This is a genomic window from Micromonospora sp. NPDC127501, assembly GCF_040302185.1.
Classification (GTDB): domain Bacteria; phylum Actinomycetota; class Actinomycetes; order Mycobacteriales; family Micromonosporaceae; genus Micromonospora.
The window spans coordinates 1-335,323 of the sequence record NZ_JBEORJ010000007.1; the positions used below are offsets into that span (position 1 = coordinate 1).

Sequence of the window (335,323 nt, forward strand, 5' to 3'; positions counted from 1 at the left end):
TCGTCCCCCCCCCGGCCCTCTCCCCCAGCCGGGGGTGGCCGTGGGGGGGGGGCCGGGCCCGCCCCCCGGGGGGGGCGGGGCGGGTGCCCCGACCACGGGCACCGGCACGGCGATCCGCCACCGACGGGTCGGCGGGCACGGTCAGTCCAGGTCGAACTCGCCATCCTGCGCGCCGGCCACGAAGGCGTCCCACTCGGCCTGGGTGAAGACCAGCACCGGCCCGTCCGGCTCGGCCGAGTTGCGCATCCCGATCAGGTCGTCGACGAAGGCGACCTCGACGGCGCTGTCGGAGGTGTCCCCCTCGGCCCGCTGCCAGACCGCCCGAGAGAGGTCGAAGTCGCCCTTGGGGTGCTGCGCCATGGTTCTTTCCTCCAGTGCCGAGGGTCGTGTGGTGACCGGGTGCCGATCCCCATCGGGCAGGATAAGCGGATGCCGAGCCTGACCCGTGTAGAGGCGACCGCGCGTGGCGCGGCGATTACTGTCGAGTCCTATCAGGTGGACCTCGACCTGACCGGTGACGGCGACCTGTTCCGCTCCCGGGTCGAGATCCGGTTCCGGGCCACCGCCGGCGCCGCGACCTTCGTCGAGGTCAAGCCCGCCAAACTGCGCGGTGTACGCCTCAACGACCGCGACCTGGATCCCGGCCTGCTCACCGACAACCGGCTTCCGCTCGACGACCTGGCCGAGGAGAACACGCTCGTCGTCGAGGCCGAGATGGCGTACTCCAGGACGGGGGAGGGGATGCACCGCTTCGTCGACCCGGCCGACGGCGAGACCTACCTCTACGCCGAGTCCTTCCTCGACAACGCGCCACGCATCTTCGCCGCCTTCGACCAACCCGACCTCAAGGCCCCGGTCACCCTCTCGGTCACCGCGCCGCCGCAGTGGATCGTCGCCGGCAACGCCGAGTTGGCCGCCAACCCCGCCCCCGGGCGCTGGGAGTTCGCCCCGAGCGCGCCCCTGGCCACGTACTTCTTCTCGCTGATCGCCGGGCCGTACCACGTCCGGCGGGCCGAGCACGACGGCATACCGCTGGGCATCTACTGCCGCCGGTCGCTCGCCGATCACCTGGACGCCGACGCCGAGGAGATCTTCACCATCACCCGGCAGTGCCTGGACCGGTTCCACCAGCTCTTCACCGAGCGCTACCCGTTCGGCAAGTACGACCAGGCGTTCGTGCCCGAGTTCAACGGCGGCGCGATGGAGAACCCGGGCCTGGTCACCTTCCGCGACGACTACGTGTTCCGGTCGGCGGTCACCGACACCCAGCGCGAGCAGCGGGCCGGCACCATCGCTCACGAGATGGCCCACATGTGGTTCGGTGACCTGGTCACCATGCGCTGGTGGGACGACCTGTGGTTGAACGAGTCCTTCGCCGAGTACCTCGGCACCCGGGTCACCGCCGAGGCGACCCGCTTCGATCAGTCCTGGACCACCTTCGCCATGCGGCGCAAGGCCTGGGGCTACGCCGCCGACCAGCGGCCCTCTACCCACCCGATCGCCCCGCAGGAGGTCGTCGACGCCGAGGCGGGCCTGCTCAACTTCGACGGCATCTCCTACGCCAAGGGCGCCAGCGTGCTGCGGCAGCTGGTGGCGTGGCTCGGCGACGAGGCATTCCTCGCCGGCCTGAACGCGCACTTCGCCGCACACCGCTTCGGCAACGCCACCCTCGCCGACCTGCTGGCCAGCCTCTCCGCCAGCAGCGGGCGGGACCTGTCCGACTGGGCCGAGCTGTGGTTGCGCCGCCCGCAGGTCAACACGCTGCGTGCCGAGGTCGCCGTGGACGCCGACGGCCGCTACACCGAGGTGGCAGTGGTGCAGACCGCGCCCGAGTCGTACCCGGTGCTGCGCCCACATCGGATCGGCGTGGGCCGCTACTCGATGGACGGCACCGGGCGGCGCGACGAGGTGGACATCGACCCGGCCGCCGACGGTGGGCGGACCGTGCTGGCTCAGCTGACGGGCCAGCCGGCGGCCCGGCTGTTGCTCCTCAACGACGGTGACCTCACCTTCGCGAAGGTACGCCTCGACCCGGCGTCGGCGGACGCCGTCCCGCAGGTGCTGCCCGGTCTGGCCGACCCGCTGGCGCGAGCGGTGCTCTGGCGCGAGGCACTGGACGCGGCGACCGACGGCGAGCGGCCCGTCACCGGCCTGGTCGACCTGATGGCCGCCGCGTTGCCCACCGAGACCGAGGTGATCATCGCGGAGGACGTGCTGACACTCAGCCGGTCCCTGGTCGACCGCTACCTCGACCCGCTGACCCGCACCGCGGCGCTGGCCAGGGTCGCGGGGACGTGCCAGCGGCTGCTCGACGGCGCGCCGGCCGGTGAGTCGTTGCAGCTCGCCGCCGCACGGGGTTGGATCGCCGCGACCACCGACGCGGATCTGCTCGTCGGTTGGCTCGCCGGCCGGGACGTGCCGGCCGGTCTGAAGGTCGACGCGGAGCTGCGCTGGGCGGTGCTGCGTCGCCTGGTGGTGCTGGGCGCCGCCGGCGAGGCGGAGATCGCCATCGAAGCCGCCGCCGACAACAGCTCCACGGGCGCCGAACGGGCCGCCCACTGCCGGGCCGCCCTGCCCGACCCGGTGACGAAGCAGGCGACCTGGGAGATCATCCTGCGGGACACCGAGCTGTCCGGTCGGCTGCTGGAGGCGATCACCGAGGGGTTCTGGCAACCCGAACAGGCCGAGCTGACCGCCGCGTACGTCGATCGGTACTTCGCGGAGATGCCGGCGGCCGCGCATCGCCGTACCCCCTGGACGGCCGACCGGGTGGCCGCCCTGGCGTTCCCCCGCTACGCAGTGGCGCAGCCCACCCGGGAGGCGGCCGCGGCCCTGCTGGCCCGCGACGACCTGACCCCGGGCCTGCGCCGGGTGGTGACCGACGCCGACGACGACCTGCGGCGCGCGCTGGTCGCCCGGACGGCGGTGGCCGCCGCCTCGGCCTGACCGCTGAGCAGCGCGGCCTGACGCCGTGGGTGGCCGGCGCGGGTTGGCCCGGCGCGGGTTGGCCGCTGCGGGGTGGCTGGCCGGCCACCCCGCAGCGCCACCGCTCAGCCCTGGGCGGGCTCCGCCGTGACCGGCGCGTCCCAGTCGATGACGTAGCGCTGCTCGTCGGCGACAGTCTTCTCCGGGTCCAGCACCGTGCGCACCATCAGCGGCATCAGCAACGGCATCAGCGTCCGCGCGACCGCACCGGGGGCCTTCGCGTGGTTGATCCGGGCCGCGCGGGCCGCCACCTTCTCCACCCGGGTACGACGCAGCCGCACGTACGCGGCGAACGCCGCCTGGACGTCCGGCAGGTCGCGCAGGCAGCGGGCGAGTTGCACCCCGCTCTCGATGGCCAACGACGCGCCCTGCCCCGAACTGTTCGACGGTGCGTGCGCCGCGTCGCCGACCAGCACCATCCGGCCCCGGTGCCAGTGCGGCACGGGCGGCATGATCTGCAACGACCCGACCACCTGGAGTTCGTCGGCGTTGCTGGTCGCGACCAGCTCTCGCCCCGGGGCGTCGTCGCCGTAGGTGGCGCGCAGCGTGTCCAGCCACTGCTCCGCCGGCACCGCCCGGGCCTCGACCAGGCTCATCGGCCGCTGCTGCGGCAGGTTGGCCCCCCACCGGGTGCCGCCGCCGGGCTCCGGCCAGTACAGGTAGTAGCCGCGCCGGCCGAACGCGAACGTCATCGTGCCCGGCTCGGCGTCCACCTCGTGCCGGGCGACCGCCTCGAAGCCGAGCAGCCCGGTGAACCGGGGACCGGGCGCGGCCGGGTCGATGAGACCCCGGACCGTGGAGCGGATCCCGTCCGCGCCGACCAGGATGTCGGCGGTCGCCGTGGTGCCGTCCTCGAAGCGTGCGGTCACGCCGTCGCCGGTCTGCTCGGCGGCGACCAGCCGCTTGCCGTACGCGAACGGCACGCCTTCGGCGAATGCCTGGTCGTGCAACACCTGGTACAGCTCGGCCCGGTGCACCACGTGCAGCGGTGGCACCCCGGTCAGCGTGGGCATGTCGATGCGGCGGCGGCCGACGGCCAGAGCGCTGCGGTCGATCGGTGTGGCGATCGCCGTCACCGCCTCGTGCGCACCGACCGTACGCAGAGCCGCCACGCCGTTGGGCGCGAGGGCGAGGGTGCCGCCGATGCCGCTGGCCGTGGTCGGGTACGCCTCGTAGACGGTTGCGGTGATGCCGGCGCGGCGCAGCGCGAGCGCTGTCACCGGCCCGGCGATGCCACCGCCGATGACGATCGCGGTTCGTACCGTGGTCATGCTCTCTCCCTGGGTGTGGTCGTTGGTGCGCGGGCGCGCGGACCTGGTGTGGTCGGTGCGCGGGCGCGCGGACCTGGGAGGGAGCCCGGTTATCCTCGTGGTTGCCGCTTCGGGCCGGGTGCCTTCCCAGGCGTCGGTTCGGGGTCAGGGCCCCGGTGAGGTGTTGGCGCACCTCGCCGGGGCCGCTCTTCAGCTGGCGGTGTCGGCCCTCCGGCTGCTGCTGTCGGGGCGTTCGGAGCTGTCGGTGCCTCCCTCCGGGGTGTGGGTGTTTGGGGTGCCGGGGTTGGCCGTCGGGGTGCTGCTTTTCTCGGCCAACTCGGTCAGCTCGGCCGGCATCTCGCCGGTCTCGTGGAAGGTCCGCCAGGTGTCCAACCCGGGGTAGCTGCCCGAGGTCAGCTCGGCGAGCAGCGCCCGCAGCCAGGCCGCCTCCGCGTCCCGCATGGCGAGGTCGTACTCCGACTCCACCAGGAACAGTCGCGGGATCTCCCGCAGGTGCGCGTCGAGCGCTTCGCGGTCCTGGCGGATCGCGGCCTCCAGCAGATCGAGCCGTTGCCGCAGCAGGTCGGTGGCCTCGTCCGGGTGCAGCGCGGCGAGCACCGACAATCCGGCACGGAAACGGGGATGCTCCGCCATCGGGGTGGAGACCAGCTCGCGGGCCCAGTCGACCAGTTCCGCCCGCCCCGCGTCGGTGATCCGATAGACGGTGCGTTCCGGGCGTCGGCCCTCGCGCACGCTCTCCACCGCCTCGATCAGGTGGTGTTTGTCCAGGTTGCCGATCACCGTGTAGAAGGACCCCCACTTGAACTCCATGTCCTGGTCCTTGCCCCAGGCACGCAGTGCGGTGGCGATCTCGTACGGGTGCATCGGCCGCTGGACCAGGGCGGACAGCACGGCCAGCGCCAGCAGATTGCCGACCTTGCGCCGCTTCGGCACGATGACCCCCTCGCTCGTCGACGGTTACTCGTCAACGAATATACGCCGATGGGAGGAACGCTGCGACCCCCGCGCGCGGCGCGCTCCGCGTGCGGCACCCCTCCCTTGATCGACTCGGCTTTCATGAACTCGCGGGGCGTTGGGTGGTCGCGGCGCGCGGGTTGTGGCTCGGAGTGAGGTGACGTACGGCGGTGCCGGGCCGGGACGGTCGGCCACGACGCTCGGCCTACGATCATTGGGTGGAGGAAGATATCCGGCGGATCGGGATCATGGGTGGCACCTTCGACCCGATCCACCACGGGCACCTCGTCGCGGCCAGCGAGGTGGCGGACCGGTTCGGCCTGGACGAGGTGGTCTTCGTGCCCACCGGGCAGCCCTGGCAGAAGGCCGACGAGCCGGTCAGCCCGGCCGAGGACCGGTACCTGATGACCGTCATCGCCACCGCCTCCAACCCGCGCTTCCAGGTCAGCCGGGTCGACATCGACCGCAGCGGGCCGACCTACACCGTCGACACGCTGCGTGACCTGCACGCCGAGTACGGCCCGAAGGTGCAGTTGTTCTTCATCACCGGCGCGGACGCCCTGCAACGCATCCTGTCCTGGAAGGACCTGGACGAGATCTTCGAGCTGGCCCACTTCATCGGCGTGACCCGGCCCGGTTTCCCGCTGAGCGACAAGCACCTTCCGGCGGATACCGTCAGTCTGATCCAGGTGCCCGCGATGTCCATTTCGTCGACCGACTGTCGTGCTCGGGTCGCCCGAGGCGAGCCGGTCTGGTACCTGGTGCCCGACGGTGTGGTGCAGTACATCGCCAAGCGGAGCCTCTATCAGCGCTGAGCGCACCCGTTATGCCCAGGTTCGTGGCGCTAACCGACCAGAACTGGACGATCGGGGTGCCGCCGGGTATGAGACGCTTGGAGGATCGCACGCTTGATCGAAGGAGAACGGTGACAGTTTCCGAACGCGCTCACGAGCTGGCTATCGCGGCCGCCCAGGCCGCCGCCGACAAGAAGGCGCAGGACATCACGATCATCGACGTCGGCGACCAGCTCGCCATCACCGACGCGTTCGTGCTCGCCGCTGCCCCCAACGAGCGTCAGGTGCTGGCCATCGTCGACGCCATCGAGGAGAGCCTGCTGGAGCTGCCGGAGAAGGCGAAGCCGGTGCGGCGCGAGGGCGAGCGTGGTGGCCGCTGGGTGCTGCTCGACTACGTCGACATCGTGGTGCACGTCCAGCACACCGAGGAGCGCGAGTTCTACGGGCTCGACCGCCTCTGGAAGGACTGCCCCACCATCCCGTTCGTCGATCGCGACCTCGTCGAGGCCGACGCCAGCGGGTCCGCCGCCGCCGAATGACCCGGCTGATCGTCTGGCGGCACGGCAACACCGACTGGAACGCCGCCAACCGCGTCCAGGGGCAGACCGACGTACCCCTCAATGAGCTTGGCCGCGACCAGGCCCGCGCCGCCGCCCCGCTGCTTGCGGGGCTGCGGCCCGACGCCATCGTGGCCAGCGACCTGAGCCGCGCCGCCGACACCGCCGCCGCGCTCGCCGCGCTGACGGGTCTACCGGTACGCACCGACGCCCGGCTGCGCGAGCGGCACTTCGGCCAGTGGCAGGGTCTGCACCTCACCGAGGTCGCCGAGCGTTTCCCCGAGGAGTACGCGCGCTGGCGGGCCGGCGACCCCGACCCGGGCGCGGATCTGGAGCCCTTGCACGACCTCGGTGAGCGGGTCGGTGCCGCGCTACAGGAGGCAGCCGACGCGGCCCCGGGCGGCACCGTGGTGATCGCCACTCACGGTGGCGGCTCCCGGCAGGGCATCGGTCACCTGCTCGGTTGGGACACTGCCGTGCTGCGCACCGTCGGTTCGCTGGCCAACTGCCACTGGACCGAGCTGCGCCACGACGACGTCCGCGGATGGCAGTTGCGGGCGCACAACGTCGGCCTGATCACCGCCCCGGTCGCCGTCGACGCGGTCTGAGCACTCGCGCCTCGGCGTTCCCGGCCTCGATCGGCTAGCGTGCCGGGCATGCCCGTCGCGGTTGTCATCGACTCCACCGCCTACCTTCCGTCCGAGCTGGTGCAGGCGCACCGGCTGACCGTCGTGCCGTTGACCGTCGTGCTCAACGGCGCGGAAGGGCTGGAGGGGGTGGAGACCCAGCCGGCCGACGCCACCCTGGCACTGAGCGCCCGCCGGGTCACCGCGACCACCTCCCGCCCGGCGCCCGAGCAGTTCGCCCGGACGTACCGCCGACTGCTCGACGCCGGCGCCGACGGGATCGTGTCGGTACACATCTCCGCCGCGCTGTCCGGCACGGTGGAGGCCGCCCGGCTCGCCGCCGCCGACCTGGACGGCCGGGTCGAGGTCGTGGACAGTCGCTCAGCGGGCATGGGGCTGGGCTTTCCGGCCATCGCCGCCGCCACCGCCGCCGAGGCCGGCGCCGACCTCGCCGCCGTACGCGACGCGGCGCTCGCCGCCATCGCCCGCACCACCGTCTGGTTCTACGTCGACACGCTGGAGTTCCTTCGCCGGGGCGGCCGGATCAACGCGGCCGAGGCGTTGGTCGGCACCGCGCTGTCCGTCAAGCCGATCATGCACATGCCGGACGGGGCGATCGTGCTGCGGGAGAAGGTCCGCACCGCCAGCCGGGGAGTGGCCCGTCTCGTGGACCTGGCCGTCGAGGCGGCCGACGGCGACGACGTGGATCTCGGGGTGCACCACCTGGCCGCACCGCAACGTGCCGAGGCGTTGCGCGCCGCGCTGACCGAGCGGTTCGGTGACCGGCTGCACGACACGTACGTCTCCGAGGCGGGTGCCGTCGTCGCCGCGCACGCCGGTCCGGGCCTGGCCTGCGTGGTCGTCCACCGCCGACCGGAGGGCTGAGCCGTTCCCACGTCGTGCGTGGTGACCGGAGGCGGTCGCGGTGTCGGCCGGGCCGTCGTGGAACGGCTGCTGGCGACCGGCGCCACCATCGTCGTACTGGAACGCGACGCCGACGCGGTCGACTGGTTGGCCGACCATCCGGCCGCCGACCGGCTCGTCGCGGTGGTCGGCGACGCCGCCGACGAGCAGGTGGCCGAGCGTGCCGCCGAGTTGGCGGACCGCGCCGCGCCACTGACCGGCTGGGTGAACAACGCAGCGGTCTTCCGCGACGCCACGCTGCACTCCGCGTCGGCCGACACGGTGCTGGAGCTGATCGGGTTGAACCTGCGCCCAGCCGTGGTGGGCGCCGCGGTCGCCGTCCGCCGCTTCCTGGCCCGCGCCGCCGGCGGCGCGATCGTCAACGTCTCGTCGCACCAGGCCCGTCGACCGGTGTCCGGTGCCCTGCCGTACGCGACGGCGAAGGCCGCCGTGGAAGGGTTCACCCGGGCGCTGGCCGTCGAGTACGGGCGGCACGGCATCCGCGCCAACGCGGTAGCGCTCGGCTCGATCGCCACCGAGCGGCACGCCGAATTCCTCGCCACGCAGGAACCCACCCAGGCCCAGTGGATCGACGCCGAGCTGACCCGGCTGCACCCGGTGGGCCGCATCGGGCGGGCCGAGGAGGTGGCCGAGGCGGTCGCGTACCTGCTGTCGCCCGCGGCGAGCTTCGTCAACGGGGTGACGCTGCCGGTGGACGGCGGACGGGCCGTACTCGGCCTCGACCCGGAGGCCCGCTGACCCTTCTCGTCGCGCCGCTGCTCCGTGTCGCTGTGTTAGCCTCCGTGCGCGCCCCAGATGGGCCTACCCCCCGGAGGTTCTGGCTACTTCAGCCACCACGCCGAGATCGATGCGATGTACGCGTCTCTCGTGCGGGATCCGGGGCGTCGGTGCCCTCGGGGCTTCGTCATCTGCGTGGTTGGGTGAACGCTGTGGGCCTCCGGTCGGGTCTTCGGATCGACCGGGAAGAAGACGGTACGGATGACAGTCACGTTCAACCACACCATCATCGCCAGCAAGGACAAGAACGCCTCGGCCGCGTTCTACCGGGAGCTGTTCGAGCTGCCGGAGGCGCCATCGTGGGGGCCGTTCGCCAACGTCCAACTGGACGAGGGTGTGCTGCTCCAGTTCGCCGAGCCGCCGGTGGACATCCAGATGCAGCACTACGCGTTCCTGGTCGACGACGAGTTGTTTCTGCGGTGCCTGGCGTTCGTCGAGGGGCGTGGCATCACGTACTGGGCCGACCCGCAGCTGAAGCGGGAGGGGGAGATCAACACCGAGCACGGGGGGCGCGGCTTCTACTTCTTCGACCCGGCCGGCCACGCTATCGAGATCATCACCCGGCCGTACCTGTAGCAGGCCAGTCGGCCGGTCGGGCGCGGTTGCCCCACCGGCCGTCAGCCTCGCTGCTGAGCCTCGTGGGTCGTGGGACCGCTCTCGCCCGGGGGTACGGGATTCGTCAGCTGGAACCCCGACGCCGCGAAGTTGGCCCCATGCTCGCGATCGGACAGCACGAACGTTCCGCCCCGCTGCTCTGGCTGCCAACCACTCTTCAGGCCGCAGACGATGACCGCCCGCACGTCGGCCGGTGTGGGGTAGCCGTTGTCGACAACGTACGGCCCGGGGGCCGACAACAGATCCGCTTCGAGTTTCTGGCCGTTCTTGCCGCCGGATCCCCAGGCGCGAACGTAGACGGCCCGGCGGTAGAAACCGCTGACCTGTACGCTGTGCAGCGCCGCGCGCCAGCTGAAGGTGCGCCCGTCGATGTGCATCTGCCGTAGTCGAGCCCGCATCTGAACCACCTCCGTAGCAGATCTGGGCATGATCAGGGCGTTGTCCACAGTGGCGGTGGTTGTCCACAGTACGACGCGTTGATCCTCCACGGTCCCGGCCACCGCCATAGCGTCGCGCTGTGTCGCACGACGAGGAGACAGAGGTACGCCAGCGCCTGCGCCGGCTGACGGAGACGGCCGTCGCGCCGCCGCCCCGGCCGGAGGTGCCGCTCGCAGGCGTACCCCCGTCGTCCCTGGTCGGCGCGCAGCTCGCGGACGTGCCGACGTGGGCCGCCGCGCCGTCGTCGGACGGCCTTGCGGTCCCGCCCGATACGCGGTTGCCCGGCCCGGGGGCGTTCGACCCCGGGCGACGCGGTGTGCGGGCGTTGGCGGTGGTCGCCGTGGTGGTGGTCGTGGGTGCGGCAGGTTGGGCCTGGCAGGCCCGGCCGCAGTCGGAGCCGGTCGCCCCGCCAGTCAGCGAAACCGCGTCGGCCGCGGCGGTGGGTGACCCCAGCGTGTCCGAGTCCGGCGAGCTGGTGGTGGCCGTCGCGGGCAAGGTCCGAAAACCCGGTCTGGTACGCCTGCCGGCCGGATCCCGTCTCGCCGACGCGGTGCAGGCGGCCGGCGGCGCGCTCCCGGGGGTCGACGTGGCGCTGCTCAACCCCGCCCGCAAGGTCACCGATGGCGAGCTGATCGTGGTCGGGGTGACGCCACCGCCGGTGCCGGGCGGTGCGGCCGGGCCTGCGGCGGGCGGTGCGGCTCCCGCCGCCGGGCCGCTGAACCTCAACACCGCGACGCTGGCGCAGCTCGACGCGCTGCCCGGGGTCGGGCCGGTGCTCGCCCAACGGATCCTCACCCATCGAGATCAGCACGGCGGGTTCAAGTCCGTTGGCGACCTGCGCCAGGTCGACGGGATCGGCGATGCCCGTTACGAGCAGCTCAAGGATCTGGTGACGGTGTGAGCGAGTCCGCCGTCGCCGCAGACCCACCACCGGTCGGCCGATCCAAGCCGTTGGCCGGGCCGGCGCAGCTCGCGCCGCCGGCCGGCCGGGCCCGGTCCGAGCCGCCGGATCTGCGTCTGGCTGGGCTCGGCGTGGCGGCCTGGCTCACGGCGCTCGCCGGCCTGCACCTCGGCAGCCGCACCACGCTGCTGATGGCCGGCACGGTGGCCGGTCTGACGGCCGTTGGTGCTGTGCACCTGCTCGGCCGCCTCGGCCATCCCGGAGCCGTGGTGCGACGTTACGGGTGGGTGGCCGTGGCGATCGGCCTCGGAGTGGTCTGCGCTGGTGCGGCCACCGCCGCTCGTCTCGTCGCTCGCGACGCGCCGGCGATCCGGGCCCTCGCCGAGCAGCGCGCTCCGGTCACCGTCGACATGGTCGTCCGGGACGATCCGCGCCCGATCCGGAGCGCCGGGCGGCCGGGGCTGCTGCTGGTGTCGTCCGAGCTGGTCCGGCTCACCGGCCCGGATGGTCGACGGATCCACGCGTCGGTGCGGCTGCTCGTCCTGGCGACCGACCCGGCGTGGCGAGGTCTGCTGCCCGGGCAGCGCCTCACCGTCGACGGCCGGCTCGGCGTTCCCCGCGGCGGCGACCTCACCGCGGCGGTGCTCAGCACCAACGATCCGCCGGAGCGCCACGGCGCGCCGTCCTGGGCGCAGCGCGCCGCCGGGACGCTGCGTGCCGGCCTGCAACGGGCCTGCGCGCCGCTGCCCGACGACCCCGGCGGGCTGCTGCCCGGTCTGGTGGTGGGCGACACCAGCCGGCTGCTACCCGCCGTCGAGGAGGACTTCCAGGCCACCGGGATGACCCACCTCAACGCGGTCTCCGGCTCCAACGTGGCGATCGTGGTGGGTGCGGTGCTCCTGCTGGCCCGTTGGTCGCGCGCCGGCCCGTGGCTCGCCGCCGCGCTGTGTGCGGTGGCGGTGGTGGGGTTCGTCATTCTGGTCCGCCCGTCGCCGAGCGTCGTGCGGGCCGCCACGATGGGAGCGATCGGGCTCGCCGCGCTCGCCGCCGGTCGACCTCGGGCGGCGCTGCCCGCGCTGGCCGCCGCCGTGACCGTGCTGGTGCTCGTCGACCCGGAGTTGGCCGGTGACCCCGGGTTCGCGCTCTCCGTGCTGGCCACCGGTGGGCTACTGCTGCTCGCGCCGCGCTGGCGGGACGGGTTGCGGCGGCGTGGCGTCCCACCCGGGCTGGCCGAGGCGTTGGCAGTGCCGGCGGCCGCCCAACTTGCCTGCGGCCCGGTCGTCGCCGGGATCTCCGGCACGGTGAGCCTGGTGGCGGTGCCGGCGAACCTGCTGGCGGTGCCGGCCATCGCGCCGGCGACCGTGCTGGGCGTGCTGGCGGCCATGGTGTCGCCGATCTGGCCGGCCGGTGCCGAGTTCGTCGCGTGGTTGGCGAGCTGGCCGGCCTGGTGGCTGGTAGTCATCGCCCGGCAGGGTGCTCGCCTGCCGGGTGGCACCCTGCCGTGGCCGGGTGGGGTGCCGGGTGCGCTGCTGCTGACCGGGCTGACCGTCGCGCTGCTGATCGCGGTGCGCCGGCCACTCGTACGCCGGCTGGTGGCGGTGGTCGGGGTCGCCGCCGTGCTGGGTGCCCTGCCGGTTCGACTGGTGGCTTCCGGCTGGCCGCCCGCCGGATGGGTCGTGGTGGCCTGCGCTGTGGGCCAGGGCGACGCCCTGGTGCTACCGGTCGACCCCGGCCGGGCCGTGGTGGTGGACGCCGGGCCGGAACCGGGCGCGGTGGACGGTTGCCTGCGTCGGCTCGGCGTACGGGAGGTGCCCCTGCTGGTGATAAGTCACTTCCACGCGGACCACGTGGGCGGTGTCGCCGGGGTGTTCCGGGGGCGGCGGGTGGGCGCCGTGCTGACGCCGTCGTCCACCGACCCGGAGAGCGGTCGGTCCCTGGTTCGGGCGGCGGCCAACGGCGGTCGGGCCGCGCTGCTGACCACCGTGTCCGGCGCTCGCCACCCCGTGGGCGGGGTCGACCTGCTGGTGCTCGGCCCGCCGTACCCCCTGGCCGGAACCAGGTCCGACCCGAACAACAACTCGCTGGTGCTGCGCGCCACGGTGGCCGGGGTGCGGATCCTGTTGGCCGGCGACGCGGAGACCGAGGAGCAGCACGCGATGGTGGCGCGGGCGACACCCGGCCAGTTGAGGGCGGACGTGTTGAAGGTCGCGCACCACGGGTCGGCGTAGTGCCGGATGCTACCTTACTTTCCCCCTCCACCCCAAGCAGCAGACGGAGCAGCAGCGATGCGAGCGGCAATCTACCTGCGGATTTCGAAGGACAAGAGCGGCGAAGCGGAGGGTGTCGAGAGGCAGGCAGAGGACTGCCGTGCCCTGATCGATGTCAAGGGCTGGACGCTGGTCGAGACGTTCACCGACAACGACAAGTCGGCCACCTCTGGTCGCCGTCGGCCAGACTTTGAGGCGCTGCTGCAAGCCGTTGAGCGACGAGCCGTTGACGTCATCGTGTCTTGGAACGCCGACCGCTTGTACCGCACCCCAGCGGACAGGCTGAGGGTGGTGGAGGCATGCCGGGAGCACGGCGTCTCCCTGCACCCTGTGCGTGGCACCGGGATCGACATGACCACCCCGAACGGCCGGATGCTCGCCGGCATGCTCGGCGAGATGGCGTGGGCGGAAGTCGAGAACAAGAGCGATCGGCAGCGGCGTGCCAATCGGCAGGCAGCAGACAAGGGGAAGCCGTGGATGACAGGCCCCCGTCCGTTCGGTTATGACCGACGAGACGGCAACCTGCTGCCGCATGAGACTGAGGCCCCGTTGGTGCGGGACGCGTTCGCTCTCATTACCTCAGGTGCTTCGCTCAACTCGGTAACAAAGATGCTCAACCGGGCTGGTGCGCGAACCAGCCTCGGCAACGAGTGGCGACACAACAACGTCCGGGTGATGCTGCTCAACCCGCTGTACGCCGGTCTGCGGGCGTACGCCGAGATGCCCCCGCTCGGATCGAAGCTGTCCGCACGGTCACGTCCGCCGGTCGAGAAGCGGAAGTTAACTCCGGGAACGTGGGAAGCGTTGGTTCCCGAGGACGTGTGGAGGGCATCGCTAGCCGTGCTGCGCGACCCTGCGCGGACAACCAACATCGGCAACTTCTCGGCGGTGCGGCACCTCGGTAGCAACCTGTTTCGCTGTGCTCGCTGCGAGGACCAGGTTGGCACGGAGGCTGACGCCAAGCGGAGCGGACAGCCCGTGATGGGCGTCAACTACACCAACCCTCGCCGGAGCGGCGAGCAGGGGCACCGGATTTACAAGTGCAAGCGTTGCCACGCCAGCAGGCGAGCCGACCCGATCGATGAGTTCGTGGGGAAGGTGTTCGCTGCCCGTCTTGATAGGGACGACATTGCCGACCTAGTCGCCGTTGAGGCAGAGAGTGGCCCAGACATAGCTGACCTGCGGCGCGAGGCTGGTGAGCTGCGTGCTCGGCTCGATGTGCTTGTGGAGATGTTCGATAAGGACGAGATGACACGCGATCAGTTCACCGCGGCGAACCGACGCGCGCGGGACCGGCTTGCCGAGGTTGAGGGTCAGTTGACCGACGCGGGCAGGGGGGACGTTCTGGCCAGTCTGCGTGGCCCCGGGGCGGGGCAACGCTGGCTCACCGCGGATGACATCCAATGGAGGCGAGCAGTACTCGCTGCTTTGGTTGAAGTGGCCTTGAACCCGGCCAAGTCTGGCAGGCCGAAGAAGGGCGAGCAGTTGGACCCAACGACTGTCGAGTTTCGGTGGCGGCAGTTCTGACGGCAGTAAACGGTGAAGCCGGAGGTGTTGCAAACCGTGCGAGAATCAACGGGCGAGGGCCTGTTGGCGTTAGATAGACTGCTCAGGTGACCTGGTAGCGGGGGACAAGCCAAGTTGTTTAAACGGGCCCACTGGGCCCGTTTGCTGTCTCTACCGCAGTAAGCCGTTCAAACGTTACCTCTGCCAGTAGGAGGCCCAGCCTGTCCACCACCAAAGGCCGCGCATTGAATCGCGGCGGTTCAATCATGCCCAGAAGCGTTGAGTGGGAGGAGTGCGTCAGGCGCATCGCTGATGCCGCTCCACCCCTGTCGCCTGAGCAGCGGGCACGACTAAGAGGGCTGTTCGGGAGGGCTCAATAGCAACATTCCCCAATCAGTTGTAGACGTTTAGTTAACCCAGCCAAACAAAGGAGGTCCCTAAAGGTGGTGGCTCTTAAGCCTGCTTCCTACTGGAAGAGATTGGATGACGAAACGCCGTCTTTCGTGATTGACGGCCTAATTCACTCTGACGCGACCATGATTACCGGCAGGCCGAAAGCTGGAAAGACCAATTTGACGGCGGCGATGGTGTCCGCTATCGCCAACGGCCAGCCGACTTTTCTTGGACGGAAGGTCAACACCCACGGCACCGTGGTAGTAGTGTGCACTGATCCCGGGGAAGCCAAAAAGTGGGGCCGCCGTGCGTTCAACTACGGGTGCGTGACTCGCGTGTTCGTAGCATCGTTCGCGGATGTTGAATGGGACGGGTTCATCCCGGAGGTTGTCGCGGTAGCACCGGCTCTTTTCGTTTTTGACAACATCCTTGGTGCCACCACGGGGAACAGTAACCAGGGGGAGGGGGCGAGCGAGGTTTTGCCCTATCTCGACCGGGTGATTGCCAAAGGCATCCCCACGTTGGCGCTACACCACGCCGGTAAAGACTTCATGAACTACACGCCCCGGGGTCCCATGGGACACACCAAGTATGCCGCTTGGATGCGGCATAACGTCGATGTGCTGAAATCTGGCGATGGGACCCTATCCCTTGCTATCAACGGCAACGAGAGTGCTGACGTGGCCCTGTCTGTCGGCGTCACCTACAACGGGGACACCCTCACAGCCTCTTACGAGGTGCTGAGGGCGCAGGCCAAGGAGGATAAGCGACCCCGCGGAGCCGCCACGAAGAGGCGTCGGCAAGGGCTGTTTGAGGAAGTAGCTGGAAATTCCACCTACACGAACGCCGCTAGCAAGGCTGAGGTGGGCCGGCTGCTACACACGTCCGACCCCGAGCGTTGGCCCTCTGAGCAGGCCGCCAGGGTCGCGTTTGACCGTGCGGCTAAGGCCGTGTGCGGCGTGTACGTCAACGGTAAGGGCTGGACCTTGCCCGAGGCTGCATGAACAGGTTGAACACCTGAACCCCTTCCCTTTAACCCATCCCGTCCGTGTTCACTCTTGAAGGGCGGCTTGGAGGGCCGCCCTTTCTTCCTTGGTGGATTGAAAAGACAGGGTTAATAGTTGTGGTGGGCCCGGTGTCTCCGGGCCCTATCTACCCCATTAACAGTTGACTTCCTTGTCGTCGCTGGCTGCGACGTCAAGTTAATTGCCACAACGGCATAGAGGATCGGCGACCAGCCGATCCGTCCAGGGAGGTTCTTTGTCCTTAACAAGCTGCACCAAGTGCAAGCGGCTGATTCCGCTTGGCACCGGCACTCGTTGCCCTGGCTGCAAGCCCAAGCGTGTCCATGCGCTGTCAGCGTCTCAGCGTGGTTATACCAGCGAATATCGCCGTAACCGAGCCTTAGTCCTGGCGGGCGGACCCGTGTGCGCCATGTGTCGACGTAGGCCCGCAACCACCGCGGACCATGTCGTGCCGCTCAGCAAGGGCGGCACCAACGAAATCACGAATCTGCGGCCTGCGTGCGGGCCCTGCAACTACGGCAGGGGCAATCGCCACCACCGATAAACGTTGTTGTGGAGGCCGCCTATGCTGCTCATGTGAACTTTGCTGCATTGCACATAGCCGACTGGGGTGACGTGCCGGCCTGGATAAGCGCGATCGGTTCCCTTGGCGCTCTGATTGCCGCTGTCGCTGCTTCGTTGATCGCACGACGCATCTACCAGATCGAGTCTGAGCGCGACCAACTAGCCGAGGACGAACGACGGGAACGTCGAGAGGATGGGCTACGAGCCCAAGCTGGCAGAATCTCTGCCTGGGTCGTCATCAAACACCCTTTGCCCAATCCCGCTACACCCCTTTACTTGTTGGCTCAGGTTCGAAACGCTTCGGAACTGCCAGTTTACGACTTTGAGCTGGAATTGGTTGTGACTGACGCTGACGGAAATTCTCGACGTATTGCCTCAATCGAGAAAGACACCTTCCCGCCTGATGCGAAACCGCGAGAACTCATTCCGACGGACAGGCTCCGAAACGGGGTCATGTTCACCCAAGAGCTTGTAAATGCGCGCGTAGCTATCTCGTTTAGAGATGCAAACGGAGTCCGGTGGAAGCGGGACACGTCTGGACGCCTAGAGATGCTAGGCAGGGGATAATTAGCTGCCTATCGCTTGTCGAGAGGGGGAAGGGGGGTAAAAACTATCTCCCTCCCCCCGCACGGACCCATCGAATTAGGCGCGTGTGTGTCTCGGGGGTGGCTCCGACCTTGTGGGAATGCAAATAAATGGAGACGCAATTCTTAATGGAACTCCGGCGGCCAACCATCGGAAGTCTCCTGACGTAGGAGCTGTTGGATCGCCGGGCTGGCCCAGAGCGCACGCACCGTCTGGGCCGGCTCCCGGACCTCGTTGTTGCTGGCGGCACCCTCCAGCACAAGCTTCGGAAACCGTGTGAGGGAGTGCAGGGTTAGGCCGGCTGAGGCTTCCGCCAAGGGCTCCACCCGCTGACCACCTACAGCCTGCGCATCAGCCCGCTGCTCCGCGGTCGCCTGTTCAATGGCGAGCTTCCTAGCAGTCGTCAACGGCTGCGGAACAAGCCCAAGCACTGGATCATCCACGGTGCGGAAGCGCGCGATGTAAGACCAGGGCAACATCGTGAGCGGGTCACGGTCACCCTCGTTGCTGTCTCCTAAAAGCCATCCAACGATGCGGGCTCGTTCTCGCCCGAGGACCTCTTGGTCCTCGGGGTGCTTCTGAGCAAGGGTCGCGAGTTGGGTTAGCTCTTCACGAAGCTTGGCGTTGTCCGGGGCCGGGTGCTCGATGGCGTGGAGTCGGCTGAGAAGCAGCTCCCCGCCTTCGTTCCGGTAGGCGCGGGTCGTGATGATGTCTATGGAGAGCTGATCCAGCAGCTTCTGCTCGTCCTCGGAGAGGGCGGGCAGCCGTTCCCGGAGGGCCTTGTCCTGGCTCCGCCACTCTGCGATTGGTAGAAGGCCCTCGTTCGCCTGCTGGCGCAACGCCCTCAGCTTGTCGATTGACTCGATTGGCCAACCGAAGAGCGTGCTTGCTTCCATCGCAGCCTGAACGTCCACGCCGAGAGTATGCCCGGTGTGACTGACGTCGGCGGTACGCCACACTCCGCCGCTGCTATGCGGTCACGGGCTCTTGAGAGCCCAGAACAGCCCGCACCGTCGAGGGGTACCACCCCTTGCCCCCCTGGGCCGTCGGGACACCCTCGGCATTTAGCTCACGGGCGATGCCAGCGAGGGTCTTGCCGGCAGCGGAGTCAGCGATGATGCGGCTCCGAACCTCGGCCGGCAGAGACGCCGGACGACCGAGACGAACCCCGGCCGCCTTCTTGGCGGCCAGCCCTTCCTTGGTGCGCTGCCCGATGATGCGCCGCTCCCACTGCGCGGCAGAGGCCATGACGGAGGCGAGGAATTCACCCGCCGGGGTGGAGAGATCAATACCAAGGTCAAGGGCAATCAAATTCCAACGCTTGGCGCGAGCCCTGTCCATCAGGGCGGCGAAGTCGATCAGGGACCGCGAAAGCCGGTCCAGCTTGGCAACCACCAGCGTTTCAGCCTGCCGGGACTCCACCAGCTCCAACGCCTCCGCCAGGCCCTCACGCCCGTCAAGAGACTTCCCGGACACCCCGGCGTCTTCCTTCCACGCCACGATGGTCCAGCCCCGGCGGTCCGCCTCCGCCTGGATGGCGGCCCGCTGCGCCGCCAGTCCGGCACCGGACTCCGCTTGTTCCTCCGTCGAGACTCGGAGGTAGGCAACAGCGGTGTTCGCGGGGGCGTTCTTCATCCTCGGCATACCCATGATCATACAGCAAACGACCGTTTGATGTATGGCCCGGCGATCACGTCCGCCGAAGGCGCGTCAGCACTTAGCAGCTTGAGGCGTCCCGCTGACGGAGGAGTTGGGTCACCCTCTGCGCCCCTCGCCGGGTCGGGGGTGTTCCGGGCCCGCTTCCGCCCCATTTCGAAAGTGGTCCCTAGTCGCCTGCGGAAGTTCTGCCATGACGGCCTCCCCGTTTACCCTCCGTGTACGAGCGACAGCGCAGGGCTCTGTATCGCTACCGCTAGGCAGCCAACACCGTTGAACACTTGAAGTAGCCGGGCCTGAAACCGTGCTGCGACACCGACCACGCAGGATCGACCTGCGCCAGGATTTGACTTAGGGTCGCCAGGGTGAAGATCGCGCCAACGCTGAAAAGTGTTCCTACAGACCCAGACACCTCCAAGCCCACCGCCGCCGAGTTCTTCGCCGGCATCGGCCTTGTACGCCTTGGTCTGGAGCAGGCCGGTATCAGCGTCGTGTGGTCCAACGACATCGAACCTGCCAAGCAGGAGATGTACGAAGGCCACTTCGGCAATACCGAGGGCCATGTCTTCAAGCCGGGCGACGTGGGCAAGGTCAAGGGCAGCGACATGCCGTCCAACCTTGATCTTGCTTGGGCGTCGTTCCCCTGCACAGACCTCTCCCTAGCCGGCTGGCGCAGAGGGCTCAGCGGTAGTGAGTCATCGACCTTCTGGGGTTTCACGAAGGTCTTGGAAGAGATGGGTGAGGACGGCCGGCCCCCGGTCGTCGCGCTTGAGAACGTTGTGGGCTTCGCAACTAGCCACGGTGGCGAAGACCTGGCGACCGCCATCCGCGAGCTCAACCGTCTTGGCTACTCGGTCGATGTGTTGACCCTTGACGCACGGCGCTTCGTGCCGCAGTCACGGCCCCGCTTGTTCCTCGTCGGGGCGCTTACCCCGCCAGAAGACGAGCCGGTCCCCAACAGTGAGCTCCGCCCCGATTGGCTCCAAGCGCCGTTCGGAGACCCAACGTTGACGACCCATCGAGCCGCTCTGCCTGCCCCACCGCCGCCGAAGACCGAAGGCTTTTCGGAGCTGGTTGAGATCGTAGGCCCTGACGTCTGGTGGGACGACAAGCGTCGGGATGCCTTCCTCACATCTCTTTCACCCATGCAAGCGGACCGGCTTGAGAGGTTGAAGACACGGAAGACGGTCACCTACCGGACGGCCTACCGCCGGACACGGAATGGAAAGCCGACTTGGGAAATTCGCCCCGACGACATTTCTGGATGCTTGCGGACTGCCCGCGGTGGTTCCTCCAAGCAGGCTGTGGTTGAGGTCGGTAGCAACCAGGTCCGTGTCAGGTGGATGACGCCCCTTGAGTATGCGCGTTTGATGGGGGCTGGGGACTACACGCTTAAGAATCTCCGAAGCAATCAGGCCCTTTTCGGCTTTGGAGATGCTGTGTGTGTGCCAGTGGTGTCTTGGTTGGCAGAGCACTACCTAATGCCCCTGATGCTCGGGAAGTTGCAGATGCAGGCAACGCCAGAACTGGCAGTCGTTAATGGCTAACCGCAGGCGGCCGACTGGCCCGCGGAAGCCAGCGAAGAATAAGCTTCCGGCAACTTCCGTCCGCGACTTCCGAAACCTCCTTGAGGAGGCTTTGTCGGCGTGTGACGACCAAGGCCGCAAGTGGTCCGACGCTCGCTGGGGATGCTACGCATTCTACGACTACGACGGGGAGCCCATCTACGTCGGGCAGACCAACGAGAAACTTCGGACGCGCATCCGCCGGCACCTCACAAATCAACGCACCGACGCCGTCGCCATGAGAATCCTCGACGTGTTCGAGGTGGCGGACATGGAGTTGTGGCCGCTCTGGGAGTATGAGGGGCTCACAAAAAAGGCGGACGCAAAAGGTTACAAGGCGGCGAGAGCGCACCTAGATTCCATCGAGTACACCGCGTACTTGGAAGCGATCAAGACAAGCCGGTTCAGGGCAATCCTCAACGAGAAGATTCCGCCCCTGTCTGAGCCAACTGCACTTCCACAGTCGAAGCGGTTTTCCTTGATCAGCGACGAGACGCGGAAGGAACGAGGGCACCCAGACGTGCGCATCGCACGTAGGGCCGAAACCATCTCTCGCCTCGCGGCCGTCGCCCATGAGCGAGGCGAGGTTTCGCCCGGCCTGCGAAGAGTGCTGGTGATTCAGGCTGTACGGCTGGCCTACATCTCAGCAGCCCGTCTTGCATACGTTGAGGGACGACCGGAACCATCTCCTTCGGCCATCGACGTTGAGGGTCTCGTTGGCACCGTGCTGTACGAGCCCTCCGACCCGCACGGGCGTAAAGACAAGGACGAGTCGGAAGCCGAGGACGAGGCAGCAGAGGGTCAGGAGGACGACTAGGTCCTCAACCCAAGGTGGGGGTGAGTATTCGCGCCGTGACTCGTAAAATGAATGGTAGTTTTGACGAGTCTTGGGCCTCGACGCCGGCTGTCCGACGGTCGATGCAGTCGAATCGGAGCCGCGACACCAAGCCCGAGTTGTTGCTAAGGCGCGCCCTCCATGGGCGTGGCCTCCGCTATCGCGTTTGCGCTAATCCGCTGCCTGATCTGCGAATGAAGGCAGACATAGTTTTTCGACCTGCACGGGTGGCCGTGGAAGTCCGCGGCTGTTTCTGGCACGGCTGCCCGGAGCATTATCGCAAACCGTCTTCCAACAGCGACTATTGGTCGGCCAAGGTGGCCCGCAACGTCGCCCGGGATGAGAAGAACAGCAAGGCTCTCGCTGCGGCTGGGTGGCTTCTAATCTCGGTTTGGGAACATGAAGACCCCGACGAGATGGCTGCCGTCGTTGCCGCTGCGGTTTCCAGTCGACGGCGTAGGACCTTAAGGTAGGCAGGCGTCAGCCGGGGAAGGTAGCGCGCCCTGGTCGATTCCAGGAGATGCGGTATGAAATTTGCGGACTGGGTGGCGGTGTACGGCGCGTTAGTGGCGACGGCCGTTGCCGTGTGGCAGGGCGTCACATACTGGCAAGATCGACGGCCGAAGCTGCTGCTGACCAGCAAGACCATCTTCGATCTTATGGGTGAGGGTCGTTCTGACAAGTACGTGGAAGCCTTGGAGACTGCCAGCCCGGAGCTCTTCGCAGAGATCATGGGTTTTGAGTTCACGATTGTGAACGTCGGCCGTGTGAAGGTCCACCTACGCGACCTGGCGCTTGACCAGAGCGCACCTCCCCGATCGTTCAGCCTCAAACCCTCCGCCGCCTTCCCCCGCTGGATCGAACCGGGCGAGGCGATCGTGATCGTGCCTACGGCCGAGGACATGGCAGGCGTTGACCTCACGGCGGACGTACGCGTACGTCTGACGACCTCTACAGGCCAGGAGTTGTACGAGAACATCCGGGGGTTTGATGCCGCCTCGGCCCGGGCGTTGAGTGCTCAGGTCCTAGATGGGACATACCTCGACAACTTGCAGGCGAGTATCACGGCGATGCGGTTGCACTTGCGCGAGGACCCGTCGCCGTCTCCTGAGGATGCACCGGGTGAGGAGCGGATTTTGCCGACCTCTGCTAGAGGCAGCGATGGGCCGTAGACGGCAATTGGTCAGGTTCGTGATGAGTTGGGGAGCCGGGGTTGCGCAGCTTTGAGCGGCTGGGCAAAGTGGCTAGCCACTGACAGCTACTGATCCACTGCACAGCGCCAGACCGCGGGAACTTTCACGCGACGGGGGAGATACGTGATACCAGCCCTGACCGTCGGCTGCCGCCATGTGCGCCGCAGGGGCCTGCCCCTCTGGGTGTGCGCATCGACGGGCGCGAGGCCGCCCGCATGAGCGGCTTCTACGTTGATCCAGCGGGCATGGATGGTCTGTACGGCCTGCTCCATCGGGCGTCTGGGGATGCCGCAGACGCGCACGGCTACATGACCCGGCATTGTGATCTGGCCTTCGACCAGCAGGGCCTTCTCTTCATGCTTGCAGGCCCCCACCGCACGGCCTACCGGCGGATGACCGAAGGGCTAGAGCGGCTCAAGACGCTGTCTCAGGGTGCCGCCACTCAGGTCAACCTGGCGCAGCGCGAGTACGCGAACACCGATGAAACGTCCGCAGCGCGGTTGGACCAGACCTACCCGGGTGCCCACGATTCGTCTACTTTGCGCAGCACGCTTGCTGGCCCCACCAGGCCCGACCTCTGGCCGACGGCCCCCCGCTCACCCTTCGCCGAGGTGGCCGATCCTGCGGCACGGCTGGTCCCACCGAACTACGCCACTGGCATCGAGATGTTCCAGATAAACCCACTCGCCGACCTCGTCAGCCCGGCAGCTTGGCTGCGTCAGACGAGCGTTTGGCTATTCGGTGAAGACCCGTTCGAGGGTTGGGGCAAGGCATTCAGCGGTGACTGGGACTCGTACGTTCACTGTGCTGCCGCTTGGCGGATCATCGGCGACGCGATGGACGATCTCGGTCGGAACCTCATCACCGGCGCGGCGGACGTTCCGTCCGTATGGCGAGGCAACGCAGCAGAGGGAGAGCAGGAGTATCAAATGTCTCTCGGCTCCGCAGCTCGCGCCCTACACCCGGTCTGCGATCAGTACGCAGACCTGTACAGCCGGGCAGCCGAAGCAGCGAAGCAGCTTCACTCCGTGGTCACTGGGCTGATTACCAAGCTGATCGACGTGCTGATAATTGTTAACGCCAGCGCGGTGGTTGGCACGGCCACCATCGAGACGGGCGTGGGCCCGATTCTCGGCTACTCAGTGGCGGCTTGGTACGCCTGGCAGGCGTACGACCTGTACAACGAGATTTCGACGTACTTCGGCAACGCCGAAGCGACTTTCAAGCTCATCGCTGGCTCAATCGAGATGGTAAAGGTTGGCATGGAGGTGGCGAGACTGCCTGACTTGAAGCCGTATCAACACCCGGCCTTGGGGTCGTGATGACGGACGACATCTCCCGGGAGCCCCTTGCCCGTGCCGTGCTTGCCAAGTTAGCTCGCAGCAGAGGTCCAAATGATCCCCTTGGTTCACTGGCCCACACCGTCCTGAGTGGTGAGGCGGACCTCCGCACGGCTGCCTCCATGTCCTGGCATGGCACGGCCTTGCATGCCGAGTTCGCTGAGGCAATGGCCCGTCGTGATGCCATGTCACCGGAGGAGCGAGCCGAGCTAGAGCGGCAGGCTCGACTGCTGCACAATGCTGGCGACTTGGCGTTTCCAGACTCGGACGGCACGGCCGGCCCGGACCGCCCTGAGGAGGGCCGACCACGATGAGCGTTTGGAAGCGGTGGCGGATCGCCTTTCCGCTGCTCGCCCTCAGCCTGCTGATGTTCGTACCGGCCGTGTTCGGCGCGTGGGCTTGGTGGTCTGAGAACGGCGCGGCGTACCGGGTGTTATCGATCTTTATCTGTCTGGTGGTCGCTGGCTGCGTAGGCGTCTCTCTGTCCGTCGGCATCAAGCGGACTGAGGATGTGCCATGGCTCCGTATTGGGCTCGTCGCCTTGGGCGTCCTCGCTACCTGTGGCCTGGCTGTCATCCGGGACTCGGTGTAATCCACACGGCCGGGCTTACGGCCCTCTGAGCTTCTCAGCAGCGGCGGAACCCCTCGACCCGCAACCGGGCCGGGAGCCTCCGACGTCTACACAGCCACTACAGCCGGCCGCAGAGCCCTAGAGGATCGCTCGCCTGATCACTGGCTGGCCCTCTCGCTGGCACTCTCCACCCACTGGACGAGGGCTTCCCGCGCATACAGGTCAGCGTTGCCCTGCTTGCCCCGGGGCTGAGGCAGGTTGCCTACGCCCCGCTGTAGTCGCTTCTTGGCCGCTTCGTAGGTCCAGGGCAGCACCCCGGCCTCTACCGCCTGACGCAGCGTCAGGAAGTCCCCGGCAGGGCTTGATAGGCCGCTGACCTCGGATGTCCCCGAGGACCGGGGACATGCAAGCTCCCGAGCCTCCGCCGCGGTCAGGTACGCGACCTGTGTCTCAGTCGCCTGACCACCGATGACGATCTGCCATCGTCCGGGCGTCCGGGACGCCCGGGGCATCGCAGCCTCAGGAACCAGCATCTTCCAGTTGTTGGCCGTGTAGCGGGCAAGGCAGCGAACGCCGAAGTTCTCCCGCGCCTCCGGCCCGCCGATGGCCCTGGCGGTGAGCATCTGCGCGATAGCTAGCACGTTGACCTTGGCACTGCGCCCCATGAACAGCAGATCGGCTAGAGCCGACACGGCAGGCGACCGTTTCCGGTCGCCTTTGCCGCGTGCCTCGGTCCAGAAGTTGACGAGCTGCCCGATGGTGGCGTTCAACTCTTCGGCGATAACCAGGACCCGGGGGCCGGGGTCCCAGTCTTCCGCTTCGAGCATTGCCAGCGTGTTCCGCTCGTCGGCGAGAGCGGCGAGGCGGACCAGGGCGTCATGCATCTGCGCCGGCTTGGTGCAGTAGTCAACCCCCGACAACCCGAGGGCCCACCGATGGGACCCCTTGCGGTCGAGGATCACCACCCGTCCGCCCCGGTTGAGCACCTGGACCGCAACCAACTCGGCAAGAACGCTCTTACCGGCACCCGTGCCCGCACTCACGGCGATGTGAGGCGAGTCGTCACGCAACGACAGCGTGACCGGCTGATCCCCTGCCCCCTGACCGATGTAGAACTCCCATTCGGCCAACCCGGCAAGGTTGGCGGCAACCTGCTTTGCACCTACCCGGGACGGTGGACGCTTACGAACAGTCCACGTAGCGGTTACCCGCGGCCCAACTTGGTGCCACGTCTCCACCAGGTCAGCAACGGGAATCTTGCTGCCCACGATTGAAGAGACGAGCTGCCGTTGCTCCCTGGTCAGATACGGGGTATCGGCTGTCAATTCGATACGCGGTCCCTTGTCTGGGTCCGCGGGACGGCGGAACACGGCCAGCCGGGACGTGATCGGCTCTGCCTGCCGCTGTGCCGCCCATGCGGCCCGCTGAGCGCGCTCAGGAAGCCACCGGATGATCGGCTCCGCTTTCTCCCCATACCAGAGGCGTACGGCCTTCTCAGCCGGACTGAGTGGCTTGGCCAGCCGGGGCGTGAGGTTGCCCAACGACGGATCAACGTGGAGGCGTACGCCGGTCTGTAGACCCATCGCGGGGGCGAGAGCTGCCAGGGTCGGGGTGACGTACTCCCGGTTGAACCGGCGCATGGTGAACCGCCGCCTTAGTCGGTAGCTCACGATGAGCGCGGCCGAGCCGATCAGTGAGCCGATCTGCTGGGGCTGGGCCACGGCCAGTGCAGCCGTAGCCGGCACGCTGAGCCGGATCACCTGACGTTGCCAGCCGGCCAGCCGGCCCGGTCCACGGTGGCGATACGGGTAGCCCTGCCGGCCGTCGAGCGGTCGACCAGACAGGTATCGGTACGCGACCCGGGAGACCGAGTGCTTGCGCCGCAGCTTGCGGAGAGCCCGCTCCAACTCAGTCATGCCGCCACCCCCGCCAGCTCAGGTGCACGCTCGCTGACGGCAGCCTCGGCAGGCTGCGCCGGGGAAGCCGAGCCGGTTGAACGGGTGGGGCGGTAACGCTTCACGGTCGCCACGGACACCCCGGCAAGCTCAGCGATGCGGGCGTGAGTCGCCTCGGGCTCGGCGAGGTGAGCCGACATGATCCGGTCAGCCGAGGTGAGCGACCGGGGGACAGGCTTGCGGCTCGGCTCGCTGGTCCGCTTGACCCGCTGAATCTCAGCCGGCTCGGCGGCAACGGGCTCGGGGGTCGGCTCAGGCTCGACATCAACCGGCTCAGCGGTGACCGGCTCGACCGGGGCAACCGGCTCAGGGTGGATCAGCTTGCCTCGACGGCTCAGCACCTCGACGGCGATGAGGAAGGCGACCGGGGGAACGGCGGCAACGGCACGGGCAGTCCAGGTCGGGTGAGCTGAGGCTACGTTGGCGGCAAGGGTGGCGACGATGCCGAACGCCACAGCGAGCCGAGCGGACAGGCGAGGCTTCCGGCCGCTGCGCTTGTCGTCGAGCATCGCCAGCGTGCCGACCAGGATCAGACCATCGATGGACAGCGGGAGCACGGCGGCAACCGAGACGTGCTCGCCAGCCTGCCGAGCGACCTTGAAAATGTGGGAGAACGAGGCATAGCCGGCGACCAGCGCGACTAGGCCGGTGGTCAGGCGAGAGGTAACGGAGGTCATGTTCACGCTGCGGCCTCCTCGGTCGCGGGGGTGGCGGCGGTGGTGACGGGGTTGGAGAAGTGCGCAACGTGATCGGCGACCTGGTCGCCGTGTTGGTCGACCAGCCGTCGAGCGATCACGAACGGCGCGAGCATCGCCAGGGGTCCGCCGATCAGGACGAGGGCGAGCGCGTAGGCAGCGGTCTCGTTCATCGGCCACCGGCCAGAGCCTCAGAGCGGCAGGGGGTGCAACGGCCGGCCGGCTGGCCGACGTGTCCCGGTTTCTGGCAGCGGTCGCCGCCGGTAGCCATCGGGAGGGCAGCGCCCCTGCGCTCGGGGTACGGGTAGCCGTTGGTGCCGGGGTTGGTGCTCTTGCTCTTGGGAAGGAATCGACGCCAGTCCCGGGCGCTTGCGCCCGTCTTCAAATTCCCTTGGTCTTCCCCACTTCGGGTGACGCCGTGGCTGTCACCCCCGCTGGCCTGATCTGTCACCCCGGCCGGCTGATTCGTCACCCCCGAGGCTGCATCCGTCACCCCCTGGTGGGTCACCAGGCGGTAGACGCGGGTGACGATGCCAGCGACCTTGGCGACAACCAGGCGACCGAGCTGCACCAGCTTGGCAAGTGCCCGTTGTACGGTCCGCTCGGAGCAACCGGCGTACTCGGCGAGGGTGGCGACGGACGGCCAGGCGTGGCCTTCCTGGTTGGCGTGAGCAGCGATAGCGATAGCTACGGCACGCTCGTTCTTCCCCAGATCACGGGTCGCAAGCAGGGCTTGCTTCACAGCTACACTCACGGGCGGCGGACCTCCTACGTCCGTCATGGCCCCGGGTAACAGGTGTTCCAGCACCTGCCGGGGCCGCTTCTTATGTCGGTACTCGCCGCGCTCATGCGTCGGCGTACCAGGACCAGGGCTTCCTCGACGCGGTGCGCCCGACAGTGGCGCTCGTGCCGGTGGGCACCGGCAACACCTACGGGCACCCGAGTCCGAGGCTGCTCGCCCAACTGGGCAGGAGCGGCGTGCGGGTGCTGCGCACCGACACGGACGGCGACGTGGCGGCGGTCCGAACGGGCGACGGTCTGGCGGTAGCCCGGCGAGGTGTGCCCGCGGGTCGCCAACCCTGACCCCGGGCCGGCGGCTCTGCCCCAGGGGCCGGCGGCCCGGCGGCGGTCCGACACCGCAGTTTCCTTGTTCCCATGTGGATCAAGAACGGGCTTCCGATTGATCGGGCGACTTGCGGATTAAACGGCGAATTGGGTTGGATGTCTGGATTTGCGCTGTGTGCGGGCTGCGCCGATCAAGCAGCGAATGAGCAGGCACGATCCCGCGGCAGGCCGTGCGAATATGGGCGGCGTGACCCCGGCCAGCCTCGCCCCCATTCTGCTCGTCCTCGGTGACGAGGAACTGCTCGCCACGCGCGCGGTCACCGAAGCTGTCGCGAAGGTTCGCAGTGTCGACCCCGAGGTGGACGTCCGCGAGTACCAGGCCAGTGCGCTCACCGTCGGCGAGATCGCCGAGATGCTCAGCCCCTCGCTGTTCGGTGGGCGGCGGCTGCTGATCCTGCGTTCCGGCCAGGACGCCCGCAAGGACCTGGTCGCCGCGCTCTTGGCGTACGCGAAGAATCCCGACCCGGAGGTCCAGCTGCTGGTGCTGCACCTGGGCGGTGCCAAGGGCAAGGCGTTCGCCGACGGTCTGCGGGCGGCCGGCGCGACGGTGGTCCCGGCCGCCAAGCTCAAGGGGCACCGCGACCGGGTGGCCTTCGTTCGCGACGAGATCCGCCGGGCCGGCGGAAAGGGCACCGACGACGCCGCCGAGGCTCTTATCGCCGCGGTCGGCAACGACATGCGTGAGCTGGCCGCCGCCTGCTCCCAACTGGTCGCCGACACCGATGGGCGGATCAGCGCCGAGACGGTTTCCCGTTACTACCGGGGCCGGGTCGAGGTGACCGGCTTCACGGTGGCGGACGCCACCATGGTCGGCGACGTGCCGGCGGCGCTTGAGGCACTGCGCTGGGCCCTGCACGTCGGGGTCGACCCGGTGCCCATCGCCGACGCCCTGGCTGACGGGGTGCGCACTGTGGCCCGGGTGGCGTCGGCCGGGCGAGGTAGTCCGTACCAGCTCGCCAGCAGCCTCGGAATGCCGTCCTGGAAGATCGAGCGGGCGCAGCGGCAGGGGCGGGGCTGGACGCCGGAGGGCCTGGTCCGGGCCATGCAGGTCGCCGCCGAGTGCAACGCGGCCGTCAAGGGCGGCTCCGACGACCGGGCGTACGCCCTGGAGCGCGCGGTCTTCTCGGTCGCGGCGGCCCGGCAGGGCAGCACCAGGTGACGGGGGCGAACCGCCCGGCGTGGGCCACCATCGGAGTGGACGAGGAGCGTTACCGGCCGCTCTACGCCCGGCTCCTCGGCCTGCGGTTCGTCAACCCCGGCGGCGTGCTGTGCTTCCTCTTCTTCGAGGGTGCCGTCGCCCTGGCCGTGCTGCTCGCCCTCGCCGAGTTGGTCAGCTGGTGGGCGGTGCTGGTGCTGCCGGTCGTGGTGGCCGCCATGGTGAAGCTCAACGACATGGTGGCCGCGATCGTGGTCCGCTCCGCAGCGCTCGTACCCGAGCAGGAACGCGATCGGTTTCGCCGGCAGATGGAACCGGTGGTCGGTCGAGCCCGGGTGGAGTGGGTCTCACACAGCGTTCCCGGCGTGGTGATCACCGCCGACCCGGTGCCACCGCCCCGGCGGGCCAACCCGTCAGACTGAGCGCCGGCCCTGTCGGGGCCCATGCACCGAACGGCCGGCCCGGATGACACGGCCGGCCTCTGGACACACGGAAACCCCGGGCCTGGGGCCCGGGGTTTTCCGAATCAGTCTGACGGTGAAGTCGTCAGGCGGAGAGCGAAACCACGCGCTTCGCGATCGCGGACTTGCGGTTCGCGGCCTGGTTGGAGTGGATCACGCCCTTGCTGACGGCCTTGTCCAGCTTGCGCGAGGCGTCCAGCATGAGCGCGGTCGCCTTCTCGACGTCACCGGCCTCGGCAGCCTCGTGGAACTTCCGGACGGCGGTCTTCAGCGACGACTTGACCGACTTGTTGCGCAGCCGGGCCTTCTCGTTCTGCCGGTTGCGCTTGATCTGGGACTTGATGTTCGCCACGCGACAGCCTCGTCTTGATAGCTCGGGTTGGTCAGCTTGTTGCGCGTGATGACGAACGTGCGTCATCGCTGCGCGAAGAGCCAGGTTACCAGGTCGCCCGGGACGAGCCAAAACGGCTCGGCCTTCGCGCGGACGGACCCGGCCCGTCGGGGACCAGATTACGCCCTCGACCACGGCGGCGGCTCACCGCCGGTCCGGCGGCGGGCCGGTCCGCCGCACCGTCAGCCCAGCCCGCGTCACCGCCAGCCTGCCCCCAGGTCAGCCTGGGTCACCGCCAGCCCTGGCGGCGGGCCAGCCAGTGGAGCGACTGCTCGCCGCTCCACCGCTGGTGGGCGGGCAGGTGCGGCGAGGCCGTCGGCGGTGCCGCCGCAGCACCGGTGAGGTAGTAGCCGGCCAACGCGGCAAGGGTCGCGTCCAGCGCGTCCGGGGGCGCACCGGCGGTGGCCGGGTGCGCGGCGAAGAGCCGGTCCGCGTCCAGCCCGCTGGCGTACGCGGTGAGCAGCAGGCCGGCCAGGTCGAACCAGGCCGGCCCGGAGCAGACCCAGGTCCAGTCGCAGAACCAGGCTCGGCCGTCCGAGTCGATCAGCACGTTGTCGACCCGCAGGTCGCCGTGGATCAGGCCGGTCGCGCCGGCTGCGTACCGGGGGAGGAGGGACTCCAGCTCCACCAACTCGGGCAGCCGGCCCAGCAGCGGCGCCGGCAGTGGTGGGGTCGGCTCCCGACCGGCGGCGACCTCCTCCCACCAGAGGATGTCCGACCGGGCCAGGTCGGCCAGGTGCGGCAGACCGAGCGCGGTCAGCTCGGCCGGCGGGTCGGCCAGGGCGGCGGCGACCTGCGCGTACCCGGCGAGGGTGGCGTCCAACTCGGCGGGCACCCAGGGCAGGTGCGGGGTGTGCCCGTCGACGGCGTCGGTGCAGAGCACGAACCAGCCGGCCGCGAAGAGGGTCCACCGGGGGCGGGGCGCGTTCAGGTCGGCCGGCAGCCGGTCGAGGATCGCGGCCTCTCGGGCGTACCAGTCGACCAGATGCGGTTGCTCGGCGGCGGGTGCGGCCTTGACGAAGGCCCGACCACCGTCGGCGGTGTCGAGCACGGCGGCGAACCCGCGGGTGAAGCCCGCGCCCGCGACCCGCGCGGTGACCACCGGCGCGCCGAGCCGTTCGGCGACCGCGGCCCGCAGCGCCGCCGGTAACGCCGGCCACGACGGGCGCAGGGCACTCGCGTGGTACGGCACCGGCGGCAGCAGGGGAGGGGACACCCCACCATGCTGCCCCGGGGTACGTGCGCGACGCACGGCGACACTGCCAGACTGCCAAGCCATGAGGACCGAGGACTTCTGGCAGCTGATCGACGAGGCGCGGGCCGGCGGCGGGGGTGAGCCCGGCCCGGTCGCCGCGCGGGCCGTGGCGCTGCTCGCCCAGCGCGACCCGGAGGACATCATCGGGTACGCGAGGCACCAGACGCGGGTGCTGGCCGCCTCGCACAAGGCGGATCTGTGGGGTGCGGCGTACCTGATCAACGGTGGCGCCTCGGCCGACGGCTTCGAACACTTCCGGGGCTGGCTGATGACCCAGGGTCGGGCGGTCTTCGCCCGCGCGGTCGCCGAACCGGACTCGCTGGCCGAACTGCCCCAGGTGCGGGCGGCCTCGCTCAGCGGCGAGGAGTTCTCCGCCGAGCAGATGCTCTCGGTGCCCTGGGACGCGTACCGCAAGGCCACCGCGACCGAACTGCCGGCGGACCGCGACCCGGTGCGGACGCCGGATCTCAACGACTTCTGGGACTTCGACGACGAGGACGAGGCGCGTCGCCGGCTGCCCCGACTGGCCGCGCTCTTCGTCGAGCCGCCGATGGAGTGAGGGGTCCTCGGGCCGTTCCATCGCCCGCGCAGCGGGCGCACCCCGGCGGCGTGGGAACATAGAGGGGGTCGGCGGCGCGCCGGCCTGTTCACGTCAGCCGACCAGAACGGACCGCTGTGCCACCGAAGCTCGATCCCGGCGCGAACGCCCCTGGTGCCACCGACCCCGGTCGCATCCGGAACTTCGGCATCATCGCCCACATCGACCACGGGAAGTCGACCCTGGCCGACCGGATGTTGCAGCTCACCGGCGTGGTCGACCCGCGGCAGATGCGCGCGCAGTACCTGGACCGGATGGACATCGAGCGCGAGCGCGGCATCACCATCAAGAGCCAGGCCGTCCGCATGCCGTGGACCATCCGCGAGGGTGAGCGGGCTGGTGAGCACGCGGTGCTCAACATGATCGACACCCCGGGGCACGTGGACTTCACCTACGAGGTGTCCCGGTCGCTGGCCGCCTGCGAGGGTGCCGTGCTGCTGGTCGACGCCGCGCAGGGCATCGAGGCGCAGACCCTGGCCAACCTCTACCTGGCTCTCGAGAACGACCTGCGCATCATCCCGGTGCTCAACAAGATCGACCTGCCGGCCGCGCAGCCGGAGAAGTACGCCGAGGAGCTGGCCCACCTGATCGGCGGTGACCCCGCTGACTGCATCCGGGTCTCCGGCAAGACCGGCGAGGGCGTTCCGTACCTGCTCGACGAGATCGTCCGGCAGTTCATCCCGCCGGTCGGTGACGCCGTGGCGCCGGCCCGGGCAATGATCTTCGATTCGGTGTACGACGTCTACCGCGGCGTCGTCACGTACGTCCGGGTCATCGACGGCCGGATCAGCGCCCGCGACCGGATCAAGATGATGTCCACCGGCGCGGTGCACGAGCTGCTGGAGATCGGTGTCATCTCGCCCGAGATGGTCAAGGCCGAGGCGCTCGGCGTCGGCGAGGTCGGCTACCTGATCACCGGTGTGAAGGACGTCCGGCAGTCCCGGGTCGGTGACACGGTCACCATCAACAGCCGGCCGGCGGCCGAGGCGTTGGGTGGCTACAAGGACCCGAAGCCGATGGTGTACTCCGGCCTCTACCCGATCGACGGGTCCGACTACCCCAACCTGCGTGAGGCGTTGGACAAGCTCAAGCTCAACGACGCCGCCCTGGACTACGAGCCGGAGACCTCCGGCGCGCTCGGTTTCGGCTTCCGCTGCGGCTTCCTCGGCCTGCTCCACCTGGAGATCATCCGGGAGCGGCTGGAGCGTGAGTACAACCTCGACCTGATCTCCACCGCGCCCAACGTCGTCTACCGGGCGATCACGGACGACGGCGAGGAGATCGTCGTCACCAACCCGAGCGAGTACCCCACTGGCAAGATCGCCGAGGTGTACGAGCCGGTGGTCCGGGCCACCGTGCTGACGCCCAACGACTACGTGGGCGCCGTCATGGAGCTCTGCCAGGGTCGGCGCGGCACCCTGCTCGGCATGGACTACCTCTCCGCCGACCGGGTGGAGCTGCGTTACACGCTTCCCCTCGCGGAGATCATCTACGACTTCTTCGACCAGTTGAAGAGCCGTACCAAGGGCTACGCCTCACTTGACTACGAGCCCTCCGGCGAGCAGGCCTCCGACCTGGTGAAGGTCGACATCCTGCTGCACGGCGAGCCGGTGGACGCGTTCAGCGCCATCGTGCACAAGGACAAGGCGTACAACTACGGCGTCACCATCGCCGCCAAGCTGCGCACCCTGATCCCGCGCCAGCAGTTCGAGGTACCGATCCAGGCGGCCATCGGCAGCCGGGTCATCGCCCGGGAGACCATCCGGGCGATCCGCAAGGACGTGCTCGCCAAGTGCTACGGCGGTGACATCAGCCGTAAGCGCAAGCTGCTGGAGAAGCAGAAGGAAGGCAAGAAGCGGATGAAGATGGTCGGCCGGGTCGAGGTGCCACAGGAGGCCTTCATCGCCGCCCTCTCCTCCGACTCCGGCGACGGCAAGGCCGCCGGCAAGAAGTAGTTCGCGCCGCCGTACGCGCCCGGGTGCCACCCGCACCCGGGCGCGTCGCGTTTCCGGGCTGCCCGTGTGCCTCGGTCGCCCGTATGCCTCGCTCGCCTTGGCGCCTCCGGTCACCAGCGTGCTCGAACGCCTTGTGTGGCGAAGATTGGCGCGGGCTGGTCTTGCGTGGCCCCGCTCTGCCTCGCCCACCCTGCCCCGGTCGGTCTGTTGGGCCGCCGAAGTTGCCGGCTGAGCTCGACCTTGCGTCGAGTGTGACCGCCGGGTGCCGAAAACTTTTTGTCGCTGTTGTGGGGTCGACGGGTCGACGAAGTGGGCTCCTACCTGTGTGGACGTACTCACGCGTCAACCGACGCACCTTTGAAACATTGACTGTTGACGTTGCCGATTGAGGTGAGTCGGTTTGGGCTTTCGGTGGGTCGGGCACTTAGCCGTCACGACAGGAAGCACACAACTCGTGTGTCAGACATTCTTTGAAGGAGGGCGACCGTGGAGTTCACCGTGTGGGGCATCATCACTGCGATCGTTGTCGGTCTCATCGTCGGCGCGCTCGGCCGGCTGGTCGTCCCGGGCCGGCAGAACATGCCGATCTGGCTGCACCTGCTGATCGGTGTCGGCGCTGCGCTGCTGGGCACCGTCCTGGCGCGGGCCATCGGCATCGCGACCGAGACGAGCGGTATCGACTGGGGCGAGCTGCTGGTGCAGGTCGTGGTGGCCGCGATCGCTGTCGCTCTGGTGGCCGGTGTGGGTGGCCGCCGCCGCGTGACCCGGTAACACCACAGCACCAACTCGTACCACCGCGACACCTCCGATGGGCGCCCGGCCGACAGGTCGGGCGCCCATCGGCGTTCTGCCCGCCGCGAGGGCCGCCGCCGGTCCTGCTCGACGTCTCCGGCGAGCTGGATGCGGTGATCGTCTCGGTTCTGCTGATGTCGCGGTGTCCCGGAGGGTCCACTGCCGCGGATTCGATGACCTCGTGTTGATCAAGCCCGGCCCGGCGGGCCCGGCGGGCCCGCCGGGCCCGCCGGGCCGGCGGCGCGGGGAGCTGGTGGGACCGCGGTGGAACGTGTCCCTGTCGGCCAAGTCGTGATCGTTTGGTGATCGAAGTCGGTTTGGGCTTTCGGTGGGTCGGGCACTTAGCCGTCACGACAGGAAGCACACAACTCGTGTGTCAGACATTCTTTGAAGGAGGGTGGCCGTGGAGCTCACCGTGTGGGGCATCATCACTGCGATCGTTGTTGGTCTCATCGTCGGCGCGCTTGGCCGCCTGGTCGTCCCGGGCCGGCAGAACATGCCGATCTGGCTGCACCTGCTGATCGGTGTCGGCGCTGCGCTGCTGGGCACCGTCCTGGCGCGGGCCATCGGCATCGCGACCGAGACGAGCGGTATCGACTGGGCCGAGCTGCTGGTGCAGGTCGTGGTGGCCGCGATCGCTGTCGCTCTGGTGGCCGGTGTGGGTCGCCGCCGCAGCGTCACCCGATAACGACCCGGCATCATCTGGCGACACAGCACCACTGGTAGGACAGCACGACTGGAAAGAGCGCCCGGCCGAGAGCCGGGCGCTCTTTCGTGCTGAAAGGCCCAACTTTGGCCGGATGTTGGAGTGCCGGTCATCGGGCCGCTGCGGTACGGTCGCCACGCTTCGGCCAGCCCCGCCCACTGTCGTAAAGGAATTCTCCGTACTAGGGTGCGGCGGAGAAGGTTAGTTCCAGGCGGCGCGAGGGGAGAAGTGGCGTGAACAGGTGGAAGCGGCTGGCCCCGGTCACCGCCATGGTGGCCTCGGCCGCGATGGTGCTGACCGGCTGTGGAGGCTCCGGCGACGATGCGGCCGACGACAGCAAGCTCACGGTCTGGATGATGGGCGAGGGTGGGGACGCGCAGAACTCCTTCCTCGACGGGGTCGAGGCCGAGTTCCGCCAGAAGCACCCCGACACCGACGTGGTCGTGCAGTACATCCCCTGGCTGGAGGCGCCCAAGAAGTTCCAGGCGGCGCTCGCCGGCGGTGAGGGGCCGGACGTCACCGAGCTGGGTAACACCGAGACTCAGGGTTGGGCCGCCCAGGAGGCGCTCGCCGACGTGAGTGGTCGGATGGGCGGCTGGGCCGACGGCAAGGATCTGCTGCCCGACCTGGTGCGCAACGCGCAGCTCGACGGCAAGCAGTACGGCGTGCCCTGGTACGCCGGTGTGCGCGCGATCTACTACCGCACCGACTGGTTCGCCGAGGCCGGCGTGCAGCCCCCGAAGACCTGGGACGAGCTGGTCACGGTGGCCAAGGCCGTGCAGGCGAAGAAGAAGGGCACCTACGGCATCGCCCTGCCCGGCAACTCCGAGCTGCCCTTCTACTCCTTCCTCTGGGGCGCCGGCGGCGAGATCGCCAGCAACCAGGGCGGCACCTGGAAGTCCGGCTACACCACGCCTGAGGCGCAGCGGGCCGTCAAGTTCTGGACCGACCTGGTGACCGTGCACAAGGTCGCCCCGCCGGCGGCGGCGGGTTGGAACGAGATCGACGCGCGTACCCAGTTCGCCACCGGCAAGGCCGCGATGGCATTCGCCGGCAGTTGGCAGCAGGGTGCCATCAAGAAGGACAACCCCGAGATCGAGAAGGTCTGGGGTACGTTCCCGATCCCCGGTCCGGACGGCAAGGCCGCGCCCGGTTTCGCGGGCGGCTCGGACGTGGCGATCTGGAAGGACAGCGAGCGGCAGGACCTGGCCTGGGACTACCTGACCGTGCTGCTCAACAAGAAGAACGCGCAGAGCTTCGCGAGCAGCCTCGGCTTCTTCCCGGTCTACAAGGACCTTGTCTCCGGTGACGCGTACGCGAACGACAAGGTGATGGCGGCGTTCGCCACCACCATGCAGAACACCAAGCTCACGCCGCTCACCCCGAAGTGGGTGGAGGTCAGCCGGACGAAGACGGTGACCCAGGCGATGAACAGCTCGGTCATGAAGGGTCAGAAGACGGTCGAGAAGGCTACCGCCGATGCGGCCGGTGAGATGGAAAGCATCCTCAACGCCAAGTGACCACGCTGACCGAGGTGCCGGAGACGGCCGCCGCGCGGGAGAACCCCGCGCGGCGGCGTCGCCGGGTTGACCGCCTGCCCTACCTGCTGCTCCTGCCCGCCCTGCTGATCATCGGGGTGCTGCTGCTCTGGCCGCTCGGCCAGGTGGTGGTGATGTCCTTCTACCGGTTGAACAGCGTCCGGCAGTTGCGCGGCGATCGGGAGTGGCCGTGGGTGGGGTTCGGCAACTACGTCGACATCCTCTCCGACCCGTTCTTCCTGACCGTGCTGCGCAACACGGTCCTGTTCGCCGCCGCCAACGTGCTGCTCACCATGGTGCTCGGCACCCTGGTGGGGCTGCTGCTCAACCGGCTCGGTCGCAAGATGGCGACGTTCGTGGCCAGCTGCGTGATGCTCGCCTGGGCCACGCCGGCGCTGACCGGGACCATCGTCTGGAAGTGGATCTTCGACGACACGAGTGGCCTGGTCACGTGGCTGTTCAACGCGTTGCCGGACGGGCTCTCGAACAGCCTCTTCGGGCGCAGCGACTGGACCGGCTACGGCTGGTTCAACTCGCCGCTGCTCTTCTTCGCCATCCTCACCCTGGTGGTGGTCTGGCACTCGTTCCCGTTCATCGCGGTGAGTGTGCTGGCCGGTCTCAAGAGCGTGCCGAGTGAGCTGCACGAGGCGGCCCGGGTGGACGGCGCCAGCCCGTGGCGGGTCTTCTGGAAGATCACCTTCCCGCTGCTGCGCCCGGTCTTCGGGATCCTGATCGTGCTCTCCACGATCTGGGACTTCAAGGTCTTCACCCAGCAGTTCGTGCTGGCCGGCGGCACCCAGGACCGGCCCACGTTCATGCTCGCCATCTACTCGTACGCCGAAGCCTTCTCCCCGCCGCCCAAGTACGGGCTCGGCGCGGCCATCGCGGTGATCCTCACGCTGATCCTGCTCGTGGTCACCGGCTTCTACGTACGGATGGTGCTCAGGCAGGAGGACGAGTCGTGAAGAAAATCGCCCTCAACGGCGCCGGGCTGCTGGTCGCGCTCTTCGCGGCGTTTCCGGTCTACTGGATGATCTCCACCTCGCTGAAGCCGAGCAGCGATATCTTCTCGGCCACCCCGCAGCCGGTACCGACGCATCCGACGTTGGCGCACTACCGGGAGATCCTGACCGGTAACCTGATCCCCGGTGTCAGCTTCCTCGACTTCTTCCTCAACAGCGCGCTGGTAGCCGTCTCCACGGTGGTGCTCAGCGGTCTGGTGGCGTTGCTCGCCGCGACCGCGGTGGCCCGGTTCCGCTTCAAGCTGCGGACCAGCTTCCTGATCATGCTGCTGGTGGTCCAGATGATCCCGCTGGAGGCATTGGTCATCCCGCTGTTCCTGATGATCCAGCGGCTCGGTCTCTACAACACCCTGCCCAGCCTGATCCTCACGTACCTCGGTTTCTCGCTGCCGTTCGCGGTCTGGATGCTGCGCGGCTTCGTCGCCGCGGTGCCGAAGGAGCTGGAGGAGGCGGCGGCGATCGACGGGGCCAGCCGGGCCCAGATCTTCCGCCGGGTGCTCTTCCCGCTGGTCGCGCCCGGCCTGGTGGCCACCAGCATCTTCTCCTTCATCACGGCGTGGAACGAGCTGATCTTCGCGTTGACGTTCATCAACGACCAGGGCAGCTACACGCTGCCGGTGGCGATGACCTTCTTCTTCGGTCGGGACGACACCAACTGGGGGCCGGTGATGGCCGCGTCCACCCTGTTCACCCTGCCGGTCATCATCTTCTTCCTGCTGGTGCAGCGTCGGATGGTCTCCGGCCTGGTGGCCGGCGCCGTCAAGGGCTGACCCCGCGCCGCGAGAGCTGACGCCGGTGCTGACGCCCGGCCGGGAGGGCTGGCCGGCGTTGGACCGCCAACTAGGCTGGCGGTCATGACGGGCAGGGTGGCAGCGGTGAACCTCGGCATCGTGACCGAGGCGGGGTGGGCCGGCGACGCGAGCGGTCGCAGCGGCATCGACAAGCGGCCGGTCGACGGCCCGGTTTCGCTGCTCACCGGCGGCCTGGCGGGCGACTTCATCGGCGAGCGGGCCCATCACGGTGGCCCGGACCAGGCGGTCTACGCCTACGCGGAGGAGGACGCCGCCTGGTGGGTGGCCGAACTGGGCCGCGCCATACCGTCCGGCGGCTTCGGCGAGAACCTCACCACCTACGCGGTCGACGTGACGGGTGCGGTGATCGGCGAGCAGTGGCAGGTCGGCTCCGCACTGCTCCAGGTCACCAAACCGCGCACCCCCTGCACCACCTTCGCCGGGTTCTGGGGCGTACCGGATCTGATCAAGCGGTTCACCGTCCGGGCATCGCCCGGGGCCTACCTGCGGGTGCTGCGCGAGGGGGAGGTCGGCGCGGGCGACCCGGTCGAGGTGGTGGACCGGCCGGCGCACGGTGTCACCATCGGCGAGGTGTTCCGGGCGAACAGCCTGGAGCCGGAGTTGTTGCCGCGGCTGCTCGACGCCGAGGACCTGCCGGAGCCGATCCGGGAGAAGGCTCGCCGACGCCTCGCCGCCCGGGGCTGACCGCCCACGACGGCATCCGCCACGACGCCGCGACGAGCACCGACGAGCTCGGCGGATCCGCGTCCGGAAGAACCCCGATGACGGGCCCGGCGACGGACTTGCCCGTATTGTCCCCACGGAGGGCGTGCGGCGGGACCGGGTGGAGCGCGATGTCGATGACGACGGACGGCGGTGCCGCGGCGGCGTCATCCCCCGACCCGGGCCTGGAGCGTCCGGCGTTCCTGGAGCTCTTCTTCGACCTCGTCTACGTCTTCGCGCTGGTCACCTTGGCAACGGTGCTGGCCGACGACCTGACCTGGACGGGCGTCGTCGGGACGCTGGTGCTGCTGCTCGGGTTCACGATGATCTGGGCGCTGACCGTGTGGACGGCGGACAGCGTCGACCTGACCCGCCCGGCCGGGCAGGGGCAGTTCATCTGGGTGGCGGCGGCCAGCCTGCTGCTGGCCGCGCTCGCGGCTGACGCGTACGGCGATCGCCGGCTGCTCTTCGCCACCACGTACGTGGTCATCCACCTCAGTACCGCGGCCTACTACATCCTGGTCATCTCGCGCAGGAGGCCGCCGCGGCGCAGCATCCGGATCCTGATCTGGGAGGCCGTCGCCGGCGTTGGCTGGATCGGTGGGGCACTCCTGGGCGGTTCGGGGCAGTTGGCGATCTGGGTGCTCGCTGCCGTCGTCGAGTACGGCGCGGCGGCGTTGGGCTGGCCGGTACCCGGGATCGGCCGCTCACGGCCCCGCGACTGGCGGCTGGTCGGCGCGCGGGTGGCCGAGCGTTACCGGCAGTTCGTCATCGTCGCGCTCGGTGTCTCGATCTTCGTGACCGGAACGACCTTCAGCATGAGCGAGTACACGCTGGAGCGTGCCTCGGCCCTACTCGTGGTGTTCACCACCATCGTGTTGATGTGGCGGATCTACATCTACCGCGCAGGTGAGCTGCTGACCGACGCGATCTCCCGATCGTCCAACCCGGCGCTGCTCACCCAGTCCGCCGCGGTCACCCACCTGATCATGGTGGCCGGAATCATCGGCGCGGCGGTCACCAGCCGGCTCGTGGTGAGCCGCCCCTTGGGCGAGACCCCGCCCTCGTGGGCCGCGGTGATCCTCGGCGGACCCGCGTTGTACCTGGTCGGCCGGGGTGTCCTCGATTTCACCGTGTTCGGGCGGATCTCGCGGTCCCGGTTGGCCGGACTGGTGCTGCTGGCGGGCGTGGCACCGGCCACGCCACTGCTGCCGCCGGTGCTGGTCGCCCTGCTCGCCATGGCGGTGCTGCTCCTGATCGCCGTGGCGAACCTGGTGAGCACCCGGCGACACACGCGTACGCCGGCACCACCGATGCTGCGGTGACTCTCGACGACGGCTCCCGAGGTCCCTTCATCACGATGGCGCGGCGGCTCCGACCAGGCGCCTGCGCGCGGCCAGCCCTTCCCCGACCAGGGTGACCAGCAGGACCAGGTTCGCCAGCATCAGGGCGGCCAGGGGCGGGAACAGGAGGGTCGCGGGTGCCACCAGGGCACACAACACCACGATCGCCAGCACCCGCGACCAGAGGGTCCGGCCGGTCACCACGGCATCGAACAGGACGCTGCCGAGCAGGAACAGGACCGGTCCGCCGAGGGTGGCGACCATCAGCGCGACCGGAGCGCGGCCAAACGGCCGGTCGATGACCAGCGAGGTGCTGGTCGAGACCAGCACCACCCCGGCCACCATGACCAGATGGCTGTACGAGGTGGAGGTGCCGGAGCGGACCCGTTCCACAGTGGCGACGCTCGGTGGTGCGAGGATCCGCTGGACCCGCTGGAAGTAGAGCTGGAACAGCAGTACCGCGCTGACGAACGCGACCGCGCTGGTGGCCACCGCGCCGGCCGTGAATCCGCTGCCGGCCAGCCCCGTGCCGGTGCTCAGGATCAATTCGCCGAGGGCGACGATGAAGATCGCTCGGTGCCGCTCGGAGAGGTGCACCCCGGTGAAGATCTGGCTGGCAAGCTCGGTACGCCCAAGCCTCGGCGTCGGCCAGCCGACCCGGGCAGAGCCGAGGTCGACCGCCACCGCGATAGACCAGAGCACCAGTCGGGCGGTCTCGTCCGCGAACACCCCGGCCACCCAGGGCGTCACGGTGACGCCGAACCAGAAGAAAACCCGGATGCTCCTGGCCTGGATCGGCCGGTTCACGCGGGTGCCGGGGATCAGGACGGCGTCGCGGACCAGGTGAATGGCGAAGTAGGCCGCGACGAAGAGCCACCCGTACCGACCGAAGGCGTACGGGGTCGCGATCGCCATCAGCAGGGTGCCGAGCATGACCAGCAGGGTGGTCGCCTGGATGATCGGCAGGCGGGGGTTGAACAGGTCGGTGAGCCACGCGGTCAGCACCCAGACCCACCAGGCGGCCAGCAGCAGGACGGCGGTCTGCGCCGCGCCCCGGACGGTGAGGTTCTCGGCCAGGCTGGCAGCGAGCCGGGAGAACATGAAGATGTAGACGAGATCGAAGAAGAGTTCCAGGAAGGTCGGGTATTCCGGCTCGCCGCGGCGGCGGAGGATCCGGGGGAGCGGAGCGGATGTCACTGCGCTGCCTCCTGTGCCACCCCACGCCCTGGGCGCCGCGCCCCGACCTGCGCACCCGCCACGCTACCGACAGTGCGGTCTCCGGTGTCGGGAACGGGCCGGCCCCGAGCGGTCGGGTACGCAGACGTGAAACGGCCCCCTGCCAACGCTGAGCGTCGGCAGGGGGCCGTCCTACGAGCAGCGGATCAGCGGAGCCAGGGGATGTTGCGGTCGAGCAGACCGCGCTCCTTGAGCTCCTTGCGCAGCGGGATCTCGTCGTCGACGTACCCGTCCCAGTTGATGCCCCAGTAGTTGGCGGTGTGGGTGCCCTCACCGATCAGCTGGCGCTGCACTGGGGTGCGGTTGCGGTACCACTCGCCGTTCACGTCGGGGTGCAGCTCGTCCAGCGGACGGATCCACCGGTAGGTGTAGCCGACGAAGAGCATCTTGCGGGTGATGGTCGACAGGTTCGTCGACCGCGAGTGCCACTGCCGGCGGTCGAAGATGAAGGCGTCGCCCGGGTTGGCGGTGATCTCCACCGTGCCCTCCGGGTCGGGGTTCTGCACGGTGAGGTCCGCCGGCCGGGGCAGCGAGTTCTTCAGGTGGCTGCCCGGGATGACCTTGGTGGCGCCGCGGCCGGTCTCGGAGAGGTCCGACAGCACGTACGCGACCTTCAGCGAGAACATCGGCCGAGGCAGGTTCGGGTCCATCGTCTCCGGGTCGGAGTTCTGCCGGTACCCGTCCTGGTGCCAACCCCAGTACGGCTTCTCCGGCTCGGCGGCCGGCGGGGTGACGTCCAGGTGGTTGTGGTGGGTGTAGATGTTCCAGCCGGCCAGCCCCCACATGTACGGGAAGGCGATCGGGTGGGTCAGCAGCTCACCGAAGAGCTCGTCGCGCTCCAGGAAGCCCAGCAGGTGCAGGGTGCCGTCCTTCTTGGTGGTGCCCTTGGCCTGCTCCTCCGCGTAGACGCGGTCGACCGCCGCCTCCAGCGCCGCCCGGTGGTCCTCCGTCAGGACGTTGCGCAGCAGGAGGAAGCCCTGCTCGTGGAACTCCTTGCGGTCAGTGTCGCTGATCGGTTCGTAACCGGTCCGGTCGCCGTAATCGAACACCGCGTCGTACCCCTCCCCATGAGGTGAAACCTTTTCTGGCACAGGCCGCCGATCGTAACGCGGCGGCCCAGGCGTCGGGGAGGGTGTGGCGCGGGATTGGGCCAGGGCGGGACCCCATGCAGCGGAAGAAACGCGCAGAGTGAGATATCGGCGATCAATAGTGCGATTTGGCAGGTATTGCCCGATTGTGCGGTGACTGCCGGTTAAGAGATCCGGGTCGGTCAGCCCTCGTTGAACACCTCGGCCACCACCTGGCCGGCGGGGTTCTGTCGGCCGTCCACCCGGCCCCACGAGCCGTCGCGGGCGGTCCACTCCAGGTCGCCGAAGCGGACCCGCTTCACGCCGTGGTCCTGGGCGTGCGAGACCAGCCAGTGCGCGTACCGCCAGCCGTCGCGCTGGTCGCCCGGAGTCACCGCCAACCCGGTCGGGTCGGTCGGGTCGGTGCCCTTGAGCCCCCAGTCCAGCACCAGGTTGCGGGTCAGTTGCGCCGCCGCCGCCGCGCCGTGCATCGCCGGGGTGCGCCCCACCGAGCAGGCGACAGCGCCGCTGGCGTCGCCGAGCAGGGCCCGGCTGAGCACCTCGGAGTCGTCGGACCACTTCTGGTACGCCTCGGGGAACGCCGAGCGTTGCACCCGCTGGGCGGCATCGGTGACCCGCATCTCCTCCCAGCCGCGCACCTTCTTGAGGGCCGCGTAGAACCGGTTGGCCGCGTAGCGGGGGTCGCGGATCTGCGCCGGAGTGCCCCAGCCCTGGCTCGGCCGTTGCTGGAACAGGCCGACCGAGTCGCGGTCGCCGTCGGCGAGGTTGCGCAGCCCGGACTCCTGGTACGCGGTGGCGAGCGCGACCACGACGGCCCGCTCGGGCATTCCACGCTTCGCGCCGATCGCGGCGATGGTCGCCGCGTTGGCCATCTGGTCGGCGTCCAGGGCGACCCGTCCGTCGGCCTGCACGGTGCACTTGCGTGCCACCAGCGGCAACGTCAGGTTGTCGCCCACCTGCCGTACGACGAGCCAGATCGCGATCACGGCGACGAGGATGAGCACCACTCCACCCGCCACGGTTGCCCGAGTTCGCACCCACACCCCCAGATCGACAGTCTGACAAGCGTACGTCCCCGCTGGCCCTCCGCGGGTCGTCCGAGTGGTTCGGGCCCAGCCTGGCCGACTCCGACCGGTTCGGGCTCCGCTCCGCTGTCGCGTGCCGTTGGTGACGTTCCCGCTTTGGTCGCGATCTCACCTGCCACGTCGTTCCTGGCGCTCGCCCGGTGCAGGGCTGTCGGGAGCGTCACCGGGTAACCGGCAACGGGAAGCGATTGAGCGGTCAAGGACTTGAGCCAGTTGACATATCAATCCGACCTACTCGCCCATACCCGGGCGCATGGTCGACGAACGAGGAGGAGTTCCATGGGAACGCTCGATGGCAAGGTCGTGCTGATCACCGGCACCGGCGGTGGTCTCGGTCGCGTCGCGGCGCTGACCTTCGCGCGCGAGGGCGCGAAGGTCGTCGGGGCCGACCTCCAGGTCGCCGGTAACGACGAGACCGTCGAACTCGTCCGTCGCGCCGGCGGCGAGATGACCGGCATCGCGCCGGTCGACCTCACCGACCCCGAGCAGGTACGCAAGCTCGTCGACGACGCCGCGGCCGCCTACGGCGGGCTTGACGTCGTCTACAACAACGCAGCCGCGCTCCGCTTCGGCCCGATGCCGGACTTCTCCGTGCAGGACTGGCGCTACACCATCACCGGAGAACTCGACATTCCGTACTTCGTGTCGAAGTTCGCCTGGCCGCACCTGGTCCGGCGCGGTGGCGGTGTCATCATCAGCGCCGCCTCCATGGCCGGGATGATCGGCGGCCACGTCCCGCCGATGGTCGGTCACACCGCCGCGAACGCCGGCATCATCGGCATGACGCGACAGCTCGCCCTCGAAGGGGCGCCGCACGGCATCCGCGCGGTGGCGGTCAGCCCCGGGCCCACCCTCACCCCGGCCAGCGAACGCGACCTCGGCGACAACCAGGAGGCCCGGGACGCCATCACCGCCAAGACGCTCCTCAAGCGCTTCGCGCGCCCCGAGGAGGTCGTCGAGCTGGTGGTCTTCCTCGCGTCCGACCGGGCGTCGTACATCACCGGGGCGAACTACCCGGTCGACGGCGGCGCGACCGCCTGGTGACCCGACCCTGGGGCGCCGCCGCTCCCGGTGGCGCCCCGGCCGTCAGTCGTCGAGGGTGGGCACCCAGCGCGCCGGTCGACGTTCGCGGAACGCGGTGACCCCTTCACGCCCCTCGTCCGAGAGGAAGTAGCCGGTCGAGACGGCGGAGAGGCGAGCCAGGTCGGCGCGCAACTCGGCGGTACCCGGCCGGCGCAGCAACTCCTTCGCGCCGGCCAGCGCCCCGGGCGCGCCGCGCACCAGCGAGTCGCAGTAGCCCCGTACCGCGTCGTCCAACCCGTCCGCCGGGACCGAGGCCGTCACCAGGCCGATCTCGGCGGCGCGGCGACCGTCGAAGGTGTCGCCGGTCAGGTACAGCTCGGCGGCGGCGCGGGGGTGCAGCCGGGGCAGCACGGTCGCCGAGATCACCGCCGGGATCACCCCGATGCGTACCTCGGTGAACGCGAACGTCGCCTCGTCGGCGCAGACCGCAAGGTCGGCGGCGGCGATCAGGCCCAGCCCACCGGCCCGCGCCGGCCCGCCGACCCGGGCCAGCACCGGCTTGGGGCACTCCCAGAGCGCCGCGAGCACGTCACCCAGCATCCCGGCCGGCACCGTCCCGCTGGCGTACGCCGCGGCAGTCTCCTTCAGGTCCGCGCCGGAGCAGAAGACCGGGCCGGTGTGGTCGAGCACGATCACTCGGACCGCCTCGTCGGCGATCGCGTCCGCCAGCCCGGCCAGCAGTTGGGTCATCAGGCCGGTGGAGAGCGCGTTGCGGTTGTGCGGGCTGTCCAGGGTGAGGGTGGTCACCCCACGGGCCGTGGCGACCCGCACGAGGACGTCGGGAGAGGTCATGCCGGGCACACTAGTGGCCATGCCCGGCGTCCTTCCAGATGGTGAGACCGTCCCCGTCGACGGATCGTTGCCCGCCACCGCCACCGCGGCGGTCGGCGCGCGCGGCTTCGGCGTGTACGTGCACGTGCCGTTCTGCGCCAGCCGCTGCGGCTACTGCGACTTCAACACCTACACCGCCGCCGAACTGGGTGGCGGCGCCAGCCGCGAGGGGTACGCGGACACCGTGCTGGCCGAGCTGAAGCTCGCCGCCCGGGTGCTCGGCGACACCCCGCCGCCCCGGGTCGACACCGTCTTCGTCGGCGGCGGCACGCCGACCCTGCTCCCCGCCGACGACCTGGCCCGCATCCTCGACGGCATCGATCGCACCTGGGGGCTGGCCGTCGACGCCGAGGTGACCACCGAGGCCAACCCCGAGTCGGTCACCCCGGAATCGTTGAAGCTGCTGCGGGCCGCCGGCTACACCCGGATCTCGCTGGGCATGCAGTCCGCCTCCCCGGGGGTGCTGGCGATCCTGGATCGCAAACACAGCGCCGGCCGGGCCACCGCCGCCGCCCTGGAGGCGCGCGACGCGGGGTTCGAGCACGTCAACCTGGACCTGATCTACGGCACCCCGGGGGAGCGGGCCGAGGACTTCGCCGCCTCGCTGGAGCAGGTCGTCGCCGCCGGGGTGGACCACGTCAGCGCGTACGCCCTGATCGTCGAGGACGGCACCCGGCTCGCCGCCCGGATGCGGCGCGGCGAGCTGGCGTACCCCAGTGACGACGTCGCCGCGGACCGCTACCTGGCGGCGGAGGCCGCGCTCGACGCGGCCGGGCTCTCCTGGTACGAGGTCTCCAACTGGGCCCGCACCGAGGAGGCCCGCTGCCGGCACAACCTGCTCTACTGGACCGGCGCGGACTGGTGGGGGCTGGGGCCGGGGGCGCACAGCCACGTCGGTGGGGTGCGCTGGTGGAACGTGAAACACCCCTCGGCGTACGCCCAGCGGTTGGCCGCCGGCGTCTCTCCCGGCCTGGCCCGGGAGGTGCTCACCGTCGACGAGGCGCACATGGAGGACGTGATGCTCCGGCTGCGGCTGGCCAGCGGCCTCCCGCTGGCGGTGCTCGACGCCACCGGCCGGGCCGGTGCCGAGCGGGCGCTGGCCGGCGGCCTGCTGGCCGCCGACGAGTACGCCGCCGGCCGGGCGGTGCTCACCCTGCGCGGGCGGCTGCTCGCCGACGCGGTCGTCCGCGACCTGCTGCCCTGAGTGCCCCACCGCCCCCGGGCCGGGACAGCGGTGCTCCGGACCGGCCGGGGGAGCGGCCGGCCCGGTTCACTTGATGAAGTTGGCCGTCATCGGGTAGCGGTACGGGGTGCCCTCGTTGGCCTTGATGCCGGCGATGATCCCGAACAGGATCTGGATCACCACGACGGCGATGCTGGGCAGGAAGAGCAGGCACCAGCTCACGAAGAGCAGCACGAACGCGATGATCGACCAGAGGATCTGGAAGTTCAGGGCGGCGAGGGCGTGCGCCCGCACGGTCGGCGACTGCTGGCCACGGGCCAGGTAGGCGATCAGCGGGGCGACGAAGCCCAGCGGACCGAAGCTGACCAGCGCGCCGAGCGCCCCGCCGAAGTGCGCGACCAGCGCCCAGGTCTTGTCCTCGTTGTTGGCGTAGCCGCCGCCGGGGCCGCCGTAGGCCCCGCCGGTCGGGTAGCCGCCGGGCGGGGGATAGCCACCACCGGGCGGAGGGTAGCCACCTGCCGGAGGGTAGTCGCCTGACGGCGGTTGGTCACCGGTGGGCGGCGGATAGCCACCGGCCGGGGGATAGCCGGCCGGCCCGGGCGCCCCGGACAGTGGTGCGGTGGGCGGCTCGGCCGACGGGAACGGGCCTGGGGAGGTGGGCTCCGGCGGGTAGTTGCCGGGGTCGCCCGACCCGGGAGGGCGAGGAGGTTCAGTCATGCATGTCACGGTAGGGGCCCGTGGCAACGCCGCACCAGAGCGACACCGCCTGGCAGTGCGGGCCGATCGGCCCAACGCTGGTGGCGTGGGCCGCACCGACGGGTGGCCGTTGATCATCGCGTCGGCGGGCCCGCCGACGTAGACTGGCACTCGTTACAGTCGAGTGCCAGGACGGCCCGGCCGGCCCAGAGCGCCGGCGGCCGACGTGCGACAGGAGGTGCGGAGGATGGGTCTCGACGACCGTAAACTCGCCGTGCTCCGCGCCATCGTCGAAGACTACGTCTCCACCCAGGAGCCGGTCGGCAGCAAGGCGCTGGTCGAGCGGCACCAGCTCGGAGTCTCCCCGGCCACGGTCCGCAACGACATGGCCGTGCTGGAGGAGGAGGGCTACATCCGGCAGCCGCACACCAGTGCCGGCCGGGTGCCCACCGACCGCGGCTACCGCCTCTTCGTCGACCGGTTGTCCCGGGTCAAGCCGCTCAGCCCGGCCGAGCGCCGGGCCATCGAGCGTTTCCTGGTCGGCGCGGTCGACCTCGACGACGTGGTGCACCGCACGGTGCGGTTGCTCGCCCAACTGACCCGGCAGGTCGCCGTCGTGCAGTACCCGAGCCTGGCCCGCTCCTCGGTGCGTCACCTGGAGCTGGTACCGATCTCCACCACCCGGCTGATGCTCGTCATGATCGCCGACACCGGGCGGGTGGAGCAGCGACTCGTGGAGCTGCCCGGGCCGGTGCCCGCCGACGACGTCACCGACCTGCGCCGCCTGATCAACGAGAAGCTCGCCAACGCCCGGCTGTCCGAGACGCCGCCGCTGGTGCAGGCGCTGGTCGAGGAAGCGCCGACCGGGCTGCGTCCGACCATGACCACGCTCGCCACCGTCCTGCTGGAGACGCTCGTCGAGCGGCACGAGGAGCGGATCGCGCTCGCCGGCACCGCGAACCTCACCCGGGGCGGCCTGCTCGACTTCCAGGGCTCCCTGCGGCCGATCCTCGAGGCTCTGGAGGAGGAGGTCGTGCTGCTCAAGCTCATCGGTGAGACCGAGCCGAGCACGACCCGGGTGCTGATCGGCGACGAGAACGAGTTCGACAACCTGCGGGCCGCCTCGGTGGTCAGCACGGGGTACGGCCCGGGCACCACCATCGTGGGCGGCCTGGGGGTGCTGGGGCCCACCCGGATGGACTACCCCGGCAACATCGCCACGGTGCGCGCCGTGGCACGCTACGTGGGCGAGTTGCTGGCCCAGAACTGATTGGTCAGGGCCGATGCGGCCGGCTGCGGCCGCCGACCGGCGCAACGCGAGACGAACATGAGGACACGGAACGCAGTGGCCAGGGACTACTACGGCATTCTCGGTGTGAGCCGGGAAGCCTCCGATGACGAGATCAAGCGCGCCTACCGCAAGCTGGCGCGCCAGTTCCACCCGGACGTCAATCCGGACCCGGAGGCTCAGGAGAAGTTCAAGGACATCAACGCCGCGTACGAGGTCCTCTCGGACGACCGGAAGCGGCAGATCGTCGACCTGGGTGGCGACCCGCTCGCCCCGGGTGGCGGCGGTGCCGGCGGTCCGGGTGGCCCCGGAGGCGCCGGGCCGTTCGTCGGTTTCCAGGACATCATGGACGCGTTCTTCGGCGGTGCCGGAGGTGGCGCCCGTGGCCCACGGCCGCGTACCCGCCCGGGCGCCGACGCGATCCTGCGGCTCGAACTCGACCTGCACGAGACGGCCTTCGGCGTGGAGGCCCCGATCACCGTCGACACCGCGGTGCTCTGCACCACCTGCTCCGGCGCCGGTACGGCCGCCGGCACCCACCTGGCGACGTGCGAGGCGTGCGGCGGTCGGGGCGAGGTGCAGTCGGTGCAGCGCACCTTCCTCGGCCAGGTGGTCTCCGCCCGGCCGTGCACCGTGTGCCAGGGCTACGGCACCACCATCCCGCACCCCTGCCCCACCTGCGCCGGCGACGGCCGGGTGCGGACCCGCCGTTCGCTGACCGTCAAGATCCCGGCCGGCGTCGAGGACGGCATGCGGATCCGGCTGGCCCAGCAGGGCGAGGTGGGCCCCGGCGGCGGCACCGCCGGTGACCTCTACGTGGAGATCCACGAGCGCCCGCACGACGTGTACTCCCGCAAGGGCGACGACCTGCACTGCCGGGTCACCGTGCCGATGACGGCGGCGGCGCTGGGCACCCGGCTGACCATCAAGACGCTGGACAGCGAGGAGACCGTCGACGTCAAGGCCGGCACCCAGCCGGCCAGCACCCTGCGACTGCGCGCCCGGGGCGTGCCGCACCTGCGCGGCACCGGCCGAGGCGACCTCTACGTGCACCTGGACGTGCGGACGCCCACCAAGCTCGACCCGGACCAGGAGAAGATGCTGCGCGACTTCGCCAAGACCCGTGGTGAGGAGGTCGCCGAGCTGTCCAAGCAGGGCGGCTTCTTCTCCCGGATGCGCGACGCGTTCAACGGGCACGCCTGAGGTGTCCGCACCGCTGTTCCTGGTCGAGGCGCTGCCCACCGGCGACGCGCTGACCCTGGACGGCCCGGAGGGGCATCACGCCGCCACCGTGCAGCGCTTGCGCGTCGGCGAGGAGCTGCTGCTCGCCGACGGCCGGGGTGGCACGGCCGCCGCCGTGGTCACGGCCGTCGGCCGGGGCAGCCTGGAGGTCACCATCACCTCCCGGGGGTACGCGGACGCGCCCGTACCCCGGCTGGTGACAGTGCAGGGCATCGCCAAGGGCGACCGGGGTGAGCTGGCCGTGCAGGCGATGACCGAGGTCGGGGTGGACGAGATCGTGCCCTGGGCGGCCTCGCGCTCGGTGACCCAGTGGCGCGGCGACCGGGGCGTACGCGCCCGGGAGAAGTGGGTGGCCACCGCGCGGGAGGCGGCCAAGCAGGCCCGCCGGCCGTGGCTGCCGGTGGTGGCCGGTGCGCCGGACGAGTCCACCGCCACGGTGGCCCGTCGGATCGCCGGTGCCGCCGCCGGGTTCGTGCTGCACGAGGAGGCCGAGGACCGGCTCACCACCGCCGAGCTGCCCTCCACCGGCGAGATCGTGCTGGTGGTCGGCCCGGAGGGTGGCATCGCCCCGGCCGAGTTGACCGCCTTCGCCGAGGCCGGCGGGCGACCCGTACGCCTCGGGCCGGCCGTGCTGCGCACCTCCACCGCCGGGGTGGCGGCCCTCAGCGTGCTCGCCGCCCGCCTCGGCCGCTGGTGACCCGCCGACGGCCGGCTCGTTTCAGGGCCGGGGAAACACCGGCACCACCTCTTCCTCCGGCCCCAGGTCCAGCCCGGCCGGCCCGATGATCTGCGGGTCCGGTGTGCCGACCACCTCGGGGTCCTTGCCGGTGTAGTCGAAGCGGTGCAGCACGTGCCGCATCGCCTCGAGCCGGGCCCGCTTCTTGTCGTTGCTCTTCACCACCGTCCACGGCGCGTCGGCCGTGTCGGTCCAGAAGAACATCGCCTCCTTGGCCTCGGTGTACTCGTCCCACCGGTCGAGTGAGGCGATGTCCATCGGGGACAGCTTCCACTGCCGGACCGGGTCGACCTGGCGGATCGCGAACCGGGTGCGCTGCTCGTTCTGGGAGACCGAGAACCAGAACTTGACCAGCCGGATGCCCGAGCGCACCAGCATCCGTTCCAGCTCCGGGGCCTGCCGCAGGAACTCCAGGTACTCCTTGCGGCTACAGAAGCCCATCACCCGCTCCACGCCGGCCCGGTTGTACCAGGAACGGTCGAACAGCACGATCTCGCCGGCCGCCGGCAGGTGTGCCAGCCACCGCTGGAAGTACCACTGGGCGGCTTCCCGCTCGTCCGGCTTGGCGAGCGCCACCACCGACGCGCCACGCGGGTTGAGGTGCTCCATGAAGCGTTTGATGGTGCCGCCCTTGCCGGCCGCGTCCCGGCCCTCGAAGAGGATCACCAAACGCTCTCCGGACTCCTTGATCCAGTCCTGGAGTTTCAGCAGCTCGATCTGGAGCAGCCGCTTGTCGCGGTCGTACTCCTCGCGGTCCAGTCGCTCGTCGTACGGGTAGTCCTCGCGCCAGGTTTCGACGGGGGTGCCGTCGGGGCGGAGCAGGACAGGGTCGTCGTCGTGGCCATCGGCCACCCGGTAGTCGGCGGTGAGGTCCAGCAGCGCGGAGTCGGCCATGTCGGTGGGACTTACCCTCCCGCGAACCGCCAACCACCTCCCCGGCCGGGTGACCTGCCGGCGGCGTCGGCCTCAGCTGCGCAGGTAGGAGGCCCCGTTGAGGTCGACGATCGTGCCGGAGGCCCACTCGGCCTGCGGCGAGGCCAGCCAGTGCACGGCGGCGGCGATCTCCTCCGGTCGGCCCACCCGGTCGAACGGGCTCTGCGCCCGGATCGCCGCGCCCTCCGCACCGCGCAGGTACTCGGTGACCATGTCGGTCGCCACGAAGCCCGGCGCGACGGTGGCGACAGCGATGCCGTACGGCGCGAGCGCCACGGCGAGGGACTGGCCCAGCGCGTTCAGCCCCGCCTTGCTGGCCCCGTACGCCGGCTGGTGCGGCTCGCCACGGAACGCGCCACGGGACGAGACGTTGACGATCCGCCCGCCGCGTTCGCGCATGTGCTGCGCGGCGCACCAGATGGCGTTGCCGGCGCCGGTCAGGTTCGTCTCCAGCACCTGCCGCCAGCGCTGCTGCCACTCCTCGTACGAGGCGCCGAAGATCGGGTGCGGGTCGTCGCGGTCGCCGTACGTCCCGGCGTTGTTGACCAGCACGTCCAGCCCGCCGAGCAGTTCGGCGGCCTGGTCGACCATGACCCGGACCGCGTCCGGATCGGTGAGGTCGGCGCGGACCACCACGTGCCCGGTGCCGGGCAGTTGCGCGCGTAGTTCCTCGGCCGCGTCGGCGGAGTCGCGGTGGTGGATGGCCACCCGGTCGCCGCCGGCTGCGAACGCCTTCGCCACCGCGCGGCCGATCCCGCGCGAGGCCCCGGTCACGAGTACCGCTCGATCCGTCATGCCGGCCATCCTGCCTCAGCCGACCTTCGCTGCGAACAGCCGGCGGCGCATGCTGTGCCGGAGCACCCTCGGCCCGTTAGTCCTTACACTGCCCCGATGGGATCCGACTGCCTGTTCTGCCGCATCGTCGCCGGGGAGATCCCGGCCACCGTGGTCCGGGAGACCGACACCACGCTCGCCTTCCGCGACATCGGCCCGAAGGCGCCGGTGCACGTCCTGGTCATTCCGAAGGAGCACTACGCCGACGTCGCCACGCTCGCCCAGGGTGATCCGGCGCTGGCCGCCGACGTGCTGGCGACGTCCGCCGCCGTGGCCGAGGACGAGGGGCTGCTCGGCGACGGTTTCCGGCTGATGTTCAACACCGGCGCGTACGGCGGGCAGGAGGTCTTCCACGTGCACGCGCACCTGCTCGGCGGTGCGCCGCTCGGCCCGATGCTCGCCCGGGACCTGGCGTGAGCGAGCGCAGCGAGCGAACCAGCAGGCTCAGTGGCGTGGCGCATCGCGACGGCGCGCAGCGAAGCGGAGCGACGGCGTGAGCGAGCGCGCTCCCGCGCCGGACGGTCGCGGCAACGAGCACCTGGACCGGTTGGTCCGGCGGGTGCAGGCCGAGGCCCGCGTGCCCGCGGTGTCGGCGGCGCTGCACCGGGCCGACCGACCGCTCTGGAGCTGCACCGTCGGCGAGACCGGCACCGACAGCCCCCTGGACGCGGGCACCCAGTTCCGGATCGGCTCGATCACCAAGACGTTCACCGCGGTGCTGGTCCTGCAGTGCCGCGACGACGGGCTGCTGGACCTGGACGACCCGGTGGGCCGGCACCTGGACCTCCCGGCGCACGGCGAGCTGACCGTACGACGGTTGCTGTCGCACACCGGTGGCCTGCAACGCGAGCCGTTCGGCGACGTGTGGGACAGCCTGCGCGCACCGGACGACGACCAACTGGTCGCCGAGCTGGACCGGGCCGAGCGGGTGCTGCCGACCGGCCGGCGGTTCCACTACTCCAACCTGGGCGTGGCAGTACTCGGCCAACTCGTCGCCCGGCTCCGGGGCGGCGGCTGGGCGCAGGCGCTCACCGAGCGGATCCTGACGCCGCTGGGGCTGACCGACACCACGGTGACCCCCCGGCCGACGGCGGCCACCGGGTTCCTGGTCGACGCGTACTCCGACGAGGCGCACCCGGAACCGCCTACCGACTTCGGCGCGGTCGGCCCGGCCGCCCAGCTCTGGAGCACCGCTACCGACATGGCCCGCTGGGCTGCGTTCCTGGCCGACCCGGCGGCGCTGGACCCGGCCGGCGCGGTCCTCGCCCCGGCCACCCTGGACGAGATGCGCTGGCCGCTGACCACCACCGACGAGACGCTCTGGGGCGCGGGCTTCGGGCTCGGGCTGATCCTGATCCCGCAGGGGGAGCGGGTGATGCACGTGGGGCACGACGGGGCGATGCCCGGGTTCCTCGCCGGGGCGTACGGCCGCCGCGGCGGTGACGGCACGCCCGGCGCGATGGGCGCCGCGGTGCTCGGCTCGTCCGGCACGGCGACCGAACTGTTCGACCTGTCGCACCGGCTGCTCGCCGCGGCGGTCGAGCACGACCCGGCCGAGATCGAGCCCTGGCGACCCGGCGCACCCGCGCCGGCGGCCCTGCGGGGTGCGCTCGGCCGCTGGTGGGGCGAGGGCTCCGAGTACGTCTTCTCCTGGCACGACGGCACCCTGCGGGCGCGCGGGGTCGGTGACCCGACCGGACGCCCTCCGGCGATCTTCACCCCGCTGCCGGATCAGCCGGACGTGTTCCGGGTGGTCTCCGGTCGTGAGGTCGGTGAGCTGCTGCGGCTGACCCGGGACGAGGCAGGCGCGGTGGTCCGGATGCACTGGGCGACGTACCGGTTCACCCGCCACCAGGAGACCTTCGACCGGTACGACTTCCGGGCCGGGAGTTGATCGCGGCCAGCGGAAATGGGCGCGATGCGCCCCACGTTGAACCGATACGATGGGTGTAACGTCCGCACGCCAGGCCAGCAGGCCGGCGCCGAGATCGAGAGCAGGTGCGCAGGGCCCTTCGGCCCAACCTATGACCGGCACCCCACCTCCCGGCCCGCCCCGGGTGCAGACCAGGATCACCGTGCCCGACCCGAAGATCATGGTCAATCTGCTCGGCGCAGGCGACGAGATCCTCAGACTCGTCGAACGCTCGGTCACCAGTGACGTGCACGTTCGCGGCAACGAGATCACCATCACCGGTGACCCCGCGGACAACGCCCTCGCCGAGCGGGTCTTCAGCGAGCTCCTCGAACTCATCGAGAAAGGCGAGACCCTGACCACAGACGCCGTCAGGCGTACCGTCGGCATGCTCGAGCAGGGCAGCGCCGAGCGGCCCGCCGAAGTCCTGACACTCAACATCCTCTCCCGACGCGGGCGCACCATCCGTCCCAAGACCCTCGGGCAGAAGAAGTACGTCGACGCGATCGACACCCACACCATCGTCTTCGGCATCGGCCCGGCCGGCACCGGAAAGACCTACCTGGCGATGGCGAAGGCCGTCCAGGCGTTGCAGGCCAAGCAGGTCAACCGGATCATCCTCACCCGGCCGGCGGTCGAGGCGGGCGAGCGACTGGGCTTCCTGCCCGGCACGCTCAACGAGAAGATCGACCCGTACCTGCGCCCGCTCTACGACGCGCTGCACGACATGCTCGACCCGGAGACGATCCCGAAGCTGATGGCCGCCGGCACGATCGAGGTCGCACCCCTCGCCTACATGCGGGGTCGGACGCTCAACGACGCGTTCATCATCCTGGACGAGGCGCAGAACACGACGCCCGAGCAGATGAAGATGTTCCTCACCCGACTCGGCTTCAACTCCAAGATCGTCGTGACCGGTGACATCACCCAGGTGGACCTTCCCGGCGGGACGAGCAGCGGCCTGCGGGTGGTTCGGGAGATCCTGGAAAACGTCGATGACGTGCACTTCTCCCAGTTGTCCAGCTCCGACGTGGTCCGCCACCAGCTGGTCGGGGAGATCGTCGACGCGTACGCCCGCTGGGACGCCGAGCGGGAGAACCAGCAGGCGCAGGGCGTTCACGCCGTGCCTGGGCGACCCGCCCAGGGCGGCCGGGCCGGCCGCCGCCGCTAAAGCAGAGGAAAGCAGTTGTCCATCGAGATCGCCAACGAGTCCGGTGTCGACGTCGACACCGACGCCGTGCTCGCCGTCGCCCGGCACGCCCTCGACGAGATGGGGGTCAACCCCCTCGCCGAGCTGTCCGTGCTGCTGGTCGACATCGACTACATGACCGAGCTGAACCACCGCTGGATGGGTGGCGACGGCCCGACCGACGTGCTCGCCTTCCCCATGGACGAGGGCAGCGTCGACCACGGCCCGGGTGAGTCCGCACCGGCCGGCGGCGAGCCCGCCCTGCTCGGCGACATCGTGCTCTGCCCGGAGGTGGCGGCCAAGCAGGCCGCGACCGCCGGGCACGCACCGGCCGACGAGCTGCACCTGCTCACCGTGCACGGGGTGCTGCACCTGCTCGGCTACGACCACGCCGAGCCGGAGGAGGAGCGGGAGATGTTCGCACTCCAGGCTCGGCTGCTGGCGAGCTGGCGGTCGACCCGCACCCAGTGATGTCCACTTCTCCGTTACTCGCGGCCGGCGCCACCGCCGGCCTTCCCGACTTTCAGCTGATCGTCTTCGCGGCCGGTCTGGTGGTGCTGGCCGGCCTGATCGCGATGACCGAGGCGGCCCTCGCCGCGGTCTCACCGGCCCGAGCCGCCGAGCTGGCCCGCGACGGTGTGCGCGGCGCCCGTACCCTCCAGGTCGTGGCCGGCGACGTCGTCCGGCACCTCAACCTGCTCCTGCTGTTGCGGCTGCTCGCCGAGCTGACCGCCACCACACTGGTGGCGCTCGTGGCGGTGGACAGCTTCGGCGCCGGCTGGCGGGCTGCGCTGGTGACCGCCGGCGCGATGACAGTGGTCAGCTTCGTGGTGGTGGGCGTCGCCCCACGCACCATCGGCCGGCAGCACGCCTACGCCGTGGGCCGTGCGGTGGCGCCGCTGGTCCGCTGGCTGGGCCGGGCGCTCAACCCGCTCGCGTCGCTGCTGATCCTGATCGGCAACGCGGTCACCCCGGGGCGCGGCTTCCGGGAAGGTCCGTTCGCCACCCAGGTGGAGCTGCGGGAGCTGGTCGACCTGGCCGAGCAGCGCGGCGTTGTCGAGCACGGCGAACGCCAGATGATCCACTCCGTCTTCGCGCTCGGCGACACCATCGCCCGTGAGGTGATGGTGCCGCGTACCGAGATGGTGTGGATCGAGGAGGGCAAGACGCTCGCGCAGGCGCTGGCGCTCTTCCTGCGCTCCGGTTTCTCCCGCATCCCGGTGATCGGCGAGAGCGTCGACGACGTGCTGGGGGTGCTCTACCTCAAGGACCTGATCCGGCGCTCCCGCGGCGGAGACCCGAGGGCCGAGCAGTTGCCGGTGGCCGAGCTGATGCGCCCGGCGACCTTCGTCCCGGAGTCCAAGCCGGTCGACGACCTGCTGTCCGAGATGCAGGCGGCCCGCAACCACCTGGTCATCGTGGTCGACGAGTACGGCGGCACCGGCGGTCTGGTCACCATCGAGGACATCCTCGAGGAGATCGTCGGTGAGATCACCGACGAGTACGATGTCGAGCGCCCGCCCGTCGAACGTCTCGCGGACTCCTCGGTGCGGGTGACCGCTCGCCTGCCGGTGGAGAATCTCGGCGAGATGTTCGACACCGACCTGCCCACCGACGAGGTGGAGACGGTCGGCGGTCTGCTCGCCCAGTCGCTGGGGCGGGTGCCGATCCCGGGTGCCGAGGCCGAGGTCGCCGGTCTCCGTCTGATCGCCGAGGGCACCACCGGCCGGCGCAACCGGATCGACACCGTCCTGGTCAGTCGGGTGGAGCCGGGCGATGAGCAGGACACCGCGGGGCGCGGCGAGCACGCCGGCCCCGGGGACGACACGGACAACTATCGAGACGACGAGAGGCAACCCGCCGATGCCTGACACACCCGCCGCGCCTGCCGCCCGGCCCACCCCCACCGCGTCGGGCGCGCTGAGCGCCGAGGACGGCAAGCTCGTCGTCCTGGCCCGGGGAGCCCGCGCGCGGGTCGGTGCCGTGGAGGGCGCCGCGGTCCGCGACCAGGACGGCCGGACGTACGCGGCGGCCAGTGTCGCGCTGCCGTCGCTGACGCTCACCGCGTTGCAGTTGGCGGTCGCTTCGGCCGTGGCGGCCGGGGCGAGTCGGCTGGAGGCGGCGGTGGTGGTGACCGAGGCGTCGACGCTGGATGGTGCCGGGCACGCGGCGGTACGGGACCTTGCGGCGGACGCGCCGGTCCACGTGGCCGCTCCGGACGGCACGGTCCTCGGCACGGTGACCCAGTGAGCCCGGTGCAGGATCCGGAGGCGCGTCCGTACCGGGCCGGGTTCGGCTGCTTCGTCGGTCGCCCCAACGCCGGCAAGTCGACGCTGACCAACGCCATCGTCGGCACCAAGATCGCCATCACCTCGAACAAGCCGCAGACCACCCGGCACGTCATCCGGGCGGTGCTGCACCGACCGGAGTCGCAGCTGGTCCTCGTCGACACGCCGGGCCTGCACCGCCCGCGTACGCTGCTCGGCGAACGTCTCAACGACCTGGTCCGGTCCACCTGGACCGAGGTCGACGTGATCGGCCTGTGCATCCCGGCGGACGAGCCGGTCGGGCGCGGTGACCGGTTCATCACCGGCGAGTTGGCCGAGTTGAAGGCGACCGTGCTGGCGGTGGTCACCAAGACCGACCTGGTGGACAAGCGTCGCCTGGCGGAGCAGCTGCTGGCGGTCAGCAAGATGGGCGAGTTCGCCGAGATCGTGCCGGTGAGCGCGGTGTCCGGGCACCAGGTGGACACCCTCGTCGACGTGATGACCAAGTACCTGCCGCCGTCGCCGCAGCTCTACCCGGACGACATGCTCACCGACGACCCCGAGCAGGTGCTGGTCGCCGAGCTGATCCGCGAGGCCGCCCTGGAGGGGGTCCGCGACGAGCTGCCGCACTCCATCGCCGTGGTGGTGGAGGAGATGATCCCCGAGGGTCAGGTCATGAAGATCTACGCCGACCTGTACGTGGAGCGGCCCAGCCAGAAGGCCATCGTGCTCGGGCACAAGGCGAGTCGGCTCAAGGAGGTCGGCACCAACGCCCGCAAGCAGATCGAGGAGCTGCTCGGCGGTCGGGTCTACCTCGACCTGCACGTGCGGGTCGCTAAGGATTGGCAGCGCGACCCGAGGCAACTGCGCAAGCTGGGCTTCTGACCCACCTCGTCGGCGGTGCCCGGCCGGCGGCACGATCGCCTTCGGTCGGGCAGCCGGGGATGTTCACGCTCGGTTGAGGTGGCGGTCGTTTGGTGCGCGCGCCACGCAGGGTAGGAAAGCTGTGCCCCCGCGTCCCCGACCGAGTGCAGGCTGATGCGCAACAGGTACCTCGACATCCTCCGTGCCCTGGCCATCGTTCGAGTGGTGGTCTACCACGTCACCGGATGGGCGACCCTCACCCTCGTCTTCCCTGCCATGTCGGTGATGTTCGCGCTGGCAGGCTCGCTGATGGCCGCGTCGCTGACCCGGGCCGGAGCGGCGGCGGTCGGGCGTCGGCTGCGTCGACTGCTGCCGTCGCTGTGGGTGCTCGCGGTGGTCTTCGTGCCGGCCATGCTGTTCAGCGGGTTGTCGGTGAGCCCTCGGGTGCTGCTGTGGCTGTTCCCGATTGCCGACCCGCCGGCCAACAACTGGGGCGCGCTGGCGCTGAGCATCATCTGGTACCTGCGTGACTATCTCTGGTTCGTGCTCGCCTCGCCGGTCGCGTTCTGGCTGTTCCGGCGTGCCCCGCTGATGACCCTGCTCGCCCCGTACCTCCTGCTGGTGACGATCGAGGTGGGGATCTACCCGGCGCCGCCGGTGCTGCGCGAGTTCGGGCTCTACTTCGGCGCGTGGCTGCTCGGCTTCGCCCACCACACCGGGATGCTGCGCCGACTCTCCGGCCGGCTGCTGTACCCGGTGGCGCTCGCCCTCGCCGTGGGCGGCGGCGCCTGGATCGTCGAGCATCCCGGTCCGCGCGGGTACGACCTGAACGACAACCCCCTGGGCAACGCCCTCTGGTCGGCCGCGTTCATTCTGATCGTGCTGGGCCGGGCGCCGGCCGGGGTGGCCTGGCTGAGCCGGAGCCGACTGGCCGACCGGGCGGTGACAGTGCTCAACCGGCGGGCGCTCACCGTCTACCTCTGGCACATGCCGTTCGTGGTGGCGCTCACTCCACTGGTCGACGTGGTGGGCTGGTCCCACCAAGACCCGGTGGGCCTGGCCATCCGGGTACTGCTGGTCTTCGCCCTGGTCGGGCTGGTCACCCTGGCCGTCGGTTGGGTCGAGGACGTCGCCGCCCGTCGCCGCCCGGAGCTGATCCCCGGTGGCCCGGCGCAGTCCGCCGACGCGGCGATCCGGCCGGGTGCCGAGGGTGCGGCCCGGTCGGGTGCCGAAGCGGCGGGCGGTGCCGGGGCGACCGTCGGACGAGCGGTGCCGGCGCAGCGGACGGCCGCGGAGGCCGCCAGCGTCGAGATCAACGCTCGCTGATCGTGAGGTTGCCGCTGTTGGCCGAACCGTCGAGCACCAGGGACGCCGCCGGGTTGTCGGCGACGGTCACGGTCTTGTCGCCGGAGTCGGCGCTGGACCGGACCCGGTAGGCGCCCTCCGGCACCACCAGCGTGACGTCACCACTGGAGGCGTGGACCCGGGCCGAGGCGGGCTTGTCCAGCTCCACGTTGACATTGCCCGAGCTGGCCTCGGCGTCGACAGTGCCGCCCAGCCGGCGTGCGGTGATGTCTCCGGAAGAGGCGCGCAGTCGTACCGCTGCGGCGGCCTCGCTCACCTCGATGTTGCCGGAACGGGCCTCCACCCCGACCGCGCCCGACGCGCCGGAGATCCGCACGTCGCCCGAGCTCACCTGTAGCTCGACGGCGCCGACCCGGCTCAACTCGACGTTGCCGGAGCTGGTCTCGCCCTGCACCGCCACACCCTCGGGCACCGTCACCTCGTAGGAGATGCTGCACCGCGAGCCACAGTCGGTGTCCAGCACCAGCTCGCTGCCCTTGATCTCGTAGCGGGTGTTGTCCGGTTCACCGCCCTGGTAGCGAACCACTCGCTTGATCCGTACCTCGGACGCCGGGCCGGTGCCGCGGACCACCACGTCGCCCGACCCCCCGGAGACCCGGACCGTGGTGATCCGGACCGCCTCGGTGTTGTCGTAGTCGAGCCGACGGAACGACAGGTTGTCGCACCCGGCGAGCACGATGAGGGTGGTGGCGAGCCCTAGCGCGACGGGAGCGGCGACGCGACGACGGCGGGGGGTGGTGGTCAGGTGCAGTGCCATGACCAGCACGCTACGACCGAGCACGAGGTGGCCGCATCGGGGTTCATCCGCGCTTGCACCCCGAACCAACCCTGATTTCACACCCCGAGGGAGAATGGCCCGATGGCCGGGTACCGCCGACAGCTCTACCGCGACGACGCGGTGGTGCTGCGTGTGCAGAAGCTCGGCGAGTCCGACCGGATCATCACCCTGCTCACCCGCCGGCACGGCCGGCTGCGCGCGGTGGCTCGAGGGATCCGCCGCACCACCAGCAAGTTCGGTGCCCGGCTGGAGCCGTTCGGCCACGTCGACCTCCAGCTCGCCGGTGACCCGAAGGGCAACCACGGCAGTTCTCTGCACACCGTGAGCCAGGTCGAGGGCATCGACCTGTACGGCAAACGGTTCCTGGGCGACTATCCGCGCTACACGGCGGCCAGCGCGATCGCCGAGACCGCCGAGCGGCTGACCCCGGTGGAACGGGAGCCGTCGCTGCGGCTGTTCCAGCTCACCATCGGCGCGTTGAAGGCGCTGTCCCGGGGCGAGCACGCCACCACCCTGGTGCTCGACGCGTACCTGCTGCGCGGGATGTCCCTGGCCGGCTGGGCGCCGGCGCTGGTCGCCTGCGCGGTCTGCGGCACGCCCGGGCGGCACCGGGCGTTCTCGGTTCCGGCCGGCGGCGCGGTCTGTCCGGATTGTCGGCCACCCGGGGCGGCTCATCCCGCCCCGGCCACCATCGATCTGATGTCCGCGCTGACCTCCGGCGACTGGGTGATCGCCGACGCCACCGACGCCGCCGTACGTCGGGAGTGCAGTGGGCTGGTCGCGGCTCACCTGCAGTGGCACCTGGAGCGCGCGCTACGCTCGCTGCCGCTGGTCGACCGGGGTTCCTCGGCGGCTGGCACGGCTCCGCCGCCGGAGGGCACCGGGGCCGTGGTGCTCCGGCCACGTGGCGACGTCGAGGCCGGGGCGGACGGCGCGAACAGGGAGTGACCGAGTGATCCGATCGAAGAAGGCCGGCCGGCGCGAGCCGACGCCGCCGGTGCCACACCCGTCCGGGGCCCGCCCCCCGGCGCTGCCCACCGAGGCGGTGCCGAAGCACGTGGCGGTGGTGATGGACGGCAACGGCCGCTGGGCCAAGGACCGCGGGCTGCCCCGCACCAAGGGGCACGAGGCGGGGGAGCACAGCCTCTTCGACACCATCGAAGGTGCCATCGAGATGGGCATCCCGTACCTGTCGGCGTACGCGTTCTCCACCGAGAACTGGCGGCGCTCGCCCGACGAGGTCCGCTTCCTGATGGGGTTCAACCGGGACGTGATCCGTCGCCGCCGGGACCAGTTGGTCGACCTGGGCGTACGGGTGGTGTGGTCGGGCCGGCCCGGTCGGCTGTGGAAGAGCGTTATCTCCGAGTTGCAGACCGCCGAGGAGATGTCCCGCGACAACTCGACGCTGACCCTGCAGTTCTGCGTCAACTACGGCGGGCAGGCCGAGATCGGTGACGCCGCCGCCGCGATCGCGCGGGACGTGGCGGCCGGCCGGCTGGATCCGGCGAAGGTCACCGAGAAGACCGTGGCGAAGTACCTCTACCACCCGGAGATCCCGGAGGTGGACCTGTTCCTGCGCCCTTCCGGGGAGGAGCGGATCTCCAACTTCCTGCTCTGGCAGACCGCGTACGCCGAGTTGGTCTTCCTGGACACGCTCTGGCCCGACTTCGACCGCCGCCACCTCTGGTACGCGTGCGAGTTGTACGCCCAGCGGGACCGACGCTTCGGCGGCGCGCTGCCCAACCCGGTCGCCCCGGTTATCTGAGCCGACGCGCTTACCCGCACGTCACTCTGGGTATCAGAGACGTCAGAAGCCACTGACGGAGGTGAACCCACATGATCCAGAAGCGCATTGCCCAGTGGGCGGTGATGGCGATCGCGGTGCCGCTGGCCGCGGCCGGCGCCCGCCGGCTCAGCCACACCCTGGAGGCCCGGCGTGGTCCCTCCGGGGCGACCCGGTTGCTGACCAAGGGTGCGGACCTGATGCGTCCGCAGAAGGCCAAGCGCCGCCGCTTCTTCTGACCGATCCCCAGCTGTCCCAGCGCCGCCCGCACCCCTCGTGTGGGCGGCGTTGGCGCATCCCCCACGGTGCCGGGGGCCTGGGCAGGCACGACGGCGACCATCAGGCTTGGCACCGAGCGGGGGTGGTGCGCTCGTTTCGGGGTCCTGCGCAAGGGTGGCGGGTAGGGTCCGAAGGTGGTGGGACGACGGCGGTTGGGGGGCAGATGCGTGATCTCCGCTTTAAGATGATCATGGCGTTGAACGCCGCCGACCTGGGCGACCCGATCTGCGAGCAGGTGGCCGAGATCTGTGCCGAGATCGCCGAGCAGCACTGCGCCGAGTTCGGCCACACACCGCAGCTGCGCACCGGTGAGATCGCCGAACTGGCCACCGGCGAGCCGGCCCTGACCTGGGCGCCGTCGACCCCCGACGCCGGGCAGCGTGCCTGGTGACCGCGCCCGCGCCCGCGGTCGACATCCGTCGTGCCGATGATCGCTTCGCCACCCGGATCTCCTGGCTGGACTCCAAGCACTCCTTCTCGTTCTCCCGGCACTACGACCCTGCCAACACCCACCACGGTCTGCTGCTGGTCAACAACGACGACGTGGTCCGACCGGGGGCCGGCTTCGAGACCCACCCGCACCAGGACATGGAGATCGTGACCTGGGTGCTGCGCGGTTCCCTGGTGCACCAGGACTCCACCGGGCACTCCGGGGTGATCTACCCGGGTCTGGCCCAGCGGATGAGCGCCGGCACCGGCATCCTGCACTCGGAGAAGAACGACGCGTGGCGGCTCAACAACCAGGAGCCGCACACCGACCCGGTGCACTTCGTGCAGATGTGGGTGCTCCCCGACGAGCAGGGCGTCGACCCCGGCTACGAGCAACTGGAGATCGAGGACGAGCTGCTCCGCGGGGGCCTGGTGCCGATCGCCTCCGGGATGGACCGCTACGACGGCGCGTCCGCGATCCGGATCCGCAACCGGTACGCGACACTGCACGCCGCCCGCCTCGCCCCCGGCGACGAGGTCACCATCCCGGACGCGCCCTACGTGCACCTCTACGTGCCCAACGGGACGGTGACCCTGGAGGGCAGCGGCCCGCTCGGCAGCGGCGACGCCGCCCGGCTCACCATGACCGGTGGCCGGCGGGTGACCGCCGACGAACCGGCCGAGATCCTGGTCTGGGAGATGCACGCCACGGTCGCGTGAGCGTCACCCGCGCGGGAGGCGCCGCCGCGCCCCCATGATCACGCTCGAACATGGATGTAGTGGCCTCCACGACGACGGAGGCCACTACATCATGGATCCAGCACGATCTTGCCGGGCGCCGGAGGCGCGGGGGCGCGGGGGCGCGGGGGCGCGGGGGCCGGGGGCGCGGGTGCCGCGCCGGTTAGGCCGGGGACTCGGTGCGGTCGCCGGCCCAGGTGGTGTGGAACGAGCCCTCGCGGTCCACCCGCTGGTAGGTGTGCGCGCCGAAGTTGTCCCGCAGACCCTGGATCAGCGCGGCGGGCAGCCGCTCCGCGCGCAACGCGTCGAAGTACGCCAGCGACGACGAGAACGCGGGCGTCGGCACACCGGCGCGGGTCGCGTCGGCCACCACCCGCCGCCAGCTCGGCACGCCAGCGCTGACCGCCTCGGCGAAGTACGGCGCCACCAGCAGCGTCGGCAGGTCGGGCTGCTCGTCGTACGCCTCACGGATCCGGTTGAGGAAGCGGGCCCGGATGATGCAGCCGCCCCGCCAGATCGTCGCGGTGCCGCCCAGGTCGATGTCCCAGTTGTATTCCTGGCTGCCCGCCCGGATGTGGTCGAAGCCCTGCGCGTACGCGACGATCTTGGAAGCGAGCAGCGCCCGTCGGACGTCCTCGACGAAGGTCTCCCGATCGGTCACCTGCCACTTCTCACCCGCGTCGGGGAACGCCCGACGGGCCGCCTCGCGCTGGTCGACGTGCCCGGACAGCGAGCGGGCGAAGGTCGCCTCGGCGATCCCGGTGATCGGAATGCCCAGGTCCAGGGCGCTCTGCACGGTCCACCGACCGGTGCCCTTCTGCTCGGCCCGGTCCTGCACGATGTCCACGAACGACCGGCCGGTCGCCGCGTCGGTGTGCGCGAGCACGTCCGCGGTGATCTCGATGAGGAACGACTCCAGCTCGCCGTTGTTCCACTCCCGGAAGATCTCCGCGATCTCGGCCGGCGTCGCGTCCAGGCCGGCCCGGAGCAGGTCGTACGCCTCGGCGATGAGCTGCATGTCGGCGTACTCGATGCCGTTGTGCACCATCTTGACGAAGTGCCCGGCGCCGTCCGGCCCGACGTGCGTGCAGCACGGCACGCCGTCCACCTGGGCGGCGATCTTCTCGAACATCGGCCCGAGCTTCGCGTACGACTCGGTGGAGCCGCCCGGCATGATGCTCGGCCCGCGCAGCGCGCCCTCCTCGCCGCCGGAGACGCCGGTGCCGCTGAAGTGCAGCCCCTGCGCTCGCAGCGCCTCCTCGCGGCGACGGGTGTCGGCGAAGTGGGCGTTGCCGCAGTCGACGATGATGTCGCCCTCGTCGAGCAGCGGCACCAACTCGTCGATCACCGCGTCGGTGGGCGCACCGGCCTTCACCATGACGATGACCGCGCGGGGTCGTTCCAGTGACGCCACGAAATCGGCCATCGTCTCGCCCGGCAGGAACGTGCCCTCGTCGCCGTGCTCGGCGACCAGGCTGCGGGTGCGCTCCGGCGAGCGGTTGTGCACTGCCACAGTGAAGCCGTTGCGGGCCAGGTTGCGGGCCACGTTGCGACCCATCACCGCCAGCCCGGTCACACCGATTTGTGCCCTCGCCTGATCAGCCATTCGTGCCGCCACCTCTCGTCACACCACTATCAGCGTTTGGAAACTTACCGTGATGTGAGCCGATACGGACCAGTGATGGACGTCCCGTTACTGCACGTGATGTGGACGTTGCCGATGGCGGCTCGGGCTCATTTCGGTGGTCGGTGTGCCCGCGCGGGGAAAGTTGTCGTCATTTCGCGCCGCGCGCGTCAGCCTTCGGCGAGACGAGCCTCGATACGGGCGATCTTCCCGGTCAGCGCGTCGGTGACCCCGGGCCGGATGTCGGCCTTGAGCACCACACTCACCCGGGGCGCCTGCGCGGCGACCACGTCGACAGCTCGCTTCACCACCGCCATCACCTCGTCCCACTCGCCCTCGACAGTGGTGAACATGGCATCGGTCCGGTTGGGCAGGCCGGACGCACGGACCACCCGCACCGCCTCGGCGACCAGGTCACCCACGGAGTCGTCACCGCCGAGCGGGGTGATCGAGAACGCGATCAGCATGTGCCGATCGTGCCAGTAAAAACGGATGCGCGTCGGTCCGGCGGTGGCTACGGTACGAACATGCGTAACTGACGCCCCACTTCCGAGCCGGCCCGCCGTCCCGCGTCGCGGTCCGTGCGCTCCCGGGCGTCCCGCATCCCCTCCCCGCCGTTCGGCGGCGATGGCCCTGCCTGGCCCCGGTGAGCAAGTCCCTTCCCCACTCGACCGTCGCGCAACGGCGGTCACCAGCCGATCCGACCGACCGCCGCAGCGCGGGACCGGCCGTGCCGGTCGGCAATGAAGGAGGCCCGGATGCCTGCCAGGCGTAACCCGAAGAAGACCCGTACCCCGAGAGCGACGCCGCTCGGCGTCGACCCGGCGGCCGGCCACGGCCCGCTCCCAACCACCCTCCCCGCCCTCGACCTCGCGGTCGAACCGGCCCTGCCGGCGGCGCTGGTGGAACCGGCGGCGCTGGCCGAGCCGGCGCTGTTGGCGGTGCTCGCCGAGCCGGCGCTGCCAGCGGCCGTCCTGGACGAGGTGGCGATGCCGGTCGACGTGCCGACAGCGGTCGATGTTCCGGCGGTCGTCGACGTGCCGGCGGTCGTCGATGCGCCGACGATGCGAGATCTGCCGAAGCCGACCGGGCGACCGAAGGCACCGACGGCCGGCCCGCCCCAGGGTGGCGGCAACCGCTCCGGCGGCGGCCGCGGCCAGCAAGCCGGCCAGGCCCGCCGCTACGCCTTCCGCCGCAGCTGACCGAGCCACCGCACCCCGCCCTACCCAGCCCAGCCCGCCGGGCTGGCCCGACCCAGCCCAGCCCCGCCCGGCGATCTTGCACTTTCTGTTGTCGCATCACCGGCATAACGGGATGAATCAACGACAGAAACCGCAAGATCGGCGGGGCGACGCGTGGTGGGCGCTGGGTGGTGACAGCTACATCAGGGATGTAGTGGCCTCCGCCGCCAACGAGGCCACTACATCCCTGATGTTGTGCGGATCTTGCCGGCGGGCGGCGGGCGGCGGGCGGCGGCGGGCGGCGGGCAGCGGACAGGCGGCGGGCGGGGCCGACTCAGCTGATCAGGGGGCGGAAGGTGCCCAGGAGGACGCTCGTGGTCAGGGCGGCCGCGGCGAGGACGACGGCGCCAGCGATGAGGAGGACGTCGGCGCGGGTGAAGTGCTGCTGGCGGGCGACGGTACGGGGTGTGCCGGCGTCGAAGCCACGGGCGTCCATCGCCACCGCCAGCCGGGTGCCTCGGCGGATCGCCCCCACCAGCAACGCGAACGCGGTGGAGGCGAAGAGCCGCAGCTTCGCCACTGGGTTGCGTCCCGCGTCGACGCCCCGCGCGCGTCGAGCCATGCTGATCATCTGCCACTCCTGACCGAGCAGCGGCACCAGCCGGAACGCGGCCAGCGCCCCGATGGCGAACCGGGCCGGCGCCTTCGCGTTCTGGATCAACGCGTCGGCCAGGTCGGTGGGGTCGGTGGTCGCGAAGACGATCACACCGGGCAGGGCCACCGCGAACACCCGCAGCACCAGGCCGAGCGCGGTGAGCAGGACGCCGGTGCTCACCAGCGCCGGTCCCGCGTCCAGCAGGACCCGGCCGGACCGGTCGGCCGCGAACAGCACCAGGGTGACCAGGATGCCGGCGGCACTGAGCAGCAGCGGCCAGGCCCGGCGGGCCAGCACCCGGTAGCGGATACCGAACAGCGGCAGGACGGCCAGTTCGAGGGCGATGGCGATCGCCGGGGCCACCGGGTCCAGGGTCGCCAGCAGGGTGAACGAGAAGACGAGTGCGGCGGCGACCTTCGCCACCGGGTTACGGCGGGCCAACGGCGCGTCCGGCGCGGCGACCGGCTCGATGCTGATCATCGGTGGTCGTCCGGGGCGCGGTGCAGGGTGACGGTGCGGTCGGCGAGCGCGGCGACGAAGTCCGCGTCGTGCGTGACCGTGACGACGCCGTGCCCGGCGTCGCGCAGGTCGGCGAAGAGGTCGACCAGCTCCCGCCAGGTCCGCCGGTCCTGGCCGAAGGTGGGTTCGTCGCAGATCAGCAGGCGTGGCGCGGTGGCCAGGGCGGTCGCCACGCTCAGCCGCCGCGCCTCGCCACCCGAGAGGGTGTACGGGTTGGCGGCGGCGAGCCGGGCCAGCCGCAGCCGGTCCAGCAGCCCGGCCACGGTCTCCTTGACGGCCGCCTCGGGTTGACCGGTGCGGCGCGGGCCCAGCGCCAGCTCGTCGAAGACCGTGCTGGTGACGAACTGGTGCTCCGGATCCTGGAAGACCGACCCGATCCGTCGGGCCAGTGCGGGCGCCCGCCACCGGTGTGGGGGAGTGCGGTGGTCCGCGCCGGCCAACTCGGCGGACGCGGTGACCCGCCCGTTGCCCGGCCGGAGCAGACCGCCGAGCAGCAACGCCAGGGTGGACTTGCCGGCGCCGTTCGGTCCGCGTACGGCGAGCGCTTCACCGGCGCGTACCGCGAGGTCGGTGGAGCCCAGCCGCGGCGGCAGGCCGAGCCGGTCGGCGGTGAGCAACAGGTCGCCGGGGCCGGCGGTGGCCGCCCGGGGCGCGATGGGGTGACCGGGCACCCAGACACCCTCGGCGGCCAGGGCGGCACCGTGGGCGGCGAAGACCGCCTCGGGTGTGCCGTCCGCGCGGACGCCGCCGCCCGGTTCCAGGACGACCACCCGGTCGACCAGTGGCAGTGCCTCGGCGACCCGGTGCTCGACCAGGATGAGGGTGGTGTCGGCGTCCAGCGCGCCGGCCACCGCGTGCCGGACCAGGTCGGCTCCGGCCGGGTCGAGGTTGGCGGTCGGCTCGTCGAGCAGCAACAGGGCGGGGCGCAGGGCCAGCGCGCCGGCCAGGGCGAGGCGTTGCTGCTCGCCGCCGGAGAGCGCCGCGGTGTGGCGGTCCCGGGAGTACGGGAAGCCGACCCGGTGCAGCGCCTCGTCCACCCGGGGCCAGATCTCGTCGGCCGGCACTCCCCGGTTCTCCAGCCCGAACGCGACGTCGTCGCCGCAGCGCGCCATCACCAGTTGGGTCTCCGGGTCCTGGAAGACGATGCCGACCCGTTCCCGTCCCTTGCGCGGGTCGAGCCCGTCGATCTCGACGGTGCCCTCCTGCTCGCCGGAGTCCTCGGGGAGCAGCCCGGCCAACGCGCTGAGCACTGTGCTCTTGCCCGCCCCGGAGGGTCCGAGAAGCAGAACCCGCTCCCCAGCCTCGACCCGCAGATCAACCCCCCGAACGGCCCAGGCGCGCCGCCCAGCGTGCCGCCACCCGAACCCCCGCAGCAGTACCCCGCCCACCAAACCCACCCCCTCCCGCCCACCGCGCCCCCGCCCGCTGCGGTTGATCAAGAGGTTGCGTCAGGAAATCGCCTTCCGTTGACGCAAACCTCTTGATCAACCCGAGTTGGTGAGGGGTTAGATCAGGGCTCGGTTGCGGCCTGCGGGGAAGCGGTCCAGGACGCCGGTGTTGGCCAGGGCGTTCGTCAGCAGCCAGCCGCCCAGGCCGGCGATCACTGTGGCGCTGACGATGGTGAGCAGCGCGTACGGGATGCGGTAGTCGGTCAGCGCGTAGTCGACGTTCCAGACGAAGAAGTCGAACAGGGCGGCGCTGAGGCCGGTCAGCGCGCCGGCGAACACCGCGGTCGGCAGCCGGAACGACCGGTACCGGAAGGCGGCGAAGGCCAGCTCGGCGCCGATGCCCTGCACGATGCCCTGCGGGATCACCGTGCCGGCCCACTGGCTGCCCAGCAGCGCGGACAGGACCGCGGCCACGGTCTCGCAGTAGAGCGCGGCGCCGGGCTTGCGGATGACCAGCCCGCCGATCACCGCCGGCATCAGCCAGACACCGTAGAGCAGTGTCTGCGCCGGCGGGAAGAAGGCGAACGCGCCCTCGGTGGCGCTCCAGACCAGGCCCCAGGCCCAGAAGATGACGCCGAAGGCTACCGCGATCACCGAGGCGACCACGATGTCGATGGTGCGCCAACGGTGTGTGTCGGTGGTGGATTCCATGTGTTGCTCCCAGTTCGTGAGTGCGAACCAGGAGAAGACGCACGCCGCGTCCGGTGGCACCGGACTGCGGCGCGGCTGGAGGTCGACCGAACTCCCTGCGCTGGCATTACCCAGATCAGGTTCGAGGGTCTGCGGGCGTGCCCGCACTCTCAGCGCTGTGCGCTCCCCTGTCGGATATGAAGTTGTCTCGCTGACGCTAACACCGACCACGGTCGCGGGCCCAGCAGGGCATCCGCCTGACCTGCGGGAGCGACCGGCCGACCGCCGGCTGGGTACGCTTCCGATCATGCGGGTTGACGCGCGAGGCTTCACGTTCGAGGTGACCGTCGGCGGTCCGACGGACGGCGTACCCGTCCTGCTGCTGCACGGTTTCCCTCAGCACAGCGGCGAGTGGGACGACGTGGCGCCGGCGCTGCACGCGGGTGGGCTGCGCACGTACGCGCTGGACCAGCGCGGTTACTCACCCGGCGCCCGGCCCACGGCGGTGGCCGACTACCGGATCCCCGAACTCGTCACCGACGTGGTGGCGGTGCTCGACGCGCTCGGGCTGGACGCCGTGCACCTGGTCGGCCACGACTGGGGCGCGATCGTGGCCTGGGCGGTTGCCGCCCGCCACCCCGAGCGGGTGCACACGCTGACCGCGGTGTCCGTACCGCATCCGGCGGCCATGGCGCACGCCCTGAGCACCGACGCCCAACAGAAGGCCCGCTCGTCGTACATCGCGCTGTTCCGCAAGCCCGACAAGGCGGAGAAGGTGCTGCTGGCGTGGCACGCCACCGCGCTGCGCAAGCTGCTCGGCGGGGTGGGCGACACGTCCCGGGTGAACCGGTACGCCGACCCGATGCGCGAGCCGGGTGCGCTCACGGCCGCGCTGAACTGGTACCGGGCGATGTCCCGCGCCGACCTGGCCGCCGTCGGCCCGGTCGCGGTGCCCACCACGTACGTCTGGAGTGACCGGGACGTCGCCATCGGCCGCACCGCCGCCGAGGCGTGCGCGCCGAACGTCACCGGGGACTACCGCTTCGTGCAGCTGCCCGGGGTCAGTCACTGGATCCCGGACGCGGCACCGGCCCCGCTCGCCGAGGCGATCCTGGCCCGAGCCGGCGGAACGGCCTGATCCGTGCGGTTCCGCGAGGGAGAGCCATCGTGACGACGGACGCCAGCGGGCCGGGCAGCCGTCGCTCGATCGCCGCGCAGCTGCGCGTGCTGGGCGTACGCCCGGGAGCGACGATGCTGGTGCACGCCTCGCTGCGTCCGCTGGGCTTCGTCAGCGGCGGGCCGCACGCGGTGGTGCTCGCCCTGCGCGACGCGCTCGGCCCGGACGGCACGATCGTCGTGCCCACCCACACGCCCGACAACAGCGACCCCGCGCAGTGGCGCAACCCGCCGGTGCCGGCGGGCTGGTGGCCGCTGATCCGCTCGGAGATGCCGGGCTTCGACCCGGCGGTCACGCCGAGCCGTTTCATGGGTGTGCTCGCCGAGACGGTCCGCGGCTGGCCCGGCGCGCTGCGCAGCTCCCATCCGCACGTGTCGTTCGCCGCCCTCGGTCCGGCCGCCGAGCAGGTGGTGGCCGGGCACACCCTGGCCGACATGCTCGGCGAGGGCTCCCCACTGGCCCGCCTCTACGACCTCGACGCCGACGTGTTGCTGCTCGGCGTGGACCACTCGGTGAGCACCTCGCTGCACCTGGCTGAATACCGCCGCCCCGGCTCGCCCCGGGAGCGGCTCGGTGCTGCCGTGCGTACCGCCGACGGTGGTCGGGAATGGGTGTGGTGGCAGGACGTACGACTCGACGCGGACGACTTCGCCGCGTTGGGCGGGGACCTGGAGGCCACCGGAGCGGTACGCACCGCGCCGGTCGGCACCGGGACCGGCAGGTTGATGCGCCAGCGCGCGGCGGTCGACTTCGCGGTGCGCTGGCTGGCTCGTAATCGAACGACGGAGGACGTATGACGGTGAGTGCCGAGGACTACCTGGCCGTGGTGACCGAGACGATCGGCCGGGTGGCCGCCAGTCAGCGGGAGGCGGTGGGGCGGGCCGCCGACCTGATCGCCGAGGCCGTCCGAGCCGACGGCGTGGTGCACGCGTTCGGCACCGGGCACTCGGAGGCCCTCGCCATGGAGATCGCCGGACGGGCGGGCGGTCTGGTGCCCACCAACCGGATCGCGCTACGCGACCTGGTGCTGCTCGGCGGCGAACCGGCCGACCGGCTGGGCCCGCTGCTGGAACGGGACCCGGCCGTCGCGCACCGCCTCTACGAGCTGGCCCCGGTACGCCCCACCGACGTCTTCGTGCTCGCCTCGAACTCCGGGGTCAACGGCGCGATGGTGGAGTTCGCCACGCTGGTGAAGGAGCACGGTCACGGGTTGGTGGCGATCACCTCGGCGCGGCACTCCGGCCGGATGGCCTCCCGGCACCCGTCCGGGCGCAAGCTGAGCGACCTCGCCGACGTGGTGCTCGACAACGGCGCGCCGTACGGCGACGCGACGCTGCCCCTGCCCGGCGGCGGCGCGGTCGGCGCGGTCTCCTCGATCACCGCGGCGCTGCTGGCGCAGCAGGTGACCGTGGAGGTGGTGGCGCGGTTGCTGGCGGCGGGGGAGCGGCCCCCGGTCTACCTGTCGGCGAACATCCCGGACGGCGACGCGCACAACAACGAGCTGGAAGCTCGGTACGCGGGCCGGATCCGGCGGGGCTCCTGACACGGTGCTGGCGGCCGAGATGCGTCGCCGAGATGAACGGCAGATGTCGTGAACCTGTTTCGCGCTCGGCCGGGTGGGGCATTGGCGTTGCTGCCGGCGGCCGGGACCGCCGGCAGTAGCGTCTCACCGGAGGTAGCGCGTGTCCAAGGAGACCGACAAGCAGCGTTGGCAGCGCAACTTCGCCGACCTGCTCCAGGAGTTGCGGGTCGCACAGACCGGTGTGCAGATCCTCTTCGCCTTCCTGCTCACCCTGCCGTTCAGCAACGGGTTCACCGAGACCACAGAGTTCCAGCGGGACGTCTACATCGTGGCGTTGCTCGCGGCGGCAGCCGCCACCGCGCTGATCATCTCGCCGGTGGCGTTCCACCGGGCGCTGTTCCGGCAGGGGCGCAAGCCGGAGCTGGTCCGCTTCGCGCACCGGATGGCCACCGGCGGTCTCGCCTTCATGCTGATCGCGATGGTCAGCGCGGTGCTGCTGATCACCGACTTCGTGTTGGACCGGCCGATCGCCTTCGTGCTCAGCGCCCTGGCCGGAATCTGGTTCCTCGCGTTCTGGGTGATCCTGCCGTTCGCGCGACGCAACTGGGGTGAGGACGACATCGACGACGATGACGACGACCCGGACGCGATCGCCGGTCGCTGATCGCGCAGATCTCCACGCAGCGCTACCCCTGGGTAACAACCGGGGGTAGCGTGGCGGGTAGTCGCGCACGTCGACGCAGCCGCACCGAGGTTCGAGGGGGCAGCCGTGACCACGACGCAGGACGGCCGACCGGCACCGGACGGCCCCGACTCCGAAACCACCGCCGGTGCCGCCGCGCCGCTGCCAGCGGAAGCCGGGCAGGTCACCGAGAAGGAGGCCCGGCAGGTCGCCGAGGCCGCCCGGCAGTCCACCTGGGACCGGCCCAGCTTCGGCAAGGAGCTGTTCCTCGGCCGGTTCCGGCTCGACCTGATCGACCCGTGGCCCCGATCCGATCCGGACGACGTGGCTCGCGCGGAGGAGTTCCTTGGCCGGTTCCGCGCCTTCCTGACCTCCGAGGTGGATGGGGAGGCCATCGAGCGGGACGCGTCGATACCCGACTCGGTGTTCCACGGCCTGGCCGACCTCGGCGCGTTCGGCATGAAGATCGACCGCAAGTACGGCGGGCTCGGGCTGAGCAACCTGCACTACTGCCGGGCGCTCATGCTGGCCGGCTCGGTCAGCCCGGCCATCGGCGCGCTCCTGTCGGCGCACCAGTCGATCGGAGTGCCGCAGCCACTGAAGATGTTCGGCACCGCCGAGCAGAAGCAACGCTTCCTGCCCCGGCTCGCCGCCGGCGAGGTGTCCGCGTTCCTGCTCACCGAGCCCGACGTCGGCTCCGACCCGGCCCGGCTGGCCACCATCGCCGAGCCGACCGAGGACGGCACCGGTTACCGGCTCAACGGGGTGAAGCTCTGGGCCACCAACGGCATCGTGGCCACCCTGCTGGTGGTGATGGCCCGGGTGCCGGCCACCGAGGGCCGTCGGGGCGGCATCACCGCGTTCGTGGTGGACGGCGACAGCCCCGGCATCACCGTCGAGCGGCGCAACGAGTTCATCGGCCTGCGCGGCCTGGAGAACAGCCTGACCCGGTTCCACGACGTGATCGTCCCCGCCGAGAACGTCATCGGCGGCGAGGGCAAGGGGCTGAAGATCGCCCTGACCACTCTGAACACCGGCCGGCTCTCACTGCCGGCCATGTGCGTGGGCGCCGGCAAGTGGGCGTTGAACGTGGCCCGGGGGTGGGCCGCCGACCGGGTCCAGTGGGGACGGCCGGTGGGAGAGCACGAGGCGGTCGCGCAGAAGCTCTCCTTCATCGCCGCCACCACGTACGGCATGGAGACGATGCTCGACCTCTGCTGCCTGCTCGCCGACGACGACCGCAACGACATCCGGATCGAGGCGGCACTGGTCAAGCTGTACGCCAGCGAGATGGCCTGGAAGATCGCCGACGAGCTGATCCAGATCCGGGGTGGGCGCGGCTACGAGACGGCCGACTCACTGGCCGCCCGCGGCGAACGCCCGGCCGCCGTCGAGCAGATGCTGCGCGACCTGCGGATCAACCGGATCTTCGAGGGCTCCACCGAGATCATGCACCTGCTGATCGCGCGGGAGGCGGTCGACGCCCACCTGTCGGTGGCCGGCGACATCATCGACCCGGACGCGGGGCTGGGCCGCAAGGCCCGAGCCGGCGCGCGAGCGGGCGCCTTCTACGCGAAGTGGCTGCCCACCCTCGCCGTCGGTCGGGGGCAGAGCCCGTCGGCGTACGCCGAGTTCGGCCCGCTCGCCGCGCACCTGCGCCAGGTGGAGCGTTCGTCGCGCAAGCTGGCCCGGTCGACGTTCTACGCGATGTCCCGCTGGCAGGGAAAGATGGAGCGTAAGCAGGCGTTCCTCGGCCGGGTGGTGGACATCGGCGCCGAGTTGTTCGCGATGTCCGCGGTCTGCGTCCGGGCCTCCGCCGAACGGGACAGCCGTCCGGAGAACGTCGAGCTGGCCGACCTGTTCTGCCGGCAGGCGCGGGTGCGGGTGGACGCCCTGTTCGCCGCACTCTGGGACAACACCGACTCGGTCGACACCGCCGCCGCGAAGCGCATCCTCGCCGGCCGCTACGCGGGCCTGGAGGAGGGCGTGCTCACCCCGTCCGAGGAACTGCCCTGGGTGGCCCGCTGGTCACCCGGCCCGTCCACCGCCGAGGACGTCCGCCGCCGCATCCCCCCAAAGCCGTAAACCGCGCCGCGCGGGCTCGCGGTCGCGCGGGCTGGCGGTGTTGCTCAGCGGGAGACCGCCCAGGCCAGGACTCCCGCCAGGATCAGACCGTTGAGCCCGGCCAGGGCCAGGTACGCCGCAGGTGGGATCTTCTTGCCCCGGCGGACGAAGGAGACCAGGACGGCGGCGTAGCCGAGCAGCAGGACGGCGATGACGACGAGGAAGTAGAACACCCGACGACTTTAACGACACCATCGTCGGCCTGGACCCGCGCCCGGCGCAACGGCAGTTCGTCAATCCACCCTGCCTTGCCGATCACCGAGTTGTGGTGGGTGACAAAGCACCCGCCGAACGTCAAGTCAGGCACCACAACTCCTTGATCGACAGGGCCGCACGGTCCCTGCTCGGCGATCTTGCACTTGCTGTCCCGACACAAGGGGTATCCCACCCATACCGACAACCGAAACTGCAAGATCGGCGCGGGGGACCGGGGCAGGGCAGGAGGTACGAGGTTTTAGCGGCCCCGGCTGCGTAGGCCGAGTTGGCGCAGCTCCAAGGCGGCCAGGGCGTCGACGGTCGCGTCGTCGCCGCGCCGCCACGCCTCGGCGACGTCCGGACCGATCCGCGTCAGCTTGCCCAGTGGCTGGGTGGCCAGCGCGCGCAGGGCGAGCAGGTCCCGGCCGGCTGGCCCGGCGGCCAGCTTCGTCGCCGATCCGGCCCGGCGCATCCAACGGACCCGCAGCGGCAGCCAGCCGAACAGCACGATGCCGAGCGGGAAGATCAGCACCGCGATGGCGAGGGCCAGGGCGAGCTGGTCGACCAGGTGCTGCTGGTCGCGCCCGGCGTCGGCGAGCGAGCGGGCGGCGTCGGCGGCGCGCTGGAACGGTGCGGTGAGTTCGTCGCCGACCAGTGGCACCCGGCCGACCTTGCTGCCGGCGTCGCCCAGGTTGTCGGCGAGCCCACTGCCGGCGCCCTCCAACTTCTGCCCCGGCACGGCGAGCTTCTGCACCAGGTCGTGCAGCCACAGCGCGCCGCGGATCGCCGCGTACACCCAGGCGACGACGAGCAGGTCGGTGAGCAACTGACGGGCGGCGGTCGGAAACCGATCGGCATAGATCTTCACGCCGGCCAGCGTGCCACGAACACCTCGCCCGGTGTAGCCGTGAAGTGAGCCCGGATCGCGATCGACCGGGCGGTGGTGGTCAGCGCGGGCAGGTCGGGCAGGTGCCGAAGATCTCCAGGGTGTGGCTGACGTCGGCGTAGCCGTGCTGCGCGGCGACCCGATCGGCCCAGCTCTCCACGGCCGGGCCGGCCACCTCGACCGTACGCCCGCACACCCGGCAGACCAGGTGGTGGTGGTGCCCCTCGCTGCACCGGCGGTAGAGGTGCTCGCCGCCCGGCGGACGCATCACGTCGATCTCACCGGCGTCGGCGAGCCCCTGGAGGGTGCGGTAGACGGTGGTCAGGCCGACCCGCTCGCCGCGCTGCCGCAGCATCGCGTGCAGGTCCTGCGCGCTGTGGAAGCCCTCCATCTCGCCCAGCAGCGCGCTCACCGCCGAACGCTGCCGGGTGTTGCGCACCGCGGCGCTGCTCTCGCTCATGATCCCTCCCCGGCGTGGCTGACCGCGTCCGCCACGATGTGCGCGACGTGCTCGTCGACCAGGCTGTAGGCGATCTCCCGGCCTCGGCGGGAGCCGCGCACCACGCCCGCTCCGCGCAACACCCGCAGGTGCTGGGAGACCAGTGGTTGCGCCGCGCCGAGCTTCTCCACCAACTCGTGCACGCACCGCTCGCCGCCGGCCAGCTCACTGACGATGGCCAGCCGAATGGGAGCGGACAGGGCGCGGAGCAGCTCGCTGGCCCCGTCGAACCCGTCGTAACCCGTCGCGCTGGTCATCCTGCAACGGTAACCAATACCACGGAGTTCGCGCTGACCAGGCTCAGCTCAGCACGACCTCGTGAGGTTCCGGTGTCGGCGCGGCGGTCGGCGTCGCCCGACGGCGCACGACCCTCCAGACAGCGCCGGCCACGGCCACCACCAGGAACGACGCGATCGCCACCAGCACCACCGAGGCGCCCGGTGCGGTGTCCGCCGTGGCCGCCACCCAGACACCCGAACCGGCGGCGAAGAACCCGAGCGCCATCGCGGCGGCCATCGTGCTGCGGAAGCCCCGGGTGACCTGCTGGGCGGTAGCGACCGGCACCACCATCAACGCGCTGATCAGCAGCACGCCGACGGCCCGCATGGCGATGGTCACGGTGACCGCGGTGGCGACCGCGATCAGCAGGTTCAGCGTGCGGACCGGCAGGCCGGAGACCCGGGCGTACTCCTCGTCGTGACTGACCGCGAAGAGCGCCGGCCGCAACGCGATCATCGTGACCAGGATCGCCGCGCCGAGCAGCGCGATGGTGGTCAGGTCGGCGGGCGAGATGGTGGTCAGCGACCCGAACAGGTAGGCGTTGAGGTTCGCGCTGGTCGCGTCGGAGAGGCCAACCAGGAGTACGCCGCCCGCGATGCCGCCGTAGAAGAGCAGGGCCAGAGCCAGGTCACCGGAGGTACGCCCACGGGCCCGGACGATCTCGATGGCGATCGCGCCGATGGTGGCGGCGATCACCGCGACCAGCACCGGCGAGCGGTTGAGCAGCAACCCCGCGCCGACGCCGGTCAGCGCCACGTGCCCCACACCATCGCCGATCAGCGCCAGCCGGCGCTGCACCAGGTAGATGCCGAGCGCCGGCGCGGCCAGGCCGATCACCAGTGCGCCGATCAGGGCGCGCTGCATGTAGGGGTACTGGAAGAGTTCCATGGGTCAGTTGCTCCACAGCCCGGCGGGCTCGTCGTAGCAGTGCGGGTGCACGTGGTCGTGGTCGGGCTCCGCGTGATGGCCGGCCGGGTCCGGCACCGCGCCGTCGTGGGCGATGCGACCCTCGTGAACGACGACGGCCCGGCTGATCACCGGTCGCAGCGGGCCCAGCTCGTGGGCGACGAGCAGCACCGTTCCGCCGTCGCCGACGAAGTCGCGCAGCGCGCCGGCGAACGCCTCCTGGCTGGCCGCGTCCACCCCGGCGGTGGGCTCGTCGAGAACCAGCAGCTCCGGCTGGCCGGCCAGGGCGCGGGCGATCAGGGTGCGCTGCTGCTGGCCGCCGGAGAGCGTGGACACCGGGTCATTGGCCCGGTCGGCGAGCCCGACCGCGCCCAGCGCGGCGTCGACGGCGGACCGGTCGGCTCGACCGGGCGGACGCAGCACTCCCCGACGGGCCAGCCGGCCGGAGGCCACCACCTCCCGGACGGTCGCCGGTACGCCGCCGCCGGCGCCCAGGCGCTGCGGGACGTACCCGATGCGTGCCCACTGCCGGAACCGGCGCAACGGCCGGTCGAAGAGGGTGACCGAGCCGGCGCTGATCGGCACCAGTCCGAGCACGGCGCGGATCAGCGTGGACTTGCCCGAGCCGTTGGCGCCGAGGATCGCGACCACCTCGCCGGCGGTCACGGTGAGCGAGATGTCCCGGAGCACGGGGCGGCCGTCGTAGCCGACCACCCCGTGCTCGACGGTGATGACAGGTGAGGTCACGAGCAGCTCAAGGCCGTCTGCAGGGTCCGCAGGTTGGTGCGCATCACCGAAAGGTAGTCCCCGTTGCTGCCGGCGGCGAGCCCTTCGATCGGGTCGAGCACGGCGGTCTTCGCGCCGACCTGGCCGGCGATGGTCTCGGCCACCTTCGGGCTGACCAGGGTCTCGAAGAAGATCGTGGTGGCCTGGTGCTCCTTCGCCTCCTCGATCACGTGAGCGAGGCGCTGCGGCGAGGGCTCGACGTCCGGGCTCAGCCCGGTGATGCCGACCTGCTCCAGCTGGTAGCGGTCGGCGAGGTAGCCGAACGCGGCGTGGCTGGTCACGATCTCCCGCCGCTGGCAGGTCGCCAGACCGTGCTTGAACTCGCCGTCCAGGGTCGTCAGGTCGGCGCGCAGGGCGGCCGCCCGGGCGGTGTAGTCGGCGGCGTGGTCCGGGTCGGCCTTGCCGAGCCGCTGGGCGAGCTGGTCTCCGATGCCGGCCAGCCGGTTCGGGTCGAGCCAGACGTGCGGGTCCTTGCCGCCGCTCTCCTCGGCGTGCCCCTCCTCGCCCTCGTGGTCGTGCCCGCCGGCGGACGCGTCCAACAGCGGCTGCACGCTGGTCACGTCGAACGCCCGGTCGCCGCCGTTCTGGGCCACGGCGTCGTCCACCGCCGGCTGGAACCCCTTGAGGTAGACGATCAGCTCCGCGTCGCTGACCTCACCGACCTGGCTCGGGTTGAGCTCCAGGTCGTGCGGCTCAGCGCCGGGCTTGGCCAGGTTGGTGACCCGGACCGCGTCGCCGCCGATCCGTTCGGCCAGGAACTGGAGGGGGTAGAACGCGGCCACCACGTCGACTCGCTGGGGGTCGGCGCCGGCGGCACCGCCGGTGGAGCAGCCGGCCCCGGCGCCCAGGGCGAGGAGGGCGGTCGCGGCGGCCAGGACACGGTACGTGGTGCGGTTGGTCATGTCGTCAACTGTCCGTGGCAACGATAATGATTGTCAAAAACGCATGATTGCATGTCAGAGGAGCTTCGCGAGGCCCACCGTCACCAGCAGGGTGAGCATCACCAGTCGGATCACCCGGGTCTGCGGCGCCTGAACCGCCCAGGTTGTCGCCAACAGGGCGGTCAGGACCCCGGCGAGCGCGAGCGTGAGCAGCCCGCCGATCACCCCGGGCGTGAAGAACGCCACCAGCACCACCACCAGGGTGAGCAGGAACACCGACGTCGGGTTCGCCCCGGCCAACCGGGCGAGCAGAGGGCGCTGCGTACGCTGCATCCCACAGACTCTACGAGGAGGAACCCCCGGTGCTGGTGACCAACCGGTTCGTGGTCGACGTCGATGCCGCCGACGGCTTCACCGAACGGGCGCACGCCGCCCTCACCGCGCTGGCCGCCCGGCCCGGGTACCTGCGCGGCCAACTGGTCCGGGCGCTGGACGACCCCCGGCACTGGTCACTGGTCACCGAATGGGAGTCGGTCGGCACGTACCGGCGGGCGCTGGGCGCCTTCGAGGTCAAGGTCAGCGCCGTGCCGCTGCTCGCCGAGTCCGTCGACGAGCCCTCCGCCTACGAGGCGCTGGCCACCGCCGCCCCCGGCGGGGCCGTGGTCGTCGCCGAGAGTGATCGGGCTGCGGGTCCTTACCGCTGAGCCGCCGGACACTACGCTGCTCCTATGACCGCACCCGCCCCGCCACCCGGTCCCGGGGTGGCTCCGCCGTTCGCCGCGCCGCCCACCGAGGGCCGCCGGACTCGGCTCTGGATCGGCCTCGGCGTCGGCGCGCTCGCCGTGGTGCTCTGCTGCGGCGGGGGTGGCACCGCCGTCGTCGGCCTGGCCGTCAGCGGAGTCCAGGCGATCCGGGAACAGGCTCGCACCGTGACCGGCGACTACTACCAGGCGCTGGTCGAGCGGAACTACGGGCGGGCGTACGACCAGCTCTGTGACGACGCGCAGCGGCGTGAGTCCCGGCCGGAGTTCGAGCGGCGCGCTGCCGCCGAACCGCAGGTGACCGCGTTCCGGGTAGGCGAGGTGGACACCACCTACCTGACCGTGCCGGTCGACGTGACCCTCGACGGCGGCGACCGGGAGCGGCAACAGGTCAGCCTCGGCCAGGACGGGCAGACCGGCGGCGTGGAGGTCTGCGAGGTCAGCTGACCCGTCCCCGGTATTCTGCTGGGCTCGGGGCGACGGTGGTCGTACCGTTGTCCCGAACCGACCGTTCCATCCACATCTCGCCCCCGCCGACCGCCAGCCGGCGTAGGAGGAAACATGCCAGCCGACCGTATCGATGCCGTCGTCAGCCTCGCCAAGCGCCGAGGCTTCGTCTTCCCCTCCAGTGAGATCTACGGAGGCACCCGATCGGCGTGGGACTACGGTCCGCTCGGCGTGGAGCTCAAGGAGAACGTCCGCCGGCAGTGGTGGAAGACCATGGTCCAGCAGCGCGACGACGTCGTCGGCCTGGACTCCGCGGTGATCCTGTCCCGCAAGGTGTGGGAGGCGTCCGGCCACATCGCCGAGTTCGTCGACCCGCTCACCGAGTGCCAGTTCTGTCACAAGCGGTTCCGGGCCGACCACCTGGAAGAGGCGTACGCCGAGAAGCACGGCAAGCCGCTGACCTCACTGGCCGAGCTGAACTGCCCCAACTGCGGCAACAAGGGCACCTTCACCGAGCCGAAGATGTTCAACGGCCTGATGAAGACCTACCTGGGCCCGGTGGAGAGCGACGAGGGGCTGCACTACCTGCGCCCGGAGACCGCACAGGGCATCTTCGTCAACTACAAGAACGTCGAGACGGTCGCCCGCAAGAAGCCCCCGTTCGGCATCGCGCAGACCGGCAAGTCGTTCCGCAACGAGATCACCCCGGGCAACTTCATCTTCCGGACCCGCGAGTTCGAGCAGATGGAGATGGAGTTCTTCGTGGAGCCGGGCACCGACGAGCAGTGGCACGAGTACTGGCTCCAGGAGCGCTGGAACTGGTACCTCGACCTCGGCCTCTCGGCGGACAATCTGCGCCTGTTCGAGCACCCCAAGGAGAAGCTGTCGCACTACTCGAAGCGGACTGTGGACATCGAGTACCGCTTCCAGTTCGGTGGCACCGAGTTCGCCGAGCTGGAGGGTGTCGCCAACCGCACCGACTTCGACCTCTCCACGCACAGCAAGCACTCCGGCGTCGACCTGTCGTACTTCGACCAGAGCAAGAGTGAGCGCTGGATGCCGTACGTCATCGAGCCGGCCGCGGGTCTGACCCGCGCGGTGCTCGCCTTCCTGCTGGAGGCGTACGACGAGGACGAGGCGCCGAACACCAAGGGCGGCGTGGACAAGCGCACCGTGATGCGGTTCGACCCGAGGCTCGCCCCGGTCAAGGTGGCGGTGCTGCCGCTGTCCCGCAACGAGGCGCTGTCGCCCAAGGCCAAGGACCTCGCGACCCTGCTGCGCAAGCGCTGGGTGGTGGAGTTCGACGACTCGCAGGCGATCGGGCGTCGCTACCGTCGGCAGGACGAGATCGGCACCCCGTTCTGTGTGACTGTCGACTTCGACACCCTGGACGACAACGCGGTGACGGTGCGCAACCGGGACACCATGGCCCAGGAGCGCGTCTCCCTGGACCAGGTCGAGCGCTACCTGATCGAGCGTCTCCCCGGCTGCTGAGACTGTGCGCACGGGGCCTCGACCGACGCGATGAGCGCCGGTCGGGGCCCCGTACACTTGTCCGGTGACTGCCTCGACCGTGCCCGCGCTGCGCCCGCTGACTCTCGGCCAGCACCAGGTGTGGCCGCCGGTCGTGCTCGCGCCGATGGCCGGGATCACCAACATCGGGTTCCGTCGGCTCTGTCGCGAGCAGGGCGGCGGCATCTACGTCTGCGAGATGATCACCACTCGGGCGCTGGTCGAGCGCAACCCGAAGACGCTGCGCATGATCGCGTTCGGCGACGACGAGAAGCCCCGCAGTCTCCAGCTCTACGGCACCGATCCGGAGATCACCGCCGCCGCCGTGCGGATCGTCGTCGAGCGCAACCTGGCCGATCACATCGACCTCAACTTCGGCTGCCCGGTCCCCAAGGTCACTCGGCGTGGCGGCGGCGCGGCGCTACCGTGGCGGCGCCGGCTCTTCGCGCGACTCGTGCGGGCCGCGGTGGCCGCCGCGTCGCCGTCCGGCGTGCCGGTCACGGTCAAGATGCGCAAGGGCATCGACGACGACCACCTGACGTACGTCGAAGCCGGGCTGGCCGCCCAGGAGGCCGGCGTGGCCGCGGTGGCCCTGCACGGTCGGACGGCCGCGCAGCGCTACTCGGGCACCGCCGACTGGGACGCGATCGCCACCCTGAAGCAGGCCCTCGACGTGCCGGTGCTCGGCAACGGCGACATCTGGGAGGCTGACGACGCGCTGCGCATGGTGGCCCACACCGGCGTGGATGGCGTGGTCATCGGGCGCGGCTGCCTGGGCCGACCGTGGCTCTTCGCCGACCTGGAGGCCGCGTTCAACGGTCGGCCGGAGCGGCGGCTGCCCACCCTCGGCGAGGTGGCGGTGACCATGCGCCGGCACGCCGAGCTGCTGGTCGACCAGTTCACGGCCGGCGCCCGCAACCCGGCCCGAGGTGAACGGGACGGCTGCACCGACTTCCGCAAGCACGTCGCCTGGTACCTCAAGGGCTTCCCGGTCGGCGGCGAGCTGCGGCGCTCGCTGGCGATGATCGAAAGCCTGGCCCAGCTCGACGATCTGCTGGGCAAGCTCGACCCGGCGGAGCCGTTCCCGATGACCGCCCTCGGGCAGCCGCGCGGGCGTACCAACTCGCCCGGCAAGGTCTTCCTGCCGGAGGGCTGGCTGGCCAGCCGGGACGACGACACGGTCCCCGAGGGCGCCGAGATGGACGACTCCGGCGGCTGACTCCCGGCGGTTGGCTGAGTTCCCTGGGCGTCGGCGGTTGGCTGAGCTACCTGGCCGTCGGCGGTTGGCTGTGTTCCCTGGGCCGTGGCGGCCGGCTGAGCCTCTGACCGGTGGCAAATCGGTCAGCGAGCGTCCCTCCGGAACGCGGGCTCGAACCAAAGTCGCTGCCGGCGCGCCGGTCGCCCCGCGCCCTCGGTAGTGGCGCTCGGTCTTCCTCGACACTCCGCGCGGAGGCTGGGCAGATGAGTGCGGCGCTCTATCGAGCTGATGTCGTGAACGAATCACCAGCTCGGTTCGGTCGAGCCATGACTCTGATTCGTCTACGACATCAGCTCCAAAGGAGCCGTGACGCGGTCCGTGGGGTGGCCCGCTGTGATCGGGTGGTTGGTCCGGTGGTTGGTCCGGTGGGTGGCTTACCGGGGGTGGTCTGGTCAGCTCGGTTGACCCCCCCGACTCCGTTCGAGCCTGCCGAGGGCGCGTGGACGGTGACCCGGTCATGCCGAAGGGCCGGGCCCCGTGGTGGGGTCCGGCCCTTCAGTGTGTGCTGGTGGTGCTGGGGTCAGCTGGTGGCGTAGCCGCGGGTGGCGATCCAGTCGGCGAGGTGCTCGACGGTGACTTCGTAGGAGGCGGTGTTCGCATCGGCGGAGTCGGCGATCTTCACTACGTTGCCGCCGTCGCGGTAGCCCACGACGCTGATGTAGTGCCCGCCCTCGAAGGAGTGCGTCCCGCCGTCGGTGTCGACGCTGGTGCCGGCGATGTTGGCGACCACGGCCCGGCCGTCGTCGACGGTGCGGACGATGTCGGCGCGCAGCCGGTCGGTCTGCGTGGCGTCGGCGTCGGGGCTGGAGATCTCCACGCTGTGGTAGGCGTCGTTCTTGCCGGTTTCCTTGTTGAGCACGGGGGTGATGTCGTTGATGGAGTTGGTGCCGGCCTCGGTGGTGCCCATTTCCTTGGCCATGGCGTCCACGCTGATGTCCTTGCCCTGTACGGACAGGGCGTTACGCGTGGCGGCCGGGCCGCAGTAGTAGAAGTTCGGCTGGGCCTCGTAGCGCACACCGAGCTGACGCTCACCGGCGGGCTTGCGGTCGCTCTGCGTCTGGGTGGCCGGCTTGGCATCCGAGGCGGCGTAGGCGGCGGTCACCGGTCCGGCGATGGCCCCGCCGGTGAACGCGAGGCCGGCGGCGGTCAGGGCGGTCTTACGGATCAGATCGGTACGCATGATGGCGTGCTCCTCTGCATCGGGGGTGCTCGCACGGCAGTCAACGGGGGGTCGGTGCGACCGTGCGGGAAAGTTCGAGGGGTTCTGCCCGGTGACCCGCGAAGGGGGTCGGCGTCGGGACAGGGTGTAACCGTTCGCGGTGGCAGGTCATTCCGCCTACCCGCAGGGGGTCGGCCGGTGGTGCTGCTCGACCGTGCCGGGGGGGTGTAACCGGGGTGGGCTGGCGGATGTTCCCGCCGGCTGCCGCGCCCGGATGCTCGACCGTGCGGGGGATGTAACCGGGGTGGCCTGGCGGGTGTTCCCGGCGGGGGCCGGCGCGCCGATGACCCGGGCTGTTGCGGTGGTCTGCCAGGTATAACGACCCGGCCTGGCCGCCGATTCCGTCCCCGGGGTGGCCCCGACCACCCGACACCACGGTCAAACCCGACAAACCATCCAGGCCGGCAGAACGTGACGCGGATCGGCCGGCGGCCCGCCGTACGGAACCTCGGATCCCGCATGATCGTGCTCGATCCAGGAAACAGGCCCCTCCCCACGCCACGAGGCCACTACATCCAGGATCGAGCACGATCATGGGGGCGGGACCGCCCATCAAGGGGCGAGCGAGGCAGCTGAGCCGGGGATCAGGGCGTGGCGGTGTCGGTTTGGGGCATGTTGCGTTGTGTCGGGATGGTCGGTGCGGTGGGCCAGGGGATCTCGGGAGCTCGGTGGAAGGTGATCCCAGCCGTCGTCCAGCGCGGGCCCTGGCCGGCGAGGCGGTCGCGGAAGTCGGCCCAGTTGTGGGTCGCCCGGGTGGACCAGCCCAACTCGGCGATGGCCGGGAGGCGGGGCAGGAGCAGGAGTTCGATGTCGGCCAGCGAGGTGACCGATTCGGTCCAGAGCGGGGCCTCCACACCGAGAACCGCCTCGGCGGGTACGTCGGCGACGTGCGTTCCCGGATCCCAGTCGTACGCCTTTCGTACGTCGATGAGGCCGGCCCAGTCGTGCCCGATCGGGGTGTCCGGGGCGTACTTCATGTCCAGGTAGGCGTGGTTGCCGGGGGAGACGATCAGCCGGGCGCCCCGGCGTACGGCGTCGACGGTGGTGGGGTCTTCGCCGTTCGTGCCCCACCACTGCAGGACCCGGCCGTCGAGGTGCGCGGCCGGCGCGAGCTGGTGCCAGCCGACGACGGTCTTGCCGAGGTCGGCCACGATGCGCTGGACCCGCTCGACGAAACCGGTGTAGACCTCGCCCTTCACCTTGAACGCCTCGTCGCCGCCGATGTGCAGCAAGGGGCCGGGGGTGAGCGCGGCCACCTCGCCCAGCACGTCGGCGACGAAGTCGTACGTCCGCTCGTCGGCCGGGTCGACGTAGCTGAAGCCGACCTCGGTGCCGGTGTACGGCGGCGGTGCGATCTTGTCCGGTGCCAGCTCCGGGTACGCGACCAGCGCCGAGTTGGTGTGCCCCGGGAGGTCGATCTCCGGGACGACGGTGATGTGGTGGGCGGCCGCGTAGGAGACGATCCGCTGGTAGTCGGCCTTTGTGTAGTGCCCGCCGGGGCCGCCGCCGACCTCGGTCGTCCCGCCGACGGTGGTCAGCTTCGGCCAGGAGTCGACGGCGATCCGCCAGCCCTGGTCGTCGGTGAGGTGCAGGTGCAGGTGGTTGAGCTTGTAGCGGGCCAGGTGGTCGACCACCCGCAGCACGTCCTCGACGGCGAAGAAGTGTCGCGCGACGTCGAGCATCGCGCCGCGGTAGGGGAACCGGGGTGCGTCGGTGATGGCCCCGCCGGGCAGCGCCCAACGTTCGGTGACCGGGCTGGGGCTCTCGATCGCCGCTGGCAACAGTTGGCGCAGCGTCTGTACGCCGTAGAAGAGGCCGGCGGCGGTGGCGGCGGTGACGCGTACCCCGTCGGTGGCGATGTCGAGGCGGTAGCCCTCCGCACCGATGTCGAGGCGGTAGCCCTCCGCGCCGAGGTCGGCGCTGTAGCTCTCCGCGCCGAGGCCGGCGCTGTCGTCGAGCACCAGCGCGATGCCACCGGCCGGCTCCGGCGTGGTGGCGTCGGTGACCGGCAGCGGGTAGCCGGTGGCCGGACGCAGGAGCTGGGCGAGCTGCTCGGCCACCGCCAGCGCGGCGGGGTCGGCACTCGACACGATGACCGCGTCGGCCGGGAGTACCCAGTCGGCGGTCGGGTCCGGCTGGACCTGCTGCGGGGCGGGCACGACGGCCAGCCGGTGCGGGGCTGCCGGGGCGAGCAAGGTGCCAGCGGTCTGCTCGGCCGCGCGGGCCAGCGTGGCCGCGTCCGGTTCCTCCGGCGAGAGCGGCGCGCGGGCCAGCGTGGCCGCGTCCGGTTCCTCCGCCGACAGCGGCGCGCGGGCCAGCGTGGCCGCGTCCGGTTCCTCCGCCGACAGCGGCGAGCGGGCCAGCGTGGCGGCGTCCGGTTCCCCCGTCGACAGCGGCGCGGGGACGGCGGTGGGGCCGGGGGAGGGGGTGGTCGACACGGCGGCGACTCCGGGGGTGTATTCGCGTCGGTTATGGCAAAAGCGAGGTTCACCGGCTGGCGTGGCGTCAAGCGTACGACGCTCAGCCGGGATGCGTGATGGTGCGCATGGAAGCGTTCCCAAAAACCGGTACGAACACGGATAGTCGTGATGGCTGTGCCAATTGTCACCGAACGGTCCCAGGTCACTCGATGTTCGCTTAACCTTCGCCCACCGATCGACGTTGACCCCGGGATTACCGGCGGTCCGTCCCGGGGAAGAAGAAAACTGAACCTTCGTTAAGTGTCAATCCGGCGCGTGTGTTGTGGAGGCTCTGGTGGCAGCGCAAGAGACCGTCGATCACAAGTACGTCTACGACTTCTCCGAAGGCAACAAGGAACTCAAGGAGCTGCTCGGCGGCAAGGGGGCAAACCTCGCCGAGATGACCAACCTGGGCCTGCCCGTCCCGCCCGGCTTCACCATCACCACCGAGGCGTGCCAGGCGTACCTCGCGACGGGACGGGAGCCGGACGGGCTCGCCGGCCAGATCGAGGCGCACCTGGAAGCGCTGGAGCGCGAGATGGGCAAGCGCCTCGGCGACCCGCAGGACCCGCTGCTGGTCTCCGTCCGCTCCGGTGCCAAGTTCTCCATGCCCGGCATGATGGAGACCGTCCTCAACGTCGGTCTCAACGATCAGAGCGTGGTCGGGCTCTCCGCACAGGCGGGGGGCAACGACAGGTTCGCCTGGGACTCCTACCGGCGACTCATCCAGATGTTCGGCAAGACCGTCTGCGAGGTGCCGGGCGAGGAGTTCGAGCACGCGCTCGACGAGGCCAAGCACGCCAAGGGCACCCACAACGACCTGGATCTGGACGCCGCTGACCTGCGTGGGCTGGTCGACGCGTACAAGAAGATCTTCTTGAAGCACACCGGTCGGGAGTTCCCGCAGCAGCCACGCGAACAGCTCGACCTGGCCATCCGGGCGGTCTTCGAGTCGTGGAACGCCGAGCGCGCGGTGCTCTACCGCCGCCAGGAGCGCATCCCGGCCGACCTGGGCACCGCGGTCAACGTGGTGACCATGGTCTTCGGCAACCTCGGGCCCGACTCCGGCACCGGGGTCGCGTTCACCCGTGACCCGGCCAGCGGCGCGCAGGGCATCTACGGCGACTACCTGGCCAACGCCCAGGGTGAGGACGTGGTCGCCGGCATCCGCAACACGGTGCCGTTGCAGGAGCTGGAGCAGCTCGACAAGACCTCCTACGACGAGTTGCTGGGCATCATGGCCCGGCTGGAGGAGCACTACAAGGACCTCTGCGACATCGAGTTCACCATCGAACGCGGCAAGCTGTGGATGTTGCAGACCCGGGTCGGCAAGCGCACCGCCGCCGCCGCGTTCGTCATCGCCGGGCAACTCGTCGACGAGGGCCTGATCGACCTGGACGAGGCGCTGCACCGGGTCAACGGCGCGCAACTGGCCCAGCTGATGTTCCCGCGCTTCCAGCTCGACCACGAGTTCCAACCGGTCGCCAAGGGCATCGGCGCGTCGCCCGGCGCGGCGTCCGGCAAAGTGGTCTTCACCTCCGCCCGAGCCGTCGAGCTGGCCGCCGAGGGTGAGTCGGTGATCCTGGTGCGCCGGGAGACCAACCCGGACGACCTGAACGGCATGATCGCCGCGCAGGGCATCCTCACCTCGCGCGGCGGCAAGACCAGCCACGCCGCGGTGGTGGCCCGGGGCATGGGCAAGACCTGTGTCTCCGGTGCCGACGAGATCGAGGTGAACGTGCCGGCGAAGCGGTTCACAGTGGCCGGGCAGACCGTCGCCGAGGGAGACGTGGTGTCCATCGACGGCACCACCGGCAAGGTCTACCTCGGCGAGGTGCCGGTCATGCCCTCCGAGGTCGTGCAGTACTTCGAGGGCAGCCTCGACCCCGAGCACATCGACAACGCGCTGGTCCGGGCCGTACACCGGATCATGACGCACGCCGACGGGAAGCGGCGGCTGGCGGTCCGCACGAACGCCGACACCGGCGCGGACGCCGCCCGGGCCCGGCGCTTCGGCGCCGAGGGCATCGGGCTGTGCCGCACCGAGCACATGTTCCTCGGTGACCGGCGGGAGTTGGTCGAGCGGCTGATCCTGGCCCGGGCCCCGGGCGAGCGGGAGGCGGCGCTGGCGGCGTTGCTGCCGTTGCAGCGGGCCGACTTCGAGGAGATCTTCCGCGAGATGGACGGCCTGCCGGTCACCGTCCGGCTCATCGACCCGCCGTTGCACGAGTTCCTGCCGCCGTTGGAGCAGCTCGCCGTCAACGTGGCGGTCGCCCAGGAACGCGGCGAGGACGTCGCCAAGGAGGAGGCGCTGCTCGCCGCCGTCCGGCGGATGCACGAGGAGAACCCGATGCTCGGGCTGCGGGGCGTACGCCTCGGCCTGGTCATCCCCGGCCTGTTCGCGATGCAGGTCCGGGCCATCGCCGAGGCGGCCGTCAGCTGTGCCCGCGGCGGCGGGGTGGCGAAACCGGAGATCATGGTGCCGCTGGTCGGAGCCGTACAGGAGTTGGAGACGGTCCGCGCCGAGGCCGAGAAGATCATCGCCGAGGTGGTCGGGGACAGCGGCGTCGAGGTGCTGATCGGGACCATGATCGAGGTGCCCCGGGCGGCGCTGACCGCCGGGCAGATCGCCGAGGCCGCCGAGTTCTTCTCCTTCGGCACCAACGACCTGACCCAGATGGGCTGGGGCTTCTCCCGCGACGACGTCGAGGGCGCGTTCTTCTGGCGCTACCTGGAGTTGGGCATCTTCGGCATCTCGCCGTTCGAGTCGATCGACCGCGACGGCGTCGGTCGGCTGGTGCGGATCGCCGCCGAGGAGGGTCGGGCCGCCCGGCCCGGGCTGAAGCTCGGCATCTGCGGTGAGCACGGTGGCGACCCGGACTCGGTGCACTTCTTCCACGAGGTCGGCCTGGACTACGTGTCCTGCTCGCCGTTCCGGGTGCCGGTGGCCCGGTTGGAGGCCGGTCGAGCGGTCGTGGAGACCGGCGGGTCGGACAGCCGCTGACGCACGCCGGCGGCGGCCTGGTCACCCGGCCGCCGCCGGCGCTCAGATCGGCGGGCGACGCCAGGTGGGTCGGGACGAGCGGCGCAGCTGCGCCGGCAGGGTCGCCATCGGGGTACGCGTGGCGAGCGGGGCGTGCGCGTCCGGTACGGAGGTCGCGCCGATGCCTCCGCCGCGAACGTCCAGGAACGACCCCGCCCGACGGGCGACCGCCCGCGCCTCCTCGTGCAGCGCCTCCAGGTCCCCCGCCGCCGACGCGGTGACGAGGGTCAGCAGGGCGCTGCGCCCGGCCGGGTAGGTGACCACGCAGCCGGCGGTGGTGCACACGACCGACTCCCGGAACTCACCCTGCCGGACGGTGTCGGCCACCCGGTGCCCGAGCCCGAAACTCGCGGCGGCGAGCGCGGCGAGATGGGTGGCGTCGGTGCTGGGTAGGTCGCTGGAGATGAGCAGGCCGTCGGTGCCCGCGAGCACCGTGCCGGCGATGTCGGGTCGTCGCTGGCGCAGCCCGCGTAGCTCCGAACCCATCACCGTGTCTGCGTCCACGAGCGTTACCCCTCACCGGTCGGCTCTGCGTGTCAGTCGGCTGGTTACGTTCCGCGCTGGGAACGCTACCGGTGGCGACTTCCGGCCGCGAGCCCGTAACCCTCGGCGATCGGTCGGCAACTGCGGGCCAATCGGTGGTTGTGTGCCCTTCGTCGATGCGTCGTGAGCCTGTCGAGCAGTGGGGGCGGGCGTAATCTTGGCTCGCTCGCACACGGCCGATTGGGCGCCGCGTCGAACGGGAAGAGGTGACTGCATGACCAGTGTCTGGGAGAGCCTGACTGTCGACGCCCGCGATCCGGCCCGACTGGCCCGTTGGTGGGCCGAAGCGCTCGGCTATCAGGTCGTCACCGAGACTCCGAGCGGCGTGGAGATCCGCCAGTCCCCGGACCAGTTGCCCGCCCTGTTCTTCGGCCCGGTGGCCGAGGGCAAGGAGCGCAAGAACCGGCTGCACCTCGACCTGCGCCCCGCCAACCAGGAGGCTGAGGTCGAGCGCCTGGTCGACATGGGCGCCCGGCACGTCGACATCGGTCAGGGCGACGTCGAGTGGACGGTACTGGCCGACCCCGAGGGCAACGAGTTCTGCGTGTTGCGTGAGCGTGAGGAGTGAGCCGGTCTTGCGAGCCCCGCAGTCGCGAACAACAGAAACCCTGTGAGCGCGAGGACTGAGCCGGGGGCGGCGGACGCGCGGTTGGTCGAGGAGCCGCCCAAGGACACCGGGCATCGTCGGTCGCCGTACGAGCGCGACCGGGCCCGGGTGCTGCACTCGGCGGCGTTTCGCCGGCTGGCCACCAAGACCCAGGTGCACACCGCCGGCACTGACGACTTCCTGCGTACGCGGCTGACGCACTCGTTGGAGGTGGCCCAGATCGCCCGGGAGATGGGTGCCCGGCTGGGCTGCGACCCGGACGTGGTGGACGTGGCGGGGCTTGCGCACGACCTCGGCCACCCGCCGTTCGGGCACAACGGCGAGGCTGCGCTGGATCTGCTCGCCACGCCGTGCGGTGGCTTCGAGGGCAACGCGCAGACCCTGCGGGTGTTGACCCGCCTGGAGGCGAAGGTGCTCGCCCCGGACGGCTCGTCCGCCGGGCTGAACCTGACCCGGGCGTCGCTGGACGCGATCGGCAAGTACCCCTGGCCTCGCCGGCCGGGGGAGCGCAAGTTCGGGGTGTACGCCGACGACGCGGCCGTCTTCGACTGGATCCGCGCCGGCGCGCCCGGCGACCGGCGCTGCCTTGAGGCCCAGGTGATGGACTGGGCCGACGACGTTGCCTACTCGGTGCACGACGTGGAGGACGGCATCCACGGTGGTTATGTCACGTTGCACCCGCTGCTCGCCGACGCCGACGAGCGGGCCGCGCTCTGCGCCGACGTGGCCGCCGCCTACTCCGGGGAGTCCGCGGCGGACCTGGCCGAGGTGCTCGTCGATCTGCTGGCCGGTCCGCTGCTCGCCCCGTTCGCCGGGTACGACGGCAGCCATCGCGCACAGGTCGCGTTGAAGGCCACCACCAGTGGGGTGACCGGGCTGTTCGTGTCCGCGGCGGTGGCGGCGACGGAGGAGCGCTTTGGTCCGGGCCCGCACCGCCGCTACGCCGCCGACCTGGTGGTGCCCCGTCTGGTGCGGGCGCAGTGCGCGCTGCTCAAGGGGATCGCGTTGCGGTACGTGATGCGGCGCAGTGGCTTCCGGGGCCGCTACGAGCGGCAGCGGACGATGCTGGCGGAGTTGGTCGCCGCGCTGGTCCGGCGTGCCCCGGAAGGGCTCGACCCGATCTTCGCCCCGCTGTGGCGGGCTGCCCCGGACGACCGGGCCAGACTGCGGGTGGTGATCGACCAGGTCGCCTCGCTCACCGACCCGGCGGCGGTGACCTGGCACACCCGCCTGGGCGGCAAGGGGACACCCCCGGCCGACCATTAGCCAGCTTAGGCTAGCCTAACTGGCATGACGGAACGCTCCAGGAACGTCACCTCGGCCCAGGTGCTGCGCACCGAGCGGCCCACCCCACACCTGATCCGGCTCGTCCTCGGTGGGGACGAACTGGTCGGCCTGCCGGTGGGCGAGTTTACCGACCACTACATCAAGGTGGTGTTCCCGCAGCCGGGGGTGGAGTACCCGCAGCCGTTGGACCTTGCCGCGATCCGCCGGGACCTGCCCCGGGAGCAGTGGCCCCGGCTGCGCGCGTACACGGTGCGCCGCTGGGATCCGCTGTCCGGGGAGCTGACCGTCGACGTGGTGCACCACGGCGACGAGGGGTTGGCCGGCCCGTGGGCCGCCGCGCTGCGTCCCGGCGATCCGGTGCACTTCGTCGGCCCCGGCGGCGCGTACGCCCCGAACCCGGAGGCGGACTGGCATCTGCTGGTCGGTGACGAGAGCGCCCTGCCGGCGATCGCCGCCGCGTGCGAGCGCCTACCGCTGGGTGCCCCCGCCCACGTCTTCGTGGAGATCGCCGACCCGGCGGAGGAGCAGAAGCTGCTCAGCCCCGGGGCGGTCGAGGTGACCTGGCTGCATCGCGGCGAACGCCCGGTGGGCGAGGCGCTGGTCGCGGCGGTACGGGCGTTGGAGTTCCCGGCCGGCCAGGTGCACGCGTTCGTGCACGGCGAGGCCGCCTTCGTCCGGGAGTTGCGCCGTCTGCTGCGGGGCGAGCGGGGCGTACCCCTCGACCGGCTCTCCATCTCCGGCTACTGGCGGCGCGGCATGGACGACGAGGGCTGGCGCTCCACCAAGGCCGACTGGAACCAGCAGGTGGCGGCCGAGGAGACAGCCATTCCGCAGCCCGCTGCGGCGGCTTGATCGCCGCTCATCCCTCGGGTGTGTTCATCTCCCTGCCGGCCCGGGCGAGACGCCGGCTGACCAGGACGGCGTACCCGACGACGGCCAGGGAGAGCAGCGACAGCATCAGCCTCGGCTGGTGCACGGTCGCGGTGATCAGGCTGACCGAGACCACCCCGTAGACGGCGATCGCCAACCGGGCACCGCTCGGCCGTGTCCACAGCCAGTACAGGGCAAGGCCACAGAGCGTCCAGATCACCATCGAGGCGCCCAGCAGCAGCCGCAGCTCCAGCGGCAGCCGGTCCGCGTTGTCGTCGATCAGCCGGACCACCTGCCCGAGCGCCCAGCCGAGCAGCAGCAGGGCACCGCCGAGCGGAATGTGCAGGTAGCTGTACGCCTGCCCGCCACGTAGCCGTCGCTGGAGGAGGCGGGTGGTGACGAATGTGGTGTAGACCCACCAGACGGCCGCCGGGATGAGGAAGGCCAACGCGGCGGTGAGGATCATGTGTGGCGGGGGATGGTCCGGCACGGCGAAGAGCAGGCTGGCCAGCGCGCTGCCCAGCACGATGATGGTGAACTGGCCGATGCGTTCCGGCAGGTGCCTGTTGTCCACCGGCCAGCGGTTGAGCCAGCGCACCCCGACCCAGGGCGTGGCCAGTTCGATCACCATCGCGATGATCCAGAGGACGATCCGCAGCTCGGTGGGCACGGTCAGCGACACCAGCCAGATCAACCAGCCCGACCCGAAGCCGATCAGATAGACAGTCGTCACCATCCGGGCCATCGGGCTGGTCGGGCGGGCGCGCAGGTACAGCAGGAGCAGCACACCCCGCACGATCAGGTACCCGATGGGCAGGAGCACGCTCTCCGGGACCTCGTCGACGCCGAGGGTCATCGCTCCCGCGCCGACCAACGCGACAAGCACCAGCAGTCGGTGCAGCGCATCGTCCGGATCGAACCGGGTGTCGTAGTACACCTGGCCCATCCAGGCCCACTGGATCACCACGAAGAGCCCGATCACGGCCAGCACGGCCGTCGGCGACGGGCTCGGCTCGTCGCCCAGCCGGCGCACCACGGCCGCCAGCGCGTACACGAAGATGAGGTCGAGGAAGAGCTCCAGCCAGGTGGCGTGCCGGTGGCCGGCCTCGTCCGCCTGCGGGGTCTGCCCGGGTAGCCCCATCCGATCGGCCAGCCATCTCGGCAGGCGGGGGGCTTCGGTCCGTACCCGGCGCATCTGGTCATGGTCCCCGTGCGGACCCGGCCTGCGGGCCGGAACCGCCCAGCCGGCAGCGGCCGCCGCCACACCGGCGTCCCCCGGCCGGCGTGTCGTCAGTAGGGCAGGGCAGGATGTACGGCGAGGGGGTGGCGCATGGCTGGGCGGATCCGGGACGAGGACATCGCACTGGTCCGGGAACGCACCTCGATCGGGGATGTGATCTCCGAGACCGTCACCCTGAAGTCCGCCGGCGGCGGCAACCTCAAGGGCCTGTGCCCGTTCCACGACGAGAAGAGCCCGTCGTTCAACGTGTCTCCGGCCCGCAACGTCTGGTACTGCTTCGGCTGCGGGGCCGGCGGGGACGCGATCAAGTTCCTGATGGACGCCGACCACCTCAGCTTCGTGGAGTCCGTCGAGCGGCTGGCCGGCCGCGCCGGCATCCAACTGCGCTACATCGAGGACGACAAGGGCACCCCGCGCCCCCGCCCGCAGCAGGGGCAGCGGCAGCGACTGGTCGCCGCGCACGCCGCCGCCGTCGAGTTCTACCGCGCGCAACTGAGCACCGCCGGCGCCCGGCCGGCACGGGAGTTCCTGGCGCGACGGGGCTTCGACCGGGCTGCCGCCGAGCGCTACGGCTGTGGTTTCGCACCGGAGGGTTGGGACCCGCTCACCAAGCACCTGCGCCAGCAGGGCTTCACCCACCAGGAGCTGGTCACCGCCGGGCTGTCCCGGGAGTCCCGTTCCGGCACCCTGATCGACCGGTTCCGCCGCCGGCTGCTCTGGCCGATCCGCGACCTCGCCGGCGACGTGATCGGCTTCGGCGCGCGCAAGCTCTTCGACGACGACGACGGCCCGAAGTACCTGAACACCCCCGAGACGCCGATCTACAAGAAGTCGCACGTGCTCTACGGCATCGACCAGGCCAAGCGGGAGATCGCCAAGCAGGGTCGGGCGGTGATTGTCGAGGGTTACACCGACGTGATGGCCTGTCACCTGGCCGGGGTGACCACGGCGGTGGCGACCTGCGGCACCGCCTTCGCCGCGGACCACATCTCCGTGCTGCGTCGACTTCTGTTCGACAGCGACGAAGTGGCCGGCGAAATCATCTTCACCTTCGACGGTGACGCCGCCGGGCAGAAGGCCGCGCTGCGCGCCTTCGAAGACGACCAGCGCTTCGTCGGGCGCACGTTCATCGCGGTCAGCCCGGACAACATGGACCCGTGCGACCTGCGGCTGGCCAAGGGCGACCTGGCGGTGCGTGACCTGGTCGCCCGGCGCGAGCCGCTCGTCGACTTCGCGCTGCGACACGTGATCAGCCGCTTCGACCTGGACACCGTCGACGGCCGGGTCGAGGCGATGCGGCACGCCGCGCCGCTGGTCGCGCGCCTGAAGGACCGGGAGAAGCGCCCGGAGTACGTCCGCAAGCTCGCCATGGACCTCGGCATGGAGATCGAGCCGGTGCAGCGGGCGGTGCTCGCCGCCGGCAACACCGCGCCGTCCGGCACCCGCGAGGCCGCCCCCGCCGCCCGGCCAACCCCGGCCCGCCCCGAGCCGGCGGCGGTGGACAGCCCGCAGTCGATGGTCGAGCGGGAGGCGCTCAAACTCGCCCTCCAGCAACCGGTCCTGGCCGGGCCGATGTTCGACGCGGTCGAGGCCACCGAATACCGCCACCCGGTGCACGTCGCGGTGCGTACGGCCATCGCGGCGGCCGGTGGCGCCGCGTCGGCGACCGGCGGCGCGGTCTGGATCGAGTCGGTCCGCGACGCCTGCGACGACCTGGCGGCCGCGGCGCTGGTCGGTGAGCTGGCCGTCGAACCACTGCGCATCGACGGCGAACCGGACCCGCGCTACGTGTCGATCACCATGGCCCGCGTGCAGTTCGGGTCGGTGACCGCCCGGGTCCGGGACCTCAAGTCACGCATCCAGCGGATCAACCCGGTCAACAACAAGGACGAGTACTTCGCCGCCTTCGGTGAGCTGCTGTCCCTGGAGCAGCACGCCCGGGCGTTGCGCGAGCAGGCCGCGGGAGGCCTCTAGATGGGACTGTTCAGCCGCAAGCCGAAGCTGCCGCCGGCCGACCGGCCGCCGCTGACCGCCGACGAGCGGGTGCTGGCCTGGGCCGCCGCCGGCAACGGCGAGGGCGACGGGGTGGTGGTCGCCACCAACCTCGGGTTGTGGTTGCCCGGTCGAGGGCACCGGCTCGGTTGGCACACCATCCTCAAGGCGGTCTGGTCCGGCCGGGAGCTGACCGTCACCCCCGCCGAGCCGCTCGTCGAGCGGGACGGCTACACGGTGGTCGCCGACGGTCCGGCCGAAACGTACCTGCTGCTCGACCCGGGGGAGTTGCCGCACCAGGTGCGGGCTCGGGTGACCCGTTCGGTCGCGTACACCGAGCACCAGCCGGTGCCCGGCGGCGCCGCTCGGGTCGCGGCCCGGCGCGTGGCCGGGGTCGACGGTCTGACCTGGACGGTCCGACTCGACCCCGGCACTCCGGCGGACGACGAGGCCCTACTGGCCGAGACCGACCGGCTGGTCGGTGTGGCCCGCGCCGCCACCGCGCCGGCCGACACCTGACCGGCCGGGTCAGTTCGCGCCCAGGTCCTTCAACGCCTTCTCGGCGCCGCGGTGCAGCGGCACCGGCAGGGTCCTGCGGGCCTTGTCCAGCGAGATCCCCTTGGCCGCCGGGTTCGCCTGGGCCAACACGTCGCGCTTGTCGAACACCGTCCGGGTGATCGCGCAGGCCACGTTGGCGTCCAGGTCCTTACGGACCAACAACACATTGGGTACGACGATCGTCGGGGTGTCGGCCGCCGTTTTGTACGCGTCCCGGCCGATCGTGCCTTCCTGGTAGCCGGGGCTCAGCGCGGCCATCTTCGGCAGCAACGGCGAGATGTCGACGAACTTCACCGAGTCGCCGGCCGTGGTGAACAGGTCGGTGAGACCCCCCGTGGGCAGACCGCCGGACCAGAAGAAGCCGTCGACGCTGCCGTCCTTGATCCCCTCGACCGTCTTGGTCAGGTCCAGTCGCTGCGCCCGGATGTCCTTGGCCGGGTCGAGGCCGGCGGCCTCCAGCAGCCGGTTGGCGATCACCTCCGTACCGGACTTCGGTGAACCGGTGGAGATCCGCTTGCCGCGCATGTCGGCCACCGAGGTGATACCGGAGTCGTTGCGGACCACCACCTGCGTGTAGTTGTCGTAGATGCGGGTCAGCGCCTCCACCGGCTGCGGCGCGGTGAAGCTGCCCTTGCCCTCGACCGCGTTGACCGCCGTGTCGAACAGGGAGAACGCCACGTCGTACTGGCCACCGACGAGCTGTTCGATGTTCTGCACCGAGGCGCCGGTCTCGGCGGCGGTGCCGGTGAGCTTGCCGCCGGTCGACCCGGACAACTGCCCGGCCAGGGCGTTGCCGACCACGTAGTAGACGCCCGTCGCGTTGCCGGTGGCGATGCCGACGCGGGTTTCCTTGGTCACCTCGCAGGTGACCTCGCTGGCCGTGTCGTCAGTGGCCGCGCCGCCCTGCTGACCTCCACAACCCGCGGTGCCGACGGTGACGAGGGCGAGCACGCTCAGGCCCGCCGCGAGCCGTACGTCGATTCGTCTCACAGTTGTTCCTCCACAGGATTGGCTGGTGATCCGGACGATGGCCGACCGGCGGATCCACGTCGGACGAACACACCCGCCGCCGCGACGGCGGCCAGCGCCACGCCGACCGTGACCGGCACGGGTTCGAGCCAGAGCACTGTGACGCCGGCGAGGGCGCCCAGCACCCGTTCTGGAGCGCCGGCCGGGCCCACGCCGGGCAGCCAGCCACCGGCGGCGACGGCGAGCACCGCCACGCTGAGCGCGGTGACTGCGGCGGCGAAGGCGATCCGCTGGACGCCGCCGATGCCGAGCAGACCGAGGCCGGCCGGCGTGATGACGAACGCGATCGGGGTCAGGTACGCCGGCAGCGCGTACCGCAGGGTCTGCCACATGGTCGGCACCAGCCGGCCGCCGGTGACCGCGGCGGCGGCCACCGCGGCGAGCGCTGTCGGTGGGGACACCTCGGACAGCACCGCGAAGTAGAAGACGAACATCGCCGCCGCCGGCGCGGCGACGCCCAGGTCGAGCAGGGCCGGACCGACGATCACCCAACCGATCACGAACGACGCGGTGACCGGCACGGCCAGGCCCAGCAGGCTCAGCGCGACGGCGGCGAGCAGCGCGGTGAGCACCAGCACCAGCGTCGGGTCCGAGGTGGCCGCCTGCGCCCCGCCGATCAGCAGCGCCGCCGCCTGCGGCCCGAGGCCGGTCTTCGTGGTGGTCGCCGTGATGATGCCGGCGGCGGCGCAGACCGCGGTGACGGCGAGGACGCCGCGTACGCCGGTGACGAGCGCGGTCACCAGCCGGCCCGGGGTGAGTCGGAGCGCGCGGTCCTCGTTCCTGGGGGCCAGGAACGACAATGCGACGGTGAGCACGATGGCGAAGACGACAGCCCTCGTCGCGGACACACCGATCGCAAGGAACACGATGATCGCGATCAGCGAGGCGAAGTGATAGCCGAACCGGGCCAGCAGACGCCAGGGCGAGTCGACGTCGATCACCACGGGGCGTACGCCGGACCGGCGAGCGTCGATCTCCACGGCGAGCAGGATGCCGAGGTAGTAGAGCACCGTCGGTACCGTTGCCCAGCCCAGCACCTGGAGGTATGAGACGCCCAGGTACTCGGCGATGATGAACGCCGCCGCGCCCAGGGTGGGCGGGGAGAGGATGGCGCCCACCCCGGCCGCGGCCAGCATGCCGCCGGCCCGCTCCGGCGGGTAGCCGGCGCGGCGCAGCAGCGGCCAGGTGACCGCTCCGATGCTCACCGTCGTCGCCGCACCGGAGCCGGAGACGGTGCCGAGCAGGAAACCCGAGGCCACCGCCGTCCGGCCGGCGGCGGTACGGGAACGTCGGAACGCCGCGGCCGACAGTTCGACGAAGAACCGCCCGGCCCCCGACAACTCCAGCACCGCGCCGTAGATGGTGAACAGCACGATGTACGAGGCGGCCACGTCGAGCGGCGTGCCGTAGAAGCCGCTGTCGGAGTTGTAGAACGCGTCGATCAGTTGACTGAAGTCGAGCCCGGCGTGCGCGACCGGCCAGGACTGCGGCAACAGCCCGCCGTAGTAGCCGTAGCCGAGGAAGAGCAGGCAGACCGCGGGCAGGATCCAACCGGTGGTGCGTCGACACGCTTCGAGCAGCAGGAGCAGCAGGACGGTGCCCAGCACCAGATCCGTCGGCGCCAGCAGGCCCTGCCGATCGAGGAACGCGTTGTAGCCGCCGCCACCGCTGCCGATCCGGATCGGCAGAATCGGATAGAGACAGGCCGCGACGGCCAGGACGACCAGAGCCCAGTCGGTCACTGTGGGCCCCGACGACCCGAGTGCCCGGGTACGCCTGTCGCTGTCGATGGCCTCGGCGCGGTTGGCGCGTCGTCGCCGGGCGCGTAGGCGGGCCGGCAGCCGCAGGTCGGCCGGGTAGGCGAGGAAGACCAGCGGGAGTACGCCGGCCAAGAAGATGATCAGGTAGTACTTGCTGCCCTGCGACAGAGGGCGGAACACCTGCCACAGGGCGAGAGCGCCGACCGCCAGCGCCGCCATGGTCAGGAGCAGACCCGCCGGCCCGGAGAGCACCCGTCCCGGCTTCTCGTCCTCGAACTGGGCGGCCAGGTCCCGAGTCGCCCGCTCGGCCACACTCGGGTCGGGCTCTCCCGCGTCGGGCTCCGTCGGCTCGATTTCCGGTCGTGGACGGGGTGGCCCGCCGCCGGGGCTCGCTGCGGACCCACCAACGGGAGAGTTGGCTGGTCGGGCAGGTGACGGCGAACCATCGGGCGAGCTGATGGGCGACACGAAGGGACGATACACGTCGATTGGCTGACGGGTGGGGCATCGATCGGTGTTTCGCCCCCGGTGGTACGGACACCGGGGTGATCGGCCGGTCGCCGGCGGATATTTGCGTGGAGGGCTGTCGGACCTGGCGGTTAGGGTCGGGCGGTGACTTCAGGGCGACCACTGATTCAGGCTCGCGGGCTGGTGAAGCGGTTCGGTGATTTCACCGCTGTGGACGGCATCGACGTCGAGGTTCGCCCGGGTGAGGCGTTCGGCTTCCTCGGGCCCAACGGCGCGGGCAAGTCGTCCACCATGCGGATGGTCGGCTGCATCTCGCCACCCAGCGCAGGTGAGCTGCGCATCCTCGACATGGATCCGGTGGCGGACGGGCCGGCGATCCGGGCGCGTCTCGGGGTGTGCCCCCAACTGGACAATCTCGACCCGGAGCTGACCGTCCGGGAAAACCTGACCGTCTACGCCCGCTACTTCGGCATCTCCCGCCGGGCGGCCCGGGAGCGCGCCGCCGAGCTGCTCGACTTCGTCCAGCTCACCGAGCGGGCCGACAGCAAGGTCGAGCCGCTGTCCGGTGGCATGAAGCGTCGGCTGACCATCGCCCGCGCGCTGGTGAACGATCCGGAGATCGTGCTGCTCGACGAGCCGACCACCGGGCTGGACCCGCAGGCCCGGCACCTGGTGTGGGAGCGGCTGTTCCGGCTCAAGCAGCAGGGCGTCACGTTGGTGCTCACCACGCACTACATGGACGAGGCCGAGCAGCTCTGTGACCGCCTGGTGGTGATGGACGGCGGCCGGATCGTCGCGGAGGGCTCGCCCCGCGCGCTGATCGAGCAGCACTCGACCCGTGAGGTGGTCGAGCTGCGCTTCGCCGCCGAGTCGCAGGAACCGTTCGCCGGCAAGCTCGACGGGTTGGGGGAGCGGGTCGAGGTGCTGCCCGACCGGGTCCTGCTCTACGTGCCCGACGGGGACGCGGCGGTCGCCGAGGTCACCGCGTTGGGGCTCCAGCCGGCGAACGTGCTGGTCCGGCGCAGCGGCCTGGAGGACGTCTTCCTGCACCTGACCGGCCGCACCCTGGTCGACTGACCGGCCAGAGAGGATCGTTCGCGGCCCAGCCCCGCCATATTTCCGCCATACCGCCCCGGGCCTCCGCTTGATCGACTCGGCTTCCTGGAAGTCGGGGTGATACGGCGGAGCGGACAGCCCGATTTCCTGAAACCCGAGTCGATCAGGCACCGGCCAGGACCGTAGGGTGACGGCGGTCTGTCGTAACTTGGGGGAGTTTCATGTCTGATCTGGTGACCGCCAACCGACGTCAGGCCGGGCTCACCGCCCTCTACCTGGGCATCTTCGCGATGGTCTGGTTCAGTGTGCCGGCGGCGGAGCAGCCGCTGCGTGCCCTGCTCGTGGTGGGCAGCATCGTCGCACTGCTCACCGCCGTGCTGGGCGGTGTGCTGTCCTCCCAACTGCGGGGTGCCGGCAGCCCCCGGGACCGGGCCGCCGACCGTCCGTACCTGCTCATCGTCGCGGCCGAGTTCGTCGCCGCCGGGCTGGGTGCCGCAGTGCTGGTCGCCGCCGACTGGTCCGAGTACGTTCCGGTGCTGGTCTGCCTGGTGGTCGGTCTGCACTTCTTCCCCCTCGCCCCGCTCCTGCGGGATCCGTTGCTTCGTCCGCTCGGTGCCGCGCTGTGCCTGGTGGCGGTGGCGGGCCTCGTCACCGGCCTCGCCTCGACGGTCTCCGCCGGGTTGGTGGTCGGCGGCGGCGCGGGAGTGCTGCTGCTCGGGTACGCCGTGCAGGCGCTGGTCCGCGCGTACCGGCCGGCCTGACCGGCCCACCCCGCCCAGGTCGACCCGGTCCGACCATTGACGGTGCAGCGGTTCGATCGTTGGCAGCTCAGCAGCAACCGTTCCGGCGTGTCGAGCTGCTGAGCTGCCAACGATCACCGCTCAACGGGCTCTGGCCCAGGTGATGAATCGGTCGGTCAGTCGGTCGTGGCGGGCCTGGCCGGGGAGGTCCCCGGCCGCCTCGTGCAGCAACATGGCGAGGTAGATGAGCAGGCCGATGCGGTCCTCGCGGTACTCGCCGAGCAGCGCCAGTCGGGCCGGCGAGCAGGGCCACGCCGCGCCGCAGACCCGACAGCGCCAGGACGGGCGTGCCGCTACGTGTGGGCGGTACCGCGGCATCAGTGCCCGCCGCCGTGATGAGCCAACCAGGTCAGTGGCACGAGGGAACCTCCATCGGGTGGGTGGGAGCGCCCCGGATCGGGGGTCACGGGGCGCTCCCGGCCTGGTTCCGCCCGCCGTCTGATCCCGTGAACGGTTCCGCTGCGTGACAGTCTGGTGAGGACCCGACTACGGTGGGAGGTTCCGCACGCCGACGACCAGCGCGTACGGCAACCGGCTCGGCTCGGTACGGGAATGTACGGGGGTTGTCCGTGGAGAGTTCGTCCATGCTGGAGCACTTCGCCGAGGAGCTGCGGCTGGCCCGGGCCGCCAACGGGATGTCACAGGCCGCGCTGGCCGAGGCGTTGAGCTATTCCGGGGCGCTGGTCGCCAAGGTGGAGACATCCGAGCGTCGGCCAAGTCTGGACTTCGCCCGCCGGTGTGACGCCGTGTTCTCAGCCGACGGTCGGTTCGAACGCATCCAGCGGCGGATCAGCCGGGAGGCAGTGGTGCCGTGGTTCCGCGACTGGGCCGGCATCGAGCAGGAGACCACCGCGCTGCGCTCGTTCGAGCCGCTCTACGTGCCGGGCCTGGTGCAGACCGAGGGTTACGCCCGCGCCATCCTGGCCGGTGCCGGGCTCTTCGCGGCAGACGAGGTCGAGCAGCAGGTGACCGCCCGGCTCGACCGGCAGCACGTGCTCACCCGGGACCGGCCACCGCTGCTCAGCCTGGTCGTCGACGAGTACGCGCTGCGCCGCCACGTCGGCGGGCAGGAGGTGATGCGCGAGCAGTTGCGTCACCTGGTGAAGCTCGGCTCGGCCCTGCCCCGGCTCCGAATCCAGGTCGTGCCGCTGTCGGCCGGTGCGTACGCTGGGCTCGATGGTCCCTTCGTGATCGCCACCACCGCTACCGGTGAGGACGTCGTCTACCTGGACGGGCAGCGCCACGGGCAGGTCATCGACCGGTCCGAGTACGTCAGGCAGATGGTCGAGGTGTGGGAGTCGATCCGGGGTGAGGCACTATCGCAGCAGCAGTCCCTCGACCTGATTGCGGAAGTGGCGGAGACATGGAGCTGACCGGCGCCCGGTGGCGCAAGAGCACTCGCAGCAACGGCAGCGGCGGCAACTGCGTGGAGGTTGCCGGCAACCTGCCTGGACTGGTGGCCGTCCGCGACTCCAAGGACCCGGCCGGCCCCGTGCTGGTCTTTGCGCCCGGCGCGTGGCGCGCGTTCGTCGGTTCCGACGCCGTCCGCCGATAGCTGGTGCGGTGACCACTGACGTTCACGGGGCTCAGTCAGGGCCAGATCCACTCGGCTTTCGGGAAAGTGGGGCATCAGGGCGGCTCTGACACCGCGACTTCCTGAAAACCGAGTCGATCAACGAGCGGGGCCCAGGGCGACGCGGCGAAACCCGGGCGACACGTCGGCGGGGTCGTCGTAGGGTGACCGGCGGTCTGTCGTACCCCCGGGGTAGACAGGTCGTGGTGGCCGGTGCGGTGGGCGGGGTGATCGGGTGAGTGCGGCGGGATCGGCGCGGTTCCCATGGGTGCCGGCGTACGCGGTGTTCGAGCACTACCTGGTGGGTCTGCGGCGCACCTGGCGGGCCGGTGTGTTCTCCTCGTTCCTGCTGCCGGTGCTGACCGTCCTCGGGTTCGGGGTCGGCGTCGGCGCCTACATCGACCAGGGCGTCGACGGCGTGCGTTACCTCGACTGGCTGGTCCCCGGGCTGATCGCCTCGACAGCGCTCCAGGTGACCGTCGGCGACTCGACCTGGCCGGTGTTCAGCAACTTCCAGTGGGTCAAGACCTACTTCGCGCAGGGCGCGTCGCCGCTGCGGGTGGGTGACATCGTGGCCGGGCACCTGGCCTTCGTGCTGTTCCGGGTGCTCACCACGATCGTGGCGTTCCTGCTGGTCACCGGGCTTTTCGGGGCGTTGCGGTCGCCGTGGGCGGTGGCCACCCTGCCGGTGGTGGCGTTGCTCGGGCTGGCCGTCGCCGCGCCGACCTTCGCGTACGCCGCGTCGGTGTCCAGCGACAGTTGGCTGGCGATGCTGTTCCGGTTCGCGGTCATTCCGATGACGCTCTTCGCCGGGGTGTTCTTTCCGGTCGAGTCGTTGCCCGAGGCGCTGCGCTGGCTGGCGTACGTGACGCCGTTGTGGCACGCCGTGGACCTGTGCCGCGCGGCCACGCTCGGCGTCGCCCCACAGTGGTCGGTGGTCGGGCACCTGCTCTACCTGGCCGCCTGGGCGGTCGCCGGCTGGTTGCTGGCGGTGCGCGCGTTCCGTCGCAAGCTCGTCGTCTGAACAGCAACCCGAAGAGCAAGCAGAGAGGGTGTCGTGGTCACGCTGATCCTGCCCCGGCTGGTCGACGTCTCCGCCGCGTCCCGGCGGTCGGCGTCGGTGGTCGGGCGCAACGTCGCGGCGCTGAAGTCGGTCTACTGGCTGCTGTTGCTCTCCGGCTTCGTCGAGCCGCTGCTCTACCTGCTCTCCATCGGGGTGGGCGTCGGGGCGCTGGTCGGCGACCTGCCGCTGCCCGACGGGCGGCTGGTCTCGTACGCCGAGTTCGTGGCTCCGGCGATGCTGGCCTCCTCGGCGATGACCGGGGCGCTCGCGGAGACCACCTTCAACTTCTTCGGCAAGATGAAGTACATGAAGCTGTACGACGGGATGATCGCCACCCCGGTACGGCCGTTCGAGATCGCCGTCGGCGAACTGGGTTGGGCGATGCTGCGGGGCAGCGCCTACTCGGCGGCGTTCCTCGGCGTGATGGTCGCGCTGGAGTTGACCAGCGTCACCCGGGCGCTGACCGCTCTCCCGGCCGCGGTGCTGGTCGGGTTCGCGTTCGGGGCGCTCGGCATGGCGATCTCCACCTTCATGCGTAGCTGGCAGGATTTCGACCTGATGGGCTCCGCGCAGTTCACGCTCTTCCTCTTCTCCGGCACCTTTGTGCCGGCGCAGGCCTACCCGACAGTGCTGCACTGGCTCGTCGAGATCACCCCGCTGTACCGGTCGGTGCACCTGATCCGGGGGGTCGCGTTGGGCAGTGGTGGTTGGCTCTGGCTGCTCGACGTGCTCTATCTCCTGGCGATGGTGGCGGTCGGCCTGCTGGTGGCTTCTCGCAGAATGGCGAGGTTGCTCTACAAGTAGGGGTTATCTGCGCCCGCCGACGGGGCATGTCCGGAGGCGACACTGCCGACCAGGAGGAGGGGCGATGGCCTCGGACGAGTCTTCCGCCCAGCGTGAGCGTGATCCCGCCACCACGCCGGTCGGGCCCGACGCGGGCCCGGACAGCCCCACCGACCTGCCGGGCAGCGGCTGGAAGGCGGCGTTGCGCCGGACGATCAGCGAATTCCAGGACGACAGCCTCACCGACTGGGCCGCGGCACTGACCTACTACGGGGTGTTGTCCATCTTCCCCGGGCTGCTGGTGCTGATCTCCCTGCTCGGCCTGCTCGGCGAGAGCGCCACCGAGGGCGTCAAGGACACCGTCAACCAGGCGGTCCCGAACGACAGCATCCAGCAGATCATCACCGATGCGATCGGCACCGCGGACCAGAACGGTGGCCTCGCCAGCATCGCGGCGATCATCGGTCTGTTGGCGGCGTTCTGGTCCGCGTCCGGCTACATCGGTGCGTTCATGCGGGCCTCCAACACCATCTACGACGTGCCGGAGGGCCGGCCGATCTGGAAGACGCTGCCGATCCGGCTCGGCGTGACCGCGGTGGTCGGAGTGCTACTGCTGGTCAGCGCGGTGATCGTGGTCTTCACGGGCCGCCTCGCCGAAACTGTGGGTGACGTGATCGGGCTCGGCTCGACGGCCGTCACGGTGTGGGACGTCGCCAAGTGGCCGGTCCTGCTGATCCTGGTCAGCCTGATGTTCGCGATCCTCTACTGGGCCTCGCCGAACGCGCGGCACGGCGGCTTCCGCTGGGTCAGCCCGGGTGGCGTGCTGGCCGTGGTGATCTGGCTGGTGATCTCCGGCCTGTTCGCCTTCTACGTGAGCAACTTCGGCTCGTACAACAAGACGTACGGAACGCTGGCCGGGGTGATCATCTTCCTGGTGTGGCTCTGGCTGAGCAACATCGCGATCCTGCTGGGGGCGGAGTTCGACGCGGAGTTGGAGCGTGGCCGCGCCATCTCGGCCGGCCACGCGGTGGACGACGAGCCGTACGTCGAGCTGCGCGACGACCGCAAGCTCAAGAAGAAGCGCAACCAACGCGGTTCGGTCGGTTGAGGCGACGCGTCCCTGGCTGCCGGGCCCGTGCCGGCCCGGCGGCCAGGGACGCTCCTGTTGTGGAGCCGATCGTCAGCTGCAGGCTGAGGTGAGGCACCAGCCGTTGAGCGTGACTACTTGCAGGTCGTTCACCTTGTGCCAGCCGGGGTAATATTTGTTACCCACGCTGTCGTAGTAAATGTAACCGCTGGGCACCTGGAATCCGTCGGTGTCCCGGAAGTCGTAGTAGTACCTGGAATCGGATGCGCTGCCCTGGCCGGCCGGCAACCACATCGTCTTGCTGTTGGTCGGCCAGTTTCCGGAAAGCTTGATGGATCGGCCGAGCCGGTTCTTCACCTCGCCGCAGAAGATGCCGGCGGTGCAGTTTCCGAGGGTGCCAAAGTCGCCCTCAGCAGCGCTGGGAGCGGCCTGCCGGACGGGTGCTGCGGCCGCAACACCAAGGTCGGAGCCGGTCGACGACGGCGCCGCCTGGGCTGCCGATGGTGAGAACAGCGCGATGAACGCTACTGCGGACACGGCCGCGACAAAGCGCGTCGGTCGATTCATTTGGGTCCTTCCCGTCGGGGTATTCGGGCACGCCAGAACGGAAGGTCATCGCGATTGGATAATTGCGGTGCGCGACTCGCCCCGTCGCTGTCGATGCCCAGGAACGTTAACGACCATGTAGACGACTGTCAACGTCCTTTGCAATTGCGGCGACGGTGGAACCGGCGAGTTGGCGTGCCCGCTGGCATGCGTCTCGGTGGCGTATTCGCTGCTTGAGCGCATCGATACCGATTAACACCGATGATGGCCGATGATGGTGGCGCTCGCCCGTCGGGCGCGCCCGGAGGCTGGCGTCGGCGCGGTGAGGTACGGGGCGGGCTCGGCCGTCGCCTCGCCCGGTCGATGGGTGCCGGTGCGGCGAGGGTGCGCAGCGAAGTCGGTCCATCCCGTCGCAAGCGCGACCGAAACTTCTGTCCGTTTGAGCAAAAGTTAGCGTCGGAACAGCCGAAGCTCTGGACAGGCGATCCGACCGCTCCTACTGTGTCGGACACAACACATCGACATTGCGTCGATGTGAACGCTGCCAAAGAAGAGGGGGCCCCGGGTGCGCACCGCCGACCCCTTACACGTGCGCCTGTTGCGGCTGCTCCGCGACGAGGGCGCCGTGTCCCGGGCCGAGCTGGGCGACCGGCTCCAGATGCCGCGTCCACGCATGCTGGCCGAGCTGGATCGCCTGGTGACGCTGGGTTATGTGGCCGAGGCCGGGCTCGCCGCTTCCCGCGGTGGGCGTCGCTCCACTCTTGTCGAGCTGAACCCGAAGCTGCGCTTTGCCGCGGTCGACCTCGGCGCCAGTTCGATGGACGTCGAGGTGGTCAACGGCCGCCTCGAACCGGTGGCGCACTACGCCGAGCCAGCCGACATCCGCAACGGCCCGAAGGTGACCCTGCAACGGGTCAATGAACTGCTGCACAAGGCCCGGGTCGACGGCGCGTACGAGCGACTGGACGCGGTCGGCATCGGCGTACCCGGCCCGGTCAGCTTCCGCGACGGCGTTCCGGTCTCACCACCGATCATGCCGGGCTGGGACCGGTTCCCGGTGCGTGAGCTGCTCAGCCGGGAACACGGCTGCCCGGCGGTGGTCGACAACGACGTCAACATCATGGCGATCGGCGAGCGGCACGGTGGGGTCGCCCACTCGGTGGACGACTTCCTCTTCGTGAAGATCGGTACCGGCATCGGATGCGGCATCTACCTCACCGGCGAGGTCTACCGGGGCACCGACGGATGTGCCGGCGACATAGGGCACATCCAGGTCGACTCGCACGGTCCGATGTGTTCCTGCGGCAACGTCGGCTGCCTGGAGGCGCTGTTCAGCGGCGCCGCGCTGGCCAAGGACGCCGCAGCCGCCGCCCGCAGTGGCACGTCGCCGGCGCTGGCCGAGCGGCTGGCGCTGCGGGGTGTCGTCACCGCGCTGGACGTCGCCGAGGGCGCCGTCGAGGGCGACGTGACCTGCATCCAGTTGATCCGCGACGGCGGACGGCGCGTCGGCGGAGTGCTCGCCGGCCTGGTCAGCTTCACTAACCCGTCCATGATCGTGATCGGTGGCGGGCTGGCCCAGCTGGGCCACATCCTGCTCGCCGAGATCCGCAGTGTGGTCTACCGCCGGTCACTGCCGCTGGCCACCGGCAACCTTCCCGTCGTCCTGTCCGAGCTGGGCGGCCGTGCCGGCGTCGCCGGCGCGGCGGTGCTCGCGAGCGACGTCGCCTTCGGGGAAGCCGCATGAAGCTGTTCGAGATTCCGTCGTGAGCGAGGAGGAGACTGTGGCTCTGCCCGAGGATGACCCCGCCACCGCGTCGGCCGAGGCCGTCGCCGAGGCGCCGCTGGTCGAGGCTCCCGCCGACACCGCCGCGGGCGAGGTGGTCCTGCGCCTCACCGACCTGGTGAAGACCTTCCCCGGCGTACGGGCGCTTGACGGCGTGCAGCTCGAGGTGCGTGCCGGCGAGGTGCACTGCCTGCTCGGGCAGAACGGCGCCGGCAAGTCCACCCTGATCAAGGTGCTCGCCGGGGTGCACCAACCGGATTCCGGCCTGGTGGAGTGGCGTGGCGAGCCGGCCACGTTCGCCAACCCGCAGGCCGCCATGAAGGCCGGCATCGCCACCATCTACCAGGAGCTCGACCTCGTCGAGGACCTGTCGGTGGCGGAGAACGCGTTCCTCGGGCACGAGTACCGCAACTTCGGGTTCGTCCGGCGTGGCCAGATGGCCCGGCACACCCGGCAGATCCTCAGCCGGCTCGGCCACGGTGAGATCCCGCCGGGGCGGATGGTCCGGTCCCTGCCGGCGGCGGGCAAGCAGATCGTCAGCATGGCGCGCGCGCTGTCGCACGAGGCCCGACTGATCATCATGGACGAGCCGAGCGCGGTGCTGGCCCACGACGAGGTCGGCAACCTGTTCCGGATCATCCGAGAGTTGACCGCGCAGGGCATCGCCGTCATCTACATCTCCCACCGGTTGGAGGAGATCCGCGAGATCGGCGACCGGGTCACCGTACTCAAGGACGGCCGGACCACCGCGGCGAACCTGCCGGCGCGGGACACCCCGACCCGCGACCTGGTGAGCCGGATGACCGGCCGCACCATCGAGTACGTCTTCCCGGACCGGCCGACCGACGACACCGCTGGCGCCGACCTGCTTCAGGTGGACGGGTTGACCCGCGCGGGCGAGTTCGCCGACGTCTCGCTGAGCGTGCGTGCCGGGGAGATCGTGGGCATCGCGGGGCTGGTCGGCTCCGGCCGCTCCGAGCTGCTGGAGACGATCTACGGTGCCCGCCTCCCGGAGGCCGGCACGGTGCGGATGGACGGGAAGGTGCTGCGTCCCGGCGTCGGCGCCGCGGTGCGGTCCGGCATGGGGATGGCCCCGGAGGAACGCAAGAGCCAGGCGCTGCTGCTCGGCGAGCCGATCTACCGCAACGTCACGCTGGCCACCTTCGGCCGGTACTCGCGGCTCGGCTTCACCAACGCCGCCAAGGAACGCGCCGAGGCGGACCGGATCGCGGAGACCCTGGAGCTGCGGCCCCGGGACGTCGACCGGCCGGTACGCACGCTGTCCGGCGGCAACCAGCAGAAGGTGGTGGTCGGGCGGTGGCTGCTCGGCGGCACCAAGTTGCTGCTTCTCGACGAGCCGACCCGGGGCGTGGACGTGGGCGCCCGGGCCGAGCTCTACCAGGTCATCCGGGCATTGGCCGCTCAGGGCGTGGGGGTGCTGCTGGTCTCCAGCGAGGTGCCCGAGGTGCTGGGTCTGGCCGACCGGGTGCTGGTGATGCGGGAAGGGCGGGTCGTCCGCGAAGCCGCGGCCGGCGAACTCGACGAGAACACTGTGCTTGACCTCGTGATGGCGGGGTCCTTGATGGAAGGCGCACCGGCATGAGCGACGCGACTCCCACTCCCACCGCGACACCGGAGCGCCCGCAGCTTCCGGCGCAGTCGCCGCCGGTGGATCCGGCGGAGACGGCGGTGGCCAGCGACAAGGCAGGATCCGGGGGCAAGCTCTCCTGGTGGCGGGGTGACGGTGGCGACGGCGCCAAGCGCAACCTCGGTCTGATCGGGGTGCTGGCCGCGCTCATCGTGGTCGGCGCAATCACCAAGCCCGACCTGTACGGCGACCCGAACTGGGTCTGGAACAACGTCCTGGCCATTCTCCAGTTGGCCTCGGTCGTCGGCGTGGTCACTGTCGGGATGACCTTCGTGATCATCGGTGGTGGCATCGACCTGTCGGTGGGCGCGATCGTCGCGCTGGCCGGGGTCTGGTGCACCACGGTCGCCACCCAGAGCTACGGCGCCGGCGGCATGATCTTCACCGCCCTCGCGGTCGGCATCTGCGTCGGCCTCGTCAACGGTGTGCTCATCTCGTACGGGCGGCTGGTCCCCTTCATCGCGACGCTCGCGATGCTGGTGGCCGCGCGCGGACTCGCGGCATCGATCTCCAACAAGCAGACCCAGGTGTCGAGCAGCACCTTCATCAACGACATCGCGGCGCGCAAGGTGATCGGGATTCCGATCCTCGTCTACATCCTCGGCGCGGTCGTGCTGGCCGGCTGGGTGCTGCTCAACCGGACGACCTTCGGCCGGCGGACCATCGCCGTCGGCGGCAACCCGGAGGCGGCCCGGCTGGCCGGCATCAACGTCCGGCGGCACACCATGCTGCTCTACGCGCTCTCCGGTCTGTGCTGCGGCATCGCCGCCATCATGCTCACCTCGCAGGCGACCTCGGCCCAGGCGGCGATGGCCAACCTGTACGAGTTGGACGCGATCGCCGCGGCGATCATCGGCGGGACGTTGCTCAGCGGCGGCCGGGGCACCATCGTCGGTTCGCTGCTCGGCGTCATCATCTTCGCCACCATCACGAACCTCTTCGCCATCAACGGCCTCTCCATCGAGGCACAGAACATGGTCAAGGGCGGCATCATCGTCGCAGCCGTCCTGGTCCAGCAGTTCCAGTTCAAGTCCGTCACTCGGCTCCTCGCGCGGAACAGGGTCACCACCGCAACCTGACGCACCGCACCGTTGTCCTGGCGACGTCGAGATCTTCGACGGTGGCCGGGCCTCGCACACCCTCAATAAGTCACATCCCGCTCCCAGGAGGTCATTCATGACCCAGCACAGTCGCGACCTGTCGCGCCGCCGGTTGCTCTTCGGTGGAGCCGCGGTAGGCGCTGCCACCCTCCTCACCGCCTGCACCAGCAACGAGACCCCGGCTGCCAGCACCCAGACCAAGGCCGCCGGAAACAGCGAAGGCAACAACGCCCCGGGCAAGAAGGTCGTCATCGGCTTCTCCGCCCCGGCCGCCGACCACGGCTGGATGGGCGCGATCCACGCCAACGCCAAGGCGCAGGCCGCTGCATACTCGGACGTGGAGTTCAAGGAGGTCGACGGTGGCTCGAACTCCGAGGCCCAGCGCTCGACTCTCGGCACGCTGATCGCCCAGAAGCCGGACATCATCGTCGTGCTGCCGCACGACGGCAAGGAGGTCAACGCGGTTGCCCTCCAGGCGATGCAGGCGGGCATCCCGATCGTGAACCTCGACCGGGCGTTCCCCGACGCGCTGGCCTCGCGGCTGGTCATCAAGGGCGACAACTACGGCATGGGCGTCTCGGCCGGGCACTACATCGGCAAGATGCTCAAGGACAAGGGCGTCGCCAACCCGGTCATCGGTGAGATCGCCGGTCTGGAGATCCCGCTGACCGTCGAGCGCAGCGAGGGCTTCAAGGCCGCCCTGGCGACCTACGGGTTCACGGTGAGGAACCGACGCTCGGCCGAGTTCACCTCCGACAGCGGCCAGCGCGAGGCGGCCCAGCTGCTCCAGGCGCTGCCGAAGATCGACGCCATCTGGAACCACGACGACGACCAGGGCATCGGTGTGCTCGCGGCCATCAAGCAGGCCAACCGGTCGGAGTTCTTCATGGTCGGCGGCGCGGGCTCCAAGCTCGCGATCGACGCCATCAAGGCCGACAACACCGTGCTGAAGGCCACTGTCACCTACAACCCGTCGATGGCCTCGTCGGCGGTCTCCCTCGCGCGACTCATCGCGCAGGGCCGGGGCCTGGGCGACCTGACGGAGCTGCAGGTGCCCAAGGAAGTGACCCTGGCCTCGGAGACGATCACCAAGGAGAACGCGAGCAGCTACGACAAGCTCGGGTTCTGACATACCGGGGGGAGACCCACCTTGTCCACGACAGACAGAGAACTGCGGGTCGGCATGGTCGGCTACGCGTTCATGGGCGCCGCGCACTCACAGGCGTGGCGGACCGTGAACCGCGTCTTCGACCTGCCGGCACGGGCCCGGATGGCGTTGATCTGCGGCCGAGACACAGCGAAGGTGGCTGACGCCGCCGACACACTCGGCTGGGACGCGTACACCACCGACTGGCGTGACCTGATCAACCGGGACGACATCGACGTCGTCGACATCTGCACCCCGGGCGACAGTCACGCCGAGATCGCTCTCGCCGCGTTGGCCGCAGGCAAGCACGTTCTGTGCGAGAAGCCGTTGGCCAACTCGGTGGAGGAGGCACTGGCGATGACCGCTGCGGCGGACGTCGCCCGGGCCGCCGGAGTGCGGTCGATGTGCGGGTTCAACTACCGCCGGGTCCCCGCGGTCACGATGATGCGCCAGTTGGTCGCCGACGGACGGCTCGGGGTGATTCGACACGTCCGTGCGACGTACCTGCAGGACTGGATCGTGGACCCGCAGTTCCCGCTGGTCTGGCGGTTGCAGAAGGACAGGGCGGGCTCCGGCGCGCTCGGTGACATCGGTGCGCACATCATCGACCTGACCCAGTTCGTCACGGGTCAGCGGATCAGTGGCGTCAGCGCGGTCACCGAGACCTTCGTCAAGGAGCGGCCGTTGCCCGCCGAGTCGAGCGGTCTGGCGGCCTCGGTGGACGGCCACTCGGCGCCCACCGGGACGGTCACCGTCGACGACGCCGCGGTCTTCGTGGCCCGGCTCGACGGTGGCGCCCTGGCCACGTACGAGGCGAGCCGCTTCGCGACCGGCCGTAAGAACGCGCTGCGCGTCGAGATCAACGGCTCGCTGGGCAGTGTGGTCTTCGACCTGGAGCGCCTCAACGAGCTGGAGTTCTACGACGCGACCCGCCCGGCCGTGGAGCAGGGCTTCAGCCGCATCCTGGTGACCGAGGGCGAGCACCCGTACATGTCGGCGTGGTGGCCCCCGGGCCACATCATCGGCTACGAGCACTCGTTCACGCACGAGATGCGCGATTTCATCGAGGCGGTCGCCACCGGTGTCGACCCGACTCCCTCCTTCGCCGACGCGTTGCAGGTCCAGCTGGTGCTGGACGCGGTGGCCCGCTCGGCGGAGCTCGGCTCCTCCTGGGCCGAGGTGGAACCGACGCTGACCGCGGCGGCCGTCTGACCATTGACCATCCGCGGCGGCGGTGTTCGCACCGCCGTCGCCCGACCGGCTTTCCGAAGCCGACCGGCGAGGGACCAGCCACGGATTGCGCCCCGTGGCCGGGACAGAGGTCGGCATCGGAGAGCGTGCAGCCGGGCCCTACGGCCCGGTGGCGCACGAGCAGGACGGTCGTCCGGTGCGACCGGACCGGGATTCCCCGGCCGCACCGGAGGACCGCCACCACCGGTGACCTCCGGAGGACCTGATGACACCGCCCGCCGCCGCCCCCACCCGTACCGCATCCGCTCGCCGATTCCCGGCGGGTCGTGGTTCGGTCGGTGTTCCGGTGGGCGCGGCGGCCTGAGACGCCCGGCCAGGGCATGCCAGTGCCCCGGCCGGCCGGATGCGGGGGAGGCAGGGTCGAGACGCCGACCCGACCCTGCCTACCAGCCCCGTCTGCTCGCACCTGCCGGGATCCGGTCCGGCGTCGTCGCCGCCGACGCCGACGTCGGAAGCCGGTGCTGTTCCGGTGCGGGGCGAGCGGACGGGGCCCATCCACCCGGCCCGAAACTTTCCGAAACCGGGCCGTATCTTTCCGAAACATATTCTGATATTCCTATATTTAGCGCTACCGACGGTTCCTCGTGAATGGGGAAGGAGCACCATGCGAACAGGTGTCTGGCTGGTAGGGGCGCGCGGTTCCGTCGCGACCACCAGCATCGTCGGGGGGCTCGCGCTGCGGGCCGGCCTGGCCGGGTCCACCGGCTGCGTCACCGAGCTTCCCGAGCTGCGCGGTCCGGCCCTGCCGGCCTTCGCCGACCTGGTCTTCGGCGGACACGACCTGGCCACCACTCCACTGTGCAAGCGCGCCGAGGCCCTCGCTGACGCCGGTGTCATCCCCTGGCGGCTGGTCGCCGCGCTCCGCGACGAGCTGGGCGTGGTCGAGCAGGAACTGCGCCCCGCGCCGGTCGGCGACACCCAGGCCTACCGGGCCGAGGCCGTTGTCCGCGACCTGACCAGCTTCCGCGAGCGGCACGAGCTGGACCGGGTGGTGGTGGTCAACGTCTCCGCCACCGAGCCGGCCCCTCGACCGCACCCCGCGCACGCCGACCCGGTCGCGCTACGCGCCGCCCTCGACGGTCCGGACGAGGTGCTGCCGGTCAGCTCCCTCTACGCGTACGCCGCAGTGCTCGCCGGCTGCCCGTACGTCGACTTCACCCCGTCCACCGGGCTGCGGCTGCCGGCGCTGGCCGCGTTGGCCGAGGAGGCCCGACTGCCGTACGCCGGGCACGACGGCAAGACCGGGGAGACCCTGGTCAAGTCGGTGCTCGCGCCGATGTTCGCGATGCGCAACCTGGCCGTGGGCTCCTGGTCCGGGGTCAACCTGCTCGGCGGTGGCGACGGCGCCACCCTCGCCGACCCGGCCGCGAACGCGGCGAAGGTGCAGAGCAAGCAGCGGGTGCTCGGCGAGACGCTGGGCTACGTCCCGCAGGGCGGCACCCGCATCGAGTACGTCGAGGAGCTGGGCGACTTCAAGACCGCCTGGGATCTGATCACCTTCAGCGGATTCCTCGGCACCGGCATGCGGATGGAGTTCACCTGGCACGGCTGCGACTCCGCGCTGGCCGCGCCACTGGTGCTCGACCTGGCCCGACTCACCGCCGCCGCGCACGCCGCCGGGCAGGTGGGGCCGCTGGCCGATCTGGGCTTCTTCTTCAAGGACCCGCTGGGCGCGCCCACCCACTCGCTGGGTGAGCAGTGGGCCCGGCTGACCGCCTTCACCCGGCGACTGCACGACAGCGGGGACGGTGACCATGACAACGTTGGCTGATCTCGCCGAGCTGGTCCGGGCGCCGGCCGCGCTCTCGGTGCCCGGTGACGTGATCGCCGGGGCCGCGGCGGCCGGCGCGTTGAGCCCGCGTACCCCCGCCCTGGCCGGTGCCTCGGTGCTGCTCTACTGGGCCGGCATGGCCGCCAACGACTGGGCCGACCGGCGTCTGGACGCCGAGGAACGGCCCGAGCGGCCGATCCCGAGCGGGCGGGTCACCCCGGCCGCCGCGGTCGGTCTCGCGGCGGGCCTCACGGCCGCCGGCGTCGGCCTGGCCGCCGCCGTGGGCGGTCGCCGCGCCGCCGCGCTCGCCGTGCCGTTGGCCGCCACCATCTGGGGGTACGACCTGCTGGCCAAGAACACCGCGGCCGGCCCGGCCGTGATGGCCGCCTGCCGAGGGCTGGACGTGCTGCTCGGCGCGTCCGGCGGCCGGATGACCCGGGCGTTGCCGGCGGCGGCCACCGTCGCCGCGCACACCTGGACGGTCACCGCGCTGTCCCGCCGGGAGGTCACCGGCGCCGACGCCACCCTGCCGATGCGCACCCTCGCCGGCACCGCGCTGGTCGCCGCCAGTGCCGCCGTCGCCGTGCCGGGCGCCCGACGCACAGCCCGCCGAACGACGAACCAGACCGGGGCCACCGACCGGGCCGAGACCGTCGGCGGGACCGGCGTGCGCGCGGGACGCGGCCGGTCGGCCACTGTCGCTGCGGTGCTGCCCGCAGTGCTGGCCGGCTGGTACGCCGCCCGGTACGGCGCGGCCCAGGCCGAGGTGGTCCGGGACCCGTCGGCCGGGCGGGTCCGCGCGGCCGTCGGCGCCGGGATCACCGGGTTGCCAGCCCTCCAGGGGGCCCTCACCGCACGGGGTGGAGCAGGTCTGCTCGGGGTGGCCGTCGCGGCGGCCGCGCCGCTGGGTCGACGGCTGGCCCGGAAGGTCTCCCCGACATGAGCGTCCCCGAGCCCCGGCCCGGTACGCCGGCCGCCGACGCGACCACGCTGCGCCTCGGGTACGGCACGAACGGCTTCGCCAACCACCGCCTCGACGACGCGCTCGCCGTCATCGCCGACCTCGGCTACGACGGGGTGGCGCTCACCCTGGACCACGACCACCTGGACCCGTTCGCGCCCGGGCTCACCCGCCGGGTCGCCGCTGTCGGTCGACGGTTGGAGTCGCTGGGCCTGGCGGTGGTCATCGAGACCGGTGCCCGCTACCTGCTCGACCCGTGGCACAAGCACGCCCCGACGTTGCTGCACGACGACCCGACCCGGCGGATCGAGTTCCTGCGCCGGGCCGTGCGGATCGGCGCCGACCTGGGCGCGGACGCGGTCTCGTTCTGGGCCGGTGTCCGACCCGAGTCGGTGTCACCGCAGTGCGCCTGGGACCGGCTGGTGGCCGGCTGCGCCACAGTGGTCGACGCGGCCGACACCGCCGGCGTCACCCTCGGCTTCGAACCGGAACCGGGCATGCTGGTGCAGGACATCGCGGACTGGCGTCGGCTGCACGCCGCTCTCGACAACCCGGCCCGCTTCGGCATCACCCTCGACATCGGTCACTGCCGGTGCCTGGAGCCCTGGCCGGTGCCGCGGTGCGTCGCCGAGGTGGCCGACCACCTGGTCAACGTGCAGATCGACGACATGCGCCGGGGCGTGCACGAGCATCTGGAGTTCGGCGTCGGGGAGATCGACTTTCCGCCGGTGCTGGCCGCCCTGGCAGCCGCCGGCTATCAGGGGCTGGTCGCGGTGGAGTTGCCCCGCGACTCGCACGCCGCACCCGCCGTGGCGGCCCGGTCGATCGAGTTCCTGCGCTCCGCCGCACTGGCCGGCCGTGCGAAGGACGAACTGCCCGCAGACATTCCTGGGGTGCCTGCGTAGCAACAAGGGGAGGAGACGGGATGACACCGGATTCACTACGGGCCGCGCTGGGAGGCGTACCCGATCCCGAGTGGCTGGACACGGCGCTGCGCCGGGTCACCACCGAGCCCACCGCGATCACCCGGCTCTTTCCCGCCGTCGGCCGACGCTGCGGGCGGGCCGCGCTGCCCGACGCCCCGGGCTGGACCGCCGACGACGCGGCCCGGGTGCTGCTGCTCACCAGCCTGCCCGGCGAGCACGCGGCGTACGCCGAGCGTCTCTACCAACACGGTGACGCGGCCGAGCGACGAGCCGTGCTGCGCGCCCTGCCGCTGCTGCCGATCGGCGCCGACGGGGTCCCGTTGCTGCACGACGCGATCCGGACCAACGACACCCGGCTGGTCGCCGCCGCGCTCGGCCCGTACGCCCGGCACCTCGACCAGGCCGCCTGGCGGCAGGCGGTGCTCAAGTGCGTGTTCAGCGGCGTCCCCTTGGCCAACGTGGCCGACCTGGACACCCGGGCCGACGGCGAGCTGACCGCGATGCTGGCCGCGCTGGCCGCCGAACGGCACGCCGCCGGCCGGGAGTTGCCCGCCGACGCCGACGACCTGCTCCACCGGCTCACCGCCGCACTGCCCCGGGAGGCGTGAATGCGCATCTTCGACCCCCACATCCACATGACCTCACGCACCACCGACGACTACGAACGGATGGCCGCCGCCGGAGTGCGCGCGGTGGTGGAGCCGGCGTTCTGGCTGGGTCAGCCGCGCACCAGCGCCGCTTCGTTCACCGACTACTTCGACTCGTTGATCGGCTGGGAGCCGTTCCGGGCCGGGCAGTTCGGGGTGCGCCACTTCGCCACCATCGCGCTGAACCCCAAGGAGGCCAACGACCCGCGCTGCCGGCCGGTCCTCGACCTGCTGCCCCGTTACCTGGACAAGGACGCGGTGGTGGCGGTCGGCGAGATCGGGTACGACTCGATGACGCCCGAGGAGGACGAGGCGTTCGCGGCGCAGCTCGCCCTCGCGGTGGCGTACGAGCTGCCGGCCCTGGTGCACACCCCGCACCGGGACAAGGCGCGCGGCTGCGAGCGGACCCTCGCCGTGGTCGCCGAGTCCGGCATCGACGCGGGTCGGGTGGTCGTCGACCACCTCAACGAGGTGACAGTGAAGCTGGTCCGCGACAGCGGCTGCTGGCTGGGTTTCTCCATCTACCCCGACACCAAGATGACCCCGCAGCGGATGGTGGAGTTGCTGCGGGAGTACGGCACGGACCGGATGCTGGTCAACTCGGCAGCCGACTGGGGGCGCTCCGACCCGCTGCTGACCCGGGCGACCGGCGAGGCGATGCTCGCGGCCGGCTGCAGCGACGACGACGTCGACAAGGTGCTGTGGCGAAACCCGGTGGAGTTCTACGGGCAGTCGGGGCGGCTCGACCTCAGCGACCTGGACGCCGCCGCCGCCGTGGACCCGCAGACCGGCAACTCGATCCTGCGCGGCGGCAGCTGATGCGGCTACGACATGCCGGCGGCGAGACCGTCCACCTGGGCTACTGCACCAACGTTCACCCGGCCGAGGACCTCGCCGGCATTCTCGGTCAACTGGACACCTACGCGGTGCCGGTCCGCGAGGCGCTCGGCAGCGACCTGCTCGGGCTCGGCCTGTGGCTGGCCGCCCCGGTCGCCGCCGAGCTGGCCGCCGACCCGACGCTACGCCGCCGGCTGCGCACCGAGCTGGACGCGCGCGGCCTGGAGGTGGTCACGCTCAACGGCTTCCCGTACGCGGCCTTCCAGGCCCCGGTGGTCAAGCAGGACGTGTACCACCCGGACTGGACCACCGAGCAGCGCCTGACCTACACGGTGAACCTGGCCCGGGTGCTCGCCGATCTGCTGCCCGACGACGCCGCCCGAGGTTCGATCTCCACGCTGCCGCTGGCCTGGCGTCAACCGTGGGACACCGGCCGGGCCGACGCGGCCCGAGGCCGACTGGACCAGCTCGCCGCCGGCCTGGCCGACGTGCAGCGGGACACGGGCCGCGAGGTGCGCGTCGCCTTCGAGCCGGAGCCCGGCTGTGTGGTGGAGAGCACCGGTCAGGCGGCCGAGCTGCTGTCCGGGATGGACACCGATCGGTTGGGTGTCTGCCTCGACCTGGCCCACCTGGCCTGCGCCTGGGAGGAGCCGGCCGAGGCGCTGCAACGACTGCGGGCGGCCGGGCTGCCGGTGGTGAAGGTGCAGGTCTCGGCCGCCGTCGAGGCCGCCGACCCGGAGGGCGGGGCCGAGGCGTTGCGTCGCTGGGTGGAGCCGCGCTTCCTGCACCAGACCCGGGGCGCCGGATGCGCCGGTCTGGCCGACCCGGCCGACCCGGCGTACGCGGCCGACGACCTGGACGAGGCGCTGGACCGGGCGCTGCCGGGGCCGTGGCGGGTGCACTACCACGTGCCGCTGCACGCCCCACCCGAGGAACCGCTCGGCTCGACACTGCCGGTGCTCCGCGCGGCCCTGAGAGCGCTCTTCGACGGCCCTACCGCCGGCTGCGACCACCTCGACGTCGAGACGTACACCTGGGGGGTGCTGCCGGCCGCCCGACGGCCGGGCACCGACGCGGAGCTGGCCGCCGGCATCGCCGCGGAGCTGGCCTTCGCCCGGGACGAACTGGTCGGCCTCGGCCTGACCGCAGAACGAACCATGAGCATGGGGGTGACGCGATGAGCCGGCGACTGGTGGTCCTCGACGTGGTGGGGTTGACGCCACGACTACTGGCGCACATGCCTCGACTGCGCGGGGTCGCCGACGGCGGCTTTCGGGCCGAGCTGGGCACCGTGCTGCCCGCCGTGACCTGCTCGGTGCAGTCCACCTTCCTCACCGGCGAGCAGCCCAGCGGGCACGGGATCGTCGGCAACGGGTGGTATTTCCGGGAGCTGGGTGAGGTGCTGCTGTGGCGGCAGCACAACGCGCTGGTCGGCGGGGACAAGCTCTGGCAGGCCGCCCGTCGGGCCGAACCCGGCTACACAGTGGCCAACGTCTGCTGGTGGTACGCGATGGGCGCCGACGTCAACTGGACGGTGACGCCCCGCCCGGTCTACTACGCCGACGGGCGCAAGGAGCCGGACTGCTACACCGACCCGCCGGAGCTGCACGACGCGCTCACCGGGCGGTTGGGCACCTTCCCGCTCTTCACCTACTGGGGGCCGACGGCCGGGTTGCCGTCGTCGCGGTGGATCTGCCAGGCGGCCGAGCAGATCCTCGCCGACGTGTCACCAGATCTGACCCTGGTCTACGTTCCGCACCTGGACTACGACCTGCAACGCTTCGGTCCCTCGTCGGCCCAGGCCGCCGCGGCGGCAGCGGAGCTGGACGCGGTGCTCGGCCCGCTCCTGGACGCCGCACGGGCCCGGGACGCCACAGTGGTGGTGCTGTCGGAGTACGGCATCACCGACGTGTCCCGGCCGGTGGACGTCAACCGGTTGCTGCGCGCCGAGGGCCTGTTGCGGGTGCACACCCAGGCCGGCATGGAGTATCTCGACCCGTGGACGTCGAAGGCGTTCGCGGTCGCCGACCACCAGATCGCGCACGTCTACGTCAAGGATCCGGCCGACGTGCCGGCGGTGGCGAAGCTCTGCGCCGGCCTGCCCGGGGTGGCCGAGGTGCTCGACGCTGAGGGCAAGGCGGCACACGGGCTGGACCATCCGCGCGCCGGTGAGCTGGTGCTGGTGGCCGAGCCGGACGCCTGGTTCACCTACTACTACTGGCTGGACGACGCCCAGGCACCGGACTTCGCCCGGCTCGTGGAAATTCACCGGAAGCCGGGCTACGACCCGGCGGAGCTGTTCTTCGACCCGGCCAACCCCGGTGCGGCGAAGGCCCGGGCCGGGGTCGCCCTGGCCCGAAAGAAGCTCGGCATGCGGTACCTGATGAGCGCTGTCGGCCTCGATGCCGGCGCGCGGGCGGTGCGGGGCTCGCACGGGCGGCTGCCCGACGACCCGGCGGACGGCCCGGTGCTGCTCTGCTCCGACCCGACCGCGGCCCGGGACAAGATCGCGGCGACCGAGGTCAAGGCGCTGCTGCTGGAGCTGGCCGGGCTGAGCCCTGGCGGTGCGGGCGGGTCGGGGGAGGGCTCATGACGGTCACCGTCGCGCCCACCGACGCCAGCGAGCTGCGGGCGCGCTTCGACGCGGAGCTGGCCGGGTTTCTCAGCCGGCAGGGCCCGGACTGGCCGGACGGGGCGCCGCGGGGCGTGTTCACCGCGCTGCAACGGTTCGTGCTGGCCGGCGGCAAGCGGTTACGGCCGCTCTTCTGCTACTGGGGCTGGCGCGGCGCGGGGGCGGCCGACGGCACCCCGATCGTGGTGGCCGCGGCGGCCCTGGAGCTGTTCCACGCGTTCGCGCTGATCCACGACGACATCCTGGACGGCAGCGACCGCCGCCGGGGTGAGCCGTCGGTGCACCGGCTCTTCGCCGACCTGCACGCCCGCTCGTCGTGGCGCGGTGACCCCGAGGCGTACGGCCGCAACACCGCGCTGCTCTGCGGGGACCTCTGCGCGGCCTGGTCGGATCAGATGTTCCACGAGTGCGGGCTCAGCACCGAGCAGGTGCACCGGGGGTACGGCGTGTTCGCGCTGATGCGTACCGAGGTGATCGCGGGGGAGTACCTGGACCTGGTCTCGGGTGTGGGTGACGGCTCGGTGGCCAGCGCGCTCACCGTGATCCGGATGAAGGCTGCCCGGTACACCGTCACCCGACCGTTGCAGATCGGTGCGGCCCTGGCCGGCGCGGGGCCGGAGCTGATCGCCGCGCTGGGTGAGTTCGGTGATCCGCTGGGTGACGCGTTCCAGCTCCGCGACGACGTCCTGGGCGTGTTCGGTGACCCGGCGGTCACCGGGAAGTCGGTCCTGGACGACCTGCGTGAGGGCAAGCCCACCGTCATGATGGCGCTGGCCCGCAGCGCCGCCGACCGGCCGCAGACCATCCGGTTGCGGGAGCTGTTCGGCAATCCGGCGTTGGACGCCGAGGGCGCGGCGGAGCTGCGCGACATCATCGAGGCGACCGGCGCGCGGGAGCGGATCGAGCAGATGATCCGGGTCCGGACCGAGGCCGCGCTCGCCGCCCTGCAGAACGCCGAAGTGGCCGACGAGGCCCGCGTGGCACTGGTTGCGCTGGCCGGGCAGGCGATCGACCGACGCGCCTGACCGGCGACTTTCGATCAAATCGACAAAAGTTGATGCTGAACCGCCGGAAGGTATGGACACATCGACACGTGCGACTTAGTGTCGTGACCAACACGACAATGTTTCGTCGAGGTGAACCGGCGGCGCGGTAACCCATCGACCCCCACCACCGCTACGGCATCCGGCGCGACGGCGCGCGCCCGGCCTGGCAGTCACACGTCAGGAAGGGACAGCACAGATGTCCATGAAGGACGCTCCCAGACAACGGTCCCGACGATGGTTCTCCGCCGGATCCGCGCTGCTGCTGGCGGTCGCCGCCGGCACGGTCACCTTCGCCGCCGGCTCCGCCCCCGCCCAGGCACACACGATTGTCGCCAGCGACTTCCAGCAGGTCGAGCTGGCCCGTGGCGTGACCGACATGGGTGAGCCGATGTCGCTGGCGGTGCTACCCGACCGCTCGGTCCTGCACACCGCCCGCAACGGCACCCTGCGCCGCACCGACGCCAACGGCACCACCTCCGTGATCGGCACCCTCTCGGTCTACACGCACGACGAGGAGGGGTTGCAGGGCGTCGGGATCGACCCGGGCTTCGCCAGCAACCGCTACATCTACCTCTACTACGCTCCGCCGCTCTCCACCCCCGGCGGCGACGCGCCGGCCACCGGCACCGACTTCTCGGCCTGGAACGGCGTCAACAGGCTCTCCCGGTTCACCCTCAACTCCGACTTCACGCTCAACCAGGCCAGCAAGGTCGACGTGCTCGACGTTCCGGCCAGCCGGGGCGTGTGCTGCCACGTCGGTGGGGACATTGACTTCGACGCCGCCGGCAACCTCTACCTGTCCACCGGCGACGACACCAACCCGTTCGAGTCGTCCGGCTACTCGCCGCTGGACGAGCGGACCAACCGCAACCCCGCGTACGACGCGCAGCGTAGCGCCGGCAACACCAACGACCTGCGCGGCAAGATCCTGCGGATCAAGGTGAACGCCAACGGCACGTACTCGATCCCGTCGGGCAACCTGTTCGCCCCCGGCACGGCCAGGACCCGGCCGGAGATCTACGCGATGGGGTTCCGCAACCCGTTCCGGATCAGCGTGGACAAGGCCACCGGGGTGGTCTACGTCGGTGACTACGGGCCGGACGCCGGCTCCACCAGCTCCACCCGCGGGCCGTCCGGCCAGGTGGAGTTCAACCGGGTCGCGGCACCGGGCAACTACGGCTGGCCGTACTGCACCGGCACCAACACCAGCACCGAGACGTACAACGAGTTCGACTTCGCGACCAGCGCCAGCGGCGCGAAGTACAACTGCACCGGCGGGCCGACCAACAACTCGTTCCGCAACACCGGCCTGACCACCCTGCCGCCGGCCCAGCCGGCCTGGATCCGGTACGCCGGCGACGCCGGCACCCCGACCGAGTTCGGCGGCGGCTCCGAGTCGCCGATGGGCGGTCCGGTCTACCGGTACAACGCCTCGTCGACCTCCACCACCAAGTTCCCGCAGTCGTTCGACGGGCAGTTCTTCGCCACCGAGTTCGGCCGAGGCTGGATCAAGCCGATCCACGTCAACTCCGACGGCTCCCGGGGCACCATCGACACCTTCCCGTGGGTCGGCAAGCAGGTGATGGACTCGGCGTTCGGCCCGGACGGCGCCTACTACGTGCTCGACTACGGCACCGGCTACTTCAACGGTGACGCCAACTCGGCGCTCTACCGCTTCGACTACGTCGGCGGCGGCAACCGGGCGCCCACCGCGAAGGCCAGCGCCAACCGCACCTCTGGCGCGGCCCCGCTCGCTGTGACGTTCTCCTCGGCCGGCTCGGCCGACCCCGAGGGCGGCGCGTTGACCTACGCGTGGGCGTTCGGTGACGGGACCACCTCGACCGCCGCCAACCCGACGAAGACCTACAGCGCCAACGGCACCTACACCGCCACGCTGACGGTGCGCGACCCGCAGGGCGCCACCGGCAGCAGCAGCGTGCAGATCAGCGTCGGCAACACGGCGCCCACGGTCACGATCAACAACCCGGGCAACGGTCAGCTGTTCGGCTTCGGGGACACTGTGGCGTACAGCATCACGGTGTCCGACCCGGAGGACGGCACCATCGACTGCACGAAGGTCAAGATGACCTACGTGCTCGGGCACGACCAGCACGGGCACCAGATCACCTCGAAGACCGGTTGCTCGGGCTCGATCACCATCCCGGTCGACGGTGAGCACGACGACGCGGCGAACATCTTCGCGATCTTCGACGCCGAGTACACCGACGCCGGTGGGCTGACCACGCACACCCAGCACACGCTGCCGCCGCGGCACCGTCAGGCCGAGTTCTACGGCACCTCGTCGGGGATCAACGTGTTCAGCAAGACCCCGGCCGAGGGTGGCAAGACCGTCGGCGACATCAACAACGGCGACTGGATCGCGTTCCAGCCGTACCGGCTGGGCAACGTGACCTCGTTCAACGCCCGGGTCTCCTCGGCGGGTGCCGGTGGCACCCTCCAGGTCCGGGCGGGCTCGGCCACCGGCACCGTGCTCGGCTCGGCCACGGTCCCGGTGACCGGCGGCTGGGAAACCTTCACCACGGTCACCGGGACGATCAGCAACCCGCCGACCGGCACGACCACGCTCTACCTGACCTTCGCCGGGTCGGGCACCGGGGCGCTCTACGACCTGGACGCCTTCACCTTCGTCACCGGGACGCCCCCGGCCGGTGGAGCCGGGGCGATCAAGGGCCTCGGCGGCAAGTGCCTGGACGTGCGCAACGCCGCCACGGCCGACGGCACGCAGATCCAGATCTACACCTGCAACGGCAGTGCCGCGCAGACCTGGGCGGTCACCCCCAACTCCACGATCAAGTCGTTGGGTAAGTGCCTGGACGTGTCGGGTGGTGCCACCGCCGACGGCACCAAGATCCAGCTCTGGACCTGCAACGGGACCGCCGCGCAGAACTGGGCGGCCCAGGCCGACGGCACGCTCCGCAACACGTCGTCGGGCAAGTGCCTCGATGTCTCCGGCAACAACTCCGCTGACAGCACGGTGGTCCACCTCTGGACCTGCACCGCCGCCGCCAACCAAAAGTGGACCCTGCCCTGAGCTGGCGGGAGGGGCCCTTCGACAACGCCTAGTGTGAGGCGAGGGGCCCCTCCTAACCGCAATTAGGAGAGCGATATGCGCAGACGCCTGCGACCCGTCCTCGGTGCGGCCATGGCCGCACTCGCCGTCATCGCCTGCACCACCCCGGCCACCCCGGCCAGCGCCGCCGACGCCCCGTACGACGTGCTGGTCTTCTCCAAGACCGCTGGGTTCCGCCACGACGCGATCCCGGTCGGCATCCAGACCATCCGCGACCTGGGCGCGGCGAACAACTTCACCGTCACCGCGACCGAGGACGCCGCCGCGTTCACCACGAGCAACCTCAACCAGTACGAGGCGGTCGTCTTCCTCAACACCACCGGCGACGTGCTCAACGCCAGCCAGCAGACCGCGTTCGAGTCGTACATCGGCTCCGGCCGCGGGTACGTGGGTGTGCACGCCGCAGCCGACACCGAGTACGACTGGCCGTTCTACGGCAACCTCGTGGGCGCGTGGTTCGCCTCGCACCCCGCGATCCAGCAGGCCAACATGAAGGTGGAGGACCGGGGCCACGCGGCCACCGCTCACCTGCCGCAGACCTGGACCCGCACCGACGAGTGGTACAACTACCGCACCAACGCCCGGTCGAGCGCCCACGTGCTGGCCACCCTCGACGAGTCGTCGTACTCCGGCGGCGGGATGGGCGCCGACCACCCGCTGAGCTGGTGCAAGAGCTACAGCGGCGGCCGGTCCTTCTACACCGGTGCGGGGCACACCCAGGCGTCGTACGCGGAGGCGGGGTTCCGGAACCACCTGCTCGGCGGCATCCGGTACGCCTCCGGTCGGAGCAAGGCCGACTGCCGGCCCGAGACCGGCTACACCCCGCTGTTCAACGGCTCGACGGCCGGTTGGTCCCAGGCGGGCCCGGGCAGCTTCACCAACACCGACGCCACCCTCACCTCGGTCGGCGGCATGGGGCTGTACTGGTACAACGCCAAGCAGTTCACCAACTACTCGCTGAAGCTGGACTGGAAGCTGGCCGGTGACGACAACTCCGGCATCTTCATCGGGTTCCCACCGTCGAGTGACCCGTGGTCGGCGGTCGACAACGGTTACGAGATCCAGATCGACGCCACCGACGCGGTCGACCGCACCACCGGCGCGGTCTACACCTTCAAGTCCGCCGACATCGCCGCCCGAGACGCGGCGCTGAACGCGGCGGGGGAGTGGAACACGTACGAGCTGCTGGTCGAGGGCGAGCGGCTACAGATCTTCCTCAACGGCGTGAAGATCAACGACTTCACCAACACCAACCCGGTCCGCTCGTTGGCCGGTCACATCGGCATCCAGAACCACGGCACCGGTGACGACGCCTCCTTCCGCAACATCCGGATCAAGGAGCTGGGCACCACGCCGCCGCCCACCGGCACGATCCAGGCCGAGACGTTCAGCTCGGCCAACGGTGTCTCCGCGTTCACCAAGGCGGGCGCCAACGGTGGCCAGACCGTCGGCTACATCGACCCGGGCGACTGGGCCGCGTACAACGGGGTCAACCTGGCCGGGGTCACCTCGTTCACGGCCCGGGTCGTCTCCGGCGGCGCGGGTGGCGCCATCCAGGTGCGCACCGGTTCGGCCACCGGCCCGGTGCTCGGCACGGTCGCGGTGCCCAACACCGGCAGTTGGACGACCTTCGCCAACGTCTCCACGGCACTGTCCAACGTTCCGTCCAGCACCCAGAACCTCTACCTCACCTTCACCGGTAGCGGCACGGGGCTCTTCGACCTGGACGACTTCACCCTGGTCAAGGGCGGTGGGGGCGGCACCGGCGTCGGCCCGATCAAGGGTCTCGCCGGCAAGTGCCTGGACGTGCGCAACGCCGGCACCGCCGACGGCACCCAGATCCAGATCTACACCTGCAACAGCAGCGCGGCGCAGACCTGGACCGTGACGCCGAACTCGACGATCAAGGCGCTCGGCAAGTGCCTGGACGTCTCCGGCAGCGGCACCGCCGACGGCACCAAGATCCAGCTCTGGACCTGCAACGGCAGCGGCGCGCAGAACTGGGCCGCCGCGTCCGACGGCACCCTGCGCAACCCGTCGTCGGGCAAGTGCCTGGACGTCTCCGGCAACAACTCCGCCGACAGCACCATCGTGCACCTCTGGACCTGCCTCAACGCGGCCAACCAGAAGTGGACCCTGCCCTGACCGACTAGGGCTGGAGGGGTCGACGCTTACGACGTTGGCCCCTCCCGCTCCGGCGCCGACCATGCCGGGCCGGGTGTGCCCCGACCGGCCGGGTTCGTCGGCTCTGGCGGAGCGGCGAGGCTGGGGAGGTGTCACCCGCGAGCGCCATACCTGTGAGTCATAACTATGACCCACAGGTATAGCGCTCGCACCGGTGTGTGCCCCGACGCAGATCTCGCCCGTGGCACGCGGCCCGTCGACGCGGTGCCGTCGAGAGCGCCGACCGGGTGGGCGCGTTGCGGGGACGCCGGGGGTTGGCGCACAGGTGGCTGCCGTACCTTGACCTGCATGGGGTTGTTCGCGCAGTGGCGTGGGACGGTGCTGGCGCGAGGCCATCAGCTGCTCGGTGCGCTGGGCCGGGCCGACGAGCCCGACGACCCGTCCGATCCGGCGCCCAGCCTGAACCGTCTCGACGCGCTGGTGGAGGGCTTCACCGCCGGTCAACCGGTGCGCTGGACCATGGCCGGGCAACCCCGGCCGCTGCCCGGCCCGGTCGACGTGGTGGCGTACCGCATCATCGAGGAAGCGCTGACCAACGCGTGCCGGCACGCGCCGGGGGCGCCGGTCGGGGTCCGCCTGCGCTACGACGCCGCGGGCATCACCATCGAGGTCCGCGACGAGGGCGCCGGTCCCGCTGCGTCCGGCGGCGGCACCCAGGGCGCCGGTCGGGGTCTGCTCGGGGTACGCAGGCGCGCCGAGCGGCTCGGCGGCACGTTCTCGGCCGGCCCGCGCGCCGGTGGCGGCTTCACCGTACGGGCTGTGCTGCCCGCGCCCGAGGAAATGATCGGATGATCGGCCGACCGCGGGGCTTCCCCGATGGGGCACTGCGGAAATAAGGTGGGGGTCGGCGACCGTGCTGGTGGCCGGTGACCCGGTGGGAGGCGCAACCCGCCGGGCTCAGGTGTGTTCCGCACCCACCGGTGACCGCTCGGGTGCCGGGCACGTCCGGTCACCCTCGCCCTGGTCCGCACAAGGAATCCCCATCACAACAGGGGAGAAGGACAATGGCGCGACCCATCACGCTCTTCACCGGCCAGTGGGCCGATCTTCCGTTCGAGGAGGTCTGCCGGCTCGCCTCCGAGTGGGGCTACGACGGTCTGGAGATCGCCTGCTGGGGCGACCACTTCGAGGTCGACAAGGCGCTCGCCGACGATTCGTACGTCGAGCGCAAGCGGGAGACCCTCGCGAAGCACAACCTTGAGGTCTTCACGATCTCCAACCACCTGGTTGGTCAGGCGGTCTGCGACCACCCGATCGACGAGCGGCACCAGGACATCCTGCCCGGCCGCATCTGGGGCGACGGCGAGCCCGAGGGGGTTCGTCAGCGGGCCGCCGAGGAGATCAAGGACACCGCGCGGGCGGCGGCGAAGCTCGGAGTGAAGACGGTCGTCGGCTTCACCGGTTCGTCGATCTGGCACACCCTCGCGATGTTCCCGCCGGTGCCGCCGTCGATGATCGAGCGCGGCTACCAGGACTTCGCCGACCGGTGGAACCCCATCCTCGACGTGTTCGACGAGGTGGGAGTGCGGTTCGCGCACGAGGTGCACCCCAGTGAGATCGCGTACGACTACTGGACGACGAAGCGGACGCTGGAGGCGATCGGCAACCGGCCCGCGTTCGGTCTGAACTGGGACCCGTCGCACTTCGTCTGGCAGGAGCTGGACCCGGTGAACTTCATCTTCGACTTCGCCGACCGGATCTACCACGTGGACTGCAAGGACGCGAAGGTGCGTACCGGGGATGGCCGGCGTGGCCGGCTCGCCTCGCACCTGCCCTGGGCCGACCTGCGGCGCGGTTGGGACTTCGTCTCCACCGGCCACGGCGACGTGCCCTGGGAGGACTGCTTCCGCGCGTTGAACGCGATCGGCTACACCGGCCCGATCTCGGTCGAGTGGGAGGACGCCGGAATGGACCGGCTGGTCGGCGCTCCGGAGGCGTTGCAGTTCGTCCGGCGGCTCGCCTTCGACGCACCGAGCGCCGCCTTCGACGCGGCGTTCAGCAGCAAGGACTGACCACACGTCGGACAGACCACGGGCCGGTCGCCCTAAGGCGACCGGCCCGTCGACGTGCGGTTGGTCAGAGCGTGCTGGCGTTCGTGCCCGAGCCGGACGGCTTGGTGCGGGGGTTCGTGGACGACGGCGACCCGGAGGTCGTGCCGACCGTGCTGGTGCCCGCCTTGGCGCCCACGGTGGCGGGCGTGCCGGCGAACGCGTCGTCGGCGGCGGTCAGCTCCTGCTTGCCGGTGCTGCCGTTGCCGGTGCCCAGCTTCTCGCCCAGTTTGGTCTGGCCGAGCTTGTCCTTGCCCTCGCTGTAGAGCTTGTTGGCCTGGGCCTGCGCGACCCCGGCCGCCTCCTGGACGGTCGGGTGGTCGAGCACCTTGCGGCCCCGGACCACGAGCTCTTCGTACTTTTCCCGGCCGGCACGGGCGCCCAGGACGAATCCCGCAGCCAGCCCGCCTAGAAACATGATCTTTCCGCGCATGGCGGCTCCTTCCGTACCTGACGCGCCGTCGCCCCGGCGAGTTGCCCCGTCGGAAGGCGACCTGTTCGCGCCTGCGTCCTCTGTCCGCAGCTAACTACCCATCCTGCTCTCCGCTCAAGCATGCTTGTGCCGGGATGGCGATTTACCCCTATTGTCAGGGGGACGGCGGGGCGGCAACCCACTGGACCATCACCGGGGGATGTCCTGTACTCTTGTCCCGTCGCACGGCGTCGGGGAGATCCGAAGTCGGGCGAAGCACGATCCCCTGTAGCTCAATTGGCAGAGCAGCCGGCTGTTAACCGGCAGGTTATTGGTTCGAGTCCAATCGGGGGAGCCTCTCCACCAACGCCCGTCGGCCTGAAGCCGGCGGGCGTTCGTCATGCCCACCCCACCCCCGTCCCCCCCATCCCGGGTCGATCATGGCGTTGTGGTGCCGGTTACGTGCTGTTCTGCGCCCTTCGTCCACCAACAGAACTCCGTGATCGACCCGGGCGGGATGCCGGATTCGCGCTGCCTGGGCCGGTTTCGGCGGCAGGATGGGCGATGGTGATTCTCGTTCAGATGGCGTCGGCTGACGCGTCGAACCTTTGGGGTGTGAGGGGCGGATGGTTGGACGAGGCGGCAAGGCCACGCTGATCGCGGTGGCGGTCGTGCTGGCCTGGTTGGTGATCGGCGGCGTGTCCGGCCCGTACGCGGGGCGCCTCAGCGAGGTCGCGACCAACGACAACGCCGCCTTCCTGCCCACCGACGCCGAGGCGACCCGCGCCCAGGACCTCGCCGCCGAGTTCGTCGACCGGCAGACCATCCCGGCTCTGGTCGTCTACGAGCGGTCCTCCGGGATCACCGACGCGGACCGGCAACGGGTGGGCGCCGACGCCGCCCGGTTCGCCCAGATCCCCGGCGTGGTCACCCCACTGCCCCCGCCCATCCCGAGCGACGACGGCCAGGCACTCCAGGTCGTCGTACCGGTGGACGACGCCGAGGGCGAGGAGATCGGCACGGTCGTCGAGCAACTGCGCGACATCACCGGCGGTGACCGCGACGGGCTCACCGTGGACGTCTCCGGCCCGGCCGGTCTGCTCGCCGACCTGATCGAGGTCTTCTCCGCCATCGACGGACCACTGCTGCTGGTCACCCTGGTCGTGGTGCTGGTCATCCTGCTGATCGTCTACCGCAGCCCCGTCCTCTGGATCTTCCCGCTGCTCGCCGCCGGGATGTCGTACGCCCTCGCCTCGGTCTTCGTCTACCTGCTCGCCGACGCGGACGTGGTGAAACTCAACGGGCAGGCCCAGGGCATCCTCACCGTGCTGGTCTTCGGCGCCGGCACCGACTACGCGTTGCTGCTGATCGCCCGCTACCGGGAGGAGCTGCACCGGCACGACCGCCCGTGGGACGCCATGAAGACCGCCTGGAAGGGCGCCGCGCCGGCCATCATCGCCTCCGGTGGCACCGTCATCGTCAGCCTGCTCTGCCTGCTGCTGTCCAGCCTCAACTCCAACCGGGCGCTCGGCCCGGTCGCCGCCATCGGCATCGCCGCCACCCTGCTGGTGATGCTCACCTTCCTCCCCGCGCTGCTGGTGCTCGGCGGACGATGGGCGTTCTGGCCCCGACGGCCCCGAGCCGACCAGGCCGACCCGCGGGCCGAACACGGCATCTGGAGCCGGGTCGCCGGCTTCGTGGCCCGGCACGCCCGCCCGATCTGGCTGACCACCGCCGTCGTGCTGGCCCTGCTGACCCTCGGCCTCACCCAGCTCGGCGCCACCACGCTCGGCCAGTCCGACCTGTTCACCCAGCGCACCGACTCGGTCGACGGCCAGGAGGTGATCTCCCGGCACTACCCGGCCGGCACCGGCAGCCCGGCCACCATCTTCACCACCGAGCAGACCGCCCGACAGGTCGCCCAGGTCGCGAAGGACGTACCCGGAGTCGCCGACGTCCGCCCCCTTCCGGCCGGCCCACCCGAGGAGAACGCCGCCCCTAAGGTCGTCGACGGGCGGGTGCAGTTGGAGGCGACCCTGGCCGACCCACCCGACAGCGACGGCGCCGAGCGGACCATCCGCGAGCTGCGGGTGGCCGTACACCAGGTGCCCGGCGCGGACGCGGTGGTCGGCGGCTTCACCGCGATCAACGTGGACACCTCCGACGCCGCGAAGCGCGACCAGAACGTCATCATCCCGGTGGTGCTGGTGGTCATCGCGGTCATCCTGGCCCTGCTGCTGCGCGCGCTGCTCGCCCCGCTGCTGCTGATCGCCACCGTGCTGCTCAGCTTCGCGGCGACCCTCGGCCTCTGCGCGCTGCTGTTCCGCCACGTCTTCGACTTCCCCGGCGTGGACTCGTCGTTCCCGCTGTTCGCGTTCGTCTTCCTGGTCGCGCTCGGCATCGACTACAACATCTTCCTGATGAGCCGCGTCCGCGAGGAGTCGGTCAAGCGCGGCACCCGTGCCGGCGTGCTCGCCGGCCTCGCCGTCACCGGCGGGGTGATCACCTCCGCCGGCATCGTGCTCGCCGCGACCTTCTCCGCCCTCGCCGTCCTGCCACTGGTGGTGCTCGTCGAATTGGGTACGGCGGTCGCGGTCGGGGTACTGATCGACACCATCATCGTCCGGTCGCTGCTGGTGCCCGCACTCGCGTACGACATCGGGCCGAAGATCTGGTGGCCGGGCCGGTTGTCCCGGGCGAACGGTGAGCGGGAGGCGCGCGGTGCTGGCTGAAACCGATGTGGTCATCGTCGGCGGCGGCCTGGCCGGTCTCGCCGCCGCCCGCCGGCTGCACCGCGCCGGCGTGCCCTGGCGGCTGGTGGAGGCCGAGGGTCGGCTCGGCGGCCGGGTCGCCACCGACGTGGTCGACGGTCACCTCATCGACCGGGGTTTCCAGGTGCTCAACACCGCCTACCCCCGGCTCGGCACGCTGCTCGACACCGACCAGCTCAACCTCGGCTACTTCACCTCCGGGGTGCTGGTCCGCAAGGGCGACAAGCTGCTGCGCCTGGTCAACCCGCTGCGCGAACCGACCGGCGGGCCCGGCACCGCGCTCGCCGGGGTCGGCTCCCTGCTCGACCGGCTGCGCTTCGCCGCGCTCGCCACCGGCTGCGCCACCCTCCCCGCGTCCCGGCTGCTCGCCGCGCCGGAGACCAGCAGCGAGACTGCCCTGCGTCGCGCCGGTCTCTCCGACGCGATCATCGAGGAGCTGCTGCGACCGTTCCTGTCCGGTGTGTTCATCGACCGGGAGCTCTCCACCTCCAGTCACGTGCTGGCGATGGTGCTGCGCTCCTTCGCCCGCGGCCGCATCGGCCTGCCCGCCGAAGGGATGGCCGCCCTACCCCGGGTCATCGCCGCGCCGCTGCCCGCCGACCTGCTCGACCTGGACACCCCGGTCGCGGAGGTCACCCCCGGCCGGGTCCGCACCCAGGCCGGCGACATCCGCTGCCGGGCCGTCGTGGTCGCCGTCGACCCGCCCGCGGCGTCCGCGCTGCTGCCGGCCCTGGCGACGGTACGCATGCACAGCTACACCACCTACTACCACAGCGCTCCCGAGCCCCCGCTCACCGAGCCGATCCTGCTCGTCGACGGCGACCGACGCGAAGTCGTCGCCAACACCGTGGTGCTCAGCAACGCCGCCGCCACGTACGCGCCCGCCGGACGGCACCTCATCGCCACCTCGGTGGTCGGCCCCACGGCCCCACCCGAGCCGACCATCCGGGCCGAGTTGACCCGGCTGTACGGCCGCTCCACCGCCGACTGGACCCACCTCACCACAGTGGTCATCCCCGAGGCGCTGCCCGCCGCACCGCCGCCGCAGGGACGGCTGCGCAAGCCGGTGGCGCTGGGGGAAGGCCTGTTCGTGGCCGGTGACCACCGGGACAGCCCATCGATCCAGGGCGCTCTCACCAGCGGCTGGCGCGCCGCCGGCGCAGTGCTGGACGAGCTGCGCGCCGGCTGAATCCCGCCGCAGACGAGGGCCCCGCAGCCGTAGTTGATCACCTATGATCGCCGCCATGCCCGCTCCTCTACCGGCTCCCACCTTCGACGCCGGTGCCGCGTACCCCGAGGTCGAGGACCTGCGTAAGGCGCTCGATGCCGCCGACTGGCCCGCCGTCCGCGCGATGGTCGCCGACCGCGACCCGGACGGCCGGACGCTGCTGGCCCGGGTCGTCGGCGATCAGGTCGGAATCGAGGCGTTCCTTCAGCGGGCGTACGACGAGAACCCCGAAGACCCCCATGCCGGCATGCTGCTCGGCGCCTACCTGATTCGTGCCGGTTGGCGGATCCGCAGCTCCTACCGCGCGCAGCACGTCAGCCAGTCCCAGTTCGCCAAGTTCCACGAACACCTGCGCCGCTCCGAGCAGGTGCTCATCGACGTCACCGCCCGGCACCCGGACGATGCGTCCGCCTGGACCCAACGGATCACCAACAACCGCGGCCTCCAACTGGGACAGGCCGAAGCGCGCCGCCGCTACGACCGCCTAGCGCAGCACCACCCGCACCACGCGCCCGCGCAGTCGAGCCTGCTCCAACAGTTCTGCCCGAAGTGGAGCGGCAACTGGGACCGCGCGTTCGGCTTCGCCAGGGAGTGCGCCCAGGCCGCCCCGGACGGCGCGCTCAACGCGGTGGTGATCGCCGAGGCGCACCTCGAACGCTGGCTGGAGTTCGACACCGAACGGGAGCGTGCCGCGTACCTGCGCAACACGGCAGTGGTGGACGAGGTCATGCGGGCCGGGCAGCGGTCCGTGCTGCACCCGGACTTCGTCGACCGGCCCGGCTGGGTCTCAGTTCGCTCGGCGTTCGCACTGATCTTCAGCTTGACCGAGCAGTGGACCGCCGCCGCCACCCAGTTCACCGCCCTCGGCAACCGGGGCACCGAATACCCCTGGGACTACGTCGACGGGGCCGCAGGCTTCACGAAGTTCCGCGCCAAGGCGTACGCGAAGGGCGGCCAGTCATGATCCAGCACCTGGACGTGGACGGGGTTCCCACGCTGCTCGCCGCCACCGGCGGGCCGATGCGCGCCGGGCTGACCTTCCGGGTCGGCACCGCCGACGAGACGCTCGTCCGCTCCGGCATCACCCACCTCATCGAACATCTCGCGCTCGCGCCGCTCGGCCTGGCCGACTACCACGTCAACGGGGCGACCGCCCAGGCGTTCACCACGTTCCACACCCAGGGCTCAGAAGCGGACATCGCGGCCTTCCTCACCGCGGTCTGCGGGAACCTCTCCGACCTGCCGGTAGCCAGGCTGGACGTCGAGAAGGAGATCCTGCGGACCGAGTGGAGCAGTCGGGGCGCCGCCGCGGTCGACAGCATCCCGCTGTGGCGACACGGTGCCCGGGACTACGGGCTGATCAGCTACCCCGAGTGGGGCCTGGGCGCGCTCACCGCGGACGACCTGCGCGAGTGGACCGCCCGGTGGTTCACCCGGGAGAACGCGGTGCTCTGGATCGCCGGTGACCGGGTGCCCGCCGAACTGCGGTTGGCGCTGCCCGCCGGGACCCGCCAGCCCGCACCGACGGCGTCGTCGGCGCTGCCGCAGACGCCCGCGTACTTCGTGAGCGGCTCCCGGGCCGTCGTGCTCGACTCGGTGGTGCGCCGCCGTGCCGCCGCCAGTGTCTTCAGCGGAGTGCTGGAGCGGGAGCTGTACCGCTCGCTGCGCCAGGAGGCCGGCCTCTCCTACACCACCACCACCGGGTACGAGCCGCGCGGCGACGGTTACGCCATGCTGCGGGCACTCGCCGACGCGCTGCCGGAGAAGCAGGACGCGGTGCTCGGTGGCTTCATCGACGTGTTGGCCAAGATGCGAGTCGGGCGGATCGAGCAGGCGGACCTGGACGCCACCATCGCCAAGCGGGAAGACTTCCTCGGCATCGCCGAGGTGGACGCGGCGCGGCTGCCGTCGTACGCCCTCAACGTCCTGACCGGAGAGCCGAACCTCAGCGTCGACGAGCACCGGGCCGAACTCAAGGCCGTCGACCTCGCCGACCTGCACGAGGTGGCTGAGGAGATGATCGCGTCGGCGCTGCTGATGGTGCCCGGCGGACTCACCGCCGACTGGGCCGGCTTCGCCGCCGCACCCACTCACTCGGCCGAGATCCTGCAAGGCACCACCTACTCGTCGAAGGAAGGGAACGCCGCGCTGCGCGTCGGCGTGGACGGGGTGACCCTCCTTCAGACCGGCGACCCGCTGACCGTCCGGTACGACGACTGCGCCGCCATGCTGGTCTGGCCGGACGGTGCCCGGCAGCTCATCGGCTCGGACGCCATCGCGCTGCACATCGAGCCCACCCTGTTCAACCTGCACCCGGGGGCCATCCCCGCCATCGACGCCAAGGTGCCCGGCGACCGGCAGATCCCGATGCCGGCCCGTGCCCCAGACGCGATCCCACAGCCACAGGCCGTCGTACGGCAGCCCACCGAATCCGCAACCAGCACCTGGTGGGAAATTCCTGCGATGGTGCTCAGCGGAATGGGCGTCCTCGTGGTCGGCGCACTGAGCGTGCTGCTGACCCTCGCCATGCTCCTCACCGAGACCAAACCGGGCGAAGAACCGCTCTGGGGCGGCGTCGTGGTGCTCTGGCTGCTCACTGTTATTCTCACGTTGCCCATCGTGAAGCTGCGGCGACGGCGGCGGAGTCGATGAGGTGGGGCTGGATCGCTGCTGGCCCGTGATCCACCGGGCGGGATAAGATCCGGCGCGGTGTTCGGGGCGGTAGCTCAGCCGGTTAGAGCAGGGGACTCATAATCCCTCGGTCGCGGGTTCGAGTCCCGCCCGCCCCACCACGAAATCTCCTGGTCAGCCATGCTGCCTAGGGCACGCGTCCGCCGCCTGATCTTCGGAGCCAGCAGCTACGACGTGGCCACCTACGGCTTCGAAGACCTCCAGTTCTGTCGCGAGGTCGCCCAACCGGCCGAGCGCTGCGCGAAGAGGTCGCCGAAGGAGCCCTGCGGGCCAAGCCGTCGTCGCGATGCGAACGTAAGCCGACGTGCTGCCGGTCGAGCCCAAGTTCGGACCAGAGGAGAGCTGGAAAGGACAGCCATGGAATCAGCTGCCAACCTGACGTGGGTCATGACAGTGGAGTACGCCGGAGCATCGCCCGCTTGGTGCGAGGGTGACGGTGACACGGATGACTCCCGCGTGAACCCGATCGCCATCTCCAGACTTGGCGATCGCGCGACCACCTTGAGCGCGGTCGTTGCGGCCGTCACGGAACAAGAGGCCCAGGAGATCGGACTCGTCGGCCTCGGACGTTGGGCCGAGCGAATCGGCCTCAGCACGCATAACCCGACCGTGGTAGCGCTGTTTGCCAGGGACCTCACGTAGTTGGACTCGTTGTCTAGTCCCACCACATGCTTGACGAATCCATCCCAGGACATGCTTGACGTTCGGTCTAGAACTCTGTCCTGAGAAGGGCTATCGGGTCGTCATAGACCGATGCGCTGTTCGATGGCGGTCGGGTCGTCTGGCTCGCCGAAGCGGAGGGTGGCGTGCGCTGGCTTGGTCGGGAAGGCTCGCAGCTGCGGCTCCATCGCCGCGAAGAGTCGGGTGGCGTCGGGACCGTAGGCGTAAAGGACCGCTTCGCCGCCGCCGAACTCGTGGCCGTCGAGGTCACCGGCATCGGCGGCCTCAATGGCTTCTGTCAGGCGGCTTGCGAGGTCGTAGATAGCCTGCCGGTCCTGTTCCTCACCGCAACCACCGCCCGGCAGGGAGTATCGGACGATGACGGCATGCTCGGGTGCGCTCATGCGGTGCCCCTTCGGTTGATGCCAACATCGTCGGCGGTGACCGCGACCTTACGAGGTCGGCTGACCTTGATGTTGCGCACTGGCGATCGGTGGTGCGTCGAACGGTGCGGATGCCCCGGGCCCAGGTGGGCGGTCCGCATCTGGTCCGCATGAGGACGACGGGGGAGCCGGGTCGCCCTCCCGCCGTCTTCACGTCGAACCTTGGGCGCCATGGGGCGACGGCGAGAAATCACGCGCTGCGGGGGAAGTCCTTACGCTTGATCTTGGCGCGCCGGCCGTCCGGGTGATGGAACACGATGCCCTCGGCCAAGTGGCCCGGGGCGAACCGGCTCTCCAACGCGGCTAGATAGCCCCGCAGCTCCGAGTAGCTGCGGGGCGCGTCCGGCAGGGCGGGCACGCGGAGGTTGAACGGCACACACGTGTGCTCTTCCAGGCCGAGCGGGTTGCCTTGAACGCGGGGACCCAGCGCCTCGCACGCGTGCTCGCCGTCGGGCCAGTCCGACACGTCGGTGTTGCGGGCGGCGACCAGTATCCACTTGTCCTCCGCAGCGTGATCGTCGGTGTCGATGTACCACCCATCGACGATTCCCTGCTGCTTCTGCACCTTGCTGGGGTTGCGGCGCTTCTCCACTCGCACCAGCTGTCCAGATCGGACGGTGAGGCGCACATTGGAGCCGTCGAGCTTCTCGGTTGGGGCGCCCTCGCCGTCGAACACCCAGGCGCAGTCCGGCCTGGGCCGGTCGACGACCCGGAAGTGCTCGTCGCGTTCGAACAGTGTGGGGATCTTCTCCATGACCTGTGCCCCTCTTCTGACCTTTCCGATCAGTTCCTCGGCGGTGATGACCCCGTCGACCAGACCGCTGGCCAGCGCACGGACCAGATCGGCCACGGCCACGTCGGCCTCGACGGCGACGTGCTTGAGCGCCCTCTTCTCCTCTGGCGAGAGCCATGCGACCAGGCGCGACCAGCCCTCCGGTGGAGTCCACCGAGCGAGCTGGCCGGGGGTCTTGCGAGGCCGTCCGGGCCGTCTGACCTCATCCATGACGGGAAATCTAGGAGCTGCATGGTGTTGTGTCAATTGGCATAACAGAAATAGAGCGGGTGGATCATGGCGTCGGAGCGAACGTCTCCTGCCGCAAGCTGCACCAGTACCGGGTCAGGTCCGACAGTGGCGGCCAAGCGAGCCACATCGGCCGCGCTGGCAGCGGCGTAGAAAGCTGGCTAGTTCAGGTGCGAAGACCTGGCACGTCTGCTGTCGCGTGGCCGATACCTGACGAGGCCGACGGCGAGGAACACGAGCGCCAAGCTCGCAAGCGTTAACGTTGTTTCGGGTCCGATCGCGCCGATGAGACGTCCGAGGTAGCCCACTGCGAGTAACAAGAGCGATAGTCCAGCACAGAGGAACCACATCGCGGCGTCAGCCGGCCGCCTCCACCTTCTCCGGGTGAAAGGCGACATGCGGCCGGTCAGCAGGAGACGAGCGCCGTAGCTGGCAAGGACCAGACCGCCGACGCCCAACAGCATGTGGAACAAGGTTCGGGGGTCCATGGATTTGCCTTTACCCGGGGGATGTGTTCGGCAACCAGGCCGGGTCAGGTCGCCGGCTCGCCCCGTCTTGATCTCATAATCCCTCGTCGCGGGTTCGGGTCACGCCGCCCTCAGCAAGCAACGGCCAGCGCAGCCCGCTGTGGGCCAGCACGCGGATGATCAGCCATTCGGTGACGCGCGATTGCCGGGCGTGTCAGGACCAGTTGAACATCCGTACTGGCAGGAGTACCAGAACGACCGTCGCGGCGACCGCCAGCAGTACTCGCACCGTGCGAAGACCTCGCCACCACGGGATGACCCAGAGCAGCAACCACATGGCGCCTGAGATGAGCACATGTACGCCGACCACCCCGAGGCTGGTCTCCTCGCACATGTTTTCCGCCATGGCCTCCTTGCACAGCGCCGGCGGGCCGTTGTGGTCCCCGAAACTTCCCAACACCCCGACGAGGCAGGCCAACACCGGAGCGGCCACCAGGGTGAACAGCGGCGTCACCAACCACCCGGCGAGATCACGGTGCCGCTCCGCTAGCCGTCCCACCGGCAGGACGCTACAGCTGGGCATCGACAGTTCTCAAGCTGACGCTTCGGGCACCGTCGAGCCGACGAGGAGATCCGCCCCAAACGGCTGTCGCACCCGAGCTTCGGAATCCTGATCTTGACGATCGCCGTCGCGGTGTCGGAGGGTGACCAGATGACGTCGAAGGTCTGGCTCAACCGTGACGAGGACTTCCGCCCGGGTGTCGAACTCTTCCGTAGCGAACGGCTGTTCGCGCTGTGGTCGTACTCGGCGACGCACGGCCAGCTCCTGCTGCGGGCGGACCAGATGCCCGAGGGTCACGGCCGGCTGCCGACGACGATCGAGGTGCTGTTCAACCCGGTCGACGCCGTGCAGATCCAGGCGGCGTACCGCGGGCTGGTGATCCGGTGCGCGACCAGGGACGAGGCCACGCGGATCCGCGGTGACATCAGTGACGACGGTTACCGCTCGGAGAATGCCAGGGTGCTCGTGCTGGAGAGTGAAGGGGTGACCGGCCACGTCATCGCCGTCAATGTCGGGTGGTGCGAGGGCGAGCTGTCGGATGTGCAGCCCTCGTTCTTCAACACGTTCAGTCCGTACGACCCGATGTGGCCAGTCAAGCCGCTCAGCGGAGTCGGCGGCGAGCTGGACATCGCCTCGCCACAGAAGGTGGCGGAGGCGTTCCTCACCGGCCTACCAGAGGGCGTACGCCGGGAACGACACCGCTACCTGCACCTGCTGACTGCATTGACCGAGCAGGACGGCCGTCGGAGGCGGCACAACCTCGGCGTCTTCCTCACCGAGAAGGATGCCGAGGAGGCCAAGCGACTGGTTGAGCCCTACGTGGCGATGTGCGACATCGAACTGATCCCGGTGGTGCTGTAGCGGACCGCAGGCCAGTGGACGGGATGAATGACGCCTAGCATGAGCCGATGATCGAGCAGAGTCAGCGACGCGTTCCTGTGCCGGTCGCCGTCTCCGCCGTGATTCTGCTTGTGGGCGCCACGATCCCGGCGTCGACGATGTTTACGAATGGTCCATCCGCGGCCACCGGGTTGTTGGGCGTACTCCTTCTCCTGGCGTTGGCTCACGGCTTGTGGCGTGGGAGCGGGCGGGCCCGGTTCTGGACAACCGTTTTCTCGACCATCAGCGTGGGGTACGGCGTCGTCACGATCACCAAGGCCGATCCGTTAAGGCTGCTGCAGATCGTTGGTGCGTCAGTCATCGTCGGCCTGTTGCTGGTACCCGCATCGTCCCGCCGGTGGTTTCACGACCTGCCGGCCGAGGGGTAGCGCCACGAGCCCAAAGTATTGAGGTCCGGCGCGCCTGTGCGCTGAGTGTCAGCGTGTCCGGCTGACGGACGAGACCCTCGGGTCTACGGAGTAGCGGTGGACGACGTCGTCGGCGTCGCCAGCGGTGGCACCCGGATCGAACAGCACCTCCAGGCACGGCGCTTGTGGCCCTTCTGACCCGAAGCCCGCAACCACACGGTTCGGGTCGAAGCGGTGGTTCTCGACCACCAGTTCCTCAGCGGACTGCCCCTCCCGCACGCAAACCACCGCCTCGGGCTGACTACCACCCCAGGCCAGTGCTGGAGCCGACACGCCGATGGTGAGCACCACTGCCGTCCCCACGCCGATCACTGTCGTCCGGCCAAGCCCTGGCCGGCTGGCCGGCGAGATCACCGCAGCCAGGGCGGACAGCACGTAAACCCAGAGAGCCCGCTTGTCGGACGAGTCGTGGAGAGCCAACAGGACGACGCCGGCTCCGACGGTCTGTGCGATCAGGCTGATCAGCCGGAACCCGGGCCGGTCGACCAACACCGCTGGTATCGCGGCAAGCGCACCAAGCAACAGGAGAAGCATGACAAGTCCGTACGCACTCCATTCGCGGCGCGCGTCCAGGACGAGCAACACCAGGGCAACCAGGTGTCCGCAGACGACAAGCGGCGGGCGGAGGTACGCCAGGAACCGTGCGACCATCGGCAGACCCTACGTGATGTGGCCACCTTCGATGGGGGCTCTGATCCGGCCCGACCGGAGAGCGGTGACGTGAGGAGGGGGCAGGACATGGTTCAAGGCACGCGCGACGAGCTGCTCGGGCGCTTGGCTGAGGCAGTTGGGTCCGTCACGGTCGCCCACCCGACGCGGGTCGCGGTCGACGGGCCGCCGGCCGCCGGCAAGACCACCCTCGCCGACGAGTTGGCCGTCGTCCTGCGCGAACAGGGCCGCGACGTCGTCCGCGCCACGATCGACGACTTCCTCTTCCCTCGGGCGCAGCGCTATCCGCGCGGCGAGTACTCGGCCGAAGGCTGCTACTACGACACCCACGACTACGACGCGCTGAACCGGGTTCTGCTCGATCCGCTCGGCCCGGGCGGAGATCGACGTTTCCAACCTGCGGTCTACGACCGCACCACGGATGCCGTGCTGTCCCCGCCGGTCACGACCGCCCCGGCCGACGCCGTGCTCGTCTTCGACGGCGTCTTCCTCCTGCGCCCGGAACTGATTGACCGGTGGGACCTGCGCATCTTCGTGTCGACGGCATTGGAGAAGACCGTGGATCGTGCCGTGATCCGAGAGCGCCGGGTGTCAGCTCGGGCCGACATCGAACGGCGCTGGCGCGAGCGTTACATCCCCTCCCAGCAGCTCTACTTCGCGACGACCCGCCCGACCCGGCACGCCGACATCGTCGTGCACAACGACGAGCCCCAGCGGCCGGCCTGGGATTCTGCGCGGCGAGGAGACTCCGAAGTCCTGGCGGCCGGTGAGTGACCGCGCTTAGGGGTGGTCCACATACTCGCCAAACGGTTCGATGGACCCATCCCAACCGTTCCAACCCTGTTGGGTGATCTGCCCGTTCGCGTAGGTGTACGACCAGCGGGAGCCGTCCTCGCCCTCGATCTGGACGGTTCCCGAGCGAACGAACGGCGCAATCGCGACGTAGAAGGCCGTCGTGTAGTTCGACCACTTGGGGTCGCCCTCGTCGTCGTACCCGAACTCGATCCAGTCTCCGTCGCGGACGATTGTGGCCCTGGCCGGATCCGCCAGGTCGACCAGCGTGCCATCCGACGGAAACTCACCCGGCCTGTACCAGCCGCCTCGTTCAGCCAGGGCGGCCTGGACGGCGGCGACCGCCGCGGCGTCCTCCGACACCGGGAGGTTCAGACGGCCCGAGGGCATCACTCCGTATCCCACGGCACGCACCCTACAACGGTCGATGCCACCACCCCGCAGGAGTTGGCTCTACACCTACGGGTCACCCTGACCCTGCTCGCGGGCGCGCTGGATGCTGCCGACCTCGCCTCTGATCGGCAGCCAGTAGAAGGGGATGAACGCGACGACCACTACGAGGCCCACGACCGGATGAAGGGCGCCCAGCGCGGTCCCGGCGGCGATCCAGAGTGGCGCGGGGCGGAAGCGTCTGCTGATCGCCCGGGCGGTGTCGTTGTCGGTGGTGGAGGTCAGCAGGCGACGGCCGTGCCTGGCGTACTCCCAGATCACGTTGAAGAGGATCGCGGCCACCTCGTAGGTGGCTCCGTAGAAGATGAGTGCGGTTCGCTGGCCGTGGCCGGACTCGAATGCGTGGGCCAGGAGGGACGAGGCGAACGGCAGGAACGCGATCACCATCAGCAGCAGGGTGTTGAGCAGGAGCAGCATGCGATCGGCCGAGCGGATGTGGTCGAACATGACGTGGTGATTCACCCACATCTGCCCGATCAGCAGGAAGGTGATGGCGTACGCCACGTATGAGGGCCACAGGTCGAAGAGGCCGCGGAGCAGGTGCTCGGTGTCCTCCGGCGGCTGGATCTCCAGGACGAGCAGCGTCACGGCGATGGCAATGACCGCGTCACTGAAGGTGACTGCCCGCTTCGGGTCTCGTTCCGCACCGATCGGGTTGCTGGATCTGACTGCGCCCTTCGTGGAGGCGCCGCGAGCCGCGCGGAACCAGCGCATGAGCCTCCCCCAAGGTGAGAGCGCCCGGTCACGCACCGCAGGCAGGGCTGCCCACGGTGGTCATCCAAGAGCCGTCCGGTGCCGCGGGTTCCCGCCGTCGCTTGAGCCAAACCGGCTGTGGGGCGTGCCCGCGACGATCAGGCAGCGGGGCTGGTGGTGCGAACTGCGCGCTCGAATGGGCCGCTGGAACAGCCAAGCCAGCAGACCGAGCCGCGCACCCTACGACGGTCGACGCGCATCCGGTGTCGCTGCGAGGTCGTGGAACAGGTCACGTGCCGCTCGGCCACTGTCTTTGATCAACTGCGGCAGGTGCTCGGCGATCTCCTCGGGCTGCCGGCCTGCGATGTGGCGATCCCAGCGGCTTATGAGCTGCTGTAGCTCTTCCGGGACTTCGCGGCCCTTGAGCAGGGTGACCCACAGGCGCGACATCTGGTCCGAGAGCTGGTCGAAGGCTGACCGCAACCAGCGGTTCGCGCTCGCGATGGCCAGGACCTGGAAGACACGCATCGACAGTTCGGAGAAGCGCAGGACGGCTTCCAACTGATGCTCGCCGTCGGGATCGGGCGGGGACCACTCGCTCAGCAGCCCGGCAAGCTCCTGCGCCTGGACGTCGGACAGGCGCTCCAAGCCCAGACGGACAAGCTCGGGGCCGATGAGATCCCACGCCTCGACCAGCTCCGACACGTCCTGAGCGTCGAGAGGGCTCACGACGTAACCGGCCCGGGGCAGCGTGATGATCAACCCATCGCGATCCAGACGAGCGAGTGCCCGACGAATCGGAGTCAGTCCGTACGGAGTCGAGCGGGCCAGTCCCCGCTCAGTGAGCGACGACCCCGGCGGGAGCTCACAGGTCACGATGCGGGTACGCAGAGCCGCGTAGGCCTGCTGCGTCAGCGAAGCCTCTCCTGTCGCACCCTGGTCGGTCACAAGGGGAAACCCTAGCCCGCCGGCCACCGCGATCCCCGGCGACATCGCACGCTCTCCGCGAACCGGACTTGACCATCCCGGCCGCCACCGACATGCTCTGTACTGAAATTTCAGCCAGGTCAGACGTGGGCTGCGGGTTGCAGAGGGTGTCGCGACGCGGTCGAACAGAGGGGATCTCAGCGGGATGAAGGCATTCGTGCTCGCGTTCGGGACGCGTGGCGACGTACAGCCGTTCGTCGCCCTGGGGCGCGCGCTGTCCAACGCCGGCCACGAGGTGCTGGTGGCCGGGCCGGCGTGTTACGAGTCGCTCGCCGCCGTCCACGGCGTTCCGTTCGCGCCCGTCGACGACCGGTGGAACCGGCTCACCGACGAGCCCCACATCCAGGAGGCACTCGCGACGAACTACCGCGGGCTGAAAGCGAAACGGACAGCCATCGAGGTGGTGCGCCGGACCCGGCAGTACCTCGCCGCCGTACTCGACGACATCACCGCAGCCGTTCCCGCCCAAACCGACGTCGTCGTGCACCACACGATGCTCCCCGGCCAGCACCTCGCCGAGGCCCTCGGCGTCCCCTCGGTCCCGGTGGCACTGCAACCGAACTGGGTTCCGACCGACGCCTTCGCGTGCCCGATGTGGGCGCCGTCGTGGCTGCCCAGGCCCTTCAACCGGCTGAGCTACCGACCGGCCGCGTTCGCACCTCGGATGCTTCTCGGGGCGGTAGGGGAGCACTGGCGCGCACGACTCGGACTGGGGTCTCGGCGTGGGTCCGGTGACCCGTTCCGCCGTTCCGACGGAGGCCCTGCCTTCGTACTTCAGGCCTTCAGCCGCCATGCCCTGCCGCAGCCGGCCGACTGGCCCGCATACGCGCCCGTGACGGGATATTGGACCCTCGCCGGCGAGGGCCAGGGCCCGTCGCCCGCCCTGGCAAGGTTCCTCGACAGCGGAGAGCCGCCGATCTACGTCGGCTTCGGCAGCATGCGAGGCCAGAACCCCGAGTCGATCGGCGAGATGGTCCAACAGGTGGTCCAGACAACCGGGCTGCGAGCCGTTGTCGCAACCGGCGCCGGCGGGATCGCGATGGCAGGCTCGAACACCGACTCCGTCCACGTCGTCGACGACGCTCCACACGACTGGCTTTTCCCTCGCACCGCGGCGATCGTTCACCATGGCGGAGCAGGAACGACAGCTGCCGCGCTGCTCGCTGGACGCCCACAGGTGATCTGCCCCTTCACCGGTGATCAGCCGTTCTGGTCCGAGCGAATGCGATCCGTCGGCGTTGCACCGAACCCCATCCCGCAGCGGCAGATCACCGCCGAACGCCTCATCGGGGCGGTCGAAGCGACGAGATCCGACACCACGATGCCCCGTCGGGCCGCCGAGATGGGAGAGCTGGTGCGCTCCGAAGGCGGAACACATCGTGCGGTCGAACTCTTATCCGAACTCACGACCCAACAGGCCACACGCTCAGCCTGAGTGTTCAGGACGCTTCCATCCGGAACGGCGGCCGCCGTACGCCCTGCCAATCCAGTCGGTGGTGACGCCGCCTGGATGAGTCGGCCTCAGCCGATGTTGAGCAGCAACACCTGGTCGTCGCGAAGGTCGGAGATGCTGTCACGCAACAGCCTCAGCGTGTCCAGACCGGCCATGCCGCTCTCCTCGAAGGCCACCCCCATCTCCTCGAAGTGGGCGGTCAACTCCTCCTCACGGTGCGCGCCGGGATCGAGCTGATCCAGTAACCCTGGCGCCGGAGTGATGAGCGTGGTCAGGCCGTACGCGCTGTTGATGGCCTCCGACTCGGCATTGAACTCCGGCGCCTCCAGGTCGATGCCGCGTTCCTCCAGATAGGTCCGGACGTACAGCATGCAGTAGCCGGACCAGTCGTACTCCTGCCGCGTCCTGCTCCCATGTTCGGCCAGGTACGCGCGGAACGACGACGGCGATGTGCGGGCCAGGCGAGCCAGCTCGGTGATGCTGTCCCGGGGGACCACTGTCAGTGACGCGATAGCAGACAACGCATCCTCCGTCGTAGGGCTCTGCCGCTACGGCTTTCCGCCGGCTCGTCGGGCAGGCTGCCGAGGAGGAGTGACGAGCACGCGGTAGGTGACGTGCAGGACCGTGCTCGCTGCACGCGCCGTCACCTGTTCGAGGTTCAGCGGCGGGACACCATCGAACAGCCGGACGCCGGCGCCGAGGGTGACCGGCACGATGTGCAGCCGCAGCTCGTCGACGAGGCCGGCGGCGAGGTACTGGTTGATGGTGGTCGCACCGCCGTGGATCAAGATGTCGCCGCCACCGGCCGACGCGCGCGCCTGCGCGAGCGCCGACTCGATCCCGTCGGTGACGAAGTGGAAGGTGGTGTCGCCCGCCATCGGCTGCGGCTCGCGGGCGTGATGGGTGAGCACGAACACCGGCTTGTGGAACGGTGGGTCGTCACCCCACCAGCCGTTCCACTGCCGATCCCATGCGCCGCGCACCGGCCCGAACATGTTGCGCCCCATGATGACGGCGCCGGCGGCATTGATCTGGTCGACCTCGGCCTGGTTCTCCTCGCCGAAGTCGAACATCCAGGAATGCAGCCGGCGGCCCCAGCCGTCGCCGCCGTCGTCGCCGAACGGGCGTTCCTCGGTCTGGTTGAGCCCGGCCGAGTACCCGTCGGCGGAGATGGTCTGGTCGGCGATCACCTTGCCGCTACGTGTGGTCATTGCGCACTCTCCATTGACAACGGTGTGTATCGGTTACTCAGCCTATGGCCGCGATGAGCAGGGCGATGCCGACGCCGACGTCGACAACCGCGCAGAACTGCGCCCACGAACGAGTCACCACCAGCCTGGCCCGGTAGTGATAGGCGTCCCAGATGCCGTGTGCCAGGAAGCCGACACCCGCCACGGCGGTCCCCACCTGCGGTTGCGTCGTCGCGGTCAGCAGAGTGATCGCGCCGAAGACCATCATGCCCGCGGTCTGCACCGAGAACGTCCGGGTCGGCCTGGACCGACGTCGAGTTGCCGCCCAGACCCACAACGGCACCAGCAGCAGCGTCATCCCTACCGCCGGATCGACCGGCAGCGCGAGCAGCCGTGCCAGCAGGTGCAGGCCGGTCACCACGACGCTCAGGATGACGAATGCCAGCCACGCAGTCCACGGCCGGCCGAGGGCGTACGCCATGAGGTAGATGCCGGCCATGGTGGCCACCGCCGGTCCGAACAGTTCCGCGTGCTCGTTCACCAGACCGATCACCGTGATCGCGCCCGCGACGACGGCGAGTGCGACCGCGATCGGCCACCTGTCGGCCAGTCCCGGCCGGCGCACTGACGACTGCTCGGTCATGTCCACGATCCTGCCGACGTCACAGCGGTCGGCACCGCTTCGGTATCGATCGTGTCCGAATCGCTGTGACGCTGGGCCGAAGCCCTGGCATCAACCCGTGGGCGCCGCCTGCATCGCCCGGTAACGGGCGGGCGGCATCGCGTACCGGTCGACGAACGCCTGCCGCAGTGACTCCGGCGAGCCGAATCCACACCGTCGTGCCACGGCCACCAGTGGCAGGCCGGTCGAGGCCAGCAGTTGCGCGGCGGCTTCGGTCCGCACCCGGCGCACGTAGCGCCCCGGCGTCTGCCCCAGATGTTCGACGAACAGTCGGGACAGGTGACGCTCGCTGACGCCGGTGAGCCGGGCCAGCGCCGCGGTGCTCAGGTCGTCGGCGAGGTGGCTGACGATGTGGTCGCTGATCTCGCGGACCATGACGTCGTCGGTGGTCCGGCGGGCCAGGAACATGCTCATCTGGGCCTGCCCGCCGGGCCGCTGCAGGTACGCCACAGTGCCCATTGCCACCCCCCGGGCCAGGGCAGCGCCGTGATCCTCCTCGATGAAGGCGAGGGTCAGGTCCAGAGCGCTCGTCATGCCACCCGAGGTCGCGAGGTGGCCATCCCGGACGTAGATCGGTTCGGCGTCGACCCGTACGTCGGGAAACCGCTCCGCCAACCGGTGGGCGTACATCCAGTGCGTGGTGGCCCGCCGGCCGCTGAGCAGACCTGCCTCGGCCAGCACCGTCGACCCGGTGCAGACCGACGCGACCCGCTCCGCCAGACCGGCCAGCCGCCGGACGTGACCGACGAGGTGCGGGCTCGCCGCCGCCTGCTCATGCCCACGGCCGCCGGTCACCAGCAGCGTGTGCACCGGCCCGGTGAACCGTTCCAGGCTCGCCTCGCCCGCCAGCCGCAAGCCGGAGTCGCAGGTGATCTCCCGCTGACCGGGGGTGGCCAGGACGATCCGGTACGGCGGCGCGGCACCGATCCGGTTGGCGATGTCGAGACTGGACGTGACGCAGGCGATGTCGAGCAGCTCCGCCCCGTCGTACCCGACGACGAGGATCACCCGTTCGCGCATTGCCACAGCGTAACTACCCCCAGGGGGTATTGGTAGTGCCGACAGCCCTCGTCGGGCCGCTGGATCGTGTCCAGTGCGCGACGAACAGAACGGGCATGCCGGGCTGGAGATTTAGCCTGACTCGGTGGTCTCGATGGTTGGTACGGGCGTGCGCGTCAGGCTGCTCGGGCCGGTGGAGGTGGTCGTCGACGGCAGTCCGCAGGCGGTGAACGGCGTGCGCCGCAAGGCGGTACTGGCCACGTTGGCGCTGCACGCGGGCCGTGTCGTCAGCATCGACCGGCTCATCGACGTGGTCTGGGGCGACCAGCTACCGGCCACCGCGGCGAACACGTTGCAACGCCACGTCTCCTACCTACGCGGGGTGCTCGGCGAGCCCGGGGCGATCGTCGCGCGTCAGCCCGGATATCTGCTCGACACCGGTCCGGACTCCACGGATGTCCAGGCCGCCGAGCGCCTCATCGAGCTGGCCCGACGCTCGACGGACCGCAACGAGCAGGTGAGGCACCTGACGGCCGCGGTGGCACTGTGGCGGGGCCCACCGCTGGCCGACGTGGCCGGGTCGGCCTGGCTTGAGGAGCAGGCGGATCACCTGGCACGCCTACGGTTGGAGGCCGAACGATCGCTCGCCGAGGCCCGGCTGTCCGTCGGCGAGCACGCCGGCCTCGTCCCCGGGTTGGAACGGCTCGTCCGACAGCACCCCTTCGACGAGCACCTGCACGCGCAGTTGATGCTCGCCCTGTACCGCGACGGCCGGCAGGGCGAGGCGGTCGCCACGTACCGGCGGCTGCGCGACAACCTGCGGGAGAACCTCGGCCTCGACCCCGGTCCGCGGCTACGCGACCTGGAGTGCGCCATCCTGCGCCAGGACACCGCGATCGCCGCACCGGCCGCGGCGGCACCAACGCGGGTCGCGGCGCAGCTGCCTCCCCCCGTACCCACGTTCACCGGACGCCACGCGGAGCTGGCGGCCCTCGACGCGCTGGTCGACCGGGGCGGCGCCGTCGTGGTGTCCGGGACCGCAGGCGTCGGCAAGACCGCGCTCGCCGTGCACTGGGCGCACCGCGCGGCCGAGCGCTTCCCCGACGGGCAGCTCTACGTCAACCTGCGCGGCTTCGACCCGGCGGCCACACCGACCGAGCCGGCGCGAGCGCTGCACGGCTTCCTGGAGGCGCTCGGCGTTCCGGCGGCCCGGATGCCCCGCGACCCGGACGCGATGGTGAGCTTGTACCGCACGACTGTGGCGGGCAAGCGACTGCTGGTGGTGCTGGACAACGCGCGCGACGCGGAACAGGTCCGGCCGCTGCTGCCCGGCTCGCCGGACTGCCTCGCCATCGTCACCAGCCGCGACCAGCTCATTCCGCTGGTCGTCACCGAAAGCGCCCAACCGGTGCCCCTCGACCTGCTGAGCCCCGGCGAGGCCCGCGACATGCTGGTCCGCCGGCTCGGGGAGCGCCAGGTCGCCGCCGAACCCGCCGCGGCCGACACCATCGCCGACCGGTGCGCGCGGCTGCCCATCGCCCTGGCCATCGTGGCCGCCAGAGCCGCCACCAACCGGCACTTCTCGTTGGCCGCCGTCGCCGGCGAGCTGGGCGACCTGGACGCCTTCCGCGCAGGCGACGAGGCCACCGACGTACGGGCGGTCTTCTCCTGGTCGTGCCGGACGCTCAGCCCACCTGCGGCGCGGCTGTTCCGGCTGTTGAGCCTGCATCCCGGCCCGGACGTCTCCGCCCCGGCCGTGGCCAGCCTGGCCGGGGTCGACGGTCAGGCGACCGGCCCCCTGCTCACCGAGTTGACCCGGGCGAATCTCTTCGCCGAGCACACGTACGGGCGCTACGCGTTCCACGACCTGCTGCGCGCGTACGCCGCCAGCCTCGCCGACGAGACTGAGCCGCCGGCCGAGCATCGGGCCGCCGTGCACCGGCTGCTCGACCACTGCCTGCACACCGCCCACGCCGCCGACCTGGCACTGCACCCGCACTTCAGCGCGATCAGCCTCCCGCCACCCCGGGCGGGTGTGACGCCGGAGCGCCCCAGGAGCCGGTCGGCCGCCGCGGCGTGGTTCACCACCGAGGTCCCCGTCCTGCTCGCCGCGGTACCGCTCGCGGCGCGGTCCGGGTTCGAGGGACACGCCTGGCGGCTCGCCTGGACCATGGCCGGCTTCCTGCACCGGCAGGGGCACTGGCAGGACTGGCTCGGCACGCAACAGATCGCTCTGGCCGCCGCGTCCCGCATCGGGGATCAGGCGGGGCAGGGGCACGCGCACCGCAGCCTCGGTCTCGCCTGCTCCCGGCTCCGACGGTACGACGAGGCCGACGACCACCTGCGGCGCGCGCTCGACCTGTTCACCGACGTCGGCGACGACGCCGGACGGGCGCACACCTGCCTGAACCTTGGCCAACTGGCCGAGCGGCAGGGGCAGCACCAGCAGGCGCTGTGCCATTCCCGGCGGGCGCTGGCCCTGTTCCGGGGGACCGGAAACCGGGCCGGGCAGGGGTACACCCTCAACGCGGTCGGTTGGCAGGAAGCGCTGCTCGGCAACTACCACCACGCCCTCGAATCGTGTGGCGAGGCGCTGCGGATGTTGCAGGAGGTGGACGACGTCCAGGGGCAGGCCGACACCTGGGACAGCCTCGGCCACGCCCACCACCAGCTCGGGGACCACCGGCGCGCGATCGCCTGCTACGAGCACGCCCTCGAACTCTTCACGCAGGTCAACGACCGGTACGCCGAAGCCAGCACGTACGTCAATCTCGGCGGCAGCCACCGGGCCCTCGGCGACGTCCCCGCCACCCGTGCCGCGTGGCGCCGAGCCCTGACCATCCTCGACGAGCTCGGCGATGCCGACGCCGGCTCGGTCCGCGCCGACCTCGATCAGCTCGACGCCACGCGGCTGCACTGACGTACCCCGCTTTCAGCGCCGTTTCCGGGCCGCTTCAGCGCGCCCCGCCACTCTTCGGACACCAGTTTCCTCCGCACCAGGAATGGAGCGTTCGATGAGTCGTTTGGCACACCGCCTCGCGGTGATCGGGGTGGTCAGCGGGACGGTGCTGGCCATGTCCTCCGCCGCCGTGGCCCAGACCGAGAAGCCGCCGCGGAAGGGCGCCGACTGCGTGGTCCAGCACGTCGACGAGCGCGGCGAAGTCGTCCGTACCGACACCGCGCCCGAAGGCCGGGAGTACGGCCAGTTCCGCTGCGTCGCCGGGCAGTGGACGTTCGCCTGGGCGCCGTTCGGAGCGGACGACATGATCACGGCCGACGAGATCCGGATCGACCCGGCGGGTGCCGTGTCGGTGCGGCGGTTCACCGGCCCCGCGCTCGGCAACGACCTCACGGTGGGCGAGATGGCCGGCATCGCCCAGGCCGTCAGCGGCAGCCGTGAGGTGCTGATCGACCGCGCGATCGTGGCGGTCGACGACGGCAAGGAGCGGACCCCGGAGCAGGTCGAAGCGCTGCTGGCCGGCAAGGACACCACCGGGGTACGGGTGCTGGACATCATCGAGAAGCCCAACGCCGCCATGTCGACGAAGGATGTCATCGACGAGGCCGGCGGCACCCCCGAGACGACAGTCGTCTACTTCAGCATCTGGGGCGCGATCAAGTCGGCGATCGCCTGGATCGTGGACACGATCGGTGAGATCGGTGAGTGGATCGACGACCACTGCGACCTGGGGTCCCCCAACGACTTCGGCGACATCGTCACATGTCGCTGGTAGCCCGTCCCGCCCCGCCGACACGGATCACCGAGATGAGGACAGGATGACAACTCTGCGGGACATCACCAGGCGCGCCACCATCGTCACGACCGCCCTGATCATCGGGCTGACCGCTTCGTACGCACCGTCGCAGGCCGCCGAGGGGGAGGCCCGGACGACGATCACCGACCACCCCGGTGCCCCGGGCGCGATGCTTCACCAGCTCGAGGACCTGACCGGCCGACCCGTCGGCGACCTGGACAAGGTGCTGGCCGTCGACACCGGTGGGCGGACCCTCACCGGCGACCAACTCGCAGCGCTCGCCGCCGGCAAGGAGGTCGACGGTGTCAAGGTCGTCGGCACGATTCCGGGCAGTCGGGACGTCCTCGGCACCACCATGGCCGACCTCGCCGACGGCGCGTACGACGGCAGCGGCGACAGCGGGACGGCGACGTCCCTGCTCTTCGCCTCGTCCACCTCCGACGGCCGGGAGTGGTGCCTGACCATGTGCGTCGCGTCGGGTAAGACCATCTGGCAGTGCCTGTTGTCACGCCGGACGGGCGATCTGATCTTCACCCTCGACCTCGCTGGCAGCACCACGGTCGGCGGGACGAAGGCCGCCTTTGAGAAGGCCAATGGCGTCGCCGTCGACGGCCCGGACACGGTGGAGACGCTGATCGGCGATGGTGAGCCTACGGCGGACGAGATCAAGGCGCTGCTGGACGGCAAGGACATCGAGTCGATGCGCCGGGTGGCGACAGTGAAAGCACCGGACCCGGGGTGGGCGCTGGCCGACATCGCCGAGAACTCCGGCGTCGTGTACGCGAAGACCAAGGCCCATATCTTCACCTTCAGGCTTCCGTTCCTCGGCACGATCCTCGCGGTCTGCATCTCGCAGGACGGCGGGAAGACCTGGAAATGCTCGGCCCGTCAATGGGACGGGTTCTGACGGGTAGACCGTCGACGGTCCCGCTCCGCATCGACCTCCCCCGGTCGAGGCGGAGCGGGACCTGCTACCGGGCGGCAGCGCTGACGAGTGTCTGCCAGGGACAGACGGCAACCGAGCGCGTCCCCGATACTCGGCAGGTGATCAGCAATGACCTTCGCGTCCCGTGGTTGCCTCGCGCGCCCCACCCAGCCGACGGCTCGACACTGCCGCTCTACATGGTGTTCTTCTTTCTCCTGGGCCTTGTCGGCTTCGCGATCTATGGACTGAGCGACGGCGAGGGGGCGCTCGTCCTCGCGAGCATCATCTCGGGAGTGTTCTTCGCGTGCTTCCTGATCCTCTTCGCGATCTACTGGATCGGATATCTGCTCAAAGGCCACGCCGTCTGGCAGGCCGAGCGCCAGGCTGGGGCCGATGGGCCGTCCACGGGTCAACAACCGGAGGACTGAGCCCGGCATGCGCCCCGCCGCGACGTCGGCCTCTAGGATCGACAGCCTTGATGGCGGAGACGGCTTGCGGGAGCGCATGGTGACAAGCGAGGCAGAACGGCCACCCGACCGGCTCGCCGACATCGCCGAGCGGGCCGAAGTCGTACTGGTCGACTTCGACGGTCCGATCTGCCGTCTGTTCGGCAGCAGGGCCGCGCCGCGCATCGCCGCCGAGCTGCGTCAGCTGATCCTCAGCCGGGGCGTCGTCCTGCCCGACGAGCTGCGCGACGGGAACGACCCGCTGGAGCTGTTCCGCGCGACCGCTGTGGTCGCGCCCGAGCTGGTCGGCGTCGTCGGTGCGGCCCTGGCGGCGGCGGAGGTCGAGGCGGCGGCGTCCGCGGAGACCACGATCGGAGCCTTCGACCTGGTCGCGGCGTGCCTGGCGACGGGGCGCCCCCTCGCCATCGTCAGCAACAACTCCGCCGCAGCCATCGGCGCCTATCTCGGGCGCCGCGACCGGGCCCGCTACTTCGCCGCCGTCATCGGCCGAGGCGAGCATCCCGATCTGCTGAAGCCCAACCCCGTGCCGGTCGAGCAGGCCCTGCAAGCGTTGCAGGTCGCACCCGATGCCGCTGTTCTGATCGGTGACTCGATCACCGACATTGCCGCCGCCCGAGCCGCCGGTGTCGCCTGCATCGGGTACGCCAACAAACCCGGCAAGGCCGAACGCCTCGCCGCCGCCGGTGCCGACGCGATCGTGACCGACATGACCGACCTGGCCGGCGTCCTCGCTCGTACGCGCAGGCCGGTCAGCCAACTGCCGTGGGTCGATTCGGGCGGCGGGCCGCTCGTCGCCGTGCCGACGGCGGCTCTCGGCGAGTGGAAGGGCGCGTCGGACGACGACGATGACTCCTGGGGTGACTACGGCCGGGCCTGCGACGTCGACGGTTACGTGGGGGTGCTCGATGTCGGTACCGACCAGGCGCTCGTTCTGGCCGACGAACCGGCTTCCACCACGTACCTGCCGGACCGGCGGATCTTCGTGCGGTGGCTCTACGCCGTCTCCGAGGCAGAGGTCGTCCGCCTCGTTCCCCGGGCGGTCGAGATCGCCGACTGGGAGGACGCGGGCACGTGGACGACCAGCGGGTCGGCCGAGTTGTTCGACTCCGGCTACACCGGCGACGGGCTGGAGCACACCACCCACCTCACCGTGAACCTGGCTCGTGGCACGTACCTCATCCGCACCGCTCTCGTGCAACCCGACAAGAGGACGGCGCTGATGCTGGTGCACCTGGTCGAGCAGACGCAGTCAGCGTGAACGCAAGGCTGCCGGCTTCCGGTTACGAATCCAGTCGGGGCTCGCACAGGTGCAGGGCGTTCTCCTGCCAGGCACTTCCGACGAGAGCGACCGGGTAGCGCACCTCTCTGAGCCGCTTGTCCTCCGTCTCGACGGAGAACCGCACCGACAACGGCTCCAGGTCGAACGCCGTCGCGCACTCCAATTGCAGATCGACGCGGATCTGGCCGATGCCACCCGGGCGGACGTGCCGGGCCTGGCCCCTGCCACGTACCTGGACGCCGGGCCTCTCTGCCTGAACCGCGCGGATCGTGATCGGCGCGGGGCCGGTGTTGATCAGTGTCAGCTGCCCGTCCAACACGACGGTTCCCCTGCTGTTCGAGCCTCCGGAATAGCCCGACTCGGGTAGGGCCACGAGGGAGACCACAGCGGAGCGTTCGCGTTGCGCGCGAGAGTCTCGCAACTCACCGACACCGATACCGCCGAGCACCACACCGATCACGAAGGCGGCGACGAGCGGAAGGAGCACGTTCCGCCTGTTCGCGACGATCCCGTGGGTGATGTCGCTCCGTTCGGCCGGTTCATGACCGTGTTCGTCGAGATCGATCACCACATGCTGCGCCGCCATCGCGACAGCCTAGGGCTGGCGCGTGTCCGCTCAGGACGCGGCCGTGTGGACCTCCGTTCGGGTCGGGACGACGCGGTGGCGGCGGACCGGGTACAGGACCGGGTGCGCGATGCTCCAGGCGGCGCCCGTGCAGACGAACTCCTTGTAGCGGGCCGCCAGCTTCCCGGTGAGGAGGGCTGGCCTGGCCCGGTCGTCGGCGGTCACGTACTGGATGATGCCGTCGCGGCGGCCGAGGCTGATGCACTGGTTGAAGTAGCGCAGCGGAGCCTTGGGGAACTTCGCCCGACCGGTCAGGCGTGCGGCGATGGCGTCGGCGGCCTGCCAGGCCATCGGAATGCCCGAGGCGCAGGACATCCGCAGCGGCTTGCCGCCCGGCCCTTCGGCGATCGCGGCGTCGCCCACCGCGTACACCTCTGGGTGTGAGACCGACCGCATGCTGGCGTCGACGATGATCTGCCCGGTCTCCGCGACCGCCAGGGTCGTGGCGGCGGCGATGGGATGCACGGCGAAGCCGGTCGTCCACACCGTCACCTGGGCCGGGATCTCCCGACCGTCGCGGGTGACCGCACCGGCCGCCTCGACCCGCGCGATGTCGGTGTGCTCGTACACGGTGATGCCGAGCCGGTCGCAGACGCCACGCAGGTGCTGCTGCGCCTTGCCGTTGAGCCAGTCGCCGAGACCGCCGCGGGCGGCGAGCGCGACGTCGAGGTCCGGCCGGGTCTCGGCGATCTCGGTGACCGCTTCGAGGCCGGTGAGGCCGCCGCCGACGACGAGCACGGTCCCGCCGGCCGCGAGGTGGGCGAGGCGGTCGCGCAACCGCAGCGCCGAGGGCCTACCGGCGACGTCGTACGCGTGCTCGGTGACCCCGGGGACGCCGTGGTCGGCGGTGACGCTGCCGAGGGCGTAGACGAGCGTGTCGTAGGTGATCTCGTCGGTGCCGTTGTCGTCGGTGAGCGCGACGGTCCTGCGATCGGCGTCGACGGCGGTGACCCGGGCCAGCCGAGGCTTGACGCCGGTGCCGGCGTAGACCTCGCTCAGGGGGCGTGGTTTGAGGTCCTGCCCGGTGGCGAGTTGGTGCATGCGAACCCGCTCGACGAAATCCGCGTCGGCGTTGATGACGGTGATCTCGGTGTCGTCCGGGTGCAGCCGCTTGGCGAGGCGCCCGGCGGCCATTGCCCCGGCGTAACCCGCTCCGAGGACGACGATGCGGTGCTTCATGGTGGCACTCCTGTCTCGGTGGTGGTCGCTTCCTGAACCGGACAGCGGCGCGATTGCTGACAGGAGCTGGCTATGAGCTGGGTCACCAGACGCGGAGGGTGGGCTCCTCGTGCTCAGAGGTGGACCACTGCCGGGTGGCCCGGACGAGCTTGTCGGGGTTGACCTGGTTGTGGATGGCAGTGACACCCTCGGGCGTCACCTGCACCGACATCACGCCGATGACCCGGTCGTCGATCACGACCACCGCTGCCGGAGCGCCGTTGGCGGTGGTGACGTAGATGGCCGGGCTGCCACCGACCAGGTCCCGTTTGACGTCGGCGGGCTTGAACAGGCCACGCAGGAACTTCGCCACCGCCAGAGCGCCGACGATCGGCGCGGCCCGGGCCGGGATCTTGCCGCCGCCGTCGGCGGTGCTCGTCGCGTTGTCGGTCAGCAACTCCACCAGCCGCTGTATCTCACCGTTGTTGGCCGCCGTGAGGAACTCCGCGACGATCTTGCGGGCGGTGGCCCGGTCGACCTCCGCGCGGGCCCGTTCGGCGGTGACGTGCTGCTTGGCACGCCGGTAGGTCTGCTGGCAGTTCGACTCGGTGATGCCGAGGATCTCGGCGATCTCACCGTGCGAGTAGCCGAAGGCCTCCCGCAGCACGTACACCGCGCGCTCGTTGGGCGACAACCGCTCCAGCAGGGTGAGCACCGCCATCGAGACCGACTCGCGTTGCTCGGCGGTGTCGAGCGGGCCGAGCATCCGGTCCCCGGCGAGGACCGGTTCGGGCAGCCACGTGCCCACATAGGTCTCCCGCCTGGCCCGCGCCGAGGTCAGCTGATTGAGACAGACGTTGGTGAGGACCTTCGTCAGCCACGCCTCGGGCGTCTCGACGTGCTCCCGGTCGGCGCCCTGCCAGCGCAGGAAGGTGTCCTGGACGGCGTCCTCCGCGTCGCTCGCCGAACCCAGCAGGCGATAGGCGATCGCCTCCAGGCGAGGCCTGGAGTGCTCGAACAGCTCGACCTCGTCCGGACTGAGCGGCATGACTAGACAGTATCCAGACGGACGGCGGACGGTTCAGGGCTGGCTCGCCGGGTCACCCCTCCTGGCGCGGTGCCGCCTGCTCCGCCAGCCAGCGCCAGTCGTTCCAGGTCGCGAGCCGGTCCCGATACAACGTCTCGGCGAGAAGGTACGGGTACGGCCCGAGGAACAGGCGCAGCGGCGGCTCCTCGGAGTCGACAAGTTGCAGGATGACCCCGGCGGTCAGCGCGGGATCGTCCGGTGTGCGGACGGCCGCCCCGGCCCGGCGCGCCTGCCGTACGGGCTCATAGGCCCCGATCGGCTCCGTGTGCACGGCCGAGTCGCCGGACCAGTCGGTGCCGAACGGTCCCGGCTCCACGATCGTCACCTTCGGACCGAGTGGGGCGAGTTCGGCGGACAGCGCCTCGCTGAGCCCCTCCAGTGCCCACTTCGACGCGTTGTAGAGCCCGAGGGTGGGAAAGGCCCCGACCCCTCCGATGCTGGAAACCTGGAGGATGTGACCGGTGCCCTGCGCGCGCAGCACCGGCAGGGCGGCCTGGGTCACCCAGAGAGCGCCGAAGAAGTTCGTCTCCAGCTGCGCGCGGGCCTGCTCCTCAGTCGCCTCCTCGACCATGCCGAACAGGCCATAGCCGGCGTTGTTGACCACGACGTCCAATTGGCCGAACGTTTTCGCTGCCCGGGACACCGCGTCGAACACGGCCGAGCGGTCGGTCACATCGAGGGTCAGTGGCAGAACCTGGTCCCCGTACGCCTCGGTCAGATCCTGAAGCGCCTTGTGGTTGCGGGCGGTCGCGGCGACCCGATCTCCGCGTGTGAGCGCGGCTTCGGCCCAGATGCGGCCGAAGCCGCGGGATGCGCCGGTGATGAACCATGTCTTCATGACCCGACCATGCGGCGGCGGACGCCAGGCTGCCAGCACCCTGACAGGGTTAGGCTGGCGGGAATGAAAGGCGAGAACGCGCTCGGCGACTTCCTCAGGGCACGTCGCGGGCGGGTCCGGCCGGACGAGGCGGGGCTGACGTCGTTCGGACGCCGACGCGTGCCGGGCCTGCGCCGTGACGAACTGGCCCACCTGGCCGGCGTCAGCCAGCACTATCTGACCCGTCTGGAGCAGGGCAAGGACCGCAATCCCTCACCGCAGGTGCTGAACGCCCTGGCGAGCGCGTTGCGGCTGAATCCCGACGAGAGGGCACATTTCACCGCGCTCGCCGACGCTCCGCCGCACGGGTTCGAGCACACGGCGGTCTCCGACGCGGTGCAGCAGCTCATCGACTCGTGGAGCCAGACACCCGCGTACGTCCGCGACCGCCGCTTCGACGTGCTGGCGGCCAACAAGCTCGCCATGGCGCTCTCCCCGCTCTACACGCCCGGTCAGAACCTGGTCCGCGGCATGTTCCTCGACCCCGCGGCGCGTGCGCTGTTTCCCGACTGGACGCAGATCGCCGCGCAGAGCGCCGCCGCGCTCCGCGCCGAAGCCGACCCGCGCGATCCCGCGACCGCCGAACTCATCTCCTCGCTACTGACCGACAGCCTTTTCCGGGACAACTGGACTCTGCACGACGTACGGCCGACACGCGACGAGGTCAAGCGCTTCAACCATCCCGTCGTCGGTCCGCTCACGCTGCGACGGGAGACGCTCGCCATCGCCGGTGCCGAGGGGCAGGTGATCATCGCCTACCAGGCGGCACCGGACACCCCCGCCGCGCAGGCCCTGGCCAGGCTGCTCTGAGTCGTACCCTTGCCGCCGTGACCGCCGACCCCCTGCGCCGTGCTCTCACCGCACCCGCGGACCCGCCACTACGGTCCCTGCCCGACCGGGTCGTCGCCCTGTTGGAGACCCTGCACGCGCCGCCGCGTCTCGCCGCGCACCTGCGGGCCGTGCACGACGTCGCCGCGCAGCTGACCGACGCGATGGCGGAGAGGTTCCCGCAGCTTCCGTTCGACCGTGAGGCGGTGCTCTTCGGGGCCGCCACCCACGACATCGGCAAGGTCCTGCACCCGGAGGAGTTGTCCGGGCCCGGATCCGCCCACGAGCCCGCCGGCCACGAGCTGCTGCTGGGGCATGGTGTCTCCGAGGCGCTCGCCCGGTTCGCGCGCGACCACGCGTCCTGGCACCAGGACGGCATCGGCGTCGACGACCTGCTGGTCAGCGTGGCCGACAAGGTGTGGAAGGGAAAGCGGGTCACCGACCTGGAAGGGTTGCTCGTGGACCGGCTGGCCGAGGCCACCGGCCGCGAGCGGTGGTCGGTGTTCCTCGACCTGGACGACATCCTCGACCAGATCGCCGCCGACGCGGACCGCCGGCTGGCCTTCCAGGCGACCCATCCGGTGCGCGGGTGAACCCGGTCAGCGGCTGGCCGGACCCGTTCCCGCCGTTCGGCGCGGCGAGAGCGCGATCGGTGTCTCGTCGGGTGGCGTCGACCGGCGGCGGAACGTGGCCACCACCACGGCGGTCAGGCAGAGCGCCGTGGCGGCCATGAGCGGCGGGCGGGCGCCGAGGTGGACGGCCGCGGAGCCGAGCGGGATCGCGACGACGAGCGGTCCGAACATCGCGGTGTTGGCCGTCGCGGAGACCCGTCCCAGCAGTGCCGACGGCGTGTGGGTCTGCACGGCGGTCACCGCCGCGACCAGGGTCCAGGGCAGCCCGACGCCGGCCACCACCGCCCCGACGACAGTGGCCGGCCACCACGGCAGGCAGCGCGCCAGGCAGCCGATCGCGAACAGCGCCGTTCCGGCGACACCGACGGCAACGGGACCTCTCGCCGCGATGAGCCGGCCGACGATCAGGCCACCGAGAATGGAACCGGCGCCCTGCGCGCTGGCCAGCACACCCAGGAACGTCGTCGGTAGGCGCAGCTCGGTGACGACGATCGCGTAGATTCCCGCCGTCGTGAAGCCGGACATGGCGATCGACACCGCGGCGAGTACGACCGGCAGACGTGTCGCCCGCTGTCCGAACAGAACCACCAGTCCGGTACGCGGGCCGCCGCCGCGTTCGGTGCGGCGCTCGGTAGGCGTCCGGTTCAGGCGGAGCACCGCATACAGGGTCGCGACCAGGACCGGCATGGCCGCACTGAGGACGACGACCGCGTGACCGCCGTGCCACGCGTAGAGGCCGGCCCCAGCCAGGGGAGCGACGAGCTTCATGCCCTCCTGCGCGCTGGAGCGCCAGCCATTGACGTCGCCGAGTTCCGTCGGTGACAGCGCGGACGGCAGCAGCGCCGTCTCACCCGCGTCGATCAGCACGTAGCTGACGCCGTAGGCGCACGAGACGGCGAAGATGAGCCAGGTCTGTCCCGGCCCGCGCACCGCGAGGAGCGCCAGCAGGGCGGCCGCCAGCATGAGGTTGACGGCGATGACCAGGGGCCGCCGGGGTGCCCGGTCGAGCAGACCGCCCAGCCACGGGCCGGCGAGCACCGGGGCGTAGACGCAGAGCCCGGCGAGGGCGGCGAGGCTGGTGGAGCCGGTGAGATCCAGGATCCAGATGCCGGCGACCAGGGACATGGCGCTGCTGCCGAAGCCGGACAGCAGGGAGATCGCCACGAACAGGCCCGCGTTGCGACGCATGAGCACTCCGGATTGAGTCGAGGTGACTCATATCCTCAATGTTGAGCGAGGCGTAGGCAATGCCGCTGCAGGTTGTCAACGGTCCGTTGACAGGGCGGCTTCGATCTTCGTGGCGGCGATCCGAGCGGGCGCGGGCAGTCGGTCACCCGCTTCGGCGAGATCGGTGGCGAGGAGCAGTGCCAACGCGTGCAGCGAGCCCGGGGCGGCGTCCAACGCGGCGTCCACGGTGCTCCGCACGAGCGCCGCTCGACGAAATCGGCTGTCCCACCGCTGATCGGCGCCGATCCACCGGGTGAGGTCGGCCACCGCCGCCCGCAGCGCCGCGATCTGCGGAGGCATCCGGAGGTCGAGCTGCTGCCGCCGCGACCATCGCGCCGCCACCAGCCGTTGTCGACGCTGCTCGGCGGCCTGCCGGCTGCCGAGGCCGAGTGCCGTCGCGATCTGGGCCCACGTCGCACCGTCGTGGCGCGCGCGGTCGATGATCTCCAGCTCCTGCTCGTCCAGGCGAGCGCGGGTGGCACGGACCTCCGCCAACCGAGTCAGCTCCGACGTCATCTGTCAACGTTACATTGACACTGTCCGAGCCTCGGTGGCGGTCGTCCTGGGTGCGCGGACCATGAACACGTCCACCGGGTCCTCGGTGTCGAGGGTGAATCCGTGCCGCTCGTACAGCCTCCGAGCCGGGCTGCCCCGCAGCACGTTCAGCCGCACCGGCGTGCCGAGGCGGTCGCACCGATTCAGCAGTTCGCGCAGCACGGCCGTGCCTATGCCACTGCCCTGTAGTCGCGGGGCCAGGTAGAAGTGCTCCAACCAGTGGGCGTCCGCGTCGGGCCGCAACGCCACGCAGCCGGCGAACGCGCCGTCCACCTCGACGACCCAGGTGTACGCCGGTGCGAACCCGTCGCGCAGGCGCTGCCGCACCCGCTGTTCGTCGTACCGCCCGAGCCGCTCCAGATCGGCCCGCAGCACCACCGCCCGCAACTCGGCCACCGCCTCGACGTCCGCCACCGAGGCCGGCCGAAGCTCCCAGTCCGTCATGATCAATAAGCTATCGCGGCCCGGCGCTCTGGCGTTGGCGCAGCCCCGCGACGAGGAGTTCCACCATGCGGCGCGCGTCGTAGCGGGGTTCGCCGGCGCCGATGCAGAGATTGCCGACACCGCGCAGCAACTCGAAGGCGGTCACGTCGGGGCGGATCTCGCCGGCTGCGGCGGCGGCGTCGAGCAGTTGGGCGCACACCGGCACGAGGCGGTCCAGAAAATAGGCGTGCAGGGTCTGGAAGGCCGCGTCGTCGGACTGGAGCGCCTCGGCGAGGCCGTGCTTGGTGACCAGGAAGTCGACGAAGAGGTTGATCCACTGGGCGAGGGCGGCGTGCGGTGTGCTGCTGTCGGCCAGCAGCGTCGGGCCCGCCTCCGCGCATGCCTCGACCTGGTGCCGGTAGACGGCGACGATGAGGTCGGCGCGGGTCGGAAAGTGGCGGTAGATGGTGCCCACGCCGACGCCGGCCCGAGCGGCGATGTCGCGTACGGGCGCGTCCACGCCCGAGGTGACGAAGGCAGCGGCGGCCGCGTCCAGCAGTGTCGCCTCGTTGCGCCGGGCGTCGGCCCGCTTCCGCGGGGTCGACCTCCCCGATTCGCTGTCGATGTCGGCCACCGCGCCGTTACCCCCGTCACTTGGCAAACGGAACACTGTTCCGTATCGTTTTTAGCGGAACGTGGTTCCACTTGCTCAGGATGCCAGAGCGGGTGGGCCAGTGTCACCTCACCCTTCCGTGGAGGAACAGCCATGCAGTACCGCACCCTGGGGCGCACCGGCGTCCAGGTCAGCACCCTCGTGCTCGGCGCGATGAACTTCGGCAAACTGGGTCACACCACCCAGGGCGAGGCGACGGCGATCGTCGACGCCGCGCTGGAAGCCGGGATCAACCTGATCGACACCGCCGACATGTACAGCCAGGGCGAGTCGGAGGAGATGGTCGGCAAGGCCATCGCCGGCCGCCGCGACGACATCGTGCTGGCCACGAAGGCCGGCATGCCGATGGGCGACGAGCGCAATCAGCGGGGCAGCTCGCGCCGCTGGCTGGTCACCGAGTTGGACAACAGCCTGCGCCGTCTCGGCGTCGATCACGTCGACCTCTACCAGATCCACCGGTGGGACCCGACCACCAGCGACGAGGAGACCCTGTCGGCGCTGACCGACCTGCAACGGGCGGGCAAGATCCGTTACTTCGGCTCCTCGACCTTCCCCGCCTACCGCATCGTGCAGGCCGAGTGGGCCGCGCGGGAACATCACCTGGGCCGGTACGTGACTGAGCAGCCCAGCTACTCGATCCTGCAACGGGGGATCGAGGCCCACGTCCTGCCCGTGACCGAGCAGTACGGGCTCGGCGTGCTCGCCTGGAGCCCGCTCGCCTCGGGCTGGCTCTCCGGTGCGATCCGCGCCGGCCGGGAGATCACCACCAGTCGCTCGGCGCTCCTGCCCGCCCGCTTCGACCTCAGCGTCCCGGCCAACCAGGCCCGGCTCCACGCCGTCGAGCAGCTGGCCACCGTCGCCGACGAGGCGGGGCTCACCCTGATCCAGCTCGCACTCGGGTTCGTCACGGCGCACCCGGCCGTGACCAGCGCGATCATCGGCCCCCGCACCATCGACCACCTGCACGCCCAACTCGCCGCCGCGGACACCGTGCTCCCGGCCGACGTGCTCGACGCGATCGACGCGATCGTCGCACCCGGGGTCGACCTCGCCGCAGCCGAGAAGTTCGACACTCCGCCCGCCCTGCTCGACCCGGCGCGGCGGCGTCGCTGAGCGTTCGGATGCGGTGATCGGCGCCGCGGGGGTGGTCGATCGGGACGGCGCGCAGACGGTCATTCTGCACCGGCTGGGCGGGGACGGCAGCTACGAGACGCGGGCGCGGATGCCGTTGGCCTGGCTGCTCCAGACCGCCCCCGCCGACCATCTCGACTGAACGCCAGCACCGACGACCCTGGCCTGTCGTATCGTTCCGGGATGGTGCAGCCGGTGTGGGCGAACGGTGACGCGTACGAGGCGTACGTGGGTCGGTGGAGCCGCCTGGTCGCTGTGGAGTTCCTGCGCGAATTGGCCGTTGCGCCGGAGCGGCACTGGCTCGACGTGGGCTGCGGCACCGGGGCGCTGACCTCGACGATCCTCAGCCACAACGACCCCGTCGAGATAACCGGCATCGACCCGTCGGAGGGTTTCGTCGCGGTCGCGCGTACCCGGGTCACCGACCCACGGGCGGCCTTCCAGGTCGGTGACGCGCGGGCTCTGCCGCTGCCCGATCGTGTCGCGGACGTGGTGGTCAGCGGATTGACGCTCAACTTCGTGCCGGAGCCCGCGCGGGCGGTGGCGGAGTTCGCCCGGGTGGTCCGGCCGGCCGGGGTGGTGGCCGCCTACGTCTGGGACTACGCCGAGGGGATGGCGATGATGCGGCACTTCTGGGCCGCCGCCGCACAGCTCGACCCGGCCTCGGCGAAGCTCAACGAGGGGAACCGCACCACTGTGTGCCAGCCCGACGCGCTCCGCGCGCTGTGGGAGCGGGCCGGTTTGCGGGACGTGTCGGTCTGGCCGGTCGTCGTGCCGACGACGTTCACCGACTTCGCCGACTACTGGACACCGTTCCTCGGCGGTCAGGGGTCGGCGCCGGGGTACGTCGCGACGTTGGCCGAACCCGACCGGGCCGCGCTGCGGGAGTCGCTGGCCGCCCGGCTGCCGGTCGAGCCGGACGGGTCGATCCGGCTCACCGCGCGGGCCTGGGCCGTACGGGGCACGCCGCCCGAGTAACCGTCGCGCCGAGCCTCGCCGGAGGTTGTCGCAATTCGGACAAGACGGTAAAGCCCCTGGTAGAGCACCCTTGGGGCAGGTGGAGGTAGACGGGTGGCGGGCCACATCCCGATCCTCCGGCCCGGCGGGGACAACATCGTCCCCACCGGTGCCGCCCACCCAGCCCGGCCTCAATGCCGCGGCGGTCACGGCACAGCTGCCGTGCCGATCGCGCGTACGACAGGCCGTGGCTGCCACCGACACCCCTGCGGGCGCCCGCAGCGGTGCCTCCGCCCACCGGGACAAGGACGTCAGCACCGTCGGTAGTCAGGCGACGCCGCCCACCGGCCGTGCCTGCCGTCCCCGTGCCCCGCCGGCCTTTCGCACTGTGGACCCCGCCGGGTCCGACGTCGCTGAACCGCGCGCCGGAGCCCTGGCGACCGAGCCAGAAAGGGCCCGACATGGCCGCTCCCACCGCAACCGCAGCCTTGAACGCATCCGTCTTCGCGCCGGGTGAGCAGATGCTGCTGACAGTCACCTACTCAGACGCCGACACCAAACCGCTGACCGTCACCATCGTGGTCACCGACGCGCAGGGCAACAGCAGCGCGCCGGTCAAGGTCACGGCGGTCATCGACCCGCTCACAGTGACCGTCGCCGACAACTCCGGACGTACCTGGACCCGGGTTTCCGACAACGGCTCCGTGGCCGTGTACCGGTCGGTGGCGTGATGCCCCGGGTCACCGTCCAGGTCCGCGACGCCGCCGGCAACACCGCGACGGCCGCCGCCGACTACAGCCTGGGCCAACCCGTGCTCGGCGGCTACTACCTCTCCGGTGGCGCCGACCCGACCGCCGACATGGCCGGCGGCAACTTCCGGTCGCTCACCCAGTACCGCAGCCTCGCCGACGGCTACATCTTCCCCGGCTACAACCGGCCCTGGCTGATCAGCCTGGGCAAGGCCGGGGTGCAGATGAACATGGTCCTGGAGCTGAAGCACTACGGCGCTTCGAGCAACGGACCGCAGAGCTTCGCGGTGGACGGCACCAGCTACACCGTGCCGGCGCCGACGATGACCATCCAGCAGCGACCCGGCGCGACCTGGCCGAAGGCGTACGGGTACGGCCAGGTGATCAAGGGGCAGTGTGACGGGTTGCTGGCCCGCGCCCTGTCGCAGTACCGGACGCTCGGTTTCGGGGTGAACATCCAGCTCGCCTCGGAATTGGACACCGATCACGAGTTCGGCACCACCGAGGACGGCAAGGCGTACACCTGGGCCGAGTCGGACGCTCGGGCGGTGCAGGCGATGAACTACATCCTGACGTGGTTCAAGGCACGGACGTTGCCGGCCGGGACGACCTTCTCGGTGGGGCTGGGCGGCTTCGACAGGGCCTGCTTCCAGCGCACCCACCCGGAGTCGCTGATGTCCCGCCTCGACTATCTCCAGTGGAACGCGTACGCCACCAACGCCAGCCACACCGCGCTGGCCCGGTTTCGCCGGACCAAGGACTGGGCGGTGGCGGACCTCGGCCCGGTGGCGCTGTCCCGACCGGTGATCATCGCCGAGTGGGGGGTCAGGTCGGCCGAGATCCCGGACCAGGCGGCCTGGATCGCCACGGTGCCGGCGGCGATCGCCCAGCTCAACGCCGAGCGTGGGCCACGGATCGTGCGCACCAACTACTTCAACTCCGGTTGGGGCACCCTGACGCCGAAGGCGACCGGGCTGGCCGCGCTCCGCGAGGCGTACGCCAAGCGGCCGTACGTCTGACCGGGTTCCGGCGGCTCCGGGCTCCGGGGCCGCCGGGACCGCACCGGTCAGCCTTCGGCGAGCCGTTCGGCGTACGCGTCGCGCAGCTCGGGCCAGCCGTAGTCCTTGGCCTCCGCGCCGCGGATCGGGCCGACCGGGTCGCCGTCGAGCAACCGGTCGGCCACGTCGAGGCAGAGGTGCCAGCCGGCCGCGACCATCGGCACCATGCCCCGGTCGCCGACGGTGTGCCGCAGAGTGAGCCGGGTGCCGCTGCCCAGTGGGCTCAGCTCCCAGCGCAGCAGGTCGTCGCCCCAGGTGTACTCCAGCAGGTGCGGCGGCTCGGCCCGGCGTACCGTCGCCGGGTCCTCCTGGGTGGTCTCGCCGTCGACGAGGGTGAGCACGGCGGTGCCGGCGTTGCCGAGATCGCGGTCGGCGAGGAACGGTGCCCACTGCGCGAGCTGGGCCGGGTCGGTCAGTGCCGCCCAGACGGTGGCTGGCGGATGCCGCAGGTCGCGGACGAAGACGAGGGTCGCGCCGGCGTCGGTGGGCTCGGCGCGCACGTCGGCGGGTGGGCTCGGGCGGAACGCGTCGCGGTCCATTCACTGCTCCTGACTGTCGAGGTGCCGTTCCAGGGCGTCCAGGTGTCGGGCCCAGAGCCGCCGGTACGGCTCAAGCCAGCCGTCGACGTCCCGCAGCGGCCCGGGGTCGAGGCGGTAGATCCGCTGTCGGGCGGCCGTCCGGCAGGTGACGAAGCCGGCGTCGCGAAGCACCCGCAGGTGTTTGGAGACGGCTGGCTGGCTGACCCCGAGCCCGTCGACCAGCTCGCCGACGCTGCGTTCGGCGTCGCGGAGCTGATCGAGGATCCGGCGCCGGGTGGGCTCGGCGAGGACGGTGAAGGCGTCGGTGGACACCTTCCCAATATGCCTCCTCCGTCATATGACTGTCAAAGCATACGACGACGGTCGCCGTCCCGACGCGCCGCCGCCGATCGGCTCCCTATGCTCGGATCATGGAACTTCGGATCTTCACCGAGCCCCAGCAGGGTGCCACCTACGACCAGTTGCTCGCCGTCGCCCGCTGCGCGGAGGACGCCGGCTACGGCGCGTTCTTCCGGTCCGACCACTACCTGATGATGGGTGACGTGAGCGGCGAGCCCGGCCCCACCGACGCGTGGACCACGCTCGCCGGCCTGGCCCGGGAGACCAGCCGTATCCGGCTCGGCACGCTGATGACCGCCGCCACCTTCCGGCTGCCCGGTCCGCTGGCGATCACCGTGGCGCAGGTCGACCAGATGAGCGGCGGCCGGGTGGAGCTGGGCATCGGCACCGGATGGTACGCCGAGGAGCACAGCGCGTACGGAATCCCGTTCCCGCCGCTGGGCGAGCGGTTCGAACGGCTGGAGGAGCAGCTCGCCGTGATCACCGGGCTCTGGGCCACGCCGCCGGGGGAGCGGTTCGACCACGACGGTCGGTACTACCCGGTCCGTGACTCGCCCGCACTGCCCAAGCCCGTGCAGCAGCCGCGTCCTCCGATCCTGCTCGGCGGGACGGGCCCGAAGCGCACCCCTCGGCTGGCCGCCCGCTACGCCGACGAGTTCAACCTGCCGTTCGCCTCGGTGCCGGACACGGCGGCGCAGTTCGACCGGGTCCGCGCGGCCTGCGTCGAGATCGGCCGGGACCCGGCCGGGATGGTCTGGTCCAACGCCCTGGTGCTCTGCTGCGGGCGCGACGACGCCGAGGTGGCCCGCCGGGCCGCCGCCATCGGCCGCGAACCCGACGAGCTGCGGGCCAACGGTCTGGCCGGGACGCCCGCCGAGGTGCTGGACACCATCGGCCGGTACGCGGAGATCGGCAGCGAGCGGCTCTACCTTCAGGTGCTGGACCTCAGCGACCTGGAGCACCTGGAGCTGGTCGCCAGCGAGGTGATGGCGAAGCTCTGAGTCGGTGGCCGTGGGACGACGCCGCCGGTCAGGCCCGGTGGACGCCCGTCCCGACCGCGTTCGGGTCGCCCAGCACGGTGTCCAGCCGCCCGTCGCGGTCACTGTCCACGTAGGTGATGTCCGGGATCCCGTCACCGTCCACGTCGATCTGGACGATGTCGGCGACGCCGTCACCGTCGAGGTCGGTGACCACCTCCACCGAACCGTCCAGGTGACGCGTCACGATCGACTGTGCGCCAGGGGCGCGCGGTGGCGGGCCGGGTGCCGGTACCGGCGTCGGGGCGGGCGCGGGTGCCGGTGTGGGCCGAGGGCCGGGAGTGGGCGACGGGTGGCTCGGAAACCCGCCGGCCGGCGGCGCGCTGGCCTGCTCGACCTCGGTGCCGGTGGGGTCCAGCTCCTCCTCGGAGGGGAAGACGTCACCTCGTGCGGCCGGATCGCGGTAGCTGCTCATGGGCGTAGGGTTCCCCGACGACGGCGGGAACAACCGTGCCCGATCGACCGGTGTCCTTGGTGCCCGGTCTGGCGGAAGATGTCGGGACCGACGCCACGGTCATGAAACGGGGGTCCGAGCGTGGAACTGCGCCGGAATCGGGGGGCCCGTGCGCTCGCCCTGGTCTGCGTACTCGGTGGAGTGCTCCTGTTGGTCTATCCCAGCGACGGCGCCCTGCTACGGACGATCATCGCGGTGGGAGCGATAGCGCTCGGCGCGGTGGCGCTGGTCAGCGCGATGCGGCCGTTCCGATTCAGGATCCACGCGGACGGGCTCAGCATCCGGCGGCCCGGCCTGCGTCGGGAGATCGGGTGGGCCGAGGTGGACGTGCTGGTCCTCGACGAGCCGCCGCGACGCGACGGCTACCCGAAACCTCCGCGACTGCTGATGGTGCCGGTGCAGGGTGTGCCGCGTGAGCTGGTGACCGCCCGCCATCCGCTCGACGGCCGAGCCGCAGTCGAGTTGCTCGTCCTCGACCAGGTCCGTGAGCAGCCCGAGCAGGTGTCGGCCGCGCTCACCCAATATGCCGGCAGCCGTTTCGTCGACCTGCTCGCGCTGCGTCGTGCCGCCTTCGAGACCCCGGAGCTCCCGGTCGGCCTGCGTGGCTACCAGATGGACCGGGTCGACCGGTTGATCCGACGTGGCCAGGACGCGCTGCTGTCCGGGGACGCGTCGGCCCGGCAGGCGGCCCGGGGAGAGATCGAACGCGCCACCACTGCCGGTCTGCCGATCGCCCAGCGTGGCTACAACACGTTCCAGACGGATACGGTTCTGGGCGCCCTCGTCACCGCGTTGGCCGACCACCAGAGCACCGATCGGGAGACCGCCACATGACCGCGCAGGGATCGCACGCCGCGTCGACCACTGACGTTCCGCGCCGCAACTGGGCCGGCAACGTGCGGTACGCCGCGAGGGCGTTCCACCGCCCCACCTCCGTCGACGAACTGCGCCGGCTCGTCGCCGGCAGCAGCCGGATCCGCGCGGTGGGCAGCGGGCACTCCTTCAACCGTATCGGCGACACCGACGGTGACCTGGTCAGCCTCGCCGGGCTGCCCCCGGTCGTCGAGGTGGACCACGAGCGGGGGCAGGTCACCGTGAGCGGCGCGCTGCGCTACGGCGACGTCGCCCGACAGCTGCACACCCAGGGGTACGCGCTGGCCAACCTCGCCTCGCTGCCGCACATCTCGGTGGCCGGCGCGGTGGCCACCGCCACCCACGGCTCCGGCCAGACCCACGGCAACCTGGCCAGCGCGGTCGCCGGCCTGGAGTTGGTCACCGCCGACGGCGATCTGCTCCGGGTCGACCGCGACACCGACACGTTCGCCGGCATGGTGGTCGGGCTCGGCGCGCTCGGCCTGGTCACCCGCGTGACAGTGGACGTCGTGCCGACCTTCGCGCTGCGTCAGTACGTACGCCTCGACCTGGACCGGACGGCGTTGGACGAGGCGCTCGGCTCGGCGTACAGCGTGAGTGTCTTCACCGACTTCCGTGAGCCCCGGCTGCGCGAGGTGTGGCGCAAGCAGGTGGCCGACCAGCCGCCACCCCCGGCGGACTGGCTGGGCACCACCGCCGCCAGCCAGCCCCGGCACCCGGTACTCGGTATGCCGGCGGAGAACTGCACCCCGCAGCTCGGCGAGCCGGGCCCGTGGCACGAGCGGCTGCCGCACTTCAAGCTCGGCTTCACCCCGAGCAGCGGCGACGAACTGCAGTCCGAGTACCACGTCGCGCGGACGGCGGCGGCGGACGCGCTCGCCGCGCTGGACGACCTGGCGGATCTGATCGCCCCGGTGCTGCTGGTGTCCGAGCTGCGGACGGTGGCGGCCGACGAGCTGTGGCTCAGCCCGAACTACCGGCGGGACAGCTTCGTGCTGCACTTCACCTGGGTCGACGACACCGCAGCGGTGCTGCCCGTGGTGGCCGCCGTGGAGGAGCGGCTGGCGCCCTTCGCGCCCCGCCCACACTGGGGCAAGGTCTTCGTCACCGACCCGGCCGAGCTGTCCGCTCGCTACCCGAGGTACGCCGACTTCGCCGCGCTCCTGGCCGACCTGGACCCGAAGGGCACGTTCCGCACCGAGGCCCTGGACCGCTACTTCCCCCGGTGACCGAGCGCGTGGGTTCGTCATCGCCCAGAGCACCGTCGCCGCCTCCAGCGTCAGCGAACGTGACGGTCGCCGCTTCCGTTGATCATGGGGTTGGCAGTGCCGAGGCCGGCGTGTCCTCCCGTCAACCCCATGATCAACGCGAGGGGGTGGAGGTGGGGGTGCGGAGGGTGCTGCGTTGGACGGCGCGGCTGATGTCGCTGGGGGAGACGATGCCGGTCAGGTGGCCGTCTTCGGTCACCACCAGCGCGCGGCCGTCGGCACACTCGGAGAGCCGGGGGAGCAGGTCGTTGAGCTGTTCACCGGGCTGGGCCAGCACCAGTTCGTCGGCCCGACAGGCCACCTCGGCCAGCGTGGTCGACGCCCGCCGCTCCGGTGGCACGCCCCGCACCCGGTCGACGGTGACCAGGCCGGTCGGTCGGCCGTCCTCGGTCAGCGGCAGCGCCGAATGCCGGTACGCGAACAGGTAGTGGTCGACGAAGTCCGCGACAGTCATCTGCGCCGAGGCGGTCTGCGGCTGCGGGGTCATCACATCGCCCACCCGAATCCCGCGCAGCGCGTTGCCGGTACGGGCCTGCCGCTCCTCCATCCCGGCGGCCCCGATCAGGAACCAGCCGATCAGCGCCAGCCAGAGCCCACCGAACCCGACCCCGGACAGGAACTGCCACAACCCCAGGCCGATCAGCAGCACACCCAGCACCCAGCCGGCCCGCGCGGCGACCACTGACGCTCGGGTCCGGTCACCGGTGGCCTTCCAGACCGCGGCACGCAGCAACCGACCACCGTCCAGGGGCGCGGCCGGCAGCACGTTGAAGACGGCCAGCAGCACGTTGATTCCCGCCAGCCAGGCCACCGCCCCGAACAGCAGCCCGCTCTGCCCGGCCAGCGCGAGCAGCGCCGCGATGGCACCGAAGAAGGCCCCGATCAACAGGCTGACCAGCGGGCCGACGCCCGCGATCCGCAATTCCGCGCCCGGGTCACGCGGCTCGCCCCGCAACTCGGCCACACCGCCGAACAGCCACAGCGTGATGCCGTCGACCTCCAGCCCGTTGCGCTTGGCCACCACCGCGTGCGACACCTCGTGGGCGAGCAGGCCGACGAAGAACACCACCGCCGCGGCCAGGCCCGCGATCAGGTACGCCACTGGCGAACGGTCCGGGTACGAACGGGGGAACTGGTTCGCCGCCAACCCCCACGCGATCAACGCGAAGATGACCAGCACGCTCCAGTTGACGCCGACCGGCACTCCCGCGACCCGGCCAAGCCGGAAACTGGCCCTCATCGCACCGAGATACCCCGCCTGACCGTGGGCATGCCCACCTGACCCAAGCTGGGGCCGTGCCGCCGGATGTCCCGAGCCCCGGTCAGCGGCGGGGGGCCTCGCTGGCGATGGTCGCCTCCCGGGGCAGGGCCGCCGCGCGCAGCGCCCAGTCCAGCGCGTAGTCGGCGATCTGCTCCCAGCCGTTCTGCCCGACGGTGAAGTGTGACCGGCCGGCGAACTGCTCGTACGCGGTGAGGGCCCGGGACTTCTGGTAGAGCCCGGCGTTGGCGCGGACCACCGACGCCGGCACCACGTGGTCGACCTCGCCGGCCATCAGCAGCAGCGGCGCCCGGTCGTTGCGCCCGACATCGACCCGGGCCGGCGAGCGCGGGTCGAGGTTGGCGAACGCACCCTCGAAGTAGACCCGCCCGGCGCCGGGGACGGCGTAGCGTCGCCACGCCCGGTCGGACTCCTCGCGGCTCATCGCGTTGCCGAAGGTGTAGGCGAAGTCGTCCTCAGTGAACGGGACGGCCTTGTTGCGGTTGGCGGGGCTGCGCAGGATCGGGAAGCCCGAGCGCAGCTGACTCAGCGGCACCTTGAGCACGCCCTTCACCTGCGCGGGGTGCACTCCGACCGCCGCGGCGCCGAGGCCCCGGTCGACGAGGATCTGGGTGAACAGGCCGCCGAACGAGTGCCCCATGATGATCGGCGGGCGGGGCAGCCCCCGGATGATCCGGTCGTAGTGCGCCACGATCGTGGCGATGCTCTGCTCGGCGATCGGGCCGGGATCGTCGCGCAGCTCTTCCACTGAGCGGTCCATGCCGGGCCAGGCGGGGGCGATGACGTGCATGCCGCGCTCGGTGTACCGCTGGGCCCACCCCTCCCAGCTGCGCGGCGTCATCCAGAGCCCGTGGATCAGCACGACCGTGTCGACCTGACCCTGCGGCGTGGCACCCATCGCGTCCTCCCGGTGTCGCGGCTCGGCCCGGCGGTTACCCGCTGTGTCCGTCCGGAATCCGGCCGCCCTGACAAATGTCACGCTCGGAGCGTGACGACCGCTCCGGGCATCGGGGTACGCCCCGCCGGAGCATCAGTGGCATGACCAGTACGCATCCGGCCGTCGAGTTGGACGGCCTCAGCAAGAGCTTCGGCGCGGTCACCGCTGTCGACGAGTTGACCCTACGGGTGCAGCCCGGCGAGGTGGTGGCGTTCCTCGGCCCGAACGGCGCGGGCAAGACCACCACGATCGACATGCTGCTCGGGCTGTCCCGCCCGGACAGGGGTACCGTCCGCGTCCTTGGCGGCACCCCGGACGACGCGGTGGCCCGAGGCCGGGTCGCCGCCGTACTCCAGACCGGCGGGCTGCTCAAGGACCTCACAGTGGGCGAGACGGTACGGATGACCGCGCACTTCTACCGGCACACCCGCCCCGCGGCGGAGGTGCTGGAGCGGGCCGGTATCACCGACATCGCCGACCGGGTGGTCGGACGCTGCTCGGGCGGTCAGCAGCAGCGACTGCGCTTCGCCCTGGCCCTGCTGCCCGACCCGGACCTGATGGTGCTCGACGAGCCGACCACCGGCATGGACGTCGAGGGGCGGCGGGACTTCTGGCAGGCCCTGCGCCGCGACGCCCGACGCGGGCGGACCGTCATCTTCGCCACCCACTACCTCGACGAGGCGGACGCGTACGCCGACCGGATCGTGCTGGTCCGGCAGGGGCGCATCGTCGCCGACGGCACCACCGCGGAGATCAAGAACCTGGCCGCCGGCCGTACCGTTCGGGCCACCCTGCCCGGCGCCGACCAGGCCGCGCTCGCCGCGCTGCCCGGCGTGGACGCCGTGGAGGTGCGCGGCGACAGCGTGCTGGTGCGGACCGGCGACTCGGACGCCATCGCCCGGCACCTGCTGACCCGGACCGCCGCCCGGGACGTCGAGATCACCTCCCGCAACCTCGAGGACGCCTTCCTCGCCCTGACCACAGCGCAGACCGGAGCCTGAGATGACCACCTCCACCCCCACCCGCGCCGCTGTCACCGGGCCGGACCGTCGGCTGCCCGCGCTGGGCGGGTTCGCTCCCGGCGCCCTGCTCATCGAGCTGCGCCGGGTGCTGCGCAACCGTCGCACCCTCGCCTTCACGCTGATCATGCCGGGCGTCTTCTTCCTCATCTTCGGCCTGCCGCAGGGCGGGCAGTCACTGGACAACGGTCGGCCGGTGACGGCGTACATCATGATCAGCCTGGCCGTCTACGCGGCCATGGTGGCGACCACCAGCGTCGGTGGCGCGGTGGCCACCGAGCGGGCGCTGGGCTGGAGCCGGCAACTGCGGCTCACCCCGCTGCGCCCGGCGGCGTACGTGGCGACCAAGCTGATCACCGCGATGAGTCTCGGTCTGCTCGCGGTCGTCATCGAGTTCCTGGTGGGCGCCGTGGCCGGCGTCCGTGTCCCGGCGTACGTCTGGCTGCTGTCCGGGCTCGCCGCCTGGGTCGGCTCGCTGGTCTTCGCCGCGTTCGGTCTCTTCATCGGCTACCTGGCGCCGGCCGAGAACGTCATGCAGATCATCGGCCCCGTCCTGGCGGTGCTGGCCATGTTCGGCGGGCTGTTCGTCCCGGTCGAGGTGCTGCCGGACGTGCTCCAGCAGGTCGCGAAGTTCACCCCGGTGTACGGCATGGGCGTGCTGGCCCGCGCCCCACTGACCGGTGACGGGGTGAGCCTGGCGGCGGTGGCGAACCTCGTCGTCTGGGCGCTGCTCTTCGGCGTCGGCGCGGCCCGGCTGTTCCGCCGGGACACCGCGCGGGTCTGACCGGCCGCGACCGCTAGCGTGAACCCGATGGACCTCTCGACCGGGCAGCCCTGGCCGGTGAGCCGCCACTGGCGGGTCACCGGCTGGCTGCTGGCCGCCGTCTGGCTGTTCTTCCTCAACGTGCCGCTCGCCACCGCGCTGCACCAGCCGGAGCCGTGGCGGCGGGTCCTCGGCGTGGTGGCCCTGGTCGTCTTCGGCATCGGTTACGTGTTGCTGTTCCAGTGGGCCCGCAAGCTGCGCCAGTCCCTGCTGCCGATCCCGGTGGGCCGGGCGCGGGCCGGGCTGGCGCTGCTGCTCGCGGTGGGCCTGGCCAGCCTTCCGGCCACCGAAGGGGACTGGCTGGCCACCCTGGTCTACGTGGCCGCGGCGGCGGTGTTCCTGCTGCCGCTGTGGGAGGCACTGGCCGCCGTGGTGCTCTGCGCGGTTACCCCCGTGCTGGCCTCCTGGCTGGTGCCGGGGTGGGAGGCGGAGAGCGGCATCGTCTTCGCGGTGCTGCTCGCCTCGTTCGCCATGTTCGGGGTGTCCCAGTTGGCCCAGCGCAACAGCGAACTCCGCGCCGCCCAACAGGAGATCGGTCGGCTCGCGGTCGCCGAGGAACGGTCCCGCGCCGCCCGCGACCTGCACGACATCCTCGGGCACTCGCTGACCGTGGTGGCGATCAAGGCCGAGTTGGCCGGGCGTCTGATCGAGGTCGATCGGGAGCGGGCCGCCACCGAGATCGCCGAGGTGGAGGCGCTGGCCCGGGCCGCGCTGGCCGACGTACGACAGACGGTCGGGGCGTACCGCGAGGTCAGCCTGGCCGCCGAGCTGGCCGGCGCCCGCTCCGCGCTGGCCGCGGCGGGCATCGCGGCGGACGTGTCGGCCGAGGTGCCGGAGCTGCCGGAGGAGTGGGACCGATTGTTCGGCTGGGCGGTACGGGAAGGGGTGACCAACGTGGTTCGGCACAGCGGGGCGCGGTGCTGCGTGATCCGGGTGTACGCGGATCGGGTCGACATCAGTGACGACGGTCGTGGACCGTCCACACCCGACCCGAGCGGGCACGGGCTGGTCGGCCTGCGGGAGCGGGCGCGGCGGCTGGACGCGGTGGTGACCGTCGGCCGTCGGCCGTCGGGCGACGGCTTTCTGCTGCGGGTGCACGCGCCGGGGGAGGCCCGGTGAGCGGCGGCTCCACGCCGATCCGGCTGCTGCTCGCCGACGACCAGGCGCTGGTCCGGGGTGCGCTGGCCGCTCTGCTCTCGCTGGAGGAGGACCTCACCGTGGTCGCCGAGGTCGGCCGGGGCGACGAGGTGGTGCCCGAGGCCCGACGCAGCGCTCCCGACGTCGCCCTGCTGGACGTGGAGATGCCCGGCCTGGACGGGATCGCCGCCACCGCGGCGTTGCGGGCCGCGCTGCCGACCTGCCGGGTGCTGGTGGTGACGACCTTCGGCCGGCCCGGCTACCTGCGTCGGGCGATGGAGGCCGGTGCGAGCGGTTTCGTGGTCAAGGACACCCCGGCCCGGCAGCTCGCCGACGCGGTCCGCCGGGTGCACGCCGGCCTGCGGGTGGTCGACCCGACGCTGGCCGCGGAGACGCTGGCCGCCGGGGTCAGCCCGCTGACCGAGCGGGAGACCGAGGTGCTGCGGACCGCCCGGGGCGGTGGCAGTGCCGCCGACCTGGCCAGGGCGTTGCACCTCTCCGAGGGGACGGTACGCAACCACCTGTCGGCGGCGATCGGCAAGACCGGTGCCCGTAACCGGGCCGACGCGATCCGGGTCGCCGAGCAGAACGGCTGGCTGCTCGGCGACTGACCGTGCCGGCCGGTGCTCAGGCGGTCGGCGGTGGGGCGGCCAGTTGGTCGACCACGACGACGCTGCTGCCGGGACGGACCTCGGCGAGCAGTTCCCGCTGACCGCTGCGGGTCAGCCGGATACAGCCGTTCGTGGTGTTCTCGCCCAGCTCGCCGTCGTGGTGCCAGGTGTGCACCCCGATGTGCGCGCCGCGCAGCCCGGACGGCACCGACTCCGGGTCGTCGGGCACCGAACCGAGGGCGTAGATGTCCACCCCGCCGTAGACCTCCTCCGGCGGTGGGGTTCGGCCCAGGATGAAGGTCCGCCCCAGTGGGGTCTCCTGGCCCGACTGGCCGAGGCTGACCTCCCAGGAGCGCACCGCCTTGCCGGCCCGGTACCAGGTGAGCCGGTGGACCTTGCGCTCCACAACGATCTGGTCGCGCAGCGGTACCGTCTCGAACCCGCCGGGCGGCAGCCAGGCGAGCCGGCGGTTGGCCGAGGGCAGCAGGACGGCCGTCCAGCCGGCGCGCCGCTGGGCGACCGGCATGGTCAGCTCGACACCTCTGATCGTCGGTTCGAGAAAGGCGCGCGGCCGACCGCCGGGCGCGTCGTACGCGGCGATCCGTCTGGTCGGGTGCACGCCGTCGGTCAGCGGTGTGACGTCCATGGTGTTCGGATCGGCGGGGAACCCTCCGGGAGCGGGGTCGTAGTCGACCACCGGCAACCCGTCCGGGGCGGGCGCGGCCGGGGGGATCGACTCCTCCGGGCTCTGCTCCACACTGCTCGGAGTGGGATCGGCTGCCACCACGTTGCGGTCGTCGGGGGCCGTCGAGGTCGGGGTGAGGGCCTGGCCGACCAGCAGCGCGGTCACCAGCAGCGCGGGTACGCCGATCGCGGCGGCCACCCAGACGCCGCGACGACGGTACGGAGTCTTTCGGTCAAACGGCACGAAACCACTCTATGGTGGCGGACGCTTCGGGGCCCCCGGTTCGGCGAGACCCGCCGTCCGGAGGCCCCGGTCGAATCAGATTCGTGCGCCGATGTGGATGGCCACGGCGTCGTGCGCCGGCACGTTCGCCGCGAACCAGCCGCCACCGTCCACCGTGATCACCGGTCCGCTGCACGTGCCACCCGCGTAGGTGCCGTGGATGACGTCGCAGTATCGACCGGCGGGCAGCCCCGTGTAGTAGGAGCGGCCGTTCACCGCGGCGTCCTCGTCGTTGACGGTGATGAAGCCCTTGCCGCTGCGGCTGAACGCGATGTGGTTGTTGCCGTTGTCGTACCAGTTGGCCACGCCGGCGCCCTCGGTGGCGTTGCGGAAGCCGACCATGTTGGCGATGACCGGCCAGCGGTGTTCGCACTCCCAGCCGGAGTAGCAGGTGGTGTTGAGCGTCTTGTTGGCGCCGTCCGACGGTGGGCCGGCGTCCCGGTTGCTGAAGGTGTAGCTGGACATGACGGTCGGGGAGCCGTACGGCCACGCCAGCATGAACGCGTTCGCCAGCGCGTAGATGCCCCGGTCGCGGTAGGTCAGCACCCCGCCGGAGTCGCGTTGGGTGTCGTGGTTGTCCACGAACACCGAGGCCGGACCGGTGGGCAGGTGCCCCCAGCCCTCGCCGAAGTTGCGCAGGTACGCCAACCGCTCGGAGCGGAACACCCGGGCCAGGTCCTTGCCGTAGCGGAACTCGTGCACGTCACCGTTGCCGGTGTACTCGGTCGGCTGCACCGGCTCACCGGCGCCGTGGATGACCTCCTGCACGATGTACGCGGAGCGCGACAGCTTGCCCCTGATGGCGGCGATGTCGGCGGCCGGCATGTGCTTGCTGGCGTCCATCCGGAAACCGTCGACGCCGAGCGAGAGCAGGTCGTTGAGGTACGAGGCGATCTTCGTGCGGACGTAGTCCGACTCGGTTTTCAGGTCCGAGAGGTTGACCAGCTCGCAGTTCTGCACCTCGTACCGGTCGTTGTAGTTGGCGATGTCGTCGCCGCCGTTGCGCCCGCAGTGGTGGAAGTCCTGGGTCTGGTAGATGCCCGGGTAGTCGTAGTGCGAGTAGGGCGAGCCGGCCCAGCCGGTGCCGCCGTTGTCCTGACCGGACATGTGGTTGATCACCGCGTCGACGATCACCTTGACTCCGGCCGCGTGGCAGGTGTTCACCATCGACTGGAACTGGGCCCGGGTGCCCTTGCGGGACTCGATCCGATAGCTGACCGGCTGGTACGCCAGCCACCACTGGTTGCCCCGCACGTGCTCCTGCGGGGGCGAGACCTGCACGTAGCCGTAGCCCTTCGGGCCGAGGGTGCTCTGACACTCGCTGGCCACCGAGGGCCAGTTCCACTCGAAGAGCTGGACGATGACCTTCTTGCCGCCGGACGGGGCGGCGACGGCCGGGGGTGCCGTCACGGCGGTGGGGACGAGCAGGCTGGCGATCAGGCCGAGGGCGAGGAGCGCCGAGCCGCGTCGACGTCGGTGCATGGGGACTCCTGACGGGAGCGGGAGCGGGGGTGGTGGTGCGGGGGTGGGGGAGTGCCGGCTTGCCGGAATCTTGCAAGCCTGGCTGAAATTTGCTGAAAGGTTACAAGCGTGTTGCAGCGACTGTCAATGCATGCACATTCGTCACTGTCCGGACCGCTGGCTGGGGCGGGTACAACGCACGGCCGCGCCCCTCGGTTCGATTCCGGCCCAGAAATTTCTGTCGGCGGGTGATCCGCGCGCCCCGCCGGTCCGTACTGGATGGGGGAGCAGGGGTCGGCCGGTGGTACGCCGCCGCGAGACGATCGAGGAGCAGATGGCCCGGGCACAGCAGGACAAGAAGGCGGCGACCGTCCGGACCAGCGAAAGCAGTCGGGGGGTGCGCACCCCGTCACGGTCGGCGAGCGCCCTGCTGATCGCGTCGGTGCTCGCCGCGCTCTGGGCGGCGATCATGCTGACCGGCACCGGTCAGACGGCGTACGCGTACGGCTTCTTCTTCACCGAGTTCTTCGCCGGGGTGGTCTCCCTGGTGGCGTTGAGCCTCACCGTGATGCTCGGCCTGCTCGCCACCGACCGGCTGGTGCTGCGCATCCCGCACCGGGTGCTGATGCAGTCGGCGCACCGGGCCACCGGTGTGCTGGGCGTTGCCGGGCTCGGCTTCCACGTCCTCACCAAGATCGCCACCGGGCGGGCGGCGGCGACCGACGCGCTGGTGCCGTTCGTCGGCGGCCGGGGGCTCTACGTCGGGCTCGGCACGGTGGCCGCGCTGCTGATGGTCAGCGTGATCTGGACCGGCATCATCCGGGCCCGCTTCGCCGGCGTCGGTCCGAAGTGGCTGTGGCGCACGCTGCACTCCACCGCGTACCTGGCCTGGCCGTTCGCCGTCTTTCACGGCCTCAACGCCGGTCGGGCCGCAGCGCCCTGGGTGATGTTCAGCTACCTCGGCTGCATCCTGCTGGTGGTGTTGGCCCTGCTGGTCCGGTTCTCGGTCACCATCGGTCGGCGCAGCCGCGAGCAGCACCAGGCCGCGGTGCGTAACGCGGTGATGGCCGGCCGGGCCGAGGAGGCGAAGACCGCCAGATCGCTGCTGGCCGGGTTGGGTCGGCGCAGCAAGGCCGCCGACAAGCGTCCCGCCTGGGCGGAGACCACCACCGCCACCTGGGCCGCGCCGGCCGCGCGACGTGACCCCGAACGGTTCACCGTCCCGGTGGTGCCCGAGCCCGGTTCCCTCGTCGAGCCGACCCGGCCGAGCCGACGTCGGCGGGAAGAGGAGCCGGCGGCCCGCCGCGACACCGAACGGTCCTCGCGCAGCCGGCGGGCCGAGGAGACCACGGCCAGCCGATCGGCCCGCCGCAGCGTGGAGGAGACCGGCACCCGTCGACGCGACGAGGAGGAGCTGGAGCCGGGCACCCGGCGGCGCGGCTCCCGCACCCGCGAGGAGGTCGTGCCGACCGGCCGGCGACGCGCCGACGAGCCCACCTCTGAGCGGTCCCGGCGCCGGTCCCGCAGCGAGGACGACGGCAGCCGCTACTCGGCGCCGCCGCGCTCGACCTTCGACGAGGCGGAGGAGCCGTGGGACAGCCCACGCCGGTGGCAGGCCGCCGAGCCCATCTCCGCCGGCCCGATCTCCGTCGAGCCGATCTCGGCCGGGCCGATCTCCAGCAGCCCCATCTCGTCGGCGCCGCGCAGCGGCAGCGGCCGGCACAGCGTCGAGGACGACCTGCCCGAGGAGCCGGACTACTGGCGTCCGCCGGCCCGGTACGTCCCGGACGAGGTGGCGCCGCCCGTCGACGACACCCCGACCCTTGTCGACCTGGCGTCCCGCCGCGCCAAGCGGGCAGCCGGCGAGGGTAAGTCCAAGCGCCGCAAGGCCAGCGCCGACGCGGTGGACGGGGCGTACTGGGCCGGGCTGCGGGGTGAGGCGAAGTGATGCGGACCGCCGTGCCACCGGTCGCCTGTGTCGGCGAACCGCGGCTCACCGCCGGCTTCGCCGAGTACGGCCGGCTGGACCTGCTCGCGCACGAGGAGGTGCACGGACCGATCGGCCCGATGGAGCCCGCGCAGTTGCTCCAGCTCGCCGAGGGCATGCAGCTCAAGGGCAAGGGCGGGGCGGGCTTCCCGTTCGCCCGCAAGATGCGCGCGGTGCTGGAGTCCTGCGAGCGGCAGGACCTGGCCGCCGTGGTGGTGGTCAACGCCACCGAGGGGGAGCCGGCCAGCTGGAAGGACAAGGTCCTGCTGACCCGCGCCCCGCACCTGATCCTGGACGGGGCGGCGCTGGCCGCGTACGCGCTGGACGCCGACGAGATCGTGATCGGCGTGGCGGACGACGGGGTCGGCCGGGACTCGCTGATGGACGCCCTCGACGAGCGCCGGATGCCGGTGCAGACGACGATCGTCACAGTGCCGCACCGGTTCATCTCCGGCGAGGGCGGCGCACTGGTCAACGGGATCAACGGGCTGCCGCACATCCCGCCGGGCACCAAGAAGCGCTCCAGCGACTCCGGGGTCAGCGGCCTGCCCACCCTGCTGTCCAACGCCGAGACGTTTGCCCAGCTCGCCGTCGGCGCCCGACTGGGCCCGTACGAGTACGCGGCGCTCGGCACCGACGACGAGCCGGGCACGGTGCTGCTCACCGTGACCGGCGCGGCGGGCCGACCGGCGGTGGTGGAGTGCACCGCCGGCATGCCGCTGCGCGACGTCCTCGACCTGTGCGAGGTGCCGGACGTCCAGGGCATCCTGATGGGCGGCTACCACGGCAAGTGGATCACCCCGGAGGCGGCGGAGAAGGCCGAGGTCTCCCGCAAGGGCTTGGCCGCGGTCGGCGGCACCCTGGGCGCGGGCATCATCGTTCCGCTCGGTGTCGACACCTGCCCGCTCGGCGAGGCCGCCCAGGTGGTGCGCTATCTGGCCGGCGAGTCCGCCGGCCAGTGCGGGCCGTGCAAGATGGGCCTGCCGGACCTGGCCCGCGCGGTGGACCTGGCCGTCGCCGGCAGCCAACCGGCCGACGTGGTGCGCGCCGCCGCCGGCGAGGTGAAGGGCCGGGGTGCGTGCAGCCACCCGGACGGCACCGCCCGCTTCGCGCTCTCCGCGATCGAGGTCTTCGCCGAGGACCTGCGGCTGCACAGCACCGGCGACGGCTGTGGCCGTCGGGTCAAGGGTGTGATGGGCCTGCCGGGCGCACCCGACGCGAACCCGCAGAAGCTCACCCTGGACTGGTCCCGCTGCGACGGGCACGGCCTGTGCGCGCACGTCGTACCGGACTTCATCCGGCTCGACGCGAACGGATATCCCGCCTTCCCGGCCACCCCCGTGCCGACCTGGCTGCGTGAGGGCGCGCTGAAGGCGGTCAAGGTCTGCCCGGAGCTGGCTCTCCGACTCGCCAAGGCCGAATAGCGAAGCGTCAGGCCCAGCATGGGTCCCTTCCGGACCGGAACGGAGAAGCGGATGCGGATCAGCGTGGCGTGGACAGGGGCCGGGCAGCTACGCCGCTGGGCAGCGGCCGGGCAGCTACGCCGCTGGGCAGCGGCCGGGCAGCTACGCCGTGCCGCCACCGCCGGGGCGCTCGTGGTGGCCCTGGTCGGCGTCGCCGCCTGTACCGGCACCGCGCCGGGTGGGCCCGTCGCCGCCGGATCGGCCCCGGCCTCGACCGGCGCCCCGCCCACCCCGACCGGCGCCCCGCCCACCCCGACCGGCGGACCATCCGCGACGCAGGTCCCGGACGTGCTGCGCTTCACCGGGACCACGCTCGGTGGGGCCGCGTTCGACGCGGCACGGTTCGCCGGCAAACCGGTGGTGCTGTGGTTCTGGGCGCCGTGGTGCGCCACCTGCGCCAGTCAGGCCTGGACGGTGGCCGAGATCGAACCCAGGTACCGGGACACCGTGCCGATCGTCGGCGTCGCCGGACTGGGCGAGCGGAAGGCCATGAAGGAGTTCGTCACCGAGTTCGACCTCGGTGCGACGCCACAGATCGAGGACACCAAGGGCACGCTCTGGAAGCGGTTCAAGGTGACCGAGCAGAGCATCTTCGTGATCATCGACCGGAACGGCGCTGTCGTCCACCACGGCTTCCTCGACGGTGAGGCGCTCACCGCCAGGGTCGCCGCACTGGCCGGGGCGTGAGCGCCGCACTGCTGCTCGCGCTGACCGCCGGCATGCTCGGCGCGGTCAACCCGTGCGGCTTCGCGTTGCTGCCCGCGTACCTCTCGCTGTTGGTCGCAGGGTCGGACACCCGCGGCGCGGTCGGCCGCGCGCTCACCGCGGCGGCTGGGCTGACAGTGGGGTACGTGCTGGTGTTCGGCGCGGTCGGCCTGGCGCTCGCGCCGCTGGCCGGCTGGTTGCGGCCCCGGCTGCCGTGGCTGACCGTGGCCCTCGGCGTGCTGCTGGTGGTGGCCGGCTGCTGGTTGCTCGCCGGTCGGCGACTGCCCGCCCCCGGCTGGTCCGCCCGAGCACCCCGGCTGACCCGGTCCTGGCCGTCGATGGTGCTGTTCGGCGCGGCGTACGCGCTGGCGTCACTCGGCTGCGCCATCGCGCCGTTCCTGGCCATCGTGGTGACCAGCCTCCAGGCCGGCTCGACCGGTCAGGGGTTGGCGCTGTTCGGTGCGTACGCCCTCGGGATGGGTCTGGTGGTCGCGGTCGCCGCGCTCGGGGTGGCGCTGCTGCGCGACGGCCTGGTGGCCCGGCTGCGCGTCGCCGGCGCGCTGGTGCCCCGTCTCAGTGGCCTGATGCTGCTGGTCGCCGGCGGCTACGTCGCCTGGTACGGCTGGTACGAGCTACGGCTCGCCGCCGGCCGCCGCGACGCCCTGCAAGACCCGGTCATCCGAGCGGCGTCCCGGGTCCAACACACTCTGGCCAACGCCGTGGACACCCTCGGCCCAGCCCTGCTCCTGGCCACCCTGGCGGCCCTGCTGATCCTGGCGGCCCTGACCCGGGCCCGCACCCACCGCCTCCGCACCCCACCCCGCCTCGTCGATCATGAAGTTGTTGCCACGACACCCCGAGGCGACGGGCAGTAACTTTCATGATCGACGGCCGGAAGGGCGGGGGTGTCTTGCGGTACCGGAACCCCCGCCGGCCGAAGCCCTGAGGCGACGATGTTGGTCTTGACATCCCGAAACGATCGTCAGAGTCTGTCTGACAACGTTGTCACACCGAAGGGCCACCATGCGTACATCCGAATTCGAGTTGAGCAGGCGGCGGCTCCTCATCCTTGGCAGCGCCATCGGCGCTGGACTCGCCATCGCCCGACCCGCCGCCACCGCCCAAGCCGCGCCAGCCGCCACCACGTCATACGCTGCGGCCACCGGCCCGGTTGCCAACACCTACCACGCGCTGCTGCTCGCCCACACCCGATGGGCCGAGGAGCAATGGGATCCGGCGATCAACGCGTACCGCCTCGCGGACTTCAGGTTCGCGGTCGTCCTCGGTAACGCGGTCCTGCTCATCTCGCCCGGGTACGACCCGGCGGCCGCAGGCGTCGACCGGGCCACGCTGCACGCCCGCACCGTCGCCACCATCCGCCGATTTGCGGCCACCAACCGGCTCGCCGGCGGCACCGAGTGGGGCCGACAGCTCTTCTGGGACAGCACCTTCGAGCTGTACTTCGTCCTGGCCGCCCGACTGCTGTGGTCCGAACTGGACGAGGTGACCCGCAACAACGTCGACCGCATCGCCCGCGGGCAGGCCGCGTACGCCCATTCCCTCGGCACCGGTAACGACCCGCTGAGTGGCAGTTGGACGCCGAACGGCCTCACCGGTGGCTGGATCGGTGACACCAAGCTCGAGGAGATGGGGGTGTACGCCCAGGCGATCGCGCCCGGCCTGGCCTGGGCGACGGACGACCCCGCAGCCGCGGCGTGGCGCGAGCGGTTCCTGACGTGGACGCTCAACGCGACCGGCCTACCCGCAGCCGACCGCGCCAACCCCGCCGTCGTCGACGGGCGGGCGGTCGCGGACTGGAACACCGCCCACAACATCCACGACACGTTCCTGGTCGAGAACCACGGCTCCTTCGGCCCGCACTACCAGGAAGAACTGTGGCGCACTGCGGGTCGTACCGCCGCGCACTTCCTCACCGCCGGCCAACCGCTCCCCGAGGCACTCACCCGGCAACCCAGCGCCGCCCAGCTGTGGCGGACCATGCGGCTGCTGGCCAGCGATGCCGGCGAACCCTTCATGCCGATGGTCGCGGACCGCTACCACCTGTACGGCCGTGACGTCCTGCCGCTCGCCTTCCTCGCGCAGGTCCAGGGCGACCGGCACGCCGCCCGGGCCGAGGCGGACCTCGCCGACCGGCTCATGCCCTACCTGAACTACCCGCCCCAGTATCGGCTCACCAAGTTCAGCGGCGAGCCGAAGTACGAGCCCGAGGCCCGGGCCGAACTCGCCATCAGTTATCTCTTCCATTCCTGGCGGGCAGCCAACGGCGGCGTGGTCGAGCCGGTCGCCAGCACCACGTTCTTCGCGGCGGCGGCGGGCACCCGGGACTTCGGGGAGCAGGCCGGGCTGACCGCCCAGCAAACCCCGACCGCCTTCGCCGCGGCGGTCAGCAAGACCGGGTACGTCTCGTTCCTGTGGGCCCCCGCCCACGACAACTGGTTGTTCGACACCCGGGCCGCCTCGCTGCTGCCGAGGCAGTCGGCGCCGGTCCTCGGCCGCACCTCCGCTGCGTACACCATGGCCCGGGACGGTCTCGACGCCACGGCCACCGTTCTACGCGTCGCCGGCGGCACCGCGGGATACGTCACGCTGCCCACCGGTACGGTCGTGTACGCCACCACCGGCATCGGTGCCGACGAGGGCGCGCTCACCCTGTTCAACCTGGACATGCCCGGTGTACCCGGGCTCACCGGCACCCGCACCTTCACCGGCGAACAGGGGTCCGTCACCCTGGCTGGAGACCAGGGCCTCGGCGACGGCGGAACCGACCAGATCAGCTTCGCGCCTCGTCCAGCCAGGTACGTGCGGATGCTCGGCCGATCCCCCGTCAACCAGTACGGCTACTCCCTGTTCGCCTTCGCCGTGCTCGACGCCAGCGGGATCGACCTCGCCACCGGCCGGCCCACCACGGCCTCGTCCGCCGACCCCGCCTACCCCGCACCGAACGCGACCGACGGCAAGTCCGGCACCCGTTGGGCGGTCGCCCGGGAGGAACGCGGCCGCGCGGACAGTTGGCTCGCCGTCGACCTCGGCGAGTCCATCGACATCAGCGGCGTACGCCTGGACTGGGAGGCCGCGTACGGCACCCGGTACGTCATCCAGACCTCTCTGGACGGCAGCAACTGGAGCGACGCGGCGGTCGTGCCGGACAGCCCGACCATCGCCGGCTCCTGGCTGGACGTCGACGGACGAGCGGGTCTGGTGGTCCACAACGGCCAGAATCCGATCACCGTGACCGCCACCACCGTCACCCTGTCCAGCGGACCGGCCACCGGCAGCACTCGGCTGATCATCGAGGGGTACACGGGCGCGAGCAGGTCGGCCCTGGCCGCCGCGGCGTCTCGAACCCTGCCCGATGGCGGTCCGGAGGCGTTGCGCGTGAGTGACGCGGACGGATACCTGAGCCTGTTCAACCTGTCCGACGACGACATCACCACGGCGGCCGTCACCCTGTCGCAGCAGGCCACGCTGCGGTTGTACCACGGAAGCCAGGTCACCGGATCCGGGACCACCAGCTACCAGGTCGACCTTGCCGCCGCCACCGCACGCGTCGAGCCGCCGCGGTTCACCGCGACCGCGGCACAGCCGGCGAAGTCGATTCCCGCCGGTACCCGGTTCGACGTCACCGACTCGCACCACCTCCGAATCACCGCACCCGCCGAGCACATCGTGATGGTGCAGCTGGAGTCCGCGGCCGGCGGCGCCCGACGGCGGGTGACGGTACCCGCTGGACGCAGCCGGGACGTCGCGTTCGCGGGTGGGACGGTGACGCCAACCAGCGACCTGGCCCGGTCTCGGACGACCTACCCGACGTCACCGCTCCCGGCTGGCATGACCGACCCGTCGGCCGCCGTCGACGGCGACCCGGGTACCGCCTGGCAACCCGGCCCGACCGGCCGATTGGTGATCGACCTCGGATCGCTCCGGGATCTGGCATCGGTCCGCCTGACCTGGACTCCCGGTCGGCGGCGGCCGATCACCGTAGCCACCTCTGCCGACGGGCTCGGCTACGTAGCGGTCGCCTCGGTCCCGAAGCCGCGACCCGAGACCACCATCTCGACCAGGTCCTCCGGGCGGTACGTGGCGATCGCGGTCGCCGACTGGCAGCCCGGTGACGCCCGACTGACCCACGCCGAGGTGTTCGGTGCCTGAACCGGCACCGCACGTCCGCGCCGGAGCCGGAACAGCTCCGCGTCGGGATTGACCACGGTGTCACACCCGTGGCCAAGTGGACGGCGGCGGGACCGGTGCGAAGGCATCAGTCCCGCCGCCGTCGACCAGGTGCGGGGAGCGGTGTTCTCTAGCTAGCGCAGCGGGGTCAGGCGGTCGGTGCCCAGGCGGTCCTGGAGGACCTTGGGAATCAGGACGCTGCCGTCGGCCTGCTGGAACTGCTCCAGGATGGCCGGGAAGAGCCGGCTGGTGGCCAGCGCCGACCCGTTGAGGGTGTGCACGAAGCGGATCTGCTTGCCGCCCGGCTCGCGGTAACGGATGGCCGCCCGACGAGCCTGGTAGTCGCCGGCCCAGGAGACCGACGACACCTCCTTGTACTTGCCGGTGCTCGGCATCCACACCTCGATGTCGAGGGTCTTCTTCATCGAGGCGCTGGCGTCACCGGCCGAGAGCAGCGTGCGCTGGTAGTGCAGACCCAGCCCCTCGACCAGGCTCTCGGCGTGGGCGAGCATCTCCTCCAGCGCCGCGTCGGCCTGCTCCGGCAGGGTGAACTGGAAGATCTCCACCTTGTTGAACTGGTGCCCCCGCACCGTGCCGCGCTCGTCCGAGTGCGAGCCGGCCGACTCCCGCCGGTAGCACGGGGTGTACGCGAACGCCTTCAGCGGCAGCTTCGGGGTCTCCAGGATCTCGTCCTGGTACGCGCCGAGGATCGCCGTCTCCGACGTGGGCAGCAGGAACTGGCCACGCGGGGCGGACGCCGAGTCCAGGTGGTAGACGTCGTCGTAGAACTTGGGGAACTGCCCGGCGGCGAAGCCGGCCGAATCCAGCAGCAGGTGCGGCGGGAGCAGGAACTCGTAGCCGGCCTTGATGTGCTGGTCGACGAAGTAGTTGAGCAGCGCCCACTCCAGCCGGGCGCCGACGCCGGTGTAGATCCAGAAACCGGACCCACCGAGCTTGACCCCGCGCTCGTAGTCGACCAGGCCCAACGCGCGGCTCAGCTCCACGTGGTCGCGGACCTTCTCGATCACCGGCGGCTCGCCGAAGGTCTTCACCACCCGGTTGGCTTCCTTGCCGCCGGCCACCACGTCGTCGCTGGGCAGATTGGGCAGCTCACTCATCGCGTCGCGCAGCCGGGCCTGCACCTCGTCCAGCTGGGACTCCAGCTCGGCGAGCTGCTTACGCTCCGCCTCCGGCGCGGCGGCCTGCGGCTCCTCGCCGGCCCGCTTCGCCTGCGCGTACGCCCGGGCCTCGGCCTTGCGGCGCTGCCGCTCGGCGTCGATCTCCGTGATCAGAGCGCGGCGTTCCTGGTCGAGCCGCTGGATCTCGTCCAGGGCACGGGTGACCTCGGCGGGATCCAGACGCTTCGCCAGCGCGGTCGCCACCGCCTCGCGATCCTTCCGGATCAACTCCATGTCGAGCATGCTGCTCCGTACGCCTCCGTCCGGGGTTCACAGGTGAACCACCAGATGCTACCGTCGCGGCCTTTTCCTCCCCGGACGGGGAGTGCTGGCCGCCGGCTCAGAGCCGGATCGGCATGAGCACCGAGTAGGTGTCCGCGTCGTCCGGTCGGCGTACGGCCAGCGGGGCGATCGGCCCGTCCAGCTCCAGCACCAGTTGCGGCGCGCCGGCCGCGTTCAGCGCGTCCAGCAGGTAACCACCGTCCACCCCGACCCGCAGCGCGTCGGTGCCCAGGTCGGCGGCGGGAAGCAACCGCAGCCCGCCCCGGTCGTCGACACCGAGCACGGTGACCTCCCGGGTCGTGCCGTCGTGGTCGAGGGCGACAGTGGGGGCCGCCGGGTCGGCCAGCGCGGCGCGCAGCGCGGCCACGTCCACCGGGATGCGGCGCGCGCCCGGCCGCTCACCGACGGACTTGCGCAGCAGCCGGTGGTAGTCCGGGAATTCGTACGGCAGGGCGGCGCCGGTCAGCGTCTGGTCGGCCACCCGCACCCGTAGGTCCGCGCCCGCCACTGTCAGCCGTACCGGCCAGGTGTCGGCGCTGTCGAGCAGTGGCCGGAGCTGGTCGACGAGGGCCACCGGAACGAACACCCGCACCGGCGGCCCGTCGACGTCGGCCCGGGCCCGAGCCAGCGCGAGCCGGTACCGGTCGGTGGCGACGAGCCGGACACCGTCGGACTCCACGTCGAACAGCACGCCGGCGAGCATCGGCAGCTCCGGGTCGACGCCGACGGCGAAGCGCACCGCGTCGAGCGCCGCGGCCAGGGCGGCCGGGGCGACCAGAAGTGTGGTGGCGGTCGACGGGGCCGGGTCGACCAGGGCCCGGAGCCGGTCGACCTCGCGGCGGGCGTCGCTGAGCCCGTCGGCCAGCCGGCGCAGGTGCGCGTCGAGCAGTTGGTGCACCACGGCCGGCTCGGCGCGTACCGCGGCGGCGATCTCCGGCACCGGCATGCCGATCCGGCGCAGCCCGGCCACCAGCCGGGCCGGGGCGATCTGCCCCTCGGTGTACCAGCGGTAGCCGGTCACCGGGTCGACAAGGGCCGGCTCCAGCACCCCCGCCGAGTCGTAGAAGCGCAGTGCGCTGACGGTCAGGCCGCTGGCCCGGGCCAGCTCGCCGATGCTGTGCAGGTCGCTCACGCTGGGCATCCTGCCCCCTCGACCCGGTTGAGGGTCAAGCCGACGCCTCCCGCGTCTCCTGCTTGAGCACCCGGAAGGTGAGGCCGGCCCGGACGAGCCGGTCGAGCAACGCGTCACCCATCGCGGCGACCGGGGTGAGCTGGCCGGCGGTCGGCGGCAGCTCGTCGAGCGCCAGGCACAGCGCCGACTCGGCGAGCATCTTCGCCGTCTCGTCGTAGCCGGGGTCACCGCCGGCGACCTCGGTGACCACCCGCTGCCCGCCGCCGGTGCCGACGAACCGGACCCGGAACCAGGAGGACGCTCGCTGCTGGGCGGTGGGCCCCTGCCCGGACGCGAGCCGGCCGAGCAGCCAGCGCCGGCTGGGCGGCAGCTTCACCAGCCCGATCAGCGCACCGAGCCCGGCCGCGCCGGCCAGCACGGTGGGCAGCCGCTTCACCGCGGCGAAGTGCCGGTAGCGGAAGTCCGGGCCGTACTCCGGGCGGGCCGCGGCCGAGCGGCGGACCACCTGCGGGTCGATGGTCGGCAGCGGCACGGTCCAGATCCCCAGCTCCGCCGAGCGGGCCAGCCGACCGGGCACCGCCCGGACCCGCCGGTCGGTGGGGCGCGGCTCGACCGCCCGGCGGGCCCGGGCGGCCTGGCTGGCCTGCCCGGTGCGGGAGAACGCGGTGAGCGCCGAGTGGTAGGTGCCGGCGGAGAACCGGCCGCCGGCGCGCACGTACCCGTCCACGGTGATCGGGACGTCGGCGGGCAGCTGCTTGACGGTGAACCAGACGCCCAGGTCGTGCGGGACGGAGTCGAAGCCGCAGGCGTGCACCAGCCGCGCGCCGGTGCGGGTCGCCTCGGCGTGGTGGCGTACGTACATGAGGTCGACGAACTCCGGCTCGCCGGTGATGTCCAAATAGTCGGTGCCGGCCCGGGCGCAGGCCGCGACCAGCGGCTCCCCGTGGTGGATGTACGGACCGACAGTGCTGGCCACCACCCGGGCGCTCTCCGCCACCGCCCGCAGGGAGTCGGCGTCGGTCACGTCGGCGGTGAGCAGCGGCAGGTCGGCCAGGCTCGGGTCGATCGCGGCGAGCCGGTCCCGTACGGCGGCGAGGCGCTGCGGGTTGCGCCCGGCCAGCGCCCAGCGCAGCTCGGCCGACGCGTGTCGGGCCAGGTATTCGGCGGTCAGGCCGCCGGTGAACCCAGTCGCTCCGAACAGCACCACGTCGTACGTTCGCTCGCCAGTCATCCTCAGAGTCTGCCATTCGTGATCGCCGATCAGGGATCACGAGGAGGTGGTCACGGCGTGAACACGGCGCGTACGCAGCCGTCGGCCCGGTCCCGGAACAGCGCGTACCCCTCGGGGCCCTGCGTCAACGGCAGCCGGTGGGTGGCCAGGTGTTCGGTCCGCAGCTCGTCACGGGCCATCCGGTCCAGCAGCATCGGCACGTCCCGCAGATCCGGTCGACCGGCGCCGCGCAGCGTGAGACGCCGCTCGGTCAGCGCACCCAGAGGGAACGCGTCGACGAAACCGCCCGTGCCGCCGAGCACCACCACCACGCCGCTCTTGCGACACGCGTGCACGGCCTCCCGCAGCGCGTCCGGTCGGTCGGCGTGCTGGCCACCGAACCGGTCGGCCCTCGACCGGGCCGGTGGCGTGCCGACCGCCACCACGCACACGTCCGGCCCGCGCCCACCGCTACGGTCGCGCAGTTCGGCCGCGACGTCGGTGCGGCGGTAGTCGAGCGGCTCGGCGTCGGAGTGCCGCTCGGCCATCCGCAACCGCTCCTCGTGCCGGTCCACGACCAGCACGCGGGCGGCACCGCGCAGCACCGCCGCCCGGGCGGTCAGCTGACCCACCGCCCCGGCGCCCCAGATCGCCACCACGTCGCCGGGGCGCACCGCACCCACCTCGGCGGCGAGCCACCCGGTCGGCGCCACGTCCGCGGCGAACACCGCCCGGTCGTCGTCGACGGCGTCCGGCACCCGGAAGGCGCTCACGTCGGCGTACGGCACCCGTACGTACTCCGCGTGGCCGCCCGCGAAACCGCCCGCCGCCCGGGGCCGGCCGAAACAGCCGGCGTCGGAGCGGGCCCAGTCGGGGTCGGCGCTGGCCAGATCGGCATGGGCGTTGTCGCAGCAGGAGTGCAGGCCCTGACGGCAGTACCAGCAACCGCCGCAGGCCACGCTCGCGCCGACGACCACCCGATCGCCGGCGCGGTGTCGGCGGACCCCGGGGCCGACCTCCACCACCTCGCCCAGGAACTCCGCGCCGAGCACGTCGCCGGGCCGCAGCAGCGGGTGCCGGCCGGCCAGCAGCGGCAGGTCGCCTCCGCAGGTGGCGCTACGCCGAACCCGGACGATGACGTCACGCTCGTTGCGCAGCTCCGGGTCGGGGACCTCGCGTACGGCCAGCTCGCCGGCGGCCATCCAACACAGCGCTCTCACCCGTGGACCTCGGGGCGGTCCAGCGCGGACCGGTCCGCGCGGAGCACCTCACCGGCCTCCACCCGTTGCTTGATCTGGCGCAGGGCCCGGCGGACCAGCAGACCCGGGTCGTCGCCGACCAGGTGCGCGGCCAGCCCGGTTGGCGGGGTGACGCCGGCCAGCGGCCGGGCGGCCAGCTCGGTGCCCCGGTCACCGGGCGCCGGGCGCACCCGCACCTCGACCGCCCCGTCCAGGCGGCGCAGCGGCTCCGGCCAGCGGCCCTCCGGAAGCACCTGCTCCGGCGGCCGGTCGACGGTCACCACCTCCCACCGGGCCGGCGCGGCGGCGTCGCCGTCCGCGCCCGGCCGGGGACCCCGATGGGGTACGCGCAGCAGCCGCGCCGCCCCGGCCAGCGCCGCGCCGCCCACGGCGGGTCCCGCCCGTGCCAGCCGTCCCATCGGTACCACCCGTCCTCCCGGTTCACGTCCCCAAATCGTCGGTCGCACCCGGGTGAAGCGCGCTCGCCCGGAAGGGGTGAACCGGCCTGTGCCGGGTAACCGCTCGCCGACCGGGGGCGGAGCGCGTGGTGGGGGTGGGGCTGGGTGCCGGAACAGGATCACGTACGCGTCGAACCGGCACCGGGGCCACCGCTGTTGGCGTCCCGGCTGACGCCGGCCGTGCCGCCGGAGCCGGTGGTCGCCCGGCCCCGCCTGCTGCGCCGGTTGGACGAGGGCAGCGCGGGCCCGGTCACCCTGGTGGCCGCCCCCGCCGGCTGGGGCAAGACCACCCTGCTCGCCTCGTGGATGCGGCTGGGCGGCGCGCCACCCGACGTGCAGCCGGGCGCGGTCGTGCCCGACTCCGGCGACCTGTCGGTCTCGTCGGCTGACGACCCGGTGTCGGCGTGGATGTCGGTGGAGGCCGGCGACGACTCCGACCGGCTCTGGGCGTACCTCGCCGCGGCGCTGCGCTCGGCGACCGGGGCGACGGAGGGCGGCCCGGTGCCCGACCGGCCACCGCGCCCCGACCAGTTGGAGGCGCTGGCCGCCACGCTCGCCGCCGCCGACCGGCCGGTGCTGCTGATCCTGGACGACCTGCACCGGGTTGCCGACCCGGCGGCGTTGACCGGCCTGGAGTTCCTGCTGCGGCATGCCGGGCGGCGGCTCCGTCTGGTGATCGGCGCGCGGGCCGGACTGCACCTGCCACTGCACCGGCTCCGCCTCGCCGGCGAGCTGACCGAGATCGGCCCGGACGAGCTGGCGTTCACCGACGACGAGGTGGCCGACCTGCTCACCGCCCACGGTGCCGCGCTGCCGGCGACCACCGTGCACCGGCTGCGGGAGCGCACCGGCGGCTGGCCGGCCGCGCTGCGCATCGCCGCCCTGGCGGTACGCGGACAGCCCGACCCGGAACGCTGGGTGGGGCAGTTCGGCGGAGACCAGCCGGAGATCGCCGGCTACCTGCACGAGGAGGTGCTGGCGACGCTCGACCCGGCCGAGGAGGATCTGCTGCGCCGTACCGCCGTCGTCGACACCGTCTGCGCCGACCTGGCCGAGGCGCTGACCGGCCGCGCCGACGCCGGGCAGGTGCTGGCCGACCTGGCCGGGACCGGTGGTCTGCTGCACCGGCAGGACGCCCGGCCGCCGTGGTACCGGTACGAGTCCCTGCTCGCCGACCTGCTCCGTGCCGACCTCGCCCGGTTGCCCTCCGACGAGCTGCGCGAGCTGCACGTCCGGGCCGCCGACTGGTACGCGGGCGATGGCCGGCCGGCCGACGCTCTGCGGCACGCCCTGGCCGCCGGCCGCTGGGACCTGGCCGGTGACGTGTTCGTCGCGCACTGGCCGGAGTTGACCCGCTACGACCGGGACCCGGTGCACGCCCCGGCACCCACGCCGCCGCCGGTGGAGGTGATCCACGCCGACCCGGAGGTGGCGTTGGCCTGCGCCGCCGAGCGCGCGTACGCCGCTGACCTGCCGGCCGCCAGCGGTCACCTGCGGGCCGCCGCCGGGCACGCCGCGGGCCTGCCGGTGCCGCGCCGGGACCGGTTCCTGCGGTTGGTCACCGCGCTGGAGCTGACGGTGGCCCGGCTCGCCGACGACCGCACCGAGGTCCGGGCCGCCGCGGCTCGCCTACTGCGCACCCGCCCGGCGGAAGCCACGCCGACCCGGCTGCCGACCGGGGTGACCGGCTCCGCCCCGACGGCCGGTGGTGGTGGCGCCGCCGACGACCTGGACCTGCGGACGTTCACCGGCACCGCGCTCGGGCTGGTCGAGCTGGCCGACGGGGCGCTGCCCACCGCCCGGTTCGTCCGGGCCCGGGCGGCCGCTCGGGAAGCGGGCCGGCCGCGTACCGAGCTGGTCGCCGCGAGCCGCGCCGCGCTGTTGCTCGCGGTGCGCGGCGAGCTGCGGGCAGCCGAGCAGGCAGCCAGGGACGCGCTCGGCATGCCGCCCTGTCGGGGCTGGTCCTGTCGGCTCGACTGCGGCCACGCGTACCTGGCCCTCGCCGTGGTGGCGCTGCTGCGCGACCAGCCCGAGGAGGTTACGGCGAACCTCGCCCTCGCCCTCCCGGCGCTCAACGTGACCGGCGGCCGGGACGGCGACCCCGAGGTGAGCGACGACTGGCTGACCGCTGCCGCCGACGAACCGGTGGCGGTGACGGTTGCCGCGTTGTGTCAGGCGCAGCTCCACCGCGACTCCGGCGAGCCGGCGAGCGGCCAGCGGCTGCTCGTCCGGGCCCGGGAGGCGCTGGCCGACCGACCGTCCGCCGCCGAGCTGACCGGTCTGCTGCGGGCCGCCGAGGCCGAACTGCGGGCCGCGCGGGGCGACCTTGACTCCGCCCGTGACCTGCTGTCCGACGCCGCCGACGAGGGGGCCGACCCGGTGCTCGCGGTGACGTTGGCGAAGGTGCAGCTGCTGGCCGGCGACGCCGCCACCGCCGAGCGGACCCTGCCGGACTGGCAGGCGCCGGCCGCCACGGCCTGGCCGCTACCGGTACGCCTGGACGCCGGTCTGCTCGACGCCGTGCTGGCCCAGCGAGCCGGGGACGGCCGACGGGCGGGTCGGATCCTGGAGCAGACGCTGGACCTGGCCGGCCCGCAGGGCTGTCGCAGGGTCTTCACCCGCGCCGAACCACCCGTTCGGGACCTGCTGGCCGCACACCTGGACGCGGGCACCGCGCACTTCACGCTGGTCAGTGACCTGGTGCGGGGCGCGGGACAGAGCGCCGTCGGGCCGGCCGCCGGGCCGAAGGGCGTGCTCGACGAGCCGCTCACCGAGCGGGAGCTGACCATCCTGCGCTACCTGCAGAGCATCCTGTCCAACGTGGAGATCGCCAGCGAGTTGTCCCTCTCGGTCAACACCGTGAAGACCCACGTCCGCAACATCTACCGCAAACTCGACGCGACCCGCCGGCGCGAGGCGGTCCGGCGGGCGCGCGAGTTGCGGCTGATCTGAGCGGGTCAGGCGTTGGCGGCGGCGTCCGCTGCCGTCAGCAGGTCGGGCAGGTCGTACCCGCCGTCGTGCCTGACGCCGTTGACGAAGAGGGTCGGGGTGCCGTTCACCCCGCTGCGGATGCCCCCCACGAAGTCCCGGCGCACCCGGTCCGCGTGCGTACGGTTCTCCACCTCGGCGTTCAACTCGTCCGGCGGCAACCCGACCTGCTCGACGCCGAGCGAGAGGTGCACCGGGTCGAGTTGGTCCTGATGCTCGTAGAGCCAGTCGTGCATCTCCCAGAACCGGCCCCGGACCCCGGCGGCCTCGGCCGTCTCGGCGGCCCGTTCGGCGTACGGGTGCACGTTGGCGATCGGGAAGTAGCGGTAGACCAGCCGTACGGTGTCGGCACGCTGCCGCAGCAACTCGTGCAGGTTCGGGTACGCGGCACCGCAGAACTGGCACTGGAAGTCGCCGTACTCGACGATGGTCACCGCCGCGTCGGCCGGCCCCCGGATGTGGTCGTCGGTGGTCACCGGGTCTCGAAGTCGGGCGGTGACCTGTAGTGGCGTGCTCATCCGGCCATCACCTTCCGATCGGCGGCGAGTTGGTCCAGCGCGTCGAAGATGCCGTCGGCGCCGGGGTTGACGTCGGGCGGCGACAGGTAGCTCCAGGTCACCTTCCCCGCCGGGTCCAGCACCACCAGCGCGCGGGCCGCCTCACCGTTCGGCATGTACGCGCCGTAGCTGCGGGCCACCTCGCCCTTGGGCTCGAAGTCGGCCAGCAGGGGAAACTCGATGCCCCGGCTCTCCGCGAACGCCCGGTGGGACCAGATGCTGTCCACCGACACGCCGAGAACCACCGCCTGGTACTGGGCGAAGACGGGGGCCGCCGACTGGTAGAGCGACATCTGGTCACCGCAGACCGGGCTCCAGTCGGCGGGGTAGAAGGCGAGCACGACCGGCCGGCCACGGAACTGCTCGGGCCCCAGCAGAGCCCCGTCCGGGGTGGCCGGCAGGGTGAAACCGGGCGCGGTGCGCCCCGGTTGGATCAGCCCGTTCGGATCACTCATGCCACCAGCCTGCTCCCGGGGTGGGTGAGGCAGGCTCACCCACCCCGGGTGGTTCCGCGCCCGTTCACCGCGCGCTGGGCCGGCGCCCGCTCAGCGCAGCACCGGGGCGACCGCGATGTGGTTCTGCACCTCCCGGATGCCCGGCGCGGACCAGGCCACCTGCTCGACCTCGGCACGTTCGGGCATCGAGTGCACCAGGCCGGCGAGTATCGCGGTGTCGCCGTGCACCCGGACGCTGATCCGTTCGGCCTCGGTCGCTCCGGCCCGGGCGAGGGCGTCGACGATCCGGTCGGCCACGTTGCGGGCGTCCGGCGTGGTGGCCGGTCGGACGGTGATGCCGTTGCTCACGCCGCGTACGCCGGTCAGCCGGGCCACCGCGCGTTCGGCGGCTCGGCGTTGGTACTCCCACTCGACGTCGCCGTGCAGCGTCACCCAGCCGGCCGAGACGGTGACCTGGAGCTTCTCGATGGGCACGAACGCGTCCCACTCCAGCCCGTGGCTGGCCGCCGCGGCCAGGTCGCTGTCGGCACGCTCGGTGCCGTTGGTGAGCTGCACGGCCACGTCGTTGGCGACCGCCCGGACCGAGGCGACCCGGTGGGCGGCCCGCTCGGCGGCCCACTTCTTGGCGTAGCTGTCCACCCGGCCGGTCAGGGTGACGACGCCCTCGGCGACGGTCACGCCGATCTCGTGCGGCTGCACCCGCGGTTCCCAGGTCAGCTCGTCGAGCACGGCGGACTGGATGTCCTGGTCGGTGCGGTTGATCTCCGCGATGGCCATCTGTCCCTCCTCCGCTGTTTCGGTGGCGGACCGGGTGCTGGCCGCGGCCGGAGGTCCGCCGTGCTGCGATCCTGCCGCCGTCCCGGGTGAGCCGCCCTCGCCCGGACCGGGTGACGGCGCGGTCCGACCTGGGCGGCACGGATGGAAAGTGGAGACGAACATCGATGGTGGGAGCGCTTCCAAAGCGAGCCGGTTTCGGTTACGGTAATCGCGTTCCTCGATCGCGGGAGCCGTCGCGTCGGGTGGTGGAGCCAGGGCAGCTCTGCCCGTCCCGTCGTCGTGCTCGTCCCCCGGGCCACGGCGTCACCCAGGCGATCGACCCCGTCCCCCGGGGCTCCATCCCGAGAGGAACCGCAGATGCGGAGAAGTCTCACCGGCACCGTCGTGTCCGTGTTGGCCGCCGCCACAGCCGTCGTGGTGGTCCCGTTCACCGCCGCTGGATCGGCACCCACCCCGGCCGCAGCGGAGGCGTACACCTGGCGGAACGTCCCGGTGGGCGGTGGCGGCTTCGTCCCCGGCATCGTCTTCAACCCCACCGAGAAGAACCTCTCCTACGCGCGCACCGACATCGGTGGGGCGTACCGCTGGGAACAGGCCAGCCAATCCTGGACGCCGCTGCTCGACTGGGTCGGCGCCGACCGCTGGGGCTACAACGGCGTGGTCAGCATCGCCACCGACCCGGTGCAGACCAACCGGGTCTACGCCGCGGTCGGCATGTACACCAACGGCTGGGACCCGAACAACGGCGCGATCCTGCGCTCGGCCGACAAGGGCGCCACCTGGCAGGCCACCGAGCTGCCGTTCAAGAACGGCGGCAACATGCCGGGCCGGGGAATGGGGGAGCGGCTCGCCGTCGACCCCAACCGGAACAGCATCGTGTACTACGGCGCCGAGGGCGGCAACGGGCTGTGGCGCAGCACCGACCACGGCGTCACCTGGGCCCGCGTCGCCGCCTTCCCCAACGTCGGCAACTACCGGGCGGACCCCAGCGACCCGAACGGCTACAACGGCCAGAACCAGGGCTTGACCTGGGTCAGTTTCGACAAGAGCACCGGCACCGCCGGCTCCACCACGCAGACCGTCTACGTGGGTGTGGCGGACAAGGAGAACCCGGTCTACCGCAGCACCGACGGCGGCGTCACCTGGGCGCGCATCCCCGGTCAGCCCACCGGCTACCTGGCCCACAAGGGGGTCGTCGACCCGGTCGGCGGTCACCTCTACATCGCCACCAGCGACACCGGCGGCCCGTACGACGGCGGCAAGGGCGACGTCTGGAAGTTCACCCGGTCGACCGGGGCCTGGACGCGGATCAGCCCGGTGCCCTCCACCAGCGCCGACGCCTACTTCGGCTACAGCGGGCTGACCATCGATCGGCAACGCCCGAACACCCTGCTGGTGGCCACCCAGGTCTCCTGGTGGCCGGACGCCATCTTCTTCCGCAGCACCGACGGCGGAGCGAGCTGGACGCGGATCTGGGAGTTCAGCAACTACCCGGAGAGGTCCCGCCGCTACACCATGGACATCAGCTCGGTGCCCTGGTTGACCTTCGGCTTCAACCCGGCACCCCCGGAGGACGCGCCCAAGCTCGGTTGGATGAACGAGTCGGTGGAGATCGACCCGCACGACTCCAACCGCATGATGTACGGCACCGGCGCCACCATCTACGGCACCACCGACCTGACCAGGTGGGACACCGGCGGTCAGTTCACCCTCCGGCCCATGGTCCGGGGGCTGGAGGAGACCGCCGTCCTCGGCCTGATCAGCCCGCCCAGCGGCGCACCCCTGATCAGCGCGCTCGGCGACGTCGGCGGCTTCCGGCACACCGACCTGGACGCGATTCCGTCGATGCTGTTCACCCAGCCGGTGTTCACGTCCACCACCAGCCTCGACTACGCCGAGAGCAAGCCCGCGGTGCTGGTGCGCGCCGGCAACTTCACCGACGCCGACCGACCCAACGACAGTCACGTCGCCTTCTCCACCGACGGCGGCGCCACCTGGTTCCAGGGCACCGAACCGTCCGGGGTCAACCTGGGCGGCACGGTGGCCGCCGCGGCCGACGGCAGCCGCTTCGTCTGGGCGCCTGGTGACGCGGGTCAACGCGTCGTCCACTCGGTCGGGTTCGGCAACTCCTGGGCAGCGTCGACCGGCATCCCGGCGAACGCCACGGTCGAGTCCGACCGGGTCGACCCCACCCGGTTCTACGGCTTCAGCGGCGGGCGTTTCTACCTGAGCACCGACGGCGGGGCCAGCTTCACCCCGACCACCGCGACCGGGCTGCCCACCACCGACGTGCGGTTCAAGGCCCTGCCGGGCCGGGCCGGCGAACTGTGGCTGGCGGGGCCGGGTGGTCTGTGGCGCTCCACCGACGCCGGCGCCAGCTTCACCAGGCTGGACGGCGTCAGCGCCTCCGGCAACGTCGGTTTCGGCAAGGCGGCACCCGGGCGGACCAACCCCGCCGTGTTCCTCTACGGCACGGTGAACGGTCAACCTGGCGTGCACCGCTCCGACGACACCGGCGCGACCTGGGTACGCATCAACGACGACCGCCACCAGTACGGCAATCCGACCGAGGCGCTGACCGGCGACCCGCGGGTCTACGGTCGGGTCTACCTCGGCACCAACGGTCGCGGCATCCTGGTCGCCGACCGCACCGGCGGCGAGCCCCCGACCACGCCGCCCCCGACCACACCGCCGCCGACGACGCCACCACCCACCACGCCGCCCCCGACCACGCCACCACCCACCACGCCTCCGCCGTCCTCCGGCTGCGCGGCGACGTACCGGGTGACCGGCTCCTGGTCCGGCGGTTTCCAGGCCGAGCTGGTGGTCCGCAACTCCGGAAGCGCCCCCATCGCCGGCTGGACGCTGGGCTGGACCTTCACCGACGGCCAACGGATCGACCAACTCTGGGGCGGCACCCACACCCAGACCGGAGCCGCCGTGTCGGTCCGGGACACGGGCTGGAACGGCGCGCTCGCCGCCGGTACCAGCACCACCGTCGGCTTCCTCGGCTCGTGGATCGGTCGCAACACGTCCCCGGCCGCCATCACCTGCACGAGTCGCTGAGCGGGTGATCCGGGCCGGGACTCCGGATCATCACCAGACACCGGTCCGCCGGGCCGCCTGAGGGGTCCGGCACCCGGCGGACCGGGTCCACTCCAGCACCACGACGGGCCCCGCTCGACCTGAGTCGATCGGGGCCCGTCGTGGTGCTGTCGTTCAGATGGCGGGGGAGTTGGGGCGGTCGACGTCGACGAACTCCACGTCGTCGACGGCACGGTCGTCCCGGCTGCCGGCGGCCCGCGCGGCGGAGCCGACGGCCCAGCCGACCGCCGCGCCGACGAGCGCGGCGCCGATCAGGAGCGTCCAGGGCAGTGCCGGCTGGCGGCCAGCGAGCGCGTCGAAGGCCAGCGAGGCGCGGCGTCGCGCCTCCTCGGCTGCGGATCCCACCAGGTCACCCGCCCCATCGGCGAGATCGCTGCTGTTCTGGCGGGCCGAGCGGGCGGTGTCCCGCACACTGTCTCCGGCATAGCTGACGGCCGAGAGCAGGTGCTCCCAGGCCTGGTCCGCGATCCGCTCCGGCTTGCTGCGGCGGTCCAGCAGGTTGGTTCCGAACATCGTGGTTACCTCCTCGGGTGCCGAAGCCGCCGGCCACTTCGGACTTCGGCGTCTTTCCAGCGCGTCACGGTGTCGCCTACCCCGCAGTGCCCCGCGTCAGCCGAACGCAAACCCCGACCGCCGCGGAGCACCGGTAGCACGGCGCGCCGAAACCCGGCGCGCCACCGAATCAGCGCACCGCTGACACGGCGACACCTCGGGCGAAATCATCGTCATCGTCGTCATCGTCGCCCCCGCCACCGAAACCGCAGGCCAGGACGAGGGCGAGCAGAACACCGACGCCGGCCAGCCCGGCAAGTCGCTTGATCATCGAAGATCCTCTCCGTCACGGTGGTGTCCCGGCCGATGCTAGGGCGCGTCGGCAACCGGGGGCGCCGATCGTGCCGGCCGACGGTGGGCGACACGCCGACGGCACACGGGCAGGCGGACGTCATGGGCCGGTTGTCGGGCGTGCCGGGTCCGGACCGCTACCCTGGTTCGGCGGCGCGTCGGTCACGACCGATCGTCGATGGTCAGATAACGAAAAGTCTTGAGTAATCAGATACTGAAAAGTGCGGATATGGGTGGCTTTGTGGGCCCGGATCCGCGAATTGCTCATCCCGAGGGGTGGCGACCGAGGCCGTCGGAGGAATACTCTCGGTCGCGGCCCGCGTACTGATGAGGCGCCCGGGGGACGGGCGGGTGGAGGTGCTCGCGTGAGCCTGTCGATCGTGAAGTCGGTTCTGTCCGGTGGTGTCGTGGAGATCGCCCCACGGGGTGAGATCGACGTCGACACAGCGTACGAGGTGCGCGAAGCGATCGCAGAGGTGCTGGCCAAGGGCCGCCCCCTGCGCATCGAACTCAACATGAGGTTGGTCACCTTCATCGACTCGGTCGGCATCAGCGCCATGGTCGCCGGCTTCCAGACAGCCGAGGTCAGCGACGTCAAGCTGGTGGTCACCGAGCCGAGCCGGTTCGTGCACCGGCAGCTCTGGGTGACCGGCCTGCTCGGCCTCTTCGGCGCCCCGGAGCCCTACTTCGCCGGCGCCGCCACCCCCGAGGTGCTGCCCGGCGCCTGAGCGTGCCGGGCGTCCCCGTCAGGGCTGCTCGTCCAGGCCGGTCAGGTCGATGTCGGTCGCCTCGGTGACCGCTCGGATGGCCGTCACCGACGCGTACCCGGCGGCCAGCAACGCCACGTCCGTGCCCGGCTGTGCGGCCTGCCCCGGCTCCTCCAGCGAGGTACGGACGAACCCGTGGCCGGATTCGGCCACCGTCATCTGCACCTGACCGAAACTGGCCAGGGTGCCGCGCCGCACCCCGCGCAGTTGCCCGTGCGGCAGGTCCGGGGTGTTCACGTTGAGCACGCTCTCCATCGGCGCGGAGGTCAAGCGGGGGAGCAGGTCCAGGGCGACCCGCGCGGCGGTGCCCCAGTGCCGCTCGGCGTCGCGTACCCGGGCGGCGGCGTCCACGGCGGCGCCACCGCTCGCGGCCGTCGCCTCGCCGGCCGAGAGCACGTCGAGGGAGACCGCCATCGCCCGGCAGCCGTTGGTGGCGGCGGTGAACGCGGCGCCCACGGTCCCGGAGTGCAGCACCGCCCGGCCGGCGTTGGCGCCCCGGTTGACGCCGGAGAGCACCACCGACGGCGGTGGGCCGAACGCCCCGTGCAGGGCGATCAGCGTGATGAAGCCCGGGGACCCGGCGACCCCGTACGCCGGCACACCTACCAGGTCCGGCAGCGGGTGGTCGTTCACGACGACCCGCCCGTCGCGCTCCATGGCGCTCATCGCGGCGCTGGTGCCGCTCGCCTCCTCCATCGGCGCGGCCACCACGACGTCCAGGCCCCGCTGCCGGGCAGCCCAGGCCAGCGCCTGGATGCCCGGCGCGGCGATCCCGTCGTCGTTGGTGATCAACACCCGCAGGGTCATCGCTCGACCACCCGGCCGGCCAACTCGTCCGGCGTGGTCCGCTCCTGTTGCCGGCTGTCCGCCGGCACCAGCCGGACCCGGTCCACCAGGCCGGTGATCGAGTCCAGCCGCCCGGTGCCCAGGCCGTGTCGGGTCACGTTCAGCGCGCCAGCGGCGGCGCCGGTGCGGATGGCGGTCCGAATGTCCCCGCCCCTGGCCACGGCGGCCGCCACTCCGGCGGTCATCGAGTCGCCCGCGCCGCGCGGGTCGGCGGCCTCCAGCCGGGGCATCTCGACCTGGAACAGCTCCCCGTCGATGAGCGCCAACGCCGGCTGGTCGGCGCGGCTCACCACCACCGTCTCGGCGCCGCCCGCGTGCAGCTCGTACATGGCCCGGGTCAGCTCCTCGGTGTCGTCGCTGTGGGCGCGGCCGTCGCGGATCAACTCCTCGTGACTCACCTTGAGGAAGAACACCCCGCTCTCCAGTACCGAACCGAGGTGATCGCCGGAGAGGTCGACCACCACCCGGCCGCCGTTCGCGCCGAGGTCGGCGGCGAAGCGTCGGTACAGGTCGGCCGGTACGAGCCACGGTTCGTTCGGCCCACTGAGGATGCTCACCGAGGCCCGCAGGCCCTCGCCGAGGGCGAGGTTGTACAGCTCGTCGATCTCGTGCCGGCTCAGCGGCTGCCCGGGCACGTCGGCGATCTCCTGCCGGGAGCCCTCGCGGCGATCGTGCACGTACCCGCCGCTGCCGGAATCACGGACCACCACCTTGAGGTCCACGCCCTCGCTGACCAGTAGGGGCTCCAGCACCTGGCCGATCTCACCGCCGAGGGCGGCGCAGAGCACCACGTCGACTCCGAGGGAGATCACCATCCGGGCCTGCCAGACGCCCTGTCCGCCAGGGTGCAGGTGCAGCTCGGGGTGGTCGTTGGGCTGGTCCACCGTCACCGTCAGCTGTGGAGTGGGCGCGAAGACCATCACGTGCCCACTCATCGGTCGTCGCCGTTCATGCTGGCCGCCCTCCGGCATCTACGGAAGTTTTGTACTAAACGACCTTAATGGCGCAAGCGGTCACAGGCCGTCTCATCCGCCCGGTCCGGCGCGGCGCTGAGGGCCCGGGGCGTTGCCAGCCAGACATCGGTACGAGACGATCGGGCGACCAACGACGGCGGGAGACGGTGTGCTCAGCAGCGGTACCTTCAGCTACACCGTCCAGGCCCGGTGCTCACCCGCCGAGGCGGCAGCGTTGCTCAGCAACCTGACCCGGCAGGGCGAGTTGCATCCGCTGATCGTCCGGGTTCGCCGGGTGCCGCCCCGGCCCGGCGCCCAGGCCAGCTACACGATCAACGACCGGTTGGCGGCCGGTCCGCTGCGCTTCCGGACCACCTACCACGCGGACGTGCTGATCAGCGAGGCCGACGAGATCGTCATGGTCGCCCGCCAGTGGCCGGCCACCACGGTGCGAAACCACACCCGACTACGCGCCGAGCCGGACGGCCTGGTCCGCATCGACGTCGAGATCACCCTGACCGCGCCGAGGCCGCTGTTCCGCTACGCGTTCCGCCAGGCCCAGGCCGCTCACCTCGCCCTCGCCACCCGGCTGGGCGCCGCCCTGGACCGCACCGGCAACCCCCCGCCCACCTGACCCGCCCCCGCGCCGCCCCGCGTTCGGCGCTGGCGCTGCACCATCGTGCTCAGGACCTGGGTGTCACTGCCGTTCAGCAGGCAGAGCGCGCCCGCTGCGTCGATCTTGCAGTTTCGGTTGTCAATATCAGCGGGATGCCCCATCTGTCGGGACAGTAAGTGCAAGATCGCGGGGCAGGGCAAGGCTCTTGCGCTCAGCGCGACGGCTTTGACCTGCTCCCCGCGTGCACCGGCGGCGACGCCTACTTCGTGGTTACAGCGCGGTCGCGGCTCGTGTGGGCGGGTCGGGCGGCGGGACGCCTGCCCCACGGCTTGTAGGTGGACAGCACCGTCGCGATGATCATCAGGCTGGTCGACACCGCCGGCGCGATGACCAGGTCGGCGCGATCTCGTGCGGGCAGGGCGCCGCCGACCGCTCCAGCGTGCCGCAGGTTCGGGGTGAGCAGGAACAGCACCAGCCCGACCATCACCGTGGTGAGCACGAGCTTGACCAGCACCCAGCGGTGGCGCAGCAGGCCCCACGGGGTGAGCAGCGAGCTGGCGACTCCGATCAGCCAGACCAGAACGCTCAGCGGCGCGAACAGCACCGTGCCGACCAGGGCCGTGACCGGATAGACCACCGCCGGGTCGGCCCCCCGCTGCACGGCGATGCCGAGGGTGAGCAGCACCAGGTCGGCGCCGAGCCAGCCGAGCGAGGTGACGAGGTGCAGGGTGAGCAGCGCCTTGCGGGTGGTGGGTCGGATCCTAGGCATACCGCGATGCTGCCCGCGGACGGCGGCCGGGTCGTCCGACGAGCGACGACATCAGGGGTACGCCCGGCGACGTAGCCCGGCCCGGACGCACGTGATGCCTGTGAGCCATCACGACTCACAGGCATCACGACTGCGTGGGTCAGTAGACCGACAGGTGTACGTGGTTGGTGTGGTCGGTCGACGGGGTGCCGTGCGCCCCGCTGTACGACTTCCACCCGCTGCTGGGCAGCCAGATCTGCCTGTACCAGATCACGTAGAGCACGGCGAGCCGGTCCGCGTTGCGGATGAAGTACGCGGCCAGGTTGTTGCCGTACGTCTTGTCGCCGCCGGTGGCGTTACCGCCGAAGCCGCCCTTCTGCGCCGCGAAGTCGCAGGCCCGGCCCTTCGGGTGTTCACCCGAGCCGCTGGGGCGGTGGCACGAGACGTACCTGGTGAATCCCGCGGCCTTGGCCTGGTTGAGCGCGTGCAGGGTGCGGGGGGTGATGCAGCCGTTGGCCGGGGTGGGGTCGTTGACGCTGCACGACTCGGAGGGCCAGGAGCCGTCGGAGTTGCGCGGCGCGGCCGTCGCGTTGGCGCTGGAGGTGCCCCGGTTGGAGCTGGTGTCGGCGGTGGTCTGCGGCTTGGGTGTGGTGGCCACGGTCAGGGCCCGTTCGGCCTGCTCCTTGCGCTTGGCCATCACCGCGACCTGCTTGCGCTGCTCGTTGATCTCGCCGTCCAGGGCGACCCGGGTGCGGTTGGCCTTGTCCTTGCTGTCCAGGAGGTCGCGCAACACCCGGTCCTCGTTGGCCGCCACCGCGTCCAGCGCGGCCGCCCGGTCCATGAAGCCTTCCGGGGTGTTGCTGTTGAGCAGCGCCGACATCGCGCCGAGCCGGCCAGTGCGGTAGGCCACTTCGGCGATCTCGCCGACCTTGCCGTTGCGCTGGTCGATCTCGACCTCGATGGTCTTCAGCTGGGTGGCGAGCTGCTTCTGCCGCTGAATGGAGGTGTCCAGGGCGCGCTTCGCGTCCAGGTAGCCCTTGCTGGCCGCCTCGAGTTGGGCCCGCAACGCCGGGGTGCCGCCCTCCTCGTCGGAGTCGGGTGCGGCGGCCCGCAGGCCGGTCGGGGGAGCGGCCGAGGCGGTGCCGGCCGGAAGCGCGACGCCGAGGGCGAACATCGCGACGATCAGGGCCGCCAGTCGGGCGGCGGGTGGTCGTGCTGGTGCCACTGCGCATGTCCTTCCGTCAGCCGCCGACCGGGTTAGCTGACGGGTTCGGGACGGAAGATCCCTACCGCTGACGCGGATACACCCCAGGAACATGGTTCCCCGGTTCGCCCAGTTGGGCGATTAGGCGGCGACCGCCACCGGCGCCGGGAGGGCGCCGCCTGGTGGAGGCCGGGACCGAGCCTACCGGTGCCAATGGGGCCGCTGCAGCCAATGTGACGGACGGTGCGTGCGACACCACGGAAAATTACGGCAAAAGCGGAGGAAGGCTGTGAAAACCCCCGTCACCACTCGATGGAGCCACACGCTCCGGAAGCGGCGCCGGGCTCGATCTGCAACGTCGCGTGCTCGATGCGGAAGTCGTCGTGCAGGGCCGTACGCGCCGCGGTGAGCACCGCACCGACCTCCGCGCCGGGTGCCATGGTCAGGTGGGCGGAGGCCACCTCCATCCCCGAGGTGAGCGTCCAGACGTGCAGGTCGTGCACCTCGACGACACCGGGGACGGCGGCGAGCCGGTCGTGCACGGCCGTCACCTGGAGGTGCTCCGGGGCGGCCTGCACCAGGATGCGGATGGCGGCGCGGGCCAGCCGCCAGGTGCGCGGCAGGATGAACACGCCGATGGCGACCGCGACCAGGGGGTCGGCCCACCACCAGTCGGTGACGGTGATGAGCAGCGCCGCGCCGATGACGCCGAGCGAGCCGAGCAGGTCACCGAGCACCTCCAGGTAGGCGCCCTGGAGGTTGATGCTCTCCCGGACTCCGGCGCGCAGCAGCGCGAAGGCGGCGATGTTCGCGAGCAGGCCGAGCACGGCCACCGCGAGCATCGGGCCGGCGATGACCTGGTGCGGGTCGCCGAAACGGCGGATCGCCTCGATCACCACGTAGATCGCGACGCCGGAGAGCAGGACCGCGTTGGCCAGCGCGGCGAGCACCTCGAGCCGGTAGAGCCCGAAGGTGCGCTGCGGGTCGCCGGTGGCCCGCCTTGTCGCCGTGATGGCGGCGAGCGCCATCCCGATGCCGAGCACGTCGGTGAACATGTGCCCCGCGTCGGAGAGCAGGGCGAGCGAGCCGGTGTGCAGGGCGACCACCGCCTCGACCACCATCAGGGTGGCGAGCAACCCGAACGCCGCCCAGAGTCGACCTCGGTGCTGGTGTGCGGCATTGGCGACGGACCCATGGTGGTGGTCATGACCTGCGCCCACGAGAACCACCTTCCGCCGCTGGTCGGGACCCGGTCAAATGTATGCTCACATCGCTATGTGTGCAAGTGTACGGGCGGGGCCTTCCGCTGAGGGCAGTCCGCACACGTCAGCCGGTCGGGTCGATGGTGGTGAGCCGCTGGGTGGCTCGGGAGAGCGCCACGTACAGGGTGCGCACCCCGGCGCCCGGATCCGCCCGGATCTCGCTCGGGGCGACCAGCACCACCCCGTCGTACTCCATGCCCTTGGCCTCGAGGCTGGTCACCACCTGCAACCTCGGCGCGCCGAGCGCGCCCAGCCACCCGGCGACCTCGTCCCGGCGGGGGACCGGCGTGATCACCCCGACCGTGCCCTCCACCTCGGCCAGCAGACCGGCGGCGGCCTCCACTGTCGCGGTCTCCAACCCCGTCGCGGGCACCACCAGCTCCACCGGCTCGACCCCGGTGGAGCGCACGGCGGTCGGCAGCGGCAGGTCCGGGTAGAGCCGACGGATCTCCGCCGCCGCCACCGCGAAGATCTCCGCCGAGTTTCGGTAGTTGGTGGTCAGCGTGAAATCGTGTCGCTTGCGCCGGCCCAGCGCCTGGTCGCGGGCTCGGGTCAGCTCCTCCGGATCGCCGGTCCACGCGGTCTGCGCGGGGTCGCCCACCACGGTCCAGGAGGCCAGTCGGCCGCGTCGACCGATCATCCGCCACTGCATCGGCGAGACGTCCTGTGCCTCGTCCACCACCACGTGCGCGTACTCCCGGTAGTCCTCCGGACGCTCCCGGGCCGCCGCGCGGGCGGCCCGCTGACGTTCACCGAGGGTGCTCAGCTCACGGACGCCACCGGCGAGCTGGAACGGATCGCGTCGCGCACGGGCCGGCTGCGCGGGCTTACCGAGCAGCGCGTCCAACTCGTCCAGCAGCGCCACGTCGGCGATGGTCAGCCCGGCCGAGTCCAGGTTTCGGTACGCGGCGTTGAGCAGCCGGATCTCCGCCGAGGAGAGGATTCCCCCGGCGTACCGACGCAGCCGGTCCGGCTGCGCCAGCCAGCCGAGCACGTGCCGGGGGTGCAGCCGAGGCCACCACGCCTTGAGGAACTCCCGGAACTCCGACCGCTCGGCGATCTCCGCCTCGAAGGCCGGTTGCACCGGCAGTCGACCGCTGCTCAGCTCACGGGCCTGCGCCCAGAGCGCGGCGAACACCCCGTCGAAACCAGCTCGGCGCACCTCGTTGCGTCGTGCGCCGCGTTGCAGCGCGCGGTCCCGGATCCGGTCCAGCGCGGCCCGGTCCAGTCGCAGCAGCGTGCCGCGGTAGAGCAGCCGCAGCTCACCCGGGCCGCCCGGCACCGCGTCGCGGGCCGCCCGCTCCAGCACCCGGCGCATCCGCAGCGAGCCCTTCACCGCCGCCACCTCGGGCGGGTCGGGGCGGGTGGCGGTCATCCCCGGGAAGAGGGTGCCCAGTGAGTGCAGGGTCGCGGTGTCCTCACCGAGCGACGGCAGCACGGAGCCGATGTACTCGACGAAGACCGACGACGGCCCCACCACCAGGATGCCGCCGCCGGCGTAGCGGCTGCGGTCGGAGTACAGCAGGAACGCGGCGCGGTGCAGGGCAACAGCGGTCTTGCCGGTGCCGGGGCCGCCCGCGACGATCGTCACCCCGGAGCCGGGCGAGCGGATCGCCTCGTCCTGCTCCCGCTGGATGGTCGCCACGATGTCACGCATGCCCCGGCCGGTGGCCTTGGACAGGGTGGCCAGCAACGCGCCGTCACCGACGACCGTCATCCCCTCCGGGGCGGCCGTCGGGTCCAGCAGGTCGTCCTCGATCCGGGTGACCCGCTCGGCGCGGGACTGGATGGTACGGCGCCGCACCACGTCCAGTGGCTGCGCCGGGGTGGCCTGGTAGAACGCGGCGGCGGCCGGCGCGCGCCAGTCGACGACGAGCGTGACGGCGTTCTCGTCGCGGATCCCCAGTCGCCCGACGTGCAGCACCTGACGGTCGCGCAGGTCCAGGCGGCCGAAGACCAGCCCCTCGTGCTCGGCGTCCAGGGTGTGCCGCCGCTGCGCGGCGTGGAAGACCATCGCGTCGCGCTCGACCAGGGCACCGTGCGTGCCCACCCGGGCCATCCGGTAGCCGTCACGCTCGGCGCGGACAGCCGACCGCCGCAGCTCGGCCAGTCGGGCGTACACCCGGTCGAGGTGTCGTTGCTCGACGGCGATCTCCTGCTCCAGGCCGGTTTGGTCGGTCAACGCACGCTCCTTCAGAGGTCGCCGGCAGGCGGCGGGAACCGCGCGGGCCAACCGAGAAGGGTACGGCCCCGGGCCCGACCCGCCGCGCCCGAGGTGCGCGAACGTGCTCAGACACCCGTCTCGGCGGGGGCCGCGCCACGGCGAGCCGGCGGCGATGCGCCACGGTGGGCCGGCGGCGATTCGGCGAGCACCCGCCGCACCACGCCGGTGAGCGAGGCGTTGACCTCGTCGGGACGTTCCATCATCAGCATGTGCCCGGCACCCGGGCAGACGGTCAGCTCGGTGGCCGGCAGGGCCGCCGCGATCGACTCGGCGCACGGCGGTGGGGTCAGCCGGTCCCGGTCGCCGACCAGGGCGGCGGCCGGCAGGTGGGCCAACGCGGCGAGGGTGTCCAGTCGGTGCTGGGTGCCGATGGAGGCGCGGAACCCGCCGATCGAGCGCAGCGAGGCTCGCGCGACCGCCGACGTCACCAGGCGGATGTCGGCCGGCTCGCAGCGGTCACCGAAGAGCATCCACCGGATGCTCGGTTGCAGCGCGTTCAGCAGTGCCCGGGGCGCGCGCCACGAGCCACACCGGGCCAGCACGCCGGCGCCGGTCGTCTCGGCCAGCCGGATCAACCGGGCGATCCGCGGCGAGAGCCCGTAGACGGTGTGCGTGTGCCCCTCGGCGGTGGTCGAGACGAAGACCAGGCCGGCGGTACGGGCGGCGAAGTGCGCAGGGTGGCGGTGGGCGTACTCCATGATCGTCATGCCGCCCATCGAGTGCCCGACCAGCACCACCGGGCCGGTCGGCGCGACCGCGTCGATCACCGCGGCCAGGTCGTCACCCAACTGGGCCAGGGTGGCAGTGGGCAGCGCCATGCAACTGGACCGGCCGTGCCCGCGCGCGTCGTAGGCGACCACCCTCACGGCACCGCCGAACGGCGGTGCCGTGAGCGCGTCGACCTGCCGGTGCCAGGCGCGCCCGTCCAGCGTCCAGCCGTGCAGCAGGATGGCGGTGACCTGGGCGTCCGTCGGACCCGTCGCCTCGACGTTGAGCCGTACACCGTCCGGCAGACCGACCTCGAACCGCTCCGGCATCGCCACCTCCCCAGGGCCGCCCAGTACCACCAGCACCGGGATACCCGGCGGTAACACCGGCTACCCGCCATGACACCACGCCAATCGCGCCGTGGCGAACATTCCCGACCTCGCCCGTGCCGGACGGCGGCGGGCCAAGCTGAACGGCATGGGGTCGTCGCGAGCGCCCATGGGTGCGACGTCGGGGCAGGGGCGGCAGGCCGGCGGTACGCCCCGCGCCGCGCTGGCCGACCTGCTCGCCGGCAACCGGCGGTTCGTCAGCGGCCAGCCGGTGCACGGGCACGACGTCACGGCCGCCGCCGCGGCCTCCGGCGACCAGCAGCCGTACGCCGTGGTGCTGGGCTGCATCGACTCCCGGGTGCCGTTGGAGGCGATCTTCGACCAGACCTTCGGCGCGATCTGCGTGATCCGTACCGGGGGGCACGTGCTCGATCGCGCGGTCCGCGGCTCGATCGAGTACGTGGTCGGCCAGCTCGGCGTACCGCTGGTGATGGTCCTCGGCCACGAGCGGTGCGGCGCGGTGCAGGCCACGGTGGAGGCGCTGCGCACCGGGCAGCGTCCCGGCGGGTCGCTGGCGCACCTGGTGGACGAGATCGCCCCGGCGGTCACCGAGGCCGGGCTGGACGATCCGGCGGTGCAGCCGCTGGCGATCCGCCGGCACGTCCGGCGTACGGTGCGCACCCTGCGCGAGGACGATCTGCTGGCCGGGCCGGTGGCCGCCGGCCGGGTGGCCGTGGTCGGCGGCCTCTACGACCTGGCCAGCGGCGAGGTCGCCCTGCTCGACCCGGGCTGACCCGGCCCCCCGGACATGCGAAACCGCCCGCCGGGAACTCCCGGCGGGCGGTTTCGTTGGTGCGTGGGGGAGGGGCTCAGCCCTCGAAGACGCCGGCCGCGACCAGGCGCTTCTCGGTGGCCTCCCAGCCGTCACCCGGGTGGGTGGCAGCCAGGTTGTTGATCTCCGCCCGGATCTTGGCGGCGTGACCGGCGGCGGCCAGAACGCGGATCTCCTCGACGAAGGCGTCGGAGTCCGTGCGCAGGTGCGCGGTCTTGCCGTTGGTCAGGTTCCGCACGTAGGCGTGCTTGCCGCCGTTGAGCGGGATGAGGTACTTGAACTCGCCCAGCACGCTGAGGGCGCCACCCTGGCCAGCCTGGCCGGCCCGGACGGACGCGCGCGCGGTCTTAGAGGTGTTGCTCGCCACGGAGGTACTCCTTGCAAGACGTACGGGAGGACTGGACGTCCGGGGGCTGTGTGCGGGTCGTACGTGACTCGACCCGCGAAGGTGTAACGCGGCATAAGCCGCCGGTGGAACTGTACAGGACCACGACATCATGCTGGTCGTCGCGGTGTCCTGAGAGGCAACGGCGACCACCCGTCCGGCTATTCCACCCCGCGTTTTTTCCGATTCCCTGGCGCACCATGCGTCACAGGAGTCATCATGTGTTGCAGCAGCCACCTGGGTGGACGAGGTCGTAGGGGAAGACGCACCTCGCTCTCCGGGAGGTCACCGTGCCAACGCGTGGCGTCGTATACGTCCATTCGACCCCGCTCGCCGTGTGCTCACACGTCGAGTGGGCGATCGCGCGCGTCCTAGCCGCGCCGGTCAACCTGCAGTGGACGGCTCAGCCCGTCGACCCCGGCGCACGCCGGGCCGAGTGCGGGTGGACCGGTCGTCCGGGGACGGGCGCCGAGCTGGCTGCTGCCCTACGGCAGTGGCCCATGATCCGTTTCGAGGTCACCGAGGAGCCGAGTCCCGGCGCCGACGGTGAGCGCTTCATGTACGTGCCAGCCCGTGGCCTGTTCCGGGCAACGGTCGGCGTGGCCGGCGACATCCAGCTCGGCGAGGACCGCCTTCGGGCGCTGATGGCGACCTCCCGGGCCCCCGAGGCGCTGGCGCATGCCCTCGACAAGGCGCTCGGCACGGCGTGGGACGCTGACCTGGAGCCCTACCGGTACGCCGGGGACGGCGCCCCGGTGACCTTGCTCACTCGGGTCGGCTGACCCGGCCGGCGGGCCGCTGGCCGTACGCCGTCGAGCCGGTGACGACCGGTAAGGTCAAGTTGCCCCGATAAGGGAGAAGCTGGTGGGATGGGCGGCGTGTCGAATCGCCCGTGGCGCGCCAGTGTCGCTGTCGCCGCCCTGACCGCCCTGCTCGTCTCCGGCTGCTCAGGTGACCCGGAGCGCCCCAAGCCGACGCCCAGCCCGGTCGGCACGTCCGCGGGCCCGAGCGTCCCGGCCGCGCCGCCGGCCAGCGACCCCGCCGGCCGCGCCGCCGCGCTGGTGGCGACGCTGTCCGACGAGGACCTGGTCGGCCAGGTGCTGATGCCGTACGCCTACGGCGACTCGGCGACGAAGGTCTCCGCCGGCTCGGCGGCCGGTAACCAGGCCCTCGCCGGGGTGGACACCCCCGCCGACATGATCACCAAGTACCGACTGGGTGGCCTGATCCTGGTCGGCTTCAGCGCCGACGACCCGACCAAGGGCAACCAGGAGACCACGAACGTCGACAACCCCAAGCAGGTGCACGAGCTCACCACCGGGCTCCGTACCGCCGCAGGTCGGCTCGCCGCCGGTTCGGCGCCGCTGCTCATCGGCACCGACCAGGAGTACGGCGTCGTCACCCGCGTGACCGACGGAGTCACAGTGCTGCCCAGCGCCCTCGCGGCCGGTGCGGCCGGTGACCCGAAGCTCACCGAGGCCGCCTGGCGGGCCGCCGGCGCCGAGTTGGCCGCGATGGGCATCAACATCGACTTCGCCCCGGTGGCCGACGTGCTGGCCACCCGCAGCACCGTGATCGGCTCCCGGTCGTACGGCGCCGACCCGAAGCAGGCCGCCGCGCAGGTGGACGGCGCGGTCCGTGGCCTCCAGGCGGTCGGGGTCGCGGCCACCCTGAAGCACTTCCCCGGGCACGGCCACAGCGCCGACGACTCGCACCAGGACCTTCCGGTGCTCACCCAGTCCGCCGCGGCGTTGCAGAGCGGCGCGTGGCCGCCGTTCACCGCCGGGATGGAGGCGGGCGCGATGGCCGTGATGTCCGGTCACCTGGACGCGCGCGCGATCGACCCGGGGACCCCGGCGACGTTCTCCCACAAGCTCCTCACCGACGTGCTGCGCGGCCAACTCGGCTTCCAGGGCGTGGTGATCACCGACGGAATGAACATGCCGCCCGCGAAGCGCTGGGCTCCCGGCGAGGCGGCGGTCCGGGCGCTCAACGCCGGTAACGACCTCATCCTGATGACCCCGAACGTCGGTCAGGCATACGACGGGCTGCTCGCCGCGCTGCGCGGCGGATCGCTGCCCCGGACCCGGCTGGTCGAGGCGGTCACCCGGGTGCTGACCATGAAGTTCCGGCTCGCCGAGCTGCCGGTGGCGCAGATGTCCACGCTCAACACCCCGGAGCACCGGGCGGCGGCCGACGCGCTGGCCGCCGCCGCCGTCACCGTGCTGAGGGGTGCCTGCGGCGGAGCGGTACGCGGGCCGGTCACCGTCACCTCGTCCGGCGGTCGGGACGGCACCCGGGCCACGCTCACCGCCGCGCTGACCGCGGCCGGGGTGCAGGTCAAGCCCAGCGGCGGCACGATCGTGCACCTGGTGGGCTACGGCGACGGCACCAAGGACCTGCGCGCGGACGCGGCGGTCACCGTCGCCATGGACACCCCGTACGTCCTGGCCGACGCGAAGTCACCGACGCTGCTGGCCACGTACTCGTCCAGTCGGGCGTCGATGACCGGTCTGGCCGCCGTGCTCGCCGGCAAGGCCCGGCCGGGCGGCCGGTCCCCGGTGGCCGTTCCCGGACTGCCCGCGACGACCTGCGGTACCTGACCGTCCGGCACGGCCAGGTCAGCGCCCACCTCACTCGCCCTTGGCGAGCCCTCGCACCGCGAGCCGGTACGCCGGCAGCACGTCGGTCCGTTCGGTGATCAGGCCCTCGTTGACGGCGAAGACCAGCGTCTGCCCCGCCGACTGGACGGCCAGCGCCCAGTTCCGCGACTCATCCTCCTCCTCGACCAGCGGGTTGGTGGCGAGCCAGGTCATCTCGGTGGCGTCGAAGCCGCCGGCGCGGAGGTCGCGGAACTGTTGGCCGGCGACCGTCTCGCCGGCCCCGGCGGCGAAACTCTCCAGCGCGGCGCGCGGCGTGACCGTCGGCGAGTCCGCCGCCCAGATCCGGAGGAATCCGCCGCCGGCCGGGCGGCCGTCCACCTCACAGCGCACTGTGGTGCCGCCGCGCTTGGTGAGCGCCTCGCCGACCAGCTCGGCCAGCTCACCCTTGGGCGGCTCGATCGCCTTGGCCGTCCACCCGTCGGCCAGGGGAAACGTCACAGGTACCGGGCAGGGGGAACCCGTGCCGCCGGCGGTGCCGCTGGCCGACGCGGGGGCCACCTCGTCGTACCAGGGCTCACCAGTGGCCTGCGGGGCCGGGGCGCCGGCCGCGGGCCCGGCGGGAGCGTTCGAGTCGTCGCCGCAGCCGGTCAGCAGGCCGAGGGTGAGCGCCGCCGCCGACACGGCGACGAGGGTACGAGTGTCCATTGTGGTGATCCCCGTCAGTCGATCTTCAGTCGGCCCATCTAAGCCGTGCGGTCTCCCGACGTCAATCGCGATCGCTGCCCCGTGACCGAAATCGGGTCGCCTCGCCCCGGTCGGTCTGACAACCTCCCCCCATGGGAGCGGCAGCAGGATTCCGGCACACGCAACGGGCGGACGGCACCGTGGTGATCACCCACCATGGCCGGGTCGCCGGCACGCTGCGCGGCGCTCGGGCCGCGGAGTTCCTGGCCGAGGTCGACGACGACCCGCAGTTGGTGATGGCCCGCTGGACCGGCAACTACCGCCACGGCAACGAGCGCACCGCGAAACAGCACCCCCGCAACCGGGGCTGAACGACGCAAAGGGCCCCTCCTCGACGAGAGGAGGGGCCCGTGCGGAGGATCTCAGGGACGGGCGAAGACGAGCGCCACGTTGTGACCGCCGAAGCCGAACGCGTTGTTCAACGCGGCCGGGATCTCCATGTGGCGGGCCTTGTGCGCGGCGACATCCAGGGTGAGGCCTGGCTCCGGGTCGTCGAGGTTGATCGTCGGAGGGACGACACTGTCGCGGATCGCCAGGATGGTGGCGATCGACTCCAGCGCGCCGGCCGCACCGAGCAGGTGACCGGTCATCGACTTCGTCGCGGACAGCACCGGGTGGTCGCCGAGCGCCTTGTGCAGCCCGCCGATCTCCAGCATGTCCCCGACCGGGGTCGAGGTGGCGTGCGCGTTGACGTGCACGATGTCCCGCTTGGCCACGTCCGCGTCGGCGATCGCCTTGGCGATGGCCCGGATGGCGCCCTCGCCCTCGGCGTGCGGCTGCACGATGTCGTACGCGTCGGAGGTGATGCCGGCACCGGCGAGGCGCGCGTACACCCGGGCGCCCCGGGCCGCGGCGTGCTCGGCCCGCTCCAGCACCACGATGCCGGCGCCCTCGCCGAGGACGAAACCGTCCCGGCCCCGGTCCCACGGGCGGGAGGCCCGCTCCGGGTCGTCGTTGCGGGTCGACATGGCCCGCATCGAGCTGAAGCCGGCGATCGGCAGCGGGTGGATGACCGCCTCGGTGCCGCCGGCCACCACCACGTCGGCCCGGCCGGAGCGGATGATGTCCAGACCGAGGGCGATCGCCTCGGCGCCGGTGGCGCAGGCGCTGGCCACCGAGTGCACGCCGGCCTTGGCGCCCAACTCCAGCCCGACCCAGGCGGCCGGACCGTTCGGCATCAGCATCGGGATGGTGTGCGGGGACACCCGCCGTGGCCCGGAGGCCTCCAGGATGTCGTCCTGGGCGAGCAGGGTGGTGGCACCGCCGATGCCGGAGCCGACGCTGACGGCCAACCGCTCGCCGTCGAGGTCGGAGCCGGCGAGGCCGGCGTCCGCCCAGGCCTGCTGCGCCGCGATGATCGCGATCGCCTCGGAACGGTCCAGGCGGCGCAGGCGAACCCGGTCCAGCACCTCGGACGGCTCCACGGCCAACTGGGCGGCGATCCGGACCGGCAGTTGCTCGGCCCACTCCTGGGTGAGGGCACTCACCCCGGAGCGGCCGGCGAGCATTGCGTCCCAGGTCGACGCGACGTCCCCGCCAAGCGGGGTCGTCGCGCCGAGCCCGGTGACGACGACGTCAGGACGACTCATGATCAGGACTGCGCCGCGATGTAGCTGACAGCGTCGCCGACGGTCTTGAGGTTCTGCACCTCGTTGTCCGGGATCTTGACGCCGAACTTCTCCTCGGCCGCGACCACTACCTCAACCATGGAGAGCGAGTCGACGTCGAGGTCGTCGGTGAAGGACTTCCCCTCGGCCACGTCGTCCGGGTTCACTCCGGCAACCTCTTCGAGGATCTCGGCGAGGCCGGTGGTGATCTCGTCACGGGTCATTGCGGTTGGTTCCTTTCATCGGGGTTCTCCGGCGGTCGGCGTCGCCGACCGCCACTCCTCGACGCGTACGCGCCCGAGGGGGTCATCAGGGGCAGCGGACGACCTGACCGGCGTAGGTCAGGCCACCGCCGAAGCCGAAGAGCAGCACCGGCGCGCCCGAGGGCACCTCCCGGCGCTCGACCAGCTTGGACAGGGCCAGCGGCACACTCGCCGCCGAGGTGTTGCCGGACTCGACGATGTCCTTCGCGATGATCGCGTCGGGGATGTTGAGCCGCTTGGCGATGCCGTCGATGATCCGGGCGTTGGCCTGGTGCGGCACGAAAGCGGCCAGCTCCGACGGGTCGACCCCGGCCCGCTCGCAGGCCTGGAGCGCGAGCGGCGCGATCGCGGTGGTGGCCCAGCGGAAGACCGCCTGACCCTCCTGCTGGATGTACGGGCGCCAACCCTCGATGCGGACCGCGTCGCTCTTGTCCGGCACCGAACCCCAGACCACCGGGCCGATGCCGGTCGGCTCGTCGTCGGCGGTGGCGGAGACCACCGCGGCACCGGCCCCGTCCGCGAAGATGATGCAGGTGGAGCGGTCGGTCCAGTCCGTGAAGTCGGACAGCTTCTCCGCGCCGATGACGATCGCGTTGCGCGACGCCCCGGCCCGGATGGCGTGGTCGACGGTGCCCAACGCGTAGGCGAAGCCCGAGCAGGCGGTGTTGAGGTCGAACGCGCCCGGCGCGGTGATGCCCAGCTTGGCGGCGACCCGGCAGGCCACGTTGGGGCTGCGGTCGATGGAGGAGCAGGTGGCGACCACGACCAGATCGATGTCGGCGGCGGTCAGGCCCGAGTTGGCCAGCGCCTTACCGGCGGCCGCGGCGGCCATGTCGGCGACCGTCTCACTGTCGGCGATCCGCCGGCTGACGATGCCGACGCGGTCGCGGATCCACTCGTCGTTGGTGTCGACGAGCTGGGCGATGTCGTCGTTGGTCACCACCCGGGAGGGCTGGTAGTGCCCCATCGAGACGATGCGACTGCCAGTCATGAACGACCTCCGATACGGGCGATCAGGTCCCGTGCGGCCGGCAGGTCGTCCGGGGTGTTGAGGGTGACGATCTCCGGGGCGCCGTCGCCCTTGAGTTCCCGCTTGACCAGGCCGGCGAGGGTGCCGGCCGGGGGCAGTTCGATCACGCCGGTGACGCCGAGGTCGGCCAGCGTGCGCATGCACAGGTCCCAGCGCACCGGCGCGGTGACCTGACGAACGAGGCGCTGCACCATGGCCGCGCCGTTGTCGACAGCGGTGCCGTCGAGGTTCGACAGCAGGGTCCGGGCCGGGTCGGCGGGGGTGATCCCGGCGGCCTCCGCGGCGAGCGCGGTCTCGGCCGGGGCCATGTACGGCGTGTGGAACGCGCCGGCCACCTGGAGTCGGATGATCCGGGTGCGGGCGGGCGGCGCGGCGGCGAGCTTGTCGAGCCCGTCCAGGGCGCCCGCGGCGACGATCTGCCCGGCTCCGTTGCGGTTGGCCGGGTAGAGCCCGTTCGCCTCGATCGCGGCGATCACCTCGTCGGGGTCGCCGCCGAGCACCGCTGCCATTCCGGTCGGCTCCAGCGCGCACGCGGCAGCCATCTCCCGGCCGCGGACGCCGGCCAGGGTGATCGCGGCGTCGGCCGACAGCACACCGGCCAGCGCGGCGGCACCCAGCTCGCCGACGCTGTGGCCGGCGGTGAGTGCGACGCCGTCCAGCGGCAGGTGCTCGGCCGCGAGCAACGCCGCGGCGACCAGCAACGGCTGGGTGCGGGCGGTGTCCTTGATCTCGTCGGCGTCGGCGGCGGTGCCCAGGTGCAGCAGGTCGACCCCGGCCAACGCCGACCAGTCGCGCAGTCGCGCCTCAGTGCCGGGCAGGTCGAGCCAGGGGGTCAGGAAGCCGGGTTTCTGAGAACCCTGGCCGGGACTAAGTACGGCGAGCACGTCTATGACTCTCCCGGATAACGGCGGGTAACGCGGTGCCGCCTTCGACCAAACCACACTAGGACCTTTAGAGGTTTCCTACAAAGATCGGCGGGGATCATCCTCGGTTTGGGCGGATTTCCGGGCAGCCGGGGTCATTGTCTGAGTCGGGACCGGCGAGGCCAGCGGGGCGACCGGATCCAACCGACCCACGGTCAGCGCGACCTGAAGGGCGAACGCGTCGCGCGGCGACAGTGGCGAGAACCCGGTCACCTCGGCGATCCGGCGCAACCGGTAGCGCACCGTGTTCGGGTGCACGAACAGTGCCCGGGCCGCGCTCTCCAGCGTGCCACCGGCGGCCAGGAAGGCGTCCAGGGTCGCCAGCAGTTCCCCACCGGCGCGCACCAGCGTCGCGTACACGTCGTGACGCAGCCGCCGACGGGCCTCCGCGTCGCCGGCGAGGGCCCGCTCCGGCAGCAGGTCCGCGGCCGGCACCGGCCGGGGCGCGCTCGGCCAGGCCGGTGCGGCCCGAAAGCCGGACAGCGCGGCCCGCGCCGACTCGGTCGCCTCGTCGAGGCTCGGTACGGCGGGACCGACCACCACCGGGCCGTCCCCGAACGCGCTCAGCAGCTTCGCGGTGGCGGTCAGCGGGTCAGGTGCGCCGCCCAGCACGATCACCAGCCGGTCGCCGTGCACACCGCCGATCACCTCCACGCCGATCCGGCGGGCCTGCCGGTAGACCACGTGCAGCACCGCGGAGACCTCACCGCCGGGCGACCGACCGACAGCCACCGCCACCGGCGGCGCGTCCGCCCAGCCGAGCGCGGCGGCCCGACTGGCCAGGACGTCCGGCGAGTCACCGCGCAACAGCGCGTCGACCAGCAGCGCCTGCAACCGGGCGTCCCAGGCGCCGCGCGACTCGGCGGCCCGCGCGTACACCCGGGCGGCGGAGAACGCGATCTCCCGGGAGAAGCGCAGCACCGCCTCGCGTAGCTGCTGCTCCTCGCCCTCGGCGGCCAGGTGCGACACCTGCTCCTCGACCACGTCGATCGTCACCTTGATCAACGCCACGGTCTGCTGGAGGGTGATCGACCGGGCCAGCGCCTGTGGGGCGGCGGCGAAGACCTCGTCCGAGACCTCCTGGGTGCTGTCCGCCGTGCCGCCGCCCTCGCGCAGCCACTGCACCAGCGACCTCGCGCCCGCCTGGGCCACCAGCATCACCCAGGAACGCTGGTCGGCCGGCAGCGCCCGGAACCAGGGCAGCGTCTCGTCCATCCGGGCCACGCTGGAGGTGGCCAACGCCCCCGCCGATCGTTCGATCCGGCGCAGCGTGGCCGACAGCTCCCCACCGCCCGGCGTGCTCACCGCCCTAGCCTGACACGTCGTGAGCAGGCCAACCACGCCGGCACCGGTACCGCCGACCATCGTCGGCGCGCCCAGCGGGCCCGTCTCACGGCTGTGGGGGAGCGGGCAGGCCCACCTCCTGGGCCAGGATCGCGGCCTGCACCCGGCTGCGAAGGTCCAGCTTCGCCAGGATCCGGCTCACATGGGTCTTGGTGGTGCTCTCCGCCAGCACCAGTCGATCGGCGATCTGCTGGTTGGACAGGCCCAACCCGAGGCAGGCCAGCACGTCACGCTCACGCGGAGTGAGGGTGTCCAGCGCGGCCCGGGCGTCCGCCGACGCACCGGGCGCGGTGGCCGCGAACGCGGTGATCAACCGGCGGGTCACCGTGGGCGCGATGAACCCGTCACCCCGTGCCACCGTCCGCACCGCGTTGACCAGACCGTCGGCGTCGGTGTCCTTGAGCAGGAACCCGGCCGCGCCGGCCCGCAACGCCCCGAAGACGTACTCGTCCAGGTCGAAGGTCGTGAGCACCAGCACGTCGGCGAGCCCGTCGCTGACGATCGCCCGGGTCGCGGAGATGCCGTCCCGGTGCGGCATCCGCACATCCAGCACCGCCACGTCGGGGCGCAGCTCCCGGCACAGGCGCACCGCTGCGTCGCCGTCGGCCGCCTCGCCGACCACCTCGACGCCCGCTGAGCCGTTCAGGATCAGGGCCAGTCCGGCCCGTACCGCCGGCTGGTCGTCGGCCAGCACCACCCGTACCGTCGCCGGACCCGCGTCGGCCGGCGGCCGCGCCGGCCCGGTCACCCGCCCTCCCCGGTGGGCAGGGCCGCCCGCACCTGCCAGCGGCCGTCGTGCGGCCCGGCGGTGAACCGGCCGGCCAGCAGCGTGGCGCGCTCGCGCATGCCGATCAGCCCGGCTCCGGCGCCCGGCAGCCCGGCCCCGCCCCGACGCACCGGGTTCTCCACCGTCAGCACCACCTCGGCCGGCCGGTACGCGATCGTCAGCTCCGCCTCACCCGTACCGTGCTTGAGCGCGTTCGTCAGCGACTCCTGCACGATCCGGTACGCGGCGAGGTCCACCCCCACCGGCAACGCGCCCGGTGTGCCATCGGTCCGGACCCGGACGGCGAGGCCGGCCGCCCGGACCCGGTCGACCAGTCCGTCCGCCTCGGCCAGCCGCGCGGTGACCACCTCCGGCGCGGCCGGGTCGGCGCCGGTTCCGGGCTCGCGCAGCACCTCGATCATCTGACGCATCTCGGCGAGGCCCTGCACGCTGCTCTCCCGGATCACCCGCAACGCCGACTCCACCTGCCCGCGATCCAACCCGGGCACGGAGAGCACGGCGGTGGCGTGGATGGCCACCGCGCTGAGGTGGTTCGCGACCACGTCGTGCAGCTCCCGGGCCATCCTGGCCCGTTCGGCGCTGACCGCCTGCCGACGGTCCAACTCGACCAGCCGGGCGGTCTGCTCGGCCCGCGCCCGCTCGGCGGCGGCCTGGTCGCGGTACTGCCGCACACTGATGCCGGTCAGCACCGGCAGCAGCCCGGCGAGCACCACCAGCACCCCGAGCGCCGCCCCGCGCCACTGGCCGTACGCGAGCACGCCGACGACCACCCCGACCAGGCTCAGCGCCACGGTGATCCGCAGCAACCACCGCCACAGCCGGGGCGGGCCGTACACGCAGGCGTCGTAGAGCACCTGCGTGTAGACCAGGACCGTGCCCAGCGAACTGCCCAGTGCCGTGTCGACCACCAGCGCGCCGGTCCCCACGGCCAGGCTGGCGCGGGGTGCGACCCGCCGCAGGCCGACGGCGACGCAGACCGCCACCAGCGGCGGCAGGAACAATGCCGACGGCACGTTCGCGTCGGGGCGGACCTGCGGTTGCCACCCCAGGGCGTGCAGCACCAGACCACCGGCCAGCGACGCGCCGGCCAGCACGAGGTCGCGGCCGAGGGTGCCGGAGTCGAGCCACGGTGGCGCACGCATGCCCCGATCCCACCACAGTCGTCGCCCACCGAACTCCCACCGGGGGAGGACCTCTACCGCACCGCCATGCGCCGAAAGGGGTACGCGGACCCGTACCGACCGCCGGTACGGTCCTCGGCCGTCACGCGCCGGGTGAACGGCACGAAAAGAAGCTGTGAACTGCGTAACCGGCCCCCGCGCCCGGCAAAGTCTCCAAGGACCGGCCGGTCCGGACCCTGGGTACGCTGCGCGCGGCCCCGTCGGTCCCGGCCAGTACGGTGACAGGGCACCTCGGGGAGAGCACCCGAGGGTGAGGCGAGCGTGAGGAGACCGGGGATGGCGCACGGGGAGGCCGAGCACGGCTGCGCCCAGGGCGAGCCCTGCCGGCCGGGGCACCACGACCCGCAGGCGGCTGGCAAGCACCGGCGGCCGGTCGGCGGCGCACCATCGCACCCGGTGGAGCCACTGCACGGGCGCGTCGACGACGAGCCCGTGCTGCCGCGCCAGCGCTCCGCCGAGCCTGCTGGTCTCGCCGAGCCCGACTCGGACGTTCCCGCTGGTTGCCTCAGCGAACTTCCCGGCTGGGCCGGGGCGCACCGGCACGGCGCGGTCCGGCCGCGGCCGCGGGCCACCCGCCGGGAGCGCCCACCGCGCCGCTGGTGCTGAACACCGCCGGCGCACTCGCTGATCAGCGAGTGCGCCGGGTCAGCGCCAGCTCAGCGGGTGCGGCGGCGGATCAGCAGGGCGATCCCGGCGAGGCCGACCGTGATGGTCAGCATCACGCCGACGTTGAGCAGCAGCAGGCGTTGCAGGTCGCCGAGCGCCTCGTCGAGGTCCTTCGCCGGGTCCAGCGTGTCCTCCGGGAGCACGCGCTCGCCGCCGCCCGCGCCCCCACTGACCGTGTCGAACTGCCGCTCCAGCGGCACACCGGCGGTGCGCAGGGTCTCGGACATGCTGAGCCGACCCAGGAACCATCCCGCGGTGGTCTTGCGGCCGTCCGGCTGCTTCGCCGGCCGGTAGACGCGGGGGCCGCCGATCGCCTTGGGATAGAGGTCGTAGGTCTGCTTCGGCGTCTCGCCAGCGAGCACCACGACCGTGTATTTCGGACCGAGGTTGGCTGCCTTCGGACCGGTCGGCATGCCGGTACGAGCGAGGAAGTTGACCTGGTCGATGACCGCGCCCACGAGGGCGGGCTCCTTGTCCGCGTGCAACCGCAGCGGCTCGGACAGCCCCGTGCCGGTGATGTCCACTGCGGCGGGTGCCGGCTTCGGCGCCGCCGAGGCCGAGCCAGCGGTGCCAAGCGACAGCAGTGCCACCGCCAGCGTGCCCGCCAACACGGCGGCCAACCGCCTCATGTGTCGGACCATCCCGCCTCCTCGCCCCGTTCGATGGATGGCTTCGTCGTGACGTCTGGACCGATCTGCCGGTGCGGCATCGACCGGATGGTCGCGTCCACTCCTACAGACTCCGCAGAACGTCGATGAGTTGCAGCTTTCGGAACAGTAATTGGAACTATCTGCGATCTCTGCTCGACTAATGAGGAGCCGTTTGATCAGCGGGCGGATCGTACCCTTACGGAGGGGTTCATGGGGGGCAGGGTTACACGTACGGTGCGGGTCATGCCAGTGGTGCTCGGCGTGGCGTTCGGTGTGTCGTTTCTGGTGCCGGCGACACCGGCCGCCGCCCACAACGAGCTGACCGGTAGCAACCCGCGCGACGGCGCCCGCGTGGCGTCGGCACCCGCCCGGGTCGAGCTGCGGTTCCTCGCCAAGCCGTCGCCGACCACGACAAAGATCACAATAACCGGACCGGACAATGTGGTCGCTGGCGGGACTCCCGCCTTCGACGGCAGTCGGGTGCGGGTGCCGTTCAAGCCGGCCGCCGCCGGGCTCTACATCGTCGGCTACCAGCTCGCGTCGTCCGACGGGCATCCGGTGAAGGGCGAGGTGCGGTTCACCCTCACCACCGGCACCGCCGCCGACCCGTCCGCCTCGCCGTCGGCCGCCGCCAGCGCCGGCCCGACCGGTTCGCCCTCAGCCGTCGGCGTGCCCTCCGCCGGGCCCGCATCGGCGACACCCGGCAGCTCGACGGCCTCCACTGTGCCGGCGGCGTCGGAGCAGTCCGACTCCGGCGGTCGCTGGTGGATCTGGGCGCTCGGCGGCCTGCTGCTGCTCGCCGCGCTCGCAACCGGCCTCGTGTTCCGCCGCAGACGCGGAGCCCAGTGATCAGCGGAGCGGAGCGCAATGCGCTCCGCTCCGCGATCTTGCACTTGCTGCCCCGACACAAGGGGCATCCCACTCATGTCGACAACCGAAACCGCAAGATCGGCGAGGTTGTCTTCGTCAGACCAGGCGCAGGCGGGCGGCGCGGATCCGGGTCAGGGTGCGCTCGCGACCGAGCACCTCCAGCGACTCGAACAGCGGCAGACCCACGGTCCGGCCGGTGACCGCGACCCGCACCGGTGCCTGCGTCTTGCCGAGCTTGAGGCCCCGCTCGGCGCCGACCGCCTCCAGCGTCGACTTCAACGACTCGGCGTCCCAGGACTCCAGCGCCTCGAACGCCGCGACGGCGTCGTCCAGCAGCTCGGCGGAACCGTCCTTCATCGTCTTGGTCCAGGCGGCCTCGTCGATCAGCGGTGAGGCCAGGAAGAGGAAGTCGACGTTCGGCACGATCTCGCTGAGCACCGCGATCCGCGTCTGGGCCAGCGGCGCCACGGCGGCGAACGCGTCGGCGTCGAACTCCTCCGGCTGCCACGGCGGCGGTGCGATGGTCCCGGTGCCGGTGAGCCACGGCTGGCAGGCGTCGATGAACTCGGCCACCGGCAGCGCGCGAATGTACTCGCCGTTGAACGCGCGCAGCTTCTTCTCGTCGAAGAACGCCGAGGAGAGGTTGACCTCGTCCAGCCGGAACTCGTCCTCGATGACCGACCAGGGGACGATCTCCCGGTCGCCGGAGGGAGCCCAGCCGAGCAGCATGAGGTAGTTGCGCATCGCGCCGGCCAGGTAACCCTCGTCGCGGTACGCCTCCAGGGCGACCTTGTCCCGGCGCTTGGAGAGCTTCTGCCGCTTCTCGTTGACCACCACCGGCACGTGCGCCCAGATCGGCGGCTTGACCCCGAGGGCTTCCCAGAGCAGCTGCTGCTTGGGGGTGTTGGGCAGGTGCTCCTCGGCCCGGATCACGTGGGTGATCCCCATGGTCATGTCGTCGACGACGTTGGCCAGCAGGAAGACCGGCGAGCCGTCGCCCCGGGCGATGACGAAGTCCTCGATGAGCTTGTTCTCGAAGGTGGGCTCACCACGGATCAGGTCGACCACCACTGTCGCGCCCTCGTCGGGCGTACGGAAGCGCAGGGCGTGCCCCGGGCCGGGGCCGAGGCCACGGTCGCGGTGGTAGCCGTCGTAGCCCTGGTACTGCGAGCCGGTGCGGGCCTGCACGTCCTCGCGGGTGCAGTCGCAGTAGTAGGCGCGGCCCGACTCGTACAGGCGCGCGGCGGCGGCCCGGTGCTCGCCGGCGTTCGCCGACTGGAAGTACGGGCCCTCGTAGCTGCCCCGGGAGATCCCGATCCAGTCCAGCGCGGAGAGGATGCCCTCGGTCCACTCGGGCTTGTTGCGCGCCGCGTCGGTGTCCTCGATGCGCAGCACGAACACGCCGCCCTGCTGCTTGGCGTAGATCCAGTTCTGCAGCGCCGAGCGGGCGCCGCCGACGTGGAACATACCGGTCGGGGAAGGGGCGAAGCGCACACGTACTGTCACGTCCCCCAGCCTACGGCGGGGGTCGAGCGCATTCCGGCCAGGGGCCTCGACTCACGGCACCGAGCGGATCTTGACGACCAGGGCGCTGCCGAGCAGGGTGACCACGGCGGTGACCGCGTAGAGCGTGGGATAGCCGCCCAGGTACACCACGAGCGGGGCGGAGAGAGCCGGACCGAGCACCTGCGGCGCCGAGTTGGCGATGTTGATGACGCCCAGGTCCTTGGCCCGGTCGGTGGCCCGGGGCAGCACCTGGGTGATCAACGCGGCGTCCACCGAGAGGTAGACGCCGTAGCCGGCGCCGAGCAGCAGCGCGGCGACGATCGCCATCGGCCAGACCGGCGCGACCGCGAGCAGCAGCGCCGCCACCGCCATGATCAGCCCGGAGACGATCACGTAGATCTTGCGGCGACCGGAACGGTCGGACATCCGGCCGGCGATCACCGCGGTCAGCATCATCCCGAGCGTGTAGAGCAGGATCAGCACCAGCAGGCCGCCCTCGGGGTCGGGGTGACGCACCCCGTCGCTGAGGAAGTACAGCAGGTAGAGGGTGCCCAGGGCGTTGCCCAACTGGACCAGGAACCGGGTGATCCAGGCCCAGGCGAAATCCGGGTGCCGGCGAGGGCTGATCCACATCGAGGCCAGCAGCGCCCGCGTCCGGATCGCCGGCCGATGGGTACGCGGCAGCGGTTCGTCGGGGGTGAGCAGCGCGAACGGCAGCGACAGCAGCAGGATGGCCACGGCGATGGCCAGGTAGCCGGCGGCGTTGCCGGTGACCACGGCGGTGACCAGCACCGCGCCGAGCACCAACCCGAGTGCCTGCGGGATGCCCACCCACCCGGAGACCCCGCCGCGCTGGCGCACCGGGACCCGGTCCGGGATGGCGGCGGTGAGGCTGGCCAGCATCGCGTTGAAGCAGACCTGCGCGGCGACCCAGCCGAGGGCGACGCCGAGGATGGTCCGTTGCTGGGCCAGCAGCACCAGGGCCGTCGCGCCGAGCACGGCCCCGCCCGCCGTCCAGACGTGCCGACGGCCGAACTCGCGGCCGGCGATCCGCAGGCAGGTCCGGTCGGAGAACGCGCCCGCCAGGGGGTTGGCCAGCACCGCTGCCAGCGCACCGAGGCCGGTGACCACGGCCAGCATGTTCTCCTTGTCGCCGGGCGCGATCTGCTCGATCTGTTGCGGCAGCAGCACCTGGATGGGCGTGAAGAACGCCATCCACACGCCGAGGTTGGCCGCGAAGATCAAACCGATCCAGCCGCGCCGCACCGGCACGGTCGGCTCGGCGAGCGCCGCCGGCAGCGACGCCGGCGTCGGGTCGAGGGTGGTCACCGCGCCGACCCGGGCCGGCTGGCCGCGATCACGTCCCGCATCCAGGTGTACGACGACTTCGGCGTACGGGTCTGGGTGGCGTAGTCGACGTGCACCAGACCGAAGCGCTTGGTGAACCCCTCGGCCCACTCCCAGTTGTCCAGCAGCGACCAGACGAAGTACCCGCGGACGTCCACCCCGTCGTCGATGGCGGCCCGGACCGCCCGCAGGTGCCCGTCGAGGTACGCGATCCGCTCCGGGTCGGCCACCTGCCCGTCGGCGTCGGGGGCGTCGTCGTACGCGCAGCCGCTCTCGGTGATCTCGATGGGCGGCAGCGCGTCGCCGTAGGTGTCGCGCAGCCAGCCGAGCAGCTCGCGTAGCCCGTCGGGGGCCACCGGCCAGTCGAAGGCGGTACGCGGGTAGCCGTCCAGCGGCACGAGGTCGAACGGCAGGGGTGAACCCTCCTCGGCAGCCCGTACGCCGCTGGGGTTGTAGTAGTTCACCCCGAGCACGTCGATCGGCGCGGCGATCGTGTCGAGGTCGCCGGGGTGGATGACGCTCGGGTCGAAGCCGGGCAGCTCCGGGTAGCCGCGGCCGAGCAGCGGGTCGGTGAAGAGCCGGTTGTGCAGCGCCTCGTACGCCGCCCCGGCGGCCCGGTCGGCGTCGTGGTCACCGAGCACCCGCACCGGGGAGTAGTTGTTGGCGATCGCCACCGGGCTGGCGGTGTGGGTCCGCAGCGCGGCGACCGCGAGCCCGTGCCCGAGCAGTTGGTGGTGGGCGGCCGGGAAGGCGTCGAACAGCAGCATCCGGCCGGGGGCGTGCACACCCATGCCGTAGCCGAGGCTCATGTGGATGAACGGCTCGTTGAGGGTGATCCAGAGCCGGACCCGGTCGCCGAGGCGGGCGGCGGTCTTCTCGGCGTACTCGGCGAACCGGGCCGCGGTGTCGCGGTGCAGCCAGCCTCCGGCGTCCTCGAGAGGTTGCGGCAGGTCCCAGTGGTAGAGGGTGGCCACCGGGTCGACGCCGGCGGCCAGCAACTCGTCCACCAGGCGGTCGTAGAAGTCCAGGCCGGCCGGGTTGGCGGGGCCGGCGCCGGTGGGCTGGATCCGGGGCCAGGCGATGGAGAACCGGTACGCGGAGACGCCCAGGCCGGCCAGCAGCGCCACGTCCTCGGTGTGCCGGTGGTAGTGGTCGCAGGCCACCTCGCCACTGCTGCCGTCGCTGATCCGCCCGGGGGAGTGCGCGAACGTGTCCCAGATGGACGGACCGCGCCCGTCGGCGGTGGTGGCGCCCTCGATCTGGTGGGCCGATGTGGACACGCCCCAGCGGAAGCGGGTGGGGAACTCGGGCATCGGTGCGGTTGACATGCGCCCTCCCGGTCAACGTGAAACGTGCTCGGGACTTTAGGGCGCTCTCGATGAATGCGCCATAGGCCGGCCTGGCGCAATGCGCAATGGTTGATCGGCGTGTCTTTTTCCGAACCCGTCCAGGTAAGTCCGATTTAGCGCATAGAGTGCCGATATCGTGGGATGTCCTCACCGGAGGAAAGACGGAAATGATCCTCGTGGAACGCAGTGCGCACGTGGCGGCGCCAATTGAAGTGGTCTGGGATGTCGTGCAGCGGGCCGAGCAGTTGCCGGCCTGGCTGGCCGGGGTCCGCGCGGCCGAAGTGCTCTCGGGAGAGGGCTTCGGGCGGCGACAACTGGTCCAGGCGGGGCGCGGCTCGGCGCACGAGGCCGAGGTGATCGCCTACCAGGAGCCGACGCTGATCGGCTGGCGGGAACGGGCGAAGGGCGCCGGTGCTCGTGCGGAGGCGCGCACCGAGATCTACGTCCAACTCACCGGAGACGAGGAGGAGGGCGGGACCATCGTGCGGCTCATCGTGGTCCGCTGGCCGGCCGGCCCGGTCAAGGCGGCCCTCCTGCGCCTCGGACTGCGTCGGGTGGGCGCCGACCTGGAGGACTCGCTGGCCCGGCTCACCGACCTGGCCGCCGTCGGCTGACGAGCGCCCATCCTCCCGGCGTCACCCGCGACGGCGGTGGTCCGGATCCCCGCCAGGGCCCCCGGACCACCGCCGCTCCCGTCCCTTGTTGGCGTCGATCATGGACTCGTGGTGCCTGGTACGCGGTGACGTGTCCCCTTCGTCCACCACCACAACTCCCTGATCGACCCGTTACGGGTGTGGGAAGTAGCCAGAAGGGCCCGGCGCGTCAGCGCCGGGCCCTTCTGGGGTTGTGCTCTTTCTAGCTGTCGCCGCCGGTCTCGCCGACCGGGGCGGCGTTGACGTCGTCGATCGCGTACTTCTTGGCGGCCTCGGCCGGCACCGTGGTCGCCACCGCGCCGCTGCGGGCGAGCTGCCGCAGCGTGGCCACCACGATCGACTCCGCGTCGACGTGGAAGTGCCGGCGCAGCGCGTGCCGGGTGTCCGACATGCCGAAACCGTCGGTGCCGAGCGACGTGTAGTCGCCGGGTACCCAGCGGGCGATCAGATCCGGTACCGCGCGCATGAAGTCGCTGACCGCGATCTTCGGGCCGTCCGCCTCGGCCAGCTTCTGCTGGATGTACGGAACCTTCGCCTCGGCGCCCGGGTTGAGCAGGTTGTACTCCTCGGTCTCCACCGCGTCGCGGCGCAGCTCGGTCCAGGAGGTCACCGACCAGACGTCGGCACCCACCCCCCAGTCCTGGGCGAGGAGCTGCTGGGCCTTGAGCGCCCACTGCATCCCGGTGCCCGAGGCGAGCAGGTTGGCCTTCGGGCCGTCGACCTGCGGTGCCGGCGAGTAGCGGTAGATGCCCTTGAGCAGGCCCTCCACGTCCACGTCGGCCGGCTCGGCCGGCTGGAGGGTCGGCTCGTTGTAGACCGTCAGGTAGTAGAAGACGTTCTCCTGCGCGTCCCCGTACATCCGGTGCAGACCCTGCTCCAGAATGTGCGCGATCTCGTACGCGAACGCCGGGTCGTACGCCACCACTGCCGGGTTGGTCGCGGCGATCAGCAGCGAGTGCCCGTCCTCGTGCTGAAGGCCCTCACCGTTGAGCGTCGTCCGACCCGCGGTGGCGCCGAGCAGGAAGCCCCGGGCCATCTGGTCGGCCGCGGCCCACAGCCCGTCGGCGGTCCGCTGGAACCCGAACATCGAGTAGAAGATGTACATCGGGATCATCGGCTCGTCGTGCGTGGCGTACGCCGAACCGGCCGCCGTGAACGAGGCCACCGAACCGGCCTCGTTGATCCCCTCGTGCAGGATCTGCCCGGTCGTCGACTCCTTGTACGACAGGAACAGCTCCCGGTCGACCGAGGTGTAGCGCTGACCGTGCGGCGAGTAGATCTTCGCGGTCGGGAAGATCGAGTCGAGACCGAAGGTGCGGGCCTCGTCCGGGATGATCGGCACCCAACGCTTGCCGAACTCCTTGTCCTTCATCACGTCCTTGAGCAGACGGACGAAGGCCTGCGTGGTGGCGACCTTCTGCTTGCCGGAGCCGCGCTTGATGTCGGCGAACCGCTCCGGCCCGGGGATGGCCAGCCGCTTCGTGCTGGTCCGCCGGGACGGCAGGTACCCGCCGAGCTGCTCGCGCCGCTCCTTGAGGTACGCCAGCTCCTCGGACTTCTCACCCGGGTGGAAGTACGGCGGCAGGTAGGGGTTGTCCTCCAGCGCCGAGTCCGGGATGTCCAGGTAGAGCCGGTCGCGGAAGGTCTTCAGGTCCTCCAGCGTCAGCTTCTTCATCTGGTGGGTCGCGTTGCGGCCCTCGAAGTGCGAGCCGAGGGTCCAGCCCTTGATCGTCTTCGCCAGGATGACGGTGGGCTGACCGGTGTGCTCGGTGGCCGCCTTGTAGGCCGCGTAGAGCTTGCGGTAGTCGTGCCCACCCCGCTTGAGGTTCCAGATCTCGTCGTCGCTGAGCGGCTCGACCATCTTGCGGGTCCGTGCGTCACGGCCGAAGAAGTGCTCCCGCACGTACGCGCCGGACTCCGCCTTGTAGGTCTGGTAGTCGCCGTCGGTCGTGGTGTTCATCAGGTTGACCAACGCGCCGTCGGTGTCCGCGGCGAGCAGCGGGTCCCACTCACGACCCCAGACGACCTTGATCACGTTCCAGCCGGCACCCCGGAAGAACGCCTCCAGCTCCTGCATGACCTTGCCGTTGCCCCGGACCGGGCCGTCCAGCCGCTGGAGGTTGCAGTTGATCACGAAGGTGAGGTTGTCCAGCTCCTCGCGGGCGGCGACGCCGATGGCGCCGAGCGTCTCCGGCTCGTCCATCTCGCCGTCGCCGAGGAACGCCCAGACGTGCTGCTGGGAGGTGTCCTTGATGCCGCGGTGCTGCAGGTACCGGTTGAACCGGGCCTGGTAGATCGCGTTCAGACCGCCGAGGCCCATTGAGACGGTGGGGAACTCCCAGAAGTCCGGCATCAGCCGAGGGTGCGGGTACGAGGGCAGCCCACCACCGGGGTGCGACAGCTCCTGGCGGAACCCGTCGAGCTGGTGCTCGCTGAGCCGCCCCTCCAGGAACGCCCGCGCGTACATGCCGGGGGAGGCGTGGCCCTGGTAGAAGATCTGGTCGCCACCGCCCGGGTGGTTCTTGCCCCGGAAGAAGTGGTTGAAGCCCACCTCGTAGAGCGACGCCGAGCTGGCGAAGGTGGAGATGTGCCCGCCGACGCCGATCTCCGGGCGCTGCGCCCGGTGCACCAGCATGGCGGCGTTCCACCGGACGTACGCCCGGATCCTCCGCTCGACGTGCTCGTCACCCGGGAACCAGGGCTCGCGCTCCGACGGGATGGTGTTGATGTAATCGGTGGTGGTCAGGGGCGGAACCCCGACCTGGCGCTCACGGGCCCGCTCCAGCAGGCGCAGCATGACGTAGCGGGCGCGTTTGGCGCCGCGTTCGTCGATGACACCGTCAAGCGACTCGACCCATTCGCTGGTCTCTTCAGGGTCGATGTCCGGAAGCTGGCTCGGTAGGCCGTCGCTGATCACCGGGCGCTTGCGTTCCGTAGCCACAGGCGTTCCCTCGGTTGTGTGTGGGATAGGTCTCTAGCGCCATCCTGCCCCCTGGTGGCACCCCTCGTCACGTCTAGGTCCCCCCGACGCGATGCTGAACACAGGTACTCGCCGGTAACTTAGCGCGACGACCGCGTGAGGACTGAGCGGTTTGACCGCCCCTCCTACCGTTACCGCCATGAACGGACGCCGTGTCGCGGTCGCCGCGAGCATGATCGTTGTCGGGGTGGTTGGCCTGGTCATCGGCGCGGTCGCCCTCGCCTCCGGCAACCTGCCGATGGTCGGACTGGTGGCAGTGGGCGCCCTGGTGGCCGTGCTCGGCGGAGGCCTGCTGCGGGACACGATCCGCGAGGCCCGTCTGAGCGGCCCCGCCGGACGTCGTCGCCGCCGCCCGGACCCGGACGGCGGCGGGTACGGCTTCTACCCGATGCCCGCCGGGGACGCCGGAAGCGGGCACGTCGGCCGCCAGCGGGACGGCGACCACGACAGCTCGGACGGTGCGGAGCCGACCGGCGGCAGCGGCGACTCCGGGGGAGGCTGGTCCGGCTGGGGCTGGTCCAGCGGCGACTCCGGTGGCGGCTGGTCCGGTGGCGGCGACTCTGGCGGCGGTGGCGGCAGCTCCTGACCTCACGCTGCGGCAGAATGCGACGTATGCGCAGCGATGTGATCACCGTCCAGACCGGGTCCCGGCCGACCGTCCGGGACATCACCGCGGAGGCCCAGCAGTTCGTCTCGGGCGAGGGCGACGGCCTGCTGCACGTCTTCGTGCCGCACGCCACCGCCGGCCTGGCGATCATCGAGACCGGGTCGGGCTCCGACGACGACCTGATCAGCGCCGTGGACGACCTGCTCCCCACCGAGGACCGCTGGCGGCACCGACACGGCTCGCCCGGCCACGGCCGCGACCACGTGCTGCCGGCGTTCATCCCGCCGTACGCCACGCTGCCGGTTCTCGGCGGCCGGCTGGCGCTCGGCACGTGGCAGTCGATCTGCCTCGTCGACACCAACGGCGACAATCCGACCCGCCAGGTCCGCTTCTCCTTCCTCCCTGGCTGACCACCGCGCCGCCGTCCCGCGTCACGATCCGCGCGGCGTCCCCGGAACTGCCGCCTCGACGGGAGTGAGGCGGCGCGGTGCGCGGATCGTGACGCGTCGGGCGGTTACGGGCGGACGGTCTCCTGCTGGACGGTCTGCTGGCCGGGGTCCGCGGACGGCGCGGCGCTGCGGGCCGCTGACGGGACCGGGTTGTCCGCCGTCTGGTGCAGGCCGGGCACGCGGTCCTCGATCACGAACGACGCCCGGGTGTACGCGGGCGCGCCCGGCCGGCTGACGTACGGCAGCACGTCGAAGTCGGCGGTGAGCTGTCCCGGGGTGATCGTGGTGCGCACGTACCCCCGCAGATTGTTCTGGAAGCGCAGGTGCGGGTTGAACGCGAACCACGGGTGCGAGCCGGCCGCCGAGTCCGCGCCGTCACCCGTCGAGGTGATCGAGGAGCAGACCAGTTCGGTGCCGACGGTGCGCGAGGTCGGGTCGGCATAGTCCAGCTTGAGATCGCTGGCCCAGTGCGCGTGCACATCGCCGGTCAGCACCACCGGGTTGCGTACCCCGGCGGCCAACCAACCCCGGGTGATGCGGTCCCGGGAGGCGACGTAGCCGTCCCAGGAGTCCATGCTGGTGACGGTGAGCGGGCCGGAGTTGTTGTCCCGTTGAGCGAAGAAGACCTGCTGGCCCAGGATGTCCCACTGGGCGTCCGAGCGACGGAAGCCGTCCAGGAGCCACGCCTCCTGCTCGGCCCCGGTGATCGACCGGTCCGGGTCGGATGCCGCCGCGCAGTCCCGGTAGCCGTCGCCGCAGGCCTGGTCGTCGCGGTACTGCCGGGTGTCGAGCATGTGGAACGTGGCCAGCCGCCCCCAGCGCACCCGCCGGTAGAGCTGCATGTCGATGCCGCGGGGGATCGAGGTGCGCCGCAGCGGCATGTTCTCGTAGTACGCCTGGAACGCCGCCGCCCGACGCGCGGGGAACTCCGGGTCCGGTGCCTCGGGCACCTCGTCGGCCCAGTTGTTCTCCACCTCGTGGTCGTCGAACACCACGGCCCACGGCGCCACCGCGTGCGCGGCCTGCAGGTCCGCGTCGGTCTTGTACTGGGCGTGCCGCTGCCGGTAGTTGGCCAGCGTCCGGGTCTCCGGTCCCTCGTGGTCACGCGGGTTGCCACCGGGGACGTTGTACGTGTCCGGGGCGTACTCGTACTGGTAGTCGCCCAGGTGCAGGATCAGCTCCGGCTCGGTCTCGGCCAGCCGCCGGTAGGCGGTGAAGTAGCCGTGCTCGTACTGGGAGCAGGAGGCGAAGCCCATCGCCAGGGCGGCCGGCATGGTCCACGGTGCCGGGGCGGTGCGGGTGCGTCCAGTCGGCGAGACGTGGCGCTCGGCACGGAACCGGTAGAAGTACTCGCGCCCTGGCAGCAGGCCGGCCAACTCCACGTGCACGCTGTGCGCCGAGCGGGTGCGGGCGACCGCCACCCCGCGGCGCACCACATGCCGGAACCGCTCGTCGGCGGCCAACTCCCAGTGCACCGGCACGTCGCGGTCCGGCATGCCGCCGAGGCCGTCCTCGGCCAGTGGCTGCGGGGCCAGGCGGGTCCACAACACGAACCCGTCGTGGTCGGGATCGCCGGAGGCCACACCGAGGGTGAACGGGTAGGCCAGCGGCCGGCCCGGTGCCGCGCCGGCCGTCGCCGGCAACCCGGTGACCGCGCCCGCGGCGCCGATCGCGGCGCCGGACAGCAGGATGGTACGTCGGGACAGTGACACGAATCCTCCCCAGAGTCCGATCTTCCTGACTCCGGGAGCCTCGCGAGCCCCGGTGGCCGACAGGTGACAGTGAGTGGCCCTGCTCGTCGCCGGCAGTCGAACACCGATGGCAGTCGTCGATCCGTGCTGAGCGCCGTCCGACGGGTGTGATCCGGCCGGGCCCTGACCGACGACGCCCGTCTCTGCGTACCATGTGGCCGTGACGCAGGAGGTGGTTCCCGCGGCAGGTGAACGGGTGGATCGGGCCGGTCTCGCCGTCGATGTGGTGCGCCGCATGGCGCACGTCACCGCCGCGCTGCGACACCGGCAGGGCTCCGCGTTCGCCGAGTTGGGGCTCACCCCGGCGGCGGCCCGGGCGCTGCACGAACTGGACCCGGACCACCCGCTGCCGGCCCGGGACCTCGCCGGTCAGTTGGGTTGTGACCGGTCGAACGTGACGGTGCTGGTCGACAAACTGGAGCAGGCCGGGCTGGTCGAGCGCCGCACCGACCCGACGGACCGGCGGCAGAAGACGCTGGTGGTGACCGGGGAGGGTCGCGTCGTGCGGGCCCGGGTGATCGAGGTGATGTCCGACTCCCGACTCCTGTCCGGGCTGAGCGACGAGGAGCTGAGCACCCTTCGTGACCTGGTCTGGAAGGTGTCCGACGGCGGCTGCCCGGAGTCCTTCGGGCCGGAGTGAGCGGACCCCTGCCGGCCGTGTCCCACTGGGCGAGCAGGGCTTCCGTCGGTAATGCTGTCCGACGTGACCACCCCGCAAGATCTCGACGACCGGTTCCGGGAGACGCTGGCGGCGCTGCCTGCCGCCGAGCGACGGCGTGACCCCGCCGACCCGGTCACCGACGACGCCCCGCTGACCGGCGCGCAGGTGCTGGACCTGTTCGACGCGCAGGTGACCAGCCGGCAGCTCGACCTGGCCGGCCGCTGGTTGCGCAGCTTCGGGGAGGGTTTCTACACCATCGGCTCGGCCGGACACGAGAGCAACGCCGCGGTCGCCGCCGCGCTGCGTCCCACCGATCCGGCGCTGCTGCACTACCGCTCGGGCGCCTTCTACTGCCTGCGGGCCGCCCAGGTCGCCGCCAACCCGACGCTGGCCGCCGACTCCGAGCCGCCCGCCGTCCCGGCGCGGACCGTCGACACCGACCCGGACGCCGACCGAGCGCGCCGCGCCGACAGCGAGTCGACCGTCGACGGCGCATCGACACCTGACCCGGAGCCGACCGCCGATCCGCAGGCGTCCGATTCGGAGCCGGCCGGGCCCGAACCGACCTCGGCGACCGGGGCCGCCAACGGGTTCGCGGCGTACGCCGACGCGGCCCGGGACGTGCTGCGCGGGATGGTCGCGTCCAGCCTTGAACCGATCGCCGGGGGCCGGCACAAGGTGTTCGGCCGGGCCGACCTGGCCATCGTGCCGACCACCTCCACCATCGCCTCGCACCTGCCCCGCGCGGTCGGAATGGGACTGGCCGTGGAGCGGCTGCGCCGGCTGGACAGCGCCGGACGGCGTACCGGGGCCGGGGTGCGGGTCGGCAGCGGCGCGGGCGCCACGCACGCTCCCTGGCCACCGGACGCCATCGTGGTCTGCTCCTTCGGCGACGCCTCGGTCAACCACGCCAGCGCCACCGCCGCCTTCAACACCGCCGGGTGGTACGACCACGCGGGGCTGCGCATTCCGGTGCTCTTCGTCTGCGAGGACAACGGGCTGGGCATCAGCGTCCGCTCGCCGGAGGGCTGGGTCGAGGCGACCCTGCGGGCCAAGCCGGGCATCCGCTACTTCAGCGCGGACGGAGCCGACCCGGTGCGGACGTACGAGGTGGCGGCGGAGGCCGCGGCCTGGGTGCGCCGCAACCGGCGGCCGGCCGTGCTGCACCTGCGCACCGTACGGCTGATGGGGCACGCCGGGGCGGACGCGGAGTCGGCGTACCGGAGTCCGGCCGAGCTGGCCGAGGACCTGGACCGGGACCCGCTGGCCGCCACCGCGCGGCTGCTGGTCGACGCCGGCGTGGCGACCGGCGAGGAACTGCTGGCCCGGTACGACGAGACCGGCTGGCAGGTACGCCGGCTCGCCGAGGAGGTGCTGGGCGAGCCGAAGCTGACCTCCGCGGCCGACGTGGTGTCCGCGCTGGCCCCCCGACGTCCGGTGCGGGTCGCGCGGGCGGTGGCCGACGCCGCGGCGCGGGCCAGCGGGCCGGGCGCGGGCGCCCGGGCGGAGGCGTTCGGCGGCAAGCCGCCGGAGCTGGCCGGGCCGATGACCCTGGCGCAGAGCATCAACGCCGCGCTCGCCGACGGGATGCTCGACCACCCGCAGATGGCGCTCTTCGGTGAGGACGTGGCCGCCAAGGGCGGCGTGTACGGGGTGACGAAGGGGCTGCGCGACCGGTTCGGGGCGGCCCGGGTCTTCGACACCCTGCTCGACGAGACGTCGGTGCTCGGGCTGGGCCTCGGTGCCGGGCTGGCCGGGATGCTGCCGGTGCCGGAGATCCAGTACCTGGCGTACCTGCACAACGCCGAGGACCAGCTGCGCGGTGAGGCGGCCACCATGCGGTTCTTCTCGCAGGGGGCGTTCCGCAACCCGATGGTGGTGCGGGTGGCGGGCCTGGCGTACCAGGAGGGGTTCGGCGGGCACTTCCACAACGACAACTCGGTGGCCGTACTCCGGGATGTGCCCGGGCTGGTGGTCGCGGTGCCGGCGCGGCCGGACGACGCCGCGCCCATGCTGCGGACCTGTCTGGCGAGCGCGGCGGTGGACGGCAGTGTCTGCGTGTTCCTGGAACCGATCGCGCTCTACCACACCCGCGACCTGTACACGGAAGGTGACGGGGAGTGGCTGGCCGGCTATCCGGAGCCGGGCGGGTGGGTGGCCGGCCACGTGCCGATCGGGCGGGCCCGGGTCTACCGGGTCGGCTCGGCGGACGACCTCACCATCATCACCTTCGGTAATGGGGTGCGGATGTCGCTGCGGGCCGCGGCCGTCCTCGCCGAGGAGGGGGTGGGCACCCGCGTGGTGGATCTGCGCTGGCTGGCTCCGCTGCCGGTGGCCGACATCATCCGGGAGTCCTCGGCGACCGGCCGGGTGCTGGTGGTGGACGAGACGCGCCGCTCCGGCGGGGTCGGTGAGGGCGTGATCGCCGCGCTGGTCGACGCCGGATATGTCGGTGCCGCACGTCGAGTGGCGGGAGTTGACTCGTTTGTACCATTAGGTCCGGCAGCACGTCACGTACTGGTCTCCGCGGAAGCCATTACCGACGGTGCCCGTACGCTGCTGGCACGGTAAATTCCGTTCCACCCGGTGCGCCACTTGCGCGCAGACCAACAACTGTGTGGACTTTGCCTGACGGTCGTCGCACCGACGCCGCGAGCAGGGACGAGATGAGGAGGCACGCGACAGTGAGCGCGACCGCTGGTCAGGCCGCCGACGGGGTACGCAGCCTGGCGGACCGGTTCGGAATCGAACCGGGGATGGTCGTCATGGAGATGGGGTACGACGACGACGTCGACCAGGATCTCCGAGACGCCCTGACCGACCGCTGTGGAGATCTGGTCGACGAGGACACCGACGAGGTGGTCGACGCGGTGCTGGTCTGGTACCGGGACGGCGACGGCGACCTCTTCGAGTTGCTCGTCGATGCCCTCGGCCCGCTGGCCGACAACGGCGTCGTGTGGCTGCTCACCCCGAAGGCGGGGCGCGAGGGGCACGTCGAGCCGAGTGAGGTCGCGGAGTCCGCGCCCACCGCCGGCCTTCAGCAGACCTCGACCGTCAACGCCGGCCGGGACTGGAGCGGCGCCCGTCTGGTGCTGCGTCGAGGGGCCAAGGCCAAGAAGTAGCCAGCGCCGCTCCGCTCGCCCGACGGTCCGCCCACCGCCGGGTAGCAGGCTGGTGCCGTCACCCCGACTCGACGCCGTCGCCGGTACCGGCGAGGCCGAGCAGCGAGGAGAGTTCGCATGCCCATCGAGGTTGGTGCCGAAGCACCCGACTTCGTGCTCAAGGACCAGAACAACCAGGAGGTCCGTCTCTCGGCCTTCCGGGGCAGGCGCGTCGTCCTGCTGGTCTTCTACCCGCTCGCCTTCACCGGCACCTGCCAGGGCGAGTTGGGCGAGGTGCGCGACAACCTCGGCGAGTACGTGAACGACGACGTCCAGGTGCTGACCATCAGCGTCGACTCGGCCTACAGCCACAAGATCTGGGCCGACCGCGAGGGCTACCAGTTCCCCATGCTGGCCGACTTCTGGCCGCACGGCGCCGTCGCCCAGGCGTACGGGGTCTTCAACGACGTGGCCGGCTTCGCCAACCGGGGCACCTTCGTCATCGACAAGACCGGCGTGGTCCGCTTCGCCGAGATGAACGGCCCGGGCGAGGCCCGCGACCAGCAGGGCTGGCGCAAGGCCATCGCCGAAGCGACCAACTGACCGGGTACGCCGTGCGCCCGGGTCGGTGGCGGGCAGGTAAGCTTGCCAGCCACCGGCCCGCCACACGGGCGATCCGGGCGCGTAGCTCAGTGGGAGAGCACCCGCCTTACAAGCGGGGGGTCGCAGGTTCGAAACCTGCCGCGCCCACCAACACCAACCGTGAGCGGTCAGCCTCAGCCGCTATGACGCGAGGGCCGTGAAGGGGATGGCCGGGCAACGCCTCGTCATTCGGATAGCCGAAGATCACCTGCGAGAAGCCGGTGAAGGTCGCCATCGCCACTCTGTGCGGCTCCTCGGCAACGAAGACGAGACGGCAGCTCCGCTCATCCGCGAGCAACAGCTCACCCGACCCGGCGGGCGACGGGGAAGCTCCCAGGTCCAACGTGACTGCCCGTGACTTCACCGACGGAATTCTATTCGCTTTCTCCCGGGAGTGGATGAGAGCGGACCGCTCCGGACGCCGCCATGATGGGTGGGTGCAGGACACCGTCGCCGTCGCGCTGATCACCTCACTGTCCACCTTGGCCGCGGCCGCCCTGACCGGGCTGGTCGGTGCGCTCAGCACCCGTCGGCAACTGGCCCACCAGCTCACCGTCGCTCGGCAGGAGAGTGCCGAGCGCCGAGCGACGCGTCGGGGTGAGCTGCAGCGGGACGCGTACGTCGGGTTCCTGAGCGCCTGCGACCAGGCGTACCGGCAGTTGGATCGGCGGTGGCTGGACGTCGGCGGGCGTGAGCCAATGCCCGGCTACGACGAGGCGTACGCGGCGACGCGTGCCGTGGACGAGGCGTACAACGTGGTGTTGCTGGAGGGCCCGGCAGAGGTCGCGGCGGCCGGCCGGGCCGTGTTGACCAGCCTCACCACCGAGTACGCCGACCAGCGCCGGCTCGCTGACGAGTCGGGCGACGGGAGTGCGCCGCTGCGCGACCGGCACCGGGATCGCTGGCTCGCTGCGATAGAGGTACGGACGAAGCGCCGGATCTCGTTCGTCGACGCGGTACGCCCGGTGTTGGGTCACGACGGCTGACGAGCCGGCGTCCCTCACCCGTCGCGGCGGCGCGCCCGCCGATCGTCGAGGCCGGGCGGCGCCGGATGGCGCGTCGACGCCGCCCGGGTTCCTCAGCTGGTGAAGCCGCCGTCCACGTTGACCACCGCACCGGTCACGTAGCTGGCCTCGGGGCTGGCCAGGTGCGCTACGGTGGCTGCGATGTCGGCGGGGCGCGCGTACCGGCCGACGGCGGTGAATCCGCTGATCGCCGCCGCGTTCGGTCCGTCCGCCGGGTTGGCGTCGGTGTCCGTCGGCCCGGGATTGACCAGGTTGACGGTGATGGCCCGTGGGCCCAGTTCACGGGCCAGGCCCCGGGTCAGCCCGACCAGCGCGGTCTTGCTCATCGCGTAGAGCGTCAGCCCGGGAAAGACCGCCCGCTCACCGACGTTGCTGCCGATGCTGATGATCCGGCCGCCGTCGCCGAGGTGTCGCAGGGCCGCGCGAGCGGCGACGTACGGTGCCCGGATGTTGACCGCTATCGTCTGCTCCAGCTCTGCGGAGCCGAGCTGGTCCAGGGCGCCGACCAGGAACACCGCGGCGTTGTTCACCAGGATGTCCAGCCGACCCAGTTCGGCGGCTGTCCGGTCGACCGCGCCCCGCACGGCGTCCGGGTCGGCACCGTCCGCCTGGATCGCCAGCGCGCTGCGGCCCAGCGCCTCGATCTGCTTCACCACGGCCGCGGCCCGCTCGGCGTCCTGCCGGTAGGTCAGCGCCACGTCGGCCCCGTCCTGCGCCAGGCGCAGCGCGATGCCGGCTCCGATGCCCCGGGAACCGCCGGTCACCAGGGCGACCCTGTCGTTGAGTGTCGTCGTCATGCAAACGATCATCTGGGCGCGCCGCCCTCCCGTCTGGCGGCCATCGGACGTCTCGCTCCGACCTCCAGGTCCGATTCCCGCGATCCTCGACGGCCTGCCGGCCCGGCGGACCGCCATGATCCGCGCAACGTCACGGCTCCTGCTGCCTCACCAGGCGACGAGACAGCAGGATCACCCAAGTTGCGCGGATCTTGCGAGGTGGGGGAGGGTGGGGGCGAGCGATTCGGGGAGCGTGGTCGTGCAACTGGCAGGCATTGGCGCGGTGCTGTTCGACATGGACGGCACCCTGGTCGACTCCGACGCCGCCGTGGAGCGGGCCTGGGAGCGGTGGGCCGCCGAGTACGCCGTCGACCCGGCGGCGGCGCTGGCGATCGCGCACGGCAGCCCGGCCGACCGGACCATCCGTCGGCTGCTGCCCGCCCTCGACGATGCGGCAGTCGTCGTTGCCGCAGCCCGGCAGTTGGCGATGCAGTACGACGACCTGTCCGACGTGACTGCCACCCCCGGGGCGCACGAGCTACTGAACTCGCTGGCCCGATTGGGGTTGCCCTGGGCGGTGGTGACCAGCGCCGACGCGCGGCTTGCCGAGGCTCGGCTCGGTGCCGCCGGCATCAAGGCGCCGGTGCTCGTCACGGTGGAGGACGTCAGCGTCGGCAAGCCGGACCCGGAGGGCTATCTGCGGGGCGCGGCGTTGCTGGGCGTACCCGTGGCACGGTGTCTGGTCGTCGAGGACGCCGAGGTCGGCCTGCGGGCCGGTCGGGCGGCCGGGGCGATGACCGCCGCACTGAAGGGGCTCGACGGCGACCTTCGCCTGCGCGACCTGGCCCAGCTGGCGCACCAACTGGAGTCGACGCCGTCGGCACCCTGACCACTGTCAACCAGGTCGCCGTTGAGTCAGGCGAACCGCGGTCAGGGCGATCAGCAGCAGTGTGACGCCGAAGAGCAGGGCGTTGAGGGCGACGGTGGGGTAACCGAGGCGGGGTACGTCGAGGAACGGGTAGAGATAGCGGTCCTCGGCCCCGCCGAAGGCGCCCCGGACCAGGATCACGGTCAGCCACAGCAGCGGGTAGCCGAGCAGGCTGACCACGTACGCCGGACGCAGCGCGGCCCGAGGCCGGCGGTTGAGCCACTGCGCGGCGGCCAGCGGCGGCACCACGGCGTGCAGCAACAGGTTGCCGGCATCGGAGGCCAGCCCTCGGGCCTCGGGGATCGCCACCATGGCGTAGCCGCTCCATGGGTTGACCAGTACGAGGACGAAGACCACCGCGGTGCCGACGAGGTAGACGGTGAGCGCGGTGCGCACCCGGTCACCGCATCCGGCCAGCAACACCAGCAGGTAGGCCAGGTCGACCTGCACTGTGAAGTAGAACAGCAGCTCGACGGGTTCCTCTCGGGCGGCGATTCCGGCGAGGGCCAGCCCGACGGCGAGCACCACAGCGGTGCTCACCCGCAGGACCCGGTCGGCCACCGGCGGACGCTACCACCGTCGCATCGATGAACGCCACGACGAGCAGCCGCGCCCGGTTCCCGGCGCCGGGCCGGCTGGTCGCTCCGACCTGGCCTCCGCGTCACCTCGCCGCGCCTTTTCGATGGCAGCTCCCGCCGCGCTGACGGGCGGCAGCGACGCGTACAGCTTGACCAGCTCGGCCAGGTAGCGCTCCGCGGACCAGTCCGTCGCCGCCGCCCGGCCGTCCCGGATCACGGCCCCGCGTAGCTCCCGCTCGGTCAGCAGCCGGGTGAGCAACGCCCCGAACGCCGCCGGGCTGGGCTCGGCCACCGGTCGGGTGGTGCCGGTGCCGGGCCGCTCGGCGAGCAGAGCGTCCACCATGGCCACCGGCAGTCCGTACGCCTCGGCCTCGGCGAGCACCAGGCCCTGCGTGTCGGTGGTGGAGGCGAACGCGAGCACGTCCGCCGCCCGGTAGTAGGCGCCGACCCGGTGGCGTGGCACCGGACGGAGCAGGTGCAGCGCGCCGGTGACGCCGTACCGGCGGGCCATCCGGCGGACCGCGAGCCGGTGCCGCCGGGCCCCGAGCAGCACCAGCCGTGCGGCCGGCAACTCGCGGCGGACCTGGGCGAACGCGGCCAGCAGCAGCTCGGAGTTCTTCTCCGGCGTGGCCCGTCCCACAGCGAGCAGCACCGGCGCGTGCGCCGGGATGCCGAGTCGGGCCCGCAGCCGCCGCCGATCGTCGGCGTCGGCGTGCGGCGCGGCGGCAGGGGTCGGCAGGACCACGGTCGGTGTAGGCCCCGCCATCATCGCCATCATCGCGGCGGTCTTCGCCGAAGGGGCGATGAGGACAGTGGTGTGAGCCAGGAGGGTTCGCCCGAGCGCCGCCAGTCGGGCCTGTCGACTCGGCCCGGGGTGCGCGAGGGCCCACAGGTCGCCCGCCCGCCAGCGCAGGCCCAGCCGCAGGCCGGCGTACGCGGCCCCGATCGGGATCTCCGGGTAGTGCGCGGCGTACGCGACGAGGTCGGTGTGCCAGGTCAGCACGGTGGGTACGCCCCGGGCGGCGGCCCACCGCAGGCCGGCGACGCCGAGCGGTCCGGTGGTGTGCACGTGCACCACGTCGACAGGTGCGCTGGGGGGCCGGGGCAGCGCCAACCGGTACGGCCGGGTCGGCACCGACAGCGAGGGAACCTCGCCCGGTCGGCGGCGACACCGGGACAGTGGGCCGGGGCAGTGCAGCACGACCCGGTGCCCGGCGGCGCGCAGCAGCGCCACTGTGGTGCCGACCGAGGTGGCCACCCCCTCCGGGTTGGTGAGGTGGCTGTCGCTGACGTGGGCGATCCGCACCTTGCCATCGTGGCCGGCCCGCGCACCCCGGCCGTCCCGTGCGCCCCCGGCCGGGGAAACGGTTGGCGTGCCCGGGCCGGTTCTGCTGCACTACCCGCTGGCGACGACGAAGGGGGAGACGCTGTGGAGTTGACGTTGACGCCGATGACGGCACCGGAGCTGGACCGCTTGCGGGGGCCACTGGTGCAGGGTTACGCCGAGGACCTGGTGGCGCACCGGGGGATGACCCCGGAGGCGGCCCTGGAACGGTCGGTCGGCCAGATCCGGGAGTCGCTGCCGGCGGGCGTGGCCACCGAGAGGGCGTTGCTGCGGGTGGGCCGGGTCGGCGACACCGAGGTCGGCTGGATCTGGGTGACCCTGCCGGCGGCCGCCGCCCCGGACCAGGCGTGGATCCACAACATCGAGGTGCACGAGGAACACCGGGGACGCGGGTACGCACGGCGGATGATCCAGCTCATCGAGGCCGAACTCGCCCAGCTCGGCGTGCCCGAGCTGGGTCTGAACGTCTTCGGCACGAACACCGTGGCGATCGGCCTCTACCGCAGTCTGGGCTTCGAGGTCACCTCACAGCAGATGGCGAAGCGCCTCACCCCGGCGAGCTGAGCCGGCGGCGGCCCGGGACGGGTCCCCTCGGCAGGACTGTTCACCTGCCCAGCGGGAAACCGGCGCGGACCGCACCTGGGGAGGAGCGACGGATGACGCACGGCGCCGGACTGACCATCGGTGTGCTGGGCTCGTACGGTGGGCGAAACCTCGGCGACGAGGCGATCCTCACCGGCCTGCTCACCGATCTGCGTACGCAGGAACCGAACGCCCGGATCATCGTCTTCTCCAGGAACCCCGAGCACACCAGGGCCGCGCACCCGGACGTCGAAGCGGTGCCCTGGGAGGGAGTGAGCCGTACCGACTCCGCCCTGGTCCTGGCCCAGCTCGACCTGCTCATCCTGGGCGGCGGCGGCATCCTGTACGACCGGGAGGCCCGCCGTTACCTGCGGGTGGTCCGGGTGGCCCAGGAACGCGGCCTGCCGCTGATCACGTACGCGGTGGGGGTCGGGCCGCTCAGCGACGGGGTGGACACCGGCATGGTCCGGGAAACGCTCTCCAGCGCGACCCAGGTGACCGTCCGGGACCAGGAGTCCCGGATGGTGCTGGAGGAGGCCGGTCTGCTCAACCCGATCACGGTCACCGCGGACCCGGCGTTCCTCCTGCAACCGGAGGAGTTCCCGGCCCACCTGCTGGCCGAGGAGGGTGTGCCGGTCGGTAAGCGCCTTGTCGGGATCAGCGTGCGGGAGCCGGGCCGGGCCGCCGAACGCCTCGACGTGGACGGCTACCACCGGTTGCTGGCCCAGATCGGTGACTTCCTGGTGCACCGGATCGACGCGTACGTGCTGTTCGTACCGATGGAGCGCGACGACATCCGACACTCCCACGGGGTGCTGTCGCACATGGTCGCCGCCGAGCGGGGTCGAATCCTGCACGGCACCTACTCTCCGCAGCAGGTGCTGGGGCTGATGCGCCACTTCGACCTGGTCGTCGGCATGCGCCTGCACTTCCTGATCTTCGCGGCGATGGTCGGTACGCCGTTCCTGCCCCTGCCGTACGCCGGTAAGGTCTTCGACCTTGCCCAACGACTCGGCGTGCCGGCGCTACGCGGCGTGGAGCGGGAGGTCGAGGGGCCACTGCTGGCCGAGGTCGACCGGCTCTGGGACGAGCGGGAGCAACGCGCCGAGGCCACCGCACGACGGGTGGCGGAGGTCTGCGATCAGGCGCGGGGCACCTCGGAGGTCACCCGCGGCGTGTTGGAGAGCCTGCGCAGCCAGGCCCTCACCCGGGTCTGAGCCGGGCGGGTCACACCGCCGGGCCGGTCCACCGGTAGCGCCACTCGCGGGCCTCCTCGCGGGCGGTCTCCAACTCGTAGATCTGCGCGTCGGCCAGCCCGCCGGAGCCGATGTGATGGTGGGTGAGCGGCGGACGGCCGTTGCTGTCCAGTTCGACGGTGATGGTCTGCCCGTCCGCCGTGCCGCCGACGAGAAGGATCTGCACGGATGAAGCCATGCGCCCATCCTGCCCGGCGTAGCGCCCGCCCGCAGCGGATAGCGGGGCAGCGGGGCGCGGTGCCCGTGACTAGGGTCGGCGGATGGAGCAGACGATCGATCCCACGCTCGGTCCGGTGCTCGCCCGCACCGGCGACGAACGCGCCGTACTGACCTCGTTTCTCGACTTCCACCGGGCCGTGCTGCTGCGCAAACTGCGCGGTCTCTCCGACGCCGACGCCCGCCGCCGGCTGGTGCCGTCGGCGACCACGCTCGCCGGGCTGGTCAAGCACCTGACCCTGGTCGAGCGGAACTGGTTCCCGACCCTGTTGGCCCCCGAGCCCGGCGACGTCTACCTGACCTCCGAGGAGGACGCGGTCGCCAGCTTCACGCTGAGCGACCAGGAAACCATCGTCGGGCTCACCGAGGCGTACGAGCGGGCCTGCGCCCGCTCCCGGGCGGTCGCCGCGAGCATCGACCTCGACCACGTGGTGCCGCACCCGCAGCTCGGTGAGGTGTCGCTGCGCTGGATTCTGGTGCACATGATCGAAGAGACGGCCCGGCACGCGGGCCACGCCGACATCCTGCGGGAGCTGACCGACGGCGAAGCCGGCGCGCTCTGAGCCCCGGGTCGGTGCACGCCGTCGGCCGTCAGGCGGTGGGCAACAGGCCCGGCGGGTACTCCATCCCGTCATGCGTACAGGCCGCAGCGGCGACCCGCGCCGCGTACCGGGCGGCACGTGCCAGTGGCTCACCGCGCAGCCGGGCGGCGATCAGGCCGGCCGCGAAGGCGTCGCCCGCCCCGTTGCTGTCCACCACCGGCTCTTCCGGGACGGCGGGCGGCACTGGCACCGCCGTGCCGTCGCCCGGGTACAGCTCGGCGCCGTCCGCCCCGCGGGTCACCACCACCGTCCGGGGTGCCAGCGCGCCGGCGAGCGACGCGGCCCGGTCGCCCAACCGCACCCCGCTCAGCAGAACCAGGTCGGCGACCTCCGCGAACGGCTGATGGTAGGTGTTCTCGCCGTCCCAGTCGTGCAGGTCGGTGGAGAGCGTCACGCCTGTCGGAACGGCAGCCCGCAGGGTGGACAGCAACGGCACCGCCCAGTCCATGATCGAGAGGTGGACGTGCCGGGCGTCGCGGACCAGTGCGGCCAACTCGCTGGCGCGAAACGGTGGATCGCCCTGCCATGGGCGCGGGTCGTACAGCGACGTGCGCCGCCCACCCGGGTCCACCAGGTTCACCGACCGGCGGGTGCCGCCCCGGTGCTCGGCCAGCAACGCCGGCACCTCGGCCCGGGTCAACGCCGCCCGGACCAGCTCACCTGCCGGGTCCGCACCGAGGGTGTCGACCACCAGTACCCGCAGGCCGAGCGCCCGAGCGGCCAACGCCACCCCGGCGCCGGTGTTGCCGATCCGCAGCTCGATCGGCTCGACGGTGTGGGAATCGGCAGCCGGGAGCGGCAGCGCGGGCACCCGAACCCGTACGTCCACCCCGAGCCCGCCAAGGACCAGCAGATCGACCACGACGTCGACGCTAGCCCGTTGCCGCTCCCACCTCCAGCGCCGCGCGATCTTGCACTTTCGGCGGCAACAAAAGGTGCACCGTTCGCAGAACGCCGACACAAACTCCAAGATCGCGCAGGTGGGGGCCGTCGGTCCGGTCAGCGGGGCCGCCTATTCTGGGGACGGGCGGCGACTAGGGGGAGCAGGTGCTGGTCATCCACGGGCTGTGGTTGCCCGGCGGCAGCTCGACCGGCGGCCTCGCCGTCTGGGCCGAGGACAGCGCCGCACCGGTTCCCGCTGCACGTTCGGGCCGGTCGGCCCGGGAACGCCCGCACCCCTTCGCCGCCGGGCACACCGACCTGGCCGCCGTTCTCGCCGACGCCGCCGAGCCGAGCCGGCCGGACACCGCGTTGCTCACCCTGCCCACCCTGGCGGGCGCGCCGACCGACTCACCCGAGCTGATCCGGACCACCGTCGCACCCGCGGCCCGCGGCCGGCTCACAGTGGCCGGGTGGCGGGTCCCCACCCTGGTGTACGCCCCGGACGACGCCCTGTCGCTGCTGCAAGCCCTGGACGATGTCCCGGCGGTGGCCGGGGCCACCCTGCGGCACCTCGCCGAGTTGGCCGACTTCGCCGCCGACCTGGTGACCCGTGGTCGCGTCCTCCCAGGCGTGCGTACGACGACGGCCGACCAGACGTCCGGCGCTGGCGCGACGACGGCGTCAGGCGCTGCTGGGCAGGTGGCCGCGCACGCGGTGTGGCGTCCGCTGCTGACCGGCACCGACGCCGCCTGGGTGCGCTCACTGGCGCTGGCCCTCCCACCGGCCGCCCGAGCCGCCGTCCTGCCGCCCGCCACCGCCGCGTTGCCGTCCACCGCTGCCGCTGCTCACGGGCCCACCGGGAGCGCCGCCACCCCCGCTGCGGCGACCGTCGGTTCGGGCGGGCCCGAGTTGACCGCTGCCGCCCTGGTCGCTGATGCGCTGGACGCGTTGACCGACGCTGCCGCGCGGTCTGCGCTGGCGACCACCACGCTGGCGCGAGGGCTGCGGCCGGGTGGGCCGGCGCCGGCCTGGCTGGCCGCGCTCGCCGGCCCGCAGCGGGACTTCACCATCGACCCGGCCGGGCTGGCGACCCTCTCCGCCGAACTGGACGCCTGGCAGCGCGACGCCGCAGGTGGCCCGGTCCGGGCCAGTTTCCGCCTGGTGGAACCAGCCCCCGACGAGGTCACCGAACCTATCCTGGCCACCCGGGCGGTGCCCGCCGACAGCGCGCCCGAGCCGGTGCCCGCCGGCAGCGCGCCCGTGCCGGTGCCTGCCGACGGTGCGCCCGTGCCGGTCGGGTCGATCGGTGCCGGGCGCTGGCGGTTGGAGTTCGGGTTGCAGGCCGCGGACGAACCCGGCCTGCACGTCGACGCCGGGGACATCTGGCGAGCGCCGCAGGCCCTCGGCGGCCTGGTTGGCCGGACGACCAGCCCGCAGGAGACGCTCCTCGCCGAGCTGGGCCGGGCCAGTCGGCTCTGGCCGGACCTGGACGCCGCGCTGCGTACCGCCACCCCGGAGGCGATGGAACTCGACGTCGAGGGGGCGCACCGGTTCCTCAGTGCGGGCGCCCCGGTGCTGCACGCGGCCGGTTTCGGGGTGCTGCTGCCCTCCTGGTGGCAGCGTCCGTCGGCACGACTGGGCGCCCGGTTGCGGGCGCGCAGCCGCACCGCGCCGGGCACTGTGGGTGGCGCCGAAGCCGGTGTCGGTCTGGACGCCCTGGTCGACTACCGCTGGGAGATCGCGCTCGGTGACCAGCCGCTCTCCGCCGAGGAGTTGGCGGCGTTGGCCGAGACGAAGACCCCCTTGGTACGGCTCCGTGGCCGGTGGGTGGAGCTGGACCCGGGGCGGCTCGCGGCCGGGCTGCGCCTGCTCCGCTCGGCGGGCGAGTTGACCGTCGCCGACCTGCTCCGCCTCGGGCTGGCCGACGGCGAGGCCACCGGCGAGCTGCCGGTGCTGGAGGTGACCGCCGACGGGGCGCTGGGCGACCTGCTCGCCGGCGCGGTCGAGCGGCGGCTCACCCCGCTGGACCCGCCACCGGGCTTCCGGGGGACGCTGCGGCCGTACCAGCAGCGGGGGCTGGCCTGGCTGGCCTTCCTGCGCTCACTGGGCCTGGGCGGTGTGCTCGCCGACGACATGGGGCTGGGCAAGACGGTGCAACTGCTCGCGCTGCTCGCCGGGGACCCACCGGAGGCCGGGCCGACCCTGCTGGTCTGTCCGATGTCGCTGGTCGGCAACTGGCAGCGGGAGGCGGCCCGGTTCACCCCGGAGCTGCGGGTGCACGTACACCATGGTGCCGAGCGGGCGCGGGGGGCGGAGTTCACCGCGGCCGCCCACGGCGCGGACCTGGTTCTCACCACCTACTCGGTTGCCGCTCGCGACGCCGCCGACCTGGCCGGCATCGACTGGCACCGGGTGGTGGTGGACGAGGCGCAGGCGATCAAGAACGCGTCGACCCGGCAGGCCGAGGCGGTTCGCGCGTTGCCCGCCCGGCAGCGGGTGGCGGTTACCGGTACGCCGGTGGAGAACCGCCTCGCCGACCTCTGGTCGATCATGCAGTTCGCCAACCCGGGTCTGCTCGGGCCGGCCGCGACGTTCCGCAAACGGTTCGCCGAGCCCATCGAGCGGCACGGCGACGCCGAGGCCGCCGAGCGGCTCCGCCGGATCACCGGCCCGTTCGTGCTGCGCCGGCTCAAGACCGACTCGTCGATCATCTCGGACCTGCCGGAGAAGCTGGAGATGGAGGTGCTCTGCAACCTGACCGCGGAGCAGGCCGCGCTGTACCGGGTGGTGGTCGACGACATGCTCGCCCGGATCGAGACCAGCGACGGCATCGAACGACGCGGCCTGGTGCTGGCCACCATGACCCGCCTCAAGCAGGTCTGCAACCACCCCGCCCAACTGCTGCGCGACGGCTCACCGCTGGAGGGCCGCTCCGGCAAGCTGGCTCGGCTCACCGAGATCCTGGAGGAGGTGCTGGCGGCGGGGGAGCGGGCGCTGCTCTTCACCCAGTACGCCGAGTTCGGTGCGATGCTGCGGGGTCACCTGTCCGCGCGGTTCGGCCGGGAGGTGCTGTTCCTGCACGGCGGCCTCGGAAAGGCCGAGCGGGACGCCCTGGTGCAGCGTTTCCAGTCGGCGGAGGGTCCGCCGCTGTTCGTCCTCTCCCTCAAGGCCGGCGGCACGGGGCTGACCCTGACCGCCGCGAACCACGTGGTGCATGTGGACCGTTGGTGGAACCCGGCGGTCGAGGACCAGGCCACCGACCGTGCGTTCCGGATCGGGCAGCGCCGACGGGTGCAGGTGCGCAAGTTCGTGTGCGCCGGCACTGTCGAGGAGAAGGTGGCCGCGCTGATCGCCGACAAGCGCAGCCTCGCCGAACGGGTGGTCGGCACCGGCGAGCAGTGGATCACCGAGCTGTCCACCGGCCAGTTGCGGGACCTGTTCGCCCTGGAAGCCGGCGCGGTGGTGGAGTGACGGACTTCGCCGACTACGGGCGCCCGCGTCGGGTCGACGGGGGTCTGCGGGCGCGCAGTGCCCGGGGCGCGATCGGCAGGTCCTGGTGGTCGCGGCGTTTCCTGGAGGTACTGGAGTCGTTCGCGCTCGGCACCCGGCTGACCCGGGGCCGGTCCTACGCGCGGGCCGGTCAGGTGCTCACGCTCGACATCACACCCGGGCGGGTCGACGCGGTGGTGCAGGGCTCCCGGCCGCAGCCGTACCAGGTGTCGATCGCGCTGAAGCCGTTCCCGACGGCGCTCTGGTCCCGAATCGAGGACGAGCTGGCCGGGCAGGCGTTCTTCAGCGCCCGGTTGCTCGCCGGGGACCTCCCCGACGAGTTGGAGGAGCTGTTCGCCGCCGCCGGCGCGCCGCTCTTCCCGGCCGCCGTGGACGAGCTGACCCAGCGCTGCAACTGCCCCGACTTCGCGGTGCCGTGCAAGCACCTCGCGGCGACGTTCTACCTGCTGGCCGAGGCGTTCGACGCGGACCCGTTCGAGCTGCTGCACTGGCGCGGTCGGTCCCGCGCGGAGTTGCTCGACGAACTGCGCGCCCGGCGGGCCGCGACCACCGGTGCCACACCGCCGCCCCCACCGCTCGATCCACCGTCCGGACCGGACGGTGCGGTGTCGACAGTGGAGACCGTGGCGCCGGTCGGTGCCGCCCGGGCGCTCGCCGGGCTGTCGGCGACGCCGCTGGCGGACACGGCGGACCGGTTCTGGTCAGCGCCCGTGCCGCTGCCGGATCGGCCGCCCCGACTGGTGACCGGCACCGACCTGCTGCTGCGCCAGCTCGGAGCGCCGGCCCCGGCCATCGGTGGGCCGGGACTGCTCGAACGGTTGCGCCGCGCGTACCGGGCGTTCGGTCCGGCCGACAGGTGAGCTGTCACGTCCACCGGTTGTGCCGTCCCGTTGAGCGGTTGAGCAGTCACGTCCAGCGGCGGCGGAACCGCCACATGATCGCGGCATTGGCCACCAGCACCACCGCGCAGATCGCACCGGTGAGTCGACCGGCGAACACGGCTATCGCCGGCAGCGACGCCCACAGCACGATGGTCAACAACATCAGGTAGCGGCCCCTGCGGGCTCGGGCCCGGTGGTCCAGCCGGTTGAAGAAGGCCGGGTCACTTTCCCGGAGCTGACGGGTGATCTGGTCGAATCTGCGCTGATCCTCTTTGCTGAGCATGGCGCTGCCTTCCCCTCACGCGTTCAGCGGTTCGGCGGCATACCCGCTGCGGTGGCGGCTCACGCTCGCCCGCTGCTGCTCTTTTTCCTCCACGCGAGCGCGCCTCACGTCCGGCTTACCTGAACCTTAAGTTTGCCTTTGGTGGTGAACGACGCCGAAACTGTCGCGTACGGCGGCCTGGTCCGATCCGTGCTCGGCTGCCGCACGTACGCCCTGCTGGGAAGGTCTGCGGGCAGGCCCATCCCACCGCCCGCCGCCGAGGTCGCACTGAGCGCTGTCTTAAGTGCCCTCACGAGTGGGTTCCGGCCACCTTGAAGGGCCCTGGGGCCTTGGTTACCTTGCCGTAGCAACCCCCTCAGGCAACAGTCGCCGCACCTGCCGCACCTGCCCGGTAGCAGCTTCCGGCGCTCATCAGAAATCGGGATTGGTACATGGCCGACCAGAATGTGCCACCACGTCGACCGCGGGACGACCGCGGTTGGGACGGACATCAGCACCCCAGCGCTGACGGCTACGGCGACCCCCACACGCCCGCGCCCTACGGCTACGACTCGCCCCACCCCTACCAGGGCGGCTACGCCGCGCAGGCCGACCCGCGTGAGCAGTACGCCGGTCAGCCCGCGCCCGCCCCGCGCGGTCCGCAGTGGGTCGGCCCGGAGGGCCTTGGCCGTCCGGCCCCGGCGCGACCCGCCGGCACCGGACTGCCCACCATCGACGATGACAACGAGCCGGATCGCAAGGTCGGCCGACGTAAGGCGATGGTGGCCCTCGGTGGCACCGCCGCCGTCGTCGCCGGTGGCGCGGCGCTCGCCATGACCCCGCAGATCCGTGGCCTCTTCGGCGACGAGGCGGCCGGCGACGCGACCGGCAGCACGGTGACCGACGGCACCGCGGCGCGGCCCAGCGGCCAGCAGCCCAGCACCGTGCGTACCTACACCGAGCAGAACGAAAGCTACATGGGTTCCCGGGCCGGTGAGGCGCTGAAGAAGAACGCGCCGGCCGGTGGGCGGACCTTCTCCGGCCCGGCCGCGGCCGCCGCGGCGACCAAGGTGACAGTGAAGACGGTGCTGGCCAAGGACCCGATCCTGCACCTGGCCCGGCGCGCCACCTTCGGCGTGACGCCCGCGGTGGTCGCCGACATCAAGCGCGAGGGCATGGACGCCTGGATCCGCGCCCAGCTGGACCCGGAGAAGTTGGAGCCGAGCAAGGGCGAGCTGAAGCTCGCCGAGCTGCCGACCCAGAAGCTCACCGTGCAGCAGCTGCGCGACCAGCGGGACAAGCTCAACGATCAGGACGCCCACCCGGAGCGGGAGATGGTCGACGCCACCATCGCCCGGCAGATCTGGTCCAAGCGCCAGCTGTTCGAGGTGATGGTCGACTTCTGGAACGACTTCCTGCACGTCGCCGCGGACTTCGACGGCGGCGAGGTGTACCGCAACTCGTTCGACCAGGACGTCGTGCGCAAGCACGCGCTGGGCAGCTACCCGGAGATGCTGGTCGCCGCGAACAAGCACCCGGCGCTGCTGATCTACCTGAACCAGAAGGACTCCCGCAAGGACGCGATCAACGAGAACCTCGCCCGGGAGAACCTCGAGCTCTACTCGGTCGGCGTCGACGGCGGCTACAAGGAGCCGGACGTCCGGCAGGCCGCCATGTTGCAGACCGGCCGTGGTGTCGACGACAAGGGCAAGTACGTCTTCCGCCCCGAGCAGCACTACGTCGGCAAGGTGAAGATCCTCGGCTTCACCCACGCGAACAACTCGGCCGACCCGAAGAAGGCCGAAGCGGCGATCGACGCGTACATCACCTACATCGCGACGCATCCGTCGACCGCGAAGTACGTGGCGCAGAGCCTGGCCACCCGGTTCGTCTCGGACACCCCGCCCAAGTCCCTGGTGGACCGGCTGGCCAAGACGTACACCACCAACAAGGGCATGATCAAGCCGGTCCTGATGACGCTGTTCTGCTCCTCGGAGTTCTGGGCCGGTGTGGGCCAGAAGGTGCGTCGGCCGATGGAGTACCTGGTCGCCACGTACCGCACCCTGGGTGTCTCGCCGGAGGCGTCGCCGAAGCACAACAACGGCGACAGCAAGCGCACCGCCTACGCCCGAGGGCTGCGCCAGATCCACGACAAGATGCGCGAGCTGGGTCAGTCCCCGATGGGTCATCCGACCCCGGACGGCTACCCGGACGTCTACGTCGCCTGGACCTCCGCCGGCGCGATGGTCAACGGCTGGAACGAGGCGGGCGAGATCCTCGCCGGCTACCGGACCACCTTCACGTACACGGCACCGGAGAAGCTGGTCGCCAAGCCGCCGGCGACGGCCGGGGCGTACGTGGACGCGCTCTCCCTGCGGCTGTTGGGCCAGAAGCTGAGCACGCGGGAGAAGAACCTCATCCTCGGCGTGGCCGGTGCGGCGACGACCACCAAGGTCGACGCCACGTTCAACGGGGCCATCACCGCCGTCGCGCGGGCGATCCTCGCTTCCCCCCAGCACCACCTCCGGTGAGGCACCCGATGGAGAAGACTGTGTACAACTCTTTCCCCCTGCACCCCGAATGCCCCGACGTGCGACGGCTGGCCGACAACCCGGCCGAGGCGTTGCTGCGCGCCGAGGCGGACATCGTCGCCGCCGAGAACGCCGCCGAGTTCGACAGGTACCGCACCCTGGAGAACCTGGAGGAGGCCCAGCAGGACGGCCGCGGCGTCACCCGGCGGACCTTCGTCGCCGGTGCGGCCGCCACCGCCACCGCGCTGGCCACCGCCCAGTTCGTCACCACCTCGGCGTCGTTCGCGGCGACCAAGACCGGCACCCTGATCCACGTCTTCCTCTACGGCGGGCTGGACGGCCTGAGCCTGATCGCGCCGGACAACGACGCGGTGCTCAACAAGGCCCGGCCCGACCTGCTGCTCGGCAACGACTCGCTGGCCCTGGGCCGCGGCTTCAAGCTGACCGGCGCGTTCAAGCCGTTGGAGAAGTGGCTCACGGCCGGTCAGCTGGGCTTCATCCCGGCGGTCTCCGACGAGCGGCTGTCCCGCAGCCACTTCCAGGCCGCGGACGCCTGCAACCTGGGCGGGCTGCCCAACGAGACCGGTGGCCGCGGTTGGCTCGACGGTCTGGTCGACAACCTGGGCAAGGGCACCGCGTTCCGCAGCGTCGGCATCGGCAGCACGCTGCCCCGCTCGCTGGTCGGCAACAACGGCGCGCTGTCGCTGAACAACGTCGGCTCCCTGCGGCTCAACGGTGACGAGCGGTTCCGGGCCGCCACCGAGAAGGCCATCAAGGGCCTCTTCACCGGGATCAACCACCCGGTCGAGGAAGCCGTGCAGGAGGGCATGGGCGCGCTGGCCACCGCCCAGAAGCTCGCCGCCAAGCCGTACCAGCCCGCCGAGGGCGTCAAGTACGAGGGCGTCGGCAACGCGTTCCAGCAACTCGCTCAGCTGATCAAGGGTGGCGCCAACGTGCGGGTCGCCACTGTCGGCATGGGTGGCTACGACACCCACGAGAACCAGGGCACCCGCGAGGGCGGCCAGCTGTACCGCCGGTTGAACGAGCTGGCCAGCGCGATGGCCGCCTTCTTCACCGACCTCGGCCCGAAGGCCGCCGACGTGACGATCATGGTGTCCAGCGAGTTCGGCCGTCGGGTCGGCTCCAACAACAACGGCACCGACCACGGGCACGGCGGCGTGGTCACCCTGCTGTCCGGCAAGAAGCTGGCCGGTTCGCTGCTGGGCACCTGGAACGGTCTGGACAAGCTGGATTCCGGTGACGTGCCGGAGTACAACAACATGTTCAACGTCTACGGTGCGGTGGCGCAGGGCCGGTTCGGGCTCACCAACGCGGAGGTCGACAAGGTCTTCCCCCGCCAGAAGTACACCCCGATGAAGCTGTACGCGTGACGCATTCGCACACCCACGCCGCCGGCCGTCGTACCGGGACCTCGTCCCGGCACGGCGGCCGGTCGGCTGCACCCGTACCCCCGCAGATCCCGGACCGGCGCGGACCCGGCGGCCGACGGTTGCTCGGCGTGCTGCTCCTGGTCGGCCTGCTCGCCAGCGTGCTGCCGTGGTGGTTGGGCACCCCCGCCGGATCGCTGCGCAGCACCGCCGCCACCGTCACCGCGGCCGGCCGGATCACCGGCCTGATCGCCGGCTACCTGCTGCTGGTGCAGGTGCTGATGATGAGCCGACTGCCGGTGCTGGAACGGTGGATCGGCGGCGAGCACATGGCCCGCTGGCACCGGGACATCGGTGCCACACTGCTGGTCACCGTGCTGGCACACATGTCGCTGATCCTGGTCGGCTACGCCGACCTGCGTAACGAGTCGATCCTCGCCGAGGTCGGCACGTTGCTCGGCGACTACGAGGACATGGTCTCGGCGTTCGTCGCCACCGGCATCATGATGCTTGTCGGGTTCAGCAGCATCCGGGCGATCCGGCGGGCACTGCCCTACGAGATGTGGCACCTGCTGCACCTGTCCAGCTACCTGATCCTGCTGCTCGGCTTCGGCCACCAGTTCGCCCACGGCGCGCAGTTGTACAAGCCCGGCCCGGTGCGCACCGGCTGGATCGCGCTCTACCTGCTGGTGGTCGCCGCCCTGCTCTGGGGCCGCGTGATCGCGCCGCTGGCGTTCAACCTGCGTTACAAGCTGCGGGTCGCCGACGTGGTCGCCGAGAGCACCGACACCATCTCCATCTACCTCACCGGGGAACGGCTCGGCCGGCTGGCCATGCTCGGCGGCCAACACTTCCGCTGGCGGTTCCTCACCCGGGGCTGCTGGTGGCAGTCGCACCCGTTCTCCGTCTCCGCCGCCGCCAACGGCCGCTGGCTGCGGGTCACCGTCAAGGTGGTCGGCACCCACACCGCCGACCTGCGTGACCTGGAACCGGGCACCCGGGTCTGGGCCGAAGGCCCGTCGGGTACCTTCACCGCCGCGCACCGGCTCCGCGAGCGGGCGCTGCTGATCGCCGGTGGCAGCGGCATCACGCCGATCCGGGCAATGCTGGAGGAGTTGCCGCCGGGCGCCGCCCTGATCTACCGGGCCCGCACACCGGCCGACGTGCTGCTCAGCCGCGAGTTGGACTGGCTGGCCCAGGAGCGCGACACCTCCGTCTGGTACGTCATCGGCTCCCGCGACGACCCCGGCCCCCGCCAGCTGATGAGCCCGGACGGGCTGCGGCAACTGGTGCCGGACGTGGCCCGGCGCGACGTCTACCTGTGCGGGCCGCCCGGTCTGGTGGAACAGTCGGTGCGTGCGCTGCGGCGCGCCGGCGTGCCCCGACGGCAGATCCACCTGGCCACGTTCGAGCTGTAGGAAGGGCATCCCCATGCGTCGCGCGCTCCTCGCGATCACCGGCCTGGCCGCCAGCACCACCGCGCTGGTGGTGTTCAAGGGCTCGCCAGGCACCAGCCAGGTCGCTCAGAACCTGCCGACCGCCCAGCCGGTCAACCCCTCCGGGCCGGGCACCGACCCCGGTGCCGCCGCGGGTGCGCCGGGCACCGACCCCGCCGTCGGCACGCCGACGTCATCCGGCAGCGCCAAGCCGTCGACGTCGCCCAAGCCCGGCAGGACCACCGCCCGCCCGTCGGGCACCAGGACGACGAAGGCCCCCAGCGCACCCCGGACCACCACCAAGGCACCCCAGTCGACCACCCGCCGGGTCACCGGCAACGGCTTCGAGAACGAGTACGGGTACGTGCAGGTGCAGATCGTCGTCTCGGGTAACCGGATCGTCGAGGCTGTCGCGCTGTCGCTGCCCAGCGGGGGTGAATCCGACATCCACAGCGGCGACGTCCGCAACCGTTACGACGGCAGGGGCGGCGAGGTGGTGCAGAAGCAGAACGCGAACCTCAACACCGTCTCCGGGGCCACCGAGACCAGCAACTCGTACAAGCAGTCGCTGCGGTCCGCCATCGAGCAGGCATTCTGACGTGCGGGCCACACTGACCCGACCCGGGCTGTGCCGGGTCGAACAGATCATGGGTACGGCCATCACCCTGGACCTCGCCGACGACCTGCCACCGGCGACGCTGCGCGAGCTGGCCGACGAGGTCTTCGCCTGGATGCGCGAGGTGGACGCACGGTTCAGCACCTACCAGCCGGACAGCGAGGTGTGCCGCTTCGACCGGGGTGAGGTGCTGCTCTCCGAGGCGTCCGCGGACCTGCGGTACGTGCTGGAGACCTGCGCCGACCTGTGGGGCGCCACCGACGGGTTCTTCGACGCGTACGCCACCGGTCGGCTCGACCCGTCCGGCTTCGTCAAGGGCTGGGCCGCTCAGGTCGCCTCGGACCGCCTCGTCGCCGCCGGTGCCGTGAACCACTGCGTGAACGCCGGCGGCGACGTACGGGTGCGGGGTCTGTCGCCGTCCGGGGAGCCGTGGCGCATCGGCATCCGGCACCCGTGGGACGCGATGGCGGCCTGCCTGGTGCTCAGCGGGACAGACCTGGCCGTGGCCACGTCGGGCGTGTACGAGCGGGGCCGGCACGTGCTGGACCCGCGCCGGGGCGCACCGGCCAGTGGGTTGCGCTCGGTGACGGTGGTCGGCACCGACCTCGGGGTGGCCGACGCGTACGCCACCGCCGCCCTCGCCATGGGCACCCCCGGCCTCAACTGGCTGGCCCGCCTGAACGACCACACCCACGCGGCGATAACCGACAACGCCCGCCAGTACCACTCAGTCGACCTCCCGCTGACCGACTAGCGGAGGGGGCGGTGGGTGCCGGCTGGACGGGAACCGGTGGGGCGTGGGCGGCCGGGGCGGGACCCGGACGGTCGGGTGCCGGCCCAGCGGCGCCCCGGGTGGCTGCGCCGGGGCGGTTCGGTGCCGCCAGGATGAGGCGCTCTGTCGTTGGTGGACATCGTTCCCCCGTTCGTGGCGCGCGTTCGCACCGTCCCCCTGTCAACGAGGACCGACGCCTCGGCGACGCTGTCGGGCACCGGATCGAATCGTCGACCGGGCCGGTGTCACATGCCTCGTCGGGGCAGCGGCAGGTGACCGGGGAGCAGGTCGGGGGCGAGCGTCACCCCGGCGGCGCGCAACGCCCCGATCAACGTGTTCTGCACGAGGTACGAATCCGGAAGCTGCCAGCGCGCCTGCTCCGGGGCCACCGCCCAGCGGACCGTGCCCTCCGGCAGCCGGGTGGGCGGCGCGGGAATCCACGAGCCCGGCCCGTGCCGGACCACGTGGAAGCAGTGCTCCAACTCCGGCCGCAGCGGATCGCCGGGGCGGACCAGGAACATCCACCGCCCGGTGGGCGTGACCAGCACCGGTCCGCGTACGCCGGTGCCGGCCGGGTGGATCTGGACCGCGTCGAGCACGTGTCGGCCGAGGTGGGCGGGCACCTCCAACACGTCGAAGGCCCGGCCGGTGGGCAGCAGCACCCCGTGTGGTCGGCTCCGCCACCAGGTCGCCACCCGGGCCGGGTCGGCGCTGGCGGCCAGCTCCCAGTTCTCCAGGGCGGGGTGGCAGCCCACCGTGGGACAGCCGGCCCGGCCGCAGACGAAGCGGCTGCGGGCCAGACAGGCACCCGGGGTGACCTCCCAGCCGTGTACCGCGTACCGGATGGCGACCCGGCGCAGCCGGACCCGTTCCAGCGGCGACAGTTCGGCAACGCGCGGTACGACATTCCCCCACATGTGTGCCAACTCCTCTCGTCGGGCCCGGCGTTCGCCAGGTCGCATGTCGAGCACCGTCACTGCCGTAACCCACGATCGTTGAGGTTGACGAACGGCTCGTGCAACTTGCACGAAAAGTACGAGGACTACCTGTACGGCTGACGTACATCCTGTGCGACCAGCGAAAACCTGAAAACGAACGGCAGTCGCCGCACCCGCGGACATCGCCGCGACTCGATTGGTCGTCGGTGGCAGGGGAGGATGGGGAGATGGACGAGCTACCCATAGGACGGCGAGTGGCCTACTGGCGGGGGCGACGCAAGATGTCGCAGCAGGTCTTCGCGGACCGGCTGGGCAAGTCCAAGAGCTGGGTGGACAAGGTCGAACGCGGCGTCCGACGGTTGGACAAGTTCTCCGTCCTCTACGAGATCGCCGACATCCTCCAGATGGACGTCCAGCTGCTGATGGGCAAGGACCCGGAGCGGCGCGCCGACGCCCTCAACTGCATCGACCAGGTCGAGGTTCAGGAGATCCGGGCGGCGCTGGAACGCTACGACTCGATGAGCGCGTACTTCGACGCGGCGCCGTGCCCGCCGCCGATGGACGACATGCGTAAGGCCGTCAACCACGCCTGGCTCACCTACCAGTACGGCCGCTACGGGATGCTCACCCGGGCGCTGCCGAAGCTGCTGCGCGACGCCCAGGCGGCCGACGCCGCCTACGGCGGTGAGCAGGCGGCCGAGGCGGCCCACCTGCTCGGCCAGGTCTACCAGATCGCCTCCTCGGTGCTGCGCAAGCTCGGCGAGTGCGAGCTCGCCTGGTTGGCCGCCGACCGGTCGATGGCGGTGGCCCAGCGGGCCGACGACCCGCTGCTCGCCGGGATCGCCACCACCCGGGTGTGCAACGCCCTGGTCGCGATGGGGCGGGCCCGCCCCGCGCTGGAGCTGAACGTCCAGATCGCCAACCGGCTGGCACCGGGTGGGAGCAACGAGGTCTCGCCGGCCCGCCTCTCCGTCTACGGGATGCTGCTGCTCCAGGGCGCGATGGCCGCGTCCCGCATCGGTGACTCGGCCAGCGTCGACGACCTGATCAACGCTGCTCAGGAGGCCGCCACCCTGCTCGGCGGCGACCACAACCACTACTGGACGTCGTTCGGCCCGACCAACGTCGAACTGCACCGGGCCGCCGCCGCGGTGGAGTTGGGCGACGGGGGGCGGGCCGTGGAGGTGCACCAGCTTCGCATCGCGGAGCCCTCCTTCAACGCGCTGCTGCCCGAGCGCCGCGCCCACCACCTGCTCGACATCGCCCGCGGCTACGCCCAGATAGGTGACGTGGCGAACGCCGGCGAGATGCTGCTGCTCGGTGATCGGCTCGCCCCGTCGGAGATCCGCTGCCGGCCGATCGCGCACGAGGTGATGTCCGACATCCTCCGTCGCACACGTGGTGCGCCGCCTTCTCCGGTAGCGGAGTTGGCTGAGCACATGGGAGTAGGGGTATGAGCGCGGAGCCGGTCTGATGGCCGGCGCAGCGCAGAACAGCGGGCACCGCGAGGTGCTCTACGTCATCGCCTGCGGTTCGCCGCTGGCCCGGCACGTCGGTCGTCTGGTCGACCTCGCCCAACAGGACGGTTGGGACGTCTGCGTGGTCACCACGCCGGACGGCGCGAAGTTCGTCGACCAGTCGGCCCTGATCCGGCAGACCGGCCACCCGGTGCGGACGCACTACAAGAACCCCGGGGACCCGGACGTGCTGCCACCCGCCGACGCCATGATCGTCTGCCCGGCCACCGTCAACACGGTCAACAAGTGGGCGGCCGGGATCACCGACACGTTGGCGCTCGGACTGCTGGTCGAGGCCCAGGGCAAGGGCGTCCCCATCGTGGCGGTGCCGTACACCAACGCGGCGATGGCCTGCCACCCGGCGTTCCGTGCCGGGGTCGCCCGGTTGGCCGAGTGGGGCATCACGGTGCTCTTCGGCGACGAGGTGATCGCGCTGCACCCGCCCGGAACGGGGGAACAGCACCTGCACGCCTTCCCCTGGGCGATGCCGCTGGCCGCATTGCCGACCGTCTCCTGGAGCGCCGCCTAGCGCTTCCGGCAGATCTTCCACCCGACGCGGCCGGGCCGGGTGTCACCGCCCGGCGGCCCCGACGCCGGTAAGCTGGCCCGCCGTGAGCACAAGCGGATCCGTCCCCACAGTCAGCGACGTGGTGGCCGCGCTGGAACGGCGCTTTCCGCCGGTCTGGGCGGAGGAATGGGACCGGGTGGGCCTGGTGCTCGGTGAGCCGGCCGCCCCGGTCCGCCGGGTGCTCTGCGTGGTCGACGTGGTGCCCGAGACGGCCGACGAAGCCCTCGCCGCCGACGCGGACATGATCGTCTCGCATCACCCACTGCTGCTGCGCGGGGTGTCCTCGGTCGCCGCGACGACCTTCAAGGGGCGGATCATCCACCAGTTGATCCGGGCCGGGCTGGCGCTCTACGCGGCGCACACCAACGCCGACGTGGCCTCCCCGGGCGTCTCCGACGCCCTCGCCGCCCGCTTCGGGCTCACCGGTCTGCGCCCACTCCAACGACCCGCGCCCGGCTCGCCGGCCCACGGCGACGACAGGGGTTTCGGCCGGATCGGCGAGCTGCCCCAGCCGATGACCCTCGCCGAGCTGACCCGGCACGCGGCAGCGGTGCTCCCCGTCACGTCCTGGGGAGTTCGCGCGGCGGGGGATCCCGGGCGTATGGTTCGTACCCTCGCCGTCAGCGGCGGGTCGGGGGACAGCTTCCTCGGCGCCGCGACCGCCGCCGGGGTGGACGCGTTCCTCACCGCCGACCTGCGGCACCACCCGGCCGGCGAGCACCTCGCCGCCGATGGTCCCGCCCTGATCGACGCCGCCCACTGGGCGACCGAACGACCGTGGCTGGACGACCTGGCCGCCTTCCTCCGGGAGGCGCTGGACGTCGAGACGCTGGTGTCCGACCTGGACACCGACCCGTGGACCGTGCACGCCGCCGCACCCGCTGTGGACGACAAGGAGCCCGACCGTGAAGGCTGACCCCAAGGTGCAGCGCCGCCTGCTCGACCTCCAGGCGATCGACACCAACCTCGCCCAGCTCGCCCACCGTCGGCGGTCGCTGCCCGAGCGGGCCGAGCTGGAGTCGCTGGCCCGGGAGCTGTCGTCGATGGAGGACGAGCGGGTCCGCGCCCAGGTGGCGGTGGATGACCTGGACCGGGACATCGCCCGGTTGGAGAAGGACGTCGAGCAGGTCCGGGCCCGCAAGGAGAAGGACGAGAACCGGCTTGCCGCCGGCACCGGGCCGGCCCGCGAGCTGGAGGCGCTCCAGCACGAGCTGGTCTCGCTCAAGCGCCGCCAGGGCGACCTGGAGGATGCCGAGCTGGAGCTGATGGAGCAGCGGGAGACCGCGCAGGGCGTACTGGACGGCGTGGAGCAGCGGCTGGCCGAGACCCGGGACAAGCGGGCCGCGACCGAGCAGCGCCGCGACGAAGCGCTGGCCGAGATCGCCAAGGAGGAGGAGTTCAAGCGGGGCGCCCGTCAGCCGCTCGCCGCCGACCTCCCCAGCGATCTGGTCAACCTCTACGACAAGATCCGCGAGGACACCGGGCTGGGTGCCGCGCTGCTCACCGGCGGCCGCTGCGGCGGGTGCCGCCTGGACCTGTCCGGCGCCGACCTGGCCCGGATCCGTAAGGCCGCCCCCGACGACGTGGTCCGCTGCGAGGACTGCCGACGGATCATGGTCCGCACCAACGAGTCGGGCCTGTAGGTCGTGGCGCCGCGCGTGGTCTCCATGGAGGCCGACGGTGGGTCCCGGGGCAACCCCGGCCCCGCCGGCTACGGCGCGGTGGTCCGCGACCCGGAGACCGGCGAGGTGCTCGCCGAGCGCTCCGAGTCGCTCGGCACGGCCACCAACAACGTCGCCGAGTACCAGGGTCTGATCGCCGGGTTGACCGCCGCCGCCGAGCTGGGCGCCACCGAGGTGGACGTCCGGATGGACTCCAAGCTGGTGGTCGAGCAGATGTGCGGCCGGTGGCAGATCAAGCACCCCGGCCTGCGGCCCCTCGCCGCCCAGGCCGCCGCGCTGGTGGGCCGGTTCAGCGCGGTCCGGTTCAGCTGGATTCCCCGCGAGCAGAACCGGCACGCCGACGCCCTCGCCAACGCCGCCATGGACGCCGCCGCAGGTCGTCCGTCGGCGACCGCGGCCCCCGGCCGTCCTGCGACGACGGCGGCCAGCGGCCAGCCCCCGACCACGTCCGCCGCCCCGATCATTGGCAGTGACCCGGCGACCGCCCCGGCCTCCTGGGAGCCACGGCCGACCTTCACCGCCACCCGGCTGATCCTGGTCCGGCACGGCGAGACCGCGTACACCGAGCAGCGGCGATACTCCGGGCGCGGCGACGTGCCGCTCTCCGAGCGTGGCCGGGCCCAGGCCCGCGCCACCGGTGCCCGGGTGGCCGAGCTGGCCCCGACCGTCGCGGCCGTGCTCAGCTCCCCGTTGTCCCGGTGTACGGCCACCGCGGCGTCGATCGCCGAAGCGCTCGGCGGCGACGTGCCGGTCCGCACCGAGGACGACCTGATCGAGTGCGACTTCGGCCAGTGGGAGGGGCGCACCTTCGCCGAGGTGCGCCAGGAGTGGCCGGGCGAGATGGACGCCTGGCTCGCCTCGCCCCGGATCGCGCCGCCGGGCGGGGAGTCGTTCACCCAGGTCGCCGAACGCGCGCACCGCGTCATCAGCGGGCTGCTCACCGCGTACCCCGGTGAGACCGTGGTGGTCGTCTCGCACGTCTCGCCGATCAAGCTGATGCTGCGCGACGCCCTCGCGGCCGGCGACGGTTTCCTGCACCGGCTCTTCCTGGACGCGGCCGGCATCTCGGTGCTCGACATGTGGCCCGACGGCGGCGTGGCCGTGCGCACTGTCAACGACACCGCTCACCTCGCCACGCTCGACTGAGCCGCCGCACCCTTCGTTGGTAGGGCCGGTCGGGCGCGCCGTTCGGCGCAGCCGACCGGCCGTTCGGCGCAGCACCCTCCGGACGGGTCAGGTGACCGCCGTCACAGAGTCGTAGCCTCCGGCCGTTACATCGAGAGCCACGACTCCCCGGAGGTGTGTCAGATGGCTGCACCCGAACCGGAGGCGCCACCCACGGCGCCGACCAGGGCTAAGGACCACAGCCCCTGGAACTGGTTGCTCTTCATCCCCATCGTGGTGCCGCTGATCCCGGCGTTCTTCAATGGCGACTCGCCCCGGGTCTTCGGCTTCCCGCGCTTCTACTGGCTGCAACTGGCCTTCATCCTGCTCGGCGTCGGCACCACCACGTTGGTCTACCAGATGACGAAGAAGCGGGGAGGCCGCTGATGTGGCGCGACCATCTCACCGAGATCATCGTCTTCTCCCTGCTGTTCCTCCTGGTCAGCGTGATGGGCTTCGTGGCCGCCCGGTGGCGGGCACCGAAGGACATGGCGCACCTGGACGAGTGGGGGCTGGGCGGGCGCAGCTTCGGCGGCTGGATCACCTGGTTCCTGGTCGGCGGTGACCTCTACACCGCGTACACCTTCGTGGCGGTGCCGGCGTTGATGTTCGGTGCCGGCGCGGCCGGGTTCTTCGCCGTGCCGTACACCATCGTCATCTACCCGCTGGTCTTCCTGGTGCTGGTGCGGCTCTGGTCGGTGTCGCACCGGCACGGGTTCGTCACGCCGGCCGACTTCGTCCGCAACCGGTTCGACTCGCCGGTGCTGGCGCTGCTGATCGCGATCACCGGCATCGTCGCGACCATGCCGTACATCGCGTTGCAACTGGTCGGCATCGAGGCGGTGCTCAAGACGATGGGCGTCACCGGCGACAACGCGCTGGCCCGGCACCTGCCGATCATCATCGCGTTCGCCATCCTGGCCGCCTACACGTACCAGTCGGGGTTGCGCGCGCCCGCGCTGATCGCGTTCGTCAAGGACAGCCTGATCTACATCGTGATCCTGGTGGCGGTCATCTACCTGCCGTACAAGCTGGGCGGCTGGGGCGACATCTTCGCCGCCGCGGACGCGAAGTTCGACGCCTCGCCCAACCCGAACGACGGCGTCCTGCTCAACGGCAACAACCAGCTTCAGTACGTGACGCTGGCGCTCGGCTCGGCGTTGGCGCTCTTCCTCTACCCGCACAGCATCACCGGTGTGCTGGCCAGCAGGAACCGCGACGTGATCAAGCGGAACATGTCGGCGCTGCCCGCGTACAGCCTGCTGCTGGGGTTGATCGCGTTGCTCGGCTACATGGCCATCGCGGCCGGCGTGAAGCCGCTGCCCGGTGCCAAGGAGGGCACTGTCGACAGCAACACCGTCGTGCCGTTGCTGTTCGACCAGCAGTTCCCGGACTGGTTCGCCGGTGTCGCGTACGCGGCGATCGGCATCGGCGCGCTGGTGCCCGCGGCGATCATGTCGATCGCGGCGGCAAACCTGTTCACCCGCAACATCTACAAGGAGTACCTGAAGCGGGACGCCTCCCCGGCCCAGGAGGCGAACGTCTCGAAGATCACCTCGCTGGTGGTGAAGGTCGGTGCGGTGGCCTGCATCGTCTTCCTCGACCCGCAGTTCTCCATCGACCTCCAGCTGATCGGTGGCGTGATCATCCTTCAGACGCTGCCGGCGGTGGCGCTGGGCCTCTACACCCGCTGGTTCCACCGCACCGGCCTGATCGTCGGCTGGGCGGTCGGCATGGGGTTGGGCATGTGGATGCTCTACCAGGTGGCCAGCCCGACCCGGAAGCACTTCGGCGGCTCGGCGTTCCCGCTGTCGGAGTTCGGGTTCGACACCACCCGGACGATCTACGTCGGCATCGTGGCGGTGGCGGTCAACCTGGCCGTGGCGGCACTGGTGACGCTGGCGCTGCGGGCCGCCAAGGTCGAGGAAGGAGTCGACGGCACCGAGCCGGACGACTACTTCGCCGACGAGGGCGACCCCCGGGTCACCCCGGGCCCCGACCGCGACGCCGACTCGGCCCGCGAACCGGTCGCCTGACCCCAGGCACGAACGCCCGGGCACCGACGCAAGTCGGCGCCCGGGCGTACCTGTCCCGCGCCCTCTCCCGCGCTCTCCCGCGCTCTCCCGCGCTCTCCCGCGCTCTCCCGCGTCGATCTTGCAGTTTCGGTGCCCGTTCGGTGATGATGAGCGGCGATTTGTCGCCACCGAAACTGCAAGATCGACGAAGGTGGGGCGGGGTGGGGCGGGGTGGGCCGGGGGCGAGGGTGGGGGTTAGTGGGGGCGGTTGCGGTTTATCAGGGCCTGGTTTAGGCGGCCTAGTAGGGCTGCCAGCGTGTTCCGGTCCTCGGGGGTCCAGTCGGCCAGCATGTCGCCGTAGAGCCGGGTGCGGGCGGCCTGGACGGCGGCCATCCGTTGCAGACCGGCCGTGGTGGGGGAGATGACGGTGCCGCGGCCGTCGGACGGGTCCGGGGTGCGGGTGATCAGGCCGTCGCGCTGAAGCGCGGAGACCTGCCGGGTGACTGTCGAGCCGTCCAGGTTGAGTCGGGCGGCGAGCGCCGAGACGTTCTGCGGGCCGGCGTCGGCCAGGTGGCGCAGGATGACGTACGCCGCGCGGTCCAGCACCCGGTGCTCGGCGGTGCCGGTGGCCCGCCGGGTGGCCTCGCCGAAGCGCATCAGCAGGGCCACCTCGGTCTCGATCCGGCCGAGGGTGGTCTCGTCGTGGTCGTCGCTCATAGCTGTATGATACAGAATAAGTACCTGTACGATACAGCTATCTGAGGAGTCGGAGTGGATCGGCGTTCCGAACCGAACCGCAGTGCCATCTACGCCACCACGCTGGTGGCCTTCCTCGCCATCGCCGGCATCGCCGTCGTCGACCCGATCCTGCCCGCCATCGGCGAGGCGATCGGGGTCACCGCCTGGCAGGTCGAGCTGCTGTTCACCGCGTACATCGCGGTCATGGCCCTCGGCATGATCCCGGCGACCCTGGCCAGCGGCCGGTTCGGCTTCAAGCCGGTGCTCATCACCGGCGTCTCCGTGGTCGGCCTCGCCGCGATCCTCGCCTCGTTCAGCGACAACATCGTGCAGCTCTCCGTGCTGCGCGGCGTCTGGGGGCTGGGCAACGCGATGTTCTTCGCCACCGCCATGGTGGTGCTGGTCAACCTGGCCGTCGACCGGGAATGGGTGGTGGGCCTCTTCGAGACCGCCCTGGGCCTGGGCTTCGCCGTCGGACCGCTCATCGGTGGCCTGCTCGGCCAGGTCAGCTGGCGGCTGCCGTTCTTCGTCTGCGGCGTCTTCATGGTCCTCGCCCTCGGCGTGGCCTCCCGCAAACTCCGCGAACCCACCAACCGGCAGGCCCCGGTACGCGTCGGCCAGATCTTCGCCACCTACCGCCGGCCGGCGTTCATCGCCCTCTGCGTGGTCACCGCCGCGTACAACTTCGTGTTCTTCGTGGTGCTCGGCTACACGCCGCTCTTCCTCGGCCTGGACGTCATCCCGCTGGGGCTCGCGTTCACCGGCTGGGGGCTCGGCCTGGCCGCCGGCATCATGGTGATCGGCCACCGGCTGGCCCACCGCATCGGCGCGGTACAGACCGTCGGCGTGGCCATCGCCGGGCTGCTGGTCTGCATGGTCCTCTTCGCCACCTCCACCAGCACCGCCGAGTCGCTCGTGGTGCTGGTACTCGCCGGACTCTGCATGGGGCTGGCCAACGCCAACCTCACCGACCTGGCGCTCGGGCTCGGCTCCAGCGACCGGCGCGTCGCCACCGGCGCGTTCAACCTGGTCCGCTGGGGTGCCGCCGCGCCGGCACCGATCATCTCCGGCAAGCTCGCCGAGCAGTCGCTGTCGCTGCCGTTCTGGGTCGGCTTCGGGGTGCTCGCCGTCGGCGTGCTGGTCTACCTGGCCTTCGCGCACGTGATGGCCGCCGGCTACGGCGAGCGGGTGCTCTGGTCCCGCTGGAACCGCGCCGCCGCCGACACCGAACACGAGCCCGTCGGCGAGACCTACTGACCGCCGGTCGGCCGGTTCAGTTCAGGGCGCGCCAGAGCAGGTAGAGGCCGATCGTCGTGCCGAACACCACGATCACCGTCTTGAGCACCACCGGCGGCAGCCGACGGACGAGCCGGGCGCCCGCGTACCCCCCAATGAGGGTGGCCGGCGCGACCACCGCGACGGCCGCCCAGTTCAAGGGGCCGAACAGGGCGAACACCACGAGCGTGGTCAACCCCACCACCGCGGAGAGCAGGTTCTTGATCGCGCTCACCCGGGCCAGGGTCGCGTCCAGCACCAGGGCCAACCCGGCCACCAGCATCACCCCGAGCGCCGCACCGAAGTAACCGCCGTACACCGCACCGAGCGCGACCATCGTCTGCACCGTGACCGTCCGCCGGCGTGGCGACAGGTCCCGGGGGTGACCGACCAGGCGGCGCAGCGGGTCCTGGAAGGCCAGGACCGCTGTCGCGCCGAGGACCAGAAAGGGTACGACCAGCTCGAACGCGCGGGCCGGAGTGGCCAGCAGCAGCAACGCCCCGATGATCGTGCCCGCAATGGTGGTGGGCACCAGCGTGGCCAGCGCGCGGGGGCGCGGCAGGTCCTGCCGGCTGCCCGCCACGCTGGCCAGATAGCCGGGGAAGACGGCGACGGAGTTGCTGACGTTCGCCGGCACCGGGGGCAACCCGATCGCGATCATCGCCGGGAAGGTGATCAACGAACCGCCACCGGCCACCGCGTTGACAGTGCCAGCGGCGAGACCGGCGGCGAGCAGCAGCGCGGCGTGGGAGAGATCCATAGCCCCACGAGGCTAGCCGTCGCCCTACGGCACGCATTCGCCGGATCGTTCTGAGCTGCGCGATCTTGCTCAGGCGGGGCGGCAATACCCGCAGCACGCTCGTCGTTAGGATGAGAGCGCGACGGACGAGTCGACCGGGCGGCCGCGTCGGCGGGCTTCGGCCCGCCGCCGAGGAACGTCCGGACTCCACAGGGCAGGGTGGTTGTTAACGGCAACCCGGGGCGACCCGCGGGAAAGTGCCACAGAAAACAGACCGCCGACCCCAACGGGGACGGTAAGGGTGAAACGGTGGGGTAAGAGCCCACCAGCACCCCGGGTGACCGGGGTGGCTCGGTAAACCCCACCCGGAGCAAGGCCAAGCAAGGGCCGTCACCGCAAGATGACGACCCGGCGCAGACGCTTGAGGGCTGCCCGCCCGATGTCTGCGGGTAGGCCGCTGGAGCCTGCCGGCAACGGCAGGCCGAGATGGATGGCCGCCGCCGGCGCAAACCCCTCGGGGTACGCGCCGCGCACAGAATCCGGCGTACAGGTCGACTCGTCCGTCGCCCACCAGCTCAGAGCCGCGATCAAGGCTCTGAGCTGGTTCTATGTTCGGGCGTCGATGGTCGTAGTTGGTCAACTTTGGCCGGCGTTTGACGCCCTGACGACGTCCTGACGCCCTGGAGACGCCCTGAGTCTTGGGTCAGTAGACCGCCAACTCGGCGCGGCACATCGCCTCGTCCTGGCGGCCGTTCGGTGGCTTGGTAGGGCTCCTGCGCGGTGCCGTTAGCTGTCGTGTGCCCGGCACGTCCTGGCGGCGGTGCTCCTGGCGAGGCTCGGAGACGCGGTGGCAAGCCAGTCCCGGGGTTGGACTGGCGCGGCAGCCGGAAGCCCCGTCCACGCGATCAGGCCGACCCATCGGCTTCCGTCACGGGCTCGTTGGAGCTGGTCCCCTTCCGATTGGCGGGGCGGTGTCCCGGCGGCTGTCGGTGGCTCACCGCCCCGGTGCCGAAGGCGACCGGGGCGGCTTGCCGCCGGCCGGGCTTGCCGCCTCGCACCGCGCGGAGCGCGGTGCCTTGATCCGAAACAGAGAAATTCGGCAAGACTCCCTCCCTTACGGCCCGACGTCGTCCGGCTCGGATCTTGGTGGAGGATCTGGAATTCGAATGAGACGATCCTCTTGGGTCAGCTCAAGGGCGACACGTTCAACGAGCTCAACGATAATTTCGCGGGACAGCTCATTGTCAACCGCAACGATTTGTAGTGCGCCTCGATATAGGTCGTCAGCCGCTACCTTGCTGAGAAGTCGGTAGGCGTCACGAATGCGGTCGAAACTCAAACCCTCTTGTCCGCTGTTTGCTGAGATCCCATCCAGAATGAGAAGCCCGGGCAGTGGGAGATTTCGGTCGATCGCCACAGTGTGGTGAGCGAGCGCGTGTGCAATGTTGACAAGTGTCTTGAGGCCTTGACTGGATAGTTCGTCGAAGCTGCGGCCGGATACCTCGGGCAGGTACGTTTTCCGGTTTATTTTGACCGTAAGTTCTTGGCCGAGGTCTGGGATGCGCAATTGCTGGAGATATTCGAGCATCCGTTTCTCGAGGGCTTTAACGTTCTCTTCCGCATCGTATCGAGAGAGTTCACGCTCACTTATGCGAAGCCTGATATCTTCTTGCTGAGCCTCAAGTTCATCGCGGCTGGCGAGTTGTTGTGTGTGCCGTCGGATGAGGTCGGCATATTCACGGAGGCGTTTGATATCGGCCTCAAGCTGAGCTTGGCGGCTGGCTAAATACTCGATCTGTGTAGCGCGATCGGAGACGAAGGCTTGGGTGAGTTGGTCGAGGTCGTCGGCCAGCTCGGCGATGAGCTGGTCGAGCCGGGTTGCCTCGTACGCCAATCTGTCGAGAGCGCGCTGGCGTCCTTCGAGGACCTCGTTGGTTTCCGTAATCTGACTCGCGATGCGGTCCTGCTCGCTCAGTAGCTCGGCTTCGGAGGGCGCAGGCCGCGGCTGTTGCAGGCACAGATAGCATAGGTGCGGATCGGTCCTTGCTGGTTCGATATCGTTACCGCAACGCGGACAGACTACGAAGTCGAAGTCTACAAGCCATTCGCCGGCTACGATAGCGCGAGTGAGTCGGGCGGACTGACTATTCAGCTGCCTGACCAGATCGCTGAGATCCTTGATCTGCGCCTGGAGTCGAGACATACGATCCGCGAGGTCGGCACGACGGCTGCGTGCGGCGAGCAGGTGTTCTCGCGCCTGCTGGACGCCAGGCACGTCGGCTACTTCGCTTCCGATAGCTCGGCGTTGTTCAACGACGTGATCGAGCTCTGTCGTGCTGGCCGCCAGTTGCAAGTCAAGGGTGGCGAGGTCCGCGAAGGGGGTGTCCTTGAGAAAGTGGGTGCGGACCTCAGCATCGTGTTCGAGGGAGTCCAGTTGTCGTTGCAAGTGGCGCAGTTGGGAGTTGAGGCGGGCGACTTCGGGTTCGTAGTAGCCGTAGGCGATCTCGAAGACCCAGCGCCGTTTGACGTCGCGGTAGTGTCGCTTGTGTCCGAAGACCTCAGTGTCGAGTTCGTCGCCAGTGATGATGCAGTATCCAAGCCAGTCGGTCATGGTGACTGGGCTCTGCACACCGGTGGGGTCAGTTCGGGCTTGAGGAACGCTGATTACTGGAATGTTGAGTCGGTCGAGCAGAAAGGTGCTGTAGGTGTGAGTCGAGCGGGCAACGGGGAGCCGTATTGATAGGGCTTCACGACCGGGCTCGTTCTCGTCTTCGCTGATCTCGACGAGTGCGTCACTGGTAGTGGTGCGGGGCCGATAGATCTTCCATGCGCGGTCGCCGAGCATGACGTGCCCACGGATGGCGTCGACGTAGTCGACTTCGGGTGGTAACTCCTTGGGCATGGTGCCGAGCAGCGCTCGGATCAGGCGGATGAAGGTGGTCTTGCCGGTGGTGATGTCGCCGACGATGTGGTTGAGGCCTGCATTGAAGGTGACTTCACGGCCACCACCTACAAGATCTACTTGCAATAGTTCGAGGCGATTTGGGTGAACCGGTTGGCGCTCGGTTTCCGGTTCTGGCGGGGTCGTGATGGGTCGGCTCACGTCAGATCCTCGTGCCATGCGGCGTCAGCGATCTCGGGTAGTTCGTACAGGTAACTTTTGAGTGTGTTTCCGGATTTGTCGAGGTGGCGGCGTAGGAGGGCTAGGCGTTGGTTGATGTCGTCGAAGCTGCCGTCGGCGCGCAGGTTGGCTGCGAGTTCCGCGCCGGTGTTAGTGGTGCGGTAGCCGAAGCCGTTGCCTAGGGGGGCTACTACGACGAGGCTACGGCCGATGAGGGATCCGAGGACAGCGTAGTAGGAGGGATCCCATGGGCCGTAGCGGTAACGCATCATGCGGGCGTCGAGAGGCGCTTCGTTGGGATCGAGTTGCTCGATCTCGTCAGCACTGACGCCCCGGGAAAGCAGAACGCGGCGTAGTTGGCGCGGATAACGGAGCAAGAAGTCAAGCTTGGCTAGCTTGACCCGGCCCTCGAGGTATCGGGATTGGCCTCGGGCTTTGCGACTAAAGGAGTCAATGAGCAGGAGGACTCGCGCCTCGGCTTCGCGTGAGGGCCGGAACCGGGCGCGCGGTGATTGGTCCGGGTACAGCGCCGACGGTCCTCCGCGCCTGGGCGGGGCGCCGGCCGCAGATCTCGTGCTGGGAATCACGAGAGACCCCAGTCGAAGCGGCAGAGGTCGGACAGGTGGCCGAGGTACCCGAAGATGAGTTCTTCGTCCTGGTGGAGCAACGGTTTCCGGTCGCATTGGGCGAGATCGTGGGGGCGGGCACGCAAGTCAGCGGCGATAAATTCGGCGGGGCGGCCGGCAGCGACGGGGTTCCCAACGGCAGAGAGCTTGATGCGAGTAGAGGTAGCTTGGGCCATCCGCAGCACGCGACGGGCTAGATCCTCTAGTTCGGGCTCTGCACTGTCGCGACTGGCGAGTAGGAGTTGACGCTCGACTTCCACGGTGGCTCGCAGTTCCTGAACATCTTCGATGAGCGTTGTGCTGGCACCTGCAGCTCTCATCTTCAGTTCCATTAGCGATGTTGCGGTTCCATTAGCCATGCGCGCGAGGAGTTGGTGTTGTCGTTCGCCGGGTAGGGGCGGGGTGAGTGCGGTGAGCATGCTGCGACTAAGAGTTTGGTTGTGTATAGGCTCAATGTCTGACCAGCCGGGCTCTCCTGGACGCGGGAGGTCGTGACTCACGTGCGGGAGCGTTCCGGCCAAGATCGCTTGTATGGATGCCGGCTGACTAGTGCCAGCAGTTTGTGCTGCGCTTGCGGCGCTGAGAAGCCGTTCGTAAAGGTGCTGCACTTCCTGATGAGACAGCGCGGGCCACAGGGCTGACATCTCCCACATCGCCACCTTGTCGATATACATTTGGGTGGGCTGCCCGGGCTCGATGACTAGGCGCTGCAGGAAGTCGTCCACCCAGGCTCTAATGAGGCCGTGTGCGACGAGGCGGCCGCGGACGTCGTTGCTTGCTGTGGTGGGGTCACGCACGAAGCTAGCGGTGTCCGCCTTCGGTGCCGTCGTGCCTTCAAGCCAAAGTTCGTAGCTGTAGAGTTCGTGGCACTTGGCTTTGCGCGCGTTGACGTACGACCGGACAAGCGCGTCAAGTCCGCTTTCGCACATGGCGACGACGCTCCACGAGCCCTTGTCACGGGTCTTGAGCTGGATGAGGCGGACCCTGTCGGAGTGGACAAGGGCAAGGTCCTCGATCTGCTCACAGACGGCAAAGGCAGGCCCGTCTTGTTCCCGCAAGCAGGTCAGCCACTGTCGCACTACTTGCTTTGCCTGCCAGATGTAGCGGGCGAAGGTATCGAGTCCGGTGGGGTCGTTCGTGACTTTGGCGATCGCGGCGAGGTTGCCAAGGCCGGGAGTGGGCTCTTGCTTCGTTGCGTCGGTCACCCGAAAGACACTCCCACCTAGACGACGTCGAGGGCTAAACCCGTATCACGGGGGGTGGTGGTCCTACTACTCAGGGAAACGATGTTAACGGATGTGTTCGGTGCGGGTCGACCCGTCGTGCCCGGTCTGTTCGGCTGGTCTTGTGCATGCCGGGCCGGTCCTCGACGAGCCGTTTAGATGACGGTTCCTGGCTCGCCGTTCTGGTAGCCACGCTGAATCGGTCCTTTAAAGCAGCGCCCTACCGGTCGCTGCCTGCCATCCCGTCTGCACGGACCCGCACTCCTGTGGAGTGGTCTGCTGAGTCTGCTGCACCGATGGGTGACAGTTGACCTGCTCGGCTTGCCTGGGTCGGTGGCAGGCGGGATGGCCTAACGCAACCGCCCGCGGACCGCGATCCGCCGACGGAGCTGCAGCCATCTCGAAGGTAGAGAAGGTGCGCGCTGTCCTACTGCCCCGAGCGGCGTAGCCGGTAGCTTCTGACGACTGATTCGACAACTCCGTTGCGTCGGTTGACGCGCTGCTGTCCGATCAGCGTCGCGCCGACCTCAACGCCGAAGAGGGCTGCGAGCTCCGGGTCTGCGGCGATCTCGCATTGGCCGGTGTCTGGCTCGACGGTCCGTTCCGGGCCGTGCTCGTTGGCGATTGGTCTCGCGGATGTGCCACGCCCGTGCTCGGTGGTCGCTAAGCCTTCCTCGCGTAGGACGGCTATGGCTTGACGGACGGTGCCACGACTCGCCCGGAACTCAAGCGTGAGGGCACTCTCCGTCGGCAGAAGCGCGCCCGGCGGGATGCTGCCGCTTTCGATGCGTTTCCTGAGTTGGTCCGCGATGACGCGGTAACGGGGCTGTCCGTAGTGCGGGGTGGGCACCGGGTCACCGTACCTGGCACTTGTCGTATCAAGTGTCAACCAGGAGGCACGTTTCGATGTCTAGACAACTCATCCACTTGTAGGTACGTTTCCGAATGTGCGGCTGGGGTGACGGCTCGTATCAGGGGTGGTGTTGCGCTGCTCCTGGTCGCACGTGATGCGCGGCGTCCTGTCGGACCGGTTGCGGTAGCTGCGCGTACAACCTGGCTCGGCGATACCCGACCCGTCTGCGTCGGACGGTGCGCCGTGCCCTCATCCGGACCGGTGGCCGGCTGCGTGCCTGCGTTGCTGACCACCGGTCCGGCCTATCCGTGGAGGTGCGATGTCTGGCTCTCATCGTCGGCGGCGTTGGTTCTCGATCTGGAGGTCCCGCAGGCGTCCGCCGTCCAGTCCCGGCGGGAACGCGGCTACCTCGGGCCGCTGTACGCCCTGCCTGACGCCGTTGCAGGCGTGGGCCAACGCGCCGACCCGGAAACTGCCGGTGCTGAGAAGTGCGCCGCTGATGACACCGGCCCAGATCTACCGGGGCAACGGTGGGCGGTGGGTGCGGTGAGCAACGCGGGCAAGCTGACCAGTGGCAGCCACCCGGCATGGTGTGCTCCCGACCGATGTGGCCACCTGGTGCCGCCGCTGATGGCCCACATGCCGCGTCGTCACCGTGGCGCGATGCACCGCCTCGGCGAGAGTCGGCAGAGCGGCCAGGTCGTCACGTACCTCGTCGGCTCCGACGCTCGCGTGCCCCTGGTCGCGGTGCACGTGACGAGCCGGGGCGGGATCGCCTGGGTGGAGCTCTCCCCTTCGCAGGTTGCCCAGCTGATCGGGCAGCTTCGTTCCTTGTTGGTGCAGGCCGGTACCCGAATGGAGGCCATCGGTGACTGAGCCCGAGGCCACGAACGAGCGGGGACCGACTCCGTCCGCGAATACCGCAGACTGCCCGAGCTGGTGCCGGGGCTGCGGCCAGAACGATCCGATGCATCGCGGGCTGCTGCGGACCATCGGCCGGGAGCGAACCGGCTGGATCAGCGTTCAACTGCTGGCCGACCGGTTCCTGCGCCGCGACCTGGCCGTGAAGCTCGACGCCAGCCGCAGCGGCGTCACCGAATCGATCCTGCTCTCCGGAACTCAGCTCGACCGGCTCATCTACGAGCTGACCTATGCCCGCCTGGTGATGATGACCAAGGGGCAACCTCTGGAGGGGTGCCATGAACACCGCTGAGCGTCGGCCCGTCGGACGGATGCCCTCGCCGAGCGCCCGGCCCGTGAAGCGGCCAGCGGCCGTCGTGCCTCCGGTGCCGGAGCGGCCCGCAGGGGGGACCGCCTGGCAGACGTTGGAACGTCTAGGGGGTACGGTGACCGGTGTGCAAGGCCGGGACTGGCGCCCTCGTTACCTGCAACTCGCGGAAGAGTTGCGGGCAAAGATCGTGGCCGGAGAGCTGGCCCCCGGCACGCTAATGCCGAGCGAGACCGAGCTGGCCGACTCGTCCGGCCTGTCGCGCACCAGCGTCCGCAACGCCATCCGACAGCTCCGCGAATGGGGCCTGGTCCGCGCGGAGCAGGGGCGCGGTACCTACGTACGGGCACCCCGTCAGCGGGTACGGCGTCGCAACGCCGAGCGCTACCAGTGGGAGAAGGACCGGGCGCTGCTCGACGAGTCGGAGCGGCTGAAGACCGGGGCCACCGAGCACGACACCGGCCTGACCGTCGATGACCTGAAGTTCCACGCCGAGTACGCCCGCGTGGAAGCGGATTCGGACATGGCGGCGGCCTTGCAGGTCGAGCCCGGTACGCCGTTGCTGCGCCGTGTGTACTGGACCACCTCGCGGCACGAGAACGCGCCGCTGACCATGTCGTACTCCTATCTGCCGTACGACCTGGTGGCCGCGAACCCGGACCTACTCGACGCGGGCAAGGAGCCCTGGCCGGGCGGCACTCAGCACCAACTGCACACCCTCGGTGTAGAGGTGGACCGGATCGACGACGAGATCCGTGCGCGCCCGCCGTCGCCGGACGAGGCCGAGTTGCTGGACATCGACCCGGGCGTCTCGGTGCTCACCGTGCGCAAGACCTCGATCGACACCAAGGGCCGCGTCGTCGAGGTTGCCGACGTGGTGATGCCGGGGGACCGGACGGAATTGGTCTACTCCCACAAACTGCAACGGTGGAAAACTTGACGCAGCTCGTCTCGGTCATCACGCCAGTCCACGCGCCCAGCATCGAACACCTGACCGGCGCGTATTACTCGTTGGTCAAGCAGGAGATGCCTGACGGGTGGGACTGGCAGTGGCTCGTCCAGGAGGACGGGCAGACCGGCGCGCTGAACGGTGTCCTGCCGGACGACCCTCGCATCAGCATTGGCGGTGGTCGTCCCGGCGGGCCAGGTGTTGCCCGTACCTCCGCTCTTTCCCGTGTCGCCGGGCAACACGTCAAGGTGCTGGACGCGGACGACCAGCTGACTCCCGGTGCCCTCGCCCGGGACATTGCCGCTTTCGAGGCGCATCCGCACATCGGCTGGACAACTTCCCGCGTCCTGGACCTGATGCCCGACGGGTCTACTCTCGGCTGGGACAAGGACCCGGAAGGCGGAACCATCGCCCGCGGTGCCGTCCTGGCCTTCTGGCAGGCGAACGGTTACCGCTCCCAGGTTCACCCCGCCACCCTGTGCATCCGCCGGGATCTGCTCCTGGCCCTCGGCGGCTGGATGGCGCTCCCTGCCTCCGAGGACACCGGCCTGCTCCTGGCGGCGAGCGCGATCAGCGACGGCTACTTCACCCGTGAACACGGCCTGCTCTACCGCAAGTGGCCTGGCCAGGTCACCAGCCAAGCCGCCCACCGCGAACCCGTCGAGTACGAAGGCCGGATGAAGATCATCGAGGCCAGAGCCGAAGCCCTGGCCTCGATGCTCCCGAACGGGCTGCCGGTCACTCCTGCGGCGTAGCCTCGTGCCCCGGCATCCCATGGGTGCGCCGTCGCTCCTTCATCTCCGCCTCGTAGATATGCCGCCGACCGCCGGCTAACTTGTCCCGGGCGTACCGCTCGACCTCCTGAAAAGCCGCGTAGTAGCCGTCGTCGAACTCCTCCATGATCTGGAAGGTCCAGCGGCCTGGTAGGACGTTCCGGCCTAGCAACTCCCGCTCTACCCGGTCGGCGACCTCGTCGTGCCCCGCCTGCCGGAGCAGCTCGACGACACGGTCAAGGGTGAGGTCCGCCCCGCCGACGAGCTGATGAGCGGCGTATAGGTGACCGCGCACCCGGTGGATTGTCTCCAACGCCTTACTCAGTTCGCCTAGCCCCTCGACTGTGGCGTCATCAAGGGAGTCTGGCCGTGAATGCAATTCATCGACAGATACGCGTGTCGCTTCCATAGGTCTCCTCTACCCCTGTGAAGGGTCTTGCTAACCCGACATCGGCCGATGCTAGCGCTCCTCGCGTTGGCCGGGGGATTGTTCAAGCTGCAACTCACGCTTACGCTGCTCATCCCGCAATCGTTCGACATTCTCGGCAAATAGCCGCAGGCGTGCCGCTTCTGCTTTGGTGCCTGCGTCGGATTTCGGATCTCCGGTTTCGGCGTCGCCTGCGCCGTATTCGCCTAGGCGGAACTGGGTTGCGTTGTAGTGCTTCTCGATCTCGTCTGCTGTGGATTGCAGGTTGTATCCACGCTCCCGGAACTTGAAGTAGGCCGCGAGTCCTGCCGTAATGCTGATGAAGGCTGTAAGGCCGGTAGAAACCCAGCTCAGCGGGTGCTCGCCTGCCATTAGGGCAGTTGTAGTCGAAGCGCTGATAGAGCCGATGATAATAATTGCCTGGACCGTATTGTGTGCTCGCAGATTCCGGGTTGCCCGTCCCCGGAATTGTGTAACGATGTCTTGGGATGCTTCGCGATAGATTCGCAGTGATTCGAGTGAGTCGGAGGGTATCCTGGCAGCGGCACTTTGGCGATCATGGTTTAGGTTCCGTACCTCCACGTCGAACTCGACGATCCGTCGACGGTTTTTGACTGCGAGATTTCCTGCTGCAATGCATAGCACGAGAAGCGCTATGAGTCCGACGTATCTGGTCACGACAGGTTGGTCGCGCCAAAGTCCGATAACCACAGAATAGGCGAGGAGTGCTACTAGCGTGAATGCGGAGAGTAAGACCAGCAAGTAGGCGAACTGCGCGGATCTGGCTGAACGCAGCCGGTCGACAGCTAGCTCGTATTCCTTGCCGAGTTGCCGGTACTCCTCTTGGGTGTCGGCCGGGCTTTCGTGGTACTCGCTCCTGCTTGCCTGATCGTTTGAGTCGCCTTGAGGGGTGGTCACGGGCTCTCCGTACTCTCTGCGTTGCTAACCGTGATGAGCCAGGCAGTATCGCTCGGTCCACTGTGGCCTACCAAGACTTTGTCGCCTTCACGTCGATGCGTCGCCGGGTATCAGGCGCTCCGAAGCGGCCTGTCTCTGCCGCTCCAGGCAAAGTTGTTGACTTGTCTGCCAAGTGCCGTCTACCTTGGATCGCAACTTGGCAGACAAGTTAACAAGTTGGAGGTTGAGCGATGGCTCTGCGAGGCGGAACGCGGTTCGCTGTGCGGTTCGAGGACGTGTTCCCGGCTGGGTGCGCGCTGGTGCCCGAGTCCCTGGGCGAGGTCGAGGACTACGACGAGAAGACGGGCCGACGGTCGCCGGCCAAGGACAAGGTGACCGGCCAGCGGGTGTGGCAGGTCCGGGTGATGGACCTCGACCCCGAGCTTGGCAAGCGGTCCCGGGAGACGACGGTGAAGATCTCGGCCGATTACCAGCCGGTGCCGCCCACGGGTGGCCTGTTCGAGGCGGTCGAGTTCGACGGGATGACTGTCACGCCGTATGTGGCGAACAACGGTCGGATGGCGTACTCGCTGCGGGCGACCGGGCTGCGCGCCCCGGCGGGCGTCAACCAGAAGGCGTCGGCGTAACCGGTTCTGGTCAGGGCGGGGCTGTCAGGTCTTGGCGGACGGCAGCCCCGCCCCGGTGTCTCTTCCCCCTGCTCTGTCGAGAGAGGTGCAGACGTGTCCAAGGGTAGGCGTCGGGCTGGCCATGGCTGGCCCCGGTGCGGTGTGTGTCAGACCCGATCCAACCTGGCCGGTGGTGCCAAGTGATCGGGCGGCCTCGGGGTGAGGTGTTGATGACCTCGGCCGGGGATCTGCTGGTGATCCGGCCGAAGAAGCTCAAGCTGCCGTTCTGGATGGTGCTGCTCGGCCTGCTGCTGAGGTGGTCCGGGCGGGTCCTCTGGTGGTGCCTGCGGCACCCGGTGGCCACGGCTTCGGTGGTGCTGACGCTCTGGCTCTACGTCGAGTTCGACTGGCCCGGCCTGTTAGTGCCGCTCGTGTTGGCGGCTGCGGCGTCGGCGGTGTGGCGGTGGCGTGACGAGCCGTCCTGGTGGACCTTCTTGGCGGGTCCGCTGCTCGGCTCGTGGCGGCGGGCGTTCGTCTACCGGCGGGCGTGGCGTGAAGCCATGACCCTCTGCGGACTATCCGAGATGTACGACCATCGTCCGGTCCTGCCCGAGCTGCTGCGGGTGCGCTCGGATCAGGCGCTCGACGTGCTGACCGTCCGCCCGGTCCGGGGACAGACGCCAGAGCAGTTCCAGTCGGTGAGCGCCAACCTGGCATACGCGTTCGGGCGGCGGCACGCGCGGGTCTACTCCGAGCGTCCGGGCGACCCGCCGACCCGCACCGGCCGGGGCGCGTGGTTGCTGCGGCTCGTCGACCGGGTGCGGAATCGGGATCGTCCGACGCTGGTCTACCTGGCGCTGGTCCGTACCGATGCGCTGCGGACTGTGGTCCCGCCGTTCGCGGTGCCGGCGGTGCCGGACTTCACCGCGCTACCGCTGGCGCGGCGGGAAGACCTGCGTACCTGGTCGCTGCACCTGCTCGCCACGCATGTCCTGGTGGGCGGCGCGACCCGGTCCGGTAAGGGCTCTGTGCTGTGGTCGCTGGTCCGGGTGCTCGGTGGTGGGATCGCCTCCGGCCTCGTCCGACTCTGGGTGATCGACCCCAAGGGCGGGATGGAATTCGCGCTCGGCCGACCGATGTTCGCCCGGTTCGCGTGCAAGTCGTTCGAGGCGATGGCGGACCTACTCGACGAGGCCGTGACGGTGCTGCGGGAGCGTCAGACCCGCCTGGCGGGAACGGTTCGGGTGCATACGCCGACCGAGGCTGACCCCCTGGTCGTGGTCGTCATCGACGAGATGGCCGCGCTGACCGCGTACCTGCAAGACGTCGAGCTGCGCAAGCGCATCGCGTCGTCGCTGGGGCTGCTGCTGTCCCAGGGCGCCGGCGTCGGCGTCCTGGTGGTCGCCGCGTTGCAGGACCCGCGCAAGGACGTACTGCCGTTCCGGGATCTGTTCCCGACCCGGATCGCGCTGGGCCTGACCGAGGCGTCACAGGTCGACATGGTTCTTGGCGACGGTGCCCGCAAGCGGGGAGCGCTCGCGGACCAGATGCCCCGGTGGGCAAAGGGCGTCGGGTACGTGATCCTCGACGGCACTCCCGACCCGATGCGGGTCCGGTTCTCGTACGTCAGCGACGACGACATCCGCGACATGGCCCGGCAGTATCCGGCCCCGGCCGAAGCGGCGGACATCCTCGCCCAGGTCGGCCGGGAAACCGCCACCGAACCGGTCCGGCTCCCGCTGCCCCGTAAGCCGTCCGGGCCGTTGCTCCCGGAGTCCCTGCGCAATCTGCTCGACCGGGACGCCGGGGGTGATGCCTGATGACCGGCCGTCGCTTCTACCGGCTGCGTACCCCCGAACCGGTCACCGCGGTCTCCGTTCGCGTCGACCCGGAGCGACCCGACGCGTACCCCGTCTATCTGGCGGTCGGTGCCGGCCAGCGACGGATGGCCCTGACCCCCGACGAGGCGTGGGCGCTGTGGCGCTGCCTCTCCGAAGCTGTCGCCGCGCTCGGCACCCCACCCGACTACATCCGCACCGACATTCGACCGGCCCGGAGGTAACCGCCGTGAACCCCTTCACCCGCCTCGTCGACCGGCTCCGGCGTCCGCTGCGCATCCGGCTCGTCGGCCCCTCCGACCAGACCTCTGCCGCCCTGCACGGCGTGGCGCACATGGTCAACCGCCGCCCCGACATGGACGGCCGGCGCATCCGCATCGACCTGACCATCCGCGAGAAGCCGTTGGAGGAGTGGCGATGAGCAAGGGCACCGAATCGGCGGTACGCCTGGTGATCCTGCTCGCCATCGGCACCATGGCCGGTGCCGCCGCCTTCACCCACGTTCACGACCTGTCCGTTGCCCACGGCCAGCCCGACTGGATCGGCTGGGCCAACGCGGTAGCGGTCGAGCTGATGGCGATCTACCTCGGGTTGGAGATCCGTGCCCGCCGGCGTGCCGGTCGCCCGGTCGGCCTGGTCGGGTCGCTCCTGGTGGCGTTCGCGTTGCTGTCCCTCGCGGCCCAGGTCGCAGAAGCCCAAGCGTCGGTGTGGGGCTGGATCGTGGCGGCGGTGCCGTCGTTGGCGTTCCTCGCACTGGTCAAGGTCGTCTTGTCCAACGCGCCGGTCCACACGCCGGCCGACGAGCCGGACCAGCCCTCCGCCTACCAGTACGAGGAACCCGAGCGTCCCACCACCGCCGTCGAACCGGTCCGCTCGGCAGAGCCGACGCCGTCCAGCGCCCCGGCGGTGGTGCCTCCGCGCGCGGTCGTCCCGTCCAACCGGCCGCACGTCGTCGGGATCATCCGATGACCGCTCCGACCCTGCCCGGCCTCGAACCCGCCCCGACCCCGGATGCACCTCGCCCAGGGTCGCGGGCGGCCCGCATGGCGCTACCTCGCTCCGTCGACGTACTCAAGGAGATTGCGGCCGAGTACGGCGTCTGCGTCCGACCGCTCGCCATGCGCCGCACGGACCTGAACACCGGGCTGACCGAGGTCATCGACCTGCCCTGTGGGGCGACCCGGGAGGACAAGTGCGCCCCGTGCGCCAAGAAGAACCGCCGGCTGCGGCAGGCGCAGATCCGGGAAGGCTGGCACCGCGACGACGAGCCGCTACCGCCACCAGAGCCGGCGACCGAGGAACAGAAGGCGCTTGTCCTGCTGCGCGGGCACCTGGAGTTCTCCCGTGACGAGGCGTCCCGGGCGAGCCAGTGGGACCAGGTCACCGACCTCGACGAGGCGATCCAGGAGGTGGAAGAGGCGATTGCGGCTGAAGGACTCCGGGGCCGGGTCGCGCCGCCGCACTCGACCGGCGACGAGGACCAGGGCGACGAGGACAGCGGCCGGCGCCGCAAGCGCTCCACCCGGCGGCGGCAGGATGCCCCGGACCTGCCTCGGCGTAAGGTCGAGCGCCGCACGGTCGGAAGGACCTACACCGCGCCGGACGGCTCGACCTACCGGCCGTCGATGTGGCTGACGCTCACTCTCGGCTCGTACGGCCCGGTCCGCCCGGACGGCACTCCGGTCAACCCCAACCGGTACGACTACCGCCGCGCCGCCTGGGACGCGGTGCACTTTCCCCGGCTGCTGGACCGGTTCTGGCAGAACCTGCGCCGCTGCGAGGGCTGGAACGTCCAGTACGCGGGCTGTGTCGAGCCGCAACGCCGTCTCGCCCCACACGCTCACTTCGCGATCCGGGGCACCATCCCGCGTGACGTGCTGCGGACGGTGGCGGCGGCGACCTATCACCAGGTGTGGTGGCCCTCGGTCGGCGTGCAGCGGTACACCCTCGACCGGCTCCCGGTCTGGGACGAGCGGGCAGCGGCGTGGGTCGACCCGGACACCTGTGCGCCGCTGACCACTTGGTCGGAAGCACTCGACGCGATCGACGACGACCCGGACGCCGAACCGGTGCACGTGGTGCGCTTCGGCTCCCAGGTCGACGCTCGCGGCGTCATGCCCGGCACCGAGGAGGCCGAGCGGACTATCCGGTACGTCACGAAGTACATCACCAAGCACACCGGCGACGTTCACCAGATCACGAGCGGTCGGCAACGGGCGCACCTGGACCGGCTGTGGCAGGAACTCCAGCTCACCCCGTGCACCGACCGGTGCGCGAACTGGTTGCTTTACGGCGTCCAGCCGCGCAAGACACACGCGAAGCTCAAGCCGGGCCGGTGCAAAGGCAAGGTCCACCAGCGGGACACCCTCGGCATCGGCGGCCGGCGCATCCTCATCTCTCGCGACTGGTCCGGCAAGACGCTCAGCGACCACAAGCACGACGTGCGGGCCTGGGTGCGGACCCTGCTCGGCGTGAGCGTCGGCCTGGGTGGCGTCGACGACCAGGGCGCGACCGTCGAACCAGTCCGGCACGCCTGGGAACTCGCCCGACCCGACGACCCCGACGTGCCGGCCATGGCCCACCGGCTGCTGCGGTCGATCAGCGAACGTGCCCGCTGGCGCTCCGAACTCCTCGCCGCGAAGGACCGTGCCGCGCAGCTCTCCGAGGCCGAACCAAGGACGGGAACGGACGGCACGACGGGGGAGAGGCTTTGATGGCGGCGAACGATGGGCTCTGGACGATCCGGGACGTGGCGGCGTACTTGCGGGTGCCGACCGAGACGCTGTACCGCTGGCGGAAGGTCAAGTACGGCCCGCCTGCGGCTCGGGTCGGCAGACACCTGCGGTACGAGCCGGAAACGGTCCGGTCCTGGGTACGCGAGCAGGCGGCGGCCTGATGGGGCACGTAGAGGACCGCTGGCACAAGACGCTGCGCCACCCAGGAGGGCGAACGGAGCGGGTCAAGACGGAACTGTTCGGCAAGGGCCTGCGCTACCGGGTGCGGTACATCGGCCCGGACGGCAAGGAGCGCAAGAAGTCGTTCCCGGACCGGGCCAAGCGGGAGGCTGACGCCTTCCTCGTGTCCACCGAGTCAGACAAGCTGCGTGGCACATACGTCGACCCGCTCGCCGGCCGGATGACCTTCGCCGAGTACGCCGAAACCTGGCTCCGGACCCGCTCGTTCGACGAGTCGACCCGGGAGAGCACCGAGTTCCGGGTACGCAAGCACCTGCTGCCGTTCTTCGGCTCGCGGAAGCTGGCCGAGATTAAGCCGGGCCACATCCGGGAGTGGGACGCCGCAATGGTCGGCAAGCTGGCCCCGGCGACACGGGCCGTGGTCTTCGCGCACCTCCGGACCATCCTCGGCGCGGCCGTCGACGACGAGCGGATTGCCAAGAACCCGTGTTCGGCAAAGTCGGTCAAGCCCCCGCGACCGGTTCAGCGCCGGGTCGTGCCGTGGCGGTACGACCAGGTTTCGGCAATCCGCGGTGGCCTCGCTCAGCGGTACCGCGCGATGGTCGACCTGGGTGCCGGCTGCGGGCTGCGCCAGGGCGAGATCCTGGGGCTCGGCATCGACGACATCGACCTTGACGCGGGATGGGTGCACGTCTCACGTCAGGTCAAGCTGGTCCGCTCCCGGCTCGTCTTCGGCCTGCCCAAGAACGACCGGGACCGCCGGGTGCCGCTGCCGGACTCCGTCGCCTTGGTGCTGCGGCAGCACATCAAGGACTGCGACCCGGTGATGCTCACGCTGCCGTGGGAGAACCCGGCCGACGACGAGCGGGTCAGCGTGCCGTTGCTCTTCACCACCACGCGGCGAGGTGCGATCAATCGGCGCACCTTCGACAACAAGAGTTGGCGTCCCGCCGTGCTGGCGGCCGGCATCACGCCGACCCGGGCCACCGGGATGCACGCGCTCCGCCACTTCTACGCCTCGTCGCTGCTCGACGCGGGGGAGAGCATCAAGGCGCTCGCGTCGTACCTCGGCCACGCTGATCCCGGGTTCACCCTTCGGGTCTACACGCACCTGATGCCGGCCAGCGAGGAACGCACCCGGCAGGCTATTGACCGCTTGTTCGAGCCTGCGGCTGGAGACCCGGGACTGCGCGCGTGACGTCGAGTGCTGGATCTTGCCCCGGTCCCCGAGCGGTGCCAGGCTTCGCAGATGACCTTGCTTAGCCTGATCGAGACGACTCCAGAGCAGTATTCGCTGCTGCTGGAAGCGGGGACCACGCCGGTTGACGACCTGATTAGGGAACTCGGTCACGAGCCCAACGGGTACTTCTGGGAAGGCGTCGCACAACTTCTCGTCAGCACCGAGGCCCAGACGCTCGAAGGCCGGTTCGACTATGACTCCGAGGCCGGCATGTTCTGCGCTGACGGCACCGATCGAAGCGCGCTGGAAGAGTTGGCAGTTCAGATGAACGTGGTCGTGACCGACGGCGAACGCTTGCGGCGGCTCGTCTTGGAGGCCAAGGCGAGCGGGTTCGAGTTCGACGACTGACAGCCGTTCAGCCAGCGGCCTTCCGCACCCGCAGAGCCCGGACGCCCTGGCGACGCCCTGAGCGGGTCTCTGGCAGACGGAACGCCTGTTCAGGGCGTGTTTCACGTTCATAATCCGGCGTACAGGTCGACTCGTCCGTCGCCCACCAGGTCAGCCACCCCTACATGGTGGCTGACCTGCTGTTTCTTCGAGCGCTGATGGTCGTCGGTGGTTATCTCTGGTCAGCGTTTGACGGCCCGGTGACGGCCCAGACGGCCCAGGGACGGCCAAGAGCAGCCACCCGCCGGATGGCCACTCAACGACCAACATCTGTCAATGCTATTTACTGCTCGTCATCGATCAACTACAGATCCTGTATGAAGATCCTTCGGCGGTACTGGGGGCTGCTCGCTCTCTTGGCGTTGGTCGCCGTCTGGTGGTCCGGCAACGCCGGCCCTGAGCTTCTCTACTTCCTGTCCGCCGGGGTGGTCATATGGTCGCTGCTTCAGGCACCCGCGTGGTGTGGTGCCGGTACCCGCAAGCGGGGAGCCTTCTGCCGCAACAACTCCTACGGACTGCTGCTCGGGTGCCATATACGCGAGCACAGATGGCAGAAGTTCAAGCTGCTCTTTTGGAATCGCCGATGGGCCGAGTTCAGTCGCGGGACCTGGGCGACCCCAGCTTCCAGGTTGGCGACCGTGACGGGTCTGGTCGGGACCGTCTCGGCCATCGCCACCGGCATCAAGGACTTCGCGTTGAGTTGAAGCGGACCTAAGGGCCGCTGCCGCGCTGCCGGCGGCGATGCTGTCCGATACCTGCTCAGAAGGCTTCTCGGGCTGCCATGGTTGCTCGCTGCTTGACGACGTTTCACGGTGTCTCGCGCCCCCTGTGTGCCCCACGGCCCGACGCAGCGTGGTTAGCTGCCGGCACCCGACAGCCGACCGCGAGGGGATCGACATGGCATTGACCAAGAAAGGCGCAAGGCTCATTACGGTCGACGACATCGTCTACAGGTGGCGAGTACGCGGGAAGCCAACCTACGCCCAAGCGCTCTGCGAGCGACCCCTTACCCTCGCCATCGAGCAAGCCGACTGCAAGGGCAGCGTGCTGCTGGTCAGCATGCCTCAGGACCATCCGAGCAACTGGATCGGCGGCCCGCCCGTCCCTGTTTTACCGTCGACGGTCGCGGCAGTCGTCCGCAAGGCTCTGACTGCGGGATGGCTACCCAGCCAGCCAGCGGCGGCCTTCCACATGACTGCGCCCGACGTATCGCCAAAGCCACCGACTCCTTGACCCCCAGGCAACCAACACGGATCGTTGACCTGCTGTTTCACAGCCGCTGAGCGGCCGGATCAGTCCTCCGGTGTCCATGCTCGTCCGTCGGCGTCCAACCCGATCCTCACCCGGTTAGTCACTCACGCGTCGCCCCTGCGGCTCTGCTCCCTCACCTCTGCCGCGCAACTAAGCAACGACCTAGCCAGCGCCTCCGCCCGGTCCGCCGACAACCACAACGAGCCGTGCGGCACGTCGTCATCAGGACCGGCCAACCCTTCCGTCAGAGTCTCGGCTGGCACTTCAACGTCGAGCCGAACGAAATGATGCCCCCTGCTGTAGTCGACGAAGGCATCCAGGTACCGGTCATCATCGAAGATCACCGCCGCATGCTGCCACGACAGCGATCCCCACCTCACCCCCTCAGCCACCGCTTCGTCCCGAAGGAATGATCGCTAACGGCTCACCTGCGTGAGCAGCCGGGTCCACCTCGCCGGACGATCCGCTGCCGTCCACGGACGTCCGTCCTGGCGCGTACACGTCGTCACCCGATTAGTCACTCACCGCCGGGTCCCGGCTCTGCCGTCCGGCGCGCGATTCGTCGCGGTTGCGTCGACAGTGCAACATCGAGTCGTGACGATCATCGGGGCAGTGCAAGCAGACACTGATGTCTGGTCCTGGGCTTGGGGCGCAGTCGGCTCCGTGGCCGCGGTCGCCAGCGTGGTGGTCGCGCTCGTTGTCACCCGAGTTCAGTTGAAGGACCTGATCCGACTCCGTAGGCGAGAAGCACAGGACCGGAGACGTGAGCAGGCCCAACGTGTGTCGGCCTGGGCTACGTCCGAGACGGACTTTCCCGACACCCCGGCGACTAACATCGTTGGCAACCCCTGGTATGCGGCCGTGCATGTGCTCAACGCCAGCGATTCATCCATCAGCGAGGTTCGCGTAGAGATCGGGTATCGCACCATAGATGGACATTGGTATGGCCTTGGCGAAACTCATGAATGGCCGGTCGTGCCTCCCGGCGAACGAGTCCGAGCCGACTTCAGGCAGTCACATGTGCGCAACTTCGCCTCTCCGCGCAACACCCTTCTCTGCCGGCTGTACTTCCGGGACGGCAGCAAGGTCGGCTGGGATCGGGACGCCTTAAACCACTTGACCGAGTTGGACGATAGAGGCCAAACGGCTCAACGCCGTCGGTGACTCCCCGTTCAGGCGCTGTAGTGGGGCCGATGAGCCGGGGCGCTGACGGGTGGTGGAGGCCGTATATTGCTGAGGCGCGACGCCACGAGCACAGGAAGGGTCAGGTCTGTGAGTGTTTTCCGTTCGCCCTTGTACCTCGACACCGAAACTCTGGTGCCATTGGCCAACTACCACGACATTCAGGTGATGGTTGATGTTGCTGTTACGCAACGAGATCTCGGTCAGCGCTCCGGGAACGCTGGTGTCAAGGCAGTTCTGCCCGTTCCTGGCTCACCCGGCCTTGAATTTGGTGGGTCGAAGGGGTCTGAGTCTGAGGTAACGCAGGCACGTACCATCAAAGATCACCCAACTAACGCTCTCAATCGTCTACTGGATGAACTCGCTCGAAACGGAGACGTAGTCACAGATCTGTCCACCGATGTGGTTACACGCCGTCAACTCGTTGAAATCGACGGTGATTGGAGCATTTCGCCGGCGACCGACGCTGGGGCTTTGGTTACGGCGATGGTGGATTTGTTCGCTCAGAACCCCTCGGCGGTGAATAGCTCAGAGCCACCGCCAGAGTTCTACTCACTGATGACCTCTGGGCCTACCCTTGGATCCGTGGTACTAGAGGCAGCGCTAGAGGACGCCAACGAGACGCAAGTTCTAGTACTCCTAGACGCAGGGTACCTCTCGGGCCGGACTGGCCCCGACGACCTCGAAGGTGATCGTACCGTTTTCGGCCAGGTTGACGCTCTGGTTGCAGAAGGCTCAAATTACTCCTTAGACAAGTTTTTCCTATCGGGGTTCAGTCGTGCATTTCGCCGAACCTTCTCGGTAGAAGACCTTTTGAAGAACATGCCAATGGAATCTGACAAGCAGGTAACAATCGAGGATCTCAAGATTAGGGGACCACTCGTCGTCATTAAAGCAATCGCCATCTACTAATCGCCTGGCTCCTGTTGCCATCCCGTCTGCTGTCGACCCGCCTCCTAGGGAGCGGGCCGCTACCCGGTCCGCCATGTCAAGCGGACCTTGACGCACGGTCGGACGCTGGCGGGCCGGGTGACGGTCTGGTCGGCTCGCCCGGGTCGCTGCCGATGCGCCCGGCGTGGCTGTGCCGCAACTGCGCCGCGCCCTGGCCGTGCGGCCCGGCTCAGCTCGCCCTCGCGACCGAGTTCTACGGTCATTCGATCGCGCTGGCGTTCTACCTGGCCGCGTCGATGCACGACGCGATCGACGACGCGTACGGCCTGGGGCTGTGCCCGGACCTGCCGGCGCTGCACACCAGGTTCCTCGGCTGGCTGTCGCTGGCGCGACGGTCGCACCGGTAGCAGCGAACGCACCGGCCGGGTGGGGTAACCCACCCGGCCGGTGTCGAGCCAGAACGTCAGTGCTTCTTGAACACCGGCATGGTGTCCAGTGTGGTAGTGATGTTCTGCGTGGTGCCGCCCCGGTACGTCTTCCCGGTGAAGATGTCGGTCCAGCTGTTGCCCGGCGGGAACCACACCGAGGTCGTGGCGGTGTTGCCGGGCGTCGTCACGGGTGCCACCAGGTAGTCCGGGCCGTAGAGGTACTGGGAACCGGCGGTGGCGTACGCGGCCTGCTCATTCGGGTACGCCAGGTACATCGAGCGGACGATGGGCGTACCCGTGCGGGTGGCTTCCTTGGCGGCGGCGTAGGTGTACGGCTGCAGTTCCTTACGCAGGTTCAGGAACTTCTTGGCCGACGCGTTCGCCGCCGGGCCGTACTGCCAGGGCAGCCGGTCGCTGTGGTTGGAGTGCAGCCGGTCGATCGGCTGGAACGTACCGAACTGCACCCACCGGGCGTAGAGGTCGTCGGGCAGCTTGGTGCTGCCCGGCTCGGTGCCCGGCTCCTGGAGGCCGCCGGTGTGCCCGCCGATGTCGTGGCTGACAGCGGCCAGCCCGGTCGCGGCCGACTCGCCCGGCGTGTAGCCGACCTCCATCTGGAGGGTCGACCAGTCGGAGGTGGTGTCGCCGGTGAAGTGCAGCGTGGTGCGCTTGTCGGCCCATGGCCCGGTCGACACGGGGGTCGGGCTGCTGTAGCCGCCGGCCTGCAACGAGCCGTACGCCCGGGAGAACGCGAAGCCGGTCTTGTCGGCGTACTGCTGGTTGATCCACGCGTCGGCGGTCACCCCGGCGAGCGAGGACTTGGTGTTGTCGCAGCACCAGTCCAGCCACCACAGGTCCGGGCCCTTGCTGCCCTTCGGGATCATCCCGTCGTGGAGCTGCATGTACGCAGTGAGCTGGTCCGGGTCGCCGAAGTCGAACGCGTAGCAGTCGGGGCCGCCGTTGCAGCCGACGCGTTGCAGCTTGCCCTTCGCGGTGGCCTGCGCCTGCGCGAACTTCGGATCCGAGCCGAGGATGCTCGGGTGGATGTTGATGCCGGTGTGCAGGCCCTGCTTCTTCGCCCAGTCGAAGAACGCCTTCGGGTCGGGGATGCGGGTGGGGTCGATGCTCCAGCCGTTCCACTTGTCCGGCGCCTTGACGTCGGTGTCGAGAACAAGAACATCCATGGGTACGCCCTCGGCCTTGGCCCGGGTCACCAGGTTCTGGAACTCGGTGGCGGTGCGGTCGTAGTACTCGGAGTACCACACCCCGTACGCCCACTTCGGCAGCAGCTTTGTGGGCCCGGTCAGGGTCGACAGGTCCTTCAGAGCACGGGTGAAGTCCTGCCCGTACGCGAAGACGTAGCCGTCCTGCTCGGCTGCGGGCCGGGGCTTGGTGGTGCTCAGGGCCGAGGCCGAGTCGTCGAGCAGGTACCAGCCGTCCTGGTAGAGCAGGCCCGGTGCGGTGAGGGCGGAGCCGGTCACGCCGTCCAGGCCCCGGCGGTAGCCGCCGAGCGGTGCGTGCGGGGCGAGCAGCGGGGAGCCCTTGCTCGTGACGGCGACCGTGTCGATATTGACGTTGCAGCTGGCGTCCGTGGGGCACCCCAGCGTCACCGTGTTGGTGCCGCGATTGAGGTGGACCGGAACGGAAACGGTGTTCCAGTAGTCCCACCCGCTGGTCGGCTGAAGGGTCGCCGTGACCGGCGCCGCCGTTCCCGCGGTGACCGACATGGTGCGCGTCTGGCTCGGCTGGGCGCCGGCCTGGCCGTTGGCGTACCGGATCTGCACCTGGTAGTCACCGGCGGACGGAACATCCGTCACGGTGAGCGCGACGGCGGACGTGGTGCTCTCCAGGCCAGCCAGGAATCCCGTACCGGAGGCGCCGTTGTGGTCGTTCGCGGGCTTCGCGCCGCCGGTCAGCGCGCCGGTCTCGGCCTCGCCCAGCGCGCCGAACCGCAGGGGCTGCGGCTGGGGCGGGGTCGGCGCCGGGAACGGATCACCCGGGTTGACCACCGCGAGGCTGTCGACGTTCACGTTGCCGGAGTCGTTGGGGCCCCGCACGACGCTGATTTCGTGCCGGCCCGCGGTGAGGTCGACCGGCACGCTGGCCAGGCCCCAGGTGTCCCAGTTCGCCGTGGGCGGCAGCGTCAGCGGGTGGCCGGCGTCGCCGTCGACCTGAACAGTCAGGGTGCGGTCCACGTTCTGGCCGTCGCCGCCGGTGCTGTTGGCGTAGCGGACGCTGAGCTGCTTCGCGCCGCCTTCTGGCGCGTCGAGCGCGAACGTGACCGAGTCGCCGGACGAGGCGAAGCCGGCCGCGAAGCCGCGTCCGGTGAATCCCCGGTGGTCGGTGGCCACGCCGGGGCCGTTCAACTGCAGCGATTCGGCCTCGCAGAGCGCGCCGAACGCGCAGGCCGGGGCGGTGTGACCGGCCCAGGGTTGGCCCTGCACGGTCTGCTTGCCGGCCTTGAGCTGCACGGTGAGGTTGTCGGCGGTGAACGCGCCCGAGCCGACCCGGTACCGCAACGTCATCGCGCCGGTGTCGAGCGTGAGCCAGCCGTGGTCGACGCGCTTCGTGAAACGCGTACGGGGGAAATCATCGCGCCCGATGGCGTTGAACGTGGCGGCGTCGGTGAACCTGCCGTCCTTCTGGTACTCGGTGCGGATCAGGGTCGGGGACAGCACCTCGAAACGTGCGTTACCCGACCGTACGGCTCCGTCTTGCGCCCGGTGGCGGCTGGCCTGGGCCGGCGCGGACGGAGCGAGCGCCAGCCCCGTGATGAGGATGCCGACTGCGGCGGCTGCTGTCGCGCTGCGGCGGGGTGAGTTCCGATAGAGCAAGATGCGCTCCTCGTCTCAAATGGAGGAAATGAGTCGATGACAACGCTGTCACTCGCTCGAAACGCATGTCAACGGGCCTCGGAGGGTGTCCCTTCTCTCTTTCGCCACCTGTCGTACTCGTCCGACAGACGTCGCTGCACACAGTCACGAAGACGGGCCGCCAGGTAGGTGGACTACCGCCCGACCAACAGCTCAGACGTACGGGATCCAGGGCTCGGGCTGTTCGGCGTCCCAGCCCAGCTTGTCGAGTGCGCGCAGGACCGCGCCCGCCCGGGGAGTCCAGAAGAGCAGGATCTGGTCGCGTCCCTCGACGTCGAAGGAGACGGCGGTCGCCGGCAGCGGGAACCGTCGGTGAACCGGATGGTGCGCCAGCGCGGCCACGGAGAAGTGCTCCAGGGTGTCCGATCCGGTACGCGACGTGAAGGTCAGCGTGCTGTCGTCGGCGTGCAGCTTCACGGTCGGCCAGGCCATTCGTCGGACGGCTCGGAGGGGGTTGCCCCGGGTGAAGTCGACGCGGTCAACGTAGGTGAGCCCGCCGCGCGCATCGAAGGTCTCCGAGATCACCGTGAGATGGTACGGCGGGTACCAAGGCCGAGGCCGCAGCGGTGGCAGCTACCAGATAAGCGCGCGCTCGTCGATGAATCGAGGCGGTTCGCCGAGGAAGGTGTCGGCCGGAACTGCGCCATGCGCCAGGTTGAGCGTGTCCAAGTGGTACAGCCAGGCGCCGTCAGACGTCCCGGTGAAGCGGTAGTTGATCTGCCAGCGCAGCCATTCGCCGTAGGCGAGGTGCACCGCGGGCGGCCGGCGGTGACGGTGTGGCCTACCCCAGGCCGACGCCAGCAGCTCAACCCGGATTCGACCGTCCACCAGCCGGAGACGCACATCGCTCCGGTACGGCGGGCGGCTCAGGCCCTCGCGAGGCTCGAACCCATCGGCCTCCGCCATGGTGATCTCCTGAATGAGCGGCGCGGTCGGTGCCGGCAGGGCGAACGACACCGGTACGGCGTTACGCCGGGTCGCCTCTGCTCCGCCGCGCGAACGCTTGGTCCACGACGTGCGAACCCACTGCACCACAGCATCCACCCGGCGATACTCGGCCGCTATCTGTCCTGACGCAACCCGGATTCGGCGCCGCCACCCAGGCCCGGACCGCCGACGAACGCGCTTCGCCCCAGCCGCCAATCCGGCCGAACGCTCCCTCCTGCGCCACCACCTCAACTGGGCCTGAGTGGCAGTGAGACGGGTACTGCTTCCGTCGGCGAATGCGTCGTCAACCGCGCACCCCCGTGCTTGTCGAGAAAGTCGGTCAGTCCGGTGAGTGGGGCAGCCTCCATCAGCGGGTGATCGTCGGCCTGCGGCGAGAACGCGGCAAGCAACGCCGACCGCAGGTCAGCGTCGAGCAGCGGCAGGACGTAGGGCGCCGAGGGGTCGGGGTGGAAGTCCTCCGGGTAGGTGCTGCGCAGGAACATCAGGTCGAAGACCCGGCGGGTGGGGCTGCCGAGTTGTGGCTCGCCAACGGTGGTCAGGATTGTCCCCAGCCGAAACGTGGGCGCCGACTCCGCAAGGCCGTCCAGGAAGTCCGTCTCCTTGCTGTTCCACCATCGTCTGACCTCGTCGTCGGGCACGTCCTCGACGATCGCGATCAGCCACAGCTCTTCGATCCAGCCATCCACCTCTGCATTGTGCCCATGGTCGCTGCCTTCGCTTACCGCGTGCCGCCGCTGCGGCCCGGTCAGCGGTGCGGGCTGCCAGCCCTGCCGGTATCGGAGGAATGGGATGCCGCTCCAGGGTCAGTCAATCGATGCGCTCAGTCGACTGATGACTCGCAGCAGCTCGTCCCGATTGTCGGCGGCCTTGATCCAGTTTGGCAGCCGTGCCACCAGCGTCATGCCACCTGGCTCCGCGCCCCGCTCCCGAAGTCGAGCGCCGATGTATCCGGACAAGATGTCAAGGTGGGTGCGGTTGAACGCCCAGAGCGTGTGCCCGCCGCAGCACTGGGCCTTCAGCCACAAGGGCAGATGGAAGAACGGATCGACTGGACCGTTCCAGGATGAGACCTCGGATCCCCGTGGGGACCAGGACGCTGAGTACGCGCACCCCGGGCACGTGAGTCGACGGGGCCAGGAGGCCACCCGCCTGCTGTCGGTGGGCTGTGGGGAGCTGACCGCCCGATGCCCGCAGCGTGGGCAGACGACGTAGATGTCCTCGGCTGCCAGCTCGTACAGACTGACCAACGGATCGCGGAACCGATTCTGCTCGTCGCCCTGGCTTTCGTTCACGACGGAGACTCTGCCGCGCCTCGTCCAGCCGGCTTTCGTCGTCGACGAGGCTGGTGGACCGAGACCGGCTTGAGGTCTTCCTGACCTAGCCGATGTGCGATGGCCTGGGCCTGAACGTCCGGGTCGGTACCGTCGACCGGGAATGTCACGACGTAGCTGCCCGGTAGGGCATAACGCTGCCCGCTCAGGTCGCGGGCGTAGTAGCTGATCTCGACCACGTCGGGGCGATCCTCGGGCGCGCGGATCGCTACGTAGCGGCGTATCCAGGCTCCGCCGTCCTGCTCCCACCCCTCACGCCACAGCGTGCCCTCGAGGTTCTCGGCGACCGACCGGGCCGGCCAGGTCCGGGTAGCCCTCTCCGTCGCCTGGGCTATCTCCTCCGCGTACGCGTGCGAGTCGAACCGGAAGCTGCCCAGCCCGATCCGACGTCGAGTCCGTTGACGAGGATTCGCATGCGGTGCGACGTGAACTCGGCGGGGAACAGCAGCGGCTCCAGCCTCAGGACGTCGACCACCGGGGCAGTCTAGCCAGCGCGAACCTCGGGCAGCCGCCGCTTGTTGCGGCACCGTGACAGGGTCACTCAAGGCCAAGCGGTCAGCAGCGGGGGCGGTCGAGTGGAACGGCGGCACCCGCGAGCGCTTCGACCGTCGCCGTCGGTGCGACCGACTCCGCCGGCGTCGGTGCGGGCGCGACGGTGGGGCTCGGCGGGGCCGAGGGTGAGCTGCTGGGCGTGGGGGAGGCGCTGGCGAGGATGGCCGTAGTGCGTTGCACCTGCTTGGTGACCATGCGGATGCCGGTGGCGGTCGCCTGGCGTCCGTACACGTCGGTGACCCTGATGCTGTACGGCCCGGCGCCGAGCCCGCCCTCGATGGTCCAGTGGTTGTCGCTCTGCCGGGCGGCCTTGCGGAAGCCACCGCCCGGTCCCTTCGCCTCGACCGAGCGGAGTGGATTGCCGTGGTTGCCGACCTGGACCGCGAACCAGTACTTCGAGGCTCCGCCCTTCATCCGGAAGGTGAGCCCTCCGTCGAGCGGCGGGTTCACCACCGCCCGGTACGTCACGGATGCGATGCCCTGCGACCGGTCCGCGATCTTGGTGAACGCCTCGGTGGAGAGGTCGATCTTGCTGGGCCCGCAGCCGCCGCACTGGTCCATCACCATGACCCGGACCTTGCCGTTCGGGCCGCTCACCTCCAGGTAGCTGCCGCAGGCCGCCGATCCGGAGTACTGGGATGCGCCGAGGGCCACGTAGAGCCGGTCCGCCGGAGGGCCGGGGAAGGAGCAGTTGCCGCCCGAGCGGCCCGCGTCGTAGAAGCTGGCCTTTCCCTTGTGGACGGCGTTGCCCGTCGGCGGCGCGGCGCAGGCCGGGGTGGCGCCGCCGCGAACCGCGAGGGTGATGCCCAGGACAGCCGCCAGGGCGGTGACCCCGGCGCCGGCCAACCAGTGTCTGACCCGCCGAATCGACCGGCGCCTGCCGTTGTCGCCGGCCGGGATGTCGTGGTTGGGGGCCGTGCCTGGTGCTGCCGTCACGGCGCCTGATGTTGCCGCACGGCGCTGCGGCAGCGCAAAGCCGTCCCACCGATCGTCACTCGCCGGATCGGCGGGGCCGCAATCCGTTGATGCGGGGCCGACGACGAGATCATCTTCGGCGGCAGGAGTTGGCGGTCTGGTGGTCACCGACGCGAGCGTGCCGTCCCGGATACTGATCCGGTGATCAGCTTGCCGCATGCCCCTTCAGGATTGTCCAAGGCGACCTGGACCGACGCCGACTTCCCGAACATGGGATGGCATGACTGCCGGATCCATGCGGTGAGCGTCGGCGTGGATGACACCCTTCCGCCCGCCAGGCTCCTGCTGGACCTCGACTACATCGTGCGGTGGGTGCAACCTGCGGGAGGGGAGCGGCACTTCACCTTCTGGATCGCGCCGGCGACGCTGGTGTTCGAGGGCGCGTGGAACATCGACGGCAGACTCGGACCGCTTCACGACCTCATGGAGATCGCCGACCTGCACCGGCTTGAATCCCCGGACAGCAGCCCGGAGCCGTTGTGGCACATCGAGGGTCAGAACTTCGATCTCCGCCTTCGAGCTGCTGGCTACACCCAGTTCCTTCGGATGCCGCCGCAGCACGTCCCCCAGCAGATTCTCACCCCCGCCGAGCGTGCCGGGATCAGCTTCGCCGAGCAGCCGTTCGCCTGACAAGGGTGCCGACGCCCCCGCTGATCAGGAGCGCCCGGGATCAGGCATCCCTGAAGGTGCTGACGCTGACCGAGCGGAGCCGGCCTGTCCACGGGGGCGCAGGCCGTTGAGGGCGGTGGCGACGACGAGGTCGGCGTACTCGGCGGTGAGCGGCCCGCTGCGTTGCAGCCAGCGGTTGAGCACCGGCCCCCAGATCATGTCGACCGCCACGCCGAGGTCGACGTCGTCGGCGATCTGACCGGCCTGCTGGGCGCTGCGCAGGCGTTGCCGTTTGGCCTCCTTCAACGGCCCGTCCAACCGTTCGGCGTACGCCGCGGCCAGCTCGGGGTCGAGCGCGATCTCGGTGGCCAGCGCGCGCATCGGTTGCTCGTACCGGGGGTCGTTCATCTCCTCGACCGTCGCCCGCAGCACCACTGTCAGGTCCGCCGCCAGGTCGCCGGTGTCCGGCAGCGTCGGCGGCCCACCCTCGGTGGCCTCGCTGAGCATGAGGAAGGCGTCGAAGATGACAGCGCCCTTCGACGGCCACCAGCGGTAGATGGTCTGTTTGCCGACGCCGGCCCGCGCGGCGATGCCCTCGATGCTGAGCTTCGCGTACCCCGTTTCCTGAAGCAGGTCGAAGGCCGCGGTGAGGATGGCGCGTCGGGAGGTCTCTCTCCGGCGGGCCGTGTTGGGCGTCATGGGCGAAACGATACCAGCAACGAGACGGACCGTATCGTCTTGACGGCGGAGGCGTCGCGGGCCTAGTCTCGGTCCATCGCGAGACGGACCGTCTCGTCTTGAAAAGCTTGGAGCACACATGCGTACCTGGTTCATCACCGGTGCCAGCCGCGGCCTGGGCCGCGCCTTTGCCGACGCCGCGCTCGACCGGGGTGACCGGGTGGTCGCCGCCGCCCGGACCATCACCCAGGCCGACTTCGACGAGAAGTACGCCGACCAGTTGCTGACCCTGACCCTCGACGTGACCGACCGGGCGGCGGTCATCGCCGGCGTGAACACCGCCGTCGAGCACTTCGGCCCGCTCGACATCGTCGTCAACAACGCCGGCACCCTGTCCATGGGCATGATCGAAGAGTTCACCGAGGCCGAGGCGCGCGCCCAGTTCGAGGTCAACCTCTTCGGCGCGCTCTGGGTCAGTCAAGCCGTGCTGCCGCACCTGCGCGCCCAGCGGTCCGGCCACATCGTGCAGGTCTCCAGCATCGCCGCGCTCGGCGGCTTCCCGAGCACCGGCCTGTACAGCGCGAGCAAGTTCGCCCTGGAGGGTATGAGCGAGGCGCTGGCGATGGAGGCGGCGGCCTTCGACATCACTGTCAGCATCGTGCAGCCGGGCGGTTACTGGACCGACCTCTACACCAGCGTGCGCGCCACCACCCCGATGGACGCCTACGCACCACTGCGCGCCGAACTGGAACGGCAGTGGGCAGAAGGCTCGATCGACAGCGAGCCGCGTCTGGCCGCCGAGGCGCTGATGCAACTGGTCGACAGCGACGAGCCGCCGCTGCGGCTCCTGCTCGGCAGCATGGTGTACGACCTGGCGTTCGACATCGCCCGCCGACGGATGGACACCTGGGCGAGCTGGGAGCAGGTCAGCCGCGCCGCCGAGCACGCCGTCGCCGACCCCGGGCATGCGCATTGATGGGCATCGCACCCTTGCTGCCGCAATGGTCCAGCCACAATTCCGACCCATGATCATGCCTGAATGCGGTCAGCCTGGGAAACACCTGATCCCCTCGTGAGGCGCGATTCAGACGGAGAGGAAGCACCCATGGCTGTCAAAACCATGACGCGACCCGGCACCACGGAGATCCGGCCATTCAAGGTGGAAATCCCCGACGCGGACCTCAAGGCGATGCGTGCCCGCATCGCCGCCACACGTTGGCCCGAGCAGGAAACCGTGCCGGACCAGTCGCAGGGCGTGCAGCTCGCGACAATGCAGGCCCTCGCGCGTTACTGGGAGAAGGAGTACGACTGGCGCAAGGTCGAGGCGCGGCTGAACGCCCTACCGCAGTTCATGACCGAGATCGACGGCCTCGACATCCACTTCCTCCACATCCGTTCGAAGCACGAGGACGCCCTGCCGCTCATCGTCACGCACGGGTGGCCGGGTTCGGTGATCGAGCAGCTGAAGATCATTGACCCGCTCACCAATCCCACCGCGCACGGTGCGAGCGCCTCGGACGCCTTCCATCTGATCATCCCGTCGATGCCCGGTTACGGCTTCTCGGGGAAGCCGAGCAAGCCCGGCTGGGACCCGCAACACATCGCAAACGCGTGGATCGAGCTGATGAGGCGCCTCGGCTATTCGCGATTCGTGGCGCAGGGCGGCGACTGGGGTGCGCTCATCACGGAGCTGATGGGTGTGCAGGCACCTCCGGAACTGATCGGCATCCACACCAACATGCCGGGTGTGTATCCGCCCGACATCGATGCGATGCTCCAGTCCGGTATCACCGGTGCGAACAATCCCCTCGGGTCGCTTCCGTCCAACCTCTCCGACGAAGAGAGGCGCGCTTGCGAACAGGCGGACTTCTTCTGGAAGCACTCCAGCTACGCCCTTGAGATGGGACGCGCGCAGACGCTGACCGGATTGGCGGACTCGCCCGTCGCCCTGGCGACGTACATGCTCGACCATGACGCAGCCAGCCTGAAGCTCATTTCTGAGTCCGTCGCCGGGCAGCCCCGAGGCATCACGCCGGAGGACCTCCTCGACAACATCTCGCTCTACTGGCTGACGAACACCGGGGTTTCCTCGGCTCGTCTGTACGCGGAGAACCAGCTCTCCTTCTTCGCGGCCAAGGGCGTAACGATCCCGGTTGCCGTGAGCGTGTTCCCTGACGAGCTCTACCAGGCTCCCAAGAGTTGGGCGGAGCAGGCGTACCCCAATCTCATCCACTACAACAGGCTGGATAGGGGCGGGCACTTCGCCGCCTGGGAGCAGCCGCAACTCTTCTCGGAAGAGATGCGGGCCGCCTTCCGGTCGCTGCGCTAGATGGCCGTGCACCTGCCCCCGCTGAACGGGGCGGCCGAGTGGCTCAACTCCGAGCCACTCGGCCCCGCCGACCTGGGTGGACGCGTCGTCCTGGTCAACTTCTGGACGCTGACCTGCATCAACTGGCTGCGCCAGGAGCCGTACGTGCGTGCCTGGTCGCAGGCCTACCGCGATGACGGGCTGGTCGTCATCGGGGTGCACACCCCGGAGTTCGGATTCGAGCACGAGGTCGACTGGGTGCGGCGGGCGGTGGCGGCCCGATCGATCGACTACCCGGTGGCGGTCGACAACGACTACACGATCTGGAGCGCGTTCGACAACCACTACTGGCCGGCGCTCTACTTCGTCGACACCGACGGCGTCATCCGCGACGAGCACTTCGGCGAGGGACGCTACGAGCAGTCCGAGCGGGTGCTCCAGCAACTGCTCGGCATCGAGCGGGAACCCGTACCCGTCAACGGGCTCGGCCCGGAGGCGGAGGCCGACTGGACCAACCTGCGCACGCCCGAGACGTACCTCGGTTTCAGTCGCGGGGAACACTTCGCGTCGCCGAACGGCCCGGCGCTCGACGAGCGCCGCGCCTACCAGGTGCCGGAGAGCCTCGCCCTCAACCAGTGGGCGCTGGCGGGGGAGTGGACGATCGGGTCGGAGAACGTCGTGCTGGACCGGGCCGGCGGCGCCATCGCCTTCCGGTTCCACGCCCGCGACGCGCATCTCGTGCTGGCCCCCGTGGCGGGAGCGTCGATCCCGTTCCGTGTGCTGCTCGACGGTGACGCTCCCGGCCCGTCACGCGGCGTCGACGTCGACGAGGACGGCAACGGCGTACTCCAGGACGGCCGGCTCTACCAGCTCGTCCGCCAGGACGGCGGGGTCCGGGAGCGGACCTTGGAGATCACGTTCGGCGAGCCCGGCGCGGAGGCGTACGCCTTCACCTTCGGCTGACGCGGAGATCGACACTGTTCTCCGTGCCGGATACCGGTGAGAAGCTGCGTATCTGAGCGCCGGGTCGCAGGCGGCTGTCGGTCGCGTACCGGTCGGCGAGCGCCTTCTCCGCGGCCTCGTCGCCGTCGTCGGCTTCGAGCAGCAGGGCGGCGATCTCGTCGGCGAGCGTGAGGTCGGCGTTGGCGAGGTCGTCGGTCATCGCGCCGAAGCTGTCCCACAGCAGCAGCTCGTCCTTCTGTCGATGGGCCAGTTCGTGCAGGACGTAGTTGTAGATGAACCAGGCGCCGCGCACCGGCATGTCGGGGGCCACGCCGTAGACGTCGGGATCGACCGTCCCGGCCCGGTACGCCGACCACACCCGCGCCGCCGAGTCGAAGAGCCCTGCCGTCGGGTCGATGTCGTAGCCGTCGAACCGCCGGTCGCCGGCCGGGTCGAGCTCCGGATCGGCCCAGACCCAGCGTTCGCCGTTCCAGTACTCCACCAGCACGTGATCGTGGTGCCAACCGGGGGTGAAGTAGGAGGCGAAGCCGACCCGGCTGCGGCTGGGAATGCGGTGCTGACGGAGGATCGCGATCGACAGCAGTGTGTGGTCCCGGCAGCAGCCGGCCACCCGGTCCACGGCCGGGCGCTCAGCGGTGAGTGGCAGGGGAAAGCGGGACTGGTCGGTGTCGAGGATGCGGTCAACCCAGCGGCGATTCACCTCTTCCAGGCGGTCGTCGGGCAGTTCGACGCCGCCGGCCCGGTAATGGACGATCACGTTGCGGGCGGTCGCCGCCACGGTGGGGATGTCGGACGCCACCGCGTCGAGGAGCCGGCGGCGCGGACCGGGGTCGCTGTAGGGGGAGTGTCTCCGGTAGTCATCGAGGTCCATGGGGCCAGTCTCGGGGCCGCCACCGTGTCAGGGTCAAGGCGCTTTTTCCGGATAGTGTCGACCGCTGTGACAACGCCCGAGATCACCATCGCCACCCCAGCGGACCGCGACGCCGTGGTGCGTTCGCTGGTCGCCGCATTCGTCAGGGATCCGATCCTGCGGTGCCTCTTCCCCGACGAGGAGACCTATCCGCGATACGCCGCAGCCTACTTCGGGCACCTCTTCGACAAGCGGGTGCACCAGTCGTCGATCTGGACGCTCGGTGGGGGCGCGTCGGTCGCCATCTGGGAGCCACCGGCCGGGTCGTCGACCGGGTCACCGAAGGGCGGGCTCGCCGCCCACTACCCCGCCGACGTGATGGCCCGCGTCCAGAGCTACGACGACGCCGTGCACGCCGCGCTGCCGACGTTCCCGTTCTGGTACCTCGGCGTCCTGGGCACCCACCCCGACAGCGCCGGACGCGGTTGGGGCCGTGCCGTCATGCGGGCCGGCCTGGCCCGTGCCGCCGCCGACGGCCTGCCGGCGATCCTGGAGACCAGCAACCCGGGCAACGTCGAGCTGTACCGCCGGGCCGGCTGGGAGGTGGCGGGCTTCCTGCCGGAGCCCTTGCCCACCTGGATCATGCAGCAGCCGCCGCGCTGAACACGCTGATTGCGCGCCTCCTACGATCGGCGGCGTGCACACCACCCCCTCCAGCCCCATCGACATGCCACAGATCTTTCCGGCGGTTGCGCCGTTGGCACGGACGACCGTCCGGTTGCATCCCCGCCCGGGGCTGCCGACAGTGGAGCAGAGTTCGGTAGGCGGCCCGCTGCTGTGGCCGGCCGACGAAGCGTGGCCGATGTGCGACGGGCCGGAGCCGGGCGACCACTACCTCGACATTCCGGGTGAGCCGGCGGCACCGCTGGTGCCGGTGGTCCAGTTGCTGGCCGAGGACGTGCCCGAAGTGCCGTTCCCGGCCGGCACGGACGTCCTACAGGTGTTGTGGTGCCCATTCGAGCATGAGCCGTGGACGTCACCTCGCCCTGCACTGCGGTGGCGTCGCCGCGCCGACGTCGGCGCCCGGCTTCACGAGATGCCCGTACCGGATGTGGAGTCAGATCCAGCGCACGTCCCCAACCCGTGCGTGCTCGACCCGGAGCGGGTCACCGAGTACCCGGGCTGGGACCTCCCGGATGCCGTGTGGCCGCAGATCGAGGACACGATGAAGCAGGTCGCGCAGGAGACCGGTTGGGAGTACGAAAGCGATCTGGCGGTCGCCTCGGGGATCAAGGTCGGCGGTTACCCCGGCTGGACGCAGTCTCCGGACTGGCCGGTCTGCGAGTGCGGCTCGTCCATGGACCATCTGCTGACGGTCGCCAGCTGGGAGTTCAGCCGCGGTGACGAAAAGCGGTGGATACCGGTAGAGGATCGTCCGGCGATGGCCGGTTGGGAGACGGCCACCACCGACGATCACCCGTGGTCGACGATCCAGAACCCCACCGGGCTCATGCTGGGCGACGTCGGTGGCATCTACCTGTTCGTCTGTACGACCTGCCCCACCAGGCCCTTCGACTACCGTTTCGACTGTTCCTGACGCATCCGGATGGTCACTGGCAGGCTCATATCCCTGGCCGACGGCCCAATCTTGGACAGTTTCCGTTAACTGATAACGGAAACTGTCCAAGATCTGCGCGGGACCGCCGCGCTGAACGCTGATTGCGCTCACCTGAGGGTGAGCGGGACCGGTTGCCCTTGGCGTATCTCGAGGACCGGCCGCTTGCCCAGCGGTTGGGCCAGGTTGAAGGTGACGCTGCGCTGGTAGCCCGACATGGGACACACCTCGCTGGTGTCGTGATACTGCGCGATGACGATGACCACGACGGCGTTGGCCGACTCGACAGGCTGGGCGTGATAGTCGGCGCCGCAGCTCTCGGTGGCTGGTCCCCGAGCGCCGGTGAAGGTGGCCGCCAACTGCGTACCGGCACCGATTGTGGTCGCCGACTCGATGGCGATGCCCGGCGGGGAGTTCCACCGTGGTGGTGTCGGGGTGACGGCGCCAGCGCCACCTGCGTCGATGATGGCCTGGTCGTACCGGGCCAAGGCCTCCCGTGCCTGCTGACGCAGCTCGCCGAGGCTCTCCCCGCGGGGTAGCGCGGCGTCGACAGGGGCGTCCGGGTCGGTGTCACAAGCAGTGAGCATCGCCGCCGCCACCACCGGAACGACCCAGTGCCATCGCACCATCGAAGACCCCTTTTCGACAGAGTGACCGCCAGGATTATCAACCGTCGGCCTCGGTTGCCGCCGCCGCCGCAGCGGCGAAGATGCGCGCGTAGATCTCGTCGATCACGTCGTTCTTCGCCAGGCTGTAGTCGCGGGGCCGGTGCGCGGTGTCCCGCGCGAGGCGCCGTTTGGTCGCGGCGTACCGCTCCCGGTCGTGCGGATGCGCGCGCAGCCAGTCGCGGAAGAGCAGGTGCCGGAGGGGTTCCGGCGCACCCTGCGGCCAGACGTGCAGGTTGACGTCCTCGGCGGGGCTGAGAAGCATCCGGTGCCCGTGCCACCAGGGCTCCCGAAGGACGAGCCGGTACCCGAGCCGTTCCAGGGCGGGGACATAGCCGGACTCGTCGGCGGTGTCCCCGATGACGAGGTCGACGTCGATGACAGGCTTGGCCGCCAGCCCCGGCACCGCCGTCGACCCGACGTGTTCCACCCCGATGATCAGACCACCCAGCGCCTCGGTGAGCGACGACCGGACGGCGAGGAACCGCTGCGCCCAGGCCCTGTCGTACTCCTCGATGACGACGGACTCCCACGTCCGTGGCGGCTCGCCCACCAGGCCGGCGTCGACCTGTTCGGGGGTGCCGTGGAAGCGCTGTACGACGTCCTGCGGATACTCGGCCACGTCAACCTCCTCGGGAAGCAAAGTCCGCCAGGCTACGACACGACGACCGGCGCGGCCGCACCCGACCGATGCGGGCATCGGATGTCGGGTGGACGACCCACCCCGCGACCTAGCGTCGGTACTCGAAAGGGAAGGAGGCCCGGGTGCTGGATCGGCTCAACGAGGCCATGGCGTACATCGAGCGTCACCTCGACCAGAAGATCGAGGTGGCCGAGCTGGCGCGGATCGCGCTGACGTCGGAGTACCACTTCCGGCGGCTGTTCTCCGCACTGGCCGGAATGCCGCTGTCGGAGTACATCCGTCGGCGTCGGCTCACCGTCGCCGGTGCGGACGTGCTGGCGGGGGAGCGGACGTTGCTCGACGTCGCGGTGCACTACGGCTACGGCTCGGCGGAGGCGTTCGCCCGGGCGTTCCACGCCGTGCACGGCGTGGGGCCAGGAGAAGCCCGGCGTACGGGGGCAGCGTTGCGCGCCCAGCCCCGGATGTCCTTCCGACTCACCGTCGAAGGGAGCGGCAGCATGGAGTACCGGATCGTCGACAAGGACGCGTTCGCGCTGGTGGGGCGCAAGGCCCGGGTCCCGCTGGTGCACGAGGGGATGAACCCGGCGATCGTCGCGTTCATCAGGAGCATCGACAGGGAGACGACCGAACGGATCGAGGCGCTCTCCGATCAGGAGCCGAAGGGAATCGTCAACGTCAGCGACAACCTCGCCGACAGTCGGCAGGAGGGCACCGAGCTGGACTACTGGCACGGGGTGGTGACCAGCGCCGCACCGCCGGAGGACCTGGACGCGCTGCCGGTGCAGGCCGGGTCGTGGGCGGTGTTCACCACCTCCGGTGCGTTTCCGCAGGCCGTGCAGTTCCTGTGGCGTGACGTGTTCACCCAGTGGTTTCCGTCCAACCCGTACCGCAGCCGACCGGGACCGGAGATCTCCCGGGTCCGGGTGTCGGCGGACGGCAGCCAGGCGGACGCCGAACTGTGGATCCCCGTCGAACGGGTACCCACCCCTATGTAGAGTTCCGATACAGTGGTCGGATGCGGATGACCATTCCGGTCGCGAAGGTGCTCGCGGCGCTGCTCGCCGAGCCCGACGAGCAGCGCTACGGGCTCGACCTGATGCGACTGACCGGCCTGCCCAGCGGCACCCTCTACCCGGTGCTGCACCGCTTGCAGGGGGCCGGCTGGCTGGCCGCCGACTGGGAGGCGATCGATCCCGTCGCGGCCGGGCGGCCGGCCCGCCGCTACTACCGACTGACCGCCGTCGGGGTGACGCAGGCCCGGCAGGCGCTCGCCGACCTGCGGGCCGCGATTCCCGACGGTGGCCGTCGCTCGTGGGGCGGCACCGAGCCCACCGGAGCACCGGCGTGGTGACCCGCCGGGCCGCCGAGCTGCTGTTGGAGTTGGCCGCGCGCCGCTGGCCGGCCGATGTTCGCGACGACCTGCGCCGCGAGTGGGCCGCCGAGCTGCACGTGCTCGCCGACAGTGGTCACCGGACGAAGATGGTCGGCTTCGCGGTGAGCCTGGCCGTCAGTCGGACCGGCGCCCCGATCGTCGACCGCCGCCTGATGCACGGTCGGGTCGGCCGCACCCTCGCCGCACTGCTGCTCTCCCCGATCGCCTGCGTCGGAATCGTGCTCGTCAGTGCGTACTCCCTCATGCCGATCGAGCGGATGGTGACCCCGGACTGGTCTCAGCGGATGCAGAAGCCGATCTGGACGGCGCTCACCGTCGGGTTGGCGGTGCTGCTGGCGGTGTTCGCCGCGCGCTGGGCCCGGCACACCGCACTCGACGGCCCGCTACGCATCGCGCTCGGAGTGGTGCTTCCCATCGGCGTGACCGCTGTCGTGTTCCTGTCTGCCGTCTCCCCGGACGCCATGGTCACCTTCGTACCCGGGCTGCTGCTCTGGTTGGCCGGCCTGACGCTGGCCCTCTGGGCCGCGGCGGTCCTCGCAGGCCGGAATCGACTGCGCGCCGCCTGGTGGGTGGGCGTCCTCGGCGCACTCACCGCCGCCGACCTCGCGGTGATTCTCGCTGTCGTCGACGTCATCGCGGCGGGCGCTCGCGCCGGCCCGGTCAGCAGTCCGACGCCATTGGGCGGCGTCGACTGGATCTCCTCGCCGCTGTGGCTCCTCGCCACCTGGACGGAATGGAACATCAGCCTGCCCCGGCCCACCATCTCATGGGAGATCTTCCACATCGTCACCAACGAGGTGCGGGCGGAACCCATGCTCTACCTGGCCTGCACGCCGTACGCGCTCGCGTACACCATCCGGGCGGCCCGGTCGGCGCCCGCCGAGACGGTCGCCCTCGCGCCGACCCCGGTGTGAACCTCAGTCGGGTACGTCGTCCCACGTCGTACCCGGCTCCAGGTAACCGGCCAACTGGTTCTCGCGCAACGCGTACGCGATGACCAGCAGGGCGTGCTTGTCCAGCTCGGGCAGCCGGTCCAGCGGGAACCACCGCACGGCCAGCGACTCGTCGTCGTTGACGCGGGCGGTGCCGGCCACCAACCGGCACAGGAACCCCAGGTTCAGGTAGTCGCAGCGGTCCCCGTTCGGGTAGGTGTGCGGGTGCGACACGGCGCTGGACATCCGCACCGGCGCCACCTCCAGGCCCGTCTCCTCGCGCACCTCGCGGACCAGCGCGGTGGCCGGCTGCTCGCCCGGCTCGACGAAACCGCTGATCACCGACCAGCGCCCGTCGTCGGCACGCTGGCCGAGCAGCAGCTCACCGGCGTCGTTGCGGACCACCGCGCTGACGCTCGGCAGCCACAGCAGGTCGTGACCGACGTGCTTGCGCAAACCCACGATGTAGTCCGGAATCGCCATCCGGCGATCATAGGCGTGCCCGACAGCGAGGCTCACCTGCGCATCTTCTGGTGTTCCAGTCCCACGCGTTTCGCCATTTCGGCCCGACGAACGCAATGCATATCTACTGTGGAGATCGTCGGCGACTTGTGCGATCCGGTGGCGGCCGGCCGGTTCGCGGTGCACAGTGATTCCCATGAGCGACAGCGGACGTGGTGGGCAGTTCTACTGGTGCACCCGGCATCACCGGGTCGAGACGGACGCCAACGTGTGTCCGGCGAAGCACGTTCTCGGCCCGTACGACTCGGCGGCCGACGCGGAGAACGCCCTGCAACGAGTGCAGGAGCGGAACGAGGCGTGGGATGCCGAGGACGCTCGGTGGGCCGGGGACGACAGATAGGCGGCGCGGGACGGCTCGCGCCGAGGTATTTCGTGCTCCGCGAGGACGCACGCGAGAGCACGTCCCCCGAGGAGGGAACCACGATGGCCGAAGCACAGCAGGCCACCAAGCGCCCGGCCGCCCGACGCACCACCGCGAAGAAGACCGCCGCGGCGGAGCGGAACACGGCGGCGAGCCGGACCACCCCCGTGCGCAAGTCCACCACGGCTGCCGCGAAGGCACCGGCCCGCAAGGCCGCCGGCGGGGCGGGCCGCGCCCCGGCCAAGAAGACCACCACGGCGGCCACGAAGGCCCCCGCGAAGAAGGCCACGACCAAGACCACCGCCGCGGCCAAGAAAGCCCCCGCGAAGGCCTCGACCACCACCCGCAAGACGACCACCGCCGCCAAGCGGGCCCCGGCGTCCACCGCGCGCAAGACCACCACCGCCGCGAAGAAGACCAGCGGTACGACGAAGAAGACGGCGAGCGCGGCGAAGAAGACCACCGCCAGCGCGGCGAAGAAGACCACCGCCGCCGCCAAGGCCCCGGCGCGTAAGACCACCACCGCCGCCAAGGCGTCGGCGCGCAAGACCACCACCGCGGCGAAGGCCCCGGCGCGGAAGGTGGCGACCAAGGCGTCCGCCGCCAAGAAGACAGCGGCGAAGAAGACGACCGCGGCGAAGAAGACCGCGTCGACCCGCCCCAGCGGCGGCGCGCGCAAGGCTCCGGCCAAGAAAGCCCCAGCCGCGAAGGCGACGGGTACCTCGTCGACCACCGCCCGTAAGGCGGCGGCGAAGAAGGCCCCGGCGAAGAAGACCGTCGCGGCCAAGGCGCCGGCCCGCAAGGTGACCGCCCGCAAGACTCCGGCCCGCCCGGTCGCCGCCCGAGCCGCCGCCCCCAGGGGGGCCCGCAGCGCCGCCCGCAAGGCGACCGGCTGAGCGGGGAGCAACCCCTCACCGGGCGGATTTCCGGCCGGTCACCGGAAGCGGATCACCCGTGGCGCTGTCAGGATTGACCCGTGGTCATCCGACGCGTACTCGCGCCCCGTATCGATTTCGGCGCGTTGCGCCGCGAACTCGGCCTGCCCGAGGAGTTTCCGGCCGACGCCCAGCGTGAAGCCGACGAGGCGGCTGCGGCACCGCCGCAGCCGCCCGTCGACCGCACCGACATACCGTTCGTCACTGTCGACCCCGCCACCTCGCGGGACCTGGACCAGGCGATGCACCTCAGCCGCCGGCCCGGTGGGGGCTACCGGGTCCGGTACGCGATCGCCGACGTCGCGGCGCACGTCACCCCGGGTGGGGCGTTGGAGGCGGAGACCTGGCGGCGGGGGCAGACCATCTACCTGCCCGACGGCAACGTGCCGCTGCACCCGCACACCCTCAGCGAGGGTGCGGCCAGCCTGCTGCCCGACGACGACCGGGCCGCTGTGGTCTGGACCATCGACCTGGACGCCGACGGCGGCACCGTGGCCGTCGAGCTGGAACGCGCCCTGGTCCGCAGCCGCGCCAAACTCGACTACAGCGGGGTGCAGGCGGCAGCCGAGGCCGGGCGGCTACCCGACCCGATCGCGCTGCTGCCGGAGATCGGCGACCGACTGACCGCCCGTGGGCTGAGCCGGGGCGCCATCAACCTGCCGCTGCCCGAGCAGGATCTGGAGCCCGACGGTGAGGGCTGGCGGCTGGTGCTGCGCGCGCCGGTGCCGATGGAAGAGCACAACGCGCAGATCTCCCTGCTGACCGGGATGGCTGCCGCCGACATCATGCTGGCCGGCCGGGTCGGTCTGCTGCGTACGATGCCGGCGCCCAAGCCGGAGGCGGTGCAGCGGCTCCGGGCCGCCGCCGCGCCGCTGGGCGTGCACTGGCCGGACGACGTGGGCCCGGGGCAGGTCATCGCCGGTCTGGACGCCGCCCAGCCGCGGGCCGCAGCGTTCATCGACCAGGCGGCCGAGCTGATGCGGGGTGCCGCGTACACCGCCTTCGACGGGGAGGTGCCGGAGCAGCCGGAACATGGTGGCGTGGCGGCCGCGTACGCCCACGTGACGGCGCCGTTGCGGCGGCTGGCCGACCGGTACGCCACCGAGGTCTGCCTGGCCCTGCACGCGGGTCAACCGGTGCCCGACTGGGCCCGCGCCGCGTTGCCCCGGCTGCCCGAGGTGATGGCGAGCACCGACCGGGTCGCCTCGGCGGCCGCTCGTGGCGCCGTCGAGCTGGCCGAGGCGGCGGTGCTGGAGCACCGGGTGGGCGAGACCTTCGACGCGGCCGTCCTCGACGTCGACGCCCCGCCCAACGGCAAGTCCCGGCCCCGACCGCCCGGTGGCACCGTCGCGCTGGACGCCCCGCCGGTACGCGCCCGATGCCTCGGCCAACTGCCGCTCGGTGAACGGGTCCGGGTCCGCCTGGTCACCGCCGACCCGGCGGCCCGTACCGTCCTGTTCGAGCTGGCCTGACCAAGTCGCCGTCGCTGCCCGACCGTCGCCCGCCTGCGTGGTCGCCCGCCCTGGCTCGGGCCTCGGTGGCGCGGTCGCTCGCGGCAGCGGGGATTCTCACAGCGCTCGGCGCTGCTGACGTGCCGAGCGGTTTGCGAGGATGAGGCCATGGCATACGACGCGAGCACGCTGCCCGACGTGTCCGGGCTGACGGTCGGCATCATCGGTGGCACCGGCGACCAGGGGCGGGGCCTCGCCTACCGGTTCGCGCGGGCCGGCCAGACGGTGCTGATCGGGTCCCGGTCGGCTGAGCGGGCCGCCGAGTCCGCGGCCGAGATCGCCGCCCTGCCCGGGGTGCCGGCCGGCGGCAGCGTCACCGGTGCGGCCAACGACGAGGTGGCTCGACGCAGCGACGTGGTGATCATCGCGGTGCCGTGGGACGGGCACGCCGCCATCGTCGCCGCCCTCGCCGAGCCGCTCGCCGGCCGCATCGTCGTCGACTGCGTCAACCCGCTCGGCTTCGACAAGCAGGGCCCGTACGCGCTGACCGTCGCCGAGGGCAGCGCCGTGCAGCAGGCCGCCGCGCTGCTGCCCGACTCCCGGGTCTGCGCCGCGTTCAACCACGTCAGCGCCCCGTTGCTGGCCGACCCCGAGGTCGACCGGATCGACCTGGACGTGCTGATCTGCACCGAGGACCGCGAACTGGTCGACATCGTCGGTGCGCTCGCCGCCCGGATCCCCGGCATGCGGGGCATCTACGCCGGCCGGTTGCGCAACGCCCACCAGATCGAGGCGTTCACCGCCAACCTGATCGCCATCAACAAGCGCTACAAGGCGCACGCCGGCATCCGCGTCACGGACCTCTGACCCGAGCGGCGTGATCCACTGCGGGTTCGATGAGAAAGCGGTGTCGGGGGACACCCTGATCTCGACAGACCCGAGTGGATCACGCCGTGCTCGGTCCTAGAAGGTGTGCTCGGCGGCGGGGAACTCGCCGCCGCGGACCTCGTCGGCGAAACGGCGGGTCGCGTCGGTGAGAGCGCCGGCCAGATCCGCGTACCGCTTCACGAAACGGGGCGCCCTGCCCGTCCGCAGCCCGGCCATGTCCTGCCAGACCAGCACCTGCGCGTCGGTGTCCGGGCCCGCGCCGATGCCCACCGTGGGGATCGGCAGCTCGTGGGTGATCCGCTTGGCCACCTCGCCGGGCACCATCTCCAGCACCACAGCGAACGCGCCCGCCTCCGCCACCGCCCGTGCGTCGGCCAGCACCTCGTCGGCGGCGTCGCCGCGACCCTGCACGCGGTAGCCACCCAGGGTGTGCTCACTCTGCGGCGTGAAGCCGATGTGCGCCATCACCGGAATGCCGGCGCCGACGATCGCGGCGATCTGCGCGGCGTTGCGGCGGCCACCCTCCAACTTCACCGCGTGACAGCCACCCTCCTTCATGAACCGGACGGCGGTACGCAGCGCCTGGGCCGGGCCCTCCTCGTACGAGCCGAACGGCAGGTCACCGACGATCAGCGCCTGCCGGGTCGCCCGCACCACGGCCCGGACCAGCGGAAGCAGCTCGTCGGCGGTGATCGGCAGGGTGGTCTCGTAGCCGAACACGTTGTTCGCGGCCGAGTCGCCGACCAGCAGCACCGGAACACCGGCCTGGTCGAAGATCGACGCCGTGTACTGGTCGTACGAGGTGAGCATCGGCCAGCGCTCGCCGCGCTCCTTGGCGGCCATCAGGTCGCGGGTGCGGACCCGTCGGGTGGCCGGGCCGCCGTACAACGCGGTCACCTCGTGCGGAGTGGACTCCACCATCTCTGTCTCCCTTCCTCGAGGCCGCCTGCGCGGTCCCCGGGTTCCGTCGCGATCGTCGCACCGCGAGACGGGCTGACGGCAGGGCCCAGTGCAAGATGTCACTCCACCAGCGCGGGGCCGCCCCGCCCGGCCACCCGCGAGGTCACCGCGGCGGCGCCGGGTCGCGCCACCGACCCGGCACCCCCCAGGGAGTACGGCTCAGCCGTGCTCGCGCCACCGGTTGGTGATCGGCAGACGGCGGTCCCGGCCGAACGCCTTCATGGAGATCTTCGTGCCCGGCGCCGACTGCCGTCGCTTGTACTCGGCGGTATCCACCAGCCGCAGCACCTTGTCCACGATCGCCGGGTCGTGACCCGACTCGACCAGCCCGTCGCGGCCGAGGTCGCCGTCGACGTAGCCGATCAGGATCGGGTCCAGGACGTCGTAGTCGGGCAGGCTGTCGCTGTCGAGCTGGCCCGGGCTCAGCTCGGCGCTCGGCGGCTTGCCGATCGAGTTCTCCGGGATCGGGGCGGTCTCACCGCGCCGAGCCGCGTCCCTGTTGCGCCACTTCGCGAGCCGCCAGATCAGCGTCTTCCAGACGTCCTTGACCGGGTTGAAACCGCCCACCGAGTCGCCGTACAGGGTGGAGTAGCCGACCGCCAGCTCACTCTTGTTGCCGGTGGTCAGCACCAGGTGGCCCTCCTGGTTCGACAGCGCCATCAGGATCACGCCACGGACCCGGGCCTGCAGGTTCTCCACGGCCACGCCGGACAGCGACAGGTTGGCCAGGAAACCGTCGACCATCGGCTGGATCGGCTCGACGCGGTAGTCCAGGCCGGTGCGCTTGGCCAGGTCGGCCGCGTCCTCCCGGGAGTGCTCCGAGGAGTGCTGGCTGGGCAGCGACACCCCGACCACCCGGTCCGGCCCGAGCGCGTCGACGGCGAGCGCCGCCACCACGGCCGAGTCGATGCCGCCGGAGAGACCGAGCACCACCGACGGGAACCGGTTCTTGTTGACGTAGTCGCGCAGACCCAGCACCAGCGCCTGCCACACCTCGGCCTCGTCGGCCACCGGCTCGATCAGCCCGCCGGTGGCGGCCGGGCCGGACGGCGTGGGCGGAATGCCGTCCAGCGTGCTGTGCACGATCCGCATGCCGTCGGCCACCGTCTCGCTGGTCGGCGGGGTGTCGGCGGCCGGCAACTCGACGTCGTGCACGAGCAGGTGCTCCACGAACTGCGGTGCCCGGGTGAGCAGCTCACCGTCGGCGCTCACGATCATCGAGTCGCCCTCGAAGACCAGCTCGTCCTGGCCGCCGGTCATGTTGACGTACGCGATGGCGGCGCCCGCCTCGGCGGCCCGGCGGCGGACCAGCGGCAGCCGGATGTCGTCCTTGTTCAGCTCGTACGGCGAGCCGTTGATGTTGACGACCAGGCCGACGCCGGCCCTCCGGGCGGCGGCGAACGGACCGCCGGCCTGCCACAGGTCCTCGCAGATGGTCAGCGCGACGTCCACGCCGCCGATCCGCACCACTGTCAGCTCGTCACCGGAGACGAAGTACCGGTCCTCGTCGAAGACCCCGTAGTTGGGCAGGTGGTGCTTGAAGTAGCGGGCGGCCACGACGCCCCGGTGCAGCAGCGCGGCGGCGTTGCGGGCACCTCGGCCCGGCTCGGCGTCCCCGCTGACCTGCGGCGGGCCGTCGGCGTCCAGGTAGCCGACCACGACCGGCAACTCGCCGAGACCGTCGGCGGCCAGATCGGCGGCCAGCCGCTCCACGGCGGCCCGGGACGCGGCGACGAAGGAGCGCCGGAAGACGAGGTCCTCGACCGGGTACCCGGTCAGCATCATCTCCGGGAAGAGCACCAGCTGGGCACCGGCATCGGCGGCCTGGCGAGTCCAGCTGCGGACCAGGTCGGCGTTTCCGGCGAGGTCGCCGACGCTCGGGTTGACCTGGGACAGGGCGAGACGCAGGGTGGGCATGCCTTCATCTTGCCCCAGCCTCGTCGCGACAATCCGTACCCTCCGGCGAGATTGCCGCCACCCGCCGCGACGGGCGCCCGCGAGGGCCCGGCGGGGCGTGAGCTCGGCCGTCGTGGCGGCGGACGCGGCGACCCGGCGGGGCCCGCGCTCGCCGGGCGGGACACGAGGGGACGGGCGGCGGCAGTTCGCGTAACGTCTGCGTAACCAGGCCCGGGAACACTGGGCGATCAGGTCGGGTACAGCCCGGCCAAGGCGGACAAAACGTGTCGCGAGGGGTTGGGGAAGTGGACCGTCAGCAGGAGTTCGTCCTCCGCACGCTGGAAGAGCGGGACATCCGGTTCGTCCGGCTGTGGTTCACCGACGTTCTGGGCACGCTCAAGAGCGTTTCGGTGGCCCCCGCCGAGCTCGAGGCGGCCTTCGAGGAAGGCATCGGCTTCGACGGCTCGGCGATCGAGGGCTTCGCCCGGGTCTTCGAATCGGACATGGTCGCCATGCCCGACCCGACCACCTTCCAGGTCTTCCCCTTCGAAGGTGGGGTCAGCGGCGAGAGCGCCCGGATGTTCTGCGACATCCTGCTGCCCGACGGCGGGCCGTCCTGGGCCGACCCGCGGCACGTGCTGCGCCGCGCGCTGTCCAAGGCAGCCGAGAAGGGCTTCACCTTCTACACCCACCCCGAGATCGAGTTCTTCCTGCTGGAGAACGGTCCGCAGGACGGCTCGGTGCCCACCCCGGTCGACACCGGCGGCTACTTCGAGCACACCACCCACGCCGTGGCCCGGGACTTCCGCCGTCAGGGCGTGCTGGCCCTGGAACGGATCGGCATCTCGGTGGAGTTCAGCCACCACGAGGTCGCGCCCGGCCAGCAGGAGATCGACCTGCGCTACGCCGACGCGCTCACCACCGCCGACAACATCATGACGTTCCGGCACGTGGTCAAGGAGGTCGCGCTCTCCACCGGCGTGCAGGCCAGCTTCATGCCGAAGCCGTTCACCGACCAGCCGGGCAGCGGGATGCACACCCACCTGTCGCTGTTCGAGGGCGAGCGCAACGCCTTCCACGACAGCGGCGACCCGATGAAGCTGTCCAAGGTGGCGAAGTCGTTCATCGCCGGTCTGCTGGTGCACGCCCGGGAGTACACGGCTGTCACCAACCAGTGGGTCAACTCGTACAAGCGGCTCTTCCCGCAGCACCTGCCCGACCGGATCACCGAGAGCCCGGCGTACGTCTGCTGGGGTCACCTCAACCGGTCCGCGCTGGTCCGGGTTCCCGCGTACGGCAAGCCCAACTCGGCCCGGGTCGAGGTCCGCTCACTGGACTCGGCGGCCAACCCGTACCTCGCCTTCGCGGTGCTGCTCGGCGCCGGCCTGAAGGGCATCGAGGAAGGCTACGAGCTGCCGCCGGGCGCCGAGGACGACGTTTGGTCGCTGACCAGCGCGGAGCGGCGCGCCATGGGCTACGAGGCGCTGCCGGAGAACCTCGCCGAGGCGATCGACGTGATGGCCGGCTCCGAACTGGTCGCCGAGGTGCTCGGCGAGCACGTCTTCGACTTCTTCCTGCGCAACAAGCGGGCCGAGTGGGAGCAGTACCGCCGCGAGGTCACCCCGTACGAGCGGCAGCGCTACCTGGCCCTGTAGACGCAGGGGCTGACGCCGTTGCGCGCTGCCGCTATCGTCTCGATCACCGCGCCGGTACCCCTCCGGGCGGAGAGTCGGGAGGCAAGTCGGTGCTGGAGGATCTGTTCAGCGGTGCCTGGCAGAGCGTCGTGTTCGGGATCGTCGGCGTCGGCCTCATGGCCGCCGGCTTCGGGCTCGTCGACCTGCTCACCCCAGGCCGGCTGCGAGACCTGATCTGGGTCGAGCGCAACGCCAACGCGGGGCTGCTGCTCGCCGCCAACCAGCTCGGCATCGCCGGGATCGTCTTCACCGCGATCCTGACCAGCTACAGCGACTTCGGCAAGGGGCTCGCCTCCACCGTGGTCTTCGGACTGGTCGGGTTGGCGATCATGGCGCTGGCCTTCGTGGTGCTGGACCTGCTCACCCCCGGCAAGCTCGGCGAGGTCATCTGCTCACCCGAGCCGCACCCGGCCGCCCGGGTCAGCGCCGCCACCCACTTCGGGGCCGCGCTGATCGTCTGCGCCTGCATCGCCTGAGGCGGTTGTCCGGGGCGCTGTGCGGGCGGTTGCTGGAGGGCGTCGTACCCCGGCCGTAGCGTGCCGGGCATGAACCGCACGGATCGCCTCTACGCGCTGGTCGAGGAGCTGCGGGCGGTGTCACCACGGCCGCGCAGCGCCCGCTGGCTGGCCGCGCGCTTCGAGGTGAGCAGCCGGACCATCGAACGGGACCTCGGCGCGTTGCAGGAGGCCGGGGTGCCGATCTGGGCCGAGCCCGGGCGCACCGGCGGCTACGTCCTGGACCGCGCCCGCACCCTGCCGCCGGTCAACCTGACCGCCGCCGAGGCGGTGGCGATGGCCGTGGCGCTGCACCGGCTCGCCGGCTCGCCGTTCGCCGGGCCGGCCGCCACCGCACTGCGCAAGCTGGTGGCGGTGCTGCCGGCCGCCGACGCCGCCGAGGCACACCGCCTCGCCGGCCGGGTGCATCTGATCGGCGACGGGCCGGCCACGCCCGTCCCGGCCACCGTCGCCGACGCGGTCGCCGCGCGGCGGGTGCTGCGCATCCGGTACGCCGACCGCGCCGGCACCGAATCGACCCGTGACGTCGAGCCACTCGGCTACCTGGGCAACTCCCGACACTGGTACCTGGTCGCCTGGTGCCGTCTGCGCGACGAGCTGCGGTGCTTCCGTACCGACCGGATCCGGAGCGTCGGGGCTCTGCCCGACGTGGTGGCCCGGGAGCTACGCCTGACGGATCTCGACATCCCGCACGAGCGGGTCCGTGCGCTGAGCCTGGTCTGAGACGCGTGCTTCCCGGCGCCTCGTCGGGGAAAACCCGGCCAGGTGACCCGGAAACACCGACAGGACGCTGTCGCGAACGGCGCCGAGACTGCTCCAGACGACGGCCGAACGGCCGGCACGGAAATTCTGGAGGCAACAGATGTCCAGGTCCACGACGCCCATCACCTGGTTCGAACTCGGCACCGACCGGCCCGAGGACGCGGAGCGTTTCTACGGCGAGTTGTTCGGCTGGACCTTCGAGGAGCAGGGTCCGCCCAACGGCGGGTCCTACCGGGTGACCGGGGCCGGTGGCGACGCCGGGATCGGCGGGGCGATCAGGGCGACCGACGGGACGTCGCCGAACTACGCGGTGTTCTACGCCGAAGTCGCCGACGTGGCGGAGACCTGCCGACGGGCCGAAGCGGCCGGCGGCCGGGTGCTGGTGCCGGCGCGTACGACTCCGAGCGGTCTCACCTCGGCCCACCTGCTTGACCCGACCGGCAATCGTCTGGGCGTCTTCTCGCCCCCGCCTCAGCAGAGCTGACGCCCCTTCCAGGGCGGGGCTGCCGGGGCCGGCCCCGGGCGGTCGGGGCCTGCCGGGGCCGGCCTCGGCCGGTCAGTGCTTGCCGGGGCCGGCCCCGGCCTGCTGGTGCCTGCCGGGGCCGGACCCGTCGGACTACTTGCCGGGCGTACCTTCGCCGTGCTGGCCGCCCGGGCCGCGGTGGCCGCCGGGGCCGGGGAAGACGCCGGCCTCGACGGCCTTGGTGATGGCGTCGGCCTGCTCCTGGGTGAGCTTGCCGTCCTTGACGGCCTGGTCCAGGCGCTGCTTGAGCGCGGCCTGCCGGTCCTCGGCGGACGGGCGCTGCGGCCGGTCGGCCGGCCGGTGCTGATCGCGGACCTTCTCCAGTGCGGCGGTCACCTTGTCGGTGGGCACGCCCAGCTCCTTGGCGAGCGCCTCGGCGAACTCGCCCTGCCGGTCGGCCTTCGCACCCGGAGCCGCGCCGGGAGCCGGGGCGGTGCTGGCGCTCGGTGTCGGCGTGGGAGTGTCGGCGGCGAACGCGATCGTCGGGGCCGCGATCCCGACGCCGAGGACGCCGGCGGTGGCGAGGCCGGCCAGCAGATGCTTCCTACGGATGGTGCGGGACATGCTGTCCTCCAGAGGTTCGGTCATCCTGCGCTGTCATCACCGACAGTGACCGGGCTGTCTGGGCGGAGGCCGTGGCGACCCTGTCAGCGAGCTGACAATCAGGGGCCGGCGGGGGGCGAAATCGGTTGTGTGGTCGCTGGCCGAGCCGTCAGGGTGGACGATCCACCGACGGAAGGACACCGCGACATGACCGTCGAGATTCGGGAGATTCCAATCGGCGAGCCGGGCGCCGGACCGTACGGCATCACGCCTGGCCCTGACGGCGCGCTCTGGCTGACGTTGGCCCACGCCGGCGGCGTCGCCCGGTTGTCGCCCGACGGCGCGGTCCGGACCTACCCGCTGGATCCGCCCGGCGGTCGCCCATTGATCATCACGGCCGGGCCGGACGGGGCGCTCTGGTTCACCCGCTCGGGAGACGACCGGATCGGCCGGATCACCGTCGACGGTGAGCAGCGCACCATCGCCCTGCCGGCCGGCACCGGGCCGGGCGGCATCGCGGCCGGGCCTGATGGTGCGCTCTGGTACGCCGGGATGACCTCCGACTCCATCGGCCGGGTGGAGACCGACGGCACCCACACCACATTCCCGCTGCCGGTGACCGGCGGATTCGCCTCGATGATCACTGCTGGCGCGGACCAGGCTCTCTGGTTCACCCTCAACCAGGCGAACGCGATCGGTCGGATCGACCTCGACGGCAGGGTGACCCTGCATCCGTTACCCACCGTGAAGGCGGGCCCGGTCGGCATCACCGTGGGCGACGACGGCGTCATCTGGTTCGTGGAGATCGCCGCCGGTCAGCTCGGCCGGATCGACCCGGATGGCAAGATCGTCGAGTTTCCGCTGCCCGACCGGGAGGCCCGACCGCACGCGATCGTGGCCGACCCGGACGGCGGCGCGTGGTTCACCGAGTGGGGTGCCAACCGGATCGGTCACCTCGATGCCACCGGACGGATCCGGGGCTACGCCCTACCCACCCCCGACGCCGAACCGCACGGCATCACCCGCACCCCCACCGGCATCTGGGCCGCCCTGGAAATCGGCGCTGTAGCCCACCTGACCCCACCCACCCCTTGAACCTGCCCTGGTTGATCAAGAGCTTTGCGTCAGGATCCGCTCCGAACATGACGCAAACCTCTTGATCACCCGGTGAGGGCCGGGGGCGGGAGGGGGCGGGGTGGGGTTAGTGGACTGCTGGGGTTGCGGTGAGGGTGGCGGTGGTGGTGTCGAGGGTGGCGGTTGTGCCCACCGGGACTGTGAGCTGGTTGGGGCCGTGGCCGATGGGGAGGCCGCCGAGGACCGGTACTCCCAGGTCGCCGAGGCGTTCGGTGAGTACGTCGACGATGGTGGTGTCCCAGCCGTCGCCGCAGTCGGTGAACTGCCCGACCGCCACCCCGGCCAGTCCGTCCAGCGCGCCGGCCCGGCGCAGGTGGGTGAGCATCCGGTCGACCTTGTACGGGGGTTCCTGCACGTCCTCGATCAACAGCACCGCACCGGTCAGGTCGGGCAGGTCCGGCGTGCCGATCGACGCGGCGATCATGCACAGGTTGCCGCCGAGCAGGGTGCCGGTGGCGCGACCCGGGACGCGTACGCCGAAGGTCTCCTCGGTGGGGACCGCGGTGATCGACACCGGTTCGGTCGTCATCAGCGCCGCGTGCAGGGACTCGGCGGAGCGCAGCGGCGTCCGCTCGTCGCGCCAGGCCGCCCCGGGGCCGTGCACCCCGGCCAGGCGTGCGCCCCGCCACAGTGCGAACTGCAACGCGGTGATGTCCGAGAAGCCGGCCACCACCTTCGGGTCGCGGCGTACGGCGGCCATGTCGATGGCGTCCACGATCCGCTGGGCGCCGTAGCCACCACGGGTGCAGATCACCCCGCGCACGTCCGGGTCGGAGAAGGCCGCGTTCAGGTCGGCGGCACGCAGGTCGTCGGTGCCGGCGAGGTAGCCGTGGCGGGCGTACGCGTTCGGCGCAGGCACCGGGCGCAGGCCCCAGCCGGTGAGCAGTTCCATGCCCCGGGCCACCCGCTCCGGCGAGGTCGGCCCGGACGGCGACACCAGCAGCACCGTGTCACCCGGGCGGAGCACGGGCGGGCGTACGGCGGCGCTGTCCTCGCTGATCACAACCGCAGAGCCTAACCACCCTGACCATGCCCAGGCCGTCACCCAGCGGGCGGACCTGTGCCGGGGCGTGGTGCCGTGCGACGTACCGGCTAGCCTCGACGGGTGGCAACCGCGCTGGTGATCGAGAACGACCCGACGGACGACGCGCGCCGGCTGGGTGAGTGGCTGACCGAGGCTGGGCTGGAGCTGTGGGTGGTGCGCCCGCACGCCGGCGACGAGCTGCCCGCCGACCTGGAGGGGTACGCGGCGCTGGTGGTGCTCGGCGGCGACCAGCAGGCGTACCCGTTGCCGGACGGCTCGCCCGGCGCACAGTGGTTTCCCGCCGTGGAGGGCCTGCTGCGCAAGGCGGTCCGGTACCGGGTGCCGACCCTGGCGGTCTGCCTGGGCGCGCAGCTGCTCGCCACCGCGCACGCCGGGTTGGTGGAGCGCAGCCCGTCCGGGCCGGAGATCGGCCCCGGCGTGGTCGGCCGGCGCGACGCCGCCGAGAACGACCCGTTGTTCCGGTACGTGCCGCTGATCCCGGACGTGCTCCAGTGGCACGCCGACGAGATCACCGAGCTGCCTCGGGGCGCGACCCTGCTGGCCGCCTCCACCCGCTACCCGCATCAGGCGTTCCGCCTCGGTGACCGGGCCTGGGGGTTGCAGTTCCACATCGAGTGCGACGCCGCGATGATCGCCGACTGGGCCACCGACTCGACCCAACTCGCCGAGCTGGGCTACAACCCGGAGCTGGTGGTCGCGGCCTGCGCCTCGGTGCTGCCCGACATCGAGGAGGTCTGGCAACCGTTCGCCGCCCGGTTCGCCGCGCTGGCCCTCGGCGAGCTGGACGACAGCACGACGCGGCGCGGCCTGCCGCTGCTCGGGCACTGATGAGCCGGCCGACCAGGGCACCGGGCCGGCTCGCCCGGTACGGCTTCGGCACCGCCGAAGGCGATGGCGGCGCGCGCGCCGCGGACCTGCTCGGCCCGGAGGGGCTGCGGCTGTGGCGGCCGGCCGAGCAGGAGCCGGTCGACGAGGCCGCCGCGGAGCTGCTCGCCGCGCTGTCCCGGGCCGCCGACCCGGACCTGGCGCTGCGCCAACTGCACCGCATCGTGGAGGCCGAGGGCCGCACCATCGAAGGCGGCGCCGAATCGCCACTGCTCGCGGCCGTGCACGCCGATCCCGGGCTACGGCGGCGGCTGATCGCGGTGCTTGGCGCGTCGGCGGCGCTCGGCGATCACCTGGTGGCCCACCCCGAGCACTACCAGGCGCTGCGGACCGCCCCGGACGGGCTCGCCCCGACCGCCGAGGGGCGGCTGGAGCCGGCCGACGGCGGCAACGCGGTGGCGGCGCTGCGGACCGCGTACCGCCTGGCGTTGCTGCGGATCGCGGCGGCCGACCTGACCGGCGGTCGCGGCCTGGAGCAGACGATGGCCGCGCTCTCCGCGCTGGCCGACGCGACGCTCTCCGCGGCGTACGAGATCGCGGTCGCGGAGCTGGCGGAGGGGACCGAGCGGCCCCGGCTCGCGGTCGTGGCGATGGGTAAGTGCGGTGGCGGCGAGCTGAACTACGTCTCCGACGTGGACGTCATCTTCGTCGCCGCCGAGGACGCCGACCTGTCCGCCGCGACCCAGGTGGCGACCCGGTTGATCTCCATCTGCGGGCTGGTCGCCTGGCCGGTGGACGCCGCGCTGCGCCCCGAGGGCAGCCGCGGCCCGCTGGTGCGGACCCTCGCCAGCCACCTGGCCTACTACCGGCGCTGGGCGCGCACCTGGGAGTTCCAGGCGCTGCTCAAGGCCCGCCCTGCCGCCGGTGACCTGCCGCTGGCCCAGGAGTGGATCGACCAGCTCGCGCCGCTGGTCTGGCGGGCGGCCGAGCGGCCCGAGGCGGTCGAGGACGTCCGCGCCATGCGCCGCCGGATCATCGACCACATCCCGCCGAAGGAGCTGGAGCGCGAGATCAAGCGCGGTCCGGGCGGGCTGCGCGACATCGAGTTCGCCGTCCAGTTGCTGCAACTCGTGCACGGTCGCGGCGACGAGACGCTGCGCCCGCCCGGCACCATCCCGGCGTTGCGCGCGCTCGTCGCCGGCGGCTACGTCGGTCGGGCCGACGGCGAGGCCCTGCTGCGCGGCTACCGCTTCCTGCGCAGCGTCGAGCACCGGCTGCAACTCCAGGGCCTGCGTCGTACGCACACCGTTCCCGCCGAGCCGGGCGCGCTGCGCTGGCTCGCCGCCGCGCTGGGTTTCACGGCCTCACCGGGGCGCAGCGCCGTGGAGAGCTTCCGGGCCGAGTGGGTCACCCACGCCACCGAGGTACGCCGACTGCACGCCAAACTGCTCTACCGGCCGCTGCTGGAGTCGGTGGCCCGGGTGCCGGCCGACGGGTTGCGGCTCACCCCGGAGGCGGCCAGGAACCGCCTGGAGATCCTCGGCTTCGCCGACCCGGCCGGGGCGCTGCGCCACCTCCAGGCGCTCACCGGCGGGGTGAGCCGCACGGCGGCCATCCAGCGCACCTTGCTGCCGGTGCTGCTCAGCGAGTTCGCCGACGCGCCGGAGCCGGACCGGGGGCTGCTCAACTACCGCAAGGTCTCCGACAAGTTGGGCAGCACCCCCTGGTACCTGCGGCTGTTGCGCGACGGCGGCCCGGTCGCCCGTCGGCTGGCCCGGGTCCTCGCGCTGTCCCGGTACGTCGCCGACCTGCTCGCCCGCGACCCGGAGGCGCTGCGGCTGCTGGCCGAGGAGAACGAGCTGGCGCCACGCGCGCCGGAGGTGCTGCGGGAGGGGTTCCTGGCGGCGGCGGCCCGGCACACCGACCCGGTCGAGGCCACCAGCGCGGTGCGCGCGCTGCGACGTCGCGAGCTGGTCCGGGTGGCCTGCGCCGACGTGCTCTGCCGGGCCGGCGCGCTCGCGCCCAGCCCCACCCGGGCGGACGGCGCGAACCGGCCCGCCCGCGGGCTGTCCGACATCACCGAGGTCGGTACGGCGCTCGCCGACGTCACCGACGCCACCCTGGCCGCCGCGCTGCGGGCCGCTCAGGCCAGCCAGCCGGCACCAGCGGGGCTGCGGTTCGCGGTGATCGGCATGGGCCGGCTCGGCGGGTACGAGTCGAACTACCTCTCCGACGCCGACGTGCTCTTCGTCTACGACCCGCCGCCAGGCACCAGCGAGAGCGCCGCCAGCGCCGCCGCGCACGCCGTCGCCGAGGAACTGCGCCGGCTGCTCGGCGTACCCGCCCCCGACCCGCCGTTGGGCGTCGACGCCGACCTGCGGCCGGAGGGCCGCCAGGGTCCGCTGGTACGCAGCCTCGCCGCGTACGCGCAGTACTACGCCCGCTGGTCGCGGGTGTGGGAGGCGCAGGCACTGCTGCGCGCCCGGTTCGTCTGCGGCGACGCCGAGCTGGGCGCCGAGTTCGAGGCGATGATCGAGCCGGTGCGCTACCCGGCCGACGGGCTGACCCGCGAGCAGGTCGTCGAGATCCGGCGGATCAAGGCCCGGGTGGAGACCGAACGGCTGCCCCGTGGCGCCGACCCGGCCACCCACACCAAGCTGGGGCGCGGTGGGCTCGCCGACGTGGAGTGGGCGGTGCAACTCGTCCAGCTCCGGCACGCCGGCGCGATCCCGGAGCTGCGCGGCACGCGTACCCTCGACGCCCTCGCGGCGGCCGAGCGGGCCGGCCTGATCGACCCGACGGACGCCGCGGAGATGGCCGCCGGTTGGGCCCTGGCCGCGCAGGTCCGCAACGCGTTGATGCTGGTCCGGGGCCGGGCCGGCGACCAACTGCCCCGGCACGGGGTGGAGTTGGCCGGGGTGGCCCGGCTGCTCGGCCGCGACGACCCGGGGGAGTTCCTCGACGAGTACCTGCGCACCGGCCGCCGCTCCCGCGCGGCTGCCGAACGGGTCCTCGATGCCTGACGCGTCGCCGCGCCCGACCGGGCGGAGCGTCGCGGGCTGGGCGGCGGCGTCCGGGGTGGCCGTGCTGCTCGCCGTCGCGTTCCTCCTCGCGCCGCCGATGGGCACCGACCTCGCCGCCCAGGTGGCCCGTGCCGGGTTCACCGAGCGGTACGGGGCCGCGCCGGTCGACTTCGGCTGGTACGGCGGCGTCAACCAGTACGGCTACAGCCTCTTCACGGCCAGGCTGGGCGCGCTGATCGGGGTGCGTCCGCTGGGCGCTGTCGCCGCCGTGGTGGGCGCTGCCGCGCTGGGTTGGCTGTTCACCCGCAACCGGGCCCGCCGACCGCTGCTGGCCGGCGTCCTCGGCGCGGTGGTGCTGGTCGGCAACCTGGCAAGTGGTCGGATCACCTTCGCGGTCGGATTGGCGTTCGGGCTGCTGGCGCTCTGCGCGGTCAGCGCGGAACGCCCGCCGCGCTGGCTCCGGTTGACGCTCGCCGCCGTCTGCGCCGCCCTGGCCACGGCGGCCAGCCCGGTCGCCGGCCTGTTCACCGGGCTGGCCGGCGCGGCGCTGCTGCTCGGCGCCCTGCGCACCGGTGACGGGCCCGGCCGCCCGCTGCCCGGCGGCTGGCGAGCCGAACGACCACTGGCCGAGGGGCTCGTCCTGGCCGTGGCGCCCGCCGTCACGCTCGCCCCGATGGCGTTCGTCTTCGGCAACGGCGGCACCCAGCCGTACTCGGCCGAGTCGATGCGCATCAACGTCGCGCTCGCGGTGCTGGTGGCGGTCGTACTGCCGCGTCGCCGCCGGGTGCTGCGCGTCGGCGCGGTGCTCACCGTGCTGCTCCTGATCGGGGCGTACTACGTGCCCAGCCCGATCGGTTCCAACGCGCTACGACTGCCGATGCTGTTCGCACTGCCCGTGCTGGCCGGGTACGCCGCGTTGCCGGGGCCGTGGCTGGCCGGGCTGCTCGCCGCGACCGTCTGGTGGCAGTCCCCGGTGATGATGAGCGACGTGACCCGGGCCGGCGCCCCGGAGAGCGCCGAACGTTTCTACCAACCGCTCGTCGCCGAACTCGACCGGCGGCAGCCGGCCGGGCGGGTCGAGGTCGTGCCGCTGCGCGACCACTGGGAGTCGGCGTACCTGCCGCCGACAGTGCCACTGGCCCGGGGTTGGGAACGCCAGGTCGACAGCGACCGCAACGCGCTGTTCTACGACGGCGACCTGAGCGCGCAGACGTACGAGCAGTGGTTACGGCACGAGGCGGTGAGCTACGTGGTGCTCGCCCCGGACGCACCCGCCGACCGGTGGGGCCGCGACGAGGCCGCGCTGATCCGCGGCGGCCTGCCGTACCTGCGGGAGGTCTGGCGAGACTCCACCTGGCAGATGTACGCAGTGGTCGATCCGACGCCGCTGGTCGGTGCCCCGGGTCACCTCGTCGCCGCCGACCGCGGCGCGGTCCGGCTGACCGCCACGCCCGGGGACGTGCCGGTCCGGGTGCGCTGGTCGCGCTGGCTCACGTTGAACGGCCCGGACGGCTGCCTGCGGCCGGGCGCGGACGGGTGGACCGAGGTGCGGGTCCGCGCCGCCGGCGACTACTCGATCTCCAGTGGGTTGGCACCGGCGCGCCACTGCTGACCCGTGCCTGCCGTCGGCCTCCCACCGACGGGCTGGCAGCATGTCCGGCGTGCCTTCCCACCTCGCGCGCTGGACCGGCCTGGCCGGCTCGATGCTGCTCGCGCTCTCCGCCTTCCTCGGCGGCGCGTTCCCCAGCGGCCCACTGCGCAGCACCCCGGTCAGCATCTGGCAGGGGCCCAACGGCCCGCTGATCCTCGCCGCCTGGCTGGTCGGCACCGGCCTGATGGCGTACGCCTGGTGGGCACTGCGCGACGGGGGGCCCTCGACGCGGTGGGCCCTGGTCACCGTCGGGCTCTGGCTGCTGCCGTTGCTGATCGCGCCGCCCTTCGGCAGTCGGGACGTGTACGCGTACGCCTGCCAGGGCGCCAGCTTCGTCGGCGGCATCAGCCCGTACGAGCAGGGTGTCTCCGCACTGCCCTGCCCCTGGCTGGACACGGTCTCGGTCATCTGGCGCGACACCCCGGCGCCGTACGGGCCGCTGTTCGTGCTCATCGCTGGCGCCGTGGTGAAGGCCACCGGTTCGCTGACCGCCAGCATCGTGCTGTTCCGTGCGCTGTCGCTGGTCGGCGTGGCCCTCACCGCGTGGGCCCTGCCGGTGCTGGCGCGCCGGGCCGGTGTGCCGGCGAAGCGGGCGGTGTGGCTGGCGTTGGGTTCCCCGCTGGTCGCCGCGCACCTGGTCGGTGGCCCCCACAACGACGTGCTGATGCTCGCCGCGTTGGTCGGCGGGCTGGCCGTGGTGGCGGCGCACCCGGGCCGGCGCGGAATGCTGCTGGTCGGCGGGCTGCTCCTCGGGGTGGCCGTGGCTATCAAGGTGACCGCCGTGGTGGTGGTGCCGTTCGCCGCACTGGCGGCCACCGCCGGGCCGTACCGGATCCGCACGCTGATCCGCGACGGCGGCTGGGTGGTCGGCGGCACGGTCGTCACCGTGGTCGGCGTGACAGTCGTCGGTGGGCTGGACTTCGGCTGGATCGGCGGGCTGTCCCAGGGTGGCGCCGCCATCGCCTGGACCTCCCCGTCGACCGCCGTGGGGCAGACGGCCGGGTACGTCGCGGCGCTGTTCGGCGGTCACATCGACGCGCTGCCGGTCACCCGCGGGATCGCCGTGGTCCTCCTGGCCGTCCTGCTCGTCTGGCTCTGGTGGCGGGCCCGCACCCGCGACCCGCTGTACCACGCCGGCCTCGCGCTCGCCCTCACCGTCGCGCTCGCCCCCGTCGTGCACCCCTGGTACTGGACCTGGCCGCTGTTCGTGCTGGCGGCCACCGCCCAGCGCACCAGATGGTTCACCGTGGTCGCCCTGGTCGCGTCCTTCCTGGTGCTGCCCGACGGCACCGGGTTTCCCCGGTACACCAAGACGGTCGGGGCGCCGCTGATGACGCTGTTGGTGATCGTGCTGGTCATCCGGTTGGTACGGTCGGCTCGAGCGGCCCGTCAGCCGGTCGCCGCCGATTGAGGGAAGGTGCGCCGGTGACCACTCCCGGCCCGCCTGTTCCGCCGCCGCCTGTGTCGTTGGCGCCATGGGGTGCCCGGTACGCGGGTCTGGTCGGCGCGGTCCTGCTCGCCGTGGCCGGATACCTCGGCGGGGCACTGCCCGACGCCCCGCTGGGCGTGACACCCGCGTCGATCTGGCGAGCCCTGGACGGCCCGGCGACGCTGACCTGCTGGCTGATCGGCACCGTCCTGCTGGTCGGGGCCTGGTGGTCGCTGCGCGAGGGTGCCCCGTCGACCCGTTGGGCGTACGTCACCGCCGGGCTGTGGGCGCTACCGCTGCTGGTCGCGCCACCGCTGGGCAGCCGGGACGTCTACTCGTACGCCTGCCAGGGCTGGACGTACGCGCACGGCGTCGACCCGTACACAGTGGGGGTGGCGGCGGCGGGCTGCCCCTGGCTGGACACGGTGGCGCCGATCTGGCGGGACACCCCGGCACCGTACGGGCCGGTGTTCGTCCTGCTCGCGGCCCTCGCCGTCGGCCTCGGCGGCGGGCTCACCGGCACCATCGTGGCGCTGCGCGTGATCGCCGGGGCGGGGCTGCTGCTGGCCGCGCTCTGCCTGCCCGCTCTGGCCCGGGCGGCCGGGATGCCGGCCCGGCGGGCGGTCTGGTTGGCGCTGGCCGGTCCGCTGGTCGGCGTACACCTGGTGGCCGGCGCGCACAACGATGCCGTGATGCTGGGCCTGCTGCTGTGTGGGCTGCTGGTCGTGGTCCGGCGACCAGGTCGGCCGGCGGCCCTGCTGCTGGCCGGAGTGCTGCTCGGGCTGGCGGTCACGGTGAAGGCCAGCGCCGTGGTGGTGGTGCCGTTCGCCGTGCTGGCCGGGATGCCCGACCAGTACACCGTACGGGCGTTGCTGCGCCACGGTGGTTGGCTGGCCGGAGGGCTGCTCGCCGCGCTGCTGGTCACCTCGGCGGTGTCCGGTCTCGGCTTCGGCTGGGTGGGCGGGCTGACCCACAGTGGCGACTCGGAGCAGTGGACGTCACCACCCACCGCCGTGGGCTTCGTGGTCGACTACGCCGGCGCGCTGGTCGGCCGGGACCCGCAGGCGGTGCCGGTGGCCCGGGCGGTCGCGCTGCTGCTGCTCGTCGGGGTGCTGCTGATGCTCTGGTGGCGGGCCTGGCATGTGCTGCGCGGGCTGAATGAGGTTGCGGGTCCCGAGGTGGCTGCTCGCGTGGAGGCGTCTTCCGGGGTTGCGTCTCCCGGGGTCGCGTGTCCCGGGGTCGCGTGTCCTGAGGGTGCGTGTCCTGAGGGTGCGTGTCCTCGGGTGGCGCGGTCCCGGGTGGCGCTGCACGGCGCGGCGTTGGCGCTGGTCGCCACCGTCGTCCTGTCCCCGGTCTTCCATCCCTGGTACGCGACCTGGCCGCTGGCGTTGCTGGCGCTCACCGCCGCCCGCACGACGTGGTTCGTGCTGCCCACCGCAGTGGCAGCCTTCCTCGCCCTGCCCGACGGCACCAACCTGGCCCGCGTCACCAAGGCACCCGGTGCCCTGGCGATGACCGCCCTGCTCCTGACCGTGCTCGCCCGCACCCTGCGCACCGCCCAACGCCGCCGCCGCCGTCGTCGTTGATCATGAGGTTGACGGGGGCAATCTGGACGAAACGCCCCGCCAACCTCATGATCATCACCGTCGTGCGGTCAAGATCGCGCTCGGACGTGGATGTAGTGGTGTCCGACGCGGTCGAGGGCACTGCATCCAGGATCGAGCACGATCTTGGGGCGGGGCGAAGGGGGTTTACGCTCGCACGCCGCAGGTGGGGCAGGGTCGGCTTGAGGGCTGGGGGGTGGGAGTCCGGCGGGAGCGGAACACCACCGCCAGGAACAGTGCGGCGGGACCGGCTAGCCCGACGGCGACACCGGCCACGGCCAGCTCCGTGAACGTGACGGCACCGTATGTCGGGCCGAAGCTGTCAGCCAGGCCGGGCACCGCCAGGAAGCCGGCGGGGGTGAGCAGTGTGACGAGCGCCCAGCCGCCGCGGGCGTCCCCGCCCAGTGCCAGACCCATGGCCAGCAGGGCCCCGACGACCAGCAACAGTCCGCCGACGGTGGGCAGGAAGAGCTCCAGGGTGGCGCCGTAGTAGGTGCCGACCGCATCCAGACCCACCAGGAATTCCGTCGCCACCACCGCCAACAGTGCGGACAGCGCCGGCGCGAGGCGGATCACCCGGGAGGGTTGGTCGGGCAGGGCGAGCCCCAGCAGGCCCAGGACCACCTGCGGCAGCAGCACCATCAACGGCGGTCGGAGCGCGTCGAGCGCGGCGGCCACCGGTGGCAGCGCAATCGTGAGCAGGAGCGCGAGGGTGATGGCCCACCGGGCGACCCGGCTCGGCGCGACGGCGATCACCACTGCCGCCAGCAGCCATGCCGCCCACGCGACGACACCGAGCGAGACGAACGGGCCGACGTGGGGGACGCCCCACTCCGCGGGCGGCGGATGCAGCTCTGCCGTACCCCAGACACCGGCGAGAGCGCTCGCGGTGACCAGGGCCAGCAGCGCCGCGAGGCGTACCCCCGGGATCAGGTCGGTGACGCCCGCGGCCCGCAGCCGCTGGCGGAGGCCACCGCGCACCAGGTCCGCGGCGTCCGCCGGCGCCGGCCAGCGTTGGTCGGGGGTGGCCAGGTCGAGGTAGGTGCCGACGATTTCGGCGCGGCGGGTCCGCCGGTAGTCGGCGGGGTACGCGCGCAGCAGCCGGAGGTAGCGGCGTTCCAGGTCGTTCATGCCAAGCCTCCGGCCGTGCGTGGGGTGGTCGGGAGGGCGGCGCGAGTCCGCTTGGACAGCCGGGTGGTGGCGGCTTCGACGTTGCGGCGCAGCCGCTCGGTCTCGGTGCTCAACGTGGTCTCGCCACCGGGGGAGAGGCGGTAGTAGCGGCGCAGTCGGCCGTCCACCACCTCTTCCCGGTCGACCTCGACGAGGCCGGCGTCGACCAGCCGGTCGAGCGCCCCGTACAGCGTCCCAGGGCGCAGCGACACGCGGTGGTCGGAGAGGGCGGCGACCTCACCGATCAGCCCGTAGCCATGCATCGGCTGGGCGGCCAGCGCGGTGAGGATCAGGAACGTCGGTTCGCGCAGTGGTGTGTCCACCGGAGCAATATATCGGACGCGAAGGTATGCCGGGGGGTGGCGCACAGTGAGCCGGGCCGGCTCCGCGGTGAGCGTAGAAGGCCAGGCCGGTCATCAAGCGACAGCTCCGGACTCCACGGCCAACAGACAGCACACCAGGCCTACTACAAGGCGAAATAACCCCGC

328 protein-coding genes, 3 tRNA genes, 1 other RNA gene, 5 pseudogenes and 2 riboswitches are annotated in these 335,323 nt (G+C 70.9%); of the genes and pseudogenes, 203 read left to right on the forward strand and 134 right to left on the reverse strand.

What is annotated here, in order from left to right:
- Nucleotides 1-141: 141 nt before the first annotated feature.
- A complete protein-coding gene (locus tag ABTW72_RS17515; protein ID WP_030336536.1) occupies nucleotides 142-360 on the reverse strand; it encodes a DUF397 domain-containing protein in 219 nt (72 codons plus the stop codon).
- A gap of 69 nt (nucleotides 361-429) precedes the next feature.
- Here ABTW72_RS17515 and pepN point away from each other — a divergent pair, with 69 nt between their 5' ends.
- Entirely contained in the window at nucleotides 430-2,946 is a 2,517-nt protein-coding gene (gene pepN, locus ABTW72_RS17520; protein ID WP_350859986.1) for an aminopeptidase N, read from the forward strand.
- A gap of 104 nt (nucleotides 2,947-3,050) precedes the next feature.
- Here pepN and ABTW72_RS17525 read toward each other — a convergent pair whose 3' ends face one another.
- Both ABTW72_RS17525 and ABTW72_RS17530 read right to left on the reverse strand, forming a co-directional pair.
- A complete protein-coding gene (locus tag ABTW72_RS17525; protein ID WP_350859988.1) occupies nucleotides 3,051-4,256 on the reverse strand; it encodes an FAD-dependent monooxygenase in 1,206 nt (401 codons plus the stop codon).
- Between the two features lie 189 nt (nucleotides 4,257-4,445).
- Complete coding sequence (locus ABTW72_RS17530) at nucleotides 4,446-5,189, reverse strand: PadR family transcriptional regulator (protein WP_350859990.1); 744 nt, start codon at nucleotides 5,187-5,189, stop codon at nucleotides 4,446-4,448.
- 239 nt (nucleotides 5,190-5,428) lie between these two features.
- Between ABTW72_RS17530 and nadD the strand changes: the two genes are divergently transcribed.
- The 6 genes from nadD (at nucleotide 5,429) to ABTW72_RS17560 (ending at nucleotide 9,464) form a co-directional block, all read left to right on the forward strand.
- Entirely contained in the window at nucleotides 5,429-6,025 is a 597-nt protein-coding gene (gene nadD / locus ABTW72_RS17535) for a nicotinate-nucleotide adenylyltransferase (protein WP_091409875.1), read from the forward strand.
- 110 nt (nucleotides 6,026-6,135) lie between these two features.
- Complete coding sequence (gene rsfS / locus ABTW72_RS17540) at nucleotides 6,136-6,543, forward strand: ribosome silencing factor (protein ID WP_030336526.1); 408 nt, start codon at nucleotides 6,136-6,138, stop codon at nucleotides 6,541-6,543.
- Nucleotides 6,540-7,169, forward strand: a complete 630-nt coding sequence (locus tag ABTW72_RS17545) for a histidine phosphatase family protein (protein ID WP_350859993.1) — start codon at nucleotides 6,540-6,542, stop codon at nucleotides 7,167-7,169. The genes rsfS and ABTW72_RS17545 overlap by 4 nt, the downstream gene beginning before the upstream one ends.
- A gap of 48 nt (nucleotides 7,170-7,217) precedes the next feature.
- Entirely contained in the window at nucleotides 7,218-8,072 is an 855-nt protein-coding gene (locus ABTW72_RS17550) for a DegV family protein (RefSeq protein WP_112699469.1), read from the forward strand.
- Nucleotides 8,073-8,093: 21 nt separating this feature from the next.
- Nucleotides 8,094-8,849 carry an SDR family NAD(P)-dependent oxidoreductase gene (locus ABTW72_RS17555; RefSeq protein WP_350859995.1) on the forward strand — a complete coding sequence of 252 codons (756 nt, stop codon included), beginning with the start codon at nucleotides 8,094-8,096 and terminating at the stop codon, nucleotides 8,847-8,849.
- A 240-nt stretch (nucleotides 8,850-9,089) separates the two neighbouring features.
- Nucleotides 9,090-9,464 carry a VOC family protein gene (locus tag ABTW72_RS17560; RefSeq protein WP_350859997.1) on the forward strand — a complete coding sequence of 125 codons (375 nt, stop codon included), beginning with the start codon at nucleotides 9,090-9,092 and terminating at the stop codon, nucleotides 9,462-9,464.
- 41 nt (nucleotides 9,465-9,505) lie between these two features.
- Here ABTW72_RS17560 and ABTW72_RS17565 read toward each other — a convergent pair whose 3' ends face one another.
- The gene (locus ABTW72_RS17565; RefSeq protein WP_350859999.1) at nucleotides 9,506-10,003 is read right to left on the reverse strand and encodes an integrase; all 498 of its coding nucleotides are present in this window, start codon (nucleotides 10,001-10,003) and stop codon (nucleotides 9,506-9,508) included.
- 17 nt (nucleotides 10,004-10,020) lie between these two features.
- Here ABTW72_RS17565 and ABTW72_RS17570 point away from each other — a divergent pair, with 17 nt between their 5' ends.
- The 5 genes and pseudogenes from ABTW72_RS17570 to ABTW72_RS17590 all read left to right on the forward strand — a co-directional run bounded on the left by ABTW72_RS17570 (nucleotide 10,021) and on the right by ABTW72_RS17590 (nucleotide 16,577).
- Complete coding sequence (locus tag ABTW72_RS17570) at nucleotides 10,021-10,842, forward strand: helix-hairpin-helix domain-containing protein (protein ID WP_350860001.1); 822 nt, start codon at nucleotides 10,021-10,023, stop codon at nucleotides 10,840-10,842.
- A 50-nt stretch (nucleotides 10,843-10,892) separates the two neighbouring features.
- Nucleotides 10,893-13,067, forward strand: a pseudogene (locus ABTW72_RS17575) (ComEC/Rec2 family competence protein); the annotation flags it as partial.
- Between the two features lie 60 nt (nucleotides 13,068-13,127).
- Nucleotides 13,128-14,636 (forward strand): recombinase family protein, encoded by a 1,509-nt coding sequence (locus ABTW72_RS17580; protein ID WP_350860003.1) that lies wholly within the window; start codon nucleotides 13,128-13,130, stop codon nucleotides 14,634-14,636.
- Between the two features lie 422 nt (nucleotides 14,637-15,058).
- Nucleotides 15,059-16,012, forward strand: a complete 954-nt coding sequence (locus ABTW72_RS17585) for an AAA family ATPase (protein WP_350860005.1) — start codon at nucleotides 15,059-15,061, stop codon at nucleotides 16,010-16,012.
- 430 nt (nucleotides 16,013-16,442) lie between these two features.
- Nucleotides 16,443-16,577: an HNH endonuclease gene (locus ABTW72_RS17590; RefSeq protein ID WP_350860007.1), complete on the forward strand. Its 135-nt coding sequence runs from the start codon at nucleotides 16,443-16,445 to the stop codon at nucleotides 16,575-16,577.
- A gap of 730 nt (nucleotides 16,578-17,307) precedes the next feature.
- Here ABTW72_RS17590 and ABTW72_RS17595 read toward each other — a convergent pair.
- Both ABTW72_RS17595 and ABTW72_RS17600 read right to left on the reverse strand, forming a co-directional pair.
- Nucleotides 17,308-18,096 carry a hypothetical protein gene (locus ABTW72_RS17595; RefSeq protein WP_350860009.1) on the reverse strand — a complete coding sequence of 263 codons (789 nt, stop codon included), beginning with the start codon at nucleotides 18,094-18,096 and terminating at the stop codon, nucleotides 17,308-17,310.
- A gap of 55 nt (nucleotides 18,097-18,151) precedes the next feature.
- Nucleotides 18,152-18,826 carry a recombinase family protein gene (locus tag ABTW72_RS17600; protein ID WP_350860010.1) on the reverse strand — a complete coding sequence of 225 codons (675 nt, stop codon included), beginning with the start codon at nucleotides 18,824-18,826 and terminating at the stop codon, nucleotides 18,152-18,154.
- A gap of 377 nt (nucleotides 18,827-19,203) precedes the next feature.
- Here ABTW72_RS17600 and ABTW72_RS17605 point away from each other — a divergent pair, with 377 nt between their 5' ends.
- From ABTW72_RS17605 to ABTW72_RS17630, 6 genes are all read left to right on the forward strand, one after another.
- Entirely contained in the window at nucleotides 19,204-20,385 is a 1,182-nt protein-coding gene (locus ABTW72_RS17605) for a DNA cytosine methyltransferase (protein ID WP_350860012.1), read from the forward strand.
- On the forward strand, nucleotides 20,378-21,220 hold the full coding sequence (locus ABTW72_RS17610; protein ID WP_350860014.1) for a GIY-YIG nuclease family protein: 843 nt from the start codon (nucleotides 20,378-20,380) through the stop codon (nucleotides 21,218-21,220). Before ABTW72_RS17605 ends, ABTW72_RS17610 begins: the two co-directional genes overlap by 8 nt.
- A gap of 47 nt (nucleotides 21,221-21,267) precedes the next feature.
- Nucleotides 21,268-21,711: a very short patch repair endonuclease gene (locus ABTW72_RS17615; protein WP_350860476.1), complete on the forward strand. Its 444-nt coding sequence runs from the start codon at nucleotides 21,268-21,270 to the stop codon at nucleotides 21,709-21,711.
- A 54-nt stretch (nucleotides 21,712-21,765) separates the two neighbouring features.
- Nucleotides 21,766-22,410 (forward strand): hypothetical protein, encoded by a 645-nt coding sequence (locus ABTW72_RS17620; RefSeq protein ID WP_350860016.1) that lies wholly within the window; start codon nucleotides 21,766-21,768, stop codon nucleotides 22,408-22,410.
- Nucleotides 22,411-22,616: 206 nt separating this feature from the next.
- A complete protein-coding gene (locus ABTW72_RS17625; RefSeq protein WP_350860018.1) occupies nucleotides 22,617-23,753 on the forward strand; it encodes a hypothetical protein in 1,137 nt (378 codons plus the stop codon).
- A 328-nt stretch (nucleotides 23,754-24,081) separates the two neighbouring features.
- Entirely contained in the window at nucleotides 24,082-24,363 is a 282-nt protein-coding gene (locus ABTW72_RS17630; protein ID WP_350860020.1) for a hypothetical protein, read from the forward strand.
- A 137-nt stretch (nucleotides 24,364-24,500) separates the two neighbouring features.
- Here the strand turns inward: ABTW72_RS17630 and ABTW72_RS17635 are convergent, their stop codons facing one another.
- The 4 genes from ABTW72_RS17635 to ABTW72_RS17650 are packed head-to-tail and all read right to left on the reverse strand — an operon-like array spanning nucleotide 24,501 to nucleotide 27,734.
- On the reverse strand, nucleotides 24,501-26,258 hold the full coding sequence (locus ABTW72_RS17635; protein WP_350860022.1) for a helicase HerA domain-containing protein: 1,758 nt from the start codon (nucleotides 26,256-26,258) through the stop codon (nucleotides 24,501-24,503).
- Complete coding sequence (locus ABTW72_RS17640; protein WP_350860478.1) at nucleotides 26,255-26,974, reverse strand: DUF2637 domain-containing protein; 720 nt, start codon at nucleotides 26,972-26,974, stop codon at nucleotides 26,255-26,257. Before ABTW72_RS17640 ends, ABTW72_RS17635 begins: the two co-directional genes overlap by 4 nt.
- Before the next feature lie 2 nt (nucleotides 26,975-26,976).
- On the reverse strand, nucleotides 26,977-27,165 hold the full coding sequence (locus ABTW72_RS17645; RefSeq protein ID WP_350860024.1) for a hypothetical protein: 189 nt from the start codon (nucleotides 27,163-27,165) through the stop codon (nucleotides 26,977-26,979).
- Complete coding sequence (locus tag ABTW72_RS17650) at nucleotides 27,162-27,734, reverse strand: helix-turn-helix domain-containing protein (protein ID WP_350860026.1); 573 nt, start codon at nucleotides 27,732-27,734, stop codon at nucleotides 27,162-27,164. The genes ABTW72_RS17645 and ABTW72_RS17650 overlap by 4 nt, the downstream gene beginning before the upstream one ends.
- Before the next feature lie 104 nt (nucleotides 27,735-27,838).
- On the opposite strand from ABTW72_RS17650, the pseudogene ABTW72_RS17655 reads away from it, so the two are divergent.
- The 3 genes and pseudogenes from ABTW72_RS17655 to ABTW72_RS17665 all read left to right on the forward strand — a co-directional run.
- A pseudogene (locus tag ABTW72_RS17655) lies at nucleotides 27,839-28,075 on the forward strand (hypothetical protein); the annotation flags it as partial.
- A 220-nt stretch (nucleotides 28,076-28,295) separates the two neighbouring features.
- Nucleotides 28,296-29,276, forward strand: coding sequence for a DNA polymerase III subunit delta (gene holA / locus ABTW72_RS17660; RefSeq protein ID WP_350860030.1), 981 nt, complete (start codon nucleotides 28,296-28,298; stop codon nucleotides 29,274-29,276).
- Nucleotides 29,273-29,695, forward strand: a complete 423-nt coding sequence (locus tag ABTW72_RS17665; protein WP_350860032.1) for a hypothetical protein — start codon at nucleotides 29,273-29,275, stop codon at nucleotides 29,693-29,695. Before holA ends, ABTW72_RS17665 begins: the two co-directional genes overlap by 4 nt.
- Nucleotides 29,696-29,819: 124 nt before the next feature.
- Here ABTW72_RS17665 and rpsT read toward each other — a convergent pair whose 3' ends face one another.
- Nucleotides 29,820-30,086 (reverse strand): 30S ribosomal protein S20, encoded by a 267-nt coding sequence (gene rpsT, locus ABTW72_RS17670; RefSeq protein ID WP_030491765.1) that lies wholly within the window; start codon nucleotides 30,084-30,086, stop codon nucleotides 29,820-29,822.
- Nucleotides 30,087-30,354: 268 nt separating this feature from the next.
- Complete coding sequence (locus ABTW72_RS17675) at nucleotides 30,355-31,341, reverse strand: aminoglycoside phosphotransferase family protein (RefSeq protein WP_350860034.1); 987 nt, start codon at nucleotides 31,339-31,341, stop codon at nucleotides 30,355-30,357.
- Nucleotides 31,342-31,402: 61 nt separating this feature from the next.
- Here ABTW72_RS17675 and ABTW72_RS17680 point away from each other — a divergent pair, with 61 nt between their 5' ends.
- The 9 genes from ABTW72_RS17680 to ABTW72_RS17720 all read left to right on the forward strand — a co-directional run bounded on the left by ABTW72_RS17680 (nucleotide 31,403) and on the right by ABTW72_RS17720 (nucleotide 40,830).
- Nucleotides 31,403-31,939 (forward strand): DUF4240 domain-containing protein, encoded by a 537-nt coding sequence (locus tag ABTW72_RS17680; protein ID WP_091409835.1) that lies wholly within the window; start codon nucleotides 31,403-31,405, stop codon nucleotides 31,937-31,939.
- Between the two features lie 116 nt (nucleotides 31,940-32,055).
- A complete protein-coding gene (gene lepA / locus ABTW72_RS17685; RefSeq protein WP_112620143.1) occupies nucleotides 32,056-33,933 on the forward strand; it encodes a translation elongation factor 4 in 1,878 nt (625 codons plus the stop codon).
- Between the two features lie 486 nt (nucleotides 33,934-34,419).
- Nucleotides 34,420-34,704 carry a GlsB/YeaQ/YmgE family stress response membrane protein gene (locus tag ABTW72_RS17690; protein ID WP_350860037.1) on the forward strand — a complete coding sequence of 95 codons (285 nt, stop codon included), beginning with the start codon at nucleotides 34,420-34,422 and terminating at the stop codon, nucleotides 34,702-34,704.
- A 424-nt stretch (nucleotides 34,705-35,128) separates the two neighbouring features.
- Nucleotides 35,129-35,413, forward strand: a complete 285-nt coding sequence (locus ABTW72_RS17695; protein ID WP_091410004.1) for a GlsB/YeaQ/YmgE family stress response membrane protein — start codon at nucleotides 35,129-35,131, stop codon at nucleotides 35,411-35,413.
- A gap of 251 nt (nucleotides 35,414-35,664) precedes the next feature.
- On the forward strand, nucleotides 35,665-36,951 hold the full coding sequence (locus ABTW72_RS17700) for a sugar ABC transporter substrate-binding protein (RefSeq protein WP_350860039.1): 1,287 nt from the start codon (nucleotides 35,665-35,667) through the stop codon (nucleotides 36,949-36,951).
- Entirely contained in the window at nucleotides 36,948-37,934 is a 987-nt protein-coding gene (locus tag ABTW72_RS17705; protein ID WP_350860041.1) for a carbohydrate ABC transporter permease, read from the forward strand. The genes ABTW72_RS17700 and ABTW72_RS17705 overlap by 4 nt, the downstream gene beginning before the upstream one ends.
- A complete protein-coding gene (locus tag ABTW72_RS17710) occupies nucleotides 37,931-38,761 on the forward strand; it encodes a carbohydrate ABC transporter permease (protein ID WP_350860043.1) in 831 nt (276 codons plus the stop codon). Before ABTW72_RS17705 ends, ABTW72_RS17710 begins: the two co-directional genes overlap by 4 nt.
- A gap of 84 nt (nucleotides 38,762-38,845) precedes the next feature.
- Nucleotides 38,846-39,487: an MOSC domain-containing protein gene (locus tag ABTW72_RS17715; protein WP_350860045.1), complete on the forward strand. Its 642-nt coding sequence runs from the start codon at nucleotides 38,846-38,848 to the stop codon at nucleotides 39,485-39,487.
- Between the two features lie 149 nt (nucleotides 39,488-39,636).
- Entirely contained in the window at nucleotides 39,637-40,830 is a 1,194-nt protein-coding gene (locus ABTW72_RS17720) for a low temperature requirement protein A (RefSeq protein ID WP_350860047.1), read from the forward strand.
- Nucleotides 40,831-40,860: 30 nt separating this feature from the next.
- On the opposite strand, the gene ABTW72_RS17725 is transcribed toward ABTW72_RS17720, so the two are convergent.
- From ABTW72_RS17725 to ABTW72_RS17735, 3 genes are all read right to left on the reverse strand, one after another.
- Entirely contained in the window at nucleotides 40,861-42,045 is a 1,185-nt protein-coding gene (locus tag ABTW72_RS17725; RefSeq protein WP_350860049.1) for a low temperature requirement protein A, read from the reverse strand.
- A gap of 185 nt (nucleotides 42,046-42,230) precedes the next feature.
- Entirely contained in the window at nucleotides 42,231-43,133 is a 903-nt protein-coding gene (locus ABTW72_RS17730; protein ID WP_091409805.1) for a phytanoyl-CoA dioxygenase family protein, read from the reverse strand.
- Nucleotides 43,134-43,354: 221 nt separating this feature from the next.
- Nucleotides 43,355-44,215 carry a hypothetical protein gene (locus tag ABTW72_RS17735; RefSeq protein ID WP_350860051.1) on the reverse strand — a complete coding sequence of 287 codons (861 nt, stop codon included), beginning with the start codon at nucleotides 44,213-44,215 and terminating at the stop codon, nucleotides 43,355-43,357.
- A 321-nt stretch (nucleotides 44,216-44,536) separates the two neighbouring features.
- On the opposite strand from ABTW72_RS17735, the gene ABTW72_RS17740 reads away from it, so the two are divergent.
- Nucleotides 44,537-45,301: an SDR family NAD(P)-dependent oxidoreductase gene (locus ABTW72_RS17740; RefSeq protein WP_112620159.1), complete on the forward strand. Its 765-nt coding sequence runs from the start codon at nucleotides 44,537-44,539 to the stop codon at nucleotides 45,299-45,301.
- 42 nt (nucleotides 45,302-45,343) lie between these two features.
- Here ABTW72_RS17740 and ABTW72_RS17745 read toward each other — a convergent pair whose 3' ends face one another.
- Complete coding sequence (locus tag ABTW72_RS17745) at nucleotides 45,344-46,132, reverse strand: enoyl-CoA hydratase-related protein (protein WP_350860053.1); 789 nt, start codon at nucleotides 46,130-46,132, stop codon at nucleotides 45,344-45,346.
- Between the two features lie 19 nt (nucleotides 46,133-46,151).
- On the opposite strand from ABTW72_RS17745, the gene hemW reads away from it, so the two are divergent.
- A complete protein-coding gene (gene hemW, locus ABTW72_RS17750) occupies nucleotides 46,152-47,375 on the forward strand; it encodes a radical SAM family heme chaperone HemW (RefSeq protein ID WP_350860480.1) in 1,224 nt (407 codons plus the stop codon).
- A 66-nt stretch (nucleotides 47,376-47,441) separates the two neighbouring features.
- On the opposite strand, the gene ABTW72_RS17755 is transcribed toward hemW, so the two are convergent.
- Nucleotides 47,442-48,071 (reverse strand): DUF4870 domain-containing protein, encoded by a 630-nt coding sequence (locus ABTW72_RS17755; RefSeq protein ID WP_350860055.1) that lies wholly within the window; start codon nucleotides 48,069-48,071, stop codon nucleotides 47,442-47,444.
- A 226-nt stretch (nucleotides 48,072-48,297) separates the two neighbouring features.
- Here ABTW72_RS17755 and hrcA point away from each other — a divergent pair, with 226 nt between their 5' ends.
- From hrcA to ABTW72_RS17770, 3 genes are all read left to right on the forward strand, one after another.
- Nucleotides 48,298-49,320, forward strand: coding sequence for a heat-inducible transcriptional repressor HrcA (hrcA, locus tag ABTW72_RS17760; protein WP_091409786.1), 1,023 nt, complete (start codon nucleotides 48,298-48,300; stop codon nucleotides 49,318-49,320).
- Between the two features lie 75 nt (nucleotides 49,321-49,395).
- A complete protein-coding gene (dnaJ, locus tag ABTW72_RS17765; RefSeq protein ID WP_181518639.1) occupies nucleotides 49,396-50,541 on the forward strand; it encodes a molecular chaperone DnaJ in 1,146 nt (381 codons plus the stop codon).
- A 1-nt stretch (nucleotide 50,542) separates the two neighbouring features.
- The gene (locus ABTW72_RS17770) at nucleotides 50,543-51,277 is read left to right on the forward strand and encodes a 16S rRNA (uracil(1498)-N(3))-methyltransferase (protein ID WP_350860057.1); all 735 of its coding nucleotides are present in this window, start codon (nucleotides 50,543-50,545) and stop codon (nucleotides 51,275-51,277) included.
- A 21-nt stretch (nucleotides 51,278-51,298) separates the two neighbouring features.
- On the opposite strand, the gene ppk2 is transcribed toward ABTW72_RS17770, so the two are convergent.
- Nucleotides 51,299-52,210 carry a polyphosphate kinase 2 gene (gene ppk2, locus ABTW72_RS17775; protein ID WP_112677221.1) on the reverse strand — a complete coding sequence of 304 codons (912 nt, stop codon included), beginning with the start codon at nucleotides 52,208-52,210 and terminating at the stop codon, nucleotides 51,299-51,301.
- Nucleotides 52,211-52,282: 72 nt separating this feature from the next.
- The gene (locus ABTW72_RS17780) at nucleotides 52,283-53,044 is read right to left on the reverse strand and encodes an SDR family NAD(P)-dependent oxidoreductase (RefSeq protein ID WP_350860060.1); all 762 of its coding nucleotides are present in this window, start codon (nucleotides 53,042-53,044) and stop codon (nucleotides 52,283-52,285) included.
- A gap of 96 nt (nucleotides 53,045-53,140) precedes the next feature.
- On the opposite strand from ABTW72_RS17780, the gene ABTW72_RS17785 reads away from it, so the two are divergent.
- The 8 genes from ABTW72_RS17785 (at nucleotide 53,141) to ABTW72_RS17820 (ending at nucleotide 60,641) form a co-directional block, all read left to right on the forward strand.
- A complete protein-coding gene (locus tag ABTW72_RS17785) occupies nucleotides 53,141-53,500 on the forward strand; it encodes a histidine triad nucleotide-binding protein (protein WP_091409772.1) in 360 nt (119 codons plus the stop codon).
- A 76-nt stretch (nucleotides 53,501-53,576) separates the two neighbouring features.
- Nucleotides 53,577-54,977, forward strand: a complete 1,401-nt coding sequence (locus ABTW72_RS17790) for a serine hydrolase domain-containing protein (RefSeq protein ID WP_350860062.1) — start codon at nucleotides 53,577-53,579, stop codon at nucleotides 54,975-54,977.
- A gap of 130 nt (nucleotides 54,978-55,107) precedes the next feature.
- Nucleotides 55,108-56,166: a PhoH family protein gene (locus ABTW72_RS17795; protein WP_238670385.1), complete on the forward strand. Its 1,059-nt coding sequence runs from the start codon at nucleotides 55,108-55,110 to the stop codon at nucleotides 56,164-56,166.
- Between the two features lie 15 nt (nucleotides 56,167-56,181).
- On the forward strand, nucleotides 56,182-56,655 hold the full coding sequence (ybeY, locus tag ABTW72_RS17800) for an rRNA maturation RNase YbeY (protein ID WP_030491788.1): 474 nt from the start codon (nucleotides 56,182-56,184) through the stop codon (nucleotides 56,653-56,655).
- Nucleotides 56,631-58,055, forward strand: coding sequence for a hemolysin family protein (locus tag ABTW72_RS17805; RefSeq protein WP_350860482.1), 1,425 nt, complete (start codon nucleotides 56,631-56,633; stop codon nucleotides 58,053-58,055). The genes ybeY and ABTW72_RS17805 overlap by 25 nt, the downstream gene beginning before the upstream one ends.
- Nucleotides 58,048-58,434, forward strand: a complete 387-nt coding sequence (locus tag ABTW72_RS17810; RefSeq protein WP_112619633.1) for a cytidine deaminase-like protein — start codon at nucleotides 58,048-58,050, stop codon at nucleotides 58,432-58,434. Before ABTW72_RS17805 ends, ABTW72_RS17810 begins: the two co-directional genes overlap by 8 nt.
- A gap of 5 nt (nucleotides 58,435-58,439) precedes the next feature.
- Nucleotides 58,440-59,336 carry a GTPase Era gene (gene era / locus ABTW72_RS17815; protein ID WP_091409997.1) on the forward strand — a complete coding sequence of 299 codons (897 nt, stop codon included), beginning with the start codon at nucleotides 58,440-58,442 and terminating at the stop codon, nucleotides 59,334-59,336.
- A gap of 153 nt (nucleotides 59,337-59,489) precedes the next feature.
- A complete protein-coding gene (locus ABTW72_RS17820; RefSeq protein WP_350860065.1) occupies nucleotides 59,490-60,641 on the forward strand; it encodes an acyltransferase family protein in 1,152 nt (383 codons plus the stop codon).
- Here ABTW72_RS17820 and ABTW72_RS17825 read toward each other — a convergent pair.
- Entirely contained in the window at nucleotides 60,628-61,437 is an 810-nt protein-coding gene (locus tag ABTW72_RS17825) for a DUF4097 family beta strand repeat-containing protein (RefSeq protein WP_350860067.1), read from the reverse strand. The two genes, ABTW72_RS17820 and ABTW72_RS17825, sit on opposite strands and share 14 nt — an antisense overlap.
- Nucleotides 61,438-61,539: 102 nt before the next feature.
- Here ABTW72_RS17825 and recO point away from each other — a divergent pair, with 102 nt between their 5' ends.
- The 5 genes from recO (at nucleotide 61,540) to ABTW72_RS17850 (ending at nucleotide 64,669) form a co-directional block, all read left to right on the forward strand.
- The gene (gene recO / locus ABTW72_RS17830) at nucleotides 61,540-62,406 is read left to right on the forward strand and encodes a DNA repair protein RecO (protein WP_091409749.1); all 867 of its coding nucleotides are present in this window, start codon (nucleotides 61,540-61,542) and stop codon (nucleotides 62,404-62,406) included.
- A gap of 4 nt (nucleotides 62,407-62,410) precedes the next feature.
- Nucleotides 62,411-63,223, forward strand: coding sequence for an isoprenyl transferase (locus ABTW72_RS17835; RefSeq protein WP_091409745.1), 813 nt, complete (start codon nucleotides 62,411-62,413; stop codon nucleotides 63,221-63,223).
- Between the two features lie 71 nt (nucleotides 63,224-63,294).
- Entirely contained in the window at nucleotides 63,295-63,480 is a 186-nt protein-coding gene (locus tag ABTW72_RS17840) for a hypothetical protein (RefSeq protein ID WP_238660698.1), read from the forward strand.
- 230 nt (nucleotides 63,481-63,710) lie between these two features.
- Nucleotides 63,711-63,911 carry a thioredoxin reductase gene (locus ABTW72_RS17845; RefSeq protein WP_225855276.1) on the forward strand — a complete coding sequence of 67 codons (201 nt, stop codon included), beginning with the start codon at nucleotides 63,711-63,713 and terminating at the stop codon, nucleotides 63,909-63,911.
- The gene (locus ABTW72_RS17850; protein WP_112677214.1) at nucleotides 63,908-64,669 is read left to right on the forward strand and encodes a pirin family protein; all 762 of its coding nucleotides are present in this window, start codon (nucleotides 63,908-63,910) and stop codon (nucleotides 64,667-64,669) included. The genes ABTW72_RS17845 and ABTW72_RS17850 overlap by 4 nt, the downstream gene beginning before the upstream one ends.
- 181 nt (nucleotides 64,670-64,850) lie before the next feature.
- Here ABTW72_RS17850 and gnd read toward each other — a convergent pair whose 3' ends face one another.
- The gene (gene gnd / locus ABTW72_RS17855) at nucleotides 64,851-66,293 is read right to left on the reverse strand and encodes an NADP-dependent phosphogluconate dehydrogenase (protein ID WP_350860070.1); all 1,443 of its coding nucleotides are present in this window, start codon (nucleotides 66,291-66,293) and stop codon (nucleotides 64,851-64,853) included.
- Between the two features lie 188 nt (nucleotides 66,294-66,481).
- The gene (locus ABTW72_RS17860) at nucleotides 66,482-66,778 is read right to left on the reverse strand and encodes a thiamine-binding protein (RefSeq protein WP_130403636.1); all 297 of its coding nucleotides are present in this window, start codon (nucleotides 66,776-66,778) and stop codon (nucleotides 66,482-66,484) included.
- A gap of 291 nt (nucleotides 66,779-67,069) precedes the next feature.
- Between ABTW72_RS17860 and ABTW72_RS17865 the strand changes: the two genes are divergently transcribed.
- The gene (locus ABTW72_RS17865) at nucleotides 67,070-67,513 is read left to right on the forward strand and encodes a hypothetical protein (protein WP_350860072.1); all 444 of its coding nucleotides are present in this window, start codon (nucleotides 67,070-67,072) and stop codon (nucleotides 67,511-67,513) included.
- Between the two features lie 313 nt (nucleotides 67,514-67,826).
- Here ABTW72_RS17865 and ABTW72_RS17870 read toward each other — a convergent pair whose 3' ends face one another.
- The 3 genes from ABTW72_RS17870 to ABTW72_RS17880 all read right to left on the reverse strand — a co-directional run bounded on the left by ABTW72_RS17870 (nucleotide 67,827) and on the right by ABTW72_RS17880 (nucleotide 70,765).
- Nucleotides 67,827-68,627 carry an energy-coupling factor transporter transmembrane component T family protein gene (locus ABTW72_RS17870; RefSeq protein ID WP_350860074.1) on the reverse strand — a complete coding sequence of 267 codons (801 nt, stop codon included), beginning with the start codon at nucleotides 68,625-68,627 and terminating at the stop codon, nucleotides 67,827-67,829.
- Nucleotides 68,624-70,054, reverse strand: coding sequence for an ABC transporter ATP-binding protein (locus tag ABTW72_RS17875; RefSeq protein ID WP_350860076.1), 1,431 nt, complete (start codon nucleotides 70,052-70,054; stop codon nucleotides 68,624-68,626). Before ABTW72_RS17875 ends, ABTW72_RS17870 begins: the two co-directional genes overlap by 4 nt.
- Nucleotides 70,055-70,171: 117 nt before the next feature.
- Complete coding sequence (locus ABTW72_RS17880; RefSeq protein WP_350860078.1) at nucleotides 70,172-70,765, reverse strand: ECF transporter S component; 594 nt, start codon at nucleotides 70,763-70,765, stop codon at nucleotides 70,172-70,174.
- Between the two features lie 74 nt (nucleotides 70,766-70,839).
- A riboswitch (TPP riboswitch) is annotated at nucleotides 70,840-70,944 on the reverse strand.
- 107 nt (nucleotides 70,945-71,051) lie between these two features.
- On the opposite strand from ABTW72_RS17880, the gene ABTW72_RS17885 reads away from it, so the two are divergent.
- The 5 genes from ABTW72_RS17885 to ABTW72_RS17905 all read left to right on the forward strand — a co-directional run bounded on the left by ABTW72_RS17885 (nucleotide 71,052) and on the right by ABTW72_RS17905 (nucleotide 76,210).
- Nucleotides 71,052-71,882: an alpha/beta fold hydrolase gene (locus tag ABTW72_RS17885; RefSeq protein WP_350860080.1), complete on the forward strand. Its 831-nt coding sequence runs from the start codon at nucleotides 71,052-71,054 to the stop codon at nucleotides 71,880-71,882.
- 29 nt (nucleotides 71,883-71,911) lie between these two features.
- Entirely contained in the window at nucleotides 71,912-72,718 is an 807-nt protein-coding gene (locus ABTW72_RS17890) for an AAC(3) family N-acetyltransferase (protein ID WP_350860082.1), read from the forward strand.
- Complete coding sequence (locus tag ABTW72_RS17895) at nucleotides 72,715-73,464, forward strand: sugar isomerase domain-containing protein (RefSeq protein ID WP_091409712.1); 750 nt, start codon at nucleotides 72,715-72,717, stop codon at nucleotides 73,462-73,464. Before ABTW72_RS17890 ends, ABTW72_RS17895 begins: the two co-directional genes overlap by 4 nt.
- A 139-nt stretch (nucleotides 73,465-73,603) precedes the next feature.
- Nucleotides 73,604-74,107 carry a DUF6328 family protein gene (locus ABTW72_RS17900; protein WP_350860084.1) on the forward strand — a complete coding sequence of 168 codons (504 nt, stop codon included), beginning with the start codon at nucleotides 73,604-73,606 and terminating at the stop codon, nucleotides 74,105-74,107.
- A 105-nt stretch (nucleotides 74,108-74,212) separates the two neighbouring features.
- Nucleotides 74,213-76,210 (forward strand): acyl-CoA dehydrogenase family protein, encoded by a 1,998-nt coding sequence (locus ABTW72_RS17905; protein ID WP_350860086.1) that lies wholly within the window; start codon nucleotides 74,213-74,215, stop codon nucleotides 76,208-76,210.
- 44 nt (nucleotides 76,211-76,254) lie between these two features.
- Here ABTW72_RS17905 and ABTW72_RS17910 read toward each other — a convergent pair whose 3' ends face one another.
- From ABTW72_RS17910 to ABTW72_RS17945, 8 genes are all read right to left on the reverse strand, one after another.
- Complete coding sequence (locus tag ABTW72_RS17910; RefSeq protein WP_167337361.1) at nucleotides 76,255-76,422, reverse strand: hypothetical protein; 168 nt, start codon at nucleotides 76,420-76,422, stop codon at nucleotides 76,255-76,257.
- 281 nt (nucleotides 76,423-76,703) lie between these two features.
- Nucleotides 76,704-77,312, reverse strand: coding sequence for a hypothetical protein (locus tag ABTW72_RS17915; RefSeq protein ID WP_350860088.1), 609 nt, complete (start codon nucleotides 77,310-77,312; stop codon nucleotides 76,704-76,706).
- Nucleotides 77,313-77,391: 79 nt separating this feature from the next.
- Nucleotides 77,392-77,790 carry a Fur family transcriptional regulator gene (locus ABTW72_RS17920; protein WP_091409697.1) on the reverse strand — a complete coding sequence of 133 codons (399 nt, stop codon included), beginning with the start codon at nucleotides 77,788-77,790 and terminating at the stop codon, nucleotides 77,392-77,394.
- Nucleotides 77,787-78,086 (reverse strand): ArsR/SmtB family transcription factor, encoded by a 300-nt coding sequence (locus ABTW72_RS17925; protein WP_030338189.1) that lies wholly within the window; start codon nucleotides 78,084-78,086, stop codon nucleotides 77,787-77,789. Before ABTW72_RS17925 ends, ABTW72_RS17920 begins: the two co-directional genes overlap by 4 nt.
- A 43-nt stretch (nucleotides 78,087-78,129) precedes the next feature.
- Complete coding sequence (locus ABTW72_RS17930) at nucleotides 78,130-78,996, reverse strand: metal ABC transporter permease (protein ID WP_350860091.1); 867 nt, start codon at nucleotides 78,994-78,996, stop codon at nucleotides 78,130-78,132.
- A 3-nt stretch (nucleotides 78,997-78,999) separates the two neighbouring features.
- Nucleotides 79,000-79,761 (reverse strand): metal ABC transporter ATP-binding protein, encoded by a 762-nt coding sequence (locus ABTW72_RS17935; RefSeq protein ID WP_350860093.1) that lies wholly within the window; start codon nucleotides 79,759-79,761, stop codon nucleotides 79,000-79,002.
- The gene (locus tag ABTW72_RS17940) at nucleotides 79,758-80,702 is read right to left on the reverse strand and encodes a metal ABC transporter substrate-binding protein (protein WP_350860095.1); all 945 of its coding nucleotides are present in this window, start codon (nucleotides 80,700-80,702) and stop codon (nucleotides 79,758-79,760) included. The genes ABTW72_RS17935 and ABTW72_RS17940 overlap by 4 nt, the downstream gene beginning before the upstream one ends.
- 54 nt (nucleotides 80,703-80,756) lie before the next feature.
- Nucleotides 80,757-81,014, reverse strand: a complete 258-nt coding sequence (locus tag ABTW72_RS17945) for a hypothetical protein (RefSeq protein ID WP_350860097.1) — start codon at nucleotides 81,012-81,014, stop codon at nucleotides 80,757-80,759.
- 29 nt (nucleotides 81,015-81,043) lie between these two features.
- On the opposite strand from ABTW72_RS17945, the gene ABTW72_RS17950 reads away from it, so the two are divergent.
- The 4 genes from ABTW72_RS17950 to dusB all read left to right on the forward strand — a co-directional run bounded on the left by ABTW72_RS17950 (nucleotide 81,044) and on the right by dusB (nucleotide 84,620).
- Complete coding sequence (locus ABTW72_RS17950) at nucleotides 81,044-81,385, forward strand: antibiotic biosynthesis monooxygenase family protein (RefSeq protein WP_112589142.1); 342 nt, start codon at nucleotides 81,044-81,046, stop codon at nucleotides 81,383-81,385.
- 24 nt (nucleotides 81,386-81,409) lie between these two features.
- A complete protein-coding gene (locus ABTW72_RS17955) occupies nucleotides 81,410-81,889 on the forward strand; it encodes a hypothetical protein (protein WP_112589144.1) in 480 nt (159 codons plus the stop codon).
- A 114-nt stretch (nucleotides 81,890-82,003) separates the two neighbouring features.
- Nucleotides 82,004-83,383 (forward strand): glycine--tRNA ligase, encoded by a 1,380-nt coding sequence (locus tag ABTW72_RS17960; RefSeq protein ID WP_091409675.1) that lies wholly within the window; start codon nucleotides 82,004-82,006, stop codon nucleotides 83,381-83,383.
- Nucleotides 83,384-83,447: 64 nt separating this feature from the next.
- Nucleotides 83,448-84,620, forward strand: coding sequence for a tRNA dihydrouridine synthase DusB (gene dusB / locus ABTW72_RS17965; protein WP_350860100.1), 1,173 nt, complete (start codon nucleotides 83,448-83,450; stop codon nucleotides 84,618-84,620).
- Between the two features lie 559 nt (nucleotides 84,621-85,179).
- Here dusB and ABTW72_RS17970 read toward each other — a convergent pair.
- On the reverse strand, nucleotides 85,180-85,839 hold the full coding sequence (locus ABTW72_RS17970; RefSeq protein ID WP_350860101.1) for a C39 family peptidase: 660 nt from the start codon (nucleotides 85,837-85,839) through the stop codon (nucleotides 85,180-85,182).
- Between the two features lie 623 nt (nucleotides 85,840-86,462).
- Nucleotides 86,463-88,241, reverse strand: coding sequence for a beta-N-acetylhexosaminidase (locus ABTW72_RS17975; RefSeq protein WP_502892222.1), 1,779 nt, complete (start codon nucleotides 88,239-88,241; stop codon nucleotides 86,463-86,465).
- Between the two features lie 391 nt (nucleotides 88,242-88,632).
- Here ABTW72_RS17975 and ppdK point away from each other — a divergent pair, with 391 nt between their 5' ends.
- Entirely contained in the window at nucleotides 88,633-91,341 is a 2,709-nt protein-coding gene (ppdK, locus tag ABTW72_RS17980) for a pyruvate, phosphate dikinase (RefSeq protein ID WP_350860103.1), read from the forward strand.
- A 42-nt stretch (nucleotides 91,342-91,383) separates the two neighbouring features.
- Here the strand turns inward: ppdK and ABTW72_RS17985 are convergent, their stop codons facing one another.
- Complete coding sequence (locus ABTW72_RS17985) at nucleotides 91,384-91,884, reverse strand: roadblock/LC7 domain-containing protein (RefSeq protein ID WP_350860105.1); 501 nt, start codon at nucleotides 91,882-91,884, stop codon at nucleotides 91,384-91,386.
- 253 nt (nucleotides 91,885-92,137) lie between these two features.
- Between ABTW72_RS17985 and ABTW72_RS17990 the strand changes: the two genes are divergently transcribed.
- Genes ABTW72_RS17990 through ABTW72_RS18000 form a run of 3 tightly spaced genes read left to right on the forward strand, consistent with a single transcriptional unit; the run spans nucleotide 92,138 to nucleotide 94,669 of the window.
- On the forward strand, nucleotides 92,138-92,491 hold the full coding sequence (locus tag ABTW72_RS17990) for a VOC family protein (protein ID WP_112675786.1): 354 nt from the start codon (nucleotides 92,138-92,140) through the stop codon (nucleotides 92,489-92,491).
- 42 nt (nucleotides 92,492-92,533) lie between these two features.
- Nucleotides 92,534-93,796, forward strand: coding sequence for a deoxyguanosinetriphosphate triphosphohydrolase (locus tag ABTW72_RS17995; protein ID WP_350860107.1), 1,263 nt, complete (start codon nucleotides 92,534-92,536; stop codon nucleotides 93,794-93,796).
- Between the two features lie 24 nt (nucleotides 93,797-93,820).
- On the forward strand, nucleotides 93,821-94,669 hold the full coding sequence (locus tag ABTW72_RS18000) for a siderophore-interacting protein (RefSeq protein WP_350860109.1): 849 nt from the start codon (nucleotides 93,821-93,823) through the stop codon (nucleotides 94,667-94,669).
- Between the two features lie 7 nt (nucleotides 94,670-94,676).
- Here the strand turns inward: ABTW72_RS18000 and ABTW72_RS18005 are convergent, their stop codons facing one another.
- Nucleotides 94,677-95,882, reverse strand: coding sequence for a low temperature requirement protein A (locus ABTW72_RS18005; RefSeq protein WP_350860111.1), 1,206 nt, complete (start codon nucleotides 95,880-95,882; stop codon nucleotides 94,677-94,679).
- A 113-nt stretch (nucleotides 95,883-95,995) separates the two neighbouring features.
- Here ABTW72_RS18005 and dnaG point away from each other — a divergent pair.
- Together dnaG and ABTW72_RS18015 are read left to right on the forward strand one after the other, a co-directional pair.
- Nucleotides 95,996-97,901 (forward strand): annotated as a pseudogene (gene dnaG, locus ABTW72_RS18010) (DNA primase).
- Nucleotides 97,902-98,438, forward strand: a complete 537-nt coding sequence (locus ABTW72_RS18015; RefSeq protein ID WP_112675791.1) for a hypothetical protein — start codon at nucleotides 97,902-97,904, stop codon at nucleotides 98,436-98,438. It begins immediately after the preceding pseudogene.
- 9 nt (nucleotides 98,439-98,447) lie between these two features.
- On the opposite strand, the gene ABTW72_RS18020 is transcribed toward ABTW72_RS18015, so the two are convergent.
- Complete coding sequence (locus ABTW72_RS18020; RefSeq protein ID WP_350860113.1) at nucleotides 98,448-99,467, reverse strand: TAXI family TRAP transporter solute-binding subunit; 1,020 nt, start codon at nucleotides 99,465-99,467, stop codon at nucleotides 98,448-98,450.
- Nucleotides 99,464-101,578, reverse strand: a complete 2,115-nt coding sequence (locus ABTW72_RS18025; protein WP_350860115.1) for a TRAP transporter permease — start codon at nucleotides 101,576-101,578, stop codon at nucleotides 99,464-99,466. Before ABTW72_RS18025 ends, ABTW72_RS18020 begins: the two co-directional genes overlap by 4 nt.
- Before the next feature lie 300 nt (nucleotides 101,579-101,878).
- On the opposite strand from ABTW72_RS18025, the gene ABTW72_RS18030 reads away from it, so the two are divergent.
- A complete protein-coding gene (locus tag ABTW72_RS18030; protein ID WP_350860117.1) occupies nucleotides 101,879-102,811 on the forward strand; it encodes an ABC transporter ATP-binding protein in 933 nt (310 codons plus the stop codon).
- Between the two features lie 200 nt (nucleotides 102,812-103,011).
- The gene (locus ABTW72_RS18035; protein WP_350860119.1) at nucleotides 103,012-103,551 is read left to right on the forward strand and encodes a glycoside hydrolase family 113 protein; all 540 of its coding nucleotides are present in this window, start codon (nucleotides 103,012-103,014) and stop codon (nucleotides 103,549-103,551) included.
- Between the two features lie 120 nt (nucleotides 103,552-103,671).
- On the opposite strand, the gene ABTW72_RS18040 is transcribed toward ABTW72_RS18035, so the two are convergent.
- A complete protein-coding gene (locus ABTW72_RS18040; RefSeq protein WP_350860121.1) occupies nucleotides 103,672-103,908 on the reverse strand; it encodes a flavin reductase in 237 nt (78 codons plus the stop codon).
- A 266-nt stretch (nucleotides 103,909-104,174) separates the two neighbouring features.
- On the opposite strand from ABTW72_RS18040, the gene ABTW72_RS18045 reads away from it, so the two are divergent.
- The 5 genes from ABTW72_RS18045 to ABTW72_RS18065 all read left to right on the forward strand — a co-directional run bounded on the left by ABTW72_RS18045 (nucleotide 104,175) and on the right by ABTW72_RS18065 (nucleotide 108,117).
- A complete protein-coding gene (locus tag ABTW72_RS18045; RefSeq protein ID WP_350860123.1) occupies nucleotides 104,175-104,963 on the forward strand; it encodes a helix-turn-helix domain-containing protein in 789 nt (262 codons plus the stop codon).
- Nucleotides 104,954-105,145: a DUF397 domain-containing protein gene (locus ABTW72_RS18050; protein WP_350860125.1), complete on the forward strand. Its 192-nt coding sequence runs from the start codon at nucleotides 104,954-104,956 to the stop codon at nucleotides 105,143-105,145. Before ABTW72_RS18045 ends, ABTW72_RS18050 begins: the two co-directional genes overlap by 10 nt.
- Nucleotides 105,146-105,398: 253 nt before the next feature.
- Nucleotides 105,399-106,187 carry an ABC transporter permease gene (locus ABTW72_RS18055; RefSeq protein WP_350860127.1) on the forward strand — a complete coding sequence of 263 codons (789 nt, stop codon included), beginning with the start codon at nucleotides 105,399-105,401 and terminating at the stop codon, nucleotides 106,185-106,187.
- Between the two features lie 33 nt (nucleotides 106,188-106,220).
- Nucleotides 106,221-107,030 carry an ABC transporter permease gene (locus tag ABTW72_RS18060; protein WP_091408985.1) on the forward strand — a complete coding sequence of 270 codons (810 nt, stop codon included), beginning with the start codon at nucleotides 106,221-106,223 and terminating at the stop codon, nucleotides 107,028-107,030.
- Between the two features lie 64 nt (nucleotides 107,031-107,094).
- A complete protein-coding gene (locus tag ABTW72_RS18065; protein WP_350860129.1) occupies nucleotides 107,095-108,117 on the forward strand; it encodes a YihY/virulence factor BrkB family protein in 1,023 nt (340 codons plus the stop codon).
- A 72-nt stretch (nucleotides 108,118-108,189) separates the two neighbouring features.
- Here ABTW72_RS18065 and ABTW72_RS18070 read toward each other — a convergent pair whose 3' ends face one another.
- Nucleotides 108,190-108,663, reverse strand: coding sequence for a hypothetical protein (locus tag ABTW72_RS18070; RefSeq protein ID WP_350860131.1), 474 nt, complete (start codon nucleotides 108,661-108,663; stop codon nucleotides 108,190-108,192).
- A 544-nt stretch (nucleotides 108,664-109,207) separates the two neighbouring features.
- Between ABTW72_RS18070 and ABTW72_RS18075 the strand changes: the two genes are divergently transcribed.
- The 17 genes from ABTW72_RS18075 to ABTW72_RS18155 all read left to right on the forward strand — a co-directional run bounded on the left by ABTW72_RS18075 (nucleotide 109,208) and on the right by ABTW72_RS18155 (nucleotide 131,678).
- Nucleotides 109,208-110,386, forward strand: a complete 1,179-nt coding sequence (locus ABTW72_RS18075) for an ROK family protein (protein ID WP_350860133.1) — start codon at nucleotides 109,208-109,210, stop codon at nucleotides 110,384-110,386.
- A gap of 133 nt (nucleotides 110,387-110,519) precedes the next feature.
- Entirely contained in the window at nucleotides 110,520-112,028 is a 1,509-nt protein-coding gene (locus tag ABTW72_RS18080; protein WP_350860486.1) for a sugar ABC transporter ATP-binding protein, read from the forward strand.
- Nucleotides 112,025-113,152: an ABC transporter permease gene (locus ABTW72_RS18085; RefSeq protein WP_350860135.1), complete on the forward strand. Its 1,128-nt coding sequence runs from the start codon at nucleotides 112,025-112,027 to the stop codon at nucleotides 113,150-113,152. The genes ABTW72_RS18080 and ABTW72_RS18085 overlap by 4 nt, the downstream gene beginning before the upstream one ends.
- Nucleotides 113,153-113,249: 97 nt before the next feature.
- Nucleotides 113,250-114,302 (forward strand): substrate-binding domain-containing protein, encoded by a 1,053-nt coding sequence (locus ABTW72_RS18090; protein ID WP_350860137.1) that lies wholly within the window; start codon nucleotides 113,250-113,252, stop codon nucleotides 114,300-114,302.
- A 54-nt stretch (nucleotides 114,303-114,356) separates the two neighbouring features.
- Complete coding sequence (locus ABTW72_RS18095) at nucleotides 114,357-115,532, forward strand: Gfo/Idh/MocA family protein (RefSeq protein WP_502892223.1); 1,176 nt, start codon at nucleotides 114,357-114,359, stop codon at nucleotides 115,530-115,532.
- Between the two features lie 643 nt (nucleotides 115,533-116,175).
- Nucleotides 116,176-117,342 (forward strand): inositol-3-phosphate synthase, encoded by a 1,167-nt coding sequence (locus ABTW72_RS18100; protein WP_350860140.1) that lies wholly within the window; start codon nucleotides 116,176-116,178, stop codon nucleotides 117,340-117,342.
- The gene (locus ABTW72_RS18105) at nucleotides 117,326-118,285 is read left to right on the forward strand and encodes an SCO3242 family prenyltransferase (protein ID WP_350860142.1); all 960 of its coding nucleotides are present in this window, start codon (nucleotides 117,326-117,328) and stop codon (nucleotides 118,283-118,285) included. Before ABTW72_RS18100 ends, ABTW72_RS18105 begins: the two co-directional genes overlap by 17 nt.
- Complete coding sequence (locus ABTW72_RS18110) at nucleotides 118,282-119,208, forward strand: sugar phosphate isomerase/epimerase family protein (protein WP_350860144.1); 927 nt, start codon at nucleotides 118,282-118,284, stop codon at nucleotides 119,206-119,208. Before ABTW72_RS18105 ends, ABTW72_RS18110 begins: the two co-directional genes overlap by 4 nt.
- A 20-nt stretch (nucleotides 119,209-119,228) precedes the next feature.
- On the forward strand, nucleotides 119,229-119,837 hold the full coding sequence (locus ABTW72_RS18115; RefSeq protein WP_350860146.1) for an EboA domain-containing protein: 609 nt from the start codon (nucleotides 119,229-119,231) through the stop codon (nucleotides 119,835-119,837).
- Complete coding sequence (locus ABTW72_RS18120; protein WP_350860148.1) at nucleotides 119,838-120,695, forward strand: TatD family hydrolase; 858 nt, start codon at nucleotides 119,838-119,840, stop codon at nucleotides 120,693-120,695.
- Entirely contained in the window at nucleotides 120,695-121,894 is a 1,200-nt protein-coding gene (gene eboE / locus ABTW72_RS18125) for a metabolite traffic protein EboE (protein ID WP_350860150.1), read from the forward strand. Before ABTW72_RS18120 ends, eboE begins: the two co-directional genes overlap by 1 nt.
- Complete coding sequence (locus tag ABTW72_RS18130; RefSeq protein WP_210783903.1) at nucleotides 121,891-123,306, forward strand: alkaline phosphatase family protein; 1,416 nt, start codon at nucleotides 121,891-121,893, stop codon at nucleotides 123,304-123,306. The genes eboE and ABTW72_RS18130 overlap by 4 nt, the downstream gene beginning before the upstream one ends.
- Nucleotides 123,303-124,370, forward strand: a complete 1,068-nt coding sequence (locus ABTW72_RS18135) for a polyprenyl synthetase family protein (protein ID WP_350860152.1) — start codon at nucleotides 123,303-123,305, stop codon at nucleotides 124,368-124,370. Before ABTW72_RS18130 ends, ABTW72_RS18135 begins: the two co-directional genes overlap by 4 nt.
- A 217-nt stretch (nucleotides 124,371-124,587) precedes the next feature.
- On the forward strand, nucleotides 124,588-127,443 hold the full coding sequence (locus tag ABTW72_RS18140) for a PQQ-dependent sugar dehydrogenase (protein ID WP_350860154.1): 2,856 nt from the start codon (nucleotides 124,588-124,590) through the stop codon (nucleotides 127,441-127,443).
- Nucleotides 127,444-127,518: 75 nt separating this feature from the next.
- A complete protein-coding gene (locus ABTW72_RS18145) occupies nucleotides 127,519-129,627 on the forward strand; it encodes a ThuA domain-containing protein (RefSeq protein ID WP_350860156.1) in 2,109 nt (702 codons plus the stop codon).
- 327 nt (nucleotides 129,628-129,954) lie between these two features.
- Nucleotides 129,955-130,458, forward strand: coding sequence for a sensor histidine kinase (locus ABTW72_RS18150; RefSeq protein WP_350860158.1), 504 nt, complete (start codon nucleotides 129,955-129,957; stop codon nucleotides 130,456-130,458).
- 212 nt (nucleotides 130,459-130,670) lie between these two features.
- Nucleotides 130,671-131,678 carry a sugar phosphate isomerase/epimerase family protein gene (locus tag ABTW72_RS18155; RefSeq protein ID WP_030488695.1) on the forward strand — a complete coding sequence of 336 codons (1,008 nt, stop codon included), beginning with the start codon at nucleotides 130,671-130,673 and terminating at the stop codon, nucleotides 131,676-131,678.
- Nucleotides 131,679-131,742: 64 nt separating this feature from the next.
- Here the strand turns inward: ABTW72_RS18155 and ABTW72_RS18160 are convergent, their stop codons facing one another.
- Nucleotides 131,743-132,147 (reverse strand): hypothetical protein, encoded by a 405-nt coding sequence (locus ABTW72_RS18160; protein ID WP_334509634.1) that lies wholly within the window; start codon nucleotides 132,145-132,147, stop codon nucleotides 131,743-131,745.
- A 261-nt stretch (nucleotides 132,148-132,408) separates the two neighbouring features.
- Here ABTW72_RS18160 and ABTW72_RS18165 point away from each other — a divergent pair.
- The 7 genes from ABTW72_RS18165 (at nucleotide 132,409) to ABTW72_RS18195 (ending at nucleotide 139,458) form a co-directional block, all read left to right on the forward strand.
- Nucleotides 132,409-132,481, forward strand: a tRNA-Asn gene (locus ABTW72_RS18165).
- A gap of 271 nt (nucleotides 132,482-132,752) precedes the next feature.
- Nucleotides 132,753-134,858: an MMPL family transporter gene (locus tag ABTW72_RS18170; protein ID WP_350860161.1), complete on the forward strand. Its 2,106-nt coding sequence runs from the start codon at nucleotides 132,753-132,755 to the stop codon at nucleotides 134,856-134,858.
- Nucleotides 134,848-136,086 (forward strand): FAD-dependent oxidoreductase, encoded by a 1,239-nt coding sequence (locus ABTW72_RS18175; protein WP_350860163.1) that lies wholly within the window; start codon nucleotides 134,848-134,850, stop codon nucleotides 136,084-136,086. Before ABTW72_RS18170 ends, ABTW72_RS18175 begins: the two co-directional genes overlap by 11 nt.
- A gap of 55 nt (nucleotides 136,087-136,141) precedes the next feature.
- Nucleotides 136,142-137,089 carry a tetratricopeptide repeat protein gene (locus ABTW72_RS18180; protein WP_350860165.1) on the forward strand — a complete coding sequence of 316 codons (948 nt, stop codon included), beginning with the start codon at nucleotides 136,142-136,144 and terminating at the stop codon, nucleotides 137,087-137,089.
- Nucleotides 137,086-138,777, forward strand: a complete 1,692-nt coding sequence (locus ABTW72_RS18185) for a M16 family metallopeptidase (protein WP_350860167.1) — start codon at nucleotides 137,086-137,088, stop codon at nucleotides 138,775-138,777. The genes ABTW72_RS18180 and ABTW72_RS18185 overlap by 4 nt, the downstream gene beginning before the upstream one ends.
- Nucleotides 138,778-138,840: 63 nt before the next feature.
- A tRNA-Ile gene (locus tag ABTW72_RS18190) sits at nucleotides 138,841-138,917 on the forward strand.
- Nucleotides 138,918-139,173: 256 nt separating this feature from the next.
- Nucleotides 139,174-139,458 carry a hypothetical protein gene (locus ABTW72_RS18195; protein ID WP_350860169.1) on the forward strand — a complete coding sequence of 95 codons (285 nt, stop codon included), beginning with the start codon at nucleotides 139,174-139,176 and terminating at the stop codon, nucleotides 139,456-139,458.
- Between the two features lie 101 nt (nucleotides 139,459-139,559).
- On the opposite strand, the gene ABTW72_RS18200 is transcribed toward ABTW72_RS18195, so the two are convergent.
- From ABTW72_RS18200 to ABTW72_RS18210, 3 genes are all read right to left on the reverse strand, one after another.
- Nucleotides 139,560-139,880: a hypothetical protein gene (locus tag ABTW72_RS18200; RefSeq protein WP_350860171.1), complete on the reverse strand. Its 321-nt coding sequence runs from the start codon at nucleotides 139,878-139,880 to the stop codon at nucleotides 139,560-139,562.
- Nucleotides 139,881-140,109: 229 nt separating this feature from the next.
- Entirely contained in the window at nucleotides 140,110-140,922 is an 813-nt protein-coding gene (locus ABTW72_RS18205; protein WP_350860173.1) for a hypothetical protein, read from the reverse strand.
- A gap of 699 nt (nucleotides 140,923-141,621) precedes the next feature.
- A complete protein-coding gene (locus ABTW72_RS18210) occupies nucleotides 141,622-141,966 on the reverse strand; it encodes a hypothetical protein (RefSeq protein ID WP_350860175.1) in 345 nt (114 codons plus the stop codon).
- A gap of 153 nt (nucleotides 141,967-142,119) precedes the next feature.
- On the opposite strand from ABTW72_RS18210, the gene ABTW72_RS18215 reads away from it, so the two are divergent.
- Together ABTW72_RS18215 and ABTW72_RS18220 are read left to right on the forward strand one after the other, a co-directional pair.
- A complete protein-coding gene (locus ABTW72_RS18215) occupies nucleotides 142,120-142,830 on the forward strand; it encodes a hypothetical protein (RefSeq protein WP_350860177.1) in 711 nt (236 codons plus the stop codon).
- Nucleotides 142,831-142,877: 47 nt separating this feature from the next.
- Entirely contained in the window at nucleotides 142,878-143,237 is a 360-nt protein-coding gene (locus ABTW72_RS18220) for a hypothetical protein (protein ID WP_350860178.1), read from the forward strand.
- Between the two features lie 48 nt (nucleotides 143,238-143,285).
- Here ABTW72_RS18220 and ABTW72_RS18225 read toward each other — a convergent pair whose 3' ends face one another.
- Nucleotides 143,286-143,927: a hypothetical protein gene (locus ABTW72_RS18225; RefSeq protein ID WP_350860180.1), complete on the reverse strand. Its 642-nt coding sequence runs from the start codon at nucleotides 143,925-143,927 to the stop codon at nucleotides 143,286-143,288.
- A gap of 87 nt (nucleotides 143,928-144,014) precedes the next feature.
- On the opposite strand from ABTW72_RS18225, the gene ABTW72_RS18230 reads away from it, so the two are divergent.
- The gene (locus ABTW72_RS18230; protein WP_350860182.1) at nucleotides 144,015-144,719 is read left to right on the forward strand and encodes a cytidylate kinase family protein; all 705 of its coding nucleotides are present in this window, start codon (nucleotides 144,015-144,017) and stop codon (nucleotides 144,717-144,719) included.
- 6 nt (nucleotides 144,720-144,725) lie between these two features.
- Here the strand turns inward: ABTW72_RS18230 and ABTW72_RS18235 are convergent, their stop codons facing one another.
- The 3 genes from ABTW72_RS18235 to ABTW72_RS18245 form a co-directional block, all read right to left on the reverse strand.
- On the reverse strand, nucleotides 144,726-145,142 hold the full coding sequence (locus ABTW72_RS18235; RefSeq protein WP_350860184.1) for a hypothetical protein: 417 nt from the start codon (nucleotides 145,140-145,142) through the stop codon (nucleotides 144,726-144,728).
- Nucleotides 145,143-145,196: 54 nt separating this feature from the next.
- The gene (locus tag ABTW72_RS18240; protein WP_350860186.1) at nucleotides 145,197-145,901 is read right to left on the reverse strand and encodes a TMEM175 family protein; all 705 of its coding nucleotides are present in this window, start codon (nucleotides 145,899-145,901) and stop codon (nucleotides 145,197-145,199) included.
- A gap of 219 nt (nucleotides 145,902-146,120) precedes the next feature.
- Nucleotides 146,121-146,828 (reverse strand): GntR family transcriptional regulator, encoded by a 708-nt coding sequence (locus tag ABTW72_RS18245; protein WP_350860188.1) that lies wholly within the window; start codon nucleotides 146,826-146,828, stop codon nucleotides 146,121-146,123.
- 184 nt (nucleotides 146,829-147,012) lie between these two features.
- Between ABTW72_RS18245 and ABTW72_RS18250 the strand changes: the two genes are divergently transcribed.
- A complete protein-coding gene (locus ABTW72_RS18250; RefSeq protein WP_350860190.1) occupies nucleotides 147,013-148,302 on the forward strand; it encodes a glycosyltransferase in 1,290 nt (429 codons plus the stop codon).
- 86 nt (nucleotides 148,303-148,388) lie between these two features.
- Here ABTW72_RS18250 and ABTW72_RS18255 read toward each other — a convergent pair whose 3' ends face one another.
- From ABTW72_RS18255 to ABTW72_RS18270, 4 genes are all read right to left on the reverse strand, one after another.
- Nucleotides 148,389-148,841 carry a hypothetical protein gene (locus tag ABTW72_RS18255; RefSeq protein WP_350860192.1) on the reverse strand — a complete coding sequence of 151 codons (453 nt, stop codon included), beginning with the start codon at nucleotides 148,839-148,841 and terminating at the stop codon, nucleotides 148,389-148,391.
- A gap of 27 nt (nucleotides 148,842-148,868) precedes the next feature.
- Nucleotides 148,869-149,531, reverse strand: coding sequence for a dihydrofolate reductase family protein (locus ABTW72_RS18260; protein WP_350860194.1), 663 nt, complete (start codon nucleotides 149,529-149,531; stop codon nucleotides 148,869-148,871).
- Nucleotides 149,532-149,568: 37 nt separating this feature from the next.
- Complete coding sequence (locus ABTW72_RS18265; RefSeq protein ID WP_350860196.1) at nucleotides 149,569-150,153, reverse strand: hypothetical protein; 585 nt, start codon at nucleotides 150,151-150,153, stop codon at nucleotides 149,569-149,571.
- Between the two features lie 90 nt (nucleotides 150,154-150,243).
- Entirely contained in the window at nucleotides 150,244-151,212 is a 969-nt protein-coding gene (locus tag ABTW72_RS18270; RefSeq protein WP_350860200.1) for a GlxA family transcriptional regulator, read from the reverse strand.
- A gap of 133 nt (nucleotides 151,213-151,345) precedes the next feature.
- Between ABTW72_RS18270 and ABTW72_RS18275 the strand changes: the two genes are divergently transcribed.
- The 5 genes from ABTW72_RS18275 to ABTW72_RS18295 all read left to right on the forward strand — a co-directional run bounded on the left by ABTW72_RS18275 (nucleotide 151,346) and on the right by ABTW72_RS18295 (nucleotide 157,596).
- Nucleotides 151,346-154,111 carry an AfsR/SARP family transcriptional regulator gene (locus ABTW72_RS18275; protein ID WP_350860488.1) on the forward strand — a complete coding sequence of 922 codons (2,766 nt, stop codon included), beginning with the start codon at nucleotides 151,346-151,348 and terminating at the stop codon, nucleotides 154,109-154,111.
- 94 nt (nucleotides 154,112-154,205) lie between these two features.
- A complete protein-coding gene (locus tag ABTW72_RS18280) occupies nucleotides 154,206-154,925 on the forward strand; it encodes a hypothetical protein (RefSeq protein ID WP_350860202.1) in 720 nt (239 codons plus the stop codon).
- A gap of 43 nt (nucleotides 154,926-154,968) precedes the next feature.
- Nucleotides 154,969-155,853: a hypothetical protein gene (locus ABTW72_RS18285; RefSeq protein WP_350860204.1), complete on the forward strand. Its 885-nt coding sequence runs from the start codon at nucleotides 154,969-154,971 to the stop codon at nucleotides 155,851-155,853.
- Nucleotides 155,854-155,990: 137 nt separating this feature from the next.
- Nucleotides 155,991-156,299, forward strand: coding sequence for a hypothetical protein (locus tag ABTW72_RS18290; protein ID WP_350860206.1), 309 nt, complete (start codon nucleotides 155,991-155,993; stop codon nucleotides 156,297-156,299).
- Nucleotides 156,300-156,378: 79 nt separating this feature from the next.
- Entirely contained in the window at nucleotides 156,379-157,596 is a 1,218-nt protein-coding gene (locus tag ABTW72_RS18295; protein WP_350860208.1) for an Imm21 family immunity protein, read from the forward strand.
- A gap of 22 nt (nucleotides 157,597-157,618) precedes the next feature.
- Here ABTW72_RS18295 and ABTW72_RS18300 read toward each other — a convergent pair whose 3' ends face one another.
- From ABTW72_RS18300 to ABTW72_RS18315, 4 genes are all read right to left on the reverse strand, one after another.
- Nucleotides 157,619-158,203, reverse strand: a complete 585-nt coding sequence (locus tag ABTW72_RS18300; RefSeq protein ID WP_350860210.1) for a hypothetical protein — start codon at nucleotides 158,201-158,203, stop codon at nucleotides 157,619-157,621.
- Between the two features lie 30 nt (nucleotides 158,204-158,233).
- Entirely contained in the window at nucleotides 158,234-159,421 is a 1,188-nt protein-coding gene (locus ABTW72_RS18305; RefSeq protein ID WP_350860212.1) for an NAD(P)/FAD-dependent oxidoreductase, read from the reverse strand.
- An 82-nt stretch (nucleotides 159,422-159,503) separates the two neighbouring features.
- Nucleotides 159,504-160,448, reverse strand: a complete 945-nt coding sequence (locus tag ABTW72_RS18310; protein WP_350860214.1) for an RNA polymerase sigma-70 factor — start codon at nucleotides 160,446-160,448, stop codon at nucleotides 159,504-159,506.
- A 52-nt stretch (nucleotides 160,449-160,500) separates the two neighbouring features.
- Nucleotides 160,501-161,325: an SDR family NAD(P)-dependent oxidoreductase gene (locus ABTW72_RS18315; protein ID WP_350860216.1), complete on the reverse strand. Its 825-nt coding sequence runs from the start codon at nucleotides 161,323-161,325 to the stop codon at nucleotides 160,501-160,503.
- 63 nt (nucleotides 161,326-161,388) lie between these two features.
- Here ABTW72_RS18315 and ABTW72_RS18320 point away from each other — a divergent pair, with 63 nt between their 5' ends.
- The gene (locus tag ABTW72_RS18320; RefSeq protein ID WP_350860218.1) at nucleotides 161,389-162,174 is read left to right on the forward strand and encodes a helix-turn-helix domain-containing protein; all 786 of its coding nucleotides are present in this window, start codon (nucleotides 161,389-161,391) and stop codon (nucleotides 162,172-162,174) included.
- 17 nt (nucleotides 162,175-162,191) lie between these two features.
- Nucleotides 162,192-162,785 carry an HD domain-containing protein gene (locus tag ABTW72_RS18325; protein WP_350860220.1) on the forward strand — a complete coding sequence of 198 codons (594 nt, stop codon included), beginning with the start codon at nucleotides 162,192-162,194 and terminating at the stop codon, nucleotides 162,783-162,785.
- A 6-nt stretch (nucleotides 162,786-162,791) separates the two neighbouring features.
- On the opposite strand, the gene ABTW72_RS18330 is transcribed toward ABTW72_RS18325, so the two are convergent.
- From ABTW72_RS18330 to ABTW72_RS18345, 4 genes are all read right to left on the reverse strand, one after another.
- Complete coding sequence (locus tag ABTW72_RS18330) at nucleotides 162,792-164,012, reverse strand: MFS transporter (RefSeq protein WP_350860221.1); 1,221 nt, start codon at nucleotides 164,010-164,012, stop codon at nucleotides 162,792-162,794.
- Nucleotides 164,013-164,087: 75 nt separating this feature from the next.
- Nucleotides 164,088-164,567, reverse strand: a complete 480-nt coding sequence (locus tag ABTW72_RS18335; protein WP_350860223.1) for a hypothetical protein — start codon at nucleotides 164,565-164,567, stop codon at nucleotides 164,088-164,090.
- Nucleotides 164,568-164,576: 9 nt separating this feature from the next.
- The gene (locus ABTW72_RS18340) at nucleotides 164,577-165,050 is read right to left on the reverse strand and encodes a GNAT family N-acetyltransferase (protein ID WP_350860224.1); all 474 of its coding nucleotides are present in this window, start codon (nucleotides 165,048-165,050) and stop codon (nucleotides 164,577-164,579) included.
- A gap of 10 nt (nucleotides 165,051-165,060) precedes the next feature.
- Nucleotides 165,061-165,654, reverse strand: a complete 594-nt coding sequence (locus ABTW72_RS18345) for a TetR/AcrR family transcriptional regulator (protein ID WP_502892224.1) — start codon at nucleotides 165,652-165,654, stop codon at nucleotides 165,061-165,063.
- A 141-nt stretch (nucleotides 165,655-165,795) separates the two neighbouring features.
- Between ABTW72_RS18345 and ABTW72_RS18350 the strand changes: the two genes are divergently transcribed.
- The 5 genes from ABTW72_RS18350 (at nucleotide 165,796) to ABTW72_RS18370 (ending at nucleotide 169,558) form a co-directional block, all read left to right on the forward strand.
- Complete coding sequence (locus ABTW72_RS18350; protein WP_350860225.1) at nucleotides 165,796-166,815, forward strand: aldo/keto reductase; 1,020 nt, start codon at nucleotides 165,796-165,798, stop codon at nucleotides 166,813-166,815.
- A 13-nt stretch (nucleotides 166,816-166,828) separates the two neighbouring features.
- Nucleotides 166,829-166,975, forward strand: coding sequence for a hypothetical protein (locus tag ABTW72_RS18355; protein WP_350860226.1), 147 nt, complete (start codon nucleotides 166,829-166,831; stop codon nucleotides 166,973-166,975).
- A gap of 41 nt (nucleotides 166,976-167,016) precedes the next feature.
- Entirely contained in the window at nucleotides 167,017-167,811 is a 795-nt protein-coding gene (locus ABTW72_RS18360) for a class I SAM-dependent methyltransferase (protein WP_350860227.1), read from the forward strand.
- 440 nt (nucleotides 167,812-168,251) lie between these two features.
- Nucleotides 168,252-168,521, forward strand: coding sequence for a hypothetical protein (locus tag ABTW72_RS18365; protein WP_350860228.1), 270 nt, complete (start codon nucleotides 168,252-168,254; stop codon nucleotides 168,519-168,521).
- Nucleotides 168,521-169,558, forward strand: a complete 1,038-nt coding sequence (locus ABTW72_RS18370; RefSeq protein ID WP_350860229.1) for a hypothetical protein — start codon at nucleotides 168,521-168,523, stop codon at nucleotides 169,556-169,558. The genes ABTW72_RS18365 and ABTW72_RS18370 overlap by 1 nt, the downstream gene beginning before the upstream one ends.
- 47 nt (nucleotides 169,559-169,605) lie before the next feature.
- Here ABTW72_RS18370 and ABTW72_RS18375 read toward each other — a convergent pair whose 3' ends face one another.
- Entirely contained in the window at nucleotides 169,606-170,136 is a 531-nt protein-coding gene (locus ABTW72_RS18375; protein WP_350860230.1) for an SRPBCC family protein, read from the reverse strand.
- Nucleotides 170,137-170,448: an ArsR/SmtB family transcription factor gene (locus ABTW72_RS18380; RefSeq protein WP_091409152.1), complete on the reverse strand. Its 312-nt coding sequence runs from the start codon at nucleotides 170,446-170,448 to the stop codon at nucleotides 170,137-170,139.
- A gap of 98 nt (nucleotides 170,449-170,546) precedes the next feature.
- On the opposite strand from ABTW72_RS18380, the gene ABTW72_RS18385 reads away from it, so the two are divergent.
- Nucleotides 170,547-171,476, forward strand: coding sequence for an LLM class F420-dependent oxidoreductase (locus tag ABTW72_RS18385; RefSeq protein WP_350860231.1), 930 nt, complete (start codon nucleotides 170,547-170,549; stop codon nucleotides 171,474-171,476).
- Between the two features lie 28 nt (nucleotides 171,477-171,504).
- Here ABTW72_RS18385 and ABTW72_RS18390 read toward each other — a convergent pair whose 3' ends face one another.
- Nucleotides 171,505-171,927: a hypothetical protein gene (locus ABTW72_RS18390; protein WP_350860232.1), complete on the reverse strand. Its 423-nt coding sequence runs from the start codon at nucleotides 171,925-171,927 to the stop codon at nucleotides 171,505-171,507.
- 120 nt (nucleotides 171,928-172,047) lie between these two features.
- On the opposite strand from ABTW72_RS18390, the gene ABTW72_RS18395 reads away from it, so the two are divergent.
- Together ABTW72_RS18395 and ABTW72_RS18400 are read left to right on the forward strand one after the other, a co-directional pair.
- Nucleotides 172,048-172,800 (forward strand): hypothetical protein, encoded by a 753-nt coding sequence (locus tag ABTW72_RS18395; protein ID WP_350860233.1) that lies wholly within the window; start codon nucleotides 172,048-172,050, stop codon nucleotides 172,798-172,800.
- The gene (locus tag ABTW72_RS18400; RefSeq protein WP_350860234.1) at nucleotides 172,797-174,068 is read left to right on the forward strand and encodes an FAD-binding protein; all 1,272 of its coding nucleotides are present in this window, start codon (nucleotides 172,797-172,799) and stop codon (nucleotides 174,066-174,068) included. The genes ABTW72_RS18395 and ABTW72_RS18400 overlap by 4 nt, the downstream gene beginning before the upstream one ends.
- Nucleotides 174,069-174,201: 133 nt before the next feature.
- Here ABTW72_RS18400 and ABTW72_RS18405 read toward each other — a convergent pair whose 3' ends face one another.
- Complete coding sequence (locus ABTW72_RS18405) at nucleotides 174,202-175,347, reverse strand: site-2 protease family protein (protein WP_350860235.1); 1,146 nt, start codon at nucleotides 175,345-175,347, stop codon at nucleotides 174,202-174,204.
- Between the two features lie 82 nt (nucleotides 175,348-175,429).
- Complete coding sequence (locus ABTW72_RS18410; protein ID WP_350860236.1) at nucleotides 175,430-176,365, reverse strand: alpha/beta hydrolase; 936 nt, start codon at nucleotides 176,363-176,365, stop codon at nucleotides 175,430-175,432.
- Between the two features lie 59 nt (nucleotides 176,366-176,424).
- On the opposite strand from ABTW72_RS18410, the gene ABTW72_RS18415 reads away from it, so the two are divergent.
- The 4 genes from ABTW72_RS18415 to ABTW72_RS18430 are packed head-to-tail and all read left to right on the forward strand — an operon-like array spanning nucleotide 176,425 to nucleotide 179,913.
- Nucleotides 176,425-177,324, forward strand: a complete 900-nt coding sequence (locus ABTW72_RS18415) for an ABC transporter ATP-binding protein (protein ID WP_350860237.1) — start codon at nucleotides 176,425-176,427, stop codon at nucleotides 177,322-177,324.
- 1 nt (nucleotide 177,325) lies between these two features.
- Nucleotides 177,326-178,126 carry an ABC transporter permease gene (locus ABTW72_RS18420; RefSeq protein ID WP_350860238.1) on the forward strand — a complete coding sequence of 267 codons (801 nt, stop codon included), beginning with the start codon at nucleotides 177,326-177,328 and terminating at the stop codon, nucleotides 178,124-178,126.
- A gap of 27 nt (nucleotides 178,127-178,153) precedes the next feature.
- Nucleotides 178,154-179,284, forward strand: coding sequence for a sensor histidine kinase (locus tag ABTW72_RS18425; protein WP_350860239.1), 1,131 nt, complete (start codon nucleotides 178,154-178,156; stop codon nucleotides 179,282-179,284).
- Nucleotides 179,281-179,913: a response regulator transcription factor gene (locus tag ABTW72_RS18430; RefSeq protein WP_350860241.1), complete on the forward strand. Its 633-nt coding sequence runs from the start codon at nucleotides 179,281-179,283 to the stop codon at nucleotides 179,911-179,913. The genes ABTW72_RS18425 and ABTW72_RS18430 overlap by 4 nt, the downstream gene beginning before the upstream one ends.
- A 16-nt stretch (nucleotides 179,914-179,929) precedes the next feature.
- On the opposite strand, the gene ABTW72_RS18435 is transcribed toward ABTW72_RS18430, so the two are convergent.
- Together ABTW72_RS18435 and ABTW72_RS18440 are read right to left on the reverse strand one after the other, a co-directional pair.
- The gene (locus tag ABTW72_RS18435) at nucleotides 179,930-180,841 is read right to left on the reverse strand and encodes a L,D-transpeptidase family protein (RefSeq protein WP_350860243.1); all 912 of its coding nucleotides are present in this window, start codon (nucleotides 180,839-180,841) and stop codon (nucleotides 179,930-179,932) included.
- Between the two features lie 75 nt (nucleotides 180,842-180,916).
- A complete protein-coding gene (locus ABTW72_RS18440) occupies nucleotides 180,917-182,362 on the reverse strand; it encodes an alpha-amylase (protein ID WP_350860245.1) in 1,446 nt (481 codons plus the stop codon).
- Nucleotides 182,363-182,642: 280 nt separating this feature from the next.
- Between ABTW72_RS18440 and ABTW72_RS18445 the strand changes: the two genes are divergently transcribed.
- From ABTW72_RS18445 to ABTW72_RS18465, 5 genes are all read left to right on the forward strand, one after another.
- On the forward strand, nucleotides 182,643-184,289 hold the full coding sequence (locus ABTW72_RS18445) for a ferric reductase-like transmembrane domain-containing protein (protein WP_350860247.1): 1,647 nt from the start codon (nucleotides 182,643-182,645) through the stop codon (nucleotides 184,287-184,289).
- Nucleotides 184,289-185,752 carry an NADH-ubiquinone oxidoreductase-F iron-sulfur binding region domain-containing protein gene (locus ABTW72_RS18450; RefSeq protein WP_350860249.1) on the forward strand — a complete coding sequence of 488 codons (1,464 nt, stop codon included), beginning with the start codon at nucleotides 184,289-184,291 and terminating at the stop codon, nucleotides 185,750-185,752. The genes ABTW72_RS18445 and ABTW72_RS18450 overlap by 1 nt, the downstream gene beginning before the upstream one ends.
- A 51-nt stretch (nucleotides 185,753-185,803) precedes the next feature.
- Entirely contained in the window at nucleotides 185,804-186,478 is a 675-nt protein-coding gene (locus tag ABTW72_RS18455) for a TlpA family protein disulfide reductase (RefSeq protein ID WP_350860251.1), read from the forward strand.
- Complete coding sequence (locus tag ABTW72_RS18460) at nucleotides 186,475-187,371, forward strand: cytochrome c biogenesis CcdA family protein (protein WP_350860252.1); 897 nt, start codon at nucleotides 186,475-186,477, stop codon at nucleotides 187,369-187,371. Before ABTW72_RS18455 ends, ABTW72_RS18460 begins: the two co-directional genes overlap by 4 nt.
- A gap of 148 nt (nucleotides 187,372-187,519) precedes the next feature.
- On the forward strand, nucleotides 187,520-190,666 hold the full coding sequence (locus tag ABTW72_RS18465; protein WP_350860254.1) for a discoidin domain-containing protein: 3,147 nt from the start codon (nucleotides 187,520-187,522) through the stop codon (nucleotides 190,664-190,666).
- Between the two features lie 152 nt (nucleotides 190,667-190,818).
- Here the strand turns inward: ABTW72_RS18465 and serS are convergent, their stop codons facing one another.
- The 5 genes from serS to ABTW72_RS18490 all read right to left on the reverse strand — a co-directional run bounded on the left by serS (nucleotide 190,819) and on the right by ABTW72_RS18490 (nucleotide 196,143).
- The gene (serS, locus tag ABTW72_RS18470; protein WP_350860256.1) at nucleotides 190,819-192,105 is read right to left on the reverse strand and encodes a serine--tRNA ligase; all 1,287 of its coding nucleotides are present in this window, start codon (nucleotides 192,103-192,105) and stop codon (nucleotides 190,819-190,821) included.
- Nucleotides 192,106-192,202: 97 nt separating this feature from the next.
- A complete protein-coding gene (locus tag ABTW72_RS18475; RefSeq protein WP_350860258.1) occupies nucleotides 192,203-193,285 on the reverse strand; it encodes a DNA polymerase III subunit beta family protein in 1,083 nt (360 codons plus the stop codon).
- A gap of 25 nt (nucleotides 193,286-193,310) precedes the next feature.
- Nucleotides 193,311-194,507 carry a saccharopine dehydrogenase family protein gene (locus tag ABTW72_RS18480; RefSeq protein ID WP_350860260.1) on the reverse strand — a complete coding sequence of 399 codons (1,197 nt, stop codon included), beginning with the start codon at nucleotides 194,505-194,507 and terminating at the stop codon, nucleotides 193,311-193,313.
- A 50-nt stretch (nucleotides 194,508-194,557) separates the two neighbouring features.
- Nucleotides 194,558-195,706 (reverse strand): alcohol dehydrogenase catalytic domain-containing protein, encoded by a 1,149-nt coding sequence (locus ABTW72_RS18485; protein ID WP_350860262.1) that lies wholly within the window; start codon nucleotides 195,704-195,706, stop codon nucleotides 194,558-194,560.
- The gene (locus ABTW72_RS18490; protein WP_502892219.1) at nucleotides 195,703-196,143 is read right to left on the reverse strand and encodes a hypothetical protein; all 441 of its coding nucleotides are present in this window, start codon (nucleotides 196,141-196,143) and stop codon (nucleotides 195,703-195,705) included. Before ABTW72_RS18490 ends, ABTW72_RS18485 begins: the two co-directional genes overlap by 4 nt.
- Nucleotides 196,144-196,219: 76 nt before the next feature.
- Here ABTW72_RS18490 and ABTW72_RS18495 point away from each other — a divergent pair.
- Nucleotides 196,220-199,134: pseudogene (locus tag ABTW72_RS18495) on the forward strand (winged helix-turn-helix domain-containing protein).
- A 5-nt stretch (nucleotides 199,135-199,139) separates the two neighbouring features.
- Here ABTW72_RS18495 and ABTW72_RS18500 read toward each other — a convergent pair.
- The 3 genes from ABTW72_RS18500 to ABTW72_RS18510 form a co-directional block, all read right to left on the reverse strand.
- Nucleotides 199,140-199,688, reverse strand: a complete 549-nt coding sequence (locus ABTW72_RS18500) for a DsbA family protein (protein ID WP_350860267.1) — start codon at nucleotides 199,686-199,688, stop codon at nucleotides 199,140-199,142.
- Nucleotides 199,685-200,182, reverse strand: coding sequence for a redoxin domain-containing protein (locus ABTW72_RS18505; protein ID WP_112675870.1), 498 nt, complete (start codon nucleotides 200,180-200,182; stop codon nucleotides 199,685-199,687). The genes ABTW72_RS18500 and ABTW72_RS18505 overlap by 4 nt, the downstream gene beginning before the upstream one ends.
- A 90-nt stretch (nucleotides 200,183-200,272) precedes the next feature.
- Nucleotides 200,273-200,959 (reverse strand): BON domain-containing protein, encoded by a 687-nt coding sequence (locus ABTW72_RS18510; RefSeq protein ID WP_350860269.1) that lies wholly within the window; start codon nucleotides 200,957-200,959, stop codon nucleotides 200,273-200,275.
- 357 nt (nucleotides 200,960-201,316) lie between these two features.
- Between ABTW72_RS18510 and ABTW72_RS18515 the strand changes: the two genes are divergently transcribed.
- Nucleotides 201,317-204,025 (forward strand): cellulose binding domain-containing protein, encoded by a 2,709-nt coding sequence (locus ABTW72_RS18515; protein ID WP_350860271.1) that lies wholly within the window; start codon nucleotides 201,317-201,319, stop codon nucleotides 204,023-204,025.
- Between the two features lie 153 nt (nucleotides 204,026-204,178).
- Here ABTW72_RS18515 and ABTW72_RS18520 read toward each other — a convergent pair whose 3' ends face one another.
- Both ABTW72_RS18520 and ABTW72_RS18525 read right to left on the reverse strand, forming a co-directional pair.
- A complete protein-coding gene (locus ABTW72_RS18520; RefSeq protein ID WP_091409235.1) occupies nucleotides 204,179-204,577 on the reverse strand; it encodes a hypothetical protein in 399 nt (132 codons plus the stop codon).
- Nucleotides 204,578-204,746: 169 nt separating this feature from the next.
- Nucleotides 204,747-204,887 carry a hypothetical protein gene (locus ABTW72_RS18525; RefSeq protein ID WP_167457621.1) on the reverse strand — a complete coding sequence of 47 codons (141 nt, stop codon included), beginning with the start codon at nucleotides 204,885-204,887 and terminating at the stop codon, nucleotides 204,747-204,749.
- Nucleotides 204,888-205,272: 385 nt separating this feature from the next.
- On the opposite strand from ABTW72_RS18525, the gene ABTW72_RS18530 reads away from it, so the two are divergent.
- Complete coding sequence (locus ABTW72_RS18530; RefSeq protein ID WP_030330302.1) at nucleotides 205,273-205,635, forward strand: STAS domain-containing protein; 363 nt, start codon at nucleotides 205,273-205,275, stop codon at nucleotides 205,633-205,635.
- Nucleotides 205,636-205,653: 18 nt separating this feature from the next.
- Here the strand turns inward: ABTW72_RS18530 and surE are convergent, their stop codons facing one another.
- Nucleotides 205,654-206,481 carry a 5'/3'-nucleotidase SurE gene (gene surE, locus ABTW72_RS18535; RefSeq protein ID WP_350860274.1) on the reverse strand — a complete coding sequence of 276 codons (828 nt, stop codon included), beginning with the start codon at nucleotides 206,479-206,481 and terminating at the stop codon, nucleotides 205,654-205,656.
- On the reverse strand, nucleotides 206,478-207,455 hold the full coding sequence (locus ABTW72_RS18540) for a PfkB family carbohydrate kinase (protein WP_350860276.1): 978 nt from the start codon (nucleotides 207,453-207,455) through the stop codon (nucleotides 206,478-206,480). The genes surE and ABTW72_RS18540 overlap by 4 nt, the downstream gene beginning before the upstream one ends.
- A 187-nt stretch (nucleotides 207,456-207,642) precedes the next feature.
- On the opposite strand from ABTW72_RS18540, the gene ABTW72_RS18545 reads away from it, so the two are divergent.
- Nucleotides 207,643-208,107, forward strand: a complete 465-nt coding sequence (locus tag ABTW72_RS18545; protein WP_350860278.1) for an SRPBCC family protein — start codon at nucleotides 207,643-207,645, stop codon at nucleotides 208,105-208,107.
- 241 nt (nucleotides 208,108-208,348) lie between these two features.
- On the opposite strand, the gene ABTW72_RS18550 is transcribed toward ABTW72_RS18545, so the two are convergent.
- The 5 genes from ABTW72_RS18550 to ABTW72_RS18570 all read right to left on the reverse strand — a co-directional run bounded on the left by ABTW72_RS18550 (nucleotide 208,349) and on the right by ABTW72_RS18570 (nucleotide 214,564).
- The gene (locus ABTW72_RS18550; RefSeq protein WP_350860280.1) at nucleotides 208,349-208,858 is read right to left on the reverse strand and encodes a hypothetical protein; all 510 of its coding nucleotides are present in this window, start codon (nucleotides 208,856-208,858) and stop codon (nucleotides 208,349-208,351) included.
- A 139-nt stretch (nucleotides 208,859-208,997) separates the two neighbouring features.
- Nucleotides 208,998-210,062 (reverse strand): coiled-coil domain-containing protein, encoded by a 1,065-nt coding sequence (locus ABTW72_RS18555; protein ID WP_502892220.1) that lies wholly within the window; start codon nucleotides 210,060-210,062, stop codon nucleotides 208,998-209,000.
- A 5-nt stretch (nucleotides 210,063-210,067) separates the two neighbouring features.
- Nucleotides 210,068-210,199: riboswitch (cyclic di-AMP (ydaO/yuaA leader) on the reverse strand.
- 144 nt (nucleotides 210,200-210,343) lie between these two features.
- A complete protein-coding gene (locus ABTW72_RS18560; protein ID WP_350860282.1) occupies nucleotides 210,344-211,261 on the reverse strand; it encodes a cation diffusion facilitator family transporter in 918 nt (305 codons plus the stop codon).
- Between the two features lie 106 nt (nucleotides 211,262-211,367).
- Nucleotides 211,368-213,485: a HelD family protein gene (locus ABTW72_RS18565; RefSeq protein WP_350860284.1), complete on the reverse strand. Its 2,118-nt coding sequence runs from the start codon at nucleotides 213,483-213,485 to the stop codon at nucleotides 211,368-211,370.
- 107 nt (nucleotides 213,486-213,592) lie between these two features.
- Nucleotides 213,593-214,564 carry an alpha/beta fold hydrolase gene (locus ABTW72_RS18570; RefSeq protein WP_350860286.1) on the reverse strand — a complete coding sequence of 324 codons (972 nt, stop codon included), beginning with the start codon at nucleotides 214,562-214,564 and terminating at the stop codon, nucleotides 213,593-213,595.
- Between the two features lie 169 nt (nucleotides 214,565-214,733).
- On the opposite strand from ABTW72_RS18570, the gene ABTW72_RS18575 reads away from it, so the two are divergent.
- Nucleotides 214,734-215,357 (forward strand): carbonic anhydrase, encoded by a 624-nt coding sequence (locus ABTW72_RS18575; protein WP_350860494.1) that lies wholly within the window; start codon nucleotides 214,734-214,736, stop codon nucleotides 215,355-215,357.
- Between the two features lie 76 nt (nucleotides 215,358-215,433).
- On the opposite strand, the gene ABTW72_RS18580 is transcribed toward ABTW72_RS18575, so the two are convergent.
- Nucleotides 215,434-215,763 carry a hypothetical protein gene (locus tag ABTW72_RS18580; RefSeq protein ID WP_030330285.1) on the reverse strand — a complete coding sequence of 110 codons (330 nt, stop codon included), beginning with the start codon at nucleotides 215,761-215,763 and terminating at the stop codon, nucleotides 215,434-215,436.
- A gap of 308 nt (nucleotides 215,764-216,071) precedes the next feature.
- On the opposite strand from ABTW72_RS18580, the gene ABTW72_RS18585 reads away from it, so the two are divergent.
- Both ABTW72_RS18585 and ABTW72_RS18590 read left to right on the forward strand, forming a co-directional pair.
- Nucleotides 216,072-216,563, forward strand: a complete 492-nt coding sequence (locus ABTW72_RS18585) for a DUF3145 domain-containing protein (RefSeq protein WP_350860288.1) — start codon at nucleotides 216,072-216,074, stop codon at nucleotides 216,561-216,563.
- Nucleotides 216,564-216,650: 87 nt separating this feature from the next.
- Entirely contained in the window at nucleotides 216,651-218,384 is a 1,734-nt protein-coding gene (locus ABTW72_RS18590; protein ID WP_350860290.1) for a glycoside hydrolase family 3 protein, read from the forward strand.
- A gap of 30 nt (nucleotides 218,385-218,414) precedes the next feature.
- Here the strand turns inward: ABTW72_RS18590 and ABTW72_RS18595 are convergent, their stop codons facing one another.
- Nucleotides 218,415-219,089, reverse strand: coding sequence for a lipoprotein (locus ABTW72_RS18595; RefSeq protein ID WP_350860292.1), 675 nt, complete (start codon nucleotides 219,087-219,089; stop codon nucleotides 218,415-218,417).
- A gap of 131 nt (nucleotides 219,090-219,220) precedes the next feature.
- Here ABTW72_RS18595 and ABTW72_RS18600 point away from each other — a divergent pair, with 131 nt between their 5' ends.
- Entirely contained in the window at nucleotides 219,221-219,439 is a 219-nt protein-coding gene (locus ABTW72_RS18600; RefSeq protein ID WP_091409273.1) for a hypothetical protein, read from the forward strand.
- A 51-nt stretch (nucleotides 219,440-219,490) separates the two neighbouring features.
- Here the strand turns inward: ABTW72_RS18600 and fabF are convergent, their stop codons facing one another.
- From fabF to ABTW72_RS18635, 7 genes and pseudogenes are all read right to left on the reverse strand, one after another.
- Nucleotides 219,491-220,717 carry a beta-ketoacyl-ACP synthase II gene (fabF, locus tag ABTW72_RS18605; RefSeq protein ID WP_124855678.1) on the reverse strand — a complete coding sequence of 409 codons (1,227 nt, stop codon included), beginning with the start codon at nucleotides 220,715-220,717 and terminating at the stop codon, nucleotides 219,491-219,493.
- A 2-nt stretch (nucleotides 220,718-220,719) separates the two neighbouring features.
- A complete protein-coding gene (locus ABTW72_RS18610; protein ID WP_030330276.1) occupies nucleotides 220,720-220,959 on the reverse strand; it encodes an acyl carrier protein in 240 nt (79 codons plus the stop codon).
- Between the two features lie 85 nt (nucleotides 220,960-221,044).
- The gene (locus ABTW72_RS18615; protein ID WP_091409280.1) at nucleotides 221,045-221,989 is read right to left on the reverse strand and encodes a beta-ketoacyl-ACP synthase III; all 945 of its coding nucleotides are present in this window, start codon (nucleotides 221,987-221,989) and stop codon (nucleotides 221,045-221,047) included.
- Nucleotides 221,990-221,994: 5 nt separating this feature from the next.
- Nucleotides 221,995-222,912 (reverse strand): annotated as a pseudogene (locus ABTW72_RS18620) (ACP S-malonyltransferase); the annotation flags it as partial.
- Between the two features lie 78 nt (nucleotides 222,913-222,990).
- A complete protein-coding gene (locus tag ABTW72_RS18625) occupies nucleotides 222,991-224,316 on the reverse strand; it encodes a PucR family transcriptional regulator (protein WP_350860295.1) in 1,326 nt (441 codons plus the stop codon).
- Between the two features lie 25 nt (nucleotides 224,317-224,341).
- A complete protein-coding gene (locus ABTW72_RS18630; protein WP_350860297.1) occupies nucleotides 224,342-225,043 on the reverse strand; it encodes a response regulator in 702 nt (233 codons plus the stop codon).
- Nucleotides 225,040-226,224 (reverse strand): sensor histidine kinase, encoded by a 1,185-nt coding sequence (locus ABTW72_RS18635; RefSeq protein ID WP_350860299.1) that lies wholly within the window; start codon nucleotides 226,222-226,224, stop codon nucleotides 225,040-225,042. Before ABTW72_RS18635 ends, ABTW72_RS18630 begins: the two co-directional genes overlap by 4 nt.
- Nucleotides 226,225-226,539: 315 nt before the next feature.
- Here ABTW72_RS18635 and ABTW72_RS18640 point away from each other — a divergent pair, with 315 nt between their 5' ends.
- Nucleotides 226,540-226,869, forward strand: a complete 330-nt coding sequence (locus ABTW72_RS18640) for a hypothetical protein (RefSeq protein WP_112582586.1) — start codon at nucleotides 226,540-226,542, stop codon at nucleotides 226,867-226,869.
- A 50-nt stretch (nucleotides 226,870-226,919) separates the two neighbouring features.
- Here ABTW72_RS18640 and ABTW72_RS18645 read toward each other — a convergent pair whose 3' ends face one another.
- Complete coding sequence (locus ABTW72_RS18645) at nucleotides 226,920-227,570, reverse strand: hypothetical protein (protein ID WP_350860301.1); 651 nt, start codon at nucleotides 227,568-227,570, stop codon at nucleotides 226,920-226,922.
- 252 nt (nucleotides 227,571-227,822) lie between these two features.
- Between ABTW72_RS18645 and ABTW72_RS18650 the strand changes: the two genes are divergently transcribed.
- The gene (locus ABTW72_RS18650) at nucleotides 227,823-228,428 is read left to right on the forward strand and encodes a copper resistance CopC family protein (RefSeq protein ID WP_350860303.1); all 606 of its coding nucleotides are present in this window, start codon (nucleotides 227,823-227,825) and stop codon (nucleotides 228,426-228,428) included.
- A 117-nt stretch (nucleotides 228,429-228,545) separates the two neighbouring features.
- Here the strand turns inward: ABTW72_RS18650 and gltX are convergent, their stop codons facing one another.
- From gltX to ABTW72_RS18665, 3 genes are read right to left on the reverse strand one after another with little or no spacing between them, the layout of a single operon-like run.
- A complete protein-coding gene (gene gltX / locus ABTW72_RS18655) occupies nucleotides 228,546-229,955 on the reverse strand; it encodes a glutamate--tRNA ligase (protein WP_350860305.1) in 1,410 nt (469 codons plus the stop codon).
- Between the two features lie 51 nt (nucleotides 229,956-230,006).
- Nucleotides 230,007-231,284, reverse strand: coding sequence for an MFS transporter (locus ABTW72_RS18660; RefSeq protein WP_350860307.1), 1,278 nt, complete (start codon nucleotides 231,282-231,284; stop codon nucleotides 230,007-230,009).
- Entirely contained in the window at nucleotides 231,281-232,630 is a 1,350-nt protein-coding gene (locus ABTW72_RS18665; protein ID WP_350860309.1) for a GH1 family beta-glucosidase, read from the reverse strand. Before ABTW72_RS18665 ends, ABTW72_RS18660 begins: the two co-directional genes overlap by 4 nt.
- A 188-nt stretch (nucleotides 232,631-232,818) precedes the next feature.
- Here ABTW72_RS18665 and ABTW72_RS18670 point away from each other — a divergent pair, with 188 nt between their 5' ends.
- Nucleotides 232,819-233,265, forward strand: a complete 447-nt coding sequence (locus ABTW72_RS18670) for an SRPBCC family protein (protein WP_112582592.1) — start codon at nucleotides 232,819-232,821, stop codon at nucleotides 233,263-233,265.
- 241 nt (nucleotides 233,266-233,506) lie between these two features.
- Here ABTW72_RS18670 and aceE read toward each other — a convergent pair whose 3' ends face one another.
- Complete coding sequence (gene aceE, locus ABTW72_RS18675; protein ID WP_350860311.1) at nucleotides 233,507-236,245, reverse strand: pyruvate dehydrogenase (acetyl-transferring), homodimeric type; 2,739 nt, start codon at nucleotides 236,243-236,245, stop codon at nucleotides 233,507-233,509.
- A 178-nt stretch (nucleotides 236,246-236,423) separates the two neighbouring features.
- Here aceE and ABTW72_RS18680 point away from each other — a divergent pair, with 178 nt between their 5' ends.
- Both ABTW72_RS18680 and ABTW72_RS18685 read left to right on the forward strand, forming a co-directional pair.
- Nucleotides 236,424-236,870 carry a hypothetical protein gene (locus ABTW72_RS18680; RefSeq protein WP_350860313.1) on the forward strand — a complete coding sequence of 149 codons (447 nt, stop codon included), beginning with the start codon at nucleotides 236,424-236,426 and terminating at the stop codon, nucleotides 236,868-236,870.
- A gap of 26 nt (nucleotides 236,871-236,896) precedes the next feature.
- Nucleotides 236,897-237,301, forward strand: coding sequence for a YjbQ family protein (locus ABTW72_RS18685; RefSeq protein WP_350860315.1), 405 nt, complete (start codon nucleotides 236,897-236,899; stop codon nucleotides 237,299-237,301).
- A 104-nt stretch (nucleotides 237,302-237,405) separates the two neighbouring features.
- Here ABTW72_RS18685 and ABTW72_RS18690 read toward each other — a convergent pair whose 3' ends face one another.
- A complete protein-coding gene (locus tag ABTW72_RS18690; protein ID WP_350860316.1) occupies nucleotides 237,406-239,052 on the reverse strand; it encodes an alkaline phosphatase D family protein in 1,647 nt (548 codons plus the stop codon).
- A gap of 274 nt (nucleotides 239,053-239,326) precedes the next feature.
- Here ABTW72_RS18690 and ABTW72_RS18695 point away from each other — a divergent pair, with 274 nt between their 5' ends.
- The 6 genes from ABTW72_RS18695 to ABTW72_RS18720 all read left to right on the forward strand — a co-directional run bounded on the left by ABTW72_RS18695 (nucleotide 239,327) and on the right by ABTW72_RS18720 (nucleotide 244,481).
- Nucleotides 239,327-239,731 (forward strand): MarR family winged helix-turn-helix transcriptional regulator, encoded by a 405-nt coding sequence (locus ABTW72_RS18695; RefSeq protein WP_350860496.1) that lies wholly within the window; start codon nucleotides 239,327-239,329, stop codon nucleotides 239,729-239,731.
- Nucleotides 239,732-239,782: 51 nt separating this feature from the next.
- The gene (locus ABTW72_RS18700) at nucleotides 239,783-242,323 is read left to right on the forward strand and encodes a thiamine pyrophosphate-dependent enzyme (RefSeq protein ID WP_350860318.1); all 2,541 of its coding nucleotides are present in this window, start codon (nucleotides 239,783-239,785) and stop codon (nucleotides 242,321-242,323) included.
- A 113-nt stretch (nucleotides 242,324-242,436) separates the two neighbouring features.
- Nucleotides 242,437-242,874 carry a DUF3052 domain-containing protein gene (locus ABTW72_RS18705; RefSeq protein ID WP_030330240.1) on the forward strand — a complete coding sequence of 146 codons (438 nt, stop codon included), beginning with the start codon at nucleotides 242,437-242,439 and terminating at the stop codon, nucleotides 242,872-242,874.
- 117 nt (nucleotides 242,875-242,991) lie between these two features.
- On the forward strand, nucleotides 242,992-243,456 hold the full coding sequence (locus ABTW72_RS18710) for a peroxiredoxin (RefSeq protein ID WP_350860320.1): 465 nt from the start codon (nucleotides 242,992-242,994) through the stop codon (nucleotides 243,454-243,456).
- Nucleotides 243,457-243,531: 75 nt separating this feature from the next.
- Nucleotides 243,532-243,606: transfer RNA gene (locus ABTW72_RS18715), tRNA-Val, on the forward strand.
- A 326-nt stretch (nucleotides 243,607-243,932) separates the two neighbouring features.
- On the forward strand, nucleotides 243,933-244,481 hold the full coding sequence (locus ABTW72_RS18720; RefSeq protein ID WP_350860322.1) for a hypothetical protein: 549 nt from the start codon (nucleotides 243,933-243,935) through the stop codon (nucleotides 244,479-244,481).
- A gap of 92 nt (nucleotides 244,482-244,573) precedes the next feature.
- On the opposite strand, the gene ABTW72_RS18725 is transcribed toward ABTW72_RS18720, so the two are convergent.
- Nucleotides 244,574-245,317 (reverse strand): SDR family NAD(P)-dependent oxidoreductase, encoded by a 744-nt coding sequence (locus tag ABTW72_RS18725; protein WP_350860324.1) that lies wholly within the window; start codon nucleotides 245,315-245,317, stop codon nucleotides 244,574-244,576.
- A gap of 238 nt (nucleotides 245,318-245,555) precedes the next feature.
- Between ABTW72_RS18725 and ABTW72_RS18730 the strand changes: the two genes are divergently transcribed.
- Nucleotides 245,556-246,185: an HAD-IA family hydrolase gene (locus ABTW72_RS18730; RefSeq protein WP_350860326.1), complete on the forward strand. Its 630-nt coding sequence runs from the start codon at nucleotides 245,556-245,558 to the stop codon at nucleotides 246,183-246,185.
- A gap of 6 nt (nucleotides 246,186-246,191) precedes the next feature.
- Here the strand turns inward: ABTW72_RS18730 and ABTW72_RS18735 are convergent, their stop codons facing one another.
- On the reverse strand, nucleotides 246,192-246,785 hold the full coding sequence (locus tag ABTW72_RS18735; RefSeq protein WP_350860328.1) for a Pr6Pr family membrane protein: 594 nt from the start codon (nucleotides 246,783-246,785) through the stop codon (nucleotides 246,192-246,194).
- 9 nt (nucleotides 246,786-246,794) lie between these two features.
- Nucleotides 246,795-248,108 (reverse strand): glycosyltransferase, encoded by a 1,314-nt coding sequence (locus ABTW72_RS18740; RefSeq protein ID WP_350860330.1) that lies wholly within the window; start codon nucleotides 248,106-248,108, stop codon nucleotides 246,795-246,797.
- A gap of 123 nt (nucleotides 248,109-248,231) precedes the next feature.
- Here ABTW72_RS18740 and ABTW72_RS18745 point away from each other — a divergent pair, with 123 nt between their 5' ends.
- Both ABTW72_RS18745 and ABTW72_RS18750 read left to right on the forward strand, forming a co-directional pair.
- The gene (locus ABTW72_RS18745; protein ID WP_350860332.1) at nucleotides 248,232-248,711 is read left to right on the forward strand and encodes a GNAT family N-acetyltransferase; all 480 of its coding nucleotides are present in this window, start codon (nucleotides 248,232-248,234) and stop codon (nucleotides 248,709-248,711) included.
- A gap of 92 nt (nucleotides 248,712-248,803) precedes the next feature.
- Nucleotides 248,804-249,946 carry a polysaccharide pyruvyl transferase family protein gene (locus ABTW72_RS18750; RefSeq protein ID WP_112675897.1) on the forward strand — a complete coding sequence of 381 codons (1,143 nt, stop codon included), beginning with the start codon at nucleotides 248,804-248,806 and terminating at the stop codon, nucleotides 249,944-249,946.
- Between the two features lie 10 nt (nucleotides 249,947-249,956).
- Here the strand turns inward: ABTW72_RS18750 and ABTW72_RS18755 are convergent, their stop codons facing one another.
- Complete coding sequence (locus tag ABTW72_RS18755) at nucleotides 249,957-250,163, reverse strand: DUF8847 domain-containing protein (protein WP_088949546.1); 207 nt, start codon at nucleotides 250,161-250,163, stop codon at nucleotides 249,957-249,959.
- 82 nt (nucleotides 250,164-250,245) lie between these two features.
- On the opposite strand from ABTW72_RS18755, the gene ABTW72_RS18760 reads away from it, so the two are divergent.
- A complete protein-coding gene (locus ABTW72_RS18760) occupies nucleotides 250,246-250,764 on the forward strand; it encodes a DinB family protein (RefSeq protein WP_091409357.1) in 519 nt (172 codons plus the stop codon).
- A 28-nt stretch (nucleotides 250,765-250,792) separates the two neighbouring features.
- On the opposite strand, the gene ABTW72_RS18765 is transcribed toward ABTW72_RS18760, so the two are convergent.
- Complete coding sequence (locus ABTW72_RS18765; protein WP_350860335.1) at nucleotides 250,793-251,665, reverse strand: carbohydrate kinase family protein; 873 nt, start codon at nucleotides 251,663-251,665, stop codon at nucleotides 250,793-250,795.
- A gap of 185 nt (nucleotides 251,666-251,850) precedes the next feature.
- Here ABTW72_RS18765 and ABTW72_RS18770 point away from each other — a divergent pair, with 185 nt between their 5' ends.
- Nucleotides 251,851-255,156, forward strand: coding sequence for an SNF2-related protein (locus ABTW72_RS18770; protein WP_350860337.1), 3,306 nt, complete (start codon nucleotides 251,851-251,853; stop codon nucleotides 255,154-255,156).
- Nucleotides 255,153-256,055 carry an SWIM zinc finger family protein gene (locus ABTW72_RS18775; protein WP_350860339.1) on the forward strand — a complete coding sequence of 301 codons (903 nt, stop codon included), beginning with the start codon at nucleotides 255,153-255,155 and terminating at the stop codon, nucleotides 256,053-256,055. Before ABTW72_RS18770 ends, ABTW72_RS18775 begins: the two co-directional genes overlap by 4 nt.
- Before the next feature lie 46 nt (nucleotides 256,056-256,101).
- Here the strand turns inward: ABTW72_RS18775 and ABTW72_RS18780 are convergent, their stop codons facing one another.
- Nucleotides 256,102-256,359, reverse strand: a complete 258-nt coding sequence (locus tag ABTW72_RS18780) for a DUF3040 domain-containing protein (RefSeq protein WP_091409372.1) — start codon at nucleotides 256,357-256,359, stop codon at nucleotides 256,102-256,104.
- Between the two features lie 431 nt (nucleotides 256,360-256,790).
- On the opposite strand from ABTW72_RS18780, the gene ABTW72_RS18785 reads away from it, so the two are divergent.
- The 5 genes from ABTW72_RS18785 to ABTW72_RS18805 are packed head-to-tail and all read left to right on the forward strand — an operon-like array spanning nucleotide 256,791 to nucleotide 263,063.
- Nucleotides 256,791-258,869, forward strand: a complete 2,079-nt coding sequence (locus ABTW72_RS18785; RefSeq protein ID WP_350860341.1) for a DUF1800 domain-containing protein — start codon at nucleotides 256,791-256,793, stop codon at nucleotides 258,867-258,869.
- A gap of 8 nt (nucleotides 258,870-258,877) precedes the next feature.
- The gene (locus tag ABTW72_RS18790) at nucleotides 258,878-260,260 is read left to right on the forward strand and encodes a DUF1501 domain-containing protein (protein WP_350860343.1); all 1,383 of its coding nucleotides are present in this window, start codon (nucleotides 258,878-258,880) and stop codon (nucleotides 260,258-260,260) included.
- Nucleotides 260,257-261,675, forward strand: a complete 1,419-nt coding sequence (locus tag ABTW72_RS18795) for a ferredoxin reductase family protein (protein ID WP_350860345.1) — start codon at nucleotides 260,257-260,259, stop codon at nucleotides 261,673-261,675. Before ABTW72_RS18790 ends, ABTW72_RS18795 begins: the two co-directional genes overlap by 4 nt.
- Nucleotides 261,676-261,688: 13 nt before the next feature.
- Nucleotides 261,689-262,291 carry an FMN-binding protein gene (locus tag ABTW72_RS18800; RefSeq protein ID WP_350860347.1) on the forward strand — a complete coding sequence of 201 codons (603 nt, stop codon included), beginning with the start codon at nucleotides 261,689-261,691 and terminating at the stop codon, nucleotides 262,289-262,291.
- Between the two features lie 49 nt (nucleotides 262,292-262,340).
- On the forward strand, nucleotides 262,341-263,063 hold the full coding sequence (locus tag ABTW72_RS18805; protein WP_350860498.1) for an FAD:protein FMN transferase: 723 nt from the start codon (nucleotides 262,341-262,343) through the stop codon (nucleotides 263,061-263,063).
- A 263-nt stretch (nucleotides 263,064-263,326) separates the two neighbouring features.
- Here ABTW72_RS18805 and ABTW72_RS18810 read toward each other — a convergent pair whose 3' ends face one another.
- The gene (locus tag ABTW72_RS18810; protein WP_091409390.1) at nucleotides 263,327-263,998 is read right to left on the reverse strand and encodes a bifunctional DNA primase/polymerase; all 672 of its coding nucleotides are present in this window, start codon (nucleotides 263,996-263,998) and stop codon (nucleotides 263,327-263,329) included.
- A gap of 248 nt (nucleotides 263,999-264,246) precedes the next feature.
- Between ABTW72_RS18810 and ABTW72_RS18815 the strand changes: the two genes are divergently transcribed.
- The 7 genes from ABTW72_RS18815 (at nucleotide 264,247) to mctP (ending at nucleotide 270,986) form a co-directional block, all read left to right on the forward strand.
- Nucleotides 264,247-265,476, forward strand: a complete 1,230-nt coding sequence (locus ABTW72_RS18815) for a helix-turn-helix domain-containing protein (RefSeq protein WP_350860349.1) — start codon at nucleotides 264,247-264,249, stop codon at nucleotides 265,474-265,476.
- A gap of 16 nt (nucleotides 265,477-265,492) precedes the next feature.
- The gene (locus tag ABTW72_RS18820; protein WP_350860351.1) at nucleotides 265,493-266,065 is read left to right on the forward strand and encodes a flavoprotein; all 573 of its coding nucleotides are present in this window, start codon (nucleotides 265,493-265,495) and stop codon (nucleotides 266,063-266,065) included.
- 118 nt (nucleotides 266,066-266,183) lie between these two features.
- Nucleotides 266,184-267,020 (forward strand): Nif3-like dinuclear metal center hexameric protein, encoded by an 837-nt coding sequence (locus ABTW72_RS18825; protein WP_502892225.1) that lies wholly within the window; start codon nucleotides 266,184-266,186, stop codon nucleotides 267,018-267,020.
- Complete coding sequence (locus ABTW72_RS18830; protein ID WP_091409404.1) at nucleotides 267,010-267,747, forward strand: zinc ribbon domain-containing protein; 738 nt, start codon at nucleotides 267,010-267,012, stop codon at nucleotides 267,745-267,747. Before ABTW72_RS18825 ends, ABTW72_RS18830 begins: the two co-directional genes overlap by 11 nt.
- Nucleotides 267,748-267,750: 3 nt before the next feature.
- Nucleotides 267,751-268,932, forward strand: a complete 1,182-nt coding sequence (locus ABTW72_RS18835; RefSeq protein ID WP_350860355.1) for a bifunctional RNase H/acid phosphatase — start codon at nucleotides 267,751-267,753, stop codon at nucleotides 268,930-268,932.
- 162 nt (nucleotides 268,933-269,094) lie between these two features.
- Nucleotides 269,095-269,337, forward strand: coding sequence for a DUF3311 domain-containing protein (locus tag ABTW72_RS18840; protein WP_091409411.1), 243 nt, complete (start codon nucleotides 269,095-269,097; stop codon nucleotides 269,335-269,337).
- Nucleotides 269,337-270,986 (forward strand): monocarboxylate uptake permease MctP, encoded by a 1,650-nt coding sequence (gene mctP / locus ABTW72_RS18845; RefSeq protein WP_350860357.1) that lies wholly within the window; start codon nucleotides 269,337-269,339, stop codon nucleotides 270,984-270,986. Before ABTW72_RS18840 ends, mctP begins: the two co-directional genes overlap by 1 nt.
- A 234-nt stretch (nucleotides 270,987-271,220) precedes the next feature.
- Here mctP and ABTW72_RS18850 read toward each other — a convergent pair whose 3' ends face one another.
- On the reverse strand, nucleotides 271,221-271,682 hold the full coding sequence (locus tag ABTW72_RS18850) for a MarR family winged helix-turn-helix transcriptional regulator (protein ID WP_350860359.1): 462 nt from the start codon (nucleotides 271,680-271,682) through the stop codon (nucleotides 271,221-271,223).
- A gap of 54 nt (nucleotides 271,683-271,736) precedes the next feature.
- Between ABTW72_RS18850 and ABTW72_RS18855 the strand changes: the two genes are divergently transcribed.
- Nucleotides 271,737-272,960, forward strand: a complete 1,224-nt coding sequence (locus ABTW72_RS18855) for an MFS transporter (protein ID WP_350860361.1) — start codon at nucleotides 271,737-271,739, stop codon at nucleotides 272,958-272,960.
- A 16-nt stretch (nucleotides 272,961-272,976) separates the two neighbouring features.
- Here ABTW72_RS18855 and ABTW72_RS18860 read toward each other — a convergent pair whose 3' ends face one another.
- Entirely contained in the window at nucleotides 272,977-273,738 is a 762-nt protein-coding gene (locus tag ABTW72_RS18860; RefSeq protein WP_350860363.1) for a sulfite exporter TauE/SafE family protein, read from the reverse strand.
- A gap of 126 nt (nucleotides 273,739-273,864) precedes the next feature.
- Between ABTW72_RS18860 and rnpB the strand changes: the two genes are divergently transcribed.
- Nucleotides 273,865-274,280: RNase P RNA component class A (gene rnpB, locus ABTW72_RS18865), an RNA gene on the forward strand.
- A 551-nt stretch (nucleotides 274,281-274,831) separates the two neighbouring features.
- On the opposite strand, the gene ABTW72_RS18870 is transcribed toward rnpB, so the two are convergent.
- The 4 genes from ABTW72_RS18870 to ABTW72_RS18885 all read right to left on the reverse strand — a co-directional run bounded on the left by ABTW72_RS18870 (nucleotide 274,832) and on the right by ABTW72_RS18885 (nucleotide 279,537).
- Nucleotides 274,832-276,820 (reverse strand): hypothetical protein, encoded by a 1,989-nt coding sequence (locus ABTW72_RS18870; protein ID WP_350860365.1) that lies wholly within the window; start codon nucleotides 276,818-276,820, stop codon nucleotides 274,832-274,834.
- Nucleotides 276,817-277,215: a hypothetical protein gene (locus tag ABTW72_RS18875; RefSeq protein ID WP_350860367.1), complete on the reverse strand. Its 399-nt coding sequence runs from the start codon at nucleotides 277,213-277,215 to the stop codon at nucleotides 276,817-276,819. The genes ABTW72_RS18870 and ABTW72_RS18875 overlap by 4 nt, the downstream gene beginning before the upstream one ends.
- Before the next feature lie 206 nt (nucleotides 277,216-277,421).
- Nucleotides 277,422-278,669 carry a DUF4297 domain-containing protein gene (locus ABTW72_RS18880; RefSeq protein ID WP_350860369.1) on the reverse strand — a complete coding sequence of 416 codons (1,248 nt, stop codon included), beginning with the start codon at nucleotides 278,667-278,669 and terminating at the stop codon, nucleotides 277,422-277,424.
- Between the two features lie 445 nt (nucleotides 278,670-279,114).
- A complete protein-coding gene (locus ABTW72_RS18885) occupies nucleotides 279,115-279,537 on the reverse strand; it encodes a GntR family transcriptional regulator (protein ID WP_350860371.1) in 423 nt (140 codons plus the stop codon).
- Between the two features lie 285 nt (nucleotides 279,538-279,822).
- On the opposite strand from ABTW72_RS18885, the gene ABTW72_RS18890 reads away from it, so the two are divergent.
- From ABTW72_RS18890 to ABTW72_RS18905, 4 genes are all read left to right on the forward strand, one after another.
- Nucleotides 279,823-280,416, forward strand: coding sequence for a hypothetical protein (locus tag ABTW72_RS18890; RefSeq protein WP_350860373.1), 594 nt, complete (start codon nucleotides 279,823-279,825; stop codon nucleotides 280,414-280,416).
- Nucleotides 280,409-280,753: a hypothetical protein gene (locus ABTW72_RS18895; protein WP_350860375.1), complete on the forward strand. Its 345-nt coding sequence runs from the start codon at nucleotides 280,409-280,411 to the stop codon at nucleotides 280,751-280,753. Before ABTW72_RS18890 ends, ABTW72_RS18895 begins: the two co-directional genes overlap by 8 nt.
- 133 nt (nucleotides 280,754-280,886) lie before the next feature.
- Nucleotides 280,887-281,708, forward strand: coding sequence for a GntR family transcriptional regulator (locus tag ABTW72_RS18900; RefSeq protein ID WP_350860377.1), 822 nt, complete (start codon nucleotides 280,887-280,889; stop codon nucleotides 281,706-281,708).
- Nucleotides 281,696-282,472, forward strand: coding sequence for a glycosyltransferase family 2 protein (locus tag ABTW72_RS18905; protein ID WP_350860379.1), 777 nt, complete (start codon nucleotides 281,696-281,698; stop codon nucleotides 282,470-282,472). Before ABTW72_RS18900 ends, ABTW72_RS18905 begins: the two co-directional genes overlap by 13 nt.
- Here ABTW72_RS18905 and ABTW72_RS18910 read toward each other — a convergent pair.
- Together ABTW72_RS18910 and ABTW72_RS18915 are read right to left on the reverse strand one after the other, a co-directional pair.
- A complete protein-coding gene (locus tag ABTW72_RS18910; protein ID WP_350860380.1) occupies nucleotides 282,456-282,899 on the reverse strand; it encodes a hypothetical protein in 444 nt (147 codons plus the stop codon). The two genes, ABTW72_RS18905 and ABTW72_RS18910, sit on opposite strands and share 17 nt — an antisense overlap.
- A gap of 51 nt (nucleotides 282,900-282,950) precedes the next feature.
- The gene (locus tag ABTW72_RS18915; protein ID WP_350860382.1) at nucleotides 282,951-283,835 is read right to left on the reverse strand and encodes a DUF4231 domain-containing protein; all 885 of its coding nucleotides are present in this window, start codon (nucleotides 283,833-283,835) and stop codon (nucleotides 282,951-282,953) included.
- Between the two features lie 230 nt (nucleotides 283,836-284,065).
- Between ABTW72_RS18915 and ABTW72_RS18920 the strand changes: the two genes are divergently transcribed.
- From ABTW72_RS18920 to ABTW72_RS18970, 11 genes are all read left to right on the forward strand, one after another.
- Nucleotides 284,066-284,461 carry a transcriptional regulator gene (locus ABTW72_RS18920; protein WP_238661241.1) on the forward strand — a complete coding sequence of 132 codons (396 nt, stop codon included), beginning with the start codon at nucleotides 284,066-284,068 and terminating at the stop codon, nucleotides 284,459-284,461.
- Between the two features lie 209 nt (nucleotides 284,462-284,670).
- Nucleotides 284,671-286,260, forward strand: a complete 1,590-nt coding sequence (locus ABTW72_RS18925; protein ID WP_350860384.1) for a cell division protein FtsK — start codon at nucleotides 284,671-284,673, stop codon at nucleotides 286,258-286,260.
- Nucleotides 286,260-286,502 (forward strand): hypothetical protein, encoded by a 243-nt coding sequence (locus ABTW72_RS18930; protein ID WP_350860386.1) that lies wholly within the window; start codon nucleotides 286,260-286,262, stop codon nucleotides 286,500-286,502. Before ABTW72_RS18925 ends, ABTW72_RS18930 begins: the two co-directional genes overlap by 1 nt.
- Before the next feature lie 5 nt (nucleotides 286,503-286,507).
- Complete coding sequence (locus ABTW72_RS18935; protein ID WP_350860388.1) at nucleotides 286,508-286,699, forward strand: hypothetical protein; 192 nt, start codon at nucleotides 286,508-286,510, stop codon at nucleotides 286,697-286,699.
- A complete protein-coding gene (locus ABTW72_RS18940) occupies nucleotides 286,696-287,247 on the forward strand; it encodes a DUF2637 domain-containing protein (protein ID WP_350860390.1) in 552 nt (183 codons plus the stop codon). Before ABTW72_RS18935 ends, ABTW72_RS18940 begins: the two co-directional genes overlap by 4 nt.
- Nucleotides 287,244-288,992, forward strand: coding sequence for a replication initiator (locus ABTW72_RS18945; RefSeq protein ID WP_350860391.1), 1,749 nt, complete (start codon nucleotides 287,244-287,246; stop codon nucleotides 288,990-288,992). The genes ABTW72_RS18940 and ABTW72_RS18945 overlap by 4 nt, the downstream gene beginning before the upstream one ends.
- Nucleotides 288,992-289,174 (forward strand): helix-turn-helix transcriptional regulator, encoded by a 183-nt coding sequence (locus ABTW72_RS18950; protein ID WP_112601013.1) that lies wholly within the window; start codon nucleotides 288,992-288,994, stop codon nucleotides 289,172-289,174. Before ABTW72_RS18945 ends, ABTW72_RS18950 begins: the two co-directional genes overlap by 1 nt.
- Nucleotides 289,174-290,391 (forward strand): tyrosine-type recombinase/integrase, encoded by a 1,218-nt coding sequence (locus tag ABTW72_RS18955; RefSeq protein ID WP_350860393.1) that lies wholly within the window; start codon nucleotides 289,174-289,176, stop codon nucleotides 290,389-290,391. The genes ABTW72_RS18950 and ABTW72_RS18955 overlap by 1 nt, the downstream gene beginning before the upstream one ends.
- Before the next feature lie 51 nt (nucleotides 290,392-290,442).
- Nucleotides 290,443-290,781: an Imm51 family immunity protein gene (locus ABTW72_RS18960; protein WP_350860395.1), complete on the forward strand. Its 339-nt coding sequence runs from the start codon at nucleotides 290,443-290,445 to the stop codon at nucleotides 290,779-290,781.
- Between the two features lie 167 nt (nucleotides 290,782-290,948).
- A complete protein-coding gene (locus tag ABTW72_RS18965) occupies nucleotides 290,949-291,524 on the forward strand; it encodes a hypothetical protein (RefSeq protein WP_350860397.1) in 576 nt (191 codons plus the stop codon).
- A 193-nt stretch (nucleotides 291,525-291,717) separates the two neighbouring features.
- Complete coding sequence (locus ABTW72_RS18970) at nucleotides 291,718-292,053, forward strand: hypothetical protein (RefSeq protein ID WP_350860399.1); 336 nt, start codon at nucleotides 291,718-291,720, stop codon at nucleotides 292,051-292,053.
- A gap of 122 nt (nucleotides 292,054-292,175) precedes the next feature.
- On the opposite strand, the gene ABTW72_RS18975 is transcribed toward ABTW72_RS18970, so the two are convergent.
- On the reverse strand, nucleotides 292,176-292,415 hold the full coding sequence (locus ABTW72_RS18975) for a hypothetical protein (protein ID WP_350860401.1): 240 nt from the start codon (nucleotides 292,413-292,415) through the stop codon (nucleotides 292,176-292,178).
- A gap of 250 nt (nucleotides 292,416-292,665) precedes the next feature.
- Between ABTW72_RS18975 and ABTW72_RS18980 the strand changes: the two genes are divergently transcribed.
- The 3 genes from ABTW72_RS18980 to ABTW72_RS18990 all read left to right on the forward strand — a co-directional run bounded on the left by ABTW72_RS18980 (nucleotide 292,666) and on the right by ABTW72_RS18990 (nucleotide 294,551).
- Nucleotides 292,666-293,235 carry a hypothetical protein gene (locus ABTW72_RS18980; RefSeq protein WP_350860403.1) on the forward strand — a complete coding sequence of 190 codons (570 nt, stop codon included), beginning with the start codon at nucleotides 292,666-292,668 and terminating at the stop codon, nucleotides 293,233-293,235.
- Between the two features lie 129 nt (nucleotides 293,236-293,364).
- Nucleotides 293,365-294,165 carry a DUF6414 family protein gene (locus tag ABTW72_RS18985; protein ID WP_350860405.1) on the forward strand — a complete coding sequence of 267 codons (801 nt, stop codon included), beginning with the start codon at nucleotides 293,365-293,367 and terminating at the stop codon, nucleotides 294,163-294,165.
- Nucleotides 294,166-294,317: 152 nt separating this feature from the next.
- Nucleotides 294,318-294,551 (forward strand): hypothetical protein, encoded by a 234-nt coding sequence (locus tag ABTW72_RS18990; protein WP_350860406.1) that lies wholly within the window; start codon nucleotides 294,318-294,320, stop codon nucleotides 294,549-294,551.
- Between the two features lie 56 nt (nucleotides 294,552-294,607).
- On the opposite strand, the gene ABTW72_RS18995 is transcribed toward ABTW72_RS18990, so the two are convergent.
- The 7 genes from ABTW72_RS18995 to ABTW72_RS19025 form a co-directional block, all read right to left on the reverse strand.
- Nucleotides 294,608-297,403, reverse strand: coding sequence for a TIM-barrel domain-containing protein (locus ABTW72_RS18995; protein ID WP_350860407.1), 2,796 nt, complete (start codon nucleotides 297,401-297,403; stop codon nucleotides 294,608-294,610).
- A gap of 192 nt (nucleotides 297,404-297,595) precedes the next feature.
- Nucleotides 297,596-297,967 (reverse strand): hypothetical protein, encoded by a 372-nt coding sequence (locus tag ABTW72_RS19000; RefSeq protein WP_350860409.1) that lies wholly within the window; start codon nucleotides 297,965-297,967, stop codon nucleotides 297,596-297,598.
- 48 nt (nucleotides 297,968-298,015) lie between these two features.
- Nucleotides 298,016-298,486, reverse strand: a complete 471-nt coding sequence (locus tag ABTW72_RS19005; RefSeq protein WP_350860411.1) for a hypothetical protein — start codon at nucleotides 298,484-298,486, stop codon at nucleotides 298,016-298,018.
- Between the two features lie 131 nt (nucleotides 298,487-298,617).
- Nucleotides 298,618-299,076 carry a hypothetical protein gene (locus ABTW72_RS19010; protein ID WP_350860413.1) on the reverse strand — a complete coding sequence of 153 codons (459 nt, stop codon included), beginning with the start codon at nucleotides 299,074-299,076 and terminating at the stop codon, nucleotides 298,618-298,620.
- A 117-nt stretch (nucleotides 299,077-299,193) separates the two neighbouring features.
- Nucleotides 299,194-299,415: a hypothetical protein gene (locus ABTW72_RS19015; RefSeq protein WP_350860415.1), complete on the reverse strand. Its 222-nt coding sequence runs from the start codon at nucleotides 299,413-299,415 to the stop codon at nucleotides 299,194-299,196.
- A 263-nt stretch (nucleotides 299,416-299,678) separates the two neighbouring features.
- Nucleotides 299,679-299,900, reverse strand: a complete 222-nt coding sequence (locus ABTW72_RS19020; RefSeq protein WP_350860417.1) for a hypothetical protein — start codon at nucleotides 299,898-299,900, stop codon at nucleotides 299,679-299,681.
- Nucleotides 299,901-300,276: 376 nt separating this feature from the next.
- The gene (locus tag ABTW72_RS19025; RefSeq protein WP_350860419.1) at nucleotides 300,277-301,209 is read right to left on the reverse strand and encodes an expansin EXLX1 family cellulose-binding protein; all 933 of its coding nucleotides are present in this window, start codon (nucleotides 301,207-301,209) and stop codon (nucleotides 300,277-300,279) included.
- Nucleotides 301,210-301,389: 180 nt separating this feature from the next.
- On the opposite strand from ABTW72_RS19025, the gene ABTW72_RS19030 reads away from it, so the two are divergent.
- Nucleotides 301,390-301,878, forward strand: a complete 489-nt coding sequence (locus tag ABTW72_RS19030) for a hypothetical protein (RefSeq protein ID WP_350860421.1) — start codon at nucleotides 301,390-301,392, stop codon at nucleotides 301,876-301,878.
- Between the two features lie 24 nt (nucleotides 301,879-301,902).
- Here ABTW72_RS19030 and ABTW72_RS19035 read toward each other — a convergent pair whose 3' ends face one another.
- Nucleotides 301,903-302,556: a TetR/AcrR family transcriptional regulator gene (locus ABTW72_RS19035; RefSeq protein ID WP_350860423.1), complete on the reverse strand. Its 654-nt coding sequence runs from the start codon at nucleotides 302,554-302,556 to the stop codon at nucleotides 301,903-301,905.
- A 118-nt stretch (nucleotides 302,557-302,674) separates the two neighbouring features.
- Between ABTW72_RS19035 and ABTW72_RS19040 the strand changes: the two genes are divergently transcribed.
- The 3 genes from ABTW72_RS19040 (at nucleotide 302,675) to ABTW72_RS19050 (ending at nucleotide 305,806) form a co-directional block, all read left to right on the forward strand.
- The gene (locus tag ABTW72_RS19040; RefSeq protein WP_350860425.1) at nucleotides 302,675-303,511 is read left to right on the forward strand and encodes an SDR family oxidoreductase; all 837 of its coding nucleotides are present in this window, start codon (nucleotides 302,675-302,677) and stop codon (nucleotides 303,509-303,511) included.
- Nucleotides 303,512-303,640: 129 nt separating this feature from the next.
- Complete coding sequence (locus ABTW72_RS19045) at nucleotides 303,641-304,864, forward strand: epoxide hydrolase family protein (RefSeq protein WP_350860427.1); 1,224 nt, start codon at nucleotides 303,641-303,643, stop codon at nucleotides 304,862-304,864.
- Entirely contained in the window at nucleotides 304,865-305,806 is a 942-nt protein-coding gene (locus ABTW72_RS19050) for a redoxin domain-containing protein (protein WP_350860429.1), read from the forward strand.
- On the opposite strand, the gene ABTW72_RS19055 is transcribed toward ABTW72_RS19050, so the two are convergent.
- A complete protein-coding gene (locus tag ABTW72_RS19055) occupies nucleotides 305,793-306,677 on the reverse strand; it encodes a transglutaminase domain-containing protein (protein WP_350860431.1) in 885 nt (294 codons plus the stop codon). The genes ABTW72_RS19050 and ABTW72_RS19055 overlap by 14 nt on opposite strands.
- A 66-nt stretch (nucleotides 306,678-306,743) precedes the next feature.
- On the opposite strand from ABTW72_RS19055, the gene ABTW72_RS19060 reads away from it, so the two are divergent.
- Nucleotides 306,744-307,319, forward strand: a complete 576-nt coding sequence (locus tag ABTW72_RS19060; protein WP_350860433.1) for a GNAT family N-acetyltransferase — start codon at nucleotides 306,744-306,746, stop codon at nucleotides 307,317-307,319.
- A gap of 34 nt (nucleotides 307,320-307,353) precedes the next feature.
- Nucleotides 307,354-308,253 carry a hypothetical protein gene (locus ABTW72_RS19065; RefSeq protein ID WP_350860435.1) on the forward strand — a complete coding sequence of 300 codons (900 nt, stop codon included), beginning with the start codon at nucleotides 307,354-307,356 and terminating at the stop codon, nucleotides 308,251-308,253.
- Nucleotides 308,254-308,381: 128 nt separating this feature from the next.
- Here ABTW72_RS19065 and ABTW72_RS19070 read toward each other — a convergent pair whose 3' ends face one another.
- Complete coding sequence (locus ABTW72_RS19070) at nucleotides 308,382-308,900, reverse strand: hypothetical protein (RefSeq protein WP_350860437.1); 519 nt, start codon at nucleotides 308,898-308,900, stop codon at nucleotides 308,382-308,384.
- Between the two features lie 37 nt (nucleotides 308,901-308,937).
- Nucleotides 308,938-309,558, reverse strand: coding sequence for a GrpB family protein (locus tag ABTW72_RS19075; RefSeq protein ID WP_350860439.1), 621 nt, complete (start codon nucleotides 309,556-309,558; stop codon nucleotides 308,938-308,940).
- Between the two features lie 143 nt (nucleotides 309,559-309,701).
- Here ABTW72_RS19075 and ABTW72_RS19080 point away from each other — a divergent pair, with 143 nt between their 5' ends.
- Genes ABTW72_RS19080 through ABTW72_RS19090 form a run of 3 tightly spaced genes read left to right on the forward strand, consistent with a single transcriptional unit; the run spans nucleotide 309,702 to nucleotide 311,886 of the window.
- Complete coding sequence (locus ABTW72_RS19080; RefSeq protein WP_350860441.1) at nucleotides 309,702-310,574, forward strand: GyrI-like domain-containing protein; 873 nt, start codon at nucleotides 309,702-309,704, stop codon at nucleotides 310,572-310,574.
- Nucleotides 310,575-310,594: 20 nt separating this feature from the next.
- Nucleotides 310,595-310,930 (forward strand): PadR family transcriptional regulator, encoded by a 336-nt coding sequence (locus ABTW72_RS19085; RefSeq protein WP_112675937.1) that lies wholly within the window; start codon nucleotides 310,595-310,597, stop codon nucleotides 310,928-310,930.
- Complete coding sequence (locus tag ABTW72_RS19090) at nucleotides 310,924-311,886, forward strand: hypothetical protein (protein WP_350860443.1); 963 nt, start codon at nucleotides 310,924-310,926, stop codon at nucleotides 311,884-311,886. The genes ABTW72_RS19085 and ABTW72_RS19090 overlap by 7 nt, the downstream gene beginning before the upstream one ends.
- A 3-nt stretch (nucleotides 311,887-311,889) precedes the next feature.
- On the opposite strand, the gene ABTW72_RS19095 is transcribed toward ABTW72_RS19090, so the two are convergent.
- Nucleotides 311,890-312,387, reverse strand: a complete 498-nt coding sequence (locus ABTW72_RS19095) for an NUDIX hydrolase (protein WP_124855792.1) — start codon at nucleotides 312,385-312,387, stop codon at nucleotides 311,890-311,892.
- 175 nt (nucleotides 312,388-312,562) lie between these two features.
- Here ABTW72_RS19095 and ABTW72_RS19100 point away from each other — a divergent pair, with 175 nt between their 5' ends.
- The 4 genes from ABTW72_RS19100 (at nucleotide 312,563) to npdG (ending at nucleotide 316,040) form a co-directional block, all read left to right on the forward strand.
- A complete protein-coding gene (locus tag ABTW72_RS19100; RefSeq protein ID WP_124855794.1) occupies nucleotides 312,563-312,766 on the forward strand; it encodes a hypothetical protein in 204 nt (67 codons plus the stop codon).
- 83 nt (nucleotides 312,767-312,849) lie between these two features.
- Complete coding sequence (locus ABTW72_RS19105) at nucleotides 312,850-313,683, forward strand: histone (RefSeq protein ID WP_350860445.1); 834 nt, start codon at nucleotides 312,850-312,852, stop codon at nucleotides 313,681-313,683.
- Between the two features lie 80 nt (nucleotides 313,684-313,763).
- A complete protein-coding gene (locus ABTW72_RS19110; RefSeq protein ID WP_350860447.1) occupies nucleotides 313,764-315,194 on the forward strand; it encodes an RNB domain-containing ribonuclease in 1,431 nt (476 codons plus the stop codon).
- Between the two features lie 147 nt (nucleotides 315,195-315,341).
- The gene (gene npdG / locus ABTW72_RS19115; protein WP_350860449.1) at nucleotides 315,342-316,040 is read left to right on the forward strand and encodes an NADPH-dependent F420 reductase; all 699 of its coding nucleotides are present in this window, start codon (nucleotides 315,342-315,344) and stop codon (nucleotides 316,038-316,040) included.
- Nucleotides 316,041-316,136: 96 nt separating this feature from the next.
- Here the strand turns inward: npdG and panB are convergent, their stop codons facing one another.
- Together panB and ABTW72_RS19125 are read right to left on the reverse strand one after the other, a co-directional pair.
- Nucleotides 316,137-316,982 carry a 3-methyl-2-oxobutanoate hydroxymethyltransferase gene (gene panB / locus ABTW72_RS19120; RefSeq protein ID WP_350860451.1) on the reverse strand — a complete coding sequence of 282 codons (846 nt, stop codon included), beginning with the start codon at nucleotides 316,980-316,982 and terminating at the stop codon, nucleotides 316,137-316,139.
- Between the two features lie 198 nt (nucleotides 316,983-317,180).
- Nucleotides 317,181-318,938 carry an NAD+ synthase gene (locus ABTW72_RS19125; protein ID WP_350860453.1) on the reverse strand — a complete coding sequence of 586 codons (1,758 nt, stop codon included), beginning with the start codon at nucleotides 318,936-318,938 and terminating at the stop codon, nucleotides 317,181-317,183.
- Between the two features lie 284 nt (nucleotides 318,939-319,222).
- Between ABTW72_RS19125 and glnA the strand changes: the two genes are divergently transcribed.
- From glnA to ABTW72_RS19145, 4 genes are all read left to right on the forward strand, one after another.
- The gene (gene glnA / locus ABTW72_RS19130; RefSeq protein WP_091409557.1) at nucleotides 319,223-320,572 is read left to right on the forward strand and encodes a type I glutamate--ammonia ligase; all 1,350 of its coding nucleotides are present in this window, start codon (nucleotides 319,223-319,225) and stop codon (nucleotides 320,570-320,572) included.
- Nucleotides 320,573-320,661: 89 nt separating this feature from the next.
- Nucleotides 320,662-321,087: a DUF350 domain-containing protein gene (locus tag ABTW72_RS19135; protein ID WP_112582646.1), complete on the forward strand. Its 426-nt coding sequence runs from the start codon at nucleotides 320,662-320,664 to the stop codon at nucleotides 321,085-321,087.
- 69 nt (nucleotides 321,088-321,156) lie between these two features.
- Nucleotides 321,157-321,849, forward strand: a complete 693-nt coding sequence (locus tag ABTW72_RS19140) for a helix-turn-helix transcriptional regulator (protein ID WP_350860455.1) — start codon at nucleotides 321,157-321,159, stop codon at nucleotides 321,847-321,849.
- A 139-nt stretch (nucleotides 321,850-321,988) separates the two neighbouring features.
- Entirely contained in the window at nucleotides 321,989-322,372 is a 384-nt protein-coding gene (locus ABTW72_RS19145; protein WP_350860457.1) for a VOC family protein, read from the forward strand.
- A gap of 132 nt (nucleotides 322,373-322,504) precedes the next feature.
- Here the strand turns inward: ABTW72_RS19145 and ABTW72_RS19150 are convergent, their stop codons facing one another.
- Nucleotides 322,505-322,975 carry a hypothetical protein gene (locus ABTW72_RS19150; protein ID WP_350860500.1) on the reverse strand — a complete coding sequence of 157 codons (471 nt, stop codon included), beginning with the start codon at nucleotides 322,973-322,975 and terminating at the stop codon, nucleotides 322,505-322,507.
- Between the two features lie 186 nt (nucleotides 322,976-323,161).
- Here ABTW72_RS19150 and ABTW72_RS19155 point away from each other — a divergent pair, with 186 nt between their 5' ends.
- Nucleotides 323,162-324,049 carry a Vgb family protein gene (locus ABTW72_RS19155; protein ID WP_350860459.1) on the forward strand — a complete coding sequence of 296 codons (888 nt, stop codon included), beginning with the start codon at nucleotides 323,162-323,164 and terminating at the stop codon, nucleotides 324,047-324,049.
- Between the two features lie 106 nt (nucleotides 324,050-324,155).
- Here the strand turns inward: ABTW72_RS19155 and ABTW72_RS19160 are convergent, their stop codons facing one another.
- A complete protein-coding gene (locus tag ABTW72_RS19160) occupies nucleotides 324,156-325,091 on the reverse strand; it encodes a S66 peptidase family protein (RefSeq protein ID WP_350860461.1) in 936 nt (311 codons plus the stop codon).
- Between the two features lie 102 nt (nucleotides 325,092-325,193).
- Here ABTW72_RS19160 and ABTW72_RS19165 point away from each other — a divergent pair, with 102 nt between their 5' ends.
- The 5 genes from ABTW72_RS19165 to mptB (ABTW72_RS19185) are packed head-to-tail and all read left to right on the forward strand — an operon-like array spanning nucleotide 325,194 to nucleotide 333,647.
- Complete coding sequence (locus tag ABTW72_RS19165) at nucleotides 325,194-325,961, forward strand: type 1 glutamine amidotransferase (RefSeq protein ID WP_350860463.1); 768 nt, start codon at nucleotides 325,194-325,196, stop codon at nucleotides 325,959-325,961.
- Nucleotides 325,961-328,981, forward strand: a complete 3,021-nt coding sequence (locus tag ABTW72_RS19170; protein WP_350860464.1) for a bifunctional [glutamine synthetase] adenylyltransferase/[glutamine synthetase]-adenylyl-L-tyrosine phosphorylase — start codon at nucleotides 325,961-325,963, stop codon at nucleotides 328,979-328,981. Before ABTW72_RS19165 ends, ABTW72_RS19170 begins: the two co-directional genes overlap by 1 nt.
- A complete protein-coding gene (locus ABTW72_RS19175) occupies nucleotides 328,974-330,593 on the forward strand; it encodes a hypothetical protein (RefSeq protein ID WP_350860466.1) in 1,620 nt (539 codons plus the stop codon). The genes ABTW72_RS19170 and ABTW72_RS19175 overlap by 8 nt, the downstream gene beginning before the upstream one ends.
- A gap of 40 nt (nucleotides 330,594-330,633) precedes the next feature.
- Nucleotides 330,634-332,043: a polyprenol phosphomannose-dependent alpha 1,6 mannosyltransferase MptB gene (gene mptB / locus ABTW72_RS19180; protein WP_502892221.1), complete on the forward strand. Its 1,410-nt coding sequence runs from the start codon at nucleotides 330,634-330,636 to the stop codon at nucleotides 332,041-332,043.
- A gap of 14 nt (nucleotides 332,044-332,057) precedes the next feature.
- Entirely contained in the window at nucleotides 332,058-333,647 is a 1,590-nt protein-coding gene (mptB, locus tag ABTW72_RS19185; RefSeq protein ID WP_350860470.1) for a polyprenol phosphomannose-dependent alpha 1,6 mannosyltransferase MptB, read from the forward strand.
- Nucleotides 333,648-333,812: 165 nt separating this feature from the next.
- On the opposite strand, the gene ABTW72_RS19190 is transcribed toward mptB (ABTW72_RS19185), so the two are convergent.
- Together ABTW72_RS19190 and ABTW72_RS19195 are read right to left on the reverse strand one after the other, a co-directional pair.
- Entirely contained in the window at nucleotides 333,813-334,796 is a 984-nt protein-coding gene (locus tag ABTW72_RS19190) for a hypothetical protein (protein ID WP_350860472.1), read from the reverse strand.
- Nucleotides 334,793-335,158 (reverse strand): PadR family transcriptional regulator, encoded by a 366-nt coding sequence (locus ABTW72_RS19195; protein ID WP_350860474.1) that lies wholly within the window; start codon nucleotides 335,156-335,158, stop codon nucleotides 334,793-334,795. The genes ABTW72_RS19190 and ABTW72_RS19195 overlap by 4 nt, the downstream gene beginning before the upstream one ends.
- Nucleotides 335,159-335,323 lie beyond the last annotated feature (165 nt).

Bases quoted from the DNA above. Each gene is read 5' to 3' on its own strand.
- ABTW72_RS17515 (WP_030336536.1), bottom strand. From the start codon at position 360: ATGGCGCAGCACCCCAAGGGCGACTTCGACCTCTCTCGGGCGGTCTGG.
- pepN (WP_350859986.1), top strand. From the start codon at position 430: ATGCCGAGCCTGACCCGTGTAGAGGCGACCGCGCGTGGCGCGGCGATT.
- ABTW72_RS17525 (WP_350859988.1), bottom strand. From the start codon at position 4,256: ATGACCACGGTACGAACCGCGATCGTCATCGGCGGTGGCATCGCCGGG.
- ABTW72_RS17545 (WP_350859993.1), top strand. From the start codon at position 6,540: ATGACCCGGCTGATCGTCTGGCGGCACGGCAACACCGACTGGAACGCC.
- ABTW72_RS17550 (WP_112699469.1), top strand. From the start codon at position 7,218: ATGCCCGTCGCGGTTGTCATCGACTCCACCGCCTACCTTCCGTCCGAG.
- ABTW72_RS17560 (WP_350859997.1), top strand. From the start codon at position 9,090: ATGACAGTCACGTTCAACCACACCATCATCGCCAGCAAGGACAAGAAC.
- ABTW72_RS17580 (WP_350860003.1), top strand. From the start codon at position 13,128: ATGCGAGCGGCAATCTACCTGCGGATTTCGAAGGACAAGAGCGGCGAA.
- ABTW72_RS17590 (WP_350860007.1), top strand. From the start codon at position 16,443: ATGTGTCGACGTAGGCCCGCAACCACCGCGGACCATGTCGTGCCGCTC.
- ABTW72_RS17600 (WP_350860010.1), bottom strand. From the start codon at position 18,826: ATGCCGAGGATGAAGAACGCCCCCGCGAACACCGCTGTTGCCTACCTC.
- ABTW72_RS17610 (WP_350860014.1), top strand. From the start codon at position 20,378: ATGGCTAACCGCAGGCGGCCGACTGGCCCGCGGAAGCCAGCGAAGAAT.
- ABTW72_RS17615 (WP_350860476.1), top strand. From the start codon at position 21,268: ATGAATGGTAGTTTTGACGAGTCTTGGGCCTCGACGCCGGCTGTCCGA.
- ABTW72_RS17620 (WP_350860016.1), top strand. From the start codon at position 21,766: ATGAAATTTGCGGACTGGGTGGCGGTGTACGGCGCGTTAGTGGCGACG.
- ABTW72_RS17630 (WP_350860020.1), top strand. From the start codon at position 24,082: ATGAGCGTTTGGAAGCGGTGGCGGATCGCCTTTCCGCTGCTCGCCCTC.
- ABTW72_RS17635 (WP_350860022.1), bottom strand. From the start codon at position 26,258: ATGACTGAGTTGGAGCGGGCTCTCCGCAAGCTGCGGCGCAAGCACTCG.
- ABTW72_RS17640 (WP_350860478.1), bottom strand. From the start codon at position 26,974: ATGACCTCCGTTACCTCTCGCCTGACCACCGGCCTAGTCGCGCTGGTC.
- ABTW72_RS17645 (WP_350860024.1), bottom strand. From the start codon at position 27,165: ATGAACGAGACCGCTGCCTACGCGCTCGCCCTCGTCCTGATCGGCGGA.
- holA (WP_350860030.1), top strand. From the start codon at position 28,296: ATGGGCGGCGTGACCCCGGCCAGCCTCGCCCCCATTCTGCTCGTCCTC.
- ABTW72_RS17680 (WP_091409835.1), top strand. From the start codon at position 31,403: ATGAGGACCGAGGACTTCTGGCAGCTGATCGACGAGGCGCGGGCCGGC.
- ABTW72_RS17715 (WP_350860045.1), top strand. From the start codon at position 38,846: ATGACGGGCAGGGTGGCAGCGGTGAACCTCGGCATCGTGACCGAGGCG.
- ABTW72_RS17720 (WP_350860047.1), top strand. From the start codon at position 39,637: ATGTCGATGACGACGGACGGCGGTGCCGCGGCGGCGTCATCCCCCGAC.
- ABTW72_RS17740 (WP_112620159.1), top strand. From the start codon at position 44,537: ATGGGAACGCTCGATGGCAAGGTCGTGCTGATCACCGGCACCGGCGGT.
- ABTW72_RS17745 (WP_350860053.1), bottom strand. From the start codon at position 46,132: ATGACCTCTCCCGACGTCCTCGTGCGGGTCGCCACGGCCCGTGGGGTG.
- hemW (WP_350860480.1), top strand. From the start codon at position 46,152: ATGCCCGGCGTCCTTCCAGATGGTGAGACCGTCCCCGTCGACGGATCG.
- ABTW72_RS17755 (WP_350860055.1), bottom strand. From the start codon at position 48,071: ATGACTGAACCTCCTCGCCCTCCCGGGTCGGGCGACCCCGGCAACTAC.
- hrcA (WP_091409786.1), top strand. From the start codon at position 48,298: ATGGGTCTCGACGACCGTAAACTCGCCGTGCTCCGCGCCATCGTCGAA.
- ppk2 (WP_112677221.1), bottom strand. From the start codon at position 52,210: ATGGCCGACTCCGCGCTGCTGGACCTCACCGCCGACTACCGGGTGGCC.
- ABTW72_RS17780 (WP_350860060.1), bottom strand. From the start codon at position 53,044: ATGACGGATCGAGCGGTACTCGTGACCGGGGCCTCGCGCGGGATCGGC.
- ABTW72_RS17785 (WP_091409772.1), top strand. From the start codon at position 53,141: ATGGGATCCGACTGCCTGTTCTGCCGCATCGTCGCCGGGGAGATCCCG.
- ABTW72_RS17795 (WP_238670385.1), top strand. From the start codon at position 55,108: ATGACCGGCACCCCACCTCCCGGCCCGCCCCGGGTGCAGACCAGGATC.
- ABTW72_RS17810 (WP_112619633.1), top strand. From the start codon at position 58,048: ATGCCTGACACACCCGCCGCGCCTGCCGCCCGGCCCACCCCCACCGCG.
- ABTW72_RS17820 (WP_350860065.1), top strand. From the start codon at position 59,490: ATGCGCAACAGGTACCTCGACATCCTCCGTGCCCTGGCCATCGTTCGA.
- ABTW72_RS17825 (WP_350860067.1), bottom strand. From the start codon at position 61,437: ATGGCACTGCACCTGACCACCACCCCCCGCCGTCGTCGCGTCGCCGCT.
- recO (WP_091409749.1), top strand. From the start codon at position 61,540: ATGGCCGGGTACCGCCGACAGCTCTACCGCGACGACGCGGTGGTGCTG.
- ABTW72_RS17840 (WP_238660698.1), top strand. From the start codon at position 63,295: ATGATCCAGAAGCGCATTGCCCAGTGGGCGGTGATGGCGATCGCGGTG.
- ABTW72_RS17845 (WP_225855276.1), top strand. From the start codon at position 63,711: ATGGCGTTGAACGCCGCCGACCTGGGCGACCCGATCTGCGAGCAGGTG.
- gnd (WP_350860070.1), bottom strand. From the start codon at position 66,293: ATGGCTGATCAGGCGAGGGCACAAATCGGTGTGACCGGGCTGGCGGTG.
- ABTW72_RS17860 (WP_130403636.1), bottom strand. From the start codon at position 66,778: ATGCTGATCGCGTTCTCGATCACCCCGCTCGGCGGTGACGACTCCGTG.
- ABTW72_RS17865 (WP_350860072.1), top strand. From the start codon at position 67,070: ATGCCTGCCAGGCGTAACCCGAAGAAGACCCGTACCCCGAGAGCGACG.
- ABTW72_RS17870 (WP_350860074.1), bottom strand. From the start codon at position 68,627: ATGATCAGCATCGAGCCGGTCGCCGCGCCGGACGCGCCGTTGGCCCGC.
- ABTW72_RS17880 (WP_350860078.1), bottom strand. From the start codon at position 70,765: ATGGAATCCACCACCGACACACACCGTTGGCGCACCATCGACATCGTG.
- ABTW72_RS17885 (WP_350860080.1), top strand. From the start codon at position 71,052: ATGCGGGTTGACGCGCGAGGCTTCACGTTCGAGGTGACCGTCGGCGGT.
- ABTW72_RS17895 (WP_091409712.1), top strand. From the start codon at position 72,715: ATGACGGTGAGTGCCGAGGACTACCTGGCCGTGGTGACCGAGACGATC.
- ABTW72_RS17920 (WP_091409697.1), bottom strand. From the start codon at position 77,790: ATGAGCGAGAGCAGCGCCGCGGTGCGCAACACCCGGCAGCGTTCGGCG.
- ABTW72_RS17925 (WP_030338189.1), bottom strand. From the start codon at position 78,086: ATGACCAGCGCGACGGGTTACGACGGGTTCGACGGGGCCAGCGAGCTG.
- ABTW72_RS17930 (WP_350860091.1), bottom strand. From the start codon at position 78,996: ATGGAACTCTTCCAGTACCCCTACATGCAGCGCGCCCTGATCGGCGCA.
- ABTW72_RS17940 (WP_350860095.1), bottom strand. From the start codon at position 80,702: ATGACCAACCGCACCACGTACCGTGTCCTGGCCGCCGCGACCGCCCTC.
- ABTW72_RS17945 (WP_350860097.1), bottom strand. From the start codon at position 81,014: ATGCAGCGTACGCAGCGCCCTCTGCTCGCCCGGTTGGCCGGGGCGAAC.
- ABTW72_RS17955 (WP_112589144.1), top strand. From the start codon at position 81,410: ATGACCGCACCCGCCCCGCCACCCGGTCCCGGGGTGGCTCCGCCGTTC.
- ABTW72_RS17960 (WP_091409675.1), top strand. From the start codon at position 82,004: ATGCCAGCCGACCGTATCGATGCCGTCGTCAGCCTCGCCAAGCGCCGA.
- ABTW72_RS17970 (WP_350860101.1), bottom strand. From the start codon at position 85,839: ATGCGTACCGATCTGATCCGTAAGACCGCCCTGACCGCCGCCGGCCTC.
- ABTW72_RS17990 (WP_112675786.1), top strand. From the start codon at position 92,138: ATGACCAGTGTCTGGGAGAGCCTGACTGTCGACGCCCGCGATCCGGCC.
- ABTW72_RS18000 (WP_350860109.1), top strand. From the start codon at position 93,821: ATGACGGAACGCTCCAGGAACGTCACCTCGGCCCAGGTGCTGCGCACC.
- ABTW72_RS18005 (WP_350860111.1), bottom strand. From the start codon at position 95,882: ATGCGCCGGGTACGGACCGAAGCCCCCCGCCTGCCGAGATGGCTGGCC.
- ABTW72_RS18015 (WP_112675791.1), top strand. From the start codon at position 97,902: ATGGGACTGTTCAGCCGCAAGCCGAAGCTGCCGCCGGCCGACCGGCCG.
- ABTW72_RS18035 (WP_350860119.1), top strand. From the start codon at position 103,012: ATGTCTGATCTGGTGACCGCCAACCGACGTCAGGCCGGGCTCACCGCC.
- ABTW72_RS18040 (WP_350860121.1), bottom strand. From the start codon at position 103,908: ATGCCGCGGTACCGCCCACACGTAGCGGCACGCCCGTCCTGGCGCTGT.
- ABTW72_RS18045 (WP_350860123.1), top strand. From the start codon at position 104,175: ATGCTGGAGCACTTCGCCGAGGAGCTGCGGCTGGCCCGGGCCGCCAAC.
- ABTW72_RS18050 (WP_350860125.1), top strand. From the start codon at position 104,954: ATGGAGCTGACCGGCGCCCGGTGGCGCAAGAGCACTCGCAGCAACGGC.
- ABTW72_RS18065 (WP_350860129.1), top strand. From the start codon at position 107,095: ATGGCCTCGGACGAGTCTTCCGCCCAGCGTGAGCGTGATCCCGCCACC.
- ABTW72_RS18070 (WP_350860131.1), bottom strand. From the start codon at position 108,663: ATGAATCGACCGACGCGCTTTGTCGCGGCCGTGTCCGCAGTAGCGTTC.
- ABTW72_RS18085 (WP_350860135.1), top strand. From the start codon at position 112,025: ATGAGCGACGCGACTCCCACTCCCACCGCGACACCGGAGCGCCCGCAG.
- ABTW72_RS18090 (WP_350860137.1), top strand. From the start codon at position 113,250: ATGACCCAGCACAGTCGCGACCTGTCGCGCCGCCGGTTGCTCTTCGGT.
- ABTW72_RS18095 (WP_502892223.1), top strand. From the start codon at position 114,357: ATGGTCGGCTACGCGTTCATGGGCGCCGCGCACTCACAGGCGTGGCGG.
- ABTW72_RS18100 (WP_350860140.1), top strand. From the start codon at position 116,176: ATGCGAACAGGTGTCTGGCTGGTAGGGGCGCGCGGTTCCGTCGCGACC.
- ABTW72_RS18105 (WP_350860142.1), top strand. From the start codon at position 117,326: ATGACAACGTTGGCTGATCTCGCCGAGCTGGTCCGGGCGCCGGCCGCG.
- ABTW72_RS18110 (WP_350860144.1), top strand. From the start codon at position 118,282: ATGAGCGTCCCCGAGCCCCGGCCCGGTACGCCGGCCGCCGACGCGACC.
- ABTW72_RS18115 (WP_350860146.1), top strand. From the start codon at position 119,229: ATGACACCGGATTCACTACGGGCCGCGCTGGGAGGCGTACCCGATCCC.
- ABTW72_RS18120 (WP_350860148.1), top strand. From the start codon at position 119,838: ATGCGCATCTTCGACCCCCACATCCACATGACCTCACGCACCACCGAC.
- eboE (WP_350860150.1), top strand. From the start codon at position 120,695: ATGCGGCTACGACATGCCGGCGGCGAGACCGTCCACCTGGGCTACTGC.
- ABTW72_RS18130 (WP_210783903.1), top strand. From the start codon at position 121,891: ATGAGCCGGCGACTGGTGGTCCTCGACGTGGTGGGGTTGACGCCACGA.
- ABTW72_RS18135 (WP_350860152.1), top strand. From the start codon at position 123,303: ATGACGGTCACCGTCGCGCCCACCGACGCCAGCGAGCTGCGGGCGCGC.
- ABTW72_RS18140 (WP_350860154.1), top strand. From the start codon at position 124,588: ATGTCCATGAAGGACGCTCCCAGACAACGGTCCCGACGATGGTTCTCC.
- ABTW72_RS18145 (WP_350860156.1), top strand. From the start codon at position 127,519: ATGCGCAGACGCCTGCGACCCGTCCTCGGTGCGGCCATGGCCGCACTC.
- ABTW72_RS18150 (WP_350860158.1), top strand. From the start codon at position 129,955: ATGGGGTTGTTCGCGCAGTGGCGTGGGACGGTGCTGGCGCGAGGCCAT.
- ABTW72_RS18155 (WP_030488695.1), top strand. From the start codon at position 130,671: ATGGCGCGACCCATCACGCTCTTCACCGGCCAGTGGGCCGATCTTCCG.
- ABTW72_RS18160 (WP_334509634.1), bottom strand. From the start codon at position 132,147: ATGCGCGGAAAGATCATGTTTCTAGGCGGGCTGGCTGCGGGATTCGTC.
- ABTW72_RS18170 (WP_350860161.1), top strand. From the start codon at position 132,753: ATGGTTGGACGAGGCGGCAAGGCCACGCTGATCGCGGTGGCGGTCGTG.
- ABTW72_RS18180 (WP_350860165.1), top strand. From the start codon at position 136,142: ATGCCCGCTCCTCTACCGGCTCCCACCTTCGACGCCGGTGCCGCGTAC.
- ABTW72_RS18185 (WP_350860167.1), top strand. From the start codon at position 137,086: ATGATCCAGCACCTGGACGTGGACGGGGTTCCCACGCTGCTCGCCGCC.
- ABTW72_RS18195 (WP_350860169.1), top strand. From the start codon at position 139,174: ATGGAATCAGCTGCCAACCTGACGTGGGTCATGACAGTGGAGTACGCC.
- ABTW72_RS18200 (WP_350860171.1), bottom strand. From the start codon at position 139,880: ATGAGCGCACCCGAGCATGCCGTCATCGTCCGATACTCCCTGCCGGGC.
- ABTW72_RS18205 (WP_350860173.1), bottom strand. From the start codon at position 140,922: ATGGATGAGGTCAGACGGCCCGGACGGCCTCGCAAGACCCCCGGCCAG.
- ABTW72_RS18215 (WP_350860177.1), top strand. From the start codon at position 142,120: ATGACGTCGAAGGTCTGGCTCAACCGTGACGAGGACTTCCGCCCGGGT.
- ABTW72_RS18220 (WP_350860178.1), top strand. From the start codon at position 142,878: ATGATCGAGCAGAGTCAGCGACGCGTTCCTGTGCCGGTCGCCGTCTCC.
- ABTW72_RS18225 (WP_350860180.1), bottom strand. From the start codon at position 143,927: ATGGTCGCACGGTTCCTGGCGTACCTCCGCCCGCCGCTTGTCGTCTGC.
- ABTW72_RS18230 (WP_350860182.1), top strand. From the start codon at position 144,015: ATGGTTCAAGGCACGCGCGACGAGCTGCTCGGGCGCTTGGCTGAGGCA.
- ABTW72_RS18240 (WP_350860186.1), bottom strand. From the start codon at position 145,901: ATGCGCTGGTTCCGCGCGGCTCGCGGCGCCTCCACGAAGGGCGCAGTC.
- ABTW72_RS18250 (WP_350860190.1), top strand. From the start codon at position 147,013: ATGAAGGCATTCGTGCTCGCGTTCGGGACGCGTGGCGACGTACAGCCG.
- ABTW72_RS18260 (WP_350860194.1), bottom strand. From the start codon at position 149,531: ATGACCACACGTAGCGGCAAGGTGATCGCCGACCAGACCATCTCCGCC.
- ABTW72_RS18265 (WP_350860196.1), bottom strand. From the start codon at position 150,153: ATGACCGAGCAGTCGTCAGTGCGCCGGCCGGGACTGGCCGACAGGTGG.
- ABTW72_RS18270 (WP_350860200.1), bottom strand. From the start codon at position 151,212: ATGCGCGAACGGGTGATCCTCGTCGTCGGGTACGACGGGGCGGAGCTG.
- ABTW72_RS18275 (WP_350860488.1), top strand. From the start codon at position 151,346: ATGGTTGGTACGGGCGTGCGCGTCAGGCTGCTCGGGCCGGTGGAGGTG.
- ABTW72_RS18280 (WP_350860202.1), top strand. From the start codon at position 154,206: ATGAGTCGTTTGGCACACCGCCTCGCGGTGATCGGGGTGGTCAGCGGG.
- ABTW72_RS18285 (WP_350860204.1), top strand. From the start codon at position 154,969: ATGACAACTCTGCGGGACATCACCAGGCGCGCCACCATCGTCACGACC.
- ABTW72_RS18300 (WP_350860210.1), bottom strand. From the start codon at position 158,203: ATGGCGGCGCAGCATGTGGTGATCGATCTCGACGAACACGGTCATGAA.
- ABTW72_RS18305 (WP_350860212.1), bottom strand. From the start codon at position 159,421: ATGAAGCACCGCATCGTCGTCCTCGGAGCGGGTTACGCCGGGGCAATG.
- ABTW72_RS18310 (WP_350860214.1), bottom strand. From the start codon at position 160,448: ATGCCGCTCAGTCCGGACGAGGTCGAGCTGTTCGAGCACTCCAGGCCT.
- ABTW72_RS18315 (WP_350860216.1), bottom strand. From the start codon at position 161,325: ATGAAGACATGGTTCATCACCGGCGCATCCCGCGGCTTCGGCCGCATC.
- ABTW72_RS18320 (WP_350860218.1), top strand. From the start codon at position 161,389: ATGAAAGGCGAGAACGCGCTCGGCGACTTCCTCAGGGCACGTCGCGGG.
- ABTW72_RS18330 (WP_350860221.1), bottom strand. From the start codon at position 164,012: ATGCGTCGCAACGCGGGCCTGTTCGTGGCGATCTCCCTGCTGTCCGGC.
- ABTW72_RS18335 (WP_350860223.1), bottom strand. From the start codon at position 164,567: ATGACGTCGGAGCTGACTCGGTTGGCGGAGGTCCGTGCCACCCGCGCT.
- ABTW72_RS18340 (WP_350860224.1), bottom strand. From the start codon at position 165,050: ATGACGGACTGGGAGCTTCGGCCGGCCTCGGTGGCGGACGTCGAGGCG.
- ABTW72_RS18350 (WP_350860225.1), top strand. From the start codon at position 165,796: ATGCAGTACCGCACCCTGGGGCGCACCGGCGTCCAGGTCAGCACCCTC.
- ABTW72_RS18360 (WP_350860227.1), top strand. From the start codon at position 167,017: ATGGTGCAGCCGGTGTGGGCGAACGGTGACGCGTACGAGGCGTACGTG.
- ABTW72_RS18365 (WP_350860228.1), top strand. From the start codon at position 168,252: ATGGCCGCTCCCACCGCAACCGCAGCCTTGAACGCATCCGTCTTCGCG.
- ABTW72_RS18370 (WP_350860229.1), top strand. From the start codon at position 168,521: ATGCCCCGGGTCACCGTCCAGGTCCGCGACGCCGCCGGCAACACCGCG.
- ABTW72_RS18375 (WP_350860230.1), bottom strand. From the start codon at position 170,136: ATGGACCGCGACGCGTTCCGCCCGAGCCCACCCGCCGACGTGCGCGCC.
- ABTW72_RS18385 (WP_350860231.1), top strand. From the start codon at position 170,547: ATGGAACTTCGGATCTTCACCGAGCCCCAGCAGGGTGCCACCTACGAC.
- ABTW72_RS18390 (WP_350860232.1), bottom strand. From the start codon at position 171,927: ATGAGCAGCTACCGCGATCCGGCCGCACGAGGTGACGTCTTCCCCTCC.
- ABTW72_RS18400 (WP_350860234.1), top strand. From the start codon at position 172,797: ATGACCGCGCAGGGATCGCACGCCGCGTCGACCACTGACGTTCCGCGC.
- ABTW72_RS18405 (WP_350860235.1), bottom strand. From the start codon at position 175,347: ATGAGGGCCAGTTTCCGGCTTGGCCGGGTCGCGGGAGTGCCGGTCGGC.
- ABTW72_RS18415 (WP_350860237.1), top strand. From the start codon at position 176,425: ATGACCAGTACGCATCCGGCCGTCGAGTTGGACGGCCTCAGCAAGAGC.
- ABTW72_RS18420 (WP_350860238.1), top strand. From the start codon at position 177,326: ATGACCACCTCCACCCCCACCCGCGCCGCTGTCACCGGGCCGGACCGT.
- ABTW72_RS18425 (WP_350860239.1), top strand. From the start codon at position 178,154: ATGGACCTCTCGACCGGGCAGCCCTGGCCGGTGAGCCGCCACTGGCGG.
- ABTW72_RS18440 (WP_350860245.1), bottom strand. From the start codon at position 182,362: ATGCACCGACGTCGACGCGGCTCGGCGCTCCTCGCCCTCGGCCTGATC.
- ABTW72_RS18450 (WP_350860249.1), top strand. From the start codon at position 184,289: ATGCGGACCGCCGTGCCACCGGTCGCCTGTGTCGGCGAACCGCGGCTC.
- ABTW72_RS18455 (WP_350860251.1), top strand. From the start codon at position 185,804: ATGCGGATCAGCGTGGCGTGGACAGGGGCCGGGCAGCTACGCCGCTGG.
- ABTW72_RS18465 (WP_350860254.1), top strand. From the start codon at position 187,520: ATGCGTACATCCGAATTCGAGTTGAGCAGGCGGCGGCTCCTCATCCTT.
- serS (WP_350860256.1), bottom strand. From the start codon at position 192,105: ATGCTCGACATGGAGTTGATCCGGAAGGATCGCGAGGCGGTGGCGACC.
- ABTW72_RS18475 (WP_350860258.1), bottom strand. From the start codon at position 193,285: ATGCCCAGCGTGAGCGACCTGCACAGCATCGGCGAGCTGGCCCGGGCC.
- ABTW72_RS18480 (WP_350860260.1), bottom strand. From the start codon at position 194,507: ATGACTGGCGAGCGAACGTACGACGTGGTGCTGTTCGGAGCGACTGGG.
- ABTW72_RS18490 (WP_502892219.1), bottom strand. From the start codon at position 196,143: ATGGGACGGCTGGCACGGGCGGGACCCGCCGTGGGCGGCGCGGCGCTG.
- ABTW72_RS18500 (WP_350860267.1), bottom strand. From the start codon at position 199,688: ATGAGCACGCCACTACAGGTCACCGCCCGACTTCGAGACCCGGTGACC.
- ABTW72_RS18505 (WP_112675870.1), bottom strand. From the start codon at position 200,182: ATGAGTGATCCGAACGGGCTGATCCAACCGGGGCGCACCGCGCCCGGT.
- ABTW72_RS18510 (WP_350860269.1), bottom strand. From the start codon at position 200,959: ATGGCCATCGCGGAGATCAACCGCACCGACCAGGACATCCAGTCCGCC.
- ABTW72_RS18515 (WP_350860271.1), top strand. From the start codon at position 201,317: ATGCGGAGAAGTCTCACCGGCACCGTCGTGTCCGTGTTGGCCGCCGCC.
- ABTW72_RS18520 (WP_091409235.1), bottom strand. From the start codon at position 204,577: ATGTTCGGAACCAACCTGCTGGACCGCCGCAGCAAGCCGGAGCGGATC.
- ABTW72_RS18525 (WP_167457621.1), bottom strand. From the start codon at position 204,887: ATGATCAAGCGACTTGCCGGGCTGGCCGGCGTCGGTGTTCTGCTCGCC.
- surE (WP_350860274.1), bottom strand. From the start codon at position 206,481: ATGACCCTGCGGGTGTTGATCACCAACGACGACGGGATCGCCGCGCCG.
- ABTW72_RS18540 (WP_350860276.1), bottom strand. From the start codon at position 207,455: ATGAGTGGGCACGTGATGGTCTTCGCGCCCACTCCACAGCTGACGGTG.
- ABTW72_RS18550 (WP_350860280.1), bottom strand. From the start codon at position 208,858: ATGCCTAGGATCCGACCCACCACCCGCAAGGCGCTGCTCACCCTGCAC.
- ABTW72_RS18570 (WP_350860286.1), bottom strand. From the start codon at position 214,564: ATGCCGGAGCGGTTCGAGGTCGGTCTGCCGGACGGTGTACGGCTCAAC.
- ABTW72_RS18575 (WP_350860494.1), top strand. From the start codon at position 214,734: ATGGGTGCGACGTCGGGGCAGGGGCGGCAGGCCGGCGGTACGCCCCGC.
- ABTW72_RS18590 (WP_350860290.1), top strand. From the start codon at position 216,651: ATGGGCGGCGTGTCGAATCGCCCGTGGCGCGCCAGTGTCGCTGTCGCC.
- ABTW72_RS18595 (WP_350860292.1), bottom strand. From the start codon at position 219,089: ATGGACACTCGTACCCTCGTCGCCGTGTCGGCGGCGGCGCTCACCCTC.
- ABTW72_RS18600 (WP_091409273.1), top strand. From the start codon at position 219,221: ATGGGAGCGGCAGCAGGATTCCGGCACACGCAACGGGCGGACGGCACC.
- fabF (WP_124855678.1), bottom strand. From the start codon at position 220,717: ATGAGTCGTCCTGACGTCGTCGTCACCGGGCTCGGCGCGACGACCCCG.
- ABTW72_RS18610 (WP_030330276.1), bottom strand. From the start codon at position 220,959: ATGACCCGTGACGAGATCACCACCGGCCTCGCCGAGATCCTCGAAGAG.
- ABTW72_RS18615 (WP_091409280.1), bottom strand. From the start codon at position 221,989: ATGACTGGCAGTCGCATCGTCTCGATGGGGCACTACCAGCCCTCCCGG.
- ABTW72_RS18625 (WP_350860295.1), bottom strand. From the start codon at position 224,316: ATGGTCGGCGGTACCGGTGCCGGCGTGGTTGGCCTGCTCACGACGTGT.
- ABTW72_RS18635 (WP_350860299.1), bottom strand. From the start codon at position 226,224: ATGCGTGCGCCACCGTGGCTCGACTCCGGCACCCTCGGCCGCGACCTC.
- ABTW72_RS18640 (WP_112582586.1), top strand. From the start codon at position 226,540: ATGGCGCACGGGGAGGCCGAGCACGGCTGCGCCCAGGGCGAGCCCTGC.
- ABTW72_RS18645 (WP_350860301.1), bottom strand. From the start codon at position 227,570: ATGGTCCGACACATGAGGCGGTTGGCCGCCGTGTTGGCGGGCACGCTG.
- ABTW72_RS18650 (WP_350860303.1), top strand. From the start codon at position 227,823: ATGCCAGTGGTGCTCGGCGTGGCGTTCGGTGTGTCGTTTCTGGTGCCG.
- ABTW72_RS18665 (WP_350860309.1), bottom strand. From the start codon at position 232,630: ATGTCAACCGCACCGATGCCCGAGTTCCCCACCCGCTTCCGCTGGGGC.
- ABTW72_RS18670 (WP_112582592.1), top strand. From the start codon at position 232,819: ATGATCCTCGTGGAACGCAGTGCGCACGTGGCGGCGCCAATTGAAGTG.
- ABTW72_RS18680 (WP_350860313.1), top strand. From the start codon at position 236,424: ATGAACGGACGCCGTGTCGCGGTCGCCGCGAGCATGATCGTTGTCGGG.
- ABTW72_RS18685 (WP_350860315.1), top strand. From the start codon at position 236,897: ATGCGCAGCGATGTGATCACCGTCCAGACCGGGTCCCGGCCGACCGTC.
- ABTW72_RS18695 (WP_350860496.1), top strand. From the start codon at position 239,327: ATGGCGCACGTCACCGCCGCGCTGCGACACCGGCAGGGCTCCGCGTTC.
- ABTW72_RS18700 (WP_350860318.1), top strand. From the start codon at position 239,783: ATGCTGTCCGACGTGACCACCCCGCAAGATCTCGACGACCGGTTCCGG.
- ABTW72_RS18710 (WP_350860320.1), top strand. From the start codon at position 242,992: ATGCCCATCGAGGTTGGTGCCGAAGCACCCGACTTCGTGCTCAAGGAC.
- ABTW72_RS18725 (WP_350860324.1), bottom strand. From the start codon at position 245,317: ATGACGACGACACTCAACGACAGGGTCGCCCTGGTGACCGGCGGTTCC.
- ABTW72_RS18750 (WP_112675897.1), top strand. From the start codon at position 248,804: ATGACGCACGGCGCCGGACTGACCATCGGTGTGCTGGGCTCGTACGGT.
- ABTW72_RS18755 (WP_088949546.1), bottom strand. From the start codon at position 250,163: ATGGCTTCATCCGTGCAGATCCTTCTCGTCGGCGGCACGGCGGACGGG.
- ABTW72_RS18760 (WP_091409357.1), top strand. From the start codon at position 250,246: ATGGAGCAGACGATCGATCCCACGCTCGGTCCGGTGCTCGCCCGCACC.
- ABTW72_RS18780 (WP_091409372.1), bottom strand. From the start codon at position 256,359: ATGCTCAGCAAAGAGGATCAGCGCAGATTCGACCAGATCACCCGTCAG.
- ABTW72_RS18785 (WP_350860341.1), top strand. From the start codon at position 256,791: ATGGCCGACCAGAATGTGCCACCACGTCGACCGCGGGACGACCGCGGT.
- ABTW72_RS18790 (WP_350860343.1), top strand. From the start codon at position 258,878: ATGGAGAAGACTGTGTACAACTCTTTCCCCCTGCACCCCGAATGCCCC.
- ABTW72_RS18800 (WP_350860347.1), top strand. From the start codon at position 261,689: ATGCGTCGCGCGCTCCTCGCGATCACCGGCCTGGCCGCCAGCACCACC.
- ABTW72_RS18805 (WP_350860498.1), top strand. From the start codon at position 262,341: ATGGGTACGGCCATCACCCTGGACCTCGCCGACGACCTGCCACCGGCG.
- ABTW72_RS18810 (WP_091409390.1), bottom strand. From the start codon at position 263,998: ATGTGGGGGAATGTCGTACCGCGCGTTGCCGAACTGTCGCCGCTGGAA.
- ABTW72_RS18815 (WP_350860349.1), top strand. From the start codon at position 264,247: ATGGACGAGCTACCCATAGGACGGCGAGTGGCCTACTGGCGGGGGCGA.
- ABTW72_RS18820 (WP_350860351.1), top strand. From the start codon at position 265,493: ATGGCCGGCGCAGCGCAGAACAGCGGGCACCGCGAGGTGCTCTACGTC.
- ABTW72_RS18840 (WP_091409411.1), top strand. From the start codon at position 269,095: ATGGCTGCACCCGAACCGGAGGCGCCACCCACGGCGCCGACCAGGGCT.
- mctP (WP_350860357.1), top strand. From the start codon at position 269,337: ATGTGGCGCGACCATCTCACCGAGATCATCGTCTTCTCCCTGCTGTTC.
- ABTW72_RS18850 (WP_350860359.1), bottom strand. From the start codon at position 271,682: ATGAGCGACGACCACGACGAGACCACCCTCGGCCGGATCGAGACCGAG.
- ABTW72_RS18860 (WP_350860363.1), bottom strand. From the start codon at position 273,738: ATGGATCTCTCCCACGCCGCGCTGCTGCTCGCCGCCGGTCTCGCCGCT.
- ABTW72_RS18910 (WP_350860380.1), bottom strand. From the start codon at position 282,899: ATGGAAGCGACACGCGTATCTGTCGATGAATTGCATTCACGGCCAGAC.
- ABTW72_RS18920 (WP_238661241.1), top strand. From the start codon at position 284,066: ATGGCTCTGCGAGGCGGAACGCGGTTCGCTGTGCGGTTCGAGGACGTG.
- ABTW72_RS18925 (WP_350860384.1), top strand. From the start codon at position 284,671: ATGACCTCGGCCGGGGATCTGCTGGTGATCCGGCCGAAGAAGCTCAAG.
- ABTW72_RS18930 (WP_350860386.1), top strand. From the start codon at position 286,260: ATGACCGGCCGTCGCTTCTACCGGCTGCGTACCCCCGAACCGGTCACC.
- ABTW72_RS18940 (WP_350860390.1), top strand. From the start codon at position 286,696: ATGAGCAAGGGCACCGAATCGGCGGTACGCCTGGTGATCCTGCTCGCC.
- ABTW72_RS18945 (WP_350860391.1), top strand. From the start codon at position 287,244: ATGACCGCTCCGACCCTGCCCGGCCTCGAACCCGCCCCGACCCCGGAT.
- ABTW72_RS18950 (WP_112601013.1), top strand. From the start codon at position 288,992: ATGGCGGCGAACGATGGGCTCTGGACGATCCGGGACGTGGCGGCGTAC.
- ABTW72_RS18955 (WP_350860393.1), top strand. From the start codon at position 289,174: ATGGGGCACGTAGAGGACCGCTGGCACAAGACGCTGCGCCACCCAGGA.
- ABTW72_RS18960 (WP_350860395.1), top strand. From the start codon at position 290,443: ATGACCTTGCTTAGCCTGATCGAGACGACTCCAGAGCAGTATTCGCTG.
- ABTW72_RS18970 (WP_350860399.1), top strand. From the start codon at position 291,718: ATGGCATTGACCAAGAAAGGCGCAAGGCTCATTACGGTCGACGACATC.
- ABTW72_RS18990 (WP_350860406.1), top strand. From the start codon at position 294,318: ATGCGCCCGGCGTGGCTGTGCCGCAACTGCGCCGCGCCCTGGCCGTGC.
- ABTW72_RS19035 (WP_350860423.1), bottom strand. From the start codon at position 302,556: ATGACGCCCAACACGGCCCGCCGGAGAGAGACCTCCCGACGCGCCATC.
- ABTW72_RS19040 (WP_350860425.1), top strand. From the start codon at position 302,675: ATGCGTACCTGGTTCATCACCGGTGCCAGCCGCGGCCTGGGCCGCGCC.
- ABTW72_RS19045 (WP_350860427.1), top strand. From the start codon at position 303,641: ATGGCTGTCAAAACCATGACGCGACCCGGCACCACGGAGATCCGGCCA.
- ABTW72_RS19050 (WP_350860429.1), top strand. From the start codon at position 304,865: ATGGCCGTGCACCTGCCCCCGCTGAACGGGGCGGCCGAGTGGCTCAAC.
- ABTW72_RS19055 (WP_350860431.1), bottom strand. From the start codon at position 306,677: ATGGACCTCGATGACTACCGGAGACACTCCCCCTACAGCGACCCCGGT.
- ABTW72_RS19070 (WP_350860437.1), bottom strand. From the start codon at position 308,900: ATGGTGCGATGGCACTGGGTCGTTCCGGTGGTGGCGGCGGCGATGCTC.
- ABTW72_RS19085 (WP_112675937.1), top strand. From the start codon at position 310,595: ATGCGGATGACCATTCCGGTCGCGAAGGTGCTCGCGGCGCTGCTCGCC.
- ABTW72_RS19095 (WP_124855792.1), bottom strand. From the start codon at position 312,387: ATGGCGATTCCGGACTACATCGTGGGTTTGCGCAAGCACGTCGGTCAC.
- ABTW72_RS19100 (WP_124855794.1), top strand. From the start codon at position 312,563: ATGAGCGACAGCGGACGTGGTGGGCAGTTCTACTGGTGCACCCGGCAT.
- ABTW72_RS19105 (WP_350860445.1), top strand. From the start codon at position 312,850: ATGGCCGAAGCACAGCAGGCCACCAAGCGCCCGGCCGCCCGACGCACC.
- npdG (WP_350860449.1), top strand. From the start codon at position 315,342: ATGGCATACGACGCGAGCACGCTGCCCGACGTGTCCGGGCTGACGGTC.
- panB (WP_350860451.1), bottom strand. From the start codon at position 316,982: ATGGTGGAGTCCACTCCGCACGAGGTGACCGCGTTGTACGGCGGCCCG.
- ABTW72_RS19125 (WP_350860453.1), bottom strand. From the start codon at position 318,938: ATGCCCACCCTGCGTCTCGCCCTGTCCCAGGTCAACCCGAGCGTCGGC.
- ABTW72_RS19140 (WP_350860455.1), top strand. From the start codon at position 321,157: ATGAACCGCACGGATCGCCTCTACGCGCTGGTCGAGGAGCTGCGGGCG.
- ABTW72_RS19145 (WP_350860457.1), top strand. From the start codon at position 321,989: ATGTCCAGGTCCACGACGCCCATCACCTGGTTCGAACTCGGCACCGAC.
- ABTW72_RS19150 (WP_350860500.1), bottom strand. From the start codon at position 322,975: ATGTCCCGCACCATCCGTAGGAAGCATCTGCTGGCCGGCCTCGCCACC.
- ABTW72_RS19155 (WP_350860459.1), top strand. From the start codon at position 323,162: ATGACCGTCGAGATTCGGGAGATTCCAATCGGCGAGCCGGGCGCCGGA.
- ABTW72_RS19170 (WP_350860464.1), top strand. From the start codon at position 325,961: ATGAGCCGGCCGACCAGGGCACCGGGCCGGCTCGCCCGGTACGGCTTC.
- ABTW72_RS19175 (WP_350860466.1), top strand. From the start codon at position 328,974: ATGCCTGACGCGTCGCCGCGCCCGACCGGGCGGAGCGTCGCGGGCTGG.
- mptB (WP_502892221.1), top strand. From the start codon at position 330,634: ATGTCCGGCGTGCCTTCCCACCTCGCGCGCTGGACCGGCCTGGCCGGC.
- ABTW72_RS19190 (WP_350860472.1), bottom strand. From the start codon at position 334,796: ATGAACGACCTGGAACGCCGCTACCTCCGGCTGCTGCGCGCGTACCCC.